Source organism: Luteibacter rhizovicinus DSM 16549, assembly GCF_001887595.1.
GTDB classification, from domain to species: domain Bacteria; phylum Pseudomonadota; class Gammaproteobacteria; order Xanthomonadales; family Rhodanobacteraceae; genus Luteibacter; species Luteibacter rhizovicinus.
In genome coordinates this window covers 734,927-1,196,299 of sequence record NZ_CP017480.1, presented here as the reverse complement: position 1 = coordinate 1,196,299, position 461,373 = coordinate 734,927, and the positions used below count along the sequence as shown (strand labels likewise).

The following is a 461,373-nucleotide window of genomic DNA, read 5'->3' as shown; positions in this document are numbered from 1 at the left end:
CGCCACTAACTGCCGGCGGCAGCCTTTCTCGCTGCCCGCCTGCTCGCATCCTTCGACGAAGGTACCCAGACCAAGGAAGGACTCCTTGCCCGCCACGGGGAAACCCGCCGAGCGGAGGTTGGCCAAGGTGGCCTCGTCCAGATCTTTGGCACGGTTGGAAATGTAGATCACGGCGATGCCGTGATCGGCGGCGAACTTCGTGAAGGCGATTGCCCCAGGCAGCGGACGCGCGATGGCTTCCTTGCACCAGGCGGCCCAGTCGGCCTCGTTGAACTCGCTGCCCGCACGGATCAGGCGAGCCTGGTAAGGCGAGTTGTCGAGCGCCGTTTCGTCGATATCCAGGATGACAGCCGGCTTCAGGCCCTTCAGAGACGGATGGGCGGCGCGGTCGTCTTTTGGCAGGGCATCCCAGGCGGCATCCTGCTTCGCCTTGAGAAGTTTCTCCTGCGCGTCGCGGAAGGTCTGCAGGTAAATGAAGTCGTGCTCGCTGGCGTTCTGCGACCAGGCCACCGCGTTGAGATTGTCATCGGCAGCGGGACCGGCGACCGCCGGAGTTGCGGCCGGCGCGGGCGCGGCGACGGCAGGCGCCGTGGCGGTCTTCGCGTGGGGCGTGGCGGCACAGCCGGCGAGCACCAGGGCCGCGGCGAGCGCAGCCGGAACGAACTTCATCATGGAAACCCCTTATGGCACAGGCAACGTCGCCTGTGGGCCGGCGATTGTCCGGGGAGTTTACGACAGCGTGACGACGGGACGCACGCCTCTGGCGCATAGCCCCCACGTCCTGACAGACTGCGGCCTCATTCACGACGAGGTCTCCATGGACGTCGCCAGCTCGCGCACTCACGTCATCCGCATCGCCAGCTACATCGCGATGGGGGTCGGCCTCTTCCTCGTGCTCTATCTGCGCCTGTTGCCGGCACTCCTCGCCGGCTTGCTGGTCTACGAGGTCGTGGTGTCCGTAGCGCCCCTGATGGGGCGCCGTCTTTCGGGCGACCGTGCGCGGGTCCTCGCCGTGGCCCTGGTCGCCATCGTCGTGGTCGGCTTGCTGACCCTGTTGATCCTCGGCGGCATCAGCTTTTTCCGCAACGAGATCGGCAATCCGGAGGACCTCTGGCAGAACAAGCTGATGCCGTTGGTCGAGCGTGCTCGCGAGCAGATGCCCCAGTCCATCGTCGGACGCCTGCCGGAGAGCGTGGACGCGCTACGCGTCACGGCCCTCGACTGGGCACGCTCCAACGCCGTGACCCTGCAGCTCGCCGGCAAGGAAGCGGCCCGCGTCCTCGTGCACATCCTCATCGGCCTGGTGCTCGGTGCGATCGTGGCACTTGGTCGCACGCGACCGTCGCACCAGGTCGGTCCGTTCGCCGCGGAACTCAGCCTGCGCAGTGCGCGCCTGGCGGATGCGTTTCACAACATCGTGTTCGCCCAGATCAAGATCTCGCTGGTCAACACGGCCCTCACCGCCGTGTACCTCCTCTGCGTCCTGCCGTTGTTCGGCGTGCACCTGCCGCTGACCAAAACGCTGATCGTGATCACCTTCCTGGTCGGCCTCCTGCCCGTGATCGGCAACCTGCTCTCCAACACGGCGATCACCATCGTTGGCCTCTCGGTGTCGCTGTACGTCGGCATCGGCGCCCTGGTCTTCCTCATCGTCATCCACAAGTTCGAATACTTCCTCAACGCGCGCATCGTCGGCAGCCAGATCCGCGCGCGCGCCTGGGAGCTGCTCGTGGCGATGTTGCTGTGCGAGGCGGCGTTCGGCCTGCCGGGCGTGGTAGCGGCCCCGATCTTCTACGCCTACCTGAAGTCTGAACTGGAAGCCGAGCGCTTGATCTAGCGTTCATCGCTGCCCTGCTGGAATCCCCCCACCTCAAGGAGTGCCGGCATGGTCAGTACACCGGGCGATTCGCGCCTCGTCCGCATCGCCACTTACGTCCTCGCGGCCCTCGCGCTGTGGGGCGTGCTCGTGCTTCACCTCGTCTCGGCCCTGTTGGCCGGTTTGCTGGTTTACGAGGTGGTCGAAGCGCTCACACCGCTGATTCGTCGCGTGGTACCTGGCGAGCGCGCACGGCCGATCGCCGTCGCCTGTGTCGCCGTGGTCGTGGTCGGCGCGCTCACCCTTATCGTGGTCGCCGCGCTCGGCTTTTACCGTCGCGACATCGGCGACCCCCAGGAGTTGTGGGACAGCAAGCTGCTGCCGCTCTTCGACAAGGCGCACGAACAACTGCCGCCCTGGCTCACCTCACGGTTGCCGGACAGCTTCGGCGACTTCCGTGAGCGTGGCATGGGCTGGGCCCACGAGCATGCGGGCGACCTCAAACTGATGGGCACGACGGCGGCGCGTGTCTTCGCGCACATCCTGATCGGCCTGGTCCTCGGCGCCATCGTCGCCATTTCCCACGGCTCAGGCGGGCGCCCGGCGCGGCCGTTATCGTTCGAACTGTCGACCCGCGCCATGCGTCTCGCCGATGCCTTTCACAACATCATCTTCGCCCAGCTGAAGATCTCGGCGATCAACACCACGTTGGCCGCCTTGTTCCTTCTGGCGGGCCTGCCGATGTTCGGTATCCACATACCGCTGGCCAAGACCCTGGTCATCCTCACCTTCGTCGTCGGACTCCTTCCCGTCGTCGGCAACCTGGTTTCCAACGTGCTGATCACCATCGCCGGATTGTCGGTGTCGCTCTGGGTCGGGGTCGCGGCGCTCGGCTTCCTGATCGTGGTGCACAAGCTGGAATACTTCCTCAACGCCAAGATCGTCGGCGGGCAGATCCGCGCACGCACCTGGGAGCTGCTGATCGCCATGCTGGTGTTCGAGGCGGCCTTCGGCCTGGCGGGACTCGTCGCCGCGCCGATCTACTACGCCTATCTCAAGAGCGAGCTCGAGGCCGAAGAACTGATCTGACGGCCGGAGACGATCAGGCGCCGCCGGCGAGCATCGCGCGGATACGCGCCATGTGAGTGGCCGCGGTTTCCATCTTCACTTCGGCATCGGCCTCGGGATCCTTGCCGTCCCAGTGGAGATCGTCCTGCGGCAGTTCTTCAAGGAAGCGACTCGGATCGTTGGAGAGCACCTCGCCGTACTTGCGCGAGCGTGCCGAGAACGACAACGTCAGCATCTCCTTGGCGCGCGTGATGCCGACGTACATCAGTCGGCGTTCCTCGTCGAGGCGGCCTTCGTCGATGGCACCTTCGTGCGGCAAGGTGCCATCCTCGCATCCGACGATGAAGACGAAGCGAAACTCCAGACCCTTGGCCGAATGTAGGGTCATCATGCGCAGGGCGTTGCCCGGGTCGTCACGGTCGGCATGACTGAGCAGCGCGAGCTGGGCGGCGATATCGCCGGTACGGCCACCGTCCTTGCTCATGGCTCGGAACCAGTCGGCCAGTTCGCGCAGGTTGCCGAGGCGACGCTCGCGCAGCACGTCATCGGGTGTCGAGGCAGCGATCTGCGCACCGTAGCCCGTCTTTTCGATGATGGTCTGGACCAGATCGGCGGCGCTGAGATGATTGGCATCGCTGCGCAACTCGTCCATCAGGCGCGAGAAGCCGGCGAGGGCGGACGCGGGGCGCGATGAGATCGTCTTCAGCACCGCGTCGCTGCGTGTCGCCTCGAGCAGCGACGCATTGCGCGTCTGTGCCATCTGGCCGAGTTTCTCGAGCGAGGTCGAGCCGATCTCGCGCTTGGGTACGTTGACCACGCGAAGGAAGGCGGCATCGTCCGTCGGGTTGGTGAGCAGGCGCAGGTAGCAGAGGATGTCCTTCACTTCCGCGCGATCGAGGAAGGACAGCGCCCCGCTGAGGTGGTACGGCACCTTGGCCAGGCGCAGCGCCTTCTCCAGCACGCGTGCCTGGAAATTGCCGCGATAAAGGATGCAGAAGTCGTCCCAGCGCGCGCCTTTCTCTTTGTATTTCTCGTGCAGGCTGGATGCGATCGCGGCGATGCGCTCGGCCTCGTGGTCGTTGTCCTTGCACTCGAGAACGCGAATCGGCGGACCTTCGACGTGGTCGCTCCACAGCTTCTTGTCGTGGACGTGCGGGTTGTTCGCGATCAGCTGGTTGGCGGCGCGCAGGATGCGCTTGGCGCAGCGGTAGTTCTGCTCGAGCTTGATCACACGCAGGTTGGTGAAGTCGCGTCCCAGCTGGTCGATGTTTTCGGGATTGGCGCCGCGCCAGGCATAGATGCTCTGGTCGTCGTCGCCGACGCAGGTGAAGCGCGCTTTCGGTCCGGCGATCGCCTTGAGCAGGCGGTACTGCGCGTCGTTGGTGTCCTGGTATTCGTCGACCAGCAGGTAACGCAGGCGCTCCTGCCAGATCGCACGCGCGTCGTCGTCGCTTTCCAGGATGCGCAGGGGCAGGCGGATGAGGTCGTCGAAATCCACCGCGTTGAAGGCGGCCAGGCGTTGTTGGTAGAGGTCGTAGATCGTCGCGGCTTCGATCTCGCGCGGGCTGCGCGCTGCCGCCATCGCTTCTTCGGGCGTGAGGCCGCCGTTCTTCGCCTTGCCGACCAGGTTGCGAATGCCCTGGATCACTTCGGGCTTCACGCCCTTGGGCGAAAGCTCCTTGATCATGTTGGCGCTGTCGTCGGCGTCGAGCACGGAGAAGCCGCGGCGCAACTGCGCGCGATCATGCTCGATCTGGAGAAACTTCAGCCCGAGCGCGTGGAAGGTGCACACCGTGAGCGCCTTCGCCGACTGCTCGGAAATCAGACGGCCGACGCGTTCGCGCATTTCCTTGGCGGCCTTGTTGGTAAAGGTGATCGCCGCGATTTTCTCGGCCGCCAGGTGCCGGTGCGAGATCAGGTGCGAGATCTTCTCCGTGATGACACGGGTCTTGCCGGAGCCGGCGCCGGCCAGCACGAGGAGGGGGCCGTCGCAGTATTCGACAGCCGCGTGTTGTTGCGGATTGAGCATGTGGGATCGGCCGGACAGGGCAGCGGACGAGGTCACGGATGGTAGCAGGTGGGGAGGGGCTGGCGGGCGCCGCCGCAGGCTCACGGACGGCGAGACCGGGCGAAGCGCCGGCGGCCGGGCCCAGGCGGTAACATGTGCGGTCACGCACCGGAACGACCGCATGGCCAAGCTCTACTTCTACTACTCGGCAATGAATGCCGGAAAGACCACGACGCTGCTGCAAAGCGCGCATAACTACCACGAACGCGGCATGCGCACGCTGATCCTCACGCCGGCGCTGGACAACCGTTACGGGGAGGGCATCGTCGCCTCCCGCATCGGCCTGCAGGCCCGGGCCGTGCGTTTCGCCGGCGACGAGAACCTCCTGACCATCGCGGAACGGGATATCGCCCGGCGCGGCCCGCTTCACTGCGTGCTGGTCGATGAAGCGCAGTTCCTCAGCAAGGGGCAGGTCTGGCAGTTGTCCGACGTGGTCGACAAGCTGGGCATCCCGGTGCTCGCCTACGGCCTGCGTACCGACTTCCGGGGCGAATTGTTCGAGGGCAGCAAGTACCTCCTGGCCTGGGCGGATAACCTCGACGAGATCAAGACCATCTGCCACTCCGGCAAGAAGGCGACCATGGTGGTGCGCGTGGATGAACACGGCCGGGCCGTGACCCAGGGCCCGCAGGTTGAGATTGGCGGCAACGACCGCTATGTCTCCGTGAGTCGCGCCGAGTTCAAAAGCATCACCGCCGGCGACGGCCGTATCGAGCTGCAGCAATCCGTGCTGCCGCTGGGCGAAAGCGAACCAGACGAAGGAAAAAGCACGTGACCGAGACGACGAATACCGCCGCCGCATGGCCGCGTCCGCACTGGCAGCCCAGCGACGAGGAAGCCGTGCTGCTTTTCTTCGTGTTCGGCGCGTTTCCCGAAGACCTTGTGATTCCCGCCGCGCGATACGGTAGCCCGGGTCTTCCCGAAGGTGTCGAATTGCAGCGCTTTCAGAACGCCGTCCTGGCGCGCTGGGAGGGCTATCCACTTTCCGGCGCGCTGGGCGAGTTGCTGAAGGAAGACAGCCCCGAGGCGTTCGCCGCCGCCAAGGCCGCGCCGCATGTGATCGCGATCCGCGGCCGTTTCCCGGACCGCGACAACCTCGACTACCTGCGCGACACGCTGGGTGTCGTCGCCGCGTTGACGGACATCGGCGGCAAGGCCGTGATCGACCCGCAGATCCTTTCCCTGTTCGATGCGCAAGGCTGGCGCGACCACTATCTGGTGCAGGGTGGCGCCCCCACGCGTCACCATGTGCTGATCCTGTGCAGTCCGGAGGAAACCAAGGGCCGCTCGTGGATCCGGACCCGGGGCATGCGCAAGTTCGGTCGTCCCGACATCAGCCTGACCAACGTTCCCGATCGCGAGATCGATCGCGCCGGCGCGTTGTCGGAGCGCTTCGTGGACCTCGGCGCGCTCGGTGCGCATTTCGAGCCGGAGCAGACGGTCGAGGTGGACGGCGTGACGGGTGGCCTGACGGTCAAGCTGTCCGGCGACGAGACCGATCCGATGTTCAACAACTCCCACGCCGCGATGCGCTGGCCCGACTGACGGGCCGGTCGGTTCACAGCGCGTCCGGTGCACTCAACGTAAGCCATTCCGCGAATTTTGCGACGTCGCCGATTTCGTGGAAGTCGATCGCGACGAAGTTCGGCTTGCGTCGGGCCGCCGGGCGGCAGTGATCCATATATCGGCTGGACAGGCGTTCAAAGCGGTTGTCGACTCCGGCATGCGGAGAAAAGGGCACGCCGTGGAAGTGATTCATCGTGAATAAGGGGCGCCAGCCGGGCTTCCCTTCGATCGTGGACCGGTCGAGCCTTCGACCTTTCCCGGCCCAGCGGCTATAGCAATCGTAGTCGTGTTGCAGGAAGGTCGTGCCGAGGCTCCAGTAGTTCTCGACGGTGTACTCGATGCTCGGCAGGATGTGCGCCACGCCGGTGCCTGTCCGGAAAGAGCCCGTATTCGTCTCGCTGAGGCTGAAGATCAACAGGCGCTCACCGCTGTCCCGTAGTTGCCGGTACGTGGGCCATGACGGTGTTTCCCATGCCTGCGGATCGAAGGTCCTGCCAGCCAGTCGCGGAACGAGGGCGAGTTCGTCCGACAGCTGTTCGAACGTCGTCGTGTCCTCGAGGTGAAGGCTGACGATGGCCTCGGTGTCCTTGTCCAGGAACGGCAGGATGCTGTCATTGAGCAGGTCGGCCAGGGTGGCCGAATCTTCACCGGTGCAGACCTTGTGGCAAAGCCGCACGCGTCCTTGCGAGAAGTGCAGGTCCAGCATCAGTCCGCGAACTCCTTCGGCAAGCTGGACGTCGATGGTCTGGCTCTGATTGGGAATCAACCCGTTGCTGGTGAACGCGTTGTGCGTCGTCACCCAGCTGTACTGGTCGAATGGGCGCTCCATGTCGTCGGGTGTGCGGGCGGGTGCCGGAGCGGCCACGGCGAGAAGGAGGCAGAGTGCGGCGTAACGGGGCATCGTCATGAGGCGGGCTGTGCGCTATGTGGAAACCACAGACGATAGCCAGCCGCGCACCGGGTCTACTGTCAGCGTATGACCCGGGTAGGGGTAGGTCGATTCAGCGCTGGCATGCCGGGCAGTAGAACGATGCGCGCTGGCCGAGCGTGATCACCTTGATCGGCGTTGCGCACACCTTGCATGGCTCGCCCGCGCGCCCGTAAGCAAACAGTTCCTGGAAGAAATAGCCAGGTGCGCCATCCGGTGCGAGGAAATCGCGCAGCGTGGTGCCGCCACGGGTGATCGCATGCGCGAGGATGCGCTTCACTTCGCCGGCGAGCCTGGCATAGCGCTCCCGCGATACCTTGCCCGCCGCACGGCGCGGATCGATGCCTGCGGCGAACAACGCTTCGCTTGCATAAATGTTGCCTACGCCGACGACGACAGCGTTATCCATGAGGAAGGTTTTCACCGACGCGGTTCGGCCACGGGAGAGCGTCCACATCAGGTCGCCGTGGAAATCGTCGGTAAGCGGTTCTGGCCCGATGCCGTCGAGCAGTTCGTGCGTCTCACCCGGCATCTGCCAGAGCAGGGCACCGAAACGGCGCGGGTCGGTGAAGCGCAGCACGCGACCGGTATCCATGGCGATGTCGACGTGATCGTGCTTGCCGATCGGCGTATCCGCCGGGAGCACGCGCAGCATGCCGGACATGCCCAGATGGAGCAGGGCGGTGCCTGCCTGCGTACGCAGCAGCAGGTACTTCGCGCGGCGATCCACCTCATCGATCACCTGCCCGGGAAGCAGGGTGGAAATTTCCGGTGGAATCGGCCAGCGCAGATCGGGGCGTCGCAGCACGACGCCGGTGACGCGGTGTCCCTCCAGGTAAGGAGCGATGCCGCGACGGGTGGTTTCAACTTCGGGAAGCTCGGGCATGCCTGGAAGATGGGGCGCGTGTGGGCGTCGGGCAAGCGCGGGCTGCGCTTACCGGATCGGCTTCATGGTGGTCGGGAGGGCTTGCGTCCGCGGTGCGCGGGGCAAGGCCTGCGCCGGGACGAAGGCGATGCGCTGGCCGACACGGGCATAGCGTTGCTTGCCCAGGGCAGTCATCTCGCCGAAATCGATGCGAGTCCCATCGACCGTCAGCGTGGCGATCGGCGGTGCGAGTCCGATCTTGGTGGGGTCGAAGTCGCCGGCGGACTTCCACTCGGCCACCGGGGTCGCCACCAGGGAAGCCAGTTCTTCCGCCCGGCCTTCATCCGTCGTGGTGGTATCGAGGTTCACCCAGCGGCCGTCGCGTCGCTCGAACCGTTGGTCGGGCAGGCCCTTCAGCGACACGGCCATATGCGTCGCGGTATCCGGATCGAGGGCGGTGAGCATGTGTTCGCGCGCGTCGGCCTCGTCGGCGTGCCATTGCCAGCCGACGGCGGCAAGCAGCAGCACGACAACGGCGACGATGCCGATCCGCGGCGTCACCACGTCAGCGCTTCCGTCGACGCCATGCGATGCCCGCGCCGAAGCCGATAAGCAGCAAGGGCAAGGCGATCAGGAAGCCGAAGGTGATTGCGTTGAGTTCATCCTGCGAGAGCGAGATGACCCGGTCCGGTGCGCCGCGCGTAGGCAGGTCCACCAGGACGTCGTCACCGAGCAGCCAGTCGACGATGCGTTCACCCAGGGCGCGGTTGCCGCCATTGCCGACATAGGTGTTGGAGATGAAATCGCCGTCGCCGATGACCACCGCGCGCTGCTCGCTCTTGGCCGGGCTTGGCGAGAGTCGGTTGAGTGCGAAGCCGAAATCCAGGGGCCCCTTCAGTTCGCCGGTTTCCGGATGGAAGGCGATCGTCGAGGGCTTGTCGTTATCGATGCCGTCGAAGGCCGTCCAACTGCGCTCGCCCGAGCGCAGGAACGGCACGACCGCCCAGTCGTGATCGCTCACCTGGGCGAGTGCGGCCACTTGCGGGAACAGGCTGGTGTCGCGGAATCCGCGCGTGATGGCATGGAACGGGTAGTCGCCGACCACGACGATGCGAGGATCGTTGACGTTGAGCGTGCTGCCCTGTCCGTCGACCAGTACACCGGGAAGGACGCGCACGCCCAGCACGTCGGCGAGCGTGCCGGTGCCGAGATCCGCATTGCCCGGCTCGGCCAGCCACAGCAGGTTGCCGCCTGAGCGGACATAGTCGACCAGGGCGGCGATGCTGCCCGCCGGCAGCGACGCCGTGGGGCTCGCGAGCACGACCAGGTCGGTGTTCTCGGGTACGCCCCGGGTCTGGCTGAAATTCAGTGGCACGGCGCGTATGCCACGACGTTCGACCTGGCCCATGAAGGTGCCCAGGTCGGCGTTGGCGCGACCGTCGGCCTGGCGCTCGCCGTCACCGGTGACAAAGGCGACGATACGCTCACCGCCACGGGCGAGGCGCTCGAGCGCGTTCGACAGGTTGCGTTCGTTGATCGGGCTTTCGACGCGTTGTTCGCGGCCGGCGTAGCGAACGAGCAGGGCACCGTTACCGGCGATACCGAGCTGGCGCGATGCGGCGGGATCGAGGTCGGGATCGACGAAGGACAGGGTGAGGTCTTTCTTTTCGCGTGTGTATCGCTCCATGACGGCGGCGACTTCTTCGCGCAACGGACCGGTCGGCGAGAGGTAACCGACGACCTCGACCGGTCCCTTCAGTGTCTTGAGGACGGCGACGCTCTCCGGTGCAAGACTCGCTCGCGCGCCGCGTGTCCAGTCGGATGTCCAGACATGGCGGGAGCTGAGGAAGCCGATGCATCCGGTCGCAATGACCAGGGCGAGCAGGATGAGCCAGCGATCGAGGCGGCGCATTACTGACGCTCCCTGTCGCCGCCAAGGCGGCGGGTGGCGAGAATCAGCGACAGCGCGATGGCGAGCGCGAACCAGACCAGGTCGCTGGAGACGACCAGGCCGCGCAGCAGGTTCTGCAGGTGCGTGGCCATGGTCAGCCACTCGAGGAAGCCGCCGCTCACGCCGGCGGCCTGCGCGCCGCGATCGACCGTCCAGAGCACGAGGGTGACGATCAGCGCCATCGCCGCCGAGATCGCCGGGAACGATGTCGCGGCCGAGCAAGCCACGCCAATGGCGGCCAGGGTGGCCAGCAACAGGGCGGTGCCGAGGGTCGCCGCGGCGAGCTTGCCCCAGTCGGCGGTCGACTCGGCGCCGACCAGGAGGGGCATGGCCAGCGTCGCCAGAAGCCACAGACCGAGCCAGAGGAGGACGGCGAGATACTTGCCGACGACGATCCGCCAGGGGGCGAGCCCGGTCGACGCCAGGAGGGCCAGGGTGCCGGTCCGACGTTCGCCGGCGAGCAACGACATGGTCATCAACGGGACGACCAGGAAGGAAAGCTTGGCCAGTTCGGCGAGCAGGGGAATGGCGACGAGGTCGGTGAACCCCGGCGCGTCCGCCATGCCGGCGAGTTTCACCTGGGCACCGAGGAACTGGCCGAGCCCGAGGACGAAGCTCCAGGCCAGCCAGGCGATGGTCAGGGCGGCGATCGCCCAGGCAAGCGGGCGTACCGCGAGCCGGCGCAGTTCGAGTCGGGTCACCGCTCCGAGGCTCATGCGCCTGCTCCCGTCGCGATCCCGAAAAACGTGGATTCCAGCGTCTTGCCGCCAGCGTCGTCCCGGAGCGGCGCGTCGTGGCGAAGGCGGCCCTCGTGCAGGATCGCTACCCGGTCGCATACGGCCACGACTTCGCCGAGGACGTGGGTGGAAAGGATCACCGCGACCCCGGCCGCGGCCCGCTCGCGGATGAGCTTGCGCAATTCGCCGATCTGCACCGGATCCAGCGCATTGGCCGGCTCGTCGAGGATCAGCAAGGCTGGCTCATGGACCAGTGCGCAGGCCACGCCGAGGCGCTGGCGCTGGCCCTGGGACAGCACGCCGGCGAGCCGGCGGCGCAGGTCGCCCAGCTGGAGCCGGGCGATGATCGTATCGGCGGCCTTGCGGGCGGCCGCTCGCGAGGCGCCGCGAAGCCGGCAGAAGGCGAGCAGGTGCTCGTCGACGGACAGTTCCGGCCACAGGGGCGCCGCCTCGGGCAGCCATCCCACCAGGGACTGGGCGATGCCCGGGTCGGCGACGAAGTCGCGGCCATCCAGGGTGATGCCCCCCGATTCCGGGCGCAGGGCGCCGGCCAGCATGGACAGCGTGGTCGACTTCCCGGCGCCATTGACCCCGAGCAGGCCGAGGACTTCACCGCGGTTCAGGGAAAATGAGACGTCGGCGACCGCCGCACGCCCGGCCCGGCGCCGGGAAAGCCCGGTGACGTTCAGGAGCGGGGTATCGGTCATGCGGCTACGTCGCCGAACAACCGGCTATTCGCAGGATCGTGTGGCCAACGTGCGGGCGGTACGAGGCATGTCTGAACGACTGGGAGAAAGCTCATGCGGCGATTGTGCGCAAAGGGCTTCGGTTCCCACAACCTTCGGCTTCACATTTCGGTGAAGAACGTGCTGGTGGGTATGGAAACGGGTGGTTAGACTACCAATATACACTTGTACTTTCCCTTCACTCCCCGCGCGGTACCGACTAAATGTTCGACACCCTGCTCGATTTCCTGGCCAACGGTCTCTCCCGCGCAAGCTGGGGCGAAATGGTGGTCTACATGCTCGTGGTCACGCAGCTCACCATCTTCACGGTGACCCTGTATTACCACCGGAGCGCGACCCATCGTGGCGTGGATTTCCACTGGACCCTCAACGGCTTCTTCCGTTTCTGGGGCTGGCTGACCACGGGCATGGTCGTGCGTGAGTGGGTCGCGATCCACCGCAAGCACCACGCCAAGGTGGAGACCGAGGAAGATCCGCACAGCCCGCAGGTGTTCGGCATCAAAAAGGTCTTCTTCGACGGTGTCGCCCTTTACCGTGAGGCCAGTTACAACAAGGCCGATATGGAAAAGTACGGCCGCGGCACGCCGGACGACTGGTTCGAGCGCACCCTGTTCGGCAAGCACCCGTACTGGGGCCCGACACTGATGGCGATCATCAACGTCTCGCTGTTCGGTGTCGTCGGCATGGCTTTGTGGGCCATCCAGATGGTCTGGATCCCGTTCTGGGCTGCCGGCTTCGTGAACGGTATCGGTCACTGGTGGGGTTACCGCAACTTCGAAAGCTCCGACACCGCGACGAACATCTCGCCGTGGGGCTTCTGGATCGGCGGTGAGGAACTGCACAACAACCACCATGCCTTCCCGAGCTCGGCGAAGTTCGCCCTGCGCAAGTGGGAGTTCGATATCGGCTGGGCGGCTATCTGCACGCTGCGTGCCGTGGGCCTGGCCAAGGTGTTGCGCGTCGCGCCGACCCTGAACATTCGTCCGAACGTCCACCTGCCCGACGCCGAGACGCTCAAGGGCGTGCTGGCGCTGCGTTTCCAGGCCACGACGGACTACTACCGCAACGTCATCCTGCCGACCATGCGCGAAGAGGTCAGCCAGGCCGGTGACAGCGTGAAGTCTGTGCCACGCCGCGTGCGTCGCGCCCTCGCCGATGGCGGTCGCTGGCTCGACAACGATGCCCGGGAGCGCATGCATGCCGCCCTGGCCAACCGCCCGGCGCTGACCACGGTGTGTGAGTTCCGTGCGCGTCTGGTGGCGCTGATGGAAGAGCGGGGCGCCGACAAGGCGCTGAAGTCCCTCCAGCAGTGGATCGTCGAAGCGGAGCAGAGTGGCATTCGCTCGCTGCAGCAGTTCGCTGAGCGGCTGAAGGGGTATTCGGCGGTCGGTGCGTAAACGCATCGCTTCCGGTAAAGGAAAGGCCCGCCAATGGCGGGCCTTTTTGTTGGGCGGTGCTTGTTGCTGGCTCGCCTTCGGCCTCGCGGCGGGGCTCGCCTTCGGCCTCGCGGTGGGGCTCGCCTTCGGCCTCGCACTGACGCGCTTGGTAGGAACCGATTCATCGGCGATGGGTGCTTGCGGTACAGCCGCTTCGTTGCCGTGACAGCCGGCTTGTTGCGGTGCATAGCCTCATTCGCGATAAGAGGCGCTGAGGGTTCGCGGACAAGTCCGCTCCTACGCGCGCGGCGCTGGCGCCGCGCGTGATCAAGCAAAAAAAAGCCGCCTTTCGGCGGCTCTTTTTTACTTGATCTTGCCTTCCTTGTACTCGACGTGCTTCCGGATGACGGGGTCGTACTTCATGAACACCATCTTTTCCGGCGTGTTCTTCTTGTTCTTGTCCGTCGTATAGAAGTGCCCGGTTCCCGCGGTGGAAATCAGGCGATGCTTATCACGCTTACCAGCCATGTTCGATCTCCTTAGATCTTTTCGCCACGGGAACGGAGGTCGGCGAGCACGGCGTCGATGCCGTTCTTGTCGATCGTGCGCAGCGCGTGGTTCGAGATGCGCAACTTGATCCAGCGGTTCTCGCTGGCGACCCAGAAGCGACGCTCGTGCAGGTTCGGCAGCCAGCGGCGACGGGTGCGATTGTTTGCGTGCGAGACGTTGTTACCGGTCTGCACACCCTTATTGGTGACTTGGCATCTACGGGCCATGACGACCTCCTTTAGATAATTTGACCGCCCTTTGGCCAGGACGGCATCGGCCCAGCCGCGACCCATGGATACGGGGCGCCACGCGATGGCTGGAGGGGGTGGCGCATTCCCGCCGCTGAGGCCCGCATCGCGTGACGGACCTGCCCGACGAATCGGGTCGGCATAGGGAAGCCGGGCATTCTCTCAGAATCCCACGTGTTCACGCAAGCCGGACTGTGCGGCGCCCGGGGTTGTGTGAAACAATCCCCGCTTTCGTGCCTCCGCACGAAGCCGCCTACAAGACGCCTTTCCGAGGAACACGCAATGGCAGACATCACCCCCAACGGCCAGGCCGGCCAGCCGCAGCTCGTCCTGCAGAAGATCTACGTCAAGGACGCTTCCTTCGAAGCGCCGAACGCGCCCCAGGTCTTCCAGGAAATGGGCGAAACCGAGGCCCAGCCGCAGGTCCAGCTCAACCTGGGCCACAAGGCCGTCGACCTCGGCAACGAGCAGTTCGAAGTGGTCCTCAGCCTGACCCTGACCTGCAACCTGGGCGAGCGCACGGCGTATCTCGCCGAAGTGCACCAGGCCGGCATCTTCGGCATCGGTGGCTTCACCAGTGAAGATCGTGACGGCATCCTGGGTTCGTACTGCCCGAACCTGCTGTTCCCGTATGCCCGCCAGATGGTCTCCGCGATGATCCAGGAAGGTGGCTTCCCGCCGTTCCTGCTCCAGCCGATCAATTTCGATGCCCTCTACGCCGAACAGCAGCGTCAGCAGGTCGAGGGCGCCGGGGCCCATACGCTCAACAGCTGAGTGATGACCTCCGTCTCCCGACCCACCGTCGCCGTCCTCGGCGCCGGTTCCTGGGGCACCGCGCTGGCTGCGCTGCTGGCGCGCAACGACGTCCCCACGAGGTTGTGGGGGCGCGATGCCGATGCGCTCGCGGCCATGGCCGCGTCGCGTCGTAACCTGCGCTACCTGCCCGACCTGGACCTCCCGACCGAGCTCAGCTACGAGGCCGACCTGGCCACGATCGTGCGCGGGGCGGACATTGTCCTGATCGTCGTGCCGAGTCACGCGTTTGCCTCGATGCTCGACGACATCGTGCCCATGCTCGATCCGGGCACGAAAATCTCGTGGGCCACCAAGGGCTTCGAGACCGGTACCGGTCGGTTCCTGCATGAACTGGTGAATGAAAAGCTGCCCGGGCGACCGGCGGCGGTCATCACCGGGCCATCGTTCGCGCGCGAAGTGGCGGCCGGCCTGCCCAGTGCCGTCACCGTGCATGCCACGGATGACGCCTTCGGCAAGGAATTGGCCGTGTTGCTGCACGCGCCGGATTTCCGCGCCTACACGGGCAACGACATCCTGGGTGCGGAACTCGGCGGCGCGATGAAGAACGTGCTGGCCGTGGCGACCGGCGTGGCCGACGGCATGGAGCTCGGGCTCAACGCCCGTGCCGGCCTGATCACCCGAGGCATGAACGAGATGCTGCGCCTGGGCGTGGCGCTCGGCGCCCGTGCCGAGACCTTGATGGGTCTGGCTGGCCTGGGCGATCTCGTTCTCACGTGCACGGGCGATCTCTCTCGCAACCGCCGCCTGGGTCTCGCCCTGGGTCGCGGTGTGTCGCTCGACGAGGCCATCCGCGAGATTGGCCAGGTCGTCGAGAGCGTGGTCACGGCGGATGAAGTGGCCCGCCTGGCGGGTTTCCACGGGCTCGATCTACCCATCGCGGCGGCGGTACGGTCCGTTCTGCATGGTGAGGTCACCCCCGTCCAGGGCCTGCGCGCCCTGATGGGACGCGAGCAAAAGCCCGAATACCCGGTCGACCTGTTCGGTCATCGCCGCAGCTGACGCCGCGGTGCGCCGGCCGACGTCCCCCGCTTCGCTGAACCGGGGCGGTCCTCAGGAAAAAAGTCTTACGGGCACGTTCTGCTGCCTTTGCTAAGCTTCCTGTTTTGATCGTGCGGGCGGGATCGATACGGATGCATCAACCGGACGACAAGCGCAAACGAAACGACGTGGCAGCACCGCTGCCGCTGGCGTGGCAGCGTGTGCTGGGCCAGGCCGAGCCGGCGGTGGCTGGCGAGCGCAGCGTGCTCGGCTTTTTCCTCGAGGCCATCAACGACGACCACGAGCCGGCGGCTCGTCTGGACGTAGCCCCCGTGCTGCTTACCCTCGGTGCCGATGGCCGCTACTCGCGACCGATCCCACTGGATAGCCGTCATCTGCCCGAGGCGCCGCTCACCGACACCGAGCGCCGTCTCGCGGCGACGCTTCTCGGCCTGCCGCAGACCCTGCGCAAGAGCCGCAGTTACGCGCGCTTCGCCGGCTCGTTGGGCGACCACCTTCTTGCCGACATCCTCGACGCCGCCCCGTGCTTCTTCGGGGGCGTGGCTGGCCTGCACCTCTCGCGCGGCAAGCTGCACCCCCTGACCTGGCGTTGGAATCTCGAAAAGGACGGTGGCCAGAAGCTGGTCCCGGCCGTACCGCCAAGCCAGCGACTGTTCCGCATCGGCTCGCTCTGGTATCTCGATGCCGAGCATGCGGAAGTTGGCGCCCTTGAAGCTGACGCCGCCGAAAGCGCGTGGCTCGACCTGCCGCCCCTGGCGCCGGAAAACACGGCGGTGTTCCGTGCCGAGCTCGCCTCGACGCCCATGGGGCCACGTGTGCCCGCACCTCAGGTGTTCGGCGAAATGCGCCGTGCCGAGGTTTCGCCGCGCCCGGTCCTCGTCCTGCACGCGCTCACCCGTCACGCGCGGCTGGCGGCAGGTACGCCGCCGCTGGCCTACGGCAGGCTTGCCTTCGATTACGCCGGCGAACGCCTGCCGGGTCGTGGCGGCGAGCCCCTCGTACGTCGCGTGCGCAACGGCGTGCTGCTCGAGATCTGCCGTCGTCGCGCCGAAGAACTGTCGACCATGGAGACGCTGGAAGGGGCCGGCCTCAATCCAGCCGTCGACACCGAGGGCCTCCCTTGGGATATGGCCGACACCTTGCCCGATGACGCCTGGCTGTTCCCCGGTAAGGGCTACGCAGGCGCCCTCGAAGTGAATACACCCGCACGCTGGCTGGCGCTGCGACCGAAGCTCGAAGCCGACGGCTTCCTGCTCGAATACGCGCCCAGCTTCCCCTTCGAGGTCCTCGAAGGGCCCGTGCGTTGGTATGGCAAGGCGAACGAAGACGAGGCTGACCGCGCTTTCGATCTGGAAATCGGTATCGATGTCGAAGGCAAGCGGGTCAACCTCTTGCCTGCCGTCGCGCAGGCGCTCGCCGAGCATCAGCTCAGCCTGAGTCCTGCACCGGGCGAAGCCGAAGATTCGGTCTGGTATGCGCCGGTCGATGAGCGCCGCCGTGTACCGGTGCGCCTGAAAGAGTTGCGTGGCCTGCTTGCGCCGTTGGCCGAATACCTCGAAAAGCCTCGCCAACAGCTGCATCTGCCGCGCGTGCAGGCGGGACGTCTCGAAGAGCTCGTCCAGGCCTTGCCCAGCGGAGGTTCGTTCGAGGCGCCGGAGCGTCTGCGTGGTTTCACCAAGCGTCTGCGCGAAGCCGCCGAGCGCGCCAGCGACGCTGTGCCCGCCGGTCTCAACGCGGAGTTGCGCGGCTACCAGCGCGACGGCTTGCGCTGGATGAATGCGCTCGCCGAAGCCGGCACGGGTGGCGTGCTCGCGGACGACATGGGTCTGGGCAAGACGCTGCAGCTGATCACGCATCTGCTCGCGCTGAAGGAAGCGGGGTCGCTCACCGCGCCCGCCCTCGTCGTCGTGCCGACCAGCCTCGTGCCGAACTGGGTGTCCGAAGTCGCGCGGTTTGCACCGAGCCTGCGTCTGCTGGCGTTGCACGGCCCCCAGCGTGCCGAAACCTTTGCCCACATGGGTGAGTACGACGTGATCCTCACCACCTACGCCTTGCTGCCGCGTGACGTGGAGACTCTGAAGAAGCAGCCTTTCTCGCTGGTCGTCCTCGACGAAGCGCAGCAGGTTAAGAATCCCCGTACGCAGGCGCGTCGTGCCTTGCTTGCCATGAAAGTGCCGCGCTGCCTGTGCCTCACCGGTACGCCGCTTGAGAATCATCTGGGCGAACTCTGGTCGCAGGTCGATCTCGCCGTGCCTGGCTTGCTGGGCGACGAGGGCGCGTTCCGTCGCCATTACCGCGGGCCGATCGAAAAGCACCAGGACGTCGAGTGCCAGGAGCGGCTCAATCGTCGCATCGCGCCGTTCATCCTGCGTCGTACGAAGGCGCAGGTCGCCTCGGAGCTGCCGGCGAAGACGGAGATCACGCGTCGCGTCGTCATGGAACCGAAGCAGCGCGATCTGTACGAAAGCCTGCGCCTGTCGCTCGCGGAAGAATTGCGCGAGGTGATTGCCCAACGCGGCATAGCCCACAGCGGCATCATTGTGCTCGACGCGCTTCTGAAGCTGCGCCAGGTCTGTTGCGATCCGCGACTGGTGAAGCTCGAAGCCGCGCGGGGCGTGCGAGAATCGGCCAAGTTCGAACTGTTGATGGACATGCTGCCGGCCTTGCTCGCCGAGGGCCGTCGCGTGCTGTTGTTCAGTCAGTTCACCGAGATGCTGAAGCTCATCGCGGTGGAACTCGATCGTCGTCGCCTCAGCTACGTCACGCTCACCGGCGAGACGCGCGATCGCGCCGAACCCGTGCAGCGATTCCAGGACGGCGAAGTGCCGCTCTTCCTGCTGTCGTTGAAGGCGGGTGGCGTGGGTCTCAACCTGACCAGTGCCGACACCGTGATCCACTACGACCCGTGGTGGAATCCCGCTGCCGAAGCGCAGGCGAGCGATCGTGCGCATCGCATCGGGCAGGACAAGCCAGTGTTCGTCTACCGCCTGATCACGGTCGGCACCGTCGAAGAGCGCATCGAAGAGCTGAAAGCTCGCAAGGCCGAACTCGCCGATGCGGTGCTGGAAGGTGGCGGCAGTCGCGAGCGGCTGAGTTTCGACGAGAGCGACCTGGACGCGTTGCTCGCACCTTCGGTGTGAGCCACCCGGCTTGAGGTAAGGGCGACCTGGAGGCCTCCGGAATGCGTGGGCGTCGCTCGCGCAGCTTGTAATCCATGGGTCACGTATCGTAACGTATGGGTTACGGTCGCTCCATGTACGAGATCATCCATAGTGAAGTGTTTCGCCGCTGGATTAACGGTCTTCGCGACAGGGGCGCACGAGGGCGGATCGACGTCCGTCTTCGTCGCCTCTCCCTGGGGCACCTGGGCGACGTAAAGCATGTTGGAGAGGGTGTTCGCGAGATGCGCGTCGATTACGGGCCCGGATATCGCATTTACTTCATCCATCGAGCCGCGGTACTTATTGTTCTTCTCTGCGGGGGCGACAAGCGGACGCAGCAAAGCGACATTCTGCGGGCAACCACGCTCGCGAAAGCTTGGGAAAAACACGCATGCAAGAGAAGTTCACTCGGTGGGATCCCGTCGAACGGCTTGTCACTGAGGCCGATCAAATGGCTTACCTCAATGCGAGTCTCGAAGAGGATCCAGGCGACGGCAGCCTCATTCGTGCTGCTCTCGGAGATATCGCGCGGGCACGCGGTATGAGCCGCGTTTCGCGCGCGGCAGGCATATCGAGAGAGGGCCTCTACCGTGCGCTATCGGTGGACGGCAATCCTGAATTCGCCACCGTCATGCGCGTCATGCGCGCGCTGGGTTTGCACCTGCGCGCGACATGACGATGCGACTCAGCGTCGAAGCGGCGTACCGCCGGCTTCGACGATCGCCAGTGCCGCACCACCGATCAGGCCCGGCTCCGGGTTCATGATCGCCTGGGTGGGCACCTGTTCCATCGAATCGCGGAAGCGACCCTTGGCTTCGAAGCGCTCGCGGAAATTACCCTTCTGGATCCACGGCAGCAGGATCGGCGTCATGCCGCCCGTGAGGTAGACGCCATCCCACGCACCGAGCGTGAGTACGAGGTCACCAGCGACGCTGCCGAAGATGCCGGCGAAAGTCTCGACGGCGCGGCCACACATCGGGCAGGTTTCGTCGGTCGCGCGCTTGGTGACTTCCTCGGGCGTGATGCCTTCCTGCGGCTTCTGTCCGGAGATCTCACAGATGGCTTCGTAAAGATTCACAAGGCCCTGGCCGCAGATCAGGCGTTCGTTGGAAACACGGCCGTAGCGCAGGTTGAGGACCTTGAGGATCTCGATGTCCTCGGCGCTGTGCGCGGCGAAGCCGGCATGGCCGCCTTCGGTCTGCAGCACGCTGACCTTGTCACCGCGGATGAGCAGGCCGCCGACGCCGAGGCCCGTGCCCGGGCCGACGACGACGAAGGTCTGCTCGTCCTTGGCGCCGATCTTCGGCACACCGAGCTTGCCGACCGGCACGAGGTCCTGATGACCATCGGCGCTCTTCTCGTCGGTCATCAGCATCACCGCCATGGACTGCGCGGCGAAGTCGTTCACCAGATGGACCCACTCGAGGTCGAGTTCCTTGGCGAGGCTCTTGGCCGAGATGGCCCAGGGATTGTTGGTGACCTTGACGGTCTCGCCGTTATCGATGCGGCCGGCGGCGGCGATGATGGCGCGCTGTGCCTCGTGGCCGGCGTCCTTGAAGTACTGCTTGGCCGCATCGCCCAGCGAGGCGTAGTCCTTGACGTGGTACTTGCGCACGCTTTCCTGGATAAGCGGTTGATCTTCATCCGGATGCGCGATGCCGAAGCGCACGTTGGTGCCGCCGAGATCGGCGAGCAGGGTAGGCGCCTTCGCGCTCACGTTGGCCATGTTTGAGAAACCTGTCATGTCACGGAAGCTCGCAAGGGTGCCTCGCGAGGGGGCTGGCGTCTAGTGAGGGATTGCTCTGCATCACGTTCACACGCACAGCGCTTCCTGGATGTGACAGGCTAACCGACACTTTGACGTAAACGATTACGTCGGCAGAATACCGCATTGCCCAGGTCAATGGCAGGCAGTTGCCTGACAGACCGGGACCCAACGGGAGAGTGAGTGATGGCAGCGGTCCGCCTGGACAAGGTGCGCAAGGTTTATCCAAACGGCCACGTGGCACTGAAGGAGGCGAGCTTCGACATCGCTGACGGTGAACTCCTCGTGCTGGTCGGCCCGTCAGGCTGCGGCAAGACGACGCTCCTGCGCATGATCGCCGGCCTCGAATCGATCTCGGGCGGCACGATGATGATCGGCGATCGGGTGATCAACGATGTCCCGCCGAAAGATCGCGACATCGCGATGGTGTTCCAGAACTACGCGCTGTATCCGCACATGACCGTGCGCGAGAACCTCGGATTCGGTTTGCGCCTGCGCGGTGCATCGAAGGAGGAGATCGACCGTCGCGTCGCCACCGCGTCCGACATGCTCGGTCTCGACGAGCGGCTCGATCATCGGCCCGCAGCACTCTCGGGCGGGCAGCGGCAGCGCGTCGCGCTGGGGCGTGCATTGGTCCGCGATCCCTCGGTGTTCCTGCTCGACGAGCCGCTGTCGAACCTCGACGCGAAGCTGCGCCTGTCGACGCGCGTGGAAATCGCGCGCATCCATCGCCGGGTCGGCGCCACCATGGTCTACGTCACGCACGACCAGATCGAAGCGATGACCCTTGGCCAGCGCATCGTGGTGCTCAACGGCGGCGTGATCCAGCAACTCGACACACCGATGAACCTCTACAACAAGCCGGCGAATCTGTTCGTGGCGGGTTTTCTCGGTAGCCCGGCGATGAACCTGTTCCACGGCACGTTGCGCCGTGCAGACGGGCTTCGGCTGGAGATGAAGGAGGGTTCCGTGTTGCTCGGTAGCGATGCGTCCGCGTTGGCGGCGTACGTCGACAAGCCGCTGGTGGTCGGTATCCGTCCGGAAGATCTGCTCACCGTGGCGGATCATGCCGGTGTCGATGAGCGGCTCAGGGCCCATGTGGACGTGGTCGAGCCTGTCGGTAATGAGGTCTTCCTCAACATGCGTCACGCGGGCGACGAGCTCGTATCGCGCGTTCCGCCGTCTTCCTCCGTGCAGCCGGGCAGCGAGATCGCGTTGGGATTCCACACGGAGCGCCTGCATTTCTTCGATCCCGAATCCACGGCGCGGATCGATGCCGCATGATCTTGTTGTGAATAAGAACCATTCTTATTAAGATGCGGCGACATCACCCCTGAGGTGGTGCGAACACTCCCCTAAACCGGCCGCCAGCCGGAGGCACGATGCCTCCTTCGCAAGCTCCCGAACCGTGCTCTCACGGGCACGACCTTGCGAAGGAAGCATCACGTGTTGCCAAAGAATGCCCTCGCTGCGCTCATCGGCGCGGCGCTTGCCTGCCCGCTCGCCGCGCTCGCCGCCGCCGTCGCTCCGACGACCACCGACGATCTGCCGCGTATCACCGTCACCGCCATCGGATCGGCCTTCAAGTTCGACGTGCCGGCCACGGTCTCGGTCATCGACCGGCAGAAGATGGATCGGCACCTGGTTGCCGACATTCGCGATCTGGTGAAGTACGAACCGGGCGTTTCCGCCGTCGGAACAGCCGGACGCTGGGGCCTGGACAGTTTCAATATCCGCGGCCTCGACGGCAATCGCGTCGCCATCCTCACCGACGGCGTCTCGGCTTCGAGCTCGTTCGGTTTCTCGACCACGGGCATGCGAGCCGGTCGCAGCTTCGTCGATCCCGACACCTTGAAGAGCGTCGAAATCGTTCGCGGGCCGGCCTCCGCACTCGATCCGTCCGATGCACTCGGCGGTACCGTCCGTTACGTCACGAAGGATCCGTCGGACTACCTGCGTGACGGCAAGGACGTCTATGTCTCGGTGAAGGAGCGCTACAGCAGTGCGGATCGTTCACTGGGCACGTCGCTCACCCTCGCGGGCGGCACGCCGACGAACGGCATCGTCTTCGTGGCCGACCACCGCGAAGCCAGCGCCCTGAACAACAAGGGCGACATCGACAGCGCGAACTACCTGCGGACGCGTCCCGATCCCCTCTCGCAGAACACCACCAGCGTGCTCGGCAAATATGTGCATGTCGCAGCGTCCGGTCGCGAGGACCGCGTCACGGCCGACTTGTACCGCAACAACGTCAATACTGATGTGCTCAGTGCCCTGGGCCAGGCCGGGACGACACGTCTGCTCAGCGATCAGGCCAACGACCGCGCGACACGCACGCGTTTTTCGGTGGGACAGCGGTACGCGAACATCGACCTGGGCATCGCCGATCGCCTCGAGTGGGACGTGTACTGGCAGAAGTCGGAGACGGAATCGACTACGCGCACGCTGGCGAACGTACCGTCACGCAATGCGACCTACGACCGGCTTTATCTGAGCAACCTCGACGAACGACTCTTTGGCGGCAAGGCCACGCTGTTCAAGTCGATCACCGGCGGTAGCGTGGAACAGCGCATCGCCTACGGCATGGAAGCATCGCGAACCACGCCGACGGGGGATCTCGGTGGTGAAGGGCGCGACGTGCGCACGGGCACCGTGTCGAGCAACACGCCTTACATGCCGGAGAACTATCCGTTGCGCTTCTTCCCGCGCAACGATACCGATCGCTACGCCTTGTTCGCACAGGACGAGATTGCCTTGCTGGAGGGCAAGCTGCGCATTACGCCGGGCGTGCGGTGGGATCACTACGCGTTCAAGCCGGACATGTCCGACCCGTACTACAACAGCTCCTTCGTGCAGGATGGCCTGGGTAGCGTGAGGAAGAGCCGCTTCTCGCCCAAGCTCGGAGTGTCGTATGCGGTGACCGACACCATCGAGATCTACGGCCAATATGCCCAGGGCTTCCGCCCGCCGCTCTACAACGAGTTGGCGGTCGCCTGGGGTACGCCGCGCCTGTACGGCATCGTGCCCAATCCGTCATTGAAGCCTGAGACGAGCAAGGGCGTCGAGATCGGCGTTCGCGGCAACGGTGATCTCGGGTACTTCGCCACGAGTGCGTACTACAACCGTTACCGCAACTTCATCTACGGCGGCTACACGCTCGATCGCAGCCAGTGGCCGCAGTGGGCGCTCACGCAGAACCTGCTGATCGTGATGCAGTCGGTGAACTTCCCCAAGGCGACGATCAAGGGCGTCGAAGCCTCGGGCGGCCTGCGCCTCGGCGCGTTCAGCGACCTGCTGCAAGGCTGGCGTATCGAGGGCAACCTCGCCGCCGCGAAGGGCGACAAGCAGGTCATCGGGCAGTCTGGCTGGTCGCCCTTGAACAGCGTCGATCCCTTGACCGCCGTGCTGGGCATTGCCTACGACGCGAAGACGTGGGGCCTCGAGCTGCTCGGCAAGGGCGTGCGTCGCAAGTCGCGCCTGGATACCTCGACCATCTTCCGGGCGCCGGGTTACGCCACCCTCGATCTCTATGCGCACTGGAAGCCTATCGAATCGCTGGAGCTCATGGGCGGCTTCACCAACCTCGCCGACCGCAAGTACTGGGATTGGGGTTCGTTGCATGGCGGCGTGTTGACCAACGTCGCGACGGGTGGCGGCATCGACGATGCCCAGGTCCGCAATGCCCAGATCGAACGCCTGACCATGCCGGGTCGCGCCGTGACCGTTTCGGCCCGCTACACCTTCTGAGGAGTCGACGCCATGCAAGACATGCCAACCCCATCCGCCCCTCGTATCGATATCCCTGCCTTGATCAGCGACTGGCGTCGCCTGCGCGAAACGGAGCCCGGCCTTCGCGCACGCGATGCGGCGGAACGCCTCGGTGTGAGCGAAGGCGCGCTCGTGGCAAGCCGCGTGGGAGACGGCGTCACCCGACTCGAGGGTGAGCTGCCCGACCTCATCCGCGAGCTACCGTGCCTGGGCCGGGTGATGGCGCTCACGCGCAACGCCTACTGCGTGCACGAGAAGAAGGGCAGCTACGACAACATCGACATCGGTGGCGTCATGGGCATCGTGCTGGACGAGGATATCGACCTGCGGCTGTTCCTGCGGCATTGGCGTTACGGATTCGCGGTGCGCGAGATGTCGCGCGGTCGCGACCTGGAAAGCCTGCAGTTCTTCGACGGCGATGGCCGCGCCGTGCACAAGGTCTACGCTGTCGATACGACAAACCGGCCGGCGTGGCGCGCGCTCGTTCATCGTTACACGGCCGCGGTGCAGTCGCCGCTGATCGACTGCGTTGTCGTCGAGGACCCCTTGCCATCGCGGCTGGAGGACGCCGCAGTGGATGTCGACGCACTGCGCGATCACTGGCGGGCCCTGCGCGATCCACACGACTTCTTCGCCCTACTCAAGAAGCACAAGGTGACGCGCACGCAGGCGCTTCGTCTGGTAGGCGACGAGTTCGCCACGCGCGTCGATGACGGCGCCATGCGTCAGGTACTCGAGCGTGCGGCAAGTGGTGGCGAGCCCTTGATGATCTTCGTCGGCTCGCCGGGTGTCGTGCAGATACACACCGGGCCGGTGCACACGGTGAAAATGGCCGGCTCTTGGCTCAACGTGCTCGACGACGGGTTCAATCTTCATCTGCGCAGCGATGCCATCGCGAGCAGCTGGGTCGTGCGCAAGCCCGTGCCCGAGGGCATGGTGACGTCGCTCGAGCTGTACGCGGAAGATGGCACGCAGATCGTGCAGACGTTCGGCAAGCGGAAGCCGGGCATACCCGAGCGTGACGACTGGCGGGCGCTGCTAGCAACGCTGGAGGTGCGCCCATGAAGCACGTCACTGTGGCCGCCGCTTTGGCAGCGAATGAGAAAATGGGGGAGCCGATTCATCGGCGAAAAGCCAACGGAGCGAAGATGCTGCAACGTCTGTCGCCGCTGAAGCGGCTCCCACACAAAGCCGGCCTGCTTGTTGCATTGCTCGGGTTCGGCATCTCGCTGGGTGCATCCGCCGCTACGCGCATTGTTTCGCTCGGTGGCGACGTCACCGAGACGATCTACGCGATCCATGCCCAGGATGAACTGGCCGCCGTCGATAGCACCAGTACCTGGCCCGAGGCGGCGCGCAAGCTGCCGGATGTCGGCTACGTGCGTCAGCTCAGTGCCGAGGGCGTGCTGGCCTTGCGGCCCGACCTCATCCTCGCCACGCATGATGCCGGTCCTGCCACGGTGATGACGCAGCTACGTGACGCGGGCGTCCGGATCGAGACCTTGCCGGCCTCGCGAAGCGCCGCCGATATCGAAAGCAAGATCCGCACGATCGGTCGACTGACCGGGCACGACAAGGAGGCGGCCGTGCTCGCCACCGAGGTCGCGCGCCAGTTCGCCTCCCTGGCTAGCGCGGTCGCGGCCATGCCGTCCCACCCGCGGACGGTGTTCCTGATGTCGACCGGGCAGGGCAGTCCGATGGCGGCGGGTCGCGAGACGGCCGCGGATCGTGCGATTGCGTTGGCTGGTGGTCTCAATGCGGCGACGGGGATCGACGGCTATAAGGCCGTATCGCCCGAATCGCTGGCGGCGATGAAGCCCGACGTTATCCTGTTGATGAAGGAGCGGGAGGAGGCGGTCGGTGGCATGGCCGGTGTCCTCGTCATGCCTGGCATCGCCGACACACCGGCGGGCAAGGCGAGGCGCGTCTACTTCGTCGAGGGTCAGGCGCTGCTCGGTTTCGGACCGCGCACGGCTGCCGCCGCAAGCGATCTGCAGCAGCGCTGGGCGCACCTGGCGCCATGAATGCGGTGACCGCCGTCTTGCCCAGACCGCACTCGCGTCGTCGCGCCGCGCTGGCCACCTTGTTCGCGATGCTCCTGGCCTCGTCACTGTGGAGCCTGTCGCGCGGGGCGATCGATATTCCCGCGAGCGAGGTGGTCGCTGCGATCGGTCGATGGTTCGGCGGGGCAGCCGCGCACGGCGACGACAACGTCGTGCTCATGTTGCGTGTGCCCCGCCTACTGCTGGCGATGCTGGTGGGTTCGGCGCTGGCAAGCGGAGGCGCGACGATGCAGGGGCTGTTCCGCAATCCGTTGGCGGACCCCGGCCTGATCGGCGTGTCGGCCGGTGCGGCGCTGGGCGCGGTTGCCGCCATCGTGCTTGGTGGTTCATCCGGTTCATGGCTGGTCGCGGCCCTCGCGTTCGTCGGCGGGCTCGCCGCAACCTCGCTGGTGTACGCGCTGGGGCGTCGGCATGCCGGCGTCGCCAACCTGCTGCTCGCTGGCGTCGCCGTCAATGCGATCGCCATGGCTGGCGTGGGCCTGTTGACGTACATGGCCAACGAAAACCAGCTGCGCGACCTGACATTCTGGTCGTTGGGCAGCCTCGGCGGTGCCAGCTGGAAGAGCATCGCGACGATCGCGCCGTGGATCCTCCTGCCTCTGGCCTGCCTGCCGAGGGCGGCGCAGGCCCTCAACGCGCTGTTGCTGGGGGAGGCTGAGGCGACCCTGCTCGGCTTCCGGCCCGAACGCCTCCAGCCGCTGCTGGTCGGGCTGGTCGCGCTTGCCGTGGGTGCGTCGGTGGCCTTCAGCGGTGTGATCGGCTTCGTCGGTCTCGTGGTCCCCCACCTGCTGCGTATGGTCTTCGGTCCCGATCATCGCTTCCTCCTCCCAGGTTCCGCCCTGGGCGGTGCCATCCTGTTGGTGGCCGCCGATGCACTGGCGCGTACGGTCGTCGCGCCCGGCGAGCTGCCGATCGGCGTCCTCACCGCCCTCGTCGGCGGTCCGTTCTTCCTTTGGCAGCTGTTGCGTCGCCGGATCGGCGAGGGCGTGCGATGAACCCTGGGGGCGTTCTCTGTGCGAGGCGCTTGCGTGTATCACGCGGTGGCCGATCGATCCTGCGCGACGTCTCGCTTGCCGCGGTGCCGGGACAGCTGCTCGTACTCGTCGGGCCGAACGGCGCCGGCAAGAGCACCCTGCTCTCGACGATGGCTGGGCTGCTCCAGCCCGATGAGGGTCAGGTGATGCTCGATGGCAGGCCGCTGGCGGCATGGCCGTTACGTGAGCTGGCCCGGCGTCGCGCGATGCTCTCCCAGCGCGTCGACCTGGCGTTCGGCTTCAGCGTCGAAGAAGTCGTCGGGCTCGGACGAAGCCCGCACGTGCCGGACATCGTCCGGGACGATCGCATCGTCGATGCGGCGCTGCGAGCCGCGCACGCATGGGGCTTGCGTGGAAGGCGCTACACGGACTTGTCCGGTGGCGAAAAGCAGCGCGTGCAGCTTGCCCGCGTGCTCGCCCAGATATGGGAGGCGGCGTCCGCAGGTGGCTGGTTGTTGCTCGATGAGCCCGAGGCAGGCCTGGATATCGCCCACCAGCACTTCATCCTGCGTCGGGCCCGCGCCTGCGCGGCGGCGGGCTTCGGCGTCATTGCGGTATTGCATGACCTGAACCTGGCGGCCCGCTACGCCGATCGGGTCGCCGTGCTCGCCGATGGGGCACTGCTGCGTCATGGCGAGCCCGGGGAGGCGCTGGACCCCGGCTTGCTGTCGGCCATCTATGGCATCCCGCTGATGCGCCGCGCGGGAGGCGCCATCGACGTCCTCTAGGAATGCCCGGTAGGGGGCGATCACGGCCTGCGACGCTTTGGCTGCGCGGCAAGCCCGTCGCCGGGAGTAAAATGGGCGGATCGCTACTGAGCAGGCAGCCGTCCCATGACCTTCCCCGCCGTCCGTATGCGCCGCATGCGCCGCGACGCCTTTTCCCGCGCGCTGATGCGCGAGAACGTGCTCACCGTGTCCGACCTGATCATGGTCGCCTTCATCGTCGAAGGAGAGGGCGTGCGCCAGCCGGTGCCCTCGATGCCAGGTGTCGAGCGCCTGTCGATCGACGAACTGGTGAAGCTGGGGGCGGAATGTGTCGCCCTCGGTATCCCGGCACTCGCCCTGTTCCCTTCGGTCGATGGCTCGGCGAAAACCGAGGATGCGCGCGAGGCGTGGAACCCGGAGGGTCTGTTCCAGCGTGCCACGCGCGAACTGAAGCGCCGGTTTCCCGATCTTGGACTGATCGGCGACGTGGCGCTCGATCCATACACCACGCACGGTCAGGACGGCTTGATCGACGACGACGGCTACGTGATGAACGAGCCGACGGTCGAGGCCCTGATCAAGATGTCGTTGGCCCAGGCAGAGGCCGGCATGGACTTCGTGGCGCCGTCGGACATGATGGATGGCCGCATCGGTGCCATCCGCGAAGCGCTCGAGGACGCCGGTTACATCCATACGCGCATCCTGGCTTACTCGGCGAAGTACGCATCGAGCTTCTACGGGCCCTTCCGCGACGCAGTCGGCTCATCGGCGAATCTCGGTAAGGGCAATAAGCACACTTACCAGATGGATGTCGGCAACAGCGACGAGGCCATCCGTGAAGTCGAGCTCGACCTGGCCGAAGGCGCCGATGCCGTGATGGTCAAGCCGGGTCTGCCCTACCTCGACATCGTGCGCCGCGTGAAGGACACCTTCGGCGCGCCGACCTTCGTCTACCAGGTCAGCGGCGAGTACGCGATGATCAAGGCCGCCGCGCAGAACGGCTGGCTCGATGAAAAGGCTGTCGTCATGGAGTCCCTGCTCGCGATGAAGCGCGCCGGCGCAGACGCGATCCTGACCTACTTCGCGCTCGATGTGGCCCGCTGGCTAAAAGCCTAGACGATGTGGGAGCAGCAACCAGCCATCCTCCATAGCCGTTTCATCCAAATCGCCAACCCTTCCCCGTGACATAATCGAAGACGATCTTTCGGGAGTCACGGGATGGATGGACATCATTTCCTCGAGACGGCAGTCGTCTTCCTGCTGGCAACGGTTATCGCCGTTCCGCTGACCAAGCGATTCCGTCTCGGCGCCGTCCTGGGCTATCTGCTGGCGGGCGTGGTGATCGGCCCTTCGGTGCTCGGCCTGGTGAGCGATACCGCCGGCGTCGCCACGATCTCCGACTTCGGCGTGGTCCTGATGCTCTTCGTCATCGGACTCGAGCTTTCACCTTCGCGACTGTGGGTGATGCGCCGCGCCGTGTTCGGCAGCGGCAGCCTGCAGGTCCTCACCTGCGGTCTCGCCCTCGGCGTCATGGGGTACTTCCTGTTCGGCCTGACCTGGAAAGCAGCCGTCATCGTCGGTGGCAGCCTCGCGCTGTCCTCGACCGCCTTCGGTCTGCAGATCCTCGCCGAGCGCAAGGAAGCCGGCACCGTTTATGGTCGACAGGCCTTTGCCATCCTGCTCTTCCAGGATCTGGCCGCGATCCCCCTGATCGCCGCCGTGCCCCTGCTCGGGGGCGCGCTGGCGCGCGATGCGCACGCGCCGGACCTCATGAGCGTCATCCGCGTGGTCGGCACGATCTTCGCCGTGATCGTCGGTGGTCGCCTGTTGTTGCGTCACGTGTTTCGTTTCGTGGCGCGCGCGAAGAGCACCGAGGTCTTCACCGCCACGGCGTTGCTCGTGGTAATGGGTACGGCCTGGCTGATGGAACTCGCCGGTATTTCGACCACCCTCGGCGCCTTCCTCGCCGGCCTGCTACTCGCCGACTCCGAATACCGCCACGAGCTGGAATCCAACATCGAGCCGTTCAAGGGCTTGCTGCTCGGTCTGTTCTTCGTCAGCGTCGGCATGTCGGTCGACCTTGCGTTGCTCGTTGCCCAGCCGCTGGTCGTGCTCGGCATGGTGGCCCTGCTCCTGGTCGTCAAGGCGGGCCTGATCGTGCCTCTTGGCAAGGTGGTCGGTGGGCTCACCTCGGCCGATTCGGTTCGTCTTGCGGCGGTACTGGCCAGCGGCGGCGAGTTCGCCTTCGTTATTCTCAACCTCGCCCAGCAGAAGAGCCTGATCGACGATAGCCAGCGCAACCTGATGGTCATGGCTATTTCGCTTTCGATGGCGCTCACCCCTTTGCTGGTACTGGCGGCGTCCCGGCTGGTGCATGAGCGCGTGCGCAAGCCCGACCGCGCTTTCGATACGATCGAAGCCGATACGCCGCGCGTCATTATTGCGGGTTTCGGACGCATGGGGCAGATCGTCGCCCGCGTGCTGCGCGCGCAGGGCATTCAGTTCGTCGCCCTCGAAAGCTCGGTGGAGCAGGTTGAAACCTCGCGCCGCTTTGGTGGCACGTCGCTGTTCTTCGGTGACCCGGGTCGGCCCGAAATGTTGCGTGCGGCGCAGGCCGACAAGGCCGAAGTCTTCGTCATCGCCACCGACGATCCCGAGGCGAACATCCGCACCGCGCGCCTGGTTCGCCGGCAGTACCCGAACCTGAAGATCGTCGCCCGTGCGCGCAATCGCCAGCACGCCTTCCGGTTGATGGATATCGGCGTGGAAGACCCCGTGCGCGAGACGTTCTACTCCAGCCTCGAGATGACCCGCCACGTGCTCGAATCGCTCGATATGCCGCCGGAGGTCGTCGAGGCGCGCATCGCGCGTTTCCGCAAGCACGACAGCCAGGTGCTGCGTTCGCAGTACCTCGTCTACGACGACGATGCGGCGCTCATACAGAGTTCGAAGGACGCGCTCCACGATCTGCAGCAGTTGTTCGAAGCCGATGCGGTCGAGGAGCGGGTGCGCGAGGAAGACCACTGAGTTTGCGGGCGGAGCCCAGTGGCTCAGCCCCGTCTAGTCCGCCCCGCTCAGACCGGCCGGGTCAGTCCGGCTGGGCAGGCTGGCGAAGCGTCTGCCGGACGCTCGGAATCGCCCCGACCCGCGTGCCGAGTTCATGCGCGATATCCACGAACCCGAGATGGCGCGCGACATCGCCTGCGGTGCGACCAAAGGCATCGGCAGCCTGGCGGCTGGCGCCACGGTGCAGCAGCACGCGTGCCGGCGGAAGCAGGGCATGCATGGCGCTCGCATGTAGTGCGCTCACACCACGGTGATCGGCGTGCTCGAGTTTCGCGCCCGCGTCCAGCAGCACGGGGACAAGCGCACCGAGGTGGGTTGCGTCGGCCGCGCTGCCTGGGCGCATGTGCGCACCGAGCAGAAGCAATAGCGGCGTGGCGCCATCCTTGTCGGCCTTGTTCACATCGGCGCCCTTGCCGATCACGATGTCGAGCAGGCGGCGCGCACGAAGGCTGTCGCTACCGCCGAAGCAGTACTGGGCCGCGGCATGCAGGGCGGTATGGCCGTGCGCATCTTCGGCGTTCGCGTTGGCGCCCCGCGCCAGCAACATGTCAGCGATCTCGGGATAGCCCAGTGTCGCGGCGATCATGAGTGCGGTGGCGTCGCCGGGCAGTCGCTGGTCGACATCCACACCGCGCGCGAGCAGGAGCTCGACGACGCTTTCGCGGCGCGCGTTGACCGCGGCGGCGAGGGGTGTGATGCCAGACGCCGCGGTGACGGTGGGATCGGCCCCTGCGTTGAGCAGATGCTCCGCGACATCGCGCTGGCCGGCGCCGGCGGCGCGCAGCAGGGCGGTGGCGCCTTGCGCATCGCGTGTGTCGATCCCGAAGCCGAGTTCGAGCAGGCGATCCACGGCTTGCGTGTCGCCAGCGGCGGCGGCGGCAGGAAGATCGTCGGCGCGCAGGGCACGACGCGGCAGCGGCCAGGCGGCCCAACTGAGCCAGCGCTCCACATCGCCGTGGCCGATGCCCAGGCCGTACGGCGTCTCACCATTGACGTCGGCCGCCTCGGGATCGGCGCCGTTCGCGACGAGCAGACGGACCAGGGGCAGGCTCTCGCCGCCCTGTTCCAGCGCGGCGTGCAGCGGCGTACGGCCGCCCGCATCGCGCACGTTCGGGTCCATGCCGCGGGCAAGCAGCGCGCCGAGCAAGGCCACGCGGCCCGTGGCGGCAGCCATGTGCATCGGCGTACGACCTCGGCTATCCGCGCCAAACGGATCGGCGCCGGCCTCGAGCATGGCCAGCGTCAGGCGCTCGTCCGCGCCGTCCAGCCGGCAGATGGCCTGGCCGAGCAGGCCTGCGCCCGCTGGCGTGGCTCCGCTACGCATCAGTTGCAGCAGCGCGTCGGCGGCCTGGGGAAGCTGCGGCAGCAAGGCGTCGAAGAGCCGGCGGCCGAGCCCGCTGGTTTCGTCCGCCGGAATGGCAAGACGCGCCTCGGCGCTCAGTCCGTGATCCAGCAGCCACGCACGTGCGGACTCGAAGCCCGCGCCGGCGAGATCGACGTACAGCGCCGCGAGTTCGTCCGTGGGCCATTCGCGCACCTTGGCGGCGAACGTCGAGGCGACGGCCCAGTGGCCGAAGCGCAATGCGTCGTAGAGGTGCATGGGCGAATCGGCACCGGCTTCGGGAACGACGGATTCGCTCAGCGATGTCGGCAGCGGTGTTTCGGGATCGAGCAGGGCGACGAAGTCCCAACGGCCCGCGGCGGCAGCATGGTCCAGCGCGCTGCGACCGTCGGCGCCAGGTTCCTTCGGCTGGGCTCCCAGGGCGAGCAATGCACGTACCGTGGCGGCTTGCGCGCGCGGCGACTGGCTGGCGAGCGTGAGGGCGTCGCGACCGTGACCGTCGCGCGGCGAGGCATCCGCGTTGGCATCGGCCAGCAGCTGGACGATGCCATGCGCACCTGCGCGCGCGGCCTCCATCAGTGCCGTGGTGCCGTGGCGATCGGCGAGGTTGGGATTGGCGTTCGCTTGCAGCAGCGCACGCGCGATCTGCTCGTGTCCTTCGGCAGCCGCAGCGATAAGCGCTGTGCGGCCTTGCGCATTGACGGCGTTCACGGGTCCCTTGTGCCGGAGCAGCACTTTCACGCCCTCGGCGTCGTCGTCCGCGATACCGGCTGCCGCGACGAGGGCCGGTTCGCCACCGACGGGAGCCGGCTTGGCGCCGTGCTCCAGAAGGAAACGAGCGAGCGCCCAGTTGGCACCCCGGCAGGCGATCGCGAGAGGCGTGTCGCCGGCAGCGTTCGCTGCATCGACGGCGGCACCGGCATCGAGGAGCATGGCCGCCACGGTCGGCTCGGCGCCGAGCACGGCGCCATGCAGCGGCGTGTTGCCCTCGGCGTCCGTGCCGGAGGCATCCGCGCCGTTGGTCAGCAAGGTGAGAACGGCCTCGGGCCGGCCATGCCAGCTGTCACGCGTCGCGGCGAGCAGGGCGGTGATACCGTTCTGTGCGCGATTCACCTGCGCGCCGCGGGCGATAAGTGCACGCAACAGGCGCATGTCGGGCGAGAGCGCCGCCAGGGTGAGCACGGGGCGCTGGTCGCGCTCACCCGGTTCGGCACCGGTGTCGGGATCGGCACCGGCTTCCACGAGCGCCACGGCACGGGCGATATCGCCTTCGCGTGCGGCGGCGAGGAGGGCGCGCTCACGCACGCCCGGCTGGCTTTCTTCGCTGGACAGGACGGGGATCGGCGCAGGCGCGGCAGGCGTGTCGACGAGGGGTTCGCGACGGGGCTCCGCACGGGCCGTGCGGATGTGCCCGCGGCGATCGCAGAGCAGGGCGCGCAGCGTGCGGTTGGCGATCACCATCCCGCAGACCGGCAGTAGCACGACGCCGTAGATGGCCAGCGCAGCGATCCGCATCTCCGACGGAAACACCCCGTAGAGGCCCGACAAGGCCACCGCGCAGAAGGCCAGCACCAGCAAGCCCAGGGCGGCCGGCACGAAATGCGAGAAAAAGCGCTCTTCCGCCGACAGGTGACGGCCGAACGAGATGGATCGCGCCACGGCGGTGAAGATCCACGAACCCGTGTTGCTGTCTTCCGGGTAGGCGTCGTCCCAGAGGAAAAGCAGGCCGAAGGCCGGCCACACGCGCCAAAGGGCGGCCAGCGCGACGACGAGCGTCGCGGCCAGCAGAAGTGCGGCCCCGAGGCTGGGTGCCTGGGTGAGCTTCAGGAGCGGCCACGCGACCAGCACGAAGACGACGAAGGTGTAAATCGTGAACATCACCACGTGTGCCGAACCGCGACGCAGCGTCGTGCGCAGGTAGCTCTGCTCCGGGTCGAAGCCGATCGCATGGCACACCGCGCCCATGGCCAGGGCGTTGGCGAGCAGGAGCGGTATCAGCGCGAGCGGTGAAGCGGTCAACCCGGCGCACGCGACAGCGGCGAGGGCAGGGAGGAACCAGGGCAGTGCCTTGATCAGCGGTGGTCGTCGACGTTTGGGATTGGCCATGCGCGGGAGTATACGGACGCCACAGGGGTGGCGCGGTAACGCGGCGTTAACCCGCGCGACACGGCGCGCCCCTGCGCGTATTCGGCGAGGTCAAGCGCGGACGAGCGTCAGGTCGGGATCGATCTGCCGGTTGAAGTTGGGTTGGTTGCAGACGGTGAGCGTCTCGTTGGACGGGGTCTGCAGGTGCCAGCCGCAGCCGGCCAGATTGGTGAGGATACGGTCGGAATCGTCGTGCGGCAGCTTCCGCTGTGGTGTCAGCTCCACTTCGAGGACGAAGCGGAGCTCGCCCAGGAGGAGGACGAGCGGTTCGGGAAGCATCTCGAACCCGTCGCGGCGGGTCATCCAGACGTAGGTGTCGGGTTTGCGCAGGCTGGCGTAGACGTAGCAGTGCATGACGGCAGTCTCGCTTGCGATTCGGCTTACCACCCTACCAAAAGTGGGGCCCCCCAGGCAGTGCTGTAAACCCCCGCCGTTACAGCTTTGTTGCATTAGCACTTGCAAATTTCTCGTCAAGTCGTCCAGAGTTCCACCCCAGATTGTTAAACGCGCGTATGAAAACGGATAAATTTTAGGTTTTCCGCGAACGTGACGTCGACCCAGAGCAGAACAAAAAGCAGGAGCCACCCCGAATGTCGAAGCTGAACCTCAATACCCGTCCGCTGGCCATTGCCGCCCTTTCGCTGGCCATCGCCGGCGCGCTGGTGGCTCCCCAGGCCGCGCACGCCAGTGCTTTCCAGCTCAAGGAAAACAGCGCCGCCGCGCTCGGTCGCGCCTTCGCCGGTTCTGCCGCCGCAGGTGACGATGCCTCGGTCATCGTGAACAACCCGGCCGCCATGTCCCTGCTCAAGGGCAATGTCGTCCAGGCCGATGTCACCGGCATCAATTTCAGCACCAAGTTCCACGGCACCGCGACCGATGCCCAGGGTCGCCCGATCTCCGGTGGCAACGGCGGCGACGCCGGCACGACCATCCCGGTCCCGGCGATGTACTTCGCCACCCAGGTGAACGATCGCCTGCACATCGGCCTTGGCCTGACCGCCCCGTTCGGTTTCAAGACCGACTATGACTCCGACTGGAAGGGCCGTTACAACGGCATCAAGTCCGACTTCAAGTCGTTCGACGCCACGCTTTCGGCTTCGTTCGATGTCACCGATACGTTCGCCATCGGCGCCAGCTTCATCGCGCAGAAGACCAGCGCCGAACTGACCAGCGCGATCAACTACAACACCGTCGGCCTCGGCCTGATCCAGCGCGCCGCCGCTGCCGGTCAGATCTCGCCGCTCGTTGCCCGCGGCCTGGCGCAGCAGTACGCCACCGTTGTCCCGCCGGGCAGCGACGGTATCGCCCGCATCAAGGGTGACGACTGGGGCTACGGCTGGCAGCTCGGTGGCCTGTGGCGCCTGACGGATACCGATCGCCTCGCGCTGAACTACCGCAGCAAGATCAAGCACACGCTCGAAGGCACCGGTAACTTCACCATGCCGTCGAACGTGACCGCCGTCCTGTCGAACCCGACGGTGGGCGCCCTGCTCGGCAGCGGCCAGCCGCCGTTCACCCACACCAACGGCTCGGCAGGCTTCACCACGCCGGCTGTCGCGACCGCCAGCTACTGGCACCAGGCATCGAAGTTCGGTTGGGGTATCGACGCATCGTGGACCAAGTGGGATTCCTTCCAGGACCTCACCGTCAACTTTGAAAACCCGAACCAGCCGCAGAACACCGAGCACTTCGGCTGGCACAACAGCTGGTTCGTGTCCGTGGGTGGCGAGTACTACATGACGGACAAGCTCACGCTGCGTACCGGTGTCGCCGTCGACACGACGCCGACCGAAGACCAGAACCGTGACGTCCGCGTGCCGGACTCCACCCGCAAGTGGGTCGCGTTCGGTCTGGGCTACAAGGCTACCGACCGTCTCGAGATCAACGCCGGTTACGCCCACATCTTCGTCAACAAGGCGCACATCGCCGGTGGCGAGAGCTCGACGCTCGATCGCATCATGGGCGAGAGCGACGACAAGGGTAACCTGCTCAGCGTGTCGGCCAAGTACGCATTTTGATCGTCTGATCAGTAAGGCCTGAAACCAAAAAAACCTCCCCGGCAACGGGGAGGTTTTTTTTGTGGGAGCCGCTTCAGTGGCGAGCTCTTACGCTTCCCCACTCCCGCAACACTTCTTGTATTTCTTCCCACTCCCACACGAACACGGATCGTTCCGCCCGACCTTCGAAGGGTCGCGACGCAACGTCTTTCCATGGTCGGGATGGCGGCGCCGGTACAGCTTCGCCAGCTGGAACGGAATCTCGTTGAGCAAGCCCATCCGCTCCTCGAACGAGGGCAACGGCAGCGCCGGCATATCCGGTGTCGCTTCGGTCTGATCTGCCGACAGCGTCATCAGCATGCCCATGAACGGATAAAGGCTCTCATCCATCCATTCGTCCCAGGCCTCGCCCCACTCGTTGAGAGCAAAGCGAAAGCCGATAGCCCAGTCGCTGGCGATCGGGAAATCACCGGTGTACGTGCTGATGTCATCGATCTCGTCGAATTCCTCCGGCGAGTCGATAAAGGGCAGGGATTCTTCGCCAAGTACCTTCGGATCGGCGGCCACGCGGGCGGCAATGACCTGCCAGAATTCCCGCATCAGGCCGTCGGCTTCGCTCGCTTCGGCTTCCGACGACCATGGCGTCGCCCCGCCGAGTTCCAGCACGGCAACGCAGTCATCGACATCCACATCGATCGGTCCGACCAGAGCCGCCGAGAACAGGCCGTCGAGGGCTTCCAGGGAGTAGCGGTTGGTCGAGGCCAGCAGGTCGTCGAGGCGGCCGAGTTTCGTTTCGCTCATCTGCATGCGTGCGGCCTCAGTACGCGTATTCGCTGAAGATCGGATCCACGCTGCCGTTCCAGCGGCCGTGGAACAGTTCCAGCTTGGTATCGGCCTGGGTCTTGCCCGACAGCGCCATCTCTTCCAGCGGCTCGAGGTAGATCGACTCGTCGGTACCGCGGTGGCCCTGCACGTTACGACGCTTCAAACCATGCGAAGCGATCTTCACCGCCTCGAGCGCGAGTTCGCGCACGGTGTGATCGCGGAAGCGCAGTGCCAGAGCATCCTTGGGCACGCCATCGCGCAGCGCATGGCGCTCGGCCCGGGTGAAGTCCTTCACGAGATCCCACGCGGCATCGAGCGCCACATCGTCATACAGCAGGCCGACCCAGAATGCAGGCAATGCGCACAGCGAGTTCCAGGTGCTGGTGTCGGCCCCACGCATTTCCAGGTATTGCTTCAGGCGAACTTCCGGGAAGGCGGTGGTCAGGTGGTCTGCCCAGTCCTTCATGTTTGCCTGCACGCCCGGCAGCGCGGGGAGTTCGCCACGCATGAACTTCTTGAAATCCTGGCCGGAGAGGTCGACGTACTTGCCGTCGCGATAGCTGAAGTACATCGGCACATCGAGGATGTAGTCGACATAGCGCTCGTAGCCGAAACCGTCTTCGAAGACGAAATCGAGCATGCCGGTGCGGTCGGCGTCGGTGTCGGTCCACACATGCGAGCGGAAGGACTTGTAGCCGTTCGGCTTGCCTTCGGTGAACGGCGAGTTGGCGAACAGTGCCGTCGCGATCGGCTGCAGCGCCAGACCCACGCGGAACTTCTTCACCATGTCCGCTTCCGTGGCGAAATCGAGGTTGACCTGGACGGTGCAGGTGCGGGTCATCATGTCCAGGCCGAGCGAACCGACCTTGGGCATGTACTCGCGCATGATCTTGTAGCGGCCCTTGGGCATCCACGGCATCTGGTCACGACGCCACTTCGGCTGAAAGCCCATGCCGAAGAAGCCGATGCCGAGTTCCTCGGCCACGGAACGGACCTCACGGAGGTGCTCGGTGACCTCGTCGCACGTCTCATGGATCGAATGCAGCGGCGCGCCGGAGAGCTCCAGCTGGCCGGCTGGCTCCAGGGTGATGTTGGCCATGCCCTTGGTCAGCGCGACCGGCGTCTCGCCTTCGCGGGCGACGTCCCAGCCGAAGCGCGTGGCGAGGGTCTCGAGAAGCTGGCGGATGCCCGGCCGATCGCCGTCGAAGGGGGGCGGGGTGAGGTCGTCCGTGTAGAAGCCGAACTTCTCGTGTTCGGTCCCGATGCGCCAGGCCTCACGCGGCTTCTCGCCCGCGGCGAGATAGGCGACCAGATCGTTACGGTCGCCGATGGGCGTGCTCTTGGCGGCGCTGGGTATGGACACGGACTTTCCTTGAACGAGAGCGGCAGGGCCGGATGCGGCACACATGGGGGCGTATGCCTGCCGGGAAAAGGTGTTATGCCCGGCGGCGCAGGGTAGCAAATGCGGCGCGAGGGCGCGAAAAACGAAAAGGCCGCCCGGAGGCGGCCTTTCGCTGGATTCCACGAGGCGCGGTCAGCGCTTCATCGAATTGAAGAACTCGTCGTTGGACTTGGTGTTCTTCATCTTGTCGAGCATGAACTCCATCGCGCTGAGCTCGTCCATCGGGTGGAGCAGCTTGCGCAGGATCCAGATCTTGGCGAGCAGGTCCGGCTCGATGAGCAGGTCTTCGCGACGGGTGCCCGAGCGGTTGATGTCGATGGCCGGGTAGACGCGCTTCTCGGAGATGCGACGGGACAGGTGCACTTCCATGTTGCCGGTGCCCTTGAACTCCTCGTAAATCACTTCGTCCATCTTCGAGCCGGTGTCGGTCAGCGCCGTGGCGATGATCGTCAGGCTGCCGCCTTCCTCGACGTTACGTGCCGCGCCGAAGAAGCGCTTGGGGCGCTGCAGGGCGTTGGCGTCGACACCACCGGTGAGGACCTTGCCGGAGCTCGGTACGACGGTGTTGTAGGCGCGGGCCAGGCGGGTGATCGAGTCGAGCAGGATCACGACGTCCTTCTTGTGCTCGACCAGGCGTTTGGCACGCTCGATCACCATCTCGGCGACCTGCACGTGGCGCACGGCGGGCTCGTCGAAGGTCGAGCTGATGACTTCACCACGAACGGTGCGAGCGATTTCCGTCACTTCCTCGGGGCGCTCATCGATCAACAGCATGATCAGATGGACGTCCGGATGGTTGTACTGGATGGCCTGGGCGATGTTCTGCAGCATCATCGTCTTGCCGGACTTCGGCTGCGACACGATGAGGCCGCGCTGGCCGCGACCGATGGGCGCCACGAGGTCGAGGATGCGACCGGTGATGTCCTCGGTCGAACCATTGCCGCGCTCGAGCTTGAACGACTTGCGCGGGAACAGCGGGGTGAGGTTCTCGAACAGCAGCTTGTTCTTCGACGCCTCCGGCGGATCGCCGTTGATGTCGTCGACCTTGAGCATCGCAAAGTAGCGCTCGCCTTCCTTCGGATGGCGGACGCGACCGGTGATGTAGTCGCCGGTGCGCAGGTTGAACCGACGGATCTGGCTGGGCGAGACGTAGATGTCGTCCGGACCGGCCAGGTAGGACTCATCGGCCGAGCGCAGGAAGCCGAAGCCGTCCTGCAGGATCTCGAGCACGCCTTCAGCCCAGATGCCACCGCCGGAACGGGCGTGGGCCTTGAGGATGTTGAAGACCACGTCCTGTTTGCGCTGGCGGGCCACGCCCTCGCGTACACCGAGCGACTCGGCGAACTCGAGCAGCTGGATGGCGTTCTTGCGCTTGAGCTCGGTCAGGTTGATCAGGCGATCGTTGCTGCCGGCGTCGGCGTTCTCGTCGTCGTCGACCGGATAGCCGTTGTTATTGCGCTGGCTCTGGTAGTTATTACCACCGCCACCGCCACCGCCACCACCGTTGCCCGGATTGCCGCCACCGCCACCCTGGCGCTGCTGGTTGCGCTCGTTGCGCCGGCGCCGGCCGCGACCTTCGCGTTCGGCGTTATTCGGGTTATTCGGGTTGTTCGGGTTGTTGGGGTTGTTCGGATTGGTATGGCGGTTCTGCGGCTGGTTCGGGTTTTCAGCCCGGCCCATCGGCTGGTTCTGGCCGCCCTGCGGCTGGCCGTTACCGTTGCCGTCGCGGGCTTCGGCCGTCGCGGGACGCGCCTCGTTGCCCTGCTGGGCGTTGCCCTGCGGTGCGTTATTGAGCTGAAGCTCCGCCTGTGGCGCGGGCGACGGGCTGGGTACCGGTGCCGGGGTGGGCAGCGGAGGCAGCGGCGGCACGGTAGCCGGCGGACGAGCCGCGGCGGGTGCGGGAGCCGGAGCAGGCGCGCTCGTCGCTACCGCAGGTGCTTCAGCGGCGGGTGCCTTTCGGCGAGTACGGGGACGCGGCTCGGTCGCAGGCGGATCGCCGGCGCCCTTGGCGTCGCTAGGATTTTTGGTTTCGATATCAGACACGGGCAAACCTCACGGGGCGCCGTTGAAGAAAAAATGGGAGAGGGTTCGCAGCATGGGGGACAAGGCATGTCCCGGCGAACTCCTGAAGCCTAGCATCGCGTGAGGCGCGGCGTAAAGCGCCTCACGCGGCGGCTTAAGTGAAACGTACAGCTAGAGCGATCAGATCGAGGCTTCGATGAACTTGGCCAGCTGGCCCTTGCCCACGGCGCCGATCTGCGTGCCGGCGACCTTGCCATCCTTGAAGATCATGAGGGTGGGGATGCCGCGAACGCCGAACTGGCGCGGGGTCTGCTGGTTCTCGTCGATGTTGATCTTGACGATCTTCAGCTTGCCTTCGTACTCGCCAGCGAGCTCATCGAGCACCGGGGCGATGGATTTGCAGGGACCGCACCATTCCGCCCAGAAGTCGAGCAGGACGGGGGTGTCGGAATCGAGAACTTCTGCCTGGAACGCAGAGTCGCTCGTATGGGTGATCTTGTCGCTCACCGTGATCTCCAAATGGGGGTGAAAGGGGGTTGACGACCGTGACGCCAGCATCGGCTACACTAAGGAGCCCCATGTCGCGGGTCCAACCGGAACCGAAGGTCTTGGCCATTGAAGCCGGTGGCCCTCATTCCAACGCAACTAGGGGCGCGATACAAGCGATTCAAGGGCGCCGACGGGATGGCTTCCGTTGACATAGGTGAACAGGCTCGCTGCAGAGCCCTTTCACCTATGCCAGCGGGAGTCGTCGGGTCGCGCGCCGCCGCCTCCGGCCATCGTGCGCCGGGCGCGTCGTACGGCCGCCGGCATGGCACCGGCCGCCCCCGACTCTCCCGTGACGCCGGCCGGATCACCCACCGTCCCGCGGCTCTTCCCTTGCCGCCGGGCCGCTGCCGCGCATTTGCGGCGCGAGACTCCCAGGTCACCCACCCACCATGTCCCAAACTGTTCTCACCGACGTCTTCTACGAAAATCTCGACCTCCATCCGCTGCTCCACCAGGGCCTTGCCGCCGCCGGCATCACCCGCACCACTCCGATTCAGGCGCTGACCCTCCCGGTCGCCCTGCTTGGCCGCGACGTGGCCGGGCAGGCGCAGACGGGTACGGGCAAGACCTTCGCCTTCCTCGTGGCGCTGATGAACCGCCTGCTCAACAACCCGGCGGCCCCGGATCGCAAGGACGCCGATCCGCGCGCGCTGATCATCGCGCCGACGCGAGAGCTGGCGATCCAGATCGAGAAGGACTTCCAGGTCATCGGCAAGGCCACCGGCCTGCGCAGCGCCCTGATCTACGGCGGCGTCGACTACGACAAGCAGCGCCAGCAGCTGCGCGACGGCTGCGACATCATCATCGCCACGCCGGGTCGCCTGCTCGATTACTACAAGCAGGACGTCTTCGGCTTCGGCAGTGTCGAGGTCATGGTCATCGACGAAGCCGACCGCATGTTCGATCTCGGCTTCATCAAGGACGTGCGCTTCATCTTCCGTCGCCTGCCGGCCCGCGAGAAGCGCCAGGTGCTGTTGTTCTCGGCCACCTTGAGCCATCGCGTGCTCGAACTCGCCTACGAGCACATGCACGAGGCCGAGAAGCTGGTCGTCGAGACCGAAAACGTCACCGCCGACCGCGTGCGCCAGGTCGTCTACTTCCCCTCCAAGGAAGAGAAGATGCCGTTGCTGCTCAACCTGCTCGAGGAGAGCAAGACCGAGCGCAGCATCATCTTCGTCAACACGAAGGCCGCCGCCGAGCGCATCACCGATCGCCTCAAGCGTCACAACTTCCGTGTCGGTGCCATCTCGGGCGATGTCCCGCAGGTGAAGCGCCAGAAGCTCCTCCAGCGCTTCCAGGATGGTCAGATCGATCTCCTGGTCGCGACCGACGTCGCCGCCCGCGGCTTGCACATCCCGGCCGTCAGCCACGTCTTCAACTACGACCTGCCGCAGGATGCCGAGGACTATGTCCACCGCATCGGCCGTACCGCGCGCCTGGGCGCCGAAGGCGATGCGATCAGCTTCGCCTGCGATCTCTACGCGATGGGCCTGCCGGACATCGAAACCTACATCAACCAGAAGATCCCGACCGCCTCGATCGAGGCCCGGATGCTGGTGATGCCCGCCCCGCGCCCGCGCGCCGACGGCGTGCAGGACGAGATCGACGACCCGAACGACAACGATGGCCACATCCCGACCCGCGGCGCGCCGCCGGAGAAGGGTGGTCGCAGCGGTAGCCGCGATGGCCGTGGCGGTCCGCGCTCGGGCGAGCGCTCCGGTAGCCGTGAGCGTTCGGGTAGCGGTGAGCGCCGCCCGCGTACGCCCCGTCCCGACGCGCCCGCCGCCGTTGCCTCGCCCGTCGAAGTGCCGATGAAGACCGTCGTCGTCGCCGAAACCGTCGCCGACCTGCCGGCCGCAGCGGAAGCCATGGCTGCCGAGGGCGCGCCGAAGAAGCGTCGCCGTCGTGGTGGCCGCGGTCGCGGCGCCCGCGAGGGTGTCGAGAACGGCAACGGCGCCGCCGTGAAGACCGACGGTCAGGCGGTATCCACGCCGCGCCAGCCGTCCACGACACCGCGCCAGGCCGACGGCCAGGGCAATCCGAACCGTCGTCCGTCGCGCCAGGTGGCTGCCAACCGTCCTTCGGCGAACGTGCCGGCGCCGGCTGCCTCGACGGGGCAGGAAAAGGTGGGTTTCTTCCGTCGGATCGGTCGTCTGTTCGGCGGTCGGTAAGGAATCGCCGATAAATCGGCTCCCACACAAAGCCCGGCACTAGCCGGGCTTTGTGTTCTGCGGGAGGCCCTTCAGCGTTTCTGTGGGAGCCGCTTCAGCGGCGATTCGCTGTAAGCGCGAACCACCCACCGCAAAATCCACACCACTTCCCTTATCCTCTGGGGCTCAACGGGCCAACGGGTAATGCGGTGATCGGTTTCGAGCTGGTGAGTAAACGGTACGAGGGCGATCACCAGGCCCTTACCGATGTGTCGTTCAGCGTCGAAGCCGGCGAGATGGCCTTTGTCACCGGTCACTCCGGTGCCGGAAAGAGCACCCTGCTCAAGCTCCTGGCCATGATCGAGCGCCCAACCAATGGCGTCGTCACCCTCGACGGACAGAAACTCAACACCGTCCGTCCTTCCGATATCCCTCGGATCCGCCGCAAGCTCGGCATGGTCTTCCAGGACCATCGGCTGCTGATGGATCGCACCGTTTTCGCCAATGTGGAGCTGCCGCTGGTGATCGCCGGCGTGGCGCCGGCCGACCGGGGGCGCCGCGTTCGCGCCGCGCTGGAGAAGGTCGGCCTGCTCAGCTACGAAAAGCAGCTTCCCGGTTCCCTCTCCACGGGCGAACAGCAGCGTGTCGGCATCGCCCGCGCCATCGTGGCCAAGCCAGCCGTCCTCATCGCCGACGAACCCACCGGTAACCTCGATCCCCAGCTGGCGATGGAAATCATGGGCCTGTTCGCCGAGTTTCAGCAGGTCGGTACGGCCGTCCTCGTCGCCAGCCACGACCTCATGCTGATCAAGCGAATGAAAAAACGCGTCGTCGTCCTCGATCACGGCAAGCTCGTTGCCGATGTCCCGGCCACGGAGGTCGTATGAACGCCGTCCGCGAACCTCGTCGTCAGCCGGAGCCGGAAAAAACCCGGCGCAGCGGTCCTCGTCACGTAAGCGCCTGGCGCGAGCACCACATGTGGAGCCTGTCGATCAGCCTGCGTCGCCTGGGGGCCCGCCCGCTGGGGACTTTGCTGACCGTGGCCGTCATGGGGGTCGCGCTGGCCTTGCCACTGGCGTTCTATCTGTTGCTCGGCAACGTGCAGCGGATGGGCGACGCCCTCGGCCGCAACCAGTCCATCAGCGTCTTCATGAAGCCCGGACAGACCGGCGCGATGGCCGACATCGCGGCGTCCGCCTTGCGCGGCCGTCCCGAGGTGGCGGAGATCGTCGTGCGTACCCCGAAAGACGGGCTGGACGAACTGGCCGAAGTCCAGGGGTTCTCCGGATCGCTGCAGTCGCTCGATGTGAACCCGCTGCCATACGTGCTGTCGGTACAACCCAAGGCTGGCCTGGCCGTCGACCAGGTCGACCGGCTGGTCGAGGCGATGAAGGCCACCCCCGGCGTGGATCTGGTCCAGGACACCGGCGCCTGGCGGCAGCGCCTCGACGCCCTCCTTGGCGTGGGTACTCGTGCCGTCTCCCTGTTGGCCCTCCTGCTCGGCGTCGCCGCCCTGCTGGTGGTCGGTAACACGATCCGGGTGGATATCCAGAGCCGCAGCGACGAGATCGGCGTCCTCCTGCTGATCGGTGCGAGTCGCCCCTTCGTTCGCCGGCCGTATCTTTATGCGGGTATCTGGCTCGGCTTGCTTGCCGGCATCCTGGCCGTGATCCTCGCTGTCGTCCTGGAACTCGCCATGGCCGGACCGGTGGGGCGCCTCACCGCGGCCTACGATGGCAGCGTCAGTTTTGGCGGACTCCCCGCATGGCTGCTGCTTTCTGTACCCTTCGCTTCGGCGTTGCTCGGGTGGCTGGGTGCTCGGCTGGTCAGCGCGCGACAGATTCGCCGCGCGGCGATGGTCTGAAGGGGAGACAGGGGTGGGATCTCACATCGGTTCGGGTGTCGCCGGCGCTGCGCCGCGAATCCTGTTGGTTGACGGCTCCAAGGTCGTCCGCCAGCTGATTTCGCGCGTGGTCGCGGCCGAAGTGCCGGGCGTCGAGATCGTTGGCGTGGCCACCGGTGCCGAGGCCCAGTCTGAGCTCCAGCGCGGTGTCTTCGATTTCGTCACCGTCGCCTTGCGCCTGCCCGACATGGATGGGCTCGACGTGGCGCGCTTCGTCCGCGAGTCCGCTCCGCAGATCTACATGCCCATCGTCGTCGTCTCGGGTGACGTCGAATCGCGCCTGCATCGGCGCGAACTGGGTGAGTACGTCACCGATTACTTCGACAAGTCGCTGGGCTTCGGTGCCCTGGCGGAATTCATCCGCGGCTATGTGCGACCGGAAGGCGGCGCCGAAGGCGAAGTGCTCTATGTCGAAGACAGTCGCGTGGTCGCGCTCGCCACGCGCCGCATGATGGAAAAGTACGGACTCACCGTCCGCCACGTGATCAGCGCCGAAGATGCCATCGACTACCTGCGTGAAGCGAAGTCGCGCGACGAAGTCGGCGCCGATATCGTGCTGACCGACGTGAGCCTGAAAGGCGAACTCACCGGCGGCGACCTGGTCGAGTGCATTCGCAACGAGTTCGGTTATGGCAAGGGCCTGCTGCCCACGCTGATCATGACCGGCGACGAGAATCCGGCGAACCAGGCTGCGCTGCTGCGCGCTGGTGCCAACGATCTGGTCGAAAAGCCCGTCGAGGAAAAGCTCCTGATCACGAAGCTGCTGTTTCAGCTGCGCGTTGCGCTGCATCTTCGCGAAAGGGCAACGGGTTGAACGAGCGCGTACGACTCGAAGCCTCGTGGAAGCAGCGGATCGGCGACTACCTCGATCGACCGGACATGCTGGCGCTGTCGACCTTCCTGCGTGAGGAGAAGGCCGCCGGCAAGGATATCTACCCGCCGGGCCCGGATATCTTCAACGCCTTCGGCCACACGCCGTTCGACAAGGTGCGCGTGGTCATCCTTGGCCAGGATCCGTATCACGGTCCCGGGCAGGCGCATGGCCTCAGCTTCTCGGTACGCCCAGGCGTGCGAGTGCCGCCTTCGCTGCAGAACATGTTCAAGGAGATCGAGGCCAGCCTCGGTCTTCCACGGCCGGACCACGGTTGCCTGACCCCGTGGGCGGATCGTGGAGTGTTGTTGCTCAATGCGGTGCTCACGGTGGAAGCAGGGCAGGCCGCGTCGCATCAGGGTAAAGGCTGGGAAGGTTTCACCGATGCCGCGATCGACGCCTTGAACCGTGAGCGTGAGGGGCTGGTCTTCCTGCTCTGGGGCAGTCATGCGCAAAAGAAGGGTCAGCTGATCGACGCGTCGCGCCACCTGATCCTGCGCAGCGTGCATCCGTCGCCGCTCTCGGCGCATCGTGGCTTTCTTGGCTGCGGCCATTTCGCCAAGGCGAATGCCTATCTGGCATCGCGGGGCGAGTCGCCGATCGACTGGTCGTTGCCACCGCGCGCCGAACTCTGACGAGTCGCGATCCCCAGAAGTGACAAAGCCCGCGAGCCGAAGCTCGCGGGCCAGTTTAGGATCCGAGGCGCTTGTCATCGCGCATTCGGCCTGCCGCGGCTGCCACCCGAAGGTCTCACCGAGGTCTTGAGATCGGCTAGTGCCGACGGACGAGTGCACGTTAATTGTTGGGCGCCCAACAAGCAACGCTGCAGACCCCTAAATCCGGACTTTTCAGAAAAGTTCGAACATGTAAGCGATGGCGCGACGGATGTCCCTCATCGTCCTTCCATCGACCTGATCCTGGCCGAATCGGCGGTAGCCGCTGCGACGAGCTGAGGCGGTGAGACTCAGGCGTTCCAGGCTTACCACGGTAAGCATGTCGCACTTCGCCCATCGGTCGCCGGGCTTTTCCCGCCAACCGGGAGGCATGGCTGCCACCGATATCGGCACGTGCCAGAGGCGACGTCTGGCCGGAGCGGTCATGCTTATGGGCACGATGTTGACCAGTCCTCGCCGGCCTTCTAGCGTCCGCCCAACCACGATGGCGGGCCGGACCTTGACCATTTCGGCGCCAACAACCGTGCCCTCCGCCGGGAAGTGTCAGATGACAACGGTGCCTGGGTCGGGTGGGAAGGCGAGGGCCATCGGTCAACGGTAGGCCGCGATCGCGCCCTTTAAAGCCAGCCCTCAGCCCCAATAAATGTAGGTACGACGGCCACATAGCCTCGTCGACGACCCTGCTGCCGCGTCCCTCCCGGCGGGGGAACCGTCTGCCTCCTGAATCCCCCAGGGGCCCCTCTGGACATCCCGGGGGTATTTCTGTACCATAGCGTACAGTTAACCGATATGAACTTCGGCGCGACTTAGCACTCTCACATCGGGACTGCTAATCTGCACATCAGTTTTCAGGAGGTTCCACACATGTCTCAGGTCCTCGCCACCCGTAACTACGGGCTCCCGAGCGTCGTTGGCAGTCTGGATTCCTACATCTCGGCGGTCCATCGCATCCCGGTGCTCAGCCTTGACGAGGAGCAGTCGCTGGCGCGCCGCTTCCGTGACGACGCCGATCTCGACGCCGCCAAGCAGCTCGTTATGTCCCACCTTCGTTTCGTGGTCCATGTCGCTCGTGGCTACAACGGCTACGGCCTGCAGCTTTCGGACCTCATCCAGGAAGGCAACATCGGCCTTATGAAGGCGGTGAAGCGCTTCGACCCGGACCAGGGCGTTCGTCTGGTCAGCTTCGCGGTGCACTGGATCCGTGCCGAAATGCACGAGTTCATCCTGCGTAACTGGCGCATCGTGAAGGTCGCCACCACCAAGGCCCAGCGCAAGCTGTTCTTCAACCTGCGCAAGAGCAAGAAGCGCCTGGGTTGGATGAATGCCGAGGAAGTCCGCGTGGTCGCCCAGGATTTGGGTGTGCCCGAGGCGACGGTTCGCGAGATGGAATCGCGTCTGTCCGGTCGTGACGTCGGCTTCGAAGCACCTGCCGACGCCGATGACGACGACAAGCCGGCACCGGCGGCGTTCCTCGTCGACGAAGGCGCCGATCCGTACGACAACCTCGCTGAAGAAGATGCGAGCAAGAACCAGATGGGCGCACTGTCGTCGGCGCTCGGCAACCTGGATGCCCGCTCGCGCGACATCATCCAGCGTCGCTGGCTGGCCGAGGACAACAAGGCCACGCTGCAGGATCTTGCCGATGAATACGGTGTTTCCGCCGAACGCATCCGCCAGATCGAAGCGAACGCCATGAAGAAGATGCGCGTCGCCATCGCCGCCTGAGTGCGTCGTTGGGCGTAAGATCCGGAACGGCCCCCCTGGTGGGGCCGTTTTCCGTTGTCCCCCTACGGAGTGAAGAGGATGCCCAGGGCTCTGGTCATCGAAGATGATGAAGTCACCGCTCGCGACATCGTCGCCGAGCTGGGCGCGCACGGCCTGACCGCCGAGTGGGTGGCTAACGGGCGCGACGGGCTTGCTCGCGCGCTCGAAGACGGCTTCGACATCATCACCCTCGACCGCATGCTCCCAGGCATGGACGGCATCGACGTGGTACTCGCGCTACGCGAGCGTTCCGTGGATACGCCTGTGCTGATGATCAGCGCCCTGTCCGATGTCGACGAGCGCGTGCGTGGCCTGCGGGCCGGCGGCGACGATTACCTGACCAAGCCGTTCTCGCCGGACGAGCTTGCCGCACGCGCGGAAGTGCTCTTGCGCCGGCGGCAACCCAATGCCAACAGCAATCGGTTGCGCGTTTCCGATCTCGAGCTCGACCTCGTGCGTCACAACGCCCTGCGCAACGGGCAGCCGCTGACGCTTTTGCCCACCGAGTTCCGCCTGCTCGAATTCCTGATGCGCAACGCCGGTCAGGTCGTGACACGGCAGATGATCTTCGAGCATGTCTGGGGTTTTCATTTCGATCCGGGTACCAACGTGATCGACGTCCATATCGGCCGCCTCCGTCGAAAGATCGACGGCGCAGGCCAGGTGCCGCTGATCCGGACGGTGCGCGGCTCGGGGTATGTCATTGCGCCCGCTGATTGACGCCTGGCGTTCCGCCACATCGCGCCTGATCCTCATCTATGGCGCGTTGTTCGCCATCTGGTGCGTGGTGCTGCTGGGCGTCGTCCAGTGGGAAGCCTCGCGCTATCTCTCCAATGTCGTCGACGGCATGCTCGCCGCGCGCATTCATTACCTCGAAGGCACCGATCCGCGCCGGCTCCCGGCGACGGTGGAAGCCGCCAGCCAGATCGACGTCCAGGGCTTCATGTGGGTCGGCCTGTTCGACGCGCAGGGCAAGCGTCTGGCGGGCAATATCGAGAGTGTGCCGCAGGACCTGACCGACGAAGGTGTCGTTCACTCGATCCGCGCGAGCCTGGTCGATCCGCGGCGCAACACGCCAACCCGCGCACGCGGCGTCACGCGGGTCCTGTCCGACGGAACCCGCCTGGTTGTCGCGAAGGAAAGCGCGACGATCGACGGCGTCGGCGCGATCATCCGGCGTGGCCTGCTCTGGGGCCTGTCCCTGACCCTCATCCCCGGCGTTCTCGGTGGCATCCTCATCGCGCGGGGGCCGGCACGTCGCATTCGCGCCATCCAGCGGGCGATGGAACCGATTCGTGAGGGCGACCTCAGCGTTCGCCTTCCGGTGAGTCGCGGCGGCGACGAGGTCGACCTTCTCGCGTCCACTGTGAATACGACGCTGGGGGAGATCGAGCGCCTGCTGGGCGAGGTGAAGGGGGTGACCGACAATATCGCCCACGACCTTCGTACGCCGCTCACGCGCATGCGCACGCGCCTTTACAGGCTGCAACAGCAGTTCGACGGCAAGCCCGAGGGCGACCAGCTCGATGCCTGCGTGGCGGAAATCGACACCGTGCTGTCGCGTTTCCGTGCCCTGCTGCGGGTGTCCGAACTGGAGGATCGCCAGCGTAGCGCCTGCTTCGAAACGCTCGACCTTGGCGATGTACTGCGCAATGTGCACGAATTTTACGCACCCCTGGCCGAAGATCGCGGCCAGGTGTTCGAGCTCGACGTGGGCCGGCTTCCGCCGCTGCGCGGCGATCCGCAGCTGATGTTCGAGGCCTTTGCGAACCTGGTCGGCAACGCGATCAAATTCACCCCGGATGGCGGTGCGGTGCGCTTGATCGCGAGTACCGACCCGACCGGCGATGCGCGTATCGACATCGCAGACACCGGGCCGGGCATTCCGCCCAACGAGCGCGAGGCCGTCTTCCGCCGGTTCTATCGCAGTGACGAGACGCGGACGAAGCCGGGCTGCGGCCTGGGCCTGGCGATCGTCAGCGCGATCGTGCGCCTGCACGGCTTCTCGCTTTCGGTCGGCGGTACCGAGAAGGGCGCCGTCTTCTCCGTGGTGTGCCCGGCCACCTAAATAAATCTTAACTACGCCGTATTAAGGTACGGGCGCAAAATCCGCTGCGACGCAACATCGCGCACGGAATCCGTCCCCCATGATTGGCATTGTCCGGATCGCACTTTCGCGACCGTATACCTTCGTCGTCCTCGCTCTGCTGATCCTCATCGTAGGACCGCTGTCCGCGATGCGGACGCCGACGGACATCTTTCCCGACATCAAGATCCCCGTGATCGCGGTGGTGTGGCAGTACACCGGCCTGCCGCCCGACCAGATGGCAGGCCGCGTCGCCTCGCCCTTCGAGCGCGTGCTGACCACCACCGTGAACGATGTCGAGCACATCGAGGCGAACTCGATCCAGGGCTTCGGCATCATCAAGATCTTCTTCCAGCCCACGGTGGACATCCGCACCGCCAACGCGCAGGTCACGGCGGTCGCGCAAACGCTCCTGCGCCAGCTGCCAGCGGGCACGACGCCGCCGCTGATCCTCAACTACAACGCGTCGACGGTGCCGATCATCCAGCTGGCGCTGTCCGGCGATGGGCTGACCGAGCAGAACCTGGGCGATCTGGGTCTCAATATCATCCGTCCGCAGCTGACATCGGTTGCCGGTGCGGCGATCCCGTTCCCCTTCGGCGGCAAGACCCGTCAGGTGCAGATCGACATCGATCCGCCAGCGCTGCAGGCGCGCGGGTTGTCCGCGCAGGACGTGGCCAATGCGCTGGCTGCACAAAACCTGATCACCCCGGTAGGTACGCAGAAAATCGGCCAGTTCGAGTACACGCTGCAACTCAACAACGCACCCTCGGTCGTCGAAGAGCTCGGCAACCTGCCGGTGAAGACGGTCAACGGTGCGACGGTGTACATCCGCGATATCGCCCACGTGCGCGACGGCGCACCGCCGCAGACCAACATCGTGCATGTGGACGGCAATCGTTCGGTGCTCATGACGGTGCTGAAGAACGGTTCGGCCTCGACGCTGGCGATCATCCAGGGCGTCAAGGACCGTGTCGCCGCGATGAAGGGGTCGGTACCGGATTCGCTGCAGATCAAGCCGATCGGCGATCAGTCGCTCTTTGTCAGCGGTGCCATCGCGGGTGTCGCGCGTGAAGGCGTGATCGCGGCGGCACTCACCAGCCTGATGATTCTCCTCTTCCTCGGAAGCTGGCGCTCGACGGTCATCATCGCGACGTCCATCCCGCTGGCGATCCTTGGCTCGATCGCCGCGCTGTCGGCCATCGGCGAAACGCTGAACATCATGACGCTGGGCGGCCTCGCGTTGGCGGTCGGTATCCTGGTGGACGACGCGACGGTCACCATCGAGAACATCAACTGGCATCTGGAGCAAGGCAAGGACGTCGAAACGGCGATCCTCGACGGCGCCGCGCAGATCGTCACACCGGCCTTCGTCTCCCTGCTGTGTATCTGCATCGTGTTCGTGCCGATGTTCTTCCTCGACGGCGTCGCACGCTTCCTCTTCGTGCCGATGGCCGAGGCGGTGATGTTCGCGATGATCGCCTCGTTCATCCTGTCGCGCACCCTGGTGCCGACGATGGCGAAGTATCTGCTGCATCCGCATACCCACGACGATCCGCACGGCGAAGGCAAGAAGCCGTCACGTAACCCGCTGGTGCGTTTCCAGCGTGGCTTCGAAGCGCGCTTCGAGAGTGTTCGCGAGACCTACCACGGACTCCTCGCCATGGCGCTCGGGCATGGACGGGTCTTCGTGATCGGTTTCATGGCCTTCGTGGTGCTGACGTTCGCCCTGGTTCCGATGCTTGGCCGCAACTTCTTCCCGGCGGTCGACTCCGGTCAGATCCTCATGCATGTCCGCGCGCCGGTCGGTACGCGCGTGGAAGAAAGCGCCCGGCTGTTCTCCGAGGTAACGGATGCCGTGCGTCGTGTGATTCCGAAGGAAGAACTCGGTACGGTGGTGGACAACATCGGCCTGTCCAGCTCGGGCATCAACAACGCCTATAACAACACGGGCACGATCGGCAGCCAGGATGGCGATATCCAGATATCGCTCAACGAAGGGCATGCGCCCACGGCGGACTACGTGCGCACGCTGCGTGAGCAGCTTCCGCGCGCCTTCCCCGGCACGACGTTCTCGTTCCCCCCGGCCGACATCATCAGCCAGATCCTGAACTTCGGTGCGCCGGCTCCGATCGATCTGCAGATCCGTGGGCCGAACCTGCCGGCGAATTTCGCCTACGCCGACCGCTTGCTGCGCGAGATCCGCCGCGTGCCCGGTGTGGCCGATGCACGTATCCAGCAGTCGCAGGCGAACCCGACGCTCAACGTCAATGTCGATCGCAGCCAGGCGCAGCAGGTCGGCATCACCGAGCGCGACGTGACCAATAGTCTTGGCGTGAACCTCGCCGGTTCCAGCCAGATCGCGCCGACCTTCTGGCTCAATCCGCAGAACGGTATTTCCTACCCGATCGTGATGCAGACCCCGCAGTACAGCATCGACTCGATGGCCGATCTGCAGAACGTGCCGATCAGCCCGAGCATCGGCGCCGCCGGCTCGCAGATCCTGGGTGGCTTCGCGACCGTGCAGCGCACGGCGACGAATGCCGTGTTCAGTCAGTACAACATCCAGTCCATGGTCGAGATCTACGCGACCACGCAGGATCGTGATCTCGGCGCAGTGGCCGGTGATATCCAGAAGATCATCGAGGCGAACAAGAAGTTCCTTCCGAAGGCGACCACGACCGCGCTTCTCGGCCAGGTGCAGACGATGAACAGCGCCTTCTCGGGCCTCATTCTCGGACTGCTCGGTGCCATCGTTCTCATCTACTTGCTGATCGTCGTCAACTTCCAGTCGTGGAGCGATCCGTTCGTGATCGTGACCGCGTTGCCAGCGGCCATCGCCGGCATCATCTGGATGCTCTTCGGCACGCATACGACCTTGTCGGTGCCCGCGCTCACCGGCGCGATCATGTGCATGGGCGTGGCCACGGCCAACTCCATCCTGGTCGTCAGCTTCTGTCGCGAGCGTCTTGCCGAACTCGGCGACGCGCATGCGGCGGCCCTCGAAGGCGGTTTCGTCCGCTTCCGCCCGGTGCTCATGACCGCGCTCGCGATGATCATCGGTATGGCACCCATGGCGCTCGGCATGGGCGAGGGCGGCGAGCAGAACGCACCGCTCGGCCGTGCCGTGATCGGTGGCCTGATCTTCGCTACCACCGCCACGCTCTTCTTCGTTCCAGTCGTCTTCAGCATGATCCACGCGCGTCGTGGTCACCCGTCACCCACCCCGGTGAACTCCGGAGAGCCCATCCATGTCGCCTGATACCTTGCACACCCCTCCGCCGCGCCGCCTTCGCCTGGCTGGCGTCATCGCCGCGATCGTGGTCCTCGCGATCGTCGTCGCCGGTGTCGCCACGCGTGCGAACGACTCACGCAAGCTGCGCGACTGGACCAACGAACAGTCCCAGCCCACGGTCAACGTGGTTTCTCCGCAGGGTGGCCAGGGTGGTGGCGATCTGAACCTGCCCGGCCGACTCCAGGCGTACTCGCGGGCGCCGATCTTCGCGCGCACGAGCGGTTACCTGAAGTACTGGAAGGCCGACATCGGCCAGAAAGTGAAAGCCGGTGAGGTGCTCGCCGAAATCGAGACGCCCGACCTCGACCAGCAATTGCTGCAGGCGAAAGCGGATCTCGCCAGCGCGCGGGCCAACGAGTCCCTGGCGCAGACCACGGCCAAACGCTGGCAGTCGATGCGCGATTCCGATTCGGTATCCAAGCAGGAAGTCGACGAGAAGGTCGGTGACTACGATGCCAAGCACGCGCTTGCGGCCGCCGCTGCGGCCAACCTCGAGCGCATCCAGGCACTGAAGGGTTACGCCAAGCTGACGGCCCCCTTCGACGGAACGGTCACGGCGCGCGAAACCGACGTCGGTGCGTTGATCAACGCGGGCGGTGGTGGCCAAGAACTGTTCGTCGTGTCCGACGTGCGCAAGCTGCGCATGTACGTGAATGTGCCGCAGAACTATGCGCCGTCCATCAAGCAGGGCGCCACGGTGAAACTCACCGTGCCCGAGTACCCCGGTCAGACCTTCGAAGGCACCGTGGAATCGTCGTCGGCCTCGATCAGCGCTGCGACCGGCACGACGCTCGTCCAGGTGTCCGTCGATAACGAGGCCGGCAAGCTGCTCCCTGGCGCCTACGCCAGCGTCGAGTTCGACGTGGCGGGTAACGCAGGCCTGTTCAGCGTGCCCGCGAGCGCGCTCGTGTACGACGAGAAGGGGCTGCGCGTCGCCGTGGTCGATGCGCAGAACAAGGTCAGCTTCAAGGACGTGACGATCACCCGGGATCTCGGCAAGACGATCCAGCTGGGCTCGGGCATCGCGGCGGGCGACCGCCTGATCGAAAGCCCGCCTGATGGCCTGGCCGATGGCGACACCGTGCGCGTCAATGCACCGAAGAAGAAGGCGGAAGGCGACCATGCTGCGAAGGCCTGATTCGGAGAGCCGGTTCGTTTCCTGGCGCGTCGGTGGGCTTGCGGCCCTGGTATCGCTCGGACTCTCTGCTTGCTCGCTCGCGCCGACCTACAAGGTGCCCGACGTACCGGCGGCCGACCTGTACGCCAATGCGACCTCGCCGTGGACTGAGGCGAAGCCAGCCGATCACCTTGACCGGGATGCCTGGTGGAAGCTCTACGGTGACTCGCGCCTCGACGACCTGCAGACGAAGCTGATCGCGAACAACGCCAGCCTCGCCGCCGCGCTCGCGCATTACGAGCAGTCCGAAGCATTCACGCGGCAGGTTCGTTCCGCGCTGTTTCCGACGCTCGGACTGAACGGCAATGGTCAGCGTGATCGCGAATCGGATACGCGGCCGCTTCGTGGCACCACGTCGCCGGCGGTGTATAGCTCGTACACGATCGGGGTGCAGGCCGACTATGAAGTCGACCTGTGGGGGCGCGTGCGCGATACCGTCGCCGCCGGTACGGCCGAGCAGGCCGCCGCCGCTGGCGATCTCGCCTCGGTGCGCCTGAGCCTGCAGGCCCAGTTGGCCGACAGCTACCTGCAGCTCAATGGCCTGGATCGCCAGGTCAAGGTGCTCAACGACAGCATCGTCGCCTTCAGTCGCGCGCTCGAACTCACGCAGTCGCGCCACGAGGGCGGCATCTCGTCCGGCCTCGATGTAGCTCGCGCGCAGACCCAGCTGTCCAACGCAAAATCGCAGCTCACCCAGACGCAGGCACAACGTGCGCTGATCCAGCATGCGATCGCCGTACTCGTCGGTGATTCCGCGTCCACCTTCAACCTCGCGACCAACGACGCGCAGGTGAAAGTGCCGACCATCCCGCTCGACGTGCCCTCGGTGATCCTCCAGCGTCGACCCGACGTTGCCGCTGCCGAACGCCGCACGGCCGAGGCAAACGCCCGGGTGGGTGTGGCGCGGTCGGCGTACTTCCCGCAGTTGACGCTCGACGCGCAGGGAGGCTGGCAGAGCAGCGCCTGGGGCAGCATTGCCACCGCGCCGAACCGCTTCTGGTCGATCGGTCCGACGCTGTTGTTGAGCGTGTTCGACGGTGGTCGTCGCAAGGCTGTCGTCGATGCCGCCAAGGCTGCGACCGACGAGGCCGGCGCGAAGTACCGCGACGTGGTCCTCAACGCCTTTGCCCAGGTGGAAGACAATCTCGTCCTGCTGCGCGATCTCGGCACGGCGCTCACCGACCAACGTGCCGCCGCCGACGCGGCGCAACGCTCGGTGGACCTGTCCCTTGACCGCTATCGCAACGGTGCCGTCGGCTACCTCGATGTGGTGCAGGCGCAGACGGCCGCGCTCGACGCCCAGCGTAGCGTTATCGACCTCGAAACCCGCCAGCTGCGTGCCAGCGTCCAGCTGATCCGCGCCCTCGGCGGCGGCTGGTCCCAGGCCTGAGCTTGGTGCTCTTGTAGGAGCCGAATGCATCGGCGAAAAGAACCATGTGGGAGCCGCTTCAGCGGCGAAAGGCTAACGGAGCGGTAAAGCCGCAATGCCCATCGCCGATGAAGCGTCTCCCACACAAAGCGGGCCATCCCAGGAAGAAGGCCCCCACAAGGTCACCTCGGCCGCCGTACACTCGGCGCCATGCATGCCATCCTCGAACGCCAGAAGCTCGCCCAGCTGACCGACGGTTCGCCGTCGGCTGCGGTTCGCATCGATCGCCTCGACCGTGCCATCGGACTGCTGGTCGATCATGCGGGTGACATCGCGGATGCCCTGCGCGACGATTTCGGTCACCGCTCGGTCCAGGGCTCGCTGATCACCGACGTCGCGGCTTCGATCGATCCGCTCAAGCACGCGAAGAAGCACGTCAAACGCTGGATGCGCCGCGCTGCACGCAGGGTATCGCCAGCCGCGCTCGCGCTGCTGGGTGCACGCGCCTGGGTCGACTACCAGCCCAAGGGCGTCGTCGGCCTGATCTCGCCGTGGAACTTCCCGTTCAATCTCACCTTCTCGCCCCTGGCTGGCATCCTCGCCGCCGGTAACCGCGCGATGATCAAGCCCTCGGAGTTCACGCCGCGCTCCTCGGCGCTCATGCAGTCGATGATCGCCAAAGCCTTTGGCGAAACCGAGATCGCAGTGATTACCGGCGACAGTCGTGTCGGTGAGCAGTTCTCCGCACTGCCGTTCGACCACCTCATTTTTACCGGGGCGACTTCGGTCGCGCGGCACGTCATGCGAGCGGCGGCCGAGAACCTCGTGCCGGTAACGCTTGAACTGGGTGGCAAGTCGCCGGCCATCGTCGGTCGCGATGCGGATCTCGATCTCGCCGCGAAGCGTCTGATGTTCGGCAAGACGCTCAACGCGGGCCAGGTCTGCGTCTCGCCGGATTACGCGTTGGTTCCTTCCGATCGCGTCGAGGCCTTCGTGGATGCCTTGCAACGGGCGGTGGTCGGCATGTTTCCCACGTTGAGCGGCAACCCCGATTACACGTCGATCGTCAATGTGCGTCATCACGAACGCCTGCTCGGTTATCTCGCGGATGCGACGGCGAAAGGCGCGACGCTACGCCCGCTCGGTGCCGCCGGAGAAACCTTCGACGACCGCCGTCTCGCGCCGACTGTCGTGCTCGGCGTCGACGACGAGATGGACGTCCTGCGCGAAGAGATCTTCGGGCCGATCCTCCCCGTGATTCCCTATGACGGCGTCGACGACGCGATTGCCCATATCAACGCGCATGCGCGACCGCTCAGCCTCTACTACTTCGGTAACGACAGAGACGAACAGGAGCGCGTGCTGGCACGCACGATCGTCGGCGGCGTGACCCTCAACGACACCATTCTGCACCTGACGATGGACGACCTTCCGTTCGGCGGTATCGGTCCGTCAGGCATGGGTGCGTACCACGGCGTCGACGGCTTTCGCACGTTCAGCCATGCGCGTTCCGTGTACCGGCAGGCGCGTTTCGATGTTTCGGCGATGTTGCGCCCGCCGTACGGCAAGACGGTGGACCGCCTGCTCGGTTTCAAGATCCGTCGGTAGCACCTCGTGTGGGAGCCGCTTCAGCGACGAAGAGAACCATGTGGGAGCCGCTTCAGCGGCGAAGAGCCAACGGAGCGGGGAAGCTGTAACGCTCATCGCCGATACATCGGCTCCCACAAAAAAAGGGGCCGTGAGGCCCCTTTTTGCTACACCGTTGAAGCGAAACTTACAGCTTCGCGCCCAGCAGTTCTTCGAGCTTGCGCTGGTCGACCGCGAACTTGCGGATGCCTTCGCCGAGCTTGTCGGTAGCCATCGCGTTCTCGTTGTGGCCCCAGCGGAACTTGGCCTCGTCGAGCTTGGCCGGCTTGGCTTCCTTCGCGCCGGTGTCCTTGAGCGCCACCGGCAGGTCGCTGGTGTTTTCGTCCAGTTCCTTCAGCAGCTCCGGCGCGATCGTCAGGCGGTCGCAGCCGGCGAGGGCCTGGATCTGGCCGATGTTGCGGAAGCTGGCACCCATGACGACGGTTTCATAGCCGTGCAGCTTGTACCAGTCGTAGATGCGGCGAACGGACTGCACGCCCGGATCTTCCGCCGGCGCGTAGGTCTTCTTGTCGGTATTGGCAACGTACCAGTCGAAGATGCGGCCGACGAACGGCGAAATCAGGAACACGCCGGCTTCGGCGCAGGCCACGGCCTGTTCGAAGCTGAAGAGCAGGGTGAGGTTGCAGTTGATGCCGTCCTTCTGCAGTTTCTCCGCAGCGCGGATACCTTCCCACGTCGAGGCGAGCTTGATCAGGATGCGCTCTTTCTTGATGCCGATTTCTTCGTAAAAGCCGATCAGGCGCTTGGCCTTGTCGATCGAAGCATTCGTATCGAACGAGAGGCGCGCGTCCACTTCGGTGGAAACCTTGCCCGGGACGATCTTGAGGATCTCGCGGCCGACCAGCACGGCGAGGCGATCGCCGGCATCGACCAGCTGCTGCTCACGGTTGTTGCTCTGACCCTTGGCCCACTGCACGGCCTCGTCGATGTAGCCCGAATAGGTCGGGATACCGGCCGCCTTCAGCAGCAGCGACGGGTTGGTGGTCGCGTCTTCCGGCTTGTACTTGGCAATGGCCGAGATGTCGCCGGTATCGGCTACGACGGTGGTGATCTTGCGCAGTTGCTCGAGCTGAGTGGTCACGTTGGGGTTTCCGTTACCTGGGAGACCTCTATTGTCGCGCCGATTGCCCCCGCCGTGTAGGCATCCATAGGTTTCGGTTCAGCCATGCGGCGTTCTGTCAGTAAAGATCGATGGGATCGACGTCGAGCGACCAGCGCACTTTACGTGCCTCGGGCAGCCCCAGCAGCGCGTGCTGCCACGGCCGGAGGAACGCGTGCAGGCGGCCGCGCGAGCTGGCCTCGACCAATAACTGGCCCCGATGGCGTCCCGCACGGAGGGGCATGGGGGCGGGCATGGGGCCGGCGATACGCAGATCCTCCGGCGGGCCGATGGCGATATGCGCCTGGCTCAGGAAGGCATCGACTTCGGCGCGTCCGAGAGCGTCGGCACGTAACAGCACCTGATGGGCGAAAGGCGGCAGGTCCAGCAGCCGGCGCTCGTCGAGCAGTTCGGTCGCCACGGCGCCGTAGCCACCACGTAGCAGCGCATGCAGCATCGGGTGATCCGGGTGGTGCGTCTGCAGGAGGACGCTGCCCGGCTTGCTCGCGCGTCCGGCGCGCCCCGCCACCTGGACCACCAGCTGGGCAAGGCGCTCGCCGGCACGGAAATCGACGCTGTGCAGCCCTTCGTCGACGCCGACGATGGCGACCAGGGTGAGATTGGGCAGATCGTGTCCCTTCGCCAGCATCTGCGTACCGACGAGAATGGCCGGTTTGTCTTCGCGCAGGCCGTCGAGGATCTCGCCGAAAGCATCGCGGCGTCGCGTGGTTTCGCGATCGATGCGCACCACGGGCACGTCGGGAAACCGCGCTGTCAGGGCTTCTTCCAGCCGCTCGGTGCCCTGGCCCTGGGGGCTGATGTTGGCCGAGGCGCAGGACGGGCAGGTGAGTGGTACCGCCATCGTATTGTCGCAGTGATGGCAGATGAGCCGGCGGCGACCGGCGTGCAAGGTCATGGGCCGGTCGCAGCGCGGGCAGTCCGCGTGCCAGCCGCAGTCGTAGCAGAGCAGGACCGGGGCGTAACCCCGCCGGTTGCGGAAGACCAGCGCCTGTTCGCCGCGGCCCACGCAGGCGGCCACGGCATTCATCAGCGTGGGCGACATGCCGTGGTCGAGGCGTTGCGCGCGCATGTCGACGATCTGCACGCGGGTCGACTGCGTCGCGCCGGGTCGGCCCCGCAGCACCAGTCGCTGGTAGCGCCCCGCTTCGACGTTGCCCAGTGTCTCCAGCGATGGCGTGGCGGAGCCCAGTACCACGGGCACGCCATGGGCGCGAGCGCGGACGAGCGCGAGATCGCGAGCGTGGTATCGGAAGCCTTCCTGCTGTTTGTAGGACGCGTCGTGTTCCTCGTCGACGATGATCAGGCCGGCGTGTGGCAAGGGCGTGAACACCGCCGAGCGCGTACCGAGGACCACCTTGGCGCTGCCATTGCGCGCCCGCAGCCACGCGCGCGCGCGATCGCCCTCGGCGAGATTGGAATGGAGCACTTCGATCGTCACGCCGAGGCGCTCGCGCAGGCGGCGGACGGTCTGTGGCGCCAGACCGATTTCCGGCACCAGCAGGAGGGTCTGTTTGCCGTCGGCCAGCGCGCGTTCGATCAGGGCCAGGTAGACCTCGGTCTTGCCGCTGCCGGTGACACCATCCAGTACATAAGGTTGGAAGCGACCGAACCCCTCTCCCATCGCAGTGACTGCGGCCGCCTGCTCCTCGCTCAGGGCAGGGCCCGGCGCAGGGCTGGCGGGCAGCGATGATTCCTCGAGCTCCGATTTTTCGACCAGGCCGGCTTCGACCAGGCGGCGGGCCGCCGCGCGCCACTCCGGCAAAGCGAAGGCGAGATCGTCGGCAGCGCGGGGGCCGTCGGCCAGTGCATCGAGCAAGGCGGCCGAGCCACCCTTGCGGCTGCGGGCATCGCGTGCACTGCGGCCCTGGAGGGTCAGCGCCCAGACCTCACGGCCGGTGGCTGGCAGGGGCCGGGGTTCGCGGAGCGCGAGGGGCAGGGCATTGGCGAAGGCCTCGCCTGGCGCGCCGGCCCAGTAGTCCGCCGCCCAGGCGAGGGTGGCCAGCAACTCGGCGTCCAGGAGCGGCGTCTCGTCCAGCACCTCACTCACCCGCTTCAGACGCTTGACCCCGACGACGGCTTCCGCGGCGGGATCGATCACGATCCCGACCATCTCGCCCCGTCCGAAGGGCACGCGCACGCGCGATCCCGCCTGCGCGCTCCCTGCCTCGGGCGGCAGGTAATCGAACAGGGTCAGGAGGGGGACGGGTAAGGCGACACGGAGGACGGCGGTCATGCGACCCCTAGTTTAACGACCTATGCCGATTTCGCTGGTCAATGATTGACCAGCGCGCCATAGGCTTGGGCTGATAAGACATCCCCCAAAAGAGGAATCCGAGGTAAGTGCCCGCCCGCAAGAGGGTTTCCGTGTTATCCACAAGTCCTGTGGATAAGTCTGTGGATGAGCTCCGGATGGGGGGCATCCAAGGCGCATGGTTGGGCCCTTCAGCTTAGCTTGGGTAGATTTTAACCAAGCTGAAATATAGTGTTTAATCAATAACTTAAAAATGCGACGCTGGCGACGTTCATCTGGCGTCTATAAATCCTTGACAAAAGCGAAGGGGTCTTCGTGCCTGTGCACAACCGGCTGGACGGTAGGAAAAAATCCTAGTGGGTCATGCCCACGATGGCAGCGATCACTACGGCAAACAAAAGCAGCCAGAAATAGACGCTGCCTATCAGCCAGTACTTCAGGATAGTCATGGGCCATCCCTGCCGATAGACCCGTTTCTGCATCACCAACAGGTAGATCGGCATCCATACCCACATGGCGAACTGCACGAAGCCGATAGCGGTTCCGGCCAGGGCGAGTCGCGGGGCGATGGCCTCCCGGGCGAAGCTCAGCAGGATCAGGCCCAGCAAGGAAATGAAGAGGAAGGCGTGGCTGTGCAGGCTGACAATGAGGTGTTCCATGTAGAGCCGCCGACGGAACGCATAAAACACCTTCAGGACCAGGGCGAACACCGGGATCATGAAGAACATCGTCTGGGGCAGGACGGAGAAGAAGCCGTCCAGAATGCGACGGACGGCCTCGTCCTTGCCCGGACCCTTGTTCAGGATCGGGATGAGGTTGGCCTTGAAGTGGCCAAAGCCAGCATTGAGCCGCCGGTTCAGGGCGTCCGGGAACCAGCTGACGCTGATCTTCGAATCGCTACCGAACCATTGCTCGACCTTGGCCTCGCCCCGCCCGGGTTGCTCCTCGGTGGGCGCGGTTTCGCCGGCCTCGGTGGGAATCGGGGGTGCCTTGAGTTGGGTCAGGCGCGCATTCGCCGCCTGGTGGATGAGGCCGGCGGCGGCACCCAGGCCCGCCTTGGCGGCGCCGGGCAACGACGGGTCGTTGCGCGCGGTGCGCACCTCATGGATCTGGTCGTCGTAAAGCTCATGGACTTCGTCGGCCGTCTTCGCGCTGGCGAAAGCGTCGATGGAGTCCCGCGCCGCCGTGCCCTCGACGTTACCGACCTTGAAGTCGCCGATGGCCAGGTGCATGAAGAAGAAGGCGAGCAGGCAGAACACGAACATCAGGCGGAAAGGCGCGATATAGCGCACCCGCCGGCCGGAGAAGTATTCCAGGGTGAGAAAACCCGGCTTCGTGTAGAGCGGTGGCAGCGTATGCACGATGCGCTCGTCGAGATGGAAGAACAGGTCTCCCGCGTCCTCGAGCATGTGCGATACCGGCTGGATCACGCTTTTGACGGACTGCCCGCAGTCGTGACAGAAGGCGCCCTGGAGTGCCGCTGTGCAGTTCGCGCACAGCAGGACGGGCGACGGCTTCAGTTCGTTCATCCTTATAACCCCGTGTTTTCCCCCTACGAACTCGGATGATGGCATGGGAGGCGGCTACAATGGGCGGCCCTCCCTGCGTGCTTTTCATCATGTCCTTCGACCGTGCCCGCGCGCGTCGCGAGATCGGCGCCACCGTCCGGCTGGCCCTCCCGATGATTTTCGCGCAGCTCTCCGCCATGGCGCCCAACGTCGTCGACGCCGTACTCGCCGGGCATCAGGGCGCGCATACCCAGGCCTCGGTCGTGACCGGTGTGAACATCTGGGTGCTGGCCCTGGTCTTCGGCCTCGGTACGATGATGTCGGTGCCGCCGACCGTCGCGCAGCTCGACGGTGCGGGCCGGCGCGGCGAAGTGGGGGCGATCTTCCACCAGGCCCTGTATATCGCCTGGTTTCTCGGCGCCATCATGACGTTCGCCGTCTGGCACGCCTCGCCGCTGATGGCGCTGTTCGGTGTCGTCGAGTCCATGCGCGCGGACGTGACGGCCTTCCTGCACGCCATCTGCTTCGCGGCGCCGGCACTGACGACGTATTTTGCCTTGCGCGGCCTCTCCGAGGGCCTGTCCATGCCGCGGCCATCAATGTATTTCAGCTTCGGCGGCCTGCTCATTCTCGCGCCGCTGGGCTATGTCCTCATGTACGGCAAGCTGGGCTTCCCGGTCATGGGCGCGCGCGGCAGCGGCATCGCCACGGCGATCGTGCTCTGGCTGGAGATGATCGGATTCGCCATCTACGTTTTCCGGCACCGCAACTACCGCGACCTCAATCTTCGTCAGCGCATGGCGAAGCCGGATCTGAAGGCGATCGGCCAGCTGCTCAATATCGGTTTGCCCATGGCCGTCACGCTGTTGATGGAAGCGGGCATGTTCGTTGCCGTCGCGCTGATGATCGGTCGCCTCGGTGAAACGGTGACCGCCAGCCATCACGTCGCGCTTAATGTCGCGTCGGTCGCCTTCATGATCCCGCTGGGCCTGTCCATGGCCATCACCGTGCGTGTCGGCAATGCCGCAGGCCGCCGAGACATCAAGGGGGTGCGCTACGCCGGCATGTCGGGCATTGCGCTGGTGCTGGTCACGCAGTTCGTCTCGTCGGGAATCATGCTGCTCTTTCCCGTCCCGATCGCCAGCCTCTACACCAGCGACCCGGCCGTGATCGCCATGGCCTCCCAGCTCTTGATCCTCGCGGGCTTCTTCCAGTTCTCCGATGGCATCCAGGTCGCCTCCAACGGCGCGCTGCGTGGCCTTAAAGACACCCGCGTGCCGATGGGCATCACCATGTTCGCGTACTGGGGCGTGGGCGTTCCGGTGGGCTGGTACCTGGCCTTCGCCCACGACATGGGCGCGCGAGGCATGTGGATGGGCCTGATCGCCGGGCTGAGCATGGCGGCGATTCTTCTTTTCCTGCGATTCTGGCGAAGCAGCGCCACGGGCCGCTGGCCGGAAGACGCCGGATCGACGCCCCTGCCAATCCACACGTGATGCCGTCGCGCCGACGCGCTACGCTCGACACAACCTTCGAGGAACCCGCTTAGATGCCGGACCGTCACGACGCCACGCCGCCACCCCTGCCCGGTCGCCCGCAGCCTGTTCCCCCGCCGCGACGCGGAGGCGGCTTCGGCCGGTTCCTGCGTAGCCTTGGCCGGGGCCTCAACATCACCCGGCTGATCATCATCAATGCGATCTTCTTCGGGATCCTCGCGATCTTCGTGGTCGTGCTCATGGTCAGCGGCCATGCGAACAAGGTCGAAGACAAGACGGTGCTGGTGCTGGCGCCCGAGGGGGCGCTGGTCGAGCAGTACAGTGCCGATGCGCTTTCGCGAACCATCGCCCGCATGTCCGGCGACGGCGTCAAGCAGGTGCAGGTGCGCGATCTCGTGCGCGCGATCGACGCTGCGGCCAAAGACAGCCGGATCAGCCAGATCGTGCTGCGCACCGACAAACTGCAGGCGGGCGGCTTTGCCGCCCTGCGCGAGGTGGGTGCCGCCCTCGATCGCTTCCGCGCCGCCGGCAAGCCGGTGCTCGCCTGGGCCGTGAGCCTTGACCAGGGCCAGTATTATCTCGCGGCCCATGCCGACAAGCTCTACGTCGATCCGCAGGGCGGCGTGATGGCCACCGGTCTGGCCAATTACCGCTTGTTCTACAAGGATCTGCTCGACAAGCTTGGCGTGGAAGTGCACCTGTTCCGCGTCGGCCAGTTCAAGAGCGCCGCCGAGCCGTTCATCCTCGATCACGCGTCGCCGGAATCGAAGGAAGCCGATGCTTATTGGCTAGGCGGTCTATGGACCTCCTGGATCGAAGAAGTGGCCAAGCTGCGCCACATCGCGCCGGCCGTCCTTCGCGCGGACGTGGACAACCTCGCCGAACGCGTGCGCGACGCCAACGGCAGCCTGGCCGATCTGGCCGTGCAGGAGAGGCTGGTCGACGGTATCGCCAACGAGCAGCAGTTCGTCGCCATGCTGCGCGAGCGCGGCGTGCCTGCGGGCAAGAAAGACCAGGGCTTCCGTCAGGTCGAGCTCGACGGCTATCTCGCCGACCGCGGGCTTTCCACCACCGACATGCTGCAGACCGGCCAGGGCGTCACCGTGGTCGTCGCCGAAGGTGAAATCACCTCCGGCAAGCAGGCGCAGGGCAGCATCGGCGGCGAGTCCACGGCCGCCCTGATCCGTTCCGTGCGTTTCGACCGTCGTACCCGCGCGCTCGTCCTGCGCGTGAACTCGCCGGGTGGCGAGGTCTACGCCGCCGAGCAGATCCGTCGCGAGGTGGCGGCGACGCGTGCCGCCGGTATCCCGGTGATCGTCTCGATGGGCGATGTCGCCGCGAGCGGCGGTTACTGGATATCGATGAACGCCAATCGCATCTATGCGGAGCCGAATACCATCACCGGTTCCATCGGCATCTTCGGCATGTTCTACACCGTGCCGGATACCCTGGCGAAGATCGGCGTGAAGAGTGACGGTGTCGCCACGAGCCCGCTCGCCGGTGCGTTCGACATCACGCGCCCGCTCGACCCGAAGGTGAGCATTCTCATCCAGAGCATCATCGACAAGGGTTATCGCGACTTCGTCGGCAATGTCGCCAAGGCGCGTGGCAAGGATTTCGCATCGATCGATGCGATCGCCCAGGGTCGCGTGTGGACCGGCCAGCAGGCGCTCGATCGTGGCCTCGTCGACCGGATCGGCAGCCTCGACGACGCGATCCGCGACGCCGCGGCGGAGGCGAAGCTCGGCAAGGATTTCAACGTGCGTTACGCCGAGAAGCCGATGGGCGCCTTCGAGCGCTTCCTGACCAATGTCGGCGACAGTTCCGAAACGCACGTGGCGCTGTCGTGGGGTCTGCATCTGCCGAGTTGGGTGGCCGAGCTGCCGCGGCTGGCGCCGGAGTTTGCGCTGTTCCGTACGGCGGAAGCAGGAAAGCCGCACGTCTACGCGTATTGCTTCTGCTCGCCGCGGTAAAAGCCTTATCTCACTGCGTCTGCGCGTCCACCGCCTCACGTTGCGCCTTTGCCTGGTCGTCCACGGTCTTCTGCACGTCCTGCGCCTTCTTCTTCTGCGCCTCCATCGAATCCCAGGGCGTTGACACGCGCGCCTGGGGTGTCGGCGGTTGCTGCGGCGTCGGGGGCGCCGGCTTCGAACAGGCGGCACAGGCAAGGACGAGCGCGAACGGAAGAGCGGTGCGGATCATGAGGGTTCCCTCGAAGGTCGCGTCGAGTCTCGCGCGCGCGGCCGGTCAGCGCAATCGTGCGCCGTAGAAACCGTTACCCCGTTCCACTTCCACCGGCCAGCCGAACAGCTCCGAGAGGTGACTGTCGGCGAGCAGGCGTTCCTTGGGTCCCTGATCGAAAAGGCGGCCGTCACGCAGCATCACCACGTGATCGATCTCCGGCACGATTTCCTCCACGTGGTGCGTGACCAGCACGAGGGTGGTTCCTTCGCGGGCCAGCTCGCTGAGCAGGTCGAGGAAGCGTCGCCGCGTGCCGGGGTCGAGCCCGGCGCAGGGTTCGTCCAGGAGCAGCGCGCGTGGACGGTGAACGAGCGCTCTGGCGATCAACACCCGTCGAGCTTCGCCGGTCGACAGTGTCGAAACGTCGCGCTCGGCCAGATGCGCTGCGCCGACACGCACGAGGGCGTCCATCGCCTGACGGCGCATGGCGTCGTCGACGATGTGATCGAGGCCAAGCGTCATCGACGCGAAGAAACCCGAAAGCACGGCGTTCAATGCCTGCTCGTTGCTCGCTTCGAACTCCCGACGCAGATCGGACGACACAACGCCGAGGAGAGAGCGTAGTTCAGTCACGTTCCAGCGGTCACGGCCGAAGATGCGCACGACCGCTGAACCATCGTCGTGGACGAGGGGATAGATGCGCCGCTCGATCAACTTCACCAGGGTGGATTTGCCCGAGCCGTTAGGGCCGAGGATGGCCGTGTGCTGGCCCGGCGCGATCGCCAGGGAGAGGGCATCGAGCAGTCGCCGGTTCTCGCGGAGCACCGTGGCCCGGTCGATGGAAAGCAGGGCATCGTGATCGGTCATCGCTCCATCCTGTCGCAAGCGGCCGATGGGCTCAACCCTTCGTCGAACGGCAGGCACGCTGTACGATTCGTCTATCGAAGGAGACCTCCCATGCATCCACGACTTAGCAGCTGGCGCCTCGACGGACGCACCGCCCTCGTCACCGGAGCCAGCAAAGGTATCGGCTACGCCTGCGCGCGTGAGCTGGCGGTCCTTGGTGCCGATGTCCTCCTGGTGGCCCGCGACGAACTCCAACTGGAGGAAGTGCGCGACGAGCTCGCGGAAGAGTGCCCCGAGGTCGAGATCCTGGCGATGGCCGCCGACCTGTCGGACGAGGAAGATCGTCTGGCCGTGTTCGACTGGGTTGCCGACCTCGAAGTGAACCTGTCGATCCTGGTGAACAACGTGGGCGGCAACACGCCTCGCGCCACCCTCGATTACGAGCCGGACGAATACCGGCAGCTCTTCGAGCTGAATGTCTTCTCTGCCTACGAGATGTGCCGCTCCGCGTATCCGCATCTGGTGCAGCATGCGAATGCTGCGATCGTGAATATCGGCTCCGTTTCCGGCATCACGCATGTGCGCACCGGTTCACCTTATGGCATGACCAAGGCAGCCTTGCATCAGCTCACCCGGAACCTGGCCGTGGAATGGGCGGAAGACGGTATCCGAGTCAATGCCGTCGCGCCCTGGTACATCCGCACGCAACGCAGCGAGCCGGCGCTAGCCAACGCCGAGTACCTGGAAGAGGTCCTTGATCGCACGCCGATGGGACGCATTGGCGAGCCGGAGGAAGTGGCGGGTGCTGTCGCTTTCCTCTGCATGCCGGCCTCGAGCTATGTCACCGGCGAGATCGTCGCGGTAGATGGCGGGTTCCTGCGTTACGGGTTCTGATGTTTCGCCACGGTTCGGCCCGGGCGTTGTCAGATGTCCCGGGTATCGTTTTCGCGTGTCTACGCGAGGCCAAACGGAGCGATGACGTGACGCATTTTCATATACGCCGCGCGGCATCGGGCGATGCCACCCAGATCGCGATCTGTCTGCAGTCGCTCGGCTACGGCGCCGATGCGGACTTGGTCGACGCCAAGCTGGCTGCGTTCAGGGACGATACGGACGCGGTCCTCGTCGCTTGCAAAGGCGCGCTCGTCGTCGGCGTGGTGAGCATCCACGTCACGCCTCTATTCCACGCGCCGGGGCATCTCGCGCGTATCACGGCGCTATCGATACGCGATGGTCATCAGCGGCAAGGCGTCGGTACGGCTCTCATGGCTGCGGCCGAGCAGTGGAGCTGGACGTCCGGTGCCGCTCGCGTCGACCTGACGAGCGGGAATCACCGTCCCGAGGCGCATCGGTTCTATGAGTCGCTGGGTTACGGCACGGATTCGCGCCGGTTCGTGAAGCATCGACCTGCCGAGGGCTGAGGAGCCTGGACTCAGCGGCAGGATTGCAGCTGATCGCGTAACCGGTCGGCTTTCGCGTCCAGCGGCCCGCGGTCGCTCTTGAACGCGTTGCGAATCTGCCGCTGCGTGGCGTCCGCGTCGGCTTGCAGGGCCTGGCAGGTTTCTGCCGGGCTCAGTTCGCGACACTGGTCCTGCACCCAGACGTAGTTGCTCGTCGCGATGGCGCCGACATTGCCTTTGCCCCGATTGAGCTCGGGTGCCGAGGCAACGGCCGCATTGGGGTTGCCGTAGGTGTCCGACAGCGAGCCGCCGGCAACACCGAGCACGCCAAGTGGCGCCAGATAAGGCTGAGGGTTGCCGTCCGCGCTGGTGTAGGACTTGCTATCGGTCGCTCGAACGCAGCCGAACATCTGGGGCATCGGTGGTAGTGGTCGGGTAGGCAGGGGAGTCGCCACCACGGCGTCGTCCCGGCGGGGCGCTTCGGGCATGGGCGCCACCTGGCCGTTGGCCGGTGCCGAGTCCTCCAGCTGGATGGTCTCCTGCCGCTGGCTCTTCGCACACGGTGTCTGCTGGTAGGTCGTCTGCCCACCCGCCACGCATTTGTAGACGGTTTCCGCCCGGGTGCCGCCCGTGGCGACGAGCGCCAGGGCGGCCAGCGCGAACACCGCAAGACGCATGCTCAGAAGTCCGCGACGTGGTCTTCGGACGCGAAGCCCAGGGTCATGGCGCCTTCGCCAACGTTGACCATGCCGGTGATGCTCATCGGGCTTTCCAGGATTTCCACGCCGGCATCGCCACAGACGCGGGTGAGGGCGTGGTACCCGGTCAGGGCACGCATCTCGTCGAGATCACCGCCGTAGCTGAGCGACAGCGAAGGGACGAGCAGGCCGGCCTGGACGCGCTTGGCTGCATAGTCGAACAGCAGCTGGGCGCCATGGTCGAACCCGCGCACCTTGCCTACCGGGCCGGTCTCACCGCGATGAGCGCGCAGGATCGGCTTGATGTCCAGGGCGGTGCCAAGCATCGAACTCATGAAGCTGACACTGCGGTCGCCCTTGCTGCGGGCGCGGGAGCGGAGATAGTTGAGGTCGCGGGGCAGCATGTAGCCATACGAGCAGTCGGCGATATGGGCCACGCGCTCGCGGACTTCGGCCGGCGACTTGCCAGCCTGGATCATGCGCACCGCTTCGGCGACCACCGGCGCGGAGCCGGCGAAGATGTTCCGGGTATCGACCACGCGCATCAGGAAGGGGCCGGTGATCCCTGCCGCCTCGCGGATGGGGCGGTAGTTCTTCAGGATGGCGAAGCTGGCCTTGATGACGTTGTCGTGGATCGGGCTGCGCGTGGCCATGATCGTCAGGCAGATGACGCAGTCGTAGTCCTTGACCAGGCGGTCGAGAAAGAGGTTCTGCACGTCCTCGACCGAACTGGGCTCGGTTTCGCCCGAATGGCTCTTGCTACCGAGCTTCTGGTTGCGGAAACGCTGGATCTCCACCGGGTCGCGGTCGTCCTTGAACTTCTGGCCGTCCACCTTCACGGTGATCGGCATCACGGCGATGCCGTTGCGCTCCAGGAAGTCCTGCGGCACGTCGCAGGCCGCATCAATCGCTACACCGATTCGCATCGGGTATGTCCCCCGTCGAAGGCCCATGGCCCAGCGGCACCCGAAACGCCCGCTGCGTTCCACTTAGCCCCGCTTGGGCCGGATGCTACACTTGCCCGAATGAATTTGGCACTCCGCCGGCGTGGCGTCGCCGGTAACCGCGTCGTCGGATTCCCCATGAAAACCAAGAACGAGATCGTCTCCAACTGGCTGCCCCGCTACACGGGCACCCCCCTGGAGGACTTTGGCCAGCACATCCTGCTGACCAACTTCGGCCATTACGTCGAGCGCTTCGCCCTCGACCACGGTGTCGAAGTGCGCGGCCGCGACCGGCCCATGCCCAACGCCACGGCCGACGGCATCACCCTGATCAATTTCGGCATGGGCAGCCCCAATGCCGCCACGGTCATGGACCTGCTCAGCGTCATCGCGCCCGAGGCGGTCCTTTTCCTCGGCAAGTGCGGTGGCCTCAAGAGAAAGAATGCCATTGGCGATCTGATCCTGCCGATCGCCGCGATTCGTGGTGAAGGCACCTCGAACGATTACCTGCTCCCCGAGGTACCGGCGCTCCCGGCCTTCCAGCTCCAGCGCGCGGTGTCGACGATGATCCGCGACCTCGGCCACGACTACTGGACGGGCACGGTCTACACCACCAATCGCCGGGTCTGGGAGCACGACGAAGCCTTCAAGGATTACCTGCGCCGCACACGCAGCATGGCGATCGACATGGAGACCGCGACGATCTTCGCCGCCGGTTTCGCCAACCACATTCCCTGCGGCGCCCTGCTGCTGGTCTCCGACCAGCCGATGATCCCCGAAGGTGTGAAGACCGAGAGCAGTGATGCGGTCGTCACCGCCAACTTTGTCGAGCGTCACATCAAGGTCGGCATCGAGGCATTGAAGCTGGTGCGTCGCCATGGTCGCAGCGTGAAGCATCTTCGCTTCGAGGACGATTCCCTTCCCGATTGATGCGCCACGCGATCCATTCAAGGACGACCATGAAACCCCGCGATCTCCTGCTCGGCATCCTCGTCACCCTGATCTGGGGCAGTAACTTTTCCGTGATCGAGGTGGGTCTTCGCGACCTCGATCCGTTCCTGCTCACCGGCTTGCGGTTCGCCTTCACGGCATTTCCGCTGATCCTGTTCCTACCCCGACCGCGCGATGTACCACTCGTCTCGCTCGCGGCGTACGGCCTTCTTTTCGGGGTCGGGTTGTGGTGGGTGGTCAACCTGGCGATGTCGAAAGGCATGTCGCCCGGCCTGTCGTCGCTGGTGCTGCAGTTCAGCGCGTTCTTCACGGTGATCCTCAGCGCGGTCGTCCTGCGTGAAAGCGTTCGTGGGCCGCAAGTGGCAGGCATGCTCGTTGCCGCGGCGGGGCTGCTCGTCGTGATCCACGCCACGTCGGGTACATCGACCACGCTGGGCGTGGTGCTCGTCCTGCTCGCGGCGATCAGCTGGAGCGTATGCAACCTGATCGTGAAGCGGCACAAGCCAAAAGACATGATGGCCTTCGTCGCGTGGTCGAGCGTGTTCTCCGCGCCGGCACTGTTCGTGCTGACGTATGTAAACGAGGGCGCGGCACCCTTCGTCGCGCTGTCGCACGGTGTGTCGTGGGCAGCTGTCGGTTCGGTGCTTTTCCAGGCGTATGTCACGACCGTGTTCGGCTACATGGTCTGGAATAACCTGATGAAGAAGTACCCGGCGGCGAGCGTCGCGCCGTTGTCACTGATCGTGCCGGTATCCGGCATCGTCACGTCGTACCTGGCCTTCGACGAACACTTCGCCACTGGCGTGTGGATCGGTGCCGCCGTGATGCTCGCCGGCGTGACGATCTTTGTCTGCGCACCGTACTTCCGGAAGCAACAGCGGACGCCCGCCCCCTTGTAAGAGCCGATTCATCGGCGATGGGTGCCAGCAACCACTCACAAAAAGAGTTATTCGTCGATTCCTGTGGCGTCATTGCGCTGCCGATTGCGTGGAGGAGTGCGGCGCAGAGCCATCGGTGCCTACCCGCGCTGGTGGGCTTGAGGCAGAGAGCCTTCGGTGTCCACCCTCGCTGCTCAGACAGGTCCTCCGCGTTCCGTAAAGGAAAGGCCGCTGCGCGGCCCGTGTACTTATCTGGCCTACGGCCGCTGCACTTGTGCGGAACTCGCCTCGAGGGTGAACACCGAAGACTCTTCCCAACCCTGAGGTTCGTGCGGGTCGAGCCGCCGAAGCAACGCTGCTTCGGCGGCTGGCTCCTCGCCATCGCCAAAAGGTCGCCCCTTGCGCGCCGGTCGCGATCGTTCGCGCAAGCGCAGCGCCGCGGAGAGAAAGGCGCTCACCGAATCGGTCTGATCGCGCCAGCACGACCGCCCTAACGTCCCGCTTCGGCGGCCACACCCACTCCAACGGCTCGCCTTCCAGCTAACCGTATCGTCGTGAGAGACCTTGGCGTCCACCCTCGAGGCGAGTTCCGCACAAGTGGAGCGGCCGTAGGCCAGATAAGTACACGGGCCGCGTCAGCGGCCTTTCCTTTACGGAGCGCGGAGGACCTGTCTGAGCAGCGAGGGTGGGCACCAAGGTCTCCCCGCGAGACGCCCAAGTGTAAAGAGCGACGGCGAGGCCGAGCCGCCAACGTCAGGACGAAGGCGAGCCCGCGAACAAGGCACTGCACACACGCCTTACGGAGTGTGCGAAGAACCAAAAAAAGGCCGCTCCATCTGGAGCGGCCAATATCCGGGGAAATGCTTGCTGTTGTTGTTATGCGATGACGCTAAGCGGTGCGGTTACAGCGTGAAGTCGTAACGGGCTCCCAGGCGGATGGTCCGGGGATCCGAGAACGAGCGGGCACGCTTGTACTGCGGGTCCGGCGTACCGCTGTCGGTTTCGCCGTACTCGTAGTACTGGGTGACACGCTGCTTGCCGAGTGCGTTGAATGCATCGGCCGAGAGCGTCAGCTTGTGATCGGCGAAGGTCGGCTTCCAGGCGACGCTCAGGTCCACGTTGTACGTCCACGGCGTGCGGCCGAAGGTGCCGCGCTTGGCCGGCTCGCCATTGCAGTAGAAGTAGGCGGCGCCGTACTGGTTAGGATCGCCACCGACCGAATCCGGACGCGTGCCGATGCAGCTGACCGGGTAACCGGAAGCGATACGGGTGACCGTCGAGAACGCCCATTCGTCGTTCGGCGCATACGTGCCGTAGATGCGCAGCTGGTGCTTCTGGTCGTTCGGCAGGTCACCGTTGGTGTTTTCCATGATGGCCGGGAAGTCCCAGCTCTCGGTGGTCGACACGTCGGCCTGGACGATATTGGAATCGAGCTGGCCTTCGGAGTTGCCGTAGCTACGCGAATAGGTGTAGTCGATCTTCGCGTACCAGTGGTCGCTGAACTGATGTTCGGCGTACAGGTCGAGCATGTAGTACGCACGCTTGGCCCGCGGTTCGCCGATGTCGGCAGCAGTGAGCGGTACGCTCAGGTACTGACCGGGAGCGGGCGACACGGTGAACGTGTTCGCGCGACCCGGGTTGTACAGCCAGCAACCCGTGCTTCGCGCAATGCCGGCCGCGACCTGATCGCCCAGGCCGTTCTCGTCACCCCAGGTCTGGATCGGCGACGAGTCGCAGGTGTCGTCGATCAGGCTGCGCAGGCGACGGTACATGGCTTTCGCGCCGACCACCCAGTTGTTGTCGAGCTGCTGGTCGGCACCGAAGATGTACTCGTCCTGGTAGTAGGAGTGCAGGCCCTGGGCAGAAACGGTCTTCGCATCCGGTGGTACGCCGTTGGCGCCGTTCTTGTTGAAGTTGCCGGAGTACGGACCCGCAACCAGGCCGGTGGGCTCGCCCGTGGTCGGATCGATGCCCGTGAAGCCGAAGAGCTGCGACGGATAGGTCGACGGACCGGCGCCGCGGATCGCGACCGAGGTCGGCAGGCCGAGATGGTAGCGGCCGGCATTGGCGTAGATCTTCAGCGAGCTGTCGCCGTAGACGTCCCACGACGCACCCAGGCGCGGATCGAGCTGGTGACGCGCGCTCGCATAGGCTTCGCCGGCGCCGTTGTAGTTGGTGAACTGCTCGTTGCGCAGGCCGATGTAGCCGTGCCAGCGATCCGTGATCTGCCAGTTGTCCTCGACGAACTGCGAACGCTGGTTGGTGCGCGCCGAGGTGCCGGTGCTCAACGCCGTCTGTTCGACGTAATAACCATTCGCGAAGTTCGCCGGGTTGTACAGGGCGGGGTCGAGACCCAGCGCCGAGAGGCGGCTCTTGATCGCGGTGCCATCGGCGACATCGTTGTAGATGTAACCCGTGCCGCCTTGCGGAAGGGCGCCCGACGTGGCGCGCAGCACATAATTATCGACACCGCCACGGAGATCGTGATCGCCGATGCGGTACTCGATGTTGGCGCTCCAGCCGTGGCTGCTGTCTTCCGCGCCGGGCAGGAGGAAGGTCGAGCCGCCGACCGTGCAACCGGTCTGCGGGTTGTTCGCGAACCCTGCGCGCTTGTCCGTAATCAGCGGGCAGGCATCGCCGCTGGCCGAGTTGATGTCCTGGCTGTGATCGGAGTGCGACCGGCCGTACATCGCGTTGACCGTCAGGTCGTCGGTGATGTAACCCGTGTAGTGACCGATATACGTATTGCCGCCCGGGGTCGCGTTGGTCTGCGTGCCGTTGTAGTTCTTCGTATAGACGTGGCCCAGATAATCGCCGCGACCGGTCTGATAGCTATAGGCGCTGATGGACTGGTCTTCGGTCTCGGTATCGCCGATGCCGGTGAACTCGAGGATGTTGTTGTCGGTGATGTTCCAGTCGATCTTGGTCAACCAGCGCTTGGTCTTGGAGACGTCGTGCTCGTCGTCGCTGGTCGTGTTCGGGCCGGTGTAGTTGCCGGTGTTCTTGATCCAGTCGGCCGCGGCGAAGAAGAACAACTTGTCCTTGACCAGTGCGCCGCCGATGGAGCCGGAGTACTGCAGATTCTCATTGTCGCGCAGCGCGTACGTGTTGCCCTTCTGGTACTTGGTGCCGTCGCGAAGATCGATGTCGCGGGGCTGCTGATTGAGCCCGCTCGGCGACCAGAACACCTGCACATCGCCCTTCCACTCGTTCGTACCGCGCTTTGAGACGACGTTGATCACGCCACCGGTGGAGCGGCCGTATTCCGCGCCGTAGCCGCCGATCAGTACCTGTTCCTGATCGATCGCGTCGTACGGCAGCTGGCGCGAGCTCACGCCGGTCAGCGGGTTGGTCGCCTGGAAACCGTTGATGTAGTACGCGTTCTCAGAGGCCGACGAGCCACCGAACGACAGTGCGTTGCCGTAGCCACGCACGGCAGGCGTGGTACCCGGGGCGAGCAGGGCGATCGAGCTGATCGAGGTGCGGGCGATCGGCAGCTTGGACAGCTGGTCGGCGGTCAGCACGGTGCGCGAGTCGACCGAGCTGACGTCGATGCTGGGAAGGGTGTTGGCGGTGACCTGGACGCTGCCAAGGTTGGTGGTGTCGGCCGCACCGGCAGCCGCGGCGGTAGCGGCGAAGGAGACGTCGGTACCCTGGCTGATCTGGGTCTGTACGCCTTTGTGCGTGTCGACAACCGTGCCGTTGTGCAACAGCGAGACGGTATAGGTGCCGATCGGCAGCGAGTTGGCGCGATAACGGCCACCGGAGTCGACGGTGATGTCGCGGCGCAGGCCGTTGTCCGTATTTTCGATATGGACAATGTCACCGGGCGTGGCGGAGCCGAAGATGGCGCCGGTGGCGTTGCTCTGCGCCAAGGCCGCGCCGGCACCGCCGATGGATACGGCGAAAGCCACGGCAAGCGCGAGCTTGCGGCGCGGCGGCGCGATTGAACGGTTTGCGTACTGCATGGAACGTCCCTCCTGAAAAAACGCGTGACGAATAAACGGGATGAGTCCGTCCGCATCCGCGCGGCACGCGGACGTTCCGCCGGAAAGGCCGGCGGGCGGAGAACCAAATGGAAGTCGTTCGGCCGAGCGCCTCTTACCGGGCGGACGGCGTCACGTCGTCAATCGAAAGGGGTGCGCGCGATGGCGTGGTGTGGCATGTGCTTTTTGCTCCCCAAAAAGATCGTGCAAGACGTCGTCCCTGGCGAAAGTCGCGCCCGTTCTCATTCCCCTGAGGCGAGCTGACGACAGCGCCGAAGCGGCGCGTGAAAAGAACGTAAAGTACGGGAATGCCTAGGAACAATAGGAAAAAGTCCTAAGCAACTATTTGCGAGGCAAGTACTTGCGGAGCGACCGGATCAGGCTGCCGTATGTCGCAAGAGGGGATCGCTTTTCGCAAGGCTGCTCGCCGATGAAGCCGCTCCTGCATCGAAAGGAAAGGCGAATCGGCTCCCACAGGCAAAAAAAGGCCGCTCCATCTGGAGCGGCCAATATCCGGGGAAATGCTTGCTGTTGTTGTTATGCGATAAAGCTAAGCGGTTCGGTTACAGCGTGAAGTCGTAACGAGCTCCCAGGCGAACAGTGCGCGGGTCCGAGAAGGAACGGGCACGCTTGTAGTTCGGGTTCGGGTCGCCGGCGGCGGTGTCGCCGATCTCGTAGAACTGGGTCACGCGCTGCTTGCCAAGGGCGTTGAATACGTCGGCCGAGAGCGTCAGCTTGTGGTCGGCGAAAGCCGGCTTCCAGGCGGCGCTCAGGTCCACGTTGTACGTCCACGGCGTGCGGCCGAAGGTGCCGCGCTTGGCGGGCTCGCCATTGCAGTAGAAGTAGCTGTTGCCGTATTCGTACGGGTCGCCACCGGCGGAGTCCGGACGGACGCCGATGCAGCTGACCGGGTAGCCCGACGCAATACGGGTGACGGTCGAGAATGCCCACTCATCCGTCGGCGCGTAGGTGCCGTAGATGCGCAGCTGGTGCTTCTGGTCGTTCGGCAGATTGCCGTTGGTGTTTTCCATGATGGCCGGGAAGTCCCAGCTCTCGGTGGTCGACACGTCGGCCTGGACGATATTGGAATCGAGCTGGCCTTCGGAGTTGCCGTAGCTACGCGAGTAGGTGTAGTCGATCTTCGCGTACCAGTGGTCGCTGAACTGGTGTTCGGCGTACAGGTCGAGCATGTAGTACGCGCGCTTGGCCCGCGGCTCACCGATGGCGTCGGCGGTCAGCGGCACGCTCAGGTACTGGCCATCGGCCGGCGATACGGTGAACGTGTTCGCGCGGCCCGGGTTGTACAGCCAGCAACCCGTGCTGCGGCCGATACCCGCCTTCACTTCGTCGTGCAGGCCGTTCTCGTCACCCCATTCCTGGAGCGGTGCCGAGTCGCAGGTATCGTCGATCAGGCTGCGCAGGCGACGGTACATGGCTTTCGCGCCGACCACCCAGTTGTTGTCGAGCTGCTGGTCGACACCGAAGATGTACTCATCCTGGTAATACGAGTGCAGGCCCTGGGCCGATACGGTCTTCGCATCCGGCGGAATGCCGTTGGCGCCGTTCTTGTTGTAGTTGGCGGAATACGGACCCGCGACAAGGCCGGTCGGCACGCCGGTGGTCGGATCGATACCGGTGAAACCGTAGTACGACGACGGGAAGGTCGACGGGCCGGCGCCGCGGATCGCGACCGAGGTCGGCAGGCCGAGATGGTAACGGCCGGCATTGGCGTAGATCTTCAGCGAGCTGTCGCCGTAGACGTCCCATGACGCACCCAGGCGCGGATCGAGCTGGTGACGCGCGCTGGCGTAGGCTTGGCCGCTGCCGTTGTAGTTGGTGAACTGCTCGTTACGCAGGCCGACGTAGCCATGCCAGCGATCCGTGATCTGCCAGTTGTCTTCGATGAACTGCGAACGCTGGTTGGTACGGGCCGAGGTACCCGTGCTGAGTGCCGTGGATTCGGCGTAATAGCCGTTGGCAAAGTTAGCCGGGTTGTACAGGGCGGGATCGAGACCGAGGTTGGTCAGGCGGCTCTTGATGGAGGAGCCGTCGCCGACGTCCGCATAGATCCAGCCGGTACCGCCCGTCGGAAGAGCGCCGGACTCGGCACGCAGCACGTAGTTGTCGACACCGCCACGGAGATCGTGATCGCCGATGCGATATTCGATGTTGGCGCTCCAGCCATGGCTGCTGTCTTCTGCGCCAGGGAGGAGGAAGGTCGAGCCGCCAACGGTGCAACCGGTCTGCGGATTGCTCTTGAACTCGGTACGGTTGTCGGTGATGGTCGGGCAATTCTGGCCTGTCGCCGAGGTGATGTTCTGGCTATGGTCGGAATGCGACCGGCCGTACATCGCGTTGACCGTCAGGTCATCGGTGATATAGCCGGTGTAGTGGCCGATGTACGTATTGCCGCCCGGCGTCGCGTTGGTCTGCGTGCCGTTGTAGTTCTTCGTATAGACGTGGCCCAGATAATCGCCGCGACCGGTCTGATAGCTATAGGCGCTGATGGACTGGTCGTTCGTCTCGGTGTCGCCGATGCCGGTGAACTCGAGGATGTTGTTGTCGGTGATGTTCCAGTCGATCTTGGTCAACCAACGCTTGGTCTTGGCGACATCATGCTCGTCGTCGCTGGTCGTGTTCGGACCGGTGTAGTCGCCGGAGTTCCGAATCCAGTCCGCCGCGGCGAAGATGAACAACTTGTCCTTGATCAGTGCACCGCCGATGGAGCCGGAGTACTGCAGGTTCTCGTTGTTACGCAGGGCGTAGAGGTTGCCCTTCTGGTAAGGGGTGCCGTCGCGCAGATTCACGTTGCGCGGCTGCTGGTTCAGGCTATCCGGCGACCAGAACACCTGGACGTCGCCCTTCCACTCGTTCGTACCGCGCTTGGAGACGACGTTGATCACGCCGCCGGTGGAGCGGCCGTATTCCGCGCCGTAGCCGCCGATCAGTACCTGCTCCTGATCGATCGCGTCGTACGGCAACTGGCGCGAGCTCACGCCGGTCAGCGGGTTGGTCGCCTGGAAACCGTTGATGTAGTAGCCGTTCTCGGAAGCCGACGAGCCACCGAAGGACAGTGCGTTGCCGTAACCGCGTACGGCAGGCGTGGTACCCGGGGCGAGCAGGGCGATCGAGCTGATCGAGGTGCGGGCGATCGGCAGCTTGGACAGCTGGTCGGCGGTCAGCACGGTGCGCGAGTCGACCGAGCTGACGTCGATGCTGGGCAGGGTGTTGGCGGTGACCTGGACGCTGCCGAGGTTGGTGGCATCGCTGGCGCCGGCGGCGGCAGCGGCGAACGAGACGTCCGTACCCTGGCTGATCTGGGTCTGCACGCCCTTGTGCGAATCGACGACCGTGCCGTTGTGCAACAGCGAGACGGTATAGGTGCCGATGGGCAGCGAGTTGGCGCGATAGCGGCCGCCAGCATCGACGGTGATGTCGCGGCGCAGGCCGTTGTCCGTATTCTCGATATGGACAACATCACCAGGCGCGGCGGAGCCGAAGATGGCGCCGGTGGCGTTGCTCTGCGCCAAGGCCGCGCCGGCACCGCCGATGGATACGGCGAAAGCCACGGCAAGCGCGAGCTTGCGACGCGGCGGCGCGAATGAACGGTTTGCGTACTGCATGGAACGTCCCTCCTGAAAAAACGCGTGACGAATAAACGGGTGAGGCTGCCCGCATCCGCGCGGCACGCGGACGTTCCGCCGAAGACCGGCGGGCGGAGAACCAACGGAAAAATTTTTCGTTCGGCCGAACGCCTCTTACCGGGCGGGCGGCGTCACGTCGTCAATCGAAAGGGGTGCGCGCGATGGCGTGGTGTGGCATGTGCTTTTTGCTCCCCAAAAAGATCGTGCAAGACGTCATCCCTGGCGAAAGTCGCACCCGCTCATCATGTCCCCTGAGGCGAGCTGTCGACGGCACCGAAACGGCGCGTGAAAACAACGTAAAGTACTGCTGTACCTCGTAACAATAGGAATAAGTCCTAAGCAAGTAATTGCGGTGTGAATCGCAAAATAGTGCGGCCCGAATTCCGTTCGCCTTGCCTGTTCCGACACGCCCCGTTTAACGTGGACGGATGGCCCTAGTCATCACGATCCTCGTCCTCCTGCTCGTGGTCGCCCTGTCCGGCGCCATCGTCCGCATCCTGCCTGTCCGGCTTCCCCTCCCGATCTTGCAGATCGCGCTGGGCGCCTTGCTCGCCCGCCCGTTCGGCATGGACGTGGAATTCGATCACGAACTGTTCTTCCTGCTGTTCATTCCGCCCCTGCTGTTTGCCGATGGCTGGCGTATCCCCAAGCGCGAATTGTTTCTACTGCGCGGGCCCATCCTGGCGCTCGCCGTGGGGCTGGTCTTCTTCACGATCCTGGGGGTGGGCTACTTCGTCCACTGGATGATTCCGACCGTACCGCTGGCCGTGGCCTTCGCCCTGGCAGCCGTGCTCTCTCCCACCGATGCCGTGGCGGTCACCTCGATCACCGGTGCGACCCCGATTCCCTCGCGGCTGATGCACGTCTTGTCGGGCGAGGCGCTGCTCAACGATGCCTCCGGACTGGTCGCCCTGCAGTTCGCCGTGGCGGCCGAGGTCACGGGCAGGTTCTCCCTGGCCAGGGCATCGACGGACTTCGCGGTGATGGCCCTGGGCGGCATCCTCGCCGGCGTGCTGGTCAGCTACACCTTCGGCATCTTCCGACGGCGGCTGGTTCGCTGGAGCGGCGAGGTGGATCCGGCCAGCCAGGTGGCCTTGCTCCTGCTTCTTCCCTTCGCGGCGTACCTGCTTGCCGAGCACTTCGGTGTCTCCGGCATTCTCGCCGCCGTGGCCGCCGGCATGACGATGAACTACACCGATGTCCTGAAGGGTGGCTACGTCGCCACGCGCATGCAGAACGGTGCGGTGTGGTCGATGGTGGAGTTCACGTTCAACGGCCTGATCTTCCTTCTGCTTGGCCTGCAGCTGCCGGGGATCATCGATGGTGCCAAGGGCGATCTGGCGCAGGCCGGTGGTGGTGAACTCTGGTACCTGCTCGCCTACGTCTTCGCGATCACCCTGGTCCTGGTCATCCTGCGCTTCATCTGGGTCTGGGTGTCGCTGCGCTTTGTCCTGATGCGTGCCCTGCATCGCGGCGAAAAGCGCCCGAAGGTAGGCACGCGCATGGTCTGGACCTCGGCTCTTGCCGGGGTCCGCGGCGCGATAACGATGGCCGGCGTGCTGTCGCTTCCCTTGATGAAGAGTGAGGGCGTTCCGTTTCCCGTGCGGCACCTGATGATCCTGCTGGCGAGCGGCGTGATTCTTTGTACGCTGGTGATCGGCGCGATCGGCTTGCCGCTGGCCGTCAAGGGGCTGAAGATCCCGGGCGAGGATCCGCGCGTGCGTGAAGAACGCAAGGCGCGCGCCCTTTCGGCCGAGGCGGCCTTGCGCGGTATCGCCGATGAGCAGCAACGCGTCGACGAGAGCGGCGACGTCAACGCGATTGCGCTGGCCTCGCGCGTGGCCTCACGCGTCATGGCCGACTACCAGCAGCGTCTCGAAGCGGCCGGCGAAGCGGGGGATGTACCGGAGAAGGCACGCGCGGAAGCAGGCACGGAGCGTGTCATGCGCCTGGCCGCGCTGCGCGCCGAGCGTCGTGAGTTGTACAACCTTCGTCGCAGTCATGAGATCAACGACGATACGTTGCGTACGTTGGTGCACGAGATCGATCTTGCCGAAGCGTCGTTGACGGGTCTGCATTCGGGGTAGGAGCCGATTCATCGGCGAAGGGTGCTCGCCTCAAAGCCCAAAAAATGCCTCGGTCGTCCGTACGCTCGCCTCGGTCAATGCTTCCTTCGATTCTCCCCGATCACGCGCCACCTCATCACGAATGTGCGCGAGATACATCGGCTCGTTACGCCGATCCTTCGGCATGGGGCGTACGGTCCTCGGCAGCAGGTAGGGCGCGTCGGTCTCGAGCATCAGCCGGTTGGCCGGTATCAGCCTGACCAGTTCACGCAGATGCACACCGCGACGCTCGTCGCATATCCATCCGGTGATGCCGATGTGGCAATCCAGGTCGAGATAGTCGCGCAGTGCCTCTTCGGTGTCCGTGAAGCAATGCACGACCACGGCGGGAACGCGGTCGCGATAGCGCTTCAGGATGGCGAGGAAGTCGTGGTGCGCGTCACGCTGGTGCAGGAACAGCGGCTTGCCCACGTCGGCGGCGATCTCCAGCTGCCGTTCGAAAACGACTCTCTGGATATCGCGCGGTGAGTAGTTGCGGTTGTAGTCCAGCCCGGTCTCGCCGACCGCACGGACCTCCGGCTCGCGGGCCAGTTGCCGGATGACGGCATCGGTCGCGTCGTCGTAGTCGACGGCATGGTGCGGATGGACGCCAGCCGTCGCGTAGAGGCGACCCTTGCTCCCCCGGGCCAGTTCGAACGCGTGCTCGCTTCCCTCACGCGAGGCGCCCGTGACGACCATTCTGCCGACGCCATGCGCGGTGGCGCGAGCGAGCACATCGTCAAGATCTTGACGAAAGGATTCGTGGGTCAGGTTGGCGCCGATATCGATCAAGTCCATGATTTCTTTCGCTTTGGGACAGGGGTTTGAACGTGACAGCCAAGCGTTATTGATACGCAAGACCATGAATTAAAACATCAAACGACAGTCTGAACGTGCCAATGCGGGTTTTCCCGCATCGGCCGTTTGGCCATCAAAAAGTTATCGTCAAAATATTGACGTTCGTATTTTCCTACTGCTAGGTTCCAGAGACGGACGTCAAGAAGACGACGCTCAGGGAGCACTCAGATGGATCTCAATGTACGGGCAGGGACGCACGCAAGAGGCGTCAAAGGGAAGGCGGCCGGCAACCGGTCGTCGGCAGGCAGTACCACGGGCAAGGGGACATGCAGATGGTAAACCGCAACGCCGCGAGGGTGCTCGTCGCACCGCCGAACCTGGGCTTCACCGCGCCATAACCGTTTTCGGATTTTGCGTTGAGGGGAACGTCGAATCCTTCAAGTGTTTGCGCCGGCGAGGGGGCCTTCGTCGGCTGGCGTGCAGGGAGGGGTCCCGGCGCCGCACTAGGGAGGTATGCGTAATGACTTCACGAACACTGGCACAGGCCATCGGCCTCGTGCTGACGGGCATGCTTATGGTGGGAGCGGCCCAGGCCGCCGACACACCGCAAAACCAGGCCACGCCGAAAGTCCGCGCGGTTCAGGCAGGGCAGCAGGTCGCCATCGATCCGGTGACCGGAGCGATTCGCGCGCCGACCGATGCGGAGCGGGCCGCCTATTCCAAGGCGTTCCAGGCGCGGCAGAGCCGGGTGTCCTCGCTCTCCACGCAACCGCGCACCAATGCCGACGCGAAACAGACGATCCGCAAGGTCAACCTTTCCAGCGGCGGCAAAGCCACCGGAATGCGCCTGCCCCAGGAGCGGATGAGCAGCGTCGTCGCCACACGTGCGGCGGACGGTTCCATCAGCATCCACCATGACGATCACGGCGCCCAGGTCGCGCCCAAGGCACCGGAGGTGACACGATGATCCGCCGCGGCCTTCTCTATTCAGCCCTTCTCGCAGCCGGTCTGTTTGGCGCCATGAGCGCCAGCGCCGCCGAGATCAAGATCGTCAACCAGGACATCGGCACCGGCCAGGGTCTCGACGACCACACCCCGGCCACACCCGTGGGAGGCAATCCAGGCACGACCTTCGGTCAACAGGCGCTCAACGTCTTCCAGTTCGCGGCGGACATCCACGGCGCGTACCTGAAGAGCAACATCACCATCGTCAACAACGCCACCTTCGAGCCGCTCGAATGCGATGCGACCGGCGGTGTGCTCGGTTCTTCCGGTCCGTTGGAAGTGTTCACTTTCGATCCCACCAGCCTTCCCGCGGGCGCCAAGGCAAACATCTGGTACACCGTGGCAGAGGCCAATTCATTGGCTAACCAGGATCTGAGCCCGGCCGAAGCCGACATCCAGAGCCAGTTCAACGGCGCACTGGGTCAGCCCGGTTGTATCGAAGGTTCGAAGTGGTACATGGGTCTGGATCACCAGGTACCGGCCGGCCAGATCGATTTCCTCAACGTCGTGTTGCACGAGATGTCGCATGGCCTTGGTTTCCTGGACCTCACGGACCTCAGCACTGGCGAGGACTTCCCGGGCGGCCCGGGCTCGTTCCCGAACATCTACGGTTTCTTCGTCAAACATAACGGCACGTTGTGGGACGACCTGACCCCGGCTCAGCGCGTGACGGCCGCCCTCGACGATGGCCATCTTGCGTTCTCCGGTGCGACCGTCATTGCCGAGGCGCCTCTGGCCCTGGGTCAGCCCGACGTGTACCGCGTGACCGCCCCGGCTGCTGCCGCCGGCGATTACCTGTATGCCCAGGCCAGCTTCGGTCCGACGGCCACCGCGGCGAACTTCTCCGGTGCCGTGGTGCAGGCCACGCCGAACGACGGTTGCGCCGCCATCACCAACGCCTCCGCCATTGCCGGCAAGACGGCCCTGATCGATCGCGGTACCTGCGACTTCGCCACCAAGGCGCTCAACGCCCAGGCGGCCGGTGCCAGCGCCGTGTTGCTCGCAAACAACCAGCCTGCCGCAGTGACGCCGGGTGGCACACCCACGTCGCCGGTGAACATCCCAGTGATCCTGGTGAGCCAGACCGACGGCAACACGCTGAAGGCCAACCTCGCCGGTCTCACCGGCACCGTCGGTAAGGGCACCGGTCTGTCCGGAACGAACGCGGACGGTGTGCTCATCTATGCGCCGGCCGTGCTCTCGCCGGGGTCGTCGTTCTCGCACTACGACACACGCCTGACGCCGAACGCGATCATGGAATACGCCATCAGCCAGGATCTGCGAGGGGAAATCGACCTCGACCTGGGGCCGGCGCTGTTCCAGGACATCGGCTGGGGCATCGACCGCAGCAACCAGTTGCTGCTCACCTGCGACACCGGCATTCCGAAGCTCGTGCCGGGCGGCATGATCATCGGTGCCAACGTGATCGCCAACGCGAAGATCCTCGCCGCCAACGCCGCCGACGTCGGCACCTATCGTGCGGGCGTCAGAGCGTACGAGGCGCAGCTTGCCGCCGCCGGCTTGATCACCGCCGGCCAGGCGTCGAGCCTCAACGCGTGCCTGTCCGACGCGGAGACGGCGAAGCAGTACGCCGCATTCGGTCCGCCGCCGGCACCGCCGGCGATCGTGCTCGCCAACAACATCGCGCTGAACAACCAGAAGGGTGCAGCCAGTGCGACGACGGCGTACCAGCTCACGGTACCGGCCAACGCGAAGACGCTGACCCTGCGCACCTACGGTGGCTCGGGTGACGTGTCGATCTCGGTGACCGATCCGAAGGGTGTGGTGAAGGCACAGCCGAATCGTCCGGGTAACAGTGAGCCGTTCACGGCCACCAAACCGGCGGCCGGCGTGTGGACGCTGACCGTGAAGGGTGAGAAGGCGTACTCCGGCGTGAGTGTGCTGGGCGCGTACACGCTCTGACGCATGACCTGGAAGAGGCCCCGGTTCGCCGGGGCCTCGACCTTCGTGGGGGCCCGCGTCGCGGGCAGGGGAACTGACACAACGTTTGGACGGCCGGACGGCGCTTGCCTTCCTGTCTTCGGAATATCTCGTCCGCCGCGGTCGCGACGGACTGGCGATGGGCCGCGCGCCGCGCGCCCGCGCATCGATCGCTAACAAGCGGACATCTGGGAGGAAGGTTCACGTGAATACCATCTACAGCAAGGTCTGGAACAAATCGCTCGGCATCCTGGTCGTGGCGTCGGAGCTGGCACGCGCGAATGGAAAGGGTGGTGCCTCCCGACGCCTGCGCGCCGCGATGGCCGCGCTTCCACTGGCAGCCGGCGTGATGCTGGCGCTGGGTAGCGCGCCCGCTCAGGCAGGCAACGTATGCGGTGGCTATCTGCTCGGTATCCAGGGCAAGGCGCCGGTCGCCAAGGGCGACGATGCCTTTGCCTGCGGTACCTCGAGCAAGGCTGCCGGCAACTACAGCACGGCGGTCGGCACGGCAGCGAACAGCAGCGGCGATTACAGCGTCGCACTCGGACAAAATGCCCAGTCGTCCGGCGCGTGGTCGACGGCGCTGGGCCAGAACGCCCGCGCCACCGGCACGGACAGCGTTGCGATCGGCGAATCCTCATTTGCCAGCGGATCGGCCAGTTCCGCCTTCGGCACGGACGCGAGCGCCACGGCGAAGAACTCCGTCGCCCTCGGCGATGGATCGGTCGCCAATCGCGCCAACACGGTGTCGATCGGCAAGGTCAACGAAGAACGTCAGTTGGTGAACGTCGCCGATGGCACGCAGTCCACCGATGCGGTCAACAAGCGGCAGCTTGATAAGGTCTCGACGTCGGTGAGCGGTGTCTCGACGCGGGTCGATACGCTGTCGACGCGTGTCGATGGTGTATCGACGCGCGTTGACCAGCTCGCCGACGACACCCGTGATGCTGCACATTACTTCAAGGCGAACGGGCTGAAAGACGGTTCCGATGACGCGCAAGCCACGGGTCAGTACGCGACGGCATCCGGCTCCGGTGCTTTTGCCGGCGCCGATGGCGCCACGGCGACCGGTAGTGGATCGGTAGCGACCGGTACGAACGCTACGGCGAATGGCTACGGCAGCGTCGCTTCGGGGCAGAACAGCGCGGCGTACGGTGCGGGTGCGCAGGCGAATGGTCCGGGTAGCGTCGCCGTCGGCGGTGTCGCGGTCGACGCGTCCGGCAATCCCTTGATCACGAATGGCGGGGTGCCCGTGGACACCGGTGCAACCAGCGCGGGAGTTGGCGGAACCGCCGTTGGTGCCAGTGCACAGGCGGGGGGATTCGCAGCATCGTCGTTCGGCGTTGGCGCGTATGCGAGCGGTGCACAATCGACCGCGGTCGGCGCGGTAGCCAACGCGCTCGGTGACTTCTCGACCGCCAGTGGTTCGCAGGCGACGGCGGCGGGTGACCAATCCGTCGCCAACGGGTTTGGCTCGACGGCGTACAGCGCGGGATCGACCGCGATCGGTGCGGGCGCAAGCGCCTCCGGCGAGGGTAGTGTGGCGATCGGCAATTTTGCTGAAACCGGTTTCGGTCTGTTTGGCCTGGAGAGTGCGAACGCCGTCGCCGTCGGCACGAACAGCTGGGCGCTGGGCAATAACGCGACGGCGCTCGGTGCGAACGCCTGGGCGCTGGGTGAGAACTCGATAGCACTGGGCGCCGATTCGACGGCGGACCGAGATAACACTGTTTCGGTGGGTTCGGCGGGTCATAAACGTCAGATCGCGAATGTCGCCGCAGGCACCGAAGCCACCGACGCGGTAAACAAAGGCCAGCTCGATGCCGTAGCCGGCGGGGTCAGCGACGCGAGTCACTACTTCAAGGCGAACGGGCTCAGCGACGGAAGCGACGATGCGCAGGCGATCGGCCAGTACGCGACGGCTTCCGGCTCCGGTGCCTTTGCCGGTGCCGATGGCGCCACGGCAACCGGCAGCGGTGCAGTGGCGACCGCCACGAATGCGACGGCGAATGGCTTCGGTAGCGTCGCCACGGGTCAGAACAGCGCGGCCTATGGTGCGGGTGCGCAGGCCAACGGCCCGGGTAGTGTCGCGGTCGGCGGCGTGGCCGTGGACGAAGACGGCAATCCGTTGATCACGAACGGCGGTGTGCCGGTCGACACCGGCGCGACCAGCGCGGGCGTGGGCGGTACGGCGGTGGGCGCCAGCTCGCAGGCGAGCGGCTTTGCGGCCTCTTCGTTCGGCGTCGGTGCGTATGCGAGTGGCGCGCAGGCGACAGCCGTCGGTGCGGTCGCCAATGCGACCGGTGCGCTGTCGACAGCCGTCGGTACGCAGAGTGCAGCCACCGGCGCAAGCAGCGTCTCGGTCGGTGAAAGCGCACAGGCCACGGGTGATGAAAGTGTCGCGGTCGGTGGAAGCACCTTCTTCGGCTTCATTCCCGCACAAGCGACGGGTACGGGGGCATCCGCCTTCGGCGCAGGCGCATGGGCGACCAACGACTACGCGACGGCGCTCGGTTGGAACAGCTGGGCCGACGGCCTGAGCAGTACGGCCATCGGCGAATCGGCGCTTGCAGGTGCGGCGAATTCCGTCGCGCTCGGTGCAAGCTCGTACACCGATCGTGCAAACACCGTCTCGGTGGGTGATGTCGGTAGTGAGCGGCAGATCACGAATGTCGCGGCGGGCACCGAAGATACCGATGCGGTCAACAAGGGTCAGCTCGATTCGTCGGTGAGTGGCGCGACGCGCTATTTCAAGGCGAACGGTTTGAACGACGGTTCCGATGATGCGCAGGCGACGGGCCAGTTCGCTACCGCGTCGGGTTCGGGTGCTTTCGCTGGCGCCGACGGCGCCACGGCAACCGGCAGCGGTGCAGTGGCGACCGGCACGAATGCGACGGCGAATGGCTACGGTAGCGTCGCGACGGGTCAGAGCAGCGCGGCCTATGGTGCCGGTGCGCAAGCGAACGGACCGGGTAGTGTCGCCGTCGGCGGTGTCGCTGTGGACGAAGACGGCAATCCGCTGATCACCAATGGCGGCGTGCCGGTCGACACCGGCGCGACCAGCGCGGGCGTGGGCGGTACGGCGGTGGGCGCCAGCTCGCAGGCGAGCGGCTTTGCGGCTTCTTCGTTCGGCGTCGGTGCGTATGCGAGTGGTGCGCAGGCCACGGCAGTGGGCGCGGTTGCGAATGCGACCGGTGCGCTGTCGACAGCCGTCGGCACGCAGAGTGCGGCCACCGGCGCAAGCAGCGTCTCGGTCGGTGAAAGCGCACAGGCGACGGGTGATGAAAGTGTTGCCGTGGGTGGCAGCACGTTCTTCGGCTTCATTCCGGCGCAGGCCACCGGTCTCGGAGCGTCGGCTTTTGGTGCCGGCGCCTGGGCAACCAATGATTACGCGACGGCGCTCGGCTGGAACAGCTGGGCCGATGGCGCGAGCAGCACGGCGATCGGTGAGTCGTCTTATGCGTCCGCAGCCAATTCTGTTGCGCTGGGTGCGAGTTCGCTGGCCGATCGGGCGAACACCGTCTCGGTAGGTGCGGCAGGAAGTGAAAGGCAGATCACCAACGTCGCCGCCGGTACGCAGGACACCGATGCGGTGAACAAGGGCCAGCTCGATAGTTCGGTGAGCGGAGCGACACGCTACTTCAAGGCGAATGGACTTAACGACGGTTCCGACGACGCGCAGGCAATCGGTCAATACGCTACGGCTTCGGGTTCCGGTGCTTTCGCTGGTGCTGACGGCGCCACGGCAACCGGAAGCGGTGCGGTGGCGAGCGGCACGAACGCGACGGCGAATGGCTACGGTAGCGTAGCGACGGGCCAGAACAGCGCCGCCTATGGCGCCGGTGCCCAGGCCAACGGCCCGGGTAGTGTCGCGGTCGGCGGTGTCGCTGTGGACGAAGACGGCAATCCGTTGATCACGAACGGCGGTGTGCCGGTCGATACCGGCGCGACCAGCGCGGGTGTGGGCGGAACGGCGGTCGGTGCGAGTGCACAGGCCGGTGGTTTTGCCGCGTCCTCGTTCGGTGTCGGTGCGTATGCGAGTGGTGCGCAGGCGACGGCGGTCGGCGCGGTGGCGAATGCCACTGGCGCTCTCTCGACGGCAGTTGGTACGCAGAGTGCAGCGACCGGTGCGAGCAGCGTGTCGGTCGGTGAAAGCGCGCAGGCTACCGGTGATGAAAGTGTCGCCGTGGGTGGCAGCACGTTCTTCGGTTTCATCCCCGCCCAGGCGACCGGTCTCGGCGCGTCCGCCTTCGGTGCAGGTGCGTGGGCGACCAACGACTACGCCACGGCGCTCGGCTGGAACAGCTGGGCCGATGGCGCGAGCAGCACGGCGATTGGTGAGTCGTCCTATGCGTCCGCAGCCAATTCGGTGGCACTCGGCGCCAGTTCGTTGGCAGATCGGGCGAACAGTGTGTCGGTCGGTTCGGTAGGTAGCGAACGGCAGATCACGAATGTCGCGGCGGGCACGGAAGATACCGATGCAGTGAACAAGGGTCAGCTCGATTCGTCGGTGAGCGGGGCGACGCGCTATTTCAAAGCCAATGGATTGAACGACGGTTCCGATGATGCACAGGCGACGGGCCAGTACGCGACGGCGTCCGGCTCGGGTGCTTTCGCTGGTGCGGATGGCGCCACGGCGACCGGCAGCGGTGCGGTGGCGAGCGGCACGAACGCGACGGCGAATGGCTACGGTAGCGTCGCCACGGGCCAGAACAGCGCCGCCTATGGCGCCGGTGCCCAGGCCAACGGCCCGGGTAGTGTCGCGGTCGGCGGCGTGGCCGTGGACGAAGACGGCAATCCGTTGATCACCAATGGCGGTGTGCCGGTCGACACCGGCGCGACCAGCGCGGGCGTGGGCGGTACGGCGGTGGGCGCGAGTGCACAGGCCGGTGGTTTCGCCGCTTCCTCGTTCGGCGTCGGTGCCTACGCAAGCGGCGCCCAGGCCACCGCGGTTGGTGCCGTCGCCAATGCGACGGGCGCTCTGTCGACCGCGGTCGGTACGCAGAGTGCGGCGACCGGCGCAAGCAGCGTGTCGGTTGGCGAAAGCGCGCAAGCCACGGGCGATGAAAGTGTCGCGGTCGGTGGGAGCACGTTCTTCGGTTTCATCCCCGCCCAGGCGACCGGTCTCGGCGCGTCCGCCTTCGGTGCAGGTGCCTGGGCGACCAGCGACTACGCCACGGCACTCGGCTGGAACAGCTGGGCCGATGGCGCGAGCAGCACGGCGATTGGTGAGTCGTCCTATGCGTCCGCAGCCAATTCGGTGGCACTCGGCGCCAGTTCGTTGGCCGATCGGGCGAACAGTGTGTCGGTCGGTTCGGCAGGTAGCGAGCGGCAGATCACGAATGTCGCCGCTGGCACGGAAGATACCGATGCAGTGAACAAGGGTCAGCTCGATTCGTCGGTGAGCGGGGCAACGCGCTATTTCAAAGCCAATGGATTGAACGACGGTTCCGATGATGCACAGGCGACGGGCCAGTACGCGACGGCGTCCGGCTCGGGTGCTTTCGCTGGTGCCGACGGCGCCACGGCAACCGGCAGCGGTGCGGTCGCGACAGGGACGAATGCGACGGCGAATGGCTTCGGTAGCGTCGCCACAGGCCAGAACAGCGCCGCCTATGGCGCCGGTGCCCAGGCCAACGGCCCGGGTAGTGTCGCGGTCGGCGGCGTGGCCGTGGACGAAGACGGCAATCCTTTGATCTCCGACAATAACGGCAATCCCATCGACACAGGCGCGACCAGTGCAGCTGTCGGCGGCACGGCCGTCGGCGCGAGCGCGCAGGCAGGCGGGTTCGCGGCGACCTCGGTCGGCGTGGGCGCCTATGCCAGCGGCGCGCAGTCGACCGCCCTGGGCGCCGTCGCCAATGCCACCGGCGATTATTCGACCGCCGTGGGTACATCGACGACGGCTTCGGGTGCGGGTTCCGTTGCGGTCGGTGGGCCGAGCAACTTGCCCGGCGTCGGTCTCATCTATACCGGTGCGACGGGCGACAGTGCCGCCGCCTTCGGTGCGGGTGCCCAGGCCACGGCGGACTACGCGACGGCACTCGGTGGCGTGGCTGCTGCCGAGGGTGTTGGCAGTACGGCGCTGGGCTACTTTGCCTATGCGCCGGGTGGAAACGCGACCGCGCTGGGTATCAATAGCTGGGCATCCGGTGCCAGCAGTGTCGCGGTGGGTGACTTCTCGACGGCCTTCGGCGCGAACGGTGTCGCCATCGGCGCCAATAGCACGGTGCAGAGCGCCGCCCCCAACAGCGTCGCCCTGGGCTCGAACTCGCTTGCCACCCGCGCCAATACCGTGTCGGTGGGTGACCGCGGTAGCGAGCGGCAGATCACCAATGTCGCGGCGGGCGTGCAGGGTACGGATGCCGTCAACGTGCAGCAGCTGAATACGCTGTCCGACAGTGTGAGCAGCGCCAGCCACTACGTCTCGGCGACGGGCGCGGCCGACGGCTCGGACGATGCGAGTGCTACGGGCCAACTGGCCATCGCGACGGGCGCAGGAAGCAGCGCGAGCGGCGATCTCTCTACCGCCAACGGTGCCTTCGCCACGGCGAGCAAGGAGTCGTCGACGGCGATCGGTGCCGCGGCCAACGCCGGTGCGGCGGGTGCCACGGCCATCGGCGACAGTGCCAGGGCCCTGGGCGTCAATTCGGTCGCCCTCGGCAATGGATCGCTTGCGACCCGGGCTAACACGGTGTCGGTGGGCAGCGCGGCGAACAACCGCCAGATCACCAACGTGGCCGCTGGTACGCAGACCACGGACGCGGTCAACCTCGGCCAGTTGAATACGGCACTGTCGGGTGCCTTCGCGGGGACCTCGAATGCCGCCGGCAACGCCGTAGCGATGGCCCTCGGTGGTGGCGCGACGATGGGTGCCAATGGCTTCGTCGGTCCGGTCTATCGGGTGCAGGGTGGCTCGTACGGCACGGTCGGCGACGCGGTCGGCGCCCTGGACGGCGCCCTGACCTCGTTGAACAGCCGTGTCGGCAATCTGGAGTCGAAGTCGACGGGTGGGACCGGCACGGGGACGACGCCGATTCGCCGCAACGACGTCGCGGCGACGTCCGCTTCGACGAGTACGCAGGGAGTGATGGCGGCAGCTGTCACACCGGCTGTCACGTCGGCCGCCGTCGCACCTGTCGCCGCTGCGGCGCCGGTGACGGCACAGGCCGTGGTTCCCGGAACGGGCAACGGCATCGCGATCGGCACGGGTAGCTACGCCAAGGACCCGACCGACATTGCCGTGGGTAATAACGCCAGCGTGGGTGCCGACAACGGCACGGCGGTCGGCAACGGTGCGACGGTGACGGCGGCGGCGACCAACAGCGTGGCCCTCGGCGCCGGCTCGGTGGCCGACCAGGCCAATACGGTCTCGGTGGGTGCGGTGGGCGCCGAACGGCGCATCACCAACGTCGCCGCGGGCACGGCGGGCACGGATGCCGCCAACGTCAGCCAGGTGGATCAGGCGGTAGCCACCGCCAAGACCTACGCGGACCAGGGCGACGCGGCCACCCTGAACAGCGCCAAGCAGTACACCGACCAGAAGTTCGGCGATGTCGTGAGTGGCGGTGCCTTCGATGAGTACAAGCGCGAGGTCGATCACCGCTTCAGCAACCTCAACGACCGCCTGAACAAGGTGGGCGCCATGGGCGCGGCGATGTCGCAGATGGCCTTCAGCACGCAGAGCGTCAACGGCGACAACCGGCTCGGCGTGGGCGTCGGCGGCTACAAGGGGCAGGGTGCGATGTCGGTCGGTTTCTCGCGCAGCCTCAGTCCCAAGGCGGCCCTGACCTTCGGTGCCGCGATCAGCGGCGGTGAGACTTCGGGAGGCGTTGGCGTAGGCATCGGCTGGTAATCAGCCCAGCGAAATCCTACGGGTACGCCCGTAGGGCGCGGAAGCCGGCGGCGACGCCGGCTTCCTCTTGTTGCGCCACGTCGCGGAACACGGGATTCACGGTCGCCGTCGACGCACGGTATGTGCTACCAATAGCGGCCCGCGCGGTCAGGAACGATCGCGTGGATCGACCGCTTTAACGGACCGTGAGGAAGGCATGTCTGCGATGACTGAGCATAGGGATATGCTGACCGGTGAACCCGGAGAAGCTCAGGTCTGCGCGCACCTGGTGGCGCACGGCCGCCTTAAGGACACCGACCTCGCGCGGGCCCGGCGCCTGCACGACGAGACGCCGGAGGGCACCCTTACCTCGCTGATGGCCCGTCTGGGCCTGGTATCGGAGCGAGATCTGGCCGACGCCTGGGCCGAACTGCTCGGCCTGACCCTGCTGGCGGCCAAGGATGCCCCGGACCTTCCGCCCGCGGACATCGAACTGTCGGTACGCTTTCTCAAGCAGTACCACGTCACGCCCGTGCGTGAAGGCGAGGACGGCCTGGCCCTGCTGGTTGCCGACCCGGCTGATCCTTACCCGCTGCAGGCGGTGAGGCTGGCCACGGGTCGCGACCTGCCGCTGCGCGTCGGGCTGCGTTCGGAAATCGACGGCCTGATCGAGCGCTACTACGGCCAGGGCCGCTCGGCCATGGGCAGCATCGTCGAAAGCCTCGATGGCAACGCCACCGAGGAGGATGACGTCGAGCACCTGCGCGACCTCGCATCGGAAGCGCCGGTGATCCGCCTGGTCAACCTGATTCTCCAGCGTGCCGTGGAACAACGGGCGTCGGACGTGCATATCGAGCCCTTTGAGAACCGCCTCAAGGTGCGCTATCGCATCGACGGCGTGCTGCATGAAGTCGAAGCGCCGCCGTCGAGTTCCACGGCCGCTGTCATCTCTCGCGTCAAGATCATGGCCCGCCTCAACATCGCCGAGCGGCGGCTGCCCCAGGACGGTCGCATCCAGTTGCGCGTTCAGGGCAAGGAGCTGGACCTGCGCGTGTCCACGGTGCCGACGAGCTTCGGCGAGTCGGTGGTGATGCGTATCCTGGATCGTGAGTCGATCGTTTTCGATTTCGCCTCGCTGGGCTTCACCGACAACTTCCGCGACCGCTTCGTCGAGGTGCTCGACCGCCCGCACGGCATCCTGCTGGTGACCGGGCCGACCGGCTCGGGCAAGACGACCACGCTATATACCGCGCTGTCGCAGATCAACACACCCGACGTGAAGATCATCACGGTCGAAGACCCGGTCGAATACCAGATCGAGGGCATCAACCAGATCCAGGTGAAGCCGCAGATCGGCCTCGATTTCACCGGTGCGCTGCGCTCCATCGTCCGCCAGGATCCGGACGTCATCATGATCGGCGAAATGCGCGATCTGGAAACCTGCCGCATCGCGATCCAGTCCGCCCTGACGGGACATCTGGTGCTGTCCACGCTGCATACCAACAGCGCTTCCGGCGGTATCACGCGCCTGCTCGACATGGGCGTGGAAGATTACCTGCTCGGCTCGACGGTGAACGGCATCCTCGCCCAGCGACTGGTGCGCCGCCTGGATCCGGAAACGGCGATTCCCTACGAGGCGCTGCCCGAGGTCGTCGAGCAGTTCGAACTGCACAAATACACCGACGAGCGGCCGATCCGCCTGTGGAAGCCCGGTACCAGTGCGACCAATCCGACCGGATACCGCGGCCGCCGCGCCATCATGGAATTCCTGGTGATGAGCGATCCGCTCCGTCGCCTGGTGATGCAGCGATCCGACGCCGGCGAAATCGAGCGACTCGCGCGCGCCGAAGGTATGCGCACGATGTACGAAGATGGCCTGGCCAAAGCGGTGGCGGGCGTCACGACGATTGAAGAAGTCCTTCGCGTCACCCAGGAATCCTAGGCCCTGCCATGAGCCAGTTCCGTTATCGAGCTATCAGCGCCGCCGGCGAAGCGCTCACCGGCCGGATGGAAGCCGCGTCGGTGGAAGACGTGGTCGCACGCCTGCAGGACCAGGGCCATACGCCACTGGAAGCAGCGCCCGCCGAGGGCGCCGCGAGCGGCGGCGGCTTCGCGGCGCTGTTCCGCAAAGGCGTTTTCACCGGCGATCAGCTGGCCCAGTTCACGCACCAGCTCGCGACCCTGCTCAGCGCTGGCCAGCCGCTGGATCGCGCGCTGGGCATCCTGCTCGATCTGCCCGAAGGCGAACGGGCGAAAAACCTCGTTGAGCGCGTACGCGATCGGGTCCGTGGTGGCACCACGCTGTCGACGGCGCTGGACGAAGAGAACGGTGTTTTTCCGCGCCTGTACGTCAGCCTCGTCCGAGCCGGTGAAGCGGGTGGTTCGCTCGACGAGACGCTACGCCGACTCGCCGATTACCTGGAGCGGGCGCAAGCCCTGCGCGGCAGCATCATCAATGCGTTGATCTATCCTGCCTTCCTCATGGTCGGCGTGCTCGGCTCGCTGGTGTTGCTGCTCGCTTACGTCGTGCCGCAGTTCGTGCCGATCTTCGCCGACATGCAGGTGCCGATCCCGCTCATTACCAAGGTGGTTCTGGCGCTTGGTACGGTCATCAGCGATTGGTGGTGGGCGGTCGGGATCGCGTTGTTCATCCTGGGTATTTTCATTCGCCTGCGCCTTCGCGATCCCGACGCCAGGTTGGCCTTCCACGCACGCCTGCTGACCATGCGGGTCTCCGGGCCACTGCTGCTCAAGGTGGAAACGGCACGCATCGCGCGCACCCTGGGCACACTACTGAAGAACGGCGTACCCCTGCTTTCGTCGCTGGCCATTGCCCGGCAGGTGACCGGTAACCGGGCGCTCGACCTTGCGCTGGAACAGGCGGCGGAACGCGTCAAGGGGGGCGCCGGCCTCGGCAGCTCGCTCTCACAGACCGAGCGCTTTCCCCGCCTTGCCTTGCAGATGATCCAGGTCGGCGAGGAAGCCGGCGCGCTGGACACCATGCTTCTCAAGGTCGCCGATACGTTCGACATCGAAGCCAAGCGGGCCATCGATCGCCTGCTCGCAGCCCTGGTGCCGGCACTCACCATCGTTATGACCGTCATGGTCGCCTTCATCATGGCGGCGATCCTGCTGCCGCTTCTCAGCCTCACCAGCAATATCAACTGACCGTATTCGTTCCAAGGAGCTCTGCCATGCGCGTGACACGTACGCTTCGACCCCGCCAATCCCGCGGCTTTACGCTGCTCGAAATGCTCGCCGTCATCGTCCTGATCGGCATCATCGGCGCCATCGTCGTGACCCAGGTCGGCAAGAACGTCGACAAGGGCAAGTACGGCGCGGGCAAGGCACAGCTGGTCACTCTCGGCCAGAAGGTCGAAAACTACGCACTCGACAATGGCGCCCCGCCGCACGAGTTGGGCGACCTCGTTGCCAAGCCGGGCGACGCGCAGAACTGGCAGGGCCCGTATGCGAAGGAATCGGACCTGAAGGATCCGTGGGGCCATGCCTTCGGTTATCGCTACCCCGGTGAACACGGCAGCTTCGACCTGGTGTTCTACGGCCAGGACGGCAAGGCCGGCGGCGACGGCTATTCCGCCGACGTCGGCAACTGGCAGTAAGCGACCTGCACGGCCATGCATACGCGCGGATTCACGCTGTTCGAAATGCTGGCCGTGATCCTGCTGATCGCGATCGCGGCGGCGGCGGTCTCGATTCCGATTACCCAGGGTCTCGCCAGCGCGCGCGTCAACGCCGCGAGTGGCGAGCTGGCCGCTGCATTGCGCTGGACGCGCGCGCAGTCGATCGTCAAGGGCGAAAGCCTGGCCCTCGAAGTAGATACCTCGTCCTCGTCCTATAAACCGCCAGGCAAGTCGGTCGTCGCCTTGCCCAAGGACATGCGCGTCGCAATCACCAGTGCACGCGAGGACCAGGCCAACGCGACCACGGGTCGTATTCGCTTCTTTCCCGATGGCAGTTCGACGGGTGGCCGGGTCACGCTGACGCGCGGAACCCGCGAGTGGCACGTCAACGTGGCATGGCTGACCGGCGCGGTCAGTGTGGTGGATTCGAAGTGACGCGCCCCGGTCACCAACGTGGTTTCAGCCTGCTCGAGATCATCGCCGCCATCGCCATCCTCGCCATCGCGTTCGCCGCGCTCATGCAGGTTGCAGGCAGTTCGATGAGCCTCACGGCCCGTGCCAACGAGCGCACCCAGGCGGCGCTGCGTGCACGCACGCTGCTCGATGGCGCTTTCGTCATGGAGCCGTTGCGCGAGGGCGATAGCGACGGGCGCTTCGACGATATTTATCGCTGGCACATGAACGTGACCCGCTATGTCACGCCAGACGCGAAACCCCCGACGGACGGAGTCGTCGCCAGCCGCGTGTATCGACTGGACCTGGACGTCATGTGGGGAGCGGACGACAACTTGCGTCATGCGCGGTTCTCCACGCTGCGCATGGGCGGCGCGAACACGGATGGTTCGCCATGAGGCGCACGAACGGCTTCAGCCTGATGGAAGTACTCGCGGCGCTGGCCTTGCTGTCGCTCGTGCTGCTCGGCGTGTATTCGGGCATCAGCACGGCGTCGCGAATCGTGCGCAGCGGCGACCAGGCGATCGAACGCATGGACGAGATCCGCTCCGCGCAGGGCTTCCTTCGCAGCGAACTGGCTCAGGCGCTCGCCGTGCCCTTCGATGAGACGGACGATGGCGAGCCCATCGTGTTCTCCGGTACGTCGCGTACCCTGCGGTATGTCGCGCCCATGCCGGGCTATCTTTCAAAACTGGGGCCGCAGCTGCAGACGGTCGCCCTGGTCGACGACGGCCGCCAGAGCCTTCGCCTCGAAGTGACGCTGGCGATGCTGCCACCGGACGGCGGCGCGCCGCAGCCGATCGGGGAGCCCCAGGTGCTGCTTCGCGGCATCCGCAAAGGGTCCCTCTCCTATCGCGGCATGGACGACCAGAATCGACCCGGCGACTGGCAGGACAGCTGGGACGATGGCCGGCGAACACCGTCGCTGGTCCGTGTCGAGCTCGAGGTGGGCGGCAACGTGGTGTTCCCCACCCTGGTCGCGCCGATCCGCATCGACGCATCGGCCTCGCGCAATGGTCTTTCCCTGACGCGTGGCACACGCGGGCAGGTGATCCGATGAAGCGTGCACGTACACGCGGCGTCGCTCTGCTCATCGTCCTCTGGGGCTGCACGCTGCTGGCCATCATGTTGGGCGGCTTTGCCGCGCTGGCGCGAACCGAAGGCTTGCAGGCGCGCTACCAGTTCGCGCAGACGCGTGCGCATTACGCCGCGGAGGCGGGTATGGTCCGCGCCATCGAGGGTTTGCAAACGACCGACCCCGACGCACGCTGGATCGCTGACGGGCGACCCTACGTGTTCGTGTTTGACGACGCCACCGTCAACATCACCGTGGTGGACGAAGACGGCAAGGTGGATCTCAATGCCGCCTCCGATCAGGTACTGACCGGTTTGTTCAAGGCCGCCGGTGCCAACGACGATAAGGCGAAAAGCTTGTCCGCGGCCATCCAGGACTGGCGCCGCCCCGGAGACGCCGCTTCGCCCAACGGCGCGAAGAAGCCCCAGTACGACGCTGCGGGCCTCGGTTACGGTCCACGAAACGGCCCGTTTGCCACGGTCGAGGAAGCGCGGATGGTGCTCGGCATGGACCCGGCGATCTGGACCGCTGTCGCACCGGTGCTGACCATCTGGTCGGGCCGCGAGCGACCGAATACGGAACACGCACAGCCACTCGCGCTGGCGTCGATACCCGGCCTGGGCGACGCCGGTGCCGCGGCGATCCTGGCGACCCGCGGCCAGGCCAATGGCGCTTCGGTCGCCGGCGGCAACGGTGTCACGCACACGATACGTGCGGAGGCCATCCTTGACGACGGGACCCGTAGTTTCCTTACATCGACCATCCGACTACGTGGGATAAGATCCGGTAATCAGCCCTACGCGATACTGCGTTGGCGCGAAGGAGATGTTGAATGACCGCTTTGCAGGACGCCTCCCAACTCCAGCTCGACCGCCTGCGCCGTGCCTGGCGTGGCAGCGCGCTGCCGGGCTTTCTGCGCTGGTGGGGTGGCGAGTTGTCGGCGCTGCTGCCCGTCCGCTGGCGACAGGCCTTCGCTGGCGGCGAGCGCTGGTACGTCCTCGAACGCGGCGAAGGTGCGTGGCAACTCCGGCGAGCGGGCGAGAGCCTGTCCATCGCGGATGCCTACGACACCGACACCGTCGACCATCGCGCTGCCCTGCTGGCGCGTGCCCTGGGCGAGTGTGATCCTGCCGATCGCCGTATCGCCCTGCTCATGCCGGCGGCCCAGGTGCTCCGACGTCGTCTGGTACTCCCGGTCGCCGCCCGCGACAACCTGCGCCAGGTCGTCGGCTACGACATCGACCGACAGACGCCCTTCCGCGCCGAAGACATCCACTTCGGCGTACGCGAGTTGGGGGAGGGCGGCCCCGAGGGGCGTTTCGTCGCCGAACTCGCGGCCACACCGCGGGCTTCCCTCGATCCCTTGCTCGACGAACTCACGGCGCTCCGGGTCGCACCGGACCGCGTCGATGTGCCGCTCGGCTACCAGCTGGCCGGCGTGGACCTCTTGCCGCCGACGCGCGCGCCACGACGGGTCGATCGTCGTCGTCGCCTGAATCTCGCGCTCGTCGCCGCCATCGTGCTTCTGCTGCTCGGCGCCATGGCAGCCTGGCTGCACAACCGCCAGGTCGCGCTGGATACCATGCGCGCCGATGTCGAGGCCATGCAGTCCGACGCACAGCGGGTCAAGGCGCTGCGTCAGCGGCTGATGGACAGCGCCGGCGCCTCGGGCTTTCTCGTGCGTCGCAAGAGTGAATCGCCGTCGATTCTGCCCGTCCTCGATGAACTCACTCATCGCCTGCCCGACGACACCTGGCTCGAGCGCTTCACGCTCAATGCCACCGGTCAGATCGGCTTCCAGGGTCAGAGTCCGCAGGCCGCCCGCCTCATCGACGCACTGAAGGGCGCTCGCAGCATCGGCGAGCCGAGCTTCCAGGGCACCATCCAGGCTGATCCCACGTCCGGCAAGGAACGCTTTTATATGCAGGCGAAGGCACTGATGCCGAAGCCCGATGCGGCGGCGCCTGCAAAGGCGACGAGCGCTCCGGCACCCGCGTCCGCATCGACGAAGGCGGCTGCCGTCTCCACCGCGCCGAAGGAGGACGCCCGTGCGCATGAAGCCCGCTGAGTCCCGCGTTGCCGCGATCGTGCTGCTGGTCGTCGCTGTCGCCATCGGCTATGTCGCGCTGGTCCACTGGTGGTTCGTGGCCCCGCAGCTGACGATTGCCGCGGACATGGACGACCTGCGCGATACGCAGCGCCGCTACGCCGCCGCTATCGCGGAGCGCCCCCAACTGGAGAAACGCCTGGCCACGCTGGAGCAGGGCCAGACACGGAGCGATGCCTTCCTCGCCGGTGACGACACGAACGCCGCCGCCGCAGGCCTCATGCAACGCATCGTCGATGTCGCGGCCGCGCACAAGGAAGATGGCGCCTGCGACGTCGTACAGAAGATGCCCGTGCCGAGCCAGGAGAAGGCAGGCGATCCTTACCGGAAGGTCACCGTGAACATCAGCCTGCGGTGCCAGATGCAGCCGATGACAGCCGTCCTCCACGATATCGAGGACGAGACGCCTTACCTCTTCATCGAAGACTTCAGTATCTATCGCAATCCGGTAGCCGCGCGATCCGGTGCCGCCGCACCGATGGAAGTGCAGTTCACCGTGTCCGGATACATTCATGCCGCGCGCGCGGCAAAGGCGGCCACATGAATGCCGCCGGTCAACGTCGACTGACCCCGATCCTGGCCATCGTCGCGCTCGCGCTGGCATGTACCGCGGCCTCGTTCGTCATGGGCATCGGGCAGGGCGTGCGCTGGGACGATCCGGCGGCGCCGGAAGCCTTGCCGCCACTGCGAGCCGCGGTGATGCCACCGACGTCACCGTTGAACCGCTATGCGGAGGTTTGGCAACGGCCTCTCTTCATGGCCGATCGCAAGCCGCCGGCCGTCGCGGACACTGACGACTCGTCGAGCAACATCGGTGATCTCGAACTCACGGGCATCATCATGACCTCGGGCCTGCGCATGGCCTTGCTGCGAGATCGCGGCAAGGACATGACGGTGCGCGTCAAGGAAGGTTCGCCGCTGGCTGATGGACACTGGACGCTGGCCTCGCTCACCCCTCGTAGCGCCATCTTCGACAATGGCGGCGAACGCCGCGAGCTGACGTTGAAGGTCGCGGCGCCCGAAGCCTTGACGAAGGATGCCTCGCGAGGCGGTGCACCGGCGCCGGGACAGCCTTCGCAACCACCGCGCAACGCGCCGGCGCCTTCGGGCGGTGGCGTGCACGTGGAGCAGGTCTCCGGCACCGGCATGACTGGCCCCGCGTTGCCGCGACCTCCCGCCGCGGCGGCGCGCGATACGCCGCCGAGGCAGGACGACAGCGCGCTTCAGCAGGCCAGGATCGAAGCGTTGAAACAAGCAGTACAGAAGCGCCGCATGGAGCAACAACAACAGCGGCAGCAAGCGCAGGACTCGCAGTAGGGCGCACGAAGCGCCCGCCACGGAAGGAAAGACATCATGAAACGACTCAATCTAGGCATCGCCGTCGCGACGGTGTTGCTTGCGACGGCGTGTGTCCCTAAATCGAAACGACCCGCCTACGGCGATATCCAGCGTGAGGCTCTTGCCGGTGTCGATGATCCGGTTCCCGCAACGCTCCCGCTGACGTCTGATTCGCGATCGGCAGCGGAAGTCTCCGTCACGCAGCGCGAAATCAGTCACGGCACCGGGCGTTTCATCCGTCCGCAACCCCTGAAGGAGCCACGCCCGGCGCCGACGGGAAAAGCGGCCGTCACGCTGAATTTTGAAGACCAGCCCGTCGAAGCGGTCGTCAAGGCGATCCTTGGCGATCTTCTCGACGCCAACTACTCGCTGGCGCCAGGTGTCCGCGGCTCGGTGTCTTTCTCGACCTCCAAGCCGGTCAAGCGCGAAGACGCCTTGCCTATCCTGGAGAACCTGCTTTCGTGGACCGGCAACGCGCTTGTCCGTGAGCATGGGCGATACACCGTCGTGCCAACGGAGCAAGCCGTCGCAGGGAGGCTTACCCCCAGCCTCGGCGCGAGCGCTCCACGCGACGGTCTCGGCGCACGTCTGTTCCCGCTGCATTTTGTCGCGGCGCCGGAAATGGTCAAGCTGCTGACGCCGTTCACCACGACGGATTCGATCCTCCTCGCCGATCCCGCGCGCAACGTGCTCGTCGTCGCTGGCACCCGCGACGAACTGGACAACGTCGCGAAGACCATCGACACCTTCGACGTCGACTGGGTAAGTGGCATGTCGGTGGGAGTGTTCGGCTTGAACAACGCCAGCGTCGCAGAGCTGATGCCGGCACTGGACTCGGTCTTCGGCCAGAAGAGCGGTGCACCGGTCGCGGGACTCATCCGGTTCATTCCCATCGAGCGGACCAACGCGATCGTCGTGATTGCGACACAAGCCGGCCATATCGACCAGGTCGGCGAGTGGATCGAGCGCATCGACCGCGGCGGCGGGAACGAACCGCGCCTCTTCGTTTACGATGTCCGCAACCTGCTGGCTTCGGATGTCGCACGCTACGTGGGAAACATCTTCGGCGGCGCCGTCGGAGGCGACTCGTCCCAGGCGCAGGTGTCGCCAGGACTGACCGGCACCACGCTCGGTACCGCCATCGGCGACGGTGAAGCAGGCCTTGGCCTGCCAGACGGCGCAGCCGGTGCGGATGCCGCCGACAGCGATGCCTCGTTCTTCCAGGTGCCGACCGCAACGGCATCCGGTAACGGCAATTCGGGCATCCGCATCACGGCCGTCGACGCGAACAACCAGCTGATGGTCCACGCGCGACCGTCACAGTGGACCGATATCCGTCAGGCCATCGAGCGACTCGATGCAATTCCACTGCAGGTGCAGATCGAAACCCGGATCCTTGAGGTGGTACTCCGCGACAACTTCCGATTCGGCGTGCAGTGGTATCTCGAGGGGCTTGCCGGTGGCAGCGGCGCGGTCAGCCAGCCGGGTAACAAGCAGCAATGGGCTCTCGGCAGTGCAGTGAGCAAACCACACAGCCCCGATACGTTCTTCTATTCATTCGTGAACAAGAACGTGCAGGTCGCCCTGCGTGCGATGGAAGCCAGTGGCAATACGACGACGCTCTCCGCGCCGTCCCTGGTGGTGGTTAACAATCGCAAGGCCCGTATCCAGGTAGGCGACCAGATCCCCGTCACCCAGACATTCGTCAGTCCTTCCGCCGGTGGCAAGGAGGTCGGGCAGGTGACCTACAAGGACACGGGTGTGATCCTCGAGGTGCGCCCGCGGGTCAACCCAGGTGGCATGGTGTACCTCGACGTGGTCCAGGAGGTAAGCCGGGCCGACGACGCCACGCCTGGTCAGAACGCGTCGATCGCGAAGCGGAAACTGGATACGCAGGTGGCTGTGCAGAGCGGACAGACCGTCCTGCTGGGTGGCTTGATCCGGCAACGTGACAGCCGCGGGCATGCGGGTGTCCCCTTCTTGTCGCGGATCCCCTATCTGGGTGCACTGTTCCGCGGTCGCACCGAGGATCTCATGCGGACGGAGCTGATCGTGCTGATCACCCCAAGGGTCATCGCTAATGGCGACGACGCAAAGCGTATCTCCGACGGCTACCGTCAACGCTTCCGTTCGCTGCGGCCCATCGATGCCGCGGCCGGGAAGAAAAGCAAGGCACACGCGTCCGCCGCCAAATCGCCCAGCGCAGGCTAGGAAGGGGGCGATCCTGCGCCGGCTTGCGTAACATAGCCGGCGCATGACTCCCTTTCTCCCGATTACTCCGCTGCTCCCCGACATCCTCGCCTCTCTGGCAGAGCGTCCACGACTCGTGCTGGAGGCGCCTCCGGGCGCGGGCAAGACAACCCAGGTACCGCTGGCCTTGCTCGATGCGACGTGGCTGGCGGGCGGCCGCATCGTGATGCTCGAGCCGCGTCGTATCGCAGCGCGCGCCGCTGCGGCCTACATGGCGGCGCAGCTCGGTGAACAGGTCGGCGAAACCGTGGGTTATCGCATCCGCTTCGAGTCGCGCGTGGGGCCTCGTACGCGCATCGAAGTCGTCACCGAAGGCATTCTCGGGCGCATGATCCAGCAGGATCCGAGCCTGGAGGGTATCGGTGCGATCCTGTTCGACGAGTTCCACGAACGGCATCTGGCCGGTGACCTGGGCGCGGCGCTTGCGCTCGACGTCCAGTCCGGCCTGCGCCCGGATCTGCGCCTCCTGGTCATGTCGGCGACGCTGGACGGCGAGCGCATCGCACGATGGCTCGATGCGCCCCGTCTGAGCAGTCCCGGCCGAAGCTTCCCCGTATCCATCACGCATTCACCCGTGCGGCCGCAGGAGACGATCGAGCAGCATCTTGTGCGTACCGTGCGCCAGGCGCTGCGTGAGCATCCCGGCGATGTGCTTGCCTTTCTTCCCGGCCGGCGCGAGATCGAACGCGCCCGCAGCATGCTGGAAAAACAGGGCGACGATCTCGAGGTCGTCGCCCTGCACGGTGAGCTTTCTCTGGCCGAGCAGCAACTCGCGCTGTCACCGGCGGATGCCGGCGTGCGTCGCGTGGTGCTCGCGACCAACGTTGCCGAATCGAGCGTGACCTTGCCTGGTATCCGTGCCGTGGTCGATGCCGGTCTCGCGCGCGAGCCACGCTTCGATCCGCCGTCCGGCTTTACGCGCTTGGAAACCGTCAACATCTCGCAGGCCTCGGCGGATCAGCGCGCGGGTCGCGCAGGTCGTGTCGCCGAGGGTGCCGCCTATCGACTCTGGCCGCAAAGCCGCCGTCTCGAGCCGTCGCGCACGGCGGAAATCGAGCAGGCCGAACTCTCCGGCCTTGCGCTCGAACTGGCGGGGTGGGGCAGCGACAACCTACCCTGGCTGGATGCGCCGCCGGCCGGTGCCATGGGCCAGGCACGCGATCTGTTACGTCGCCTCGGCGCGCTCGACGAAGCCTCCGCCATCACGCGCCTTGGTCGCGACATGCTGGCGCTTGGCGCAACGCCGCGCCTGGCGGCCGCCGCCTTGCGCGCAGCCCCGGAGCGACGCGCCCTGGTCGCCGACCTGCTCGCGCTGACCGAAGCCCGTTCGCCGCTGCGGGGGGAGCAGGGGCGCACTGATGACTTCCGCCAGCGCGTGGCCGCCTTGCATCTCTGGCGCGATGCCGGCGCGCGTGGCGCGCGCGCGGGGTCGGCGGACATCGGTGCGCTCGCCGCGATCGAGAAGGCATCGGCGGGATGGCGAAGGCGATTGGAGATCCGATCCTCAGCCAGCGGCGTGCCGGATTCACACGCCGTCGGTGATCTCCTCGTGCACGCGTTTCCCGATCGCGTCGCACGTCGCGATGAAGGCCAGCCGATGCGCTATCAACTGGCCAACGGTCGTGGTGCACGCTTGCATGAGGCGAGTGCGTTGCTTGGCGAGCCCTGGCTGGTCATCCTCGACCTGCGCCTCGACGCGCGCGACAGCCTCGTTTTCGCCGCGGCGCCTTTCGACCCGGAGGTACTCGAGCGCGACCACGCGGATCGCTTCGTCACCGAGCGGGTCATGCGATGGGACGACGAACGGCAGATCGCCGAGGCCTTCGAAGAACGACGCTTCGATGCCCTGGTGATGTCGCGTAAAGCCATTCCGCTAAGGGGTGACGATGCCGTGCCCGCACTGCTGGCGGGCATCCGTGCACGGGGCATCGGCAGCCTGCCATGGAGCGACAACGCGCGTCGGCTGCGTGCACGCATCGGCGCATTGCGCGTGTGGCGACCCGAGTTGCACCTGCCCGACGTCGCCGATGCCACGTTGTTGCAATCGCTCGAGTCGTGGCTGTCCTCGTATCTCTCGGGCAAGCGTCGGCTCGAGGCCTTGCAGGCGGCGGAGCTGTCAGAAGCGCTCTCGTCCATGCTCGACTACGAGCAGCGTCGTGCGCTCGACGTGCATGCCCCGGAAGAACTGAAAGTCCCCAGCGGCATGACGCGTCGACTGGAGTACGGAACACGCGACGACGATCCGGGCGCGCCGCCGGTGCTCGCCGTGAAGCTACAGGAGCTGTTCGGCCTTGCCGACACACCGCGCGTCGGCGACGGGCGCATGCCGGTCATGTTGCACCTCTTGTCGCCCGCCGGTCGTCCCATCCAGGTGACACAGGACCTTGCTGGTTTCTGGAACCGGACCTATCCGGAAGTGAAGAAGGAGCTGAAGGGCCGCTATCCGCGACACCCCTGGCCCGACGATCCCTGGACAGCGGCAGCAACACATCGAGCGAAACCGCGCGGGACCTGACACGCGCCTGGGAGGCATCCGTGGCGCGGGATGATCGCCGAACGGATCCCGGCCCGCCGCATCAACCCAGGGGACGCACGCGGAAGTTGCGGCCCTTGATCTTTCCCGCACGCAGCCGCTCCAGCGCCTTGTTGGCAAGGTCCCTGCGAATGGCCACGTAGGCGCGGGTCGCGAACACGTCGATCTTTCCGATGTCCTTGGCTTCGAGGCCGGCATCGCCGGTCAGTGCGCCCAGGATGTCACCGGGGCGCAACTTGTCCTGGCGACCGGCATCGATGACGAGGGTCTTCATCGGCGCCAGGTTGAGTACCTTGCGTCCATCGCCGACCGGCCTGGCGGGATAGCGCAGCATGGGACCGCCAAGGCGTTCCTCGATCGCGCGAAGCTTCGGCTGTTCGCGCGAGCCGACCAGCGTGATGGCCAGGCCCTTTGCGCCGGCACGCCCCGTTCGGCCCACACGATGCGTATGCGTATCGGCATCGTGAGCGACGTCATAGCTCACCACGAGAGGCAGGTCGATGATGTCCAGGCCGCGTGCCGCGACATCGGTGGCGACAAGGATGTTGCAACTACGGTTGGCGAAGCGGACCAGTACTTCGTCACGGTCGCGCTGTTCGAGATCGCCGTGCAGGGCGAGCGGCGAAAAACCACGACGATCGAGCTCCGCCGCGAGCGTTTCGGTGTCCTTGCGCATGTTGCAGAAGACCAGCGTGGCATCTGGTTTCTCGTGGGTGAGGATGCGCGACAGCACATCGGGCTTGCTCGTGGGCTCGACCTCGATCATGCGTTGCTCGATGGTGTTCTCATCGTGCTTTTCCTCCACGGTGACCGTGACAGGATTGCGCTGCACGCGTCCGCTGACGGCGCGGATCGCATCCGGATAGGTCGCGGAGAAAAGCAGGGTCTGGTGATGCTTGGAGATGCGCTTGACGATGTCGTCGATCGCTTCCTCGAAGCCCATGTCGAGCATGCGATCGGCTTCGTCGAGCACCAGTACCTTGATGCCACCGCCGTGCAGGCTCTCGCGCTTGAGGTGTTCCTGCACACGCCCCGGCGTACCGACCACGATGTGCGGGTCGTGCTCCAGCGAGGCGAGCTGCGGTCCCAGCGGCATGCCGCCGCAAAGGGTCAGGAGCTTGACGTTAGGCAGGTTGACGGCAAGGCGACGGATCGCCTTGCTCACCTGGTCGGCGAGCTCACGGGTCGGGCACAGCACGAGGGCTTGCAAGCGGATCTGCGTCAGGTCGAGTTGCTGCAACAGGCCGAGGCCGAAGGCGGCGGTCTTTCCGCTGCCCGTCCGCGCCTGGGCGATCACGTCACGGCCCTCGAGGATCGACGGCAGGCTTTCCCGCTGGATGGGTGTCATCTCCGCGTAGCCGAGGGATTCCACGGCGGCGAGGAGGGCGGGGGAAAGCGTGGTCTGGGCGAAGGCGTTCATGCGCCCATGATCGCACGGCAGGTCGGAGGGCGCCGTTCTGGCCTGTCAGCAGCCGCCTGCGCGCTCCTTGGGAATCCGCGGCCGGGGCGGTGGAGACCCTTCGGACGAGCCTTCCGAGATGCGCGGGAGGCGGACCGGGTTCAGCCGGAACGAGCGTCGTGACCAGGGCATGCGCTTGAAGGAGCGACCCATGGCGCGCGGGCTGAGAGAACGCCTGATCTGGCCTTCGCGCGCGCCATCCAGGAGGTCGGACGCCAGCAGTGGGCGATCGGTGATGGCATCGACCAGCAGGTCCCCTCGCAGGCGGGCCTTCCCCGATGCGACAAGATTGTCCAGACCCGCACCGCGCACGGAGGGGTACAGGTGTGACAAACGTATGTCGACAGCGTAGGTGCCTGAAAAGCGTTTCATGGCAGCTTCGCATGACGTGCAGACCAGCTCACTGACGCTGCCGCGGATACTTCCGCCGCTTGGTATCGCCTGGTCCTGCAGGTCTTTCTCGATGGAACGCAATGCCTTGAACTCCGGATCGAAAAGACGATCCTTGTCGGCGACGACGAAGGCATCGAGGACGGACGCGCCACGAGCCATCACCGGCGCCCTGACGCCGGCCTCGCCGAACCCGGCGTAGAAGCGGCTATCCGCCAGGTCCGCGGCCGCCTCCTCCGCGACAGGCAAGGGGTGGGGTGCGAACTCGGCTTCGGAATCGGAGTCTGTCGGGCTGTTGGTGCGGTCCGGCGTGCTGGGTCGCGTCGGTCCTTCGAAAATCGAACGGGCCACGGAGCTGAGCGAACGCCCTCCCATAGCGTGGTAGACCCGTACGTTCGGGAAGCCGTTCAAGGTGAAGTGGTACTCCAACCGGGCAACCGGCGCGCGGCGCATCGCCTCCTCCAGGGCTTCCCAACGAATGGCACGATATTCATCGCGGTAGCGCTCGTCGATCAGTGCGCGCATCGCATCGACATAGTGTTGGCTCGTGGCCTCGAGGAAGGCGGTGACGTTGCCCTCATCGAGGGTGATCCGTTCCAGTTCGACGGCTTCCGTTGCGCACGCGGGGGAGCCGGCAGCCATGGCGACAGCGGTCGAAAGGATGACATTAAGACTTGGGCGCATGACGCATCACTCGGGGAGCGGACAGAAAAGGCTATCGGCCCGCTCTGCGGCAAGGTCGGCCTCGGCGCGAGTGACCAGCCTTGCCGTGACGAGATCGTCGGCTGCAACGGCTTCGATCATCTCTACGAAGGGGGCGAGATCCAACAGGACAAACACGGCCGCGACAAAACCGGCCAGGCGCTGCACGCCGTCAAGTTCGCGCTCGGGCACCCAGCGCGCCTGTCGATCCGATTCGTCGACGTACCAGCGGTGAATGGCGCGATCGGTCGCCGCGACGAAGCACAGCGGACGCTCATCCCCCTCCACGCCGCTTCCCGCGGTGCCGGCGCGGGGCGTCGCGTCGGAATTGCACGGGTATCCGATGAGATAACCTTGCGCATCGCGATACGCCGCGGCGATGCGGGCGACGCGGAATGCAGCCGGAAGCGCTCGCGAGCCTGTCGTTGCACGGTCCCCGACCTGCCAGTGAATCAGGCGGTGCTGTACGAGCGTGGTGAGGTACTGCATGTCGTAGGTCGGCACCTGGTCGAGATAGGCCGCTCTCATCACGCGAAGAAACACATCCTTGTCGATGCCCAGGGACGCATGGCGGGCGGGATCGGTTTCGAGAATCTGCCGGCGCAGGATCTGCATGGCGACCGCATACGTCGCGGCCTTCGTGAAATGCCTGAAGCCCGTGAGGTCCACCATGTGCCAGAAGATGTCCGCATCGACATCCGCCTTGGTCGCGCTCGCAGCGACAAACGAATCCCGGAATCCCTCACGCGGCACGATGTCTTGCCCCGGCCGGGCGCGAGTCAGGCCGAGGTCCCAGCCGAGCACGGCGACGGCGTTCTCGGTGGAGAGGTTGCCTGGAAGTCGCGCCAACACCTCGGGCCACTCGGCATCGTTGGTGAAGTCGGGGTGCGTCCGGGTCGTCGAATAGGGTGAGCGTGGATCGGCGAGCAACTGGTCGAGAAGCGCTTCCCGTGCTTGCGAGGAACTCTCACCTCCAACGCGAGCGAGACGCTCGCGTTGGAGGTGAGAAAAAACGTCGACACCTACGGTGGTCGTGGCATGCGCGCTCCCGCTTCCCACGGACACAACGGCCGTCCAAAGCATGAACGGCCACCTTATCGACTCAGACACCACACGGTTCCGCGGTTGCCTCACGTGTCTCTTCGGCCTCGATGGGGTCAAGGGGAGGCGGTGCGAATCGTGCGCCCCTGTCGAGAGGGACAAACCGATTCGTGAGATGACTTTTAATGTAGGTCTGTCGCCTGATTTTCAGGGCCGCGGATGCCTTCTGACTTTCTATCGTCACGGCATCGATGGGCTGTTCGCTGCCGGCCTCGAGCAATTGATAGATGTTTCCGTCGATGTCGTACTGATCGGCCAGGAGCTTCGATGCGTTCTCGCATGACGAACACACCGCCTTGCTCACATAACCGACGAGCCTTCCGCCAGGTGTCACGGCGCGTGTCGCGATGTCAGACTCGATCTTCCTGAAAATTTTCAGCTCTGCGTCACCGGCATGCTTGGTGTCGTTGGCCACCACACCCCGCTCCACGTTGGGAAGATTGGGCGCGCGTACCCGGCGCGCGGTGTCCCGCGGGTAGAATTTCTCCTCGGCGATGTCTTTCGCGATGTCGTCTTCGGTGATCTCGTAAGCGGTCGAGCCCGTCGATTCACCGGTACTGGAGCTTCCTCCCGACCCCGACGCCTGGTGCGCGATGCGATCGAAGGTGACGTCCATCGCGGGGCCGCTGCGTGCGTAGTAGAACCTCGAGTACTCACGGCCGTCCCTGGTGTAGATGTATTCCATGCGCGCCACGGTGGTTCCTTGGGTGGCCCGGGTGAGAATGCCTTTCCCGGCCCGGCTGAACGCGAGTCCCTTGTCGGTCATGGCGATACGGTAGGCGTCGGTGAACAGCGTCGATTCGCTGTTGAGCATGGCGACGACGTTGTCACCAAGGCCTGTGCCGATGTCGATCTTCCCGGCATGGGCGACCGAGGCAAGGATGCCGAGTGCAAGGGCGGCAAGCCGGATAGCGTGGAGTGCGCGTCGATTCATCATGGGCGAACCCTGCAGCTCAGTTGGGTGGCGCGTTCTTCGACGACGGCGGCCTCTTCCTCGGCGAGCGCACCTTCGGCGCTCAGCTCGCTGACGAAATCGGCTTCGGCGAATTCGACGAAGGCGGCGATGTCGATCAGTGCGAGTACCGCGGTGAACCAGAAGTGGGTGAGTCGTTCGGATTCGTCCGGGCTGGCGTGCGCACGACGGACGTTGGCTTCTTCCTGGCGCATCTTGTGGCGAAACCACGACTGCACGGCCCTGTCGGTCGCTGCAACAAAGCACAGGGGGGCTTCGAAGGTGATGGCGTCCGATTGCGTAGACAGGCCGGGGCGCGGATCGTTACCCACACAATACCCTTTAGGACTCAAGTAGCTGCCCGCATCGGCGTAAGCCGCTGCCACACGAGCGACACGATACGCCGCGGGCAACTGCCGGCGACCTTTCGAGTCGATCGTGAAACCGTTGTCGGTGAGTGCAAAACTGAGCAAGTCGGCGAGGTACGCCTGATCGCTCTCGGTGAGGTAGCCCGGATTCTCCTCCTTGAGGTAGCGTGCGAGGACATCGGCCTTGATACCGCGCGCTTCATGTGTCTCCGGTGCGTTGCTCCGGACCTGGTCGCGGAGTAGCTGTAGCGCGACGGCGTGTCCGGCGGCGAGAGTGGACAGCGCGCCGTTCAGGTCCCTTGCCTTCCACAAGATGTCCGCATCGACGCCGGCCTTTATCGCATTGGCAGCGGCATAACCGTTGCGGTAAGCGACGACTGATGCACGGTCGACGACGACGTCGACGCCGATCCTCGCCTTCGTGAAGCCACTCTGCCATTGCAGCATCTCGAGGGCTGCAGCACTCTTGTCCGCCGTGTCGATCGGCAGGCTGTCCGCGAAGTCATACCACCATACCTCGTTGGTGATAGGCGGGTCGTTGCGCAATGCGCTATAGGGGGAATCGGGATTTTCCAGGAAGCGGGAAACGTACTTGCGCGTGTTGTGATCGAACGCCTTGTCGACACCCATGGTCGCGGTGCGATGACGTACGAGTTCACGATAGACATTGAATGTCGTTGGATCCGCGGCGAACGCCGGGGCGGGCAGCAGTGCCGTAAGGCACGCCAGCCGGAGGAGGAACTTCATGTCTGGGTAACATCCTTGTGGGATTGCGGAGGCGCCGTCTTCATGTCGGCCCGCTTATTCTCTGGCAAGGCATGGGAACGCACCGTCGGGATACACCCATACGGTCGCAGTCATGCTTCGCGGTGTTATGTCAGCGGATACTGACCGTGGATCGAGGGCGGCTCCTGACCAGCACCGTCCCTACCAGCGAGTACGTTCCGGTAACAGTCCCTTGAGCTCGGCCTCGGTCAGGTTGCGCCACTGACCGGGCTTGAGATGTCCCAGTTTCACGTTGATGATGCGGACGCGCCGGAGCTGGGTCACGCGGTAGCCGAACGCGGCAGCCATCAGGCGGATCTGTCGGTTCAGGCCCTGGGTGAGCACGATGGAGAAGCCGAACTTCGCGATCTTGCGCACGCGGCAGGGGTCGGTCATCTGGTTGTGCACGCGCACGCCCTTGGCCATGCCACGGATGAATTCGTCGGTCACGGCCTTATTCACCGCCACGAGATATTCCTTTTCGTGGCGGTTCTCCGAGCGCAGGATCTCGTTGACGATGTCGCCGTTGCTGGTCAGCAGGATCAGCCCTTCGGAGTCCTTGTCCAGGCGCCCAATGGGAAAGATGCGCTGCGGATGATCGACGAAGTCCACGATGTTGCCGTCGACTGTCTGGTCCGTGGTGCAGGTAACACCGACAGGCTTGTTCAGCGCGATGTAGACGCCGCGGTTCTTCGCCGATTCCGGTGCCAACGTACGCGCGATGACGATCTCGCCGTCCACGCGCACTACGTCGCCGTCGAGCGCCTTGGCGCCCATGGCGACGACTTCCTCATTGATCGTCACGCGGCCAGCGACGAGCAGCTCGTCCGCTTCGCGACGCGAGCACAGGCCGGCCTCGCTGATGTACTTGTTGACCCGCATGGCGTTACGAGCGCAGGCCTACGCCGCGCGACAGCAGGCGCAAGGCGACGGCGCTGAGGCCGACCACGAAGACCAGCATCACGATGAAGGCGGTGACGATGGGTACGTCGCTCACGCCGAGCACGCCGAAGCGGAAGGCGTTGACCATGTAGAGGATCGGATTGGCCAGCGAGATGGTGTGCCACGGCTCGCCGAGCAGGTCCACCGAGTAGAACACGCCGCCGAGGTAGGTGAGCGGCGTCAGCACGAAGGTTGGCACCAGTGCGATGTCGTCGAACTTCTTGGCGAACACGGCGTTGACGAAGCCGGCCAGAGAGAAAACGGTGGCGCCGAGCACGACGGAAACGAAGGTGATGATCGGGTGGGCCACGTGCAGGTCGGTGAAGAACAGGGCGATCACCAGCACCAGGGCGCCGACGATCACGCCGCGGGTGACCGCGCCGGTGACATAGCCCAGCAGGATCACCCAGTTCGACATAGGCGAGACCAGCATTTCCTCGACGAAACGGCCGAACTTCGCGCCGAAGAACGATGAGGAAATGTTGCCGTAGCTGTTCGTGATGATGCTCATCATGACCAGGCCCGGCACGATGTACTGCATGTACGTGAAGCCGTGCATCAGGCCGATGCGGCTGCCGATGAGCTTGCCGAAGATGACGAAGTACAGCGTCATCGTGATCGCCGGCGGGATCAGCGTCTGCGTCCAGATGCGCAGGATGCGCGCGATCTCGCGACGAACGATGGTGTTCAGCGCGACGAGGTTGGTCGCGGCGCTCATGCTGCGTTCTCCCGGCTGTGCTCGACCAGTCGGACGAAGAGCTCTTCGAGGCGATTGGACTTGTTGCGCATCGATGTCACGGTGACACCATGCGAGGAAAGCGCGGCGAACAGGGAATTCAGGTCGTGGGAGCGGGACATCTCGGCTTCGATGGTGTGGTCGTCCAGGGTGCGCAGGACGACGCCCGGCAGGACGGGGAGAACGCCGGGTGCACTGGGAACGTCGAGCACGAAGGTCTCGACGTCGAGCGTGGCGAGCAGGCTCTTCATCGAGGTGTTCTGCACGATGCGGCCCTGGTCGATGATCGCGATGTTCCGGCAGAGCTGCTCGGCTTCCTCCAGGTAATGCGTGGTGAGGATGACCGTGGTGCCGGCGGCGTTGATCCCGCTGACGAACTGCCACATGGAGCGGCGGATCTCGATGTCGACGCCGGCGGTGGGCTCGTCGAGGATCAGCAGCTTCGGCTCGTTCATCATGGCGCGGGCGATCATCAGGCGGCGCTTCATGCCGCCCGACAGGGTGCGTGCCTGCAGGTGCGCCTTGTCCCACAGGCGCAGCTCCTTCAGGTACTTCTCCGCGCGCAGGGAAGCCTCGGCGCGACCGATGCCGTAAAAGCCGGCCTGGTTCACGCAGATATCGAAAGGCTTCTCGAACTGATTGAAGTTGAGTTCCTGCGGCACCAGGCCGATCAGGCGCATCGCCTCGCTGCGGTGCTTGTGGATCGAGACCCCGAAGATTTCCGCGTCGCCCGAGGTCGAGTTGACCAGGGAGGAGAGGATGCCGATGAGGGTCGACTTGCCAGCACCGTTGGGCCCGAGCAGGGCGTAGAAATCGCCCGGCTCGACGGTCAGGGAGATGCCCTTGAGGGCCTCCACGCCGTTGCCGTAGGTCTTGCGTAAGTTCGTGACGTTTAAAGCAGGAGTGGTCATGGGCTGCGCCGGGATGCCAAGCCGCCTATTATACCGGCCTTTGTCTGTCCACCTTGTTCCCGTACGTCAACAGAGACTTTCCATGGCCGAACAATTCCAGCTCCGACTCGCCGACAGCTTCATGCTCGCCCCCGCGGTGCGGCACCTGTCGTTCGAGCGCGCCGACGGCCAGCCGCTGGCCTTCGTGCCCGGGCAGTTCCTCCAGGTCCACTTCGCGTACGACGACGGCAAACCGACCAAGCGCAGCTACTCGGTGGGCACGATCGGCGACGGGACGGGGCCGGTCGAGCGGATCGAGATCGCGGTGAGCTATGTGGACGGCGGGGCGGCGACCAAGCTGTTAAGCGGTCTGAAGGCCGGTGAGACCGTGGACGCCAGCGGCCCGTACGGCCGTTTCTGCCTCATGGACGCCGACCAGAACCAGCGCTACATCCTGATTGCCACCGGTACCGGCGTGACCCCCTACCGGGCCATGTTGCCGCAGATTGCCAGCCTCATCGCCAGCCGCGGATGCCGCTTCGTGCTCCTTTACGGCGCCCGCAACGAGGGTGAACTGCTCTATGGCGAGGAGTTCGAGGCGTTCGCCCGGCAGCACGAAGGCTTCGACTTCCATCCTTGCCTGAGCCGCGGTGCCCGCCCGAATCCGCGGCCGCACGACCGCCTCGGCTATGTCCAGGACATGCTGGCGGAGCTGGAGCCCAACGGAGAGCAGGACATCGCCTACCTCTGTGGCAACCCGAACATGGTCGACGCCGCCTTCGCCGCACTGAAGGAGCAGGGCTTGTCGGTCCAGCACATCCGCCGCGAGAAATACATCTCGTCCCGCTGAAACCGCCCGCCCGGCCTATACTTGCGCCCCATGCACGCCCACGTCCTCCCGCCTCATCTCACCCCGGACATGCGGCGCTACGCGGCGCTGGATCAGCGCCTGCTGGCGGCCGTCAGGGCCATCCGCATTCTGCCGACGGTGTCCTGGCCGGCCTCGGTCGAAGAGCGCCTGATAGCCGAATTCGGCGCCGGGCGGCTTTCCCTGCCGGATATCCGCTATCGGCCACCGGACCTGGGTGGCACCCGCGCCGAGCTGGAAGCGATCGAGCGGGAGGTCTGCGAAGACCATCCGATCGCCGAATACCTGCGCCGAACCGCCGAATCCTGGCGCGTGGCCACGGAAATGCTGGATGCCGCCGGGACTGACGGCGTGACCACCGCGTCGGTGGCGCTCTACGGCAAGCCGGGCGACGCCATTCCGGGCAGCAATCGCAGCAACCTCGACGCGGCTCGATACTTCGTCGACCTCGCGGACGAACTGGGCGCCGACCTGGAAACCGAGGACGCGACGGGGACCATTCCGGCGGAAGAGCTGCGCCGGGACATGACCGAGATGCTCGACGCCTTCTTCTCGCCCGGCATCATTTCGGTGGAAGTGGACCCCGAACTCACCGCCAAGGCGGCGGCAGGTGCGACGCGTATCCGCCTGCGCGGTGGCATCCACTTCACCGAATACGATCGCCACCAGCTGTTGGCGCATGAAGCCTTCGTTCATTCGCTCACGGCGCTCAACGGCCGCGAACAGCCGGTGCTCGCCTCGCTGGCCCGCACCTCGCCGCGGGTCACCGCGACGCAGGAGGGCCTGGCCGTGTTCGCCGAGCTGATGTCGGGGGCGATCGATATTTCCCGACTCAAACGCATCAGTCTGCGCATCCTGGCGATCGACATGGCGCTCAACGGTGCCGACTTCGTCGAGGTGTTCCGCTATTTCCGCGAGTGCGGGCAGAACGTCGCGGACAGCTTTCATTCGGCACAGCGTGTCTTCCGCGGCGTGCCGCTGACCGGCGGTTCGGCCTTCGCCAAGGACAATGTCTACCTCAGTGGCCTGCTGGCAGTGCACACGTTCTTTCGCTGGGCTCTGCGCCAGCGTCGTCTCGATCTGCTGCGCAACCTGTTCGCCGGGAAGCTCGCCCTGCATGACGTGATGAGCCTCGAGGCCCATTTTACCAGCGGCGACATCGTGGCACCGCGATACCTGCCGCCGTGGATGCAGCACGTGCATGGCCTGGCCGGGAAGCTGGCGTTCTCCTTGTTCGTCAACCACATCCACATGGCCGGCGTCGAAGCCGAGGAAATTTCCCTCGGCCTGTAATGTCGTGGGTTATGGGCCTGGCGTGATTGTGAAGTCGCCGGGCGACACGGCGAAGAACGGTCGCCAATCGCAGCGCACGCGAAGTCGCGCATGATCCGTCTTCGTCGCGATGGCCGGAAGCACGATGTCGGCTTCGCCGTCGTTTCGTTCGTCCATCGCCACGGGGTCGGGCAACCACGTGTGACCGCCATCGACGGAAAGGTCGATCTCGAGGAAGTGACAGTCGATCGGCGCCTCCGCGGTGCCGGCGACATCCCATTCCAGACGGAGCGCCTGTCCGCCCACGCTACGTGTCCCTGCCGTGGGCGACAGCACGGCGAAGGGGCGGCCTGTGTCGATGACGCGCACCCGGGTATCGGCACTGGCCACCGTCGCGTCGTCACCCCCGTTGTCCCTGACGGTAAGGCGGAAATCGAGGAGGCGCGAGGTGGTCGGCAGCGTTTCGCCCGGTGCGGCCAAGTCGTGGCCGAGCACGGCGACCATCGCTGGAAAGCTGCGTGTGGCGAAGGGTGTCGGTGCGAACGAGCGGAACAGGGGACCGTTGCCGCGGTCGGCCAGCTCGCCCTTCTGCGCCTCGCCGGCATCCATCTGTTCCCACGCATACGTGAGGTGCGTGCCGTGGGCTCCGGGCTCCACTGATGCGTCGAGCATGAAGGGTGTTCGTGCCGGTATGACTTTCTCGTCGGCAAAGGGTTCGGGGTCGATCCATGGCGCCGCAACGGGATTGATGCGCTTGGCCGCACATCGCCCGCCGCGCGAGCCAAGCCAGGCCTGCATCTGCGCGATGTTGACGGCATGGAAATACAGGTCGGAATGCTCCTGCAACTGCTGCGCGACGCCCCCGCAACCCGAGGGTGCGTAGCCCATCGCCGTACTTCCGCCGCCGGGTTCCACGGCGCGATCCCCGAGTGTCGGGCGACCGCAACCGTTAGCCGTCGGCCACGCGCCAAGTTGTCGCCCGAGCACGTGAATCATGAAGCCGATGGCATAAGGTTCGCTTTCGGGATGGACATGACCGCTCCAGGCAGCCGCCTTGTGCGTGGCGAAGAAGTCGGCACGCCGATCGTCGCTGCATGAGGTTCCGACATGGCTTTCTCCGCCGAACAAGGTCGTCACGGCGTGGCCGATGTCGTAGTTGCCCTTGCCGATCTCGCGGTCGATCAACTGCACGGTGGCCGGACCCGGGTCCATGCGACGGTAAGGGTCGCGTCGCGGGTTGGCGCGGATGATCCTGTCGTTGTCCTCGACGAGGGTGAAGTGCACGCCCACATCCGTTTCGAAGACTTCGTTCACTCGGTTCACCGCATGCACGATCTCGCCGAGGGCGCCTTCGACCGTGCCGCCGAATCGAGCGGCATAGCGGCTGTCCGCGGCGACTGCCAGACGGAAGTCGTAGCGCACGCCGCCGCCGGTACGCGCCCGGGTCATCGTCGCCATGCGCGCGGCATCTTGCGCGGCCATGTCCGGTGCCGTGGTGGTGGCGACCGCTGCGCGGGTCGGCGTGTCGGCCGATGTGGCCGCGGCCGGCACGCCGGGGCGAACCAGCCATTCCGTCGCGCCATGGCGAACACTGGCTCTCACGCCCGCGATCGAGAGGTCCAGTCGCACGGTGCGCCCTTCCGCATCGCTTCCCCGAAAGCTTCGCAGGCCCGGAAACCGGGCGGCCAGGGACGGCGGAAGCGTGCCCGAGTCGCGTACGCGGAAGCGCGATGACGTGGCGATGCCGGTGGGGAGGTCCACCTCGGTGCTGCGGCTGGCGTCCTGGGGTAGGCGGAGCAGGCTGCGGCGCAACGCCGGCTCATCGATAACCTCGATCGCTTGCGATGCCAATGGGAAAAGGCCGCCCACCAGGGCGGTAACGATGACGAAACGTGACATGACGACGCTCGACGACCAGGAAGGACCGTCGACGGTAGGCGCGTCCGCGCGGCACATCTGCCGGGATCCGCATGGCTGATATGTAGCCTTTTCATATCACTGGATGTCGCAATGCAACACACCCCGGGTCGGGCGAATCGCCATGGCGGTGCTAACATCGACGCCTTGTAGCGCGGCTTCGGGCCCGCTCCCTCGTCCCCATTCCATCCAGCTCCCACAGGACCCCATGGCCATCTCCGAGGAACTGCGGCAAGCCGCGCTCGAGTACCACCGCCTTCCCCGTCCGGGCAAGATCAAGGTCACTCCGACGACGTCGCTGCTGACCCAGCGCGATCTTTCCCTGGCCTATTCGCCCGGCGTCGCCGCGGCGTGCGACGCGATCGTCGCCGACCCGAGGCAGGCCGCTGAGTTGACCGCGCGCTCCAACCTGGTCGCAGTGATCACCAACGGTACGGCCGTGCTGGGCCTGGGCAATATCGGCGCCCTGGCAAGCAAGCCGGTGATGGAAGGCAAGGGCGTCCTGTTCCAGAAGTTCGCCGGTATCGATGTGTTCGACATCGAGATCAACGAGAGCGACCCGGACAAGCTGGTCGACATCATCGCCAGCCTCGAGCCGACCTTCGGCGGCATCAACCTCGAAGACATCAAGGCGCCGGAGTGCTTCATCGTCGAGCGCAAACTGCGCGAGCGGATGAAGATCCCCGTTTTCCATGACGACCAGCATGGCACGGCGATCATCGTCGGTGCGGCGGTCATCAACGCGTTGCTGGTCACCGGCAAGAAGATCGAAGACGTCAAGCTCGCCACTACCGGCATGGGCGCCGCAGGCATCTCCTGCGTCGACATGCTGGTAACGCTCGGCCTGAAGCGCGAAAACATCCTCGCCTTCGATCGCGACGGTGTGCTGCACACCGGTCGCACCGACCTGGACCCGGACAAGCAGCGCTACGCACGCGACACCGACAAGCGCACGCTGGCCGAGATCGTCGTCGGCGCGGACATCTTCCTGGGCCTGTCGGCGGGCGGCATCCTCAAGCCGGAAATGGTCGCGACCATGGCCGACCGTCCGATCATCTTCGCGCTGGCCAACCCGAACCCGGAGATCCTGCCCGAAGACGCCAAGGCGGTTCGTCCGGACTGCATCATGGCCACCGGCCGTTCGGATTACCCGAACCAGGTCAACAACGCCCTCTGTTTCCCGTATCTGTTCCGCGGCGCGCTGGACGTGGGCGCCTCGGTCATCAACGAACAGATGAAGGTAGCCTGCGTAAAGGCCATCGCCGAGCTGGCGCGACGCGAAGCGTCCGATGTCAGTGCGCGTGCTTACGGCGGCAAGCCGCCGAGCTTCGGCCCCGAATACCTCATTCCGCAGCCGTTCGATCCGCGCCTGCTGATCCAGTTGCCGCCGGCGATCGCCCAGGCGGCGATGGATTCCGGCGTGGCGGAGCGTCCGATCACGGACTTCCCGGCCTACATCGACCAGCTCACCAGTTTCGTGTTCCGCACGGGCCTGCTGATGAAGCCGGTGTTCGATCGTGCCAAGGCCGATCCGAAGCGCGTGGTCTATGCCGAAGGCGAAGAAGAAACCACGCTGCGCGCCGTGCAGACCGTGGTCGACGAAGGCCTGGCCCGGCCGATCCTGGTCGGCCGTCCCGATGTCATCGAGCGCCGCATCGCGCGCGCCGGTCTGCGGCTGAAGCCGGGCGTGGACTTCGAGATGTGCAACATCCACTCGGATCCGCGCTTCGAGGATTACTGGCGCCTCTATCACTCGATCATGGAGCGCCGTGGCGTTACGCCGGCGTCGGCGAAAGCCGTGGTCCGCTCGCGTCCGACCGTGATCGCCGCGCTGATGGTGGAGCGGGGCGAAGCCGACGCGATGATCTGCGGCCTGGTCGGCACCTATCACAGCAAGCTCGACTACATCACGGACATCATCGGCCTGGATGAAGGCATTGCCGAAGCATCCGCCATGGCCGCGGTCTCGACGGAGAAGGGCACCTTCTTCTTCCTCGATACCTATGTGCAGGACGATCCGACCGCCGAGCAGATCGCCGAGGCGACCCTGCAGGCCTCGCTCCGCCTGAAGCTGTTCGGCATCCAGCCGAAGATCGCCCTGCTGTCGAACTCCAATTTCGGTGGCCGGGAGACGCGCAGCTCGAAGAAGATGCGTGAAGCCCTGCGCCTGATCCGCGAAAAGGCGCCGCGCCTCGAGGTGGAAGGCGAAATGCAGGCCGACGTGGCCCTCACCCCGGAACTGCGCGAGAAGATCTTCCCGAACTCGCGCCTGGAAGGTAAGGCCAATGTCTTCGTCTTCCCCAACCTGGATGCCGCCAACACGGCCTACAACATGATCCGCGTGCTGTGCGACGGCGTGGTCATCGGCCCCATCCTGATGGGCGTGGCCAAGCCGGCCCACATTCTGACGCCGCAGGCGACGGTGCGTCGGGTCGTCAACATGACCGCGGTGGCCTGCGTCGAGGCACAGATCCGGGCAGGTAAGCCCCGTACGGTCGTAAACGATTGATCGGGCGGCGCTTTGCGCCGCTTCGCCGATAAATTGGCTCCCACACAAACGCCATGTGGGAGCCGCTTCAGCGGCGATCCCGGCGTCAGCCGGGCCAGGTACGAAACCCCCGCTACAAAACAATTTAGAACGAGATAAACCCCCATACCGCCGCGTATGTGAAAACTTCGCGGTATCATGGAAAGGTTTTCCCGCCACCCCAGCGGGCTTCCCAGACCTCATGAAGCGCGCGCTAGGCGCGAGCGGAGCATCCATGGACCAGATCGACGATATCCTGAACCAGGACCTCGACCCCACCGAAACCCGTGAATGGGTCGAGTCGCTCAACGCCGTCATCAATCACGATGGCACCGAGCGCGCGCACTTTCTGCTCGAGCGGATGGTCGACTCCACCCGTCGCTCGGGCGGCTACCTGCCGTTCGACCCGACGACCGAGTACGTCAACACCATCCCGCCGCACATGGAAGCGCGCAGCCCGGGTAACGCCGCGATCGAGTGGCGCATCCGCTCGCTGATCCGCTGGAATGCACTGGCCACCGTCGTGCGCGCCAACCGTAAGCCAGGCGACCTCGGCGGCCACATCTCCAGCTTCGCCTCCTCGGCGACGCTGTATGACGTCGGCTTCAACCACTTCTGGCGCGCTCCGAGCGCCGAGCATCCGGGCGACCTGGTGTTCCACCAGGGCCATTCCGCGCCGGGCGTCTACGCGCGTTCGTTCCTCGAAGGCCGCATCACCGAAGAACAGCTCGACCTCTTCCGCATGGAAGTGGAAGGCAAGGGCAAGGGTCTCTCCTCGTACCCGCATCCGTACCTGATGCCGGACTACTGGCAGGTACCGACCGTGTCGATGGGCCTGGGCCCGATCCAGGCGATCTACCAGGCGCAGTTCTGGAAGTACCTCGAGCACCGCGGCCTCATTCCGAAGTCCGATCGCAAGATCTGGTGCTTCATGGGCGACGGCGAGTCGGACGAGCCGGAGTCGCTGGGTGCGATCTCGCTCGCCGGCCGCGAAGGCCTCGACAACCTCATCTTCGTCATCAACTGCAACCTGCAGCGCCTCGACGGCCCGGTCCGCGGCAACGGCAAGATCATCCAGGAACTGGAAGGCGTCTTCCGTGGTGCTGGCTGGAACGCGATCAAGGTCGCCTGGGGCAGCTACTGGGATCCGCTCCTCGCCCGCGACACCACGGGCAAGCTGCGCCAGCTGATGATGGAAACGGTCGACGGCGAGTACCAGGCCTGCAAGGCCTTCGGCGGCGCATACACGCGCGAGAAGTTCTTCGGCAAGTACCCGGAAACCGCAGCGCTGGTCGCCAACATGTCCGACGACGACATCTGGCGCCTCAACCGCGGCGGTCACGATCCGCACAAGGTCTATGCGGCCTACCACGCGGCCGTGAACACCAAGGGCATGCCGACCGTAGTCCTCGCCAAGACGGTGAAGGGCTATGGCATGGGCGCGGCCGGCGAGTCGCAGAACCCGGCGCACAACCAGAAGAAGATGGACACGGACGCGATCCGCGCCTTCCGCGACCGCTTCAACATCCCCATCCCCGACGACAAGCTCGAGGAAGTGCCGTACTACCATCCGGGCAAGGACTCGGAAGAAGTGCAGTACATGCTCGAGCGCCGTCGTGCACTCGGCGGTTCGCTGCCGCAGCGTCGTCGCAAGTCGGATCAGTCGTTCACCGCGCCCACGCTCGAAGCCTTCGAGCAGATCACCAAGGGCACGGGCGAGCGCGAGATCTCGACGACGATGGCCCTCGTCCGCGGCATGAACCTCATGCTGCGTGACAAGGAGCTCGGCCCGCGCGTGGTGCCGATCGTCGCCGACGAAGCCCGCACCTTCGGCATGGAAGGCATGTTCCGCCAGATCGGCATCTATGCGCCGTTCGGTCAGAAGTACCGTCCGCAGGATGCCGACCAGCTGCTGTACTACCGCGAAGACCAGAAGGGCCAGGTCCTCCAGGAAGGTATCAGCGAGGCCGGCGGCATGAGCGCCTGGCTGGCGGCGGCGACGAGCTACAGCATCAGCAATGTCGCGATGCTGCCGTTCTTCATCTACTACTCGATGTTCGGTTTCCAGCGCATCGGCGACCTCTGCTGGGCAGCGGGCGACATGCGCGCGCGCGGCTTCCTCATCGGTGGCACCGCCGGCCGCACCACGCTCAACGGTGAAGGCCTGCAGCACGAAGACGGCCATTCGCACCTGCTCTCCGGCGCGATCCCGAACGTCATCTCCTACGATCCGACCTTCTCGTATGAGCTGGCGGTCATCCTGCAGGACGGCACGCGCCGGATGATGCAGGAGCAGGAGGATGTGTACTACTACATCACCGTGATGAACGAGAACTATGCCCACCCCGACCTGCCGAAGGGCAGCGAGGAAGGCATCGTCAAGGGCATGTACCTGTTCAAGGACGGTGGCAAGGCGAAGAAGAACGAGACGCGCGTGCAGCTGCTTGGTTCGGGCACGATCCTGCGCGAAGTCATCGCCGCGGCCGAGCTGCTGGAGAAGGATTTCGGCGTGTCGTCGGATATCTGGTCGGTGCCGAGCTTCTCGGAAGTCCGCCGCGAAGGCTTCGACGCCGAGCGCTGGAACCGCCTGCACCCGGAAGCCACGCAGCGCGTGCCGTACATCACCGGCCTGCTCGGTGAGCGTCAGGGCCCGGCGATCGCCGCGACCGACTACGTTCGTGAGTTCGCCGACCAGGTCCGTGCGTTCATGCCCGATGGCATGCGCTACACGGTGCTGGGCACGGACGGCTACGGTCGCAGCGACTCGCGTGCGAACCTGCGCAGCCACTTCGAGGTCGATCGCTACTGGATCGCCCACGCCGCCCTGGCCGCCCTCGCGAAGGACGGCAAGGTCAACGCGAAGGACGTGAGCCGCGCCATCAAGGAATACAAGCTGGACGTCGACAAGCCGAACCCGCTGTACGCCTGATAGCGAGCAAACGAAGGGGCCGGAGCAATCCGGCCCCTTTTTTGTTGAGCGGTGCCCTTGTAGGAGCCGATTCATCGGCGAAAAGGGTGCTAGCCAATACCTGCCCCCCCCCAACGTCACATCCCGTCCATGGCATTGCCACCCCGAAGCTGGTATTTCTCCAAGGCATACGACCCGGGATTCCTGCCATGCGCCTCGCTCTTCTCGCTGCCTCCATCCTCTCCCTCGCCGCCTGCGCGACCACGCCTTCCGACCACGGCTCCCGCTCGCGACTGCTGTATATCGCCGGCGCCAAGGTGCCTTGCACGAACGGCGTCATGAAGACCGAGTGCCTGCAGTACCGCGAAACGCCGAAGGATGCCTGGCAGATCAACTACGCGCCGGTCGAAGGTCTGGACTGGAAGGCGGGTAACGAATACCTGGTGAAGATCACCGAGGTGCACGCGAAGAACGTGCCGGCCGATGTGTCGCCGGTGACGTGGCATGTCGACAAGATTGTCGAACAGCATCCGGTGCCGTAAATCGCATCCAGCGGTGTGAGTCGCGCTGCGCGACTACAGACAACTGCAAGTTGATTTGATACGGTCGCTTCGTTGCCTGCGTTGTCGATTCGAAACACGTCGCAGGCAACCATCGCTCGATGCGGTGAGAAGCGCGGCCCGAGAGTGCTAGAACACTCCCGAGCCGCTGATCAAACCAACTTGTACGGAGCTGATTTGACTATGTCACATCATACGGCACCCGCTCGCCCGCCGAATCCCCTCGGCGACACCCCCACCGGTTACCGGGATGTCCGCCGACACGGCAGACACGCCTGACGAACGGCGGCGACAGTCGTTTCCCTGAGGTTTTTCTTGGCCGTCCTACCCGGCGCGTAGCTGCGTGGGTTCGCGACCAGGGCTGACGCCGCTACCTACTTCGTCGAAGCACGCCACCCGGCGCCCGGTCTCGGGCCGCCGATGAACCCGCGAGTCCGTGTTTCACCCGCGGCACGCTGCGCTGTGCGTGGCGTGCCGCACCTTGGACGCGCGCTGCCCTTTCAGTTGCGAGCACACCATGAACTCATCGACTACAACCTGCACGAATTGTCGAGCCGACCCCTACGTCGATTCTCACAATCTGCTGAACGAAGCCACCGAGTGGCTGCAATACGCCCGAGGTCTCACGCAGTTGCTCGCAGAACTCGTCCACGAAGCCGAGGCAGTTGACTGTCAGCGCATGTCGCTCGGGCTCGACGCCATTGCGGCGCTGACGCGTATGGGGCTGCAGTGCACGGCAGATGCGCATGCGCGGATGTCGTGGGAGCGAGCGGCGCGTGAGAGCAGAGGGCGGTGCGAATAGAAGAAATCGGAAAAATGCGCTCAATACGCCAGCGCCGCTCCGCTTTGTTTGTCATCTATTGCATGCTTGTTGTCCAACTTTGGCGTGACGGAACACGAGCGCATGAACGGCAAGATGAAGGCAATCGCTCTGTTGGTCCTCGGCGCGCTCGCGGCATTGGGTGGCGAGTATCTGGCGGGTTATCTGACGCTGTGGGCGCTGAGACTCGACAGTGTTCCATTGGGTATGACGACGTATTGGGAATACTTTCGCGCGCTCGATCTGCCGCAAGTCGCCCCTTACGTGTTGAAAATCAAACTCTGCGGGGCGTTCGGTTTCGGTGTTCCGTTGCTGACGTGGCTATGCCTTCTCGTCCCTGCACTGAGGTCGAAGCCGGAGTCGACACACGGCGACGCGCGCTTCGCGACGATGTCCGACCTGAAGAAGGCCGGGCTGCTCAAGCAGACCTCGCAGAGCATCCTCATGGGCAAGTACAAGGGCCGCTACCTGTGGTTCGGCGGCGCGCAGCACGTCATCACCATCAGTCCGACGCGCTCGGGTAAGACGACGAGCGTCGCCATCCCCGTGTTGTTGTCGTATGAGCAGTCGATGGTGGTGCTCGACCTCAAGGGCGAGCTCCACAAGGCGACCAGCGGCTGGCGCGAGGCCCTGGGTCAGGACATTCGTGTGTGGGCGCCGTACGACGAGAACGGCCACACGCATCGCTTCAATCCAATGACCACCCTCGCGGGCATGAGTCCGGACAAGCGCATCGGCGAGATCCAGACCCTCTCGGCCATTCTTTACCCGGACCAGCCGGGCGGGGACCCGTTCTGGACGTCGCAGAGCCGTGCGGCGTTTACAGCCTTCACGTCATTCCTGTTCGAGCGCTGGGACCAGAAGGTGACGTGCTGTATCGCGGGTGCGCAGGACAAGCCGAACATCAACGCGTCTTCCGATTACCCGAGCTTCGAGCGCGTGCTCCGTTTCTCTAGCGGGGAGGACATGAACGGTACGAAGTCGTTGCTCGACGAACTTCTGAACAGCGCGACGTACGCCTTCATCACACCACAGACCCGGACGGTCTTCGGCAACCTTGCGGGCCTGGCGGAGCAGACATTCTCATCCGTCATCGCCTCCATGCAGGCACCGTTGCAGCAATTCCTCAGCCCGATCCTCGCGGCGGCCACCAACGCGAGCGACATCGATGTCACGAGTTTCCGTAAGAAGCTGACCACGCTGTACGTCATCATCCCGACGAACAAGCTCGACGAGAGTGCAAAGCTGCTGAATATTTTCTTCAGCACCGTGATTGGCAACAACCTCGGCAAGCAGCTCGGCGAGGAGCCCGAACTCAAATACCAGATGCTGATGCTTATGGACGAGTTCACCGCCATGGGTCGGGTCGATGTCTGGGCAAAGCGCATCTCCATCTCCGCCAGCTACGGCGTACGCGACCTCTGCATCGTGCAGAGTCGCGCCCAGCTCCGTGCCGCCTACGGCGATCACGACGCCGAGAACTTCATCACCAACCACGGTGCGCAGATCGTCTTCGCGCCGCGGGAGCAGAGTGACGCCAACCAGTACAGCGAGATGCTTGGCTTCAAAACCGTCCGCAAGGAGCACCGAAATACCAGTCACGGAAACGGTTCGCGCCAGGTATCGACGAGCCACACCGAAGAGCGCCGCGCCTTGCTTCTGCCCCAGGAGATCAAGGAGCTGCCGGGCGACGAAGAGTTGATCTTCTATGAAGGCTGCAAGCCCATCCGCGCAAGGAAAAACTGGTTCTTCAAGGACAGGATGTTCAAGGAGCGTGCGGGCGTCGCGCCTGTGCTTGTTCGGCGCGAGACGACAGTGTCTTCGGATTCGGCGGATAGCACGACGTCCGGAACACCGAAGGGTTCGAATCCGTTCGCTGAAAGGCCTCAACGAGCGTGTGCCGCGTGACTGTGTCGATACGAGGCGCGACCGAGCGTGATGCGTTTGACGAGGACGAAGGCGCGCGCCCGTCGTCGCTAAGGGCTGTGCGTAAGTTAACCACAGCAGATCGCCACTACGACATTCAGTTGTTGCGTGACCTCGAGACCGTCAATACACGGACGTGGCATGCACTCGGTCCGTCGCCGCCCGGTGGCATTCCACGGGAGATCAGGCGGAAGCCAGATCTACCCGTGAGATTTTCGAACGGCGAAACGCTTGTCGGCCAGATAACGGAGAACGAAAAGATGGATATCAAGCGCCTGGCTATGGTAGCGGCCCTGACAGTCACAAGTGGTTGTCATTCGGGAATCAAGTCGTGGCACATGAAGTCGAAAGTCGAAGACGGCGTGCTGAAAATTCCGTTCTACGATCATGGCTTCGATGCCAGGTGCTACGAAACACTTAGGTGTCGTGTTCTCTACGGCAATACTTACATAGTGAACGACGGCGGTCCAAGAGGGCCGTTCACTGAGCGCGACCGCGCCAATCTTGGCAGTCACTGGGCGAGACTCGATCTTCCGTCAGTGGCGAGAGTTATCTGGACATCAAAAGATGGCGATGACCACGACGAAACGATCGATCTCGGCCATATTTTCGAATCACGCCTGATTCTCTACCCAGATGATCTTGACGTCAGAGACGTCGATCTCGTTCCGTACTCCGGCACACCCGACATCATTCTTGTGGTGGAAGATCGGTCTATACACATCTACATGAAGGCATGGATCTCTCTGCTTAAACCGAGATATCCGGGTCGAGAGCACTCAAATTTTCGGCACGATCCTGTCGTCGCTTACTCGAAAAAGTTCTGATTGGAGTACATGGACGTGGTAGAAAAACATAAGCGCGACGGTCAGGGTCGCCTGCAGGATAGTGTTAGAACAGAACCGCTGACCACAGCAGGCAGGAAGGCATATGCGAAAGCTGCGCAGGAGGTTGGCGCCCTTTCGGTACCTCTTATGTTCACTTCGTTGGACCCGCACTCCCGCTTCTTTATCGCAAACTTCGATGGCACTGGAAATGACCTATGGAAAGATCCTGAGCACGCTACGAATATCGGCAATCTACACCTCCAGCTGTCTGAGACGAGTAGACATGAACCTCGAGTCTGGTCCAACTATATCGAGGGTGCTGGTACTCAGGACGGGTTAATTGCCAGGACGATCGACGGCGTGACGGGTGGCTCATACGATGAGCGCATCGAGCGGATGTATTTCGATTTCATTCGCAAGGCGAAAGAGTGGATCGACGCCGATCCAAACGTCGACATTCGGCTATTGGCTACCGGCTTCAGCCGTGGCGCAGAGCAAGCGGCTGGCTTCCTCCGCTTGGTCCACGAACGCGGAATTCAGAATCCCTTGGGACGAGAAGTGATTCACCACACCCTCGGGCCCGATACGTACGAATGGCATCTCCCGCCCCTGCGTGCACCGGGCAAGACGCTCATGACCGAGTTTCTCCTCGATCCTGTCGGAACAGGTGAACCAAACAATCATGACCGACAGCCTACGAGCGCGATGACGTCAGGGGTGCAATTCACCGCTGAAGATGAGCGCCGCAATGCTTTTCCGTCCACCCAGATTATCCCGCCCGGGCGTTCTGCGGACGGCCGGTTCGTTGGCATCACCTTGCCCGGTGCACATTCGGATATCGGCGGAAGTTACCATCAAAACGGCCTTTCGGTGCTTGCCTTCAATATGGTGGCCGATTATGTGAATGCGCTTGGCGGCGGCGAGACGCTGGTTCATCGGATGCTAGTCCCGACTGATCAAGGCATGTTCGTGATCCATCACTCAGAAGATCACTTGCCCATCTACAGCACTTCGGAGTTCAGGCGCGAAGGGCAACGCGACATCATGGGGTCGCAGGCATCGCCGCCGCACTGTGACAAGCGCGAGGTCATTCGTTGCGCACCACCCGATGCATTCGACACTCGTCTCGAGTGGCAGGTGGGTCCTCGTTATCCCGTGGGCGTCCACGGCCCCGATGCCATCCGCGAACTCAGTGACCCGACGCATCCCGATCACGGCATGTACCGCTCGGCAAGCGTGCAGGTCATGGAGTTGCACGCACGTTCCGGTATCGATCTTAATCGTGGTCAGGTCGATCAGCTGACCGCGGTCCTCGTGATCGAGGCCAAGCGGAGTGACATGACGGCTATCGAAGATGTTCAATTCGGGAAGGACTTCAGGCCTGACCGACCGACTCTCCGTGCGTTTGAGGCATTCGGTGACGACATCGATTATCCCAAGTCCAGAACGGCGAGTATCGAGGCGCTGAAAGCGCTCGACGTTCCGCTGGAAGCCTCCCATCAGCAACTGCACATGCTCAACATGGAGAAGGAGGCGATTGTCAGTCGAGATGAGATGGCACCCCTGTCGCCAGTCAAATCTGCCGTGCTCGAATCTTCGACGTCCGTGCCGTTGCGGGAGGATCCTGTCATAGCCCCATCGCGAAGCGATACGTTCGAGAAAACCGATGGCGATACCATCCGAGAACTCCAACGAAACCTCAATACGCTCGGTATCCGTGACATGGCAGGCGAGCCGTTGGCGACGCACGGAGTCTACGATGTGTCGACTCAGACGGCGGTGGCCCGGTTCCAGTCGAGTCATGCGATGCCTGTAACAGGGCAGGTGGACGACGCGACTCGCAACAGGATTCACGGACAGGCCTTCATTGCAGAGTTGCAGCAACCCGTACAGGTCAGGATGTCTACCGAGGTTCCTGCATCTCAGGTGCAGCCTTCGTCGCCGATGGCAGCGTATGAGTCGCCTACGGGTGCGTCCCTTTCGAGGGCCGCCGCGCCTCCGATGCTGGCTCACCAGTCCCGTAGTGACCCTCGTAACCCGAACAGCAAGGATCACTCGCTCTATAACGAATTACAGCGTCGCCTGCCGGATTCATCGGAAGAACGCCTGATGCAGTTCACCGCCTCGTGTCATCGACACCGGATCAACGCCAGCAACCTGGGCGGGGTGCATATGGACTACGACAGCATGAAGTTAACCATCGACACGCACGGCCTGATGGCGACACCTGCTGTCGTCGACATGAGCGGTCCGCCGCCGGAGTCGGAGCAGTCGCTCAGGCAGATTCAACAGTTTGACCAGCAGATGGATCAGGTCGCTCAGCAGAGTCAGGAACGGAACGCGCAGATGGGGCACCAAGGGCCGGTGATGTAATGAAAAGAGTATCGCCGATGATCCGGTTTCTACACTGGACGGAAATGCCAAGGAGCAGAAAGTACATCGTTGCGTTGCTGCTGCATGCCGTACTTGCACTTTCATCCACCGATATCCAGTCTTCTACGGTACAGCCATTCAGGCCCGCGACGCCGGAAGCCAGGGCAGCCTTTGCACAGCATGCAACGAAGGATGGGATCCATGTGTCAAGGCGCGCGCCGGTCGAATTAAGTGCTGAGGTTTCTAGTCAACGTCCTCATGGTGCGTTGAATGACCGTATCGCGCCCGACCTGAAATCTCTTTCCGAGGCCGAGATCCGGTTGCACGTCCCGGTGCATTTCCTGGCTTTCTACACCGTGAAGACTCGCATCCTTCCCAACGTTTGCCGAGAGGAAGGTGTCGACTTGCAAGCATACTCATATGCATTTCAACTCAAGCACGCGGCAATGTTCGATCGTGCGGATGGACTCATGAGAGCTTCCAATCTTTCGGCTACGCAGCTGATCGCGGATGTGTATGAACGTCGAACAGAGAGCGAGGCTAAGGTCCGGCGGCGCTTGCTTGAGCTAGCGTCCTGGCTCCAGAAAACGACTGTTGCCGACGGGTGTGCTTACTTGGCAGCCCACGTGGTCGACGGTGCTTCCATGGCTTCATTCGGAGAGGAATTCCCTGAGGTTGCGGGAGCCCTGATGTCCTTGCCCGTTGTCCCGGAGACCAGGGCTGGTTCAGCGCCGCCTGCGCAACAGGTGACAAACGGCGGCATCCGTAGGGAAGGAAATGCGGTCGTCACGTCAAGCGTTGCGCCCGCCTCCGACGTCCCGGTCGATACGGTGACCGATCGGATCGCAGCTGACTTGAAGTCGCTTTCGAAGGCCGACGCGAAGAGATATGCCGCCTCGCAATTCTTAGCCTTCTACAACATCAGGATTGGTATCGATGCGGATGTCTGCCAAGAGGAGGGAGTCGACCTGGCGGCCTACGTACGCGCGTTTAAGCTGGCTTATGGGGTGGAATTCGCGCGGGCGGATCTTCTCACGACGGGAACGCGCTTCTCGAATGCACAGGTACTTACGGACCTGGACTCTGAACGAGAGCGTGGGGTAGCCGTATCCCGTCGGGTTTTTCTGACTCTCGCGGGCAGGCTTGGTGAGACGACCATCGCTGCCGGGTGTCAGTACCTTGCTGATCATGCGGCCGACGGTCTTGCGATCCAATCGTTCTCGGAGCAGTTCCCAGAGCTCTATGCAATTTTCATGTCCGACGACGGCCCAAACGAAAGGCCGGGATCTCTCCCGGCCTCGAATCCGTACCTAGGTAAGCCGATCAATCGTCGTCGCGAAGCGCATGACGAATCAAAAGGAACGTCCCAATAGCCGCAGCCGCAATACCGATAGTCACGCCCGGATTGCGCCGAACCTGCTTGCGCAGACGGCGGTACTGATACGTCGCCTCATCGGCGAGGTCTTCTGCCAGGTAACGAACCTTCTGGCTGCTGCCGCTGTTGCGCTTGGCGAACTTGTTGGTCACGCGACGGGTGCGCTCGAGCAGGTCGTTGCCTGCGCCGGTCGCCTCGTCTGCATAGTGGCGAACGCGGCCGGATACGCCATTGACGGCGGTCTCGACCTGCTGCGCGAACTCGCGATTTCTGCTCATTGGATGGCTCCCTCTCAAGCGTTGCTGACGGGAATCGACTTTGCGGCCCGAGTCGTGAGGGTCGTGTAAATGGGCAAGTGGCGGATTGAACAGGGATTCAGGCTGGTCAATCTCATGCGAAATCGTACTTGCCGCCCTTGGCGAGCGCCGCCTGGTACGCCGGGCGTGCGTGGATGCGCTCGAGGAAGGCATGCAGCTTCGGCCGGGGGGCGTCGAGGCCGCCTCGACTGGCGGCGGCCTCCAGCGGAAAACTCATCTGGATGTCCGCTGCCGTGAACTCGCTACCCGCGAACCACTCGGACTTGCCGATTTCGCCTTCCATGTAGTCCAGGTGCAGCTTGAGCTGCGGATCGACAAAGGCCTTCTGCGCGCCCTTGGCCAGCATCCGGGCCACCGGCTTGGCGAAGAACGGGACCGGCGCCGTCTCCATGCGGACGAAGACCAGCTTGAGCAGCAGCGGCGGCATGGCTGAGCCTTCGGCGTAGTGCAGGAAATAGACGAAACGCAGCCAATCGGCACTGCCAACGGCGGGTTTCAGGCGCCCCTGGCCGTAACGTTCAAGCAGGTATTCCACGATGGCGCCGGACTCGGCCAGGGTGACATCGCCGTCCTGGAGGATGGGCGACTTACCGAGCGGGTGGATGGCGCGGAGTTCCTTAGGAGCCAACATGGTCTTCGGATCGCGCTGGTAGCGGACGATCTCGTAGGGCAGGCCAAGTTCCTCCAGCAGCCAGAGGACGCGCTGGGAGCGCGAGTTGTTTAGGTGATGGACGATGATCATGGCCGGCCCGGATGTGGAAGAGGGCGCAGCGTAGCAGCGCGCCGCGTGCACATTCCATCGACGGGCGGCGAGTAGCGTCGGCGGTCTGACACCACGAGGACATCGACATGGGCCGCGAAGCCGACACGATTCATACCGACAAGGGCACGATTGGGCGACTGCAGGCGCTGATTCACGAGCTCCGTGACAACGCCAAGGTCATTCTTCATCTGCAGGATGGCTCGACGATGCAAGGCATCGTGGCGGTTGTTCCCACAACGCAAACCTTTGTCGACGGCGATGGAACGGAAGGCATCAACGGCGTGGTCAAGCTGATCGACAATGACCGCCCCGACTGGTCGGCGACAGTGTCGCTGGACACCATCGCGCGGGTCGAGCATCTGGATTCGGTGGGTTATGGCACGTCGCAGACGTGAGCCACCGATGCAGTCGACCTGTGGGAGCCGCTTCAGCGGCGACGAGGCATAGCTGCGAAGCCAGACCGATTCGCCGCTGAAGCGGCTCCCACAATGGCATCACGCTGACGGTAGGGTTTCCTGCAGCTTCTTGGTTTGTTCGGGGAAGGCGGCGCCTTGTGCCGCTACTGTCGTGGCGACGAGTTTGCGCGCCTCGGCATCGCGATTCAGCGCGTGCAATGCCTTCACCCGATACGTTGCCACGCTGATCGTGTTCGCACCGTAGGCCTTCTTCGCCGCGGCTTCGAGGTAGGGCAGACCTTCCGCGAATTTTCCGCTCTCGACGAGACGACGCCCGTAACGATAGTTGTAGACGTAGTCGCTCGGATAAGCGGCGATCAGTTGCTTTTCCAGGGTGTCCAGCTCATCGCCGGCCTTGGCTCGAACCAGGTACACGCGAAGGTTATCCGCGAGATTGCGGTCGCTCTTGAGATCGCCGTGAAGCTTCTCGCGGCTGAGGTCGATCGCCTTGCGCAATACCGCTTGCTCGCCGGCCGTATCGCCGATGGCGGCGTCGAGATCGGCGGCGGTGAGGACGGCACTGCGCTGATCGGCGCAGGTCGGCGAAGCCACGAAGATCTGCGTGGACAAGTACTCGTCGAACGCCGGCTTCTGCGGCGAGAGCGAGGCCTGTCGTGTTGCCGGTGGCTGCGCGGCCGTGGCACCGATCAGGTCATCCAGTACGTACGGTCGGTCGCAGCCGATATTGCCGGCGAGCACCTTGGTCGCTGCCGAGGCGATGGCCGCGTCGTTCTTGTCGGCCTTGCCTTCGAGAAGCAGCAACTTCTGCTTGGCCAGTGCGACGCGCTTGTCCTGGTCGGACACGTTACGAACCATCGATGGGAGGGTATCGAACCAGGCCATGCCTTCCTTGCCCTGGTAACGCTGCTGGTACGTATCGAGCACCTCGGCGACCGAGGCAAGCGATCCTTTCACCGCTTCGTCTTTCTGGTGCGACAGGCGCGCGTCACCGGAGAGCAGCGCGGCGACCTGCGGATAGAACTTCTCGCGCGGTTGCTCGGCGAGGATGCGTCCCAGCTCCTCTCCATCCGGGCCGATGGCGACATAGGTCGGAAGGAAGTGAACGTTGAGCTTGTTCATCCATGCCTTGTCGGCGGGTTTGTCCGCGTCGGCCTCGTAAAAAACGATCTTCTTTTCCAGATCGTTCCACTCCTTGCCGTTAAGGACGTGGCTGGCCATGTAGTAACACGAGTAACACCAGACCGCCTGGAAATCGACCAGCACCGGCTTGTGCTCGCGCTTGCCCTGGGCAAGTGCGGCATCGAGACTGGCGGGACCCTCGTGCGCGGCGTAGGCCGGTGCAATGAGGGTGAGAAGAGCGGCGGCGAGCAGGCGCTTCATCGTGAACGTCCCCTTTGGCGGTATAGACGTCCACTTTATTAGCACGTTTTCGACGAGATGTCAGATCGTGCTGCTGGCGCCTTCGATCGGCTCGGGGTCCGATACCAGGCCCTGGCGACGCCGCAGGGAGGGGAACCACCAGGTCCACAGGCCGACCACGACCAGGGTGCCGATGCCGCCGATAAGCGTGGCATTTACTGCACCGAGGGCGGCGGCGAGTATGCCGGACTCGAACTCCCCGAGCTGGTTGGAGGTATTGATGAAGATGGCATTGACCGCACTGACCCGGCCGCGCATGTCGTCAGGGGTCTCCAGCTGGACCAGTGCGCCGCGAATGACCATGCTGACCATGTCGAAGGCGCCCAGGGCGAACAGGGCGATTAGCGACACCCAGAGCGTCGACGAGAGGGCGAAGGCGATGGTCGCGACACCGAAGCCCGCCACGGAGGCGAACATGATCGGCCCGACCCGCCGGGTCAGGCTGTTGTGAGCGAGCCACACGGACATCAGCAGGGCGCCTACCGCAGGCGCCGCGCGGAGCAGGCCGAGGCCCCAGGGGCCGGTATGCAGGATGTCCCTGGCGAAGATGGGCAGCAGGGCCGTGGCGCCACCCAGCAGCACCGCGAACAGATCCAGGGAGATCACGCCGAAGACGGCGGGCCGATGGCGGATGAAGTGGACCCCGGCGAACAGAGTCTTCAGCGTCGCCGGCTCGCGGCGGGGCGGCTGGTGGTCGTAGGACAGACGCGACATCAGGGTCAGCGCGACGAGGTAGAGCACCGCGGACACCGCATAGACCGTGCCGGGCCCGGCGACATAAAGGAGACCACCCAGGGCAGGGCCGGCGATCATCGCTGCCTGGCCCGCCGAGGCGGTGGAGGCCATCGCCCGGGGCAATACGGCGGGTGGCACGATCGCCGGGAGCATCGATTGCAGGGCCGGAAACTCGAAGGCCTTGCCGACGCCGACCACGAAGACCAGGGCCAGGATACCGACCTCGTTGATGTGCCCGGTGAGGCTGAACACGGCAAGCAGTGCGATGGCCAGCCACTCGATGGACTGGCAGATGGTGACGATGCGGCGACGGTCGAACTGGTCGGCCACGTGGCCGGCGGGCAGGGCGAGCAGCACCGAGGGGACGAACTGGACGAGGCCGATGAGGCCGAGGTCGAGGGCGCGATGGGTGATCTCGTAGATCTGCCAGCCGACCGCGACCGACATCATCTGGAAACCGAAACTGGAGGCGTTCTTGGCGAACCAGAACTGCATGAAGGCGCGATGGCGCAGAAGGGAGACGGCTTCGGGGGACGACGAAGGCATGAGGGATCCTTGGGGAGTCGGGCGATTCTACGCCCGCCTTGCCAGCGGCCGCGCCCAGGGGCGAAGCTAGGGCTTCGTACTTCCGGGATGCTTTCGCCATGCGCCGTTTCGCTCCGCTCGCCGTTCTCCTCGCCACTGCCACCGTGGCCGCCTGCTCGCAGCAGCCCGACGCCCAGACCACGCAGCAGGCGCCCGTGGACAACCGGGCCGACGAAGCGGCGAAGAAGCTGGAGACTTACCAGCAGCTGCTGAAGCTGCACAACGACGGCCCGGCGGTGCAGCTCGGCCACGAAATCGTCGACAAGTACCCCGAAACCCCGGCGGCGGCCGAGGTGAAGAAGACCCTCGACAACCTCGAGACGAACTACAAGGCCACCAGCGAGAAGGCGCGCCTGACCGCCTTGTGGCTCTACCAGACCTCGCCCATGCAGGGCGGTACGCAGAGCACGGCGACCATCCAGTCGACCCTGCCCACCGGCGAGGCGTCAGTTCGGCTGATCCTGCGTCGTCATACTGATTGGGGCCAGACCGTCTTCCTCTACGCGACGACGGGGAAGGGCTTTGTCTGCAAGGGCGACTGCACGCTCAAGGCGACCTTCGACGGCAAGCCGAAGACGCTGAAGGCTTTCCGCCCGCCGACGGGCGAGCCGGCGCTGATCTTCCGCAACGACCCGCAGTTCATCAAGGACATGGCGAAGACCAAGCGGCTGACGATCGATGTGGTGACGGTGAGCCGGGGGGAGACGACGCTGACTTTCGATACGGGTGGTTATGACGGGGAGAAGTGGGCGCCGCTTCCCAAGAAGAAGTGACGCCTGGGCTAGCACCCTATCGCCGATGAATCGGCTCCTACAGCGAGCGGACGATTCATCGGTGGGGCGGGGTGCTTCAGTGCAGAAAGAGCTTCTCGGTGATGCGGGTCAGCGGCCACTCCAGCATGGTGTTGAGCCGGGCGGGAAGATCGAGCGGGCGTAGGAGCATCTTCACCGTCATCTCGGCGGGGAGGTGCTTCTTGAGAAGGCCCTCCGCGCGTCCGGCGATGCGGCGGAACTCCGCGTCGTCGTGCGCCTTGTCCGGATGGCGCACGTTGAAGACGTGACGCAGCGCGATGTCGCTGTCTTCGTTCTTGATCTCGCTGAGCCGCTTGAGCAAGGTGCGCAGCGTGCTGAAGCGGCCGATCTTGTCGCGCTCGCGATAGATGCGGAAGTGCTGGTAGAAGTTCTTGTAATGACGGACTTCATCGCTCTTGATGTAGTTCGTCAGTTCCCGCAGCACCGGCTCATCGGTCACTTCGTTGAGTGCGCGATAGAGGCTCGCGGTACCCGTTTCGACGACGCAGCGCGCGGCGAGCTCCAGGCCCCGGTTGGGTTCGAGCTCATCCGGTGTGCAGACCGAACCGTAGTGTGCGAAGAAGTTGCGGAAACCGGTTTCCCAGTCGAACTCCGGCCAGACGTGGCGTACGTAAGCCGCCAGCGCACGGCCGTGCTGCATTTCCTCGTGTTCCCAGTGATCGCGAAGCCACGCCTGCAGCGTCTCGTCGCCGGCGAAATGGTCGACCAGGAGATGCGTGTACAGGTCCGAGCCGCTCTCGACGAACGACGAGCTGCAAAGCAGGAGGAACAGGTCTTCGTTGTGCCTGACCTTCTCGACGTCGATACGAGAGAGGTCCAGTTTTTCAAGCGTCCATGGCAAGGTGGCGGCGTAGCTCACGCGTTTTCCCCGATCGCTTTGTCTTATCGCCCTGAGGGCATCTGACCGAATTGTGACAAAGCCGGGCAGGCCTGGCTACGCGGCATCCTTGCGGTCAGCGAACCACCGTCACCGGCACGTGGGCCTTGGCCAGCACATCGGTGGAGGTCGAACCCACCAGCCAGCGGGCCAGGGCGCCGCGTTCGGTGTGCCCGATGACGATGTGGTCGACCCCGTGCCGGGGTACGTATGAGAGCAGGGCGTCGCCCGGGCTGCCGTGGATGAGATCGACCGTGACGGGCACCCCTGCTTCCGGCTTCAGGGCCTTCACCTCGGCCTCCAGCGCCTCCTGGCGCCCCCGGCCATTGCTCTCGGTCATCATCAGCGCGGCCGTATCGGCGCCGTTGTCCACCTGCAGGACGGAGACGACATGCACCCGGGCGCCCGCGCAGGCCGCCAGTTCCAGGGCGAAAAGATAGGCGCGGCGGGCGGTTTCGGAGCCGTCGTAGCCGACCAGGATGTGCTTGGGCATGCGTTTCCCCTTCGAATCGCGGCGTTGGAACGATAGTAAGCCGCCGACAGCCGGCCCGGGGAGCCGGTTCACGGGTCTTCCACGAATCCTCGCCTTACCTGAACGGGCGTCGGGGGCGTCCGTGTTTCTTCACATTCGTGAGTACAGAATCCGATCTCGCAGCTTCCTGCCATCTACCCACGGAGAAACGAACATGATCAAGCGCATTACCGGTCTGGCTGTCCTGGCTCTCGCCGCTGCAGGTACCTTCTCCGTCCAGCCCGCCAAGGCGGATAGCAGTGCCGAGGTGAAGTGCCACATGACGTTCAGCACCACGGGTTGGGCTGCGATCTACAAGAAGGCCGATGGCCGGGGCCATGTCCGTTGCGATAACGGCCAGAGCGCCGACGTGAAAATCCACGTCCGCGGTGGTGGCCTGACCGCCGGCAAGTTCAGCATCGAAGGCGGCAAGGGTGAATTCACCCATGTCCACGGCATCAGCGAGATCTACGGCGAATACGCCAGCGGCGGTGCCAATGCCGGTGTCGTGAAGAGCGCCGAGAGCGCCGCGATGACCAAGGGCGAAGTCTCGCTGGCCGTGACGGGTACGGGCCGCGGCTTCAACCTCGGCGTCGACCTGAGCAAGTTCGAGATCGAGAAGATCGGCAAGTAAGCGCCAGCTCGGCGTTACCAAGGGGCGCCCTCGGGGGCGCCCCTTTTTTTTGCGAATCGGTGGCGCGTGACCTTTGGCTCGCAACCGAAGCGAGAGGAACCCGCATTCACGCGGACGAGTACACTTCCCTGATTCCCACCCATCGAGGTTTCCCCATGCGTCGCCTCTCCACGCTTCTCGCGCTTTGCCTGATCACTGTATCCGCCTGGGCTGCCGCCCCGACCGGCCCCGCCGTCGGCGACAAGGCACCCGATTTCAAACTGCAGGACCAGAAGGGCGAGTGGCACACCCTCGACACCGAGAAGGGCAAGTGGCTGGTGGTCTACTTCTATCCGAAGGACTTCACCGGCGGCTGCACGACCGAGGTCTGCACGTTCCGCGACGACATCGTCAAGCTGCATAAGGCTGGCGCCGTGGTGTACGGGGTGAGCCTGGACAACGTGAAGTCGCACGCCGAGTTCGCCGCGAAGTACCACGTGCCGTTCCCGCTCCTTTCCGACGCCGATGGCGCCATGGCGACGAAGTACGACGTGCTCAGCGACGAGAAGGGCAGCAAGTACGCCCGCCGCGAGACCTTCCTGATCGACCCGAACGGCAAGATCGCCAAGGTCTACAAGGACGTGGATCCGGAAAAGAACTCCGGCCAGGTGCTGGCTGACCTCGAGCAGCTGAAGGGTTCGGGCGTCTGAGCATGTTCAAGGCTCTCAAGGGCGCACGCCATGCCCGTCCCTTTGCGCCGTGGCGCATCGTGGTCTGGCTGGTGATGCTGCTGGCGGCGGTCGGCTTCGTGATCAACACCTACGGCGCGGTCATCGCGGCCGGCGCCATCGGCTCGATGAGCCCCGAGGCGCTGGCGGCGGGCGGTCCCGACCCGCGCGTGCTGATGGCCTGGTCGCTGAGCTACTCGCTCGGCGCCTTTGCCGTGATGGCGCTGGCGCTGGGAACCCTGCGCTGGCGCGAATGGGGGCGGCGCGCCATGCGCGTCGTCGCCGGCGTGCTGGCGGTCTGGGCGATCTACACGGCGGTGGTCGCCTTCCATCAGTGGCAGGAGATTGGCGTGGTGCTCGGCCAGGAAGGTCTGCCGCCCGAACTGCTCGTCCGCGGCGTGAAGGCGCGTTCGATCCTCCTCGTGGGGGTCATGCTCAAGGCTGTCTCGGTACCCGTGCTGGCCTGGCTGGCCTGGGCACTCGGTAGCGTGTCGGTCAGGCAGCAGTTCGCCCAACCCGCCCTGTGACCCGGATGACTGCCCGCTGGTGGATTGCCTTCGTCGCCGTCTGCACCGCGGGCGGCGTCGCCGCTCAGGATGTGGGCCAGCTGTCCTGCGGGGTTGCGAGTACTTACGACCTCACGGTCCGTCCCGATGCCCTCCTGTTCGAGCGCCCGGAGGTGGCGCCGCACAGCGTCCGGCTGCACGACGGTAGCCTCGCCACGGACGGTCGTGCCGTGGCGCTGCGTGCGGACGAGCAGGATCGTGTTGCCCTGTTCGAGCGTGACGTCCGGGCCCTGGTGCCCAAGGCCAAGGCGATCGCCAGCGATGGCGTGGACGTTGCCGCGCGCGCTGTGCGGGAGGAGGCCGGCCGGGCATCGCCGGGGTCGCTCAGCAGCGGCGAACTCGACCGGGTGCTCGCCAGTCGTGTCGCCGATATCAAGCGGCGGATCGCTGCCAGCCAGAGCACTCGCGACTGGCAGGCCGATGCGATGCGCGCCTACGCGCAGGAAATCGTTTCCGACATCACGCCCGTGCTCAGCCAGGACGTTGGCAGCGAAGCGATGCAGCTGGCGATGAATGGGGATCTGGACGGTGCCGCTGCGCTGCGCGACCGCGTTGCCGACCTATCCACCGGCGGACAGGCACGCGTGCTTGCCAGGCTGGAGGCTGCGCTCAGGCCGCGGGTGCAGGCGCTCTGTCCGGCCGTGCGTCAATTGCTGGACTTGCAGTCGGGGTGGCGTGACGCGTCCGGTCAGCCTCTCATGCTGATCGAGACAGGCGGATGACCGCCCGCTGACCGGATACGTGGCCGTTTATCACCGGCTAAGTCCGACAGGTCTAACGTTTCGCCCATGGAACGCAACTCGATCCGTGTCGTTAATGGGCTGATTCGCCGAGTCATCGCGGATCGTGATCTCTATGGTCAGGCGGCGCGTGGCGTGCGAGAGCCAGGCCTCAAGGCGATATTGCAGGAATCCGCGGATTCGCTGACGGCGATCGCCGCGGAATTGCAGGGCGAAGTCACCGCAACCGGTGGGCGTGCCGCGACGGCGGGCGGCCCCATGAGCGGCGTCCGCCGCAGCATGATGGAAGCGTCCGCGAAGCTGTCGAGCGATCCGGACGTGACCTATATCCGTACCCTCGAACTGATGGAGCGCCGTCTCCTCGATGCGTTCCTGCGCCTGGAGTCGTCGTCGGGCGATCGCGCCATCGTCGGCCGTCACATCGCGCGACTGCGCCTTCTGCACCTGGACATGATCCACATGGGCGGCGCCACCGGTCGCTGAGCGCCTCGGTGTACCGTCAAATCAGGCGACGCGCCTGAGTTCGATCAGTGTGCGATGCATGTGCCGGTCCGCGGAGACGTGCACGGCGTGCGTGGCGATGCGTGTTTCCCGATCGGCGAAGAAGTTGGCGAAGGCGATGGCGTCGGCCGGGTTCTTGCGCACGGCAATCTGCATCCCCTCACGAAAGATGCCCCACGCATGGCCGATGTCGGCAATGTGGTAATCGATGACGTGCTGCTGCATGAGGTGCCTCTCTGTTTCGACGTGCCTTACGGCATACGTCGGCAAGAGTGGCCGGTCGACATCAGGCAGGGAATCAGACTAATCTGAAAAATCGCGCTTTCTTTTAAGAAAAAACTCAAGCCTGAGGCAGGTCGTTCGCAGCTCGTACCAGCCGGTCGACATGCACACGCAGCGCTGCAACGATGCCCGGCAGTCTTCCTCGTGCTGCGTCTGCGTCGTGGCTGGTAAGCCCCGCTTCGAAATGCTCCAGCATCGTCGCTGCGCCCGAGGGGCCGAAGACACGAAGGCCCCCGTTGATCCGATGGCTCCATGCCGCGATGTCCTCGACGCTGCGCAGCGCCGCGGCGGCAGCGAGATCCTCGCGCATGGTCGCGGCAAAGCGATTCACCATGGCGGGCAAGGTCGCGAGGCTTCCGAAGTCTTCACGCAGTGCGTCGAGATCCCATACGGTAGCGCCGGTCCTGACCGTGCCGAGCACGTCGCGCAGTGCGGCGAGCCTTACGGGCTTCGCCAGGAAGCCGTCCATGCCGCTGGCGAGACATCGTTGCCTGTCCTCGGGCATCGCGTTCGCCGTCATGGCGATGATGTGCATCGTGGCGTGTTTCTCGCGAAGGGCGCGTGCCAGCGCATAGCCGTCGCGCCGCGGCATCTGCAGATCGGTCAGCAGGACGTCGAAAGCCTGGCTTGTCGCCGCTTGCCAGGCCTGTTCGCCGTCATCGACGATGGTGTGCCGGTGCCCGAGCCGCTCCAACTGAGCGGCGACCAGTTCGCGGTTGGTAGCGTGATCCTCGGCCACGAGTACGTTCAGTGGCATCGGGACGCATGATGTTTGCGGTCGTGCCGTTGGCGCGTCCGTGTTGTCACAGGGGACGACGGCCAGGACCAGTTCCACGGTTGCGCGGGTGCCCACGCCGGACTCACTGGCCATGGCAACCTGGCCACCGAGCAGTGCAACCAGCCGGCGACTGATGGCGAGGCCGAGGCCACTGCCGGCAGGACGTCCTGCGGCGGACGATTCGGCCTGGCTGAATGGTGCGAACAGTCGGGCCATCTCGTCGGGCGCGACGCCGATGCCGGTATCGGCCACGATGATGCGTACTTGCTGGTGGCCCGGCGTGTGCCCGGTCGCCTCGACGGTCACGACGATCTTGCCTTGCGTGGTGAACTTGATCGCGTTGCTGACGAGGTTGAGAAGAACCTGGCGCAAACGTGCGCCGTCGGTGACGACGTGCCGGGCGAGATGGCGATCGATGTTGCATTCGATGGAAAGGCCCTTGCTGTCGGCTTGCCAGGTGAACAGGTCGATGACCGCGGCAGTGAGCTCACGTAGATCGACGGGACCAGGAATCACGGTCAGCTGCCCCGCCTCGATCCGCGAGAAATCGAGCACGTCGTCGAGGATCTGCAACAGCGCACCGGCCGAGGACTCCGCCGTGCCGAGCAGGCGTTGCTGCGTGGCGTCGAGCGAGGTCGTGCCGAGCATTTCCAGCATGCCGATGACGCCGTGCATCGGTGTGCGGATCTCGTGGCTCATGGTCGCCAGGAACTGACTCTTCGCGCGCGTGGCCGATTCGGCGGTCTCCTTCGCGGCGGCCAGTTGGCTCGACTGCCGCCGCCGCTCGGACACGTCGATCCAGTAGCCCGTGAACTCCACGGCATCGCCGATGTGCCGCGGCACGGCATGCGACGCCACCCAGCGTTCCGGGACGACGTCATGAATGCGCATTTCCGCGTGGATGGGCGTCAGCGACGTTGCGGCGCGGGTGACCTCGGCCATCAGTCCCGGTTGGTCGCGTGCATCGATCCGTGCGAATGCACGGCGTTCATCGTGAAGAAACGTGTCGGTCGAGACGTCGAAGATAGGCTCTGGATTTCCGCCCACGTAGATAAACACGATCCGCCCGTCCGGGTGATAGAGAAAGCGGTAAACGACGGCCGGCATGTGCCGCGTCACATCCGCGAGCTGGGCTTCTGTTTCCTCGCGACGTCGCGTCTCGCGCCGCAGGCGAAGATAGGCATGGCTGACGAGTAGCAACAAGGCGAGTACCGCGGCTCCTGCCGGCCCGACCTTGCGTGCGACTTCCCGCCACGATCCATCCCAGGTGTAGTCGGAACGAAGCCACGTGTTGCGAATCGTCTGACGGCGTCGTTCGGGGAGTTGGGTGAGCACGCGGTCCAGAAGGGGTAGTAAGGGGGCGAAGCGGCGATCCACAGCCATCGACAGGCTGGCTTGTTCGCCCGTCGGCGCTGCGATCCTGAGGCGTGCTGGATAGTCGCGACGGATGAGGACCTCGGCGGTGGCGATATCGCCGACATAGGCGTCCACTTTGCCGGAGGCCACCGCAGACAATCCCTCGGCCGTGCTGGAAACCGGCATGATGTCGACCGACGACATCGGTGCGACTGCCGCCGCCACGGCGCCCTGGGCGAGGTTGGCGGCGATCCGGCGTCCATCGAGATCGGCGGGGCCTGTCACCAGAAAGCTATGTTCGCGGGTGACGATCACCACCGGCAGGTCGAGGTATGACGCGGTGAAGCCGAAGCGCCGCGCCAGTGTGATGTTGCTGGCCGATGCTGCCGGTAGTAGATCGATCTCGCCCGCGGCAGCGTGTGCAACCGCGTCGTGCCAATCCGAAGTAGTCACCGTCTCGACGCGAAGTCCGAGCACGCGGGTCGCTTCACGCAGATAGTCGATCGCCAGGCCTTCGGCTTCACCGTTCCGACCGACCTGCGACAGAGGTGCTGCGGATGGATCGATCCCGATGCGTAGCACGGGAAGACGCATCAACCACGTTCGTTCGGCCGTGCTGAGTGACACATCGACGGGACGCGTAGCGGGACTTTCGTGGAGCTCGTCGTTCAACGTGGACGTCGTAGCGAGCGAGCCCGCCGTGTCATGAAAGAATGCGAGGTGTTCACGCTGTCCTGTGTCCTCACGCGACGCGTCGGCTTTGCTCGCTTGCGTGTGTTGCGCGAACAAAATGCCGCAAAAAATGGCCAATATTCTCAATAGCTTCATGGTGTTCCTTCAGCCACGAGCGGACGATTACTGTAATCTCCACGCTGGTAAGAATGAGTAGCACATCTCATGGAGAGCGGCGGCGCAAATCCGCTTACGAGGGAATACATGGTTCTGCGAACGATCATTGCCGACGATCACCCGGTGGTCCTGATGGGGGCCCGCGCCGCCCTGGAGGCGGCTGGTGATATCGAGGTGGTCGGTGAAGCGGCCAACGGCGACCGTCTCGTCGAACTGCTGGCGTCGCTTCCCTGCGATGTGGTTGTCACTGATTTCTCCATGCCTGGCGGACGTCACGGTGACGGACTATCGCTGATCGACCTTATTCGCCGTCGCTATCCGCGCCTTCCCGTCGTGGTCTTGACCATGGTCAACAACCCGGCCGTGCTGCAGACCATGCGCAGCCGCGGCGCCCTGGGCCTGTGCGACAAGCGCGCGCCTCTCAGGGAGGTTGCCGTGGCGGTGCGTTATGCCGCGGCCGGTCGTGCCTACATGAGCGATACGATCCGCCGGCAGTTCGACACCGGAGGCCTGCAGACCACGGCCGATAACGTGCGTCTGTCGGCGCGGGAGATCGAGGTGGTCCGCCTGTATGTCGGTGGCATGTCGATCTCGCATATCGCCGAGCAGCTCAGCCGAAGCGTCAAGACGGTCAGCCGGCAGAAGCGAGACGCCATGCGCAAACTCGGCATCGATCACGACAGTCGGCTTTCCGAGTACGCACGCGAGCGCGGCATCGCCTCCTGATGACCCCTGCCGGAAGTCAGGGGTGACCAACCGCCCATGCTTCCTCTCGCCGAACGGACTAAACCATAGATGCGCCGGGCGCATCGTACCCGGTGAACATCCGTTCCCTGGGGAGAAGGGTCATGCGCCATTCGATCATCGCCGGCACCGCCGCCATCGCTTTCGCCCTCACCGCCTCAGCGGCGCAGGCCACGGGGATCAACTTCAGCACGGATACCTGCAAGCACGATTACTCGACGCCGTATGACGTCGACGTCACGCCGGCGGGCCTTTCCTTCCATCGCACCGACGGGACGCCTGCCCAGGTATTCCTTCACGACGGTGCGCTTCGCGTCGATGGCAAGGCCGTCGCCGTGTCAGCGAAGGATGCCGACGCCTTGCGGCGCTATGAGGCGGGCGTTCGTGCACTGATGCCGCAGGTCGCGGCGATCGCACGCGAGGGCGTGGAACTGGGATTCTCGGCGATGACGACGGTCACGCTGTCGTTCGCCGATGGCGACCAACGGGCAAGGATGCTGGAAAAGCTTAAGCGGAAGCAGGTCGACGCCCTACGTGAGATCGACGAGGGCGTGGGCGCCGGTCACTGGTCGGCCGACCGCATGACCGAGACCGTTGCCGGATCGGTCTCCGATTCGGTCGGCGAGCTGGTGGGCTCGGTCACCTCGAGCGCGGTGACTGCCGCTCTCTCGGGCGATGCGAGCAAGGTCGCAGCATTAAAGGCGCGCGCCGATTCGCTGGATAAGTCGATGGATCGCGAAATGAACAAGCGCTCGAAGGCTCTCGAAGCGAAGACCGATGCGATCTGTCCGCAGCTCAACGATCTTGCCGGCCTTCAGCAAGGCTGGAACGTGCGTCTGGGCAACGGCAAGCCACTGGAACTCATGACGATCAAGCCGAAGAGCGAACACCACGATCACGACAGCGATCGTCACGGCGACAGCGACCAGAAGGTGGTCAGCTTCTGACGCGTTGGTCGAGCCAGGCGACGACGTTACTGACGCTGTCGCCGTAGAACGTCCGATACATTTCCTCGGTGACGTAACCGATGTGCGGCGTCGTCAGCACGTTGGTTAGTGTACGGAAGGGATGATCCGCGGCGAGTGGCTCGACCTCGAAGACATCCACGGCCGCGCCTGCCAGCCGGCCGTGCGACAACGCGTCGATCAGTGCCTGCTCATCGACGATGGGCCCGCGCGAACTGTTGATCAGTCGTGCCGTCGGCTTCATCGCGGCCAGCTCCGCCGCACCGATCAGGCCGAGCGTGCGGTCGCTCAGCCGCGTATGGATGCTGAGGAAGTCCGATTGCGCGAGCAGCGCGTCCTTCGACACCCGGCGGACGCCGACAGCACTGGCCGCTTCGTCGGTCAGGTTCTGACTCCAGGCGATCACCTGCATGCCGAACGCCTGCGCGATCCGCGCGACCTCGGCACCGATGCGGCCGAGGCCGAGAATGCCGAGTGTCTTCCCACGCAGCTCGGTACCAAGACCGACCTGCCAGTGACCGGCGCGTACCGATGCCGCTTCGACGGCGATACTCCGTGCCAGGGCGAGGATCGCGGCCCAGGTGAACTCGATCGTTGGCGTTGACGAATAATTCGTGTGCATGACCTCGACACCGTGCTTCGCGGCGGCGTCGAGATCGATCGATGCATTGCCCCGCCCCGTGGAGGCAATCAACTTGAGTCGGGGCAGGGCGGCGATCAGTGCTGCGGTCATCGGGGTGCGTTCGCGCATGATGCAGACGGCGTCGAACGTCGCCAGCCGCTGTACGAGTTCGTCGTGCCCGGCCAGGTGGTCGTGAAAGACGACGATCTCCGCCCGGTCCGCCAGCGGCGACCAGTCCGCACTCTGCATCGCCACGTGCTGGTAATCGTCCAGCACGGCCAGTCGAATCATTTGTTCAGTCATTGCAAGTTCCTGGGTCAGGTGGGCTGGATGAGGTCCCAGCCGTTCCCGTAAAGATCGTCGAAAACGACGACGCTGCCATAGGATTCGTGTCGCGGTTCTTCGCGGAAACGGACACCATGCTCGCGCATCCGCGCGTAGTCGCCGGAAAAATCATCGGTATTCAGAAACAGGAAAACGCGACCGCCGCCCTGGTGGCCGACCTGGGCGCGCTGCTCGTCAGTGACCGCGCGTGCCAGGAGCAGGCGCGTGCCGTCCGAACCGCGAGGCGCGACGGTCACCCAGCGCTTGCCGTCGCCCATGTCGGTGTCTTCGATCAGGTGGAAATCCAGCGCGCGCGTGAAGAAGGCGATGGCCTCGTCATAATCGTGGACGAGGAAGGCGATGGCACCGAGGGAAGGCATGGGAATCTCCGGAGTCGATTCCCAAGCATCCGCGCTCGGCGCCGCGTAGGCAAGGACATCGTGCCGCGTCAGAGCTTCACGACGCCGATCTGCATGAGGAAGGTCAGGTTGTCTTCGAGGTGCCAGTTCTCGGCGATCCTGCCATCGGCGATGCGATAGATGTCGGTGGCGATGAAGTCCACCGTTTGTCCCTTACCTTGGCTGCCCTTGAAGGTCCCGGTGAAGTGGCCGCTGAAATGCAGGTGGACTACGACCCGGTCGCCGGCCACGATCATTTGCGGAATCTCGACCTTGAGGTCGGGCACGGCGCCGAGGAAACCCTTCGAGGCCTGTAACGGTCCCTCGATGCCTTGCGGACGTCCCGGAGGCAAGGCGCGGTCCATGAAGTCCGGCGCTAGCGCAGCGCGGGCCATGGCCGGATCGCCGGTTTGCCAGAACGTGTCGTAGCGGCGGGCGGCGAGAATGCGCGGATCGCTCTGCTTGTCCAGCGACGGCTCGTCACTGCTCACGACCTGCGGTTGTACGAGGGCTTTATCTGCCGCGAAGGCGGGCAGGGCAGCGAGGGCGAGTGCAGCGAAGAGGATCGGGCGGCGCATGGGTTAGCTCCCGTGGGCGTTGTCCGGCAGGGCTGCCGGTGCGCCGCTCATGCTCCGCCTGCGTCGTGGGTTGAGCTAGATGCTTCTTCTCAAGGCATTCTTGCAAGGATCGAAACAATCCTCAGGGTGCGGCGGCGTGCATCCGCCGGATCCGGACCGTGGAGCCGCCGGCGAACGTGATCACGAAGGTCGAGCCCTCGTGCTCCTGCTTCGTGACAGGCAGGGGATCGGCACTGGCGGCCGCCTCCAGTTCACTGCGGTGGTAGCGCACTTCCTCGCCATTGGGTGTGATCGTCATCGGTGGCCCGAGTCGCACGAAGCTGGTGAAGTGGGTAGCGCAGGTGTCGCAGTCGGGGTGGCTGATTTCCGGCAGGCGCTTGGCCCAGATCCAGTACTTGTTCTCGTGCGGAATCAGGATGCGGCGGTCGTTTCTACCGCCGATGGGGTGGCCCTCGACGGACGACCAGACGCGGACGATGCGCGACGTGCTGCAGTCATCCGAGGCGCACTCCTGGAGTACGACGTAATCGTTGCCGTTGAGGTACTGCGGCTCGATGCTGAGCACGTCGCCCTCGACCAGCGCGGTTGCCGGAAAAACCACGCCGGGCATGCGCGGATCGGTCCTGAAGTCGCCCGACACGAGGTAGCCGCCATGGCTCTCGGTGTAGGCATCCGCGGTGACGGTGACTCGCGGCAGTTCGACACCGGAGGGTGGCGTCGCCTGTTGTCCCAAGGAGGGCAGGGTGACGACGCCGAGGATCGACGCGAGGGCGAGCCTTTGAAAAACGGGCATGGACGAATCTCCCTGATGTGCCGTGCGCATCCGTGCATGACACCACCGCCGCCGCGAGCAAACAAGTCCGCAGAAACTTTCGAAGTCAAACTTGCAAGTTTGCCTTGTAAGTTGCGTTTCGCGTCCCTAACGTAGGGACATGGCAAAGCAAGCTTCCGTGTTCCCGGGCGTCGATATCGCCGCCGCCGATCTCCTGACCGCTTGCGGCCAGCTCGTGCGCCGGCTTCGCGCGGAAACCAACAACCAGGAACTCAGCTGGTCGCAGTTGGCCGTGCTTGCGCGTCTCGAGGAGACCGGCCCCACGTCCATTGCCGACATGGCGCGCGCCGAGTCGGTGAAGCCGCAGTCGATGGGGGTGACGCTCTCGGTCATGGAAGACGAAGGTCTCGTCGAGCGGACGCCGCATCCCACGGACGGCCGCCAGTTTCTTTTTGCTTTGACCACCGCCGGCATCGAGGCCCGCCGTCGCGTCCGCGCCGCGAAGCAATCGTGGCTGGCTGGCGCGGTGGCCACCCTGACGGCCGACGAGCAACGCGATCTGCTCATCGCCGCGGCGGTGATCCGTCGCCTTGCCGATTCGAGCACCCGCGATCCTGCGTGACATCCATCGTCTTACCCCCACATCCCCAAGGAACTCACCATGCCGCTCAGCCAACTCGACGCCAATGCCGCGTTGATCGTCGTCGACCTTCAAAAGGGCATCGTCGCGCTTCCCACGGTGCACGACACCGCGGACATCGTCGCGCGCTCTGCTTCGCTCGCCCGTGCCTTTCGCGCGTCGGGTCGTCCGGTCGTGCTCGTGCATGTCACCGGTGGGGCGCCGGGTCGTACCGACGCGGGCGCGCGTCCGTTTCCATCGGATCCGTCGTTCATCGAATTCGTTCCCGAGATCGAGCGTGCACCGTCCGATCACATCGTCGAGAAGAAGCGCTGGGGCGCGTTCCATGGCACCGACCTCGACAGCTGGTTGCTCGGCAAGGGTGTGGAGCAGGTAGTCATCGTCGGTGTGGCCACCAGCATCGGCGTTGAATCCACCGCGCGTTTTGCCAGCGAACACGGCTACAACGTGGTGGTCGTACCCGACGCGATGACCGATCTGGTCGCCAGCGCGCATGAGAACAGCGTCAACACGATCTTCCCGCGGATCGCTGAAACGACGACGACCGCGGAGCTGCTCAAGGCGATCGGCTAAGGATCAGCCTCCCCTCACGCTAAACCTGATGATCGTGCTCGTCGTCGGCCGCAAGGCCGGCGCCCGCACCCGCGGCGGCACCACCGGCCATGCCGGCACCCATGCCGCCGCCCATACCGCCACCGCCCATTCCGCCGCCCATACCGCCACCGCCCATTCCGCCGCCACCGCCCTTCCCTCCGGCACCCTCACGGCCATCGCCTTTGCCGCTTTCGGCCCGCGATTTACCGCCTGAGCCGCTCGACGGACGTGTCGGGCCCTGCTTGGGAATCACCACGCTCGACGGAATGGCATCCAGGTCGAGCACCTTGCGGATGAAGTCGCGCAGCGAGACTACGAGCTCCGCAGTGTGCGTGGGCCTGCCTTCGGCCAGCTCGGTCGCGGCACGCGCCGCCAGTTCCACTTGCTGTTCGGTGCCGAGGAGGATGATGTCCGAGAGAGCGGCTTCCACGGCATCGCGTACGCGGCGTGCTCGCTCGTTGCCCTGCGATGCGGCGGCATCGATGGCAGTCTGCTCGGCATCCAGGCGCTTCAGGTCACGTAGGTGTGTAGGGTCGACGGCGAGATTGCCGGTGAACGAACCGCCGAGCGTTTTGTAAGCCGCGATCAGCGTGCGAAGACGCTCGTTGATCTGCCGATTCTCCCGCTCGCGCCGCTGCTGGATCGTCTGCATGGCGAGCAGCCGGATGCCCACACCGATGAGCGTGATGACCGCCAATCCGAAGAGGGTGGAGAGGAGGCCTTGCCAGGAGCTGAAATCGAGGTTTCGCATGGGGGAATCCTCGGCAAGCGCCAGCGAGCGTGGCGTGAACCTGCGAGCCGACGTGAAGGTACAATGGTCAGCCACGTAGGCTCCTGCCAGGTCCGATTGCAGGACGCTCTGTTTTTCCCCGTACAATCATAATGTTAGGCAGATTATGCTGCTGATGATCGACAACTACGACAGCTTCACCTTCAACCTCGTCCAGTACCTCGGCGAGTTGGGTCAGGAGGTCAAGGTGGTGCGCAACGATGCCCTCACCGTCGCGGACATTCGCGCCATGGCGCCGTCCCGCATCATGATTTCGCCGGGGCCGGGCACGCCGGACGATTCGGGTGTGTCGATCGACATCCTTCGCGAGATGGCCGGCGAGTTGCCCATCTTTGGCGTCTGTCTCGGGCATCAGGCGATTGGCCAGGTGTTTGGCGGCAAGGTGATCCGGGCGCGCGAGATCATGCACGGCAAGACCTCGCCGGTGAAGCATCGCGGCCAGGGCGTCTTTGCCGGCCTGCCGAATCCCTTCGAGGCCACGCGCTACCACTCGCTGGTGGTGGAGAAGGACTCGGTGCCGGATTGCCTGGAAGTCACCGCCTGGACGGAGCGCGAAGACGGTTCGCTCGACGAGATCATGGGCCTGCGTCATCGCACGCTCGATATCGAAGGCGTGCAGTTCCACCCGGAATCGATCCTCACCCAGCATGGTCACGACCTGCTGCGTAACTTCCTCGGCATGCCGTTGCCGCTCGCCGCGTAAGAAAGGATCCCGTTCCATGCCGATGACTCCCTCCGAGGCGCTGCAGCGCACGATCGAGCACCGCGAGATCTTCCACGACGAGATGATCGAGCTGATGCACCAGATCATGCGCGGCGACGTGAGCCCGCTGATGACGGCGGCGATCCTCACCGGCCTGCGGGTGAAGAAGGAAACCGTCGGCGAGATCACCGGCGCGGCGCGGGTCATGCGCGATCTGTCCGCGAAGGTCGACGTCGGCCCACATGCTCATTTCATCGACATCGTCGGCACCGGCGGCGACGGCGCGTCGTCGTTCAATATTTCCACGGCGTCGATGTTCGTCGCCGCGGCGGCAGGCGCGCGCGTCGCCAAGCACGGCGGTCGCAGTGTGTCGTCGAAGTCGGGCAGCGCCGATGTGCTGGAGGCGCTCGGCGCGCGCATCGACCTGCTGCCGGCCCAGGTGGCCGTGTGCATGGACGAAACCGACATCGGCTTCATGTTTGCGCCGAATCATCATCCGGCGATGAAGGTGGTCGCGCCCGTGCGCAAGGAAATGGGCGTACGGACCCTTTTCAACATCCTCGGGCCGCTGACCAATCCGGCGGGCGCACCGAATATTCTCATGGGTGTGTTCCACCCCGATCTCGTCGGCATCCAGGTACGCGCGCTGCAGGCGCTGGGCGCGAAGAACGCCCTGGTGGTCTGGGGCCGTGACGGCATGGATGAAATCTCCCTCGGCGCCGCCACCCTTGTGGGCGAGCTGCGCGACGGTGTGGTGCGCGAGTACGAGGTCGAGCCGGAGGATTTTGGCCTGTCCATGGCCTCCAGCCGCAACCTTCGCGTGGAAGATGCCAGCGAGTCGAAAGCCATGCTGCTGGACGCGATTTCCGGTGTTCAGGGCGTGCCACACGACATCGTCTGCCTGAATGCCGGGGCGGCCCTATACACTGCCGACGTGGCTTCCTCGATCCAGGAAGGCATCGATCTGGCGCGGGCAACCATCGCAAGTGGCGCCGCTCGTGTAAAAATGGAAACGTTCGTAGCCGCGACGCAGCGGCTCGGCGCCTGATATCGTCGGGCCTCCCCAGCCCCGGCCTTACCCAAGGAAGCGCTTCGATGCCCGACATTCTCCATCGCATCCTCCACCGCAAGGCGGAAGAAATCACCGAGCGCAAGCGCAAGCTCTCTCTCGATGACCTTGCCGCTCGCGTGGCGGATCTGGACGTCACGCGGGGTTTCGTCGCCGCGATCGATGCCAAGCTGCATGACGGCCATCCGGCGGTGATCGCCGAGATCAAGAAGGCCAGTCCCAGCAAGGGACTGATCCGTGCCGACTTCAACCCAGGCGAGATCGCTCGCAGTTACGAGCGCGGCGGCGCGGCCTGTCTGTCCGTGCTGACCGACGCCGATTTTTTCCAGGGGCACGAAGACTATCTGCGCGAAGCGCGCGAGGCCTGCTCGCTGCCGATCCTGCGCAAGGACTTCATCGTCGACGAATACCAGGTATACGAGTCCCGCGTCATCGGCGCCGACTGCATCCTGCTGATCGTGGCGGCCTTCGCCAGCAAGGAAGGCGACGACGTCATCTATGACGATGCCGCGCTGCTCGAGCTCTCCATGCTGGCGGCGGAGCTCGATCTCGACGTCCTGGTCGAGGTACACAACGAAGACGAGCTCGAGGTCGCACTGGATCTTCCGGTGCCGTTGATCGGCGTGAACAATCGTAATCTGCGCACGTTCGAGACCTCGCTGGGAACGTCGCTCACGCTGAAAGACCGGGTGGGTGCAGATACCGCCATCGTTGCCGAATCCGGCATCCATACGCTGGAAGACGTACGCAAGTTGCGCAGCGCGGGCATCCACACGTTCCTCGTCGGCGAAGCCTTCATGCGTGCCGCCGATCCCGGTGCCGAACTTCAGAAGCTCTTCGGCACGTCCCCGCACAGCCCTTCGCACAAACACTAGAAGCCGAATGAATCAGGGGATAGACGCGGCGGTCGTCGACGACACCGCCGCAGACGCTCGACGCGTCGTCTTGTTCGACTTCGACGGCGTCATCGTCCGTCACCAGACACTCGAACTGTTCTTCCGCGAGCGCCTTTCCGGCGCCGGTCGCTGGCGCATGCTGCTGGCGCTGCCGTTGTTACCGTTCATTCCGCTGCTTATCGGCACGGTCGCCGGTAATCGTTTGCTCGGCCGCGTTTTTCTCCGCGTGGTGACCTTCGGTCGTCGCGAAGCGACCTATCGCCGCCAGGTGGCGGCCTACGCACGCACGTATGCACGGCGCCCGGGGGTGTTCCTGCGCGACGCTGTCGCCACGCTCCGGCGTCACGTGGACGCCGGTGACCGGGTCATTGTCATCAGCGGCAATGACCTGACCATGGTCGAGGCGATCCTCGACGAGGTGAGCCTCACCGGTTACGAGCTGATCGCCTCGCAGACCCGGGGCGGCCTGTTCGGCGTACATTTCACCCGGCATAACGTCGATGGGGTGAAAGTCACGACGCTCGACCGCGCAGGGGTGTCCCGGCCCTGGGTCATTGCCTATAGCGACTCCCTGTCAGACCTGCCCATGCTGCGGGCGGCCGAAGCGGCGAAGCTGGTCAACCCCAGCCCGAAGGTCGCGAAGAAGGCGGCGCGCGTCCTCGGTGACAAGCTCGAAGTCCTCTACTGGTACTGATCGCGCCTCACCGCTTGCGTGCGCCCGCCCGCCGCCGCTAGCCTCGCTATCCGTCCCCGTCCCCGGATTAGCGATGTACCTGTCTTCCCTGCGTGAGCTTGCTCTCGGCAGTCGCCTCAAGGCGCTGAGCGACCACTTCTACCAGGCCGTCGACGAGGTCTACCGGGCGTGCGGGGCGGACATCGAGTCGCGCTGGTTTCCCGTACTGCGCTTTCTTCGTGACGTCGGCCCGACCACGGTTACCGACATGGCGACCGCCATCGGGCAGACTCACTCCGCCGTGAGCCAGCTTGCCGACCGGCTGGTCGAGGCGGGCATGGTGGTGCGCCAGCGCGACCCGCAGGACGGCCGCCGCAGCGTGCTTGCGCTGACCGATGCGGGCGAGCGTGCGCTGGGAGCGCTCGGACCGGTCTGGCTGGCGATCCGGCGAGGTATGGCGGAGTCGATGGGGCCGCGTGGTCTCGCCCTCCTGGATGCCATCGATGGTTGTGAGCAGGCGCTGGGCGAACGTCCCCTGGTCGACGCCATCCTCGCGCAGCGGTCCGCGCTGTCGCGCGAGCAGGTCGAGGTGGTGCCGTTCGATACGGCGCTTCGCGAGCACTTCCGTCGGCTCAACCAGGCCTGGCTCGAGCGGTATTTCCACGTCGAGGACCTGGATCGGGCGCTGTTCGCCGATCCGGAGGGTCTGATCATTGCCCGCGGCGGCGCGATCTTCTTCGCGCTGTATGCCGGCGAAGTGGTCGGGACCTGTGCCCTGCTCAGTGAGGGGGAGGGCGTCTACGAGTTGTCCAAGATGGGCGTGGACGAGAACTACCGCGGGCTGGGCGCGGGCCGCAAGTTGCTCGACGCAGCGATCGCCGAATTCCGGAATCGCGGCGGCTCTCAGCTGTTCCTCGAGTCGAACAGCAAGCTGGCCCGGGCGATGGGCATGTACGAACGGGCCGGCTTCGTGCGCCAGCCGACCATCCGCCCGGGCTCGCATTACGCGCGGGCGGATGTCTACATGATCTACCAGGGCCCCTGAGGGCTTAGCGGGTACCGCGCACCACGATGGTCTTGCCGGCCACGTCGATCATTCGCTCTTCCTCGAGCTGCTTGAGCACGCGGCCGACCATCTCCCGGGAGCAGCCGACGATCCGGCTGACTTCCTGCCGGGATATACGGATCTGCGTGCCGTCCGGGTGGGTCATCGCGTCCGGCTCCTGGCACAGGTCCAGAAGGGTGCGCGAGACACGGTTGGTCACATCCATGAAGGCCATGCGGCTGACCTGTCGGGAGGTCCGCAGCAGGCGCTGGGTCAGCTGGGAGCCGATCGCAAAGAGCAGCTTGGGGCATTCGGCGGACAGCGGCCCCTCGAGCAACTGGAACAGGCGTTCGTAGCTGATCTCGGCCATTTCGACCGGCGTCCGCGTCCGCACGAGCGATTCGCGTTGCGCCTGCTCGACGAACAGGCCCATCTCGCCGATGAACTGGCCCCGGTTGATGTAGGCCAGGATCAGTTCGCGGCCCTCTTCGTCCTCGGTGCAGACGGCGAGCGAGCCCTCGACCACGTAATAGAGCGTATTGGCTGGATCACCCGGTCGGATGATCGCCGTTTTCCCCGGGTAGCGGCGGCGGTGGCAGGCGTCCAGGAAACGGCCCATCGACGCGGGGTCGGGCGCGAAGCCCAACGGTGCCTGGGAGCGTTCGAATGCCTGTTGCAACAGATATTTAAGTTGAGCCACAGCAGATTCCGTTGAGTCTTACTGGCATAGCGTCCCCTTCAACGACTGGCCGACGGAATTCCGTCAGGTGTCGTTGACTCGCCATGTCTCGGGCGGATTATTGCAGACATCCGGTCGTCAAAATCCACACTTCCACGTGAAAGGTGACCGGTGTGTTCAAATTTTCGCCATCTTGCCTCATAATTTCACCCCCTCGGCGCCAGACCCCCTGTCTTACGCCGTACACAAGGGGAAGGCAGACTCCGGGTTTGCCTGTTCTCCTTATCTCTTTGCGGGGACCCTAGCTGCTAACCCGCGTCTACTGCTGGCCGTTCTTCCCCGGCCTCGGAGAGTCGCTGTGGTCAAACCGCTTCCCCGCCTTCGCCTGCAAGGTTTCAACAACCTCACCAAGGCGCTGAGCTTCAACATCTACGACATCTGCTATGCCGTCTCGGAGCAGCAGCGCCAGAACTACATCGAATACATCGATGAGCAGTACGACGCCGACCGCCTGACCCAGATCCTGACGGACGTGGCCGAGATCATCGGCGCGAACATCCTGAACATCGCGCGCCAGGATTACGATCCGCAGGGCGCCTCCGTCACCATCCTCATTTCCGAGGAGCCGGTGGTCGAGAAGCTGGGCCGTGACACGATTTCGGGCGCCGTCGTGGCGCACATGGACAAGAGCCACATCACCGTCCATACCTACCCGGAAACGCATCCGCATAACGGTATCGCCACCTTCCGTGCCGACATCGACGTGGCCACCTGCGGTGTCATTTCGCCGCTGAAGGCCCTGAACTACCTGATCGACAGCTTCGAGTCGGACATCGTCATCGCCGATTACCGCGTGCGTGGCTTCACGCGCGACGTGAAGGGCAAGAAGCACTTCATCGATCACAAGATCAATTCGGTGCAGGACTACCTCGCCAAGCACATCCGTCAGAAGTACGAGATGTTCGACGTGAACGTCTACCAGGAAAACATCTTCCACACGAAGATGCACATCAAGGACTTCGACCTCGATACGTACCTGTTCGAGGCCCAGGCCGACGATCTCTCGTTCAAGGAGCGCCAGCGCATCGAGTCGCTGCTCCGCCGGGAGATCGAGGAGCTCTTCCACGGTCGCAACCTGATGTGACGAAGAACCCCGCGAAAGCGGGGTTTTTTTATGCCTGCGCGTTCGCCTTGATGAAGTCGATGAAGGCGCGAAGTGGCGCGGGCACGAGTCGGCGACCCGGGTAGTAGAGGAAGGGACCGGGGAAGCTCGGCCACCACGGTTCGAGCACGGGCTCGAGAACACCGCGGTCGAAGTATGGGCGGATCCAGTCCTCGAACAGGTAGACGATGCCCGTGCCGGCCAGGGCGACGTCCATCAGCAGGTCGGTGCCGCCGCCGATGCGTACGATCATCGGGCCGGTTGGGTCGACGACGACTTCCTCGCCCTCCCGCTCGAACTCCCAGGCAGGCATGTTGCCGCTCGGGAAGCGGCCGCGCAGGCAGGCGTGCTCGAGCAGGTCGCGAGGGTGGCCGGGGTGCCCATGACGTGCAAGGTAGGCCGGTGAGGCCGCCGCGGCAAAGCGCTGGACGCGCGGCCCGATCGGCACGGCGATCATGTCCTGTTCCAGTCGTTCGTCGTAGCGGATGCCGGCATCGCATCCGGCGGCCAGGACATCGACGAAGCTCTCTTCCGTGGTGACATCGAGGCGGATGTCCGGGTAGGCAGCCAGGAAGGGCGGGACGATGGCCGGCAGGACGAGCCGGGCGGCACTGACCGGCACGTTGAGGCGCAACGTGCCCGCCGGCCTGTCACGAAACCCGTTGACCACATCGATGGCGGCATCGACCTCGTTCAACGCGGGGCCGAGTCGAAGGAGCAGACCTTCCCCGACCTCGGTCGGCGCGACGCTTCGCGTGGTGCGGTTGAGCAGCCTTACCCCGAGCTGGGTTTCGAGCCGGCGTACCGCTTCGCTCAGCGCCGAGGCGCTGCCGCCGCTGAGGCGTGCGGCCTCGCGGAAGCCACGGGCTCGCGCCACGGCGACGAAGGCGCTCAGGTCTGCAAGGTCGACCATGGGAGTCCTCAAGGGTTAGATTGTGCGGGAAGGCGCACGACTTGTGCCGATTGTGCACGGTTATCGAGCGGACCCCCAGCGCCTAGGATGCAGGTCTACCTACGGAGACCCACCATGTCCCAGATCAACGCAGCCGGCACGTTCACCCTCGGCGATCGCACGGTAAAGCGGCTTGGCTACGGCGCCATGCAGCTCGCCGGCAAAGGTGTCTTCGGCCCGCCCGCCGATCGCGGCGCGGCGCTGGCCGTCCTGCGCGAGGTCGTGGAGAGCGGTGTCGATCACATCGACACCAGCGACTTCTACGGTCCGCACATTACCAACCAACTGATTCGCGAAGCGCTGCATCCTTACCGCGACGACCTCGTCATCGTCACCAAGGTCGGCGCCGTGCGCGGATCGAAGGGCGAATGGCATCCGGCGTTTTCAGCCGACGAGCTCACCCGGGCCGTGCACGACAACCTGCGCAACCTGGGCAAGGACGTGCTGGACGTGGTGAACCTTCGCGCCATGTTCGATGTGCATGGCCCTGCGGAAGGCTCGATCGAAGCGCCGCTGTCGGCCCTGGCCGAGCTGCAACAGAAGGGGTTGATCCGCCACATCGGCTTGAGCAACGTGACGGCGACGCAGATTGCCGAAGGCCGGAAAATCACCGCGATCGTCGGCGTGCAGAATCAGTACAACCTCGCCCATCGCGAGGACGACGCCCTCATCGACGAGCTGGCTCGCGAGGGTACGGCGTACGTGCCGTTCTTCCCCCTGGGTGGTTTCACGCCGCTGCAGTCTTCGACGCTGTCGGAGGTGGCAAAGCGTCTCGAGGCCACGCCGATGCAGGTCGCGCTGGCGTGGCTGCTGCATCGTTCACCGAACATCCTGCTCATTCCGGGCACGTCGTCCGTCGCCCATCTTCGGGAGAATCTGGCAGCGGCCTCGCTGGCGCTGTCCGCCGATGTGATCGCCGAACTGGATGGCATCTGACTAGATGCGGTAAGCCACCGCTTTCATGACGGTCGATGCGGCATGCATGAGGCCGGGCAGGGGCCATGGCAGGTCGATGCCGCCACGTGCCTGTGCCGCATCGGCGTGGCGGATCTCGTCCGCCTGCATCTGGCGGAGGATGGCGCGGCTGCGATCGTCCTGCGCAGGCAGTCGCTCGAGGTGTTCGGCCAGGTGGGCTTCCACCTGGCGTTCGGTCTCGACGACGAATCCCAGGCTGATCGGGTCACCCACGGCTGCCGCTGCGACGCCGATGGCATAGCTGCCGGCGTACCACAGTGGATTGAGCAGGCTGGGGCGGCTGTCGAGCTGCTTGAGGCGTTCGGCGCACCAGGCCAGGTGATCGGTTTCTTCCTGGGCGGCGTGCATCAGGTGTTCCCGGGTTTCCGCGGTACGGGCGAGAGCGGCCTGACCGACGTAAAGGGCCTGCGCGCAGACCTCGCCGACATGGTTGATCCGCATCAATCCCGCCGCGTGACGCCGCTCGGCGTCGTCCAGCGGCGCATCGGGAACGGCGTCGCCGGGTGAACGGCGGGCGGGCTCGGGCGAGCCTGCCACGGCTTCCATGGCGCGCTCCAGGCCGCTCAGGAGGCGGTCGAAGGGGCTCAGGGTGCGAATGGTCACGGAAGACTCCTTACGTACGAATACAGCAGAGGTTATAATGGGCAACTCCCGAATCCAGATGAAGACGCTGCGGCCGCTTGTCGCGGCAGCCGCTCCGGAACCGGGACCGCTTGTGAACGGGCCCCCTGATCCATTATGATTGTCGGCCCGAAGCTCACCTGCACGGTGGGCTTGCGCGATGAGGGAAAAGTCCGCTATTCTCTCGCGCCTTTGCTTTCACCGATTCCGTGTTCCGTCTCAACGGCGGCAAACCAGGTATTTGAAATGAAAACGTTCACCGCCAAGCCGGAAAGCGTCAAGCGCGATTGGTTCGTGGTTGATGCCACGAACAAGACCCTGGGTCGTCTTTCGACCGAGGTCGCGCGTCGCCTCCGCGGCAAGCACAAGCCCGAGTTCACGCCCCACGTCGATACCGGCGACTACATCGTCGTGATCAACGCCGAGAAGGTGGCCGTGACCGGTGCCAAGCTGGACGACAAGATGTACCACCGCTTCACCGGCTACGTCGGCAACCTGAAGACCACGAGTCTCAAGGATCTGCTGGCTACCCACCCGGAGCGCGTGATCGAGATCGCCGTCAAGGGCATGCTGCCGAAGAACCCGCTGGGTCGTGCCATGTACCGCAAGCTCAAGGTGTACGGCGGTGCCGAGCACCCGCACACCGCGCAGATGCCCCAGGCGTTGGAAATCTAAGGAACTTACATGGCTACCCAGCAGAATTACGGTACCGGCCGCCGCAAGACCTCCGCCGCCCGCGTGTTCCTCCGCAAGGGCACCGGTGGCATCGTCGTCAACGGCAAGCCGCTCGACCAGTTCTTCGGTCGCGAGACCTCGCGCATGATCGTGCGCCAGCCGCTCGAACTGACCGAAAACGTCGACAAGTTTGATATCATGGTCACCGTCGCCGGTGGCGGCATCACGGGTCAGGCCGGCGCCATTCGCCTCGGTATCTCCCGCGCCCTCGTCGAATACGACGAAGCGCTGAAGTCGCCGCTGCGTAAGGCAGGTTTCATGACCCGCGACGCTCGCGAAGTCGAGCGTAAGAAGGTTGGTCTGCATAAGGCCCGCCGCGCAACGCAGTTCTCGAAGCGCTAAGCACCAGCGCTTCAAAGTTCGACGCTCCAAGGTCAGAGCGCGTCGAGCCCCGGTTTATTGGGAGATCGTCTAACGGTAGGACAACAGCCTCTGACGCTGTCTATCTAGGTTCGAATCCTAGTCTCCCAGCCAAACGAAACAGGCCCCGCGAAAGCGGGGCTTTTTTCGTTTCAGGGTCATGGTGCTTGGTCAACTTGGTTGGTCAACACATGCGTATGCGACTGGCCCACCATCTGCTACGCCACCCCCAATCGGGGATGTGGCACTTCCGCCTAATCGTGCCGAAGGCCCTTAGGCCGATCCTCGGCCTGGGCGTCGTCAAGCGATCCCTTGGAACGAAAGACCCGGCGCTGGCGAGAATGTGGGCGTATGCCCTGGGCGTCCGCTGTGCTCAAATGCTGGCTACGGCACGGGATGAGCTGGAGGCAGGGATGAGCAAGCAGTGGGACGATGACGCGGTGGCCCGGATGATGGGGCAGATCGAGAAGAACCTCGACGGTGGAACGGTCCGCAAGTGGGAGGTCGAAACGCCCGATGGGCACCGGCTCCGAACCGACGGCTCCGATCGCGATCACCGCCAGGGCATGGAAGCACTCAAGGCGATTCTTGAGGCACAACCTCCCGTCACGATGAGCCCGCGGTATCCCGTGGCCCCGGCCGCTTCTGGGAGCCGGCTGAACCTTGGCGATGCCATCAAAGGTTATTCAGAGGTCGAGGCTCTGGCGATGCGGCCGAACACCTGGTCACAGAGGAAACGTGCCCTCGATGACTTCTGTAAGGCGATCGGACCGTTCGCTTTTGTCGCCCTGATCACCCGACAAAAAGCGAGCACCTGGAGCGACGGCCTCCTTCGTTCGGGCAAGAGCAACGTCTACGTAGCCAACTGCGTCAGCCACGTGGCCCAACTTTTCGAATCGCTTCTCCGCAAAGAGATCGTGACCAGCAACCCCATCAAAGGGCTGGTCGTGGTTAAGAAATCCGAGAAGGCAAAGCGGCGTGCCCAAGGACACGAGTGGGAGCCGTTCGAGGTCGAAACCCTCAAGCGGATCTTTGACCCGGCCAACCTGAAGAAGGTGAAAGAGCACGTCAGTTGGGGCGCATTGTTGGGCCTTTACACGGGCGGCCGCGTCGGCGAGTTGGCGCAGATTTTTCTACGAGATTTCGTTGTCGAAGGTGGTGTCCCGTGCCTGAAGATTTGTGCGGACAGTGACGGCCAGAGCATTAAAACAGGGTTTGGAGGCGAGCGCCTGGTGCCCATCCATCCCGATCTCATCGAACTCGGACTGCTTGATCGTGTGGAGCGTCTGCGAGCCGAAGGCCACGAGCGCCTGTTTCCGAGAATGCGCATCGACAGCGCAGCGGGTAAGGGAAACTCGATCAGCAAGGGTTTCAACTATTACCTCGCCGGCCTTGGTATCAAACCGAGGCGGGCGCACGGGATCATTGGCATCCACAGTCTGAGGAAGACGGTCATTCAAACGCTCCAAGGGTCATCACTGCCGGCAGAACGGCGGCGCGCCCTTGTGGGTCATGAAGCCGGTGATCCCGTCGCCGATACGCATCAGGGCTCCTATATGCGCACGTGGACGCCGGGCGAACTTTCCGCTTTTTTCCCTGGACTTCCATGGGCGTCGTGGCTACGCCTGACGGATCTTGCCCCTATGCTTCGAGGACAAAAACCGCGTGAATTTTAAAGATTTTAGATTGATCGAGATTGGCCTATGGATAGCAGTTGCTCTGGCCGTCTTATTTTTGATTTCCGGTTACGGCCTGAGCCTCTATTTAGAATGGAAGCGAAGCAAAAGCCTAGCGAAGAAAATTCTTCACAACGATTTCGATGAGGCCATCAGTCCGAGATCTGTGGCCTTTACGTCCGGAGCATTGGTGACACTTATTGCGATCGCTGCGGCCGTGAGCATCCCAAGCCTTGATGACGTTAACGAAGGCGCCTTGTTAGGAGCTGTTGTTGGCGCTATCGGGGGTGCTGTTGGTCCCTTCAGCTATGCGTTTGATAGGCCGAAATCAGAGCTCTGGAGGTCACTTACGTTCTGGGTTATCACCTTGGCGAGCGCGGCTATAGCGGCGCTTTCCGTATATGCAGCGAGGAACGCCTTCACGCAAAACTCACTCCGGCTGGCTGGTTCCTGCTTCATTCCGGTCCTATTGTTTTTTCTACTGCGTAGGCAGCCATGGAACGAGCCAACCTGGCAGTGGCCGGGTCGGTTGATATGGTCGGGATTCAGCCTTATGGGCTTAATCGCGCTTGTCGGTATATCGGCTGCATTCGGGGCGTTTTAACGCAGGACGAACCAGATGTGCATACCGCAAACGAGGCAGATGGACGGCGAAACGGCGCCCCAAAAAATGCGTTGCAAAGCTTCCTTTTCGGAGCGAATGGCTTCGGAACTGACCTCGGTGTCAACTTGATGGTTTGATGATGCGACACGCGAGTGGAACGGGGACGATTCAGTGTTCATGGGGTCAAAGTGGCCAGAGGCAGGTGGTAAACCTTAGGACGGCCAAAAAATCCGTCAAGCCGGAAAACACGGGACGGATACTTTGTCTCCATTGAACGCCGGCGCACCGATTTCAGCCTCCGTCGCCAGACGATAACGAGGAATCGCGATGCCAGTTGACTATGTTGGAACCTACTTCACCGACGACGGGTTCGATTTCTCTCGGCTGCTAAACGACGATTTCTTCCAGCCGGTCCGTATCCTTTTTCAGGCCGGATACTTTGTATCCGCTTCGAAGCTGTTGATGGTCGCGATTGACTCCATCGGCTTCGTGGAGTTTGGCGACAAGGACGCGACCTTCATTAAGTGGTTGAAGCGCTACGCGCAGCTCGAACCGATCGGCATCACCGCCGAGGAGTTGTGGGAGCATCGGAACGGTTTGCTCCACATGAGCAACCTTCGCTCGCGGAAAGTTGCGTCAGGGGAGATTCGACCGCTGGTCGCCTACGTTGGGCAGCTGACTGAAGGCGTCAATCTCGATCATGGGAAAACGGGCTACTACGACCTACAGGCGCTGATCATCGAGTTCGGACACGCGTGCGGTCGGTGGCTCGAAACCTACGATGAGGACCGGGCGAAGATTCACGCGTTCGTTGAGCGCTATGACCTCATCGCATCGGATGCGCGAATGCTCCGTATTCCCCTAGGCGGCGCGCCGGCATCAGAGGAGGGTGGTGATGGCAAAGACTAAGTTGATTGCTCCGCAGGTCGCTGATGCGGAAGCTGGAGAGGCGCCGTCTCCGATCGTGTGGTCCGCCTCGATCGCCATGCGCGCCGATGGCACCCTAGAGGTTCATGTCAAAGGAGAGACTGGCCACCAGATGATGAAGGCCGCCATGGACGAACTGCGGGCGATCGAGCGGCTCCGAAAAGAACCCGCTTATACCTTTGGCAGGCTTCTGGGATCGAGCGATTAGACTCGGTCGCGGAGTAACGGGGTGGCGCGATTCAGCGACATCTAGGCATCGTCCAGCAGCTGATCGAGTGCCCGGCTGAGTCGTTCGTAGGACGCCCCGACCCCGATAGCAGGTCGATCCCTCCTCAGGGTTAAACGCCTCTCCAAATCGTCCGCTAGGCTGGCGACGCCCGACAGGTCCCTCGATCGGGCCAGTCCGCCAATGAGCGCCGCCCGGAACCTTGCCTCGTCCGCATCGTGCTCCAGCAGGGCCGCACCGAGCGCCTGGGCCTCCGCGATCAGCTCGCTATACAGGATGATGGCCGATTCTCGGTCGTCTTCACTTTGGGGGTCGTCGTTGATGTTCACGGCAGCCGGCGCAAGGCGACGGGCGAAGAACTCGAGGATCTCGTCGCGGGCCTTGCGCGTCGGTTGACCCTCTTCATCGATGAGGTGGATCGTCACGACATTGTGCGGCGTTTGCACCACCTTCTCGAAGAACTCCGGCATGTCGGGGTTGGCAGCGCTGTCGGGAAGAGCGCGACCGACAAAACGATCGCCGAGCGCTTGCTGATAGGCGGCGAAGCGCTGCGACTTGCAGAAGCGGTCGCCCTCGAACCGATAGGCCATGACCGTAAGGTCCTCCTTGTCCAGGCGCTGCCTGACCATCGTCAATTCCTCCGGCGAGATCTGCAGTCCCGCATCGTCGTCCAGGGGCAGGGCGGGTTGGGCGAGCACGGGCGCGAGCATGGACGGTTCCAGCATCATGCTCAGGGCGAAGTTACCTGAGAAGCACATGCCGATTGCGCCAACGCCGGGGCCGCCGCTTTCCTCATGCGCAAACCGTGCGAGTGCACGGAGCCATTGGGTGACCGGTGCCGATCCGCCAGCGCCAAAGGCGCGGAATTCCGCACTGATGCACACGCGCTTGAAGATGGCCTGTCCGATCTCGAGATCCACCGGCTCACCGTCGCGACCGTAGAGAGAGGGCATGTAGACGGTGAATCCGGCTTCCCGCACCCAGCGGGCGAATCGCGCCACATGGGGACTGATGCCGGGCACCTCGGGAATCACGATCACGGCAGGGCCCTTGCCGGACACGTGGACCATCTTCGTTACGTCGTCGAATGCGAGCTTGCGTGGCTCGAAGTCCTCGAGGGCGTCGTAAATATCGAGCTGTCTCGTGTGCATCGTCTTGCCTCGGTCCGATAGGAGGAGACGCCATTGGATCGAAAGGAGGCGCGCTCGCTCAGTGTCGGATTCGACATGTTTCGTGCGTTATCGGACACGACGCCGTTGCACGTCCGCAGCCACGCGCCCGATACGTGCCACATCGCTTTCCCAAGCTTGCCCTCTCTCACCGCCATGATGCGGGAATGCCCGGGGAGCAACGCGATGAGGATGTCGAAAGCAGCCTGGTTCTGCCTGCTCGCCAATACCGTCGGTCTTGGCTTCTATCTCCACTTCATCTCGAAGCTCTGGGCCGGCATGCCTGGCGATGTGCTGTATGCCAATGACGGGCCGGGCGCCATAAGCTGGGGCCTGACCGCGTTTCCCTTCGAGGCGGCGTGCACGATCATCAACCTGATCCTGCTCGTCGGCGCGGTCCGCAGGGTGATCCTCGACAGGGGGTGGAGCCTGATGGTGACCTGGGCGATTGTTCTTGGCGCCTGGATGGTCATGGACCTCTACTTCGCCAGCCATTTTGTTTGATGCCCCGACATCCGCAGGAATGAGCGGATTCGGCATGGCGGTCGCAGTGCCGCCGCCTATGAGAGAAAGTGGCGTCGGTCCTACGCGATTCCCGCTCGGGCCGTCAACCTCTCATGGGACTTCGATATGCGTACTACGACACGCTTTCTGCTTTCCTCCCTCCTCGTGCTGCCGTTGGGCGTGACCGCCGTCCATGCACAGAGTGCCCTCTCCAGCCTGGGACAACCATCGACCAGCGCCGTCGGTGACGTGAGTTCGAGCGCGAACTATCACGTCTACGTGTTCACCCGCGGCGGCACACGCTACATCCAGGTCAACGACGCCAGCGGCGCCGTGCGTGGTGCATTCGCGGTCACTGCCTACAAGGCGGTGGGCCTACCGATCGGTTCGGATGCGAGCCGGCTTGCGACGCCGGACGAACCCCTTCCGGCACCTGCCGTCACCACCGGCGAGACGGTCTATACCGACAACTCGGTCCAGGTGTTCGTGGCACCGCAGCCCAATGGCACGATGCAGCTCATGCTGGCGCCGGGCGATTGCAAGAACCCGGCGGAATGCAGCTCCCACGGCCCCTGAGCGATAACGGGCGCCGGGCACGGGCCCAGCGCTCTCTACGGCTCAACCGTGATGCTGTGAGCTGGCGTGGACGACCAGCGGGTGGCTCGCCGCGAGGCGGCGGGCGACCCTGACCCCGAATAGCAGGGAGGTCGAGATGACGAAGGCAAGGACGACCTGCGCCTGGATCATGGCCGGATCGCGCAGTTCGAACGAAGTCGACGCCATCGCGATGCTCGCCAGCATGCCGCCGATGGCGGTGCCGTGCCAGCCGTGCCGCAGGGTGAGCAGGACGACGGGAATAGCCATGGCCATCCGCACGCCCTGCAGCGCCATGCCGTCCAGCTGGGAGGCGGCAACCATCAACAGGGCGAGCGAAGGCAGGGCGATGAATAAGGCATCGCGCGTCAGGGTGCTGTGCCATATCGCTTTCGGCGTCACCACGCCGCCCGGCTGCAGGGCAAGCCGCTCACGCAGGGCGAGGATCATCGGGGTGAGCGTCAGCGCACCCAGGTAGGCACCCAGGAACCATGCCAGGAACAGCGGAATCGTGACCCCCGGTGCTTCGGACCCGTCGCCCATGGAGACATTGGCGAGCGCGGCGCTGTTCGCTCCGGCGTTGATCACCGCGCAGACCAGGGTCGCGGCCATGATCAAGCCCATGTGGATCTGGCCATCGTCGCGGAACAGGCTGAAGCGGCGACGCATCCAGCCGACCGCCGGCATCATCAGCGCAATGGGCGGGAACGAGACGATGATCGCCCAGAGCATGCCGAAGGCCGACGCATGGAGGGCGGCCATTTCAGCGATGGGGAGTGTCTCGCCCAGGGCCAGGGCGAGCCAGTAACGTCGCGGCACCAGGAACAGGCAGGCCATGCGCAGGCCGGCGGGGAGCATCCAGTGCGAGAAGGACACATTGCGGGTGAGCTCGTAGCAAGCGGCATAAGCCCCGGCGACGGCGAGATGCCGTCCCCAGACTGCCGGATCCTTGCTGATTGAGCCCATGGTCGCCCCTCTGCGCCGTTGCGCCTAGTTTGAAGGGTTAACGACCACGCCGCCATCGAATACAGGGCCTATGCCGACATTTGCCGATTCCGCACGCGGATAGCAAGACGGCGACGCAAGTTCTTGCGGGAAGGCTTTCAGGGCGCTTTCGGTGCGACCAATTGCGTGCCGAGTTGGGCATCGATCCGGTCGATCCGTCTCACGATGCGCCCCTGTGCATCCGTCACGACGAAGGTGGGTTCATGGACCACGCGGAAGCGACGGAACAGCTCGCCGGTCTCGTCCAGGACGATCGGCATCGCGATGTGTGTCTGCTTGCGATAGTCGACGAGGTCCTGCTGGCTGGTCCACAAGCGTGACGCGACGCCTACCCAATGGATATCCGGGCGGCTCCGCGAAAGCGCGTCGACCTGTTCGCGCGCCGAGCGGCATTGGGCCGCTACTTCAGGGCGGCTGCCGTCGCGTTTCTGGGCGAGGTAGCTTTCGCACCAGGGCGAGAGGAAGAACAGGACCGTCGGCCGCCCGGCGGCATCCGCCTTGCCGGGAAGCTCGCTGGCGAGTGCGGGGCTGGGCAGGGCAGGGATCGCGTCGCCGACCGCGAGGGCCGGCAGGTCGGTGAATGTCGTCATGGCGACGGCACCGGCGGTGGGTGCGCGACGCGCGGCGAGCAAGGCTGCATCCAGTTGGGCGTTCGCGGCATGACCGACGTACTGGATGCGCCCGTCGCGCCCGATGACGATGTGCTGCGGCGTCACCTGCACGTTGAACGCGGTGCCGAGGCTGCCGTCGTCGAACACGATGGGCATGCGCAGGCCGACCTGCTTCTGCAGTTCGCGAACCCGCGCAACGCTGTCGTCATAGCCCACGTCGATCGCAACGACTTCGAGGTCGTCGCCGGCTTGCTCATACACGCGCTCGAGGTGCGGCATCTGTTCGCGGCACGGTACGCACCAGGTGGCCCAGAACTTGAGGTAGATGGCCTTCTTGCCGATGACCTTGGACAGATCGATCGTCTTGCCATCGATCGTGTGCAGGATCACGGCGGGCGCCGGACTGCCGACCAGGGTACGTGCCGCCACCGCTGCCCGCTGCTGGCCATCCTGGGCATGTGCCGCCCAGGCAACGAAGGTGGCGAGGAAGAACATCGCGAACTTGGGCATGAGCGGTCGCCGGGCGGAAAGGTTGGTTCCATTCTCACCCTTGCAGGGCCCCGCGCCAGACTCAAGTTTTGCTCACACGCATGCACCAAGAACCTGGGGCGCCGTTGTCAGTCGGTGTCGCCCGGACCGCCCTTGCCACCGGCGGTCCCGAGATGGAGCTCCTTGTCGAAGGCCTCCTCGACATCGCAATACGATTTCGCGGCCTGGGTGACGCGTGTCTGCCGAAAGGACAGCCAGGGTTCGCCGGGCGCCTCGTCGTCGTTCTTCGCCAGGTCGTACCAGGTGAAATGCACGGCGGCAGGGTCGGCAAAGCTGTCGCCCATGTCGCGCTGGGCCACCACGAGCATCACCCGTTTGTCGTCGTCGGAGCGGAGCAGGCGGAAGTCGTGCAGGACGCAATCGGCGCCGCCGCCGATGGTGATCTCGAGCCGTTCGGACAACTCGCCCTTGCCGACTTGTCCGAACACGGGAACGAGGTTCCAGAACGCCTTCTCGCCCGCGGCCTTGTCGCGGACGTAGAAGCTCACGACATCGAAGCCATGCGCGTTGTAGTTCTCGCGCCAGGCACGCACGGCCATCGCCGGTTCGCCCAGCAACGTGAGCGTGTTGACCCCGTTGTCGACGGGAACCACCTTGAGGCCGGCGCCCTCGGCAGCGACTGCTGAGGTTGTTGCGAGGGCGAGCAGGGCCAGGAAGCGAAGCGGTGTCGAACGAAGCATGCGCGAAGCACCCGTGAGCGAAGCGCGCAGTGTAAAGAATCGGCGTGGCCGGTGGTCTACCAACGGAAAACGCGAGGGCCGATCAAGGCGCCGACGGCGGCGGGGATGGCCATGCCGAGCAGATACCAGGTCGACCAGAAGGCCGGCGACATCTCGGGGCAGTGCAGGCAATAGGCCACGGTGGCTGTCGCGCCAGCGAGCATCCCCACGGCGGCACCGGTAACGCGGGGCCGTACCGGTGCCATGCCGCGCACGGCCCAGAGCATGGCCAGGAAGGTCGGCGTCGAGAGCACGGCGATCAGGATGGCGCAGACGTGCCAGGTATGGCCGAGCAGCAGGGGCAGGCGGGCACCGGCGGGTGCCTGGGCGAGCACGACCGCCATCCCGGCCCAGCCCGCGGCGACGGGTGCCGCCAGCCCCGCCCAGCGTGCGCCGATGCGAACGCCTGGGCGCGACAGTCGCAGCGTGAGCAACAACGCAGCGGCGCCGATGCACGCGGCGAAGCCCAGGCGCATCCAGAACATCGGCAGGTGTATCGCGGTAGCTATATCCGGTCGCAGCCCCAGCCCGGCGGCCATGAGCAGGGTGGCCGCGGCAAAGCCGATCAGCAGGGCCAGTGCGAATCGACGGCCCGGTGCCCGGCGATCCACCGGCGGCGCCTCGTTCGCCAGCATGGCGATGAAATCGTCGGTCTTCATGCGCTGCCTCGGAGTCGGGCCGCGAGGGCCTTCAGGCCGCGATGCACGCCTACCTTCACCGCGGATTCGGAGATGCCGCAACGTTGCGCGGCTTCGGCCACCGACAACCCTTGCAGTTTGACGAAGACGATGGGGAGGCGATGCCGGTCCGGCAGGGCTTCGAGCAAACGACCGACGTCGCGGCGCGCGTCGGCCGGTTCCACATCGGACTGGACGAACAGGCTGCCATCATCCTCGAAGGGTTCGTGAAGCGCCTCGCGTCGCGCGTGGGCACGGAAAAAGTCCATCAACTTGTAGCGCGCGATCGCATGCACCCAGGCGGTGAGTGGCTGGTCGTCCCGGTAGGTGTGGCGCGCGTTGTGCACGGCGAGCAGGGTCTCCTGGAGGATGTCTTCGACGTCTGCCTGCGCGCGCGGCAGACGCCGGCGCAGGTAGGCACGCAAATGAGCGCCGAGACGGTCGAGAAAGTGGCGGTACTGCGTGGCATCGCCCGCCAGTCCGCGGACGAAACGCTCGCGCAGCTCGATCTCGGTGGCCGACAGCCCGTCAGTGGCCCGATCCGTGGGAGATGTCGCCGTGAATGCGGGGCTGCTCATGGACAGCGATATAGCCATGTCGGCCTCACGATCGCAAGAGCGGCGGCCCGAGCCGGGCGATGAGGTCGTGGGGGCCATGTGTCAGTAGTTCGTTCGTGCGAGGCATCCGGTTACACCGTCGCGAAAAAAAAGAAACGGGTGACGTGTAACCGATAGGACCGTGTGCGCGAACTCCTTCGTGAAGCCGGACATCGTGTCCGTCCCTCCCCCGAAAGGAGTTCCCATGAACCATCGTCACGTTGCCTCGCTCGCCTTCAGTCTCGCCACTCTGGTCGCCGGTGTCGCGCATGCCGACGCCCAGAAGGATGCGCCGAAAGCGGCCGTCGAGAAATGCTGGGGCGTCGCCAAGGCCGGCCAGAACGACTGCGCCGCCGGCCCGGGCACCACCTGCGCTGGCACGGCGAAGGCGGATTACCAGAAGAACGCGTGGAAGAACGTACCTGCCGGTACCTGCACCGCGATCCAGACGCCCAAGGGCCATGGTTCGTTGACCAAGGTCGGCTGAGCCGTCTCGTGAGCATGGCGCCCCTCGCCGGCATCGGCTTCAAGCCGCAGCATTTCGACGATGCCGTTCGCTCGGCGCCGACGGATCTGTGGCTTGAGGTCCACCCGGAAAACTACATGGTCGACGGTGGTCCGCGACTGGCGATGCTCGACGCCCTTGCCGATCGCTTTCCGCTTTCCCTGCACGGGGTGTCGCTCTCGCTCGCTGCCGCTGCACTGCCCGACGCCGTGCAGCTGCAGCGCCTGAGGCGCCTCATCGACCGGGTGCAGCCCGGACTCGTGTCCGAGCATCTGGCCTGGTCGACTTGGGCGGGCCGATATGTGCCGGATCTGTTGCCTTTTCCGCGAACCCACGAGGCGCTCGAACATCTCGTCCGCAACGTCATGCATACCCAGGAGCGGCTGGGACGGCAGATCTCGCTGGAGAATCCCTCGCATTACCTGGTCCTGGACGGGCATGACTGGAGCGAGACGGATTTCCTCGCCGAACTGGTTCGGCGCAGTGGCTGCGGCCTGCTGCTCGATATCAACAATGTCTACGTCAGCGCGCACAACCTGCGCAGCGATCCGCTCGACTATCTGGATGCGTTCCCGCTGCACGCCGTGACAGAAATCCATCTCGCCGGCCATGCCGTGGACGAGACCGACACCACGCTTCTCATCGACTCGCACGATGCACCGATCGCCGATCCGGTGTGGTTGCTCTATCGTCACGTGCTGTCGCGTGGCGGTGCGCGGCCGACGCTCATCGAGCGCGACGGCGAGGTGCCCGTATTCCCGGTCCTTCTCGCCGAACGTCAGCGCGCGAATGTCTTGCTGACGAACGAAGCGGTGGCGGCATGACCACGCTTGCGCGCTTTCAGGACGATTTCGCGGAGGCGCTCCACGACGATGCGGGTTCCTTTTCGCTCGCCGGGCAGGCCGCTTTCGCGATCTACCGCAATACGGCGATGCGTGCCTGCCTGGATGCGCTGGAAGCCAATTACCCCGCCGTGGTTTGCCTGGTCGGGCGCGACTGGTTTCGTGCCGCCGCCGCGATCCATGTCGCACAGTCCCCGCCACGGGATGCACGCCTGTTTGTCTACGGCGACGACTTTGCCGAATTCATCGAGGCCTTTCCGCCGGCCGCCGGGCTGCCGTACCTGGCGGACGTCGCGCGTCTTGACCGCCTGGCGCTGGAAAGTCTCGTCGCTGCCGATGTCGGCTTCCTTCGCACGGAAGGCCTCACCGGCCTGGATCCGGATGCCCTCGGTGCACGCCGGCTGCAGTTGCATCCTGCGACGCGCCTGTTTGCCGCCGCCACACCGGCCGTGACGATCTGGCAGGCCAGTCGGGCCGGCGTCGCCGTGAGCGACGACCTCGTGTGGCAAGCCGAGTGCGCTGTCGTCACCCGGGCCGATCTCGAGGTGGTCGTGACGCCGGTGAGCGCGTCGACCTTGCGTCTCCTCGAAGCCATCGGCGCCGGCGCTTCGCTGGCCGACGCGGCGTTGTCGACGCTCACCGTGCATCCCGATGCTCCTATCGATCTCAACCTGGCCAGCCTGTTACAGGTTGGCGCATTCGCACCCTGAAGGATTCACCATGGACTTGCTCACCCAGCCCCTTGCCAGTCGTCCCACGCTCATCTCGCGCTGGAACGCGTTGGCGGATCGCGTCGGCGCACTCGTGGGTCATTCGTTCCTCGCTCTGGTGGCACGACTCTCCATCGCTGCGATCTTCTTTCAGTCGGGCCGGACCAAGGTGGAGGGTTTCCTCACGATCACCGACGGCACGTACGAACTGTTCCGAACCGAGTACAAGCTACCGCTCGTGCCACCGGAGATCGCGGCGCACATGTCCGCCTACCTCGAGACGTTCGTACCGGTGTTGCTCGTGCTCGGTCTCGCAACGCGCTTGTCGGCCTTTGTCCTGCTCGGCATGACGACGATCATCGAGATCTTCGTCTATCCCGATGCGTGGCCGACGCATTTGTCCTGGGCGGCGATCCTGCTGTACCTCATCGCCCGTGGCGGTGGCCGCCTGTCGGTCGATCGTGCCATCGGCCTGCACTGAAAATAAATCGCGCCGTCGTGTAACCCATGGCGTCACTGGCGCGAATCCATTCATGCCACTTCGGCAAACCTCAACCCCCGGAGAACGACCATGCATACCGCCACCCATAGCATCGCCGCTGCCGCTGCCCTCTTTGCCGTCTCCGCCGCGGCGATCTCCGTCCCGGCACAGGCCGCCGACCAGGCTGCCGGCAAGACGGTGCATTGCTACGGCATCAATACCTGTAAAGGCACCTCGGACTGCAAGTCCGGCAACCACGCCTGCAAGGGCCAGAACGACTGCAAGGGCCAGGGCTTCAAGGCGGTTTCGATGAAGGAATGCTCGGCCCAGGGTGGCAGCACCACGCCGCCGGCACAGTAAAGACACCTCGCCCGGTCGCATCGTCGACCGGGCCCTTCCCGGAGTACGCCATGCCTGCTAAATCGCTTCCTGCGCTCCATGGTTTCGGTCTGGGCCTGCGCGTTCCGCACTACGACGAGTTCCTGGCGACACAACAGCCGGTGGACTTCGTCGAAGTGGTGTCGGAGAACTTCATGGTCGACGGCGGTCGTCCGCTCGACATCATCGACCGTGTTCGCGAGCGCTATCCCGTCGCCCTGCACGGCGTGTCGATGAACCTCGGCTCGGTCGACGAGGTCGACGCTGGTTATCTTCGCCGCCTGCGTGCGCTGGCGCGTCGGGTCGATCCGTTATGGATATCCGATCATGTCAGCTGGACAGGCATCGACGGCTTCCAGTCCCATGATCTCCTGCCGCTTCCGTATACGGAAGAAGCCCTCGACGTACTGGCGGCGAACGTGTCGATCGCGCAGGACGTGCTCGGTCGTGCGCTGGTGCTGGAGAATCCCTCGACCTATCTCGCCTTCGCGGATGCGATGATGACCGAGGCGTCGTTCCTTGCGGCGCTGTGCGAACGCACGGGCTGCTATCTGTTGCTCGACGTCAACAACATCTACGTCAGCGCCACGAATCATGGCCTGAACCCCGATGACTGGCTGGAAGGCCTTCCGCTGGATCGCGTTCGCCAGGTGCATCTGGCCGGGCACAGCCAGGGTCGCGACATGTTGATCGACACCCACGATGCACCCGTGCCCGCCCCGGTCTGGAAACTGTACGCGCGATTCGCGTCGCGACTCGGTCCGGTCGCCACCATGATCGAGCGCGACGACCACTTTCCACCGCTCGGCGATCTCCTCGACGAGCTGCAGCAGGCTCGCGACATCGCCACCGCTGTTGCATCCCGCGCCGCATGAACCTCGACGCGTTGCAACGTCGCTTTGCGAGCGCCGTGACCGGCGGCGGTCATCCGGATGACTTCGAGGCGCGGGGCATGCGCGTCTACGCCAACAACTATCGTGGGCAGCTGGTGACGGCGCTGCGCGATACCTATGCGAAAACGCGTCTGTGGCTGGGCGACGACGACTTCGACGCCGCCGCCGGCCGCTACGTCGACAGCCACGCGCCGTCGTCGTGGACACTCGACGCTTACGGTCGGCTCTTCCCCGACATGCTCGAGGCAGACTATCCGGACGATCCCGATGTGAGCGAGCTCGCGTGGCTGGATAGTGCGCTGCGCGACGCGTTCAGTGGCCCCGATGCCGAGGCGATCGATCCCGCCATGCTCACCGCCGACGACTGGGATGCCGTCGAGTTCGTGTTTGTCCCGACCCTGCGGTTTCGTTCGATGCGCAGCCATGCGGTGGCGATCTGGAAAGCGCTGGCCGACGAGACCATGCCACCGGCCCCCATGCGGCCCGACGACCAAGGCGAAAACGGCGTGCGCGTCTGGCGTCGAGGCCTTTCCCCCCAATTCGCCAGCATGGACGCCCATGAATGCGCCTGTCTGGATCTGGCCCTGGCCGGCGCGACGTTCGGCGAGATCTGCGCCTTGCTCGTTCGACGGCACGGACCGACGTCCGTCGCCGCCGAAGCGGGAGCCTTGCTGCGCACCTGGGTGGCGGATGGATTGATCCTGCGCCTGCGCCAGGGATAAGCCGGCCGGGGCGACCAAAAAGGTTGACCCGTCCCGCGGACGCACCGACAATCCGCACACTTCAAGCTCTGCGAGACCACGATGGACGACGACCCCAGGCACCCGTTTCGACGCCGCTAGTGGGCTCTCCGTTCGTGTTTCGCGGCCGGTAGCCAGTCTGGCCACCGGCCGGTCACTCCGTGACCCGCCTCCCTCTACCCTGGCCGCAGCGTTCGGCAGGGAGGTATGCACCATGCGCAACATGCTCCTTTTCCTTGTCGGGACGATCCTCGTCCTGGTCACCTCGCCGTTGCTGGCTTCCGGCGGCAGCTATCTCGTCGATGATGCCTCCACCGCGACACCCGGTCGTTGCCAGCTGGAAAGCTGGCTGCAGGTATTTCGTGGCGGCACGCACACCGCATGGACGGTGCCCGCCTGCGGTGTCGGTCCGGTGGAATTCGGTCTCGGTCTCGGCGGTCAGTCCCATCCGGGATACAACCTGCAGAATCCCTCGATCAAGTGGCAGATCCGCAATGGCGACGACGCCGGCATCGGCCTCGCCGTCGCCACCGACACAACGCTGCAGAATGGCCACCGCATCGGCTCCAACGTATACGCCGCGAGCAATTTCGGTATCGACGACGAGCGCCGCCTGATGGCGAACGTCAATCTCGGCATGACGCGGGCGGAGCAGGGTGCCTGGCATCGCCTGGCAGGTATCGGCTTCGAGTTCGCCGTCACGAAGGAAGTCGCGTTGCTTGCGGAGCGACTGTGGGCGTCACGCCTGTCGCAGACCACGCAGGCTGGCGTGCGTTACTACTTCGGCAAGGATGACGGCAACAGCGTCGACTTCGTCGTCGGGCGTGAGCGTGAACATGCGTTGCCGGTGTCGCATTGGGCCACGCTCGGCCTGAACCTCGCTTTTTAACCGTTCTCCGCGCGTTTTCGGGACGGGGGCGGCTCGGCTTCGCCGTCGCTGTCGCTGCGTACGCTTGGGCGTCTCGCGCAGGAGACCTTGGTGCCCACCCTCGCTGCTCAGACAGGTCCTCCGCGTTCCGTAAAGGAAAGGCCGCTAACGCGGCCCGTGTACTTATCTGGCCTACGGCCGCTCCACTTGTGCGGAACTCGCCTCGAGGGTGGACACCAAGGTCTCTCACGACGATACGGTCAGCTGGACGGCGAGCCGTTGGGGTGAGGGTGGCCGCCAACGCGGGCCGTCACAGCAGTCGTGCTGGTGCGTACATCTCGCTCAGTGAGCGGCTTCGTCGCCGTGGCGCTGTCTCGGGCGGAGGATCGCGACCGGCGCCCGGGTCGACCGTTTGGCGATGGCGATGAGCTCGCAGCCAAAGCGGCGTTGCTTCGTCGGCTCGACCCACACGAACCTCAGCGTTGGGAAGAGTCTTCGGTGTCCACCCTCGAGGCGAGTTCCGCACAAGTGGAGCGGCCGCAGGCCAAATAGAACCATGGGCCGCGTTAGCGGCCTTTCCGATACGGAACGCGGAGGACCTGTCTGAGCAGCGAGGGTGGACACCGAAGGCTCTCTGCCTCAAGCCCACCAGCGAGGGTGGGAACCGTTTCAAAAGGCAGCGGTTAGAATGCGCCGATGAACGACGATGCTCACCTCACCCACGGTCTCGCCGGCGACGAGCTGCCGCCGGACTGGCCGCCGTTGACGCTGACCGAGGTCGAGGGGTTGCTTGCGCGCTTTCCTCGCCTGGGCGGCGTGGTGGCGGTGCGCTGGCGCAGTCCGCGGCCGTTATCGGCGGCGGCTCTCGTGGCGACATCCATCGGCGAGGTCTTCATCAAACGCCACCACCGGAGCGTGCGCTCCGCAGTGATGCTGGCGGAGGAGCATCGGTTTGCCAGCCACCTGCGGGAGCGCGGCATCGCCGTGCCGGAGGTGCTGGACGATGTCGACGGTGAGTCGGCGATCGCGATCGATGCGTGGGTCTACGAAGTGCATCGGCCGGCCGTCGGCACCGATGTCTACCGCAACGCGTTTTCGTGGTCGCCGATCGGTGGCGTCGCCCACGCGCGAGCCGCGGGTGCGATGCTTGCGCGCCTACATCGGGCGGCCCGTGATTACCGCGCACCGCAGCGTTCGACGCATATCCTGGTTGCACGCGCGGAGGTCCTTTCCTCGGCGGATCCGCTCGAGGCCATCGAAGCGTCGTTGCGGTCGCGACCTTCACTGGGCAGCTACCTGCGCGATCGCGACTGGCGCACCGAGATCGGCGAGGCCATGGCGCCGTGGCATGAACGTGCCGTCGGCGGGATCGCGCGGCAGCCGCGGTCCTGGACCCACGGCGATTGGCACGTATCGAACCTGTGCTGGAGCGATGCGGGCGACGAGGCGCGTATCACCGATGTCCTCGACTTTGGCCTGTCGGCCCTGACATTCGGGCTGTTCGATCTGGCCACCGCGATCGAACGCAACGCCATCGCGTGGCTGGATATCGCACAGGGCGATATCGGCCGTACCGACCTGGCCCTCGCGCTGCTCGAGGGCTACCACGAGGTCAGTCCCCTGACGGCCGACGACCTGAGCCTGCTCGCCGACCTCTTGCCGATCGTCCATCTCGACTTCGCCCTGTCGGAGATCGAATACTTCGAGGGCGTGACGCGGCGGCGCGATCACGCCGACGTCGCCTATCAGACCTTCCTGCGCGGGCACGCCGCCTGGTTCGCCGGGCCGCATGGGCAGGCCTTGCTGGACGCCATCCGCGACGCCGGCGCGCCAATCGTGGTTCAATAGCGGTTCTAGAAGCGGGGGTGCCTGGCGTTGCCAGGCTGAGAGAGTCCCTTGGAACCTGACCCGGTTAGTACCGGCGTAGGGAGCTTGCAGAACCACGGACGTCCCCGGACGACGTGGTTCGCCGTCGCTTCGTCCGTGAACCTGAAGACGACGATGACTTTTTCCCGCACTCCGCTTGCCCTGGCCCTGCTTTCGATGCTTGGCGTGGCGCATGCCGCCGACGATACGGCGCCCCAGAAGGCCCGCACCCTGTCGACCGTGGATGTGAACGCCACCACGACCACCGGGTACCAGGCGGCCGATTCCCAGCTCGATACGTTCGGCAGCTTCGGCAACGCGCCGCTGCACGACACGCCGGCGGCGATCACCGTCATTACCCGCGCGCAGATCGACGACCGCCAGCCGCGGACGCTCAGCGAGCTGGTGCGCGGCGATTCGGCGATCAACGACAACTACGCGCCGGCGGGCTACTACCAGGACGTCTCGATACGCGGTTTTCCGCTGGATCTGGCGACGGGCTTCCGTTTCAACGGCATGATCATGTCGGCCGAGCAGCTGCCCGGACTGGAAGGCAAGGAACGCGTCGAGGTGCTCAAGGGCCTCGGCGGCCTGGAAGCCGGCGTCGTCGAGCCCGGCGGCCTGATCAACTACGTAAGCAAGCGCCCGGCCGACGTGCACACGGTGACGATCGGGACGGACTCGCACGGTTCCAACTATGAGGCCGTCGACCTGGGTGCATGGTTTACCCCATCGTTCGGCCTGCGCGTCAATGCGGCGAACGAGAAGACGCACGCGGCGATCGAGCACACCGATGGACGGCGCAGCTTCGTATCGATCGGTGCCGACTGGAAGATCAACGAACAGGCCACCGTGCAGCTGGATACCGACTACCAGACCAGCGGCCAGCGATCGGCGTCGGGCTACCAGTTGCTCGGCGGCACGCAGATTCCCGAGCACCCCAGCCGCACGCGCCTGCTCGGCTACGAGCCCTGGCAGCGCCCGGTAGGCATCCATTCGAGCAACACGACGCTGCGCTTCAACTATCGCTTCAATGACAGCTGGAATGCGCAGGTGTCGGCAGGCCACAGCCATACCGTGATCGACGACAACGTCGCCTTCGCCTACGGTTGTTTCTATGCCGCGTCCTGCGCATCCGGTGCGACGCCGGGCTACTTCTTCGCGCCCAACGGCGACTACGACGTTTACGATTTCCGTAGCCCGGACGACACGCGACAGAACGACGAAGTGCGCGCCGTGCTTACCGGAAGCTTCGCGACGGGTGCGATCGATCACGAGGTGAACGTGGGCGCGAGCGCCTTCCGCCGCACCGTGGACCAGCGCGCCTATGTGTACGACTACGTCGGCACGGCGAACATCGACGATCGGACGCCGCCGTACTTCGACCCCTCGCCAAACGAGCCGGGCCCATCGGAACGACGCCTCACCAGTTGGCAGCGCACGCTGTTCGCGATCGACCGCATCCATCTCGGCGAAACCTGGCAGGTGCTCGCCGGCGCCCGCCTGGTCAAGCTTGACGAGCGTGCTTACGACGACACGGGCGCCCTCGAACGCGATACGCGGATGACGAAAACCCTTCCGCAGGCGGCCGTGCTTTGGCAGCCGACGGTGCCCCTGACCACGTACATCAGTTACGGTGAAGGTCTTTCGCTGGGACGCGAAGCGCCGTACTGGACGTCGAACGGCGGCACGACGCTGGCGCCGTTGCAGTCGCGTCAGGTCGAGGCTGGCGTGAAGTACGCGCTCAGCGACGCGCTGGACCTGCAGGCGGCGGTGTATCGCATTCGCCAGGCGTACCAGTTCGCCCGTCCTGACGATACCGCGGAAGGCTTCACCTTCGTCCAGCAGGGGCAGGAGGTTCACACCGGTATCGAGCTGAACCTCGCCGGGCGGGTGACCGACAACCTTCGCCTCACGGCCAGCGCCAACGTGATCCGCGCCCGCGCCGAGAACACCGGAACGCCTGATTACGAGGACCATCAGGTCGTCAACGTGCCGCGCTGGCGGACGGCGGTGTACGCCGATTACACCTTGCCGTTTGCGCCGAAATGGGCGTTGCTCGGTGGCTGGCGCTATGCCGGCACCAATGTGGCGACGCCGAACGGCGACACGCGCGTCCCGGCGTACCATGTCTTCGATGCCGGACTTCGTTTCATCACGGCGGTCGGCGGCCATGCGATGACATGGCGGCTCAACGTGGACAACGTGTTCAATCATTTCTACTGGCGCGATACCGGCACTTCGGGTGGTGACAGCTACCTGTTCCCCGGCATGCCGCGACTCGCCCGCCTGTCGATGACTTATGACTTTTGAGCTTTCGCTGTTCGAACTGTCCGCCGCGCTGGTCAGCGCGGCCGGCGTGTGGCTGACCGCGCGGCGCAGTCCGTGGTGCTGGCCGGTAGGCCTGGTTTCGGTAATCGCTTACGCGTGGATCTTTGTCGATGCCAAGCTGTATTCGGACACGATGCTGCAGGTGATCTTTGCCTTCCTGATCCTTTATGGCTGGCAGCGCTGGTCGCGCAATCTCGATGGCAGCGGTCATGTCCGCGTCGCCTTGCTGGACACGCGAAGCGCGACGCGGCACCTCGCGATCGGCACGGCTGCGGCGTTGGCCCTGGGCTACGCCATGCACCGTTACACCGACGCCTCGTTGCCGTGGCTCGATGCCGCACTCACGGCATTCAGTCTGGTCGCTCAATGGTGGCAAGCGCGGCGACACGCCGCCGCCTGGTGGCTATGGATCGCCGTCGACGTCATCTATGTGGGCGAGTACGTCTATAAATCGCTGCCGGTCACGGCAGTGTTGTATGCCGGTTTCGTGGTGCTTGCCGCGATCGGCTTGCGCGCCTGGCAACGAGAGCGGGTCGTTATAGCTTCGGAATACGGAGTCGGCTGACCATCAGGGCGCCTGAGGCGGCGAACATCAGCGACAGCGGGTGGAAGCCGAGCGAGGCGATGCGGACGCTGCCGAACCAGAGGTCCTCGTGCAACGCGCCCATCGACGCGGCAGCACAAAGCACGGCGACAAGGACGATCGACGTCGGAATGGGCGTCCCCTCGAAGTAGGTGACCTTGCCCTCGTCGTTGGAGTGGGACTCGGCGGTGACGTTGTAGCGTGCCAGGCGCGACACGCCACAACAGACGAACATGAGCAGGATCGCCCGGTCGAGTCCGCCCTGCATGCCGCAGCCGTAGCCGATGACCGCCGGCGCGACGCCGAAGGAGATCACGTCGGCAAGGGAATCCAGTTCCCGGCCGAGCAGGGACGCGCGCTGGCGCCACCGGGCGATGCGTCCGTCGAGGATGTCGAACACCAGTGCCAGCAGCACCATGCCGGACGCCATGTACAGGTGCCAGACCCCACCCTCCTGGAGGTAGGTCATGGTTGAAAACAGGGCGCCGACGCCGCTGGCTGCATTGCCCAGCGTGAACCAGTCGGCCAGGGCGAAGTCGCGGATCATGGAAAACGGTCGCGGTTTCGTGGTCATGGGCTCGCTCGGGCGGGTGGTCGCGGCAGTTTACAAGGGACGATGGTCGGGAAGACGCGAACGGCGGATCGCGCTAGCCTCGGTGGACCCACCTTGCACGATGGCAGGCCCATGACCTCACGCGCTTCCGAACTCGCCGCGCGGCTGATTCGCAACTTCCATGACGCGCCCACCGAACGCCTCGTCCGCGAACCGTTGTACGACGCGCTCGGTGCTCGCCTCGGTACCGGCACGGCCGCGGAGAAGCTCGGCGCCTCCTTCGATATCGTCGCTCCGGGGAAGATTTCCTGCCCTTACCACTTCCACTATGCGCAGGAAGAAATGTTCGTGGTGCTGGAAGGGGAGGGCACGCTGCGGGTGGCGGGCGAACGACTGCCGGTGCGCGCGGGCGATGTCGTTTTCATTCCACCGGGGCCTGGCTACCCGCACCAGTTCATCAACACCTCGGATGCGCCGCTGAAGTATCTGTCCATCAGTACGAAGGAGTCGCCGGAGTTCGTCGAATACCCGGACTCGGGAAAGCACTCGACCATCGTCAGGAAGGAAGACGGTTCGCGCTTCAGCTTTGTGCAGCGGATGGAGAACGGCCTGGATTATTGGGACGGCGAGCCCTAGAGCGCACCGGCCGGTTGCACGAGGACGTCGAGGAAGGCCTGGGCGAGGCGGCCTGCTGCTTCACCGCTACGGGCACGATGGCCCACGACGATCTCCCAGCAGGGTTCTTCGCTCTCGGCGATATCGGCGAAGGCGATCGGCCGTGCATGACGGTCGTCGCGACGGATCTTCGCGATCGATTCCGGCACCAGGGCAAGGCCGAGACCCTGCGCCGCGAGTTCGAGCAGCATGCCCATGTCGTTGACCTCGAAACGCGTGCGACGATTCAGTCCCGCGTCGGCGAAGGCGCTGTCGATGAGCTGGCGCATGCCCCAGTCGGTGCGCAGATCGACATAGCTCTCCTGCGCAAGGTCGGCCAGCGTCACGTCGTGGGCGCCGGCCAGTCGATGCTTCGGCGGGCACACGGCCACGAGACCTTCGCAGACCAGCAGCTTGGTGACGACGTCGGCCACCGGTGCCGCGGGTGGCTGGGTGAAGGCGATATCCAGATGGCCATCGCGGACCTCTTCCAGCAGATTCGCCGAACCGTCGAAACGAAGCTCGATGTCGATGCCGCCAAAGGCGTCGCGGAACCGTCCCAGCGTGGTCGGCAGGTCGATGAAGGGGGCGAGGCTCTGGATGGCACCGATGCGTAGCCTCCCCCGCGCGAGGCCGTGCACCTGGGTCACCGCCATGCGCGCCGAACGCGCCGCGTCGAGCACCCGGTGGGCTTCCTCGAGCAGGACCGTGCCTGCCGCGGTCAAGGCGACACTGCGCGTCGTGCGGACGAACAACGGGCCACCGAGCTCTTCTTCCAGGCTGCGGATGGTCTGCGAAAGGCCGGACTGGACCACGTTGAGTCGCTGGGCGGCCCGCGTGAAGTGGCGTTCCTCGGCGACGGCGATGAAGTATTCGAGCTGCTTGAGGTCCACGGCGTATTGAGTCCCTTGACTGCTTAATTCGATCAGAATTTTCCATTTTACAGATGAATGGTCGGGAGGCTAACGTGGGTCGGTTCACTCCCCACAAGGAATCCCCATGGAATATCGACTGCTTGGCCGCTCCGGCCTCAAAGTCTCCACCCTCACGATGGGCACGATGACCTTCGGCGGCCAGGGCAAGTTCGCCTCGGTCGGCAACTCCGGCGTCGACGAAGCACGCCGGCTGATCGACATGTGCATCGATGCCGGCGTCAATCTCATCGATACGGCGAACGTCTACTCCGATGGCCGTTCGGAAGAAATCATCGGCGAAGTGCTCGGCGGCAAGCGTCCGAAGGACGTACTGATCGCGACCAAGGCACGCTTTCCGATGGGCGACGGCCCCAACAACGGCGGCCTCTCTCGCTATCACCTGATTCGCGAGTGCGAAGCGAGCCTGAAGCGCCTGCGCACGGACGTGATCGATCTCTACCAGGTTCACCAGTGGGATGGCCTGACCCCGCTGGAAGAAACCCTGGAAGCGCTCGACACCCTGGTTCGCGACGGCAAGGTGCGTTACCTGGGCTGCTCCAACTATTCCGCGTGGCACCTGATGAAGGCGCTCGGCATCAGTGAGCGCGAGCATCGCCAGCGGTTCGTCAGCCAACAGATCCATTACACGCTGGAGGCGCGCGAGGCCGAATACGAGCTGCTGCCGATCTCGATCGACCAGGGCCTCGGCGTCCTCGTCTGGAGTCCGCTTGCCGGTGGCCTGCTTTCGGGCAAGCACCGTCGCGATGGCAAGGCACCGGAGGGCTCACGTCAGCTGGAGGGCTGGACCGAGCCGCCGATCCGCGACGAAGAGCGCCTTTGGCGCATCGTCGACGTGCTGGTGGCCATCGCCGAAGCGCGCGGCGTGTCGGGTGCACAGGTCGCGCTGGCCTGGCTGCTCGAGCGTCCCGCGGTGACCTCCCTGGTCATCGGCGGTCGTACCGAGGCGCAGTTCAAGGACAACCTCGCCGCCGCCGAGCTGAAGCTCACGGCCGAAGAGCGTCAGCGGCTGGACGAGGTCAGTGCGCCGCCGGTGCTCTACCCGTACTGGCACCAGCTGATGACGGCGTCGGACCGCCTGGGTCCGGCGGACATGCCATTGCTGGCGCCGCATCTGAAGTAAGGATTCGCGCGGCTTTTCAGAATCCTTCCATGGGCGGGAGTCGTTGATTCCCGCATCATGCCCCGGTCGATGCAGGTCGGCGGCTTCCCGTAGGCACCTGCGCGGCAACGGCCGGGGCGTGGGACGCGTCCCGGCCGTTCTTCGCTCAGGGCTTGGCCGACGAACCCCAATCGCCCGGCGTGAACGACAGGTGCAGCACGGTGCGGCTGCCATCTTCCAGGGGCGGATGGTAGTCGAGCGTGGTGCAACCACTGGCGATCTGCCGCTTCGATGCCAGGGCCATCGCCTTTGCCATCTGCGCACCGTAAGCCGGTGTCCCCGCTTTCGTGAGCTTCAGCGCCATGCGGTAACCGTCGGCGCTCACGCCGTCGGGAAGATCGCCCGGCAGCGATTCCCCGGGTTGAATCGCCACGATATCCATCTGGCGGCCGCAGCTACCCGCGCTGATCACTTCGACGCCATCCAGCAAGCCGCTGATGAAAGGATCCGCATTTTCCGCGAGCGAATCGACGGCATCGACGGTGGTGGTCAGCCGGATCTTCACGAAGTACAGCTTGCGGTAGAACACATAGGTTCGCGAGGTCAGCATGTCCTGCTGTGCGTCGAACACGATCGGCAGGAAGCGCCCTTCGATCTTCTTTCCGCCACTGAGGGACGCGGTGTATGCCCCTTCGTCCCCCCACCAGACGTTGCGATAGATTTCCTGGCGCTCGGCGTACGCCACCGACTCGCGAAAATCATCGGTCGCCTGGCGCAGCATCTTCGTGTTGTCACCCTGGCCGGCGGGGTAAATGAAGACGTCGGCGATGATCCACTCGGCGTGGTCGATGCGATAACGCAGTGACACGCCAGCGGCGATGTCGCCCTCGTCGGCGTAGTTCTTCACCGCAGAGAGCGTGGCATCGGATAGCCGCTTCGGCGCGATAATCCAGGTGTCGTCCACCACCCCGCGATGGCTTCCGGCGGCCGGAAGAGCGAATGGCGGCGCCGCTGGCGCCTCCTGCGCATACACATCCAGGCCTGCCGTCAGGCCGATCAAGACGGGAATCACCTTCCACCGCAACATCGTCAACACAACCCCTGGAAAATCGAACGCGAACCCCGTATGCGCACTATAGCCACCCGTTCGCCTCAACGGGAGCGTCGGGATACATGGAGCCGGCGACGGAGAAAAGCCAGGGTCGATGTTTCCAATTTTCGGGGGAAGGCGACGCCCGATTCCGGCACGCGACGATGCAATTCGCCGTCGAGCCAGCCGGCGAAGACCTCCGGATGGATGTAGGACGCACGACAGACAGCGGGAGTATTGCCGAGCACGGCGGCCACCTCTTTCACGGCCTCCGCCAGGGTCGCTTTCACAGCGCGTTCGCCACCCTCGTCGGGAACCGTTCGGGCGGCCAGCACGGCAACCGCATTGATCGTGCCGCCCCAGGTCCGGAAGTCCTTCGCGGTGAACTCGCCGCCGGTCACCTCGCGCAGGTAATCGTTCACCATGCCGGAGTCGATAGGCTGGCGTTGCCCGTCGTCGTCCAGGTACTGAAAGAGACGCTGGCCGGGCAGTTCCTGGACCTTGCGTATGGCCTTGACCAGACGGCGGTCGTCGAGCGTCACGTCACGCCACTGACCGCTCTTCCCGCGGAAGTGAAATTCGATGCGGCCCTGGCGCGCCGCGACGTGTCGCGAGCGCAGCGTGGTCAGGCCGAACGAATTGTTCTCCCTGGCGTAGGCATCGTTGCCCACGCGGATCATGGTTTCTTCCAGCAGGCTGACCACCAGCGCCAGCACTTTTTCCCGGGGCAGGCCAGGCAGGGCGAGATCCTTGCGCAGCCGGCGACGCAGCCGGGGCAGCGCCTCGCCGAACTCGAGGATCCGTTCGAACTTGTCGCGGTCGCGCACGCTGCGCCATTTGGCGTGATACCGGTATTGCTTGCGCAGACGGGCATCGCGTCCGGTCGCCTGGAGGTGGCCGCGCTCGTTGGGACAGATCCACACCTTCGTATAGGCCGGCGGGATAGCCAGCGCACGGATGCGCGTGAGCACGTCCTCGTCGGTCACCCGCTTGCCGTCGATGTCGAGGTAGTGAAACCCTCGTCCCCGCTTGCAGCGCGTGATGCCGTTGTCGGTGTCGCAGACGTAGACCAGGCCCGCCGCTTTCGCGTGGGCCCGTTCCACATCGGGCACTTCAAGGGCGGCATCGGGCGGCTTTCTGGACATGGCCGGCAGTGTGTGCCGGCCCGCGATCAAGACATGGTGAACGCGGCGTCAGTCGACGCGACAGTACACGGCCTTGAGGTAACGGTTTTCCGGAACATTGCTCGCTACCGGATGGTCCGCGCCGGCGCCATCGACGTGAAGGACCTGGATGTTGCGACCGGCATTGAGGGCGACCCGGCGGATCATCTCGAGGAAATCGTCTTCGCCGACCAGGCCCGTGCACGAGCAGGTGAGGAGGATGCCGCCGGGAGCGACGACGTCGAGTGCCGTCCGGTTCATGGCGAAGTACTTTTTCAGCGCGTTCACGACCTGGTTGCGGTCACGGGTGAGCTTGGGCGGGTCGAGCACGACGGCGTCCCAGGTCTCCCCGCGTGCGATCGCTGCGCGCAACCATTCGAAGACGTCGCCCTGCTCGAAGGTCGCCTCGACACTGTTCAGGCGAGCGTTCTCGCGGGCGACCTCGAGGATGGCGGCATCGGCGTCGACGCCGGTGGCGTGGCTCGCGCCGGCCTTCATCGCATGCACGGCAAAACCGCCGGCATTGCAGCAGAGATCGAGCACCCGGCGGCCACGCGCCAGCTGGGCGAACCGGCGGCGGTTGTCGCGCTGGTCGGCGAAGAAGCCGGTCTTGTGACCGAGGCCCGGTGCGGCGTGGAACGCCAGGCCGTGCTCATGGACGTCGACCGCGGTGGGCGCCTCGTTGGAGCGCACGTCGAACGATTCCTGCCGCTGCACGTGCTCCTCGGCGAACCAATAGAGGGACGCACCGGGGAAGTGGCGCTGAAGTTCGGCGTGGATCGCTTCGCGGAAGCGCCACATGCCGGCGGCGAAATACTCGACGACGAGATGGTTCGCATAGCGATCGACGACCAGGCCGGAGAGGCCGTCGCCTTCGCTGTGGACCACGCGCCAGGCGTCACTCACCTCGTCCAGGCGAAGCAGTTCGCGACGCAGCTCGACAGCCCGGGCCAGTCGCGAGGCGATCCAGTCGTTGTCGATGGCTTCATCGGCGTCCGTGGTGAGCAGGCGCAGCGCGACGCGCGCGTGACCGTTCCAGAATCCGCGCCCGACAAAGCGGCCCTTGGCATCGAGCACGTCGACGACGCTCCCGGGCGGCAGGCGTTCTTCGGGCTTGACGATCTGGGCCGACCAGACCCACGGGTGGCCGGGGACACGGTCGGTTTTCAGGCGGATGCTGGGCAGGGCAGGGCTATTCATCGGTGAATGATACCGGGGCTCAGCGGCCGAAGCGCAGGATCAGCCAGGAAACCAGGGCCAGCAGGTTGATGCCCAGGTGCGCCGGCGAGGGTCCGCCCAGGGAGAGCAGCCAGCCATGCGTCGCGATGGACCAGTCGAAGCCGAGTCGCGGCGAGTGCTGCAGGGTGATGAACAGATTGACGAACGCGCCGCTCGACAAGGCATAGCTGAAGACCGGCGTCGCGATGAGCGGCGCCTGGAGGAACTGCGCCCAGATCGACATCTGTGCACCGCGACCGTCGTTGCTCGCCAGCAAAATACCGGCGATCAGGATGAAGGCGAAAAGCAGCACGCCGAGCACGGCGACGATGGCGTCGACACCGCTGAACCGGCCGCCGAGGAGTCGATCGAACTGATGGACCAGGCCGAACAGGCCACCGGCGATTTCAAAGACGGCGATGACGCGGGTAAAAAACGAATGCATGGATGCTCCGGGGTCTAAAGGTCGTCGGCGATCTCATGGAGATCGGCGATGTGCTGTTCCCACCAGCGCGCCTCGGCGGCGAAGGGAAACGCGGCGGGGAAAGCGGGATCGTGCCAGCGCTCGGCGATCCATCCGGCGTAGTGGACCTGACGCATCGCACGCAACACCGGAATCAGGGCCAGTTCGGTGGGATCGAAATCGCGGAACTGGCCATAGCCTTCGAGCAGCGCGGTCATCATGGCGTCGTCGCCCGCCAGCATCCACAGGTCCTGGACGGCCGGGCCGGTGCGTGCATCATCCAGGTCGACGAAGTGCGGGCCGGCATCGGTCCACAGCACGTTGCCGGGATGACAGTCGCCGTGCAGCCGGATGCGCTGCACCGGGCCGACCGCTTCGATCCGGTTGGCGACCGCGTCGTCCACGCGGCCGGCCGCATGGCGGTAGGCGTCGAACAGGTGCGCGGGTAGCAAGGCCGAGCCCAGGGTCGCGCGCATCGGCGCGTCGATCATGGTCGGCCGGTCCAGAACCCCGCGGGCCTGGAAACGGCTGCGCGCGCCTACGGCATGCATGCGAGCCAGGAGGCGGCCCAGCCATTCCAGCTCGTCCGCCGATTCCAGCGAGGGCGCGCGCCCGCCGCGTCGCGGATACACCGCATAACGGTAGCCGGCGTGACGCAGCATGGTCTGGCCGTCGAACGCGAGCGGCGCGACCATCGGCAATTCGGCCGCCGCCAGTTCGAGGGCGAAGGCGTGCTCCTCCATGATGGCGGCGTCCGTCCAGCGCCCCGGGCGGTAGAACTTGGCGACGACGAAGCCGCCGTCCTCGAGGCCGACCTGGAAGACGCGGTTCTCGTAGCTGTTGAGCGTCAGCAGGCGGCCGTCGCTCCAGGATCCGGCTTCATCCACCGCGGCAAGGACGACGTCGGGCGACAGCGCCGCATACGGCGCACCTTCCGTCACGAGCGGAGATTTCCCGGCGCGCCGCCCGGCGAGGGGATCACCGCCATGGTCAGGCGCGCGAGGCAGACCAGCTTGCCGGCTTCGTCTTCGATGCGGATTTCCCAAACCTGGGTGGTCCGCCCCAGGTGGATGGCCTTGGCAGTGCCGGTGACCAGGCCACTGCGTGGACCGCGGATGTGGTTCGCATTGATATCCAGGCCGACGGCGACTTCCTTCTCCACATCGAGGGTGAGCAGGGCGGCCGTGCTGCCGAGCGTCTCGGCCAGGACCACGGACGCGCCGCCGTGCAGCAGGCCGAACGGTTGCTGCGTGCGGTGGTCGACGGGCATCGTGCCGCGAAGCCAGTCGTCGCCGGCGTCGAGGATGCGGATGTCGAGCGTCTCCATCATCGTGCCGCGGCTCCAGCCGTTGATCCGCGCGAGATCGATGGGTTGCTTCCAGATGGCCATGGGCAGGCGTCGTCTAATGGATCAGCCGTCATTGTCCTACAATGCGCGGGTGCCCACCGTAACCCTGACATCGTCCGGCAAGCGATTCGACGCCGCTGCCGACGAAACCGTGCTCGAAGCCGCCCAGCGCGCGGGAATCGCCCTCCCGTATTCGTGCCGGGGCGGTGTGTGCGGAAGTTGCAAGGCGACCCTCGTCGAGGGTGAGTGTTCGTACCCGCGCAATCCGCCGACGGCCCTCTCCGGCCCGGCGCGCATGCGTCACGCGATCCTGCTCTGCCAGGCCGTTCCCCGTGGCGATATCGCCATCCAGGCGCGCGAGATCGCCTCCGTGGAAGACATCCCGCACCGCCGTGCCGAGACGGTCGTCATCGAGCGCCGCATGCTGGCGCCCGACGTGGTCGGCATCTGGCTCAAGCCGCTCGGCGACGACCGGCTCAACTGGCTGCCCGGCCAGTACCTCGACGTCATTCTCGAGGACGGCAAGCATCGACCTTTCTCGATCGCCAGCGGCCCACGCGCCGACGGCGCGGTCGAGTTGCACGTGCGGCACGTGCCGGGTGGCGGGTTTACCTCGTGGGTGTATGAATCGCTGAAGGTCGGCGACCGGCTGACCATCGAGGTCCCGCTAGGTACCTTCGTGCCGCGCGAGGATTCCGAGCGACCGATGCTGTTCATGGCCGGCGGTACGGGCTTCGCGCCGGTGAAGGCGATCGTCGAGCACTTCATCGCGCTCGGCACGCGGCGGCCCATGCACATCTACTGGGGTGCGCGGATCGCCGAAGACCTCTATCTGGCCGACCTCGCCCGGGGATGGGCGGCGGATGTGCCGACGATCACCTTCACGCCGGTGCTGTCCGATCCGGAAGCGGCGCGCGCCAGCGGGCTACGCGAAGGCCTGATCCACGAGGCCCTGCTGGAAGACTTCCCGGACCTGGCGGACTTCGATCTCTACATGAGCGGCCCGCCGGCGATGGTCGCCGCCGGACGCCAGCTCTTCATCGATGCGAACCTGCCGGAGGACCGGCTGTACTTCGATTCGTTCGATGTGGCGCCCGACGTGCTGGATGCGATTTTGCGGGGGCGGGCGGGGATTCACGGGCTTTAGGCCCTAGGAAAGGGGCCGGCGTCACCGCTTTGTTGGCTTTTCGCCGATGAATCGGCTCCTACATTTTCTTACTTTTTGCCTTTGGCGACCGGGAGCTGGGCGGTCTGCCAGGCGTAGGTGCCGCCGTCGAGCACGAAGACCTTCTGGAAGCCTGCCTTGATCAGGCGGTTGGCCGCCTTGCCCACGCCGCGGCCGTCCTTGTCGATCAGGACGACCGGGAGGTCCTTGGCCTTGCTCAGGTCCTTCTGCGTTTCCGGGTCGAACTGGCTCATGGCCACGTTCTTGGCACCCGGGACGTGGGCCTTTTCGAAGTCGGCACTGGCCGAGAGGTCGATGATAAGCGGCGTATCGCGGTTGATCAGCTGGGTGAGGCCGGCTGGGGTGAGGGTCTTCCACTTGCGGAAGAGGGTCATCACTTCGCCGCCCAGCAGGGCAAGCAGGATCGCTACGAACAGCGCGACCAGCGCCAGGTGGTTGCTCGCGAATTCGGGCAACTTGTGCAGTACGTCGTTCATCGTGTTCTTGCGCGTCCCAGTGGGGATAAACGGCCGATTATATAGGCTTTACTTCGGCGAGAAGTCGGGCAGGCCGGTCATCAGCCACCACTTCTTCTTTTCCGCGTCGTAGTGCCAGCGCTGGCGGTCCACCACGGTGCGCTCGGACTGGGTGTTGACGTTGACCACGTTGATCTGGACGACCTGGGCCATGTCGTTGTCGCCGTCGGGCCGCGGGCCGCCACCTTCGTCGTAGCCGGTGATACGGAGCTGGCCCAGACGACTGATCTCGATCGAGCTCAGCGGGTGGTCCTTGGCATAGTCCTTGTCGATGAAGCTCTGCGCGCCTTCCCAGTCGCCCCAGCGGACCGCCGATGCATAGGAATTGGTGGCGCGGGTGAGCGCTTCGTTACGTACGTCGGTGGCGCAGCCGGACAGGAGCGATACGGCAAGAGCGAGGACGAGCAGGGCGATACGGCGCATGGCGGGTTCCATCGTGGCGTCGGCCGGCATTATGCCCGGCGTTTGGCGACGAAACGCGCATCCAGGCTGGCCATCGGCTTTCCGTCCGCACCGGGGACCACGCAGGTGAAGTCCCCGCGAGCCCGTCCGCGGGCCTTCAGCATGCCGAAGAAACCCTTCCAGTTGGCGCCTGGCGCCAGTGTGGCCTCGGCGCGCAGGTCGTTCCAGATGGGATCCAGGTAGCGCACCGTGGAGTCGGCGACGAAGACGTCGCAATCCTCTCCACGCTGGCGCAGCACCGCTTCGACCAGGGCCCAGCAGGTCAGGGTCATGAGCGCGACGATGCTTCCGCCGAAGGCGCAGGCCTTGTCGTTGATGTTGGGCAGCAGCGGTGCCGTCATGACCAGACGCATGCCATCGAAGCTGTCGATGCTCACCGCCATGGCCCGCGCGAGGGGAATGCCATCGAGGATGAAGCGCTCGAGATCGGCGAGGGAGATGTCGTTGGGAGTCATAAGCAGCGAAGTCTACGAGGCAAGGCAAACCGTTCGCACCCGTATGGCTGAACCACGACCTTCGGCAGTGGTCCGGGCGGACGTCGCTTCCTATCCTGAGCGCTCAGTAGCAGGATGCTTCCGTGAGCCGTAGCCACCCTCTTCGCAACGTTACCGTCGTCATCACTCGCCCTGCGGGTACCGCGGGGCCGCTTTCCCGGCGGGTTCGCAAGCTGGGCGGCATCCCGGTCAGCGTGCCCGGGCTTTCGCTTCGCGCCATCGAAGACGCCTCGGCGGTCGACGCCGCGCTCCGTAGCGCGCTGGGGGGCGACCTGCTGGTCTTCACCAGCCCGGCCGCCGTGCGCTTCGCGGCCGACGTGCTGCCCCTGGCCACGCGGGCCACGGTGATCGCCGTGGGTCGTGGCACGGCACGGGCCCTGCGAACGGCCAACCTCACCGACGTCCGTTTTCCGGAGACCTCCCAGGACAGCGAGGGGGTGCTTGGCCTCCCTGAGCTGGCCAGGGTAGAGGGAAAGCGTATCGCCCTGATCGGTGCGCCAGGCGGTCGGGGCCTCTTGCGTGAACAGCTGCTCGCCCGCGGCGCCATGCTGGACGAAGTCCATGTCTATCACCGGGTGGCTCCCCGGATCGACCGCCGTCATATCGACCCCCTGCTGAAGTTGAGCCGCCGCTCGGCCGTACTGCTGTCCAGCGCCGAGGCGCTCGACCACCTGCATCGGGCCCTGATCGCGCCCGCCTGGCGCCGGCTGGTTCAGGCTGTCGCCGTGGTCAGCAGCGAGCGGCTTCGCGATATCGCTCTCGAGACCGGTTTCGAGCGGGTCGTCGTGGCGCGCTCGGCCCTTCCGGGCGACCTGCTCGCGGCCGCCGCCGGGGTGTCGTTCACGGGCCGTTGAGCGATCTATTCCATGCGTTCGCGTATGGCCTGCTAGCATGCTGCGCATGACGACCGAGACCCCACCGACCGCACCCATCCCGGCGACGCCGGCCCCGGCCGCCGCGCCCGTCTCCACCAGCCCGCGTCGGCCTGCCGACCCGCTACCGCGTCGCGGAGGTGGTGCGCTTGCCGTGGCCATCCTGATCTCGCTGGCCGCGCTCGGAGCCGCTGGCTACACCGCTTACACCGTCTGGGCCATGCGCCAGGACGTCGGTGCGGCCAACGGCCTTCGTGGCCAGGTCGACACGCTGCAGGGCACGGTCGATGGCCTGCGCGACGACAACGCCAACCTGCGTCGTCGCATCAGCGACGCCGATGGCGTGAACCGCTCGGCGCGCGAAGAGGTGCTTGGCGTGTCGGAACGTACGAAAAATCTTGAAGACGCCGTCGCCAATCTCTCCGAGCGCAGCCTCAGCGGCCACGACGCGATGCTCCTCGACGAAGCCGAGTCCCTGCTGCGCATGGCCAAGGAGCGTTTCGCCCTGTTCGGCGATGCCAGCGGCGCGCTCGCCGCCTATGACCTTGCCGACACGACACTGGCGGCCGTGGGCGATAGTGCCTTCGCCGCCGTTCGCCAGAGCCTGAAGGCAGAGCGCGATGCGCTCGCCTCGGTGGCGCCCACGGCACGTGCGAGCGACCTCGCTACGCTCGCCGACCTGCGTGCGCAGATTCCCGGTTTGCCGCTCAAGGATCTCGATGCGCCGGTGGGCGAGAACGAAGCGCGAGGTTTCTGGCAGCGCGCCGGCGATGCGCTTGGCAGCATCGTCAAGGTGAGCCACGACGACGGTACGCCGTTGGGACTCGCCGACGATCGCATCGCGCGCGAACTCGCCGCGCTGGATGTCGCCCACGCCGAGGCCGCCGTGTTGGCTTACGACGACCTGGGCCGTGCCGCCGCGCTGAAGCGCGTCGACGCCACTCTCACCGCGCGTTTCAATCCGACTTCGCCAAGCGTGCAGTCGGCACACGCTCGCCTTGCCGGGTTGCTCGCCAGCCAGGCCAAGGGGTCCGAGCCGAAACTGGGTGCCGCGCTGGCCGAACTGCATGACCTGCGTTCGGTGCACGCGCTGCGGCCCGGTGCGCCGGCGACACCGGCGCATGCCGGCTCCGTGGCGCACCCGGCATCGGCCGCGTCCGTCGCACCGGCTGCCGCGACCACGCCGGCTCCGTCGTCGACATCCGCCACGAAGGCGACGCCATGAAGCTCTGGCGCTGGATCGTCGGCCTCATTCTCGTCGCGGTGCTCGCGGCGTTTGCCTGGCACTGGGTCGCGGACGATCCGGGCTCGGTGCTTATCCGTCTGCGTGGCACCACCTTGCAGATGACCGTGGTCAGTGCCGTGGTGTTGCTGCTGCTCGCCTGGGCCGTGATCGCCGCGCTGGTCACCCTGATTCGCTGGCCGTTCGGTGCGTTGAACCGTCGTCATCGCCGGCTCAGTCGCCGGCGTCTGGCCGATGGCCTCGTGGCCTTGATCGAAGGTCGTCACGGCGAAGCCGAGCGTGACCTCAACCGTGCTGCGCGCTATCCGTCGGTCCGTGGGCCCGCGTTGCTGGCAGCCGCCGAAGCGGCCGAGCGCCACGGCGAATCCACGCGCGCTTTGGAGACCCTCGACCAGGCCGCCCAGGAAACCCCGCGCGCCGCGCGCGTGCTGCGTGCCCGTCTTCTACGCCGTGCAGGCCGCGCGACCGAAGCGGCCGCGTTGCTGGCGCCGGAAGCCAACAGTGCGTCGCTCACGCCCTCGGGCTGGATCGAATATGCCGAGGCGTCGCTCGAAGCCGGCGATGCCCGTAGCGCCGTGCGTGCGCTGGATCCCCTACAGAAGAGTGGTGAACTGGGCACGCGTGCGTTTTCCGATCTGGAGAGCCGGACGGTCGCGGCGTACATCGCCAGCGCGCCGGACGGCGTTTCGCTCTCGTCACTGTGGTCACAGCTGCCGAAGAGTCAGCGCCGCCTCCCGGCCGCCGTCGATGCGTATGCGCGCCGTGCGTCGCAGTTCGGCCAGAGCATGGCGGCCATGGACGAAATCGAAACGGCCTTGCGTCGCGAATGGTCGCCGTCGCTTGTCGCCACCTACGGTGGCATGGGTGCGGAAGATCTCGAACAGCGCCTGCGTCGTGCGGAAAGCTGGGTCGATACGCATCCGAACGATGCCGCGTTGCTGACGGCGGTCGGTCGCATGTGCGTACGTGCGCGCCTATGGGGCAAGGCGAAGCCCCTGCTCGAGCGCGCACTCGCGATTGCGCCGAATGCCGATGCCTGGGAGGCGCTGGGTGACGTCTTCGTTGGCGAGGCCCATCCCGAACTCGCACAGCGTTGCTATCGCAATGCACTGGCGCTGGCGCGTGGTGAAGCGACCGAGGCTTTGCCCGAGTCGCGTAATCATCGCATCGACACGCGCGTTACCGCGGTGGAAGAGCGCGATCAGCATGGGGTGCCACGGCTCTCACCATGAGTCGGTTGCTGTCCACGTAAACGTCGTCGTCGTGGATCGTCCCGTCCGCATCGACACGGTAGGTCCGCGCGACCGGTTGCCGGTACCCGACCCAATAGTTGAAGCGCGGATCCAGGTCGTAGTCGCTGCCGAGGTCGACGCGGTTCGATATCGACTGGCCGGGCTCAAGCCGACGATAGAAGGTCGCCGCGTCCCGGGCGTCGTCCGGGTCGATGGGTTCGACGCCGCGCGCGAACGCCGCCGGGTGGCCGCGGAAATCGTGAACGGTGAAAAGGGGGCGGGCAAGATGCTCCCCCGGCGTCATCGGCGGGGTAAGCATCTTCCTCAGATAGAGCGTCACGCGACCGCGATTGGTCAGCGTGACGACGATCCATCCCTTGTCCTGTTCCGCTGAACCGGACGGCTCACTGAGGGTGACCTCCAGATCGCTTGTTTCGGCGTTGTGGACTGCCGCCGGGACGGGCGTCGGCGTCGGCGGCGTCGACCGCGGGATCGTGGCCGCCGATTCGAGGAGGTAGATCAAACCGCCAACGAACGCGATGAAGAAAAAACCCCAGGCGCGACGGATCGACTCCCGGGTCGGCCAACGCCATCTCGGCGTTTTCGCCGGAGCTTCGAGGGCCTGTCTTTCCGTCGCGGGTAGCGCGTCATACGAGGTAGCCCATGCATGCTGCTGGGGCATGGTCAGGTAGAGCCCGAGATACGCCGGAAAGCGATGGAAGTCGTCACGGACTTCGAACCAGCGCCTGACGAGCGCTGTCGAGAGGTTTCCCTTCGCTGCGTCGGCGGCCGCGATCAGCGAGAGGCGGTTCGCGCGAAGCAGGGGAGGCAGGCTGTTCCACGCCATGCGCTGCGATTCGACCGCTTCGATCCACATGCCCTTGGGGCCGAGCGCGGCGAGATGACCGATTTCCTGCCAGTGGAAATGCTCCATGGCCAGGGTGAACACGTAAGGCCGTTTGTCGAACAGACCCCTCGCCAGGCGATCGATGAAGACGTCCTCGAAAATCCCTGGCGCATCGATGTATTGCAGCCGAAGCTCGGCCGTGCACGCGTCCAGTTCGTCACGGATATCCGCCGCCTCGCCACTGGCGATGCGTGTGGTCAGGCGGTCGACGAGACGCACGGCCTGTTCCTGGGGATTGATCGCCGCGTAAGGCTGCGCCGTGGAGTCAGCAGAAGGAGTGTCGACAGAAGGAACGGGCTCCGTCAGAACCGGAGGTGGCGCCGCGGCCGCGTCGTGATCCAGACCGTGCTCCTCGTCGGCAGCCCATGCTCGCGCCGCCTCGTAGGCTTCGCGCAAGCGTGCAAAGGCTGCCGGATCGGTTGCCGGATCGATCAGTTTGACGCGTGTGGCGTAGGCACGGCGCACGGCACGCTCATCCGCGTGCGGCGGGAGCGAAAGCAGCTCAAGGAACCATGGCAACGGCATGCGGGCGCCTCAGTCAGCCATGTCGGGCGCGAAATGATCGTTCGCCTCGATGCTTTGCAGCGCTTCGCGGAACAAGCCAGCGTCGCGTGCGACGAGGCGCGCATCCTGGGTCGTCAGCGTTTGCTCGAAGCGCAGGATCATCTGTCCGAGATGGTCGCGGCTCTCACCGAGCAACTGTTCGTAGAGGCGTTCCGCCCTGGCGAGCAGGGTGCGGTTTTCCAGCGTGTCGCGCGGATGGATCTTGAGCGAGGCCAGCGCCTCGAGCCGGCGTGCGATATCCGCGGGGGCCAGGCTTCCTTCGCTCCCGGCGATCACCAGGCGGCGTGTCTCCGAGGTGGCCACGATAGTCACCTCGACTTCCAGCAAGCCGTTGACGTCGTAGGTGAATCGTACGTCCACACCTTCCGCATGCCCCGGGCCGGACGGCAGGGCCACGGTGAGGTCACCAAGGAGGATGTTGTCGCGCACCAGTCGCGACTCGCCCTGGTAGACGTCGATACGAAGGGACGCCTGGCTGGGGTCGATCGGTACACAGCGTTGCACGCGACTGACCGGCACCACGGTATTGCGCTGGATGATCGGCGAATAAAGGCCGTCCGCCCGTGTACCACCTTCCATGCGGCGCGAGACGGCGGTACCGAGCGTGTACGGACAGACGTCCGTCATCACCATCTCGTCGAGTGCCTTGTCCTTCATCTTGAGGCCGGCCTGGACGGCGGCGCCGAGCGCGACGACTTCGTCCGGATTCTGGCCCATGGCGGGGAAGCGGCCGAACATGCGCGTCGCAAGGGAGCGGATCATCGGCATGCGGGTCGCACCACCGGCGAGGACGACGTTGTCGAGGTCCGCGGCGCGGATGCGCGCATCGCGCAGCGCGCGCTCGATCGGGCGCCATAGTCGCGTCAGCAAGGGCTGCGACAACGTCTCGAAGGCGTCGGCCGCCAGGTCGACGCGTACGTCGCTGCCGCGCCAGGACACCTCGAACGCGGTGCTCGACAGGCTTCCGAGCTGGCGCTTGGCGGTCTCCGCACGCGCCAACAGGCGTTGCATGAACACCGCGTCGTCGCGTGCCGCTTCGGGGATGCCTTGTTTGAACGCGAGCTCGGCGATCAGGCTCACGAAGTCTTCGCCGCCGAGCATGTTGTCTCCAGCGCTGGCACGGACTTCCATCACGCCGTCGAACATCTCAAGGATCGAGACATCGAAGGTGCCGCCACCGAGATCGAAGACGAGGAACTGGGTCTCGCCCTGGGCATCGTGCAGACCATAAGCCAGTGCGGCCGCCGTCGGTTCGTTGAGGAGCCGCTCGACCCGGAGGCCGGCCAGTTCGCCGGCGGTGCGCGTCGCTTTACGCTGCGCGTCGGAAAAATAGGCAGGAACCGTGATGATCGCTTCGGTGATCGGGACGCCCAGGGCGGCCTCGGCATCGGCCTTCAGCGAGCGCAGGACCAAGGCGGAAAGCTCTTCCGCCCGATAATCGCGATCGCCCAGGCGGACGGTCCTGGCACTGCCCATGTAGCGCTTGAACAGCGAGGCGGTCTGCGCGGGATGCGTCTGCAGGCGCTCGCGAGCCGCCTCGCCCACCAACACGCTACCGTCCTGATCGATGCCGACACAGGAGGGCGTGAGAACCGAGCCGAGGACATTCGGGATGAGGCGTGGCGCGCCGTCGATCCACGCCGCGACGAGGCTGTTGGTGGTGCCGAGGTCGATCCCCACGATCATGCGTGTCTGTCCCTGGTACGGATGGCGTCGCCGCTCGCAGGGCACGCCATGACGCTCCCCTGGGAGGGAGCGTGGCGCGTTGGAGCCCCTTACAACGCGGTCAGATTCGCGTAAGCGTAAACCAACCACTTGCTCCCGGCATCCTCGAAGTTCACCTGGAGCCGCATGTGGGCGCCGGCGCCCTCGGCACTGACCACCGTGCCTTCGCCGAATTTCGGATGGCTCACGCGCTGACCGAGCGCGATGGGGGATGCTTCCACCAGCGAACTGCTGCCGCCTCCGCCCGCATAGCGGTCGGCGTAGGCCGGTCGCGACACCTGCACGCGGGGGCGCAACTCGTCGATCAGTTCCGGCGGGATCTCGCCAAGGAACCGGGAAGGCCGCGCCAGCATCTCCGTGCCGTGCATGCGGCGCGACTCCGCGTGGGAGACGTACAGGCGCTCGCGAGCCCGTGTGATGCCCACATAGGCCAGACGCCGTTCTTCCTCGAGGCGATTCTCTTCCTCGGTGGAACGCTGGCTGGGGAACAGGCCTTCTTCCATGCCGACGAGGAACACGATGGGAAACTCGAGCCCTTTGGCCGAATGCAGCGTCATGAGCTGGACGCAGTCGTCCCAGGCCTCGCCCTGGCCTTCACCGGCTTCCAGTGAGGCGTGGGAAAGGAAGGCCGAGAGTTCGTTGAGGCCGGCGTCGACATCTTCCGGCGTCATTTCGAAGCGGCTGGCGACGTTGACCAGTTCGTCGAGGTTCTCGACGCGCGCCTCGCCGTTGCCGCGCTTGTCGTTTTCGTAGAAGTCGCGCAAGCCGGTGTGGAGGATGGCGTGCTCGATCTGCTCGGCGAGGCTCAGCGCCGTCGGTGATTCGTCACCGTCGAGTTTGTCGTGACCGCCAAACGTGCGCGCCAGGTTGTCGATCATGCCGATGAACGCCTTGAGCGCGTTCTTCGCGCGTCCGGCGAGACCGCCGATGGAGGCTTCGGTGAGCATGGCCTCCCACATCGAGCTACTGTCGTTCCGCGCGCGGCGACGCAACTCGTCGAGCGTGCGGTCACCGATTCCGCGTGGCGGCGTATTCACGGCGCGCTCGAAGGCGGCGTCGTCATGGCGGTTCGACGCCAGGCGCAGGTAAGCCAGGGCGTCCTTGATTTCGGCGCGCTCGAAGAAGCGCAGGCCGCCATAGACACGGTAGGGCAGGTCGCGCTGGATCAGCTGTTCTTCGAAGTTGCGTGACTGCGCGTTGGAACGGTAGAGGATGGCGCAATCGCGCGCGTTGCCGGTCTCGGCGATGTGTTCGCGAATGCGCTCGATGACGAAGCGAGCTTCGTCCTGTTCGTTGTAGGCGGCGTACAGCGCAATGCGCTCGCCCTCGCCGCCATCTGTCCAGAGCTGCTTGCCGAGGCGGCCGCCGTTGCGCGAGATGACCGCGTTCGCGGCATTGAGGATCGTCGAGGTGGAGCGATAGTTCTGCTCCAGGCGGATCGTCTTCGCACCGGGGAAATCGTTGAGGAACTGCTGCACGTTCTCGACCTTCGCGCCGCGCCAGCCGTAGATGGCCTGATCGTCGTCGCCGACCACGAAGGCCTGGCCGGTGCTGCCGGCGAGCACGCGGATCCACGCGTATTGCAGCGTGTTGGTGTCCTGGAACTCGTCGATCAGCAGGTAGCGCCAGCGATCCTGGTAGTGCTTGAGCACCTGGGGATCCTTCAGCCACAGCTCGTGCGCGCGCAGCAGCAGCTCGGCGAAGTCGACCAGGCCGGCACGCTGGCACTGCTGCTCGTAGGCCTTGTAGATCTCGACGAAGGTACGCGTCACCGGATGGTCGCGATGCTCGATGCCGTCCGGCCGTTTGCCTTCGTCCTTCCAGTTGTTGATCTGCCAGCTGGCCTGGCGCGGCGGGAACCGGGCCTCGTCGAGCCCCAGTCCCGCGATGATGCGTTTGATCAGCCGTTGCTGGTCGTCGGAATCGAGGATCTGGAAGCCTTCGACCAGCCCCGCCTCGCGCCAGTGGCGCCGGAGGAGCCGGTGGGCGATGCCGTGGAAGGTGCCGACCGTGAGGCCCTGCGTGCCGCCGGGGATGATCCCGTCCAGCCGTGTGCGCATCTCGCCGGCGGCCTTGTTGGTAAAGGTCACGGCGAGAATCGCCCACGGCGGCACCCGCTCGACCTGGGTCAGCCAACCGATACGGTTGATCAGGACACGGGTCTTACCGGAGCCGGCGCCAGCGAGGATCAGATAGTGCCCGGGCGGGGCACTGACGGCCTCGCGCTGGGCGTCGTTGAGGGAATCGAGGAGATGGGAAACATCCATCCCCCCATTGTACCGGCTGGGGACTCAGTTCTTCCGGGAGAAGCCAGCCACGGCGACGATGCCGCCGATGACGATCCCGGCGATACCGGCCCACTGCGGGATGGCCTTGTCGTGCGTGGCCTCGAGCTTGGCCGAGCCGATCGAGGCGACCGTATCGGTCTTCTGGTAGCTGCCGTTGCCGAGGGTGACCCAGAGGCCGAGCCCGATAAGGATGACGCCGACGATGATGAGACCTGCACGCATGGTGATTTCCTCCCGTTCCAAGTGGCGCCGAGAATGCGGGGACGAATGTGCAGGTTTTGTGCGCAAAAAAAACCCCGAGAGCCAGGGGAGCTCTCGGGGCGGGGTGGAAGACCGGAACCAGGGGAAGAACCGGTCCACCTTGAGGGGGCCTCAGGGAGGTGAGACCCACCGATGGGACGCCGTTGCGTGCGTCCGAATATATAGACGGACAAAACGGGGCAAAGTTGCATCGCCGACGCAAAAAAAATCAGCCCGTGTTCATGGGCTGATTTTTCAACGACTTGCTGGGCAGGATATGTACGACTAAACGGAAAACTCACGTTTGGACGGCCAAAAGTGGCCAGAAAGTCTTAGCTTTGGCTTAGTGCGCCTCATCCCAGTTCATGCCTACGCCGATATCCACCTGCAGCGGCACGCTCAGTGACGCCGCGCCCGTCATGTGTTTTTCGATCCCCGCGCGAATGTCGTCGACCGCATCGGCGCGCACTTCGAAGACCAGTTCATCGTGCACCTGCATCAGCATGCGCACGTCGTCGCGCGGCTCGATCCATGCCGAGACCGCGATCATCGCGCGCTTGATGATGTCGGCCGCCGTGCCCTGCATGGGGGCGTTGATGGCGGCGCGCTCGGCGCCGGCGCGGAACGCCTGGTTGCGCGAGTTGAGGTTCTCCAGGTACAGGCGGCGGCCGAACAGGGTCTGGACGTAGCCATCGCGGTGCGCCTGCTCGCGCGTGGCATCCATGAAGGCGCGCACGCCTGGGTAACGCGAGAAGTAGCGGCCCATGTAGTCGGAGGCTTCGCCACGGTCCACGCCGAGCTGCTTGGCCAGGCCGAAGGCGCTCATGCCATACATCAGGCCGAAGTTGATCGCCTTCGCCGCGCGGCGCTGATTGGTCGTGACCTCCGCGGCAGGCACGCCGAACACTTCCGCCGCGGTCGCGCGATGCACGTCGCCCCCTTCCTGGAACGCGCGGACGAGGCCTTCGTCGTTGGAAAGGTGGGCCATGATGCGCAGTTCGATCTGCGAGTAGTCGGCCGCGACGATGCGCCAGCCCTCCGGGGCGATGAAGGCCTGGCGAATGCGCCGCCCTTCTTCGGTACGCACCGGGATGTTCTGCAGGTTCGGATCGGACGAGCTGATGCGTCCCGTCGCGACGGCACCCTGGTGATAGCTGGTGTGCACGCGGCCGGTGCGCGGGTTGACGATGCCGGCGAGCTTGTCGGTATACGTCGAACGGAGCTTGGCGAGGCCGCGATACTCGAGGATCAGTCGTGGCAGCTCGTGCGTTTCGGCGATGGCCTCCAGCGCTTCCTCGTTGGTCGAGGGCTGGCCGGTCGGGGTCTTGATCTTCGCGGCGAGGCCGAGCTCGTCGAACAGCACGGCCTGCAACTGCTTGGGTGAGTCGAGGTTGAACTCGTGACCCGCCGAGGCATGGGCGAGCTGCTGCAGTTCGACCATGCGCTTGCCGAGCTGCTGGCTCTGCAGGCGAAGGACGTTGGCGTCGATGAGCACGCCGGTGCGCTCCATCTTCGCCAGCACGGGCACCAGCGGGATTTCGATGTCCGCATACACCGCGCGCAGCGAGGGTTCGGCTTCGAGCTTCGGCCACAGGGCATGGTGCAGGCGTAACGTGACGTCCGCATCTTCCGCGGCATAGCGGCACGCCGTGTCGCAATCCACCTGCGAGAACGAGATCTGCTTCGCTCCCTTGCCGGCGACCTGCTCGTACTTGATGGTCGTGTAGCCGAGGTAACGCGTCGCCAGCGAGTCCATGTCGTGGCGCGTCGCTGTCGCATTGTAGATGTACGACTCGAGCATGGTGTCGTGCAGCAGGCCTTTCACGTCAACGCCGTAGTGCGACAGGATGTTGATGTCGTACTTGCCGTGCTGGCCGACCTTCGGGCGCGAGGCATCCTCGAAGATCGGTTTCAGGGCGCCAAGCACGTGGTCGCGCGGGAGCTGCGCCGGGGCGCCGGGATAGTCATGGCCCAGCGGGATGTAGGCGGCCTTGCCGGGTTCCACGGACAGGGACACACCGACGATATCGGCCAGCATGGCGTCGATGCTGGTGGTCTCGGTATCGAAGGCGATCAGCGGCGCGGTCTCGAGCTTCTCCAACCAGGCAGCAAAGCGATCTTCAGTGACGATGAGCTCGTAGTCGCCTTCGGCGGAGAGCGAGGCATCGGGCGGCGTGTGCGCGGCGACGGGCGTGGCAGCAGCAGGGGCCGGCGCGGCCGGGGTGCCGGCCTGGTCGAGATCCTTCAATGCCGCCTTGAAGTCGTAGCGCGCGTAGAGCTCGCGCAGCGCGTCGGTATCGCGCTCGCGCATGGCCAGTCCGGTGGGCCGGTATTCGAGCGGCACGTCGGTGCGAATGGTCACCAGTTCGCGTGACAGCGGCAGGCGCGGCATGGCCGCACGCAGGTTTTCGCCGATCTTGCCGCCGATGCGGTCGGCGTTGGCGAACAGGTTCTCGAGGTTGTGGTACTCGCCGAGCCACTTCGCGGCGGTCTTGGGGCCGCATTTCTCCACGCCGGGCACGTTGTCGATGCTGTCGCCCATGAGGGTCAGGTAATCGACGATCTGGTCGGGACGTACGCCGAACTTGGCGAACACGCCGTCCACGTCCATCGTGGTGTTGGTCATCGTGTTGACCAGCAAGGTATGCGGGCCAACCATCTGCGCGAAATCCTTGTCGCCCGTCGAGATGGTGGTGTGGATACCTTCTTCCGATGCCTGTCGGGCGAGCGTGCCGATCACGTCATCGGCTTCCACACCGGGAACGCAGAGTATGGGAAAGCCCAGCGCGCCGACGATCTTCATCATCGGCTCGACCTGGGCGCGGAGATCGTCCGGCATCGACGGCCGGTTGGCCTTGTACTCGGGGTACAGATCGTCGCGGAAGGTCCGTCCCGGCGCATCGCAGACGAAAGCTACGTAATCCGAGCCGGCTTTCATGGTCGTGCGCAGCATGTTGACGATACCGAAGAGCGCGCCCGTGGGCTCGCCGAAGGCATTGGTCAGGGGAGGTAGCGCGTGGAACGCGCGATACAGGTACGACGACCCGTCGATGAGCGTGAGCGTAGGCATACCCCCGATTCTCTCATGGCCGAACCGGAGCCGTCCGTTCACGTGGAAAGCGGCATGCGGCTTGCTATCCTCGTCACCCCGCACGGAGATTTCCCATGAACCGCACGCACGCCCTCGTTGCCGCGCTCGCCCTGGCGCTGGCACTCCCCGTGGCCGCCCAGACCGCTACGGACCCGAAGCTGACGCCGCTGCCGCCTCCGCCGGGACTGAACGATCCGGGCGTCAAGGCAGGCGAGCCGGATCGCTCCGGGCAGAAGCCGATTCCCCGCCCGGTGACCTATGACGAGGCCCAGGACGGTCGCACCACGCCCGCCACGTCGGATGCCCAGGGAGCACCGCGCTCACCGGTCGCCTTGCCCTCCATGCAGGACAACGGCAGCAATGCCCCCGCTCAGGAGATCCCCCAGGTGACGATCCGCCAGCAGGGCGACGACCAGGTTCAGGAATTTCGTTCGGGCGGCAAGCTGACGATGATCGTGGTGACGCCGAAGCATGGCGTGCCGCAGACCTATATGGCCGATCCCGAAGGCAAACTGCACGACCCCAAGAACGGCCCCGTCGATCCGGTCTATTACAAGGTTTACGAGTGGGGTGCGGCACCCAAGCCGGTCGACTCGAACTGAGCGGCTCTCAGCCGTCCAGTTCGGGGTAATGGCGGAAGATCCCCGTCGTGTTGAACGGTATCCGCCGCTCCGACGACAGGTAAGCCGAGATATTCGGTCGGTCCGCCACGCGCTTTTGCAGGTCGCGGAGCAGGGGTAGCTTCTGCTTCGCCATCGCCTTGGGAAACGCGTATGCCAGACCGGACATGACCTGGAACAGCGAGAGGTCGACATAGGAGTGCTCGCGTAGCGGGAACCTTCCGCCGCCGCGTTCGATGGTCTTCTCGAAGTAATCCAGGAACTTGGGGATGCGATTTTCCCGGAAGTCCTTCGAGCGTTTTTTCGCTTCGGCCTTCTGGTCTTCGTAGTACAGCTCCGAGGCCACCGGGTGGTGTGTGTCGTGCACCTCGGCCACGAGGTCGCTGATCGTGAGTTCGAGCTGGTGGGCATGCAGGCGCTTTGCCTCGCCCTCGGGGACCAGCCCGTGACGGGGGCCGAGGTACTGCAGGATGTTCGCCACCTGTGCGATGACCAGCCGGCCGGACGTGAGGAAAGGTGGGGCGTAGGGAACGGCGCCCTGGTGTTCGCCGTCGAGGAAGGGCGTCATGACGTCGTCGCCCTCGATGCGTGCGACATCCGTATAGTCGGCGCCCACGTCTTCCAGGCATAGCCGCACGAATTCGCCGCGCCCCTGCAAGCCTGTCCAGTAGTACAGCTTGTAGCTCATCGCATGCCTCCCTCGTCGAAGGCCGCGATCATGCCGGGGTGTCGTTCAAGCCAACGTGAGCGCGACGTCGCGGAACGCATTCCACACGGTCTGCGCGGGGGGTGAAAGCGACCGTGCGCGCCGACGCAGCAGCGTGACCTCGCGGACGACCTCGGGCGACACGTTCACGGCGACGAGGCCGGGGCGCAAGGCATCCAGCGACAGCGCTGGCGTGACCGTGACGCCAAGGCCTGCCTCCACCATCCGGAAAGCGGTGTGCGGATGACCCACCTCGAGTGTCACCTGCATCGGAATGCCCCGCGCGGCGAAGGCGGCGTCGATCAGCCGGCGCGAGCCCGAGGCGTAGTCGAGCAGGATCAGCGGCTCGTGCCCGAGGCGTGTCCAGCTGACGTGGCGTTGGCTCGCGAATGGGTGGTCGGCGCGACAGACCACGCGAAACGGATCGCGCAGGATCGTTTCGGTATCGAACTCTTCGGGCGTAGCCGGCTCGACCGTAAGTCCGAAGTCCACTTCGCCGCCGCGGACCGCATCCAGCACCTGCGCCTGGTTCTGGTCGCGCAGGATGATCTCGATGGCCGGGTGGTCGATCGCGCATCGCGCGATGCACGGGGGCACGAGACCGGCCGATAGCGTCGGGACGGCGGCCAGGCGTACACGGCCGCGCAGGGGGTCGGACTGCGTCCTTACGTGCGTCAGGACGCCGTCCAGCTCGTCTAGCACACGGGCGGCGGCCTGTTCGAGGTAACGGCCGGCCTCGGTCGGCACGACCTCGCGCGTACTGCGGTCGAAAAGACGCACGTCGAGCTCGGCTTCGAGGTCGGCAATCAGGCGGCTGACCGCAGGCTGGGTCAGGTGCAACGCCTCCGCGGCACGGCGGAAGTGCCGGTGATGGGCCACGGCGAGGAAGGCGCGAAGCTGGCGCATCGAGACATTCATGTGATTAATGTATCACCGGATAAGATAAAACGATTTGTCTTATCAGTCGTATCGGCATGAAATAGCGTCATCCCACTCTCCTGCCGGTTACGCCCATGCGCCGCTTCCTTCCCGACGGATTCACTCTTTCGCTGATTGGCACCGTGCTGCTGGCGAGCTTTCTTCCCTGCCGCGGCGCGACGGCCGAGGTCTTCGGTGGGCTGACGGACGTCGCCATCGCCCTGCTGTTCTTCCTGCATGGCGCCAAGCTGTCGCGTGAGGCGGTGGTGGCGGGCATGACCCACTGGCGGCTGCACCTCACCGTGCTCGCCAGCACGTTCCTCCTGTTCCCGTTGCTGGGGCTGCTGCTCAAGCCCGTGCTTTCGCCCCTGGTGTCCCCGGATCTGTACCTTGGCATCCTGTTCCTGTGCACCTTGCCGTCGACCGTGCAGTCGTCGATCGCGTTCACCTCGATGGCGCGGGGCAACGTGCCGGCTGCCATCGTGTCGGCATCCGCGTCGAGCATGCTCGGTATCTTCATCACGCCCCTGCTGGTCGGCGTGATGATCGCGGGCTCGGGGCAGGGTGGGTTGTCATGGCATGCCATCGGCGCGATCGTGCTGCAGCTGTTCGTGCCTTTCGTGGCCGGCCAGATCGCTCAGCGCTGGATCGGCGGTTGGGTGCGCAAGCACGCCGTGCTGCTGACCTTCGTCGATCGCGGATCGATCCTGCTGGTGGTCTATACCGCTTTCAGCGCGGCGGTTTTGCAAGGCCTGTGGAAGCAGTTGCCGCTGCCGGTGCTGGGCGGACTGGTCGTCGTCAACGTGGTGCTGCTGGCCTGCGCCCTGCTGGCGACGCGTTACGGTGCGCGTGCCCTGGGCTTCGCTCGCGAGGATGAAATCACCATCGTGTTCTGCGGCTCGAAGAAGAGCCTGGCCTCAGGCGTGCCGATGGCGAAGGTGCTGTTCGCCGGGCATCCGCTGGGGCTGATCGTGTTGCCGATCATGCTGTTCCATCAGATCCAGCTGATGACGTGCGCGGTGCTGGCGCGCAGGTATGCGCTGCGAGGAATCGCCGCTGAAGCGGCTCCCACAACGGTCGCCTCGTAGGTTGGGGCTGGCTGTTTGTGGGAGCCGATTCAGCGGCGATGCTCTTCGCGAGCACCCATCGCCGCTGAAGCGGCTCCCACAGTCGCGCGCTTAGTGGCGGAAGTGGCGAACGCCGGTAAAGACCATCGCCATATCGTGCTCATCCGCAGCGGCAATCACTTCGCTATCGCGCATCGAACCACCCGGCTGGATCACGGCACGAATGCCGGCCGCCGCAGCGGCATCGATGCCGTCACGGAACGGGAAGAACGCGTCGGACGCCATCGCGCTGCCCGGCACCACGAGGCCGGCTTCCTCGGCCTTGAGGCCGGCGATCTTCGCGCTGACCACGCGGCTCATCTGGCCGGCGCCGATACCCACGGTGCGGTTGTCGCGGGCATAGACGATGGCGTTGGATTTGACCATCTTGGCGACGCGCCAGGCGAACAGGAGGTCATCGAGTTCGGCGGACGTCGGCTGGCGCTTGCTGACGACCTTGAGTTCGTCGCGCTGCACCTGGCGATCGTCCGCGGTCTGCACGAGCAGGCCGGAGCCGACGCGCTTGATATCGTGCGTGTTGCGGCCTTCACCCAGCGGGATCTCGAGCACGCGCACGTTGGCCTTCTTCGTCGCTTCCTCGACGGCGCCGGCATCGACGACCGGCGCAATCAACACTTCGACGAACTGGCGCTTGAGGATCGCCTTCGCCGTTTCCGCATCCAGCGGGCGGTTGAAAGCGATGATGCCGCCGAAGGCCGAGGTGGGGTCGGTGGCGTACGCGAGTTCATAGGCCGCGAGGGGGTCGGCGGCGACGGCGACGCCGCAGGGATTGGCATGCTTGACGATGACGCAGGCTGGCGCGTCGAACTGGCGCACGCATTCCCACGCCGCATCGGCATCGGCGATGTTGTTGAAGGAGAGTTCCTTGCCCTGCAGCTGACGGAAGGTTGCCAGCGTGCCCGGCGCGGGATACAGGTCACGGTAGAACGCGCCGGCCTGGTGCGGGTTTTCGCCGTAGCGCAGATCCATCACCTTCACGAAACGGCCGTTGGACTGCTCCGGGAATTCGGCGTGCGAGGCGACGGCCGTGTGCGTCTGGTCGAGCGTGACGCCCGAGAGATAGTCGCTGATCGCCGCGTCATAGTTGGAGACGCGATTGAACGCGGCGACCGAGAGCTTGAAACGCGTTGCGCGCGAAAGCCCGCCCTTGGTTTCGATCTCGGCCAGCGCGCCTTCGTACTGTGCCGGATCGGTGAGGACGGCGACATCGTTCCAGTTCTTCGCTGCCGCGCGGAGCATCGCAGGACCGCCGATGTCGATGTTCTCGATCGCGTTCTCCAGCGTGCACGTCGGATCGGCCACGGTGCGTTCGAACGGATAGAGGTTCAGCACGAGAAGATCGATCGGGACGATGCCGTGTTCGGCCATGACCGCGTCGTCGGTGCCACGACGGCCGAGCAGGCCACCATGCACGCGCGGATGCAGCGTCTTCACGCGCCCGTCCATGATCTCGGGGAAGCCGGTGAGATCGCCGACATCGCGCACCGGGATGCCGGCATCGCGCAGTGCTTTCGCGGAGCCGCCCGTGGAGAGGATGTCGACGTTGGCCGCGACGAGGCGTCGGGCGAGTTCGGTCAGGCCCTGCTTGTCGGAAACGCTGACGAGCGCGCGGCGGACGGAAACGAGATCGGGCGTGGGCATGGGCACTTCCGGGGAGGAAAGCGCTCCATTATAGCGGCCCTTTAGGAAATGCCGTGGGCGGCCAGCTTCTTGCGCAGGGTGGCACGGTTGATGCCGAGGGCGACGGCGGCGCGGCTCTGGTTGCCTTCGTGGAAAGCGAGCACTTCACGCAACAGGGGGCCTTCGACTTCACGGATCACCAGGGCGTGAAGACCTTCGCCGCCTTCCGTATCGCCGATATCCGCCAGGTAACGACGGACGGTGCGGCTGACGCATTCGCTGAGGGCACTCTGCATGGAGGTCTCGTTGGCGGCCTCACCGGCAGTCAGTCTCACAGCGTTCAAGGCATTCCCCTCTCGCAGGCCGGGACACGAGTTCCCGGTCGGTTCTTTTAATGTGGTCGCTTGGATTGCGACACGGCCACACCATGGAAGGGGGTCGATCGTCGCGAAGGGAATCGAGTGTACTCGTCCCGGAAGGGGATGTGCAGGCTTGTAAAAAGAAATTTTTTCGAACGGTCAATCGAAGCTGAATGCGAAGGCGACGGCCCGCTGGCCCGGGTCTTGCACCTCGAACACCATCGCCGTCGTGGCCCCGCCATCCAGCCCGCGTGCACGCACGCCGGGGTCACCGACATAGTCGGCGGGTTCGAAGCGGCGCATGGCCAGGCGCTGGCCATTGGCATCCGAAAGCACGATGGTGACGACGGGATAAGGCTGCGCGAACGACGCATCGTTTCGTACGCTCGCAGTGATCAGCAGGCCGTCACGCACGGCCGGATGCTGCTCGACGTCACGAGCGAGCAGGCGCAGGCGTGTCGGTTCGGCCACCAGGGGCAGGCGACAGCCGACGACGGAGCAGCCGGCTTGCAGCGCTGGGCCGATGGTCGGGTCGGCGATGAGCGAGTCGCGCTTGGCCCAGGCGAGCTGGGCACCCAGGCCGAGCATCAGCGTGAGGCAGACGGTCACCCAGATGGCGCTCTGCCAGGAGCGTCGACGTGTCTTGGCGAACTTCGGCGTGAAGGTCAGCTGGGAGAAATCCTCAGCGGGCGCCTCGTCGTGAGTCGGCTCGCCGCTGACGTCATCGGGCAGGCGCGGCACCGGGCGTGGCCGGAAGACGGCCACGTCGGCGAGGGGTGGTTCCTGGTCGAGTGCCCGTTCCGGAAGGCGCGTGAAGGGCTCCGGTGGCAGTTGTGCGGCAAGCGTGCCAAGGGCGTTGAAGACGCCCTCGCAGTGGCCGCAGCGCACGCAGCCGCACGCCGGCACCAGAAGCTCGGCTTCCAGTTTGTAGACGGTGAGGCACTCGGGACACTGCGTATACATCGTTCGATCATAACGTGCGTGACCGGTAGAATCGTCTATCCGCTCACCCAATGGCCGTCCCGATGCCCTGGCTCGAACTCTCCCTGACGATCCGCGCCGCCGAGCAGCCGCGAGTCGAAACCGCTCTCGAAGACCTGGGCGCGCTGTCCATCACCCTTCAGGATGCCGACGCTGAAACACCTGACGAAGAGGCCATCTTCGAGCCCGGCGTGGGTGAACTTCCGTTGTGGAACCAGATCGTCCTGAACGCCTTGTTCGACGCCGATGCCGACAAGCGCGGACTCACGGCCGCCATCGCCGACGACCTGCCCTTCATCGAGCCAGCGCAGATCACATGGCGTGTGGTCGACGACCAGGACTGGACGCGCGCCTGGATGGACCAGTTCAAACCGATGCCCTTCGGTCGACGCCTCTGGGTCTATCCCTGGAATATCGAGCCGCCGGTGGAGGGCGACATCGTCGTCGTCCGCCTCGACCCCGGCCTGGCCTTCGGCACGGGCACGCACCCGACCACCGCGATGTGCCTGGAGTGGCTGGATGGCCAGCAGATGGCCGACAAGCTGGTTCTCGACTACGGCTGCGGCTCCGGCATCCTTGCGATCGCGGCACTGAAGTTGGGCGCCGCCCGCGCCGTCGGCATCGACAACGATCCGCAAGCGCTCATTTCCTCGCACGACAACGCCGAGCGTAACGGCGTGCATGCGGATCTGGCCGTCTATCTGCCGGGCGAGGCGCCGACCGAGCTCGCCGATGTGCTTGTCGCGAATATCCTCGCAGGGCCGCTGGGTGAGCTTGCCCCGACCTTTGCCGCCGCCGTGAAGCCGGGTGCACCGTTCGCGCTGTCGGGCATCCTTCATGGGCAGCACGAGGAATTGCTGGTGCGCTATGCGGAATGGTTCGAGGATCTCGAAGTGCGCACGCTGGAAGACTGGGTGCGCATCAGCGGTCGTCGCCGTAGCTGAATCGGACAGCTGTTAAATGTGGAAGCCGCTTCAGCGGTGATCAAACCATGTGGGAGCCGCTTCAGCGGCGAAAAGCCGACAGAGCAAAGAAGCCAGTGCAGTCATCGCTAGCGAAAGCCGCGAGGGGCAAGGCCCTTGGGGCCGCCGGCGCAGCTCTTCGAGGCGGGCGGTAGCTTCTCTCTCGCTCCGTCAGGGAGTCGGGGCCGCCCTCAGCTTATGCGGCCCCAAGGGCCTTGCCCCTCGCGCCACCGCACGCTGCGGTTGCGTGCGGTCGCGCGCACCGCCCACAAGCTCGAGGCGCTGCTGTTGTAGGAGCCGATTCATCGGCGAATCCTCAGCGCTGATATCGCGAACGAGGCCGAACATCGCATCGTGCAGGAGGTTCAACCGCTCACCCGATGCAACACAAGGCCTCACTCGAAGGTCCGATAGCCTGAGGGTTCGCCGCTGAAGCGGCTCCCACAGGGGTCGGGCGGCTCCCACAGGTGCCGCGGATGCCACAGGTGCAACAAAAAAGGCCGAAGTCACGCAGTGAGATCACCGCGTGACTCCGGCCTTCTTATCGAAACCTCACACCGGAGGCGGCGTTTCTTTCTGCTCCGCCATGCGCTTTTCCAGATAGTGGATGTTCTGTCCACCCTGCTGGAAACCGACGTCGGCCATGATGCGCTGCTGCAGCGGGATATTGCACTTCACGCCTTCGATCACGGTCTCGTTCAACGCCATGCGCATGCGCGCGATGGCGGTGGCACGATCCGGGCCGTGCACGATGATCTTGCCGATCATCGAATCGTAGTTCGGCGGGATGCGGTAGCCATCGTAGAGATGGGTGTCGACGCGTACGCCCGGGCCACCCGGCGCCTCGAAACGCTTCACCGTGCCGGGGCTCGGCATGAAGGTGTCGGGATCCTCGGCATTCACGCGGCACTCGATGGCGTGACCGGTGAACACGATGTCTTCCTGGCGGATCGAGAGCTTCTCGCCGCCAGCGATGAGCAACTGCTCGCGAACGAGGTCGATGCCGGTCACCAGCTCGGTCACCGGATGCTCCACCTGGATACGGGTGTTCATCTCGATGAAGTAGAAGCGGCCGCCCTCGAACAGGAATTCGAAGGTGCCTGCGCCGCGATAACCGATGCGCAGGCAGGCGTCGACGCAGACCTTGCCGATCTGGGCGCGCATTTCCGGGGTGATGCCGGGCGCCGGTGCTTCTTCGACAACCTTCTGGTGGCGGCGCTGCATGGAGCAGTCGCGTTCACCGAGGTGGATCGCATTGCCCTGGCCGTCGGCAAGCACCTGGATCTCCACGTGGCGCGGATTCTCCAGGAACTTCTCCATGTAGACCTGATCGTTGCTGAAAGCCGCCTTGGCTTCCTGCTTCGTCATGACGATGGAGTTGGCGAGGTGGGCCTCAGTGCGCACGACGCGCATACCGCGACCACCGCCGCCGCCCGACGCCTTGATGATGACCGGGTAGCCGATCTCACGGGCGATGCGGATGTTCTCGTCGGTGTCGTCGCCCAACGGGCCGCCCGAGCCGGGCACGCACGGCACGCCGGCCGCCTTCATGGCGCGGATGGCTTCGACCTTGTCGCCCATCAGGCGGATCACATCGGCGGTCGGGCCGATGAAGATGAAGCCCGAGGTCTCGACCTGTTCGGCGAAGTTGGCGTTCTCCGAGAGGAAGCCGTAGCCCGGATGGATCGCCTGGGCGTCGGTGATCTCGGCGGCGGCGATGATCCGGGGAATGTTGAGGTAGCTGTCGGCCGAGGGACCCGGGCCGATGCATACCGATTCGTCGGCCAGGCCGACGTGCTTGAGGTTGCGATCCACGGTGGAGTGCACCGCGACCGTCTTGATGCCGAGCGCGTGGCACGCGCGCAGCACCCGCAGCGCGATTTCGCCGCGGTTGGCGATGACTACCTTCTCGAGCATGGTGTCAGGCCTCAGGCGATGACGAACATGGGTTCGTCGAATTCGACCGGCTGGCCGTTCTCGACCAGGACAGCGACGACGGTGCCCGAGACGTCGGCCTCGATCTGGTTGAACATCTTCATCGCTTCGATGATGCCCAGCGTTTCACCTGCCTTGACCTGCTTGCCGACCGTGGCGAACGCCGGGGCGCCCGGCGTCGACGAGGCGTAGAAGGTGCCGACCATCGGCGCCTTGGTCACGTGGCCAGCCGGGAGACCGGTTTCGACCGGTGCAGCGGCGGCGGGCGCGACGGCGACGGGAGCGGCGGCCACCGGAGCGACTTGCTGCATCGGGGCGGCGTACATCTGCGGCGCAGCGGTGCCCTTCGGCACGCGGGACAGGCGTACGACTTCTTCGCCTTCCTTGATTTCCAGCTCGGCGAGGTTCGATTCCTCGAGCAGGTCGATGAGTTTCTTGATCTTGCGCAGGTCCATGGGACAAACCTTCTGGTGGTGGATGCGGTCCGCCGGCTGGGCGAACCGCCAATGGGAGTCAGGCCGCGGGCACCGCCAGGCGGAGCAGGGTGGCTTCTAGCGCCAGGCGGTAGCTGTCACCGCCAAAGCCGCAGATCACGCCGGTGGCCAGGTCGGACAGATACGAGTGATGGCGGAACGCCTCGCGCGCATGCGGATTGGACAGGTGGATCTCGATGAACGGGATCGACACGCCGGCAAGGGCGTCGCGGATGGCAATGGACGTGTGCGTGAACGCAGCCGGGTTGATCAGGATCCAGGCGACGCCTTCGTCGCGTGCCTGATGGATGCGGGCGATCAACTCGTGCTCGGCGTTGGACTGGAACCAGCTCAGTTCGTGGCCGGCCGCCTGGGCGCGGGCCTGCAGCGAGACATTGATGTCGGAGAGGGTCTCATGCCCGTAGACCGACGGTTCGCGCACGCCGAGCAAATTGAGGTTGGGTCCGTGCAGGACGAGGATCCTGGCCACTGTTCACCTGTGCCTTGTATCCGGGGTTCCGGAACGCCGCGCAGTGTGCGCCTGTCCCCCGGACTTGTCCAGTTCGGTGAAGATCGCCGTAGATCGCTGGAGATCGTGACTTTCCACACTGCAGCGTATGGTAGACCCTCAGCGCATTCGCCCCGAACAACGTTACGAGGGCATAGGCGGGGTGGGAGCCGATTCATCGGCGAATGGTGAATACACCCGCGGCGCAGCCGCGACCTTGAGGTGCTTGCCTCGGTTCCCGCCAAAGGAAGAGCATCGCCGCTGAAGCGGCTCCCACAGGGGTTCCCACAGGGGCTCTCACAACCTCACCCCTCCGGGAACAGCTTCTTCCAGCCCTCGATACCCAGCTCATCCAACGTCGCCATGTTCGCTTCGAAAATCGTCGAGGCCTCGGGGAAAGCGGCCACGGCCTTGTCGATGCTGTCCTCGCGGAGGAGGTGCAGGGTCGGGTAGGGCGAACGATTGGTGTAGTTGGTGATGTCGTCGGGACCGGTGCCCTCGAACTGGAAGTCAGGGTGGAAGCTGGCCACCTGGATGTCGCCGTCGAGCCCAAGGTCATCGACGGCCAGGTCGGCTACTTCAAGAAACTCGTTGAAGTCATCGAAGTCGCCCAGCACGCCGGGGTGGATAAGCAGCGTGGTATCGGTCACCTCGGGACTCACGTCGCGCAGGTGTTCGAGTTCCCGCTTGAGATCGTCGAGCAGTTCCAACGGCTGGGTGGCGGCGCTGACCACGTAACGGACCTGGCCTTTCTTGTGCACGGCCTTGGCGAACGGGCACAGGTTGAGGCCGATCACGGCCTTCTCCAGCCATGCCTGGCTGCGTGCGATCGCTTCGTCGGGGGTCGGCAGACCATCCATGGGGGTGTCCTTCATCGTGCGGGGGCGAGCCATTCGTCGAGTTCGGGCCCGGTAAACGTGCCCACTTTGCGGCGCAGGATACGCCCGTCTTCACCGATCAGGACGCTATAGGGCAGGACGCGACGCGTATTGCCGAGCGAGAGGGACCCGCCGGGCGCGTCGGCATCCACGAGCATGATGGGGTAGCTCACCGGCCGCCGGGCGAGATAACCGCGGACGCCGGTTGCCGTGTCTTCGGCCAGCCCGAGCACCACGATGCTGCGGTCCCGGTAGCGCGAATACGCCGCGTCGAGCAGGGGCATCTCCTGCCTGCACGGCCCGCACCAGCTCGCCCAGTAATTGATGAGCACGCGTTTGCCGTGCCAGTCCGACAGCTGACGTGCCTTACCTTCGACGGTCACGAAGCTGGCTTCCGGTGCCGGGTCGCCGATGTCGGCCACCGTCACGCCTGGGGGCGGTGGCGGATGCAGGCGCCGGTGCTCGACCCACAATCCGCCCGTCGCCCCGAGGATCGCCAGTACGACGATCCAGAAGGTCGGGCCGCGTGTCATGGCGACGCGGCGGCCTCGAGTGCCTGCTTGACGGTGTCGTAGGTAAGCACGGTGGAGAGCTTATGGCCGTCGCCACCTCCTTTCGGGTAGACCACGTACAGCGGCACGCCCACCGAGTGGTACTGCTCCAGGAAGGCGGCGATGGTCGCGTTCACGTCGGTCCAGTCGCCGCGCATGTACACGGTGCCGGTGCGCTTGAGCAGCGCCTTGAAGTCGTCCGTGTCGAGCACCGCGTGTTCGTTGGCCTTGCAGGTGATGCACCAGTCCGCGGTCATGTCGACCAGCACGGGTGTGCCGGCGGCACGCAGCTCGGCGAGTTTCTCCGGCGAGTACGGCACGATGCCGTCACTGGCGACCGTGGCCGCGGTCGGCGCCGGCAGGCCGTGCACGGTCCACAGGGCCGCCACGGCGCCCACCGCGAGCACGGCGGTGAAGATCCAGGACAGGCCGCGGTCGCGGTTGGCGTGGCGGCCATACCACCACAGCGCCATGGCCAACAGGACGGCACCGGCCAGCACGAGGGCCGTCGCGTCCGCGCCCCGCTGCTTGGTCAGCACCCACAGCAGCCACACCGCCGTGAGATACATCGGGAAGGCCAACGCCTGCTTCAGCGTCTCCATCCAGCGACCGGGGCGCGGCAACAGCCGGGCGATCGCCGGCACGAAGCCGATCAACAGGAAGGGCAGTGCGAGGCCAAGGCCGAGGGCGAGGAAAATCAGGAAGGCCACGGCGACCGGGGCGGCGAAGGCGAAGGCGATCGCCGAACCCATGAAGGGCGCCGTGCAGGGGCTGGCGACGACGACGGCAAGGACCCCGGTAAAGAAGTCGCCCGACGGACCCGAGCGCGACGCCAGGCCGCTGCCGACGTTACCCAGCGAGCCGCCGATCTCGAACACGCCCGACATCGACAGGCCCACGGCGAGCATCACGTAGACGAGGATGCCGATCGCCAGCGGCTGCTGGAACTGCGCGCCCCACTGGATTCCATGGCCGGCAGCGCGGATGCCGACGATGATCACGCCCAGGGCGGCAAAGGCGACGAGCACGCCGGCGGTGTACCAGAGCGCGTGCCGACGGGCGGCTCCCTGGCTCTCGCCACTCTCCAGCACGGTGATCGCCTTCAGCGACAGCACCGGCAGCACGCAAGGCATCAGGTTCAGCACGAGGCCGCCGAGCAGCGCCAGGCCGATGGCGGCGACGAAGCCGAGCGGCGCCTCGTTCTTCGGCATGAGGCCCGGAGGCGGGGGTGTCGGCGCGACGTCCTTCACGGCGGCGGCCGTCGCGGGCGCGGCGGAGGCCGGGGCGCCGACCGTCGCCGTACCGGCGCCGAAGTCGACGCTGATATGACGCTTCATTACCGGATAGCAGATGCCGTTCTCGAGGCAGCCCTGGTAGGCGACCTCGAGTTCGGTCGTCTTTGCGTCCGCCGCGCCCTTGACCGGCACGGGCAACTCCACCTGATCGAAATAGACGATGGTGTCGCCGAAATGTTCGTCGTGGTGGGCGACGCCGCTCGGCCACTCCGGCTCACCGGTGGTGACACCAGCGGGCGAGGCGACCGTGATCTCGGTCTTGTCGCGGTAGAGGTAGTAGTCCTTCGGCATGGTCCAGCGCAGCAGCAGGGCGTCGCGTGACTTGACCAGGGCTTCGAAGCGGAACGCCTGCTCGGCCGGCAGGGCGGCGGCATCGGTGCCCGGGGTCGCGGCCGGGGCGCCGAGCAGCGAGGCGCCATTGGCGGCGGTCGCGCCAGTGGGTGGCGTGGCGGCAGCGGCCGTCGGAGCGGGTCCCGTCGGAATGGTCGAGGCGCCACCGATGGTGAGCTTCAGGTGCTCGGTGTTCGGCGGGTAGCAGATCTTCGGCTCGACTTCGTGGCAACCCTGGTACTGGACGTCGAGGGCCAGGGTGGTCGTGCCGGCGGCGAGCAGCGTGTACGGCACGCTGGCTTCGATATCGCCGTGGTAGATCTCCACGTCGCCGAGGTATTCGTCGTGCTTCTTCAGGCCATCCGGCAAGGTCGGCTCACCGAGCGAGACCGCGCCGGCATCGGCCGCCTTGATCTTGATCCGGCCCCGATAGAGGTAATAGTCGGGCGCGATGCGCCAATGCAGCTTGACCATGCCGGGCTGGCTGGCGTCCGTGGTGAGGTGAAACGCCTCGGTGACGGGCAGCAGATCGTCGTCGCCCTGGGCGAATGCGGGCAGGGCAACGAGCAACAGGCCGAACGCGGCGACCAGGTTCCGCGCAAGGCGGCGAAGCGACGACATGGTGATCTCCGTGGAGCGATGCGGTGACGAGGCGCGTGGGGCGTCGATCATTATGACCGGGCGAACCCGGGTTAGCTTGCGTCGACACTCGCTTCCAGCCACGCCAGGTAGGGGGCATGGCCGGCAACGACCGGCAGGGCGACGATTTCCGGCACCTCGTAGGGATGGTGTGCCAGGACGAAGCGTTCCAGCGCCGCGAAGGCCTCGCGGGTCGTCTTTGCAACCAGCAGGTCTTCGTCGTCGGTCACGACCTCGCCCTTCCAGCGGTAAGTGGACCGCACGCCGGGCAGTCGGTTCACGCAGGCGGCGAGGCCCGCTTCGACGATGGCGCGGGCGAGGGTGTCGGCGGGTTCGCCCGTCGGGCAGGCGATGAGGACGACGATGGGTTCGGACATGGGTCGATTGTGGCCTCTTGCGCCCTTTTTTGAACCCGGGGCCTTGAACGGTTTCGTGGCGCCGCCATCTGTCGACCATCCGCAGCTCTTCCGAATCAGGAAAGCTTAGGGCTAAAATTCTGGCACTCACCCTGATCAAGTGCTAACAGGGTGGACCTTTTTCCTTATCCGTCAAACACATGTTTGGAGAAGTCATGAGCAAACTGCGCCCGCTGCACGACCGCGTCATCGTCAAGCGTCTCGAAGAAGAGCGCGTTTCCGCCGGTGGCATCGTCATCCCGGACAGCGCCACCGAGAAGCCCACCCGCGGCAAGGTGCTCGCTGCCGGTACCGGCCTCCTCCTGGCCAGTGGCCAGCTCCGTCCGATGGGCGTGAAGGAAGGCGACGTGGTCCTGTTCGGCAAGTATGCCGGCCAGGAAATCAAGGTCGACGGCGAAGATCTGGTCTTCCTGAAGGAAGACGACATCGTGGCGGTCCTGGAAGGCTGAGCTTTCGCTCGCCCCGTTCCCCCCGATCTCACTTACTAATCATTTAAGGATTCAAAGACCATGGCATCGAAAGAAGTCCGCTTCGGCGAAGACGTCCGCGCCCGCATGCTGAAGGGTGTCAACACCCTCGCCAACGCGGTCAAGGTCACCCTGGGCCCGAAGGGCCGCAATGTCGTGCTCGAGAAGAGCTTCGGCGTCCCGACCGTCACCAAGGACGGCGTCTCGGTCGCGAAGGAAATCGAACTCGCCGACAAGTACGAGAACATCGGCGCGCAGATCGTGAAGGAAGCCGCCTCGAAGACCTCCGACGTCGCCGGTGACGGCACCACGACCGCGACCGTCCTCGCCCAGGCATTCATCCAGGAAGGCCTCAAGGCTGTTGCCGCCGGCATCAACCCGATGGACCTCAAGCGCGGTATCGACCAGGCTGTCATCGCCGCCGTTGCCGAACTGAAGAAGCTGTCCAACCCGACCGCCGACGACAAGGCGATCGCCCAGGTCGGCACGATCTCGGCCAACTCCGATTCCAACATCGGTGACATCATCGCCACGGCGATGGGCAAGGTCGGCAAGGAAGGCGTGATCACGGTTGAAGAAGGTTCGGGCCTCGAGAACGAGCTCGACGTCGTCGAAGGCATGCAGTTCGACCGCGGCTACCTGTCGCCGTACTTCATCAACAACCAGCAGTCGCAGCAGGTTGAGCTGGACGACCCGTTCATCCTCATCCACGACAAGAAGATCTCGAACGTGCGTGAGCTGCTGCCGGTGCTCGAGGCTGTCGCCAAGGCTGGCAAGCCGCTGCTGATCGTTGCCGAGGAAGTCGAGGGCGAAGCCCTGGCCACCCTCGTCGTCAACACGATCCGTGGCATCGTCAAGGTCGCCGCCGTCAAGGCGCCGGGCTTCGGCGATCGTCGCAAGGCCATCCTGGAAGACATCGCTGTCCTCACCGGCGGCACGGTCATTTCCGAGGAAGTCGGCCTGGCGCTCGACAAGGCCACGATCACCGATCTTGGCCATGCCAAGCGCGTCGTGATCACCAAGGAAAACACCACGATCATCGACGGTGCCGGCGATGCCGAAGGCATCCAGTCGCGCATCAAGCAGATCAAGGCGCAGATCGAAGAGACCTCTTCGGACTACGACCGCGAGAAGCTGCAGGAGCGTGTTGCCAAGCTTGCCGGCGGCGTTGCCGTCATCAAGGTCGGCGCCGCGACGGAAGTCGAGATGAAGGAAAAGAAGGCCCGCGTCGAAGACGCCCTGCACGCTACGCGCGCAGCCGTCGAAGAGGGCGTGGTCCCGGGCGGCGGCGTCGCCCTGATCCGTGCACTGAAGGCGCTCGAAGGCCTGAAGGGCAAGAACACGGACCAGGACCTCGGCATCGCGATCACCCGTCGCACGCTCGAAGCCCCGCTCCGCGCCATCGTCACCAACGCCGGTGAAGAGGCTTCGGTCATCGTCAACCAGGTCAAGGCTGGCGAAGGTAACTACGGTTACAACGCGGCGACCGGTGAGTTCGGCGACATGATCGCCTTCGGCATCCTGGACCCGACCAAGGTCACCCGCTCGGCACTGCAGTTCGCCGCGTCGGTTGCCGGCTCGATCATCACGACCGAAGCGGCCGTGACGGAAGTGCCGAAGAAGGACGACGGCCACGGCCATGGCGGTGGTGGCGGTGGCATGGGCGGCATGGGCGGTATGGACTTCTAAGTCCAGCCACCTGGCTTGCTACACGAAAGGCCCCGCGCAAGCGGGGTCTTTTTTTTGGCTTCTTCGCGCATGTCCGGGCGTACGTGCCGTGCTTCGTTCGCGGGCTCGCTCGTCGACCTCGTGGGGCGGCTCGGCTTCGCCATCGCTCCGTACACTTGGGCGTCTCGCGGGGAGACCTTGGTGTCCACCCTCGCTGCTCAGACAGGTCCTCCGCGTTCCGTATAGGAAAGGCCGCTGACGCGGCCCGTGTGCCTATCTGGCCTACGGCCGCTCCACTTGTGCGGAACTCGCCTCGAGGGTGGACACCAAGGTCTCTCACGACGATACGGTTAGCGGGACGGCGAGCCGTGGGTGCGGTCGCCGAAGCGGGCCACTACGGCAGTCGTGCGGGTACATCCACTCCGGCTCGGTGAACTCATTCAGCGACGCTGCGCTGTCTCGCGCTGTCTCGCGCGGACGATCGCGACTAGCGCGCCGAGTCACCGTTTGGCGATGCCGATGGCGATGGCGCTAGCGACGAGCCAGCAGCCAAAGCGGCGTTGCTTCGTCGGCTCGACCCGCACGCACCTCAAGGATGAGAAGAGTCTTCGGTGCCCACCCTCGAGGCGAGTTCCGCACAAGTGGAGCGGCCGAAGGCCAAGTAAGAACATGGGCCGCGTTAGCGGCCTTTCCGGTACGAAACGCGGAGGACCTGTCTGAGCAGCGAGGGTGGGCACCGAAGGCTCTTTGCCTCGAGCCCCCAGCGAGGGTGGGCACCGAAGGCTCTGCGCCTCACACCCCAACGCAAGCGCTGAGGAAAGCTATTGGCCCGCGCCCGCCTCGGCGTCATGTTCGGCATCGCCTGGCTGGCGAGCGACATCGATGCCTGCGTCGGGCAGCGCGTAGCGGGCGAGCAGGGGATCGAGTTTGTTCTTCAGGCGAAGCAGGGCGACATTGCCCATCGCTGTATCGGTCAGCTTCGTGTTCGCGTCTTCCGCAGCCGTGTTGGCATCCGGCGAGCGGGTGAGCGCGGCGAGCTGGCCGCCGAGTACCTGGGTGAGGGCGAAATACGCGTCGTCGTGAATGCCGGCGCGCTCCAGCACGAGACCCGGAAGCATCCATGACGCCATGTCGCCGTGGACCGGCGGGGGGCCGTCGTTGTGTGCGTCTACCAGCACCCACGGGACCATCTGCGTATCGAACGGCTGGCCGTCGCGGAAGCCGGCGTGGTTGTACGTGTTGGTCAGTGCCGGAAGGTGGTCGCCGTAGAACAGCAGGATGGTCGGGCGTTCACGCCTGGCCAGCAGATCGGCAAGGCGGCCGAGTTCGGCGTCCGCGTGATGCATGTGATAGACGTAGTTCTGCCACTCGATCTTGTCCTTGCCTTCGACGCCGGCGGGGACGGGAATGGCATCGCGCTCGGCGACATTCGTGTTGTCGGAGCCATCGTAAGGACCATGCGCCTCGATGCTGATCGCGAAGACCAGGCGGGACGGTCCGGCATCCGGCAACTGCGCCATGATCTCGTCGGTCATGGCGCTATCGGCCATGTACGTGCCGTCGTTCTTCGCGTCCGCGGGGAAGCCGTCACGCGAGACGAAGCGGTCGAAGCCGATCGCCTTGAAGGCCGCCGGGCGATTCCAGAAATTCGGGTTGTGCCCGTGCACGGCGACCGTGTCGTAGCCATGCGAACGCAGGGCACGCACCATGCTCGGCACCACCTGGTTGTGCAGGTCCAGGTACGGATAACGCATGTTGCCGAAGTAGCGCAGTGAAAGGCCTGTCAGTACTTCGAACTCGGTGCGGATGGTGCCGCCACCGAAGGTCGGCACGTGCAGGCCGCCACCACTGCCTTGCTGCGTGAGGCGATGCAGGTTGGGCGCGACATCCGCGTCGTAGCCGTTCACCGCGGACGGATCGAAAAACGATTCGCTCTGGATGATGACGATGTCCGGCGGTTGCCGGGTGTGCTGCGCGGCCTGCGCCATGTGCTCACGTAACGCAGCGTCGTTGTCGCCGATGAGTTGGAGGGCGGCCTTGGGGTCGTCCTTGGGTTTGTTGCGCGAGGCCTGCAGATGAAACTGCATGAGGTTGGACATGACGCCGTTGTATCCGGCGTTCTCCGACGGCGACCACGGCATCATGCCGAGGCGCTGGCCGTTGTAGATCTTCGCCCAGCCCGGCGTACCCGCGAAGAGGGTGACGAAAAGCATGCCGAGCGCGAAGGTAGCGACGATCCGGCGGCCGTAGGTGCGTCGTGCGAACACGGGAGGCTCGAAGCGAACCAGGACGACGACCAGGCCGATCAGCGCGGCGATGGCCAGGTAGGGAGCGACCTGCCGCGGTAGGTAGCCGGAAAGCAGCGACAGGCCGCCGTTGCTCAGTTGCCCGACGAGGCCGAAGTCGGCCGGCAGCAACGGCGTGCCCAGGTTTTTCACCTTGATGGCGCTCACCGCGAAGACCGCGCCCTGGGCCAGGAAGGCGATACCAAAGGAGAGCCAGGTGCGACGTGTGAGCGTCAGCAGGAGGGTAGCCAGCATCAGTCCGGGCATGGCGTTGGCGATCAGGTGGCCCGGGCGGGCAAGCCACTGGTCCGTGCCCACGCCCGGGTTGCCGTCGATCAGCCCCGTGAGCAGGACGAACAGGACCGCCGTGATGAGCGGCAGCACAGCGCGTCCCGCGCGGTCACGCCAGGTTTTCGAAGCGCTGGTCATAAGAGCCGACTTCCGCGTCCAGTCCCGAGGGGATAGGGACTGTAACGGAACGGACATGAATCGGTTGTCACCGAAAGCGCCGGTTTTTCATACGATTCTTCGCAAATTGCCGCTTCAGGCACAATGGCCTCCTCATGAATGTCCCTACGCCAGCCCTGCGCGAAAGCCCCGAACTACGGGCACTCATCGATCACCGTTATGCCGATGTGATGGCGGCATGTCGGGCGGCCCGTATTCCCGTTCACGACGATGCGGGCGTGGCCGAACGCATCCGCCGCACGCTGCTGGCTTCGGACTTCGCCTTCGACGTCTTTCGTCGCCAGCCGGAATTGCTCGCTCCTGCCGGCCTCGAGCGCTTCCGCGCCAGCGCGGACGCGGCGACGCGGGGCAGCATGCTGGACCTGCCGGCCGATGAAGACCGCTGCATGTCGATCCTGCGCCGTTTCCGTCATGCCGAGGCGGTTCGCCTGGTGTTTCGCGACGTGAACGGGCTCGACGACATCGACGAGACGCTGGCGTCGACCAGTGCCCTCTACGAAACCCTGCTGAGCGCGGCCTTGCGCTGGTCCGAACATTCCTTGCACGCACGCTTCGGCCGTCCGCGCGACGCCGCCGGCGTCGAGCAGCGCATGGTCGTGGTCGGCTTCGGCAAGCTGGGCGGCAACGAGCTGAATTTCTCATCGGATATCGACCTGATCCTCGCCTATGCCTCGGCTGGCGATACCGATGGCACGCGCTCGCTCGACAACGGGGAGTACTTCATCCGCGAGGCGCGCCAACTCGTGCGACTCCTTGCCGAGCCCACGGTGGACGGGATCTGCGCGCGCGTGGACCTGCGGCTGCGTCCGTTCGGCAACGCCGGCCGTCTTGCGCTGCCGTTCGCGGCGATGGAGCAGTACTACCAGCGCGAAGGTCGCGACTGGGAACGTTATGCATGGATCAAGGCGCGCCCCGTGGCCGGCGATCGCGCCGCCGGGCGCGAACTGCAGGACATGCTGCGGCCCTTCGTGTACCGGCGTTACCTCGATTACACCGCCTTCGCCGGCCTGCGCGAGATGAAGTCGCTGATCGATGCGGAAGTGGCGCGCAAGGACCTTGCCGGTAACCTCAAGCTGGGGCCCGGCGGCATTCGCGAAATCGAATTCGTCGTCCAGCTGACCCAGATGATCCGTGGCGGTCGCGATCCCGCGCTGCGCGTGCGCGGGTTGCTGCCGGCACTGCGCGCGTGCGAGGCGCGCGGGTACATTCCGACGGCACGGGCCAAGCTTCTTCGCGCGGCCTACCTGTTCCTGCGTCGCGTGGAGAATCGCGTGCAGATGCTGCGCGATGCGCAGACGCATGACATTCCCGACGACGAGCTTTCACGCGAGAGGCTGGCGTTGGGCCTGGATTACCCGTCGTGGGATGCGTTGGCGGTGGAGCTGGCGGCGCATCGCGCCGCCGTGTCGGCCGAGTTCGCCGCCGTGCTCGTGCCGGAGGCCGGGCAGACCGCGACGGCGCCGGTCGCCGATGTCGAGCTGTGGGCTGCCGCTCGTGACGGCTCGTTGAGCGCGGCGACGCTGGAGGCCTCGGGCTTTGCCGGCGGTGCCGACGCCGTGGAGCAACTGACCAAGCTTCCGCAGGCGGCGGCCGTACGATCCATGTCCGCCCGCTCCGGGGAACGACTCGAGCGGCTCATGCCGCAACTCATCGGCGCCGCGCGGGCCAGTGCGTCGCCGTCCGCCAGTCTGCTGCGCATGGTGCGCCTGGTCCAGGCCGTCGCTCGGCGATCCTCGTACCTTGCCTTGCTCGACGAGCAGCCGAATGCACGGCGTCGTGTTGCGGGTGTCTTTTCCGACAGCGCGTTCCTGGCGGAGCGGGTGATCGCCCAGCCCTTGCTGCTGGACGACGTTCTCGATCCACGCATCGACCAGCTTCCGCTGAAGCGTGCCGATATTTCCGCGGAGATTGCGCGGACGCTTGGCACGCTGGATGAGCGTGACGCGGAGCGCGAACTCGAGCGACTCAACGAGTTCCGTTCGAGCATCGCGTTTCGTCTCGGCCTGGCCTTCAACGACGGGCGGGCCGACGCGCCGGCCACGGCGCGGCGGCTTGCCGGCCTTGCCGAGGCGATCGTCGCCGCCGTGCTGGCGCTCGCCACGCGCGAGCTGACGGCGCAACACGGGCGCCTGCCGGGCGACGGCGGGGGGTTCGCTGTCCTGGGCTATGGCAGTCTGGGCGGCGAGGAGCTCGGATTCGCTTCGGACCTCGATCTGGTTTTCGTTTACGACGGCAAGCTGGCCAATGCGATGAGCGACGGCGCGCGACCGGTCGACGGGACACGCTGGTACCAGCGCCTCGCCCAGCGCGTCATGCACTGGCTGAGCGCGCAGACCCATGCCGGCAAGCTATACGACGTCGATACGCGCCTGCGGCCCGACGGCTCCAAAGGACTGCTTGTCGCCAGTGCCGATGCCTTCGAGGCCTACCAGCGCGATCGCGCCTGGACCTGGGAGCATCAGGCCTTGCTGCGCGCGCGACCGGTGGCCGGCGATGTCCGGCTGGGCGGTGTGCTGGCCGGCATACGCCGGGACATCCTCTGCACACCGCGCGATGGCGCGCGCGTCATCGCCGAGGTCAGTGCGATGCGGCGGCGCTGGCGGGCCGAGCGCGACCGTTCGGATACCCTGCGTCTCGACCTCAAGCAGGGCGCGGGTGCGCTCATCGATATCGAGTTCCTGCTTCAGGGCATGGTGCTGGCGCACGCGGCGGAGCATCCGACGATCCTCGACACGACGGCGAGCAGCACGCTGATCGATGCGCTGCGTTCGGTCGGTCTGTTCAGTCAATTGCAGGCCGACACCCTCCATGTGGCGCATGCCGATCTGTTGCAGATGGGGTTGGCGTGCACGCTGGATCTTCGGTCGCGAATCGCCCAGCGCACGCCGGCGCTCGACGCTGCGTGCGCTGGCGTGCTCCAAGTGGCGAGTGAGTTGGGCTTCGAGCTGCAGGGCGCCGACGCTCCCGCCTCACAGGCTGTCTGAAGCGCGCGGCCGGCGCTATGCTGTCCGGCCGTTCACGGACCTGACCTGCGATGACCCGACCCTCGTTGTTGATCGACACCGACCCCGGCGTGGACGATGCCCTCGCCATCCTGATGGCGCACGAGCACGCCGACGTGGCCGCGCTCACGGTAGCCGCCGGCAACGTCGGCCTGGGTCATACGGTGCGCAATGCGCGCACGCTGGTCGAGCTGATCGGGGCGGGCACGCCAGTGTTCGGTGGCTGTCCCTCGCCCCTGGTGCGCGCGCCGGACGAGGACGCGGCCTTCGTCCATGGTGCCGACGGCTTTGGCGATGTGGGTTTCGCTGAGCCGAAGCATCCGGTCGAGGCCGAGCACGCGGCCCTCGCCCTGATCCGCCTGACGCGCGAGCGGCCTGGCGAACTGACGCTCGTCGCCCTCGGTCCGCTGACCAATCTCGCCCTCGCTGTCCGGCTCGATCCCGATCTGCCACAGCGCGTGAAGCGCCTCGTTGTCATGGGGGGTGCGGTGACCGGGCATGGAAACACCGGAAAGATCCCGGCCGAGTTCAACATCGGGTTCGATCCGGAGGCGGCGCACGTGGTTTTCGAAGCCTTCCCGATGTTCGATCTGGTCGACTGGGAAGCGACGGTACGCCACGCGTTCCCGGACGAAAGCTACGACGGCTGGGTCGCAGCGGGGGATGCGCGGGCGGCCTTCTTCGAGAAGATATTCGGCACGGCCCGGCGCTTCAACGCCGAGCACGAGCGGACCGGCTTCATCGCCGCCGATGCCCTGGCCATGGCGGTGGCGCTGGATCCTGGCATGGTCACCCGTGCCGAGACCCGTCATGTGGCGATCGAGCTGGATGGCCGGCTCACCCGTGGTGCGACGGTGGTCGACTGGCAAGGCCGCCTCGGCGGCACCCCGAACGCCCGGATCGTCCTTGGGGTCGACCAGGATCGCTTCGGCCAGCTGATCGCTGGAGCCCTGGGGGCTGCATGAGAGGCAATCGCCGCTGAAGCGGCTCCCACAGGAGCCCGGCCGCGCGGTGCTTGCCGAGACTTGCCGTCCTCCGGCTCGCTGGTTACAATGCCGCTCTTTTCACCCCGCTAATTCTTAGAGTCACGCCATGAAAGAGAACATCCACCCGAAGTACCAGTCCGTCGTTTTCCAGGACCTGTCGTCCGATTTCGCGTTCCTGACGCGTTCGACGATGTCCAGCAAGGAGACGGTCAAGTGGGAAGACGGTAACGAATACCCGGTGATCAAGCTCGATATCTCGAGCCATTCGCACCCGTTCTACACCGGCAAGCAGAAGACGCTGGACGTCGGCGGTCGCGTCGACAAGTTCCGTCAGCGCTACGGCCAGAAGTAAGACGGCTCCATCCGCGCGCCGCCTGCGGGGTGGCGTTTCGCGAGGATAGACAGACACGGGGCGAGCCCAAGGCTTGCCCCGTGTCTTTTTGTGCGTGCGATCTGGCGGCCAACGAACGGACGTTTGAATAACCTCTGTGTGATAATGGGGAACTTCGGTCGCACGCGGCGACCGGTACGGCACCTCTCCCCCGGTGTCGTTAATCCCAACATCGCTACGTTTCGCCAGCCCCTGGCGGAACGGGTACAGAAAGACAGAGGAGCTCGCCGTGTCCGACGCCAAAACCGTCAAATTGGTCGATGAATCCAACAAGCCCGTAAGCGAACTGCCGGTCATCGGCGGCACGCTCGGCGCCGAGTGCGTCGACATCGGCACGCTCTACAAGGACACCGGCTACTTCACTTACGATCCGGGTTACGGCAGCACCGCCAGCACCAAGAGTGCCATCACCTATATCGATGGCGACAAGGGCGTCCTGCTGTACCGCGGCTACCCGATCGAGCAGCTCGCCGAGAAGTCCACCTTCCTCGAGACCTCGTACCTGCTGCTCAACGGTGAACTGCCGAACAAGACCGAGTTCGCGAAGTTCGAGCACGACATCACGCATCACTCGATGATGCACGAGAACCTCAAGTTCTTCCTGCGTGGCTTCAACCACGACGCGCATCCGATGGCCATGCTCGCCGGCTCGATCGCCTCGCTGTCGGCGTTCTACCACGACAAGCTCGATGTCGATAACCCGGAAGACCGCAAGCTCGCCGCCATCCGCCTCATCGCGAAGATGCCGACGATCTCCGCTGCCATTTACCGTCATTCGATCGGCTGGCCGACGCGTTATCCGCGCAACAACCTCGAGTACGTCACCCGCTTCCTGCACATGATGTTCGAAGTGCCGAGCGAGCCGCTCGAGTTGAACCCGGTCGTCGCCAAGGCGCTCGACCTGCTGTTCATCCTGCACGCCGACCACGAGCAGAACGCGTCGACCTCGACGGTGCGCCTGGTCGGTTCGACCGGTGCCAACCCGTATGCCTCGATCGCCGCCGGTATTACCGCGCTCTGGGGTCCGGCGCATGGTGGTGCGAACGAAGCCGTGCTCAAGCAGCTCGAAGAGATCGGTACCGCCGACAAGGTCGAGACCGCGGTCAAGCGCGCGAAGGACAAGAACGACTCGTTCCGCCTGATGGGCTTCGGTCATCGCGTGTACAAGAACTTCGACCCGCGCGCGAAGATCATTCGCGAAATGTGCCACAAGGTGCTCGAGGAGCTGGGCGTCAACGACCCGCTGCTCGACGTCGCGATGAAGCTGGAAGAAGCGGCCCTGAAGGACGACTACTTCGTCGAGCGCAAGCTCTACCCGAACGTCGACTTCTACTCCGGCATCATCTACAAGGCGCTGGGTATCCCGACCGAGATGTTCACCGTGATGTTCGCCATCGCGCGCACGTCCGGCTGGATCTCGCACTGGATCGAACAGCACGAAACCCCGGGGGCGCGCATCGGCCGTCCTCGTCAGATCTACACGGGTGCCGACGTTCGCGACTACGCGCCGAGCGATAAGCGCTGAGAAAGAAAAACCCCGCGAAAGCGGGGTTTTTTTTGAATCGGCTCCTACCGGGCAGGTGTTGGCGTCGACGCATCGAACATCTGAATATCTTCCTCGGCCAGCAATGCCTGCACCATCGAGGCGGTGGCCCGGCGCATCGGTCGTTCATCGATGCGATCCAGGGGCGCCTGGCGCAGGGCGTCCAGCGGTAGCACGGTCAGGTCGAACGGGATGCCGTCGGCACCGAACAGCAGGACGGGATATTCGCTTTGCTCGTTGCCCGGCCAGCGCAGGCGTCGTGTCTGCGTCTCCAGCGGAATGCCTTGTTCCTGGAGGAACAGCACCGGGGCTTCCGGGTCGTCACTGAAGACATGCAGGCAGACGGCGGAATGCTCGTCGGCCGTGCCTTCAAGGACGGCACCGACCAGGCGGGCGTCGAATCCGCGCAGGAATCGCATCGCCTCGACGGCGGCCTCGCGCCGTGCACGCAAGGCCAGGGGTTGCGAATCGGCCTTGAAGATGCGTTGGTGTTCGCGCAGCGCGTCTTCGATCTCGTTGTTGCGAGGCAACGCCTGGGCGTCGGCAATGCCGAGTCGCTCCGCGGCCTTCACCTTTGCATGATGGAAGTCGCGAATACCGTGCTCGCTCATCAGGCGGGCCGCTTCCTGGGCGACAAGGGCGCGGTGACGCTGCGTCCGGTCCTGTGCGTGGAGTTTGTGATGCTCGCCTCGTGCCATGACTCACCCCCGTGTGGTGTGTATGTGGTCGTCAGAAGATGTCGTAGGCGTGATCCTGCTGTTCCTCCTGTTGCTTCTGTGTCGCCTGTTCGCGAAGACGGTCGACGTCCTCGACCTTCATGATTTCGCTCATGCCGCCGGACGAAGGCAGGCCCGAGCCCGGATCGATCTGCACATTGGCGATACCGGGCGGCATGGCCAGGGTATGCGATGACTTGTCCTTCAGGACCGCACCCATGTAATCCATCCAGATCGGCAAGGCCGCCTTGGCGCCGAACTCGCCGCGACCGAGCGAACTGAAGTCGTCGAAGCCGACCCAGACGGCCGTCGATACGTCGCCATTGAAGCCGACGAACCAGGCGTCGCGATGGTCGTTGGTCGAACCTGTCTTGCCGGCGAGATCGTCGCGGCCGAGTGCCCGTGCGGCCGAGCCCGTGCCGCGCTTGATCACGTCCTGCATCAGCGAGGTGACGAGGTAGTCGTTGCGGACGTCGATGACATGCGGCGCCAGCTTCGGCAGCTTCGTCTGGTCGGCGTGGGCATCGGCGGGAAGGACGGCGTCGCCGGTTCCGTTGCCACCGGTGCTGCTGGCCACCGCCGGCTTGGCGGGAATCAGCGCCGTGGAGGCCTGCGTCGGCGGCCCGGCAGGCGTCGGGTTGAGCAGGCGTTCCTGACAGTCCGCACAGGCGCGTTCGGGGTTGGCAACGTAGACGGGGTTGCCGTCGCGGTCGTCGATCCGCGCGATGAAATAGGGCGTGACCAGATAGCCGCCGTTGGCGAACACGGCGTAGCCGCGAGCCATGCTCATCGGCGAGACGGACGCCGTCCCCAACGCGAGCGACAGGTTCTGCGGCAGGGCATCCGGTGTGAAGCCGAAGCGGGTGATGTACTCGCGGGCGTAGCGCACGCCGATGGCATCGAGCAGACGGACCGAAACCAGGTTCTTCGACTGCACCAGCGCCTCGCGCAGGCGCATCGGCCCGGCGAACTTGTTGTCGTCGTTCGCCGGCGTCCACATGCCGTCCGGACGTGACGGATCGGGGAAGGCGACCGGTGCATCGTTGACGATCGAGGCAGGCGTGAAGCCTCGTTCGAAGGCAGCCGAATACAGGTAAGGCTTGAAGCTCGAGCCCGGCTGGCGTGCCGCCATCACGGCGCGGTTGAATTTCGAACGAAGGAAGCTGAAACCACCCACAAGCGCACGAACGGCACCATCTTCGGGGTCGACCGAAACCAGGGCGGCCTGTACGGCAGGAATCTGGGTGAGGTGCCAGGCACCCTTGCCCGAATCGGGCTTGGCTTCCGTCGTCGCCTTCGCGGTGTCCGAGGCCTTGGCGTCTTCGTTGATGTCGTCCTTCTCGCTGCGGATGAGGCGAATCACGTCACCGCGCTTGAGGACGGCGTCGACTCGCGTCGGTGCCGCTCCGGCGCGACCTTCGTTGACGTAGGGGCGCGCCCAGGCAATCGACTCCAGGCTCAAGGTCGCCGTCTCCTTTGCGGACAGGTACACCGTCGCTTCCTTCGCCCCGGTCTCGGTGACGATGGCTGGCATCATGCCAGCGACGCTCGTGTAGCCGGCGAGAACGCGATCGTAATCATCGGGGCCGGCCTGCGCCGGGAGTTCCTCGTGACCTTCCGGGCCGCGATAGCCGTGGCGTCGATCGTAGGCGGACAGGCGCCCGCGGAGGGCATCGTTCGCTGCGGCCTGGCTGTCGCTGGGTACCGTGGTGTGGACCACGTAGCCCTCGGTAAGGGCATCGTTACCGAGTTTCTCGAGGACCTGCTGGCGCACCATTTCGGCAAGGTAGGGCGCGTCCACCTCGATCTGCTGTTCGTGCGGGAACGCGTCGTTCGGTTCCTTGATGGCCTCGTCGTACTCGGCCTGCGTGATGAAACGGTTCGAGAGCATCTGACCGAGCACCCAGTCACGGCGGGCGATCATGCGCTTGGGGTTGTTCAGTGGATTGACGACCGAGGGCAGCTGGAAGGTCGAGGCCAGGGTGGCACTCTCGGCGACGGTCAGCTGGTCGAGCGTCTTGCCGTAGTAGTACGACGCGGCGGCGGCGAGGCCGTAGGCGCGATGACCGAGGAACATCTTATTGATGTAGAGCTCGAGGATCTGATCCTTGGTGAGCTCGTTTTCCATGCGCAGAGCGATAAACACTTCCGTCAGTTTGCGCGAATAAAGCTTTTCGGGGCTGAGGAAGAAGTTGCGCGCGACCTGCTGCGTGATCGTCGACCCGCCGGGTCCCTTGTCGCCGCCGGAGACGATGACGTGGATGCCGGCGCGGGCGATACCGTGCCAGTCGATGCCCGGATGGCTGTAGAAATCGGCATCTTCGGCCGATAAGACAGCATTCTTCAAGCGTGCAGGTACGTCGGCGATGTGCACGGGAATGCGTCGGGTCTCGCCGAAGGAAGCGATGAGCCGTCCGTCCGAACTCAGTACCCGGAGCGGAACTTGCATGTGATAGTCGCGCAGGACAGCGACCGACGGCAGGCGCGGGGCCAGCAGCCAGTAGGCGACGCCGATGGCGCCTGCCACGAAGAGGATGCCTGCCAGGGCGAGGTACAGCGCAATGCGCAGCAAACGCTTGAGGATTCGCATGAAGGGGGAGGGGTCGCCGCCGTGTGGGTCGTGGCGGAGTATAGAGCCAAGGCGGGGAGGGGCGCGGCTGGGTGACGCTCGACCCGTCCTGAAGGGTTTTCGCTAACCCAGTGACTGGATTTGTGAATTAGTGCCGGTAAGGGCCCGAAATGGCCCGTTGCCAATCCGTTAAGTTTTAGATCTAATGCCTTCGCGCCGAAGACCAATTCCGACAAAGGCGCGGGGAAGGGGGACAACGTGGGGCTCTTTACACCCAAGGCGGCGCCTTTAATTGGCGTCGACATCAGTTCGACCGCAGTAAAGCTGCTGCAGCTCAGTCAGGCAGGGGGGCGCTATCGCGTCGAACACTATGCCGTCGAGCCGCTGCCGCCCAATGCCGTCGTCGAAAAGAACATCGTTGAAGTCGAAGCGGTGGGCGAGGCTATTCGGCGGGCATTGGCCCGATCCGGATCCAAACTCAAACACGGCGCTGCTGCCGTGGCCGGCTCCGCCGTGATCACCCGCATCATTCCCATGTCGGCCGACCTCTCGGAGGATGACCTCGAGGGTCAGATCCAGGTCGAGGCGAACCAGTACATTCCCTACCCGATCGAGGAAGTTAGCCTCGATTTCGAGGTTGTCGGGCCGGTTCGCGACAATCCCGAGATGAACAACATCCTGCTCGCCGCCTCGCGGACCGAGAACGTGGACATGCGCATCGCCGCCCTCGACCTCGGCGGCTTGACCGCCCGGGTAGTCGACGTCGAGGCGTTCGCCATGGAGAACGCGTTCGCCATGGTGGCCGACCAGTTGGCTGTCTCCCGGGACGCCCTGGTGGCGGTCGTCGATATCGGCGCCACCATGACGACCCTGGCCGTGCTGAAGAACCAGCGGACGATCTACTCTCGCGAGCAGGTCTTCGGCGGCAAGCAGCTCACCGACGAGATCATGCGTCGCTATGGCCTTTCCTACGAGGAAGCCGGTCGGGCCAAGCGCAAGGGCGGCCTGCCCGAATCCTACGAGATGGAGGCGCTGGAGCCGTTCAAGGAGTCGCTGGTCCAGCAGGTGAGTCGTCTGCTCCAGTTCTTCTTTGCAGGCAGCGAGTACAGCCGCGTCGACCAGGTCGTCCTGGCCGGTGGTTGTGCCTCGATCGAAGGCATCACCGAACTGCTAGAACAGCAGCTCGGCGTGCCCTGCGTCGTCGCCAATCCGCTCGCCCGCATGGCGCTTTCCAGTCGTGTCCAGGCCCAGACCCTGGCCCAGGACGCGCCCGCGCTGATGATTGCCGTCGGCCTCGCCATGAGGAGCTTCGACTGATGGCTCATATCAACCTACTGCCCTGGCGCGCCGAGCGCCGCAAGCTGCGAGAACGCGAGTTCTATATCCAGCTCGGCATGGCTTTCGGCGCTGCCCTCGTGGTGCTGATCGCGTGGTCGTTCTGGATGGACGCGCGCATCGACAACCAGGCCGAGCGCAACACCTACCTGCAGGCCGAGATCAAGCAGCTCGACGACCGTATCGCGAAGATCAAGGACCTGGACCGGGTCCGCGCGGGCCTCCTGCAGCGCAAGCAGATCATCGAGCAACTGCAGGCCAATCGATCGCAGATGGTTCATCTGTTCGACGAGCTGGTGAAGACCATTCCGGCGAGCGCGCGCCTGGGCGGCATGAAGCAGTCGGGTGACTCCATGTCCCTCGACGGCGTGTCGCAGTCCAACTCCAGCGTGGCCGAGTACATGCGGAACATCGAAGCCTCGCCCTGGATGGGCCATGCCGACCTGCGCAAGACGGAGAACACGCACGACGCCTCGCGCATGCCTTACTCGTTCGGTCTCGACGTTCGCCTTAACCATCCTGGCGATGGCCCGGATGGCGCGCCGGCAGGTTCGTCGAGCAGTGCCGCTCCGGCATCGGCTTCGAGCGTCGCAGCCGTCCCGGCCGTGCTGGCCAACGGGGCTAATGCGGCGATCGGCAAGCCCGCCGTGGCTCCCGCACCGACGCCCGCCGCCGCTCCTGCCGCCGTTCCGGCCGCTCCGCGACCGGCTTCCGCCACCACGGCAGGAGCCAAGCCATGAAGTTCTTTGACGATCTGCGCAATCTCGATCGCCATAACGTCGGCGGCTGGCCGAAAGCGATCAAGCTGTTCTTCACCGGCCTGCTGTTCGTGGTCGTGGTGCTCGCCGGCTGGTACTTCGAAATCAGCTCGCAACAGGACGACCTGGCTTCCGCGGAGAGTAAGGAAATCGCTCTCAAGAGCGAGTTCTCGACGAAGCAGGCCAAGTCCGCCAACCTCGAAGCCCTCGAGCAGCAGCTGACCGAAATGCAGGACATGCTGCGCACCCTGTTGCGCCAGCTGCCCAGCCGCACGGAAATGCCCGAACTGCTCATCGACATCTCGCAGACCGCGCTGGCCGCGGGCATCGAGACGGAGTTGTTCCAGCCGGGTCCGGAAACGCCGAAGGATTTCTACGCGGAGAAGCCGATCACGCTGCGCATGGTCGGCACTTACCACCAGTTCGGTACGTTTATCAGTGGTGTGGCCTCGTTGCCGCGCGTCGTCATCCTGACCCTGCATGACGTCTCGTTGTCGCCGAAAACCGCCGACAAGAACGGCGTCAGCTCCGGTCAGCTGGTCCTCCAGGGTACGGTGAAAACCTATCGCTATCTGGAAGACGACGAGACCACGACCCCGGCTACTCCGGTCAAGGGGGGCAAGTGATGAACGCTACGCACATCAAGTTGCGGCCCGCCGCTTCCCTGCTCTTCGTCGCTCTGGCCCTGGCTGGCTGCACCAAGGGAACATCCGACCTGCGCGAGTGGGTCGATGCCGAAAAGCACAAGAAGGGAGAGCCGATTCCGGTGCTCCCGGTCATTCGCACGTTCGAGACGTTCGCTTACCAGGACCAGGGCGCCCGTGACCCGTTCAGCCCGAGCACGGCTGAAATGGACACGAACACGTCTTCGGGCCCGCGACCGGATGAAAACCGTCCGAAGGAGCCGCTCGAGATGTTCTCGCTCGACACCCTCAAGATGGTTGGCACGGTGGGTGCTGGTTCCAGTCTCGAGGCACTCGTAAAAGATCCGGGTGGGGTGATCCATCGCATCCACCGCAATGAATACATGGGGCAGGCCTACGGTCGCGTGACGACCGTCGGGGAGGATCGGATCGATCTGGTCGAACTGGTGCCTAACGGCCAGGGCGGGTGGATGGAGCGTCCGGCAAGCATCGCGGTCGGCGAAAAATAAGAACTCGGGGATGACGCACATGACGACCAACTTCCATCATCTGCCGGGTAACGCGCGCCATCGCGCGCGCCGTTGGGTGCTCGGTGCCACGCTCGCTTTCACCGGCGTGTTCGCTGGCACCGCATCGGCGGCGAACGCCCTGCAGAATGTCAGCTACGACGCACAGCCCGGGGGCCGCATCGAACTGACCCTCGCGTTCTCCGACGCCGCGCCGGATCCGAAGGTCTTCACGACCAACAATCCGCCGCGGATCGCCATCGACCTGCCGGACACGACCAACGCGTTCAGCAGCCGTCACATCGACATCGCCAAGGGCTCCACGGCCGGCGTGTCGGTAGTCGCGGCCGGTGGGCGCACCCGCGTCACCATCGAGCTGTTCCGCGAATCGGCCTACCGCACCCGCGCTGAGGGCAAGAACCTCATCGTTACGGTGAACAACGGCCCGACCGGTGCAACGACGACCACGGCCATCGTGTCCGACCCGACCAAGGCACTCCCCTCGAGTGCTGGCACGCCGGTGTCGAACATCGACTTCCGCCGCGGCCCGAACGGCGAAGGCCGTGTGCTGGTCACCCTCGGTAGCTCAGCGACGACGCCGGAAATGCACCGCGAGGGCGATCACGTCATCGTCAGCCTGGCGGGTTCCAGCCTGCCGGCGAAGCTGGCCCAGCGCCTCGACGTGCTCGACTTCGCCACGCCGGTCCAGTCGATCGACTCGAAGGCCTCACCGGGCGGCGCTCGCCTCGACATCCGTACCAAGGGTGAGATCGAGACCTCGGCCTACCAGAGCGGTAGCGAGTACGTGATCGAAGTGGCCGCCAAGAAGGCTGCCGCGCCGACGGGTAAGGCCGCGAAGGGTCAGGAACCGACGTATTCGGGTTCCCGCCTGACCTTCAACTTCCAGGACATCCCGGTCCGTTCGGCACTGCAGCTGATCGCCGACGAAGCCAAGCTGAACCTGGTTGCCTCCGACAGCGTGGGTGGCAGTGTCACCTTGCGCCTGGTCAATACGCCGTGGGATCAGGCGCTCGACGTAATCCTTCGCGCCAAGGGCCTCGACAAGCGTCGCAGCGGCAACGTCATCTGGATCGCACCGCAGGCCGAACTCGCCAACTACGAGCAGAGCCTGGCCGATGCGCGCCAGAAGGCTGAGGAATCGGCTGAGCTGATCTCCGACTACATCCCGATCAGCTATGGCAAGGCCGAGGACATCGCCAAGCTGTTGACCCAGGGCGCGCTGCAGAGCACGGGCGGCGGTACGACGGGTAATGGCCAGAAGGGCTTCCTCTCCGCTCGTGGCAGCGTCTCGTTCGACGACCGCACCAACACCCTGCTCGTCAACGACACGCCGGACAAGATCCGTGACCTGCGTGAACTGATCGGGACGCTCGACCGCCCCGTGCAGCAGGTGTTGATCGAGTCGCGCATTGTCGTCGCCACCGACCAGTTCACCCGTCAGCTCGGTGTTCGCTGGGGTGCGCAGGCGTTCAACACGAACCCGAGCGGCCAGATCATCGGCACGACGCCGGATCTGACCAGCGGTACCGGCACGCAGCTGGGTACCTCGGGCCTGGTGACTAACGTCCACAACATCAACAACGGCTCGCAGACGGACAACACGCTCACCTATCCGGGCGGCTACAACGTCAACCTGCCGGTGGCGAACCCGGCCGGCAGCATTGGCCTGGCGATCCTGGGTGCCAACTACCTGGTTGACCTCGAGCTCTCGGCCGCGCAGACCGAAGGCCGCAGCGAAGTCATCTCCAGCCCCCGCGTGATTACCGCCAACCAGCAGGAAGCGGTGATCAAGCAGGGTACCCAGATCGGCTACGTGACCTACCAGGCCTCGAGCTCGGGCGGTGGTGCGCAGAACGCGACGGTGCAGTTCAAGGACGCCGTGCTCGAACTCCGCGTCACGCCGACGATCACGGCCGACAGCCGCGTGTACCTGAAGATCAACGTCAAGAAGGACGCGCTGGCCAGCCAGACCCCGTCGCCGGGCGGTGGCTTCGTGCCCTCGATCGACACCCGCGAGATCAACACCTCGGTGCTGGTCGACAACGGTCAGACGGTGGTCCTGGGCGGTATCTACGAGATCACCAAGTCCAATACGACGGACAAGGTGCCGGGTCTGGGCGATATCCCGGGTCTGGGCGTGCTCTTCCGCCGCACGAACCGCAGCAACAACAAGGCCGAGCTGCTGATCTTCGTGACGCCACGAATCCTCTCCGATTCCTTGCGTTAAGCGCGATTGCAGTGAGTGAAAAGGGCGGCCTTCGGGCCGCCCTTTTTTTTGGCCCGCCGCCACGGATGACTCATGGACCTAAACTTCTCCGGCCGGCTGTGGTCTCATCGTCCCTCTACCCGTACGAGAACCGCCGATGTCCGAGCTGCCGATTGCCACGACGCCCCTCCAGGAAGCGTTCGTCCGCCTGCGTGGGGAGTTGTCCCGCGGCATCATCGGTCAGCCGCACCTGGTCGAATGCCTGCTGATCGCTCTGCTGGCCGACGGCCACCTCCTCGTCGAGGGCGCGCCTGGCCTGGCCAAGACCACGGCGATCAAGGCCCTGGCGACCCGTGTGGAGGCGGATTTCCACCGGATCCAGTTCACGCCCGACCTGCTCCCGGCCGATCTCACCGGCACCGACATCTTCCGTCCGCAGACCGGCACCTTCGAATTCGAGCGGGGGCCGTTGTTCCACAACATCGTCCTTGCCGATGAGATCAATCGCGCGCCGGCCAAGGTCCAGTCGGCCCTGCTTGAGGCCATGGCCGAGCGGCAGATCACCATTGGCCGCCGCACCTGGCCGCTGCCGGACCTGTTCATGGTGATGGCGACGCAGAATCCCATCGAGCAGGAAGGCACTTTCGCCCTGCCGGAGGCCCAGCTCGATCGCTTTCTGATGCATGTCACGATCGGCTATCCCGATGCCGACGCCGAGCTGGCGATCCTCAGGCTCGCGCGTGAGCAGGCTCGTGAAGCCATGCACCCGGTCGCGCCGCCGGCACACGTGCTGCGTCCGGCTGACGTCTTCGCAGCGAGAGACGCCGTTCTTGCCGTGCATATGGCCGCTCCGCTCGAGCTCTACATCACCCAACTCGTGGTCGCCACGCGCAACGCCGCGAAGTACGGGCCGGAGCTTGCCCGCTGGATTGCCTGGGGTGCCAGCCCGCGCGCGACCATCGCGCTGGATCGCTGCGCCCGTGCGCACGCCTGGCTGGCCGGCCGCGATTACGTGATACCTGAAGACATTCATGTCATCGCGCACGAAGTCCTGCGTCACCGCGTATTGCCCAGCTACGAGGCCGAAGCCGAAGGCGTGCGTATCGACTCGGTGATCGATCGCCTGCTGGATCTCGTGCCGCTGCCGTGAGTGCCGCCGTCCCCATCCCGGATGGGCGCGTCCATGTGTCGCTGCCTGAATTGATCGCGTTGCGCGCACGCGTAGCCCGCGCGCCCGCGCCACCGGTGGTGTCGCGAGTGCAGCGCAGTGGCCAGCGACCCGGCCGCCTGCACGGCCGTGGCATGGACTACGCCGAATCCCGGGTCTACCAGGCTGGCGACGACGTGCGCCGCATGGATTGGCGATTGACCGCGCGCAGTGGCGTCGCACACACCAAACTCTTCCAGGAAGAGCGCGAAGGACGACTCCTGATCCTTCTCGATAGCAACGCCAGCATGCGCTTCGGCACACGCACGCGCTTCAAGTCGGTCCAGGCGGCGCGCGCCGCGGCCATGGCTGCCTGGTATGCCGTGCGTGGCGGCGATCGTGTCGGTGTGCTTGCTTTCGGTGGTCAGCGGCAGCTGCTTCGACCCCTGGGCGGTGCGCGTGGCGCGCTGGCCGTGGCGGGCGCGATCGCTGCGTGGGATGCCTTGCCGCCCGGTGCGGACGAAACCCTGTCGTCGGCCCTGCAGCGCGCCGGGCGCCTGATGCATGGCGCATCGCGCGTACTCATCGTCAGCGATGGCTTCGCGGTCGACGATGCCGCCCGTGGACGCATGCTCGGTCTCGTCGGCAAGGCGGAGGTGTCCGTGCTCACGGTGGCGGATGCACTCGAACTCGCCCAGCCACCGGCCGGACGTTATCCCTTCGCGCACGGCGGCGTGCACTACGACGTCGTGCTCCAGGGCGATCGGCAGCGCGCGGAGTTCGCCCGCGCGCTGGGTGACGGTGTGCGGCGACTGTCCGCCCTGGCGACCGGCCTCAACCTGCGCGAGCGCACCATCGATACCGCGGCCGATCCGCTCGACGCGATCGTCGCCCTGCTCGGGACGGGGAGGGCGCGCTGATGCCGACGGCCGGCCCCGAGTTGCGCGACATCCATGTTCCCCACGTCTCGATGTGGTGGCCCCTGGCCCCCGGCTGGTGGCTGCTCATCGCGCTGCTGTCGGCGGCGGTCGTCGTCGGCGTGATCCTGCTTCGCCGCCGTGCTGCGTGGAAGCGTCGTGTCGACGCCACGTTGGTCGATCTGCACGACGCCACCGCCCGCTACGCACAGGATGGCGACCTCGCGGCGTTCGCCTCCGTCGCCAGTCAGCTGCTGCGCCGGGTTGCACGCACGCGCGATTCACGCAGCGTGGTCCTCAGGGATCTGGCGTGGCGTGACGCCCTTGCGGCCATGGCACCTGCTCAGGACATCGACCGCCTGCTCGCTATCGACGATGCCATCTACCGTCCCGATGCGACACTCGACGTGATACCGACCGCGCGCGATGTCGAAGCGTGGGTGCGTGCGGCGCTACGCAGGAGGCCGGCGCATGTCACTGCCTGAATTCGCGTGGCCCTGGCTTTTCGCTGCCCTGCCATTACCGTGGCTGCTGCGTCATGTATTGCGCCCGCTGAAGCCCGCTCAGGCGATGAACCTTCCCCAGCCGGGCCTGGCGCTGGTGGCCGCATCCGTGACGCGTGCGCCCTTCGCGGCAACCCTGGTTCTGGCGCTGGCATGGCTGTGCCTGGTCACCGCCGCAGCCAGGCCGCAGCGGCTCGGCCCCCCCGAACCGCAACAGCGTAGCGGGCGCGCCACGATGCTCGCGGTCGACCTTTCGGGAAGCATGTCGCTCGACGACATGGAGCTGGCGGGTCGTAACGTGACGCGTTTCGCCGCCGTCGAAGCGATCGCCGGCGACTTCATCGATCGTCGCGCAGGCGACGAACTCGGCCTCATTTTGTTTGGTTCGCAGGCGTACCTCGTCACGCCGCTGACCTACGACCTGGATGCCGTGCGCGCGCAGTTGCATGGCGCCGTCGTCGGCTTGCCCGGACGTGAAACCGCGATCGGCGACGCGCTCGCGGTAGCGGTCAAGCGCCTGGCCGATATGCCCGAGCAGGCGCGTGTCGTCGTCCTGCTTACCGACGGGGTGAACAACGCCGGCTCCATCGCGCCCCGCGAAGCGGCTCGTGCCGCCAAGGCCGCTGGTGTCCGCGTCTATACCATCGGTATCGGTGCGAACGCCATGCGTGTTCCGGATTTCTTCGGAAGTCGCGTGGTCAATCCGTCCGCCGATCTCGATGTCGCGATGCTTACCGATATCGCCAACCAGACCGGTGGTCGGTTCTTCCGCGCGACCGACAGCAATGAGCTCGCGCAGGCCTATCGTGCGATCGATGCGCTCGAGCCTGTGCCCCAGCAGGGTGCCGCGCTCAGGCCGCGCTTCGAACTGTTCCGATGGCCGCTGCTGGCCTCGCTCGCCCTGTTCGCCATCGCCGCACTGCCGCGCTACCTCGGCCAGAGGGCGTTCGCATGATGGCGTGGGCTGGCAACCTCCATTTCATCGAGCCGCGCTGGCTCTGGCTGCTTGCGCTCGTGCCGCTGCTAGCGTGGCTGGTCGGCAGGCGTTCGGCCGAAGTGCGTGTGCTGACCAAGCTAGCGGACCCCTTGCTGCTTCCGCATCTGCTCGACGGCAAGCCCGGGGCGTCGCGCGCACCGGTCGTTGCCTTCGTCATCGCCGCGGCACTCGCCGTGCTGGCCCTTGCCGGTCCTACCTGGGATCGGCAGTCGCAGCAGCTCTTCGCCGAGCGCGCCGCGCAGGTCGTGGTCGTCTCGATGTCGCCGCACATGCTTGCCCACGACGTCGTCCCGGACCGACTCAGTCGTGCACGTTACAAGGTGCGCGAACTCTATGCTGCGAATCGCGATGGCATGAACGCCTTGATCGCGTACACCGGTGAGGCCTTCACCGTGGCACCACTGACGACGGATGCGCATAGCGTCGACGACCTTCTGACCGCGCTCTCCCCCGACACCATGCCGGTGGCCGGCGATGACCCGGGCAAGGCGATCGACATGGCTGCCGACCTGATTCGCCACGCCGACGTACGCGGCGGTTCGATCGTCCTGGTCACCGATCACGCGGATGCCGCAGCGGCCGCTGCGGCGGGACGTGCGCGTGCGGCGGGCGATACCGTGTCGGTGCTCGGCCTGGGCACGACACGAGGGGGCCCGGTCCCCAGCGACGACGGTGGCTTCCTCAAGGACGAGCAAGGCGCGATCGTCATGGCACCGCGCAACGATGCGTCGCTCACGGCAGTGGCATCGGCTGGCGGCGGACGCTACGTCACCACCTCGGACGATCAGTCCGACGTGGCTTCGCTGGCTTCGGCACTGCATGGCGATGGCGAAGGCAAGGCGGTCGCTGGCGCCGCCTCCGGCCAATGGCAGGATCGCGGGCCATGGTTGTTGCTTCCGCTCCTGCCGATCGTGGCGCTGGCCTTCCGGCGTGGGTGGTTGCTCGTGCTTGCCCTGGCCTTCCTGCCGCTGTCACCCGCGCGCGCCGACGGCCTCGCGGACCTCTTTCGCACGCGCGACCAGCAGGCCGCGAAAGCCTTGTCCGAGGGGGATGCGCAGCGCGCGCAGTCGTTGGCGGCGAGCAATACGTTGCGTGGCGCCGCGGCGTATCGCGCAGGCGATTACGCGGCCTCCGCGACCGCACTCGCGCATGACGCGGACACCGATTCCCAATACAACCTCGGTAACGCGCTGGCGAAACAACAACGCTATGACGACGCGATCGCGGCTTACGATCGTGCGCTGAAAGCGAATCCGGCCAACGCGGACGCCGCTGCCAACCGCAAGGCGGTCGCCGATTTCCTGCAGAAGCAGAAGCAGCAGGACCAGGACAAGAAGAACGACAAGAAGGATGGCAAGGGACAGCAGGACAAGAAGCAGGGCCAGTCCGGCGACCAGGGCAAGGATCAGCAGGGCCAGCAAGGGCAGCAGGGCGACGATCAAAAGAAGGGCGACAGTGGCCAGCAACCCGGCGCCGACGGAAAGGATGGACAACAAGGCCAGCAAGGCTCGCAGGACAAGGCAGGCGAAGGCGAGGGTGGCGACAAGGGCAAGGAAGCCGGCAAGTCGCAGGCGCCACAAGGCGACGCCGACGCCAAGTCGGCCGCCGAACGCCAGCAGGCGGCGCAGGCGCAGGCGGCACTGAAACAACAGATGGACGCGGCACTCGCAGGTAAGCAAGCCAGGCCGGCGGACGATAAAGGGCACGATCTCGGTGCCATCTCGGCGGACGATGCATCGTCGAAGTTGCCGCCCGATGTGCGGCGGGCACTGATGCGCGTTCCCGATGATCCGGGTGGCCTGCTACGGAGAAAATTCATGCTCGAATACCAGCGTCGTCACGGCGCCGAGCCGGAGGAGTGAGGATGCGTTACCTGCTGCTGGTCCTCGCGCTGGCGATACCCTCCCTGGCCGTGGCGCAAGCGACGGGACCGGTCGCCTCGCTCGACCGCAGCACGGTCGGCGTGGGCGAAACGGTGACGTTGAACATCGAAGTCGGCGACGAGTCCGCGGACGAGCCCGATCTCTCGCCGCTGCAGAACGACTTCGTCATCCTTGGAACCTCGACCAATCACTCCCTGAGCATCGTCAACGGGCGACGTGAAGCGCACACCATTCTCGGCGTGGCGCTACGACCGCGGCGGGAAGGGCATCTGACCATTCCCGCACTGGCGGTAGGCGCCCAGCGGACACAGCCCGTATCGCTCGAGGTGGCTGCCTCGTCCGACACCAGCGCCACCGCCGGCGACCGGCCCGTGGTGTTGGAAGGCAAGGCTGAGCCGACCCAGGCCTATGTCGGCCAACAGATCGACTACACGCTTCGGCTGTATTTCGCGGTGAATCTTGCCGACGGCCAGTTGGGCGATCCTTCGGCGGAAGGTGCCGAGGTTCGTCGGGTCGGACAGGATGCGAACTACCAGAACGTACGGGGTGGACGTCGCTTCAATGTGATCGAACGCCACTACGCCATTTTTCCCCAACGCGCGGGCAGCCTCGAGATCCAGCCACCGGCCTTCCAGGGTACGGCGGTCGATCCCACCGACGCAGGCTCCTTCTTCGGGGCAGGCGCGCCGGTCAATGCGGTCGCCGAACGCCTTCACGTCACGGTTCGCGAGCGCCCGTCGTCGTCGGCACCCGACGCCGCGTGGATTCCGGCGCGTGAGCTGAAACTCGGCCTCGAGGGACTTCCCCCCGACGGCAAGGGACGCGTTGGCCAGCCGATTACCCTGACCATGCGTCTCGACGCAGTGGGCATGCCGTTCGAAGCGCTGCCCGCCTTGTCACTGCCGAAAATCGACGGGGCGGACGTTTACCCGGACAAGGCGGTTACCGGTGGCGGGACCAGCGGCTCCTGGGTGACCGGTCGTCGCCAGCAGGGCTTCGCCGTGGTGCCGACACGCACCGGCACGCTGCACATTCCCGCGACCACCCTGCACTGGTGGAACGTGGTGACCGACAAGGCGGAAGTCGCCACGGTGCCGGCCCACGACATCGAGATCGCCGCAGGCACCGGGTCGGCGGCGCCCGGCGCGGGTGCCCCCGCTGCCCAGGCATCCCTAACCCCCCCGGCACCCGATGCCGTTGCCGCACCGGCATCCGCGTCGCCGACGACACCCTGGCGCTGGCTGTTCCTGGCCGTACTGGTGCTATGGGCGGCCACCGTCGCGGCATGGCTCCTGTTTGGCCGTCGTCGTCCGAAAAGCGCCGTGGCCCCCATATCGCGTGAGCCTGTCCGCGAACGCCCCGCACGTGAGGCGTTTCTTTCGTCGACCTCCGGCACCGCGGCGACGTCGGATCGTCTGCTTCTCGCCTGGGCGCAAACGATCCGGCCCTCGCTGCGCAGCACGGGTGCCCTGGCGGAGGCGCTTGCCAGCGGCGATCAACGCGATGCGATCGCGATGCTGCAGCGCGCCCGATTCGCGGGTGGGGTTGTGGATGGCGCGGCCCTGAAGGCCGCGTTCGCGCGTGGATTCGACTGGTCGGTCAGGCCGGCGGACGATGGACCTTCGGGGCTGCCGCCGCTTTATCCGCGCTAGTCCCCGAGCAACCGCTCGTAGACCCCGGTCATCGATGGCGCGAAGGTACAGAAGGCCACGCGTCCGGGCCGCCACGGTGCGGATCGCAGGGTTTCTACGGCGATCATCGCCGCGGCATCGGCGGGGTAGCCGAATACGCCGGCGCTTATGGCGGGAAAGGCGATGGATGCGACACCGTGGATTTCGGCAAGTTTGAGAACATTCCTATAGCAGTCGGCCAGCCGTGCCGGCTCGCCACGGCGGCCCCCATGCCAGACCGGGCCGACGGTATGGATGACGAATCGGGCGGGCAGGCCGAAGCCCCCGGTGACGCGCGCCTCCCCGGTCGGGCAGCGTACGCCCGGGCTCGTCTCGGGCAGCGCCCGGCAGGCCGCCAGCAGGGCCGGTCCCGCCGCCCGGTGGATGGCACCGTCTACGCCCCCGCCGCCCAGCAGGGATTCGTTGGCGGCATTGACGATGGCGTCGACGGCCAGCAGCGTGATGTCTGTCTCGATCACTTCGAACCTCATCCCGCATCCTTCTGTGACGGTGGCGCCGCAATTGGCTAGGATGGCTGCACTCCCTACCAGTTTGCTCCTAACGTTATGGCCGACACGCTCAAAGTTGAAGACATCTCGTTTGGTTATCTCCTGAACGATGTGACCTTGCTCTTTCGCAAGCACTTCGACCGGAGGGCCGTGCGCTTTGGCCTGACCCGAGCGCAATGGCGCGCCCTCAAGGCCCTGCACCGGCGCCCGGGGATGCGGCAGAACGAGCTGGCCGAGCAGCTGGACATGGAGCCGATCGCGGTGGGGCGCGTCATCGACCGCCTGCAGGCTGCCGGATTCGTGGAGCGCCGCGCCGACCCGAAGGACCGACGTGCCTGGCGTCTTCACGATACCGAACAGGCGCGAGGTGTCATCGACGGCATGGAAGAGATCGCCCGCGGACTTCGCCGCGATGCCACGGCCGGGATCTCCCCCGATGACCTGACCATGATGCTGACGGTCCTGGACCGTATGAAGGAAAACCTCCAGAGCCTCGATGGCCCGTCCGAAGAAAGCTGATCGACGGGTCAACCGAAGTCATGGACATACGTTAGGGGTAACGATGTCCGAACCAAAAACAGTCCGTGCTCCCCAGCACGGCGACCGGACCCTCAGGATTCGGCCGGAGCCCACATGCAACGTTCCCCAGGGAAGAAATTTCTCCTCTTAGCCGTGCTGGTCGCCGTCGGCGCCATCGCTGCGACCGTCTGGCGCCACGATGCGGGCGGCAAGGACGGTCCTAAGCCTGGCGACAAGGCCGCTGCCGGTGTCCCGGTAAGCACGGCCGTCGCGACTCGCGGTGAGATCGATCTCTCGCTGAAGGTGATCGGTCGGGCCGAAGCCTATTCCACGGTGAACGTTCGTTCCCGGGTCAGCGGCCAGCTCGAGTCCCTTGCCTTTACCCCGGGCACGCATGTGAAGAAAGGCGACCTGCTCGCCCGGGTCGATCCGCGTCCGCTGAAGGCCGCCTACGACCAGGCGCAGGGCAACGTGTCGCGTGACCAGGCGCAGCTGGTGAAAGCCGAGGCCGATCTGGCCCGCTACGAAAACATGCTTGGTAAGGGTTTCGTCAGTCGCGCCGACTACGACTTGTACAAGGCCAACCTCGGCGTTGCCCGGGCCGCCCTCGAAAGCGATCGCGCCGCGGCGCGTGCCGCGCAGACCCAGCTCGACTTCACCACGATCAGTGCGCCGTTCGACGGTGTCACCGGCGCGCCGCTGGCGTATCCGGGTGCCACTTTGACGGCGGACACCACGGACATCGTGGTGCTCAACGAGGTCGATCCCATCCGCGTTGCGTTCTCCATTCCGGAAGATAGCCTCTCCGCCGTACGTACCAGCCTGCGTAACGGCACATTGCCCGTGCAGGCGACGATTCCGGGCGACAAGGGCGTGCCGGTGCAGGGCGAACTCGAGTTCATCGACAACGCGGTGGATGCGACCACGGGAACGATCATCCTCAAGGGGCGCTTCCAGAACGCGAACGGCCGACTCACGCCGGGCCAGTTCGCCGACGTCACCCTGCCCACGACGCGTCTGACCGATGCGGTCAGCGTGCCGGTGATCGCCCTGCAGAGCTCCACGTCCGGCTCGTTTGTCTTCGTCGTCAAACCGGACAAGACCGTGGAGCAGCGTAGCGTGACCACGGGCGCGACGACGGCTGACCGCGCGGTGATCGACAAGGGCTTGCAGGGCGGCGAACGGGTTGTCACCGAAGGACAGATGCTGCTCGTCGACGGCGCACGTGTGCGCTTCGACAAGGGCTGAGGCGGGCGCATGAACCTCCCGGAACTGTGTATCCGTCGCCCGGTGATGACGACGTTGCTGATGGCTGCGCTGGTCATTTTCGGTATCGCCGCATACCCGCGGTTGCCAGTGAACGAATTACCGAACGTCGATTTTCCGACGATCAACATCAGCGCATCGCTGCCGGGTGCGTCGCCTGAGACGATGGCATCGTCGGTGGCGACACCGCTCGAGTCCCAGCTATCGACCGTGGCCGGCATCGACTCGATGACCTCGTCCAGTTCGCTCGGCTCGACCACGATCACCGTCACGTTTTCGCTCGACCGCAGCATCGATGGCGCGGCGCAGGACGTCCAGGCGGCCATTTCCGCGGCGCAGCGCCAGCTGCCGCAGGACATGCCCACGCCGCCGACGTATCGCAAGGTCAATCCGGCCGACGCGCCGATCCTGTTCCTCACCATGCAATCGTCGACGCTGCCGTTGTCCACCGTCGACGATTACGCCGAGACCGAACTCGCCCAGCGGCTGTCGATGGTCGATGGCGTGGCACAGGTTAACGTCTACGGCTCGCAGAAATACGCCGTGCGCATCGCCGTCGATCCGGATCGGCTTGCCGCGACCGGCATCGGCGTGGACAAGATGGTCGATGCGATCGCCGCCGCCAACGTCAACAAGGCCACGGGTTCGCTTAACGGGCGGCGGCAGCTGCTGTCCATTCGTTCGGATGGCCAGTTGATGCGTGCCGCCGACTACGGGCAGATCGTGGTGGCCTATCGCAATGGCGCACCCGTGCGGCTGTCCGACATCGCCGTACCGCGCGACAGCGTGCAGGACGACCAGAAGGCGAGCTGGTACAACGGCACGCGCGCCATCACCCTTGCCATCCAGCGTCAGCCGGGAGCGAATACGGTGGAGACGGTCGACAAGATCCTCGCCCTGTTGCCGAACTTCAGCGTGACCTTGCCGCCGTCGGTGAAGCTGGACGTCATGTACGACCGTTCCGATTCGATTCGCGATTCGGTGCACGACGTACAGTTCACCCTGGTCCTCGCCGGCATCCTCGTCGTCATCGTGATCTACCTGTTCCTCGGTAACGCCTCGGCCACGTTGATTCCCGCCGTGGCCTTGCCGATCTCGGTGCTGGGCACCTTCGGTGCGATGTTCGCGCTGGGCTACAGCCTGGACAACCTGTCCCTGCTCGCGTTGACGCTCGCGGTGGGCTTCGTCGTCGACGATGCCATCGTGATGCTCGAGAACATCATGCGCCACATCGAAATGGGCGAGACGCCGTTCGATGCGGCGGTGAAGGGCGCCAACGAAATCGGCTTCACGATCTTCTCGATGACGCTGTCACTGGTCGCCGTGTTTATCCCGGTGATGTTCATGAGCGGGATCGTCGGACGACTGTTCCACGAGTTTGCCGTGGTCATCAGCGTTTCGATCCTGATCTCGGGCTTCGTCTCGATCACGCTCACGCCGATGTTGTGCAGCCGTTTCGTCAAGGCTCACTCGCATGACAAGCGCAGCTTTATCGTCGTCTGGTTCGATCGTGGCTTTGCCTCGATGACCAACGGTTACACGAGTACGCTGGCCTGGTGCATGCGCCACCCGCGCACGGTGGTCGGTGTCTTTGCGCTGAGCCTCGTGGCGACGGGCGTCCTGTTCGTGATCACCCCGAAGGACTTCATTCCCGCCGGCGATAGCGGTCAGTTGCGTGTCACCACCGAAGGTCCGACCGACATCTCGTTCGCGGCGATGTCCGCGCGGCAGCAGTCGCTGGCCGACATGGCGTTGAAGGATCCAAATATCGAAGGCGTCATGTCGAGCGTGGGTGCCGGCGGTGCCCGTGCCACGATCAACTCGGGCTCACTGCTGCTCCGGTTGAAGGATCCGGCTGAGCGTGGGCATACCACGCCCGACCAGATCATCCAGGAGCTACGGCACAAATTCGCCGAAGTGCCGGGAATTCGCACCTATATCCAGAATCCGCCATCGATCCAGGTCGGTGGGCGGCAGTCGAAAGCGCAGTACCAGTACACGGTGCAGTCGACCGACCTGCATGCGCTGTACGACTGGTCGGGCAAGCTGGTCGCGGCGTTCCAGAAACTGCCCGGTTTCCAGGACGTGACGACCGACCTCGATCTGAACAGTCCCTCCATGGTGGTCACGGTCAATCGCAACAAGCTGGCGCCGCTGGGGCTGACGATGGACCAGGTGCAAACCGCGCTGGGTTCGGCCTTCGGTGAAAACCAGATCTCGACCATCTATGGATCGGCCACGCAGTACTGGGTGATCCTCCAGGTCGAACGACGCATGCAGGACGATCCCGCGGTCCTGTCGAAGCTCTACGTGACGGCGGATAGCGGCAAGCTCGTGCCGTTGAATACGGTGGCCAGCTTCGAGCGTAAACCGCAGGTGCTGACGGTGAATCACCAGGGCCAGCTGCCCGCCGTCACCGTGTCGTTCAATCTCGCACCGGGCGTCTCCCTCAGCGACGCGGTGGCAAGCATCGATCGTGCGACGACCGAACTGAAGTTACCGCCGACGTTGAGCGGCAGCGTGCAGGGCACGGCGCAGGCCTTCCAGGATTCGGTGAAGGGCATGGGCTTGTTGCTCTTGCTCGCGGTGTTCGTCATCTACCTCGTGCTGGGCATTCTCTACGAAAGCTTCATTCACCCGCTGACGATTCTGTCAGGCCTGCCGGCCGCGGCGGTGGGTGCCTTGTTGACGCTGGTGATCTTCAACGCGTCGCTGGATCTGTTCGCCTTCGTCGGCATCATCATGCTGGTCGGCATCGTGAAGAAGAACGCGATCATGATGATCGACTTCGCCCTGGAGCGTCAGCGCGAGGGCGGCGTCACGCCGTATGAGGCGATCGCCGAGGCCTGCCGCGTGCGTTTTCGTCCGATCATGATGACGACGGCCGCCGCGTTCGCCGGCACGCTGCCTATCGCGCTCGGCATCGGCGCCGGCGCATCGACACGGCAGCCGCTGGGCCTGGCCGTGGTGGGCGGCCTAGTGGTCTCGCAGATCCTGACGCTCTACCTCACGCCGGTGATCTACCTGTACATGAATCGCCTGCAGGAACACCTGGCGCCTTCGAAAAAGCTAGAGACGCATCCTGCGCACTGATACCTGGCTTCGTGTGGGAGCCGATTGATCGGCTAGGTAAATGTGGGAGCCGCTTCAGCGGCGAAAAGCCAACGGAGCGGTGAAGCCGAAAAGCATCGCCGATAAATCGGCTCCCACAGGTTTTGCGTCAATCGTGCGCGCCATCCTTCGCGAACGCGCCCGGCTTCGAACCGAAATCGCCGTTGGCCTGGGCGGCCATGTAGGCGAACGCGGCATAGACGGCCACATTCTGCGCCAGCGCTTTCGGGTCGATCTTGTCTAGCGTGTCGTTGGCGTTGTGGTGGTAGTCGAAGTAGTCCGTGCCGTCCTGGGTGAGCGATAGCGCCGCCATGCCCTTGCCATGCATCTGCGACAGGTCGGAGCCGCCACCGCCGGGCTTGCTGGCGTCGTACGCGACGCCGATCGGCTCGACCACCTTGGCGATCTGCTGGATCGCACCGAGGGCCTCGGGCTTCACGCTCGCCGTCATTCGCCAGATACGGCCGGCGCCGAAATCGGACTCGGTGCCGAGCTGGAACTTCGCCACGTCCTTCGCGTGGGCTTCGGCATAGGCGCGACCGCCCCACAGGCCCATTTCCTCATTGGAGAAGGCGATGACACGGATGGTCCGGTCGGGGCGTTGCGGCATGTCCTTGATGAGCTTGGCGGCCGCGGCGGCAATCGCCACGCCGGCGCCATCGTCGATGGCCCCGGTGCCCAGGTCCCACGAATCGAGATGGCCACCGATGGCGACGACTTCGTTCGGGTACTTGCGGCCGGTGACTTCGGCGATAACGTTCGCGCCTTCGTAGGTGCCGGCAAAGCCGACGTCGAGGTCCAACTTCAGCGTGACCGGCTTGCCTTCCTTCAGCACGCGCTCAAGCTGGTCCGCATCCGGCAGGGACAGGGCGGCGGCGGGAATCGCCTGCTTCGGATCGGTAAAGCCGGTGACGCCCGTGTGCGGTGTGCGGCTGTGCGCGTCGGTACCGGCGGAACGCAACAGGTAGGCGGCGGCGCCCATCTGCGCGGCGAGTACCGCACCACGCGTGCGCGTGGCCGAACCCATGCCGTAGTCGTGCCCGTCCTTCTGCTGCTGCATGTGCGTGCTGACGTAGACGATCTTGCCCTTGACGCTCGCCGGGTCCGCGGCCTTGAGTGCATCGAGGTCGTTGAAGGCGACCACGTCGGCCGTGAGGCCGCCAGCGGGGGTGCCCGCCGAATAGCCGAGCGCGGTAAGGGCGAGCGGCTGCGGGAAGGGCGCGACGATCGCCCCATGTTCGCTGTGGCGCTGCCACAGCGGATAGCTCACCTTCTCGGTGTAGACCTTGTCGAAGCCCATGGCCTTGAACTTCGCCACCGTCCAGGCGACGCCACGGGCATCGGCGGCACTGCCGGCGAGTCGCGGGCCGACCTCGGTGGTGAGTGCGGACACGAACTCGTAGCCGGTGTTGTCGTTCATCGCGCGATCGCGCAATTCGGTCGCCGCGGTCACGGCCTTGTCCGGAATCGTCGTGGCCTTGTCGGCGGCGTGGGCGGAAAAGGCGAGCGCAAGACACGCGGCCAGCGCGTGGAGACGAAGCGTATGACGCATGGGGACCCCCGGGGACGGAAAGGTCGATTATGGCCCTACGGAGGGGGCAACCCGCGTAGGTAGGAAGTCATGCATGGACCGGCTCAGCTGCCTGTCGGCGCCGTCGCAGGCAGGCTGACGACAACGCGGAGGCCGCTATCCTTGCGGTTGCGCAGCGTCACGGTGCCGCCGTGGTCGAGCACGATGGCGCGAACGGTGGCCAGCCCCAGGCCGATGCCGCCGGTATCGCGGTTGCGCGAGGCCTCCAGGCGAAAGAACGGTTCGAACACCTGCTGCTGCATGGCGTCGGGAATGCCCGGGCCATCGTCATCCACCTCCAGCACACAGCCGTCGCCGGTGCTGCGCAGACGTAAACGCACGCGCTCGCCGTACTTGAGTCCGTTCTCGACCAGGTTGATCACGGCGCGACGCAGGGCGACCGGGTCGCCTTCAATCGTGATGGCCGTCCCGGCCTGCACCGTCACGTCATGGCCGATGTCGGCGAGATCGTCCACGACGCTTTCCACGAGCAAACGGACGTCCAGTCGGTGGCGATGCACGCCGAGCGACCGATCCCGAATGAAGTCCAGGGCGGCGGAGATCATCGTCTTCATCTCCTGGATGTCCGCATCGACCTTCTCGGCGAGCGGAGAAGGCAGTCCATCCAGGCGAAACGTCAGGCGTGTCAGTGGCGTGCGCAAGTCATGCGCGATGGCAGCGATCATCTGCGTGCGCTCCTGCAGCAGCCGGTTGATGCGTGCCTGCATGGCGTTGAAGGAATCGACCGCCTGGCGCATCTCAGGCGGGCCCTCCCGCACGACGGGCGGTGCACTGGTGTCGCCTCCGAGCCGTTGCGCCGCCTCGGAAAAACGTCGGATCGGCGCGGCAAGCGCCCGGGCGAAGAGAAAGGCCAAAGGCAACAGGACGAGGACACCGAGCGCGAGCAGCAGGACGATCTGTTGCTGAAGCACCGTGGGAAAGGGCTCAACCGGGACGGTAGCGACTCGCCAGCGGCCGTCCGCCTGCCTGAGGGCGACGATCGATCCGCCGCCGAGGCCGAGTCGCATCGGGCCGTGCGCCCCCGGGAGGTCCCGCTCGGTGACGAAGACACGCAGTCGGTCGCCGGATACCTGGAAAATGTCCGCCAGGTGCATGGCGACGATGTCCGAGGCTTTGCTGTCGAACGACGCCGGCGGTGTCGGTGGCCCTGGCATCGTGGCGATATCCAGGTCGGCGTCGCCGCGATGGTCGAATGCCGCGCCCGGGGGCGGTCCGCCTTCACCGGGATGGGAGCGATCGTCGCCAAAAGGCCGGTTGCCGAAAGGCGACGTCTCGGGCTGCAGCACGGCGGCCAGTTCAAAGAGGCTGACCGCCGAAGGTCGCAGTGGCGGCCTGATGACGAGGACGGCAAAGCCGATGGCTGCGGCAACCAGTAGCGCGCCGATCATCATGAGGAACGTACGGGAGAAGATCGACAGTCGGGAAAGGTGCATCACAGGCGCGACACCTTGGGAACCAACATGTAGCCCTCGTTGCGCACGGTCCGGATCATTTCCTCGTGCACACGGTCGTTGAGCTTGCGCCGTAGACGGCTGATCTGGGTATCGATCGCGCGGTCGAATACCTCCGAGCGGCCGCCATGCACCAGGTCGAGCAACTGGTCGCGACTGAGAATGCGCTGCGGATGCTCCACGAAGCTACGCAACAGCGCGAACTCGCCATCGGACAGATTGATGAAGATACCGGTGGGATCGCGGAGGTCGCGCCGGGTCACGTCGAGACGCCAGCCGGCAAAGCCGTAGGGTCGGGCATCCTCGGCGGCGACCGGCTCGCTATTGCCGGTTCTGCGTAATACCGCACGGACGCGCGCGAGCAGCTCGCGCGGATTGCAGGGCTTGGCGAGGTAATCGTCGGCGCCGACTTCCAGACCGATGATGCGGTCCGTGTCACCGCCCAGCGCGCTGAGGATGATGACGGGCGGTCCCTTGTCGGCCGCCAGGCGCCTGGCCGCGCTCAGGCCGTCCTCGCCCGGCATCATCACGTCGAGCACGACGAGGTCCGGGCGTTCGCGCTCGATTGCCACGTTCATCTGCAGGGCGTTCTCGGCCGACTGCACGCGATACCCGTGACCACCGAGAAATTCCGTGATCAGGCTGCGCAGTTCGGGGTCGTCGTCGACGACGAGGATGAGCGACTGAAGATCCATGGCCATGCATAGCTTGATACCAGATCAGTCTACGGCGCGTTTGCCAGCCCGGCAAAGAAGCCGACACAAAGCGGACACATGCGGACAACCGGCGGTGACGCGCGCCCACTAGCTTGGGCTCCACCGTTCGATCCCATGGATGCCCAACGCATGAAGCCCTTCCCCACGCTGCCGTCCCTGTTGTTCGCCTTTGGCGCGCTTCTCGTCGCCGTCGCCTCGGCCCAGGAGCCTGCGCGCGCCCATCCACCGCAGGATCCCCAGCTCGAGGCCGCACTCGACGACTGCTGGATCGACATCGATGGCAAGGCGGACGACCCGGACGACGGCGTCGATGCCGACCTGATGGATCTGTGCATGGCCGACAAGGGCTTCGATGCACCGCCGGAGCCGGCTCCGCGTCCTGATGGCGGCCCGCCGCCTCGTCGTTCCAGCCCCTGATCCGGGAGTTGCACCACGTTGTCTACTTCGTATAACGATTCACGGACGCTCTCCGGGGCACCGGCCCCCAGCCCAGCCGCGTGCCTGTTCTGGCAGGACTTCCAGCGGCGGCAGGGCATCAGCACGATGCTGGATGGCTATGTTGGCGAACGCCTGCGTCTGGCCACCTTCCGTCACAGCCCGCACGTCATGACCGGCGACTCCCTGGCGCGCATCCACCGGGGCGCCGCGCTTCTGTGCCATCACCTGGACGGCGGCGCCAGGGTCGAGCAGCACGGGCGGCGGGGGGATTTAGCCACGGGCGATTTCTGCCTGATCGATCTCTCCCGACCCTTCCGGTTGCAGATCGGTAGCGCCACCGTGCAGACGCTTTACCTACCCCTCGCGGCGCTTCGCGAGACCATGCCGCGGCTCGATCAGTTGTCGGCGGTCGGCCTTCACGGCCACCTGAGTGCCGTAGGCTACCTGCGCGTGCTTTTCCATGAACTCTTTGCGCACGCCTCCGAGCTCACCGAAGCCGTGGCCGACCGCGTGGCCGATGCGATACCGCACATGCTTGCGGCGGCCTTTGAATCCATGGCGGCGGTGGAGACCTCGCCCTCGCAACTTCGCCAACAGTACAAGCAGCAGGTGCGCCGCTTCGTGCGCGACCACCTGGCCGATCCCGCGCTTTGTGTCGAAATGATCGGCGCCGGGGTCGGGCTATCCCCGAGCTACCTCTTCGAGTTGTTCGCCGACGAATCGATGACCCTGATGCGCTGGGTACGCGCCGAGCGGCTCGCGCGCTGCCGTCGTGAACTTGCGGATACCGCCTTGCGTTACCGCAGTATTGCGCAGGTGGCACAGTCATGGGGCTTTGGCGACATGACGCACTTCAGTCGCTGCTTTCGCGACATTTTCGGCATGTCGCCGCGCGAATTTCGCCAGTCCTGCCTTGAAGGAAGGATGCAGGAATAAGTTCCTTCGGACGGCTATACGTCCGATGAATAGTCAAGTTACACGGCACTTTCCGCCGAATGCGAACGTCGACTTAACACTAAATTGAAGTTGTGGTGATCGCCACGACTTACGACGTTTCAAGCGCATCGCCGGGCCACGTGGGGAACAGCGCCTGCCGGGCGCCCGCCCGGCGGCGACGCCAATCCATCTTTCGGGGAGTGCTTCACAGTGCTGATGAATCAATTCAAATGGGCGCGCCTTAGCCGGATCAGCCTCGCGCTGAGCGTGGCCTTGGGTAGCGCGGGGGCCATCGCCCAGTCGACGACGGGCAGTATTTTCGGACAGGCGCCGGTGGCCGAAGGTGAAACCGTGCAGGCCAAGAGCACATCGGGCCTGACACGTGAGGTGGCCGTCGACGCAGACGGGCGCTATAGCATCGGTTCGCTGCCGCTGGGCACGTATACCGTGGCGCTCATGCAAGGCGGTAAGGCGGTCGACTCGCGTGGCGATGTCACGCTCCGCGTTGGCTCGGGAACGGAGGTCTCGTTTGCGTCCGCCGCGGCGGGTGCCACCGCGCTGGGCTCGGTAACGGTTTCCGCGAACGCCTTGCCGGCGATCGACGTGACCAGCGTCGACGCACGCACCGTTATTACGTCCGAGCAGCTGGCCAAGCTGCCTCTGTCGCGCAGCGCCGAAGCGATCGCCTTGCTCGCACCCGGTGTCGTACCCGGCTATAGCGGCTTCAAAAGCGGTACCACCGGTGGATCACTGGTGTCGTTCAGTGGTTCCTCGGTCACCGAGAACGCCTATTATCTCAATGGCTTCAATACGACCGATCCACTGAGTGGGTTTGGCGGTATCAGCCTTCCGTACGGCGCGATCGACCAGCAGGAAATCCTCAGCGGCGGCTACGGCGCCGCGTACGGTCGCTCCGACGGCGGCGTGATCAGCCAGAGCGGCAAGCGTGGCACCAACGAGTGGCATTTCGGTGCGCAGGTGCAATGGACGCCGGGATCGCTCCAGGGCGTGAGTCCCAGCTCCTATTACGTCACCGGTGCTAATGCCGGCGATATCTACCGTCGTTATTCGGACAACAAGTCCTGGACGACCACCGAGAGCGCGTATGTCGGTGGCCCCCTGATCAAGGACAAACTGTTCTTCTTCGCTGCGGTGGAAGAGTCGAAGAACGTCGGCAACAGCGTCGGTTCCGTCACGTCGTCATACAACACGAACTACGAGTATCACGATCCGAAGTGGTATTCGAAGATCGACTGGAACATCACCGACAATAATATTCTCGAGCTGACAGGTGCCTCGCAAAAGGATTCGTACAAGGGCAACCTCTACAATTACGACTATGCGACCAATACGACCGGGTCGTTGAACAGCTACGACACGTCGACCAAGCAAAGTGCCGACGTCTACGTCGCCAAGTTCACCAGCTACATCACGGACGATCTGACGCTTACCGCCCTCTACGGCAAGCAGAAGATGACGTACTACAGCACGACCCCGGGGTACGATCCCTCCCTCACGTACATCAATGGTTCGGAGTTCGAGAATCCCGCCATTACCGGCGGAAACTCCATCGTCAATTCGCAGACGGTGCTGACCGCCAATGATCCGAGTCACCGTGCCACGACGAACAACCTGCGCCTGGACCTGTCGTGGAAGATCGGCGATCACACGATCACCGGTGGTATCGACAACCTCAATTCGCACGATATCGACGACGGCGAAACCGGCAACGCCTGGCTATACGGCTATGGTGACCCGGCCACGGCGATCAGCGACAGTCCTTTCGTCGCCGCTCCGAACACCGGTGCCGGCGGTGAGGATGGCTATTACGTGTCGAAGTATCTTTACAGCACGGCGGCCTCGGTTCGGGTGAAGCAGCGGGCGCAGTACATCGAAGACAGCTGGCAGGTGGACGATCGCTGGCTGGTGAAGATCGGCCTGCGCAATGACCAGTTCACCAACTACAACCCGAACGGCGAAGCCTTCCTCCGCATGACCAAGCCGCAGTGGGCGCCGCGCCTGGGCTTCAGCTGGGATGTGAACGGCGATTCGACGCTCAAGGTCTATGGCAATGCGGGTCGCTACTACCTGGCGATGCCCGCTTCCGTCGCCCTGCGGGCGGCTGCCGGCTCGTTGTACACGAACCAGTACTACACCTATACCGGTATCGACGGAAACGGCAATCCGACCGGTCTGACCCAGCTCGCTTCGGCGACGGGCGGTGCGGTGTCGGCGAACAACGAATACGGCCAGTCGCCGGATGCGAAGACGGTAGCGGCCAGCAATATCCAGTCGGAATACCAGGACGAATACCTGGTCGGCTTCACCCAGCAGATCAACCCGGACTACGTGTGGGGCATGAAGGCGCAGGTCCGCAAGCTGCGCAACATCCTCGACGATATCTGCGATACCGATACGATCACCGCCAAGGCCCAGTCGCTCGGTTACGACGTGGACGCCAGCTCGCTCAATGGTTGCTACCTTTCGAACCCGGGTCGGAGCAACACGTACCGTATTCCGGACGGCGCGGGCGGCTACAACAGCGTCAGCGTGTCAGCCGACGATTTCGGCATGCCGAAGGCCAAGCGCAGCTACTACGGCCTCGAAACGTTCTTCGAGCACCCGTTCGATGGCACGTGGCAGGCCAAGGTGGACTACGTCTTCTCGCGCAGCTACGGCGATACCGAAGGCCAGGTACGTTCCGACATCGGCCAGACCGACGTCTCGGCGACGGTGGACTGGGATTTCGGCAAGCTCATGGAAAATTCCAATGGCCTGCTCTCCAACGATCGCAAGCACCAGCTGAAGATCTACGGGTCCTGGCAGGCGGCGAAGGAGTGGATGCTGTCGGCAAACGTGGCGATCCTCTCGGGCACGCCGAAGACCTGCCTGGGCTATTACGGCGCGGATGAAAGCAATCCGGTCGGTTACGGCAGCTACTACCACTACTGCGGTGGTGAAGCGTCACCGCCGGGGGCGGCCGGTCGCCAGCCCTGGCAGCACATTGTTTCCCTTTCGGCGGAATACCGTCCGATGTGGGCAAACCAGAAACTTGGCTTCAATGTGATGGTCTATAACGCGCTGGGCGAATCCGTGCCGACGGCGACCTACGTGCTTTACGGCAGCTCGGCGGCGCTCAACACCAACTACAACAAGGTCACCTACTTCAGTCAGCCGCGTTATGTGCGTTTTGGCATCAACTACGACTTCTGATAGCGAGCCTGCTTAAACCCGAATACCAATAATAAGTGCCCGAGCCCGTGACGGCTCAACTCCCGGGCACAACGAGTCTCCCCAGATAGGCCGCCGATACCCCATCGGCGGCCTCTTTTTTTGGTTCGTCGCGCATTTCCGCGGGGTGCGTGCGGTGCCTTGTGCGCTGGCTCGGCTTCGCCGTCGCCGTCGCTGCGTACACTTGGGCGTCTCGCGGGGAGACCTTGGTGTCCACCCTCGCTGCTCAGACAGGTCCTCCGCGTTCCGCAAAGGAAAGGCCGCTGACGCGGCCCGTGTGCCTATCTGGCCTACGGCCGCTCCACTTGTGCGGAACTCGCCTCGAGGGTGGACACCAAGATCTCTCACGACGATACGGTTAGCTCGACGGCGAGCCGGCGGTGTGAGTGTGGTCGCCGGAGCGGGCAGTTACGGCGATTCTGCTGACCGACTCTGCCGTCGTGCCAGCAAGTACATTCCGGATCGGTGAGCGGCTTCCTCGCCGCCGCGCTGCCCTCGCGCGAACGAACGCGACCGACGTGCGGGTACTGGCCGTTTGGCGATCGCGATGAGCTCGCAGCCAAAGCGGCGTTGCTTCGTCGGCTCGACCCACACGAACCTCAGCGTTGGGAAGAGTCTTCGGTGTCCACCCTTGAGGCGAGTTCCGCACAAGTGGAGCGGCCGCAGGCCAAATAGGCACATGGGCCGCGTTAGCGGCCTTTCCTTTACGGAACGCGGAGGACCTGTCTGAGCAGCGAGGGTGGACACCGAAGGCTCTTTGCCTCAAGCCCCCCAGCGAGGGTGGGCACCGAAGGCTCTTTGCCTCAAGCGTCCCAGCCTCCCAGCAAGGGTGGGCACCGAAGGCTCTGCGCCTCACCCGTCCACGCAAGCGGCAGGGGCGTTCAGCGACCCTGTTGCGAACGGAGCAGATCGCGGATTTCAGTGAGTAGCACGACATCGGCCGCCGGTGCGGCCGGGGCTTCTTCTTCGCGGCGGGTGAGGCGGTTGATCGCCTTGACCACGATGAAGATCGCGATGGCGACGATGACGAACTGGATCAGCACGTTGATGAAGATGCCGTACTGGATTGCCACTTCGGCCTTCTTCGCCACGGCATCGGCAGGCTTGAGCACCCACTTCCAGTCGGAGAAATCGATGCCGCCAATGAGCCAGCCGATGGGCGGCATGATGATGTTGTCGACCAGGGAGGTCACGATCTTGCCGAAGGCGGCGCCGATCACGACACCGACGGCCAGGTCGACGACGTTACCGCGTAGAGCGAATTTCTTGAATTCCGCGACGAAGCTCATCGGTGTTTTCTCCTTATTGGCTGAACGTGGAACGTTGGAAACTAGCGGGACGGATGTCGGCAGTTCGCGAAGTCAGCTCACGCGCCCCTCGAGCGTGGCCACGCCATCGAGGGTCGCACGGAACGTGTCGCCACGCATCAGGGCGGAAACACCGGCCGGCGTGCCGGTGTAGACGATATCGCCAGCCTTGAGCTCGAACAGTTTCGACAAGGCGCTGAGGATCTCGGGCACGTTCAGGACCATGTCGCCCAGCGTGGCCTGCTGGCGCACCTCACCGTTGATCTCCAGCGCGATGCGCGTGGCGGCCGTCAGGGTGACGTCCGACGCAGGGACCAGGGCCGAGATGGGCGCCGAATGATCGAAGCCCTTGGCGACGTCCCACGGCGCGCCCTTGGCCTTGGCCTGCGCCTGAAGGTCGCGGCGGGTCAGGTCCAGGCCCACGCCGTAGCCCCAGACCAGCTTGGCCGCCTCTTCGACGGAGAGGTCGGAACCACCGGCACCCAGGGCAACCACCATCTCGACCTCGTGGTGAAGATCGCTGGTGGCCGAGGGGTAGGGCACGTCGGCGCCATCGGTGACGATGGCATCGGCGGGCTTGGTGAAGAACATCGGGTTCGCCTTATCCACCGAGGCACCCATTTCGCGGGCGTGGTCGGCGTAGTTGCGGCCAATGCAGAAGATACGGCGGACCGGGAAACGCGCGGTCTGGCCGACGACGGGGATGCTCGGCTGGGCCGGCGCGGGGATGATCGTATTCATCGCATCAGGTTAGCAGGTGACACCTGTCACGGCAGATGACTGATGGGCGGAAGTGGTGCAGCGTCGGCCCGGGTCGCATGATCTTGCCATCCAGTGTGATCGCAGGGGCAGAGGGAAGCATGAATTCGAACGCCGAGCTGCTGCGGCAGCTGAAGATCGATAAATCGCACAAGGAAGCCCATGGGGGTGGGGGCAGTGGCAAGGGGCTCCGGCTGGCACTGATCGTGGCTGGCGTGATCCTGGTCCTGCTTGCCCTCGCTGCCGGCGCCTGGGCCCTGGTCGCGCATCGGCCGGTCGAGGTGAAGACCGCCACGGCGGTATCGCCGTCCGCCAGCGCGGAGGCGGGTGCGGTGCTTCAGGCCACCGGTTATGTGACGGCGCGTCGCCAGGCCACGGTCTCAGCCCAGATCACCGGCACGCTGACCGAGGTGCTGATCGAGGAGGGCGACCGGGTTAAGAAAGGACAGGTGCTCGCCCGCCTCGAGGACAACGCCCTGCGCGCCGGTCTCGACGCTGCCCGTGCAAGCGCCGCGGCGGCTCGCGCCACCGTCGTCCAGACCCAGGCCCAGCTCGATCAGAACCTGCGCGACGCCGATCGTGCCGAGGCGCTGGTCGGACGGGGGCTGGTATCGAAGCAGGTGTCGGAGCAGGCCCGCACCCAGGCCAGTACGTTTCGCGCGCAACTCAACACGGCGCGACGTCAGGCCGATTCCGCCGACGCGCAGGTGCGGGTCGGGCAGGTCAATCTCGACTACACGGTGATTCGTGCGCCCTTCGACGGCGTGATCACGGACAAGGCCGCGCAGGTCGGTGAGATCGTCTCGCCGCTCTCCGCCGGTGGTGGTTTCACACGCACTGGCGTCGGCACCATCGTCGACATGGACTCGCTGGAGATCGACGTCGACGTCAACGAGGCCTATATCGGCCGCGTGCAGCCGGACATGCCTGCCGAGGCAGTGCTCGATGCGTACCCGGACTGGAAGATCCCCGCCCACGTGATCGCCATCGTGCCGGCCGCCGATCGCGGCAAGGCCACGGTCAAGGTCCGCGTCGCGCTGGAGAACAAGGACGCACGCATCGTGCCCGACATGGGTGTGCGGGTGTCCTTCCTCGAACGTCGTGCCGCTGCTTCATCGACGGCTCCCAAGGGCGTGTTCGTTCCCGCCGCCGCCGTCGTCCAGCGCGACGGTCACGACATCGTCTTCGTCATCGCGGACAACACCGCCAGGCGTCGTGTTGTGACGGCTACGACACCAGGCAGCGCGGACACGCGCCTGGTGACCGACGGTGTGACCGCCGGTGACACGGTCGTCGTCGCACCCCCCGCATCCCTCGCCGACGGCACCGCCGTCAGCCTCGCCAAAACCACGCCCTGACGCGTACGGAGACAGAACGATGGCTACCCTGATCGATATCCAGGATCTCTCCAAGGTCTACGAACGCGGCCGGCAGAAGGTGGAAGTGCTGCATGGCGTGAACCTGAAGATCGAGGAAGGCGACTTCCTCGCGCTGATGGGGCCTTCGGGTTCGGGCAAGACCACGCTGCTGAACCTGATCGGCGGACTCGACACACCCACGGGCGGCAGCATTACGGTGGCCGGTGAACGCATCGACCGGCTCGGCTCGGGTGCGCTGGCCAAGTGGCGTGCCGCGCACGTCGGCTTCGTCTTCCAGTTCTACAACCTCATGCCCATGCTTACCGGCCAGCGCAATGTGGAACTGCCGCTGCTGCTGACCAAGCTCTCGGCGGCGCAGCGCAAGCAGAATGCATCGATCGCGTTGCAACTGGTGGGCCTCTCCGATCGCGCCACGCACAAACCGTCGGAACTCTCCGGTGGTCAGCAGCAGCGCGTGGCGATTGCCCGGGCCATCGTGTCCGATCCGACACTGCTCGTCTGCGATGAGCCGACCGGCGATCTCGACCGGCAGTCCGCCGAGGACATCCTTGGTCTCCTGCGCGAACTCAATCGCGAGCACGGCAAGACCATCGTGATGGTCACTCACGATCCCAAGGCCGCCGAGTACGCCAACCACACGCTGCACCTCGACAAGGGCACCCTCGTCGAACAAGCCGTGGCCTGAGTGAGGACCTCCGCATGAAATACATGCATCTGATCTGGGCGGCGCTGTTCCGGCGCAAGTCCCGCACGTTCCTGACCCTGGTGTCGATTCTCGCCGCCTTCCTGCTCTTCGGCATGCTCGACGCCACGCGTGCGGCCTTCGATTCGGGCGACAGCGTGATCGGTGTGGATCGCCTGATCACCACCTCGCGCTACTCGATCATCCAGTCGCTGCCGGCCAGCCTGCAAACGCGCATGGAAGCCATCCCCGGCGTGAAGTCGGTTGGCTATGCGAACTGGTTCGGCGGTATCTACCAGGATCCGAAGAACTTCGTTCTCAGCTTTGCCGTCAGCGACAATTACCTGGACATCTATCACGAGATGGAATTACCCGCGGAGCAGCGGAAAGCGTACGAAACCACGCGCACCGGTGCGATCGTTGGCGACGCGCTTGCCAAGCGCTTCGGCTGGAAGGTGGGCGACAAGATACCCCTGCAATCGACGATCTTTCCGCAGCGTAATGGCGACAAGACCTGGCCCTTCGACATCGTCGGCATCTATACCCCGGCCAAGGGTGCGGCCAACGGCACGGACCAACAGTTCTTCTTCCATCACAAGTATTTCGAGGATGCCAACGCGTTCCACAGCATCGGCACCACCGTGGGCTGGTATGTGGTGAAGCTCACGTCCGCCGACAAGGCCGATAGCGTGGCCAAGGCGATCGACGCGCTGTCCGCCAATTCCGATCACGAGACCAAGACGCAGACCGAACAAGCCTTCAATGCCTCGTTCGCCAAGCAGCTCGGCGATATCGGCCTGATCGTCTCGGCGATCATGGGGGCCGTGTTTTTCACCCTCATCCTGCTGACCGGTAACACCATGGCGCAGGCGGTGCGCGAGCGCACGAACGAACTGGCCGTGCTGAAGACCATCGGGTTTTCCAGCCAGAGCGTGCTGGGCATGGTGCTGGCCGAAGGCGTTCTGTTGCTGGTGCTTGGCGGCGTGCTCGGGCTGGCGCTGGCAGGCGTCGTCGTGCCGATCGTCGCCAAGGGCAGCGGCGGCATGCTCAACCTCCCGCCGATCGGTGCCTCCACCTGGATCCTCGGACTTATGCTGATGGTGGTGATCGGTGCACTCGTCGGCGCACTCCCCGCCATCCGCGCCATGCGTCTCAATATCGTCGACGCGCTCGCCGGGCGCTGAGGAATACCCCATGAATGCCTTGAAGAAATTCGGTTTCGGCCTGCTGATGCTGCTCATCGTCGCGGCCTTTCTCGCCCTGTGGATCGCCTTGCCCTGGCAAGGTGTGGTGGCGCTCGGCGTGGTCCTCGCGCTGTGGATGGCCCTGACCCGCCGCGGGCGACAGACCTGGCAGGTGACCCGCGTGGGACTGGCGACGGTCACCCAGCGGCTGGGCTCGTCCTCGGTCGTCGTGGTCGGCATCGCCGGTGTGGTCGGCGTGCTGGTGGCCATGCTGGCTATGAGCGATGGCTTTGCGGAAACGCTGCGATCCACCGGCAACGACCGCACCGCCATCGTGCTGCGCGGCGGCTCGCAGGCCGAACTCAATTCGATCCTCGATCGCGATAGCGCCAATATCGTGATGCAGGCGCCGGGCGTGAAGAAGGACGCGCAAGGCAAGCCGATCGCGTCCGGTGAACTGGTGGTCGTCGCCAACCTGCCACGCCGGGGCGATCCGAACAGCGACTCCAACGTGCCCATTCGTGGCGTGAGCGACGACGTCTGGAAACTGAGGGATCAGGTGAAGATCGTCGAAGGGCGCACGTTCCGCCCTGGCCTGGGCGAGATCATCGTCGGCAAGGGTGCCAAGGCACAGTTCGAGGGTATCGACGTGGGCAAGACGCTTCGCCTGGCCGGGCAGACCTGGACCGTGGTCGGCGTGTTCGAATCGCACGATGCGCTCGAGTCCGAGCTATGGGCGGATACGCAGAGCGTGGCGTCGGCCTATCGTCGCGGCAGCAGCGTGCAGTCGGTCACCGTGCTGCTGGATTCGCCGAAGGCCTTCGACACGCTCAAGGCCAGCCTCGTCGCTGATCCGCGACTCAAGGTGGATGTCAGCACCACTCAGGACTATTTCAGCAAGCAATCCGAAGGACTCACCAAGGTGCTGCGCGCCGTGGGCATCACGGTTGGCGTGATCATGGCGATCGGCGCGATCTTCGGTGCGCTCAATACGATGTTCGCCGCCATCCAGGCACGTGCCCGCGAAATCGCGACGTTACGTGCCATCGGATTCCGCGGGGTTCCGGTGGTGGTCTCGGTCATGCTCGAAACGATGATGCTGGCCCTGCTTGGGGGACTCATCGGGGCGGGCGTGGTCTGGCTCGTCTTCAACGGTTATTCGACGTCCACACTCGGCGCCAACTTCAGCCAGGTGGTGTTCCGTTTCCACGTCAGTGGCGCGCTGTTGTGGACCGGCATCAAGTGGGCGCTCGCCATCGGGTTCATCGGCGGGTTGTTTCCGGCGCTGCGTGCCGCGCGCGTGCCCGTAACCACGGCGCTGCGGGAGCTCTGAGCCGGATTCCTGCGCGGCGCTCTACAGGGCCTCGCGCGGTTCGCGAACGCCTGCCTCGCCCTGCTCGATGCACGCATGAGCGTGCATCAGCCAGCGACCCCCACGGTCCAGGCAGGCGTCGTACTCCAGGTAATCCGCGACGGGTGAGGCGGCGCCGGTCGTCGGGCCTTCGCGGAAGCTCTGGCAGGAGGCCACGGCGAGGATGGCGATACCGAACAAGGTGCCGCCGCGGGCGCAACAGAGGTAGGCGCGCCGCGAACACCGCGACGATTTCGGGGTAAGGCGAGACATGGGCGCTCCTGCGATTGAGAGCCCGAGCCTAGGTGTCGCTATGAGCGACCAACATCGAATAATTCTGAAAAGTGCCCTGCGAAGGGCATAGATGCGACGTACTTCACAAACTGCGGCCTTCAGGCCTTGCGCGTTCGCATCAGTGTGATAGTTCCGACGCCGACGAGGATGATGGCCATGCCGGCAAGATCGAACGGCCCCACGTGCTCGCCGGCCACAGCCACCCCGAACAGCACGGCGACCGGCGGGTTCACATAGGCATAGCTCGTGGCCAGCGCCGGACGTACGGTCTTGAGCACGTAGAGGTAGGCGCTGAAGGCGACGATGGAGCCGAACACGATGAGGTAGGCCAGTGCGACGGTGGCGCCGACCTGTGGATGCGCGGGGAATCGCTCGCCATGGAGCAGGGCGATGATGGTCAGGGATACGCTCGCGCAAAGCATCTGCGCCGCCGTGTTCATCGGGCCCGACGGCATGTCCTGGCGCTTGGACCAGACCGAGCCGAATGCCCATGCCATCGCAGCGCAGATCAGCGCGATCGCGCCCAGTGGCGACCCGGACAGTCCGGCACCCAGGTTGAGCACGACGACACCGACGAAGCCCAGCAACAGGCCAACGGTTTCGCCACGTGTCGGCCATTCGCGGTAGAGGCCGCCGAACACCGCCGCGAACAGCGGCATGCTCGCCACCGCGACCGCGGCGATACCCGAGCTCACCGATTGTTCGGCGAAGCAGACCAGCCCATTGCCACCCGCGAGGAGCAGGGTGCCGACGATGGCCGCGTTCTTCCACTGGCGGGCGGTCGGCAAGGTGACGCCGCGCAGGCGCAGCACCGCGAACAGCAGCACGCCGGCAATGGCGAAACGGATCGCCGCGAGCATGAAAGGCGGGTAGCTCACCAGGGCATAACGGATGCCGAGGTAGGTCGAGCCCCAGATCAGGTACATCGACAACAGGGACACCGGCACCAGCCATCGGGGACTGGTGGCGAGCGGAGCGTCTTTCACGGTACAGGCGGCGTCGGACATGGGGGATCCAGGCTGAATCCGGAACGATATCGTCGCCGCGCCGGCGGCGGTAGCGAAACGTTCGACGGTCAGCCTTGAGCGCCGCTCATGGCGCGCTCGGTCGCCAGCAACTGCTGCTTGATGTCCATGCCCCATCGCCAGCCGCCCAGGCTGCCATCTTCGCGGATGATGCGATGACAGGGCACCAGCAAGGCGAGCTTGTTGCTGCCACAGGCGCGGCCGATTGCCCGTGCCGCCTTGGGCACGCCGAGCTTCGCGGCCAGCTCGCCATAGCTCAGGGTTTCGCCGCGCGGAATACGCGTCAGCGCATCCCAGACACGCCACTGGAACGCGGTCGCCGCGACATCGATCGGTGGCATCGCCGGCGTGTCGCCATCGTCCCAGCCAAGATCCCGGGTGACACGCGCGATCACCGCATCCAGCCATTCGTCGCGGCCTTCGTCGACACGCTCGCGGCTGGCCAGCGGGAACTCGTCGGCGAGGCGTATTTCCAGGGCCGCGTCGTCGTCGCCGAGCGTCACCGAGCAGATGCCCTTTGCCGTGGTGGCGACCAGCAGGCGCCCGAGGGGTGTCCCGGTGGTGGTATAGCGGATCGAGGCGCCTGCACCGCCGGCGCGGTAGCTGGCCGGTGTCATGCCCAACCGGCGGTCGCTCTCTTCGTAGACACGACTGCCGGAGCCGAAACCCGCTTCGTAGACCGCGTCGGTCACGGGGGCGCCGTCACGCAGGGCCTCACGCAGTTGTCCGAAGCGTCGCGCGCGGGCGTATTCCGCCGGGCTGACGCCATAGCGGCGACGGAAGGCGCGTTGCAGGTGGGTGGGGCTGAGTCCCGCCACGGCGGCAAGGGTGGCGAGATCGCTGGCGCCGTCGTCGCGATCGAGCGCGACGCGGACACGTTCAAGCGCGTCGTCGGTGGCGGAGCGCATGGTCTGGACCTGGGGTTTCATCGTGGCCTCCAATCGTTGGAGACCAGCGTAGGCTGGGGCGCGTCATGTCACCATCCGCTTCTTGCGCGGAGCGTGCCTGCACCAGGACTCAGTGGTGGACGGGGTCGTGCTGGCGAATCACGACGAACTCGCCCTCGAGGACCTTCGGCTCCTGCGCGTGCGCGGTCGGCGCCGCCGATGCCTGAGTCGCGGCAGACGCACCGCCGCGGGCGAGCTTCCACTGGCGTACGGCCAGGAAGACGAGGCCACCGGCCAGCAACACGCCGATGACGACCACACCGAACACCAACAGGACGCCAAGCACGGCCAGACCGGCCACGACGGACAGGGCGCGGGCGAGTGGATTGCGCGAGCGGCGAATGGGCGGGAAGACGAAGCGCATTGGTTAAAAATCCGTATGGCACAATGACATGCGTGGTACCCCTTTACCTTGGGGCAACCCATCCTCATAGACAAGTGCCATGACTCCTAACACCGACACTCCTCCTCTCTGCCTTCTGACCGACATTCCCGACGGCAATGCCATCGAAGTCGAGGCCCTCGTCAACCATGAGGTGGAATCGCTCCTGGTCTACCGGCACGGCGATGAGGCGCACGCTTATTTCAACGTCTGCCCGCATGCCGGACGGCGGCTCGACTACGCGCCAGGCCGTTTCCTGGTCCGCAACGGGACGATTATCTGCGCAGCGCACGGGGCCACCTTCACGGCCGACAGCGGTGACTGCACGGCGGGGCCCTGCCGGGGCGACCGGCTGCGCGCCGTGCCGGTGGCCGTCCACGACGGCGTCGTGCGGCTGGCCTGAGGGGCCTGCTTATCGGTACATGAAGTTGATCGTGACCAGGGTCAGCGTCAGCACGATGATCGTCAGGGGCAGGCCGACACGAAGAAAATCCTTCGCGCGATAGCCGCCAGGACCGGCGACCATCATCAGTGCCGGATGGCCCGAGGGCAGCAGGAACGTGTTCGAGGACGATACGGCCACGATCAGCGCATAGGCCGAGGGGTTGCCGCCCGTGCTCACGGCCACGCTGATCGCGATCGGCACCATCATCACCGTGGCGCCCACGTTCGACATGACCTGCGAGAACATCAGCGTGAGCACGGCGATGGACAGCTGCAGCGTCCACTGCGGCGCGTGGCCGAGCACGGCAAGCACTTCCTGGGCGATCCACGAGGCGGTGCCGGTGGAATCCATCGACCAGCCGAGGGGGATCAGGCACGCGGTGACGAAGATGGTCTTCCAGTTGATCGCCTTATAGGCCTCGTCCATGTTCAGCACGCCGGTCAGCAGCATGCCGACGGCGCCGGTCATCATCGCCACGGACAGGTCGAGATGGGTGAACAGGGCCAGGCACTTCGCCAGCACGAAAAAGCCGACGGCCTGCCAGATCTTGCCGGGGCGCGCTTCTTCCTTGGGAATGTCGGTAACCACGACGAAGTCGCGATCTTCCTCGGCCAGCAGGAGGTCGCGCCATTTGCTGTGCAGGACCAGCGTGTCACCGGCGCGCAGGCTGACCGCGCGCACGTCTTCGCGGAAGACTTCGTCGCCACGGTTCACCGCGAGTACCGAGATACCGAAGCGCTTGCGCAGGCGTAGCTCACCCACGGTCTGCTTGATGAAGCGCGAGCTGGGCGGCACGACCGCCTCGGAAATACCGGCGCGCGTGGTGTTGAACTGCTCGCCTAGCTGGCGCATGCGCATGGACACGCGGCACAACTGGTTGTTGGCGAAGGCATTGATGGCATCGCGCGGAGCCAGCACGCCGAGTACCGTACCCACCCAGATCATCTGGTCGGATGGCGGTGCCACGCGGCTCTCGTTGCCGTTCTTGATCGCCAGGATCAGCGGGGCGCCGTGCAGCTGCTCCACCTCGCCGATGCTCATGCCGACCAGGGGGCTCTCCGCGGTGACCGTCAGCTCCGCGGTTTCACCGGCGATGCCATAGGTATCCGCGAAATAGCTTTCCGTGCGGCCCGGCGTCACCTTGAGTCGATCGTCTTCACGCTCGGGCAGCAGCTTGCGGGTGAACAGGTAGAAGAACAGCACGCCGACGACAGCCAGGACGAGACCCACGGGTGTCACGCTGAACAGGCCGAATTTGGGGATGGTGTGCGCACCCGGCGGCAGGTTGCTGTTCGCACTGGCGATCAGGTCGTTGAGGACGATCAGCGGCGAGTTGGCGATCAGCGTGGTGTTGGTCGCGGTGAGGATGCAGAACGCCATGGGCAGCAGCAGGCGCGACATCGGCACGCCGGTGCGGGCGGACAGGCGGCTGGTCACGGGAATCATCAGTGCCGCCAGTGCCTGGCTGGGGATCACGGCACTGAAGAGGCTGGTCACGCTGTTGACCACCACGCCCAGCCGCGATTCGACGCCGCGTGCCATGCGCATGACGAAAGCAGCGGTGAGGTTGAGCACGCCGGCGCGGTCGAGGCCAGCACCCATGATCATGATGGCGATGATGGCGATGACGGCGTTACCGGCAAAGCCGTTGAACACCTGATCGCCGGGGATCAGGCCGGTGAGGCCGATCACGACTACGACAAGCAGGGCCACCATATCGGCCCGGATCCACTCCAGAACAAGCATGAGCATGGTGAAGCCCACCAGGCCCAGCACGAGCATCATTTCGGGAGTGAGGGTAAGAGCCACTAGCCGGCTATCCGGTTCCGGTCGATTGGGACGTGCGGTGGCATGGTCTTGCCAGGCGGCGATTGATGCCGCAGGAGTATACGCGTTGGGGGTGGCTCCCGGCTGAAGCGGGCCGCATCGCAGCCCACTTCCCTGTGCTCGGCGACGTGCCTCAGCGGCTGAGGTTGCTCAGGGCGAGATCGAGGATCGAGTCGCCACGGCCGCTCATGACCGCTTTCAGCGCGTAGAGGCTGAAGCCCTTCACCTGCTCGGCGCTGATCTTCGGTGGCATGGACAGCTCCAGTCGATTGCTGACCACGTCAAGCAGGGCCGGGCCTTCGTGCGAAAGCACCTCCGCGACTGCCGAGGGCAGGTCGCTGGCGCGGGTGACCCGACGGCCGTGGATGCCCATGGCGTTGGCCATCGCCGCGAAGTCCGGGTTCTTCAGTTCGACGCCCGTTTCGAGCAGACCTGCCGCTTTCATCTCCAGCTCGACGAAGCCCAAAGTGCCGTTATTGAGCACGATCACCTTCACCGGCAACCCTTGCTGGGCGAGCGTGATGAAGTCGCCCATCAGCATGCTGAAGCCACCATCCCCGGAGAGCGAGATCACCTGGCGGCCCGGATGCGAGGCCTGGGCGCCGATCGCCTGGGGCATCGCGTTGGCCATCGATCCGTGCACGAAGGAGCCGAGCAGGCGGCGCTTGCCGTTCATTCGCAGGTAGCGCGCGGCCCACACCGTGGGCGTACCGACGTCGACGGTGAAGATCGCGTCCTCTTCGGCCAGCTCGCTGACCAGCCGGGTGAGTTGCTGCGGATGGATCAGGTCGTGACCCGGCTCGATCGCCGCGAGTTCGTCGAGATCCTCGCGGGCCCGCGTGTAGTGGGCGAGGCAGCGATCCAGGTGGCCGCGCACGCGTTTGGGTTCGATGCGCGGAAGCAGCGCACGAATCGTCTCGCCCACGTCGCCGACCACGCCGAGGTCGACCCGGCAGCGGCGGCCGATATTTCCAGGACGGAGGTCGACCTGGGCAATCTTCGCCTCTTCCGGATAGAACTGCCGGTAGGGGAAATCAGTGCCCAGCATCAGCAGGGTGTCGCAGTCTTCCATGGCGTAATAGCCGGAGCTGAAGCCGATCAGACCGGTCATGCCGACATCGAAGGGATTGTCGTACTCGACGTATTCCTTGCCGCCAAGCGCATGCACGATCGGCGATTTCAGCGCATCGGCCAGGGCGATGAGGTCGGCATGGGCACCGGCCGTACCGCGGCCACAGAGCAGGGTGATGCGCTTGCCCGCATTGAGCAGGGCGGCCAGCGCATCCAGTTCGCGTTCGGCAGGGATGACCTTGGGTTTCGGAGGCAGCAGGCCGGCCGCCGGCGTCGCCGCCTTCACCAGCGCCTTGCGCATCGCCACGTCGCCAGGAATCACCACCACGGCGACACCGCGCTGGCCCACCGCCGCGCGGATAGCGGAATCGAGCACGTGCGGCATCTGCGCCGGATCGGACACCATCTCGCAGTAGACGCTGCACTCGCGGAACAGCTCGGTCGGATGCGTTTCCTGGAAATAGCCGCTACCGATCTCGGCGCTGGGGATGTGTGCGGCGATGGCCAGGACCGGCGTGCGCGAACGATGGCAGTCGAACAGGCCGTTGATCAGGTGCAGGTTGCCGGGACCGCAGCTGCCCGCGCAGACCGCCAGTTCGCCGGTGAGCTGGGACTCGCCACCGGCGGCAAAGGCCGCGGCTTCTTCATTGCGCACGTGCACCCAGTCGATACGCTTGCGCTCGCGCAGGGCGTCGGTGATGGCATTGAGGCTGTCGCCGACCAGGCCGTAGATGCGGCGGACACCGGCTTCTTCGAGGGTTTCAGCGATCAGGTCGGCTACGCTGGCGATGGACATCGGGGGGACTCCGTAAGCACGAAGCCCCCTTTATGCCGACCGGACGGTCAAGGCGCCGTCGTCGTGCCCTGCCATTCGTACAGGTAATCCCAGACGCCGTGGCCCAGTCGGGTGCCGCGGCGCTCGAAATGGGTTTCGATGCGCCATGCCGGACGATCGGCGCTCACGCCGGGCCCGACGCGGTTATGCCAGCCCGGTGCGGCTTCCATGGTCTCGCGCATGTGCTCGGCATACGCCTCCCAGTCCGTGGCCAGGTGAAGCAGGCCGCCCGGCGCCATGCGCGAAGCGAGCCGTTCGATAAATGCGGGCTGGACCAGTCGGCGCTTGTTGTGGCGCTTCTTGTGCCACGGGTCCGGAAACCAAATGCGTACTTCGGACAGGCTGCCGGCGGGGATCTCGTGCTCGAGCACTTCGACGGCATCGTGCTTGTACAGCCGCACGTTGGTGGCCTCGCGTGCCGCCAGCGCGTTCATCAGGCGGCCGACGCCGGGGCTGTGGACTTCCACGCCGATGTAGTCGCGCGCGAGATCGTGCTCGCTGGCCCAGGCCAACGCTTCGCCGTTGCCGAAGCCGATCTCCAGGACGCGTGGCGCCTCGCGCTGGAAAACGGTGCCCAAGTCACGTTCGCTGCCGTGGTAATCCAGGCCGAAGCGGGACCAATGGTCGTCGAAGGCGCGCTGCTGCGCCGAGGTCATCCGGCCTTCGCGCAGCACGAAGCTGCGGATGCGGCGGAGGTAGGGCGCGTCGCCGGTGCTGGTGTCGTCGTTGTTCGTCATCTCAGCCGACCAGTCCGTCGACGGGGCTCGACGCCGAGGCGAAGCGCTTGCGCGGAATGCGGCCCGCGCGGAACGCGGCACGACCGGCTTCCACGGCGAGTTTCATCGCATGCGCCATCAGCACCGGATTCTTCGCTCCGGCGATAGCGGTATTCATCAGTACCCCGTCGCAACCGAGCTCCATCGCGATCGCGGCATCCGAGGCCGTGCCGACGCCGGCATCGACGATCACCGGGACCTTGGCGTTCTCGATGATCTCGAGCAGGTTGTAGCGGTTCTGGATGCCGAGGCCCGAGCCGATCGGCGCGGCCAGCGGCATGATCGCCGCGCAGCCGATCTCTTCCAGGCGACGGGCGAGGATCGGGTCGTCCGAGGTGTAGACCATGACGTCGAAGCCGTCGGCGACAAGCTTCTCGGCGGCGACCAGGGTCTGCACCACGTCGGGATAGAGCGTGCGCTCGTCGCCGAGGACTTCGAGCTTGACCAGGTTATGGCCGTCGAGCAGCTCGCGGGCGAGGCGGCAGGTGCGCACGGCATCGTCGGCGGTGTAGCAGCCGGCCGTGTTCGGCAGCAGGGTGAAACGATCCGGCGGCAGCGCGTCGAGCAGGTTCGGCTGGCTAGCATCCTGGCCGATGTTCACCCGGCGAATGGCCAGGGTGACGATCTGCGCGCCGGCGGCGTCCGTCGCCCGACGGGTCTCGTCGAAATCCTTGTACTTGCCCGTGCCGGTGAGCAGGCGCGAGTGGAACGTGCGTCCGGCGACGGTGAGCAGATCGTCGTCGGCGTGGGAGTAATGATTCATGCGGGGTCTTCCGTCGGTGGGCGCGGCTCAGCCGCCGCCAATAGCATGGACGATCTCGACCCGGTCGCCATCGGCGAGCAGCTGGGTCGCGTGCGCGCTGCGCGGCACGATCTCGAGGTTGATCTCCACCGCCACGCGCTTGCCGGCGTAACCGGCGGCATCGAGCAGGAACGACACGGACGTGCCGGGCGCGCAGTCACGCGCATCGCCATTGAGGGTGATATGCATCCGCCGATTGTAACGGGCGGCCGTGGCCGCCGCGAACTACGTGCCTAAGCGATCTGGCCTCAGCGGCCGCGCCCGTAGCCGTTGCCGTTGCCGCCGCGTAGCGGAACCCCGGTGCCTGGCTGGTTGCCCGTGCCCATGCCGGTACCCGGCTGCGAGCCGCGATTGGCGTTCGCGCCGGTGTTCACCGGAATCGGCTGGGGGTACTGGTTCCAGCCGTTGTTGCCGTTGTGGTACGGGTCGCGATCCTGTCTGGGCGGCGGAGCCGCTACGACGCGGGGTGTGCCGTTGGGTGGATTGGGCTTCTGGCCGACGCTGACCGAGTTGCCGGGCGGCTGGTAGCCGTTGCCGCCGTGGTTGTTGCCGTTGCCGGGGTAACCGCCATTGCCGGGGTAACCCCCGTTTCCCGGATAGCCCCCGTGATCGTGGTCATGACCGCGGCCGTAGCCATTGTTGCCGTTGCCTGGGTAGTTACCGTTGTTGGGGTAGTTGCCGTAGCCGCCCGAGTAGTAGCCGCCACTGTTGTAGTTGGCTGACTGGTCGCCATAGCCGCCGTTGCCATAACTACCGCGCTGGTTCTCGTAGCTGCCGCTCGAGACCTGGCCGTTGACGTAGAGCCGCGCGGGTTGGGGCAGGCTGCCCGTGCTCACGGTTTCCCGCCGCTCCGGCGTGGAGGGGCCCGAGATATAGCTGACGCCCGGCTTGGGCATGTCGGCCGTGGACACGGTACGGGACTGGGCCGAGGCCGCGCCGGCCGCCACAAGCGCGAGCCCGGCGACGACGGAAAGCGAGAGCATTCGATGCATGGCCCGGTCCTCGTAAGAATTCCCTGGCACGATTATGCGCCCGCCGCCGGGGCCGGGCGGTGTGGCTCCCTGGAGCGTTCAGCCGGGCGCTACCTTTCCCCGGATGGCGCCGACGTATTACCATCCCCTGCCGATGCGGGTGTAGCTCAATGGTAGAGCTGTAGCTTCCCAAGCTACTGACGAGGGTTCGATTCCCTTCACCCGCTCCATAACCTGCTGTAGCCCTTGGGGCACAACGGGTTCGGGCAATCAGCGATACCCGGAAACGGCCTTCGAATAGGTATCGTTTTGGGTATCGCCTCATGCCAAAGCCCCTCTTTCTCCATCGCCCCGCCGGACTCTACGTCCGCTTCCGTGTGCCTGCGGACCTCTTGGGCATCGTCGGCTCCCGCTTCCTCGTCCGCCCTCTGAAGATGGTCAAAGGTGACCACGCCCGGCTGGTTGCCGAGACCATGGCTGTGGCACTCTCGCAGGCGTTCGGCAGCCTACGGAAGGGGGAAGGCGTGGACCTCAAGAAAGCACTGGATGCTGCCCGCATCGCGGGTCGCCGGGACCTGACTCTGGGCGAAGTGTCGCTGCCCAATGGCGTGACATTCCGGAACGTGCAAATCGACACTCCCGCAGACCAACGGCAGTTCCGTGAGCTTGTCCGGGAGGCCACGCAGCCGGCCCCGGTTGCAGAAACATCACCCGTTCCGGTCGCTTCCGCGCCGAAGACCATCCCCAAGAAAGAGGGTCTCCTCTCACACCAGATTTCCGTGCATCTCGGAGACCTGGAGCGGGCCAAGCGCGAAAAGAAAACGGTTCTGGACAGCCGGCACACCCTAAGGCTGTTCGTGGGCATCGTCGGGGACAAGCAAGCGTCGGCATTGAATGCCGATGATTGCCGGCTGTTTTTTGATGAAGTGGCGTTTTGGCCGCGCAACGCGTCCAAGCAGGTCGAGAATGCCGGACTGTCGGTGCGGCAAATCATCGCAAAAGCCAAAACAGCGGGCGGCGAACCACCAGCAGCTCACACGTTGAGCAAACATCGCCAGCGCTTGTCGGTCTTCATCAATTTTCTGATGGACAACGACCATTTCCAAAAAAGTCCATTGAAGGGCATCGCCAAGGCATCCAAGTTCGACGCCGAAGACGATACGGGGCGTGCGTTCACCCAGCCCGAGCTCGACGCCATTTTTGAGCCGGTAGCGTTCGCCCAGTGGTCCGCGAAGTACCCGCACCGGTTCTGGGCGCCCTTGATTGGCTTGTTTTCAGGGGCTCGAATCACTGAGGTCTGCCAGCTCTACGTCGATGACATCGCCACTGAGCACGGCGTGCCGGGGTTTCACATCCGAAAAAGCAAGCCCGGCCAAAAGCTCAAGAACAAATCCTCATTGAGGTTCATCCCTATTGCTCAACCGCTTCTCGATGCAGGTTTCATGGCATTTGTTGAAGACATGAAAAGTGCCGAGCAGGAGCGATTGTTTCCGCATTTGCCCAATCACGATGGCAACGGATTCGGCCGGCAAATGAGCCGGCAGTTCTCGACGTACATCAAGGGCCGGGGTGTCAGTGACTCTGGCATGGGTTTTCATGCGTTCCGACACACGATGGCCACGCGGCTTGACCGGGCCGGCGTCGGTCACGGGACGATTGCCCGCATCACTGGGCATGGGCTGTCCGGCGGCGTGTTGCCCAAGTTCTACATTGATGCGCCGAGTCTGCCGGAGCGGGTGGCGGCATTGGCGAAGTTTGAGGCTAAGGTAATTTTGCCGAAATACGGGTCCGAGCAGCGAACCCAGTGGATGAGAATGAAATAGTCGGAAAGAACACTCGGTGTTCCACAGCTTGCGGCCAAAGATAAGAGTCGACGAGGGAATGATTGTCTCGCCCAATCGAAGGAATATTTGATTGCGGCAGGCAGTAAATATTTAACAGGAGGACAAGATGGCGCCGAAAAAGACGAAGAAGACGGAAGACATCCCTGAAGAAGAAAAGGCCATTGCGCCCAGGGCCCGTCTGCACAAGTTGACCATTCGCAACTTTCGCGCGATTGGCAAGAAGGCTGTGGAAATCGAGCTCGACGATATCGTTGTGTTGGTCGGACCAAACAACACAGGCAAAAGCTCCATCCTCCGCGCATATGAAGTAGCCATGGAGCATGGAGACCTAACCTTCGATGATTTCCCGGGTGGAACGCCTCCGGTCAACGGTGATGGGTATCGACCCGAAGCGCCCCACGGATCTAGTCCGTTGTAGCATCCCCCAGAGTTGCCGTCAGGAGGGAGTGAGCTATGCCAGAGACAGACGCCTTTCCGGAACATTGGTCGGAAACGAACGCCGACGAGTTTCTCAAGACGAAATCGCCCATGGAGGCTGCATTTGAAATCTCCATTCACCAGCTGACTACGTCGGCGTCCATCATGGAAAGCGAGCTGATCGCGCTGTGCGACGTGATGAACGCATGAGTCCAGGCCCTTTCGCTCCATTGCCCGGGATCGCAAACTAGTGCGATGGATTCGCATGTTTACGCCGTTCTCCTGAGATATTTCTGCAGCTAGACTTCGCGGAATCACGGAGAGATACAGCGATGTCCACATCACGCCGGAACGCTTTTTCAGGTCGCGCCAATACGGCCCTGCTTTCACTTCTGCTAGGTCTCGGTGCGCCGAATCTAAAGGCGCAAGATGCCCAGGAATCCACGCCGCCACCAAGCAACGATCAACTCGCCAGCGCGAAATGCATCTCCGGCATGGAGAAGTTCCTCCCGGGTGAATACTTCTACTGCCTGGCCACCCAGAGCTACGGCGAGAACAAACACCGCTACGCGGACAAGTTCTTCAAGGAAGCGGCGAGCTGGGCCAGCAAGCCTGCCCAGTACGTCCTCGGCGTCATGGCCTTGAACGGCGATCAGCAACCGGTGAATCGACCGCTCGCGCTGGCGTGGTTCGCGCTGGCATCGGAGCGACACACCGCGCGGTTCCAGGCGCCGTACGATGAGCTGAAGGCTCAGCTCAGTCCGGCGGAGCTGGCCAAGGCAGACGACTACCTCGCCTCCATGAAGAAAACCTACGGCGATGCCGTCGCCGCGCCGCGTGCGGAAGAGCGCTATCGCGACGGGACCCGTCGCCTGATCGGTGCCGCGGCGTCGGGCACGTATTGCATGGAAGGCCTTCGCGATCCGAGCAAGCTCGCCGGTAGCGGGAGCATGGATGCCGACACGGTCAGCGCCATGACCTCGTCCTGCGTACCCTCGCCGGTGGTCGTGAAGTACGTCGACAGCAAGGCGGGCGAGGTGTTCGAGGATTGGAGCGGGCATGTCACCGTGGGCGCCATCGATACGACGCCACCCTCCGCCAACGAGCCCGGTACCGCGGCGTCCGGCAGGCCATAGCGCCTGAGGGGCGCCGACGGCGATCGCAAAAGGTTGGGAAAAGGCTCGCAGGCGATCATTGTGTGTTCAACCGCCCCTCGAGCCCGCACCCCCTCATGCACCTCCTCCTGTTGGAAGACGACGCCGAACTGGGCGAAGCGATCAAGCACGCGCTTGAACAGCAGTCCTACGCGGTGACCTGGCTCTCCGATGGCCGCCATGCGGCAGCGGCACTGGCCGACGGGGCGGTGGACCTGGTGCTGCTCGACCTGGGCCTGCCGGGCAAGGACGGCCTGGAGGTGCTGCTGGAGGCCCGTCGCGCAGGGGTGAAGACGCCCATCCTCGTGATGACCGCTCGCGACGCACCCGAGGCCCGCATCAAGGGACTGGATCTCGGCGCCGACGACTATCTGGTCAAACCCTTCCACCTCGGCGAGTTGGCCGCACGCATCCGTTCCCTGACCCGACGGGCCCAGGGCCTGGTCGACAACCGCGTGGAAGTGGGCGGGCTGGTGCTCGATCTGGCCACGACCGATGTCGTCTTTCGTGGCGAGCGCATTTCCCTCACCCGCCGCGAATTCGCCGTGTTGCGGATCCTGATGGAGCGCGCGGGACGTATCGTCCGGCGGGAATCCCTCGAAGGCTCGGTCTACGGTTTCGACACCGTGGTCGATCGCAACGCCATCGAGGTGCAGGTGCACTGGTTGCGTCGCAAGCTGAGCGCCGAAGTGATCCATACGGTACGTGGCATCGGCTACATGATGCCGAGGGAGCCCCGGTGACATCCGGCAGCCTGCGCACGCGCATCACCTGGCTGATCATCCTTGTCCAGGTGGTCGTGCTCATCCCGCTGGGGACGATCAGCTACCAGCGCGAGCTGAGCGAGATGAATCACCTGCTCGACGGCAGGCTCGCGCAGGCGGGTCGAACCCTGGGTACGCTCATCGCCTACGGTCAGGGCGACTACGCGACGCAGGATCCGACGCGCACGCTGGAGCTGGCCACCGAGGCGCAGCGAGGCACGGTGGTGGTGTCGGTCCATGCCAAGAACTACGAGCCCGAAGTCGGTTTCCAGGCCTATGACCCTCACGGCAAGCTGATTGCGGCTACCGCCAACCTCGCCGATCTTCCGCCGCCCGATCCGAACGAACGTGGCTTCAGCAACAGGGAGCATGACGGCGCGCGCTGGCGCCTGTTCACGCTGACCAATCGCTTCAACCTCACGATTCGTATCGGCGAGCGCGCGGATAACCGCACCGATATCACCAACGGACTCATGCTGGAGCATGGACTGCCCCTGGTGATCGGCTTGCCGCTGCTCGCCTTTCTGGCCGGGCTGGCCGTGAGACGGGGGCTCAAGCCGGTGGACACGCTTACCCGTATTCTGGCGCGACGCGAGCCTGGCAGCCGCAAGCTCATTGCCGTCGACGGATCGCCAGACGAGATCAAGCCACTGATCGTTACCCTGAATCAGCAGCTCGCCCGACTGGAGGACGCCCTCGAGCGCGAGCAACGCTTCGCGGGCGACGTCGCCCATGAACTGCGCACGCCGCTCGCCGCGACCATGATCCACATGGAAAGCGCACTCATCACCGACGATCCGGTGGAGATTCAATACACGGTGCGTAACGCGCGCCGTAGTCTGGCGCGCCTCGCTCGCCGGATCGAACAGATCCTGGCCATCGCGCGCCTGGAAGCGGGTGCGGCCTCGCAGCACCGCGTTCCGCTCGATCTGGTCACCCTCGCTACCGAGGTGGTGGAGGAACTGGCCGCCGGGATCGCCGAGAAGGAGATCGAGCTCAGCCTCAATCACGACGACGCTGAGTTGGTCGTGTCCGGTCACGAGGTAGCCCTGACCGCGATGTTCCGCAACCTGGTCGAGAATGCGCTGCGGCACACGCCCGAACGAAGCCATGTCGACATCACGCTCGGCCGCGATAAGGGTCGGGCCCTGATCACCGTCTCCGACGACGGGCCCGGTATTCCCGCCGAACGCCGCGAGGCGGCTTTTCAGCGTTTTCACCGCGGCTCGGAAGGCGAAGGGACAGGGTTCGGCCTCGGCCTGAGTATCGTCCAGCGTGCCGTCGAGCTGCACGATGGCTGGATCACCTTGCTCGAAGCACCGTCCGGAAAAGGACTGGTCGTCCATATTTCCATCGCCGCCGCACCGGCCGTCGACAGGCCGACGAACCGCTGACAAAAGATTTCCAAAAGCATCGGCAAGGAAACTGACTCGCGGCACTCCTGCCAGGCCGGATTCCATCCATACCGCCGATGATTCGTAACGCATCACGCCACGTGACCGGTGTCAGCCCATGCTGGCGCTAGTCCGCATCGCACTGGCGCGGCCATACACCTTCATCGTGCTGGCCCTGCTGATCCTCATCGCCGGGCCGCTTGCCGCGTTGCGGACACCTACCGACATTTTCCCGAACATCGGCATTCCGGTGATCAGCGTGGTCTGGACGTACAACGGCCTGCCACCCGATCAGATGTCGGGACGAGTGATCTACTACTACGAGCGACAGCTCACTACCTCGGTCAACGATATCGAGCACATCGAGTCGCAGTCGTTGCCCGGCGTCGGCATCGTGAAGATCTTCTTTCAGCCCGGCGTGGATATCCGCACTGCGACGGCCCAGGTCACGTCCATCTCGCAGACCGTGGTCAAGCAGATGCCACCCGGCATCACGCCGCCGCTGATCCTCAACTACAACGCATCCACCGTGCCCGTGCTGCAAATGGCGTTGTCCAGCCCCGTGTTGTCGGAAGCGACCATCCGCGATATCGCGCAGAACTTCATGCGGCCGACGCTGATCTCCGTGCCCGGGGTGGCCATTCCGACGCCGTACGGCGGCAAGCAGAAGCAGGTGACCCTGGACCTCAATCCGCAGGCCTTGGCTGCGAAAGGGCTGTCTGCGCAGGATGTGGGCAACGCACTGGCCGCGCAAAACCAGATCATCCCTGTGGGTACGGCGAAAATCGGCACGTTCGAATACCACGTCCAGCTTAACAACAGTCCCTCGGCCATCGACGAGTTGAACGAGTTGCCGATCAAGACCGTCAACGGGGCAACCATCATCATCGGTGACGTCGCCCACGTTCGTGACGGTGCGCCGCCGCAGAACAATATCGTCCGCGTCGACGGCAAGCGCGCGGTACTCATGCCTGCGTTGAAGAATGGCAATGCATCCACACTCGACGTGGTCGCAGGCATCAAGAAGTTACTTCCCCTCATCGCGGAGACGCAGCCGGCCTCGCTGAAGATGAGTCTGCTCAGCGATCAGTCCATCTTCGTAAAGTCCGCCGTGACCTCGGTGGCGCGGGAGGGTGTGATCGCCGCGGTGCTTACCTCGGTGATGATCCTGCTGTTCCTGGGTAGCTGGCGCTCCACCGTCATCATTGCGGTATCCATTCCGTTATCGATCCTCTCCGCGATCACCCTGCTGTCGTTGTTCGGGCAGACGCTGAACGTCATGACGCTCGGAGGGCTCGCCCTGGCGGTAGGCATCCTCGTGGACGACGCCACGGTGACCATCGAGAACATCAACTGGCATCTGGAGCAAGGTAAAGGGGTGATCGCCGCGATCATGGACGGCGCCAAACAGATCGTGACGCCGGCCTTCGTATCGCTGCTTTGCATCTGCATCGTGTTCATACCGATGTTCATGCTCGACGGCATCGCCGGTTTCCTGTTCCGCCCGATGGCGCTCGCGGTGATCTTCGCCATGGTCTCGTCGTTCATCCTGTCGCGCACGCTGGTCCCCACGCTTGCCATGTTCCTGCTCAAACCACATCGCGTCGAAGCCGGTGCGGGGGCGCATCCGGAGGACAGTTACATCAATCACCACGAGGGCGACCAGCATCGTCCTGTCCCTCGTCACCGGCTCGTCGTCGGCCTGCTGGCGTTTCAGGCGGGCTTCGAGCACCGCTTCACTCTCGTTCGCGATGGCTACTACGGCATGCTCGCCATTGCCATGGATCATCGTCGGCGGTTCGTCGTGGGTTTCATGGGCTTTGTCCTGCTGTCCTTCGTTCTCGTTCCCGCGCTGGGTCGCGACTTCTTTCCGGCCGTCGACTCGGATGCGATATCCCTGCATGTGCGCGCGCCGATGGGTACGCGCGTGGAGGAGACGGCGGCGTCGTTCGATCATATCGAGCAGGCGATTCGCCAGGTCATTCCACCCGACCAACTGGAGACCGTCATCGACAACATCGGCTTGCCGATGAGCGGCGTGAACCTCGTTTACAGCAGCAGCGGCACCATCGGTTCGCAAGATGGCGATATCCAGATCGTGCTGAAGGATGGGCACCGGCCAGCAGCCGGCTTCATCAAGCGACTTCGCGAGACGCTTCCGCGTCAGTTCGCCGGCACGCAATTCGCGTTCCTTCCGGCGGACATGACCAGCCAGATCCTCAACTTCGGCTCGCCCTCGCCGCTGGATGTCTCCATTGCGGGACGGGACAGGGCAGGGAATGAAGCCTACGCCGAGAAGATCATGAAGGAACTGCGCAGGGTGGACGGCATCGTCGATGTACGCCTCCAGCAGAGCTCCAGCTATCCACAGCTCAACGTGAAAGTGGATCGTGTGCGGGCGGATAGCCTGGGCATCACCGAGCGCGACGTCACCAACAGCATGGTGGCCTCGCTGGCGGGCAGCTCACAGGTGTCGCCGGCGTTCTGGCTCAATCCCCGCAACGGCGTGTCATACGCCATTGTCGCCGCGACGCCTCAGTACCTGATGGACTCCATGGCCGATCTCAGGGCGCTTCCGGTCACGGCTTCCGGCAACGGGGCGACACAGATTCTGGGCGGCGTGGCCAGCTTCACGCGTGGCCCGAGCGACGCGGTTGTTTCGCACTACAACATCATGCCGGCCTACGACATCTACGCGTCCATCCAGGGACGTGACCTCGGTGGCGTCGCCAGTGACGTGCAGGCTGTGCTGGCGCGCTTCGCGTCGCAGCGGCCGAAGGGATCCCTGGTGAGCCTGCATGGTCAGGTCGGGACGATGAACCAGGCTTTCAGCGGGCTCTTGCTTGGCCTCATTGGCGCCATCCTGCTGATCTACCTGCTGATCGTGGTGAATTTCCAGTCGTGGGTGGATCCGTTCGTCATCATCACCGCACTGCCTGCCGCACTGGCCGGTATCGTCTGGCTGTTGTTCCTCACGCACACCAGCCTGTCGGTGCCGGCACTTACCGGCGCGATCATGTGCATGGGCGTGGCAACGGCGAATGCGATTCTCGTCGTGAGCTTTTGTCGCGAGCGCCTCGCCGAGCACGGCGACCCGGTCAAGGCGGCGCTCGAGGCGGGCTTTACGCGGTTCCGCCCGGTGTGCATGACGGCGCTGGCGATGATCATCGGCATGTTGCCGATGGCACTCAGCCAGGAACAGAACTCGCCGCTCGGCCGTGCCGTGATCGGTGGCCTGATGTTCGCGACCTTCGCCACCTTGCTCCTCGTGCCGGTCATCTTCGCCATTGTCCATGGTCGGACGGTGGCCGTTCCGTCCAGACAGAACCTCATCGGGGAACAGCCTCATGTCGCATGATCCCACCGTCGCCCTGTCGAGGCGGCCGCCGCGCGTTCGCCTGTGGCTCGCCATCGGCCTGGCGCTTGCCGTGACCGGCGTCGTTGCCGGCCTGTCACTGCGTGCCGTGGAGTCGCATGACCTCAGCACGTGGACGCGGGCCCAGTTGACCCCGAGTGTGCAGGTGATCTCCGCATCGGCCATGGGCGATACGCAGGCACTGACCCTGCCAGGTCACCTTGATGCGTGGATCGCCACGCCCATCCATGCCCGCGTCGCGGGTTACCTGAAGGCGTGGCACGCGGATATCGGCCAGAAGGTGGTCGCGGGCCAGTTGCTGGCCACCATCGAGACGCCGGAACTCGATCAGCAGCTGGAGCAGGCGAAGGCCGAACTCGCACGTGCCCAGGCGGGCGTACGCCTGGCCGAGACCACGGCAAAACGCTGGAAGAACCTGCTCGAGTCCCATTCGGTGTCCCATCAGGAAGCGGACGAAAAGGCCAGCGAGGCGGAGACGGCGGCAGCCAACCAGTTGGCGGCGCGAGCCGACGTGGATCGCCTCGCCGCCCTCGAGTCGTTCAAGCGGATTGTCGCCCCGTTCGACGGCACGGTGACCGCTCGCAACACCGATATCGGCGACCTGATCACCGCGAACACGAGCGGAGGCGAACCTCTTTTCGCCGTTGCCGACACGCACCGGATGCGACTGTATACGCAGGTTCCGCAGGGCTACGCCTCATCGATTCTGCCCGGCATGAAAGTGAAACTGCTGGTGCTGGGCCACGGTGGTGAAACCGTGGAAGGCAGGCTGATAGGCACGTCACAGGCGATCAACCGGACCTCGGGCACGCTGCTGGCCCAGTTCGAGGTGGAGAACCCGAAGCAGGATCTGCTGCCGGGTGATTTCGCCGAAGTGCAGCTGACCACGCATGCCGCCGCCAATACGGTAACGGTGCCGGCGACGACGCTGCTTTTTCGCGCCGCTGGGCCGCAGGTGGCCGTCCTGGGCAAGGACGATAAAGTCATCCTTCGCGATGTGCACATCGCGATGGACCTGGGGGACAAGCTCGAGATCGATCGGGGCCTTCAGCCACGCGACCGGATCATCGATCACCCCACCGATTCGTTGAGCCAGGGTGACGACGTCCGGCTCGCGTTGCCGACGGACGGAGGGCATCGACGTGCCAAGGATGCTTGAGTCGGTGCTGCGTCTGTGCCCTGTGGCCGCGTTGCTGATGGTCGGCGGATGTTCGCTCGCGCCGGCCTACGTGAGGCCGCCGGCCGGCAAGCTTCCCGAGACGTACAAAACCGCGGCGTATCCGCCGGGGTGGACCCAGGCGCAGCCCGACGACGCGAACGCACGGAGGCCTTGGTGGCAGGTCTATGGCGACCCGGTGCTGGACGGACTCGAAGACAGGCTCAACACCGGGAATGCGGACATCGGTGTCGCGCAGGCGCGACGCGACGCGTCGCTGGCCTATCTGCAGGAGCTCGGCTCGCAACAGGCGCCCCAGGCCGGCGTCGACGCGAGCCCCACGAACGATCGTCAGTCGGACAACCGCCCTCTACGCGGATCCGGTCAGCCAGATGAATACGACACGCGCACGATCGGGTTCCGCGCCGGCTACGACCTCGATCTTTGGGGGCGTATTCGCAACGAAGTGGCGCAGGGAAAGGGGCGTAGCGATGCGGCCGAGTCCGACCTCGCGAACGCGCGGCTCAGCCTACAGGCGCAGCTGGCGGATCTCTACATCCGCCTTCGCGGCGAGGATGTCGAGCGAAGGATTCTCGACGATTCCCTGGTCGCCTTCGGCCAGGGCCGGACGATGACGCAGGACCGGATGGACGGCGGCGTCTCCTCGGGACTCGATCTTGCGCGGGCCAATGCGTTGTATGCCGATGCGCAGGCCCAGGCAACCGAACTGGGCGTGCAGCGGGCGCTCACCGAGAACGCCATGGCTGTGCTGATCGGCGAGCCGGCATCGACGTTCTCGCTTCCGGCGAAGGACGTAACGCTCACCGTGCCGGCCATTCCCGTGGGCGTGCCTTCTACCTTGCTGGAACGTCGGCCCGACATCGCGGCCGCCGAGCGCCGCGCGTTTGCAGCCAACGCAGGCATCGGCGTGGCCCGCGCGGCCTTCTATCCGACCGTGAGTCTCGGCGCCGCCTTGGGTTGGCAGGATGTCGGCCATGGGGCTCTGCTCGCCGCTGGGAATCAGTTCTGGAGCCTCGGACCGTCAGTGTCGCTGAATTTCCTCGACGGCGGTCTGCGTCGAGGACGTGAGGCCGAGGCAAAGGCGGAGTTCGCCGCCGCTTCGGCGCATTACCGCGGCGTGGTGCTGAATGCCTTCCGGCAGGTGGAAGACAACCTGTTGCTGTTGCGCGCGCTGGGTCGCGAAGGCGAACAGGAGAACGCGGCCGCGGCTGCGGCAAGACAGTCACAGTCGCTGGCGACCAACCGCTACAACGAAGGGGTTGTCAGCTATCTCGAAGTGGTCACGGCGCAGGCGACCGCCTTGAAGGCGGAACGCACGGCAGAACGCGTCCGCACCCGCCAGCTACAGGCCAGCGTCGACCTGATCCGCGCACTGGGCGGTGGTTGGAACGATCGCTGATCGTCAGGTCCGGATGGGCGAGTCGCCATCCCTTTTCATATCCCTAGGAGAAATCGCAGGATGTCACGCCTCTACCGGAAGCTTGGGTACGCCCTGGCTGCTATCGCCATCACCGGCTTGTCGGTGGGTTGCACCGTCATGACGGAAACCAAAACGGTCGAAACCTCCGATACGTACCAGCTCTGGTCGGCCCGAATGGATCGGATGCCGTTCCTGTTCCACTTGCCCGATGGTCAGCTCGAAGCCTTCGACGATCGCGGTCATGCCTGGAGTGAGGCAGCAAGTCAGGTTGAGGCGAGTGATGCCGATCGTGTGGAGGTCTACGTCGGCAGCTTCTCGGGGTTGCCGACGTCGTTGTGCGAGGGCAAGACGGAGCTGTCGTCGACGTCCGCGACGGCGCCGACGGCCAACGTCGTGTCGGCCCTGTGCGACCGTTCACGAACGGTCGTTTCTTTCAGCGACCAGGCCAGGTCGAGGGTTCTTACGGCGAGAACGACCTACATTGCCCGCACCCGGCATCTGCTCCTGAACGGGATCTGGAAGAGCGTGGCGCAGGAGCCGGACCCGAGGCCGTACTAAACCCGAGGCCGTACTCAATAAACCCGAGGCCGTACTCATGCCCGACATGCCGAGGCAACGATTTGCACGGCGGGCGGCACTACCTGTTTTGGGCTGTGACCACCAAGCGCACCATGGAAACGGCACGAACGAACTACCGCAACATCCAGGGCCTGCGTGCCATCGCGGCCCTGATGGTCCTGACCAGCCACCTGTTCTGGGACATGCCGCCGATGCGCACGCATTGGGCGAAGCCATGGTTCGCGGCGGTCGGACCATCCGGCGTCGATATCTTCTTCGTCATTTCGGGCTTCATCATCTACCACGTGACCCGGCGCTCGGCGGCGCGGGCGGCGGTGGCCGGGCGGGGCAGGGCGCTCTACGAATTCGCGATGAAGCGCGTCATCCGAATCTACCCGCTGTACTGGATCGTGTTCGGCGCGGCGAGCGTGATGATGATCTGGTTGCCGCCGGCCAGCTCCTTCGTGAAGAAGCCGCAGGTCGAGCTGTTCTTCCTGATCAACGGGATTCCGAATTTCCGGGTGCAGGCAGCGTGGACGCTGACGTTCGAGATCTATTTCTACGCGGTCACCGCGCTGAGCCTCGCGGTGTTCCCTTCGCGGGTCCACGTGGGATGGCTGGTCTGGTTTGCCGTGATCGGGATCGTTGCCTTTCTCGCCACTGTGTTCGGTCTGGGCATCCCCCTGGATTACGTCTTCGCACCCCTTGTTCTCGAGTTTCTCCTGGGCATCGGGGTCGGCATGCTGATCGAGCGCGGTGAACACCGTTTCCGCGCCGTCGCGATCGGGATCGGTCTCGTGTGGTTACTTCTCGGGACGCTTCCACTCCAGGCGGACGGTGGACGGGCCGCGCTGTCCTATCTCTTGCGTCTGGGCTGCTGGGGGCTGCCGGCTGCCCTCATCGTCTACGGCACGGCGGCGTTCGAGTCAGGCGGCGAGCGCCGCGTCATGCCCGCCACACTGCAGTACCTGGGTAACGCCTCCTTCTCGATCTATCTCTGGCACGGGGTGATCTTCATCGGGGTTGCCGCGGTGTTCGATCGTCTGGGCTGGGTGGGTCTGGTCAATCGTTCCCTGCTGGCCGTTGCCATGGGTCTGGTCGGTCTCGGTGTGGGGCTGATCAGCTATCACGTGCTCGAGAGGCCCTTGCTGCGAGTACTCGGTCGACGGTTCCTCGATCACGGCGTCGCCTCGCACTCGTTGGATCCCGCCTTGCCCGCTCCAGGCCACTGACGAAACCCTGACATGACACCGGCGACCATGGCGTTTTCACGACAAAGCCGGGAACGCCATGTCCGAGACCATTTTCGAAGCCCTGCGCGAAAGTCACGCCATCCAGCGCTCCCTGATGCGCAAGCTGATGCGCTCGGATCCCGGCGAACACCGCGTGGAGCTGTTCACCGCGCTACGCATCGAGCTGGCCGCGCACGAGGCGGCCGAAGAGCGCTTCCTCTACGTACCCATGCTGATGGACGACCGCGGCCTGCATCCGTCGCGAGATGCCCTGGCCGACCACCACAAGATGGATGACCTGGTGGAGGAGCTGCAGACGGTGAACCATGCCGGGCGCAAGTGGACGGCCAACCTCAGCAAGCTCTCGGAGGAGCTGCACGAGCATCTTCGCGAGGAAGAGCGCAGCTTCTTCCAGCTCGGTGGCAAAATTCTCACCGATCGGCAGAAAACCGGGCTGGCGAAGAAGTACCGGAAGGAGTACATCGCCATGCACAAGAAGCTTGCCAGCGAATAGCTCCGACCAAGCGATCGGCACGGCGGCGCGGTACTCTTGTCCCCAACGTCCCGTTTGTACCGAGGAATTGCCGTGTCCGACCGCAAGAACGTTGCCTGCTGGCTCACCGACATGGATGGCGTGCTCGTCCATGAAAACAAGGCACTCCCGGGTGCGCCCGAGCTGATTCGCCAATGGCGGGACCAGGGGACTCCCTTCCTCGTACTGACCAACAACTCGATCTTTACCCCGCGCGACCTGAGCGCGCGCCTGCGCACCTCGGGGCTGGACGTGCCCGAAGAGCAGCTCTGGACCTCGGCGCTGGCCACGGCCACCTTCCTGAAGGATCAGTCACCCGGCGGCTCGGCGTTCGTCATGGGCGAGGCGGGCCTCACCACGGCAATCCACGAGGCCGGTTTCATCATGACCGACACCGCCCCCGACTATGTCGTGCTGGGCGAAACGCGGACCTATTCGTTCGCCGCGATCACCAAGGCGATCCGGCTCATCGGCAATGGCGCACGTTTCATCTGCACCAATCCGGATGCGACCAGCCCGAGTGCCGAAGGTCCGCTGCCTGCCACCGGTGCCGTGGCGGCACTGATCACCCGCTGCACCGGTCGCGAACCGTACGTGATCGGCAAGCCCAACCCGATGATGTTCCGCTCAGCGATGAACAAGCTCGGTGCGCACTCGCATAACACCGGCATGATCGGCGACCGTATGGACACCGACGTCGTCGCGGGCATCGAGGCGGGCCTGCATACGGTGCTGGTGCTCAGTGGTATCGCTACGCGGGCGGATGTGGAGGCGTATCCCTTCCGTCCCGCCGAAATCCTCGATTCCGTCGCGAACCTGCTCGAGGGCTGATACGACCATGAGTGCGACCCTGGATAGTGCGGACCGCCGCACGCTCGACCGTGGCGATGTGAAAACCCTGCTCCTGTCGGCCCTTGGCGGTGCGCTGGAGTTCTACGATTTCGTGATCTTCGTCTACTTCGCGAAGACGATCGGGCACCTGTTCTTTCCGCCCGGCACGGCAGTCTGGCTGGCGACGCTGCAGACGTTCGGCATCTTCGCGGTGGCTTACCTCGCCCGGCCGCTCGGCGGCATCGTCATGGCGCACTTCGGCGATCGCATCGGCCGCAAACGGATGTTCACCTTCAGCGTGTTCCTGATGGCGGTGCCGACGCTTCTCATCGGCGTCCTGCCGACTTACGCGACGCTGGGTGTTTTCGCCCCCATCCTGCTCACGCTGCTTCGCGTGGTGCAGGGACTGGCCATCGGCGGTGAAGTGCCGGGTGCCTGGGTGTTCGTGGCCGAGCACGTGCCGCAGCGGCGCGTGGGGCTTGCCGTGGCCAGCCTTTCCGCCGGTCTCACCGCAGGCATCCTCATGGGTTCGCTGCTGGCGGCATGGCTCAACGCCAGCCTGTCCGAAGCCGACATGCTCGATCACGGCTGGCGCATTGCCTTCATCCTCGGTGGAGCGTTCGGTTTCATCGCGGTTTACTTGCGTCGCTGGTTGAGCGAGACGCCCGTGTTTGCGCGCATGCGTGAGCGCAAGGAACTCGCCGAGGAGCTGCCCGCGCTGGTCGTCGTTCGCGACCATCTTCCGGGTGTCCTGCTATCGATGGCGGTGACCTGGGTGCTTACCGCCGCGATCGTCGTGGTCATCCTGACGACGCCGACGGTCATGCAGACGAGGTTTCATGTCGAGCCGGCGCGCGCCTTTACCGGTGGGAGCATCGCGGCATTCACCCTGTGCCTGGGCTGCATCGGAGGCGGTCTCCTGGTCGACTGGATGGGTACTGCCCGCGCCATGCTGCTGTCCTCGGTCGGCCTGACGCTCAGCACCTATGCGCTGTACATCGATCTTCAGTCCGGCGGTGTCCACCTGTTTCCGCTCTATGCGCTCGCGGGTGTCTTTGCCGGGGTGGCGGGCATCGTCCCGGCGGTGCTGGTGGCCTCGTTTCCACCGGCGATTCGCTTCTCCGGGATCTCCGTGTCCTATAACGTCGCCTATGCCATCGCGGGCGCAGCCACGCCTGTCCTGGTCGGCTATCTCGCGACGACGGCTGGCGGCCTGGGGCCGGCGCACTACGTCGCCCTGGTGTCGCTGGTTGGCGTTGGGGCGTCGATCTACATGATGGTGAGCGGGCGGGGTTCCCTTCGCCGCTGAGGGAGTCCGGAGGCCCTGGTCTGTTCACGTCGATTTCATGGGCGTGACAGGCCCAGGGACCCCTGCCATCGTGCCGGTTGAAACCCGGCACCAGCTTCGGCATGCTTTTGCATCCGGACCGTTCCCCCGGTCCACAGCCGTCCCCCTACCTTCGCACCAGACCCATGACTGATGTCATCACCCTAGGCTGGCGCGAACGGCTTGCACTTCCGTCGCTCGGCATCCCTGTCCTCAAGGCCAAGCTCGATACGGGCGCGCGCTCGTCGTCGCTGCACGTCGAATGGCTCGAGGCTGACGAGCGCGCGGATGGCACCTGGCTGCGCTTCCAGGTGCGTACGACCCGCCGGGGCGGCATATCGGCGCCATGCGAGGCCAGGGCCATCGGCCAGCGTACCGTGACAGACTCTGGTGGCCACGCGACCACGCGCTGGTTCATCCAGACCGAGATCGAGCTGGCCGGGCAGTCGTTCCTCGCCGAAGTGAACCTGACCGACCGGCGGCACATGCTCTTTCCCCTTTTGCTCGGCCGGACGGCGCTGATCGGGCGCTTCCAGGTCGATCCCTCGCTTTCCTATTCACAGACAGCGCGCCGCGCCGTCCGGGAACCCACATGAAGATCGCCATCCTGTCGCGTAACGCGCGGCTGTATTCCACGCAGCGACTGGTGGAGGCGGCGCGCAAGCGCAAGCACACCGTGCGTGTGATCGATCCGCTGCGCTGCTACATGAGCATCGCGCCGCAAATGTTTGCGATCCACTTCAAGGGCAAGCCGCTCGGGCCCATCGACTGCGTGATTCCGCGCATCGGTGCCTCCAGCACCTTCTACGGCACGGCCGTGCTTCGCCAGCTGGAGTTGATGGGGGTGTTCACGCCCAACCCGTCCGATGCCGTCCTGCGCGCCAGGGACAAGCTGCGCAGCCTGCAGATGCTGGCCGTGAAGGGCGTGGACATGCCACTCACTGCCTTCGGCGACAACCCCGACGACACCTCCGACCTGCTCGCGATGCTGGGCGACCCGCCGCACATCATCAAGTTGAATGAGGGCACCCAGGGTGCCGGCGTGGTACTTGCCGAGAAGCGCTCGGCCTCGCAGAGCGTGATCGAGGCCTTCCGCGGCCTCTACGCCAACTTCCTCGTCCAGGAGTTCATCCGCGAGGCCAACGGCAGCGACCTGCGCTGTTTCGTGGTCGGCGACCAGGTCGTGGCGGCCATGCAGCGCTCCTCGGCGCCGGGCGAGTTCCGCGCCAACCTGCACCGGGGCGGTTCGGCCGCTTCGGTCGAGCTCTCCGACGACGAGCGCCGGGTGGCCATCCAGGCCGCCTCGGCCCTGGGCCTGGAAGTGGCCGGCGTGGACCTCCTGCGGTCGTCCCGAGGCCCCCTGTTACTGGAAGTGAATGCCTCGCCGGGCCTGGAGGGGATCGAAGGCAGCACCGGTGTGGACGTCGCCGACGCCATCATCGCCCACTGCGAAAGCCGGCTTGCCGCGCGACCCGTGCTCGCCAAGGCTCGCCGCCCAAGGGCCCCGAAGGGATTAACAGCGATTTAAACGGGCCTCGCCTATAAAGGTGGCACTGTGATTCCGCGACGCGGGGTGACGGTATCGGGGCAGTAGTTCTTTCGGCCCGGGCGGTTTTCCGTCCGGGCCTCTCTTTTACTGCTGTCCGCTTCACGGATTCGGCGTTAAGCTTCCGGTCGCAATACTGATAAGACTCACCCGCGACCGCACAATGGAGTGCCGAATGCGCGTTCTGGTCATCGAAGACAACACCGACATCGCGACGAACATCGGGGATTACCTCGAGGATCGCGGCCATGTGGTCGATTTCGCCGGCGACGGCGTTACCGGGCTACACCTGGCTGTCGTACACGATTTCGACGTCATCGTGCTCGACCTGACCCTACCGGGTATGGACGGGCTGGATGTCGCGAAGAAACTCCGCCACGAGGCGCACAAGCAGACGCCGGTGCTGATGCTCACGGCGCGCGACTCGCTGGAACACAAGCTCACCGGCTTCGAGTCCGGCGCCGACGACTACATGACCAAACCTTTCGCCTTGCAGGAACTGGCGGCGCGGCTGGAAGTGCTGGCGCGTCGCGGCAAGGGTCCGCAGAGCCGTGTGCTCAAGGTGGGCGGGCTGACCTACAACCTCGATACGCTCACCGTGAGCCGCGAGGGCAAGTCCATCCAGCTCAACCCGATCGGCCTGAAGCTGTTGCAGGCGCTGATGGAGGCCAGCCCGTCCGTGGTGACGCGGCAGGATCTCGAACAGCGCGTGTGGGGCGAGGAGCTGCCGGATTCGGACTCCTTGCGCGTACACATCCACGGGCTGCGTGCGGCCATCGACAAACCTTTCGAGAAGCTGCTGATTCACACGCGTCACGGCATCGGATATCGCATGGTCGATCCGGATGCGGTCCAGACGTAAGCTTCGTTTTCGCCTGATAGTCACCTTTACGCTGTTCGGCTTCAGCCTGAGCGCTCTTTTCGCATACGCGGCGATCAACATCCGTGAACGCGTCGAAGAGCAGCTGATCAATTCGGCCATGCAGGACGAGGTCGATTCGATCAACGAGAAGGTGCTCGCCAATCCCAATCAGGCGCCGCCCATCGAGATTGTGAAGGGCGCGACCTTCAGCGACCGGACGATCTACAAGGCGCCGCTCACGTGGCAGCCGCTCGACACCGGCGTGCACGATATCTACGAGACGGGCAAGGATGGCCGTGCCCACCATTACAAGGTGGCGGTGCGACGGAAGGGCGGCATCATCAACTTCCTCCAGTTCGACGTCTCGCGCGACGAACTGGGCAAACGCCAGCTGATCACCAGCGTCATCGCGGCCGTGTTCCTGTTCGGGCTGTTCTCGCTCGTGCTCGGCGTCTGGCTGTCCTCGCGCGTGCTGCGTCCCGTGACCGACCTCGCACGCCGCCTGCGCGACTTCCGCCGCGTCGGCAAAGCCGAGGCACTCGCTCCCCACTTTGCCGACGATGAAGTCGGCGAACTCGCTGTGGCGCTGGACGAATACGCGATGCGACTGACCTCGGTGGTCGAGCGCGATCGTGAATTCAATTCCGACGTGAGTCACGAACTGCGCACGCCGCTGGCGGTGATCGCCAGCACGACGGAACTGCTGCAGGGTTCGCCCGACCTGACCGACAAGGTGCGCGAGCGACTCAAGCGCATCGAGCGCGCCTCGCGCCAGGCGACCGAGCTGATCGAAGCCCTGCTGTTGTTGTCCCGCGCGGAGCGTCGCGGCCCCACGCGTGGCGAAACCACCGACGTGGCCAAGGTCGCTTCGGACGTGATCGAAAGCCAGCGCCCGCAGATGGGTGGCAAGCCGATCGAGATCGAACTGATCTCCGATGGCACGGTAACGGTCAATGCACCTGCATCGGTGCTTTCGGTTGCCCTTACCAACCTCATCGGCAACGCGATCAAGTACACGATGGAAGGCAAGGTCACCGTGCGCGTGCTCGACGGCCGCGTGGACGTGATCGATACAGGTCCGGGTATCAAGCCGGAGGATGCCGAGAAGCTGTTCCAGCGCGGCATTCGCGGCGAGAGCGCTACCGGCGGTGGTGCCGGACTCGGCCTTGCGATCGTGCGTCGCCTGTGCGAACTCTACGACTGGGATGTCTCCCTGCGGCCGCGTGCCGACATGGCTGGCGCGATTTCCACGATCGACTTCCGTTGATCGAAGGACGGCCATCCAGCCGTCCTGTCACATAAGCTGTCACTAAGCTGCCATTTTCCTGCACGACTATCCGAGGCTTCCACGGCGCGTGATGGACAGCCTCAGGGGAGGTGTGTCGCGACGCGTCCGCGAGTGTAAGGATGCAGCCCCTTGTTCAAGCAGACCGTTCTGGCCATCGCCCTCGGCATGGCCCTTTCTTCCGTCGCCTACGCGAATGACATCGCTACCAGTCCGATCGTCCCGCCCGACCTGTCCTCCGGCACCACCAAGCACGACAAGGTGCAGGATCTCGACGCGGTTTCCGTGATCGGTACCGGTGAAACGCGTCAGGTTCAGCGCCTGCGTCCGTCGGACCAGAAGGCCTTGCCGCCAGGAACGAGTCTTCAGAAGGTTCTCAACACGCTGCCGGGTGTCAACGCGCAGTCGGTCGATGCACTGGGCACCAACGAACAATCGATGACGCTCAGCCTGCGCGGCTTCAGCGGCACGCGTCTGGGCTACACGCTCGACGGCATGCCACTGGGCGACAGCGCATACAACAACTACAACGGTCTTTCGATCAACCGCGCGCTGATCTCCGAAAACTTCGCCGGTGCGGAGCTTTCCGAAGGCATCGGCAACCTGGGTACCCCGTCCACCAGCAACCTCGGTGGCACCATCGCCTACACCTCGAACGACCCGTCGAAGACGATGGGTGGTCGCGTCTCGCAGACGCTCGGTAGCGATGCCAACCGCCGCACGTACGCGCGCTTCGATACGGGCGAGTACAACGGCTTTTCGATGTACCTGTCCGGCGCCAAGACCACGTCCGATCTGTGGAACGATCAGACGGCTTACAACGGCTCGACCACGAAGCAGTTCAACGGCAAGGCCGTGTGGGATCTCGACTGGGCGCGCTTCACCGGTTTTGCGGACACCTCACGCACGTCACAGGCGGACTACTTCTACCTGTCGAAGAGTGAACTGGCGCGCGGCCTCGGATGGGACTGGGGTGGCTCCGCGCCTAACTGGCAGAAAGCGATCGGCAAGGCGTATTGCAACGCCGGCACGCTCAATACGAAGTTGTGCGACAAGAGCGGCGCGGACACCGATGCGGACGGCGCTTTCACCGCCGGCCAGATCCTGCGCAACGACGATCTCTACTATCTCGCCGGCGATTTCTTCCCGAGCGACTCGGTCACGATCCACGCGCAGGTCTATCACCACGAAGACGCGGGCGAAGGCCATAACTGGAACAGTGGCACGTATTCGTACCCGGGTACCCCGCAACAGCTGCCGATCATCTTCCGGAACACGCTGTACACGATCAATCGCTCGGGCGCGATCCTCTCCGCAGGTTGGGATATCGCCAACCAGCACATCGAAGGCGGCGTCTGGTACGAGCACAATGTGTCTACGGCATCGCGGTACAGCAGCTACGTCACCGGCCCGCGCGATCTCAGCGGTCCGATCGACGCGACGCCGGATCTCGGTGTGTTCGACCAGCGCACGGTTTGGAATACGCGCCAAGCCTTCCTTCAGGACACGCTGCGCTTCCTCGACGATACGCTGACGATCGACGTAGGGGTGAAGAGCCCGCACGTCACGTCGCGTGCGCAGGCACTGCCTGGCGACGCGGTGAAGCCGATTCCCGCCAATTCGAACAACCAGTTCGCCACAGGCTCGCTCAGCGCGAGCAAGGCGTTGCTGCCGCAGTTCGGTGCGCGCTACAAGCTCGCCGAAGGTCAGGAAGTTTTCACCAGCTTCTCCAAGAACATCGCCATGTTCCAGGGTGGGTTCAAGCTGGGGCCGCAGGCTGTCGCGCAGTCGATCTGGAACACACAGGGTGACCTCAAGCCCGAGAAATCGCGCAGCCTCGAAGCCGGCTACCGCATCGAGACGGACCAGGTGGCCGCCTCCGTGGCGGCGTACAACGTGCGTTTCGACAATCGTCTGCTGCAGTACAACCCCTGCGACTCGCGCCAGCCGGTCGGTCCCAGCTGCGGTAACCGCTTCTACAACGTCGGTGGCGTCAACAGCCACGGTGTCGAACTGACCTTCGTCTGGCAGCCGACCAGTCACCTGCGCTGGTACAACTCCGCCTCGTTCAATCGCTCGACCTACGCGAGCGATTACGTCCAGGCCGGCGTCGTGCAGCACACCAGCGGCAAGATCCAGACCGATACGCCGACCAAGCTGTTCGCGACGCAGATCGACTGGACGCAGGGTCCGTGGTTCGCCTCGCTGCGCGGCAAGTACACCGGCAAGCGTTATTACACGTACACGAACGACCAGGGCTTCGGTGGATTCACGACGTGGGACGTGTCGGGCGGTTATGACTTCGGCGCACTGTCGATCGCGAAGGATGTGCGTCTTTCGGTGAACGTGACCAACCTCACCGACAAGCGCTACGCCAGCAACTTCGATTCCAGCGCATTCGTTCCGAGCGATCCGGCCGGTACGGCGTACGTCTTTCACGCCTCGGCACCGCTGCAGGTCTTCGGCACGCTGGACGTGCGCTTCTGATGGGCCGCCGCATCGTCGGTCTGGGCTTGACGCTACTCCTTGGCGGCGCTTCGGCGCAGACCGTCGATGTTCGCGTGGCGGATATCGCCACCGCTCCGCTGCCGCGTTCCGTGGATCTCGGCGGCAAGACGTACGTCGATCACGGCTTGGTGGCCGCGGGCTCCTTGCCCGCGGGGACGATCGACTTCCTTGGCGACACCCTGGGGTCGTTTTCGTCGCTGATGATCGAGCCGGGTAGCTGGAAGCGGGAAGGGGATACGTATACGGGTGTCCTGTGGACCTTGCCCGATCGCGGACGCAACGATCCCGAGCACAATGTGTTCTTCGATTACCGGGGGCGGTTGCACCGTTTTCGGTTCAGCATGAACGTGGCCTCGGCGCAATCTTCTTTCGCCGCTGAAGCGGCTCCCACAGGGGGCATGGTGTCGCTTGTGGTGGATGGTGGGCGCGAGCTGCGTGATTTCGACGGGAGGCCGTTTACCGGTGCGGAGCCCGCGCAGGGGGTGCGCAAGGAGCGTGGCATCGTGCTGCCTTCGCCGGCGAGTGGGATCGGTGCGGGCAAGGTGTCGCTGGATGCGGAGTCGTTGCAGTTCACCCGTGACGGTGGCTTCTATGTAGGCGACGAATACGCGGCCAACGTGTATCGCTTCGATGCGAAGGGCAGGCTCACGGGTACCGTCGTACCGCCGAAGGCCGTTCGTCCGCTGGATGCCGCGGGCAAGCCGGACTTCACCTCACTGAGGCCTCCGGCCACCGGTCGGCGCAACAACCAGGGTGTCGAAGGCATGGCGTTGTCGCCGGACGGCACGCGTCTGTTCGTGGCGTTGCAGAGTGCGCTGATCCAGGACACCGCGCCCGGCGATGCATCCGGACGGGTGCTTACCCGTGTGCTGGTGTATGACGTGAGTCGCGACGCCGCGCCGAAACGACCTGTCGGTCACTACGTGGTTCGTCTGCCGGCTTATAACGATCTGGGCAATGGCGTCGCGCCGAACAAGACGGCCGCGCAAAGCGAGATCCGCGTCCTCGATAACCACACCTTCCTGATGCTGGCGCGTGATGGCAATGGCCTTGGCGCGGACGGCGGCAAACCCTTCGTCTACAAAAGCGTGTTGCTGGTCGATATCGACCGAGCAAGCAACCTGGCGGGAACCGTTTACGAAACATCGACCACGTCGGTACTGGGAAGCGATGGACGGCTGCGTAGCGATATCCACGCCGCCGCGTGGAAGCCGCTGGTGAATCTCCTGGACCCGACCGACCTTGCGCGATTCGGTCTTGGTCTCGACGCCGACGGAAAGGGCACGACCCCGTTGTCGGAGAAGTGGGAGGCCATGGATCTCGTTCCCGTGCTCGATCCGGAGCGCCCTGACGACTGGTTCCTCTTGGTCGGCAACGACAACGACTTCATCGCGAAGCACTGCGTCATGGATGGCCAGAACTGCGATTCCACCATCGACAACGATAACCGCATCCTCGTGTACCGGCTGACTTTGCCGGGCATGCGTTCCACCGCCGCCTCCAACCATCGATAAAGGGTTATGCGCATGATGAAACGTACGGTTCTTTCGCTACTATCGGCGACGCTCATGCTGGGTTCGGTCGCCAGTCACGCCAACTCACCGGCCTACGTCGACAGCAAGGAATACAAGGTGCTGGTCGACCCGACGCGCTTTGCCAGCAATCCGTCGAGCGCTGCCGCCACCTTGCTGACGAATCTCTCGGCGCGTCTGTCGACCCTGGGTTTCGATAAGACGATCACCGGCAACTTCGCCGCCGGCGATCGCGACACGCTGGCTTATTACGATACGCCGGGCACCTGTCCGTTGAACAAGCGCGGTTACTCGGTGCGCACGCGTGCGGGCGACGATACGGATATCCAGTTCAAGTTCCGTCACGCCGACGAAGAGCTGTCGTACTGGACGGACGTCTCGGGTGCGGGCAAGAACAAGGAAACCAAGCTCGAGACTGACGTGACGCCGGGTAACCTGGTGCTCGCGCATTCGACCAAGCAGGATGCGACCACCACGCCGACCACGGTCGCGGCACTGATCAAGCTGTTTCCGGGGGCATCCGCGCTGTCCGATGTGTCGACATCGTCGTTGTCGAAGGTCGCGGGTGTGACAGTGACCCAACAGGAGTACGACGGTCCGGTGTCCGACATCGGTGAGTCGGTGGCGGAGTTCACACTGACCCTGTGGTACATCGATGGCGCGGCCACGCCGGCGCTGGCCGAACTGTCGTTCCGCGTCGACGCGGATGCGGATAAGTACTTCACCACGCCCGTGCTCACGCGCTCGCAGACGTTGAATACGGCGATCGGCTCGATCGGCAATGGCTGGAATATCGCCAATGACGGCGGGAAGACGAGCTGGCTTTATGCCTATCGGTCGTCTTCGTATCCGAGTGGGTTTTGTAACTAAGCAGCGTTAAGAGCATCGCCGCTGAAGCGGCTCCCACAGAAGCACGGGTTCTCCCTGTGGGAGCCGCTTCGTGTGGGAGCCGATTCATCGGCGATTGCTTCAAGGACTCAGAGTGCTTCGAGCCAGCCCCAGCGGTCGGCGGTCTTGCCACTGAACAGGCCGAAGTACAGCTCCTGCAGGCGACGGGTGATCGTGCCGCCCTTGCCGTTGCCGATCTGCTTGCCGTCGACCGCACGGATCGGGGTCACTTCCGCCGCGGTGCCGCACATCAGGATCTCGTCGGCGAGGTACAGGTACTCACGCGGCAGGTCACGCTCGACTACCTCGATGCCGTCCTCGCGGGCGAGGGTCATCAGGGTGTGCCGGGTGATGCCGGTGAGGATCGACGCGCTGGCCGGCGGGGTGTGCAGCACGCCGTCGAAGACCAGGAACAGGTTCTCGCCGGCGCCTTCGCTGAGCAGGCCGGTCGAGGCCAGGGCGATGCCTTCGCCGAAGCCGAGGCGACGCGCTTCACGCGCAATCAGCTGACCGGAAAGGTAGTTGCCGCCGGCCTTGGCGCCGGCCGGAATCGTGTTCGGCGCGAAGCGCTGCCAGCTCGACACGCAGGCGTCGATACCGTTTTCCAGTGCCTCGGGACCGAGGTAGGGGCCCATCGGCCACGTGGCGACGGCCACGTCGGTGGGGCATTCCGCGGAGAGGCCGAAGCCACCCAGGCCGCGGAAGGCGACGGGGCGCAGGTAGGCTGCCTTGAGGTCGTTCTTCTTGACCACGTCGCGGCAGGCCGCGGCGAGTTCGTCGATCGAGTACGGGATCTCGATGTCGTAGATCTTGGCCGACATGTACAGGCGCTTGAGGTGGTCGGTGAGGCGGAAGATGGCCGCGCCGTCAGGCGTCTCATAGCTGCGGATACCCTCGAACACCGAGGATCCGTAGTGCAGCGCATGTGCCATCACGTGGACGGTGGCATCGCGCCAGGGCTTGATCTGCCCGTTCTGCCAGATCCAATCGGGGTAGTTCTGCATGGGTACGCTCTCCTGGGGACCGCCCATGATAACGCGCAGTACGGCCCCTGCCATGGCGCAACGCGTCAGGCCGGCGGGCGGAGCCAGAGACAGCCCGAGTCACGCACCACGCTGAAGTGGGCGCGCCGGGTCGCGGCGTCGTTCCCGGGGCGGGCGGTGACGGCGTCGAGCCCCCCGGCTTCGTTGCCCTCCACCGCCAGCAGGGACTGGTGGACCAGCTCGTTCATGTTCCGGATGTTCTCGATCGCGCCGCCGCTGCCGTAGCCGCTCCAGAGGATCAGCCCGCCGATGCGGTTGGCGTCGCGGTTGGCGAAGGCCTGGGCGATGCCCTCGCGAAGCCCGGCCACGTCCTTCGCACACAGGAGCCCGGTGTTAGGACCAGTGGGCGTATCGACGGCCGTGGAGCTCGCGGCGGCCGGCGCGGGCGGCATGATCGACGTGGCGCCAATGCTGGTGCACTGCTGATCGGAGAACACGGGGCGGCCGTCCGTGCCGATGCAACGGTGGATCGTCGTCTGCGCGGCGGCAGGGACGGCGATCAGGAGCAGGAGCAGGAGCAGGGCGAGGGCGCGATACACGGTGGCGGCACGAGTGGGGGCGGTGCGCCATCATCCGCGTACGCGCTTCAGCGGAGAGTGACGGCGCGCACGTTTAGCGCGCCGCGAGACGCTCCAGCACGTTGATCGTGGCCTTGGCCCGATTGATCGTATAGAAGTGCAGGCCGGGCGCGCCGCCGTCGAGCAGGCGCTGGCAGAGTTCGGCCACCACCTCGGCGCCGAGGTCGCGTACGGCGGCCGCATCGTCGCCGTGTGCCTGCATGCGCTTGACGATCCAGCGGGGGATCTCCGCGCCGCACTGCTCCGAGAAGCGGCGCAACTGGCTGAAGTTCGCGATCGGCATGATGCCGGGCACGATCGGGATGTTCACGCCGAGCCGGGTCACGTCGTCGACGAAGCGGAAATACGCATCCGGATTGAAGAAGTACTGGGTGATCGCACCGTCGGCGCCGGCGTCGACCTTGGCCTTGAAGTGGCGCAGGTCGACCAGCGCGTTCTCGGCCTGCGGATGGGTTTCTGGATACGCGGCGACTTCGATATGGAAATGGTTGCCGCTGTGCTCGCGGATGAAGCTGACCAGCTCCGCCGCGTAGCGGAAGTCACCCGGCGAAGCCATGCCCGAGGGCAGGTCGCCGCGCAGGGCGACGATGCGCCGGCACTCGGTGGCCTTGTAGAGGTCGAGCAGGGCGGCGATCTCGGCCCGCGTGCCGCCCATGCAGGAAAGATGCGGCGCGACCGACAGGCCGTGGTCGGCACGCAACCGTTTCACCGTTTCGTCGGTGTAGCTCAGTGTCGAGCCGCCAGCGCCGAAGGTGACCGAGACATAGTCCGGCGCGTGTTTCTTCAACCGGCCGACGGTGGCGTCGAGCTGGGCACGCTGCTCGTCGGTCTTGGGCGGGAAGAACTCGAAACTGATAGCGGGCATGGGCACGGTTCCCGGAGCGATGTCCGGAGTATATATCTTTCCATCGAGATGGAAAGATGGCCAAATCGATAACCCTTGCGACCTGCCCGATGAAGCCCTGAGTATCGGGTCTCCCGACTTGCCGAACGGACTTCACATGCTCATTGTTCTGGCCGCCGTGGCGCTCGCCGAGCGAGGAAAAGGGATCATGGTCGAACGATCCTCCTGGGGAAGGGTGAAGCCCTGGCGCCGCAACCAGCCTCCGGCGTTACTCCCCTCGCCCGCGACTTATCCAGCCAACGACGAGTGACAACGTCGCCGCGACGAATGGCGGCACGGCGTGCGCGTATTCGCCACGAATGACGACGGTCGCGAGTGCGGCACACATGACGGTGCCACCAAGCAACGCACCTGACAGGCGAGTCGGTTTCCAGGAAAGAAGAAGGGCGGTGGTGAGTTCCATCGTTCCGGTGAAGAAATGGAACCAGGGCGGATAACCCCATTTCAGGTATTCCTCGTAGATCGATCCCGGAGCGACGATGTTGCTCAGGGAACCGGCGACGAAGAAAGCCGCAAGCGCGAAGGGCAGGGCGTCGCGCCACGAAATGTTAGGCATGGATCCGGGTGACCCTTTGAGCCGATGCGAAGACGTCGCGAGCGGACGTCGTGGCCGGCACGTGCTCCGTACCCGCGACCCCGAGGTCCATCCCTCCCGCATTGACGGCCCCGTACATGGTTTCCGCAGGGCCAGACTTACCCTTCGGGATGCCGAACTGCTCGAATGTATCCGGCCAGTCGGCGCGCGGGACGGCAACGGCCTTCACGTCGCGCTTCATCACTTCGCTCAGCTGCGCCGCCACATCATCTGCGCTCACCATGGAGCCGAGTTCGATGGTCCTATGGCCCCGCCACGCCGGCCCGCTGAGAAGCGATGCGATCTCGGCGCCGATGTCGTCGGTCGCAACCATGGTCGATTTCCGATGCGTCGGATCGTTGAAGACGGGCAACGCGCCACCTTGGGCGACGTGCAAGCCGTAAAGGAAGTTTTCAAAGAATCCGCCGGCTCGCGCAAAGGCAATCGGCAGGGTCAGCTCGCGAAAAGCCTGTTCCATAAGCGACAAGGCCGTGATCAGGCCCATCCCGCTGGTTCGGTCCGCGCCCATCGACGACAGCGCGACGACCCGCGGCACCGGCGCCTTGCTGAGCGCCTGGACATACGTCGCGATGACACCCTTGGCTTCCCTGAAATCCGGCGAGGGGGCCCAGATGGGAGGCAGCATGACAAACGCCCCGTCGACGCCCCTGAGTGCCCGCTCGATGGAGGCTGCATCGTTCCAGTCCCCGTCCACCAACTCGACGCCCTGGTCGACCCAGCTTGCTGCCTTCGCACGGTCGCGAACCAGCGCGCGCACCTTCCTGCCTTGTGCGAGCAAGTGACTTGCCGCTGCACCGCCCACTTTTCCCGTGATTCCCATGACCAAGAACATGTGTGTTCGCCTCGAGTGGTTTGACGATCCACGGTAGCCCGTGCGCTATTATTCGAATATGGGGCTCATTCGGAACGGGTCGTGTAGATGAACTTAACAATCGCCCGAACCCATCTGGACGGGATGGTCACGTTCCTGACGGTGGCGGAGTACCGAGGCTTTCGGGCCGCAGCGAGGCATCTGGGCATCACACCTTCGGCGGTCAGCCAAGCCATACGTGGTCTGGAAGAAAGGATTGGCGCACCGCTCTTCTCCCGTACGACACGAAGCGTCAGGCTGACCGAAGCGGGCGAACGGCTGCTTGCCCATGCACGTCCGGCAGTCGACATGCTCACCGCAGGATTGGACGCCGCGAGCGGCCTGGGTGGCGAGATTACGGGTCGCCTGCGCATCAATATGCCCAGGCCCATCGTGCCGTTGCTGGTGAATCGCTTGCTGCCGGGCTTTCTCGACGCTCACCCCAATGTTGAACTCGAACTCGTCGGCGACGACCGCCCCATTGATATCGTCGAAGAAGGATTCGACGCGGGAATACGACTGGGAAACTTCATCCAGATCGACATGGTCGCAATGTGGCTAACGCCACCGGAGCGCTTCGTTGTCGTCGGCTCCCCTGCGTTCTTCAGGGAGCACGGCCGGCCGGCATCCCCGTACGATTTGCAGAACTTCCGTTGCATCCTGCTTCGTCAATCCGTGCGAGCTCTCGATCATTGGCAATTTGTCGTCGATGGTAAGCGCATCACAGTGGGTGTAGCCGGGCCTCTCGTGATCAACGATGTCGACGGCTGCGTTCGCTCAGCGCTGAGAGGTGTCGGACTCTTCCAGCTGCCGCACTCGATTGTGATGTCGCATCTTGAACGTGGCGATCTGCAGACCGTGCTCGAGCCTTATTATGAAGAGGTTCCCGGTCTCTCTCTTTACTATCCGAGTCGAAGTCAGTCACTGCCGAAGCTTCGCGCATTTGTCGATTTCGCCACCCGGCAAATGCGACGACCCTTCAGGCCGGACGATTACTTGCCGACGACCGCGCCGTAGGGTGCGGGCCGTACAGACGTGTCCTCGCGAAAGCGGGACAGGCATCGAGAAAAAGCCTCGCCAACGAAAAAGGCGCCCCCGAAGGGGCGCCTTTCCGGTATCACGATGACGCGATCGATCAGTAGCGGTAGTGGTCCGGCTTGTACGGGCCTTCGACCGGCACGCCGATGTAGTCGGCCTGGTCCTTGGTCAGCACGGTCAGCTTCACGCCGATCTGTGCCAGGTGCAGGCGGGCGACTTCTTCGTCGAGCTTCTTCGGCAGGCGGTAGACCGTCTTCTCGTACTTGTCCTTGTTGGCCCACAGGTCGAGCTGCGCAAGAGTCTGGTTGGAGAAGCTGTTCGACATGACGAAGCTCGGGTGGCCATGGGCGCAACCGAGGTTCACCAGGCGGCCTTCGGCCAGCATGTAGATGGCGTTGCCCTTGGCGAAGGTGTAACGGTCGACCTGCGGCTTGATCGTCTCGCGGGTGACGTCCTTGGCGCCGTTGAGGCGATCCATCTGGATCTCGTTGTCGAAGTGGCCGATGTTGCAGACCAGGGCGTTGTTCTTCATCGCCGCCATGTGCTCGAGCGTGATGATGTCCTTGTTGCCCGTGGTGGTGACGTAGATGTCGCCGAGGCCGAGGGTCTCTTCGATCGTGGTGACCTGGAAGCCTTCCATCGCGGCCTGCAGGGCGTTGATCGGATCGATTTCGGTGACGATCACGCGGGCGCCGAAGCCCTTGAGCGAATGCGCGCAACCCTTGCCCACGTCGCCGTAACCGCAGACGACGGCAACCTTGCCGGCGACCATGAGATCGGTCGCGCGCTTGATGCCGTCGGCCAGCGACTCACGGCAACCGTAGAGGTTGTCGAACTTGCTCTTGGTCACCGAGTCGTTGACGTTGATGGCCGGGACCAGCAGCTTGCCGGCTTCGGCGAGCTGGTAAAGGCGATGCACACCGGTGGTGGTCTCTTCGGAGACACCGCGCCATTCGGCGGCGACCTTCTTGAACCAGCCCGGACGGGCGGCGGCGGTGCGCTTGACCAGGTCCTTGATGACCTGCTCTTCGTGGTTGCCGCTGGGCGTGTTGACCCAGTCGCTGCCGTCTTCGAGTTCGACACCCTTGTGGATGAACAGGGTGGCGTCGCCACCGTCGTCGACGATCAGCTGCGGGCCGAGTTCGCCCGGGTGGGTCAGCATGTCGAGCGTGCAGTCCCAATACTCTTCCAGCGACTCGCCCTTCCAGGCGAACACCGGCAGTTCGCCCTCGGCGAGCGCCGCGGCGACGTCGTCCTGGGTCGAGAAGATGTTGCACGACGCCCAGCGGACCGAGGCGCCCAGCTCACGCAGGGTTTCGGCGAGGACGGCGGTTTCCTTGGTCACATGCAGCGAGCCGGAGAGGCGCACGCCCTGGAGCGGCTTCTCTTTGGCGTAGCGGGCGCGGATCTGCATCAGGCCCGGCATTTCTTCTTCGGCCATGCGGATGCGGCGGCGACCGAGGGCGGCCTGCGTGATATCGCGGACCTTGAAGTCCTGGAAAGCGGTGTCTTTGGTGACGGCGTTCATGGGGCGTAGCTCCGATTGGTTACGGGGGCGCCGTTGTACAGGAGGCCGCGCCGAGCCTGGCCTATGGGAGACCCCATGGTCGCAGCGCCCCTCGGCGGGCAAAACGGTCTCCCATTGTATCGCGGAATCCGGATGCAGGGATGAACACATCTTTTTCGGTACTCTCAGGGTTCCGACCACGACCAGAGAGCCTGATGGAAGTCGCACGCGATCCCGAATTCCTGCCCCACGACGGCCCCTTGCGCGAAGACGTGCGCCGTCTTGGCACCCTGGTCGGCCAGATGCTCGCCGAGCAGGGCGGCCAGGCCTTCTACGAGCGCGTCGAGCACGTGCGGACGACCGCGATCCACCGCCGGCGCAGTGGCGCGGCCGTGGACGCCCTGGCCGCGCCGCTCACCGGCCTGGAGGCTGCTGATGCCGAATCCCTGGCGCGCGCCTTCGCCACGTATTTCCAGGCGGTGAATACCGCCGAACGCGTCCACCGCATTCGTCGTCGCCGCGATTACCAGCGGGAAGGCGGGGCAGCCCAGCCCGAATCGCTCGCCGCGGTGCTCGGTCGCCTCAAGAAGGACGGGGTCGGTCGCGACGAACTCACGGCGCTGCTCGGCCGTCTCGATGTCGAGCCCGTGTTCACCGCGCATCCGACCGAGGCCGTGCGTCGTTCGCTGCTGGAGAAAGAGCAGGAGATCGTGCGTGCCCTGGTCGACGAGTTCGACCCGACGCGTACGCCGCAGGAGCTGCGCGACGACGACGCGCGCATCCTCATGGCGCTGTCCGCCGGCTGGCAGACCGCGGAGGCCTCGCCGGTGCGGCCGAGCGTGCAGGACGAGTTCGATCACGTCGGCTTCTACATCGCGCGACCGATCTACCGCGTGCTGCCGGCACTGTACGAGGCCCTCGAGCAGGCGCTTGCTGAAACCTACGGCGAAGGCATCACGATTCCGCGGCTGTTGCGGTTCGCGACCTGGGTCGGCGGTGACATGGACGGCAATCCCAACGTCAACGCGGAGACCATTGCGGCGACGCTGGGCGCGCAACGCTCGCTGGTTCTGGAACGTTATCTCGAGGACGTCGCGGAGCTGGGCCGATTGCTCAGCCAGACCGACGATCGGGTGGCGCTCGATGACCGGCTCGTTCGCCGGCTGGAGCGCTATCGCGAGGAACTTCCCGAAGCCGCGGCGGCCATTCGTCCGCGTCACGCCGATATGCCGTATCGCAGCTTCCTGAAATTCGTCGCCGCGCGGCTGGAGGCGACGTTGCAGGAGAAGCCGGCGGCTTACGCCGCGGCCGACGAATTCATTGACGACATCGCGCTGGTCGATACCAGCCTCGTCACCCATGGCGGCAAGCATGCCGGCGCCTATGCCGTCGGTCGCCTGCTTTGGCGTGCACGCACGTTCGGCTTCCATCTGGCCCGGCTGGACGTTCGCCAGGATGCGCGCGTGCATGACGAGGCCCTGTCCGCCTTGCTCGATGACGCGGAATTCGCGAACCACGACACGGCCGCGCGGGTGAAGGCACTACGCCCTTACGCCGCCGGAGAACGGAGTTTCGTCGCCGGTGACGATCACGAGGCCGCGACGATGCTGCGCGAGGTGTTCGCCACGCTGGCCGATTCGCGCACGCGCTACGGCCAGGAAGCCACGGGCCTCTACATCATCAGCATGGCCGAAAGCGCGGCCGACGTGCTCGCCGTGCTGGCGCTGGCCCGTCGCGGTGGCCTGGTCGAAGACGGCCGCGTGCCACTCGATGTCGCCCCGCTGTTCGAGACGATCGACGATCTCGCCGGCGGCGCCGAGACCTTGCAGGCACTGCTGGACGATCCCGTCTACCGCGAGCATCTGAAGGCCCGGGGCGATCGCCAGTGGGTGATGCTCGGCTATTCCGACAGCGGCAAGGACGGCGGCACGCTGGCGTCGAAGTGGAGCCTGCAGCGTGCCCAGGTCGACCTGCTCGAGGTGGCATCGAAGGCCGGCATCCGCGTCGCCTTTTTCCACGGTCGCGGTGGTTCAGCCAGCCGCGGCGGCTCGCGCATCACCCCGGCCCTCATGGCCTCGCCCCGTGGTTCCGTGGGCGGCGTGCTACGCGTGACCGAGCAGGGTGAAGTGATTCATCGCAAGTACGGCATTCGCGCTCTGGCCGTGCGTAACCTCGAGCAGACGCTTGGTGCGGTGATGCGTGCCTCGCTGCGCCCGCGCGAGGTCGACGTGCGCGAGCCGGCGTGGAAGGACACGATGGCCCGGCTTTCCGCGGAGAGTCGCACGGCGTACCGCGCGTTCGTCGACACCGAAGGCTTCGTCGATTATTTCCGTGGCGCCACGCCCATCGATGTCATCGAGCGCATGACGCTCGGTTCGCGTCCGGCACGTCGCCGCAGCATGAAAGGCGTGGAAGACCTCCGCGCGATTCCCTGGGTTTTTTCCTGGACGCAGTGCCGTGCCGTACTCACCGGCTGGTACGGGCTGGGCAGCGCGCTCGACGTCGTCGCGAAGGATTGCGGCGAGGAGCGCCTCGTGGAGATGGCGCGTGACTGGCCCTTCGTCTCGACCATGCTGGACGATGTGGAAATGGTCCTGGCGAAGGCCGATATCGACATCGCCGAAGCGTTCTCGAAGCTTGCGGGCCCGCTCCACGAGCGCTTCTTCCCGATGATCCGCGCCGAGTTCGAACGGACGGTGGCCTGGGTGCTCAAGCTGAAGGGCGCCGATGAACTGCTGGCCGGCGACCCTCGCCTGGCGACGTCGATCCGTCTGCGCAATCCGTACGTGGATCCGATGAGCCTGCTCCAGGTCGACCTGCTCAAGCGCTGGCGGGCGACGGACGGCAAGGACGACGCCTTGCTCAGCGCCCTGGTGGCCTGCGTCAACGGCGTATCGCAGGGCCTGCAGAACACGGGCTGAGCTATTTGCCATACAAAAGGTGAGGCGGCGCTGCATGCGCCGTCTCATCGGGCAAAGAGAATGCGCGCCAACGCCTAAAGTCTGCCGCCGCTCTGCCGAAAACGCCGGTGTAGGGGCACCCGCAAGCGGTGCCCGATGACCTGGCACAAGGCTCCGTATGAACAGCATTTTCCATCGCGCCGCAACGCGCAGCATGAGCGTGGGCGCGCGGCTTACCCTGCTCGTGGTCGGCATCGTGGCCCTTGGCGTCGCGGTACTGACCATCGTGGTGACCACCATGGTCTCGCGGGAGCTGGAGACGCGAGCCCGTGACGATCTCGAGCGAGGCAACCGGGCCATCATCGCCACGGTGAACACCTTCAGCGGCGCCTTGCTCGCCGAGTCGGATCGCTTCCTCAGCCTGTTCGAGAGCTATTACCCCGGCAGCTTCTCGGTGGACGACAAGCACCGCGTGATGATGGGTGGGCACACCGTTCCCACCCTGTTGCACGACGGCAAGGCGATCAATGGCGATTTCGCCCAGGTCGACGAGTTCTCCGCGCGTGCGCATGTCGTGGCGACCCTGTTCGTCCGCGACGGGCCGGACTTCATTCGGGTCAGCACGTCGCTGAAGAAGGAAGATGGCTCGCGTGCGGTCGGTACCTCCATCGACCATGCCCACCCGGCCTTTCCGCAGCTGTTGTCGAACAAGTCGTATGGCGGCCCCGCCGTCCTGTTCGATCGCCCGTACATCACCCGCTACGAGCCGATCCACGATGCATCCGGCAATGTCGTGGGCGCGTGGTTCGTCGGCGTCGAGATCGCCAGCGAGATGGCCAATCTCTCGCAGGAAATCGCCTCGATCCACATCGGCCAGAGCGGCTACTACTCCGTCGTCGATGCGAGCGCCGGCAAGCGCTACGGCACGTTCATCGTCGACCCGATGACGAAGGATGCCGTGGCCAGGGCCGATGGCGCCGCCCTGAAGGTGATGGACGTCGATGGCCAGCCGGTATTCGGTCGCATGCTGTCGGGCAAGCACGGCGAGTTGCGCTACCGCGCGAGCGTGGACGGCCGCACGGTGGATCGCCTGGCCATGTATGCCACCGATCCGGGCTGGAGCTGGTTGATCGCCGGCACGGTGGACATGGATGAACTCTACGGACCGGTGAGGCATCTGCGCATGGTGGCCATCGGTACGGCCATCGGCATGGTAGGCGTGCTTTGCCTGCTGCTCTTCATCGCGATCCGCGCGCGCATCACGCGGCCTCTGTCACATGCGGTCGAAGCTGCCCGGCGGTTGGCCGAGGGCGACCTCACGGCACGCCTGGAGACTACGCGCGGCGACGAGATCGGCCAGCTGATGCGTTCCATCGATGGCATCGGCGACGGCCTCGGCGACATCGCACGATCCGTGCGCAAGGCGGCGGCGAGCATGGCGGGAAGCACGTCGGAGATCGCCGCGGGCAATGCCGATCTCTCCACGCGCACCGAAACCCAGGCGCACGAATTACAGATGACGGCATCAAGCCTGGACGAGCTGACGCGCACCGTGCGCGACAACGCCGGCAATGCGGCGCGGGCCAGCACCCTGGCCGAGCACGCCAGCATCGCCGTGCAGCAGGAGGCAGGCGCCATGCAGGGCGCGGTCGAGGCAATGAACGGCATCCAGGCTTCGGCCCAGCGCATCGCCGACGTCATCGGCATCATCAACGGCATCGCGTTCCAGACCAATATCCTGGCGCTGAACGCGGCCGTCGAAGCCGCCCGCGCCGGTGAGCAGGGAAGGGGCTTCGCCGTGGTGGCTGAGGAGGTTCGCAACCTCGCCCAGCGCAGTGCGACGGCGGCGAAGGAGATCGAGTCGCTGATCACCGAGTCGGTGGAGCAGGTCGATGCCGGCCACGGCCTGGTGACCGAAGCGGGTCGCAACATGACGACCGTGCTCGGTCGCATTCGCGACGTGGCCGACCTGATGGGCAACATCAGCCGTGCGACAAACGATCAGTCCGAGCAGATCGGTCGGATCAACCACGCCGTGTCGCGCATGGACGATTCGACCCAGCAGAATTCGGCACTGGTCGAAGAGGCGGCTGCGGCGGCGAAGAGCCTGGAGGATCAGGCGGGCGAGCTGGCGCGGGTCGTGGAAGTGTTTCGGTTGTAGGAGCCGATTTATCGGCGATAGGGTGCTAGCGACACCCTGTCAGCCTTCCAGCTCTTCCCACCGCGCAAACGCCGTATCCAGCTCGGCCTGCACCTTGGCCAGCTCCTCGTTGCCACGCGTGATCGTCGCGGCATCCTGCTGGAAATACTTCGGATCGTTCATCGCCGCGGTACGCTTGGCGATCTCCGCCTCGAGCTGTTCCAGCTTCGCCGGCAGCAGATCGAGTTCGCGTTGTTCCTTGAACGACAACTTCTTCTTCGCTGCCGCGACGGGCGTCGACGCTGGCGCGGGCGCGGCAACGGGAGCAGGCGCGCTCTTCGCGTTGGCGGCTCGCGCTTCGGCGATGATCGGCTTCTGGCGCAGCCACTCGCTGTAGCCGCCGATGTATTCGCCGACCTGGCCGTTGCCTTCGAGCACCAGCGTGCTGGTCACGACGTTATCGATGAAGTCGCGGTCATGGGACACCAGCAGCAGCGTCCCGGTGTAGTCGCCGAGCAGCTCTTCGAGCAGCTCCAGCGTTTCCACGTCGAGGTCGTTGGTGGGCTCATCCATCACCAGCAGGTTGGACGGCTGGGCGAACAGCTTGGCCAGCAGCAGGCGGTTACGCTCGCCGCCGGAGAGGCGGGTGATCGGCGCACGCGCGCGCTCCGGCGAGAACAGGAAGTCCTGCAGGTAGCCGATGATGTGTTTGCGCTGGCCGTTGAGTTCGATGTACTCGCGGCCTTCGGCCACGTTGTCCAGTGCGTTCAGGCTGTCGTCCAGGGTGGAGCGGTGCTGGTCGAAGTAAGCGATCTGCAGGCCGGTGCCAAGCGTCACTTCACCCTGCTGCGGCTTGAGTTCGCTGAGCAGGATCTTCAGCAGCGTGGACTTGCCCGCACCGTTGGGACCCATGATGCCGACACGATCGCCGCGCATGATGGTCGTTGAAATGTCGTCGAGCAGCGTGCGGCCGCCATAGGCCTGGGTGACGTGCTTGGCGTCGACGACCTTGCGTCCGCCCGCCTGTGCGACGGCCAGCGTGATCTTGGCCGTGCCCGACTGTTCGCGCCGCTCGGCGCGCTCGTTGCGCAGCGCTTTCAGCGCGCGCACACGACCCTCGTTGCGGGTGCGTCGTGCCTTGATGCCCTGGCGGATCCAGACTTCTTCCTGGGCCAGCTTGCGATCGAAGTGCGCGACGGCCTGGGCTTCCGCGTGCAGGCGCTCTTCGCGACGACGCAGGTAGTTGTCATAGTCGCCCGGCCAGCTGGTCACGTTGCCGCGGTCGATTTCGACGATGCGCGTGGCCAGCGAACGCAGGAAGCTGCGGTCATGGGTGATGAAGACGATGCTGCCGCTGAAGTTCTTCAGGAAGGTTTCGAGCCAGGCGATCGCCTCGATGTCGAGGTGGTTGGTCGGCTCGTCGAGCAGGAGCAGGTTCGGATCCCGCACGAGTGCCTGGCCGAGCAGCACGCGGCGCTTCATGCCGCCGGAGAGGTCGGCGAAGTCGGTGTCCGCAGGCAGTTCGAGCCGCTCGATGACCTGCTCCACGCGGGACTCGAGGTCCCAGGCGTTCAGCGTCTCGATCTTCGTCTGGACTTCGCCCAGCGCATCCATGTCGCCCTCTTCGAGCGCGTGGTGATAGCGGGCGAGCAGGTGTCCCAACTCGCCAAGGCCGTCGGCCACGACATCGAACACGCTGCCGGTGGTGTCCTGAGGCACTTCCTGGGTCAGGCGGGCGATGCGGGTGCCGCCCTGCAGGCGGATCTCACCGTCGTCGGCGTGGATTTCGCCGGCGATCAGCTTGAGCAGGGTGGACTTTCCGGCGCCGTTGCGCCCGACGATGCAGACGCGCTCGCCGGCATCGAGGGAAAGATTGACCTGTTCGAGCAGGAGCGGGCCGCCGACGCTGTAGTCGACGTTGAGCAGTTGGATAAGGGACATCCGCCCATTCTACCTGCCCGGGAGGTCCTTCAGGCTGTATCGACCCGGTACCGCGTGTGCTGGCGCCAGGTCACGCCGGGCCGGAGGATCGCGCCCTCGGACTCGGGACTGTTGATCTGGTCCGGAAAGGCCTGGGTTTCCAGGGCGAAGCCGGCGAACGGTCCATACGGCTCCGCGTCGCGGCTGGGCTGGCCGGTGAGCTTCTGCCCGCTGTAAAACTGCAGGCCTGGACGGTCCGTCTCAATGGTCAGGCGACGGCCGCTGGACGGCTCGGCCACCATCGCCACGGTTCTCAGCGACGAGCCGGTCGGCCCGCGCGCGATGTAGCAGTGGTCGAAACCGCCGACCAGGCGCAGCTGCGGGTCAGGCCAGTGCAGGCGCGAGCCGATCGGTGCGGCGTCGCGGAAGTCGAACGCCGTGCCCGCCACATGTTGTCGGCCGACGGGGATCGCGCCCGCGTCGATGGCGAGGAACTCGTCCGCATCGATCCGGATGACGTGGTCGCGGATATCCGGACGGCGGTCATTGAGATTGAAATAGGGGTGGGCGGTGAGGCTCAGCGGCGTCGGCGCATCCGAGGTCGCCTCGTACTGCAGGTCCAGCGTGCCGTCGTCGTCGAAACGACAGCGGAGCTCCACGTGCACTTCGCCGGGAAAGCCACCGTCGCCTTCGGGCGAGACCAGCCGCATCACCAGCGATTCACCGTCCGCCTCCACGTCCCAGCGCTGCAGGTGAAAGCCGTCCTGGCCGCCATGCAGATGGTTGCCGCCATCGTTGCGGTCCACCTTGTAGTCGATGCCGTCGAGGCGGAAACGGCCCCCACGTATGCGGTTGGCCCAGCGGCCGACGATGGCGCCCATGTACGCATTCGAGTCGAGGTATTGCTGCGCGGTGGCATGGCCGAGCAACACATCGCCCCTGCGGCCCTGGCGATCGGGCGATTGCCAGGAGAGCAGGGTGCTGCCGAGATCGGTGATGTCGATCTGCGCATCGCTCGCGTTGCGCAGGGTCCAGCGGTGGAGCGGTCGGCCGTCGGGAAGCTGTCCCCAGGCGGTGGCATTGGATACGGGCATGGATGAAGCGGTCCCTGCGGGCAACGGTCAGGTTGCCGCCGTCTTGCGATGGAGGTCGAGGTATTGGCGCGGCGTACAGTCGTACTCGCGCCGGAATACCGCATACATGTATTGCAACGAAGTGAAACCACAGCGCAGCGCGATATCGGCCAGTGGTACATCCGAATTCGCGATGAGGTCGCAGGCGGTATCGAGCTTGTGGGTGAGGATCACCTGATGCACGGTTTGCTTGAGCTCACGCTTGAAGTGTTCTTCGAGCACCGTGCGCGATACACCGACGTAGTCGGCGACTTGTTCGGTCTTGATGCCGAGACAACCGTACTGGCGGATGTAATGGCTGGCGCGCATGACGTGCGGGCTGCGTATCGGGTGGAACTTGCTCGACGCTTGCACGTTGATGCCCACCGGCGGGACCAGGACGCGCGTACCGGCGCAGTCCATCCCCCGCAGCATCTGGTGCAGCAGATGGGCGGCCGTGCGACCCATTTCTTCCGCACCCTGAATCACCGAGGTGAGCGGGATGCGCGTGAGCAACTGGGCCATGGGGTCGTTGTCGATGCCGACGATGGCGATCTGCTCCGGCACGGCGATGCCGCCCATCACACACGCCTGCAGCAACTGACGGGCGCGCGCGTCGGTGACGGCGACGATGCCGATCGGCTTGGGTAGCTCGGCCAGCCAGGTGACCAGTTCCTCGACGGCCTGGCCCCAGCCGCCGGCACTGGTCGGTGAGCCCTGGTAAACCAGCCCCTCGACCGATTCTTCCGCCACGATGGCGCGGAAGGCGTGTTCGCGTTCATGCGCCCAGCGGCTGGTCGGGTGCGGCGGCAGGCCGTAGAAGGCGAAGCGGGTGAGGCCCTGTTCGATCAGGTGATCGTAGGCGAGGCGGATCAGCCGGGCGTTGTCGGTGGCGATATACGGCACTTCGTCCGGGTAGTTCGCCGGATCGTGGTAGGACCCGCCGACGGCGACGACCGGGATGTGCAGGTCGACCAGCGTTTCATGGGCTTCCGGGTCGTCGAAGTCGGCGATGACGCCGTCGCCGCGGAACTGGCCGATGTCACGCATGCGGCTGCGGAAATCCTCTTCCATGAAGAGATCCCACTCGACGCGCGTGCTGTTGAGGTAATGCCCAATGCCGGCGATGACCTGGCGGTCATAAACCTTGTTCGCGTTGAACAGAAGGGCGATGCGATGGGGTGCCATGGCCGAAGAAATTACCACGCCATGCGTTAAACCGGCCATGACGCACCGCGGCAAAGAAAACCACGGGAACGGCGCTTGAAATCGCAATTGCGCCGCATGGCCCCTGATCGTCAGCATCGACGGGATTCGTCCCCACGTTTGTCAAGGAATTGTTATGTCGTACTTTTCCAACATCCCCAAGATCGCCTTCGAAGGCGCCGGCTCGGACAACCCGCTGGCGTTCCACCACTACGACGCCAAGAAGCAGGTCCTCGGCAAGAGCATGGCCGAGCACCTCCGTCTGGCGGTGTGCTACTGGCACACCTTCGTCTGGCCGGGCTCGGACGTGTTCGGCGCCGGTACCTTCGACCGCCCCTGGCACACCGCCGGCGACCCGATGGAAAAGGCCCGCGAGAAAGCCGATGCGGCGTTCGATTTCTTCAGCCGCCTGGGTACCCCGTTCTACACCTTCCATGACACCGACGTGGCTCCGGAAGGCGCCAACCTCGCCGAGTACAAGAACAACTTCGCCGCGATGGTCGACGTGCTCGAGAAGAAGCAGGCCGAGACCGGCGTGAAGCTGCTCTGGGGCACGGCCAACGTGTTCAGTAACCCGCGTTATGCCGCCGGTGCCGCGACCAACCCGCAGCCGGAAGTGTTCGCCTACGCGGCGACCCAGGTGCGTCACGCCATGGAAGCCACGCATCGCCTTGGCGGCGCCAACTACGTGCTGTGGGGTGGCCGCGAAGGCTACGAAACCCTGCTCAACACCGACCTCAAGCGTGAGCGCAACCAGCTCGGCCGCTTCTTCCAGATGGTGGTGGAGCACAAGCACAAGCTCGGCTTCAAGGGCACGATCCTGATCGAGCCGAAGCCGCAGGAGCCGACCAAGCACCAGTACGATTACGACAGCGCCACGGTCTACGGCTTCCTGAAGGACTTCGGCCTGGAGAACGAGGTCAAGACCAACCTCGAAGCCAACCACGCCACGCTGGCCGGACATTCGTTCCAGCACGAGGTCGCCACCTCGATCGCCCTGGGCCTGTTCGGCTCGATCGACGCCAACCGCGGCGATCCGCAGAACGGCTGGGATACCGACCAGTTCCCGAACAGCGTCGAAGAGCTGACCCTGGTCACCTACGAGATCCTCAAGGCCGGCGGCTTCACCACGGGCGGCTACAACTTCGACACCAAGGTTCGCCGCCAGAGCAGCGCGCCGGAAGATCTCTTCCACGGTCACATCGGTGCGATCGACGCGCTGGCGCTGAGCCTGGAACGCGCCGCGAAAATGATCGAGCGCGATGCCCTGGCCGACTTCAAGGCCAAGCGTTACGCCGGCTGGGACGCGGAGTTCGGCAGCAAGATTCTGCAGGGCGGCTTCACGCTGGCTTCGCTGGCCGACGAGGCACTCTCCCGTGACATCCATCCGAAGCACGTGTCGGGTGGCCAGGAGTTGCTCGAGAACATCGTCAACCGCTATATCTATGGGTGATATGAGACCCGACATGGAAGCTTCGGAACGCATGTACCTCGGTATCGACCTCGGCACCTCCTCGGTCAAGGCCGTGCTCGTCGACGACGCGGGAGAGGTGCGCGCCAGCGCCGGCAGCCCGCTCGAGGTATCCCATCCCAGGCCGCGTTGGTCCGAGCAGGACCCGGCGACCTGGTGGTCGGCGACCGAGGCCGCCGTTGCGGAAGTTCTCAAAGGGACCGATGCCCGCCGTGTGGCGGCCATCGGCCTTTCAGGGCAGATGCACGGCGCCACCCTGCTCGATGCGTCCGACAGCATCCTGCGGCCGGCCATTCTCTGGAATGACGGTCGCTCGGACGTCGAATGCGCCGAACTGGAAAAGGTCCCCGGTTTTCGCGAGATCACCGGCAACCTGGCCATGCCGGGTTTCACCGCGCCCAAGCTGGCCTGGGTGCGCAAGCACGAGCCCGAGGTATTCAGCCGCATCGCCAAGGTCCTGCTGCCGAAGGATTACCTGCGCCTGCTGCTCACCGGCGAGTACATGACCGATGCGTCCGATGCGGCCGGTACGCTCTGGCTGGACGTCGCGAAACGTCAGTGGAGCGACGCCATGCTGGCCGCCACGGGGCTGGACCGTTCGCACATGCCGCAGGTGTTCGAGGGCAGCCAGCCCGCGGGCCGGCTGCGCAAGGAACTGGCCGATCGCTGGGGCATGGACACGGTGCCGGTGGCGGCCGGGGGCGGTGACAATGCCGCGGGTGCCGTCGGTGTCGGCATCGTCCGTGACGGCCAGGCCATGCTTTCGCTGGGCACCTCGGGCGTGTACTTCGCGGTGTCCGACGGCTTCCGTTCCAGCCCGGAGCAGGCCGTGCACAGTTTCTGCCACGCCTTGCCCGATACCTGGCACCTCATGTCGGTCATGCTCAACGCCGCCAGCTGCCTGGACTTCACGGCACGCCTGACCGGCCAGAAAGACGTACCGGCCCTGCTCGCCGAAGCGGAAGCGCGTGGCCTCAAGCCCGATGGCCCGATGTTCCTGCCTTACCTCACGGGTGAGCGCACGCCGCATAACGACGCCCATGCCCGCGGTTCCTTTACCGGACTGGGCCCCGAGACCGATCGTGCCGATCTGGCCAACGCCACGCTCGAAGGTGTCGGACTGGGTCTGCTGGACGGCCTGCTCGCGGTGGAATCCACCGGCCTGGTCGCCGAGGAGATCACGGTCATCGGCGGCGGCTCACGCAGTGCGTACTGGATTCGCATGCTGGCCGACATCCTGGGCAAGCGACTGGTCCTGCGCAGCGGTGGCGAGGTCGGCCCGGCACTCGGTGCGGCCCGCCTGGCCCATCTCGCGGTGGATCCGCGGGCCACGCTGGAGGAGGTCTGCCCGATGCCTGCGGTGACGGCGACGTACGAGCCCGATGCAGCGCGTCATGCTTATTTTCTGCAAACGCGCCACCCTCTGTTCCGCCGTACCTACGAACAGTTGAAGTCCCTGACTACCGACGCCGTTCGCGGCGACGATTTCCGCCCTTCCTGAAGGGCGATTCCATAAGCACGGAGATAAGCATGAAGCAGAAGGCTCTACACACGGTGCTGGCCGTATCGATGATCGCCGCAGGCGTTTTCGCCGCTCCGCAGGCGCATGCAAGCAAGGAAAAGCCGGTCATCGGTTTCTCCATCGACGATCTTCGCGTCGAGCGCTGGACGAAGGACCGCGACTACTTCAAGGCTGCCGTCGAAGCCAAGGGTGGCACCGTCTCGGTGCAGTCCGCCGACGCCAACGAGCAGAAGCAGATCCAGCAGATTGAGAACCTGATCTCGCGCAAGGTCGACGTCATCGTCATCGTGCCGTTCAATGCCAAGACGCTCACCACCGTGGTCGCCGAAGCGAAGAAGGCCGGTATCAAGGTGATCTCGTATGACCGCCTGATCCTCAACGCCGATGTCGACGCGTACATCTCGTTCGACAACGACAAGGTCGGCCAGATGCAGGCCCAGGGCGTGGTCAATGCCGCACCGAAGGGTAACTACTTCCTGCTCGGCGGCGCGCCGACCGATAACAACGCGAAGATCCTTCGCGAAGGCCAGATGAAGGTTCTCAAGCCGCTGGTCGACAAGGGCGACATCAAGATCGTCGGCCAGCAGTGGACGAACGAGTGGCTTGCCTCGAACGCCCAGTCGATCATCGAGAACGCGCTGACCGCGAACAAGAACAACATCCAGGGCATCGTCGCCTCGAATGACGGCACCGCCGGTGGCGCCATCGCTGCCCTGAACGGCCAGAAGCTGGCCGGCAAGGTCGCCGTGTCGGGCCAGGATGCCGATCTCGCCGCGATCAAGCGCATCAAGGCCGGTACGCAGACCATGACGGTCTACAAGCCGATCAAGACGATCGCCACGGACGCCGCGAACCTGGCCATCGACCTTGCCCAGGGCACCGCGCCGCAGTTCACCTCCAAGATGAACAACGGCAAGGGTGACATCAATACCATCCTGCTCACCCCGACCCTGCTGACCAAGCAGAACGTCGACCTCGTGGTGAAGGACGGTTTCTACACCCAGGCCCAGGTCGGCCCGTAAGCGAAGCGTTAGCGTAAGATCGACGACGCCCCGCCGGATGGTGGGGCGTCGTCCTGCTAAAGGAAATATCGGTGAGCGAATACCTGTTCGAGATGCGGCAGATCGTCAAGGAATTTTCCGGCGTGCGCGCGCTCAATGGCATCGACCTGGCGGTTCGGCCAGGCGAATGCGTCGGCCTGTGCGGCGAAAACGGCGCCGGCAAGTCGACCCTGATGAAAGTCCTGTCCGGTGTGTATCCCTATGGCACCTGGGAAGGCGAGATTCTTTTCGACGGCAAGCCCCTGCGCGCGCATTCGGTGCGCGACAGCGAGGATGCCGGCATCGTCATCATCCATCAGGAGCTGATGCTGGTTCCGCAGCTCTCCGTGGCCGAGAATATTTTCCTCGGCAACGAGATCCGCAAGTTCGGCGGCGTGATGGACTTCGACGCGATGTATGCGAAGGCCGATGCCCTGCTTGCCCGGCTCAAGCTCAAGGACGTCAACGTCGCGGCACCTGTGATGAACTATGGCGGCGGCTATCAGCAGCTGTTCGAGATCGCCAAGGCCCTGGCCAAGAACGCGCGCCTGTTGATCCTCGACGAGCCTTCCTCCTCGCTGACTTCCTCCGAGACCGACACCCTGCTGTCGATCATCGAGGACCTCAAGAAAGAGGGCGTGGCTTGCGTGTACATCTCGCACAAGCTCGAGGAAGTGGCGCGCGTGTGCGACACGGTGACCGTGATCCGCGACGGCAAGCACATCGTCACCAAGCCGATGAGCGAGATGACCACGCATTCGATCATCACCGCGATGGTCGGCCGCGATATCGAGAACCTGTTCCCGAAGGTGGAGCACGACATCGGTGAGGTGATCTTCGAAGCGAAGCACGTCACCTGCTGGGACGTGGCCAATCCGAACCGCAAGCGCGTCGACGACATTTCCTTTAAAGTGCGTCGCGGCGAGATCCTCGGCATCGCAGGGCTCGTGGGTGCGGGACGCACCGAGCTGGTCTCGGCGATCTTCGGTGCCTACCCGGGTCGTTCCGAAGCCGAGCTGGTCCTCGAAGGCAAGCCGATCAAGATCAAGAGCCCCGAGCAGGCGATCAAGGCCGGCCTGTCGCTGGTGCCGGAAGATCGCAAGCGCCAGGGGATCGTTCCCCTCCTGGGCGTGGGCGACAACATCACCCTGGCCACCTTGTCGCATTATGCGCACGCGGGCCAGATCGATCGTCAGGCCGAGCTGCAAGTGGTCGAAGCCGAGATCAAGCGCCTGCGTGTCAAGACGGCCAGCCCGGAGCTGGCCATCATGGGCCTGTCCGGAGGCAACCAGCAGAAGGCCGTGCTGACCAAGATGCTGCTGCCCGGTCCCAAGGTGCTGATCCTCGACGAACCCACCCGTGGCGTCGACGTCGGCTCCAAGTACGACATCTACAAGCTGATGTTCGAGCTGGCCTCCAAGGGCGTCGCGATCATCATGGTCTCTTCGGAAATGCCCGAAGTGCTCGGCGTGAGCGATCGCGTTCTCGTCGTCGGCGAAGGTAAGCTGCGCGGTGACTTCAAGAACGTCGGGCTGACGCAGGAGCAGGTGCTTGCCGCCGCCATCTCGCATGCCGCCGAAGGCCCGGCGCACGCGGCCTGATCCTCCCACCACTTCACGCGATACCAGGAAGCTCCTCCATGCAGTCGCAGCAAATCCAGCAACTGTTCGTCCGTTACAAGATCCTCGCGCTGCTCATCGCGGTCGCGATCATCTGGGTGTTCTTCCACATCAAGACCGATGCGGCCTTCGTCACGCCGGGTAATCTGTCCAATCTGTTCCGGCAGATGGCGATCACCGGCATGCTTGCCTGCGGCATGGTCTTCGTCATCATCGCCGGCGAAATCGATCTGTCGATCGGCTCGCAGCTCGGCCTGCTCGGTGGCGTGGTCGCGATCCTCACGGTCAACCAGGGTTGGGGAACCTGGCCGTCGATCGGTGCCGTGCTGGTCCTCGGCCTGCTGATCGGCGGACTGAACGGTTACATCGTCACCAAGCTGCGCGTGCCCTCGTTCATCGTCGGCCTCGGCGGCATGCTCGCCTTCCGCGGCATCGTGCTCTACATCACGGGCAGCTCCACCATCGCTCCCGCGCCGGACAACCTCATCACGATCGGCCAGGGCTTCGTGCCGCCCGGCGTGTCAGTGTGGATCGGCGGCCTTATCTTCCTGGCCATGGTCGCCTTGACCGCGCGACGTCGCGTGCGCCGCGGGAAGCTCGGTCTGCAGCAGGCCGCGTTGTGGGTCGATATCGCGAAGATGGTGGCGGTCGGTGCCTTCATCTTCGGCTTCGTGCGCATGCTCAACGACGCTAATGGCATCCCCATCCCGGTGATGATCCTGCTCGGTCTGCTCGCCGTATTCACCTACGTGTCCACCCAGACGGTGTTCGGCCGGCACATTTACGCCGTCGGCGGCAACATGGAAGCCACGCGCCTTTCCGGCGTCAACGTGGCACGCGTCAAGCTTGTCGTGTTCGCCATCATGGGTCTCATGTGCGCCTTCGCCGGCATCATCACCGTAGCGCGCACCGGTTCGGGTTCCCCGTCCGCCGGTACGGGCGGCGAGCTGGACGCGATCTCGGCCTGCTTCATCGGTGGCACGTCCATGCGCGGTGGTTCGGGCACGGTCTACGGTGCTCTGATCGGCGCCCTGGTCATGGCCAGCCTCGACAATGGCATGCAGCTGATGGACGTCGACAACTCCTGGCAGATGATCATCAAGGGCGTGATCCTCGTCCTCGCCGTCTGGGTCGACGTGCTCTCCGGCTCCAACCGCAATGGCTGATCCCCCGCCAAGGAGCATCGCCGATGAATCGGCTCCCACACAGGGCATAAGCCTGCACCGTGTGTGGGGGCCGCTTTCTTGTGAGAGCCGGCTCTTTGTGGGAGCCGCTTCAGCGGCGATAAAATGCCAGGGAGCACCTCTCAAGGAAGATCATGAGCGAACTAGAAAACCTCCAGGGCAACTGGATCCAGACCCGCTTCGAAGAAAACGGCGTCATCGATCCACCGGACGCCCACGGCGGCAACGGCGCGATCACGACGATCAAAGACGACACCTTCGCCGTCAACCTGCCAAACGGTGAGCTCCTGCTTGCCGGGCATTTCATCCTCGACCCGAGCACCACGCCGCGTTCGATCACCTGGATCGACAGCATGGGCGACGACGCCGGCAAGTTGCTGCCGGCGAGCTATGTGCTGGAAGGCGATTCGTTCGTCTTCATCGCGGGGGATGAAGGCATGCCGCGGCCGGTCGAATTCGTGACGTCACCCGGGTTGACGTTGCGTGGATTCGTTCGGTGTCACGCGGGTTGATGCATCGCGACTGGCGGGCACGCTCCGGATCAGGGTCTGGCTATCGATACAGGATGCCAAAAACATCTTCGTTGCAATTCTGATCTTTGCACGCTCGAGGCAGTCCTCCGAAGGGCTTCAGGTTGTGTTTCTCATTGTAGTCATCATATTGCGTTTGAAGTCGTTTCTTCTCTTCGCTCGAGATGCCCGCGCCTGTGATACCAAGTTTGTCTAGGGATACAAATGACAAGGCGGTCACATGTACTTGGATGTCGATGATTACAGAAGTCCCGGCCTGTCGAGCAAGCATCTTGCTCGACGTCGCCTTCGCGCTCTGAACACCCATTTCCCATTCGTCGGAGCGGGCCAGTCCTGTCGCGGTGGCGACTGGCGACGCGATCGACGTCGCGTCGAACAAGACGGCGATCAGGCAAGCCATCCAGGCCCGCGCCGGTATGGACAAAGTTCTCATGTATGGTCCTTGGAAACGATGAGATGTTCGTAGCTTCACCATAGGCCGCGCATCGTCAGCCGCCTATAGAACGGACGTTGTAGGGGGTGTCACGCGTTTGCGGCAGTGACGAGCCGGTACGGTTGATCTCTCGCGAAAAGCTCTCGAGCGGCGACACGCCCTCATGATCATTCCGGAAATCAAGCTGCTGACTGTCGTCAGAGCGGTCCAGAGATGGGGCCACATAAAACTCTTATGCAATATCGGAACGGCGCTTTGTAACGCGTCGATTCGAAAGCGATGACGTCTGCGGTCGGTGGCGCCGCCTACAACCAAGGCGATATTCCCCGATAGCCGTGTTCGGTCTAGCGTGAACTCCACTATCGATGGAAACACAGGACTCGCGACATGAACGGATTCGGACGTCTTCTCCCGCACGTTGCGTCAGTGTCACTTGTCGTTGCGTTAGCGTGTCATTCCGCGATGGCTGACGCGTCCTCGCTGACCAGTCTCGGGCACAATGCCGGCGCCCAATGCGTCGCATCGGACGTCAACGACTCCGGCATCAGCGTGGGCACGTGTTCACCACCGAGTTCCGCCGGCCCGGCTGTCGCCTGGCTTGCGCAGGCCGGACAGGAGCTGTCGCTTCCGTCGTTGGCGGCGGGGCGTTCGTGCCACGCGAGCGGAATATCCAACGGTGGGCAGGCCGTCGGTGGCTGTGTCGATGCTTCGGGCATCGGCTTTGCCGTGGTCTGGAATCCGGGTCCCACCGGCAATGGGGTGCTTTCGAAGCTGTTACCTCGTCCGGGCGTCCTGGGATTGCTCGCTGACGTCACCACGCAAGCGACGGCATATAACCAGGCAGGCGACATTGCCGGTGTCAGCGGTTCGGGCAGTGCCGTCGCGACGGCGGTGATCTGGCGGACGGGCTCGACGACGGCCATCGATGTTTCCTCCGCGGGCGATAACTGCGTCCCCGCCGATGTCGGGGAGCCCACCGCGCAGGCTAGCCCGGCGGTGTTGATGAATTGTCCGAGCGGCACCGGCACGGCGAGCCCCGTCATTGCGACGCCGGGCCTTCTGGGCCTGTATCAGAAGACCGTACTGACGAAGGCTTCTGGGGCTTCCTATTGCGTGGTGCAGTCAATGAACGCGTCATCTCGCATCATGGGAACATGCATTTTCCCCACAGCGCCGACATCACGCGTGGCCTACTGGGTATCGCCAGCATCGACGGCGACGGCGCCATCTCTTTCGGTCGCAGGCACCCCTGTGAAGAGTGTTGGCGACTTCATGAACGCGCAGGGCAATATCGTCTTGCATTATCAAACGGCGGATGGCAAGTCGACTGCCGCTTATCTGGTCATCAATGAGGCGGGCGTGGCGACGAGCTTCATTGGAATTCCAGCCTTGCACAGTGGCACCACGGTCGGCGCGACAGGGTTGGGCGATAACGGCTTGGTCACCGTAGGCGGCCAGAACGCAAGCGAAAATGCCCAGGCCGCCGTGTGGAACCCGGCGTCGCCGGGCACGCTCTCACCCATTGCGTTGTTCGGCGGTGGTTCGAGCAACGGCATTTCGGCTGTTTCGAAGAGTGGTGCTTACGCGGTGGGCGTCGCCGACGACAGCGCGCACGTCACCAATGCAGTGGTGACCACGTTGCCGTAAGCACGCGCCGCTATCGATAGCCTTTGGCGATGGGCGCTCGCGCTAACTCCCGCAGCTACTTCCCGGTATTCAACGCCCGAGCCATCTTCAGATGCTCCTTAAGGGTAGGCAGGGTCTTCTTCGCAAACGCCTGAAGATCCTTGTTCGAACCCTTCTCCACTTCGACTTCGAAGATCGCCACGGCCTTCTGGTGATCGGCCACCATCACCTTCGCGAACTCCTTGTCGAACGCCGCACCGTTGAGCATCTTCAGCGCGTCGATGTCCTTCTGGTTCGCCGGCGGCGGCGATTCGGCCGTGGCGTAACCACGGTCGCCTGCGGCAAGCGTCTTCAGTTCCTCGCCCGCCTTGGTGTGATCCGCGATGATCTGGTGGGCGAAGGTCTTCACCTTGTCCGAACCGGCGTTGGTGTCGGCGAGCTTCGCGGCTTCGATCTCGGCGAGACCGGCACCACTGGCGTTGGTGACGAAGCCGGCGTCGGTCGGCGTGCCACCCTTGGAATCGGTGTGCTGGGCCAGGGCAGCCATGGGCAGGGCGGCGGCGAGCAAGGCTGTGGCGAGGATGCGGGGTAAGGTGCGGTGCATGGCGTCATCTCCTGTAGCGACCCTTCAGGTGTCGCATCCAGGCCATGAAGTCGCCGTGACCGTCGCGGCCAGGCGGCTTCGACAGCGCGACGGGCAGCGGTAGGCGCGCGCTTTGCCGCTGGCCGTTAGGTTGTGGGCCTGCTAGCTCAATGCGTCGTCGCGCCGGCGACGGGCTTGCCGTCGGCGAAATTGCGCACCGCAGCGATGGTGGCATCCGTTGCCTCTTCCATCAGCCAGTGTCCGGCGCCTGGGATGACCAGGCCGGTGACGTTGCCCGCGGCATTGCGCATGACGATGGCTTCGTTCGCGCCGAACGATTTTTCGCCACCGATGGCGAGCACGGGCATGGGAAGTTTCGTCGCCAATGACGCCTGGTTGACGTCGGCATCCTGGCGAATGGCGCGGAACTGGGCGAAGGACGAATGCATCGCGCCGGGGCGAGCGTAGATCTGGGCGTAGTGCTGCCGCGTACCCTCGTCGATTTTCGGCGGGTCACCCGCGAACTCGTTCCAGAAACGATCCAGATAGATACGTTCGCGCCCTGCGACCAGGCGCTCCATGTCCGGCCCCCCGAAATCGAAGTGCCACAGCAAGGGATTGCGCACGATCTGGTCCCAGGGTGGGATACCCGGAACAGGCGCATCCATCACGATCAGGCGCACGGTCTTGTCTGGATAGCGTGCGGCATAGGCGTAGGCCACCATGGTGCCGATATCGTGACCGACGACGACGGCGCGGTCGACACCGAGCTGGGTGAGGACGGCGCGTACGTCTCCCGCCTGGGTTCTCTTGTCGTAGCCGCCGTCCGGATGCGACGACATGCCCATGCCTCGCAGGTCGGGCACGATGACGGTATGGTCCCGGGCCAGATTCTCGGCCAGCGGTGCCCACATGTCCCCGGTGTCGCCGAAGCCGTGCAGCAGCACGACGGCGGGGCCCGTGCCGCCGACGCGAACGTGGATGGTGGCGCCGTCGGTGGCGATGTCCTGGATCCGGAAGGTCGTCGGAAAGGGTCGGACATCCGCGAGCGCGGGCAGACTCATGGCAGCGAGCAGGATCGTGGCGCAGAGAAAGCGGACCATGGGCGTGCTCCGATGATATGCCGTGGAACCCTTGCATGCCGGGTTGCCGCACTTTGGCATAGATCGAACCATGCGAACGAAAACGGGCGCCCGAGGGCGCCCGTTTTCTTATGGTTTAAGACGCGCGTTTGCTTACTTGGCGCGAACGGCCTTCACACCAAGCCCAGCGGCATCGCGCAGGATCTCGGCCTTGTCCGTCTTCTCCCACGAGAACGCCGTGAACGTGTTGCCGTTCTTGTCGGTGACCTCGTAGGGCTTGCGGCCGAAGTGACCGTTCGAGGCGGTCTGCTGGTACATCGGGTGGACCAGGTCGAGCATCTTGATGATGCCGAACGGGCGCAGGTCGAAGTGCTTGCGGATCAGCTTCTCGATCTTCTCGTCGGGAATCTTGCCGGTGCCGAAGGTGGTCACCGAGATCGAGGTCGGCTCGGCCACGCCGATGGCGTAGCTGACCTGGATCTCGCAACGGTCGGCGAGGCCGGCCGCGACGATGTTCTTGGCGACGTAACGCGCGGCGTAGGCGGCCGAACGATCGACCTTGGACGGATCCTTACCCGAGAACGCGCCACCACCGTGACGGGCCCAGCCGCCGTAGGTGTCGACGATGATCTTGCGACCGGTCAGGCCGCAATCGCCCACCGGGCCACCGATGACGAACTTGCCGGTCGGGTTGATGTGGAACTTGGTGCCCTTGTGCAGCAGCTTCGCCGGCAGCACGGGCTTGAGGATCAGCTCGCGCACGCCTTCGATGAGGTCCTTCTGCTTCACGTCCGGATCGTGCTGGGTCGAGAGCACGACGGCGTCGATGGCGACGGCTTCGCCGTTCTCGTAGCGCAGGGTGACCTGGCTCTTGGCGTCCGGGCGCAGCCACGGCAGCGGCGAGTTCTTCTTCTTGCGGACCTTGGTCTGCTGCTCGACGAGACGGTGGGCGTAATGGATCGCCGCCGGCATGTACTCGCTGGTCTCGTTGGTGGCGTAGCCGAACATCAGGCCCTGGTCGCCAGCGCCCTGTTCTTCCGGCTTCTTGCGGTCCACGCCCTGGTTGATGTCCGGGGACTGCTTGCCGATGAGGTTCAGCACGCCGCAGGTCTCGCCGTCGAAGCCGACTTCGGAGGAGTCGTAGCCGATGTCGAGGATGACCTTGCGGGTCAGCGCCTCGAGGTCGATCCAGGCGCTGGTGGTGATTTCACCCGCGACGATGGCGACGCCGGTCTTCACCAGCGTCTCACAGGCCACGCGAGCGCGAGGATCCTGGGCCAGGATGGCGTCCAGAACGGCGTCGGAGATCTGGTCGGCGATTTTGTCCGGATGGCCTTCGGAGACCGACTCGGAGGTGAAGAGGAAGTTGCTCATCGTGGGTATATATCCTTCTTTACGGATAAAGAGATAAATGGGGGCGCGCCATGATACACGGCCTTTGCCGGGTTTGCAGGGGGAAGGGTACGCCCCGGGGGTGACGATTGCATGGATGTTCAGGCGGCGGCGGGCCGGGGCCGCGTCTCGGCGGCGACCCGGCGGGCGGCTGGCACCTATCGGGTGGTCGCCGGCACCACGTTCACGCGTGACACCTTGCCGTCGAGGCCGTTCCGGTAACGGGCCTGGACGTCGACGTAGCCGTCCTTGTATGAGGTATGGAACGAGGGAATCGTCACGGTGCGGCTTCCGAGGTCCTTGAGGACGCGAACCGTCGTGTAGTCGTCGGATCGCTTTCCATCCGGGGAATCGAATACGGTGAAGGTCGTGCCGGCACGCAAACCGAACAGACGAGCCGAGCGGGCCTCGTCGTTCTCGCACCCCCGGCGGTTTCCGCTCTTGAAGTTGATGGTGGTCGCCTCGCCGCCGGGGATGCCGCACACGATGTTCTGGGTCGCGTTCCTGCCTTCGTACAGGACGATGCCGCCCTGGTTGAGTACACCGGCAAGCTCAAAGGCATCGCCTTGCTGATAGTGGTCGATGACGATGTAGTTTGGCGGGCGACGAGCGGCGCGTGCACAGGTGCCGTACACACGGTCCATCAGCTTGTCGTAGCGGTTGTCCGTCCTTGAATGCAGCGATTCCCCGGTTTCATGGAAATGGTTCATGACGAACAGGCGGGGCCATGATTTCCCCCGAAACTGTACCTGTCCCGGTTCCAATGTACCGGCCCAGCGGCTCCTGCACGAGGTATCGTGCGTACCGATAGTCTTGCCCAGCACCCAGTAGTTTTCCGACGTACCGCCCCTGGAGGACATGATGGTCGCCACGCCGCTGGGGAGGGCGTAGCGGCCGGCATTTTTTGATTCCAGATCGAAGATCAGCAATCGTTGATTCGCTGCGATCATCTGTCGAAGCGTCGGCCAGCCAGGGGTATTCCAGGTGTCCGGATTGAATGTCAGGCGTGCCAGGTTAGGGACTCTTGCCAATTCGGCGCGTAGCGCGGACGGCGAAACGTAGTCCTCCAGATGGATCGTGACGATGGCTTGGCGATCGGCCAGAAGGAAGGGGACGATCTCATCGTTGAGATGGGTGGCCAGCGGCCGGCCGGCGAGGGCGCATGAGCCGTGGCAGACCCTGACCCTGCCCTGGTACTCGTGCAGATCCAGCGACAAGCCGCGCACGCCGTCGCGAAGCTGCTGGGGGATGCTCCTGCTCTGGCTGGAGGGCAATAAGGTATTGAACGCGTTGTGGGTGGTGACCCACGTGTACTGGTCGAAACGACGATCCAGATCGTGGACATACGGGCGCTCCCCCGCGATAGCCTGCGTGCTTGCCAGGGCAAGCAGCAGGGCGATTCCTTTCTTCCTCATCTCACGCTCCTTCCTGTGGAAGGCCGTAGGTTATGAGGTTGTGCGCTTTCGTTCCGTCAGGGAATGGGGTGGGTGCGCCGCTGGGTTTCCCCTGCGCCCGCGTCAGTGAGAGCTGACGCGGGCGGGGAGGCTCATCGCCGCTGAAGCGGCTCCCACAGAAGAGCCGCCTCGATGTCAGACCGTCACGGCCAGTCTCTCGCGGGCCGCCCTGGCCACTGAGACCATGCCTCTCAGGGCGTCGGAGACCTCCGGCCAGCCGCGGGTCTTCAGGCCGCAGTCGGGGTTCACCCAGAGCTGGTCGGGACGCAGCACCCGGAGGGCCCGGGCCAGGAGGTCGGCCATTTCGGCTTCGGTCGGGACGCGGGGTGAGTGGATGTCGTAGACGCCAGGGCCGATGCCGTTCGGGTACTGGAACCGGGTGAAAGCGTCCAGGAGCTCCATGCGCGAGCGGCTGGTCTCGATCGAGATGACGTCCGCGTCCATCGCGGCGACCGCCTCGATGATGTCGTTGAATTCCGAGTAGCACATGTGGGTGTGCACCTGGGTCGCATCGCTGACGCCCCCGGCTGTGATGCGGAAGGCGTCGACGGCCCAGGCGAGATAGGCATCCCAGTCCGCGCGACGCAGCGGCAGGCCTTCGCGCAGCGCGGGCTCGTCGATCTGGACGATGCCGATGCCAGCCTTCTCCAGATCGTGCACTTCGTCACGCAGGGCCAGGGCGATCTGCCGGCAGACATCGGCGCGGGGCAGGTCATCGCGCACGAAGGACCACTGCAGCATCGTCACCGGTCCGGTGAGCATGCCCTTCATAGGCTTGTCGGTGAGCGACTGCGCGTACGCCGACCAGGCGACGGTCATCGGTGCGGGACGCGCGACATCGCCATAGATGATCGGTGGCTTGACGCAGCGTGAGCCGTAGCTCTGCACCCAGCCGAGCGAGGTGAAGACGTAGCCGTCCAGCTGCTCGCCGAAGTACTCGACCATGTCGTTGCGCTCGGGTTCGCCATGCACCAGCACGTCGATACCGGCTTCTTCCTGGAAACGCACGACGCGACGCACCTCGTCACGAAGGATGGCGGCGTAGGCGTCGTCGTCCAGCTTGCCCGAGCGGTGCGCGGCGCGCGCGATGCGCAGGTCGTTGGTCTGCGGGAACGAGCCGATCGTCGTCGTCGGCAGGTCGGGCAGGCCGAAGCGCTCGCGCTGCACGTCGGCGCGGAACGAGAAGGCCGAACGACGCTGGCCGAACTGCGGCGTCAGCTGACGTACGCGGGCGCGCACGTCGGCACGTACGACGTCGCCGGAGGCCTGGCGGCTGGCGACGATCTCGTGCTGACGGGCGAGGGTTTTCCGCGCGGCGTCGTCGCCGGCGACGGCGTCCGCATAGCGACGCAGTTCGGCGATCTTCTGCCGGGCGAACGACAACCATCCGGCCAGGTGCGCAGGGAGGTGTTTCTCTTCGGAGACATCGATCGGCACGTGCAGCAGGGAGCAGGAGGTCGACAGCCAGAGACGGTCGTTGCCGAGACGCGCGAGCAGGCGGTCCACGCGGGGAAGGATGGTCGACGGGTCGCTCAGCCAGATGTTGCGGCCATCGAGCACGCCGGCGGAAAGCACGCGGTCGGCCGGCAAGGCATCGAGCACGGCATCCAGCTGATCCGGTGCGCGGGCGAGGTCCACATGCAGGCCGGCCAAAGGCAGCGACGTGGCGAGCTCGAGGTTCGCACCGAGCTCACCAAAATAGGTGGCGAGCAGGATGCGAACGCGTCCGTGCGCGGCGACCGCGGCATAGGTCCGCCGGAACGCTTCGCGCCATGCCGCATCGAGGTCGAGCACGAGGGTCGGTTCGTCGACCTGCACCCAGTCGGCGCCCGCGTCGGCGAGGGCGTCGATGGCGCCGAGCCATGCGGGCAGCAAGGTGTCGAGCAAGGCCAGCGGGTCGCTGCCGTCGACGGTCTTGGACAAGCGCAGGAAGCTCACCGGTCCGAGCAGGACAGGGCGCGCCACGTGACCGGCCGCGCGGGCCTCAAGGTATTCCGCGACGACCTTGTCCGGGCGCGCTGCGAAGCGCTGTCCCGCCTCGAGCTCCGGCACGATGTAGTGGTAGTTCGTGTCGAACCACTTGGTCATTTCCAGGGCATGCAGGTCGACATCGCCGTCCTGGTGGCCGCGGGCCATGGCGAAGTAGCCCGCCAGCGGGTCGCGCGCCGCGAGGTCGCGGTAGCGCGGGGGGATGGCGTCGACCAGCACGGCGGCGTCGAGGACATGGTCGTAGAGGGAGAAGTCGTTGACCGGGACGCTGTCGGCGCCGGCGTCGCGGGCAAGCTTCCAATGGCGCTGGCGCAGTTCGCGCGCGACGGCGAGCAGTTCGTCGGCGCCGCTGTCTCCTTTCCAGTGACTCTCGAGGGCGCGCTTGAGTTCGCGGCGTCGGCCGATGCGGGGGAAGCCCGGATACGTTACGTGTGGCATGGATGTTCCTCTTCGTGGCAAAGAGGAGGGAAGGGCGGCTGGGCGCCGACGCACACGCTCCTGCCGCGCGGGGCGCGACAGGCCAGGGGGCGTCATGCGGGCTAGCCGTCGACCTTCGCCCCCGCGGGCGAACCGGATGCCGCCCCTCGCGGGACGACGATCCAGGTCGGACGGAGCGTTCGCGCCCATGACGGCGCGTTCGTTCCGGTCGGCGGCAGGTCTTCGGGCTCGTGGATGTGGCACCGTAACGGTGCCGCCTTGTCCGTCGCTTCCCGGATCGCTACCGATCCAGTGCCTGTGACGGGCTTGTCTCCACATACCGCTGCGGGGCAGCGCCGGATTCACACCGGCTTCCCTCTTAGCTTTATCTTTCTATTCGAATAAAGAGATAAAGACCGCTGACGAGCGGAAAATTAGCCGTATGGACGCCCAAAGTCAATCGGTGGCGATGCATCGCCTCGACATCCCGACGGCGACCATGGGCCGACCTCCCTGGAGCGCTGCATGACCGGAAGACATATCGTGATGGCGACGGTGGGATCGCAGGGCGATCTCTTTCCCTTCCTCGCCGTGGGGCGGGAGCTGCGCCAGCGCGGGTATCGCGTGACGATCGGCGCCCACGGGATCCATCGTGACGCCGTCGCCGAGGCGGGGCTGGATTTCGTCCTCGCCAGCGGGATTGCCGAGCCCGAGGACAAGGCGGCCTTCGCCGCGCGCGCCTTTCATCCCTGGCGCGGTCCCCGCTTCGTCGTGCGCGACCTGGCCGCGGCCGATGTGGCGAGCAGTTACGAGGCTCTCGCACCCGTGTGTGCCGACGCGGATGCGATCGTGACCTCGACGCTGGCCTTCGCCGGGCAGATCCTTGGCGAGACCCGGCGGATCGCCTGGTTATCGGCCGCGCTGTCGCCTGCCGTGTTCCTCTCGGCGTTCGATCCCCCCGCCACGGGGATCGACTGGCTCGACCGCTTCCTGCGTGCGTCACCCCGACGAGGCGCATGGGTGCGGCGCCTTGGCGAGACCGTGACCTCGCCCTGGACGAAGGCGGTACGGCACTTCCGGCAATCGCTCGGGCTGGCCCCGGTGTCGGTCTGGGGCGATCCCTTTCATCGCGGACAGCACGCGCGAGACGGTGTCCTCGCCATGTACTCGCCGCTGTTGGGTCGGCCCCCACCGGATTCGCCGGCTCACACCGTGGTGACCGGCTATTGCCGCTACGCGCCGTTTGCCGACACGCTTCCTGCCGACCTCCGTCGCTTTCTGGATGACGGCGACGCGCCACTGGTGTTTACGCTGGGCTCGGCGGCCGTGCATGCGGGGGAGAGCTTCCTCCGCGAGAGCATGGCGGCCGCCGCGGCCCTGGGTCGACGCGCGGTACTGCTGACGGGATCGCCGGAGATGCGTGCGCGACTGCCTGCGGTCCTGCCGGACGGTGTGGTTGCCGTGGAGTACGCACCCCACGGTGCGCTGTTCGCACGCGCGGCGGCGGTCGTTCATCACGGCGGCATCGGCACGACTCAGGAAGCGTTGCGTGCAGGCTGTCCCGAACTGGTCGTGCCGCATGGCTTCGACCAGCCGGATAACGCGGCGCGCGTCGTTCGTCTGGGCGTGGGGGACGTGCTGGCGGCCTCGCGTTATCGCGCCGATGTCGCGGGAGGGAAGTTGCGTGCGCTGTTGATGGACGAGGGTGTTGCGGCGCGTGCACAGCGTGCGGCGGCGGTGATTCGCGTGGAGGATGGGGCGCGTGTCGCGGCGGATGTTATCGAGCAGGCGATTGCGCGGCGGTTGTATCACTAGGCCTGCTGCCGCGGGATCGCCGCTGAAGCGGCTCCCACATGGCGGTTGGCCTGTGTGGGAGCCGCTTCAGCGGCGACGGGTGCTCGCGATTACGCAGCAACCTGGGCCTTAACCCCGTAGCGCGACGCCGGCACCGACTTCGACAGCTCCGGGAACAGCGCACGTCGCGCCGCTTCGAGCCCATCGACCAGCGCCACGGACTCGACGGCGGGAATCGTCACCAGCTCACCGGCGTCGAAGCCGGCCAGCGAGGCGTCGACCATGTCCTCCGCGCTCATCACCCACTCCTGCGGCAGGTTATCGATGGACGTGCCGGCTACCGGCCAGAAGTCGGTCGCGGTGGCACCCGGCAACACGGCCTGGATCTGGACGCCCTTGTCGGCGAGCTCATGATGCATCGACTGGCTGAGCGCGAGCATGAAGGCCTTGCTCCCGCCATACACGCCGTTGAGCAACTCGGGAGCGACCGCGACGATCGACGAAATGTTTATCACCGCGCCGCCGCCGCGCGCGACGAACCCCGGCACTGCTTTATAGGCAAGACGCGTCGGCGCGGTGACGTTGAGTGCGATGAGGTCGGTCATCTTGCCGATGTCCGCCTGGAGCAGCGGAGCCATCGCGCCGACACCGGCGTTGTTGACCAGCAGGCTCAGGTCCGTGGTCTCGGCGATGACCGTTTCCACGCGGCCCAGATCGTCGTCGCGCGTCAGGTCGGCGCCGACAACACGCACCACGCGGCCGGTCGATGCCGTGATGTGCTTTGCCAGGGCGTCGAGTTTTTCCTTGTTGCGGGCCACGAGGATGAGGTCGAAACCGCGCTTTGCGAGACGGTCCGCATACACGGCGCCGATGCCGCTGGACGCGCCGGTGACGAGGGCCGTGCCGGGATTGCTGCTAGTCATCACGATGATTCCTGCTTGGCGTGCGTATGCACATGTCTAGGTAAAAAAGGGGACGTCAAGGCCTCAGGCCATCTGCCCGATCCGATGCATGGTCTCGCGCGTGGCGGTGGCCGTCGCGCTGCCGAACCTCGCCTCGTACTCGGCCTGGGCTGTCGCCCACAACTCACCGGCCTGCGCGGTCTTGGCATGACCGGCCGGGGTGAGCAGGTAGACGTTCTGACGCGAGTCGTCGACCGACGGTGCGACCGCGACGAGACCGTCCCTTTGCAGGGGCTTCAGGGCGCGAACGAGACTGGTGCGATCCATGACCATGTCCTCCGACAGCTCCCGCATGCCGATGCCGGGACGATCTTCCAGCAGCACCAGAAGGGTGAACTGCGAACTGGTCAGCCCGGAGGGCGCCAGATGCCGCTCGTAGGTCCGCGTGATCGCACGGGCGGCCTGACGGGCGGCGAAGCAGTTGCACAGGTCGATACGGGAGGTCATGGGTCGATCATGATCGTGCATATACACACATGTCAAGGCCGACCCGTGCGTCGGATAGGAGCCGATTCATCGGCGATAGGGTGCTTGCTTCACCCTGGCCCGCTGCCGCGGGATCGCCGATAAATCGGCTCCTACCTCAGCGGGCGGCCGGTATTACTCGAACCCTTCGACGGGGTGAGGCGCGTAGGCCTTCTCGAGGGTCGCTGTTTCTTCCTCGGAGAGGACCAGGTCAATCGCTGCCACGGCGTCGTCCAGATGATGCGGCTTCGACGCACCGACGATAGGGGCGGTGACACCGGAACGATGGGCGACCCAGGACAGGGCGACCTGCGCGCGTGGCACACCGCGTTCGTCAGCGACCTTCTTCACGGCCTCGACGATCGCGCGATCCGAATCCTCGGTGGCGTTGTAGAGGGTCTTTCCGAAGACGTCGTTTTCCTGCCGGTTGCTGCTCTGGTCCCAGTCGCGCGTGAGGCGGCCACGTGCCAGCGGGCTCCACGGCAATACCGCGATACGCTGGTCCTCACAGAACGGAATCATCTCCCGCTCTTCCTCGCGCTGGAGCAGGTTGTAGTGGTCCTGCATGCTGACGAACTCGGTCCAGCCGTGCAGGCGCGAGGTGTAGATCATCTTCGCGAACTGCCAGGCAAACATGGACGAGGCGCCCAGGTAACGCACCTTGCCTGCCTTGACCAGGTCATGCAGCGCTTCGAGGGTTTCCTCGATCGGCGTGGTGTGATCCGCACGATGGATCTGCAGTAAGTCGATGTAATCCGTGCCGAGACGCGCGAGGCTGTCGTCGACGGAATGGAAGATCGCCTTGCGCGACAGGCCGCCGCCGTTCGGTCCCTTGCGCCAGTGGAAGAACGTCTTCGTGGCGATGACGACTTCATCGCGTCGCGCGAAGTCTTTCAGGGCGCGGCCGACAATTTCTTCCGACGTACCGTCCGAATAGGCATTCGCGGTGTCGAAGAAGTTGATGCCGAGATCGAGGGCCTTGCGAATGAACGGGCGGCTCGCTTCTTCGTCCAGCGTCCACGCGTGGTTGCCGCGGTCGGGCACGCCGTAGGTCATGCAGCCCAGGACGAGCGGGGAGATGTCGAGGCCGGTGCGGCCGAGTTTCACATAGCGCATGGGGGACTCCGGGTGGGGGCTGCGGGAAGTGTGATCCCTTCGGGGGATACGGGAAATGAAACTTCTTTAATTTCGACCGGCGCTATCGCCGCTGAAGCGGCTCCCACAGAAAGCGGCTCCCACACAATGCGCCCCCCTTGAAACACGCCAGACCCTCCCTAACTTAGGGTCCAGCGAAGACGCGACGCCCTTGCCGGCCCTCACCGGCCGGGCGTAGCATCTCCCCCTCACCCAGAGAGCCCGGCCATGTTCCGCTGCAAGCATGATTTGATGTTCGTCACACTGATCGCCCCATGGGCGCGTCGCGGGTGCGCGCGTCCCATGCCTGGCGGAGTGTCGTTCCCGTAACGACGCGCCGGCCTCGAGGACTACGAAAAGCACCCGCAAGGGTGCTTTTTTTTGTCCCGATTTTCTCTATTCAATCTTGCAAGCCCTCACCGGAGCAACGTGCCATGAAGAACAGCCGCGACCCTCGATCCTGACCGTCCCGCTCAGCCAGGGGCGGCGGTAACAGGATCGGGGAGTGCCTCGCTCGACGATGTATCGAGCCCCTGGCGACCCCATCAGGAACCGTTAGCCATGAGTACCACCCCGCGCGAAACCCGCATTCCCGTCAGCCGTTGGCGCAACCTCGGCATCATTGCGCACGTCGATGCCGGCAAAACCACGCTCACCGAACGCCTGCTCTACAAGACCGGCACGATCCATCGCACCGGTGAAGTGCACGATGGCGCGACCACTACCGACCACATGGAACTCGAGCGCGAGCGTGGCATCACGATTGGCGCCGCGGCCGTGCGCGCCAACTGGACGCCCGACGGCGGCCAGCCGCATCGCCTGACCCTGATCGACACGCCGGGACACATCGACTTCGCCATCGAGGTGGAGCGTTCCCTGCGCGTGCTCGACGGCGCGGTCACCGTGTTCTCCGGCGTCGCCGGCGTGCAGCCGCAATCGGAAACCGTCTGGCACCAGGCGCGCCGTCATGGCGTGCCGCTGATGGCCTTCGTCAACAAGATGGATCGCCCCGGTGCGGACTTCGATGCCGTCGTCGCGCAGATGCGCGACAAGCTCGGTGCGAATCCGTGGGTGGTCGCGCGCCCGATCGTCGAAGGTGAACACATGACCGGTCTGGTCGACCTCGTTGGCGAGCGCATCTGGCGCTTCGACGATGCCGGGACGCCGAGCATCCACACCTGGGACGCTGCGGAGCGCGCGACCCACGCGGACGCGCGCGCCGAACTCGTGGCCGCCGTGGCAGACCGTGACGAAGCACTCGCTGAACTCTGGCTCGCCGATCAGCCGATCGACGCGGCCACGCTGACGGCTGCGCTGCGTCGCGGCACCCTCGCGCGCGCCGGTTCGCCGGTGTTGCCGGGCTCGGCGTTCCGTAACGTCGGTATCGAGCCCTTGCTCGATGCTTTCGTCGCCTACCTGCCTTCGCCGCTCGATCGTCCCGCTGTCGTCGCGCACACCGACGACGGTGACGTCGCCGTCGCGCCCGATGCCGACGCGCCGCTCGCTGCGCTGGTGTTCAAGGTGGTCAACCAGGCTCACGGTCCGCTGGCTTTCGTCCGCGTGTACTCGGGTCGCCTGCATGTGGGCGACGCGGTTTGGCGTAGCGGTACGGATCGCGTGCAGCGCGTCGGTCGTCTCGCTGTCGTGCGTGCGGAAGATACCGAAGCGGTCGAAGCCGCGGAGGCAGGTGACATCGTCGCGATCGCAGGCTGGAAGGATGTCGCAACGGGCGAAACGCTGGCCGATGCGCAGCATCCGCTGCGTCTGGAAACGATCCAGGCCCAGCCAGCCGTGCTGTCGTGGCGGCTTTCGCCCGAACGTTCGGCCGACCTGCTCAAGCTCGGCAACGGGCTCGCGCGCCTGGCGCAGGAGGATCCGTCCTTCCGCGTGGGCACCGACCCGGACACCGGCGAGACGCTGGTCTGGGGCATGGGCGAACTCCATCTGGAAGTGATGGTGGAACGCCTGCGCCGCGAGTGGGGCGTGCAGGTACGTACTGGATCGCCGCGCGTGGCCTACCAGGAAACCCCGGCATCGCCGTCGGGCTCCGTGGAAGGCAAGGTCGCCAAACAGACCGGCGGCAGTGGCCAGTACGCACGCGTGGTGCTTTCGGTCACGCCGACGGGCGAGGACAGCAATCGCTTCGAGGACAAGACCACCGGCGGCGTGATTCCCAAGTCGTTCCAGCCGGCGGTGGAGAAGGGTGCCTTGTCGGCCCTGCTCGAAGGTCCGCGTGGATACCCGGTAGTCGGTGCGCATGTCGTGGTCACGGATGGCCAGGCCCATGCGGTGGACTCGAACGAGATGGCCTTCCACCGTGCTGCGCAGATCGGTGTGAAGTCGGCGCTGGAAGCGACAGGTACCGTCTTGCTGGAGCCGGTGATGCGCGTTTCGGTGAGTTCGCCGGGATCAGCGGTCGGCGATCTGCTGGGCGACCTGCAGCGTCGTGGTGGCCAGATCGTCAACCTGACCGATACGCAGGAGCGTACGGAGATTGAAGCCGACGTGCCGCTTGCCCAGCTCGAGGGCTACAGCACGGCACTGCGCTCGTTGAGTCAGGGCCGCGCCTCGGCCACGGTGGCGTTCCACGCCTACCGCCCGGCCGCCGTGCAGGAGGCGTCACGCAAGCTGGCATGACACTGGTTTTGTGGGGGCGGTTCATCGGCGATGGGGCGTTACTTCTTCGCCGCTTCGTTGGCTTTTCGCCGATGAATCGGCTCCCACATTCCCTATTCGCCGATGAATCGGCTCCTACATTTCTTTGTTACGCTCCACCCATGATTTCCTACCCCGACGCACTGGCCCTGTTACTGGGCGAAGCCGACGCGCTCGAGAGCGAGCGTGTCGACATCGATGCCGTATCGGGGCGTTTCCTCGCCAGCGACATCGTCAGCCCCCATGCGCTGCCGGGCTTCGACAATGCCGCCATGGATGGCTTCGCCGTGCGGGCGCCCGGCGAGGCGATCGCCGCAGGCTCCACCTATCTCGTCGGCGCCATGCATGCCGCCGGCGACGACACTGACGACTATCCCGACGCAGAGGCCTGCGAGATCGCCACCGGCGCACGCATGCCAGCGAGATTCGATACCGTCGTGCCCGTGGAGCGCGCTGAGCGCCAGGGCGATCGCGTGCGCTTCGTTGCGGATGAACGTCGCGGCCAGAATGTGCGTCGTGCGGGCAGCGACATTGATGCCGGGACGGTCGCCTTGACCGCGATGAGGCGGGTGGATCCCGCGGCGATCATGTTGCTGGCGGCCCTTGGCATCGCGCAGGTCGATGTCGTGCGACGGCCACGCGTGGCGATCATCAACACGGGAAGCGAACTCAATCCGGGCGGACCTCTTCCGTTGGCTGGTATCCACGATTCCAATGGCCCCTTCTTGGCGTCGAGCCTCGCCCGTTGGGGCGTCGAAGCGACAGGGCGCACACGGGTCGCGGATCACGGCGACGCCTTCTATCTCGCGGTTCGCGATGCGCTGGCAGCGCATGCCGACCTGATCGTCACCACCGGGGCGGTGTCCGCGGGGCGCTTCGACTTCGTACCTGCCGCGCTCGCCTCGCTGGGCGCGCGCGAGCTGTTCCACAAGGTCGCCATCCGTCCGGGCAAGCCGTTGCTGGCCGCGTGCTTCGACCGTGGTCCGCTGGTCGTTGCCTTGCCCGGCAACCCGATCGCCGTGGCAGTCGGCTACCGCTTCTTTGTCGCTCCGGTGTTGCGGGCGATGGCAGGGCTGGCGCCGGAGCAGCCACGCCGCGCGCGATTGGACGTCGCTCCCTCGACGCGCGAGGGCCTGCAGTATTTCGGTCTCGGTGAGTTCGCCCATGACGAGGGCGGACATCCGATCGTCAGGATGACGCCCGCGCAGGCGGCCTATCGGATCCTGCCGTATACCCAAGCGAATGTCTGGTGGTCGGCCGTGGAGGGGCGTGTGGACTCGGTCGACACGTGGCCACTTGATCCCACGGACGCCTCATGATCATCGGCCTGATTCTCGCCGGCGGCCTGTCGTCGCGGATGGGCGAAGACAAGGCGCTGATGGAAGTCGATGGCGTGACGATGCTCGACCGTACCGCACGGACGCTGCGCGGCCTGGGTGTCGACCTGGTGGCCGTGAGTGGTTCGCGTCCCGGCGGTATTCCCGACCGCTGGGCGGGCACGGGTCCCGTGGGCGGCATGGCCAGTGCCGCTGCAGTCCTTCCCGACGCCGAGTTGGTTGTCGTGCCTGTCGACATGCCACGGCTGGGAGCGGAGGTACTCATGCCCTTGCTTGCGCAGCGAAGCCTGCCGGCGACGCGTTGGGAGGGTCATCCCCTGCCGATGCGGCTCACGTTGAACGCCGGCACGCGTGACGCGCTGGCTACGCTGATGACACTGACCGGTCGCGAACGCTCGGTGTCCGCCTTGCAGGCGCGCATCGGCACGACCACACTGCCCCTGGACGGGCTGGATCCGCTCTTCCTGGCCAACTGCAACACTCCCGACGAATGGCGCGAGGCGAACGCATGAGGGTACAGCTGGAGAACGATACGGTCCGCGTGAGGATCGACGAAGAAGAACTGGGCGAATTGCTCGGCAATATTGCCTTGCTCGGCTCGACGGCGTTCGGCAAGGCCTTCGTCATGCGCTACTCGGTCGACGCGACCGACGCGGTGACCTGCACGCTCGAGGGTAATGCCCATGAGTGGCGCCTCAAGGTACCCATGAGCGAACTATCGGCGCTGGAGTCACGTCTGCCAAGCAAGGATGGCCTGGTGTTCGACATCCCCGGCCACGACACGGTGGCGACAACCGTGCGCTTCGACGTCGACGTCAAGGACAGCCTGCGCCGTCGCCGAAGCTGAAACCGGTCAGATGATCCGTTGTGGCCGGGTATAGACGTTGAACCGCCCCGGCCGCGCGAACCCGATCAGCGTCAGGCCGCAATCGCTGGCCAGATGCACGGCAAGCGCCGTCGGCGCGGAGATCGCGACGACGATGGCGATCCCGGCGACCGCGGCCTTGGTCACCATTTCGTAGCTTGCCCGGCTCGTGATCACCACGAAACCGTCGTTGGCGTCGATGTGTGCCGTACTCATCGCGCCGATCAATTTGTCCAGCGCATTATGTCGGCCGACATCCTCGCGTACGCAGACGATCGCGCCGTCGGGAAGCGCCCAGGCGGCGGCGTGGACGGAGCCGGTAAAGGCATTGACCGGTTGTAACGCGCGCAGCGACTCGAGCGCCCGCTCGATGGCGTCGACGCCGATGGTCGGGCCGAGGCCCACGGGTTCCGGGCGGCGCACCACGTCTTCGAGTTCCCGGCTTCCACAAATGCCGCAACCGCTACGTCCAGGCAACTGGCGCGGCAAGGCGTGCTCCTTGTAGGAGCCGATTTCATCGGCGATCCCTGCGGAGCGATCGGGTGATTCCCTCGGCAAGCTCCCATCGCCGCTGAAGCGGCTCCCACAGGTTTTTGCCGTACGGATGTTGACGGTGATGCCTTCGAGCACTTCCTGTACGTCGATCCGTTCGATCTCGTCGATGGAACCGACCCGCCCCTCGGTCAGGGCGAAGCCACGCGCGAAGTCTTCCAGATCCATCGGCGTCGCCATCATCACCGCGAATGGCTCGCCGTCGACATGCATGGCGACGGGCACCTCCTCGGCCAGGCGATCGTCGTCCGCGCTCGCGATGCCGCGTTCCACGCGCAGCACCGGCCGCGTGGCCGTGCCGGTGGGCACGTGTCGGTCAGACGGCATGCGCGGCCTGCCGCTTCGGGCGTTTGGCGCCCTGCACGGTGGAGCGCGTGATGCGTACGGGCACCGACTTGTACGCTGGCGTGCCGGATCGACGGTCGTGGCTTTCCAGGGCGATCAGCGCATTGCCTTCCGGGTAGTACATCGCCACCGATCCCTCCGCGATGTCGTATTCCACCGCGACGAAGCCATCCACCGCGCGCCGCTTGCCATCGGCGGCATTGACGCCGGTAGCGACCACGTCGATCCGGTCGCCATGCTTGAGACCGCGCGCGGCGAGATCCTTGGCGTGCATGAAGATCACATCGCGCCTGCCGGTGACGCCGCGGTAGCGATCGTTCAACCCGTAGATCGTGGTGTTGTACTGATCGTGCGAGCGTATCGTCGTCAGCATGAGGTTGTCTTCATCCGGCAGGGGATCCTCGTCGAGGCCACGAGCAAGAAGGAACTGCGCGCGTTTGTCGGGCGTTGCCCAATCGCGTTCGCTTGCGGCCACGCGCAACCGGAAACCGCCCGGCTGGCGTACGCGCTGGTTGAAGTCGAAGAAGATCGGAAAGACCTTCTCGATGTCGTCGCGGATCAGGTCGTAATCGGCGACCAGGCCATCCCAGTCGACCCGCGTTTGCGGCAGGGTCGCCCTGGCGATGCCGCGCACGATCCACGGCTCCGAACGAAGGTGTTCGGACGCCGGCTTCAGGCTTCCGGCAGACGCATGCACCATCGACATCGAATCCTCGACGGTGACCGATTGCGGACCGGTCGCCTGTACGTCCAGCTCGGTGCGGCCCAGGCAAGGGAGGATGAAGGATTGCTTTGCCAGGATGAGGTGCGAACGGTTGAGCTTGGTCGCGATGTGCACGGCCAGATCGAGCCCGCGCATCGCCGCGAAGGTCTCTTCGGTATCGGGCATGGCGACGGCCAGGTTGCCGCCGAGTGCGACGAGCGCCTTCGAGCGGCCTTCGCGGATCGCGATCACCGCGGCGACCGCATCGTGCCCGTGTTCCACCGGCGGCTCGAAGCCGTAGGTGCTGCGAATCCCGTGGTTGAGTTCGTCGTTGGGTTTTTCGGTGATGCCGACGGTGCGGTCGCCCTGCACGTTGCTGTGTCCGCGCAGCGGGCAGATCCCCGCGCCCTGGCGCCCGATATTGCCGCGCAGGAGCAGGAGGTTGGCGATCTGCTGCACGTTCTCGGTGCCGTGAGCGTGCTGGGTGATGCCCATGCCGTAACAGACGATCGTGCGCTCGGCCTTGGCGTAGATGTCGCCGGCGGCTTCGATCTCGGCGCGGCTCAGTCCGGACTTCGCCTCGATGGCGTCCCAGCTCGTGGCCTCGATGTCGTCGACCAGGGCTTCGTAGCCGGTGGTGTTCGCCTCGATGAACGCGCGATCGATCACGCCGGGCTGGCCGGCGCCGGTCGCTGCACGGTCGGCGGCAAGCAGGTATTTCATCATGCCCTTGAGCACGGCCACGTCGCCGCCGATCTTCAGCTTGTAATAGGTGGAAGCGATGCGCACCGAGCTGTTGGTCAGCATTTCCACCGGGTGCTGTGGCGAGGTGAAACGTTCCAGGCCGCGCTCGGGCAGCGGATTGAGCACCACGATCGGCACGCCGCGCAGCGACGCTTCGCGCAAGGTCGACAGCATGCGCGGATGATTGGTGCCGGGGTTGTGGCCGATGCAGAAGATCGCATCGCAATGGTCGAAATCCTCGAGCAGCACGGTGCCCTTGCCGGAACCGATCGACTTCGGCAGGCCGACGCTGGTCGCTTCGTGGCACATGTTCGAGCAGTCGGGGAAATTGTTCGTGCCGTATTCGCGGACGAACAGCTGATAAAGGAACGCGGCTTCGTTCGAGGCACGTCCGGAGGTGTAGAACTCGGCCATGTTCGGGTCGGGCAGGGCGCGCAGCGCTTCGCCGATGCGACGGAACGCCTCGTCCCACTCGATCGCCTGGTAGGTGTCGCTGGCACGGTCGTAGGCCATCGGGTGGGTGATTCGCCCAAAGCCCTCGAGCGTGTAATCGGTCAGGTTCCACAGGTCGGCGACCGTGTTTTTCGCAAAGAACTCCGGCTTCACCCGCTTGGCCGTGGCTTCCCAGGTCACCGCCTTGGCGCCGTTCTCGCAGAACTCGAAGGAGGAGGTTTCCTTGGGGTCCGGCCAGGCGCAGCCGGGGCAGTCGAATCCGGCCGGCTGGTTCATCCGGTGCAGGGCGATGGTCTCGCGACCCAGGGCCAGCTGTCCGCTGACGGCGCGGGCCACGGCGCCGAGGGCGCCCCACCCGCCGGCAGCGCCGTCGTAGTCACTGACGCCGGGTACGTGGGGGAGGTCTTTTTCGCTCATGACTGCCGTCTCGATGTCTGCACCTGGCCTAATCCTAAACGGGAAGGCGTAAGTAAATCGCACAGTACGTCGTCGCTTTGCTCGCGCGGGATTCACACCGCCTTGTCGGCCCGCCCTGCAACCTGCGCGCCGCTCGGCGTTCCTCCCCACGACGCCAGGAAAACACTAGTGTCCCAACAAGAGCTTGCCGCCATTACCCTGGAACGGCAGACCGCCTGCGGCCTGCCCGTCGGCGATCTGCGCGGCTTCGGCCGGGTGCGGGCCGATGCGTCGGTGGTCCAGCTCGCGCTGAACCGGGACGCCGGCCTGCTCCGGCCGGTGGACCCGCAGCAGTCCCTGATGACGCTCGCCGTGGACGGCGATCCCGCCTGGGTGGCCGCCTACGTCCCGGGCACCAATGTCCTGGAGTCCACGGCCCACACGGCCTCGGGGGAGCTCCGCGTGGTCGACTTCATGGCCCTGGCCGAGGGAAGACCGGGGCAGGCCGAGGCGATTTCTTCCGGTCGCTTCGTGCGGATCGTTACGTGCACCGAGGGGGAGGTGGCCTTCGAGCTGTCCTGCGCGCTGTGGACTATCGCCGCTGAAGCGGCTCCCGCACCGGGCTGGCATGTGGCCTGTTCGCGTCTGCTGGCCTTTGACGAGGGGGTGGCGGGGAAGGCGTTTCGACTCACGGCGGGTGAGAGCGTCGCGCTCGTCGTGAGCGAGCGGCCGGTCCAGGGCGGCGCCTCGCTGGTTGCCTCGGCCATGCATGCCTTGGGCGACACCATCCACTACTGGACCTGGTGGAGCGACCGTTGCCGGTATAAGGCGGCGGATTTCGACGCCGTCCTGCGCGAAGCGCTCGCACTGAAGCTGGCCTGCTCGGCCGCTGGTCTACGGGTCGAAGACCCCCGGGCCTCGGGATTCTCGGCTGCTCCCCTGGGTGAGTCGACCCGGGCGGCGGCTCGTTTCCTCTCCCTGGGATACCGCCACGAATGCGTGGAGCTGCTCGCCTACGTTCAGGGCCAGGCGATGTCCGCGACGCACGAGCGCTGGCCATCCGACCCGACCTTCGCCACGACCCTTGGGCATTATCTGGAGGCCTACGGGGAAGTCGGCTTGCCTGAATCCTTGTGCGCCGCGGCTCATGTGCCACCGCCGCAATCGCGCATGGCCTGATTGCGTCAGGGCCTGCCTCGGAGGCCCTGATCGCATGTTGCGATGCACAATATTCATGACGTAATGCAAGCCATGCGTTCTGTGCATACCTGATAGTTCCCCGATCGCATTGTTCTGCGACCTCCCGGCCGACAGCATCGCCCCGCTCCGCCATCATCCGGCGGTTTCTCCAGGGGCTTCCACCGATGATCCATCGCTTCGCCATTGCCGCCTTGTTTGCGGTCGCCGCTTCCGCTGCCGTCGCGCAGACGACTCCCGATGCGCAGGAACCTCGCCAGACGACGCCGGAGAAGCCGAAGGACACGGGTGGCCCGGTAGACCGGCTGCGTGACGACGGGATTTCGCTGCGCTTTGTCTGGGCCAACGATTGGGCCGGCAATGTGCGCGGTGGCGAGCGCCTGGGCGCGACCAACGGCGGTGGCGCGGTCGGCGGCGCGGATCTGGACATGGGCAAGCTCGCCGGCATCGATGGCGGCAAGATGCACATCACCTTCGCCCGCTACTACGGCCACAGCGTCGCGGCCGACGATATCGGCGTGGTGCAGAAAGTGCAGGGCTACTGGTATCCAAAGCGCCAGTGGCAGCTCGCCCAGTTCAGCTGGGAGCAGCAGTTTTCCGATAGTCACATCAACGTGCTCGCCGGTCGCCTCAATGCGACCTGGCAGTTCGCGCGCTCCACGTATGGCTGTCGTTTCGTCAGCGCCCCGGATTGTCCGTACCAGCTGACCAACACCACGGGTGGCTTCAGCGGCTTCCCGTACGTGAACTGGGGCGCGCGTGTGAAGTACCAGCCGGATGCGCGCTACCTGTCGATCGGCGCCTTCGAAATCAATCCCGAGCGACGCAACAACAACGGTCTGGACCTGGGCATCAACAACGCGACCGGCGTGATGATTCCGGTCGAAGCCGGCTATGAAACCAGCTTCGCCAACGACCCCTACCCGAAGCACCTGAAGATCGGCGGCTGGTACAACTCCGCGGATTTCACCGATCCGGAACTGAACACCAAGGGCCTGCATCGCGGCCTCGTCGGCGGCACGGCGCGCAACTACGACGGCGGGCGCTACGGTGTCTACGTACTCGCCGACAAAGTCGTCTGGAAGCCGGATCCCAACAGCAATACACGTAATCTCGCGGTGTTCGGCTCGCTCACAGGCCCGCTGGACAATGCCGAGAACTACACGCTGCAGTCCACGTTCGGCCTGCTGTGGACCGGCCTGTCAGCCGCCCGCCCGAACGACTCGCTCGGTTTCCAGGGCACGCTGTTCCGCTTCAGCCGCAAGGCCGTCGGTTACGAAGACGACCTGATCCACAAGAACAGCGGCACGAACGATCACTTCGCACGCAACGAATGGATGACCGAACTCAACTACAGCTACAAGCTGTTCCCGGTGGTCAGCCTGGTCCCGAATCTGCAGTACATCGTCAGCCCGGACATCCTCGGCAATACGGTAGGCGTGAAGCGCGTGCCGGCCAACGCGATCGTGATCGGCCTGCGCGTCATGGTGAACATGGGCGGCCCGGGCAGTCAGTGACGCCGCCCGCGCGGTATTCGCGCCATAATCGGACCACCCTGGATACCTGGTGCGCGACGCAACCTTGGACCTGAAACATCTGCAGAGCTTCATCCGCATCGTCGAGTTCGGCAGCCTCACCCGTGCCGCCGCGACGCTGGATGTCTCCCAGTCCCTGCTCAGCCGCCAGGTGCGGCAGTTGGAGATGGAGCTGGGCACCCACTTGCTGGAACGCAACGGCCGCGGCGTCGTCGCCACCGAGGCGGGCCGCGAGCTCGTCGAACACGGGCGCGGCATCCTCCGCCAGGTGGAAGTGGCACGCCTGCAACTCGGGCAGGCACGTGGCGTGCAGGCCGGCAAGCTCGCCATCGGCGTGCCGCCGAGCATCGGTTCGCTGTTGACGGTCGAGCTGGTGATGCGCTTCCGCGAGCGCTATCCCGCCGCGCAGATCAGCGTGGTCGAGGCCTTGAGCGCAAGCCTGCTGGAGTGGCTGCAACTGGGCCGGCTGGACTGCGCGCTGCTGTACAACCCGGCCGTGAACGCGAACATGCGCTTCCGCCACGTGCATTCCGAAGAGCTTTACCTGATCGGCAGCACGCACGACGGACGCGCGCTGCCCGACAGCGTCCCGCTGGGAACGCTGGGCCAGTACCCGCTGATCATTCCGTCGCCCCTGCATTCCGTGCGGCAGCTGATCGAGGCGGATGCGGCGCGTTACGGCGTGTCGCTCGACATCCGTCTCGAGATCGACGCCGTGCGCTCCCTGCTCGACCTGGTGGAGCGTGGCGTCGGCTATGGTGTCCTCTCGCGCAATGCACTGCTTGCACGGCGTGGCGAACACCACCTGCGTGCCGTGCCCATCGTGATGCCCAGCATCGTCACGCGTCTGGTCGTGGCCACTCCGACCCAGCGGCCGATGAGCAGCATCACCGAACGTACCCTCACGCTGGTCGACGAGCTGATTGCCGAAGGCCGCCTGGATCCCATGGAATAACGTTCTTCGCGCAATCTCGGGCTGGGGGGGCGGCTCGGCTTCGCCGTCGCTGTCGCTGCGTACACTTGGGCGTCGCGCGCAGGAGACCTTGGTGCCCACCCTCGCTGCTCAGACAGGTCCTCCGCGTTCCGTAAAGGAATGGCCGCTAACGCGGCCCGTGTACTTATCTGGCCTACGGCCGCTCCACTTGTGCGGAACTCGCCTCGAGGGTGGACACCAAGGTCTCTCACGACGATACGGTTAGCGGGAAGGCGAGCCGTTGGCGTGGGTGTAGCCGCCGAAGCGAGCCGTTACGGCAGTCGTGCTGACACGACCATCCCGGCTCGGTGAGCGCCTTCCTCCCGCTGCGCCGTCTCGCGCGCGGACGATCGCGACCGGCGCGCCGGGTCGACCGTTTGGCGATGGCGAAAAGCCAGCAGCCAAAGCGGCGTTGCTTCGTCGGCTCGACCCGCACGAACCTCAAGGATGGGAAGAGCCTTCGGTGTCCACCCTCGAGGCGAGTTCCGCACAAGTGGAGCGGCCGCAGGCCAAATAGGCACGGGCCGCGTTAGCGGCCTTTCCGGTACGGAACGCGGAGGACCTGTCTGAGCAGCGAGGGTGGACACCGAAGGCTCTTTGCCTCAAGCCCACCCCCCCGAAGGCTCTGCGCGACCAATCTCCACGCAATCGCCGACGCTATCGGTGCACCAACTTCTACCGCGGCGCTCTCGCCGTTGTTGCGTTGCAACATATGCAATCCAGAGCGCCAGCCATGAAGATTACGCATAACAGATAAGCGACACATCGCGTTGTTCGTCCCGCCTGCCAGGACGACCATCGTCCCGGTTCTGGACCGTGGCGATAACGATGGCTCATGAAATTCCCTGCTGGTACATGCGTGGCGGTACGTCGAAGGGGCCGTTCTTTCTCGCCACCGACCTCCCCGACGACAAGACGACGCGAGACGCGGTGATCCTTGCGGTCATGGGCTCTCCCGATGAGCGCCAGATCGACGGCCTCGGTGGCGCGCGCACCCTCACCAGCAAGGCCGGCATCCTGTCGATTCCCGACGATGGCGCCGCCGATCTCGATTTCCTGTTCGCCCAGGTCGGCATCGGCGAGGCCAGCGTCGACACCACGCCGAACTGCGGCAACATGCTTGCCGCGGCGCTCCCCGCCGCCATCGAAGCGGGATTGCTCGTCGGCGACCACGGCACGACCACACGCCGCGTTCGCACGATCAACACCGGGGTCATCGCCGAAATCACCATCGAGACGCCGTTCGGTCGGCCGATGTATGACGGCGACGCGCGTATCGACGGTGTGCCGCGGCCGGCGTCGCCGGTGAGCTGCGGCTTCCTCGACACGGAAGGTTCGGTCAGCGGCAGCCTGCTGCCGACAGGTCATCTGCGCGACACCATCGACGGCATCGCCGTGACCCTGATCGACAACGGCATGCCGGTGATGATCATCGCGGCGAGCGAGCTCGCTGTCCGCGGTGACGAACGCCCGGAAACGCTCGATGCCGATACCGGCCTCAAGGCCCGCATCGAAGCGTTGCGCCTGAAAGCCGGTCCCCTGATGAATCTCGGGGACGTGAGCAAGAAGCCGATTCCGAAGATCACCCTGGTCTCCGCACCACGCCACGGCGGGGCCATCGGCACGCGCACCTTCATTCCCCACGATTGCCATAGCTCGATCGGCGTGCTCGGGGCGGTTACGGTTGCCACGGCAGCGGTCTTGCCGGGCACCGTCGCTCACGATCTTGCGGTGGCCGGCGACGGCGACACGCGCATCGTGTCGATCGAACATCCCAGCGGTGAGTTCAGCGTCGAGGTCGGTCTCGAGGGCACGCGCGTGGTCCGCGCCGCGCTGCTCCGGACCGCGCGGCTGCTCATGCGCGGCAGCGTACCCGTCTCCCCCTCGATCTGGCGCGGTCCCGCCGCCTGATTTCTTTCCTGGAGCTGTAACCCATGTCCGATACGAAGACCGCGCTCGTCGTGAGCGCTCATTCCGCCGACTTCGTCTGGCGCGCCGGTGGCGCCATTGCGCTGCACGCCGCGCAGGGCTGGCGCGTGCACATCGTCTGCCTTTCCTATGGAGAGCGTGGCGAGTCCGCGAAGCTGTGGCGCCAGGCCGGCATGACAATGGATCGCGTGAAGACCAATCGTCGCGCCGAAGCCGAAGAGGCGGCGGGCATCCTCGGCGCGAGTGTCGAGTTCCTCGACATCGGTGACTACCCGATGCGCGCCGATCTCGATGTCGTCTTCCATCTGGCCAAGGTCTACCGCGAACTCCGCCCGTCCTTCGTGCTGAGCCACTCGCTGAAGGATCCGTACAACTTCGACCACCCGCTGGCGACCCACATCGCGCAGGAGGCACGCGTCGTCGCACAGGCTCACGGCCACGAGCCCGAGGTGCCGGTGATCGGCGCACCGCCGGTGTTTCTGTTCGAGCCGCACCAGCCCGAGCAGTGCGAGTGGAAGCCGGAACTCTTCCTCGACATCACCTCGGTGTGGGAGAAGAAGCGCGCCGCCTTCGAGACCATGCGCGCGCAGGAGCACCTGTGGGAGTACTACACCCGGGTCGGCCTGCAGCGCGGCGCGCAGGCGGCCCGTAATTCGGACTTCAAGATCACCTACGCAGAAGCCTTCCAGCGCGTGTTCCCGCACGTGACTCAGGGTACCCTCGCATGATCGGCATCGTCGTACGCAACCGACCAGAGATCAGCGAGGACCAGGCCGCGACACTCGCAGCGATGGGTGTCGCCACCGTGCACGAAGCGCAGGGGCGCACGGGTTTGCTGCAGCCGCCGATTCGCGCTATCCAGCAGGACGTCGCCATCGCCGGCAGTGCGGTCACGGTGCTCGCCCAACCCGGTGACAACTGGATGCTGCATGTCGCCGTCGAGCAGTGCCGCCCGGGCGACGTGCTCGTGGTCGCCTGCACCACGGAGAACGACGACGGCATGTTCGGCGACCTGCTCGCCACGTCGCTCATGGCGCGCGGCGTCGCCGGCCTGGTCATCGACGCTGGCGTGCGCGATACCGCCGAACTGCGCCGGATGGGCTTTCCCGTCTGGTCGCGTGCGGTGCACGCGCGCGGCACGGTCAAAGCCACGCTGGGCTCGGTCAACGTGCCTGTCGTCATCGGCGGCCAGTACATCCGGCCCGGCGACGCGATCGTCGCCGACGACGACGGCATCGTCGTGGTTCCCTTCGCCACCGTCGATACGGCCATCGCCGCGTCGCGCAAGCGCGTGCTCAACGAGGAAGCCAAGCGCGCGCGTCTCGCCGACGGCGAACTCGGCCTCGATATCTATGACATGCGTCCGCGTCTGGCCGAGGCCGGGCTGCGCTATGTCGACGACCTGCCGAACGAGTGAACGATGAAATCCTGTCTGCCCCCCGATCCGAATCCCACGAAACCCGAACAGGCCATGCCGCCGTTATCCTGCGACGCGCATTGCCATGTCTTCGGTCCGGCCGATCGCTTCCCCTATGCACCCGACCGTAGCTACACGCCGCCCGATGCGCCCTATGAACATCTCGTGGCGCTGCACGATTTCCTCGGCTTCGATCGTGGCGTGATCGTCCAGGCGAGCTGCCACGGTACCGACAACACCGCCATGCTCGACGCCATCGCCCGTGGCCAGGGGCGTTACCGCGGCGTGGCCATCGTCGACGATGGCATCGACGAAAAAGGCCTGGCGGCGCTGGACGCCGGCGGCGTCCGCGCCGTGCGCTTCAACTTCGTGCAGCATCTGGGCGGCCGCCCCGACATGCGCGTGTTCTGGCGTGTGCTCGATCGTGTGGCCGAGATGGGCTGGCACGTGGTCCTGCACCTGGATGCCAACGATATCGTCGAGCTCCAGGACGTGCTCGGCAAGATCCGCGTGCCCTTCGTCATCGACCACATGGGCCGCGTCCAGGCAGCGCAAGGGGTCGAACAGGAACCATTCCGCCTGCTCGTGGCGCTGATGCGCGACAATCCCCTGGCCTGGGTCAAGGTTTGCGGGGCGGAGCGCGTCTCCGTCGGCAAGCGTCCGTTCGACGACGCGATTCCTTTTGCCCGCACCCTGATCGAAACCGCGCCGGACCGCGTGCTGTGGGGAACGGACTTCCCGCACCCGAACATCTCCAAGGACATGCCCAACGACGGCGGCCTGGTGGACCTGATGTTCCGCTTCTGTCCCGATGAGACGCTGCGCAAGCGCCTCCTTGTCGATAATCCTGCGCGCCTGTACGACTTCAACTGAGCATCCTCATGTCCTTACCCACCGCCGCCAGCACGCTCCCGCCGCCGAAGCCGCGCAAGCCCTTCTACCGGCAGCTCTACATCCAGGTGCTGGTCGCGGTGGTGATCGGCGTGATCCTCGGTTACCTGTCGCCCGCCTACGCGGTGAAGATGAAGCCGTTCGGCGACGCCTTCATCGCCTTGATCAAGATGGTCATCGGCCCGATCATCTTCTGCACCGTGGTGACCGGCATCGCCGGCATGCGCGACATGCGCAAGGTCGGTCGCGTCGGTGGCAAGGCTTTGCTCTACTTCGAGATGATCTCGACGGTGGCGTTGTTCTTCGGCCTGGTCGCCGGGCACATCTTCCATCCTGGCTCCGGCTTCAACGTGGATCCCACCACGCTGAAGTCCGGCGAGATCGGCAACCTGGTAGCCCAGGGTCACAACATCGAGTCGATCGAGTTCCTGCTCGGGATCATCCCGAACACCTTCATCAGTGCGTTCGCCAAGGGCGACGTACTTTCCATCCTGCTCATTTCCGTATTGTTCGGCTGCGCGCTTGCCGCGACGGGCGATCGCGGCAAGCCCGTCTACGACGTGATCGAGGCCGGCGCGCAGGTGTTCTTCAAGATCGTTCACTACATCACCGCGGTGTCGTCCATCGGCGCGTTCGGCGCGATGGCGTTCACCATCGGCAAGTACGGCGTCGTATCGCTCGTGCCGCTGATGGAGTTGATCGGCAGCTTCTACGTGGTCTGCATCATCTTCGTCGTGCTGGTGCTCGGCCTCGTTGCACGCATCGCCGGCTTCAGCATCCTGCGGTTCTGTGCCTACATCCGCGACGAGTTGCTGATCGTGCTCGGCACGAGTTCGTCCGAGGTGGTGCTGGCGCCGCTGATGCGGAAGATGGAAGAGCTCGGCTGCCCGAAGGAAACGGTGGGCCTGGTCGTACCGACCGGCTACTCGTTCAACCTCGACGGCACCAACATCTACCTGACCATGTCGATCCTGTTCATCGCCCAGGCACTGAACATCGATCTCACGCTCGAGCAGCAGATCACCGTAGCCATCGTCGGCATGCTGACGTCGAAGGGCGCGAGCGGTGTGGCCGGCGCGGCCCTGGTGATGCTGGCTTCGACGCTGAGCGTGGTCCCCGTCGTACCCGTGGCCGGCATGGTGCTGATTCTCGGCATCCACCGTTTCCTCGGCACGGGGCTGGCGATGACCAACCTGGTCGGCAACGGCGTCGCCGCGATCGTGGTCTGCGCGTGGGAAAAAGAACTCGATCGCGAGAAGCTCAAGGCCGTCCTCGCCGCCGCCTAGCGCTTTACTGTGGGAGCCGATTCATCGGCGATAGCCAGGTTACGGCGCATCCTCATCGCCGGCGCAGACGGCTCGGCTTCGCCGTCGCTCCTCACACTTGGGCGTCTCGCGGAGGAGACCTTGGTGCCCACCCTCGCTGCTCAGACAGGTCCTCCGCGTTCCGTGAGGGAAAGGCCGCTAGCGCGGCCGTGTACTTATTCGGCCTACGGCCGCTGCACTTGTGCGGAACTCGCCTCGAGGGTGGACACCAAGGTCTCTCACGACGATACGGTCAGCGGGAAGGCGAGCCGTTGGTGTGAATGCGACCGCCAACGCCGGCCGTCACCGCAATCGTGCTGGTGCGTACATCTCGCTCAGTGAGCGGCTTCGTCGCCGTGGCGCTGCCCTCGCGAAGACGATCGCGACCGGCGCGCCGAGGTTGGCCGTTTGACGGTGGCGCCGAGCCAGCAGCCCAAGCGGCGTTGCTTCGTCGGCTCGACCCGCACGAACCTCAGGGATGGGAAGAGCCTTCGGTGTCCACCCTCGAGGCGAGTTCCGCACAAGTGGAGCGGCCGCAGGCCAAATAGATACATGGGCCGCGTTAGCGGCCTTTCCTTTACGGAACGCGGAGGACCTGTCTGAGCAGCGAGGGTGGGCACCGAAGGCTCTTTGCCTCAAGCTCCCCAGCGAGGGTGGGCACCGAAGGCTCTTTGCCTCAAGCTCCCCAGCGAGGGTGGGCACCGAAGGGTATGCGCGACGAACCTCCACGCAAGCGGCGGCGCAAGCTTCAGGCGGCGAGGGTAAGACCCGCTTCCAGCGCGTCGAAATACTCGCGCGTCAGGCGCATCTGCGTGGCGGCGTCTTCGGCGCGGTTGACGACATCACGGAACGCCGCGTTCTCCGGGCGATCCTTGGCATACCAGCCCAGGTGCTTGCGGGCGATGCGCACGCCCATCTTCTCGCCATAGAACGCGTACAGATGCTCGAGGTGGCCGCAAAGGATGTCGCGGACCTCGGTGGGCGTCGGCGCGGCGAGGTGTTCGCCGGTGTCGAGGAAATGCGCGATCTCACGGAAGATCCACGGACGGCCCTGCGCACCGCGGCCGACCATGATGGCATCGGCGCCGGTTGCCGCGAGTACCTCGCGTGCCTTCTCCGGGGTGACGACATCGCCATTGGCCATGACCGGGATGCGCACGCTGGCTTTGACCGCCGCGATGGTCGCGTACTCGGCGTCGCCCTCGTATTTGTCGGCGCGCGTACGCCCGTGCACGGCGAGCGCGGCGATGCCGGCGTCCTCGGCGATGCGGGCGATGGTCAGCGCGTTGCGGTTGTCGCGGTCCCAGCCGGTGCGGATCTTCAAGGTGACGGGGATGTCGACGGCCTTGACCACGGCGGCGAGGATGCGCGCCACCAGCGGTTCGTCCTGCAACAAGGCCGAGCCCGACCAGACATTGCAGACTTTCTTCGCCGGGCAGCCCATGTTGATGTCGACGATCTGCGCGCCGTTGTCCGCATTGTACTTCGCGGCCTCGGCAAGCATGCCAGGATCGTAGCCGGCGATCTGCACGCTGACCGGTTCCGGTTCGCCGTCGTGGTCCATGCGACGCAGCGACTTGGTCGTGTTCCACAAGCGCGGGTCGGCGGTCGTCATTTCGGACACGGCGAGGCCAGCCCCCATGCGCTTGCAAAGGAGGCGGAAGGGCTTGTCGGTGACGCCAGCCATGGGCGCGAGCACCACGCCGGGCGCGATGGAGTAGGGGCCGATGCGCATGGGGCGATTTTACGCGATCCGCGGCGCGGACGCGTTCAGGCCGGTGCGGACCGCTCAGCGGGCGGTTCGGCTGGTCTTTTTCACGGCGGCGACAGCGCCTGCGGCATTGACCTCGAGCATGCCTTTCTTCTGCTCGCTGGTGCGCAGGAGGATCGCGTGGACCGACGCCGGATCGAGCCCGGGAGCCAGCGAGAGCATCAGGGCGACGATGCCACTGACGTGCGCCGTGGCCATGGAGGAGCCCGAGCTGAAGTCGTAGCCGCCGCCGGGCTGGGTCGTCAGGATGTCGTTGCCCGGTGCGCTGACCACGCCGGGGGGTGCGGCATCGGTGGCACTGGTGCGGACCACGATGACGCCGGGGGCGCCGTCGGGAAAGCCACTCAACTTGCGGTCCGGTGGCATCGCCGTGATGACGATGCGGCCCTCACTGAGAATCTTGGCGAGCAGCTTGCTGAGCAGGGGATCGGCGGGGCCGCCCAGGCTGAGATTGACGATGCGCGCGTCCGTATCGTTCACCGCGGCCAGTGCCTTGGCCAGGGTGAACGAGTTACAGCGCGCGCCGCCGCGGGCCTCTGGCGGGTACCAGCAGGCCTTGTAGACACTGAGCCTGGCCTTGGGTGCGATACCGACCATGCCCTGATGGTTGTCGCCGATGGCGGCGATGATGCCGGCGACTTCGGTGCCGTGGCTGTCACGGTCGAACGCCGACGTATCGTTATCGACGACATTCCGCGTATCGCCGATATGTCCGCTCAGGTCCGGGTGGCTCATGTCCACGCCGGTATCGACGATGGCGACGCGGACGCCTTCACCCTGACTCGAGTTGTGGGCCAGCGCGGCGTCGGTTTCCACGAACCCGCGCTGGAGGTCGGCGTAGGGATCGTTGTATTTGTGCGGGTCGTCAGCGGTGTTGGTATCGGTGGAGTACACCGAGTAATCCTGCAGCGGCTGGGCGAGCTGCACGCGCGCGTCTTTTTGCAACGCGGCGATCAGCTCGTCGCGGTCGACCCCCGGTGCCGGGTGGAGCACGACGCAATACAGATCCAGCGCCTTGATCGGCCAGCCACTGACTTCCTGCAGGCCGTAGCGCTGCTTCAGGTCCGTGAGTTGGGCGATCGCCCGCTCGCCGGCGCCGTAGTGCGCGGAAGGCATGTAGCCGAGCAGGCTGGAGCCGGCGTGCGTCGCCGCCGGTGTCAGTGGATTGGCGACGGCGAGCACGATGTCTCGCTGGCTGTCCATGCGCTCGACCGAGTCGCCCGGCGTGGCTTTCGTACTGGCATCCGTCGACGGCAACGGACGCGCCGGGGCGCACGCCGTCAACGTGGCAAGCAGACCGAACAGTGCGATGACGCCGATCTTCATGGATGGGTGTTGACCGGTTCGGCGAGGCGAACGCCGTGGGCCACGCGCAGGCGCTGCACGACGGCGGGGGACGTCGCGGCACCACCCGAAGGCATCACGGTATACGCACCCACATCGTTCGGGCCGCCGATCACCTGCAACTGCATCGAGCGGAGCAGGGCGTTCCAGTCGGCGAGTTTCATCGCCGCGTCGGGAACGACGTGGATCGCGCCCGCCGGTACCGACGGCGCCTGCTGGCTCAGCGTGCGATAGGCCGGTGGCGGTGTGCCTTCGGCCCAGAACCGCGCACCCAACGCACCCAGCCCGATCGCCTGGATGAGCACGGCGGCGACCAGGGCGCGGGTCAGCCAGCTGCCGCCAACGGCCCGCGCCGGTGAGGTTTCCACCTCGGGTGCATCGATGCGGGCGAGCAGGCGGCGCAGGCCGAGTTCGGGGTCGATGGATACGTCGGTCGGCAGCGACATGGCCAGGCGCAGGCGCTTCTGTTGTTCGAATTCAGCGCGGCAGCCATCGCATTCGGCCAGGTGGCTCATCAGCCACTCGGTCTGTTCCTGCGGTGCACTGTCCTGGAGCACCCAGGGCATGGCTTCCCAGGCGCGGGCGCAATCGCGGCCGGTATCCGTCGGCATCCTCATGGCGCATTCTCCTTCGTAACGGACGTAGCGCCGGCGAGACCCGGGAGCACGTTGCGCAGTTTCACCCGAGCGTGGAACAGGCGTGCTTTCACCGTGCCGACCGGGCACTGCATGATGACGGCGACATCGTCCAGGCTGTGGCCGACGCCGTAGACGAGTTCGATCACGACCCGCTGGTCCACCGTGAGGCGGTCCATGCCCTTGCCGAGCCAGTCGCGCAGTTCGCGGTCTTCATCGGGGTCGTGGGAGGGAATGCGATCTTCCGGAACCGAGTCTTCGTCGACCGGTTCGCTGCCGTGCTGGCGCAGGGCTTTCAGCCCGCAACGATAGGCGATGCCCATGATCCAGGTGGATACACGCGAGTCGCCGTGGAAGCTGCCGGCCTTCTGCCAGGTGATCCACAGGCAGTCGTTGATGACTTCCTCGATGATGTCCGCGCGCCGGGTTAGGCGCGACAGGAAGCGGCACAACCGCCCGTGATAGCTACGGTAAAGCACGGTGAGCGCTGTGCGGTCGCCCACCGACATCCGTTGCAACAGGAGGCGATCGGTGGTGTCGGCGTCGGTATCCGCGTCATTCATGGGGATGGTTGGAGCAAGTCGGGAGGCCAGCGTGAGTACCCCTTTGGAGGGGAAAGGTTGCGCCGGCTCAGAACGTCCTCGACACAGTCGCATTCCAGGGTGAGACCGCAGGGGACCCACGGGGCCGTGGCGCGTGCTCGGTGATGAAGTGGTTGAGTTCGACCCGCCAGCCGTCATTCTCCCACACCAGTCCAGCGTGCCCGTATTGGTATCGAGGGTAGTCCCGGTAGTAGGGCGGGATCAGGTACTGGGCCGTGCCGATGCCGGCGGACACCGAAAGATGCAGGGCGATGGGCCAGCGAAAACCGATATCCGCCGCGCCACGTGGGCCGCGGCCGCCCGTGTGGATCAGCCGGGCCTCGGAAATGCCGAGCGTGAGGACATCGCGATAGATCCAGTTGGCTCCCAGCTCCACGCGGTCGTAGTTCCGCCAATGGGAGTCGTTGCCGTAGCGGTAATAGAGCAGGCTGGTCTGCATCTGCCAGTTGGTGGACAGGGACCACGCGTACGCAGCCTGGGCCAGGGCCTCGACCACCCGTCCCGGTGAGCGCGTCTCGGTGCTCGCCGACAGGCCGAGCGACCAGCCCGAAGGGGTCGTCCATGAGAGGGCGCCCTGGAGAACCGGGGTCTTCGGCGTGACCGCCAGGCCGCGATCGACCAGCTGGTTGCTGATGGCCAGGACCCCGCCGACGCTCGACGACTGGGCGTGCGGCGCCCCGCCGGGAAGGCCCAGCAGCAGCGTGACGCCCAGGGCGAAACAGGCACAGCGGCGCGTCGGCAAGGTGGCGAGCCACCGTGCCGACCGAATCCCCCTGCGTATGGACCTGGGGTCGCTTTGCCGCATCACGTCTTCATTCGGATGGAGTCAGTGCACGCTGCTCAGGTAAGACAGGAGATCGTCCAGCTGTTTCGCGTCGGTAAGTCCATCGTATTTCATCTTCGTGCCTGGGTTGGCCTGCTTGGCCGGTTGGGACAGGTACCAATGGAGCTTGTCCGCGGTCCAGACCCAGTTCGCCTGATGCAGGGCATCGGAATAGCTGTAGTCGGCGATGCTTCCCGACTGGCGTCCGACGATACCGAACAGGCTGGGGCCTTTCTTGTTGCGACCTTCCTTCACGGTATGGCACTCGGCGCACTCGGATTTGAAGACATCGGCTCCTGCGGTGGCGTCACCGGCCCGTGCGGCCGGGGACGCCGCGAGCCAGCCGAGCAGGAGTGCGCTGACCGCGGCGCCGACAAGCCACCGGCCGCGATGAACCTCAGAACGCGAGGCTGGCGGAAAGGGAGAAAGCATTCAGATCTCCTGCACGAGTAGGTTGGGCGCCGGGGGGAGCGCCGAAGATGTTGTACTCGCGACCGTTGAACCGCGTGATGCGGTACCAGGTGGCAGCGAGCTTGAGGTTGGCGATGGTGGTGTACGAATCGTCCTTGCCGAACGGCGCCCAGAACAACGTGATCATGTTGCTCGTCGCATCCGGATCGCCAAAAGGTGGATAGCGCACGCTGTCGTGCGTACCCGTGCTCAGCATGTGCGATACCGCGAGGCTGTAGCTTTGGTGGAAGGTGTAGGTCGCGGTCAGCGTCTGGTCGCGGACATCGCCGCGATCCGGTGCGATCACGCCACCGGGACCGAACAGGTCCGCGCCGTAGTGACGCTGTTCGAGGATGTTGACGTAGCTCAGCTGGAGGATGTGCTCGCGATTGCCGAGGTACTGGTAGGTCAGGTCGTAGCCCAGGTCGGTAAGCTTGTCGCTGGGGCCCGAGCGAGGCAGCGAGCGATCCGTCGTGAGGGCCACGACGCCGGCCGAGAAGAACTGCGTCTTCATGTCCTTCATGTACGCGAAGCGGAAGTAGCCGGTGTCGTGCAACTTGCCCGGGTCGCTGGCGATGTTGTAACCGAAGTGGTCCTGCGTCGAGGTGGGCAGCGATCGATACGTACCTACTTCGCTATACCAGTTCTTGTCGTAGAGGGCATACACCGTGGTGCCGATGACGCGGTCGGTCGGCGCATTCGGCGCGGCCAGACTGAGGAACGTGCCAGTGACACCCACCGGCGAGATGAACGATGCGTTGGGCAGGGCGGCGATCGGATCCTGGAAGCCGGGACTGTTGTTCACGCTCACGCCGAGCGTGAGGTCCTTGCCACCGAGCTTCAGTTCCTTGGCGACGAAGCGCAGGTCCACGTTGCTCAGTCGCGTGTTGTACGTGTCGTGTCCGGTGCGATCGGCCTCGATCTTCACGAAGCCACCGACCTGGTCGGTCAGTCGGCCGGCGAGGTAGAGATCGCCCTCGGAAAGGTCGGTCGAGTTCTTGCCCGTGGCCGGGTTCGTATACGTTTCCTTCAACTGCCCCGACACCGGGACCTTGAAGCCCTTGCCATCGGTATCGGTATAGCCATTGAGCTTGAAGCGCATGCCGTACGGCGTGAGTTGCGGCCCGTACGAGCCGGCGTGGCAGTCCGCGCAGGCGGAGCCCGTCTGCCGTGCATAGGCCGGGATCGCCTGTACCGACGTGCTCGCGAGCATCAGCAGCGCAGCGACAGCCCAGCCCAGGTGTGCGGGGCGTGCCCGGCGGATAACGCGTCGAATCAGAGGGGGCAACATGACACTCCTTGTTTTCTCAGGTTGATCGGCGACGACGCTTGGGCCACATCCGGCGGAGCACGCCGTCGCGCATGACGAAGTGGTGCCAGAGCGCGGCGGCGATATGCAGGCACACGAGGCCGAGCAGCACCCAGGCGGCATCCAGGTGCCAGGCCTGCAAGCTGTCGGCGAGGTCTTCGTCGGCGGCCACGAAATTGGGCAACGTGGCGCCGAACAGGTGCACGGGCTTGCCCTCCGCACTGCTCAGTGCCCAGCCGAGCAGGGGCAGGGTGACCAGCAAGGCGTAGAGCGCGATATGGGTGAGGCCGGCGGCGACGCGCATCGGCCAGGGTGCATCGCCCGCCGGCGGCAGCTTGCCGACCCTCATTCGCACGACGACGCGAATGACGAACAGGGCCAGCACGAACAGGCCGAAATGACGATGTCCTTCGAGCAGCCAGAGGCGCACGGCGCGACCGTCGAGCTGGTCACGGGTGAGGATGAACGCCGCAGCCAGGACCACGCAGATCACGGTGAGCCAATGCAGGATGCGCATCCGGCGGGGCAGGGGCGCGGGGGCCTGACTGCCCTCGTCCGCCGACGGGTGACCCCGTAACGGGCTGCCCTTCAATGGAAACACCCTGTTCTGTCCCATGCCCGAGCTGCCCTTCGCATCGCTGCCAATGCGATTGAGTGCCGTCCGGGTGGCGGAAGGTTGCCGCAACCTTTGGCGGCAGGCCCGGCACTCAGTTTTCGTACACCGCCATCAACGCAACAGTGCCTGGCCGACACCCATGGAAATCGAGCGCATCCAGTTACAGAAGCACGGCGACAGCCGGGGCATGCTCGTTTCCCTGGAGCAGAACCGGAACGTGCCCTTCGAAATTCGCCGCGTGTATTACATCTTTGCCAACACGCCCGACGTCCACCGCGGACAGCATGCCCACCGCCACCTCACGCAGCTGGCGGTGCCGGTGCGCGGCTCGGTGACGCTCCTGCTCGACGACGGCACGGGCCCGGCGACCGTCGTGCTCGACGACCCCACGCAGGGCCTCCTGCTTGGCAGTATGGTCTGGCGCGAGCTCTATGACTTCAGCGACGACTGCGTGCTGATGGTGCTTGCGGACCAGTTCTACGACCCGGCCGACTACATCACCGACTACGCGCAGTTCCTGCGCGAAGTGCACGGCGTGCGTTATGTGGAAGGACTGGCCCTGTGATGCCGGCTGCGTAATGGACGTGTCCTTCCTCGATGTGCGTGCCATCAACGCACGCCATGCCGATGAGCTGAAGGCCGCCGCTGCGCGGGTGATCGACTCGGGCTGGTACGTCCTTGGCGAGGAAGTGGCAGCCTTCGAAGCTGAGTTTGCCCAGTGGTGCGGCCTGCCTCATGCGGTCGGTGTGGGCAATGGCCTGGACGCGCTCGTACTGATCCTTCGCGCCTATCGGACGCTGGGCCGCCTTGCGGAAGGCGACGAGGTGATCGTGCCGGCCAATACGTTCATCGCGAGTTTTCTTGCGATTACGCAGAGCGGACTGGTTCCTGTCGCGGTGGAACCTGACACGCAGACTTTCAATCTGGACCCGGCGCGCATCGAGGCGGCCATCGGGCCGCGAACGCGGGCGATCATGCCGGTGCATCTGTACGGCCAACTGGCCGACATGCCGGCGATCACGGCCATCGCGCGTCGGCACGGCCTGTTGGTGATCGAGGACGCCGCGCAGGCACACGGTGCGACCTGGTCCGGCCGACGTGCCGGCGCCTTCGGCGACGCCGCGGCCTTCAGCTTTTTTCCCGCCAAGAACCTGGGCGCGCTCGGCGACGGGGGCGCGATCGTTACCGCCGATCCCGTACTGGCGCAGCGCGTCGCTGCCCTGCGTAACTACGGCTCGCTGGAAAAGTATCGACATCTCTACCAGGGCGTGAACTCGCGACTGGACGAGATGCAGGCGGCGATGCTGCGTGTGAAACTGAAATACGTCGATGCGGATGTCGACCGTCGTCGCGCGATCGCACGACGCTACATCGCCGCCATCGATCATCCCGACATCGCCTTGCCGTCGGTGTCCGCCGAGGAACGCCACGCATGGCATTTGTTCGTCGTGCGCAGCGCGCATCGCGACGCGTTGCAGGCACACCTGCGGGCACAGGGCGTTCACGCCCAGGTCCACTACCCCGTGGCGCCTCATCAGCAACCGGCGTATGCGGGCAGCTTGCGGGACGACCTGCGCTTGACCGAGCGTCTGCACGATGAGGTCCTCAGCCTGCCGATCGGGCCGACCCTGGATGATCACGGTGTCGAGCGCGTCGTCGCCGCGTGCATGAGCTTCAGGTCGCCGACATGAACCTGGCGCGTGCCGGCTTCTATTCGGCCATCGGCACCGCCGCGCGCCTGCTGGCCGGGCTTGTCGTGATCAAACTCGTGGCATGGTTCGCCGGACCGGAAGGTGTCGGCAGGCTGGGGCAGTTCATGAGCCTGATGTCGCTCCTGGCCGTGCTCGCCGGTGGTGGCATCAGCGCGGGCATCGTCAAGTATGTGGCCGAATACCGCGGCGACCCGCAACGTCTTTCGCGGCTGCTTGCGGCTGCGCTCTCCTATGCGCTGTGCGCCTCGTGCCTGATGGGCCTCGCCGCCCTGGTCTTCAGCCGGCAACTCGCTATCTGGATACTCGGAGACGCCAGCTTCGAGAGCCTCATTCGCATACTGGCGCTGGCGCAGTTGGGCATCGCCGCGGTGAACTACGTGCTGGCCGTGATCAATGGCTTCATGGACGTACGGCGGCTGGCCTTCATCCAGGTGATCGGCTCGGTGCTGGGCATCGCCATGGCGGCCTGGCTGGCCAGACGTTTCCAGCTCTACGGCGCCTTGCTTGCCCTCGTTCTCGGCCAACTGGCGTGGCTGGCGGTGGCGTTGCCCTCATGGTGGCGCAGCCCGTACTTCCGGCAGAGCCTGCCGCGACTGCGTTTCGACCGGGAAATGAACGGCCGGCTGGCCGCCTTCTCGCTGATGACGATCAGCTCGGCCGTGCTGCCGCCGCTGGTGAACATCGCCGTGCGCGATCACCTTGCGCTCCGCTTCGGCTGGCAAGAGGTGGGCAACTGGCAGGCGGTGAGCAAGGTATCCGACGCCTACCTGCTCTTCCTCACCGCCGCGATCAATATCTACTACCTGCCCAAACTCGCCTCGATCAGCGAGCGCGGCGCACTGGTCGGTGAGTTGCGTAACGCCTACCGGCACATCCTGCCCGCCGTGATCGTGCTCGCCGCCCTGGTTTACGTCGCGCGAAGCTGGGTCACGCGGATCCTCTTCAGTACGGACTTCACGACGGCCGAAGCGCTCTACGCGCCGCAACTGATCGGCGATGTGGTCAAGATCGCCTCGTTCGTCCTTTCCTACGTGATGCTGGCCAAGGCGATGACCCGGTTGTTCGTGGTCTCTGAGATCGCCTTCGGCCTGAGTTACCTGCTGCTCGTTTACCTGTGCACGGCGCATTTCGGCCTGGTCGGCGCGATGTACGCCTTCGCCATCAACTACGTGGGCTACCTGCTCTTCAACCTGCTGGTGGTCCGTCATTACCTCGGAGGGCTGCGCACATGACCGCCGACCTTGACCAAGGCTCACGTACCCCCCTGGTATCGGTGCTGATCCCCGCCTTCAATCATGAGGGTTTCGTGGAGCGCTGCCTGGACAGCGTGCTGGAGGATCCCTATCCGGCCAAGGAGATCGTCATCATCGATGACGGCTCTACCGACCATACCGCCGAGCGGATCGCGCAGTGGGTGGCCGCACACGGCAGCGAGATTCCCGTGGAGTTCGTCCGCCGGGAGAATCGCGGGATCGCGGCAACGCTCAACGAGCTCGCAGCACGGTCGCACGGCGAGTTCCTGCGTATCGGTGCCAGCGACGACTACCTCCTGCCCGGCGGCCTCCAGGCGCAGGTGGGCTATCTGCTGTCGCACCGGAACAAGGGCGCGGTGATCGGCGATTCGATCGTGATCGACGGCGAGGGAAACCGGCTCCATGACAGCGGCATGTGCGACCTGCATGGCGCGGACAAGCGGCTTTACGATTCCAGCGACGGTATCCGTCGCGCGGTGATCGGCCACTGGGCGATAGGCGGTCCGGTCACCCTGTTGCGCAAGAGCGTGCTCGAGACCGTCGCCCGCTGGACCGAGGGCCTGCGCATCGACGACTGGGACATGTTCCTGCGCCTGGCGGCCCGCGACGCGATCGGCTTCATCGATGTCACCGTCTGCGCGTATCGCCTGCATGGCGCGAATTTCAGCAAGACCCGGCACACGGCCACGCGCATCGTGAACCTCACCGAATCGCGCGAGGTGGCGATGAGCCGTGTCTGCCTGTTCGACGAACCCTACCGCACCTTGCTCCGCGCACAGGCCCAGTTCATCGCCGCGAAGATCGCCTTCCTGCAGAGACGTCACACGCGTGTCGCCCTGCACCTGGCCACCTACGCCTCCCTGTTGTTGCTGTCGAAGCTGCGCTTGCACCGCACTGCCCACGTCCACGCGGAGGGTGCATGAAACGCTTCCTGCGCCTGCCTTCGACGTATATTGCCTGGCCCTTCCTGTTCGCCTGCGCGATCACCTGGTTTGCCTACGATTTCCCGGCGGGCTATCTGCAGGGGATGGTGTTACTGGTGATCGGGGCCGCGGGCATCGTCCTCGTCGACGCCTTCGCGGGTATCCGCCTGCCGTCGGTAGCACGCTTTCGGGCACGGCACTACATCGGCAGTCGCGAGGCCCTGGTCGCGCTCATCTTCGCCGCCGTGGTGGTTGTCTTCTGCGGGCTCGACCTGGCCCTGTTCCCCATACCGTTGATCGACAATCCTGCCTCCTACGCGACGATGGAGCCGGGTCGCGAGCACGTCCGGCACATCTCCTCGCTGTGCTGGACCTTGCCGCCGATCGGCGTGCTCTGTGCACGCCAGCGTGGCCTGCGCAATGCGCTCATTGCGATCGGCCTGGTCTTTCCGGTGCTGGTGATCGACCGCAACCGGATCTTCGCCGCGCTGTTCTCCTTCGCCCTCGTGATCCTGTTCCGGCGCGATCCGCATCGCCCCCTGCCATGGAAATCCGTGAGCGTGATCGGCGTGATCGGCGCCGCCGTGTTCTCCGTGCTCGGTGCGGTGCGCTCCGGTTCGCTGGACAACGTGAAGCTGCCTTTCAGCGCGCTTTACCTCGCTTCGCCCCAGAGCATCAAGTGGCTGGTGCTCTACATGAGCGCAGGGCCGTACAACTTCGCGTCGATGGTGGCCAAGGGCTATGCGGACACGAGCATCCTGATCAGCCAGCTGGTCCCGCTCAGCGGGCCGCCGGCGACGGCCAGCATCCCGTTCGACGCGGCCAACATCAATGTCGGCACCGAGTTCCTGCCGTTCCTTCTCGCCTTCGGGCCAGTGGGCGCTGTCGCCTCGATGCTGCTTCTCTACGCGCTGCTGCTGTGGAGCGTGCGCCGTCTTCGTGCCTCGATGTCGCTGTTCTCGCTGCTGATCTTCCTGCGCGTGGCCTATGTCTGCGTGATGTCGCCCTTCGCGCCACAAGCCTTCATCTGGACCAATGCCGTCTTCATCGTGCTTTGCCTGTTCATGCAGCTCTTCGCGGCCTTGCTGCCAAGCCGGCGTGAGCTGGACCTTCTCCATCCCATCGAGCCCCACGCATGGAACAGAACGAGATCTACCTGATCGACCTGTGGCACATCTTCCGCCGCGAGTGGCGCTGGTTCATCGCCGCACTCGCGGTGGTGCTCGGCCTCACGTTCGCCTGGCTGCACACGACGCGCAGCCAATGGGAGGCGAATGCCTGGATCCAGGTCGGCCAGGTCGCCTCCGCGCCGCCCGGCCAGGATATCAAGACGGAACCGATGCTTCGCGTGACCGCTCGCGTGCAGTCGGCGGAATTCCAGGACGAGGTGATCCGTCGCCTTGGGCTGGCCCCGGAGTCGGCCGAGGCGGCGCTGTATCGGTCGAGCATGAAGACCGATCCCCAGTTCTATGCCAACTTCTTCAAGCTCACTGTCCGCGCCTACTCGGCTGCCCAGGCGAACGACCTGGCCAAGGCGTCGGTCGACACCTTGCAGACGATCCACCGGGGCATCGATGCCTTGCCGCTGAAACTCGCCCATGACCGGCTCGAGGAACTGGAGAGCAACCTGCGCATCGGGCTGGCGGACCGCGATCGCCTCATGACCACGACAGCGTCGGCCGACCGGACGGCGGCCGCGCTCGCGGGCGTCCTGCTGGCCAGCAAGAACGAAGAGATCCGCGCGCTGCAACAGGCGCACAGCGAATTGCTGGTGCGGCTGGCACCCAACTACACCTATGAGACGTCGATGCCCTGGCCGATCGCCGTGTCGGGAGGTCGCGTCTTTCCCAACGGGGTATTGACCCTCGGCATCGGCGTGGTCTTAGGCCTGTTCCTTGGCGGCGTCGCGGCGATCGCGCGCAATGCGCTGCGGCGTCGTTCAACCAAAGTGTCGCCGCTCGGCACTCACTGATCCGAACCCCCCGGAAACGACCGCCATGAGTGCTCAATCGACGCCTGAACCGATCGACGCCGCGCGTCTGCTGGACACGCAGCGGGCGTTCGACAGCGTCGCCGCCGACTACGACGGACCGCGCGGCAACAACGCCCTCATCCAGCGCATGCGCCAGACGCTGTGGGACACCGTGACGGCCGAACTTGGCAACGATGCGCGCCTGCTCGACATCGGTTGCGGCACCGGCATCGACGCGGCCGAATTCGCCCGGCGCGGCCACGAGGTCGTGGCGACGGACTGGTCGCCGTCGATGGTCGCGCGCACGGATTCCCGTGCAGGCGCCCCGGCGTTGGGCGGACGACTGAGCGCACGCCATCTCGGCGTGCAGCAGCTCGATCGGCTCGAGGGCACGTTCGACGGCGTCTATTCGAACTTCGGTCCACTCAATTGCGCACCCGACCTGGAGGACGTGGCCAACCAGTGCGCGCGCCTCGTTCGCCCGGGTGGTGTCATGGTCTTCTCGGTGATGGGCCGGATCTGTCCGTGGGAAGCGGTGCACTACGCCCTGCGCGGACGCTTCCGTCGTGCCGCGGTGCGCGCGGCGCGCGGCGCGACGGCCGTCGGCATGAATCGCCACACCATCTGGACGAAGTACTACCTGCCGCGCGAGTTCTATCGTCCCTTTACCGATCACTTCCAGCTGGCCAGCTACAGTGCGCTGAGCCTGTTCATGCCGCCGCCGTACATGGTCGATCGCTACGAGCGGAACCCGGCGCGCTACGAGCGCCTGGGCAGGCTCGACGATCGGTTCGGCAAGTGGCCCCTGTTGCGCGACATGGGCGACCACTTCCTGATCGTGATGCGTCGGCGCTGACGGCATGTCCGCGTCACTGACGGCAATGCGCTCGGTGCTGGAGGGTGGCCTGACCACGCTGCCGCACGGCGTGTCGCGAGCGCCGTTGCCACTGCGCGAGGGTCGTGTCGCCGCGACATCTGTCGGTGACGCGTTTCGCGTCGACGTTCACGGGCACCGCATTTTCCCCGGCCTGATCAATGCGCACGAACACCTTCAGGTCAATGCGGTGCCCGCCTTGCTCGGTGCGGGACCGTTCCCGAACAGCTACGCATGGATCGCCGCCTTCCAGCAGCATTTCCAGGATGCCGACGTGATCGCCGCGCTACGCGTGCCGAAAGCCGTACGGCTCCGCCATGGCGCCCTGAAGAACCTGCTCGCGGGGACGACCTTCGTCGTCCACCACGATCCGTGGCATCCGGTGCTCGACGCGGAGGACTTCCCCGTGTCGCTGCTGCGCGATCACGGATGGAGCTATGCGCTGGACGGTCCGGACTTCGGGCCGCCCGTACGTGACAGCTACGTCGCCACACCGGCCGACCGACCGTGGATCATTCACCTGGCCGAAGGCACGGACGCCGTCGCGGCGTCCGAGCTTGCGCGCCTGGACGCGCTTGGCTGCCTCGGCGGCAACACGGTGCTGGTCCATGGCGTCGGCCTGGGCGATGACGACATCGAGCGGGTCGTCGCCCGCGATGCAGCCGTGGTCTGGTGTCCAGGCAGCAACAAGGCGCTCCTGGGTCGTACGCTCGATCCCCGTCGCCTGCATGCGGCGGGGCGCCTCGCGCTGGGCAGCGACTCGCGGCTGAGCGGCCGGCGCGACCTCCTGGACGAGCTGAGTGCCGCCGCGACGAGTGGCGAGCTTTCCCACACGGCCCTGCTTGGATTGGTCACGACCGACGCCGCGCGCATCTTCCGTCTTGGCCTGCGGGGGAGTCTTGCCCCGGGTGCGCCGGCGGACCTGGTGATCGTGAGGGATCGCGACGGCCTGGCCGCGGACTCCCTGGTCGGCGTCGCGCGCAGCGATATCCGTGCCGTGGTCCGCGATGGCGTGCCACGTGTCGCCGATCCGGACTTCGCCGGCTGGTTCGCCGCGGCGGGCGTCGATGTCGTGCCCGTGCAGCTCGATGGCCAGCCGAAACTGATCGCCCGGGACCTGGTCGATCCCGCTGTCGTCGCTCTCGAGCCCGGCCTCGACCTGTCCTTTTCCGAAGACGAAGGCGAGTTCGATCTCGCTGTGGAGGCCCGGTGTCACTGACCTCACCCTTGCCCGAGCTGGATCCCCTCGACGCCTATGCCTTGTGGTCGTCGAACTATCCGGCACACGCGCACAACCCGGTCATGATGGCCGAGGAACGCGCGATGCTGGCCCTGATGCCCGAGGTGCTGCGTGGTCGGCAGGTGCTGGATGCGGGCTGCGGCAGCGGACGCTACCTGCTTCACGCGCTTCGCCGCGGTGCCTCGCGGGTCACGGGCGTGGACCTTTCCCCCGCCATGCTCGAACGTGCGCGCGAGGCCCTCGGCGACTATCCTGACACGGCGCACGTCGACCTGCGCCAGGGCGACCTCGCTGCCCTGCCGCTGCCCGGCGCCATGGCCGACCTCACGGTCTGCGGCCTGACCATCGGCCACCTCGAGGCGCTCGCGCCCGCGTTGGGCGAGCTGCGTCGTGCCACGCGCCCCGGCGGGCGCATCCTGTGCAGCGACGTGCATCCGATCGGGCATGCCCTCGGCTGGCAGCGCGATTTCCGCGCCGGCGGCCAGCGTTACGCCGTGCGCCATACACGGCACCTCTACAGTCACTGGCACGCGGCCTGCGCCACGCTCGGTCTGGCGATCGAGCGTGTGGAGGAGCCAATGCTCGATCCCGCCGATATCCCCGTCGGCGCGCATTTCGATCCGATGGCCCTTGAACTCCCGGTGGCCATCGTCTTCCAGCTGAGGCGCATTGCGTGAACCTATTCGATACATCGACGCCCGACATCGGCGGTTCGCCGCGGACCTTGTTGATCAACCCGACGATCACCTCGCGTTCGAGCGCACGATTCCCCCTGGCACTCCTGAACCTGGCAGCCGCGCTCGACCGCAACGGGCACAGTCAGATCATCGACGGCAATGTCGATCGCGACCTCATCGGCGCGACACTGGCGGCGATCGAGAGCGACCGGTTCGACGCGATCGGCGTCAGCGTGATGGGCGGGCCGCAGATCGCGCCGTCGATCGAGGTATCGCGCGTGATCCGCGAGCGGTATCCACAGCTGCCGATCATCTGGGGCGGTTACTTCCCGACGCTCTACACGGACACAGCCCTCTCCGCCCCGTATGTCGACTACGCCATTCGCGGCCAGGCCGAAGAAAGCCTGCCGGAACTCGTGGCAGCGCTGGCGCGTCCGGGCGCCCCGGCCATCGCCAACATCGGCAGCCTGTCGTGGAAACACGATGGCTCGGTGGTGCACAACCCCAACCGACGCTTTTCGCTCGGCGACAGCGGCATCGTGCTGCCTTACGAGAAGCTGGGCGATCCGCGTCGTTACCTGGCACGTACTTTCCTCGGCGAGCGCACCGCCGCGCACCAGGCCGCCATCGGCTGCCGCTTCCGTTGCACCTTCTGTGGCGTGAACGCGATGTTCGGCGGCATGACCGCACTGCCTACGGCGAAACGCCTCGAGCGCGACCTCAGCTATCTCAAGTACGAGCTGGGCGCGGACTCCATCCAGTTCTTCGACCACAACTTCTTCGATCGCGAAGTGGACATGATTCCCTTGCTCGAAGTCATGGCGAAGCTGGAAATGCCGTGGTGGTGTTACGCCCGTTCCGACGCGCTGCTGAACCTTTCCGAGAGCACCTGGGAACTGGTGCGCAAGAGTCGCCTGCGCATGGCATACGTCGGCGCGGAGTCGCCGAGCGGGGCCATGCTCAAGGAGATCCGCAAAGGCACCCGACCCGACCAGACACTGCAGGTGGCCGAACTCTGTCGGAAGAACGGGGTGATCCCCGAGCTGTCCTTCATGGTGGCGCCGCCGCAGAACACGCTGGAGGAAACCGAGCACACGTTCGAGTTCATCCGTGAGCTCAAGCGCATCAATCCGGCCTCCGAGATCATCGTCTACATCTACACGCCGTTGCCGGAGAGCAGCAAGCACGAGAAGGATCGCGGCAAGCACGCCTCCATGCCGTTGCTCGATCTGCACGGCGAGCCGGTGGTCTTTCCCTCGTCGCCGGAAGAGTGGACGGAGCGCCGCTGGGTGGACTATGCCTGCCATGCCGACGCGCCCTGGCTGACCGACGAGCTGCGTCGGCATATCCAGGATTTCGTGACGGTGCTGCGCTGCCGATTCCCCACCGTGCAGGACTTGCGTTCGCCCTCGTGGGCCAAGCGCGGGCTCAGCGCGATGGCCTCGTGGCGCTATCGCCGTCGTCAGTACGACCGGCCGTGGGAGCTGAACCTCGCGAACCGGCTCGTGCGCCTGCGCATGCCCCAGGTCTCCGGTCTCTAGGCGGGATACGTCCGTGCATGTCGCCCAGATCAACTTCCTCCGCGCGCCGGCGGATTGCCCGCCCGACGCCTTGTTCGAGCGTTGGCCCTCGCTGGCCGACATTCCCGAAGCAGCGGCCGCCTCGGGAACCCGTGTCTCGGTGATCCAGGTGGCGACCCACACCTGCGTGCTCACCCGACATGGCATCGACTATCACTTCGTCGACCTGGGAGGCATGCGTTCCCTGGCGGCGCGCGGACGCTTCCTCGCGGACCTGGTCGCCGATATCGGTAGTCAGGTCGTTCACGTGCACAGTCTCGGTTTTGCCGCCGATGCGTTCGCCGTGGCCCAGTGCCTGCCGCGCGTGCCGATCCTCATCCAGGACCACGCGGACCGTCCGCCACGCTGGTGGCGACGGGCGCGCTGGCGCATGTGGTACGCGGCGGCGTCCGGTATCGCCTTCACGTCGTCGGGTCTGGCCGGGCCATTCACGCGTGCGGGTCTGTTCGCCCAGCGCACCCGCCTGTTCGCCATTCCGGAATCGAGCAGTCGCTTCCATCCAGGCGATCGCATGGCGGCGCGCGCTGAAACAGGCATGGGCGGCGATCCGTGCGTGCTCTGGGTGGGACACCTCAGCCATGGCAAGGATCCCTTGACCGTACTGGAGGGTATCGCGCGTGCATCGCAGCGCCTGCCGGGCATCCAGCTTTACTGCGCTTTCGGCAGTGCGCCCTTGCTGGACGAGGTGCGTCACCGGATCGAGAGCGACCCGCGCCTGCATGGCCGTGTTCATCTGCTCGGCAACCAGCCGCACGCGCGTATCGAGATGCTGATGCGCAGCGCCGATCTGTTCGTCTCGGGCAGCCGCGGCGAGAGTTGCGGCTTCGCCTTGCTGGAGGCGCTGGCCTGTGGCGTGACCCCGGTGGTCACGGACATTCCGTCGTTCCGTTCGCTCACGGGTAACGTCGTCGGTGAACTGTGGCCGTGCGGCGATGCCGGGCGACTGGCGGAAGCGCTGGTTCGCGCGGCCGGGATCCGTCCATCGCGTGCGGACGTGCGTGCGTTCTTCGACGCGACGCTGTCCTTCGCCGCCGTGGGTCGCCAATGGGCGGATGCCTATGCACGTCTGCTCGCCGATCGACGGGAGGGCCGGTCGTGAAGATTGCGATCGTCGTCCCCGGCGGCATGGATCGCACGGGCGAATACCGGGTCATTCCCGTCTTTCTCGCGCTCGTCGCACGGCTTGCGCAACGCCATGACGTGCATGTCTTCGTCCTCCACCAGGAGCCGCTGCCGGCGACCTGGCCCTTGCTGGGCGCGACCGTTCACAACATCGGTGACGGCTGGCCGCGTCTTCGCGCGATTGCCGCGATTCGCGCCGAGCACCGGCTGGCGCCGTTCGCCCTGATCCACGCGATCTTTTCCGGCTCGTGCAGTTTTGTCGCCGTCGCGGCGGCCAAGTGGCTGCGCATTGCGAGCCTGGTCCACATCGCCGGTGGCGAACTGGTCGCGCTGCACGGCATCGGCTACGGCGGTCGGCGCCGCTGGAAGGGACGGCTTCGCGAAGCGGTGGTACTGCGTGCGACGGATGCCGTGACAGCGGCCAGTACGCCGATCGTCGACTCGCTTGCCGTGCTCGGCATCGCAGCACGGCGCATCCCGCTCGGTGTCGATACGACGGCATGGCCGCCGCTGGCACCACGTCGCCGTGCCGCGCCGCGCGCGCGGCTCATGCATGTCGCCAGCCTCAACCTGGTGAAGGATCAGACGACCCTGTTGCGCGCCCTGGCGGCGCTACGCGACGCCGGCGTGGACTTCGAGATGGACATCGTCGGCGTCGATACCTTGCAGGGCCGTATGGATGGACTCGCCCGACAGCTGGGACTCGACGCCCATGTGCGCTTTCTCGGGTTCCGCACGCAGCGGGAACTCCGCCCGTTGGTGGAGGCCTCCGACCTGCTGGTGATGTCGTCGATGCACGAGGCGGGCCCCCTGGTGCTTCTCGAGGCCGCCGTCGCCGGCGTGCCCACGGTAGGTACGGCGGTCGGTCATCTTGCCGAGTGGTCTCCGGTGGCGGCACTCGCGGTCGACGTGGGTGACTGGGTTGGCCTGGCCACGGCGATCCAGCGTGTCCTGCTCGACGAGGCGCTACGTTGCCGACTGGCGGCGGCAGCCCAGCATCGGGCGCTCGCCGAAGACGCCGACCACACCGCCCGAACCTTCGAAACCCTGTACCACGAGCTGCTCGCGCGCCGCGGTACGGTCGCCTAGGCGAGCGGTGCCGCGGGTTCGAGCGCCGCACGCACGACGTACAACGTGTCCATGCGCGGCACCGGACGCGTGAGCCAGGTGAGCATGCGTCGACGATGACCCTGGGTGACCCAGCTCTGACCCTGTAGCCACACCTGCGTACGCACCATGTCGGCGCGTTCTTTCACGCTCTCCGCCGAGGGTCGCAGGCGATTGCGCAGGCATCGCGCCACTTCGCCCGGGCTGCGCGACCACTCGACGCCGGGCAAGGCATGCAGCCACAGGTCCGAGCAGGACACGTCGGTCAGCGTCCAGCGCCGTGACAGGGCGCGCAGGAGGGGAGGGCACTCGCTTTCCAGGCGCCCAAGAATCATCGGTGGCACCGCATGCGTGTAGTAGCGTGCGACAAGGCGTAGCGGCGGCAGCGCCCACCACGCCGAGCCGACGCGGCCGTCATCCCACAAGGCCTGCCAGTCGCTCGCCACCATGCGCGTCGCGAGCAGCGAGATATCGTTGAGGTGCATGAGTCGCAGGCTGCGGCCACAGACATTGCCAGCGGCGTGCAGCAGAAGATGGCTCATCAGGGCGCCATGCGAGGGATAGGGATTGAGCCCCGGCCGCGGATGACGAGGGTAGATGCGCGCCGTGATATCGACCGTGGACACCGGCAGGCGCTCCTGGATGCGCGTATGCAGTTCGATGTTGACCGGCGTGTCGCGGTGTTCGCCCAGCCCCTGGAAGGCTTGGCCGTCGGCCGGCTTGAACACGCGATGCTTCCACTGCGCGAACGATTCCTCATAGCCGAGTTCGAGGAGCAGGGCAGTGGTCGGTCCGACGTCGTCCTCGCGCACGAGCAGGTCGATGTCGGCCATGGGGCGGTCGCCCGGGCTATAGATGCCCAACGCGTGCAGCGCCGATCCTTTCAGCGGCACGATGGCCAGACCGACATCGCGCGCGCCCTGGTCGATGCGATCCAGCAGCGCGGCGATACGACGGTGCCGTTGTTCCACGTGCTCGCGTTGGGCAGCGAGGAACAGTCGCCAGGCGGGTTTGTTCCAGGTGGACAGACGACTGAGCAGTGGCGAGACACCGTGCGCCACAGCCACCGCGGAAGCCAGTCGCCATTCGAGATCGGTCCACGCAGGGAGCCGGCTGCCTGGCCTGGCCAGTGCGAGCTCCGCGGCGAGTGCCTCGGTGGTGCGGTGCAGACCGCTACGGACGAGCTTCAGGGAAGGCATCATGACGGCATCTACAGTAGGGGCAGTGCGATGGTCTGCATCGCCATGAATGGCGACGGCGTGGGTTGCTCGGTGCGATGTTCCGCTTCATGGGCGAACAAGGTGTTCCAGCGCGTCTCGAGCTGGGCATGCACGTCGCGGTGCGTCGCCGGCGAGAGCGTCTCGCGCGACTGGCGCAGGTTGACCTGTTGGTGCAGCAGGTCGCGCATATGGCGATAGAAGTCCGAGTCGTAGGCACCGCGAAACATCATGGCGAGGTCGTTGCTGTCGCGCCAATGCGTCTTCCTGCCCAGCTGCGCCTTCACTTCCTCGTAGAACTTCGTGCCCGGCAGCGGGTACGACACGCTGACGCCGATGTCGTCCGGCGCGGCTTCGGCGACGAGGTCGCGGGTCGCGAGCAGGTCGGTGAGTTGCTCGCCGAGGTAACCGAGCTGGATGAAGAAGCCGACACGCACGCCGTGCTCGCCGAAACGACGGCGGGCGGCGATCAGCTCGGCCACCGTCGTGCCTTTGTTCATGCGGTCGAGCACGCGCTGGCTGCCGCTTTCCGCGCCGATCCACGCTTCCGCGCAGCCGGCGTCGGCCAGGGCGGCGACCATGCGCTCGCTGCCGAGATCGGCGCGGGTCTGGATGGTGAAAGGAACCGAGCCGTCGCTGTCACGAAGATGATCGGCGAAGGCGCTCACCCAACCGACGTGAAAACCGAAAATGTCGTCGGCCATCCAGATGTGGTCGGGCCGGAACGTGCGCTTGAGATAGGTCATCTCGGCGGCGACGTCCTCGGCGCTGCGCTGCTTGTAGTGGTTGCCCCAGATGGGTTTCGCACACCAGTTGCAACGGAACGGGCAACCGCGGGAGGCGGCCATGTTCAGGCTGAAGTAGCCGTGGCGCTCCTGCCAGAGAGAGCGATAACGCTCGATGTCGACGAGGTCCCAGGCGGGACGACCGACTACACGCGGATCGGGGGGTACCGCGCCGAGTCGGACCAGTTGCGTCTCGCCATCGACGAGGGTGGCCACACCGGCCAGGCCAGCCGTCCAGCTCGCCGTATCGATATCCGGTGCGCGTTGCAGCCGGTCCACCAGGGCGGCCAGCGCGGCGATGCCTTCGCCGACAAGCACCGCGTCGGCCCCGGCGGCGAGAAACGCCTCGGGTTGGTCCGATGCGTCGGAGCCGGCGACGATCACCCGGGCACCCGACACGCGCGCCTCGGCGATCATCTGGCATGCCGCGTCGCGCATGCGGCTGAGGCACATCTTGGTCAGGTAGTTGAAGTTGTCTTCATAGATCACGACGAGGTCGGGGTCCGCGGCGTGCAGCGCACCGGCGTATTCCTCCACGCCCTCGGCCAGCATGGCGTCGAACAACGACAGGGTGTGGCCCATCTCCCTGAGCAGCGCGGCCACCTGGATGGTGGCAAGCGGGGGATAGGGTTTGCCACGTTCCCACTGCTTCGGGTCGTATCGAAGGAAGTAGGAGTGGCCGACCTGGATCTTGAGCATGTCGGGGAAGCCTCGATCGTCGCGTTGGTCAGTGAGTGCCTGCACGCAACGCGAGGGTTGCCTTCACTTCATGCGCAACCTTTCCGCAGGCGCCCCGCACCCACGGGTTCACTGCCGGGATGCCGCATGGCCCAGATCACCCCTCCGGGCATTGGCGACATTGGCGCCGATCCCTTTTTCGAGCGCTCGCCTTATCCCTTCGCCATGGTCAAGACCATTCTCGGTGCCCGTTTTCGCTTCGACAGCACCCACCCGGCGCTGCTCGAGCCGGTCGAGGCCGCCTACGGTGGCTTGCCGCGCGACGTGCCGGGGTCACCGCTGCCAAGCTTTCATCTCGAGCTTCGCCTCTCGCCACGGCGCCCCGCGCCGGCCTGGGACGAGCCGCCGCCGGTGCTCACGCAATCCGGTGCGGGCCTGCTGTGCGGCATCGTCGATGCCGCCAACTACGTCATCATCGACCACGGGCGCCAGCGCGCCCTGGTGGTCGTGTCCGAAGACATGCTCGACTGGCCCTATCACGTACGCTACGAACTGATCGAGTTCGCGGTCTTCGTGCTGGCCGCGCGCGGCATGGACCTGCTCCCGTTGCACGGCGCCTGCCTCGGTACGGACGGCCGCGGCGTCCTCCTGCTCGGCGCGAGCGGCGCGGGCAAATCCACGCTCGCCCTGCACGGCCTGCTCGAGGGGATGGACTTCGTTGCCGAGGACGCCATCTTCGTCGATCCCCGCAGCATGGAAGCGCGTGGCGTCGGCAACTTCCTGCACGTGCGCGAGGATGCCTTGCGCTTCATCGACGAAGGTCCGATGCGCCGCTGGATCGCGCACTCGCCGACGATCCGCCGCCGCAGCGGCGTGGAGAAGTTCGAGGCCGATCTGCGCCAGGGATACGGTCATGTCGCGACCGCCCCGCTGGCCCTCGTCGGTGCCGTCTTCGTTTCCGCGGAGATCGCTGCCGACGAGGCCGACATGCTCGTCCCGCTCGCGCATGACGACATCGCCACGCGCTTGCTCGCCGACCAACCCTATGCGGCGGGCCAGTCCGGCTGGCACCGGTTCGTCCATCGGCTGTCGGAGATGGACGTCCATGTCCTTCGGCGTGGACGGCACCCGCGGGCTTCGGTGGATGCCTTGCGGTCCTTGCTGACCTCACGCCACGTCGCGAGTGCATGAGGATGAACGTCGCGACGCCGCGCGCCGGTCTGCGTGATCTGCTGAGATCGCTCGCGACGACGCTGCCCACGGCAGACCGCTGGAACGTCGGTATCTACGTCGCGCTTTCCCTGGGCTCGGCCTTCGCCGGTGCCCTCGCTGCCGTGTTGCTGGTGCCGCTGGTGCAGCCGGATGCACGGCTGCCGTTCGACGGTCGCTGGTTTCACGCCTCGCTGAGCGTGGGCTGGCGCATCACCGCGTTTACCGCGGTGACGCTCGCTTTCGCCCTGCTGCGCTGGCAAGCCGCGTGCCTCGGTGCGCGGCTGACGGGTCGCTACGGCATGCGCCTGCGCCGCCAGGTACATGCACGACTGATCGCCGCCGAGATCGGGCCGCTCGCGGCCGTCAGCTCGGCGGAGATCGCCAACGTGTTTACCCACAACGTCGAGATCATCGTGCAGGCGTTCAGCGCATTGCAGCAGTTGCTCGTCGCCGGGATCACCGCGGCGGTCAGCCTTTCCCTTGCGTTCTGGGTATCGCCGCTGCTGCTCCTGGTCGCGCCGCCGCTGGCCGCCCTCGCCATGCTCGCTTCGCGCTTCTACGGCCGTGAACAGGTCGACGTGGCCCGTCGCTACGTCGCGGACATCACGCGCCTCTTCTGGCGCAGCGAAGACTTTCCCCGGCGGCTACGACACGTCCGCTCGTTCGGTCGCGAACCCACGGAACGTGACAGCTTTGGCGAGGTATCCGAAGACCTGTCGCGCGGCTACGCCCGTCAACTGGAGCTGATCGCGTCGGGTCGGTTGATACTCGAATTGCTGGCCGTGGGCGGTATCGCCTTGCTCTTCGTCGTCGCACAGCGCTGGCACGGCATCGATCAGGGCGCCCTGATCGCGGTATGCCTGCTGCTCGGCCGACTCTTGCCCTACCTGGTGTCGACGCGGCAGAGCTTGCAACAGATGCGCTCGGCCGCACCCGCGTTTGCGTTGTGGCGGCGCTACATGAATCTGGCTGCCTCGGACACGCCACCCGCGTCGGCCGCGTTGCCGACGATCCCCGCCAGCGGCGTCCACCTCCGGCACATCCACGTCACGCCGCCGGTTCCCGGCATCGACCTCGTCGACCTGATCGTGCGTCCCGGGGAGCTCGTCCTCATCCAGGGGGATTCCGGCATCGGCAAGAGCAGCCTCGTCGATGTGCTCGCCGGCATGGCGCGACCCACCCTTTTCGACGTATGGGTCGACGGGCATGCCATCGATTACGACACGTACCGTGCTTACGTCCGTCACGGCGCCTACGTCAGCCAGAGTGTGCGGCCATGGCAGGCGACCGTGCGTGACTGCCTGCGATGGGCAGCGGCATCGGCCACCGACGAGCAATTGCACGAGGTCCTGTGCGATGTCGGCCTCGACAAGACGCTGGACGCGGCCTTGCACGATATGTCCAGTCGACTCTCCGGCGGCGAACTCCAGCGCCTTCTGCTTGCCCAGGTCATCCTGCGCGAGCCCGCCGTCGCCGTGCTCGACGAAGCCACGGGTGCGCTGGACGCGGCGTCGGAGCTTGCGGTGTTGTCCGCGCTGAAGCGGCGTCTGCCGCGAAGCCTGCTGATCGTGGTGTCCCATCGGGAAGGCGTCGCCGCGCTGGCCGACCGCTGCGTGACCGTCGGCCCCACCATTCGGTCTATTGTTCCTTCACGCGCCGGGGCCTAACGTCGGGATCGTCAACCGGGGGGAAGGCCATGTGCGTCACCACGAAATCCATCGCGATGCTGGTCGGGCTGGTGCTCGCACTGGCGGGTGGCCGGGCGCAGGGGCCAGGCCAACCGTCATTCGATACCGTTGCGGCCACGCATCGCAACGATGTCGGGAGTACCGACCCCTGCGGACCGCACCGACCGATGGTCGCCATCTGCCGCATGCTGCGTCCGGTTCGCGGCTGAGCCGCCGACTGAGCTAGGCTAGCGTCGGATCACAGGGGAAGCCCATGCGCCGACTGCTCGCCATCGCGACCGTATTCATCCTGGGCGGCACGCCGGCCCATGCCGGGCGAGTCGTCGTCGAGGTTGTGGACACGAGCGGGCATCCGGTCGCGGACGCCGTGGTCAGCCTTGCGCCCAGGCCGGGCACCCCGGCACGAACGATCGCGCCGGCCACGCATTACGTCGACCAGAAGGACGAAACCTTCCTTCCCTTCGTGACGGCGATGCACGTCGGCGACAGCGTGATCTTTCGCAACAGCGATACGACGCGGCATCACGTGTACTCGTTTTCGGACATGGTGAAGTTCGAGACCATGCTTGCCCCCGGCGAGAGCTCGCCGGCGCTGGTGATGAAGGGCCCGGGCAACGCGGCCGTCGGTTGCAACATCCACGACCAGATGCTCACGTACCTCTATGTGACGAAGGATCCCGAGATAGCGACGACCGATGCACAGGGCAGGGCGAGCATCGATGGCGTGGTCGCCGGGGATTACGTCGCACACGCCTGGCATCCCCAGCTCCGCCCCGGCGTGATCCTGCCGATCCAGGGCGTCACCGTGAACGAGTCGATCCCGGCCACGGTCCGTTTCAACCTCGCCCTGCTGCCCGATCCACGTGGCGCGATGGATCGAGAGCACCTCGGCTACTGAGCCGACCATGCCGGTCCTCGGTTTCCGCACCCGGCTGGCACTTTTCTTCGTTGCCACGCTGATCCTCGTCCAGGGCCTTACCGCCGTCCTGGCCTACGACGTGGCGCGCCGCCAGCTGGTCAGGGAAGGCGGCAATCAGCTTGCCGCGAGTGCGGCGGCCTTCGTAACCCAGATGAACGATCTGTCGGCAAGCGTGGCCAACGGCGTGCAGATCATGTCGCTGGACTATGGCCTGCGTTCGGCCATCGGCGCGCGCGACAAGGACACCATCCTTTCCGTCCTGCGCAACCATGGGCGACGTGTCGGCGCATCGCGCATGCAGTTGCTCGACCTCGATGGCAAGGTACAGGCAGATACGGCAAGCGGCGCCGGCGATGGCCAGCCGTTCGCCTTTCCCGATCTGCTGAGCCGGGCCTTCAGTGAGCGGACGGCGGCCGTCGCCGTCGTCGATGGCAAGGCCTTCTGGGTGGTCGTCGTGCCGATCTACGCGCCGCAACCGGTGGGTTTGGTGGCTGCCAGTATTCCCGTCGACAACGCGATGATCGCGCACATGCAGCAGCTTTCCGCCCTGCCTCGCGATATCGAGCTGGCCACGCCGACCGGCGTCGGTCATTACGCCGTGATGGCGCGCGGAAGCAGTCGATCCGAGCTGACGGCGAGCTTTTCCTCCAGCGATCGCTCGCTGCCATCGGAACCGACCGCGGCGACGATCGGTGGCCGCGACTATCTGGTGCTGGCGCAGTTGCTCCGCCAACCGAAGGGAAGCGGTGCGGTCTACGCAGTGCTCGGCTACTCGCTCGATGACGCGTTGCGTCCTTACAAGGCGGTATGGGATGCGTGGCTGGCCCTGTTGGCCGTCGGCCTCGCGGCCGGACTGCTCGTCGCCTGGCTGGTCGCTCGCGGCGTATCGCGCCCGGTGGAAGCACTCGCTGCCGCGGCGCGGCGCATCGCCGGTGGTGATTACCGCGATGCGCCCGAGGTGCGTCGCCGCGACGAGATCGGGGAACTGGCGACGGCGTTCCGCACCATGGGCGACGCGGTCCGCGAGCGCGAACTGCGCATTCGCCACCAGGCCATGCACGATGGCGTGACCGGCCTGCCGAATCGCGCCGCGGCCGAGGAAGCGATCGACCAGGATCTGGCGACCGCACCCGGCCAGCAGGGTGCCCTGTTGATCGTGGGCGTCACGCACCTGCCGGACATCATCAAGACGATCGGCCACGCACTGGCCGACCGCCTGATGCGCGATGCCGGCGTGCGCGTCGGCCAGGTGGCCGGCACGCACTACGTCGCACGCGCCACGGACACCCAGTTCGCGGTGTGGCTTCGCGGCGCCGACCGCACCGAGGCGATCTCGGTCGCGTTCCGCGTGATGGATGCGCTCGGCCAGCCCTATCAGGAAGCCGAAGTGAACATGGACATGGGCCCCGCGGTCGGCATCGCCCTGGCGCCCAGTCACGGCGAACGCGCGGCCGCCTTGCTGCGTCGGGCCGAGGTGGCAGAGTTCGCCGCGGTGGGTTCGGCGCGGGGTGTCGATGTCTACGATCCGCAGGCCGATCCCCATCGGCCCGAGCGCCTTTCTCTCATGAGCGAATTGCGCACGGCCATCGAGACCGATGCGCTGGAGCTCTACTACCAGCCCCAGCGGCGCCTGGCCGACGGTCGCATCGACGGTGTCGAAGCGCTGGTGCGCTGGCCCCGGCCGGGACGCGGCATGGTCTCGCCCGAACAGTTCGTCACCGTGGCCGAGGAGACCGGCAATATCGGTCGCCTGACGCGCTGGGTGCTTGCCCGCGGCATCGCCCAGGCGGCGGAACTGGCCCGTACGGGGCAGCCCCTGCGACTCTCGATCAACCTCTCGGCCCGCGACATCGGCGATACCGAGCTGCCCGACCATGTCGCCCATCTGCTGCGGGTCCACCAGCTGCCAGCCACCGCCCTGATCCTGGAAGTGACCGAGAGCGCCGTCATCGGCGAACCGGAGGCGGCGCTTCAAGTCCTCCGTCGTCTGGCCGATATGGGTATCGACGTGGCGATCGACGATTTCGGGGTCGGCCAGACCTCGTTCGCCTACCTCCGCCGACTGCCCGTCAGGGAACTGAAGATCGACAAGATGTTCGTCCAGCACCTCGCCACCGATGAAACCGACCGCGTGATCGTCCGCTCGCTGGTCGAGCTCGGCCATCGGCTGGGCTATCGGGTGACCGCCGAAGGGGTGGAGGACGAAGACAGCATCGCCTTCCTCGGTGAGGTCGGCTGCGATCGTGCGCAGGGATTCCATGTCGACCGACCGATGCCGTTCGCGGCCCTGGCCGCACGTCGCGCTGCGCCGGACGCGGGATTCGCGTGACTCGTTTCTGTCGCGCGTTCGTCATCACCGTCACCTGCCTCGTTACGCCTTTCGCCCGCGCGCAGGAGGTGAAGGTGCATGCGTATGCGGATGTGCGCGTGGTCGACGCCGCCAACGATCCCAGCTTCGTCAACGGCGGCCCGGGACGCCTGCGCTATGGCGACGGCGACACGCGGGCGCGCTTCGGCGCAGCGGCCGTCGTCGTCACCGCGCAGCTCACGCCGGCCCTGTTCGCCCTGGCCGACGTCCAGCTCCAGCAGACCGACCACGCCAGCCCGCAGCTGACCGAAGCCTTCCTTCGTTACCGCCCACTGTCCCTTTCGGCCTGGCGTACCGCCATCAAGGGCGGCCTGTATTTCCTCCCCGTCTCCCTCGAAAACGACAGCATCGGCTGGACCAGTCCATGGACCATCACGCCGTCTGCGATCAACAGCTGGGTTGGTGAGGAACTCCGCGGCCTGGGTGCCGAGGCGCGAGAGGAGTGGCGTGGCGACAACGGCACCCTCGGTCTGGGCGGTGGTCTTTTCCGGCACAACGACGTCGCGGGAAACATTCTCGCGGTGCGCGGCTGGTCGCTCAGCGACCTGGTCTACGGTGTCGGCGGTCGGTTGCGCGAGCCTTCCGATGAGGGCGGTACACGGGAGCAGTACGCGCCGTTCCAGCGCGTCGGCGGTCGCACCGGTTGGTATGCGGATGCCAGTTGGAAGAGCAGCACGGGCCTCGATCTGCGCCTGCTGCGCTACGACAACCGGGCCGATCCGCAGGCCTGGCGGCTATATGCGAACGGCGACAGGCTCTTCGCCTGGCGCACGCGCTTCTGGTCGGCGGGCGCGATGTTCGCCACCGGGCCGGTAACCTGGATCGCGCAGGGGATGGACGGTGACACCGGCGTCCAGCCGCGGCAGACAATTTTCCTGACTCATGTCCAGTCGGCCTTCCTGCTGGCCGGCTGGAACCGTGGTGCGTGGCGTCCTACCCTCCGTGTGGAGCGTTTCCGCACCTGGCCGTCGGGGGAGCGGGGGCGCGCCATCACCGCTGCGCTGAACTGGCGCCCGAGCGAATGGCTGCGCCTCACGGCCGAATACCTGCATGTGGACGCCACGCGCGACGATCGCCTGGAGGCGGGACTCGCCCCTCGGGAACGCGGCAACCAACTGCAACTGCTCGCACGGGTACTCTACTGACATGAACGAAGGTGGCGGCGTGGCGCAGGACGTCTGGGAGCGCAAATACCATCTCGCCCTCGAGCGGATGGAGCGCGACGAACACGACTTCCGTGTGACGGAGGAGGGCTTGCGACGACTCGTGCTTCGCCTTGCCGCGCTGGCTCGTGGACAGAGCGAGGAGGCCGATCGTCTTCTGGATCATCTGGGCGATGGTTTACGACATGCCTCGACCCCCGACGGCCTCGACCCCTTGCTGGATGCGTTGACCGAGGCGATCACCGCGCTCGAACGGCAGTCGCCTCTGCCCATCGACCCTGCGCACGACGTGCCGCAGGCAGCGGCTATCGTGGATCCCATCCCGGCACAGGAGGTCGATGCCTGTCGCGTGGCGACGGACGCGTTGCGGCAGGTACTCCTCAAGGTCGCGATGATGCCCGCACTCGCCGGGCGCGCCGACGATCTGCATGCGGTGCTGGGTCAAGCCCGCGATCCGGAGGCGATCGCGTCGGCGGCGCAAGATCTCGCCGACCTCGTGAACCAGGAACGCGCGTCGCTGCGTCACGACATGGCGCAGCTACAGGACCTGCTCGCCGAAGTCAGCGGGCGTCTCGGCGACATGACGCGTTACCTGGTGGCCGAAACCGAGCACGTCGCGACCGGTGACGAACAAGGCCGCGACCTCGATGCCACGGTGCGCGAGGAAATGCGGCTTCTCGCCGAACAGACCCTGGGCGCCACGGATCTGGACGCCTTGCAGGCGCAGGTGAATGCGCGCCTCTCCATGATCGACGAGCACTTTCGCGCGTTCCGCGATCGCGAGGACGAACGCCTGGCAACCTACCGCGATCGTGCGGAGCGCATGAAGGATCGCGTCGAAGAACTCGAGACGCAGGCGACATCGCTGCAGGACTCGTTGCGTCGCGAACACGAGCTCGCGCTCACCGATCCCCTGACCGGCCTGCCCAATCGCCTCGCTTACGAACGGCGCATGGCCGAGATCGAACAGGACGTGCGCGACCAGGGTGTCGTCGCCTGCGTGGGTGCGTTCGATATCGATCATTTCAAGGTGATCAACGATAGCTTCGGCCATGCGGCAGGCGACGCCGTCCTGCGCATCGTCGGCCAGACCCTGACGCGCGAACTGCCGGCACCGGCGTTCGTCGCGCGTTATGGCGGCGAGGAGTTCGTCGTGATCTTCGCCGGCATCGCGCCGGACGAGGCCCTCGCCGCAGCCACGGCGCTGTGCGAAACCGTTGCCGCCCTGGCCTTCCACGCCAGCCAGAAACCGGTAACGGTGACGATGTCCGGCGGCATCACCCGCTTCCTCGCCAACGACACCGCGGCCACCGTCTTCGACCGCGCGGACCGCGCGCTTTACGCCGCCAAGCGAGCGGGGCGAAATCGCTGCTTGTTGCTCTGATCTCAGCGACGACAGGACGGTTCTCTACGCATGGTGTTTACGCGACGTCGCCGGGCTGGCTCGGCTTCGCCGCCGCCGTCGCTGCGTACACTTGGGCGTCTCGCGGGGAGACCTTGGTGTCCACCCTCGCTGCTCAGACAGGTCCTCCGCGTTCCGTAAAGGAAAGGCCGCTGACGCGGCCCGTGTACTTATCTGGCCTACGGCCGCTGCACTTGTGCGGAACTCGCCTCGGGGGTGGACACCAAGGTCTCTCACGACGATACGGTTAGCTCGACGGCGAGCCGGCAGGACGGTTGCGGTCGCCGAAGCGGGCCGTTACGGCAGTCGTGCTGGCACGATCAGGCCGACTCGGTGAGGGCCTTCCTCGCCGCGGCGCTGCCCTTGCGCGAATGATCGCGACCGACGCGCCGGGTCGACCGTTTGGCGATGGCGACGAGCCGGCAGTCGAAGCGGCGTTGCTTCGTCCGCTCGACCCGCACGAACCTCAGGGATGGGAAGAGTCTTCGGTGTCCACCCTCGAGGCGAGTTCCGCACAAGTGGAGCGGCCGTAGGCCAAATAGGTGCACGGGCCGCGTTAGCGGCCTTTCCGGTACGGAACGCGGAGGACCTGTCTGAGCAGCGAGGGTGGGCACCGAAGGCTCTGCGCCTCACCCATCCATGCGAGCGGCGGGGCAATGGCTGCACGGTGTGCGACGAAGTATCGGAAAAAAGCCCGGCACGAAGCCGGGCTCTTGCAGCGCATGAACTTCGGAGGGCTCAGTCGCGGCGGGCGAGAAGCATGCCGACCAGGATGCCGACGCCAAAGCCGCTCAGGATCGCGCCGAGGGGGCGGTGGGCGATCACGTCGCGGGCGGTGTCGACCGCTTCACCGGCCTTCGCCTGGACGCGGCCGGCGGTCTCGCGGATGGCACCTTCGGCTTCGAGGCCGTGATCGCCGCCCAGGGCGCCGGCGGCGCGCTGGACACGTCCGCCGATGGTGTTCGCCGCGCCACGGATCTGGTCTTCGTTCATGGTCCCGCTCCTCGTTGATTGAGGTGAAGAAGGTGCCCGGCGGGAAGTGCACGGCGCGGCAAGACGCCGTCAAGCCGATGCTTTCACCGGTTCCATGCGGCGACGCGTCATAATGGTCCACCTCGCGTCGAAGAAGGGGCTCCGAGCCCATGGAAGCCACGACAGACCACCGGCCTGGTGCCGGCGCTGCGGCCCATCCCGAGGCCGTGATCGAGCGCGCCGAGGTGCGCTTCACCGTTCTCACGCCACGGCTCATCCGGCTGGAGTGGAGCGCCTCGACGGTGTTCCGTGACAGCCGCACGCAGATCGTAGTGCACCGGGCGCTGGAGGTGCCGCGATTCCGGATCGTCGAAGACGAGCACGCGCTGGAGATCGACACCGGCGCGTTGCGGCTGCGCTACGAGAAAGGCAGCGGGCGGTTTACCGAGGCCAACCTGGCGATTCGAATTCGTCGCGGCGACGCCGACCTGGCCTGGAAGCCCGGCGATATCCAGAAGGCCAATCTGGGCGGCACCTATCGCACCCTGGACCGCTACGACGGGGACACCTGGCAGGACGGCAGCAAGCTGCCGATCGAGGAGGGGTTGATCGCCCGGGACGGGTGGCATGTCGTCGACGACACCGAGGGCTTTGGCATCGACGACGAAGGCTGGGTGCTCGAGCGACCCGCCGGCGAACGCCAGGACCTGTACTTCTTCGGCTATGGTCACGACTACCGCGGTGCGCTGGCCGATTTCGCGGCGATCGCCGGTCCGCAGCCGATTCCGCCGCGTTTCGTCTTCGGCTATTGGTGGTCGCGTTACTGGAACTACACCGACGAGGAACTGCGCACACTCGGTGCGCGTTTCGAGAAGGAGCGCATCCCGCTCGATGTGCTCGTTCTCGACATGGACTGGCACACCACGCCTGGCCTGTCGCTGCGGCCCGGCCACGAGCACAAGGACGTGTTCGGCGAGCAGTCCGGCTGGACCGGCTACACGTTCAACCGAAGCCTGTTCCCGGATCCTGAGGCCTTCATGCGCTGGGCACATGGACAGCACCTGCGGGTCACGCTCAACCTGCATCCCGCCTCCGGTGTACTGCCGCATGAAGAGCAGTACGACGCCATGGCAAAGGCACTCTCGTGGGACACCTCGACACGGGCGGCGATTCCGTTCGAAGGCACGTCGCAGCCATACATGCGGGCCTTGTTCGATACCGTGCTGCATCCGCTGGAAAAGGTCGGCGTCGATTTCTGGTGGCTCGACTGGCAGCAGTGGCCGGAATCGAAAGCGCATCCCGGCCTGTCGAATACCTGGTGGCTCAACCATGCGTTCTTCACCGAGATGCAGCGTGACGGCGACCGGCGTGGGTTGATCTATCACCGCTGGGGTGGCCTCGGGAATCATCGCTATCCCATCGGCTTTTCCGGCGACAGCGTGATCTCCTGGGACTCCCTGGCCTTCCAGCCCCACTTCACCGCGATGGCGTCCAATGTCCTTTACGGCTACTGGAGCCACGACATCGGCGGGCATACGTTCCACAAGCACATTCCGCGACCGGAGCGGCATCTCGAGCCGGAGCTCTACGCGCGCTGGATGCAGCTCGGTGTCTTCAGCCCGGTGCTGCGCACGCATTCGGCGAAAGAGGCCAGCCTGCATAAGGAACCCTGGCATTTCGGGCCGCCGTATGGCGATGCGATCTTCGCCGCAATCCGCCTGCGCTATCAATTGGCGCCTTATATCTACGGTGCCGCGCGACACGCCTACGACACCGGGCTGTCGATCGTGCGCCCGATGTATTACCACTGGCCCGAGCACGAGGAGGCTTACGAACATCCGGCGCAATACATGTTCGGCAACGACATCCTCGTGGCCCCTGTCACCGCGCCGGTCGGTGAGGACGGTGCGGCGTCGTTCCCCGTGTGGCTGCCGCCGGGTTTGTGGTACAGCCGCGACGGCGCGGAGTCCTTCGAGGGCGGGCAGATGATCGAGCGGCATTACACGCTCGAGGAGATTCCCATCTTCGTGCGCCCGGGCAGTGTGGTCCCGCTGTATCCGGAAGGCTTGCGCAACCTTGCCAGCGTGCCCGACGCCCTGATCCTCCAGGTTTTTCCGGGTGACGAAGGCGCCACCGAACTCTACGACGACGACGGCGAGAGCCAGGGTTACCAGCGCGGCGACTTCGCGCGCACCAGCGTGCGTAGTCGCCGCGGAGACCGTGCGCAGCGTGTGCACATCGACGCCATGCGAGGCCATTACCAGGGGCGCCCCTCGTCGCGTTCGTACATCGTGGAGCTGCTCGATGCCGGCATTCCCGAGAGCGTCGAAGTGAATGGCGTGCCCCTGCCGTACAGCGAGCCGCCCGCGCCGCAGACCTGGCTGTTCGATACGGCCTCGTTGTGTATCCGTGTCGATCTCGGCTCCGTGTCACTGGACGAGCCTCAGGACATCGTCGCGCGCTTCACGCCCGAACATACGATGCCCATCGGGCTGCTGCATCGCATGCGTCGCGCCGGCATCGCCGTGGACTACCTGAAGCAGGTCTGGGGTGATATTTCCGCACTGCCCGACGATGTCGACCTCGCGGGGCAAGCGGCGCGTGTGCTGGCCTATGCCGTAGAAGAGGGCGACGACGAAGGCCGCGCCGAGCGTTTCATGGCGGCGGTCCTCGCCTTCGAAGCGCGCTTCGAAGGCCTGCCAGCGAGCGTCGATGCCACACCGATCGACGAGTCCTTCAAGCGTGCCTTCGCCAACCTGCTCGGACGCTGACCTTGCGCCGGCTGCTTGGCGTCCTGCTCGTCCTGCTGGCCTTCGCGGCACATGCGCAATCGGCGGTGCGGGTAGGTTCGAAGGCGGATAACGAAGGTGCGGTCCTCGGACAAATCGTGTTGCAGGTGCTTCGCCATGCCGGTGTACCGGTGGTCGACCGAACCCAGCTCGGACCCACGTCTATCGTCCGGCGCGCATTGCTCAATGGCGATCTGGATGTCTATCCGGAATACACGGGCAATGCCGCGTTCTTCTTCCATCGCGAGAGCGATCCGGCATTCCGCGATGCACGGAAGGCCTATGCGCTTGCTGCTTCGCTCGACCTGGCGGCGAATCGCCTGGTCTGGCTGGCGCCTGCGCCGGCTGACAATCACTGGGCGATCGGCGTGCGTGGTGACGTGGCGCGCGCGGCGCGGCTGGTCACGCTCGATGACTTTGCCCGCTGGGTGAAGGGCGGCGGTGACGTCTTTCTGGCCGGCTCCGCCGAGTTCGTGGAAAGCGATGCGGCACTGCCCGCCTTCCAGTCCGCGTATGGATTCACGTTGCACGGAGACCAGCTCCTGGTGCTTGCCGGTGGCGATACCTCGGCGACGATCAAGGCGGCCGCCGAAGGCATCTCCGGCGTCAACGCGAGCATGGTCTATTCCACCGATGGCGCGATCGCCGTGACCGGCCTGACCGTGCTTGCCGATCCGCGGCACGTGGAGATGGTGTATCAGCCGGCCCCGGTGGTTCGCGACGAGGTCTTGCGTCGTTATCCGGTCATGCGCGACGCACTGGATGCCGCCTTCCAACCGTTGACGGTCGAGGTGCTGCGCAAACTCAACGCGCGCACGCAGATCGACGGTGAGGATCCGGCCGTGGTGGCGCGGGATTACCTGCACGACGCGGGGCTCGTGCCGTGAACCCTCGCGCCTTGCCCGTGATCGTGCTGGCCTGCATCGGTTTGATCGCCGCGCTCGCTTTTCCGTTTATCTATGTCACGCCCAACCGCCTGTTGAGTGGCGAGCCACACAGCCTGCACGTCGTGCCCCTTGCTCTGGTCTGGCTTCTTATCACGGGGCTGGGAGTCACGTCGGTCCGAGGCAGCCGGGGAGCCGTCGCTGTGCTCGCGTGGGGGCTGATCGCCGGCTTGCCCCTGCTGGCCAGCATGGATGCGCGCAGCCTGTTGCTGGCGGCATCGCCCAGCGCGCGCGCTCCACTGGGTGCCGGCTTCTGGCTGATGTGGCTTTCGGCAAGCCTGCTCCTGCTCGATCGGTTGCGCGAGTGGCGCATGGCCGCGCGAATGATCGGGTGGATAACGCTAGTCGTCGCCCTTGTCGGCATGGGGATAGCTGGTGCTTTTGACGCCCTGGCGCTGGTTCGTGAATTCCATGCGCAACGCGCGCCCTTCATGGATGCGCTGCTGACCCATCTCACGCTCGCCGCAACGACCCTGGTATTGGCGCTGGTCATCGGCGCGCCGCTGGGCTGGTGGGCCTGGCGCGCGCGGCGGGCGGACGGTGCCGTGGTCGGGCTGCTCGCCTTCCTGCAGACCGTGCCGTCGCTCGCCCTGTTCGCCCTGCTGATCGGACCGTTTGCCTGGCTGGCGCATGCATGGCCGGCGCTGGGCGCGCTCGGCTTCGGCGGCACCGGTGCGGCGCCCGCCGTGTTCGCGCTGGTGCTGTACGCCTTGCTGCCGATCGTTCGCTACACCATCGCCGGCCTTGGTGCGGTACCCGCCGATGCGCGCGACGCGGCGCGCGGACTCGGCATGAGCCGGTTGCAGCTGCTGTCACGCGTGCAGCTTCCTCTGGGTTGGCCGGTGCTGCTGGCCGGCCTGCGCATCGTCGCGGTCCAGACGATCGGCCTGGCGGCGGTGGCCACCCTCATCGGTGCAGGTGGCCTCGGGCGTTTCGTTTTCCTCGGCATCGGCCAGGGGGCCAACGACATGGTGATGTTGGGTACGCTGGCGATCATCGCGCTGGCCCTTGCCGTCGATCTTCTCTTCCAGGCCATGCTCGCCCTGACGGAACGCCGCTCATGATCGAATTCGACCACGTCCATAAACGCTTCGGCGACCACGTCGTCATCGACGACCTGTCGTTGCGCGTGGAGGATGGCGAGTTCTTCGTCCTCGTCGGGCCCTCGGGTTCCGGCAAGTCCACGCTGCTGCGCACGGTGAACCGACTGGTCCACATCGACGCGGGGAGTGTGCGCATCGACGGGGTGGATGCCGCGACGCAGGCGGTCGAGACGCTGCGGCGCGGCATCGGCTATGCCATCCAGTCCGTTGGCCTGTTTCCCCATCGTACCGTCGGCGAGAACATCGCCACGGTGCCGCGGTTGCTCGGCTGGCCGGAGCACGAGATCCGTGCGCGGGTCGAGGACTTGCTCGAGCTGCTCAAGCTGGACGAGCCGGGCTTCGCCGACCGCTATCCCGACACGTTATCCGGCGGACAACAGCAACGCGTGGGTGTCGCGCGAGCGCTGGCTGCGCGGCCGCGCATCGTGCTGATGGATGAGCCCTTCGGTGCGCTCGACCCGGTGACACGTGAGTCGCTGCAGACCAGCCTCAAGGCGATCCAGCGCGACACCGCCACGACCATCCTTTTCGTCACTCACGACATGGACGAAGCCTTCGGTCTCGGTCATCGCGTGGCCTTGATGCTCGACGGCAAGGTGGCCCAGGTCGGCACACCACTCGAACTCATCCGCCATCCGGTGAACGAACGCGTGCGCGAGTTCGTCGGCGGTTCGCGTGCGCGGCTGCGTGAACTGGCGGTGCGTTGCGTGCGTGACAGCATGCGCAAGGGCGAGGTCGCGGACGGCGATGCGATCGATGGCGCAGCCTCGTTGCAGGACGCGCTGGGGGCGATGCTGATGCAAGGGCGCGATCGCCTGCCGGTGCTCGACGCCGGGCAGGTCGCCGGTGCGATCCTGCTCACCGATCTCGTGGTGTCGCGCGAGTGAAGGCGATCGTCGCCCCATTACTGCTGGTGATCCTGCTCATCGTGCTGCCACACAGCGCGTCGTGGTTTCACGCGTGGATGCCGACGCTTTCGCATCCGCTCTACACGCGCACGTCTTTCTTCGCGCTGACCCTGTCGCACCTTTGGCTGGTGGCCCTGGCGACCCTCGTCGCCGTGGTGGCGGGCCTCGCGCTGGGTGTGTTGGCGACGCGTCCGGCCGGACGGTCGTTGCTGCCGACGGTGCGCGCGGTGGCCGTGATCGGGCAGACGTTTCCGCCGGTTGCGGTCCTGGCGATCGCCGTGCCTTTGCTGGGCTTCGGTGCGGCGCCGACGTTACTGGCGCTGACGCTCTATGGCGTGCTGCCCGTGCTCGGGCAGACCGTCGCGGGCCTGGATAACGTGTCGCCCGCCGCGTTACATGCCGCCGACGGCATGGGTTACGGGCGCTGGCGACGATTGTGGGAAGTCGAACTGCCACTGGCCGCCGGCCCGATCATGGCCGGCGTGCGGTTGTCGGCCATCGTCGGTGTCGGCACCGCCACCATCGGTTCGGCGGTCGGTGCGACGACACTCGGCTCGCCGATCGTGGAGGGCCTGGTGGGCAACAACACGGCCTACGTGGTGCAGGGCGCGCTGCTGGTCGGGGCATTGGCGCTGTCGATCGACGGGGTATTGGGTGTCGTCGAGCGGCGCGTTCGAAGGAATCGCCGCTGAAGCGGCTCCCACATCGCCGCTGAAAAGCGGCTCCCACATCGCCGCTGAAGCGGCTCCCACACAGAGCCGGGCTGCGCTCTGTGTGGGAGCCGATTCATCGGCGATGCTCTTGTCACCCGATTACCAGATCTTCACCCGCTGCTTCGGATCCAGATAAAGCTTCTGCCCCGCCTTCGGCTGGAACGCGTCATACCAGGGATCAAGGTTGCGCACGGTCTGCGCGCGGAACTCGCCCGGGGCATGACCATCGCCGATCACCTGCGCACGCAAGGCGGCGTCGCGTGTCTTCGTCCGCCATGACTGGGCGAACGCGAGGAAGAAGCGCTGGTCGCCGCTCAAGCCGTCGATCACCGGCGCCGGCTTGCCGTGCAGGCTTTCCTTGTACGCCGCGTAGGCGATCGTCAGGCCGGAAAGGTCGGCGATGTTCTCGCCCAGGGTCTGCTGACCGTTTATGTGCAGGCCCGGCAGCGGCTCGTACTGGTTGAACTGCTCGACGAGGCGCTGGCCGGCTTCCTTGAAGTGCTTCTGGTCGGCGTCGGTCCACCAGTTGGCCAGACGGCCCTGGGCGTCGAACTCGGCACCGGTATTGTCGAAGCTGTGGCTGATCTCATGGCCGATCACCGCGCCGATCGAACCGTAGTTCGACGCCGGGTCCGCCTTCGGGTCGAAGAACGGCGCCTCGAGAATCGCCGCCGGGAAGTTGAGCGCATTCTGCAGCGGCAGGTTCACCGCGTTCACCGTCTGCGGGGTCATCCACCACTCGTCGCGATCCACCGGCTTGCCCAGCTTGGCGATCTGATGGTGATATTCGGCCAGCACCGCGCGTTCGTGGTTGCCGAACGCGTCGTCCGGACGAATCTCGACCTTCGAGTAATCGCGCCAGGTATCCGGGTAGCCGACACCGACCTTGATCGTGGCGATCTTCGCCTTGGCCTTCTGCCGGGTTTCCGGTGACATCCAGTCCAGCGTGTCCACGCGCGCATCGAACGCCTTGAGGATGTTCTTGACCATGTCCTGCACTTCGGCACGGGACGACGCCGGGAAGTACTGCTTGACGTAGATCTGGCCGACGGCATCGCCGAGGTCCGCATTCACCCGGCTCAGGCCGCGCTTCCAGCGATCGCGCTGCTTGGGCGTGCCCGTGAGCGTGGTGCCGTAGAAGCCGAAGGAAAGGGCGTCATAGGCCTTGGGCAGCAGGCCGTTGGTGCCGGCATTGATCGTGTGGAAGCGGAGCCACGCCTTCCAGGTATCCAGCGGCTCGCTGGCGACCAGGGCGGCGAATTTCGTCACGGTGGCGGGCTGCCAGACGATGAAGGTCGGCTGGTCGTCGAGTTGGGCCGCCTTGAAGTAGGCGTTCCAGTCGAGGCCCGGCGCCTTGCTCGCGAACGCGGTCCGCGGCCACGGATTGTTCGCCTTGTGGATGTCTTCGCTGTCGACGATCGAGGCCTGGGCCTGGGCGATCTTCGTTTCGAGGGCGACGATGGCCTTCGCCTTGCCGGCGGCGTCCGGCGTGCCGGCCTGCGTCAGCACCGCCTCGACGAAGCTGGCGTACTTGGCGCGGGTCTCGACCATGTCCTTGTCGGTTTTCAGGTAGTAGTCGCGATTGGGCATGCCCAGGCCGCCCTGCAGCAGATACGGCATGTTCTTCGAGGGGTCTTCGAGGCCCTGGGCGACGAACAGGCCGAGCAGGTGCTCGGTGTCGAGGGTGGTTGCGTTGATCGGGTCGACGTCGGCGCGCAGTTGCGCGCCAAGGGCCGCCGACAGGGCGGTCTTGTCCTTGATCGCATCGATCGCGGCCAGCGCGGGCTCGAGCGGCTTCAGCCCCGCTTTCTCGATGCCGGCTTCGTCCATGTACGCCTTGTAGTAGTCGGCGATGAGGCGCTGCTCGCTGCCGGCGGCCGGATGACCTTCACCCGCTGCCTTGACCAGGGCCGCATTGCGCTTTTCGGCTTTCTGGAACACCTCCAGGAACACCCCCGTGCTGGCGCGATCGGCGGGGATCATGGCGGTCTTTTTCCAGGTGCCGTTGGCGTAGCCGTCGAAGTCGTCGCCGGGCTGCACCGAATGATCGATGCCCTTGAGGTCCACGCCAACGGGCGTTCCCGCGGGGGCATCGGCGGCAAGGGCACCGGTGGAAGCGAGGCCGCAGGCGATGGCGGCTGCGAGGATGCGGTTGATCGTGACCATGGGAGCGATGTCCTTGCCGTTGGGATGTCCACGATAGACCCCGCCGCGCTGCCTGTGGCCCATGACGAATGGGCTACGTGGGCGTAGCTCGTTACGTGCCGAAAAAGCGGCCTGTCGGTTGTGCCCTAATGATCGTCCGGCCCCGCAAGGGGGCCGGCTTGGCGGGCCGCGGGTCGCCCGGGCCTGCCTCGACCTTCAATTGGCAGCAGATCCCTTGGGAGTTCCCTATGAACGCACGTTTCGAACTGACCGGCTCACAGACCGACATCGCCAGCTATCCGCTCTGGGCACAGGACATGGTCTCGTCCTGCGAGGACACGCGGGCAAAGATCGTCGGCCATGAGATGTGGTCGGCGATGATTGCCGCCACCCTCGATCCGGAGACCACCCGCAACTTCATGATCGGCGTGTGGCCGGTCATCGAGCGCTTTCCGGGCTACATGTCGCACAGCCTGCTGAAGACGCGTTACGGTCGCAGCCCGGGCGACGACCTCGCCCGCCGCTGGCTGGTCCGCAATATCCGGGTGGAACAGAACCACGCCGAGTACTGGCTCAACTGGGCGGAAAGCGCGGGGGTGTCCCGCGAGGACGTGCTCCGGGCCGAACCGGCCAAGGGCACGCAGACCCTGGCCCAGTGGTGTGAAGAGGTGAGCCGCGACGATTCGCTGGCCGCAGGCATCGCGGCAACCAACTACGCGGTGGAAGGCGCGACCGGCGATTGGTCGCAAATCGTCTATGAAAGCGCGGCCTACGCGGAAAGCCTGCCGATTACGGGCCGCAAAGCCGGGCTGCGTTGGCTTCAGCTTCACGCCGCTTATGACGATACCCATCCATGGGAAGCGCTGGAAATCGTCTGCACCCTGCTGGGGAGCAATCCGCCGGTGGACCAGATCGAGCACATTAAGGAGTGCGTCCGTCGCAGCTACGTCAGCATGAGCATTACCCTCGATCGCTGCATGGATGCCACGGCGTCGATTCGCACGTGGAACGAGGCAGCTGCGTAACTCGCAAGTTGGGCACCAAGTGGCGCACTATCACGACCGGATGAGGATCTGAGGGACTAATGCAACGCGTTGAGGCCAGCCACCAATTGCCGCTATCGAGACGCCTGAGGCCACTGGCCTATGCGCTCGTCGCGGTCGTTGGCCTCATCCTTGCCCTCACGTGGGTAGCGCTCCAGACGCAGGTGACTCTCGCCGGTTTCCTCAACGGCGAGAGTCTTTGGTCCAAGGCGCAGAAGCAGGCGGTCATCGATCTCGACGAATACGCCACGCACGGACGCCCGGCGGACCTTGCCGGTTTTCGGCGAAATTACGGTGTGCTCATGGCGGACCGCTGGGCGCGCGACGCGATCGCCAGCGGGGACTTCGTCCACGCCGAGGTCTACGACGCGTTCGCCCGCGGTGGCGTGATTCCCGAAGCCATCCCGGGGATGGTCTTCATCTTCCAGTATTTTTCCGGCATGCCCTACGTGCGTGAAGCCGTGACGGAATGGCGTTCGGTGGACGGCAGTCTGGGCGATCTTGCCGATACCGCCGACCGGCTCGACCGCGCGTATGCGGCCGGGGCGCCGCCGGCCTCGATGATCGACGCGGAGCGCGCGCACATCGCCGCGCTCAACACCTATATGGAGCCGCGTGCGAAAGCCTTTTCGCTCGATATCGCCAATGGCGCATCGTGGATCGGCCGCGTCCTCTTCTTTACGGTGTTCGGTGTCGCCGCCCTCGCATCGTTGCTTTGGCTACGCATGGCCGGGCGCATCGTCGCCACCATCCGCGGCACCGAGGAGCGCTACAGCCTGCTGTTCGACAGCGCGGCCGACGCCATCTTCATGGTCGACGAGGAGAGCGGGCGCATCCTCGACGCCAATCGACGGGCGGCGAGCTGGCTTGGCTGCTCGCGCGCCGAACTCACCGGTATCCAGCTGTCCAGCCTGTTCGTCGAAGGCTCCGACCACGCCGGGAACGGCGTGCTGCGCAATGCCGATGGCACTACCCGGCCGGTGGAAACCCAAAGCAGCCTTGTCGCCTGGGGCTCGCGGCAGGTCTGCCAGGCCATCGTCCGCGACATTTCCGATCGCGTGGCGATGGAGCAGGAACGCAAGATCGCCGCCGAAGCCCTGGCCAGCATCGCCGAAGGCGTCATCATCGCCGACGCCGATCGCCGCGTGACCACGGCGAATGCCGCCCACGCCAAGCTCACCGGCATCTCGTTGCAGGCGCTGCGTCGCACGCGTTTCGACGCCACGCGCACCTTGCCCGATGGCCGGCCGCTGCCGGCCTCGCTCTGGGAAGACATCGCCTCGGGCGACAACTGGCTGGGCGAAGTGGAAAGCCAGCGCGCCGACGGCAGCACCTATCCGGAACTGTTGAGCATCAGCACCATCCGCGACGGCGAGGGGCGTCCCCAGCACTATGTCGCCGTGGTCTCCGACATCACCGCGCGCAAGGCCGATCGTCAGCGCCTGCAGCACATGGCCACGCACGATCCGCTCACCGGCCTGGTGACGCGCGCCGAGTTCGAGCGCCGATGCGCCGAAGCGATCACGCGCGCCGCCCATGAGCGCGGGGCCATCGCGGTGCTCTTCGTCGACCTCGACGCGTTCAAGGTGGTCAACGACAGTTACAGCCACGCGACCGGCGATGCGCTCCTGATGCGCGTGGCCGAGCGCATCCGCGCGCAGCTCACGCCCGAGGACATCGCCGGTCGTATCGGTGGCGACGAGTTCACCGTACTGCTGGCCGACCTGCGCTCGCGCGAAGAGGCACTGGTCGTCGCCGAGGCCATGCTCGCCGCACTGGCACGCCCCTTCGACCTGGGTGACTACGAACTCTTCGTCAGCGCGAGCATCGGTATCGCGGGCTACCCGCTCGATGGCAACGACGCCGTCACCCTGATCGCGAACGCGGACGCGGCCATGTACGTGGCCAAGACCGAAGAGCGCAACGCCTTGCGCTTCTATACGCCGAAGATGCATGCCGATGCACGGCGCCGGCTCAAGCTCGCTTCCGAGCTGCGCCAGGCGCTGACACGTCACGAGTTCCACGTGGTTTACCAGCCCAGCGTGGAGATGAAGAGCGGTCGTATCGTCGCGGTAGAGGCCTTGATCCGCTGGCGTCATCCCGAGCGCGGCAACGTGGGCCCGGACGAGTTCATCCCGCTTGCCGAGAGCCTGGGCCTGATCCGCCAGATCGACCAGTGGGTGCTCGAGACTGCGTGCGAGCAACTGCGCCTTTGGGATGCCGCACGGTTGCCGCCGTTGCGTCTCGCCGTGAACGTGTCGGCGGGCTCGTTCGGTCATCCGGATTTTCTTGCGGGGGTGAGCCAGGCCGTGCTCACCAGCGGCATCGCACCCAAGCGCTTGCTGGTGGAACTCACCGAAAGCGCCATCCTGCGTCTTGGCGAGGACACCGAACGCGCCATGCTCGCCCTGCACAAGTTGGGCGTGGGCGTGGCGATCGACGATTTCGGCACCGGCTATTCCTCGCTGGCGTACCTGAAACTTCCCGCTGTCGCGTATCTGAAGATCGATCGCTCGTTCATCACCGGGCTGCCGACCAACAGCAACGACGTCGCGATTACCGAAGCCATGGTGGCCATTGCGCGTAGCCTCGAGCTGCATACGATCGCCGAGGGTATCGAGACCGAAGCCCAGCACGACTTCCTGCTCCGTGCCGGCTGCCAGGAAGGGCAGGGCTTCCTTTACTCGCGCCCGCTGCCGCCGGATGAAATCGAGCGCCTGCTGGCGCCGAACTCGAGAACGGGCGGTGCGACCCGGCTCTCGCTGGTCCCGCCGGGGCGTGCTTGATCGGGTCTGCCGATACAAGACCCCGAGGCCCCTTCGGTCCACGATGAGCATCCCCATATAGGCGGGAAGCTACCCGTGCAAGGATCCATCGTGTCTACCCGCGACCCCATTGTTTTCCTGTTCGACGTCGACAACACCCTGATCGACAACGACCGTTTCAGTGCCGACCTTGCCGCACGCCTGGTGCGTGATTTCGGCGAAGCCGGGCAAGCGCGCTACAAGGCGATCGACAAGGAGATCCGCGACCAGGTCGGTTACGCCGACTATCTGGGCGCGCTCCAGCGACTGCGCGGCCAGGAGAGCAGCCCGGCCTTCATGGAGATGTCGTTCTTCCTGCTCGATTATCCCTTCGACGAACGCCGCTTTCCCGGCGTGATCGAAGCGATCGACCACCTGCGTACGCTGGGTCGGCCGGTGATCATGTCCGACGGCGACACGGTGTTCCAGCCGCGCAAGATCCGTCGCGCCGGACTGTGGGACGCGTTCCGCGAGGACGTGCTGATCTACGTGCACAAGGAAGACATGCTCGACGACATGCAGAAGCGCTACCCCGCCGACCACTACGTGATGGTCGACGATAAGCCGCGCATCCTCGTCGCGCTGAAGAAGCTTCTCGGCGACAAGGTGACGACGGTCTTCGTGAAGCAGGGCCACTACGCCGCCGCGGCTGGCGCCGACCTCCTCGAGACCCCGCCCGACATCACCATCGACTCGGTCGGCGAGCTGGCGACGATGGGCCGCGAAGCCTTCCTGGCCACAGCCTGACGAAGCCCTGGTAGGAGCCGATTCATCGGCGATCCCGCGGCAGCGGGCCAGATTATCGATGGCCTATGCCCTTGTGGGAGCCGATTTATCGGCCCTTGTGGGAGCCGATTTATCGGCGATTGGCGTTGCAGCTTCTCCGCTCCGTTGGCTTTTCGCCGATGAATCGGCTCCCACATGTCTTTGTTCGCCGATGAATCGGCTCCTACCGAGCCCCGTCGGCGTCGAACGCCGCGCGAATCCATTCCACGGTGTCCCCTTCGAAAGCCAGCACATCGAACCGGCAGGGCCGCTGCGCATCGTTCGGATGCCAGCCGAGCCAAAGGTGCGCCGCGCTGATCAGCTTGCGCCGCTTCGCCGCGGTGACCGAACCCAGGGCTCCGCCGAACGCGCTGCTGCGCCGGTAACGCACCTCGACAAAGACGAGGGTCGGGCCATCGCGCATGACCAGGTCGATCTCGCCGTGCCGGCAGAGGAAGTTCGCGCGCACGAGGCGCAAGCCGCGCGATTGCAGAAACGATAACGCCGCGCCCTCGAAGCAGTCTCCGGTGGCGCGGCGCGCGGTGGTCTTTTTCGTTGTCGTGGTCACGCGGCCTCCTGGCCGCGCCGGCGGGAATCAGCCGCCGCCGCTTTCCACGTTCGGGGCCGCTGCCGGCGCTTCGAGTTCGAGGCTACCGGCGACGGGGTGGGCGACGCCGTCAGTGAAGCGCGCCCAGATCAGTACGCGGCGCACGCGGCCGAACTCATCCGCGACCAGCTGGCCGGTCGCACCAGGCAGATAGCTGCCCGGATGCCCGCGCATCCAGTCGATGTAGGGCACGAGGCCCCACGCGTCCATGCCGAAGGCGAACAGGCGCGCCGCCACGCCCCGGGTCGAGGGTAGCGCGGAGGAAAGATCCGCACGGCGGGGCAGGCCCGGCTGCCCGTCGAACAGCCAGGGCGCATCGCAGAACTCCACGCCTTCCAGATCGCGATCGGCCGTAGCGTCGTCGCCACCGCTGTAGACGTGCGAGGTCGCGAACACCGGCAGGGTGATCTTCGCCAGTCGCAGCTGCGGCAGGAGCAGGCGTGCCTGTTGGGGCTTCATGCTGATGAAGACGCCACTGGTGGCGGGATCCTGGTCGGCAGGCGCGGAAAGTTGCGAGGCGAAATCGATGCTCGCCGAATCCAGCGTCGCCTGGCTCGTCACGGTGCCACCGCGGGCCTGCCACTCGGCCTTGAAGGCGTTGCCGGCACGGCGGGCGAAATCGTCGGTGGAGACGATGACCAGGGCCGTGTGCATGCCACGGTCGGCCATGTGATCGGCCACCTGGGCGCCTTCCGTCTCCGGCAGCAACCCGAACTCGTTCGCGCCCGCCGGCGGAAGGTTCTTGTTGTCGTTGGGGTAGTTCAGCGTGAGCATCGGCGCGGGCAGGGCGCCCTTGGCGAAGATGGCGGTCACGCCGTCCCGGTTGAGTGGGCCGACGACGAAACGCGCGCCTTCGGCCACGGCCTTGTCGTATGCGGCGACGGCATGTGCGGCGTCGTTGCCTGCGTCGTAGACGACGACGTCGGGGCGCGGTGCATTGGTGTGCGCCGCCTCGACATAGTTGGTGAAGAAGCCGTCGCGGATCGCCGCGCCGGCACCGGCGAGCGGGCCAGTGAGCGGAAGCAAAAGCGCAACCTTGGTCGGCACCTTATAGCCTTCGCGTACGCCCTTGTCGCCGGTTACCGTGCCGACGGCCTGGTCGAGCACCGCCGGGGTCCGCGTGACATTGCCGAGCTGGCTTTGCGCTTCGATCACCCAGGGCCGCATCGGATCGTTCGGCGGCAGTGCACCGGCACGTTCCGTCAGGGGTTGGCTGCCCATGCCGGTGAGCAGGCTGACGATCTCCCGGCGATTCTGTTCGCGATCGAGGCCGCGTAGCTGGCCATCGAGTTCGACGCGGGTCTGCGCGGCGCTCCAGGGGTCGTTGGATGCTGCCTGCGCGCGGGCGCGCAACTCGGCGAGCCGTTGCTCGACCTGCGGCGACACACGCGACGACGGCTTGCCGGTGTACGAGAGGGCTGCCGCCGGATCGTTGTTCTTCAGGGCGATCTCGGCACGCAGGGCATCGAAGCGCAGCGCGTCTTCACCCTCGAGCCGCGAACGGTGGATATCGGCGACGACCGGGGCGGCCCGATCCAGCGCGCCTTCCTGGCGGTAGGCTTCGGCCGCAAGCAGCTTGTAGTAATCGCGGTGTGCCGAATCCTGGCCGGCGAGCGCGAGATAGGCCTGGGCCGCCTGGTCGAACTGGCCCTTGGTGTAGAGCGCCTGCGCCGCCTGCGTGGCCTCGCCGGAAGGCGCGGCGCCATGTTGGCTCACCCCGCCCTGGGTCACGCAGCCGGCGAGGCCGGTGCAGAGCAGGAGGCCGAGAGTAGTGGCGCGGATCGGTCGCATCGCAAGATTCCTTGGTAGCACGGTGGCACCCACCGGCGCCGAAACGTCCGGATCATAGCCCATCGCTTTGCGAGGCCGATGTGAGGCGAGGACCGCGAGGCCGCCCCGGCTCAACTGCCGTACAGGGCCTTGCGGGGTGCGCCGGTGATCGCGGCGGCCATCTTCGCGGCCTTGGCCGGCGGCAGTTCTTCCTTGAGGATCGCGAACACGCGCAGGCCCTCGGCCAGGCGTTCCTCCTCGCCTTCCTCACGCCCGGCGACCATCACCACGAACTCGCCTTTCTGCTGGTTGGGATCGGCAGTGACCCGTTCGACGAGGCTGGCGAGGCTGCCGTCGAGCACGGTTTCGAACATCTTGGTGAGCTCGCGGGCGACGACGGCTTCGCGGTCGGCGCCGAACGCCGCGGACATGTCTTCCAAGGACTCGACGATGCGATGCGACGACTCGTAGAAGATCAGCGTGCGCGGTTCGCCAGCCAGCTCGTTCAGGCGCGTGCGGCGTGCGCCGGCCTTGGACGAAAGGAAGCCTTCGAAAATGAAGCGGTCGCTAGGCAGGCCAGCCACCGACAAGGCGGCCACGACGGCGCTGGCGCCCGGTATCGGGCTCACCCGCAAGCCCGCCGCGCGGGCAGCACGCACCAGCCGGAAGCCCGGGTCGCTGATCAGTGGCGTACCCGCGTCGGAGACCAGGGCGACATCGTCGCCCCCGCGCATGCGCTCGACGAGCCCGTCTACAGCGGTACGCTCGTTGTGGTCGTGCAGGGCGACCAGTGGCGTGTCGATGCCCAGGTGTTGCAGGAGCGGGCGCGTATGCCGGGTGTCCTCGGCGGCGATCACCTTCACCCGCTTCAGCGTTTCGATGGCGCGGGCGCTGATGTCGTCGCGATGACCGATCGGCGTGGCGACCACGTGGAGGATGCCGGGGCGGGACAAGGACATCGAGGGGGATCCGGTTGGAGGTGACCTGGCATTGTAGGAGCCGATTCATCGGCGATGCTCTTCCTCGGATGGGAGGTGAGGCCAGCAACCCGGCAAGAGCGCTGCTACGCAGCGGGTTTATTCATTATTAGCCGATGAATCGGCTCCTACATGTACTATGGGAGCTGGAGTCGGCCGGACAGTCGCGTCACGCCTTCGGGCGTATCGAGGAAAGTCCGGGCTCCATAGGGCAGGGTGCCAGGTAACGCCTGGGCAGCGTGAGCTGACGGCTAGTGCAACAGAGAGCAGACCGCCGATGGCCCCGCAAGGGGATCAGGTAAGGGTGAAAGGGTGCGGTAAGAGCGCACCGCATGCGGGGCTAACGTCGCATGGCACGGTAAACCCCACCCGGAGCAAGACCAAATAAGGGAACTATGACGCGGCCCGCGTCGTTCCCGGGTAGGTTGCTAGAGCCTGGCGGTGACGCCAGGTCGAGAAGAATGACTGTCACGTCGCAAGACGAACAGAACCCGGCTTACAGGCCGACTCCTTTTCTTCGCGGTATCGCGGCGCCGTCTCAGGACGGCGCCGCTTTGTTTTTGATCCAGGTAGGAGCCGATTCATCGGCGATGGGTGCTTGCAGCTTCCTGTGGGAGCCGATTTATCGGCGATGGACCTCACTGCTTCACCGCTCCGTTGGCTTTTTCACCGCTGAAGCGGCTCCCACATTTTCTTATGAACGTGAGTTCAGTCACACATTGGAAATCCCACAAGCGGGGGCCCTGAAACACCGAGTCCGTTCGTAAAAAACCTCAACGATTCAACCACCTTCCGCCCCTTCCTCAGAAACGGCTGGAATTGGTGATGAACGTGAGCTTTCTCCTTGATTCACAAGAAAAATTTCCTTGACAGTCTCAGGACCCGAGACTATCGTGGGCCCCAGTGTGAAATCGTGGGATTTGGTGGGGCGGCCAACGAAGATGTTTCAAGGCGAGACAGCCATTACGGTCGACGACAAAGGTCGTCTGACGATTCCGACGTCATATCGGGATCTGGTTGCGAACGCCTGCGCGAATCGTCTGGTCATCGCCTACAACCCCTTCGACACCGGTTGCCTCTGGATCTTTCCGTACGCGGAATGGGAACAGGTTCGCGACCAGGTGAACGCGCTGCCCAGCGTCAAGGCCGTACACCGGGCTTTGCAGATGAAGCTGGTGGGTGCTGCGGCCATCGTCGAGCCTGACGGAGCGGCCCGCATCCTCCTCCCATCGAGTCAACGCTCGGCGGCTGGCATAGAAAAAAAGGCCGTCCTCCTCGGCATGGGCAACAAGTTCGAGCTTTGGAGCGAACAGGCCCACCTCGCCAAGATCCGGCAAACGATCGGCGAGGACGAGATCAGCGACGACATGGCGGAACTGCGGTTGTGACGAATTAACTCGAGGTTTTAGTGAAACGGGAGCGGGATGTGGTGATGGCGGGGCGCGATGTTCACATCCCTGTGATGCTCGACGAAGCGGTGGAGGGCCTCGCCTTGCGCGAGAACGGGCGCTATCTCGATGGGACGTTCGGCCGCGGCGGTCATGCCCGGGCGATCCTTTCGCGTCTGTCCACCGATGGCCGCCTGTTCCTGATGGACCGCGATCCCACCGCGATCGCCGTCGCCGAAGCCGACCTCGCCACCGATCCCCGCGTCGCCCTGCGCCACGAGAACTTTGCCACCATGGCTGAGTGGCCGGCGCTCGAGGGCGGCCTCGACGGCATCCTGCTCGACCTCGGCGTGTCCTCCCCCCAGCTCGACGATCGCAGCCGTGGCTTCAGCTTCATGGCCGACGCGCCGCTCGACATGCGCATGGACACCTCGCGTGGCATCAGCGCCGCCGACTTCCTCGCCGAAGCCGACGAGGTCGAGATCGCCGACGTGCTCTGGCGCTTCGGCGAAGAGCGCTTCAGCCGTCGCATCGCCAAGGTGATCGTCGAGCGCCGTGCGACGACGCCAATCACCCGCACCGCTGACCTCGCCGATCTCGTCGCCGGCTGCGTGGGTCGTCGCGAACCGGGCAAGAACCCGGCGACGCGCACCTTCCAGGCCCTGCGCATCCGCGTGAACGCCGAACTCGAATCCGTCGAGCGCGGCCTCGACGCTGCCCTCGACCTGCTCAAGGTCGGCGGCCGCCTGGCCGTGATCAGCTTCCACTCGCTGGAAGACCGCACGGTCAAACAGTTCATCCGCTCCCACGAAGGTCGCGTGCAGGGCAATCGTCGCGGTCCGCCGCCGCCGGATGCGAAGCAGGCCCGCCTCAAGCCGGTCGGCAAGGCGATCTTCCCGTCCGATGCCGAAGTGGCTGCGAACCCGCGTTCGCGCTCCGCCGTGCTACGCATCGCGGAGAAACTCGCATGAAGGTGTTCGGCGCGATCTGCCTCTCGATCCTGCTGCTGGCGGTCCTCGCCAGCGCGATCGGGGTGGTATGGACGCGCCACGAGAGCCGCCAGCTGTTCGTCGAGCTCTCGAAAATGCAGTCGCAAAAAGACGATATCGGCGTCGAATACGGCCGTCTCGAACTCGAGCAGGCAACGTACGCCGAGCCCAGCCGCATCGATGCGGAAGCCCGCGCCAAGCTCGGCATGATCACGCCGAAGCCGCAAGACATCCAGTTGGTGCGGCGATGAAGGCGCGCTACGGCAAGCCGGTCGTACCGAGCCGCCGTCGCGGCCAGGGCCCGAGCCCGCGCAAGCGCATGACCGTCGTCGTCGCGCTGCTCTGCGTCTGTGCGTCCGGCCTGGTCGTGCGCGCGTTCGACCTGCAGGTGGTGCGCAAGCAGTTCTACCAGGATCAGGGCGATGCCCGCTTCCTGCGTGAAATGCCCATCGCCGTCTCGCGTGGCACGATCTTCGATCGCAACGGCGAGCCGCTGGCGGTGTCGACGCCGGTCGCCTCGATCTGGGCCAATCCGCCGGAAGTGCTGGAAAACGAAGACCGCATTCCCGAGCTGGCCAAGGCGCTCCACGTCGACGCGGACGATCTGAAGCAGAAGATCGCCGCGCGTGCCGACAAGGAATTCATGTACATCGCCCGCCAGATGCGTCCCGAAGACGCGCAGGCGATCGTCGATCTGAAGATCCCGGGTATTTCCTCGCAGCGCGAATACCGCCGCTACTACCCGTCGGGCGCCGTCAACAGCCACATCCTCGGTTTCACCAATATCGACGATCACGGCCAGGAAGGCCTGGAACTGGCCTATGACGAGTGGCTCTCCGGCAAGCCCGGTGCGAAGCGCGTCATTCGCGATCGCATGGGACACGTGGTCGAAGACGTCGAGCTGGTCCGTGAGCCGCAGCCTGGCCGCGACCTGACACTGTCGATCGACCGTCGCATCCAGTACCTCGCCTATAGCGCGTTGAAAGACGCCCTGGACAAGAACAAGGCCGACTCCGGCTCGATCGTGGTGATGGACGTGCACACGGGCGAAGTGCTCGGCATGGCCAACCTGCCGACGTTCAACCCGAATGCCGTGCGCGGCAGCACGCCGAACGATCGCCGCAACCGCGCGCTCACCGACGTGGTCGAGCCGGGTTCGACGATGAAGGCCTTCACCATGGCGGCGGCGCTGACCAGCGGCAAGTACACGCCGACCTCGCCGATGATCGAAACCTCGCCGGGTACCTGGATGATGGGTGGCCACCCGGTGCGCGATACGCACAACTGGGGCACGCTCACGCCGACCGGCGTGATCACGAAGTCGTCCAACGTCGGCGCAGCCAAGATCGCGATGACGCTCGATACCGACTTCCTCTACAACATGTGGAAGTCGTTCGGCATCGGCAGCAACACGGGCAGTGGTTTCCCTGGCGAAGCGGCCGGGTACCTGCCGGTGAGCCGCACCTGGAAGCCGATCGAAAAATCGCGCATGGCCTACGGCTACAACCTCAGCGTGACGCCGTTGCAGCTGGCCACGGGCTACGCGGCGATCGCCAACGGCGGCGCCCTGCGTTCGCCGACCTTCATCAAGGGTGCCGACAACCCGGCGAACCAGATCATCACGCCGGACGTGGCGCACGAGCTCGTGCGGATGCTCGAGACCGTGCTCCAGCCCGGTGGTACCGGCTTTGGCTTCGCGTCCGTGGCCAATTACAGCGTGGCCGGCAAGACGGGTACCTCGCACAAGTTCTCGGTCGGCGGTTACTACGCGAAGAACTACATCTCGCTCTTCGTCGGCATGATTCCGGCCAGCGCCCCGCGCCTGGTCACCGTGGTCGTGATCAACGATCCGCAGGGCGGCCACTACTACGGCGGCTCGGTGGCCGGCCCGGCCTTCGCCCAGGTGATGCAAGGCGCCGTGCGCCTGCTCGATATCCCACCCGACAACGTCGGACGCTGGTATGTCGGCGGCCCGAGCGTGGGCGGTCTGATCGGATCGTCGAATGCGCCACCGCCGCCGGCGGACGACAGCGCGGCGGAAGAGGTGGTCCCATGACCATGCCACTCGCCGAACTCCTGAATGGTTTCGCCGACGCCTCGGGTGTCGGCGAAATCGTCGTTTCGGGGCTTTCGCTGGATTCCCGCGAGATTGCCGAAGGAAACGCCTTCGTCGCCCTGCGTGGTGGCAAGGGTCATGGCATCGACTTCGCGGCCAAGGCCGTGGCGCAGGGTGCCAGCGTGATCCTCGCCGAGCCGCCGTTCACCGCGGCCGACGCCGGTGTGCCCGTCGTCAGCGTCGACAGGTTGCGCGAGAAGACCGGCGCCATCGCCGCCCGTTTCTTCGGCGAGCCGTCGCAGTCGCTCGAACTGATCGGCGTCACCGGCACCAACGGCAAGACCTCGACGGTGCAGCTGATCGCACAGGCGCTGGCTTTCCTCGGACGCAAGCCGGCGACGGTCGGCACGCTGGGCGCGGGCATGCACGGCGCGGTCGTCGAAGGCGAGCGCACCACGCCGGACGCGATCAGCATGCAGGCCCTGCTTGCCGGATTCCGCGACGCCGGTGCCTCGCACGTCGCCATGGAAGTGTCCTCGCATGCGCTGGAGCAGGGCCGGGTCAACGCGCTGGCGTTCGACGTCGCCGTGTTCACCAATCTCACCCGTGACCATCTCGACTATCACGGCACGATGGAAGCCTACGGCGCCGCCAAGGCCAAACTGTTCGCCTTCGACGGCCTGCGTGCCGCGGTGATCAATATCGACGATCCGTTCGGCGCGAAGCTGGCCAAGGGTCTGGGCGAGGGCATCGCGAAGCTGCGTACCACCATGGCGGGCGAGAGCACCGACAAGGACGCCGAGGTCCGTGCCGATATCATCGTGACGTCGGCCAAGGGGCTCTCGTTCAACCTCAATACGCCGTGGGGCATGCGCACGGTGCGTAGCGCGCTGCTCGGCCGCTTTAACGTAGCCAACCTGCTTGCCGTCGCCGCCGTGCTCGGTGCGCTGGGCGAGCCGTTCGATCGCATCCACGCCGCCCTGGAATCCCTCGAGCCGGTCAACGGTCGCATGAGCCGGCTGGGTGGCGACGGGCGCAAGCCGCTGGTCGTCGTCGACTACTCACACACGCCGGACGCACTGAAGCAGGCCTTGCTGGCGCTGCGTTCGCACACCAAGGGCAAGCTGATCTGCGTGTTCGGCGCCGGTGGCGACCGTGACCAGGGCAAGCGCCCGATCATGGCTGCCATCGCCGAACGCCTCGCCGACACGGTCATCGTCACCGACGACAACCCGCGCTCGGAAGACGGCGACACGATCGTCGCGCAGATCATGGAAGGCTTTGCCCACCGCGACACGATCCGGGTCGAGCGCGATCGCGCGCAGGCCATCGCCATGGCGCTGGCCGACGCGAAAGCCGACGACGTCGTGCTCATCGCGGGCAAGGGCCATGAAACCTATCAGGAAGGTCCGCAGGGCAAGTTGCCCTTCGACGACCTCGCCGTCGCCCGTGAGGCGATGGCCAAGAGCACAAAAGGAGTTCGCGCATGATGCGCCTGTCCGCCGTCGCCCTCTGGACCCGCGGCCGCCTGCACGGCGCCGATGTCGAGGTGACCGGCTTTTCCATCGATACGCGCACGCTGGTGGCCGGCGACCTGTTCGTCGCGCTGCCGGGCGAGCGCGTGGATGCCCATGATTTCGTGGCTGCTGCCGCCGAGCGTGGTGCCATCGCTGCCCTGGTCACTCGCCCGGTCGACGTGGCGATCCCGCAGGTGATCGTCGACGACACGCAGATCGCCCTGGGCGATCTCGCCAGTGCCGTACGTGCCCAGAGCAACGTCCGCGTGGTCGGCATTACCGGCTCCAACGGCAAGACCACGGTGAAGACGCTGACCGCGTCCATCCTCTCGCGCCACGGCCGCACGCACGTCAACGCCGGCAATTTCAACAACGAGATCGGCATGCCGCTGACCCTGCTGGCGATGCCGCAGGACACCCAGTACCTCGTACTCGAGATGGGTGCCGGCAAGCCGGGCGATATCGATTACCTGGCTGCCATCGCTCGGCCCGATATCGGCCTCGTCAATTCCATCGCGCCTGCGCATCTTGAGCGCATGGGCACGATCGAAGGCGTCGCTGAAACCAAGGGCGCGCTCTACCAGTCGCTGCCTGTCGACGGTGTCGCGGTGATCAACGCCGATGAAACGCGCTTTGCCGGCTTCTTTGCCAACCTCGCCGGCACGCGGACCATCCTCCGTTACGGTCTCGAGCACCGCGCCGATATCGGCGCGGATATCGTCGAGGAGCGCATCGACGGCACGCACTTCGTCCTGTCCACGCCGCATGGCGATGGTGACGTGCACCTGCCGATGGCCGGTCGCCACAATGTCGCCAATGCGTTGGCCGCCGCTGCCATCGCCACCGCGCTCGACGTGCCGGTCGACATCATCGTCGAGGGTCTCGAGCAGGTGCCGCGTGTCGCCGGTCGGCTCAATCTCGAAGCCATGCCGGGCAACTGGACCCTGATCGACGACAGCTACAACGCCAACCCGGGTTCCGCTGCCGCCGCCATCGACACCTTGTCACTGGCTCGCGGCGAGCGCTGGCTGATCCTCGGCGATATGGCCGAACTTGGCGCGGACACGATCAAGCTGCACGCCGGTATCGGCAAGCTGGCCCACGAGCGTGGCATCGAACGCCTGCTCGCCACCGGGAGCAAGTCGGCCGCCGCCGTCGAGGCGTTTGGTCCGGGCGCACAGCATTTCGCCACGCAGGAGGCACTGATCGAGGCCGCCTGCACGCAAATCCACGAGGGCGTGACCTGCCTCGTGAAGGGGTCACGTTCCTCCGGCATGGACCGGGTCGTGGCGGCAATGAAGAAACACGCTGAAGGAGCATCCGATGCTGCTTGAACTGGCGGAATGGATGGCTCGGCACTTCACGTCGCTGCATCTTTTCCAGTACATCACCTTCCGCGCGATCATGGCGGCGCTCACCGCGCTGGCCGTGTCGCTGCTGCTCGGCCCGGCGCTGATCCGCAAGCTGGCTGCCCTGAAAGCGGGGCAGGTGGTGCGCAGCGACGGTCCGCAGACGCATCTTTCCAAGGCCGGCACGCCGACCATGGGCGGCACGCTGATTCTCTTCGCCATCGGTATCGCCACGCTGCTGTGGGCGGACCTCGGCAATCGCTACATCTGGGTGGTCCTGCTGGTCACGCTTGCCTTCGGTGTCATCGGCTTCTACGACGACTATCGCAAGCTGGTGCTCAAGGACAGCCGTGGCCTGGCCAGTCGCTGGAAGTATTTCTGGCAGTCCGTGTTCGGCCTCGCCGCCGCCGTCTTTCTTTACCAGACGCACCAGGCGCCGGCCGAGATCGCACTCTACGTACCGCTGTTCAAACAGGTGGCCGTGCCGCTCGGCCTGTTCTTCGTGGTGATCGGCTATTTCATCATCGTCGGCTTCTCCAACGCGGTGAACCTGACCGACGGGCTCGACGGCCTGGCGATCATGCCGAGCGTGCTGGTCTCCGGTGCCCTGGGCATCTTTGCCTACCTTGCCGGTAACAAGCTGTTCTCCGAGTACCTCGGCATCCCGGCCATTCCCGGTGCCGGCGAGCTGGCGATCTTCTGCAGCGCGCTATCCGGTGCGGGCCTCGGCTTCCTCTGGTTCAACACCTATCCGGCCCAGGTCTTCATGGGCGACGTGGGTGCGTTGGCGATCGGCGCTGCGCTCGGCTGCGTGGCTCTCATCGTCCGTCAGGAAATCGTCTTGCTGGTGATGGGCGGTGTGTTCGTGATGGAAACCGCCTCGGTGATGTTGCAGGTCGCCAGCTTCAAGCTGCGTGGCAAGCGCATCTTCCGCATGGCGCCGATCCACCATCACTTCGAGTTGAAGGGCTGGCCTGAACCTCGCGTCATCGTTCGCTTCTGGATCATCAGCGTCGTGCTGGTGCTTATCGGTCTCGCCACGTTGAAGGTGCGCTAAGAATCATGTTTGGCTTCGGCACAAAACAGGCGCAACGCCGACAGGGCCCGCGGGGGAGTTTCGACCTCCCGTTGCTCCTGGCTGCGCTCGCGCTCGCCGCGCTGGGAGTGGTGATGGTCACCTCCAGTTCGATCGCCGTCGCCGATGGTTCGCACCAGGGCGCCTTCTACTATCTCAAGCGCCACCTGGTGTTCCTGTTCCTCGGTGGCTGCTTCGCCGCCGCGGCGATGCGCACCGAGCTGAAGACGCTTGAGAAGCACAGCTTCCTGCTCCTGCTGCTCGGCATCATCATGTTGCTGATGGTGTTCCTGCCCGTGTTCGGCATGCGCATCAACGGTGCGCGCCGTTGGGTGAACCTGCTGGTGACCAGCTTCCAGCCGGTCGAGGCGGTCAAGCTGATTCTTGTCGCCTATCTGGCAAGCTATCTCGTCCGTCATCGCGAGGGCGTGGAATACGAACTGTTCGGCGTGGTCAAGCCGGTCGGCGTTGCGGGCCTCATCGTGCTCCTGCTGCTGGCCCAGCCCGATTTCGGCTCGGCGGCGCTGGTCGTCGCCACCACGGTCGGCATGGTCTGGCTGGCCGGCGCGCGCATGCGCAACCTGTTGCTGCTGGCGACGCCCCTGGTCCCCGCCTTGATCTATGCGGCGACCGCCGAGGACTACCGCATCAAGCGCCTCACCTCCTTCCTCGATCCGTGGAAGGACCCGTTCAACGACGGTTTCCAGCTCACCCAGGCACTGATCGCCGTGGGCCGTGGTGAATGGACCGGCGTGGGCCTGGGCTCGAGCGTGCAGAAACTGTTCTACCTGCCCGAGGCGCATACCGACTTCATCCTGGCGGTGCTCGCCGAGGAACTCGGTCTGGCTGGCATCGTCCTGGTCATCTTCCTTTATGTCGTCTTGGTGGGACGTGGCCTTTACGTCGGCCTGAAGGGCGTCGAACTCGGTCACCGTTTCTCGGGTTATGTGGCCTACGGCATCTCGCTGATGATGGGCTTCCAGGCCATGGTCTCGATCGGCGTGAACCTCGGCGTGCTGCCGACCAAGGGCCTGACCCTGCCGCTGATCAGCTCGGGCGGTTCGTCCGTGCTGATGACCTGCGCCATGGTCGGCGTCCTCCTGCGCGCGACGTTCGAGATCAATCGCGCCGAAGACGCCCGCCAGACCGCCGTTCGCCTGCCGGCCAATGCGGTGCCGGATGCGTCCGCCCCGCTTGGAGGCATGGCATGAACGCGCCGGTCCTGATCATGGCCGGCGGAACCGGCGGCCATATCTTCCCGGGACTCGCCGTGGCCGACGAGCTGCGCTCGCGTGGCGTGCCGGTGGCGTGGCTCGGTGCCGAGGGCGGCATGGAAACGCGCGTCGTGCCGGCGCACGGCCTCGATCTGCACACGATCGCCGTCGGTGGCTTGCGTGGCAAAGGCCTGACGACGCGCCTGATGGCGCCGTTGATGCTTGCCCGCGCGCTATTCGCGTCGTTGAAGCTGCTGCGCAAGCTGCGCCCGCGTTGCGTGCTGTCAATGGGTGGCTATGTCGCGGGCCCCGCCGGCGTGGCCGCGCGTCTGGCCGGCATCCCGTTGGTCGTGCACGAACAGAACGCCGTCGCTGGTTTCACCAATCGCAAGCTGGCGTCGTTCGCGAAAAAAGTGCTCACGGGCTTTCCCAACGTGTTGCCCAACGGCGAGTGGGTGGGTAATCCGGTGCGCGCGAAAATCGCCGCGCTGCCGACACCCGATCAGCGCCTCGCCAGCCGCGAGGGTCGTCCGCGCCTGCTGGTGCTCGGCGGCAGCCTCGGCGCCCGCACGCTCAACCTCGCCCTGCCCAAGGCGCTTGCCTTCATGCGCAGCTCGGCCGATTTCGCCGGTCTCGAGCCGGAAGTCGTGCACCAGACGGGTGAGCGCGGTCTCGAGGAAGCACGTGCTGCCTACGCCGCAGCGGGTATCACCCATGCCAACGTCGTGCCCTTCATCGAGGACATGGCCGGCGCCTACGAATGGGCCGATCTCGCGGTGTGTCGCGCGGGCGCCCTGACCGTGGCCGAGCTGTGCGCCGCTGGCCTCGAAGCCTTGCTCGTTCCGTTTCCGCACGCCGTCGACGATCACCAGACGGCGAATGCCCGTGCGATGGTCGACGCCGGTGCTGCGCTGCTGCTTCCGGATCCCATCGCTGCCTCGAACGACGGTCCCGAGGCGTTAGCCGTGTTGCTGGGTAGCCTGCTTGGCGACCGACAGCACATCCTTTCCGCGGCCAATGCGTCCCGTACGCTGGCCAAGCCCGACGCCGCATCAACGATTGCACGTCACTGCATGGAGGTTTCCGCATGACGCCCGGTCGTTTGCGTGCCCACGACGATTTCATGACCTCGTTCCGCCGCGTCCACTTCATCGGTGTGGGCGGCGTCGGCATGAGCGGCATCGCCGAAGTGCTGAAAAATCTCGGCTACAGCGTGTCCGGTTCCGACCGTGCGCCGTCGCCGACCACCGAGCGCCTGGCCAAGCTGGGCGTGGAAGTGCACATCGGCCACAACGCCGCGAACATCGACGGCGCCGACGTGATCGTCACCTCGAGCGCGATTCGCCAGGACAACCCCGAGATCGTCGCCGCGCAGGCCGCCCGCGTACCGATGGTGCCGCGCGCGGAAATGCTCGGTGAGCTGATGCGTTTCCGTCGTGGCATCGCCATCGCCGGAACGCACGGCAAGACGACGACCACCAGTCTCGTCGCCAGCGTGCTCGCCGAAGCGGACTACGATCCGACCTTCGTCATCGGTGGCCAGCTCAATGCCGCCGGCGCCAACGCGCGCCTGGGCACCGGTCAGTACCTGGTCGCCGAGGCCGACGAATCGGACGGCTCGTTCCTGATGCTCTCGCCGGTGATGGCGGTCGTCACCAATATCGATGCCGACCACCTCGAGAACTACAACGGCGACTTCGCCCAGGTGAAGAAGGCCTTCCGCGATTTCCTGCATCGCCTGCCGTTCTACGGCATGGCCGTGCTGTGCATCGACGACGACGAAACGGCCCTGCTCGCGCAGGACACGTCGCGTCGGATGCTGACCTATGCGATCGACAAGCCCGGCGCCGACGTGACGGCGACGAACGTGCGCCAGATCGGTTTCGAAATGCATTTCGACCTGCACCTGCCGGGTATGGCTGGGACGCTGCCGGTGACGCTGAACCTGCCGGGTCGGCACAATGTGCAGAATGCGCTCGCCGCCGCGGCCGTGGGCTGGCAGCTCGGCGTCGAAGCCGAGGCGATCGCGCGCGCGCTGGCTCGTTTCGAGGGCGTGGGTCGTCGCTTCCATCGTCGCGGTGAAGTCGCGCTCGACAGCGGCAGTGCACTGCTCGTCGACGACTACGGTCACCACCCGCGCGAACTCGCCGCGGTCTTCGCCGCCGCGCGTGGCGGCTGGCCGGATCGACGCCTGGTCGTCGCCTTCCAGCCGCATCGTTATAGCCGTACCCGCGACCTGCTCGACGACTTCGCCAACGTGCTCGCCGAAGTGGACGTGCTGGTGCTGACCGAGGTCTATCCGGCCGGCGAATCGCCGATCGCCGGTGCCGACGGCAAGGCCCTGGCCCGTGCCATTCGTGCGCGTGGCAAGACCGACCCGGTCCTGGTCGATCACCCGCGCGACCTGCGCGACACGCTGTCCGCGCTGGTGCGCGACAACGACCTGATCATGCTGCTGGGCGCCGGGGACATCGGTGCGGCGGCCGTCGAGCTGGGTAATGCCGGCCACCTTAGGAGCAACAAGTAATGGATGACACCCGTTTCCCCCGCCTGGTCACCGATGCGGCCGATTTCGGCCGCGTCGCCGTGGTGATGGGCGGCAATTCGGCCGAACGCGAGGTCTCGCTCGATTCCGGCCGTGGCGTGCTCGAAGCCCTGCGATCGCGCGGTGTGGATGCCCATGCCATCGACGGCATCCCGGCGCTGCTCGATGCCGTGCGTGCAGGGCACTTCGCCCGCGTCTTCAATATTCTCCACGGCGCCGGTGGCGAGAACGGCGAACTCCAGGGTGCGCTGCAGTCGCTGGGTGTGCCGTACACCGGGTCGGGCGTGCTGGGCTCCGCGTTGTCGCTCGACAAGGTGCGCGCCAAGCAGGTCTGGATTGCGCTCGGCCTGCCGACGCCAAAGTTCAAGGCGCTGCCGCGCGGTGCCGATGTGCACGCCGCCGCGCGCGAGGTGGGTTTCCCGCTGATCGTGAAGCCCGCCTGGGAAGGTTCCAGCGTTGGCGTCACGCGCGTGTTCGACGAAGCCGGCCTCGACGCCGCCGTGGAGCTGGCGCGTAAGTACCCCGGCGACATGCTCATGGAAACGCTGATCGAAGGCGATGGCAACGAGGGTGGCGAATTCACCGTCGGTATCCTCGGCCGCGAGGTATTGCCTACGATCAAGATCGTGCCCAAGGGCGAGTACTACGACTACAACGCCAAGTACGTCGCCGAAGACACCCAGTACATCGTGCCCGGCCTCACCGCCGCCGCCGAAGACGAGATGCGCGCGCTTGCGTTGACCGCGTTCGACGCACTCGACTGCTTCGGCTGGGGTCGCGTCGACGTCATGCGCGACCGTCATGGCAAGAACTGGCTGCTCGAAGTGAATACCGCGCCCGGGATGACGTCGCATTCGCTCGTCCCGAAAGCCGCCGCCGTCGCAGGCCTGGATTACCCGGCCCTTTGCTGGCGCGTCCTCGAAACCTCCATGGAACGGGAGGGCGCGAAGGCATGAAAGGAGCCGCCGCCACGCGGATCGTCGCCTGGGGTATCGCCATTACGTTGGTGGTACTGCCCGTGGTCGGCGTGATGCAGGGCTGGTTCGCCGCCGGTCGCTGGCCGGTGACGAACATCAAGGTCGAGGCGGAGTTCGCGCACGTCAGTGCCGAACAGATCCGCAGCGCCGTGTTGCCGCGGCTGGGCAAGGGCTTTTTCGCCACCGACCTGGAAGACGTACGCCACGCGATCGGCTCGCTGCCGTGGGTCGAGTCGGTCGAAGTGCGCAAGCGCTGGCCCGACACCCTGCTGGTGCGCATCTATGAGCGTCAGCCGTTCGCGCGCTGGAACGAAGACCGGCTGATCAGTCGCCAGGGTCTCGTCTTCGATGCACCGGGTGCCGATCAGATGGGCGACCTCCCGCGCTTGCACGGTCCGGATTCGCGCCTGGCCGAAGTCGTGAGCTTCTATGCGCAGGCACACAAGGCCTTCGAGGGCAGGGCACAGCTCGCCATCGTCGGTGTGAGCCTGAGCGAACGCGGCAGCTGGAGCGTCACGACGGAAAGCGGTGCCGAGATCGTCATCGGCGATCGTGACCAGGCCGACCGTCGCCTCGCCCGGTTCCTCGATGTGTACCCGCAACTTGTCGCCGGTCGGCGTGGCGGTTTCGCCTATGCCGACCTTCGTTACACCAACGGATTCGCCATCCGGTGGCCGGAATCGGAAACCACGGCCACACCCAAGGTCGGAAGCTGAGCTAAACCATGAGAAACAAGAACGACAAACAGCTCGTCGTCGGCCTCGATATCGGAACGTCGAAGGTCGTCGCGATCGTCGGCGAATACGAGCCGGGCGAACCGATCGAGATCATCGGCATCGGCACGCACGTGTCGCGTGGCATGAAGCGCGGCTCGGTGGTCGATATCGAATCGACGGTGCACTCCATCCAGCGCGCGGTCGAAGAAGCAGAGCTGATGGCCGGCTGCGACATCCGCTCGGTCTACGCCTCGATTTCGGGCAGCCACCTGGAAACGCGTAACTCGCACGGCACCGCGGCCATCCGCGACCGCGAGGTGATGGCGGCCGACCTGGAACAGGTGCTGGAAGCCGCGAGTGCGGTGGCGATCCCGGCCGACCGCAAGGTGCTCTATAAGGAATCGCAGGAATACCGCATCGACGGCCAGGACGGCATTCGCCACCCGGTCGGCATGAGCGGCGTGCGCCTGGAAGCCAGCGTGCATCTGGTCACCGGCGCCGCCAGCGCGGTGCAGAACATCTCCAAGTGCATCCAGCGCTGCGGCCTCTCGGTCGACGAGCTGGTGCCGGCGGCCGTGGCCAGCGCGAAGGCCGTGCTCACCGAAGACGAACTCGAGCTGGGCGTCTGCCTCGTCGACATCGGTGCAGGCACGACCGATATCGCCATCTATACGCAGGGCGCGATTCGCCACACCAAGTCGCTGCCTGTCGGCGGCGATCAGGTGACCAACGACATCGCCTACGGCGTGCACACACCGACCGCTCACGCGGAAGAGATCAAGATCAAGTACGCGTGCGCGCTCGCCCAGCTTGCCCACGCGGAAGAAACGATCCAGGTGCCGAGCGTCGGCGATCGTCCGCCGCGCCGTCTCGCGCGGCAGGCGCTCGCGCAGTCGGTGCAGGCCCGCTACGAGGAAATCTTCGAGATGGTGCAGGACGAACTGCGTCGCTCGGGATACGAGAGCCTCGTCGCGGCCGGCATCGTGCTGACCGGCGGCGCCTCGCGCATGGAAGGCGCGCTCGAACTGGCAGAAGAAATCTTCCACAAGATGGTCCGCATCGGCGTGCCCCAGCACGTGTCGGGCCTGGGCGATGTCGTTTCCAGCGAGCTTCATTCGACCGGCGTGGGCCTGCTTCTGCACGGCTCGCGGTCGAGCGGCGCGTCGCGCAACACGAGTTCGGCTGCCGGCAATGTCGGCAGTGTGGTCGAGAAGTTCCGAAGCTGGTTCACCAAGAATTTCTAAGTCAAAACCGGATTGTCGGCGCCCGATGGAAGGGGGGTGCCGGGGCAACAGGATGGCCCGCAACCCACGGTCGACAGGAGTCGGACGTGGGACATAAACCATAAAAACTAAAAGTTCTGCGGAGGACGGGAAATGTTTGAACTCATCGAAAAGCTGGCACCGAACGCTGTCATCAAGGTCATCGGCGTGGGTGGTGGCGGCGGTAACGCCGTGGCCCACATGGTCAACTCCAATATCGAAGGCGTCGAATTCGTCGTCGCCAATACCGACGCGCAGGCCATGAAGAGCTGCAACTCGCGGACGCATCTCCAGCTCGGTGGCAATGTCACCAAGGGCCTGGGTGCGGGCGCCAACCCGGAAGTGGGCCGCCAGGCCGCGCTGGAAGATCGTGAGCGCATCGAGGAAATGCTCGAAGGCGCCGACATGGTCTTCATTACCGCCGGCATGGGCGGTGGCACGGGTACGGGTGCGGCGCCGGTCGTCGCCCAGCTCGCCAAGGAAAAGGGCATCCTGACGGTCGCGGTCGTTACCAAGCCGTTCCCGTTCGAAGGACGTCGCCGCATGCAGGTCGCCCTGAAGGGTATCGAAGACCTCTCCCAGCATGTCGACTCGCTGATCACGGTGCCGAACGAGAAGCTTCTCTCGGTGCTCGGTCGCGAAGTGACCTTGCTCAACGCCTTCAAGGCGGCCAACGACGTGCTCCAGGGTGCCGTCCAGGGCATCGCCGACCTGATCACGGCCCCGGGCCTGATCAACGTCGACTTTGCCGACGTCCGTACCGTCATGAGCGAGATGGGCATGGCGATGATGGGCTCCGGCACCGCTCGCGGCGATGACCGTGCGCAGGCCGCCGCCGAGGCCGCCATCAACAACCCGCTGCTCGAAGACGTGAACCTCGCCGGCGCCTGCGGCATCCTGGTCAACGTCACCGCCGGTCCGAACCTGACCATGCGCGAGTTCGACGAGATCGGCCGCGTGATTCACGATTTCGCCTCGGAAGACGCGACCGTGGTCATCGGCACCTCGCTCGATCCGGACATGCAGGACGATGTCCGCGTGACGGTGGTCGCCACGGGCCTGAACCGTGCCGGCGTAGCGGCGAAGCAGCCGATCCGCCAGCCGGTGCAGCAGCAGGTCGAAATGCGCCAACGTCCGCGTCCGGTCGTGCTGCGCACGGGCACCGGCAACGAAGTGGTCGACTACGCCCAGCCCGACGTCGTTTCGTCGACGCGTTCGGAGCCGGCACCGTCGAAGGGCGCCGAGCCGACGATCGATTACCTGGACATCCCGGCGTTCCTGCGCCGCCAGGCGGATTGACCGTCTTTTGACGTGACAAGAGGCACGTTAAGGAAAACGTGAGGCCCGCCCGGCACGACGCCGGGTAGCCCGACGCTTCGCCGCCGATCCCGTCCGGGCGGCGGAGCGTTGCCGTGTCAACGGGATAAATGCGGGAGCGTTCTCAAGTGCTTGAATGTGCAAGGGATCAGTCGCACAGTCAATGAGAATGGCTCGCGGTTATAGCTGAAGGAAGGGTGAAGCCGTGCAAGACTTCTCCCGTGGGCTCGTCCATCCCCAGGTTAAGACTGTGTTAGCCTACCTGCCACTTATAGGCTGCTGCCGGCTAAGGTTTGACCCACTATGATTAAGCAGCGCACGCTAAAGAACATCATTCGCGCCACAGGCGTCGGTCTTCATACCGGCGACAAGGTGTACATGACGCTTCGTCCCGCGGCGCCGAACACCGGCATCGTGTTCCGTCGCACCGACCTGAATCCGCCCGTCGAACTGCATTCGCGTCCCGAGAACGTCGGCGATACGCGTCTTTCGACCACGCTGATCAACGGCGACGTTCGCGTGTCCACGGTCGAACACCTGCTCTCGGCCATGGCCGGGCTAGGTATCGACAACGCCTATGTCGACCTGTCCGCGCCGGAAGTGCCGATCATGGACGGCAGTGCGGGTCCCTTCGTCTTCCTCATCCAGTCCGCCGGTATCGAGGAACAGGAAGCGGCCAAGCGTTTCATCCGTATCCGTAAGCCCGTCATCGTCCAGGACGGTGACAAATGGGCCAAGCTCGAGCCGTTCGACGGCTTCAAGGTGGGTTTTTCGGTCGAGTTCGACCACCCGCTGTTCAACAAGCGCAATTCGCAGGCCGAGATGGATTTCTCGACGACGTCGTTCGTCAAGGAAGTCAGCCGCGCCCGCACGTTCGGTTTCATGCGTGACATCGAGATGCTCCGTGAGCGCAATCTCACGCTCGGCGGCTCGATGGACAACGCTGTGGTGCTGGACGACTACCGCGTGCTCAATGAAGACGGCCTTCGTTACGACAACGAGTTCGTCAAGCACAAGATCCTCGACGCCATCGGCGACATCTACATGCTGGGCCACAGCCTGATCGGCGCGTATTCCGCGCACAAGTCGGGTCATGAGCTCAACAACAAGCTGCTTCGCAGCCTCATGGCCGACGTCACGGCCTGGGAAGAAGTCAGCTTCAAGGATCCGGCCAAGGCGCCGATTTCCTACGCCCATCCCGCCCAGGCGGTCTGAGGCTCGGCCCTCCGGGGCATACGTCAAATCGAAAGGCCGCGAGCGATCGCGGCCTTTTTTCTTTGGGGTTTTGTGGGCTTTGGGTCGGGGGCGGGCTCGCCTTCTGCCTCGCGTTTTGCTTGCGCTCGCGGGTTGCGGGGCAAGAGCTGGCGGGTATGGCGTCGACGCAGAAGAGCCGGCGGGTGCCACCCTCGGGGCCCCGTCTGCGGCGTCCCGCCAGGGAGGGCGGCTAGCGCCGCCGTATATCTATTGCCCTACGGGCCGGGCCGGGCTTCGGTTGGGGGTTTGCGACTCGACATCCTGTCTCGCGCAAACGGCCGGTGGGGCGCCGACCCGGCCCGTAGGGCAATAAGTAAAGGGCGGCGGTAGCCGCCCTCCCTGAGGGGTCGCCGTAGACGGGGCCCCGAGGGCGATACCCGCCGGCTCTTGCGCCGCAGCGCACAGATTCCAGGCGCGAATACCCCGTGACGGCCGTCACGCCTACGTGAACTTTACGTCCATTTTAGGTGTTCATAGGGAACATGCGTGCTATAAAGTTTGCCGCCCCGGGGGATCCGGTGCTGCTTACGGATCGAGCTTGTCGGTCGTAAGTATCGAATTAATCTGAAATTTCGGCCTCGGAGGCCAGTTTCAGGAACAGATCCCGCAACGTGGGGTCGGAGAGTGACGCCGCGGCAGCTCGCAGATGGCGACCGGCTGAGGCGGAAAGCGGTTTATGTCGGTCGGGAATGACTTCCTCGACCGGTAGGGGGGCCACTTTCACGGCAACCGAACTGGCTTTCGCGCCGATGGCGCGGGCGGCCTCGAGGATCTGCGTCTGGTAAAGGCGCACCCGCGATGCCCAGGCCGAGGAGGGCGCAAGGAAGACGAGCCGGCCGTCGCGCAGGTCCGCAAAGCGGACGTTATCGCGCAACGGCTGCGGCAAGGTCGCGCGCAGCTGGCGGTCCAACGTGTCGAGTTCGCGGGCCCGTTTGGCCAGCGATGCGACAGGCCCGAACTCCGAGATGGACTTCAGTCCATGGGTGGAGCGTCGGTTCGGTTGGTACGGCGGTGGCATGGACCGGCTTCAACTATTCGATGTGGAACGTATGCAGATCATACTCGTGTCTCGTGGCCAGAAAGGGCCGAAAACGCTGGATCTCACCTGCCGGCGCATGCGCTGCAAGGCGACGGCGATGGCCCTGGCCGGTTTCGTCGGGATTGCCGCGGTGGGTGCGGCGGTGGCGCTGGCTGTCGCCAACCCGAAGGACCGCGCGCTGGACCATCTCGGTGGCCTGCAGGCGCAGGTGGGTGGCCAGAGCGCCCAGGTCGCCCAGATCAAGCGCGATGCGCAGCGCGATCTCGATGCCCTGGCGGTCAAGCTCGGTCAGCTCCAGGCCCAGTCCGTTCGCCTGAATGCCCTCGGCGAACGCCTGACCCAGGTCGGCAAGCTGGACGACGGCGAATTCAATTTCGACGAGGAGCCCGGTCAGGGCGGCCTCGAGGTCACCAGCGGCGCGGATGCCGGCGCCTACGCGCTGCCCGAGTCGCTGGGCAAGAGCATCGACCAGCTCTCGGGACAGTTCGATACCCAGCAGGCCCAGCTCGAAGCCTTGCGCGACATGCTGATGGACCGGAGCATCGAGTCCAGCCTCCGGCCGACCGGCATGCCGGTCAATGGCTACATTTCGTCCTATTTCGGCGGCCGCCCCGACCCGTTCAGCGGGCATAGCGCCCGCCATACGGGCATCGACATCGCCACCCCCACAGGTACGCCGGTAACGGCCGTGGCTGAAGGAATGGTCACTTTTGCGGGTCAGCGCAGCGGCTATGGCGATGTCATCGAAATCGACCACGGCAATGGCTACATGACCCGTTACGCCCATAACAGCGCGCTGGTCGCGCAGCCGGGCCAGCGCGTGAAGGTCGGTGATGTCATCGCCAAGGCCGGCTCCACCGGCCGTTCCACCGGGTCCCATGTGCATTTCGAGGTCTGGTACCACGATCGGGTCGTGAATCCGTTGGCCTTTGTGAAGGGCCATCGCTGATCGGCCTTGAATCCGCCCCATCCAGTCGCCACCCCGAGGAAAGCCGGGGACGCCCGTAGTATGATCGTCCCTTCGTGCCGGTCGGCTTTGCGCCTTCCGGCAGCCCTTTTCGTTTCAGATCCGGATGATCGATGTTCAATCGTGCACTGACGAGTATTTTCGGCAGCCGTAACGAGCGGGTGCTGCGTGACCTCTCCAAGACGGTCAAGCGCATCAACGCCCTCGAGCCGGAATTCGAAAAGCTTTCCGACGACGCGCTGCGTGGCAAGACCGATGACTTCCGTCAGCGTCTCGCTGCCGGCGAGACCCTCGACGCCCTGCTGCCCGAAGCCTTCGCGGTCACCCGCGAGGCGGCGAAGCGCGTGCTCGGCATGCGCCACTACGACGTCCAGCTCATCGGCGGCATGGTGCTGCATGGTGGGCGTATCGCCGAGATGCGGACGGGTGAGGGCAAGACCCTCGTCGGTACGTTGCCGGTGTACCTCAACGCCCTCGAAAGCAAGGGCGTGCACGTGGTCACGGTGAACGACTACCTGGCACGACGCGATTCGGCGCAGATGGGCCGCCTGTACAACTTCCTCGGCCTCACGGTCGGCGTCGTGTACCCGGGCATGGATCACGCCGACAAGCGCAGCGCGTACCAGGCCGACATCACCTACGGTACGAATAACGAGTTCGGCTTCGACTACCTGCGCGACAACATGGCGCTCAGCAAGGAGCAGCGCAACCAGCGCGGCCTGCACTACGCCATCGTCGACGAGGTCGACTCGATCCTGATCGACGAAGCCCGCACCCCGCTGATCATCTCCGGCCCCGCCGAGGATTCCCCGCAGCTCTACATCGCGGTGAACAAGATCGTCCCGGGCCTCTCCCGCCAGGAGAAGGAAGACACCGGCGGCGACTATTTCGTCGACGAGAAGGGCAAGCAGGTGCACATGTCCGAAGAGGGCATGGAGCACGCGGAGCAGCTGCTGCGCGAAGCGGGTGTCATCGAGCCGGATAGCGGTCTCTACGATTCGAAGAACCTGGCCGTCGTTCATCACATGAACGCGGCGCTGCGTGCGAACGCGATCTACCAGCGCGACGTGGACTACATCGTCCGCGACGGCGAAGTCATCATCGTCGACGAGTTCACCGGTCGTACGCTGGCCGGTCGTCGCTGGTCCGATGGCCTGCACCAGGCGGTCGAAGCGAAGGAAGGCGTGCCCATCCAGCGCGAGAACCAGACGCTCGCCACGGTCACGTTCCAGAACCTGTTCCGCATGTACAAGAAGCTGGCCGGCATGACCGGTACGGCGGATACGGAAGCCTACGAGTTCCAGACCGTGTATGGCCTGGAAGTGGTGGTGATCCCGACGCACAAGCCGATGGTCCGCGTGGACAATCCGGATTCCGTGTTCCTCGGTCCGGACGCCAAGTACAAGGCCGTCATCGACGACATCAAGGCCTGCTTCGAGCGTGGCCAGCCGGTGCTCGTCGGCACGGCGTCGATCGACGTGTCGGAACTCGTGTCGGGCCTGCTGAAGAAAGAAAAGATCCCGCACGAAGTACTCAACGCCAAGCAGCACGAGCGCGAAGCGCATATCGTCGCCCAGGCTGGTGCGCCGGGTTCGGTCACGATCGCGACCAACATGGCCGGCCGCGGTACCGATATCGTCCTTGGCGGCAGCCTCGAGGCCTTGCTGGCCACGCTGCCGGAGACGGCTACCGACGCCGATCGCCAGAAGACGCGCGAAGAATGGAAGAAGCGCCACGAACAGGTGCTGGCTTCCGGCGGCCTGCATATCGTCGGCACGGAACGTCACGAGTCGCGTCGTATCGACAACCAGCTGCGCGGTCGTTCGGGTCGCCAGGGCGATCCCGGCTCCTCGCGCTTCTACCTGTCGCTGCAGGACAACCTGATGCGCATCTTCGGCGGCGAGCGCATCGGTCGCTGGATGCAGATGTTCGGCATGAAGGAAGACGAGGCCCTCGAGGATCGTCTGATCACGCGCCAGATCGAAAAGGTGCAGCGCAAGGTCGAGCAGCACAACTTCGATATCCGCAAGAACCTCCTCGAGTTCGACGACGTCGCCAACGATCAGCGCAAGGTGATCTACGCGCAGCGTGACGAACTCCTCGAGACCGACGATATCGCCGACATGATCGTCGACATCCGCCAGGACGTCGTGGTCGCGCTCGTGCGCAAGTACGTGCCTGCCGACAGCATCGACGACCAGTGGGATATCGCCGGCCTCGATCGCGAACTCGCCAGCGAGCTCAATCTCCGCATCGACCTGCCACAGTGGGTCGAGGGGCAGAAGGACATCGACTCGGAAGCCATCCTCGAGCATGTGCGTGCCGCGGTGGACGCGTTGTTCGCTGAGAAGGAGCTCCAGGTCGGTGCCGAAACCATGCGTTCGCTCGAGAAGCACGTGATGCTCTCGGTGGTCGATAACGCATGGAAGGAGCACCTCGCCAGCATGGATTACCTGCGCCAGGGCATTTACCTGCGCGGCTATGCCCAGAAGCAGCCGAAGCAGGAGTTCAAGCGCGAGTCGTTCGAACTGTTCGCCGAGATGCTCGACCGCATCAAGAGCGAAGTGGTGCAGATGCTTGCGCGTATCCGCATCCGTAGCGAAGACGAGGTCACCGCGATGGAAGCCGAGCAGCAACGTGCCGCCGAAGCGCAGCGCCTGCAGTTCCAGCATGCCGATGTCCAGCAGCTGGGTGTCGGCGGCGACAACGCAGTCGCCGAGTCGGCGATCGCGCCTGTACTGAACGACGGCCCGAAGGTCGGTCGGAACGATCCTTGCCCTTGTGGATCGGGCAAGAAGTACAAGCACTGTCACGGTCAGCTGAGCTGATAAAAAAACCGCCGAAAGGCGGTTTTTTTTTGGGGGGTCTATCTGCAGGTACCGATTCTTTGTGGGAGCCGATTCATCGGCGATCCCGCGGCAGCGGGCCAGGGTGCCTTGGCGATCGGCTTTACCGCATCACCGCTTCGTTGGCTTTTCGCCGCTGAAGCGGCTCCCACAGGGGCTGCCGATCAGTCGCCGCCGCCCTTGGGCTTCTGGCGGTACGGCTCGGCATCGACGGTGATGTATTCCGGCTCCGGCGTATCCAGGCGCAGCGCCGTCAGCTGGCCGCCCCAGACGCAGCCGGTGTCGATCGCGTAAATGCCCAGGCCAGCGAAACGGCCGAGCGCTGACCAGTGGCCGCAGACGATCTTCGTTTCGCGACGGCGCATGCCCGGCACTTCGAACCACGGATACATGCCCGGCTTTTGCGTGCCCGGCGTGCCCTTTCCTTCGAAGTCGATGCGGCCGCCGACATCGCAATAGCGCATGCGCGTGAGCGTATTGATCGTGGCGCGATGACGCTCGACGCCCTGTAGCCGATTGTTCCAGCCTGGCGGGCGGTTGCCGAAAAGGTTCTTGAGCAGCCGCTGGTGACGCGGGCCACCCAGTTCGCGCTCGACCTCCAGGGCCGCCCGCTGCGCCTGGCGCAGTGTCCAGCTCGGCGCGAGCCCGGCATGGATCATCGTCCAGCCGAGCGTCTCGTCGTGATGCAGCAGCTTCTGCATGCGCATCCACTCCAGGAGGACGGGCGCATCGTCGGCGAAAAGCACCTCGCGCAACTCCGGGTTCACTCGTTGCTGGGCGTCCTCACGGCGCTGGCCGATGGCCAGCAGCGAGAGGTCGTGATTGCCGAGCGTGATGATGCTCTGCTCACGCAACGAATGAATCAGGCGCAGCGTGGCCAGCGACTCGCCGCCACGATTGACCAGGTCGCCGCAGAACCACAGGCGATCGCTCGCCGGGTCGAAGCGAATTTTCTCCAGCAAACGCTGGAGTTCGGGGTAGCAGCCCTGGACGTCGCCGATTGCGTAGACGGCCATCAGTCCTGCTGCTCCCTGGCGCCATTAACGGCGTGCACGCTATCCATGAGTCGATCCTAGTGGAGCGTGCGCGGTATCGAAAGCACGAAAGTCGGAATCGGGGCGTCGAACCGCGTGCCGTCATCGGCCACCATGCTGTAGCTGCCTTCCATGGTGCCCACCGCCGTCTCGAGGACGGCGCCGGAGGTGTACTCGAACGACTCGCCGGGTCGCATCCACGGTTGCTCGCCGACCACGCCGTCGCCGCGCACTTCCTCGACCTTTCCGTTCGCATCCTTGATGACCCAGTGGCGGGTCATCAGTTGCGCGCCAGTCTCGCCGGCATTGCGCAGCGTGATCGTGTAGGCGAAGACGTAGCGGTTGTCGGTAGGCTGCGACTGGTCGGGGACGAAGCGGGATTCGACCTCCACGTCGATCGTGTAGGGTGTTTTGGAATTCATGGACCGATTGTCGGGGACGGGGACAGGGCGGGCAAGTATGCCCGCAGGAACCTTCAGATCGCGTTGGCGAGCTTGACGAAGTCGCCCGGGGGGAGGGTTTCCGCGCGGGCGCGGGGATCGATGCCCAGATCCCGGATCGTCGCTTCGTCCACGAGACCCTTCAGCGTGTTCGACAGGGTCTTGCGGCGCATGGCGAAGGCGGCCTTCACGACCTTGTAGATGTTCGCCGCATCACCCTTGGGCAGCTGCTCTGGTGGCAGCGGTACCAGCCGGACGACGGCGGAGTCCACCTTGGGCGGCGGCCGGAAGGCACCCGGCGGCACCGTGAACAGCGGAGTGACCTTGCAGGCGAGCTGGAGCATCACGCTCAACCGTCCATACACCTTGCTACCGGGCTCGGCGGCCATGCGGTCGACCACCTCCTTCTGCAGCATGAAATGCATGTCCTGGATCGCCGCGGCGTGCTCGACGCAATGGAACAGGATCGGGCTGGAGATGTAGTAGGGCAGGTTGCCGGCGATACGCAGGCGTTCCGCGCCGAGCTCGCGCGCCAATGCCGTGAAATCCACCTTGAGGACATCCGAGTGCACGATACGCAGCTCGCCGACGTCTGCGGCGCGGGCCTGCAGGCCGGGGATCAGGTCGGTATCCAGCTCGATCGCCGTCATCCGGCGGGCTGCGGCCAGCAGCGGAATCGTCATCGCACCTTCGCCGGGGCCGATCTCGACCACGGTATCGCCGTCCTTCGGAGCAATGGAGGCGACGATGCGGTCGAGATAGCGCCTGTCGTGCAGGAAGTGCTGACCGAAGCTTTTCTTGGGGCGTGCGTTCATACGGCGGCCCGATGGTTGGCGAAGACGATGGCGAGTCGCGCCGCGGCAAACAGGCTGGCCGGATTCGCGCGGCCCGTGCCAGCGAGGTCCAGCGCCGTGCCGTGATCGACGGACGTGCGGATGAAAGGAAGGCCGAGGGTCACGTTGACCGTGCTGTCGAAGGCCTCGCTCTTGAGGACCGGTAGCGCCTGGTCGTGGTACATCGCCAGGACGGCGTCGTAGCGAGGGCGCATGGCGGTCACGAAGGCGGTGTCGGCCGGCAGCGGGCCGAGCAGGTCCATGCCCTCGCCACGCAGTCGCTCCAGCAGCGGAATGATCGTGTCGATCTCCTCCCGCCCCATGTGCCCGTCCTCGCCCGCGTGCGGGTTGAGGCCGAGCACGGCGATGCGTGGGTGTGCAAGGCCGTACAGGGAGGTCAGCGACCGTCCCACGATGCGCAGCGTGCGCTCGAGCAGGGTCGGGGTGATGGCGGCGGGCACCGCCGACAACGGCAGGTGGGTGGTCGCCAGGGTGACGCGCAGCTCCGGGCTCGCCAGCATCATCACGACATCGCTGTCGGCGCGCTCGGCAAAGAACTCGGTGTGGCCACTGAAGTGCACGCCGGCATCGTTGATGCTGGACTTCTGCACCGGGCCGGTCACTACCGCGTCGAACTCGCCGCCGAGGCAGCCATCGGCTGCCACAGCCAGCATGTCGAGCACGTGCCCCGCATTGGCGGGGCTCGGCCTGCCGGGGGTTTCACGCTCGCCCAGGGGTACATGCCGCACGCGCACGTGTCCGGCGACGCGTGCCGTGAGGCGGGAGCCGTCGTCGTCGCTGATCGTGAGTTCGATGCCGCAGATCGCGGCAGCCCGGCGAAGCAAGTCGCGATCGGTGATCGCTATGATGTCGGCGGGCAGGTCGCTCGCGGCAAGGCGGGCGACGAGTTCGGGACCTACCCCGGCAGGCTCACCGGCAGTGACGGCGAGCCGTGGCAGGGTGGTCGTGGTCATGACGTCTTACTGGGCGGGCGTGGCCGAAGCCTGCTTGTCGTCCGGATCCTTGAGTTCCGGGACGAGGATATTCACGTAGGCCGAGGAGCGCTGCTCGCGGAGGTAGCTCTCGTAAGCCGCGTCGGCCTTGCGATTGCCGATGGCCTGGCGAGCCTGGTCACGCTGCAACTGATCGGTCAGGTCGCTCTGACGCGTGCCCAGACGCTGGAGGACGATCCAGCCGGCATCGGTCTGAATCGGGTGCGAGACCTCGTTGTCCTTCAGGCTGGCGATCTGGGCGCCGATGGCCTGGCCCCAGGCGTCCTGGGCGAACCAGCCCATGTCACCGCCGTTGTTCGCGGTGGTGTTGTCCTTGGAGTCGTCCTTCGCGATCTTGGCGAAGTCTTCCTTCTTGTCGACCACCCGGGTGTAGATGTCCTGCGCCTTCTTCTCAGCCTGTTCCGGCGTCACGATTTCCGACGGTTTGATCAGGATCTGACGGGCGTGATACTCGGTGACGATCTGTCGGCCCGGCTGGCGGGTCTCGACCAGCTTCAGGATGTGAAAGCCGGTCGGGCCGCGCAGCGCGGCGGTGTTGTCGCCGGGCTTGAGGCCGGTGACCGCGTCGGCGAAGGCCGGCGGCACTTCGTCGAGCCGGCGCCAGCCGAGGTCACCGCCATCGAGGGCGTCGGGCGCGTCGGAGAAGCGAATAGCCGCGGCGTTGAAGTCCATGCCGCCCTTGATCGCCTTGAGCGTCTCGTCGGCCTTGGTCTGGGCGGCGGCGATATCACTCGCGCTGCCGTTGGCCGGGGTGCTGATCTGGATGTGCGCCAGGTGCACTTCGCCGCCCTTGTAGGTCGGGCTGGCGAGCATGTTGTTGACCTCGGTATCGGTCACGTTGACCTGGTCGCGAACCACGCTCTCGTGCAGCTTCTGCGCAGTGATCTGGTCGGACAGCTGCTGGCGGAAGCCCGCATAGCTGTAGCCGTCCTGCTCGACCGCGGCACGCAGCTGCTCCGGTGACATCTTGTTCTGCTGGGCGACGTTGGCAGCGGCCTGGTCGACATCCTGGTCGGAGACCTTGATGTTCTGGTTCGAGGCCTGCTGGACCTGGATCTTCATGAGGATGAGGCGATCGAGCACCTGCCGTGCCAGCACGTCGTGCGGCGGCAACTGAGCGGGATTGGCAGCGTACTGCTTGACGATGGCATTGATCGCCTCGTCCAGTTCGCTCTGCAGGATGATGTCGTCCTCGACGACCGCAACAATGCGGTCCAGCGAACCGTTGCCGGACGCGCTGCCGCCCTGCGCCGGCTGGGCCGATGGCATCAGCTGGGCATGAGCGGTGGGGACGACCGACGCGAGAGCCGCGGCGAGCAGGGAGTACGCAAGAATCTGCTTCATCGAATAGGGAGCCTGGGGCACCTGCCCCTCTTATTGATAGCCAAGGATAGCACGCCGCAGATAGCTGCCTGTCTCCGGGTTGAACGAGCCCAGGCCCTTGAATTCCATCTCGAACATGATCGCGTTGGCCGTCTGCCGGGTGTAGTCGTGCACGTAGTGGCGGCCGAGTACGCGGAAGGCGACGCAGCAGCTGTCGTACTCGACGCCCACGGCCGCATCCAGCGTGCGATGTGAGAACGTGAAGGTATTGAAGGTGCCTGTGCCGGGCACGGTGACGGGGAGCACGTCGCGGCGGGCAAAGACCCATCGCGCCAGTGCGCGCCAGCGCTCGGACACCGGAAAGACCACGGATGTGTCGAATTGTTCCATCACATTGCGGCGATAGCGGTACGAGAAGTTGATGATGCCGTCGCCCTTGATGCGGCGCTGGATCTGTACCGTGGCCAGATCGGTCTCATGGCCCTGCTCGAACGGCTGGCCGTCAGTGCCGAGGTAGGGGCTCGGCTTCCTGTTCGGGTTCCACTGGTAGGAGCTGTTCATCCGCCAGTCGTCGTTGAACTGCATGCTCAGCTGCGCGATGTAGTCCGAGCCGGCGAAGTTGGTCGGCGCCACCAGGGGCGACTGGACCTTCTGGTCGCTGAAGTAGCGAATCTGGCCCAGGCTCGCCGACATGCGTTCCACGCCGTGATCGTCGAGCAGGCGAGTGGTCAGGGCGGCTGTCAGGTTGTTCGCGTCCATCTGGCGGTCGGCGCCGGAGAAGCGGTTGTTGGTGAACAGCTGCCAGAAGTCGAACGACATCTCGCTGGTATCGAACAGCGGCAGGTTGTTCTGGTTGCGGTACGGCACATACAGGTAATACAGGCGCGGCTCGAGCGTCTGGGTGTAGTTGGTGCCGAACAGGCTGGTCTGCTTGTCGAAGATCAGGCCGGCGTCCACGTTGGCGATCGGCAGGGACCGGGACGGATCGCGCTCGGCGTAGTTGTAGTGCTGATAATCGGTGTTGAGGCGGTAGTCCGTATTGCGGAATTCGACGCGCGGACGGACGAACCAGGAGGCGCCCTGGAAATCGGCGGCCACGAACGGTGCGAGGTCGAGTCGCGTGCCATCGACCTGTCCCGGCACGCCGGGAGAGACCGGCGCCGCGTCTTCCTTGCGGAAGTTCACGATTTCGGTGTCGATACCCGCGTCGAGCCAGCTGAGCACCGGCATGTTGAAGTTGAACGTGCCACGCGGCCAGCGGCGATACGGCGCCACGTAGTTCGGCAGGCCAGCATCGACGTTCTGGTAATCGTCCGCGCCCAGCGCCGCGCTCCAGTACTTGCCGCCCTTGGTCACATAGGCGCTGGACGAGAGCAGGCCGACGCCGGAGGAGTAGAGATCGTTGCCGAAGTCACGGAAGTACTGGTTGTCCGAGGCGCGGTTGACGTTCGCGCCGAAGTGATAGCCGTCGCCGAGATTGGTGGAGTTGGCGATCTGCAACAGCCAGCGCTGCTTGGATCCGTCACGGTCGCTCGTTCCGCTGATGTCCTGGTCCGGCCCCTTGTCGTGGGCCATGTAGTGCAGGTCGAAGCTGCCGTTCGATTGCGGCAGCAGGTAACGGAACTCACCGCCGAGCATCAGCCCGCGATCGCTGTAGAAGCCCGGCTCGACCGTCGCGTCGTAGTTCGGCGCGAGATTGAAGTAATACGGCAGCGTGAGGTACGCGCCCGAATAGCTGTTCGATCCGAATGTCGGATAGAGGAAGCCGCTCTTGCGGCGATCGTCCAGCGGGAAGGAGAACACGGGCAGGTACATGAACGGCACGTTCTTGTAGCGGATGGTCGCGCTCCGCGCCACGCCGACGCCGGTATCCTTGTTCAGGTTCAGCGTCTTCGCGCGGAACTCCCACTGGTGGTTGCCGATGTCGCAGGTGGAATACGTGGCCATGGAAAAGCGGCCGTGCTGCGGGTCCATCACCTTGGCGTGGTCGGCGATGCCGTTGCCGCGCGACTGCAGCAGCTGGTAGGCGACGTGGTCGGCGTCGGCCTGATTGGGCGTGGTGGTGCCGGTCATGCGGTCGGCTGACACGAGCATGCCGGCCTCCTGGTAGCGCACGTTGCCCTTCGCGTCGTAAGCCGTCGAGTCCGAGTTGTAGGTCACGTCGTCGGCGCGCATGACCTGGTCGGCGCGCTCGAGGCGGACACCGCCGGTCAGGTGGTAGACGTCCGGCTCCGGGCTCTCCACCTTGACGCCGCCGACATTGCCGTCGTCGATGCCCGAGTGCACGTCCGTGACGGCGGTTTCCCGCAGCGACGTGTCCTTGGTGATTTCCGGCTCGTAGAACCCCAGCATGGCGTTCGGACGGCACAGGTTGAAGTTCAGCGGCCGGGATGGACAGAAGAACGAGCCCAGGGCGCAGGTGACGACAGGCGCCGTCTGGGTGGTCGCGCCCTGCGACGGTGTCGCCGTCGTAGGCGGCGCCTGGGCAGCCTGGGCGGCACTCGAGACGATGAAGGCGACGGCTGTCGCCAGCAGGCGGCGTTTAGGCAGGATGCTGTTGCGTGACGTCACAGGCTCGGTCTTATTCGTTCGAAAGGCGGCCAAGTTAGCAGAATCGTCGGCCGCACCGCACGATGGCAAGTCACCCATAGCTCTGGACCCCTAAAGGGCGCGTCGTCGATCGACGTGCCTGGCAATTGAGCTTACACCGCCGACTCAGCCACGAGGGCGGCGCTCGTGCTGCCAGAGGACCTCGCCGTGACCGCTGCGACGGGCGAGAACGCGTGCGATGACGAAGAGCAGGTCGGACAGTCGGTTCAGGTAACGCTGCGCTTCGGGACGGACATCCTCGACCCGGCCGAGCGCAACGACGTCGCGCTCGGCGCGTCGGCAAATCGTCCGGGCCAGGTGGCAGGACGCCGCCGCCATCCCGCCGCCGGGCAGGATGAAGTCCTTCAGTGCGGGCAGATCCGCATTGAAGGCGTCGAGCACGGTCTCGAGGCGGTCGATGTCGCGGGCCTCGACCATGGCCATGCCGGGAATGCACAACTCGCCGCCGAGGTCGAAGAGCTCGTGCTGGATCTGCACCAGCGCTTCGCGGATGTCCTCGTCCACCCCGTCGGCAGCCATGGTCATGCCAATGGCGCTGTTCAGTTCGTCCACCGTGCCGTAAGCCGTGACGCGCAGGGAGTCCTTGCCGGTGCGGCTGCCATCGCCCAGGCCGGTCGTGCCATCGTCGCCGGTTCGTGTGTAGATCTTCGAAAGTCGATTGCCCATCGGGGCATTCTATCGGTGGAGTTATCATCCGGTCATGACTTCTTCCGAACCCATCCTCATCGTCGGCGGCGGCCTGGTCGGAGCCAGCCTCGCCATCGCCCTGGACAACGCGGGATTGCCGGCCATCCTGGTGGAGGCTGCCGCGCCGCGCGTGGACGACCAGCCCAGCTACGACGAGCGCAACCTGGCGCTGGCCCGCGCGACCGTGAACGGCCTCACGGCGATCGGGGTCTGGGACTTCGCGCAGGACCGGGCCACCCCGATCACGCATATCCATACCAGCCGTGCCGGGGACCTCGGCAGTGTGCGCATGGATGCGGCCGCGGAAGGGGTGGACGCCCTGGGCTGGACCCTGCCGGCGCGGGAGCTCGGTGCCGCGCTGCTGCGCCGGCTCGACCGTTGCCGCCTGTTGACCCGCCTCGCGCCCGCGAGGGTCGAGGGCATCGAGGCTGTCGATGGCGGCTGGTCGGTGGCCGTATCGACGGCCGGGGGGACGCGGCACATCCTCACGCCGCTCCTGGTGGGCGCAGACGGAACCCAGTCGGGCATCCGTGCCCAGCTCGGCATCGGCACCCGCGAGCATGACTATGAACAGGCGCTCTTCGTCAGCACGATGACCCCGGAGCGCGACCCGCGCGGCCGTGCGTTCGAGCGTTTCACCGACGATGGCCCGGTGGCGGTCCTGCCCCTGGCCGATCGCCGGGTTGGCGTGGTCCTGACCGTCGCCGCCGATCATGCCCCCACCGTGGCGGCGATGGACGACGCCGCCTTCGCGGCGTTCGCCCAGGAACGCTTCGGCTGGCGTCTCGGCCGCTTCTCGCGCCCCGGCAAGCGCTCGCCGTATCCCATTCGACGCGTCGCAGCCGATCACCTCGTCGCCGAGCGTGCCGTCCTGGTCGGCAATGCGGCGCAGACCGTGCATCCCATCGGCGCGCAAGGCTTCAACCTGGGCCTGCGCGATGCACTCACCCTGGCCGAACTGGTGTCCGGAGCGACCGATCCGGGTGCTCCGGGCCTGCTGGCGGAGTACGCCGCACGACGCGCGAAAGACCGTGAGGGGACGATGATCATGAGCCACGGCCTGGTCCGTCTGGCCTGCCTGGATCAGCCGTTCCTGGGCCCGCTGCGGTCGCTGGCGATGCTCGCCCTCGATCGGGTCCCGCCCCTGCGCCATGCGCTGAGTCGGCGGGGCATGGGCTTCCGGCCCCATGCGCCGCTGGCCGTGCGGGAGAAAACGCCATGAGCGAGTCCTGGCAGCATGAGCCCACGCGTCGTCGCGGCAGCCTGCTCGATGTCGCGGTCGTCGGCGGCGGCATGGTCGGAGCCGCTGCCGCGCTGGCACTGGCGCGTGCCGGTTTCTCCGTCGCCCTGATCGACGCGCGCGAGCCAGCCGCCTGGGCAGCCGCCGACGAAGTGGACCTGCGCGTGGTCGGGCTGGCACCGTCATCGGTGAGCCTGCTCGACCAGCTCGGTGTCTGGTCGCGTATTCGCGAAGCGCGGGCATCCGGCTATGAACGCATGCACGTGTGGGACGCCGAGAACGGCGCCGCCATCCATTTCGACGCGGCCGACGAGGGCCGCGACGTGCTCGGCTACATCGTCGAAAACAATCTCGTCCAGGCAACGCTATGGCATGCACTGGACGACGCCGGCGTACGCCGTATCGTCCCGGCGGAAGTGATCGCCTACACCATGCGTGAAGATCGGGCGCAGCTCGATCTGGCCGATGGCCAGGTCGTCTCGGCGCGGCTCGTCGTCGCCGCGGATGGCGCCGAATCCCCGTTGCGGGCCATGGTGGGCATCGGTACGCAGGGTCGCGACTATGCGCAACGTGCGGTCGTCGCCCACGTCGAGACAACCGAACCCCACCAGCGGACCGCCTGGCAGCGATTCCTGCCCTCCGGACCGTTGGCCCTCCTGCCCTTGGCCGATGGACGCAGCTCGATCGTCTGGTCGTTGCCCGAGGCCGAAGCCCAGTGCGTGCTGGCGCTGGATGATGACGCCTTCCGCGATGCGCTTGGCATCGCCAGCGACTTCAGGCTAGGTCCCGTGCGTGCCGTCAGCCGACGTGCCGCGTTTCCGCTTCGGCTGAAGCTGGCCGAGCGGTACGAGGTAGGACGACTGGTTCTGCTCGGTGACGCGGCGCACGCCGTCCACCCCCTCGCGGGTCAAGGCGTGAACCTCGGTCTGCGCGATGTCGTCGAACTTCGCGCCACCCTGGTCGACGCGCGCGAAGCGGGCAGGGACTTTGCCGCAACGCATGTGCTGCGCCGTTATGCGCGCCGTCGTCGCAGCGCCGACGGTCTGGACGCCTGGTCGTTCGATGCGCTTGCCCGCATCTACGCCTGGCAGGCATCGCCGCTCGTTACCGCCCGTGGCATCGGCGTCCGCCTGCTCGATCGCATCGGCCCACTCAAGAGTCGACTGGCACGCCACGCCGCCGGACTGTAGCTACCCAGTTCGCGCGGCCGGGCCTATGCTTGCCGCACTAAACCAGGGAGTCACGCCATGCGTCGTTCGTTACTGCTGCTGTCCTTGCTCGCCCTCGGTCACATCGGCGCGGCGTCCGCGGCGATGGTCGCCAAACCGGTCCAATGGACCGATGCGGGCGTGACCTACAAGAGCTTCCTGGTCTACGACGATGCGGTCAACGCGAAGCGTCCGGGCCTGGTGATGGTGCCCAACTGGTACGGCATCAACGACATGGCTCTTGCGAAAGCCAAGGACATCGCCGGCAAGGACTACGTCATCCTGCTGGCCGACATGTATGGCGCTGGCACGCGCCCGACATCGGAAGCCGAAGCCGGCGCTGCGGTGAAGCCTCTCTACGCGGATCGCAAGATCATGCGTGCACGCGTGTCGCGTGCCTATGCCGAGCTGAAGGCCCAGGAAAAGAACGCCCCGATCGACCCCGCGCGCCTTGCCGCCATCGGCTTCTGTTTCGGCGGCTCCGCCGTGCTCGATCTCGCACGCGCCGGTGCCGACGTCGCCGCCGTGGTCAGCTTCCATGGCTTGCTGGCCACCGATGACCCGAAACTCGCCTCGAACATCCACGGCAAGGTATTGGCCCTGAACGGCGCCGATGATGCCAACGTGCCACCCGAACAGCGTGCGGCGTTCGAAGCGGAAATGCGCGATGCGAAGGTCGACTGGGCCTCCACCGACTTCGGCGGGGCCGTCCATTGCTTCACCGAAAAGGAAGCCACGACGACGACGGGCAATTGCCGTTACGACGCCAAGGTGGCGAACCGCGCCTATGCCGCCATGCGCGCATGGCTGACGGAAGCCTTCGCGAAGAAGTGATCCGCGCGGTCGGTCAGAAGCGCCGCTCGACCGAGTAGTCGGCCAGGGCGGCGAGCGCATCGCGGAACGGCGACGCGGCGATCTCGTCCAGCGCCGCTCGCGCGGCGTTGGCATGGGATACCGCACGATCATGCGTGCGCTCGAGCGCGCCCGAATCGCGGATCGCGGCGACGATGCGGTCCAGCGAATCGAGGCCGCCGTGCTCGATGGCGTGACGCAGGGATTTCAGTTGCTCGGCATCGGCCGACTGCATGGCATAGATCAGCGGCAGGGTCGGCTTGCCCTCGGCGAGGTCGTCGCCGATGTTCTTGCCGAGGGTCTCGGCGTCGGATACGTAATCGAGCAGGTCGTCGGCAATCTGGAACGCATAGCCGAGCTCCATGCCGTAGCGGCGCAGGGCCGCGATCTGGTTCTCGGGCAGGCCGCCCAGCACGCCGCCCAGTTCGGTGGCGGCGGCGAACAGCACGGCGGTCTTCCGCTCGATCACGGCCAGGTAGGACGCTTCGTCCACGTCGGCGTTGCCGATATTCAGCAGCTGCAGCACTTCGCCTTCGGCGATCGTGTTGGTGGTGTCGGCGAGGATGCGCATGATCCGCATGTCGTCCAGTTCCACCATCAACTGGAACGAACGCGAGTAGAGGAAATCGCCGACCAGCACGCTGGCCGCATTGCCCCAGAGTGCGTTTGCCGTCTTCCGGCCGCGGCGCATGTCGGATTCGTCGACCACGTCGTCATGGAGGAGGGTCGAGGTATGGATGAACTCGATGATCGCGGCCAGCTTCGCGTGTTCCTGGCCGCCGTAGCCCGCGGCTCGCGCGGCGAGTACATGCAGCATCGGGCGCAGGCGTTTGCCCCCACCGGCGATGATGTGGTCCGCGATGGCATTGATCAGCACGACGTCGGAAGACAGTCGGTGCCGGATCAGTGCGTCGACCTCCTTCATGTCGTCGGCTGCCAGGGCGCGAACGCCGGCAAAGTCGAGGGAGGTGGTGCGATCGGCGATGGAATCCATGGACCAGGTTCGTGTGCGACAAATCGGCCCCCAGTATAGGGTCTGCTCAGGTGGATTGACCGTGCAGGGTGGGGGAATCCGCAAAATGGCCGTGCCCGGCGGGCGTGTCGGGCGGGCTCATCACGTTCTTGTGGCCTGGGTCGGTCCGATCCGGCACGCTTCGGCGACCCCTCACACGGCAGGGGATATCCACTCGCCCGTAAGCGAGTCGAGCGACGGCTCGCGTTTCAGCGAGCGCGTATCGATGGCGCCGGGACATGCGCAGAGACTGACCTTCCCCCACCGAGAAGGCCGCTGCCATGAACGCGTTCATCACCTCGTCACTCGCCGTCGCCCTGGTCGCGATACCTGCTTCGCCCGCCATGGCGGCCAATGACGGGACCATTGAAATCACCGGTCGCATCACGGCCACGACCTGTCTGGTGGAGGGGAAGCCACCTGGTTCGGGAGCCGCCACGAAAGCAGTCGATTTCGGCGACATCAGCGCGGGCAACCTTGCAGCTGCAGGTCAGACCTCCGGCGACCGCGGGTTCCAGATCAAGATCGGCGGCAATGATGAGTGCCTCGATGGCGTGCTGGCGAAGATCCGGTTCGATCCGGCCAGCCCCTCGCTCGACCGGGCGACCGGTCGCCTCAATATCGATGCGGGCGCCGATGCCGCGAAGAACGTGCAGATCCAGATTGCCAATTCGGATGGCACACCGATCAACCTCTACACGGAAGACTCGGAAGGCGCGACGATCGCGTCGAATAGCGCCGTGATACCGCTGATCGCGCGTTACTACAGCACGGGTAAAGCCGAGAAGGGCACCGCGAACTCCCGCGTCGGCTTTCAGGTCGTCTACCAGTGAGGAGCCGCGCCCGGACGATCATGAGCCTTGCCTTGGTCTATGTCGCCATGGCCGGCGAGACGAAGGCGGGCGTCGTCATCGGCGGCACGCGAGTCGTGTTTCCGGGCGCCAGTCGCGACATTGCTGTGCGAATCGAGAACAAGGGCCAGGAGCCTGCACTCGTCCAGGCGTGGATCGACGATGGCGACGCTCGATCCACGCCGGAGAACGCGCATGCACCGTTCGCCATCACGCCGCCGGTATTCCGCATCGACCCGGGGCGCGGACACGCCTTGCGCATCGTCCATGTCGGTGAGCATCCGCCAACGGATCGTGAGGTGTTGTACTGGCTCAACGTGCTCGAAATTCCCCCGAGTCCGGAAGAAGGGGCGGCGGCCAACACGCTGCAGTTCGCCTTCCGGCACCGGCTCAAGCTCTTGCATCGGCCGTCTGGACTTTCCATGGCGCCCGCTGATGCACCGGGTCTGCTGACGTGGTCGGTCGAGCGGGTCGGTGCGCTGTTCCAGCTGCGTGTCGTCAATCCCTCGCCCTATGTCATCTCGTTCAACGAGGTTGCGATCGCCGCCAGCGGTACCTCGAGTAAGACCGTCTCGCTCGGTGGTGGCATGGCCGTAGCGAAGGGCCAGACATCATGGCCGCTGCCAAAGGGCATGTCGCCGACAGCCGCGGTGACGTTTACCACGATCAACGACTACGGCGCGGTCATTCCCTCGGCGGCAAAGGTCACCCCTGCCGCGGTGGTCGATGACTGAAGCAAGCGCGTCCCCCAGGCGTGGCTCGCGCAGCCCGCGCGCCTGTGTATGGCGGGTCGCCGTCACCCTGGCCCTCGGCGTGACGCGCGTCGAAGCCGGGATCGACGCTCCGCCCGCTGGCAAGACAGTCCAGTTCAATCCCGCATTTCTTCCAGGTGGTGACGCGATGAAGATCGACCTTTCCCGTTATACCCGTGGCAATCCGGTCGTGGCCGGCACCTACGACGCGGACGTGTGGTTGAACGGTGAGTGGCAGTGCCGCCGTCGTGTTCGTTTCGCCACCGAGGACACGGCGTCCGACGCCACACCCTGTGTGTCACGCGCGGACCTGGTGTCGTTGGGTGTGACGCTTCCGGCGAGTCTTGCGACGGACGACGAGGGTTGTCGTCCGCTGTCCGATCTCCTTCCCGGCGCAACGACGCGTTTCGACGTGAGCGAGCAACGGCTCGACATCGAAGTGCCGCAGGCGTCACTTGCGCGCCAACGGTCCGGTCTGGTGCCGCCTTCGCAGCGTGATGCTGGTGTGGTGTCCGGGCAGCTCGGGTGGCACGTCAACGTGCATCGCAGCACGACGGGCAAGCGTTCGCGCACGGCGCGATTTCTCGCGATCGAGGCAGGCATCAATGCGGCAGACTGGCGCGTGCGTGGCGCGGGGGCGTGGAGCGCATCGCGCTACCGACGTCGCTACCTGTATGTGGAACGGCAGATCGAGACCTGGCGATCGCAGTGGCGGACGGGCGAACTCCTCGTGTCCGATGGCAGCTTTGCGCCTGTTCGCCTGCGCGGCATGAGTCTGGCGAGCGACGCACGCATGGAGGATGACGCTGGTTCGGGCTACAAGCCGAGGGTGCACGGTGTCGCGCGGACACACGCTGTCGTGCGAGTGAGCCAGGCGGGCGTGCTGCTGCGAGAACTCACGGTCACGCCCGGTCCCTTCGTCATCGACGACCTGCAGGGCATCGGTCGTGGCGGTCACCTCGATGTCACCGTCGACGAGGAAGATGGTCGTCGCACATCGTTTCGCGTGCCTTTTTTCGCGATGCCCGACTTGCTCGGCGAAGGGCGCACGTTCGCCTCGATGAGTATGGGGCGCGCGCTGACAGCGCAAGGTCGTGGCGGCGAGCTGGTCCAGGCGACATGGCGACGAGGCCTGTCGCGGAACACCACCGTATATAGCGGCTGGCGTGGCTGGGCGGGCAGTCATTCGATCCTGCTCGGAGCCGCCGTCGATAGCATGGCTGGCGCTTTCGCCGTCGACTTCACCGGCTCCCGTACCGCGCGTTCGTCGTCATCCTCCCGGTCGAACCGGAGCGGGGCCTGGCGGCTTCGCCACGGTCGACGCTGGCAGGATGGGACCAGCATGTGGGTCAGCCTCGCAGGCGACCGGGGAAGTGCCCTGCCGGGTACCGGCCATCGTCGCTCCTCTGCCCAGGTCGGCGGTACTGGCGAGGTGCGACTGGACGTCGTGCTGCAACGTGAGTTGCCCGCGGGCAACGGCGCGCTCACCGCGAGTGGCGACCTGCGCCGGACGAAACGCCGCTCCGATGCTCACCGAGGTCGATCGGAAACATCCTTTGCTCTCGCCTGGATGCGCGGATGGCGACGGGCCACGCTGGATGTGTCCTTGCGCCATGCGGCCGATGATGTGAGCGCGCGCCTCGGGCTATCGATCCCGTTGGGTTCGGCACCGACCACGCCGACACTCACCCTGACCGGTCATGGCGCACGGCGCGATGCCAGCCGCCTGCAGCTCGGCGTGGTGGGCACGTTGGGCACGGAACGCGACGTGGCCTACGGCGCATTCCTCGGGCAAGGCGCGGGAGGCGATCGCCCCATCGGTCTGTCGGCGTCGCGCCTGTCAGGCAGCGGTCAATCGAGTGTTGCCGTCGACCGGAGTCGTGGTGCGCATGCCGAGTCGTTCGCGACGTCCGGTGGACTCGTCCTGCACCGCGATGGCATCACGCGGACGCAGCGGCTCGGCGAGGCCATGGCTCTCGTGCATGCGCCGGGAGCGGCGGGTGCACGTTTGTCATCCGCGACGGGCGTCCGGCTCGACCGGCGCGGTTACGGTGTGGTGCCGCATCTCGCGCCTTTCCGGTGGAACCCCATCGAGATCGATCCAGCGGGCCTGTCGCTGGATGTGAGCCTGCTCTCGACGCGCCGGAGTGTCGCGCCAACGGCAGGGGCCCTCGTCCTGCTGCCGTTCGACACCGACGTCGGGCGCACCGCGTTGCTGGTGGCACGCCAGGCGGACGGTGCTCCCCCGCCTTTCGGTGCCGATGTTCTTGATAGCGAGGGGCGTTCGGTCGGCGTGGTGGGCCAGGCGGGGAACATCTTCGTCCGCAACGCCGTGCCAGGCGCAGAGCTCACGGTCCGCTGGGGCAGGCGGGCGCAGGACCAATGCATCGTCCGCGTGGAAGCCGACGACGAGGCTGCTCCTGGCCTGACGCGACTCACGGGGGTGTGCCGATGAGCGGGCGAGTTTCCGTCCCGGTCGCCGTGGGCATACTCGGTCTCGTTGTCCTGCTCGCTGCGCCTTCCGGCAGGGCTGGCGAGGTCCGCGACACCCTGCAGTTCGACGTCACCGGGGCGATCACGCCTTCCTGTGCGCTCGTTGCCAACCGGATCGGTATCGATCTGGGCAGCGTAGCCGTCTCCGAGCTACCCGCGATCGGCGAGGGCAGCCGTTGGCAGGCAGCCGCCTTCATCGGCGCGGACTGCGTCGGCGCCACCCATGCCCTGGTCACCGTTCACGCCACGGCGGCGGTGGAGGATCCCCGTTACATGGCCACGACGGGGGACGCCCGCGGTGTGGCTATCGCGTTGCGCACGGGTGCGGGCCAGCCCGTCGTGCCCGATGGGACCACGCCTGTACGCTTCGATCTGGCAGGGGTCTCGCCGGAGCTTCGCTTCGAGGCCCGCTATGTCCGGGTTGGCCGACTCCAGCCCGGGAATGCTCCCGGCGTGGCGCTGGTGCAGATCACGTGGGAATGAGACTGGTGCCCTGGCCCGCGGGGACTTCGGCCCACGCCGAAGGGTTTGCGGTCGGGGCTGCCATCGCCCAAACTACCCGGTCCGCCCCCGTCGGCCCGCGCGTCGCGCAGGCTGGCTGGCTATGATGGGTGGGAGCGCCCGCCCGGTCCGGGCCGGCGTCCGAAGACACGTTTACGAGGGAAATCCATGGCACGCGGTATCAACAAGGTCATTATTGTCGGCAACCTCGGCGCGGATCCCGAGACCCGGTACACCGGTAGCGGCACGGCCATCACCAGCCTGCGCATCGCCACCTCCGAAGCCTGGACCGACAAGTCCTCCGGCGAAAAGCAGGAGCGCACCGAATGGCACCGCGTGAAGCTGTTCGGCAAGCTGGCTGAAATCGCCGGTGAGTACCTGAAGAAGGGTCGTCAGGTTTACATCGAAGGTTCGCTGCGTACCGACAAGTACACCGACAAGGATGGCGTCGAGCGCTACTCCACCGACATCATCGGCAACGAAATGCAGATGCTCGGCGGCAACGCCGGCGGTGAAGGCGGCGGTGGTGGTGGCTTCGGCGGCGGCCAGGGCGGCGGCGCGCGTCCCCAGCAGGCACGTGCAGCCGGCGGTGGCGGTGGCGGTGGCGGCAACTACGGTGGTGGTGGCGCGGGTGGCCAGCAGCGCGGTGGCGGCAACTACGGCGGCGGCGGTGCGCGCGGCGGCGACGACTACGGCCAGCCCCGCGGCGGCAATGCCCCCCGCAGCGCTCGGCTCCGCCGGTCAACGAAGGCTTCGACGACGACGATATTCCGTTCTGATCGACTGGCACGGTTTGTCGAAAAAAGCAGAGCAGTCGCTCTGCTTTTTTTTCGCCTATCCGAAGGTAAAGGCGAACACCTCCGCCCCCGGTTCGAGGAACTCGATCTCGAACGTTCGATCGTCAATGGGAGCCTTCTGTCGGATCAGTTGATACAGACGCTGGCCGTCGATCGTCCCATTGCCCTGCTCGTCGGTATCCGCGCCATGATTGCTGCCGGGCGGCTTGCCGTCGATGAGGACGCGGAAATGCAGCGGTGAGCCGCGTGTCGCGGGGCCTGCCACCAGATGCAGGTCGCGTGCATGGAAGCGGAAAAGAAGCCGCCCGTGGGCCTTGCGTACCGTGGTCGCTTCGGCGCCCATGCTCCAGTCGCCCGCGAGTGCCCAGTCGTTGAGATCGAGAGGCGTCGGAGCCGTGTAGGCGTGCCGAATGTCCGGTACGGGGCCGCCGGGTGACGCAAAGCGTTCCGTCCGTGCGTAGCCCAGGTAGGTCTCAGGCGATTTCACGTTATCCCAGTCGGGGGCTGCCTCGGCGCCTTCACCGCGTACGCTTACGAGGCCATGGTCGACACGGGACGCGCCCGCCTCGGTCAGGAGTGCCTGTATCGCCCGTTCGGTCTGGTCATAATCGCCCTCGCCGAAGTGGTGATAACGGATGCGCCCTTCGGCATCGATGAGATAGATCGCTGGCCAGTACTCGTTCTGAAAAGCATTCCATACCCGGTGTCCGTTATCGACAGCGATGGGGAACGAGATCGCGTGACTCGCCAGGGCGTCGCGTACGTTATCGAGCCGTTGTTCGAACGCGAACTCGGGTGACTGCACGCCGATGACGACGAGCCCCTGCGCCTGGTACTTCGTGGCCCAGGCACGGAGATAGGGGAGCGGTCGCAGCGAGTTGATGCACGAGAACGTCCAGAAGTCGACGAGGACGACTTTTCCGTGCAGACCGGAAGCGGTCAGGGCCGGCCCGTTGAGCCATGACGACGCGCCGCTGAGCGCAGGCATGCGGCCCTCGACGGGAAGCCCTCCGGTGACGGCTGCCGCAGGTGCATCGGTGCCAGGGGCAGCGTGGGCTTGGGTGGCACCCACGGCCAGAGAGCACGCTACCCACAGGGAAAAGAGCTTGACTGCGTTCACAACGACCTCGATGTGCCTGATTCAATCGACGTCGCACTGTGAATCACCGGGGTTCGCATTGGCTTGCACGAACCACTGATCGATCCGTGTATCGGGCTCTACATGGAACCGCCGTCGGCGTCATACCCCTCTAATGACCGATGACGGCTCCTGCGCGGGTCAGTATGGTTGCCCGGTCCCTCTTCCCCTGATGGCTCATTCGATCATGCGTAACACGTTCCTGCTCGGCGTCGGCCTTGCCCTCGGCACCGTCGCTTGCACGCCCTCCGCGCCGCCCGTCCCGCCGGGGCCGCCGCCGCTGACCGACCTCACGGTCAATTCCGGTGCGCCCCGTGCCCCGGAACAACTGGCCGTGACCTTCGAGCACGCCGACCTCAGCTTTCGCGTCGATCCCGCGCGTCATTGGATCGACGGCGATGCGAAGCTGACCTTCGCCGTGACCGCACCGTTGCGCCGCGTGGTCCTCGACCTCGACCGCAACCTGCCCATCGATGCGGTCGACGTGGACGGCAAGCCGTTGCCGTCCACGGCCTACCGCAATCCGCAGGGGCGCCTCGAGATCGATCTCCCGCAACCGCTGGAGAAAGGGGCCCGTACGACGGTGCGGGTCACTTACCACGGCAGCCCCCATGTCGCGGTCCATGCGCCGTGGGACGGCGGATTTGTCTGGGCAAAGACACCGGATGGCCAGCCGTGGGTCGCCACCGCGGTGGAAGGCGAGGGCTGCGATCTGTTCTGGCCGTGCATCGATCATCCCATGGGACGTCCGAAACTCGTCGACGAGCACGTGACGGTGCCGGCGCCATTGGTGGCCGTCGGCAACGGCGTGGCCGTCGGCATGGACGAGGTCAATGGCATGCGTACGTACCACTGGCGCAGTCACGACGTCAGCACGTACGGGGTTGCGTTGAACATCGGGCCTTATCGAGAGCTGTCGGCGTCGTATGCCAGCCGTTTCGGCAACGCTATCCCCCTGCATTATTGGTATGTGGACGACGAAACGAAGGCACGCGCCCTGTTTGCCGAGTTCCCGCCGATGCTAGATTTCCTGGAAAACGCCATCGGTCCGTACCCGTTCGCCGCGGAAAAAATGGGCGTCGTTGAAACGCCCTTCAAGGGCATGGAACATCAGACAGTCAATGCCTACGGCAATGCCTACGCCAAGACCGCCTACGGCTACGACGACCTGTTACAGCACGAGCTTTCGCATGAGTGGTTCGGCAACCAGATGACGAATGCCAACTGGGACGACATGTGGCTGCATGAAGCCTTCGCGACGTACATGCAGCCGCTGTACGCGCAATCCATCGGCGGCGCGCAGGCGTACTTCGCCAGCCTGATGAAGCTTCGCAGCAAGCTGGCCAATCATCATCCGATGGTGTCCGGAAAGCCGCGTCGCGAAGAAGATGTCTATGAGGACGCGCGCGGTGGTCCCGGTCAGGACATCTACAGCAAGGGCGCCCTGGTCCTGCACACCCTGCGCAACCTCATCGGCGATGAGGCGTTCTACCGCTCGGTGCGTTTGCTGGTCTATGGCACCGAGCGTCCCGAGCCCGGCAACTTCTCGCCGCGTTATGCCACCACGAGCGACTTCATCGACATCGTCGACAAGGTGACAGGCCAGGACCTCCACTGGTTCTTCAACGTCTATCTCTATCAGGCAGCGTTGCCCGACTTGCAGCTGAAGCGTGACGGGCAGGTGTTGCATCTGACCTGGTCGGTGCCAGGAAACGGGCCTTTCCCGTTACCCGTGGATGTGCGCGTCGGCGATCACGTGCTGACCGTGCCGATGACCGGAGGCAAGGGCGAGCTGACATTACCCGAGCATGCGACTTACACGATCGATCCTGACTCGAAACTGCTCCGTCGTGATGCCGGTATCGAGGCCTACCGGGAGTACGTGAAAAAACACAAGGCGGAAGATCGCTAAACGTCCGTCCTTGCCCGACCATCGCGATCTACTCGGTCATCAGGCTCTTCAGTCCGCTGTAGACATAGCCTTCCGATTCGAGATCGAGATAGACGATGCTGGCGCGAGGGCCGATTTTTACCCCAGGCCGGATATCCGCGGCACGCACGGCCAGGGACGTGACGTCCCTGGCCGTCACGGTAAACACGACGCCGAGTTGTTCCAGCGCCTGCATATCCTCGATGGCGGGATTTCCCTGGCCATCGTGTAGGCGGCGATAGCTGGCATCGGTCAGGGCCATCTCGGCGTGGCTGCCATTCAAGACGACCACGATCGCACGATGTCCGGCATCGACACCGTACGAGGCGTATTCCGTGATCAGGCTAGCCAGCGCGTGCAAGCCGGGATTGAAGCCGAGGGCGGCATCGTAAGAGGTGTTCATGTCGAAGACGAACTTGTAAGTATGCCCGGGCACCGGCCGACCGGGCGCGCCGGGCGTCTCGCGGATCGCGTCACCTGGACTGCTGGACGCTACCGCCGGCTGGAACACCCCGGCCTGGGCGACGACCAGCGCCAGCAGGATTTGAAACACGGTGTGCTTTCGAAACATGTGCTGTCCTCAGCGTCGCAGGTAGTCGTCGAGAGCGGCCACCGCTTCGGCGCAATCGGCGCGGCCGAAGCCGATACGAAAACGGTCGGTCGGTGTCGGCGCCAGTTCGGATCGATAGTGCTCGGCGGGCAGCAAGAGCACGCCTGCCTGCTCGACGAGGTCGGCTGCGAATGCCTCGACACTGCCAGGGCCGAGATAGCGTGGGTAAGCCACGCAGCCGCCGTCCGGCCGGTACCACGCGAAGTGTTCCGGCCACCTGGCGAAGAAGGCATCGAGCACGGCGAGATTCTCGCCGACGATCCTGCGGTTTCGTTCGAGAATCGTCGCACGTGCCTTGAGGGCGATGAGTGCCAGCTGTTCCGACGGCCCGGCGTTGCAGATCGACAAATAGTGCTTGTACCGCTCCATCTTCTGCAGGAGCGCTCGATCGGCGCAGGCGATCCAGCCGATGCGAAGTCCCGGCAGGCCGTAGGCTTTTGACATGACGCCCAGGGATATACCGCGCTCGTAGAGGTCGGCGGCCTGCGGCAGGTGCTCGGTACCCGGCGGGCCGAGAGGGCGATACACCTCGTCACTGAAGAGCCAGATGCCATGGTGGCGACACAGCGCCACCAGTGCGTCGTAGCGATCGCGCTCGAGGATCTTGCCCGTCGGGTTGTGCGGGAAATTGATCGAGATCACCCGTGTGTTCGGCCGGATGGCGGCGGCTACCCGGTCGATGTCGAGTGACCAGCCGTCGTCGGGATCCAGGGCAACGCCGGTGACCTCACAGATCGACAGCGGCACGGTCTCGGCCGACTGGTAGTTCGGCGTTATCACGATGGCGTGGTTGTCCGCACCCAGCAGGACGCGCATGGCGATATAGATGCCTTCCTCGGCGCCAGCGAAGCAGAGGATGTCATCCGCACCACGCGTGTCGTAAAGACCGGCGATCGCCTCGCGCAAGGCGGGCGCCCCGTAGGTCTGCGTGTAGCCGAGGTGCAGGGACGAAAAGGCATCGCGGTCGGCCGGTTCCGCCAGGGCGAGCAGTTCGTCGATCCGCAGGCTCTCGGCGTCCGACGCCGTCAGGTGGTAGCGCGCCGCGAACTCCCAGCGCGAGAAGTAGGTTTCAAGACGGAAGTCGGGCAGGGCGGTCATGGCAATGGTCGCTCGGGCGGGGTCGATGTGGACTATATGTCTATCATAAACAAAATGTCTAGCATTCGTGTCAGGAGTCGCGATCCGTCCCATGGGCGTGCTTCGCGGCAACGGCTAAAGTGCATGCATGACTTCCCCACGTTCCTCTCTCTGGCTGCCGGCCCTCGCCGTGCTCGGTTCGGTCACCTCGCTGTGCATCGGCACGTCGTTCGCGAAGAAGCTCTTTCCGCTGATCGGTGCCGAAGGTACGTCGGCGTTGCGCGTCGGTTTCTCCGCGCTGGTCCTGCTTCTGTTCTGGCGCCCGTGGCGTTGGCCGTTGAGCCGCCGTGACGCGGGTTTCGTCATTCGTTACGGGCTGACGCTCGGCGTCATGAACCTGCTGTTCTACCTGGCGCTGAGGACGATTCCATTCGGTATCGCCGTGGCCATCGAGTTCAGCGGTCCGCTCGCCGTGGCGATGATCGCGTCACGTCGCGCGGTGGACTTCGTCTGGTTGGCCAGCGCGATCACCGGCCTGGTGATGCTGCTGCCGCTCGGACACAACAGCACGCTGGATCCGACGGGCGTGATGCTCGCGCTCGGCGCGGCCGTCTGCTGGGCACTCTACATCCTGTTCGGCAAACAGGCCGGGCATCTGCATGCGGGACAATCGGTGTCGCTCGGCCTCGTCGCGGCCAGTCTCGTCGTCGTGCCTTATGGTGTGGCGCACGCCGGCGCCAGCCTGCTCGATCCGATGATCCTGCTGGCCGGCCTGGGTGTGGCGATCGTGTCGAGTGCGATTCCCATGTCGCTGGAGATGATGGCGTTGAAGCGGCTGCCCAGTGAAACCTTCGGCATCATGGTCAGTCTGGAGCCGGCCGTCGCGTCGTTGTTGGCGATGCTGCTGCTCGGCGAGCATCTTGCCAGCGGCCAGTGGCTGGCCATCGGTTTCATTGTGCTGGCGTCCGTCGGAAGTACGGTCACGGCGCGCAAGGCGCGTCCCCAGGCGGTCGAGCTCGCTGGTTGAAGCGGGCCCGGGGCGCACACTGACGCCGTACCCCGGGCTCCGTGTCGTCACCAGGCCTTGCGGATACCGATGGATCCGGTCACCCGGCGGTATCGATGGGCACCGAAGCGGGTTTCCACGTCCGTCCAAACGCGCCAGCCGCTGCTGCGCATGAGTGCGACACCCAGCTTCAGGCCGTAGCTGTTTCGCGGCACGCCGGCGTTGAACGCCTCGTTGCCGAGTTGCGTGGCATCGAGATGGCCGAGACGTCGGATCCAGTTCGCCGCGAAGTAGGGCGACGCGACGTGACCGTTCGGTGTGTTCCAGCGTGCGGCCGTGCGCACACCGAGTCGCGCGGTGATCCCGCTGCCATGAAGCGGTGCGACGCGCGTGCCATTGGCTTCGCGGTGGGCGCCACCGCGTAGCCGCGTGCTGAGGATCTGCGCCTGCGGTTCGATGTACGTGTCGGTCTCGCGGGTCACGGCCTGTCGCCAGCGGTGACCCGCCTCGAGGCTCGCCGTGAGCATGCCGCTCCCGTAGCGCTCGGTGGCGAGGGCATCGCCTTCCACACGCTGATTGACGTGGGCGTACTGGGTCCAGCCACGGAGGTAGGTGCCGTCGTCGCCACGAAAACCGCCGTAGATCCCCCCAGCAGCACCACGGACCCGTCCCTTCGCCGCGTAGTGGGTGAGGAGCGACGTGCCGCGCGTGTCGGCCTGGCCGACAGCCGCCATGACGCCGAGGTGCGCCTCGTTGTCCGCGTCGCGGAACAGGTCGGCGCCGAGCGTGAGTTCGTTGGCCGACGAGGTCGTGGTCAGTTGTTTGCCGATATCGAACGACGTGTGGCGACGGTCGAAACGAGCCCACACGGTGTGGTGGGCACCATCGCGCTCGTCGTCTTCGCCGGCGCCCGGACCACCCTGGAACATTTCGAGGGCAACCATCTGGTTGGCCCGGTAGGTACCGACCTCGGGGCGCAGCACGCGCGGGAGTACCCGATCCGGGTCGACCGCCGGCTCGGGAGTCTCCGGTGTGACCGGGGGATCGATCACGGCCGGATCGACGGTCTCGGGTTCCAGCGACGAACGCAGATACCAGTGGCCGTCATTCGCCGCGCTGAGCGCACCTTGGTGCAGGAAGTATTCGTGCGCGCCGGCGACGGCGCGGCCAGCGAGTTCGAAGCGACCGTTCGAGCTACCGTCGACCTGCACCAGGCGAATGCCATCGTTCGTGTAGTCGCCGACACCATCGAGCACATCCACAGCGATGAAGCTGCTTCCGGACGTGCTGCCCATGATGTGCAGCAGGTCGGATGGCGATGTGTCGTCGCCGAGGCGGCTGCGCATACGGAACAGTCCCTGGTTACCCTCGTAGTCACCCGCAACGGTCAGCGTGGCAAAGGTGCCGGGCGCGGAGGCGAACGTCACCACGCCGTGGTCGCTGTCGAGACGGCCGACCCGGCTGTCGCGCCCGACCGCCCAGTGGCCGGCGTCCTCCAGCGTGAGGTCGCGAACGATGTCGGTGCCACCCAGCCACATGGCGCCGCTACGGATCGTCAGCGAGGCCTTCGTGGCATCCGGCGCCGGTGTACCCGTCTCGTCCGCAAGGCGGATGTCGCCGACGGCCTGGCTCTTGCCGTCCAGCATGATAGTGAAGGGCGTCGTGGACGTCGGATACACGTCCACGAAGGCTGCGCCACCCATGACGGCGCCGCCACTGATGCGGACCTTGGCAGGGTTGTGCAGGCGAAGCGCGGCAGCCTGCAGGCTCTCGATCGAGCCACCCTGCACCGTCAGCGACCCGCCTTCGCTCACGTCGGCGCCGTACGCGGCGACGCCGGTGGTCTTGACGTGGGTGCGGTTGGCCACGATCGACGCCTTCCACGCGCTCAGGCCGTTGGCGTACATCCCGGTGGTGAGGATGTCGGTGTCGTTGAGCGTGATGCGGCCACCCGTCCTCGCATCGGCACCGTTCGCGGTCCGGCCTGCGGTCGTGATGTGCGTCCGTGTGGCGTCGACGTAGGGCACGCGCCCCGTGAAGTCCCCGCCCATCGCCACGATGCCGAAGGACTGGTTGCCACGGGTGGTGATCGTTACATCGGTCAGATTGATCGCCCCCGCGCGACTGTCGAGGCCCGCGGCATTGAAGCCAGCCGTTTCGATGTCGGTTCCGTTGACTGTCGCCAGCCCGAGATTCGCTGCTTCGATGCCGGCGGCCTGGCGTCCCGTGGTCTGCCAGCGGCCACCTGTCACGGTAATGAGGCCCGCTCCGTCACCGGCGTGCAGCGCGCTGGCACCTTCGCCAGAGGTCGTCATCGACGTGTCGGTAAGGACGGCCGTCACCGTCCTCGAGACGAGCACGCCGTTGGCGCCGCTGCCCTGGGTTTCGATCGAAGCCTTCTGTGCCCGCAGCGCAGCCGCTTGGCCGTGCGCCGCCAGGCCGTGGGCGCCTGTGTTATGCGTGGAAATCCGGGTGGACCCGACAGAGAACTGAGCGCCGCCCTCGGCGAGAACGCCGATGGCCCCGTAGCCCGTGGTCGTGATGCTGCCCCCGACGAACTCGCCCTGCACGTTGGCGCCGTCGAATCGGACGCCATGAGCGCTGCCACCCTCGGTACCGATGGTCACGTTGGTGAGCTTGCTGGGCGTCGAACCGCCGATCAGCGCGCCGTAGGAGCCATTGCCCGTTGTACGCAGTTCCCCACCAGTCAGGGTCAGCAGGCTTCCAGTGCCTTCGGTTTGAATGGCGTGCGCGTTCGTGCCGGACGTCTTCAGGGTGATATCGGTGCCGGTCGCTGTCCCGCCATTCCTCACCCAGACGGCGGGAATGCTCGGCAAAGCCGTCTCCCAGGATCCTGCGGGGATATCAAAATCCGTCCCATCGACAACCCATGGTGGTCCTTCGGCGCCCACACAGGGCTGCGCAAATGCGGCGATTACTGCAACCAGGTATCGGGTTTTAAACGTTTTTTCCGTGGCCAAGCACCTTCTCCTTGTCAGGCGGTCGGACAGGACGTCCGAATCGCAATTTCTGGCTGACAAGGCTAGGGGCTGGCTTCTGGAGGCGGAAGGCGATTATTCTGAAAAAAGCGTGCGATTACGTCACGCTTGCTTCACCAGACATCTACGCTTCATCATGATCGTTGCAATCTTGTCGTGTCTGTCTTCGCACGGGCACGCCAGGGATGAAACCATTTATCATCTGCACGCGCGGCGAAAGCCGTGGAGGGCCCGCCAACCGGTGGGTATCCGCCGTCGCGCTTGCGCCTATACATAACAACTGAGGAGCCAAACCTATGAAGATTGCTTCGATCACTGCCCTTGCCTTCGTCGCTGCCGCCATGCTCTCCGCTTGCAACAAGAGCGAAGACGCTACCCCGGCCGCTCCGGCTGCCGCCGCTACGGCTCCGGCCGCTGCTGCAACCGCTCCGGCGGCTGCTCCGGCTGACGCTGCTCCGGCTGCTGCCACGACCGCTCCGGCTGCTGCCGGTACGGCCGCTCCGGCTCCGGCTTCGACCGCTGCTGGTCAGTAAGTAGTACGCAACACCGAACCCGCCGCTCCTCCGGGAGCGGCGGGTTTTTTATTGCCCGCGCGGCGGGTAGGGCAGGAGGCCATGCCTTCAGTGACGCGTCTGGCCCGACAGGTAGTCGGACAGAAGGACATGGGGCATGCCCGTTTCGGGCTCGGTCGGCGCCGTCGTCTCCATGCCCAGTTGGCCCAGCAGGCGCTCGACCGAGCATGAAACGGGCTTCGTCCAGGCCCGGAGCCGACACCGTCCCAGGACGGTCCCATCGCCGAGTTGACTCAGACGTTCCATCAGCAGAATTATTCGACGATACACGTCAACGCGGGAAGTGGACTTCCGTCGGGCATCATCGGTCCGCATGCTGGATGTGTCGGGCCGATGCCTTTTTACGGGTGAAGTTTCTCGCACACCTTGGGCGATTTCGAGCCCGTCGACGGGCCGGCGACGTTGGCGGTTGAGTATCAAGTCAAGGATGCGGCAGGCAACGTGGTGAACCGGTTCTCCGGCAAGTTCCTTAACGAGTCGGGCCCAACCTATGTCCGGAGAGCGTGTCAATGAATGAGGAAGCTTCTGCCATCGTCGTGGACCTCGCCAGGGACCTCATCGGAGCGGCCCGATCTCTCGACGCCGATTGGAAAAAAGCCTATTACAGGTTCCAGGCGGAAGAGCTCCATCAGGGAGCAAGTGCTTCCTACGTCAGCAAGACCGGGGTCACGATCATCGGTGCGATAACCAGTGGTTCGTTCTTCGATTCGATGGACGACAGGAGTTCCAGGCTCATGGCCTTGCTGGGTAAGCAGAAAGGTGTCTTCCTTCTTTCCGCCGACGAATCGTTCGACTACAAGATCCAGTTCGAGTGGGACGACCTTCGTCGTTGGGAGATCACCAAGATGGATGGCCGCAGCGGTATCCCAGAAGGCATGTAAGGAGGGGTCTTCCTTCGAAGGATATGGATTCGACACGCGGGACAAGCGGCACGGGTCGTCACGACTTCGTTCATTGGCATTTCCCTGCGCTGACGCTTATCTGCATCCGATCAGTTTCCCGCGACGAGATCGTTCGATAGCGATGATCTGGCGTTGTGGATTGGAGATGCCAGGATCGAGGGGGTTTGATGGCCGTATTTCCGTTCAACGATTTGCATGGCTTCAAGGATTACGTCGGCTTCGTGCGCATTTGCGCACCGGACGACTTCCCTGATCGCGAGTGGCTGCCCGCCGACGAACAGTGGACGCTCGACCTGGCATTCCAGGGACTCAGGGAGGGGCATGCATTGGCCGTCAAGGAGAAAGGTCCGCGTCCCCAATTCGATGAATTTCAGAAACTGGTGGACGAGGCTTATGGGTTCTATCGATCGGGAAATATGAAGGACGGTTTCCGTACGCTGGATAAGGCGCAGAAGATCTTGAAGCGGATACGTACGCAGTAATCGTGTTTCCCAGAACCCGGTTTGGAGCTCGACGTTTCCCATGCGTCTGGAAATCGAACAGAAACCGCCGTTGGATGATGTGGACGAAAAGCAGCTGCGCGCGATCATCGCGTCGCTTCGCAGCTACGGGCCTTCTTCCTATGCATCGCTGACGGACGGACAGGGCAACTACCTTCAGGTGGCCGGAGGTGGTGTCACCTGCATGCTCGAAAAACGAGACGTCGTATCGGGTCGGCACTTCCGTGGTTACAAGTAGCGAGATATGACCCATGTTTTCGCCAACGACGTGACCTGAGTAACGGCAAGGCGCTATTTGTCATAAACATGGTCATCCGCGACCAGGCGCTCCTACAACAGCCAGGACAGCAAGTGGCGCGAGGGCGCCACGCCGACCGTCACCGGACTGGCCGGCGCGCTGAACACCGCGGGTCAGCACGGTGACCCGCACCGACTGGGACGGCTCGACGATCGTCTACGGCTGGGACGCCGCCCGCGGCGCCTACTTCTCGGTGGTGCCCGGGGCGGCCGGGCAGACGATCACCGGCGACTCCGGGAGCGGCGGGTTTTTTATTGCCCGCGCGGCGGGTAGGGCAGGAGGCCATGGCCTCCGGGCGCGCGATACGGCAGGCTAGAAGGGTTTCGTCCCTACGCCACAGGAATGCCCATGTCGCCTCGCTCGTTGCTTCCCATGCTCGCCCTGTCACTGGCCGTCGCCTCCGGACTTGCCGCGGCGCAGACCGCGCCGATGACGCCGGACATTCCGGCCCGGTTCGATGCTCCCACCGCTGCCAACGACTACGTCAAGCGTGTCGTCGAGATTCCGATGCGCGACGGGGTCAAGCTGCACACCGTCATCGTGATTCCGAAGAACGCGAAGCATGCGCCGATCCTGCTGACCCGCACCCCCTACAACGCCGACGGCCGTGCCGAGCGCGCCGGGGCGACGACCATGCGCAACCTGCTTCCCCAGGGCGACGAGGTATTCGTCGATGCCGGCTATATCCGCGTGTTCCAGGACATCCGCGGCAAGTACGGTTCGGAAGGCGACTACGTGATGACCCGCCCGCTGCGCGGACCGCTCAACTCGTCCGAGGTGGACCATTCCACCGACGCCTACGACACGATCGACTGGCTGACCAAGAACCTGCCCGAGTCCAACGGCAAGGTCGGCATGATCGGCTCGTCGTACGAGGGCTTCACCGTGGTCATGGCCCTGATCAACCCGCACCCGGCATTGAAGGTCGCCGCGCCGGAAAGCCCGATGGTCGACGGCTGGATGGGTGACGACTGGTTCCATTACGGCGCGTTCCGCCAGACCAACTTCGACTACATCGCCGGGCAGAACGCAAAGCGTGGCAAGGGTGAAGAAATCACCCGCGCCGGCTACGACGACTACACGAATTTCCTCACCGCTGGCTCCGCAGGCGACTACGCAAAGGCAGCCGGGCTGGACCAGCTCCCCTACTGGCGCAAGCTCAGCGAGCATCCCTCGTATGACGCCTACTGGCAGGGCCAGGCACTCGACAAGGAGATGGCGAAACAGCCCCTCAAGGTGCCCACCATGTGGCTGCAGGGCCTGTGGGACCAGGAAGACATGTGGGGCGCGATCCATAGCTACGAAGCCGTGGAGCCCAAGGACAAGGGCAACGACAAGAACTACCTGGTGATGGGCCCGTGGCGGCACAGCCAGGTCAACTACAGTGCCTCCTCGCTCGGCGCCCTGACCTGGGATGGCGACACCGCCCTGCAGTTCCGCCGCGACGTACTGCTGCCGTTCTTCAACCAGTACCTCGTGGATGGTGCCCCGAAGGCGAAGACCCCGCCGGTCCTCATCTACAACACCGGCGAGAATCACTGGGACCGATTCACCTCCTGGCCACAGGCCAAGGGTACGAAGCCGCTCTACCTCACGGCCAACGGCGGACTGTCGTTCACCGCGCCGGACGCATCCGCGGCGAAGTTCGACGAGTACGTCTCCGATCCCGCGAAGCCGGTGCCCTATGTACCGCGTCCCGTGCGGTTCACCGACCGCACCTCCTGGACCACCTGGCTGGTCCAGGACCAGCGCTTCGTGGACGGCCGTCCGGACGTCCTCACCTACGTGACTCAGCCACTCACCGCCCCGCTGCGCGTGGCTGGCGCGCCGCAGGTGAAGCTCTACGCCTCGACCAGCGGCACGGACAGCGACTGGGTGGTCAAGCTGATCGATGTCGCGCCATCGACGGACACGACCTCGCCGGCCATGGGTGGCTACGAACTCGCCATCTCGATGGACATCTTCCGTGGTCGATACCGCGAAAGCTTCTCGGATCCGAAGGCGATCACACCGAACACTCCGCTGGAGTACACGTTCGGCCTGCCGACCGTGGACCACACCTTCCTGCCGGGTCACCGGGTGATGGTGCAGGTGCAGTCGTCGTGGTTCCCGCTCTACGACCGCAATCCGCAGACCTACGTGCCGAACATCTTCTTTGCCAAGCCGTCCGACTACCAGAAGGCGACGCAGCAGGTATGGCACGCGCCGGGCACGGCCAGTGCGATCGAGCTGCCGGTGGTGGAAGGCGGGAAGTAGGGATCAGAGCGTCTTGGCGTCCCCTGCACGCTGTCCGGGCGATCCTCGACCTCCCCGAGGTTCGAGGATCGCCCCATGGCCCGCCCCATCTGGACCGGTACCCTGTCGTTCGGCCTGCTCAACGTACCGATCCGGCTGATGTCCGGAGAGCGCCGTAGCGACATCCACTTCCGCATGCTCGACCAGCGTAGCAATACGCCCGTGCGCTACGAGCGGGTCAACGCCGATACCGGCGAAGAGGTGCCCTGGAAGGACATCGTCAAGGCCTTCGAGTACCAGAAGGGTAGTTATGTCGTCCTCGAGGAGGAAGACATCAAGAACGCGGCCAGCGAGGCGCATGAAACCGTCGAGATCGACACCTTCGTCGATGCCGGCCAGATAGCCCCCGCCTATTTCGAGAAGCCGTACATCCTGCTGCCGGCCAAGAAGGCCGAGAAGGGCTATGTGCTGCTGCGCGAAACCCTGAAAAAGACCAACAAGATCGGCATCGCGCGGGTGGTCATCCGCACCAAGGAGTATCTCGCCGCCGTGCTTCCGCAAGGTGATGCGCTGGTCCTCAACATCCTGCGGTACGAGTCGGAAATCGTCGACGCTGACGACTTCGAGCTGCCAGGTAAATCCACGGCCGACTACCGCATCTCGCCCCGCGAGATCGACATGGCCAAGGACCTCATCGCCTCGATGTCGAGCGACTGGAAACCCGGCGATTATCGCGACGACTTCCGCGACAAGTTGCGTGCCGTCATCGAGAAGCGGCTCAAGAGTAAGGGCGTCACGGCAACCATCGAAGAGGACGACCGCACGCCCGAAAACGCAACGACCAATGTCGTGGACTTCATGGCCTTGCTGAAGAAGAGCCTGGGCGCGAAGAACCGTACGCCGGCGAAGAAGACGATCGAGGCAACGAAGAAGGCAGCCAAGTCGGGGCCGGCAAAAAAAGCGGCCGGCAGGAAAGCGCCGGCGAAGGCGGCGACTGCCAAGGTCGCGACGGCCAAGAGCGCAACAAAGAAGAAGGGCGCCCCCGCCAAGACAGCCGCGCGGAAAGCGCCCGCCACGCGTCGAAAGGCGGGCTGACGCCATGGAGCCGCTGATCGTCGACGGCGTCGCCATCACCCACCCGGATCGGGAGGTGTTCGGCGATGGCGGCCCGACCAAGGGCGATGTCGCCACCTACTACGAGGCAGTGGCACCGCACATGCTGCCCGAGCTTCGCGGCCGACCGCTATCGGTCGTCCGCTGCCCTCGGGGCACCAGCGGAGCCTGTTTCTTCCAGAAGCACCATGCCAGTGCGCTCGGCAGGCACGTCAAGGCGGTAGCACTGAAAGAGAAGGACGGCGGCGACGCGGAGTACCTGTATGTCGACGACGTCGAAGGCGTGCTTGAGCTCGTCCAGATGAACACGCTCGAGTTCCATCCCTGGGGTGCCCGCGTGGACAAGCCCGATCAACCCGATCGACTCATTTTCGACATCGATCCGTCCGAGGGCGTCGACTGGAAAGCCATCGTGGCCTGCGCACGCGAGATCCGCGAGCGACTCCAGGGCCAGGGCCTGGAAAGCTTCGTCCGCACGTCGGGTGGCAAAGGCCTGCACGTGGTCGTGCCCTTTCGGCGTGGTCCGGCATGGGGCAAAGTCAAAGCCTTCTGCGAAGGCATCGCGGACGCGATGGTCGCCGACAGTCCGCAGGGCTACATCGCCGAAGCGAGCAAGGCCAAGCGCGAGGGACTGATCTTCATCGACTGGCTGCGCAATACGCGCGGCGCCACGAGTGTCACGGGATGGTCGTTGCGTGCGCGTCCGGGGGCCCCGGTGGCGATGCCCTTGCGCTGGGACGAGATCGCCCGGCTGAAGGGCGGGGGTGCCTTCGACATGGCAAAGGCCCTGAAGCGGGCCAGGTCGAGCGAGACGGATCCGTGGGAAGGCATCGCGTCGTTGAAGCAGGCGTTGCCGTGACATCGGTGCGAGGGCAGTAGCCGCTCGCACCGATGCATGGCATCACGATTATTTCGACTGCATGCGGCGGAGCGAGGCCATGATTTCGTAGCACGCGCCCATCGTGTGATAGTCGGTCTTGCCGGCGGGGCTCTTCTCGTCGTCGTACTTCTCGTTCTTGCGATTGAGGATGCGATACCACGCACCGTACGTGTGGTCGACGAAATGCTCCCAACTGTAGGCCCAGATCTTCTCGTAGGCCTGGTCGTATTTCGCTTCGCCCGTCGTCTCGAAAAGCAGCTGGGCCGCACCGAGCGACTCGGCCTGCACCCAGAAATACTTGTCGTCGTCGCAGACGTCGCCTTCGGGCGAGAATCCATAGGCGATGCCGCCGTATTCGGTGTCCCAGGCCTTGTCGAGCGCCTCGTCGAACAGGTGCTTCGCGGTCGGTACCAGCCAGCTCTTATGCTTCGGCGTGCCCTTGGTGTAGCGCTCGAGCATCATCAGCAGCTTCGCCCATTCGGTCTGGTGACCGGGCTGGAAGCCCCACGGGCGGAACAGGTGCTTGGGATTGTCGAGGTTGTATTCCCAGTCGATCGTCCAGTCGCTGTGGTAGTGCTCCCACACCAGCTTCTGCGGCGTCAGGCCGGCCTGGCGCTGGGTCATGTTCTCGGCCAGCAGCAGGGCGCGATCGAGGTAGCGGTCGTCCTTCGTGGCTTCCCACGCGGCGATCATCGCCTCGGTCATGTGCATGTTCGCATTCTGGCCGCGGTAACCGGTGAAGTTCCAGTCCTTGTCGGCCTCGTCGCGGTACAGGCCGTAGTCCGGCTCCCAGTAACGCTTCTCGAGCAGGTCCCAGATCTCGCCCTGCCACGCTTTCGCTTCGTTGAAGCCGACTTTCACGCCGCACGAATAGGCCAGCAGCATGAACGCGAGACCGTAGCAGTGGTTCATCTGGTCGTCGCGCTTGCCGTCGGCGATCGTCCAGGCGTAACCGCCTGTCTCGGGATTCAGGTGCACGTCGCGCAGGTATTTCAGACCATGCATCGCAAGGTCTTTGTCTTCCGGCTTCTTGAATTCAAGGTAAGCCATGGCGTGATTGAAGACGAAGCGCGTGCTCGACACCAGGTGACGGTGGCTGCGGTCGTACACCGTGCCATCGTCCTTGAAGTACTGGAAGAAACCGCCCGCCGTGTCGACTTCGTTCGGCTTGTAGAAAGCCATGGTCTTGGCGACGTGGTCGCGCAGTACATCCACGTTGTGAAAATCGGGGAGGGGGTAGTTCGTCATGCGTGCTTCTCCATGAAGGCCCTGACTTCGGCCTGGTCGGGAATGGCAGTAAACGAGCCCTTGCGGGTGGCGGTGATCGCACCACAGGCTGCGGCGAAGCGGATCAGATCGTCGAGGCGGTCCGTGTCGGCAACCAGCGCGTCGAAGGTCGCGGGCGTGACGTCTTCCGCGGCGAGGCGGGCCAGCAATCCACCGACGAAGGCGTCGCCCGCGGCGGTCGTGTCCACGGCTTCCACGGCATAGCCCTTCACGGTGGCGCGTGCGGAGCGGGAGAACCACTGCATCGGTTCCGCGCCGTCGGTGACCAGCAGCAAGCGGGCCTTGCCGCGCCAGAGGCGTTCGAGCACGGCGTCGTCCGAGCCGGCTCCGGCGTGGATGAAGGCGAACTCTTCGGCACTCAGCTTGATCACGTCCGCTTCGGACAGCGCTTCCCACAACCGGGGCAGCGGTGCCTCGCTGGCCGGCCAAAGGGCAGGGCGCAGGTTCATGTCGAAGCTGACAAGCGCACCGGCGGTACGTGCACGGCGCATGCCCTCGACCGTCGTCGCGGCGATCGCCGCTTCGGTGAGCGAGTTGGAGCAGACGTGGAAGATCGACAGATCCTCGAACGATTCCTTGCGGAAATGCTCGGGACGGAACAGCAGGTCCGCGGCAGGCGGACGATAGAAACTGAAGCTGCGATCGCCCTTTTCGTCATGGGCGACGAAGGCCAGGGCGGTGCGTGCCTCATCGGTACGCGCGATGTCGTCCGTACCGACGCCAAGCTCGGTC

Annotated in this window: 399 protein-coding genes, 2 tRNA genes, 1 other RNA gene, 3 pseudogenes and 3 riboswitches (2 of these 408 only partly in view); of the genes and pseudogenes, 246 read left to right on the top strand and 159 right to left on the bottom strand. The window is 65.3% G+C overall.

Annotation, left to right across the window (positions count from 1 at the left end):
- A protein-coding gene (locus BJI69_RS05505) for a 5'-nucleotidase, lipoprotein e(P4) family (protein ID WP_046966522.1) crosses the window boundary here: on the bottom strand, window positions 1-672 show its 5' portion. Its footprint begins 243 nt before the window's first position; 672 of the gene's 915 nt are visible here — the first part of the coding sequence; its start codon is at window positions 670-672; the stop codon falls past the left edge of the window.
- A 145-nt stretch (window positions 673-817) separates the two neighbouring features.
- Between BJI69_RS05505 and BJI69_RS05500 the strand changes: the two genes are divergently transcribed.
- Both BJI69_RS05500 and BJI69_RS05495 read left to right on the top strand, forming a co-directional pair.
- Window positions 818-1,837: an AI-2E family transporter gene (locus BJI69_RS05500; RefSeq protein ID WP_046966523.1), complete on the top strand. Its 1,020-nt coding sequence runs from the start codon at window positions 818-820 to the stop codon at window positions 1,835-1,837.
- A 48-nt stretch (window positions 1,838-1,885) separates the two neighbouring features.
- Entirely contained in the window at window positions 1,886-2,905 is a 1,020-nt protein-coding gene (locus BJI69_RS05495) for an AI-2E family transporter (RefSeq protein WP_046966524.1), read from the top strand.
- A gap of 13 nt (window positions 2,906-2,918) precedes the next feature.
- On the opposite strand, the gene BJI69_RS05490 is transcribed toward BJI69_RS05495, so the two are convergent.
- Window positions 2,919-4,913 (bottom strand): UvrD-helicase domain-containing protein, encoded by a 1,995-nt coding sequence (locus BJI69_RS05490; protein ID WP_046966525.1) that lies wholly within the window; start codon window positions 4,911-4,913, stop codon window positions 2,919-2,921.
- Window positions 4,914-5,073: 160 nt separating this feature from the next.
- Here BJI69_RS05490 and BJI69_RS05485 point away from each other — a divergent pair, with 160 nt between their 5' ends.
- On the top strand, window positions 5,074-5,727 hold the full coding sequence (locus BJI69_RS05485) for a thymidine kinase (protein WP_046966526.1): 654 nt from the start codon (window positions 5,074-5,076) through the stop codon (window positions 5,725-5,727).
- Window positions 5,724-6,497 carry a hypothetical protein gene (locus BJI69_RS05480; protein WP_046966527.1) on the top strand — a complete coding sequence of 258 codons (774 nt, stop codon included), beginning with the start codon at window positions 5,724-5,726 and terminating at the stop codon, window positions 6,495-6,497. The genes BJI69_RS05485 and BJI69_RS05480 overlap by 4 nt, the downstream gene beginning before the upstream one ends.
- A gap of 13 nt (window positions 6,498-6,510) precedes the next feature.
- On the opposite strand, the gene BJI69_RS05475 is transcribed toward BJI69_RS05480, so the two are convergent.
- The 6 genes from BJI69_RS05475 to BJI69_RS05450 form a co-directional block, all read right to left on the bottom strand.
- Entirely contained in the window at window positions 6,511-7,425 is a 915-nt protein-coding gene (locus tag BJI69_RS05475) for a phosphoinositide-specific phospholipase C-related protein (protein ID WP_052767050.1), read from the bottom strand.
- Window positions 7,426-7,519: 94 nt separating this feature from the next.
- Window positions 7,520-8,332 (bottom strand): bifunctional DNA-formamidopyrimidine glycosylase/DNA-(apurinic or apyrimidinic site) lyase, encoded by an 813-nt coding sequence (gene mutM / locus BJI69_RS05470; protein WP_046966528.1) that lies wholly within the window; start codon window positions 8,330-8,332, stop codon window positions 7,520-7,522.
- A gap of 48 nt (window positions 8,333-8,380) precedes the next feature.
- Window positions 8,381-8,875 carry a hypothetical protein gene (locus tag BJI69_RS05465; RefSeq protein ID WP_046966529.1) on the bottom strand — a complete coding sequence of 165 codons (495 nt, stop codon included), beginning with the start codon at window positions 8,873-8,875 and terminating at the stop codon, window positions 8,381-8,383.
- Between the two features lies 1 nt (window position 8,876).
- Complete coding sequence (locus BJI69_RS05460) at window positions 8,877-10,223, bottom strand: GldG family protein (RefSeq protein WP_046966530.1); 1,347 nt, start codon at window positions 10,221-10,223, stop codon at window positions 8,877-8,879.
- On the bottom strand, window positions 10,223-10,978 hold the full coding sequence (locus BJI69_RS05455) for an ABC transporter permease (RefSeq protein WP_046966531.1): 756 nt from the start codon (window positions 10,976-10,978) through the stop codon (window positions 10,223-10,225). Before BJI69_RS05455 ends, BJI69_RS05460 begins: the two co-directional genes overlap by 1 nt.
- Window positions 10,975-11,706, bottom strand: a complete 732-nt coding sequence (locus BJI69_RS05450) for an ABC transporter ATP-binding protein (protein WP_046966532.1) — start codon at window positions 11,704-11,706, stop codon at window positions 10,975-10,977. The genes BJI69_RS05455 and BJI69_RS05450 overlap by 4 nt, the downstream gene beginning before the upstream one ends.
- Before the next feature lie 242 nt (window positions 11,707-11,948).
- Between BJI69_RS05450 and BJI69_RS05445 the strand changes: the two genes are divergently transcribed.
- Both BJI69_RS05445 and BJI69_RS22220 read left to right on the top strand, forming a co-directional pair.
- On the top strand, window positions 11,949-13,142 hold the full coding sequence (locus tag BJI69_RS05445; protein WP_046966533.1) for a DesA family fatty acid desaturase: 1,194 nt from the start codon (window positions 11,949-11,951) through the stop codon (window positions 13,140-13,142).
- Window positions 13,135-13,347, top strand: coding sequence for a hypothetical protein (locus tag BJI69_RS22220; RefSeq protein WP_125902987.1), 213 nt, complete (start codon window positions 13,135-13,137; stop codon window positions 13,345-13,347). The genes BJI69_RS05445 and BJI69_RS22220 overlap by 8 nt, the downstream gene beginning before the upstream one ends.
- Window positions 13,348-13,484: 137 nt before the next feature.
- On the opposite strand, the gene rpmG is transcribed toward BJI69_RS22220, so the two are convergent.
- Entirely contained in the window at window positions 13,485-13,649 is a 165-nt protein-coding gene (gene rpmG / locus BJI69_RS05440) for a 50S ribosomal protein L33 (protein WP_046966534.1), read from the bottom strand.
- A gap of 11 nt (window positions 13,650-13,660) precedes the next feature.
- Window positions 13,661-13,897 (bottom strand): 50S ribosomal protein L28, encoded by a 237-nt coding sequence (gene rpmB / locus BJI69_RS05435; protein ID WP_046966535.1) that lies wholly within the window; start codon window positions 13,895-13,897, stop codon window positions 13,661-13,663.
- A gap of 303 nt (window positions 13,898-14,200) precedes the next feature.
- Between rpmB and secB the strand changes: the two genes are divergently transcribed.
- The 5 genes from secB (at window position 14,201) to BJI69_RS05410 (ending at window position 19,570) form a co-directional block, all read left to right on the top strand.
- Window positions 14,201-14,692 carry a protein-export chaperone SecB gene (gene secB / locus BJI69_RS05430; protein ID WP_046966536.1) on the top strand — a complete coding sequence of 164 codons (492 nt, stop codon included), beginning with the start codon at window positions 14,201-14,203 and terminating at the stop codon, window positions 14,690-14,692.
- A gap of 3 nt (window positions 14,693-14,695) precedes the next feature.
- Window positions 14,696-15,733 (top strand): NAD(P)H-dependent glycerol-3-phosphate dehydrogenase, encoded by a 1,038-nt coding sequence (locus BJI69_RS05425; protein ID WP_046966537.1) that lies wholly within the window; start codon window positions 14,696-14,698, stop codon window positions 15,731-15,733.
- A 131-nt stretch (window positions 15,734-15,864) separates the two neighbouring features.
- Window positions 15,865-18,873, top strand: a complete 3,009-nt coding sequence (locus BJI69_RS05420; protein ID WP_046966538.1) for a DEAD/DEAH box helicase — start codon at window positions 15,865-15,867, stop codon at window positions 18,871-18,873.
- Between the two features lie 95 nt (window positions 18,874-18,968).
- Complete coding sequence (locus BJI69_RS23000) at window positions 18,969-19,439, top strand: type II toxin-antitoxin system RelE/ParE family toxin (protein WP_071924885.1); 471 nt, start codon at window positions 18,969-18,971, stop codon at window positions 19,437-19,439.
- Window positions 19,346-19,570, top strand: coding sequence for an addiction module antidote protein (locus BJI69_RS05410; protein WP_233260074.1), 225 nt, complete (start codon window positions 19,346-19,348; stop codon window positions 19,568-19,570). Before BJI69_RS23000 ends, BJI69_RS05410 begins: the two co-directional genes overlap by 94 nt.
- Before the next feature lie 9 nt (window positions 19,571-19,579).
- On the opposite strand, the gene glk is transcribed toward BJI69_RS05410, so the two are convergent.
- Window positions 19,580-20,620: a glucokinase gene (gene glk / locus BJI69_RS05405; RefSeq protein ID WP_046966540.1), complete on the bottom strand. Its 1,041-nt coding sequence runs from the start codon at window positions 20,618-20,620 to the stop codon at window positions 19,580-19,582.
- 225 nt (window positions 20,621-20,845) lie between these two features.
- Between glk and BJI69_RS05400 the strand changes: the two genes are divergently transcribed.
- From BJI69_RS05400 to BJI69_RS05365, 8 genes are all read left to right on the top strand, one after another.
- Window positions 20,846-21,943: an ABC transporter ATP-binding protein gene (locus BJI69_RS05400; RefSeq protein WP_046966541.1), complete on the top strand. Its 1,098-nt coding sequence runs from the start codon at window positions 20,846-20,848 to the stop codon at window positions 21,941-21,943.
- 162 nt (window positions 21,944-22,105) lie between these two features.
- Window positions 22,106-24,406: a TonB-dependent hemoglobin/transferrin/lactoferrin family receptor gene (locus tag BJI69_RS05395; protein ID WP_052767051.1), complete on the top strand. Its 2,301-nt coding sequence runs from the start codon at window positions 22,106-22,108 to the stop codon at window positions 24,404-24,406.
- Window positions 24,407-24,418: 12 nt separating this feature from the next.
- Complete coding sequence (locus tag BJI69_RS05390) at window positions 24,419-25,492, top strand: hemin-degrading factor (RefSeq protein ID WP_078023018.1); 1,074 nt, start codon at window positions 24,419-24,421, stop codon at window positions 25,490-25,492.
- A gap of 83 nt (window positions 25,493-25,575) precedes the next feature.
- Window positions 25,576-26,451 (top strand): heme/hemin ABC transporter substrate-binding protein, encoded by an 876-nt coding sequence (locus BJI69_RS05385; RefSeq protein ID WP_046966542.1) that lies wholly within the window; start codon window positions 25,576-25,578, stop codon window positions 26,449-26,451.
- 17 nt (window positions 26,452-26,468) lie between these two features.
- The gene (locus tag BJI69_RS05380; protein ID WP_244890712.1) at window positions 26,469-27,485 is read left to right on the top strand and encodes a FecCD family ABC transporter permease; all 1,017 of its coding nucleotides are present in this window, start codon (window positions 26,469-26,471) and stop codon (window positions 27,483-27,485) included.
- A 29-nt stretch (window positions 27,486-27,514) separates the two neighbouring features.
- Window positions 27,515-28,252, top strand: coding sequence for a heme ABC transporter ATP-binding protein (locus BJI69_RS05375; protein ID WP_211258462.1), 738 nt, complete (start codon window positions 27,515-27,517; stop codon window positions 28,250-28,252).
- A 105-nt stretch (window positions 28,253-28,357) separates the two neighbouring features.
- A complete protein-coding gene (gene hemB, locus BJI69_RS05370) occupies window positions 28,358-29,347 on the top strand; it encodes a porphobilinogen synthase (RefSeq protein ID WP_046966545.1) in 990 nt (329 codons plus the stop codon).
- Window positions 29,348-29,449: 102 nt separating this feature from the next.
- Complete coding sequence (locus tag BJI69_RS05365) at window positions 29,450-31,258, top strand: monovalent cation:proton antiporter-2 (CPA2) family protein (RefSeq protein ID WP_046966546.1); 1,809 nt, start codon at window positions 29,450-29,452, stop codon at window positions 31,256-31,258.
- A gap of 61 nt (window positions 31,259-31,319) precedes the next feature.
- Here BJI69_RS05365 and BJI69_RS05360 read toward each other — a convergent pair whose 3' ends face one another.
- On the bottom strand, window positions 31,320-34,745 hold the full coding sequence (locus tag BJI69_RS05360) for an ankyrin repeat domain-containing protein (RefSeq protein ID WP_046966547.1): 3,426 nt from the start codon (window positions 34,743-34,745) through the stop codon (window positions 31,320-31,322).
- 90 nt (window positions 34,746-34,835) lie between these two features.
- Window positions 34,836-35,138, bottom strand: coding sequence for a YcgL domain-containing protein (locus BJI69_RS05355; protein ID WP_046966548.1), 303 nt, complete (start codon window positions 35,136-35,138; stop codon window positions 34,836-34,838).
- Window positions 35,139-35,374: 236 nt separating this feature from the next.
- Here BJI69_RS05355 and BJI69_RS05350 point away from each other — a divergent pair, with 236 nt between their 5' ends.
- Window positions 35,375-36,802 carry an OmpP1/FadL family transporter gene (locus BJI69_RS05350; RefSeq protein ID WP_046966549.1) on the top strand — a complete coding sequence of 476 codons (1,428 nt, stop codon included), beginning with the start codon at window positions 35,375-35,377 and terminating at the stop codon, window positions 36,800-36,802.
- A gap of 87 nt (window positions 36,803-36,889) precedes the next feature.
- Here the strand turns inward: BJI69_RS05350 and BJI69_RS23120 are convergent.
- The 5 genes and pseudogenes from BJI69_RS23120 to trxA form a co-directional block, all read right to left on the bottom strand.
- Window positions 36,890-36,979 (bottom strand): annotated as a pseudogene (locus tag BJI69_RS23120) (SEC-C metal-binding domain-containing protein); the annotation flags it as partial.
- 93 nt (window positions 36,980-37,072) lie between these two features.
- Window positions 37,073-37,582: pseudogene (locus tag BJI69_RS05345) on the bottom strand (UPF0149 family protein); the annotation flags it as partial.
- 16 nt (window positions 37,583-37,598) lie between these two features.
- Window positions 37,599-38,969, bottom strand: a complete 1,371-nt coding sequence (locus BJI69_RS05340; protein WP_046966551.1) for a glutamate--cysteine ligase — start codon at window positions 38,967-38,969, stop codon at window positions 37,599-37,601.
- Window positions 38,970-39,140: 171 nt separating this feature from the next.
- A complete protein-coding gene (gene rho / locus BJI69_RS05335; RefSeq protein WP_071924884.1) occupies window positions 39,141-41,051 on the bottom strand; it encodes a transcription termination factor Rho in 1,911 nt (636 codons plus the stop codon).
- 159 nt (window positions 41,052-41,210) lie between these two features.
- Window positions 41,211-41,537: a thioredoxin TrxA gene (gene trxA / locus BJI69_RS05330; protein WP_046968933.1), complete on the bottom strand. Its 327-nt coding sequence runs from the start codon at window positions 41,535-41,537 to the stop codon at window positions 41,211-41,213.
- Between the two features lie 431 nt (window positions 41,538-41,968).
- Between trxA and BJI69_RS05325 the strand changes: the two genes are divergently transcribed.
- The 5 genes from BJI69_RS05325 to ung all read left to right on the top strand — a co-directional run bounded on the left by BJI69_RS05325 (window position 41,969) and on the right by ung (window position 47,138).
- On the top strand, window positions 41,969-43,750 hold the full coding sequence (locus BJI69_RS05325) for a DEAD/DEAH box helicase (RefSeq protein ID WP_046968932.1): 1,782 nt from the start codon (window positions 41,969-41,971) through the stop codon (window positions 43,748-43,750).
- 188 nt (window positions 43,751-43,938) lie between these two features.
- Complete coding sequence (gene ftsE / locus BJI69_RS05320) at window positions 43,939-44,616, top strand: cell division ATP-binding protein FtsE (protein WP_046968931.1); 678 nt, start codon at window positions 43,939-43,941, stop codon at window positions 44,614-44,616.
- On the top strand, window positions 44,613-45,593 hold the full coding sequence (ftsX, locus tag BJI69_RS05315) for a permease-like cell division protein FtsX (protein ID WP_046968930.1): 981 nt from the start codon (window positions 44,613-44,615) through the stop codon (window positions 45,591-45,593). The genes ftsE and ftsX overlap by 4 nt, the downstream gene beginning before the upstream one ends.
- 13 nt (window positions 45,594-45,606) lie before the next feature.
- Window positions 45,607-46,446: a response regulator gene (locus tag BJI69_RS05310; protein ID WP_046968929.1), complete on the top strand. Its 840-nt coding sequence runs from the start codon at window positions 45,607-45,609 to the stop codon at window positions 46,444-46,446.
- A complete protein-coding gene (gene ung, locus BJI69_RS05305) occupies window positions 46,443-47,138 on the top strand; it encodes a uracil-DNA glycosylase (protein WP_046968928.1) in 696 nt (231 codons plus the stop codon). The genes BJI69_RS05310 and ung overlap by 4 nt, the downstream gene beginning before the upstream one ends.
- A gap of 213 nt (window positions 47,139-47,351) precedes the next feature.
- On the opposite strand, the gene BJI69_RS05300 is transcribed toward ung, so the two are convergent.
- On the bottom strand, window positions 47,352-47,684 hold the full coding sequence (locus BJI69_RS05300; protein WP_046968927.1) for a type II toxin-antitoxin system PemK/MazF family toxin: 333 nt from the start codon (window positions 47,682-47,684) through the stop codon (window positions 47,352-47,354).
- Between the two features lie 357 nt (window positions 47,685-48,041).
- Between BJI69_RS05300 and rpoH the strand changes: the two genes are divergently transcribed.
- The 7 genes from rpoH (at window position 48,042) to BJI69_RS05265 (ending at window position 58,476) form a co-directional block, all read left to right on the top strand.
- Window positions 48,042-48,902 (top strand): RNA polymerase sigma factor RpoH, encoded by an 861-nt coding sequence (gene rpoH / locus BJI69_RS05295; RefSeq protein ID WP_046968926.1) that lies wholly within the window; start codon window positions 48,042-48,044, stop codon window positions 48,900-48,902.
- A gap of 78 nt (window positions 48,903-48,980) precedes the next feature.
- Window positions 48,981-49,661, top strand: coding sequence for a response regulator transcription factor (locus BJI69_RS05290; protein WP_046968925.1), 681 nt, complete (start codon window positions 48,981-48,983; stop codon window positions 49,659-49,661).
- Window positions 49,639-51,009 (top strand): sensor histidine kinase, encoded by a 1,371-nt coding sequence (locus BJI69_RS05285; protein WP_046968924.1) that lies wholly within the window; start codon window positions 49,639-49,641, stop codon window positions 51,007-51,009. The genes BJI69_RS05290 and BJI69_RS05285 overlap by 23 nt, the downstream gene beginning before the upstream one ends.
- A 79-nt stretch (window positions 51,010-51,088) precedes the next feature.
- Window positions 51,089-54,289 carry an efflux RND transporter permease subunit gene (locus BJI69_RS05280; protein WP_046968923.1) on the top strand — a complete coding sequence of 1,067 codons (3,201 nt, stop codon included), beginning with the start codon at window positions 51,089-51,091 and terminating at the stop codon, window positions 54,287-54,289.
- Window positions 54,279-55,460, top strand: coding sequence for an efflux RND transporter periplasmic adaptor subunit (locus BJI69_RS05275; protein ID WP_046968922.1), 1,182 nt, complete (start codon window positions 54,279-54,281; stop codon window positions 55,458-55,460). Before BJI69_RS05280 ends, BJI69_RS05275 begins: the two co-directional genes overlap by 11 nt.
- Window positions 55,444-56,889 (top strand): efflux transporter outer membrane subunit, encoded by a 1,446-nt coding sequence (locus tag BJI69_RS05270; protein WP_046968921.1) that lies wholly within the window; start codon window positions 55,444-55,446, stop codon window positions 56,887-56,889. The genes BJI69_RS05275 and BJI69_RS05270 overlap by 17 nt, the downstream gene beginning before the upstream one ends.
- Window positions 56,890-57,078: 189 nt before the next feature.
- The gene (locus tag BJI69_RS05265) at window positions 57,079-58,476 is read left to right on the top strand and encodes a coniferyl aldehyde dehydrogenase (RefSeq protein WP_046968920.1); all 1,398 of its coding nucleotides are present in this window, start codon (window positions 57,079-57,081) and stop codon (window positions 58,474-58,476) included.
- A 166-nt stretch (window positions 58,477-58,642) separates the two neighbouring features.
- Here BJI69_RS05265 and tal read toward each other — a convergent pair whose 3' ends face one another.
- From tal to BJI69_RS05250, 3 genes are all read right to left on the bottom strand, one after another.
- A complete protein-coding gene (tal, locus tag BJI69_RS05260) occupies window positions 58,643-59,596 on the bottom strand; it encodes a transaldolase (protein WP_046968919.1) in 954 nt (317 codons plus the stop codon).
- Window positions 59,597-59,693: 97 nt separating this feature from the next.
- Window positions 59,694-61,868: a primosomal protein N' gene (locus BJI69_RS05255; protein WP_071924883.1), complete on the bottom strand. Its 2,175-nt coding sequence runs from the start codon at window positions 61,866-61,868 to the stop codon at window positions 59,694-59,696.
- Between the two features lie 371 nt (window positions 61,869-62,239).
- A complete protein-coding gene (locus BJI69_RS05250) occupies window positions 62,240-63,415 on the bottom strand; it encodes a DUF3667 domain-containing protein (protein WP_046969678.1) in 1,176 nt (391 codons plus the stop codon).
- 89 nt (window positions 63,416-63,504) lie between these two features.
- Here BJI69_RS05250 and BJI69_RS05245 point away from each other — a divergent pair, with 89 nt between their 5' ends.
- Window positions 63,505-64,890 (top strand): MATE family efflux transporter, encoded by a 1,386-nt coding sequence (locus BJI69_RS05245; RefSeq protein WP_046969685.1) that lies wholly within the window; start codon window positions 63,505-63,507, stop codon window positions 64,888-64,890.
- 53 nt (window positions 64,891-64,943) lie between these two features.
- Complete coding sequence (sppA, locus tag BJI69_RS05240; RefSeq protein ID WP_052767397.1) at window positions 64,944-66,863, top strand: signal peptide peptidase SppA; 1,920 nt, start codon at window positions 64,944-64,946, stop codon at window positions 66,861-66,863.
- A 10-nt stretch (window positions 66,864-66,873) separates the two neighbouring features.
- On the opposite strand, the gene BJI69_RS05235 is transcribed toward sppA, so the two are convergent.
- Together BJI69_RS05235 and BJI69_RS05230 are read right to left on the bottom strand one after the other, a co-directional pair.
- On the bottom strand, window positions 66,874-67,092 hold the full coding sequence (locus BJI69_RS05235; protein WP_046969679.1) for a hypothetical protein: 219 nt from the start codon (window positions 67,090-67,092) through the stop codon (window positions 66,874-66,876).
- A gap of 45 nt (window positions 67,093-67,137) precedes the next feature.
- Window positions 67,138-67,938 carry an ABC transporter ATP-binding protein gene (locus tag BJI69_RS05230; protein ID WP_046969680.1) on the bottom strand — a complete coding sequence of 267 codons (801 nt, stop codon included), beginning with the start codon at window positions 67,936-67,938 and terminating at the stop codon, window positions 67,138-67,140.
- Between the two features lie 90 nt (window positions 67,939-68,028).
- Here BJI69_RS05230 and BJI69_RS05225 point away from each other — a divergent pair, with 90 nt between their 5' ends.
- Window positions 68,029-68,811, top strand: a complete 783-nt coding sequence (locus BJI69_RS05225) for an SDR family oxidoreductase (RefSeq protein WP_046969681.1) — start codon at window positions 68,029-68,031, stop codon at window positions 68,809-68,811.
- A gap of 86 nt (window positions 68,812-68,897) precedes the next feature.
- Entirely contained in the window at window positions 68,898-69,338 is a 441-nt protein-coding gene (locus BJI69_RS05220; protein WP_052767398.1) for a GNAT family N-acetyltransferase, read from the top strand.
- Window positions 69,339-69,349: 11 nt separating this feature from the next.
- Here the strand turns inward: BJI69_RS05220 and BJI69_RS05215 are convergent, their stop codons facing one another.
- Together BJI69_RS05215 and BJI69_RS05210 are read right to left on the bottom strand one after the other, a co-directional pair.
- Window positions 69,350-69,994 (bottom strand): DUF4124 domain-containing protein, encoded by a 645-nt coding sequence (locus BJI69_RS05215; RefSeq protein WP_046969682.1) that lies wholly within the window; start codon window positions 69,992-69,994, stop codon window positions 69,350-69,352.
- Between the two features lie 2 nt (window positions 69,995-69,996).
- The gene (locus tag BJI69_RS05210) at window positions 69,997-70,941 is read right to left on the bottom strand and encodes a DegV family protein (RefSeq protein WP_046969683.1); all 945 of its coding nucleotides are present in this window, start codon (window positions 70,939-70,941) and stop codon (window positions 69,997-69,999) included.
- A gap of 156 nt (window positions 70,942-71,097) precedes the next feature.
- Between BJI69_RS05210 and BJI69_RS05205 the strand changes: the two genes are divergently transcribed.
- The gene (locus BJI69_RS05205; protein WP_046969688.1) at window positions 71,098-71,889 is read left to right on the top strand and encodes an AMP nucleosidase; all 792 of its coding nucleotides are present in this window, start codon (window positions 71,098-71,100) and stop codon (window positions 71,887-71,889) included.
- Window positions 71,890-71,918: 29 nt separating this feature from the next.
- Complete coding sequence (locus BJI69_RS05200) at window positions 71,919-72,809, top strand: EamA family transporter (protein ID WP_046969684.1); 891 nt, start codon at window positions 71,919-71,921, stop codon at window positions 72,807-72,809.
- Between the two features lie 881 nt (window positions 72,810-73,690).
- Here the strand turns inward: BJI69_RS05200 and BJI69_RS05195 are convergent.
- Together BJI69_RS05195 and BJI69_RS05190 are read right to left on the bottom strand one after the other, a co-directional pair.
- Window positions 73,691-76,756 (bottom strand): TonB-dependent receptor, encoded by a 3,066-nt coding sequence (locus BJI69_RS05195; protein WP_046966922.1) that lies wholly within the window; start codon window positions 76,754-76,756, stop codon window positions 73,691-73,693.
- Window positions 76,757-77,337: 581 nt separating this feature from the next.
- The gene (locus BJI69_RS05190; protein ID WP_046966921.1) at window positions 77,338-80,397 is read right to left on the bottom strand and encodes a TonB-dependent receptor; all 3,060 of its coding nucleotides are present in this window, start codon (window positions 80,395-80,397) and stop codon (window positions 77,338-77,340) included.
- A gap of 449 nt (window positions 80,398-80,846) precedes the next feature.
- On the opposite strand from BJI69_RS05190, the gene BJI69_RS05185 reads away from it, so the two are divergent.
- Window positions 80,847-82,505: a Na+/H+ antiporter gene (locus BJI69_RS05185; protein WP_046966920.1), complete on the top strand. Its 1,659-nt coding sequence runs from the start codon at window positions 80,847-80,849 to the stop codon at window positions 82,503-82,505.
- Between the two features lie 30 nt (window positions 82,506-82,535).
- Here the strand turns inward: BJI69_RS05185 and BJI69_RS05180 are convergent, their stop codons facing one another.
- Window positions 82,536-83,321, bottom strand: coding sequence for a TatD family hydrolase (locus tag BJI69_RS05180; RefSeq protein ID WP_046966919.1), 786 nt, complete (start codon window positions 83,319-83,321; stop codon window positions 82,536-82,538).
- A 520-nt stretch (window positions 83,322-83,841) separates the two neighbouring features.
- On the opposite strand from BJI69_RS05180, the gene BJI69_RS05175 reads away from it, so the two are divergent.
- From BJI69_RS05175 to hrpB, 15 genes are all read left to right on the top strand, one after another.
- On the top strand, window positions 83,842-84,288 hold the full coding sequence (locus BJI69_RS05175) for a post-PEP-CTERM-1 domain-containing protein (protein ID WP_052767087.1): 447 nt from the start codon (window positions 83,842-83,844) through the stop codon (window positions 84,286-84,288).
- Window positions 84,285-86,249, top strand: coding sequence for a PA domain-containing protein (locus BJI69_RS05170; protein ID WP_052767086.1), 1,965 nt, complete (start codon window positions 84,285-84,287; stop codon window positions 86,247-86,249). Before BJI69_RS05175 ends, BJI69_RS05170 begins: the two co-directional genes overlap by 4 nt.
- Window positions 86,250-86,472: 223 nt before the next feature.
- Window positions 86,473-94,122: an ESPR-type extended signal peptide-containing protein gene (locus BJI69_RS05165; protein ID WP_071924882.1), complete on the top strand. Its 7,650-nt coding sequence runs from the start codon at window positions 86,473-86,475 to the stop codon at window positions 94,120-94,122.
- 205 nt (window positions 94,123-94,327) lie between these two features.
- Window positions 94,328-96,043 carry a type II secretion system ATPase GspE gene (gene gspE / locus BJI69_RS05160; protein WP_244465231.1) on the top strand — a complete coding sequence of 572 codons (1,716 nt, stop codon included), beginning with the start codon at window positions 94,328-94,330 and terminating at the stop codon, window positions 96,041-96,043.
- 8 nt (window positions 96,044-96,051) lie between these two features.
- Complete coding sequence (gene gspF, locus BJI69_RS05155) at window positions 96,052-97,269, top strand: type II secretion system inner membrane protein GspF (RefSeq protein WP_046966916.1); 1,218 nt, start codon at window positions 96,052-96,054, stop codon at window positions 97,267-97,269.
- An 83-nt stretch (window positions 97,270-97,352) separates the two neighbouring features.
- Window positions 97,353-97,721: a type II secretion system protein GspG gene (locus BJI69_RS05150; protein ID WP_046966931.1), complete on the top strand. Its 369-nt coding sequence runs from the start codon at window positions 97,353-97,355 to the stop codon at window positions 97,719-97,721.
- Window positions 97,722-97,736: 15 nt separating this feature from the next.
- Window positions 97,737-98,177, top strand: a complete 441-nt coding sequence (locus tag BJI69_RS05145; RefSeq protein ID WP_046966915.1) for a GspH/FimT family protein — start codon at window positions 97,737-97,739, stop codon at window positions 98,175-98,177.
- Window positions 98,174-98,593: a prepilin-type N-terminal cleavage/methylation domain-containing protein gene (locus BJI69_RS05140; protein ID WP_244465230.1), complete on the top strand. Its 420-nt coding sequence runs from the start codon at window positions 98,174-98,176 to the stop codon at window positions 98,591-98,593. The genes BJI69_RS05145 and BJI69_RS05140 overlap by 4 nt, the downstream gene beginning before the upstream one ends.
- The gene (locus tag BJI69_RS05135; RefSeq protein WP_046966913.1) at window positions 98,590-99,255 is read left to right on the top strand and encodes a prepilin-type N-terminal cleavage/methylation domain-containing protein; all 666 of its coding nucleotides are present in this window, start codon (window positions 98,590-98,592) and stop codon (window positions 99,253-99,255) included. Before BJI69_RS05140 ends, BJI69_RS05135 begins: the two co-directional genes overlap by 4 nt.
- The gene (locus BJI69_RS05130) at window positions 99,252-100,106 is read left to right on the top strand and encodes a type II secretion system minor pseudopilin (RefSeq protein WP_046966912.1); all 855 of its coding nucleotides are present in this window, start codon (window positions 99,252-99,254) and stop codon (window positions 100,104-100,106) included. Before BJI69_RS05135 ends, BJI69_RS05130 begins: the two co-directional genes overlap by 4 nt.
- Complete coding sequence (locus BJI69_RS05125) at window positions 100,103-101,338, top strand: PilN domain-containing protein (RefSeq protein ID WP_071924880.1); 1,236 nt, start codon at window positions 100,103-100,105, stop codon at window positions 101,336-101,338. The genes BJI69_RS05130 and BJI69_RS05125 overlap by 4 nt, the downstream gene beginning before the upstream one ends.
- Window positions 101,325-101,921, top strand: coding sequence for a type II secretion system protein GspM (gene gspM, locus BJI69_RS05120; RefSeq protein WP_046966929.1), 597 nt, complete (start codon window positions 101,325-101,327; stop codon window positions 101,919-101,921). Before BJI69_RS05125 ends, gspM begins: the two co-directional genes overlap by 14 nt.
- Window positions 101,918-102,694: a hypothetical protein gene (locus tag BJI69_RS05115; protein ID WP_046966911.1), complete on the top strand. Its 777-nt coding sequence runs from the start codon at window positions 101,918-101,920 to the stop codon at window positions 102,692-102,694. Before gspM ends, BJI69_RS05115 begins: the two co-directional genes overlap by 4 nt.
- A 36-nt stretch (window positions 102,695-102,730) precedes the next feature.
- Window positions 102,731-104,926: a type II secretion system secretin GspD gene (gene gspD / locus BJI69_RS05110; protein WP_046966910.1), complete on the top strand. Its 2,196-nt coding sequence runs from the start codon at window positions 102,731-102,733 to the stop codon at window positions 104,924-104,926.
- Window positions 104,927-104,969: 43 nt separating this feature from the next.
- A complete protein-coding gene (hrpB, locus tag BJI69_RS05105) occupies window positions 104,970-107,480 on the top strand; it encodes an ATP-dependent helicase HrpB (protein ID WP_046966909.1) in 2,511 nt (836 codons plus the stop codon).
- Window positions 107,481-107,541: 61 nt separating this feature from the next.
- Here the strand turns inward: hrpB and dbpA are convergent, their stop codons facing one another.
- The 8 genes from dbpA to BJI69_RS05065 all read right to left on the bottom strand — a co-directional run bounded on the left by dbpA (window position 107,542) and on the right by BJI69_RS05065 (window position 115,824).
- Window positions 107,542-108,918 (bottom strand): ATP-dependent RNA helicase DbpA, encoded by a 1,377-nt coding sequence (gene dbpA, locus BJI69_RS05100; RefSeq protein ID WP_046966908.1) that lies wholly within the window; start codon window positions 108,916-108,918, stop codon window positions 107,542-107,544.
- A 45-nt stretch (window positions 108,919-108,963) separates the two neighbouring features.
- Entirely contained in the window at window positions 108,964-110,031 is a 1,068-nt protein-coding gene (locus BJI69_RS05095; protein WP_046966907.1) for a hypothetical protein, read from the bottom strand.
- Window positions 110,032-110,037: 6 nt separating this feature from the next.
- Window positions 110,038-111,132 carry a hypothetical protein gene (locus BJI69_RS05090; protein WP_125902985.1) on the bottom strand — a complete coding sequence of 365 codons (1,095 nt, stop codon included), beginning with the start codon at window positions 111,130-111,132 and terminating at the stop codon, window positions 110,038-110,040.
- 19 nt (window positions 111,133-111,151) lie between these two features.
- On the bottom strand, window positions 111,152-111,964 hold the full coding sequence (locus BJI69_RS05085) for a hypothetical protein (RefSeq protein WP_125902984.1): 813 nt from the start codon (window positions 111,962-111,964) through the stop codon (window positions 111,152-111,154).
- A gap of 119 nt (window positions 111,965-112,083) precedes the next feature.
- On the bottom strand, window positions 112,084-113,217 hold the full coding sequence (locus tag BJI69_RS05080) for a hypothetical protein (protein WP_046966904.1): 1,134 nt from the start codon (window positions 113,215-113,217) through the stop codon (window positions 112,084-112,086).
- Between the two features lie 180 nt (window positions 113,218-113,397).
- Complete coding sequence (locus BJI69_RS05075) at window positions 113,398-114,117, bottom strand: pseudouridine synthase (RefSeq protein ID WP_046966903.1); 720 nt, start codon at window positions 114,115-114,117, stop codon at window positions 113,398-113,400.
- A gap of 4 nt (window positions 114,118-114,121) precedes the next feature.
- Window positions 114,122-114,895 carry an ABC transporter permease gene (locus BJI69_RS05070; RefSeq protein ID WP_046966902.1) on the bottom strand — a complete coding sequence of 258 codons (774 nt, stop codon included), beginning with the start codon at window positions 114,893-114,895 and terminating at the stop codon, window positions 114,122-114,124.
- The gene (locus tag BJI69_RS05065; protein WP_046966901.1) at window positions 114,892-115,824 is read right to left on the bottom strand and encodes an ABC transporter ATP-binding protein; all 933 of its coding nucleotides are present in this window, start codon (window positions 115,822-115,824) and stop codon (window positions 114,892-114,894) included. The genes BJI69_RS05070 and BJI69_RS05065 overlap by 4 nt, the downstream gene beginning before the upstream one ends.
- 82 nt (window positions 115,825-115,906) lie before the next feature.
- Between BJI69_RS05065 and BJI69_RS05060 the strand changes: the two genes are divergently transcribed.
- Window positions 115,907-116,653 (top strand): FAD-binding oxidoreductase, encoded by a 747-nt coding sequence (locus BJI69_RS05060; RefSeq protein WP_046966900.1) that lies wholly within the window; start codon window positions 115,907-115,909, stop codon window positions 116,651-116,653.
- Window positions 116,654-116,683: 30 nt separating this feature from the next.
- Window positions 116,684-117,964, top strand: a complete 1,281-nt coding sequence (locus BJI69_RS05055) for a peptidase MATCAP family protein (RefSeq protein ID WP_046966899.1) — start codon at window positions 116,684-116,686, stop codon at window positions 117,962-117,964.
- Between the two features lie 9 nt (window positions 117,965-117,973).
- Here BJI69_RS05055 and BJI69_RS05050 read toward each other — a convergent pair whose 3' ends face one another.
- Window positions 117,974-119,842: a reprolysin-like metallopeptidase gene (locus tag BJI69_RS05050; RefSeq protein WP_162200969.1), complete on the bottom strand. Its 1,869-nt coding sequence runs from the start codon at window positions 119,840-119,842 to the stop codon at window positions 117,974-117,976.
- 226 nt (window positions 119,843-120,068) lie between these two features.
- On the opposite strand from BJI69_RS05050, the gene BJI69_RS05045 reads away from it, so the two are divergent.
- The 3 genes from BJI69_RS05045 (at window position 120,069) to BJI69_RS05035 (ending at window position 125,837) form a co-directional block, all read left to right on the top strand.
- Window positions 120,069-122,369: an NADP-dependent malic enzyme gene (locus BJI69_RS05045; protein WP_046966897.1), complete on the top strand. Its 2,301-nt coding sequence runs from the start codon at window positions 120,069-120,071 to the stop codon at window positions 122,367-122,369.
- A gap of 253 nt (window positions 122,370-122,622) precedes the next feature.
- Entirely contained in the window at window positions 122,623-125,316 is a 2,694-nt protein-coding gene (gene aceE / locus BJI69_RS05040) for a pyruvate dehydrogenase (acetyl-transferring), homodimeric type (RefSeq protein WP_046966896.1), read from the top strand.
- A gap of 188 nt (window positions 125,317-125,504) precedes the next feature.
- Window positions 125,505-125,837, top strand: coding sequence for a DUF4377 domain-containing protein (locus tag BJI69_RS05035; RefSeq protein ID WP_046966895.1), 333 nt, complete (start codon window positions 125,505-125,507; stop codon window positions 125,835-125,837).
- Window positions 125,838-126,378: 541 nt separating this feature from the next.
- Here BJI69_RS05035 and BJI69_RS22215 read toward each other — a convergent pair.
- The gene (locus tag BJI69_RS22215) at window positions 126,379-126,603 is read right to left on the bottom strand and encodes a hypothetical protein (RefSeq protein WP_125902983.1); all 225 of its coding nucleotides are present in this window, start codon (window positions 126,601-126,603) and stop codon (window positions 126,379-126,381) included.
- Between the two features lie 156 nt (window positions 126,604-126,759).
- Between BJI69_RS22215 and BJI69_RS05025 the strand changes: the two genes are divergently transcribed.
- From BJI69_RS05025 to BJI69_RS05010, 4 genes are read left to right on the top strand one after another with little or no spacing between them, the layout of a single operon-like run.
- Window positions 126,760-128,583: a type IV secretory system conjugative DNA transfer family protein gene (locus BJI69_RS05025; protein ID WP_078023014.1), complete on the top strand. Its 1,824-nt coding sequence runs from the start codon at window positions 126,760-126,762 to the stop codon at window positions 128,581-128,583.
- Window positions 128,580-129,428 (top strand): hypothetical protein, encoded by an 849-nt coding sequence (locus BJI69_RS05020; RefSeq protein ID WP_046966893.1) that lies wholly within the window; start codon window positions 128,580-128,582, stop codon window positions 129,426-129,428. Before BJI69_RS05025 ends, BJI69_RS05020 begins: the two co-directional genes overlap by 4 nt.
- 9 nt (window positions 129,429-129,437) lie before the next feature.
- Complete coding sequence (locus tag BJI69_RS05015) at window positions 129,438-131,801, top strand: phospholipase effector Tle1 domain-containing protein (protein WP_125902982.1); 2,364 nt, start codon at window positions 129,438-129,440, stop codon at window positions 131,799-131,801.
- A complete protein-coding gene (locus BJI69_RS05010) occupies window positions 131,801-133,174 on the top strand; it encodes a hypothetical protein (protein WP_046966892.1) in 1,374 nt (457 codons plus the stop codon). Before BJI69_RS05015 ends, BJI69_RS05010 begins: the two co-directional genes overlap by 1 nt.
- Here the strand turns inward: BJI69_RS05010 and BJI69_RS05005 are convergent.
- Together BJI69_RS05005 and BJI69_RS05000 are read right to left on the bottom strand one after the other, a co-directional pair.
- On the bottom strand, window positions 133,125-133,454 hold the full coding sequence (locus BJI69_RS05005) for a hypothetical protein (protein WP_046966891.1): 330 nt from the start codon (window positions 133,452-133,454) through the stop codon (window positions 133,125-133,127). The two genes, BJI69_RS05010 and BJI69_RS05005, sit on opposite strands and share 50 nt — an antisense overlap.
- Before the next feature lie 112 nt (window positions 133,455-133,566).
- Window positions 133,567-134,235 carry a glutathione S-transferase family protein gene (locus BJI69_RS05000; RefSeq protein ID WP_046966890.1) on the bottom strand — a complete coding sequence of 223 codons (669 nt, stop codon included), beginning with the start codon at window positions 134,233-134,235 and terminating at the stop codon, window positions 133,567-133,569.
- A 107-nt stretch (window positions 134,236-134,342) separates the two neighbouring features.
- On the opposite strand from BJI69_RS05000, the gene BJI69_RS04995 reads away from it, so the two are divergent.
- Window positions 134,343-134,651: a DUF3247 family protein gene (locus tag BJI69_RS04995; protein ID WP_046966889.1), complete on the top strand. Its 309-nt coding sequence runs from the start codon at window positions 134,343-134,345 to the stop codon at window positions 134,649-134,651.
- 99 nt (window positions 134,652-134,750) lie between these two features.
- Here the strand turns inward: BJI69_RS04995 and BJI69_RS04990 are convergent, their stop codons facing one another.
- Together BJI69_RS04990 and BJI69_RS04985 are read right to left on the bottom strand one after the other, a co-directional pair.
- Entirely contained in the window at window positions 134,751-136,052 is a 1,302-nt protein-coding gene (locus BJI69_RS04990; RefSeq protein WP_046966888.1) for a thioredoxin family protein, read from the bottom strand.
- Between the two features lie 60 nt (window positions 136,053-136,112).
- Window positions 136,113-137,372 (bottom strand): MFS transporter, encoded by a 1,260-nt coding sequence (locus tag BJI69_RS04985; protein ID WP_046966887.1) that lies wholly within the window; start codon window positions 137,370-137,372, stop codon window positions 136,113-136,115.
- 98 nt (window positions 137,373-137,470) lie between these two features.
- Between BJI69_RS04985 and BJI69_RS04980 the strand changes: the two genes are divergently transcribed.
- On the top strand, window positions 137,471-138,184 hold the full coding sequence (locus BJI69_RS04980) for a hypothetical protein (RefSeq protein WP_046966886.1): 714 nt from the start codon (window positions 137,471-137,473) through the stop codon (window positions 138,182-138,184).
- A 76-nt stretch (window positions 138,185-138,260) separates the two neighbouring features.
- On the opposite strand, the gene BJI69_RS04975 is transcribed toward BJI69_RS04980, so the two are convergent.
- Entirely contained in the window at window positions 138,261-139,082 is an 822-nt protein-coding gene (locus BJI69_RS04975) for a ferritin-like domain-containing protein (protein ID WP_046977772.1), read from the bottom strand.
- A gap of 94 nt (window positions 139,083-139,176) precedes the next feature.
- The gene (locus tag BJI69_RS04970) at window positions 139,177-139,593 is read right to left on the bottom strand and encodes a universal stress protein (RefSeq protein WP_046966884.1); all 417 of its coding nucleotides are present in this window, start codon (window positions 139,591-139,593) and stop codon (window positions 139,177-139,179) included.
- 193 nt (window positions 139,594-139,786) lie between these two features.
- On the opposite strand from BJI69_RS04970, the gene BJI69_RS04965 reads away from it, so the two are divergent.
- The 5 genes from BJI69_RS04965 to BJI69_RS04945 all read left to right on the top strand — a co-directional run bounded on the left by BJI69_RS04965 (window position 139,787) and on the right by BJI69_RS04945 (window position 142,741).
- Window positions 139,787-140,245: a hypothetical protein gene (locus BJI69_RS04965; RefSeq protein ID WP_046966883.1), complete on the top strand. Its 459-nt coding sequence runs from the start codon at window positions 139,787-139,789 to the stop codon at window positions 140,243-140,245.
- A gap of 155 nt (window positions 140,246-140,400) precedes the next feature.
- Complete coding sequence (locus BJI69_RS04960; protein WP_046966882.1) at window positions 140,401-140,934, top strand: peroxiredoxin; 534 nt, start codon at window positions 140,401-140,403, stop codon at window positions 140,932-140,934.
- Between the two features lie 2 nt (window positions 140,935-140,936).
- Window positions 140,937-141,479 carry a hypothetical protein gene (locus BJI69_RS04955; RefSeq protein ID WP_046966881.1) on the top strand — a complete coding sequence of 181 codons (543 nt, stop codon included), beginning with the start codon at window positions 140,937-140,939 and terminating at the stop codon, window positions 141,477-141,479.
- A 5-nt stretch (window positions 141,480-141,484) separates the two neighbouring features.
- Window positions 141,485-142,240: a DUF2884 family protein gene (locus BJI69_RS04950; protein ID WP_046966880.1), complete on the top strand. Its 756-nt coding sequence runs from the start codon at window positions 141,485-141,487 to the stop codon at window positions 142,238-142,240.
- Window positions 142,241-142,306: 66 nt separating this feature from the next.
- Window positions 142,307-142,741, top strand: coding sequence for a PA2169 family four-helix-bundle protein (locus BJI69_RS04945; protein ID WP_046966879.1), 435 nt, complete (start codon window positions 142,307-142,309; stop codon window positions 142,739-142,741).
- A gap of 21 nt (window positions 142,742-142,762) precedes the next feature.
- Here BJI69_RS04945 and BJI69_RS04940 read toward each other — a convergent pair whose 3' ends face one another.
- Window positions 142,763-142,984, bottom strand: a complete 222-nt coding sequence (locus tag BJI69_RS04940; protein ID WP_046966878.1) for a hypothetical protein — start codon at window positions 142,982-142,984, stop codon at window positions 142,763-142,765.
- Window positions 142,985-143,099: 115 nt separating this feature from the next.
- Window positions 143,100-145,769 (bottom strand): ATP-binding protein, encoded by a 2,670-nt coding sequence (locus tag BJI69_RS04935; protein ID WP_053057137.1) that lies wholly within the window; start codon window positions 145,767-145,769, stop codon window positions 143,100-143,102.
- A 342-nt stretch (window positions 145,770-146,111) separates the two neighbouring features.
- Here BJI69_RS04935 and BJI69_RS04930 point away from each other — a divergent pair, with 342 nt between their 5' ends.
- The gene (locus tag BJI69_RS04930; protein ID WP_046966877.1) at window positions 146,112-146,750 is read left to right on the top strand and encodes a response regulator; all 639 of its coding nucleotides are present in this window, start codon (window positions 146,112-146,114) and stop codon (window positions 146,748-146,750) included.
- 122 nt (window positions 146,751-146,872) lie between these two features.
- Window positions 146,873-147,715: a DUF2884 family protein gene (locus tag BJI69_RS04925; RefSeq protein WP_046966876.1), complete on the top strand. Its 843-nt coding sequence runs from the start codon at window positions 146,873-146,875 to the stop codon at window positions 147,713-147,715.
- Here BJI69_RS04925 and BJI69_RS04920 read toward each other — a convergent pair.
- From BJI69_RS04920 to BJI69_RS04905, 4 genes are all read right to left on the bottom strand, one after another.
- Window positions 147,705-148,658 (bottom strand): D-2-hydroxyacid dehydrogenase family protein, encoded by a 954-nt coding sequence (locus tag BJI69_RS04920; RefSeq protein WP_211258469.1) that lies wholly within the window; start codon window positions 148,656-148,658, stop codon window positions 147,705-147,707. The two genes, BJI69_RS04925 and BJI69_RS04920, sit on opposite strands and share 11 nt — an antisense overlap.
- A gap of 14 nt (window positions 148,659-148,672) precedes the next feature.
- Window positions 148,673-149,059 (bottom strand): VOC family protein, encoded by a 387-nt coding sequence (locus BJI69_RS04915; protein ID WP_046966874.1) that lies wholly within the window; start codon window positions 149,057-149,059, stop codon window positions 148,673-148,675.
- A 68-nt stretch (window positions 149,060-149,127) separates the two neighbouring features.
- Window positions 149,128-149,655 (bottom strand): ester cyclase, encoded by a 528-nt coding sequence (locus tag BJI69_RS04910; RefSeq protein ID WP_046966873.1) that lies wholly within the window; start codon window positions 149,653-149,655, stop codon window positions 149,128-149,130.
- Window positions 149,656-149,776: 121 nt separating this feature from the next.
- Window positions 149,777-150,448 (bottom strand): hypothetical protein, encoded by a 672-nt coding sequence (locus BJI69_RS04905; RefSeq protein WP_046966872.1) that lies wholly within the window; start codon window positions 150,446-150,448, stop codon window positions 149,777-149,779.
- Between the two features lie 139 nt (window positions 150,449-150,587).
- On the opposite strand from BJI69_RS04905, the gene BJI69_RS04900 reads away from it, so the two are divergent.
- Window positions 150,588-151,049, top strand: coding sequence for a MarR family winged helix-turn-helix transcriptional regulator (locus tag BJI69_RS04900; protein ID WP_046966871.1), 462 nt, complete (start codon window positions 150,588-150,590; stop codon window positions 151,047-151,049).
- A 39-nt stretch (window positions 151,050-151,088) separates the two neighbouring features.
- Window positions 151,089-151,640, top strand: coding sequence for an isochorismatase family protein (locus BJI69_RS04895; protein WP_046966870.1), 552 nt, complete (start codon window positions 151,089-151,091; stop codon window positions 151,638-151,640).
- A gap of 19 nt (window positions 151,641-151,659) precedes the next feature.
- Here BJI69_RS04895 and BJI69_RS04890 read toward each other — a convergent pair whose 3' ends face one another.
- Window positions 151,660-152,412 carry a hypothetical protein gene (locus tag BJI69_RS04890; RefSeq protein ID WP_071924878.1) on the bottom strand — a complete coding sequence of 251 codons (753 nt, stop codon included), beginning with the start codon at window positions 152,410-152,412 and terminating at the stop codon, window positions 151,660-151,662.
- Window positions 152,413-152,557: 145 nt separating this feature from the next.
- On the opposite strand from BJI69_RS04890, the gene BJI69_RS04885 reads away from it, so the two are divergent.
- The 5 genes from BJI69_RS04885 (at window position 152,558) to BJI69_RS04865 (ending at window position 156,837) form a co-directional block, all read left to right on the top strand.
- Window positions 152,558-153,154, top strand: coding sequence for an anthranilate synthase component II (locus BJI69_RS04885; protein ID WP_046966868.1), 597 nt, complete (start codon window positions 152,558-152,560; stop codon window positions 153,152-153,154).
- A gap of 16 nt (window positions 153,155-153,170) precedes the next feature.
- Window positions 153,171-154,202: an anthranilate phosphoribosyltransferase gene (gene trpD, locus BJI69_RS04880; protein ID WP_046966867.1), complete on the top strand. Its 1,032-nt coding sequence runs from the start codon at window positions 153,171-153,173 to the stop codon at window positions 154,200-154,202.
- A 47-nt stretch (window positions 154,203-154,249) separates the two neighbouring features.
- A complete protein-coding gene (gene trpC / locus BJI69_RS04875) occupies window positions 154,250-155,098 on the top strand; it encodes an indole-3-glycerol phosphate synthase TrpC (protein ID WP_046966866.1) in 849 nt (282 codons plus the stop codon).
- A gap of 7 nt (window positions 155,099-155,105) precedes the next feature.
- A complete protein-coding gene (locus BJI69_RS04870) occupies window positions 155,106-155,813 on the top strand; it encodes a haloacid dehalogenase-like hydrolase (protein ID WP_046966865.1) in 708 nt (235 codons plus the stop codon).
- A 73-nt stretch (window positions 155,814-155,886) separates the two neighbouring features.
- A complete protein-coding gene (locus BJI69_RS04865) occupies window positions 155,887-156,837 on the top strand; it encodes a bifunctional helix-turn-helix transcriptional regulator/GNAT family N-acetyltransferase (protein ID WP_046966864.1) in 951 nt (316 codons plus the stop codon).
- A gap of 4 nt (window positions 156,838-156,841) precedes the next feature.
- Here BJI69_RS04865 and crp read toward each other — a convergent pair whose 3' ends face one another.
- Window positions 156,842-157,537 carry a cAMP-activated global transcriptional regulator CRP gene (gene crp, locus BJI69_RS04860; protein WP_046966863.1) on the bottom strand — a complete coding sequence of 232 codons (696 nt, stop codon included), beginning with the start codon at window positions 157,535-157,537 and terminating at the stop codon, window positions 156,842-156,844.
- A 337-nt stretch (window positions 157,538-157,874) separates the two neighbouring features.
- Between crp and speD the strand changes: the two genes are divergently transcribed.
- Window positions 157,875-158,660: an adenosylmethionine decarboxylase gene (gene speD / locus BJI69_RS04855; protein ID WP_036109987.1), complete on the top strand. Its 786-nt coding sequence runs from the start codon at window positions 157,875-157,877 to the stop codon at window positions 158,658-158,660.
- Between the two features lie 28 nt (window positions 158,661-158,688).
- On the opposite strand, the gene BJI69_RS04850 is transcribed toward speD, so the two are convergent.
- On the bottom strand, window positions 158,689-159,573 hold the full coding sequence (locus tag BJI69_RS04850; protein WP_211258470.1) for a LysR family transcriptional regulator: 885 nt from the start codon (window positions 159,571-159,573) through the stop codon (window positions 158,689-158,691).
- Window positions 159,574-159,705: 132 nt separating this feature from the next.
- Between BJI69_RS04850 and BJI69_RS04845 the strand changes: the two genes are divergently transcribed.
- Window positions 159,706-160,566: an aldo/keto reductase family oxidoreductase gene (locus BJI69_RS04845; protein WP_046966861.1), complete on the top strand. Its 861-nt coding sequence runs from the start codon at window positions 159,706-159,708 to the stop codon at window positions 160,564-160,566.
- Here BJI69_RS04845 and coq7 read toward each other — a convergent pair whose 3' ends face one another.
- Window positions 160,567-161,151: a 2-polyprenyl-3-methyl-6-methoxy-1,4-benzoquinone monooxygenase gene (gene coq7 / locus BJI69_RS04840; protein WP_078023454.1), complete on the bottom strand. Its 585-nt coding sequence runs from the start codon at window positions 161,149-161,151 to the stop codon at window positions 160,567-160,569.
- A gap of 321 nt (window positions 161,152-161,472) precedes the next feature.
- Between coq7 and rplM the strand changes: the two genes are divergently transcribed.
- The 7 genes from rplM (at window position 161,473) to BJI69_RS04805 (ending at window position 165,736) form a co-directional block, all read left to right on the top strand.
- A complete protein-coding gene (gene rplM / locus BJI69_RS04835) occupies window positions 161,473-161,901 on the top strand; it encodes a 50S ribosomal protein L13 (protein WP_046966859.1) in 429 nt (142 codons plus the stop codon).
- A 9-nt stretch (window positions 161,902-161,910) separates the two neighbouring features.
- Window positions 161,911-162,303, top strand: a complete 393-nt coding sequence (gene rpsI / locus BJI69_RS04830) for a 30S ribosomal protein S9 (RefSeq protein WP_036138010.1) — start codon at window positions 161,911-161,913, stop codon at window positions 162,301-162,303.
- 58 nt (window positions 162,304-162,361) lie between these two features.
- Window positions 162,362-162,435, top strand: a tRNA-Gln gene (locus BJI69_RS04825).
- A 77-nt stretch (window positions 162,436-162,512) separates the two neighbouring features.
- Entirely contained in the window at window positions 162,513-163,997 is a 1,485-nt protein-coding gene (locus BJI69_RS04820) for a site-specific integrase (RefSeq protein WP_046966858.1), read from the top strand.
- Entirely contained in the window at window positions 163,987-164,601 is a 615-nt protein-coding gene (locus BJI69_RS04815) for a hypothetical protein (RefSeq protein ID WP_125902981.1), read from the top strand. The genes BJI69_RS04820 and BJI69_RS04815 overlap by 11 nt, the downstream gene beginning before the upstream one ends.
- 327 nt (window positions 164,602-164,928) lie before the next feature.
- Window positions 164,929-165,510 carry a hypothetical protein gene (locus BJI69_RS04810; protein ID WP_046966856.1) on the top strand — a complete coding sequence of 194 codons (582 nt, stop codon included), beginning with the start codon at window positions 164,929-164,931 and terminating at the stop codon, window positions 165,508-165,510.
- On the top strand, window positions 165,497-165,736 hold the full coding sequence (locus tag BJI69_RS04805; RefSeq protein WP_046966855.1) for a hypothetical protein: 240 nt from the start codon (window positions 165,497-165,499) through the stop codon (window positions 165,734-165,736). The genes BJI69_RS04810 and BJI69_RS04805 overlap by 14 nt, the downstream gene beginning before the upstream one ends.
- A 41-nt stretch (window positions 165,737-165,777) precedes the next feature.
- Here BJI69_RS04805 and BJI69_RS04800 read toward each other — a convergent pair whose 3' ends face one another.
- Complete coding sequence (locus BJI69_RS04800) at window positions 165,778-166,815, bottom strand: dienelactone hydrolase family protein (RefSeq protein ID WP_211258468.1); 1,038 nt, start codon at window positions 166,813-166,815, stop codon at window positions 165,778-165,780.
- 123 nt (window positions 166,816-166,938) lie between these two features.
- On the opposite strand from BJI69_RS04800, the gene BJI69_RS04795 reads away from it, so the two are divergent.
- A complete protein-coding gene (locus tag BJI69_RS04795) occupies window positions 166,939-167,427 on the top strand; it encodes a hypothetical protein (RefSeq protein WP_046979695.1) in 489 nt (162 codons plus the stop codon).
- A 126-nt stretch (window positions 167,428-167,553) separates the two neighbouring features.
- Window positions 167,554-168,003 carry a hypothetical protein gene (locus BJI69_RS04790; RefSeq protein ID WP_052767083.1) on the top strand — a complete coding sequence of 150 codons (450 nt, stop codon included), beginning with the start codon at window positions 167,554-167,556 and terminating at the stop codon, window positions 168,001-168,003.
- Window positions 168,004-168,045: 42 nt separating this feature from the next.
- On the opposite strand, the gene BJI69_RS04785 is transcribed toward BJI69_RS04790, so the two are convergent.
- The 5 genes from BJI69_RS04785 to BJI69_RS04765 all read right to left on the bottom strand — a co-directional run bounded on the left by BJI69_RS04785 (window position 168,046) and on the right by BJI69_RS04765 (window position 172,160).
- On the bottom strand, window positions 168,046-168,987 hold the full coding sequence (locus BJI69_RS04785) for an MASE1 domain-containing protein (RefSeq protein WP_046966853.1): 942 nt from the start codon (window positions 168,985-168,987) through the stop codon (window positions 168,046-168,048).
- A 137-nt stretch (window positions 168,988-169,124) separates the two neighbouring features.
- On the bottom strand, window positions 169,125-170,147 hold the full coding sequence (locus BJI69_RS04780; RefSeq protein ID WP_046966852.1) for a TlpA family protein disulfide reductase: 1,023 nt from the start codon (window positions 170,145-170,147) through the stop codon (window positions 169,125-169,127).
- A 107-nt stretch (window positions 170,148-170,254) separates the two neighbouring features.
- A complete protein-coding gene (locus BJI69_RS04775; protein WP_046966851.1) occupies window positions 170,255-170,866 on the bottom strand; it encodes a hypothetical protein in 612 nt (203 codons plus the stop codon).
- A 56-nt stretch (window positions 170,867-170,922) separates the two neighbouring features.
- On the bottom strand, window positions 170,923-171,564 hold the full coding sequence (locus BJI69_RS04770; protein ID WP_046966850.1) for an NrsF family protein: 642 nt from the start codon (window positions 171,562-171,564) through the stop codon (window positions 170,923-170,925).
- Complete coding sequence (locus tag BJI69_RS04765) at window positions 171,561-172,160, bottom strand: sigma-70 family RNA polymerase sigma factor (RefSeq protein WP_078023453.1); 600 nt, start codon at window positions 172,158-172,160, stop codon at window positions 171,561-171,563. The genes BJI69_RS04770 and BJI69_RS04765 overlap by 4 nt, the downstream gene beginning before the upstream one ends.
- Before the next feature lie 223 nt (window positions 172,161-172,383).
- Here BJI69_RS04765 and BJI69_RS04760 point away from each other — a divergent pair, with 223 nt between their 5' ends.
- The 11 genes from BJI69_RS04760 to pnuC all read left to right on the top strand — a co-directional run bounded on the left by BJI69_RS04760 (window position 172,384) and on the right by pnuC (window position 182,357).
- Window positions 172,384-172,665, top strand: a complete 282-nt coding sequence (locus tag BJI69_RS04760) for a BufA1 family periplasmic bufferin-type metallophore (RefSeq protein ID WP_046966849.1) — start codon at window positions 172,384-172,386, stop codon at window positions 172,663-172,665.
- A gap of 14 nt (window positions 172,666-172,679) precedes the next feature.
- Window positions 172,680-173,507, top strand: a complete 828-nt coding sequence (bufB, locus tag BJI69_RS04755) for an MNIO family bufferin maturase (protein WP_046966848.1) — start codon at window positions 172,680-172,682, stop codon at window positions 173,505-173,507.
- A complete protein-coding gene (locus BJI69_RS04750; RefSeq protein WP_046966847.1) occupies window positions 173,504-174,235 on the top strand; it encodes an HvfC/BufC N-terminal domain-containing protein in 732 nt (243 codons plus the stop codon). The genes bufB (BJI69_RS04755) and BJI69_RS04750 overlap by 4 nt, the downstream gene beginning before the upstream one ends.
- A gap of 10 nt (window positions 174,236-174,245) precedes the next feature.
- Complete coding sequence (locus BJI69_RS04745; protein WP_046966846.1) at window positions 174,246-174,716, top strand: DoxX family protein; 471 nt, start codon at window positions 174,246-174,248, stop codon at window positions 174,714-174,716.
- Window positions 174,717-174,806: 90 nt separating this feature from the next.
- A complete protein-coding gene (bufA2, locus tag BJI69_RS04740; protein ID WP_046966845.1) occupies window positions 174,807-175,076 on the top strand; it encodes a BufA2 family periplasmic bufferin-type metallophore in 270 nt (89 codons plus the stop codon).
- A 50-nt stretch (window positions 175,077-175,126) separates the two neighbouring features.
- Window positions 175,127-175,969, top strand: a complete 843-nt coding sequence (gene bufB / locus BJI69_RS04735) for an MNIO family bufferin maturase (protein ID WP_046966844.1) — start codon at window positions 175,127-175,129, stop codon at window positions 175,967-175,969.
- Complete coding sequence (locus BJI69_RS04730) at window positions 175,966-176,709, top strand: HvfC/BufC N-terminal domain-containing protein (RefSeq protein WP_046966843.1); 744 nt, start codon at window positions 175,966-175,968, stop codon at window positions 176,707-176,709. The genes bufB (BJI69_RS04735) and BJI69_RS04730 overlap by 4 nt, the downstream gene beginning before the upstream one ends.
- A 232-nt stretch (window positions 176,710-176,941) precedes the next feature.
- A complete protein-coding gene (locus tag BJI69_RS04725; RefSeq protein ID WP_046966842.1) occupies window positions 176,942-177,616 on the top strand; it encodes a hypothetical protein in 675 nt (224 codons plus the stop codon).
- 675 nt (window positions 177,617-178,291) lie between these two features.
- The gene (locus BJI69_RS04720) at window positions 178,292-179,443 is read left to right on the top strand and encodes a phosphotransferase enzyme family protein (RefSeq protein WP_046966256.1); all 1,152 of its coding nucleotides are present in this window, start codon (window positions 178,292-178,294) and stop codon (window positions 179,441-179,443) included.
- Between the two features lie 3 nt (window positions 179,444-179,446).
- Window positions 179,447-179,542: riboswitch (TPP riboswitch) on the top strand.
- Between the two features lie 54 nt (window positions 179,543-179,596).
- Window positions 179,597-181,774 (top strand): TonB-dependent siderophore receptor, encoded by a 2,178-nt coding sequence (locus BJI69_RS04715; RefSeq protein WP_046966269.1) that lies wholly within the window; start codon window positions 179,597-179,599, stop codon window positions 181,772-181,774.
- On the top strand, window positions 181,764-182,357 hold the full coding sequence (gene pnuC / locus BJI69_RS04710) for a nicotinamide riboside transporter PnuC (protein WP_046966257.1): 594 nt from the start codon (window positions 181,764-181,766) through the stop codon (window positions 182,355-182,357). Before BJI69_RS04715 ends, pnuC begins: the two co-directional genes overlap by 11 nt.
- Here pnuC and BJI69_RS04705 read toward each other — a convergent pair.
- Window positions 182,329-182,949, bottom strand: coding sequence for a CDP-alcohol phosphatidyltransferase family protein (locus BJI69_RS04705; protein WP_046966258.1), 621 nt, complete (start codon window positions 182,947-182,949; stop codon window positions 182,329-182,331). The genes pnuC and BJI69_RS04705 overlap by 29 nt on opposite strands.
- 111 nt (window positions 182,950-183,060) lie before the next feature.
- Here BJI69_RS04705 and BJI69_RS04700 point away from each other — a divergent pair, with 111 nt between their 5' ends.
- Window positions 183,061-183,564, top strand: a complete 504-nt coding sequence (locus tag BJI69_RS04700; RefSeq protein WP_046966259.1) for a cupin domain-containing protein — start codon at window positions 183,061-183,063, stop codon at window positions 183,562-183,564.
- On the opposite strand, the gene BJI69_RS04695 is transcribed toward BJI69_RS04700, so the two are convergent.
- Window positions 183,561-184,475, bottom strand: a complete 915-nt coding sequence (locus BJI69_RS04695) for a LysR family transcriptional regulator (RefSeq protein WP_046966260.1) — start codon at window positions 184,473-184,475, stop codon at window positions 183,561-183,563. The two genes, BJI69_RS04700 and BJI69_RS04695, sit on opposite strands and share 4 nt — an antisense overlap.
- 106 nt (window positions 184,476-184,581) lie before the next feature.
- Here BJI69_RS04695 and BJI69_RS04690 point away from each other — a divergent pair, with 106 nt between their 5' ends.
- On the top strand, window positions 184,582-185,637 hold the full coding sequence (locus BJI69_RS04690; protein WP_046966261.1) for an aldo/keto reductase: 1,056 nt from the start codon (window positions 184,582-184,584) through the stop codon (window positions 185,635-185,637).
- 145 nt (window positions 185,638-185,782) lie between these two features.
- On the opposite strand, the gene BJI69_RS04685 is transcribed toward BJI69_RS04690, so the two are convergent.
- The 6 genes from BJI69_RS04685 to BJI69_RS04660 all read right to left on the bottom strand — a co-directional run bounded on the left by BJI69_RS04685 (window position 185,783) and on the right by BJI69_RS04660 (window position 190,940).
- Complete coding sequence (locus BJI69_RS04685) at window positions 185,783-186,703, bottom strand: hypothetical protein (protein ID WP_046966262.1); 921 nt, start codon at window positions 186,701-186,703, stop codon at window positions 185,783-185,785.
- Between the two features lie 65 nt (window positions 186,704-186,768).
- Entirely contained in the window at window positions 186,769-187,851 is a 1,083-nt protein-coding gene (locus BJI69_RS04680) for a DNA topoisomerase IB (protein ID WP_046966263.1), read from the bottom strand.
- Between the two features lie 48 nt (window positions 187,852-187,899).
- A complete protein-coding gene (locus BJI69_RS04675) occupies window positions 187,900-189,069 on the bottom strand; it encodes a class I SAM-dependent rRNA methyltransferase (RefSeq protein ID WP_046966264.1) in 1,170 nt (389 codons plus the stop codon).
- A gap of 19 nt (window positions 189,070-189,088) precedes the next feature.
- Window positions 189,089-189,532: a hypothetical protein gene (locus tag BJI69_RS04670; RefSeq protein ID WP_046966265.1), complete on the bottom strand. Its 444-nt coding sequence runs from the start codon at window positions 189,530-189,532 to the stop codon at window positions 189,089-189,091.
- A gap of 14 nt (window positions 189,533-189,546) precedes the next feature.
- The gene (locus BJI69_RS04665) at window positions 189,547-190,491 is read right to left on the bottom strand and encodes a serine/threonine protein kinase (protein WP_046966266.1); all 945 of its coding nucleotides are present in this window, start codon (window positions 190,489-190,491) and stop codon (window positions 189,547-189,549) included.
- Window positions 190,488-190,940 (bottom strand): hotdog fold thioesterase, encoded by a 453-nt coding sequence (locus tag BJI69_RS04660; protein WP_046966267.1) that lies wholly within the window; start codon window positions 190,938-190,940, stop codon window positions 190,488-190,490. The genes BJI69_RS04665 and BJI69_RS04660 overlap by 4 nt, the downstream gene beginning before the upstream one ends.
- A 49-nt stretch (window positions 190,941-190,989) precedes the next feature.
- On the opposite strand from BJI69_RS04660, the gene BJI69_RS04655 reads away from it, so the two are divergent.
- Entirely contained in the window at window positions 190,990-192,045 is a 1,056-nt protein-coding gene (locus BJI69_RS04655) for a 2Fe-2S iron-sulfur cluster-binding protein (protein ID WP_244890711.1), read from the top strand.
- A 68-nt stretch (window positions 192,046-192,113) separates the two neighbouring features.
- Here BJI69_RS04655 and BJI69_RS04650 read toward each other — a convergent pair whose 3' ends face one another.
- The 3 genes from BJI69_RS04650 to BJI69_RS04640 are packed head-to-tail and all read right to left on the bottom strand — an operon-like array spanning window position 192,114 to window position 193,516.
- On the bottom strand, window positions 192,114-192,560 hold the full coding sequence (locus tag BJI69_RS04650) for a rhodanese-like domain-containing protein (RefSeq protein WP_046969176.1): 447 nt from the start codon (window positions 192,558-192,560) through the stop codon (window positions 192,114-192,116).
- A gap of 48 nt (window positions 192,561-192,608) precedes the next feature.
- Window positions 192,609-193,022, bottom strand: coding sequence for a hypothetical protein (locus tag BJI69_RS04645; RefSeq protein WP_046969179.1), 414 nt, complete (start codon window positions 193,020-193,022; stop codon window positions 192,609-192,611).
- Window positions 193,023-193,051: 29 nt separating this feature from the next.
- A complete protein-coding gene (locus BJI69_RS04640; RefSeq protein WP_046969175.1) occupies window positions 193,052-193,516 on the bottom strand; it encodes a YiiD C-terminal domain-containing protein in 465 nt (154 codons plus the stop codon).
- Window positions 193,517-193,638: 122 nt separating this feature from the next.
- Here BJI69_RS04640 and BJI69_RS04635 point away from each other — a divergent pair, with 122 nt between their 5' ends.
- The 3 genes from BJI69_RS04635 to BJI69_RS04625 are packed head-to-tail and all read left to right on the top strand — an operon-like array spanning window position 193,639 to window position 196,902.
- Complete coding sequence (locus tag BJI69_RS04635; protein ID WP_046969174.1) at window positions 193,639-194,409, top strand: uroporphyrinogen-III synthase; 771 nt, start codon at window positions 193,639-193,641, stop codon at window positions 194,407-194,409.
- A gap of 46 nt (window positions 194,410-194,455) precedes the next feature.
- Entirely contained in the window at window positions 194,456-195,652 is a 1,197-nt protein-coding gene (locus BJI69_RS04630; RefSeq protein WP_078023452.1) for a uroporphyrinogen-III C-methyltransferase, read from the top strand.
- Window positions 195,649-196,902, top strand: coding sequence for a heme biosynthesis protein HemY (locus BJI69_RS04625; RefSeq protein WP_046969173.1), 1,254 nt, complete (start codon window positions 195,649-195,651; stop codon window positions 196,900-196,902). Before BJI69_RS04630 ends, BJI69_RS04625 begins: the two co-directional genes overlap by 4 nt.
- Here the strand turns inward: BJI69_RS04625 and BJI69_RS04620 are convergent.
- The 5 genes from BJI69_RS04620 to polA all read right to left on the bottom strand — a co-directional run bounded on the left by BJI69_RS04620 (window position 196,850) and on the right by polA (window position 205,696).
- The gene (locus tag BJI69_RS04620) at window positions 196,850-198,334 is read right to left on the bottom strand and encodes a hypothetical protein (protein WP_046969172.1); all 1,485 of its coding nucleotides are present in this window, start codon (window positions 198,332-198,334) and stop codon (window positions 196,850-196,852) included. The genes BJI69_RS04625 and BJI69_RS04620 overlap by 53 nt on opposite strands.
- 9 nt (window positions 198,335-198,343) lie before the next feature.
- Window positions 198,344-200,059, bottom strand: a complete 1,716-nt coding sequence (locus BJI69_RS04615; protein ID WP_046969171.1) for a molecular chaperone HscC — start codon at window positions 200,057-200,059, stop codon at window positions 198,344-198,346.
- An 89-nt stretch (window positions 200,060-200,148) separates the two neighbouring features.
- Complete coding sequence (uvrD, locus tag BJI69_RS04610) at window positions 200,149-202,365, bottom strand: DNA helicase II (RefSeq protein ID WP_046969170.1); 2,217 nt, start codon at window positions 202,363-202,365, stop codon at window positions 200,149-200,151.
- A 24-nt stretch (window positions 202,366-202,389) separates the two neighbouring features.
- The gene (locus tag BJI69_RS04605; protein WP_046969169.1) at window positions 202,390-202,608 is read right to left on the bottom strand and encodes a hypothetical protein; all 219 of its coding nucleotides are present in this window, start codon (window positions 202,606-202,608) and stop codon (window positions 202,390-202,392) included.
- 361 nt (window positions 202,609-202,969) lie between these two features.
- Window positions 202,970-205,696 carry a DNA polymerase I gene (gene polA / locus BJI69_RS04600; protein ID WP_046969168.1) on the bottom strand — a complete coding sequence of 909 codons (2,727 nt, stop codon included), beginning with the start codon at window positions 205,694-205,696 and terminating at the stop codon, window positions 202,970-202,972.
- A gap of 95 nt (window positions 205,697-205,791) precedes the next feature.
- Between polA and BJI69_RS22720 the strand changes: the two genes are divergently transcribed.
- Window positions 205,792-206,319 (top strand): DUF2782 domain-containing protein, encoded by a 528-nt coding sequence (locus BJI69_RS22720; protein WP_046969167.1) that lies wholly within the window; start codon window positions 205,792-205,794, stop codon window positions 206,317-206,319.
- Window positions 206,320-206,326: 7 nt separating this feature from the next.
- Here BJI69_RS22720 and BJI69_RS04590 read toward each other — a convergent pair whose 3' ends face one another.
- Together BJI69_RS04590 and BJI69_RS04585 are read right to left on the bottom strand one after the other, a co-directional pair.
- A complete protein-coding gene (locus tag BJI69_RS04590; RefSeq protein WP_046969166.1) occupies window positions 206,327-207,025 on the bottom strand; it encodes a glutathione S-transferase in 699 nt (232 codons plus the stop codon).
- A 45-nt stretch (window positions 207,026-207,070) separates the two neighbouring features.
- Window positions 207,071-207,949 carry a LysR family transcriptional regulator gene (locus BJI69_RS04585; protein WP_244465334.1) on the bottom strand — a complete coding sequence of 293 codons (879 nt, stop codon included), beginning with the start codon at window positions 207,947-207,949 and terminating at the stop codon, window positions 207,071-207,073.
- Window positions 207,950-208,056: 107 nt separating this feature from the next.
- Here BJI69_RS04585 and BJI69_RS04580 point away from each other — a divergent pair, with 107 nt between their 5' ends.
- A complete protein-coding gene (locus BJI69_RS04580; RefSeq protein WP_046969164.1) occupies window positions 208,057-209,049 on the top strand; it encodes a bile acid:sodium symporter family protein in 993 nt (330 codons plus the stop codon).
- Between the two features lie 90 nt (window positions 209,050-209,139).
- Here the strand turns inward: BJI69_RS04580 and purH are convergent, their stop codons facing one another.
- The 3 genes from purH to BJI69_RS04565 form a co-directional block, all read right to left on the bottom strand.
- Window positions 209,140-210,729 carry a bifunctional phosphoribosylaminoimidazolecarboxamide formyltransferase/IMP cyclohydrolase gene (gene purH / locus BJI69_RS04575; RefSeq protein WP_046969163.1) on the bottom strand — a complete coding sequence of 530 codons (1,590 nt, stop codon included), beginning with the start codon at window positions 210,727-210,729 and terminating at the stop codon, window positions 209,140-209,142.
- 41 nt (window positions 210,730-210,770) lie between these two features.
- Window positions 210,771-211,004, bottom strand: a complete 234-nt coding sequence (locus BJI69_RS04570) for a helix-turn-helix domain-containing protein (protein WP_052767339.1) — start codon at window positions 211,002-211,004, stop codon at window positions 210,771-210,773.
- A gap of 222 nt (window positions 211,005-211,226) precedes the next feature.
- Entirely contained in the window at window positions 211,227-212,030 is an 804-nt protein-coding gene (locus BJI69_RS04565; protein WP_046969161.1) for a zinc-ribbon and DUF3426 domain-containing protein, read from the bottom strand.
- A gap of 62 nt (window positions 212,031-212,092) precedes the next feature.
- On the opposite strand from BJI69_RS04565, the gene prmA reads away from it, so the two are divergent.
- Window positions 212,093-212,992, top strand: a complete 900-nt coding sequence (gene prmA / locus BJI69_RS04560; protein ID WP_046969177.1) for a 50S ribosomal protein L11 methyltransferase — start codon at window positions 212,093-212,095, stop codon at window positions 212,990-212,992.
- A 570-nt stretch (window positions 212,993-213,562) separates the two neighbouring features.
- Here the strand turns inward: prmA and accC are convergent.
- The 7 genes from accC to cutA all read right to left on the bottom strand — a co-directional run bounded on the left by accC (window position 213,563) and on the right by cutA (window position 219,996).
- The gene (gene accC, locus BJI69_RS04555) at window positions 213,563-214,927 is read right to left on the bottom strand and encodes an acetyl-CoA carboxylase biotin carboxylase subunit (protein WP_046968178.1); all 1,365 of its coding nucleotides are present in this window, start codon (window positions 214,925-214,927) and stop codon (window positions 213,563-213,565) included.
- A gap of 11 nt (window positions 214,928-214,938) precedes the next feature.
- Window positions 214,939-215,400 (bottom strand): acetyl-CoA carboxylase biotin carboxyl carrier protein, encoded by a 462-nt coding sequence (gene accB / locus BJI69_RS04550; RefSeq protein ID WP_046968177.1) that lies wholly within the window; start codon window positions 215,398-215,400, stop codon window positions 214,939-214,941.
- A gap of 58 nt (window positions 215,401-215,458) precedes the next feature.
- Entirely contained in the window at window positions 215,459-215,908 is a 450-nt protein-coding gene (gene aroQ, locus BJI69_RS04545; protein ID WP_046968176.1) for a type II 3-dehydroquinate dehydratase, read from the bottom strand.
- Window positions 215,909-216,231: 323 nt separating this feature from the next.
- A complete protein-coding gene (locus BJI69_RS04540; RefSeq protein WP_046968175.1) occupies window positions 216,232-216,786 on the bottom strand; it encodes a DUF1415 domain-containing protein in 555 nt (184 codons plus the stop codon).
- 11 nt (window positions 216,787-216,797) lie between these two features.
- Window positions 216,798-217,337, bottom strand: a complete 540-nt coding sequence (locus BJI69_RS04535) for a TlpA family protein disulfide reductase (RefSeq protein WP_046968174.1) — start codon at window positions 217,335-217,337, stop codon at window positions 216,798-216,800.
- Window positions 217,334-219,601 (bottom strand): protein-disulfide reductase DsbD family protein, encoded by a 2,268-nt coding sequence (locus BJI69_RS04530; RefSeq protein ID WP_046968173.1) that lies wholly within the window; start codon window positions 219,599-219,601, stop codon window positions 217,334-217,336. Before BJI69_RS04530 ends, BJI69_RS04535 begins: the two co-directional genes overlap by 4 nt.
- Window positions 219,602-219,672: 71 nt before the next feature.
- Window positions 219,673-219,996, bottom strand: coding sequence for a divalent-cation tolerance protein CutA (gene cutA, locus BJI69_RS04525; RefSeq protein WP_046968172.1), 324 nt, complete (start codon window positions 219,994-219,996; stop codon window positions 219,673-219,675).
- A gap of 194 nt (window positions 219,997-220,190) precedes the next feature.
- On the opposite strand from cutA, the gene BJI69_RS04520 reads away from it, so the two are divergent.
- A complete protein-coding gene (locus BJI69_RS04520) occupies window positions 220,191-220,484 on the top strand; it encodes a co-chaperone GroES (RefSeq protein ID WP_046968171.1) in 294 nt (97 codons plus the stop codon).
- Window positions 220,485-220,544: 60 nt separating this feature from the next.
- On the top strand, window positions 220,545-222,191 hold the full coding sequence (gene groL / locus BJI69_RS04515) for a chaperonin GroEL (protein ID WP_046968170.1): 1,647 nt from the start codon (window positions 220,545-220,547) through the stop codon (window positions 222,189-222,191).
- 800 nt (window positions 222,192-222,991) lie between these two features.
- Here the strand turns inward: groL and BJI69_RS04510 are convergent.
- The gene (locus BJI69_RS04510; RefSeq protein ID WP_046966221.1) at window positions 222,992-224,884 is read right to left on the bottom strand and encodes an LTA synthase family protein; all 1,893 of its coding nucleotides are present in this window, start codon (window positions 224,882-224,884) and stop codon (window positions 222,992-222,994) included.
- A gap of 134 nt (window positions 224,885-225,018) precedes the next feature.
- Here BJI69_RS04510 and glnE point away from each other — a divergent pair, with 134 nt between their 5' ends.
- The 4 genes from glnE (at window position 225,019) to BJI69_RS04490 (ending at window position 230,827) form a co-directional block, all read left to right on the top strand.
- Window positions 225,019-227,907 (top strand): bifunctional [glutamate--ammonia ligase]-adenylyl-L-tyrosine phosphorylase/[glutamate--ammonia-ligase] adenylyltransferase, encoded by a 2,889-nt coding sequence (gene glnE, locus BJI69_RS04505; protein ID WP_046966220.1) that lies wholly within the window; start codon window positions 225,019-225,021, stop codon window positions 227,905-227,907.
- Window positions 227,908-227,957: 50 nt separating this feature from the next.
- The gene (locus tag BJI69_RS04500) at window positions 227,958-228,890 is read left to right on the top strand and encodes a nucleoside hydrolase (protein WP_046966219.1); all 933 of its coding nucleotides are present in this window, start codon (window positions 227,958-227,960) and stop codon (window positions 228,888-228,890) included.
- A gap of 127 nt (window positions 228,891-229,017) precedes the next feature.
- Complete coding sequence (locus BJI69_RS04495; RefSeq protein WP_046966218.1) at window positions 229,018-229,263, top strand: type B 50S ribosomal protein L31; 246 nt, start codon at window positions 229,018-229,020, stop codon at window positions 229,261-229,263.
- Window positions 229,264-229,531: 268 nt separating this feature from the next.
- The gene (locus BJI69_RS04490) at window positions 229,532-230,827 is read left to right on the top strand and encodes a citrate synthase (RefSeq protein WP_046966217.1); all 1,296 of its coding nucleotides are present in this window, start codon (window positions 229,532-229,534) and stop codon (window positions 230,825-230,827) included.
- Between the two features lie 44 nt (window positions 230,828-230,871).
- Here the strand turns inward: BJI69_RS04490 and BJI69_RS04485 are convergent, their stop codons facing one another.
- A complete protein-coding gene (locus tag BJI69_RS04485) occupies window positions 230,872-231,543 on the bottom strand; it encodes a hypothetical protein (protein WP_046966216.1) in 672 nt (223 codons plus the stop codon).
- Between the two features lie 31 nt (window positions 231,544-231,574).
- Window positions 231,575-234,151, bottom strand: coding sequence for a penicillin-binding protein 1A (locus BJI69_RS04480; RefSeq protein WP_046966215.1), 2,577 nt, complete (start codon window positions 234,149-234,151; stop codon window positions 231,575-231,577).
- A 237-nt stretch (window positions 234,152-234,388) separates the two neighbouring features.
- Between BJI69_RS04480 and BJI69_RS04475 the strand changes: the two genes are divergently transcribed.
- The 11 genes from BJI69_RS04475 (at window position 234,389) to BJI69_RS04425 (ending at window position 246,699) form a co-directional block, all read left to right on the top strand.
- Window positions 234,389-235,447 (top strand): pilus assembly protein PilM, encoded by a 1,059-nt coding sequence (locus BJI69_RS04475; RefSeq protein ID WP_046966214.1) that lies wholly within the window; start codon window positions 234,389-234,391, stop codon window positions 235,445-235,447.
- Window positions 235,447-236,205, top strand: coding sequence for a PilN domain-containing protein (locus BJI69_RS04470; RefSeq protein WP_046966213.1), 759 nt, complete (start codon window positions 235,447-235,449; stop codon window positions 236,203-236,205). Before BJI69_RS04475 ends, BJI69_RS04470 begins: the two co-directional genes overlap by 1 nt.
- Window positions 236,202-236,849, top strand: a complete 648-nt coding sequence (locus BJI69_RS04465; RefSeq protein WP_046966212.1) for a type IV pilus inner membrane component PilO — start codon at window positions 236,202-236,204, stop codon at window positions 236,847-236,849. The genes BJI69_RS04470 and BJI69_RS04465 overlap by 4 nt, the downstream gene beginning before the upstream one ends.
- Window positions 236,849-237,376, top strand: a complete 528-nt coding sequence (locus tag BJI69_RS04460) for a pilus assembly protein PilP (protein ID WP_046966211.1) — start codon at window positions 236,849-236,851, stop codon at window positions 237,374-237,376. Before BJI69_RS04465 ends, BJI69_RS04460 begins: the two co-directional genes overlap by 1 nt.
- A 19-nt stretch (window positions 237,377-237,395) precedes the next feature.
- On the top strand, window positions 237,396-239,621 hold the full coding sequence (locus BJI69_RS04455) for a type IV pilus secretin PilQ (RefSeq protein WP_046966225.1): 2,226 nt from the start codon (window positions 237,396-237,398) through the stop codon (window positions 239,619-239,621).
- A gap of 136 nt (window positions 239,622-239,757) precedes the next feature.
- Window positions 239,758-240,750, top strand: coding sequence for an AAA family ATPase (locus tag BJI69_RS04450; RefSeq protein WP_046966210.1), 993 nt, complete (start codon window positions 239,758-239,760; stop codon window positions 240,748-240,750).
- Window positions 240,747-241,667, top strand: a complete 921-nt coding sequence (locus BJI69_RS04445; protein WP_046966209.1) for a DUF58 domain-containing protein — start codon at window positions 240,747-240,749, stop codon at window positions 241,665-241,667. The genes BJI69_RS04450 and BJI69_RS04445 overlap by 4 nt, the downstream gene beginning before the upstream one ends.
- Window positions 241,667-242,149 carry a DUF4381 domain-containing protein gene (locus tag BJI69_RS04440; RefSeq protein WP_046966208.1) on the top strand — a complete coding sequence of 161 codons (483 nt, stop codon included), beginning with the start codon at window positions 241,667-241,669 and terminating at the stop codon, window positions 242,147-242,149. Before BJI69_RS04445 ends, BJI69_RS04440 begins: the two co-directional genes overlap by 1 nt.
- Window positions 242,142-243,122 (top strand): VWA domain-containing protein, encoded by a 981-nt coding sequence (locus BJI69_RS04435; protein ID WP_046966224.1) that lies wholly within the window; start codon window positions 242,142-242,144, stop codon window positions 243,120-243,122. Before BJI69_RS04440 ends, BJI69_RS04435 begins: the two co-directional genes overlap by 8 nt.
- On the top strand, window positions 243,119-245,026 hold the full coding sequence (locus tag BJI69_RS04430) for a tetratricopeptide repeat protein (RefSeq protein WP_046966207.1): 1,908 nt from the start codon (window positions 243,119-243,121) through the stop codon (window positions 245,024-245,026). Before BJI69_RS04435 ends, BJI69_RS04430 begins: the two co-directional genes overlap by 4 nt.
- Before the next feature lie 2 nt (window positions 245,027-245,028).
- Window positions 245,029-246,699, top strand: coding sequence for a BatD family protein (locus tag BJI69_RS04425; RefSeq protein WP_046966206.1), 1,671 nt, complete (start codon window positions 245,029-245,031; stop codon window positions 246,697-246,699).
- Here BJI69_RS04425 and BJI69_RS04420 read toward each other — a convergent pair.
- Window positions 246,696-247,208 (bottom strand): O-acetyl-ADP-ribose deacetylase, encoded by a 513-nt coding sequence (locus BJI69_RS04420; protein WP_046966205.1) that lies wholly within the window; start codon window positions 247,206-247,208, stop codon window positions 246,696-246,698. The two genes, BJI69_RS04425 and BJI69_RS04420, sit on opposite strands and share 4 nt — an antisense overlap.
- A 75-nt stretch (window positions 247,209-247,283) precedes the next feature.
- On the opposite strand from BJI69_RS04420, the gene BJI69_RS04415 reads away from it, so the two are divergent.
- The 3 genes from BJI69_RS04415 (at window position 247,284) to BJI69_RS04405 (ending at window position 252,104) form a co-directional block, all read left to right on the top strand.
- Entirely contained in the window at window positions 247,284-247,745 is a 462-nt protein-coding gene (locus tag BJI69_RS04415; RefSeq protein ID WP_046966204.1) for a MarR family winged helix-turn-helix transcriptional regulator, read from the top strand.
- 114 nt (window positions 247,746-247,859) lie between these two features.
- Window positions 247,860-248,993: an efflux RND transporter periplasmic adaptor subunit gene (locus tag BJI69_RS04410; protein WP_046966203.1), complete on the top strand. Its 1,134-nt coding sequence runs from the start codon at window positions 247,860-247,862 to the stop codon at window positions 248,991-248,993.
- A gap of 9 nt (window positions 248,994-249,002) precedes the next feature.
- Window positions 249,003-252,104 carry an efflux RND transporter permease subunit gene (locus BJI69_RS04405; RefSeq protein ID WP_046966202.1) on the top strand — a complete coding sequence of 1,034 codons (3,102 nt, stop codon included), beginning with the start codon at window positions 249,003-249,005 and terminating at the stop codon, window positions 252,102-252,104.
- Between the two features lie 127 nt (window positions 252,105-252,231).
- Here BJI69_RS04405 and BJI69_RS04400 read toward each other — a convergent pair whose 3' ends face one another.
- The 3 genes from BJI69_RS04400 to BJI69_RS04390 all read right to left on the bottom strand — a co-directional run bounded on the left by BJI69_RS04400 (window position 252,232) and on the right by BJI69_RS04390 (window position 255,859).
- On the bottom strand, window positions 252,232-253,674 hold the full coding sequence (locus BJI69_RS04400) for a M20/M25/M40 family metallo-hydrolase (RefSeq protein ID WP_046966201.1): 1,443 nt from the start codon (window positions 253,672-253,674) through the stop codon (window positions 252,232-252,234).
- 83 nt (window positions 253,675-253,757) lie between these two features.
- Window positions 253,758-255,146, bottom strand: coding sequence for a sensor histidine kinase (locus BJI69_RS04395; protein ID WP_046966200.1), 1,389 nt, complete (start codon window positions 255,144-255,146; stop codon window positions 253,758-253,760).
- Window positions 255,146-255,859, bottom strand: a complete 714-nt coding sequence (locus BJI69_RS04390) for a response regulator (RefSeq protein ID WP_046966223.1) — start codon at window positions 255,857-255,859, stop codon at window positions 255,146-255,148. The genes BJI69_RS04395 and BJI69_RS04390 overlap by 1 nt, the downstream gene beginning before the upstream one ends.
- 150 nt (window positions 255,860-256,009) lie before the next feature.
- Between BJI69_RS04390 and BJI69_RS04385 the strand changes: the two genes are divergently transcribed.
- From BJI69_RS04385 to BJI69_RS04375, 3 genes are all read left to right on the top strand, one after another.
- Window positions 256,010-256,297 carry a hypothetical protein gene (locus BJI69_RS04385; protein WP_046966199.1) on the top strand — a complete coding sequence of 96 codons (288 nt, stop codon included), beginning with the start codon at window positions 256,010-256,012 and terminating at the stop codon, window positions 256,295-256,297.
- Between the two features lie 18 nt (window positions 256,298-256,315).
- A complete protein-coding gene (locus BJI69_RS04380) occupies window positions 256,316-257,254 on the top strand; it encodes a helix-turn-helix domain-containing protein (protein ID WP_125902978.1) in 939 nt (312 codons plus the stop codon).
- A gap of 216 nt (window positions 257,255-257,470) precedes the next feature.
- Entirely contained in the window at window positions 257,471-260,467 is a 2,997-nt protein-coding gene (locus BJI69_RS04375; RefSeq protein ID WP_046966222.1) for a TonB-dependent receptor, read from the top strand.
- A gap of 899 nt (window positions 260,468-261,366) precedes the next feature.
- On the opposite strand, the gene mscL is transcribed toward BJI69_RS04375, so the two are convergent.
- Window positions 261,367-261,774 (bottom strand): large-conductance mechanosensitive channel protein MscL, encoded by a 408-nt coding sequence (mscL, locus tag BJI69_RS04370; protein ID WP_046967870.1) that lies wholly within the window; start codon window positions 261,772-261,774, stop codon window positions 261,367-261,369.
- Window positions 261,775-261,846: 72 nt separating this feature from the next.
- Window positions 261,847-262,533, bottom strand: coding sequence for a fumarylacetoacetate hydrolase family protein (locus BJI69_RS04365; protein ID WP_046967869.1), 687 nt, complete (start codon window positions 262,531-262,533; stop codon window positions 261,847-261,849).
- A 119-nt stretch (window positions 262,534-262,652) separates the two neighbouring features.
- Between BJI69_RS04365 and BJI69_RS04360 the strand changes: the two genes are divergently transcribed.
- The 4 genes from BJI69_RS04360 to BJI69_RS04345 are packed head-to-tail and all read left to right on the top strand — an operon-like array spanning window position 262,653 to window position 267,129.
- Entirely contained in the window at window positions 262,653-263,909 is a 1,257-nt protein-coding gene (locus BJI69_RS04360) for an efflux RND transporter periplasmic adaptor subunit (protein WP_046967868.1), read from the top strand.
- A 19-nt stretch (window positions 263,910-263,928) separates the two neighbouring features.
- Window positions 263,929-264,615 (top strand): ABC transporter ATP-binding protein, encoded by a 687-nt coding sequence (locus BJI69_RS04355; protein ID WP_046967867.1) that lies wholly within the window; start codon window positions 263,929-263,931, stop codon window positions 264,613-264,615.
- Between the two features lie 14 nt (window positions 264,616-264,629).
- Window positions 264,630-265,796, top strand: a complete 1,167-nt coding sequence (locus BJI69_RS04350) for an ABC transporter permease (protein WP_046967866.1) — start codon at window positions 264,630-264,632, stop codon at window positions 265,794-265,796.
- A 10-nt stretch (window positions 265,797-265,806) separates the two neighbouring features.
- Window positions 265,807-267,129: an ABC transporter permease gene (locus tag BJI69_RS04345; protein ID WP_046967865.1), complete on the top strand. Its 1,323-nt coding sequence runs from the start codon at window positions 265,807-265,809 to the stop codon at window positions 267,127-267,129.
- Window positions 267,130-267,150: 21 nt separating this feature from the next.
- Here the strand turns inward: BJI69_RS04345 and BJI69_RS04340 are convergent, their stop codons facing one another.
- The 4 genes from BJI69_RS04340 to BJI69_RS04325 all read right to left on the bottom strand — a co-directional run bounded on the left by BJI69_RS04340 (window position 267,151) and on the right by BJI69_RS04325 (window position 269,777).
- Complete coding sequence (locus tag BJI69_RS04340; RefSeq protein WP_046967864.1) at window positions 267,151-267,420, bottom strand: hypothetical protein; 270 nt, start codon at window positions 267,418-267,420, stop codon at window positions 267,151-267,153.
- Window positions 267,421-267,539: 119 nt separating this feature from the next.
- Window positions 267,540-268,448: a drug/metabolite exporter YedA gene (gene yedA, locus BJI69_RS04335; protein ID WP_046967863.1), complete on the bottom strand. Its 909-nt coding sequence runs from the start codon at window positions 268,446-268,448 to the stop codon at window positions 267,540-267,542.
- Window positions 268,449-268,516: 68 nt separating this feature from the next.
- Entirely contained in the window at window positions 268,517-269,395 is an 879-nt protein-coding gene (locus BJI69_RS04330) for a methylated-DNA--[protein]-cysteine S-methyltransferase (protein WP_046967862.1), read from the bottom strand.
- 88 nt (window positions 269,396-269,483) lie between these two features.
- A complete protein-coding gene (locus BJI69_RS04325) occupies window positions 269,484-269,777 on the bottom strand; it encodes a hypothetical protein (protein WP_046967861.1) in 294 nt (97 codons plus the stop codon).
- A 79-nt stretch (window positions 269,778-269,856) separates the two neighbouring features.
- Here BJI69_RS04325 and BJI69_RS04320 point away from each other — a divergent pair, with 79 nt between their 5' ends.
- Complete coding sequence (locus tag BJI69_RS04320; RefSeq protein WP_046967860.1) at window positions 269,857-270,198, top strand: Rieske (2Fe-2S) protein; 342 nt, start codon at window positions 269,857-269,859, stop codon at window positions 270,196-270,198.
- A 9-nt stretch (window positions 270,199-270,207) separates the two neighbouring features.
- Here BJI69_RS04320 and BJI69_RS04315 read toward each other — a convergent pair whose 3' ends face one another.
- The 6 genes from BJI69_RS04315 to BJI69_RS04290 form a co-directional block, all read right to left on the bottom strand.
- On the bottom strand, window positions 270,208-272,025 hold the full coding sequence (locus BJI69_RS04315) for an SLC13 family permease (RefSeq protein ID WP_046967859.1): 1,818 nt from the start codon (window positions 272,023-272,025) through the stop codon (window positions 270,208-270,210).
- 175 nt (window positions 272,026-272,200) lie between these two features.
- Window positions 272,201-273,934 carry a ubiquinone-dependent pyruvate dehydrogenase gene (gene poxB, locus BJI69_RS04310; protein WP_046967858.1) on the bottom strand — a complete coding sequence of 578 codons (1,734 nt, stop codon included), beginning with the start codon at window positions 273,932-273,934 and terminating at the stop codon, window positions 272,201-272,203.
- A 47-nt stretch (window positions 273,935-273,981) separates the two neighbouring features.
- Window positions 273,982-274,710, bottom strand: coding sequence for a tRNA (guanosine(46)-N7)-methyltransferase TrmB (gene trmB, locus BJI69_RS04305; RefSeq protein WP_046967857.1), 729 nt, complete (start codon window positions 274,708-274,710; stop codon window positions 273,982-273,984).
- Between the two features lies 1 nt (window position 274,711).
- Window positions 274,712-275,512, bottom strand: a complete 801-nt coding sequence (locus BJI69_RS04300) for a thiazole synthase (RefSeq protein WP_046967856.1) — start codon at window positions 275,510-275,512, stop codon at window positions 274,712-274,714.
- Window positions 275,513-275,539: 27 nt separating this feature from the next.
- Window positions 275,540-275,740, bottom strand: a complete 201-nt coding sequence (thiS, locus tag BJI69_RS04295) for a sulfur carrier protein ThiS (protein ID WP_046967855.1) — start codon at window positions 275,738-275,740, stop codon at window positions 275,540-275,542.
- 59 nt (window positions 275,741-275,799) lie between these two features.
- A complete protein-coding gene (locus tag BJI69_RS04290) occupies window positions 275,800-276,543 on the bottom strand; it encodes a hypothetical protein (RefSeq protein WP_125902977.1) in 744 nt (247 codons plus the stop codon).
- Between the two features lie 135 nt (window positions 276,544-276,678).
- Here BJI69_RS04290 and BJI69_RS04285 point away from each other — a divergent pair.
- The 22 genes from BJI69_RS04285 (at window position 276,679) to BJI69_RS04185 (ending at window position 301,151) form a co-directional block, all read left to right on the top strand.
- Window positions 276,679-276,752 (top strand) — tRNA-Gly (locus BJI69_RS04285).
- Window positions 276,753-276,845: 93 nt separating this feature from the next.
- A complete protein-coding gene (locus BJI69_RS04280) occupies window positions 276,846-278,345 on the top strand; it encodes a site-specific integrase (RefSeq protein ID WP_046967854.1) in 1,500 nt (499 codons plus the stop codon).
- Window positions 278,346-278,472: 127 nt separating this feature from the next.
- Window positions 278,473-278,784, top strand: a complete 312-nt coding sequence (locus BJI69_RS04275; protein ID WP_046967853.1) for an AAA family ATPase — start codon at window positions 278,473-278,475, stop codon at window positions 278,782-278,784.
- A gap of 35 nt (window positions 278,785-278,819) precedes the next feature.
- Entirely contained in the window at window positions 278,820-278,993 is a 174-nt protein-coding gene (locus BJI69_RS22485; protein WP_154670738.1) for a hypothetical protein, read from the top strand.
- A 122-nt stretch (window positions 278,994-279,115) separates the two neighbouring features.
- Window positions 279,116-279,919: an SEL1-like repeat protein gene (locus BJI69_RS04270; protein ID WP_125902976.1), complete on the top strand. Its 804-nt coding sequence runs from the start codon at window positions 279,116-279,118 to the stop codon at window positions 279,917-279,919.
- Window positions 279,920-280,014: 95 nt separating this feature from the next.
- Window positions 280,015-280,680: a response regulator gene (locus BJI69_RS04265; protein WP_046967852.1), complete on the top strand. Its 666-nt coding sequence runs from the start codon at window positions 280,015-280,017 to the stop codon at window positions 280,678-280,680.
- On the top strand, window positions 280,677-282,095 hold the full coding sequence (locus BJI69_RS04260) for a sensor histidine kinase (RefSeq protein ID WP_046967851.1): 1,419 nt from the start codon (window positions 280,677-280,679) through the stop codon (window positions 282,093-282,095). Before BJI69_RS04265 ends, BJI69_RS04260 begins: the two co-directional genes overlap by 4 nt.
- Before the next feature lie 118 nt (window positions 282,096-282,213).
- A complete protein-coding gene (locus BJI69_RS04255; protein ID WP_046967850.1) occupies window positions 282,214-285,453 on the top strand; it encodes an efflux RND transporter permease subunit in 3,240 nt (1,079 codons plus the stop codon).
- A complete protein-coding gene (locus BJI69_RS04250) occupies window positions 285,443-286,630 on the top strand; it encodes an efflux RND transporter periplasmic adaptor subunit (protein WP_046967849.1) in 1,188 nt (395 codons plus the stop codon). Before BJI69_RS04255 ends, BJI69_RS04250 begins: the two co-directional genes overlap by 11 nt.
- The gene (locus BJI69_RS04245) at window positions 286,623-288,047 is read left to right on the top strand and encodes an efflux transporter outer membrane subunit (RefSeq protein ID WP_046967848.1); all 1,425 of its coding nucleotides are present in this window, start codon (window positions 286,623-286,625) and stop codon (window positions 288,045-288,047) included. Before BJI69_RS04250 ends, BJI69_RS04245 begins: the two co-directional genes overlap by 8 nt.
- 60 nt (window positions 288,048-288,107) lie before the next feature.
- Complete coding sequence (locus BJI69_RS04240) at window positions 288,108-288,626, top strand: hypothetical protein (protein ID WP_046967847.1); 519 nt, start codon at window positions 288,108-288,110, stop codon at window positions 288,624-288,626.
- A gap of 113 nt (window positions 288,627-288,739) precedes the next feature.
- A complete protein-coding gene (locus BJI69_RS04235) occupies window positions 288,740-289,858 on the top strand; it encodes an acyltransferase family protein (protein WP_125902975.1) in 1,119 nt (372 codons plus the stop codon).
- Window positions 289,859-289,916: 58 nt separating this feature from the next.
- Window positions 289,917-290,372, top strand: coding sequence for a hemerythrin domain-containing protein (locus BJI69_RS04230; protein ID WP_046967846.1), 456 nt, complete (start codon window positions 289,917-289,919; stop codon window positions 290,370-290,372).
- 72 nt (window positions 290,373-290,444) lie between these two features.
- Window positions 290,445-291,221: an HAD-IIA family hydrolase gene (locus BJI69_RS04225; protein ID WP_046967845.1), complete on the top strand. Its 777-nt coding sequence runs from the start codon at window positions 290,445-290,447 to the stop codon at window positions 291,219-291,221.
- Between the two features lie 7 nt (window positions 291,222-291,228).
- A complete protein-coding gene (locus tag BJI69_RS04220; RefSeq protein ID WP_046967844.1) occupies window positions 291,229-292,530 on the top strand; it encodes an MFS transporter in 1,302 nt (433 codons plus the stop codon).
- Window positions 292,531-292,694: 164 nt separating this feature from the next.
- Window positions 292,695-293,144, top strand: coding sequence for an ATP-dependent zinc protease family protein (locus BJI69_RS04215; protein ID WP_046967843.1), 450 nt, complete (start codon window positions 292,695-292,697; stop codon window positions 293,142-293,144).
- Window positions 293,141-294,076 (top strand): 30S ribosomal protein S6--L-glutamate ligase, encoded by a 936-nt coding sequence (gene rimK, locus BJI69_RS04210; RefSeq protein ID WP_046967842.1) that lies wholly within the window; start codon window positions 293,141-293,143, stop codon window positions 294,074-294,076. The genes BJI69_RS04215 and rimK overlap by 4 nt, the downstream gene beginning before the upstream one ends.
- A gap of 193 nt (window positions 294,077-294,269) precedes the next feature.
- Window positions 294,270-294,956, top strand: a complete 687-nt coding sequence (locus BJI69_RS04205; protein WP_046978015.1) for a response regulator transcription factor — start codon at window positions 294,270-294,272, stop codon at window positions 294,954-294,956.
- Window positions 294,940-296,223: a sensor histidine kinase gene (locus BJI69_RS04200; RefSeq protein ID WP_046967064.1), complete on the top strand. Its 1,284-nt coding sequence runs from the start codon at window positions 294,940-294,942 to the stop codon at window positions 296,221-296,223. The genes BJI69_RS04205 and BJI69_RS04200 overlap by 17 nt, the downstream gene beginning before the upstream one ends.
- A gap of 186 nt (window positions 296,224-296,409) precedes the next feature.
- Window positions 296,410-298,728 (top strand): TonB-dependent receptor, encoded by a 2,319-nt coding sequence (locus tag BJI69_RS04195; protein ID WP_071925073.1) that lies wholly within the window; start codon window positions 296,410-296,412, stop codon window positions 298,726-298,728.
- A complete protein-coding gene (locus BJI69_RS04190) occupies window positions 298,728-300,263 on the top strand; it encodes an esterase-like activity of phytase family protein (protein WP_078023008.1) in 1,536 nt (511 codons plus the stop codon). Before BJI69_RS04195 ends, BJI69_RS04190 begins: the two co-directional genes overlap by 1 nt.
- Before the next feature lie 12 nt (window positions 300,264-300,275).
- Window positions 300,276-301,151, top strand: coding sequence for a hypothetical protein (locus BJI69_RS04185; protein WP_125902974.1), 876 nt, complete (start codon window positions 300,276-300,278; stop codon window positions 301,149-301,151).
- Between the two features lie 107 nt (window positions 301,152-301,258).
- On the opposite strand, the gene BJI69_RS04180 is transcribed toward BJI69_RS04185, so the two are convergent.
- From BJI69_RS04180 to BJI69_RS04160, 5 genes are all read right to left on the bottom strand, one after another.
- Window positions 301,259-302,173, bottom strand: a complete 915-nt coding sequence (locus BJI69_RS04180) for a branched-chain amino acid transaminase (protein ID WP_125902973.1) — start codon at window positions 302,171-302,173, stop codon at window positions 301,259-301,261.
- A gap of 65 nt (window positions 302,174-302,238) precedes the next feature.
- On the bottom strand, window positions 302,239-302,751 hold the full coding sequence (locus tag BJI69_RS04175) for a DUF4124 domain-containing protein (protein WP_046967061.1): 513 nt from the start codon (window positions 302,749-302,751) through the stop codon (window positions 302,239-302,241).
- Between the two features lie 73 nt (window positions 302,752-302,824).
- On the bottom strand, window positions 302,825-303,655 hold the full coding sequence (gene metF, locus BJI69_RS04170; RefSeq protein WP_046967060.1) for a methylenetetrahydrofolate reductase [NAD(P)H]: 831 nt from the start codon (window positions 303,653-303,655) through the stop codon (window positions 302,825-302,827).
- Window positions 303,656-303,902: 247 nt separating this feature from the next.
- Complete coding sequence (locus tag BJI69_RS04165) at window positions 303,903-304,250, bottom strand: DoxX family protein (protein ID WP_046967059.1); 348 nt, start codon at window positions 304,248-304,250, stop codon at window positions 303,903-303,905.
- The gene (locus tag BJI69_RS04160) at window positions 304,243-305,121 is read right to left on the bottom strand and encodes an NmrA family NAD(P)-binding protein (protein ID WP_046967058.1); all 879 of its coding nucleotides are present in this window, start codon (window positions 305,119-305,121) and stop codon (window positions 304,243-304,245) included. The genes BJI69_RS04165 and BJI69_RS04160 overlap by 8 nt, the downstream gene beginning before the upstream one ends.
- An 87-nt stretch (window positions 305,122-305,208) precedes the next feature.
- On the opposite strand from BJI69_RS04160, the gene BJI69_RS04155 reads away from it, so the two are divergent.
- On the top strand, window positions 305,209-306,156 hold the full coding sequence (locus tag BJI69_RS04155) for a LysR family transcriptional regulator (RefSeq protein ID WP_046967057.1): 948 nt from the start codon (window positions 305,209-305,211) through the stop codon (window positions 306,154-306,156).
- Window positions 306,157-306,274: 118 nt separating this feature from the next.
- Here BJI69_RS04155 and ahcY read toward each other — a convergent pair whose 3' ends face one another.
- A complete protein-coding gene (gene ahcY, locus BJI69_RS04150; protein WP_046967056.1) occupies window positions 306,275-307,705 on the bottom strand; it encodes an adenosylhomocysteinase in 1,431 nt (476 codons plus the stop codon).
- 18 nt (window positions 307,706-307,723) lie between these two features.
- Window positions 307,724-307,804: riboswitch (S-adenosyl-L-homocysteine riboswitch) on the bottom strand.
- A gap of 95 nt (window positions 307,805-307,899) precedes the next feature.
- On the opposite strand from ahcY, the gene ppc reads away from it, so the two are divergent.
- Both ppc and BJI69_RS04140 read left to right on the top strand, forming a co-directional pair.
- Window positions 307,900-310,605: a phosphoenolpyruvate carboxylase gene (gene ppc / locus BJI69_RS04145; RefSeq protein ID WP_046967055.1), complete on the top strand. Its 2,706-nt coding sequence runs from the start codon at window positions 307,900-307,902 to the stop codon at window positions 310,603-310,605.
- Window positions 310,606-310,762: 157 nt separating this feature from the next.
- The gene (locus BJI69_RS04140) at window positions 310,763-312,745 is read left to right on the top strand and encodes a methyl-accepting chemotaxis protein (RefSeq protein ID WP_046967054.1); all 1,983 of its coding nucleotides are present in this window, start codon (window positions 310,763-310,765) and stop codon (window positions 312,743-312,745) included.
- 39 nt (window positions 312,746-312,784) lie between these two features.
- On the opposite strand, the gene BJI69_RS04135 is transcribed toward BJI69_RS04140, so the two are convergent.
- From BJI69_RS04135 to BJI69_RS04125, 3 genes are read right to left on the bottom strand one after another with little or no spacing between them, the layout of a single operon-like run.
- Window positions 312,785-314,665, bottom strand: coding sequence for an ATP-binding cassette domain-containing protein (locus BJI69_RS04135; RefSeq protein ID WP_046967053.1), 1,881 nt, complete (start codon window positions 314,663-314,665; stop codon window positions 312,785-312,787).
- Window positions 314,666-314,694: 29 nt separating this feature from the next.
- Window positions 314,695-315,738, bottom strand: coding sequence for an aldose epimerase family protein (locus BJI69_RS04130; RefSeq protein ID WP_046967052.1), 1,044 nt, complete (start codon window positions 315,736-315,738; stop codon window positions 314,695-314,697).
- Between the two features lie 27 nt (window positions 315,739-315,765).
- Complete coding sequence (locus tag BJI69_RS04125) at window positions 315,766-316,944, bottom strand: XylR family transcriptional regulator (protein WP_078023006.1); 1,179 nt, start codon at window positions 316,942-316,944, stop codon at window positions 315,766-315,768.
- Window positions 316,945-317,098: 154 nt separating this feature from the next.
- On the opposite strand from BJI69_RS04125, the gene xylA reads away from it, so the two are divergent.
- From xylA to BJI69_RS04095, 6 genes are all read left to right on the top strand, one after another.
- On the top strand, window positions 317,099-318,415 hold the full coding sequence (gene xylA / locus BJI69_RS04120; RefSeq protein ID WP_046967050.1) for a xylose isomerase: 1,317 nt from the start codon (window positions 317,099-317,101) through the stop codon (window positions 318,413-318,415).
- Window positions 318,416-318,428: 13 nt separating this feature from the next.
- Entirely contained in the window at window positions 318,429-319,934 is a 1,506-nt protein-coding gene (xylB, locus tag BJI69_RS04115; protein ID WP_343123166.1) for a xylulokinase, read from the top strand.
- A 29-nt stretch (window positions 319,935-319,963) separates the two neighbouring features.
- Complete coding sequence (gene xylF / locus BJI69_RS04110) at window positions 319,964-320,977, top strand: D-xylose ABC transporter substrate-binding protein (protein ID WP_046967049.1); 1,014 nt, start codon at window positions 319,964-319,966, stop codon at window positions 320,975-320,977.
- 71 nt (window positions 320,978-321,048) lie between these two features.
- Window positions 321,049-322,596, top strand: coding sequence for a xylose ABC transporter ATP-binding protein (locus tag BJI69_RS04105; RefSeq protein WP_046967048.1), 1,548 nt, complete (start codon window positions 321,049-321,051; stop codon window positions 322,594-322,596).
- Window positions 322,597-322,634: 38 nt separating this feature from the next.
- On the top strand, window positions 322,635-323,780 hold the full coding sequence (locus tag BJI69_RS04100) for a sugar ABC transporter permease (RefSeq protein WP_046967047.1): 1,146 nt from the start codon (window positions 322,635-322,637) through the stop codon (window positions 323,778-323,780).
- 152 nt (window positions 323,781-323,932) lie between these two features.
- Window positions 323,933-324,310, top strand: a complete 378-nt coding sequence (locus BJI69_RS04095; RefSeq protein ID WP_046967046.1) for a TIGR03067 domain-containing protein — start codon at window positions 323,933-323,935, stop codon at window positions 324,308-324,310.
- Window positions 324,311-324,350: 40 nt separating this feature from the next.
- On the opposite strand, the gene BJI69_RS04090 is transcribed toward BJI69_RS04095, so the two are convergent.
- The gene (locus tag BJI69_RS04090; protein ID WP_046967045.1) at window positions 324,351-324,761 is read right to left on the bottom strand and encodes a hypothetical protein; all 411 of its coding nucleotides are present in this window, start codon (window positions 324,759-324,761) and stop codon (window positions 324,351-324,353) included.
- Window positions 324,762-325,223: 462 nt separating this feature from the next.
- On the opposite strand from BJI69_RS04090, the gene BJI69_RS04085 reads away from it, so the two are divergent.
- Window positions 325,224-326,408, top strand: a complete 1,185-nt coding sequence (locus BJI69_RS04085; RefSeq protein WP_046967044.1) for a hypothetical protein — start codon at window positions 325,224-325,226, stop codon at window positions 326,406-326,408.
- Window positions 326,409-326,463: 55 nt separating this feature from the next.
- On the opposite strand, the gene BJI69_RS04080 is transcribed toward BJI69_RS04085, so the two are convergent.
- The 5 genes from BJI69_RS04080 to metE all read right to left on the bottom strand — a co-directional run bounded on the left by BJI69_RS04080 (window position 326,464) and on the right by metE (window position 333,325).
- Window positions 326,464-326,991, bottom strand: coding sequence for a DUF4142 domain-containing protein (locus BJI69_RS04080; RefSeq protein WP_046967043.1), 528 nt, complete (start codon window positions 326,989-326,991; stop codon window positions 326,464-326,466).
- A 146-nt stretch (window positions 326,992-327,137) separates the two neighbouring features.
- Window positions 327,138-328,073 (bottom strand): alpha/beta fold hydrolase, encoded by a 936-nt coding sequence (locus BJI69_RS04075; RefSeq protein WP_046967042.1) that lies wholly within the window; start codon window positions 328,071-328,073, stop codon window positions 327,138-327,140.
- Window positions 328,074-328,205: 132 nt separating this feature from the next.
- A complete protein-coding gene (metK, locus tag BJI69_RS04070; RefSeq protein ID WP_046967041.1) occupies window positions 328,206-329,426 on the bottom strand; it encodes a methionine adenosyltransferase in 1,221 nt (406 codons plus the stop codon).
- Between the two features lie 176 nt (window positions 329,427-329,602).
- Window positions 329,603-330,859, bottom strand: coding sequence for a phosphoinositide-specific phospholipase C-related protein (locus BJI69_RS04065; protein ID WP_052767095.1), 1,257 nt, complete (start codon window positions 330,857-330,859; stop codon window positions 329,603-329,605).
- A 174-nt stretch (window positions 330,860-331,033) separates the two neighbouring features.
- Window positions 331,034-333,325 carry a 5-methyltetrahydropteroyltriglutamate--homocysteine S-methyltransferase gene (metE, locus tag BJI69_RS04060; protein ID WP_046967040.1) on the bottom strand — a complete coding sequence of 764 codons (2,292 nt, stop codon included), beginning with the start codon at window positions 333,323-333,325 and terminating at the stop codon, window positions 331,034-331,036.
- A gap of 196 nt (window positions 333,326-333,521) precedes the next feature.
- Window positions 333,522-333,740, bottom strand: a riboswitch (cobalamin riboswitch).
- An 89-nt stretch (window positions 333,741-333,829) separates the two neighbouring features.
- Between metE and BJI69_RS04055 the strand changes: the two genes are divergently transcribed.
- The gene (locus BJI69_RS04055) at window positions 333,830-335,119 is read left to right on the top strand and encodes a glycosyltransferase (RefSeq protein ID WP_078023005.1); all 1,290 of its coding nucleotides are present in this window, start codon (window positions 333,830-333,832) and stop codon (window positions 335,117-335,119) included.
- 89 nt (window positions 335,120-335,208) lie between these two features.
- Here BJI69_RS04055 and BJI69_RS04050 read toward each other — a convergent pair whose 3' ends face one another.
- The 3 genes from BJI69_RS04050 to BJI69_RS04040 all read right to left on the bottom strand — a co-directional run bounded on the left by BJI69_RS04050 (window position 335,209) and on the right by BJI69_RS04040 (window position 337,641).
- Window positions 335,209-336,021, bottom strand: a complete 813-nt coding sequence (locus BJI69_RS04050; RefSeq protein WP_046967039.1) for an SDR family NAD(P)-dependent oxidoreductase — start codon at window positions 336,019-336,021, stop codon at window positions 335,209-335,211.
- Window positions 336,022-336,084: 63 nt separating this feature from the next.
- Window positions 336,085-336,507: a MarR family winged helix-turn-helix transcriptional regulator gene (locus BJI69_RS04045; protein WP_046967038.1), complete on the bottom strand. Its 423-nt coding sequence runs from the start codon at window positions 336,505-336,507 to the stop codon at window positions 336,085-336,087.
- 153 nt (window positions 336,508-336,660) lie between these two features.
- Window positions 336,661-337,641 carry an aldo/keto reductase gene (locus BJI69_RS04040; protein WP_046967037.1) on the bottom strand — a complete coding sequence of 327 codons (981 nt, stop codon included), beginning with the start codon at window positions 337,639-337,641 and terminating at the stop codon, window positions 336,661-336,663.
- A 579-nt stretch (window positions 337,642-338,220) separates the two neighbouring features.
- Here BJI69_RS04040 and fusA point away from each other — a divergent pair.
- The 4 genes from fusA (at window position 338,221) to BJI69_RS04020 (ending at window position 342,498) form a co-directional block, all read left to right on the top strand.
- Entirely contained in the window at window positions 338,221-340,296 is a 2,076-nt protein-coding gene (gene fusA, locus BJI69_RS04035) for an elongation factor G (RefSeq protein WP_046967036.1), read from the top strand.
- 140 nt (window positions 340,297-340,436) lie between these two features.
- The gene (locus BJI69_RS04030) at window positions 340,437-341,633 is read left to right on the top strand and encodes a molybdopterin molybdotransferase MoeA (RefSeq protein WP_046967035.1); all 1,197 of its coding nucleotides are present in this window, start codon (window positions 340,437-340,439) and stop codon (window positions 341,631-341,633) included.
- A complete protein-coding gene (mobA, locus tag BJI69_RS04025; protein ID WP_046967034.1) occupies window positions 341,630-342,163 on the top strand; it encodes a molybdenum cofactor guanylyltransferase in 534 nt (177 codons plus the stop codon). Before BJI69_RS04030 ends, mobA begins: the two co-directional genes overlap by 4 nt.
- On the top strand, window positions 342,160-342,498 hold the full coding sequence (locus tag BJI69_RS04020; protein ID WP_046967033.1) for a hypothetical protein: 339 nt from the start codon (window positions 342,160-342,162) through the stop codon (window positions 342,496-342,498). The genes mobA and BJI69_RS04020 overlap by 4 nt, the downstream gene beginning before the upstream one ends.
- A 6-nt stretch (window positions 342,499-342,504) precedes the next feature.
- On the opposite strand, the gene fdhD is transcribed toward BJI69_RS04020, so the two are convergent.
- Together fdhD and BJI69_RS04010 are read right to left on the bottom strand one after the other, a co-directional pair.
- Entirely contained in the window at window positions 342,505-343,395 is an 891-nt protein-coding gene (gene fdhD, locus BJI69_RS04015; RefSeq protein WP_046967032.1) for a formate dehydrogenase accessory sulfurtransferase FdhD, read from the bottom strand.
- Complete coding sequence (locus BJI69_RS04010) at window positions 343,385-345,730, bottom strand: FdhF/YdeP family oxidoreductase (protein ID WP_046967031.1); 2,346 nt, start codon at window positions 345,728-345,730, stop codon at window positions 343,385-343,387. The genes fdhD and BJI69_RS04010 overlap by 11 nt, the downstream gene beginning before the upstream one ends.
- A 168-nt stretch (window positions 345,731-345,898) precedes the next feature.
- Here BJI69_RS04010 and BJI69_RS04005 point away from each other — a divergent pair, with 168 nt between their 5' ends.
- From BJI69_RS04005 to BJI69_RS03970, 8 genes are all read left to right on the top strand, one after another.
- Window positions 345,899-346,888 carry a glycoside hydrolase family 15 protein gene (locus BJI69_RS04005; protein WP_046967030.1) on the top strand — a complete coding sequence of 330 codons (990 nt, stop codon included), beginning with the start codon at window positions 345,899-345,901 and terminating at the stop codon, window positions 346,886-346,888.
- Between the two features lie 185 nt (window positions 346,889-347,073).
- A complete protein-coding gene (locus BJI69_RS04000; RefSeq protein ID WP_046967029.1) occupies window positions 347,074-348,423 on the top strand; it encodes a carbohydrate porin in 1,350 nt (449 codons plus the stop codon).
- A 49-nt stretch (window positions 348,424-348,472) separates the two neighbouring features.
- Window positions 348,473-349,396 carry a LysR substrate-binding domain-containing protein gene (locus BJI69_RS03995; RefSeq protein ID WP_211258471.1) on the top strand — a complete coding sequence of 308 codons (924 nt, stop codon included), beginning with the start codon at window positions 348,473-348,475 and terminating at the stop codon, window positions 349,394-349,396.
- A gap of 846 nt (window positions 349,397-350,242) precedes the next feature.
- Window positions 350,243-351,325: a 4-oxalomesaconate tautomerase gene (locus BJI69_RS03990; RefSeq protein WP_046966255.1), complete on the top strand. Its 1,083-nt coding sequence runs from the start codon at window positions 350,243-350,245 to the stop codon at window positions 351,323-351,325.
- Between the two features lie 23 nt (window positions 351,326-351,348).
- Window positions 351,349-352,071 (top strand): PIG-L deacetylase family protein, encoded by a 723-nt coding sequence (locus BJI69_RS03985; protein WP_046966254.1) that lies wholly within the window; start codon window positions 351,349-351,351, stop codon window positions 352,069-352,071.
- Window positions 352,068-352,760, top strand: a complete 693-nt coding sequence (locus BJI69_RS03980) for a 4-carboxy-4-hydroxy-2-oxoadipate aldolase/oxaloacetate decarboxylase (protein ID WP_046966253.1) — start codon at window positions 352,068-352,070, stop codon at window positions 352,758-352,760. The genes BJI69_RS03985 and BJI69_RS03980 overlap by 4 nt, the downstream gene beginning before the upstream one ends.
- Before the next feature lie 3 nt (window positions 352,761-352,763).
- Entirely contained in the window at window positions 352,764-353,633 is an 870-nt protein-coding gene (locus BJI69_RS03975; protein WP_046966252.1) for an amidohydrolase family protein, read from the top strand.
- A gap of 8 nt (window positions 353,634-353,641) precedes the next feature.
- On the top strand, window positions 353,642-354,937 hold the full coding sequence (locus tag BJI69_RS03970) for a dicarboxylate/amino acid:cation symporter (protein ID WP_046966251.1): 1,296 nt from the start codon (window positions 353,642-353,644) through the stop codon (window positions 354,935-354,937).
- Window positions 354,938-355,703: 766 nt separating this feature from the next.
- Here BJI69_RS03970 and dusB read toward each other — a convergent pair.
- The 8 genes from dusB to BJI69_RS03930 all read right to left on the bottom strand — a co-directional run bounded on the left by dusB (window position 355,704) and on the right by BJI69_RS03930 (window position 362,406).
- Window positions 355,704-356,690, bottom strand: a complete 987-nt coding sequence (dusB, locus tag BJI69_RS03965) for a tRNA dihydrouridine synthase DusB (protein WP_046968141.1) — start codon at window positions 356,688-356,690, stop codon at window positions 355,704-355,706.
- 54 nt (window positions 356,691-356,744) lie between these two features.
- Window positions 356,745-358,052 carry a S8 family serine peptidase gene (locus BJI69_RS03960; protein ID WP_046968142.1) on the bottom strand — a complete coding sequence of 436 codons (1,308 nt, stop codon included), beginning with the start codon at window positions 358,050-358,052 and terminating at the stop codon, window positions 356,745-356,747.
- Window positions 358,049-358,687, bottom strand: a complete 639-nt coding sequence (locus BJI69_RS03955; RefSeq protein WP_125902972.1) for an anti-sigma factor — start codon at window positions 358,685-358,687, stop codon at window positions 358,049-358,051. The genes BJI69_RS03960 and BJI69_RS03955 overlap by 4 nt, the downstream gene beginning before the upstream one ends.
- Entirely contained in the window at window positions 358,684-359,268 is a 585-nt protein-coding gene (locus tag BJI69_RS03950; protein WP_046968144.1) for an RNA polymerase sigma factor, read from the bottom strand. The genes BJI69_RS03955 and BJI69_RS03950 overlap by 4 nt, the downstream gene beginning before the upstream one ends.
- A gap of 67 nt (window positions 359,269-359,335) precedes the next feature.
- On the bottom strand, window positions 359,336-360,049 hold the full coding sequence (locus BJI69_RS03945; protein WP_052767235.1) for a TorF family putative porin: 714 nt from the start codon (window positions 360,047-360,049) through the stop codon (window positions 359,336-359,338).
- An 84-nt stretch (window positions 360,050-360,133) separates the two neighbouring features.
- Window positions 360,134-360,562 (bottom strand): c-type cytochrome, encoded by a 429-nt coding sequence (locus tag BJI69_RS03940; RefSeq protein WP_078023003.1) that lies wholly within the window; start codon window positions 360,560-360,562, stop codon window positions 360,134-360,136.
- A complete protein-coding gene (locus BJI69_RS03935) occupies window positions 360,528-361,871 on the bottom strand; it encodes a hypothetical protein (protein ID WP_046968145.1) in 1,344 nt (447 codons plus the stop codon). The genes BJI69_RS03940 and BJI69_RS03935 overlap by 35 nt, the downstream gene beginning before the upstream one ends.
- A 16-nt stretch (window positions 361,872-361,887) precedes the next feature.
- Window positions 361,888-362,406 (bottom strand): cytochrome b, encoded by a 519-nt coding sequence (locus tag BJI69_RS03930; protein WP_046968146.1) that lies wholly within the window; start codon window positions 362,404-362,406, stop codon window positions 361,888-361,890.
- A 238-nt stretch (window positions 362,407-362,644) separates the two neighbouring features.
- Between BJI69_RS03930 and BJI69_RS03925 the strand changes: the two genes are divergently transcribed.
- Genes BJI69_RS03925 through BJI69_RS03870 form a run of 12 tightly spaced genes read left to right on the top strand, consistent with a single transcriptional unit; the run spans window position 362,645 to window position 374,947 of the window.
- Window positions 362,645-363,070: a sugar 3,4-ketoisomerase gene (locus tag BJI69_RS03925; RefSeq protein WP_046968147.1), complete on the top strand. Its 426-nt coding sequence runs from the start codon at window positions 362,645-362,647 to the stop codon at window positions 363,068-363,070.
- A gap of 13 nt (window positions 363,071-363,083) precedes the next feature.
- Window positions 363,084-364,196: a DegT/DnrJ/EryC1/StrS family aminotransferase gene (locus BJI69_RS03920; RefSeq protein ID WP_046968148.1), complete on the top strand. Its 1,113-nt coding sequence runs from the start codon at window positions 363,084-363,086 to the stop codon at window positions 364,194-364,196.
- Window positions 364,193-365,449, top strand: a complete 1,257-nt coding sequence (locus tag BJI69_RS03915) for an O-antigen translocase (RefSeq protein ID WP_046968166.1) — start codon at window positions 364,193-364,195, stop codon at window positions 365,447-365,449. Before BJI69_RS03920 ends, BJI69_RS03915 begins: the two co-directional genes overlap by 4 nt.
- Window positions 365,446-366,393: a glycosyltransferase gene (locus BJI69_RS03910; protein ID WP_046968149.1), complete on the top strand. Its 948-nt coding sequence runs from the start codon at window positions 365,446-365,448 to the stop codon at window positions 366,391-366,393. The genes BJI69_RS03915 and BJI69_RS03910 overlap by 4 nt, the downstream gene beginning before the upstream one ends.
- Window positions 366,390-367,553 (top strand): hypothetical protein, encoded by a 1,164-nt coding sequence (locus BJI69_RS03905; protein WP_046968150.1) that lies wholly within the window; start codon window positions 366,390-366,392, stop codon window positions 367,551-367,553. Before BJI69_RS03910 ends, BJI69_RS03905 begins: the two co-directional genes overlap by 4 nt.
- Window positions 367,529-368,365, top strand: a complete 837-nt coding sequence (locus BJI69_RS03900; protein ID WP_046968151.1) for a Wzz/FepE/Etk N-terminal domain-containing protein — start codon at window positions 367,529-367,531, stop codon at window positions 368,363-368,365. The genes BJI69_RS03905 and BJI69_RS03900 overlap by 25 nt, the downstream gene beginning before the upstream one ends.
- A 25-nt stretch (window positions 368,366-368,390) precedes the next feature.
- Window positions 368,391-369,221 (top strand): class I SAM-dependent methyltransferase, encoded by an 831-nt coding sequence (locus BJI69_RS03895; protein ID WP_046968152.1) that lies wholly within the window; start codon window positions 368,391-368,393, stop codon window positions 369,219-369,221.
- A 4-nt stretch (window positions 369,222-369,225) separates the two neighbouring features.
- Window positions 369,226-370,458: an amidohydrolase family protein gene (locus BJI69_RS03890; protein ID WP_052767236.1), complete on the top strand. Its 1,233-nt coding sequence runs from the start codon at window positions 369,226-369,228 to the stop codon at window positions 370,456-370,458.
- A complete protein-coding gene (locus BJI69_RS03885) occupies window positions 370,455-371,156 on the top strand; it encodes a class I SAM-dependent methyltransferase (protein ID WP_046968167.1) in 702 nt (233 codons plus the stop codon). The genes BJI69_RS03890 and BJI69_RS03885 overlap by 4 nt, the downstream gene beginning before the upstream one ends.
- Window positions 371,153-372,697: a B12-binding domain-containing radical SAM protein gene (locus BJI69_RS03880; RefSeq protein ID WP_425476875.1), complete on the top strand. Its 1,545-nt coding sequence runs from the start codon at window positions 371,153-371,155 to the stop codon at window positions 372,695-372,697. Before BJI69_RS03885 ends, BJI69_RS03880 begins: the two co-directional genes overlap by 4 nt.
- Window positions 372,698-372,710: 13 nt before the next feature.
- Window positions 372,711-373,835 (top strand): glycosyltransferase family 4 protein, encoded by a 1,125-nt coding sequence (locus BJI69_RS03875; RefSeq protein WP_046968154.1) that lies wholly within the window; start codon window positions 372,711-372,713, stop codon window positions 373,833-373,835.
- On the top strand, window positions 373,832-374,947 hold the full coding sequence (locus BJI69_RS03870) for a glycosyltransferase family 4 protein (RefSeq protein WP_046968155.1): 1,116 nt from the start codon (window positions 373,832-373,834) through the stop codon (window positions 374,945-374,947). Before BJI69_RS03875 ends, BJI69_RS03870 begins: the two co-directional genes overlap by 4 nt.
- Here the strand turns inward: BJI69_RS03870 and BJI69_RS03865 are convergent.
- The gene (locus BJI69_RS03865) at window positions 374,944-376,167 is read right to left on the bottom strand and encodes a nucleotidyltransferase family protein (protein ID WP_046968156.1); all 1,224 of its coding nucleotides are present in this window, start codon (window positions 376,165-376,167) and stop codon (window positions 374,944-374,946) included. The genes BJI69_RS03870 and BJI69_RS03865 overlap by 4 nt on opposite strands.
- 8 nt (window positions 376,168-376,175) lie before the next feature.
- Window positions 376,176-377,666, bottom strand: coding sequence for a B12-binding domain-containing radical SAM protein (locus tag BJI69_RS03860; RefSeq protein ID WP_046968157.1), 1,491 nt, complete (start codon window positions 377,664-377,666; stop codon window positions 376,176-376,178).
- A gap of 126 nt (window positions 377,667-377,792) precedes the next feature.
- On the opposite strand from BJI69_RS03860, the gene BJI69_RS03855 reads away from it, so the two are divergent.
- Genes BJI69_RS03855 through BJI69_RS03825 form a run of 7 tightly spaced genes read left to right on the top strand, consistent with a single transcriptional unit; the run spans window position 377,793 to window position 386,379 of the window.
- The gene (locus BJI69_RS03855; RefSeq protein WP_046968158.1) at window positions 377,793-378,836 is read left to right on the top strand and encodes a phosphoenolpyruvate carboxykinase (ATP); all 1,044 of its coding nucleotides are present in this window, start codon (window positions 377,793-377,795) and stop codon (window positions 378,834-378,836) included.
- A 2-nt stretch (window positions 378,837-378,838) separates the two neighbouring features.
- A complete protein-coding gene (locus BJI69_RS03850) occupies window positions 378,839-380,524 on the top strand; it encodes an ATP-binding cassette domain-containing protein (RefSeq protein WP_046968159.1) in 1,686 nt (561 codons plus the stop codon).
- 29 nt (window positions 380,525-380,553) lie between these two features.
- Window positions 380,554-380,754, top strand: coding sequence for a hypothetical protein (locus BJI69_RS03845; RefSeq protein WP_046968160.1), 201 nt, complete (start codon window positions 380,554-380,556; stop codon window positions 380,752-380,754).
- Between the two features lie 44 nt (window positions 380,755-380,798).
- Window positions 380,799-381,443, top strand: coding sequence for a hypothetical protein (locus tag BJI69_RS03840; RefSeq protein WP_052767237.1), 645 nt, complete (start codon window positions 380,799-380,801; stop codon window positions 381,441-381,443).
- Window positions 381,444-381,450: 7 nt separating this feature from the next.
- The gene (locus BJI69_RS03835; protein WP_046968161.1) at window positions 381,451-383,793 is read left to right on the top strand and encodes a putative bifunctional diguanylate cyclase/phosphodiesterase; all 2,343 of its coding nucleotides are present in this window, start codon (window positions 381,451-381,453) and stop codon (window positions 383,791-383,793) included.
- On the top strand, window positions 383,790-384,977 hold the full coding sequence (locus BJI69_RS03830) for a hypothetical protein (RefSeq protein WP_046968162.1): 1,188 nt from the start codon (window positions 383,790-383,792) through the stop codon (window positions 384,975-384,977). Before BJI69_RS03835 ends, BJI69_RS03830 begins: the two co-directional genes overlap by 4 nt.
- A 1-nt stretch (window position 384,978) precedes the next feature.
- Complete coding sequence (locus BJI69_RS03825; protein WP_046968163.1) at window positions 384,979-386,379, top strand: GGDEF domain-containing protein; 1,401 nt, start codon at window positions 384,979-384,981, stop codon at window positions 386,377-386,379.
- A gap of 756 nt (window positions 386,380-387,135) precedes the next feature.
- Here the strand turns inward: BJI69_RS03825 and BJI69_RS03820 are convergent.
- Window positions 387,136-387,390, bottom strand: coding sequence for a CsbD family protein (locus tag BJI69_RS03820; protein WP_046968237.1), 255 nt, complete (start codon window positions 387,388-387,390; stop codon window positions 387,136-387,138).
- 149 nt (window positions 387,391-387,539) lie between these two features.
- Between BJI69_RS03820 and BJI69_RS03815 the strand changes: the two genes are divergently transcribed.
- From BJI69_RS03815 to BJI69_RS03795, 5 genes are read left to right on the top strand one after another with little or no spacing between them, the layout of a single operon-like run.
- Window positions 387,540-390,140 (top strand): glycoside hydrolase family 31 protein, encoded by a 2,601-nt coding sequence (locus BJI69_RS03815; RefSeq protein WP_052767243.1) that lies wholly within the window; start codon window positions 387,540-387,542, stop codon window positions 390,138-390,140.
- Window positions 390,141-390,142: 2 nt separating this feature from the next.
- Complete coding sequence (locus BJI69_RS03810; RefSeq protein WP_244465284.1) at window positions 390,143-391,045, top strand: glycine betaine ABC transporter substrate-binding protein; 903 nt, start codon at window positions 390,143-390,145, stop codon at window positions 391,043-391,045.
- Complete coding sequence (locus BJI69_RS03805) at window positions 391,042-392,166, top strand: ABC transporter permease (protein WP_046968239.1); 1,125 nt, start codon at window positions 391,042-391,044, stop codon at window positions 392,164-392,166. Before BJI69_RS03810 ends, BJI69_RS03805 begins: the two co-directional genes overlap by 4 nt.
- Window positions 392,163-393,092, top strand: a complete 930-nt coding sequence (locus tag BJI69_RS03800; protein WP_046968240.1) for an ABC transporter ATP-binding protein — start codon at window positions 392,163-392,165, stop codon at window positions 393,090-393,092. The genes BJI69_RS03805 and BJI69_RS03800 overlap by 4 nt, the downstream gene beginning before the upstream one ends.
- A complete protein-coding gene (locus BJI69_RS03795) occupies window positions 393,089-393,805 on the top strand; it encodes an ABC transporter permease (protein WP_046968241.1) in 717 nt (238 codons plus the stop codon). Before BJI69_RS03800 ends, BJI69_RS03795 begins: the two co-directional genes overlap by 4 nt.
- 120 nt (window positions 393,806-393,925) lie before the next feature.
- On the opposite strand, the gene BJI69_RS03790 is transcribed toward BJI69_RS03795, so the two are convergent.
- Window positions 393,926-395,992, bottom strand: a complete 2,067-nt coding sequence (locus BJI69_RS03790) for a M13 family metallopeptidase (protein WP_046968262.1) — start codon at window positions 395,990-395,992, stop codon at window positions 393,926-393,928.
- Window positions 395,993-396,219: 227 nt separating this feature from the next.
- Between BJI69_RS03790 and BJI69_RS03785 the strand changes: the two genes are divergently transcribed.
- From BJI69_RS03785 to BJI69_RS03775, 3 genes are all read left to right on the top strand, one after another.
- Window positions 396,220-396,996: an iron-containing redox enzyme family protein gene (locus tag BJI69_RS03785; protein ID WP_046968242.1), complete on the top strand. Its 777-nt coding sequence runs from the start codon at window positions 396,220-396,222 to the stop codon at window positions 396,994-396,996.
- 59 nt (window positions 396,997-397,055) lie between these two features.
- Window positions 397,056-399,800: a putative bifunctional diguanylate cyclase/phosphodiesterase gene (locus BJI69_RS03780; protein ID WP_046968243.1), complete on the top strand. Its 2,745-nt coding sequence runs from the start codon at window positions 397,056-397,058 to the stop codon at window positions 399,798-399,800.
- A gap of 90 nt (window positions 399,801-399,890) precedes the next feature.
- Window positions 399,891-400,565 (top strand): HAD family hydrolase, encoded by a 675-nt coding sequence (locus BJI69_RS03775; protein WP_046968244.1) that lies wholly within the window; start codon window positions 399,891-399,893, stop codon window positions 400,563-400,565.
- A gap of 202 nt (window positions 400,566-400,767) precedes the next feature.
- On the opposite strand, the gene BJI69_RS03770 is transcribed toward BJI69_RS03775, so the two are convergent.
- The 3 genes from BJI69_RS03770 to rsmI form a co-directional block, all read right to left on the bottom strand.
- Window positions 400,768-401,151, bottom strand: coding sequence for a YraN family protein (locus BJI69_RS03770; protein WP_046968245.1), 384 nt, complete (start codon window positions 401,149-401,151; stop codon window positions 400,768-400,770).
- A 27-nt stretch (window positions 401,152-401,178) separates the two neighbouring features.
- Window positions 401,179-402,981, bottom strand: a complete 1,803-nt coding sequence (locus tag BJI69_RS03765; RefSeq protein WP_052767244.1) for a penicillin-binding protein activator — start codon at window positions 402,979-402,981, stop codon at window positions 401,179-401,181.
- A gap of 110 nt (window positions 402,982-403,091) precedes the next feature.
- Window positions 403,092-403,913: a 16S rRNA (cytidine(1402)-2'-O)-methyltransferase gene (gene rsmI, locus BJI69_RS03760; protein WP_046968264.1), complete on the bottom strand. Its 822-nt coding sequence runs from the start codon at window positions 403,911-403,913 to the stop codon at window positions 403,092-403,094.
- A gap of 172 nt (window positions 403,914-404,085) precedes the next feature.
- Here rsmI and rnpB point away from each other — a divergent pair.
- The 16 genes from rnpB (at window position 404,086) to lpxC (ending at window position 421,557) form a co-directional block, all read left to right on the top strand.
- An RNA gene (rnpB, locus tag BJI69_RS03755) (RNase P RNA component class A) lies at window positions 404,086-404,452 on the top strand.
- A 426-nt stretch (window positions 404,453-404,878) separates the two neighbouring features.
- Window positions 404,879-405,325, top strand: a complete 447-nt coding sequence (gene mraZ / locus BJI69_RS03750) for a division/cell wall cluster transcriptional repressor MraZ (RefSeq protein ID WP_046968246.1) — start codon at window positions 404,879-404,881, stop codon at window positions 405,323-405,325.
- Between the two features lie 44 nt (window positions 405,326-405,369).
- Complete coding sequence (gene rsmH, locus BJI69_RS03745) at window positions 405,370-406,296, top strand: 16S rRNA (cytosine(1402)-N(4))-methyltransferase RsmH (RefSeq protein ID WP_046968247.1); 927 nt, start codon at window positions 405,370-405,372, stop codon at window positions 406,294-406,296.
- Entirely contained in the window at window positions 406,293-406,565 is a 273-nt protein-coding gene (ftsL, locus tag BJI69_RS03740) for a cell division protein FtsL (RefSeq protein ID WP_046968248.1), read from the top strand. Before rsmH ends, ftsL begins: the two co-directional genes overlap by 4 nt.
- Window positions 406,562-408,370 (top strand): peptidoglycan D,D-transpeptidase FtsI family protein, encoded by a 1,809-nt coding sequence (locus BJI69_RS03735; RefSeq protein WP_046968249.1) that lies wholly within the window; start codon window positions 406,562-406,564, stop codon window positions 408,368-408,370. Before ftsL ends, BJI69_RS03735 begins: the two co-directional genes overlap by 4 nt.
- The gene (locus BJI69_RS03730; RefSeq protein WP_046968250.1) at window positions 408,367-409,860 is read left to right on the top strand and encodes a UDP-N-acetylmuramoyl-L-alanyl-D-glutamate--2,6-diaminopimelate ligase; all 1,494 of its coding nucleotides are present in this window, start codon (window positions 408,367-408,369) and stop codon (window positions 409,858-409,860) included. The genes BJI69_RS03735 and BJI69_RS03730 overlap by 4 nt, the downstream gene beginning before the upstream one ends.
- The gene (locus tag BJI69_RS03725; protein WP_046968251.1) at window positions 409,857-411,221 is read left to right on the top strand and encodes a UDP-N-acetylmuramoyl-tripeptide--D-alanyl-D-alanine ligase; all 1,365 of its coding nucleotides are present in this window, start codon (window positions 409,857-409,859) and stop codon (window positions 411,219-411,221) included. The genes BJI69_RS03730 and BJI69_RS03725 overlap by 4 nt, the downstream gene beginning before the upstream one ends.
- Complete coding sequence (gene mraY / locus BJI69_RS03720; RefSeq protein ID WP_046968252.1) at window positions 411,211-412,293, top strand: phospho-N-acetylmuramoyl-pentapeptide-transferase; 1,083 nt, start codon at window positions 411,211-411,213, stop codon at window positions 412,291-412,293. Before BJI69_RS03725 ends, mraY begins: the two co-directional genes overlap by 11 nt.
- A gap of 5 nt (window positions 412,294-412,298) precedes the next feature.
- Window positions 412,299-413,522: a putative lipid II flippase FtsW gene (ftsW, locus tag BJI69_RS03715; protein ID WP_046968253.1), complete on the top strand. Its 1,224-nt coding sequence runs from the start codon at window positions 412,299-412,301 to the stop codon at window positions 413,520-413,522.
- Window positions 413,519-414,616, top strand: a complete 1,098-nt coding sequence (gene murG, locus BJI69_RS03710) for an undecaprenyldiphospho-muramoylpentapeptide beta-N-acetylglucosaminyltransferase (protein ID WP_046968254.1) — start codon at window positions 413,519-413,521, stop codon at window positions 414,614-414,616. The genes ftsW and murG overlap by 4 nt, the downstream gene beginning before the upstream one ends.
- Window positions 414,613-416,052 carry a UDP-N-acetylmuramate--L-alanine ligase gene (murC, locus tag BJI69_RS03705; RefSeq protein WP_046968255.1) on the top strand — a complete coding sequence of 480 codons (1,440 nt, stop codon included), beginning with the start codon at window positions 414,613-414,615 and terminating at the stop codon, window positions 416,050-416,052. Before murG ends, murC begins: the two co-directional genes overlap by 4 nt.
- Window positions 416,052-417,026 carry a D-alanine--D-alanine ligase gene (locus tag BJI69_RS03700; RefSeq protein ID WP_046968256.1) on the top strand — a complete coding sequence of 325 codons (975 nt, stop codon included), beginning with the start codon at window positions 416,052-416,054 and terminating at the stop codon, window positions 417,024-417,026. Before murC ends, BJI69_RS03700 begins: the two co-directional genes overlap by 1 nt.
- Window positions 417,023-417,763 (top strand): cell division protein FtsQ/DivIB, encoded by a 741-nt coding sequence (locus BJI69_RS03695; protein ID WP_046968257.1) that lies wholly within the window; start codon window positions 417,023-417,025, stop codon window positions 417,761-417,763. The genes BJI69_RS03700 and BJI69_RS03695 overlap by 4 nt, the downstream gene beginning before the upstream one ends.
- 8 nt (window positions 417,764-417,771) lie before the next feature.
- A complete protein-coding gene (ftsA, locus tag BJI69_RS03690; protein WP_046968258.1) occupies window positions 417,772-419,007 on the top strand; it encodes a cell division protein FtsA in 1,236 nt (411 codons plus the stop codon).
- Window positions 419,008-419,139: 132 nt separating this feature from the next.
- On the top strand, window positions 419,140-420,324 hold the full coding sequence (gene ftsZ, locus BJI69_RS03685; RefSeq protein ID WP_046968259.1) for a cell division protein FtsZ: 1,185 nt from the start codon (window positions 419,140-419,142) through the stop codon (window positions 420,322-420,324).
- A gap of 321 nt (window positions 420,325-420,645) precedes the next feature.
- A complete protein-coding gene (gene lpxC, locus BJI69_RS03680; protein ID WP_046968260.1) occupies window positions 420,646-421,557 on the top strand; it encodes a UDP-3-O-acyl-N-acetylglucosamine deacetylase in 912 nt (303 codons plus the stop codon).
- Window positions 421,558-422,155: 598 nt separating this feature from the next.
- Here the strand turns inward: lpxC and BJI69_RS03675 are convergent.
- Window positions 422,156-422,614 carry a DciA family protein gene (locus BJI69_RS03675; RefSeq protein WP_052767303.1) on the bottom strand — a complete coding sequence of 153 codons (459 nt, stop codon included), beginning with the start codon at window positions 422,612-422,614 and terminating at the stop codon, window positions 422,156-422,158.
- Between the two features lie 31 nt (window positions 422,615-422,645).
- Here BJI69_RS03675 and BJI69_RS03670 point away from each other — a divergent pair, with 31 nt between their 5' ends.
- Together BJI69_RS03670 and secA are read left to right on the top strand one after the other, a co-directional pair.
- Window positions 422,646-423,584, top strand: coding sequence for a M23 family metallopeptidase (locus BJI69_RS03670; protein WP_046968870.1), 939 nt, complete (start codon window positions 422,646-422,648; stop codon window positions 423,582-423,584).
- A 131-nt stretch (window positions 423,585-423,715) separates the two neighbouring features.
- Window positions 423,716-426,430, top strand: a complete 2,715-nt coding sequence (gene secA, locus BJI69_RS03665; protein ID WP_046968858.1) for a preprotein translocase subunit SecA — start codon at window positions 423,716-423,718, stop codon at window positions 426,428-426,430.
- Between the two features lie 182 nt (window positions 426,431-426,612).
- Here secA and BJI69_RS03660 read toward each other — a convergent pair whose 3' ends face one another.
- The 7 genes from BJI69_RS03660 to BJI69_RS03630 form a co-directional block, all read right to left on the bottom strand.
- A complete protein-coding gene (locus BJI69_RS03660) occupies window positions 426,613-427,464 on the bottom strand; it encodes a symmetrical bis(5'-nucleosyl)-tetraphosphatase (protein ID WP_046968857.1) in 852 nt (283 codons plus the stop codon).
- 56 nt (window positions 427,465-427,520) lie between these two features.
- Window positions 427,521-427,904 (bottom strand): Co2+/Mg2+ efflux protein ApaG, encoded by a 384-nt coding sequence (gene apaG / locus BJI69_RS03655; protein WP_046968856.1) that lies wholly within the window; start codon window positions 427,902-427,904, stop codon window positions 427,521-427,523.
- A gap of 53 nt (window positions 427,905-427,957) precedes the next feature.
- Window positions 427,958-428,737: a 16S rRNA (adenine(1518)-N(6)/adenine(1519)-N(6))-dimethyltransferase RsmA gene (gene rsmA, locus BJI69_RS03650; RefSeq protein WP_046968855.1), complete on the bottom strand. Its 780-nt coding sequence runs from the start codon at window positions 428,735-428,737 to the stop codon at window positions 427,958-427,960.
- On the bottom strand, window positions 428,734-429,729 hold the full coding sequence (gene pdxA / locus BJI69_RS03645; protein ID WP_046968854.1) for a 4-hydroxythreonine-4-phosphate dehydrogenase PdxA: 996 nt from the start codon (window positions 429,727-429,729) through the stop codon (window positions 428,734-428,736). Before pdxA ends, rsmA begins: the two co-directional genes overlap by 4 nt.
- 6 nt (window positions 429,730-429,735) lie before the next feature.
- On the bottom strand, window positions 429,736-431,112 hold the full coding sequence (locus BJI69_RS03640; RefSeq protein WP_046968853.1) for a peptidylprolyl isomerase: 1,377 nt from the start codon (window positions 431,110-431,112) through the stop codon (window positions 429,736-429,738).
- A gap of 30 nt (window positions 431,113-431,142) precedes the next feature.
- On the bottom strand, window positions 431,143-433,662 hold the full coding sequence (locus BJI69_RS03635) for an LPS-assembly protein LptD (protein WP_244465319.1): 2,520 nt from the start codon (window positions 433,660-433,662) through the stop codon (window positions 431,143-431,145).
- Between the two features lie 144 nt (window positions 433,663-433,806).
- Window positions 433,807-434,367 (bottom strand): cob(I)yrinic acid a,c-diamide adenosyltransferase, encoded by a 561-nt coding sequence (locus tag BJI69_RS03630; RefSeq protein ID WP_046968852.1) that lies wholly within the window; start codon window positions 434,365-434,367, stop codon window positions 433,807-433,809.
- A 34-nt stretch (window positions 434,368-434,401) separates the two neighbouring features.
- On the opposite strand from BJI69_RS03630, the gene ubiH reads away from it, so the two are divergent.
- Genes ubiH through BJI69_RS03615 form a run of 3 tightly spaced genes read left to right on the top strand, consistent with a single transcriptional unit; the run spans window position 434,402 to window position 437,670 of the window.
- Window positions 434,402-435,610 carry a 2-octaprenyl-6-methoxyphenyl hydroxylase gene (ubiH, locus tag BJI69_RS03625; RefSeq protein ID WP_046968851.1) on the top strand — a complete coding sequence of 403 codons (1,209 nt, stop codon included), beginning with the start codon at window positions 434,402-434,404 and terminating at the stop codon, window positions 435,608-435,610.
- The gene (locus BJI69_RS03620) at window positions 435,607-436,818 is read left to right on the top strand and encodes an FAD-dependent oxidoreductase (RefSeq protein WP_046977956.1); all 1,212 of its coding nucleotides are present in this window, start codon (window positions 435,607-435,609) and stop codon (window positions 436,816-436,818) included. The genes ubiH and BJI69_RS03620 overlap by 4 nt, the downstream gene beginning before the upstream one ends.
- A 57-nt stretch (window positions 436,819-436,875) precedes the next feature.
- The gene (locus BJI69_RS03615) at window positions 436,876-437,670 is read left to right on the top strand and encodes a dienelactone hydrolase family protein (RefSeq protein ID WP_046968849.1); all 795 of its coding nucleotides are present in this window, start codon (window positions 436,876-436,878) and stop codon (window positions 437,668-437,670) included.
- 13 nt (window positions 437,671-437,683) lie between these two features.
- Here BJI69_RS03615 and BJI69_RS03610 read toward each other — a convergent pair whose 3' ends face one another.
- Window positions 437,684-438,682 carry a polyprenyl synthetase family protein gene (locus BJI69_RS03610; RefSeq protein ID WP_046968848.1) on the bottom strand — a complete coding sequence of 333 codons (999 nt, stop codon included), beginning with the start codon at window positions 438,680-438,682 and terminating at the stop codon, window positions 437,684-437,686.
- Window positions 438,683-438,981: 299 nt separating this feature from the next.
- On the opposite strand from BJI69_RS03610, the gene BJI69_RS03605 reads away from it, so the two are divergent.
- From BJI69_RS03605 to ssb, 5 genes and pseudogenes are all read left to right on the top strand, one after another.
- Window positions 438,982-439,533, top strand: a complete 552-nt coding sequence (locus BJI69_RS03605; protein WP_046968847.1) for a fimbrial protein — start codon at window positions 438,982-438,984, stop codon at window positions 439,531-439,533.
- 20 nt (window positions 439,534-439,553) lie between these two features.
- On the top strand, window positions 439,554-440,285 hold the full coding sequence (locus tag BJI69_RS03600; protein ID WP_046968846.1) for a fimbrial biogenesis chaperone: 732 nt from the start codon (window positions 439,554-439,556) through the stop codon (window positions 440,283-440,285).
- Window positions 440,278-442,758, top strand: coding sequence for a fimbria/pilus outer membrane usher protein (locus BJI69_RS03595; protein ID WP_078022999.1), 2,481 nt, complete (start codon window positions 440,278-440,280; stop codon window positions 442,756-442,758). Before BJI69_RS03600 ends, BJI69_RS03595 begins: the two co-directional genes overlap by 8 nt.
- Entirely contained in the window at window positions 442,755-443,279 is a 525-nt protein-coding gene (locus tag BJI69_RS03590; RefSeq protein WP_046968844.1) for a fimbrial protein, read from the top strand. Before BJI69_RS03595 ends, BJI69_RS03590 begins: the two co-directional genes overlap by 4 nt.
- Before the next feature lie 186 nt (window positions 443,280-443,465).
- Window positions 443,466-443,810: pseudogene (gene ssb, locus BJI69_RS23090) on the top strand (single-stranded DNA-binding protein); the annotation flags it as partial.
- 321 nt (window positions 443,811-444,131) lie between these two features.
- On the opposite strand, the gene BJI69_RS03580 reads toward ssb, so the two are convergent.
- Window positions 444,132-445,082 carry a redoxin domain-containing protein gene (locus BJI69_RS03580; RefSeq protein WP_052767302.1) on the bottom strand — a complete coding sequence of 317 codons (951 nt, stop codon included), beginning with the start codon at window positions 445,080-445,082 and terminating at the stop codon, window positions 444,132-444,134.
- 337 nt (window positions 445,083-445,419) lie between these two features.
- Here BJI69_RS03580 and BJI69_RS03575 point away from each other — a divergent pair, with 337 nt between their 5' ends.
- Window positions 445,420-447,144, top strand: coding sequence for a M1 family metallopeptidase (locus BJI69_RS03575; RefSeq protein WP_046968867.1), 1,725 nt, complete (start codon window positions 445,420-445,422; stop codon window positions 447,142-447,144).
- A gap of 28 nt (window positions 447,145-447,172) precedes the next feature.
- On the opposite strand, the gene BJI69_RS03570 is transcribed toward BJI69_RS03575, so the two are convergent.
- The gene (locus BJI69_RS03570) at window positions 447,173-447,733 is read right to left on the bottom strand and encodes a hypothetical protein (RefSeq protein WP_046968842.1); all 561 of its coding nucleotides are present in this window, start codon (window positions 447,731-447,733) and stop codon (window positions 447,173-447,175) included.
- Window positions 447,734-447,742: 9 nt separating this feature from the next.
- Window positions 447,743-448,870, bottom strand: coding sequence for an aminotransferase class I/II-fold pyridoxal phosphate-dependent enzyme (locus BJI69_RS03565; RefSeq protein ID WP_046968841.1), 1,128 nt, complete (start codon window positions 448,868-448,870; stop codon window positions 447,743-447,745).
- A gap of 127 nt (window positions 448,871-448,997) precedes the next feature.
- Between BJI69_RS03565 and BJI69_RS03560 the strand changes: the two genes are divergently transcribed.
- Complete coding sequence (locus BJI69_RS03560; protein ID WP_046968840.1) at window positions 448,998-449,876, top strand: EamA family transporter; 879 nt, start codon at window positions 448,998-449,000, stop codon at window positions 449,874-449,876.
- 47 nt (window positions 449,877-449,923) lie between these two features.
- On the opposite strand, the gene BJI69_RS03555 is transcribed toward BJI69_RS03560, so the two are convergent.
- A complete protein-coding gene (locus tag BJI69_RS03555) occupies window positions 449,924-452,692 on the bottom strand; it encodes an autotransporter family protein (protein ID WP_046968839.1) in 2,769 nt (922 codons plus the stop codon).
- A gap of 458 nt (window positions 452,693-453,150) precedes the next feature.
- Between BJI69_RS03555 and BJI69_RS03550 the strand changes: the two genes are divergently transcribed.
- Complete coding sequence (locus tag BJI69_RS03550; protein ID WP_071924871.1) at window positions 453,151-453,387, top strand: hypothetical protein; 237 nt, start codon at window positions 453,151-453,153, stop codon at window positions 453,385-453,387.
- 87 nt (window positions 453,388-453,474) lie between these two features.
- On the opposite strand, the gene BJI69_RS03545 is transcribed toward BJI69_RS03550, so the two are convergent.
- A complete protein-coding gene (locus BJI69_RS03545; RefSeq protein ID WP_125902970.1) occupies window positions 453,475-453,672 on the bottom strand; it encodes a hypothetical protein in 198 nt (65 codons plus the stop codon).
- A gap of 263 nt (window positions 453,673-453,935) precedes the next feature.
- On the opposite strand from BJI69_RS03545, the gene BJI69_RS22210 reads away from it, so the two are divergent.
- From BJI69_RS22210 to ligD, 7 genes are all read left to right on the top strand, one after another.
- Window positions 453,936-454,307, top strand: a complete 372-nt coding sequence (locus BJI69_RS22210; protein ID WP_053057147.1) for a hypothetical protein — start codon at window positions 453,936-453,938, stop codon at window positions 454,305-454,307.
- A 188-nt stretch (window positions 454,308-454,495) separates the two neighbouring features.
- Window positions 454,496-454,810: a hypothetical protein gene (locus BJI69_RS03535; RefSeq protein ID WP_046968837.1), complete on the top strand. Its 315-nt coding sequence runs from the start codon at window positions 454,496-454,498 to the stop codon at window positions 454,808-454,810.
- A 40-nt stretch (window positions 454,811-454,850) separates the two neighbouring features.
- On the top strand, window positions 454,851-455,066 hold the full coding sequence (locus BJI69_RS03530) for a hypothetical protein (protein WP_052767301.1): 216 nt from the start codon (window positions 454,851-454,853) through the stop codon (window positions 455,064-455,066).
- Between the two features lie 181 nt (window positions 455,067-455,247).
- The gene (locus BJI69_RS03525; protein WP_046968836.1) at window positions 455,248-455,442 is read left to right on the top strand and encodes a hypothetical protein; all 195 of its coding nucleotides are present in this window, start codon (window positions 455,248-455,250) and stop codon (window positions 455,440-455,442) included.
- A 32-nt stretch (window positions 455,443-455,474) separates the two neighbouring features.
- Window positions 455,475-457,382 (top strand): CocE/NonD family hydrolase, encoded by a 1,908-nt coding sequence (locus BJI69_RS03520; protein ID WP_046968835.1) that lies wholly within the window; start codon window positions 455,475-455,477, stop codon window positions 457,380-457,382.
- Between the two features lie 75 nt (window positions 457,383-457,457).
- The gene (gene ku, locus BJI69_RS03515) at window positions 457,458-458,456 is read left to right on the top strand and encodes a non-homologous end joining protein Ku (RefSeq protein ID WP_046968834.1); all 999 of its coding nucleotides are present in this window, start codon (window positions 457,458-457,460) and stop codon (window positions 458,454-458,456) included.
- Window positions 458,457-458,460: 4 nt separating this feature from the next.
- Window positions 458,461-459,333: a non-homologous end-joining DNA ligase gene (gene ligD / locus BJI69_RS03510; RefSeq protein WP_046968833.1), complete on the top strand. Its 873-nt coding sequence runs from the start codon at window positions 458,461-458,463 to the stop codon at window positions 459,331-459,333.
- A gap of 48 nt (window positions 459,334-459,381) precedes the next feature.
- Here the strand turns inward: ligD and BJI69_RS03505 are convergent, their stop codons facing one another.
- Both BJI69_RS03505 and BJI69_RS03500 read right to left on the bottom strand, forming a co-directional pair.
- A complete protein-coding gene (locus tag BJI69_RS03505; protein WP_046968832.1) occupies window positions 459,382-460,602 on the bottom strand; it encodes an AGE family epimerase/isomerase in 1,221 nt (406 codons plus the stop codon).
- Window positions 460,599-461,373, bottom strand: the 3' portion of a protein-coding gene (locus tag BJI69_RS03500; RefSeq protein ID WP_046968831.1) for a carbohydrate kinase family protein. Its footprint extends 206 nt past the window's final position; 775 of the gene's 981 nt are visible here — the last part of the coding sequence; its start codon lies off the right edge, out of view; it ends in the stop codon at window positions 460,599-460,601. Before BJI69_RS03500 ends, BJI69_RS03505 begins: the two co-directional genes overlap by 4 nt.

Excerpts from the sequence above, each read along its gene's own strand:
- BJI69_RS05500 (WP_046966523.1), top strand. The coding sequence starts at position 818 with ATGGACGTCGCCAGCTCGCGCACTCACGTCATCCGCATCGCCAGCTAC.
- BJI69_RS05495 (WP_046966524.1), top strand. The coding sequence starts at position 1,886 with ATGGTCAGTACACCGGGCGATTCGCGCCTCGTCCGCATCGCCACTTAC.
- BJI69_RS05490 (WP_046966525.1), bottom strand. The coding sequence starts at position 4,913 with ATGCTCAATCCGCAACAACACGCGGCTGTCGAATACTGCGACGGCCCC.
- BJI69_RS05485 (WP_046966526.1), top strand. The coding sequence starts at position 5,074 with ATGGCCAAGCTCTACTTCTACTACTCGGCAATGAATGCCGGAAAGACC.
- BJI69_RS05475 (WP_052767050.1), bottom strand. The coding sequence starts at position 7,425 with ATGACGATGCCCCGTTACGCCGCACTCTGCCTCCTTCTCGCCGTGGCC.
- mutM (WP_046966528.1), bottom strand. The coding sequence starts at position 8,332 with ATGCCCGAGCTTCCCGAAGTTGAAACCACCCGTCGCGGCATCGCTCCT.
- BJI69_RS05460 (WP_046966530.1), bottom strand. The coding sequence starts at position 10,223 with ATGCGCCGCCTCGATCGCTGGCTCATCCTGCTCGCCCTGGTCATTGCG.
- BJI69_RS05455 (WP_046966531.1), bottom strand. The coding sequence starts at position 10,978 with ATGAGCCTCGGAGCGGTGACCCGACTCGAACTGCGCCGGCTCGCGGTA.
- BJI69_RS05450 (WP_046966532.1), bottom strand. The coding sequence starts at position 11,706 with ATGACCGATACCCCGCTCCTGAACGTCACCGGGCTTTCCCGGCGCCGG.
- BJI69_RS05445 (WP_046966533.1), top strand. The coding sequence starts at position 11,949 with ATGTTCGACACCCTGCTCGATTTCCTGGCCAACGGTCTCTCCCGCGCA.
- rpmG (WP_046966534.1), bottom strand. The coding sequence starts at position 13,649 with ATGGCTGGTAAGCGTGATAAGCATCGCCTGATTTCCACCGCGGGAACC.
- rpmB (WP_046966535.1), bottom strand. The coding sequence starts at position 13,897 with ATGGCCCGTAGATGCCAAGTCACCAATAAGGGTGTGCAGACCGGTAAC.
- secB (WP_046966536.1), top strand. The coding sequence starts at position 14,201 with ATGGCAGACATCACCCCCAACGGCCAGGCCGGCCAGCCGCAGCTCGTC.
- BJI69_RS05425 (WP_046966537.1), top strand. The coding sequence starts at position 14,696 with ATGACCTCCGTCTCCCGACCCACCGTCGCCGTCCTCGGCGCCGGTTCC.
- BJI69_RS05420 (WP_046966538.1), top strand. The coding sequence starts at position 15,865 with ATGCATCAACCGGACGACAAGCGCAAACGAAACGACGTGGCAGCACCG.
- BJI69_RS23000 (WP_071924885.1), top strand. The coding sequence starts at position 18,969 with ATGGGTTACGGTCGCTCCATGTACGAGATCATCCATAGTGAAGTGTTT.
- BJI69_RS05410 (WP_233260074.1), top strand. The coding sequence starts at position 19,346 with ATGGCTTACCTCAATGCGAGTCTCGAAGAGGATCCAGGCGACGGCAGC.
- glk (WP_046966540.1), bottom strand. The coding sequence starts at position 20,620 with ATGGCCAACGTGAGCGCGAAGGCGCCTACCCTGCTCGCCGATCTCGGC.
- BJI69_RS05400 (WP_046966541.1), top strand. The coding sequence starts at position 20,846 with ATGGCAGCGGTCCGCCTGGACAAGGTGCGCAAGGTTTATCCAAACGGC.
- BJI69_RS05390 (WP_078023018.1), top strand. The coding sequence starts at position 24,419 with ATGCAAGACATGCCAACCCCATCCGCCCCTCGTATCGATATCCCTGCC.
- BJI69_RS05385 (WP_046966542.1), top strand. The coding sequence starts at position 25,576 with ATGCTGCAACGTCTGTCGCCGCTGAAGCGGCTCCCACACAAAGCCGGC.
- hemB (WP_046966545.1), top strand. The coding sequence starts at position 28,358 with ATGACCTTCCCCGCCGTCCGTATGCGCCGCATGCGCCGCGACGCCTTT.
- BJI69_RS05365 (WP_046966546.1), top strand. The coding sequence starts at position 29,450 with ATGGATGGACATCATTTCCTCGAGACGGCAGTCGTCTTCCTGCTGGCA.
- BJI69_RS05360 (WP_046966547.1), bottom strand. The coding sequence starts at position 34,745 with ATGGCCAATCCCAAACGTCGACGACCACCGCTGATCAAGGCACTGCCC.
- BJI69_RS05355 (WP_046966548.1), bottom strand. The coding sequence starts at position 35,138 with ATGCACTGCTACGTCTACGCCAGCCTGCGCAAACCCGACACCTACGTC.
- BJI69_RS05350 (WP_046966549.1), top strand. The coding sequence starts at position 35,375 with ATGTCGAAGCTGAACCTCAATACCCGTCCGCTGGCCATTGCCGCCCTT.
- BJI69_RS05325 (WP_046968932.1), top strand. The coding sequence starts at position 41,969 with ATGTCCCAAACTGTTCTCACCGACGTCTTCTACGAAAATCTCGACCTC.
- ftsX (WP_046968930.1), top strand. The coding sequence starts at position 44,613 with ATGAACGCCGTCCGCGAACCTCGTCGTCAGCCGGAGCCGGAAAAAACC.
- BJI69_RS05300 (WP_046968927.1), bottom strand. The coding sequence starts at position 47,684 with ATGGTCAAGGTCCGGCCCGCCATCGTGGTTGGGCGGACGCTAGAAGGC.
- rpoH (WP_046968926.1), top strand. The coding sequence starts at position 48,042 with ATGTCTCAGGTCCTCGCCACCCGTAACTACGGGCTCCCGAGCGTCGTT.
- BJI69_RS05290 (WP_046968925.1), top strand. The coding sequence starts at position 48,981 with ATGCCCAGGGCTCTGGTCATCGAAGATGATGAAGTCACCGCTCGCGAC.
- BJI69_RS05285 (WP_046968924.1), top strand. The coding sequence starts at position 49,639 with ATGTCATTGCGCCCGCTGATTGACGCCTGGCGTTCCGCCACATCGCGC.
- BJI69_RS05280 (WP_046968923.1), top strand. The coding sequence starts at position 51,089 with ATGATTGGCATTGTCCGGATCGCACTTTCGCGACCGTATACCTTCGTC.
- BJI69_RS05275 (WP_046968922.1), top strand. The coding sequence starts at position 54,279 with ATGTCGCCTGATACCTTGCACACCCCTCCGCCGCGCCGCCTTCGCCTG.
- BJI69_RS05270 (WP_046968921.1), top strand. The coding sequence starts at position 55,444 with ATGCTGCGAAGGCCTGATTCGGAGAGCCGGTTCGTTTCCTGGCGCGTC.
- BJI69_RS05265 (WP_046968920.1), top strand. The coding sequence starts at position 57,079 with ATGCATGCCATCCTCGAACGCCAGAAGCTCGCCCAGCTGACCGACGGT.
- BJI69_RS05255 (WP_071924883.1), bottom strand. The coding sequence starts at position 61,868 with ATGACCGCCGTCCTCCGTGTCGCCTTACCCGTCCCCCTCCTGACCCTG.
- BJI69_RS05250 (WP_046969678.1), bottom strand. The coding sequence starts at position 63,415 with ATGAACGAACTGAAGCCGTCGCCCGTCCTGCTGTGCGCGAACTGCACA.
- BJI69_RS05245 (WP_046969685.1), top strand. The coding sequence starts at position 63,505 with ATGTCCTTCGACCGTGCCCGCGCGCGTCGCGAGATCGGCGCCACCGTC.
- sppA (WP_052767397.1), top strand. The coding sequence starts at position 64,944 with ATGCCGGACCGTCACGACGCCACGCCGCCACCCCTGCCCGGTCGCCCG.
- BJI69_RS05235 (WP_046969679.1), bottom strand. The coding sequence starts at position 67,092 with ATGATCCGCACCGCTCTTCCGTTCGCGCTCGTCCTTGCCTGTGCCGCC.
- BJI69_RS05230 (WP_046969680.1), bottom strand. The coding sequence starts at position 67,938 with ATGACCGATCACGATGCCCTGCTTTCCATCGACCGGGCCACGGTGCTC.
- BJI69_RS05225 (WP_046969681.1), top strand. The coding sequence starts at position 68,029 with ATGCATCCACGACTTAGCAGCTGGCGCCTCGACGGACGCACCGCCCTC.
- BJI69_RS05215 (WP_046969682.1), bottom strand. The coding sequence starts at position 69,994 with ATGCGTCTTGCGGTGTTCGCGCTGGCCGCCCTGGCGCTCGTCGCCACG.
- BJI69_RS05210 (WP_046969683.1), bottom strand. The coding sequence starts at position 70,941 with ATGCGAATCGGTGTAGCGATTGATGCGGCCTGCGACGTGCCGCAGGAC.
- BJI69_RS05205 (WP_046969688.1), top strand. The coding sequence starts at position 71,098 with ATGAAAACCAAGAACGAGATCGTCTCCAACTGGCTGCCCCGCTACACG.
- BJI69_RS05200 (WP_046969684.1), top strand. The coding sequence starts at position 71,919 with ATGAAACCCCGCGATCTCCTGCTCGGCATCCTCGTCACCCTGATCTGG.
- BJI69_RS05195 (WP_046966922.1), bottom strand. The coding sequence starts at position 76,756 with ATGCAGTACGCAAACCGTTCAATCGCGCCGCCGCGCCGCAAGCTCGCG.
- BJI69_RS05190 (WP_046966921.1), bottom strand. The coding sequence starts at position 80,397 with ATGCAGTACGCAAACCGTTCATTCGCGCCGCCGCGTCGCAAGCTCGCG.
- BJI69_RS05185 (WP_046966920.1), top strand. The coding sequence starts at position 80,847 with ATGGCCCTAGTCATCACGATCCTCGTCCTCCTGCTCGTGGTCGCCCTG.
- BJI69_RS05180 (WP_046966919.1), bottom strand. The coding sequence starts at position 83,321 with ATGGACTTGATCGATATCGGCGCCAACCTGACCCACGAATCCTTTCGT.
- BJI69_RS05175 (WP_052767087.1), top strand. The coding sequence starts at position 83,842 with ATGACTTCACGAACACTGGCACAGGCCATCGGCCTCGTGCTGACGGGC.
- BJI69_RS05170 (WP_052767086.1), top strand. The coding sequence starts at position 84,285 with ATGATCCGCCGCGGCCTTCTCTATTCAGCCCTTCTCGCAGCCGGTCTG.
- gspE (WP_244465231.1), top strand. The coding sequence starts at position 94,328 with ATGACTGAGCATAGGGATATGCTGACCGGTGAACCCGGAGAAGCTCAG.
- gspF (WP_046966916.1), top strand. The coding sequence starts at position 96,052 with ATGAGCCAGTTCCGTTATCGAGCTATCAGCGCCGCCGGCGAAGCGCTC.
- BJI69_RS05150 (WP_046966931.1), top strand. The coding sequence starts at position 97,353 with ATGCTCGCCGTCATCGTCCTGATCGGCATCATCGGCGCCATCGTCGTG.
- BJI69_RS05145 (WP_046966915.1), top strand. The coding sequence starts at position 97,737 with ATGCATACGCGCGGATTCACGCTGTTCGAAATGCTGGCCGTGATCCTG.
- BJI69_RS05135 (WP_046966913.1), top strand. The coding sequence starts at position 98,590 with ATGAGGCGCACGAACGGCTTCAGCCTGATGGAAGTACTCGCGGCGCTG.
- BJI69_RS05130 (WP_046966912.1), top strand. The coding sequence starts at position 99,252 with ATGAAGCGTGCACGTACACGCGGCGTCGCTCTGCTCATCGTCCTCTGG.
- BJI69_RS05125 (WP_071924880.1), top strand. The coding sequence starts at position 100,103 with ATGACCGCTTTGCAGGACGCCTCCCAACTCCAGCTCGACCGCCTGCGC.
- gspM (WP_046966929.1), top strand. The coding sequence starts at position 101,325 with ATGAAGCCCGCTGAGTCCCGCGTTGCCGCGATCGTGCTGCTGGTCGTC.
- BJI69_RS05115 (WP_046966911.1), top strand. The coding sequence starts at position 101,918 with ATGAATGCCGCCGGTCAACGTCGACTGACCCCGATCCTGGCCATCGTC.
- gspD (WP_046966910.1), top strand. The coding sequence starts at position 102,731 with ATGAAACGACTCAATCTAGGCATCGCCGTCGCGACGGTGTTGCTTGCG.
- hrpB (WP_046966909.1), top strand. The coding sequence starts at position 104,970 with ATGACTCCCTTTCTCCCGATTACTCCGCTGCTCCCCGACATCCTCGCC.
- dbpA (WP_046966908.1), bottom strand. The coding sequence starts at position 108,918 with ATGAACGCCTTCGCCCAGACCACGCTTTCCCCCGCCCTCCTCGCCGCC.
- BJI69_RS05095 (WP_046966907.1), bottom strand. The coding sequence starts at position 110,031 with ATGCGCCCAAGTCTTAATGTCATCCTTTCGACCGCTGTCGCCATGGCT.
- BJI69_RS05090 (WP_125902985.1), bottom strand. The coding sequence starts at position 111,132 with ATGCTTTGGACGGCCGTTGTGTCCGTGGGAAGCGGGAGCGCGCATGCC.
- BJI69_RS05085 (WP_125902984.1), bottom strand. The coding sequence starts at position 111,964 with ATGCTCAACAGCGAATCGACGCTGTTCACCGACGCCTACCGTATCGCC.
- BJI69_RS05080 (WP_046966904.1), bottom strand. The coding sequence starts at position 113,217 with ATGAAGTTCCTCCTCCGGCTGGCGTGCCTTACGGCACTGCTGCCCGCC.
- BJI69_RS05075 (WP_046966903.1), bottom strand. The coding sequence starts at position 114,117 with ATGCGGGTCAACAAGTACATCAGCGAGGCCGGCCTGTGCTCGCGTCGC.
- BJI69_RS05070 (WP_046966902.1), bottom strand. The coding sequence starts at position 114,895 with ATGAGCGCCGCGACCAACCTCGTCGCGCTGAACACCATCGTTCGTCGC.
- BJI69_RS05065 (WP_046966901.1), bottom strand. The coding sequence starts at position 115,824 with ATGACCACTCCTGCTTTAAACGTCACGAACTTACGCAAGACCTACGGC.
- BJI69_RS05060 (WP_046966900.1), top strand. The coding sequence starts at position 115,907 with ATGGCCGAACAATTCCAGCTCCGACTCGCCGACAGCTTCATGCTCGCC.
- BJI69_RS05055 (WP_046966899.1), top strand. The coding sequence starts at position 116,684 with ATGCACGCCCACGTCCTCCCGCCTCATCTCACCCCGGACATGCGGCGC.
- BJI69_RS05050 (WP_162200969.1), bottom strand. The coding sequence starts at position 119,842 with ATGTCACGTTTCGTCATCGTTACCGCCCTGGTGGGCGGCCTTTTCCCA.
- BJI69_RS05045 (WP_046966897.1), top strand. The coding sequence starts at position 120,069 with ATGGCCATCTCCGAGGAACTGCGGCAAGCCGCGCTCGAGTACCACCGC.
- aceE (WP_046966896.1), top strand. The coding sequence starts at position 122,623 with ATGGACCAGATCGACGATATCCTGAACCAGGACCTCGACCCCACCGAA.
- BJI69_RS05035 (WP_046966895.1), top strand. The coding sequence starts at position 125,505 with ATGCGCCTCGCTCTTCTCGCTGCCTCCATCCTCTCCCTCGCCGCCTGC.
- BJI69_RS22215 (WP_125902983.1), bottom strand. The coding sequence starts at position 126,603 with ATGCGCATCTGCCGTGCACTGCAGCCCCATACGCGTCAGCGCCGCAAT.
- BJI69_RS05025 (WP_078023014.1), top strand. The coding sequence starts at position 126,760 with ATGAACGGCAAGATGAAGGCAATCGCTCTGTTGGTCCTCGGCGCGCTC.
- BJI69_RS05015 (WP_125902982.1), top strand. The coding sequence starts at position 129,438 with ATGGACGTGGTAGAAAAACATAAGCGCGACGGTCAGGGTCGCCTGCAG.
- BJI69_RS05010 (WP_046966892.1), top strand. The coding sequence starts at position 131,801 with ATGAAAAGAGTATCGCCGATGATCCGGTTTCTACACTGGACGGAAATG.
- BJI69_RS05005 (WP_046966891.1), bottom strand. The coding sequence starts at position 133,454 with ATGAGCAGAAATCGCGAGTTCGCGCAGCAGGTCGAGACCGCCGTCAAT.
- BJI69_RS05000 (WP_046966890.1), bottom strand. The coding sequence starts at position 134,235 with ATGATCATCGTCCATCACCTAAACAACTCGCGCTCCCAGCGCGTCCTC.
- BJI69_RS04995 (WP_046966889.1), top strand. The coding sequence starts at position 134,343 with ATGGGCCGCGAAGCCGACACGATTCATACCGACAAGGGCACGATTGGG.
- BJI69_RS04990 (WP_046966888.1), bottom strand. The coding sequence starts at position 136,052 with ATGAAGCGCCTGCTCGCCGCCGCTCTTCTCACCCTCATTGCACCGGCC.
- BJI69_RS04985 (WP_046966887.1), bottom strand. The coding sequence starts at position 137,372 with ATGCCTTCGTCGTCCCCCGAAGCCGTCTCCCTTCTGCGCCATCGCGCC.
- BJI69_RS04980 (WP_046966886.1), top strand. The coding sequence starts at position 137,471 with ATGCGCCGTTTCGCTCCGCTCGCCGTTCTCCTCGCCACTGCCACCGTG.
- BJI69_RS04970 (WP_046966884.1), bottom strand. The coding sequence starts at position 139,593 with ATGCCCAAGCACATCCTGGTCGGCTACGACGGCTCCGAAACCGCCCGC.
- BJI69_RS04965 (WP_046966883.1), top strand. The coding sequence starts at position 139,787 with ATGATCAAGCGCATTACCGGTCTGGCTGTCCTGGCTCTCGCCGCTGCA.
- BJI69_RS04960 (WP_046966882.1), top strand. The coding sequence starts at position 140,401 with ATGCGTCGCCTCTCCACGCTTCTCGCGCTTTGCCTGATCACTGTATCC.
- BJI69_RS04955 (WP_046966881.1), top strand. The coding sequence starts at position 140,937 with ATGTTCAAGGCTCTCAAGGGCGCACGCCATGCCCGTCCCTTTGCGCCG.
- BJI69_RS04950 (WP_046966880.1), top strand. The coding sequence starts at position 141,485 with ATGACTGCCCGCTGGTGGATTGCCTTCGTCGCCGTCTGCACCGCGGGC.
- BJI69_RS04945 (WP_046966879.1), top strand. The coding sequence starts at position 142,307 with ATGGAACGCAACTCGATCCGTGTCGTTAATGGGCTGATTCGCCGAGTC.
- BJI69_RS04940 (WP_046966878.1), bottom strand. The coding sequence starts at position 142,984 with ATGCAGCAGCACGTCATCGATTACCACATTGCCGACATCGGCCATGCG.
- BJI69_RS04935 (WP_053057137.1), bottom strand. The coding sequence starts at position 145,769 with ATGCGTCTTCCCGTGCTACGCATCGGGATCGATCCATCCGCAGCACCT.
- BJI69_RS04930 (WP_046966877.1), top strand. The coding sequence starts at position 146,112 with ATGGTTCTGCGAACGATCATTGCCGACGATCACCCGGTGGTCCTGATG.
- BJI69_RS04925 (WP_046966876.1), top strand. The coding sequence starts at position 146,873 with ATGCGCCATTCGATCATCGCCGGCACCGCCGCCATCGCTTTCGCCCTC.
- BJI69_RS04920 (WP_211258469.1), bottom strand. The coding sequence starts at position 148,658 with ATGACTGAACAAATGATTCGACTGGCCGTGCTGGACGATTACCAGCAC.
- BJI69_RS04915 (WP_046966874.1), bottom strand. The coding sequence starts at position 149,059 with ATGCCTTCCCTCGGTGCCATCGCCTTCCTCGTCCACGATTATGACGAG.
- BJI69_RS04910 (WP_046966873.1), bottom strand. The coding sequence starts at position 149,655 with ATGCGCCGCCCGATCCTCTTCGCTGCACTCGCCCTCGCTGCCCTGCCC.
- BJI69_RS04905 (WP_046966872.1), bottom strand. The coding sequence starts at position 150,448 with ATGCCCGTTTTTCAAAGGCTCGCCCTCGCGTCGATCCTCGGCGTCGTC.
- BJI69_RS04900 (WP_046966871.1), top strand. The coding sequence starts at position 150,588 with ATGGCAAAGCAAGCTTCCGTGTTCCCGGGCGTCGATATCGCCGCCGCC.
- BJI69_RS04895 (WP_046966870.1), top strand. The coding sequence starts at position 151,089 with ATGCCGCTCAGCCAACTCGACGCCAATGCCGCGTTGATCGTCGTCGAC.
- BJI69_RS04890 (WP_071924878.1), bottom strand. The coding sequence starts at position 152,412 with ATGCGAAACCTCGATTTCAGCTCCTGGCAAGGCCTCCTCTCCACCCTC.
- BJI69_RS04885 (WP_046966868.1), top strand. The coding sequence starts at position 152,558 with ATGCTGCTGATGATCGACAACTACGACAGCTTCACCTTCAACCTCGTC.
- trpD (WP_046966867.1), top strand. The coding sequence starts at position 153,171 with ATGCCGATGACTCCCTCCGAGGCGCTGCAGCGCACGATCGAGCACCGC.
- trpC (WP_046966866.1), top strand. The coding sequence starts at position 154,250 with ATGCCCGACATTCTCCATCGCATCCTCCACCGCAAGGCGGAAGAAATC.
- BJI69_RS04870 (WP_046966865.1), top strand. The coding sequence starts at position 155,106 with ATGAATCAGGGGATAGACGCGGCGGTCGTCGACGACACCGCCGCAGAC.
- BJI69_RS04865 (WP_046966864.1), top strand. The coding sequence starts at position 155,887 with ATGTACCTGTCTTCCCTGCGTGAGCTTGCTCTCGGCAGTCGCCTCAAG.
- BJI69_RS04845 (WP_046966861.1), top strand. The coding sequence starts at position 159,706 with ATGTCCCAGATCAACGCAGCCGGCACGTTCACCCTCGGCGATCGCACG.
- coq7 (WP_078023454.1), bottom strand. The coding sequence starts at position 161,151 with ATGGAAGCCGTGGCAGGCTCGCCCGAGCCCGCCCGCCGTTCACCCGGC.
- rplM (WP_046966859.1), top strand. The coding sequence starts at position 161,473 with ATGAAAACGTTCACCGCCAAGCCGGAAAGCGTCAAGCGCGATTGGTTC.
- rpsI (WP_036138010.1), top strand. The coding sequence starts at position 161,911 with ATGGCTACCCAGCAGAATTACGGTACCGGCCGCCGCAAGACCTCCGCC.
- BJI69_RS04820 (WP_046966858.1), top strand. The coding sequence starts at position 162,513 with ATGCGTATGCGACTGGCCCACCATCTGCTACGCCACCCCCAATCGGGG.
- BJI69_RS04810 (WP_046966856.1), top strand. The coding sequence starts at position 164,929 with ATGCCAGTTGACTATGTTGGAACCTACTTCACCGACGACGGGTTCGAT.
- BJI69_RS04805 (WP_046966855.1), top strand. The coding sequence starts at position 165,497 with ATGGCAAAGACTAAGTTGATTGCTCCGCAGGTCGCTGATGCGGAAGCT.
- BJI69_RS04790 (WP_052767083.1), top strand. The coding sequence starts at position 167,554 with ATGCGTACTACGACACGCTTTCTGCTTTCCTCCCTCCTCGTGCTGCCG.
- BJI69_RS04785 (WP_046966853.1), bottom strand. The coding sequence starts at position 168,987 with ATGGGCTCAATCAGCAAGGATCCGGCAGTCTGGGGACGGCATCTCGCC.
- BJI69_RS04780 (WP_046966852.1), bottom strand. The coding sequence starts at position 170,147 with ATGCCCAAGTTCGCGATGTTCTTCCTCGCCACCTTCGTTGCCTGGGCG.
- BJI69_RS04775 (WP_046966851.1), bottom strand. The coding sequence starts at position 170,866 with ATGCTTCGTTCGACACCGCTTCGCTTCCTGGCCCTGCTCGCCCTCGCA.
- BJI69_RS04770 (WP_046966850.1), bottom strand. The coding sequence starts at position 171,564 with ATGAAGACCGACGATTTCATCGCCATGCTGGCGAACGAGGCGCCGCCG.
- BJI69_RS04765 (WP_078023453.1), bottom strand. The coding sequence starts at position 172,160 with ATGAGCAGCCCCGCATTCACGGCGACATCTCCCACGGATCGGGCCACT.
- BJI69_RS04760 (WP_046966849.1), top strand. The coding sequence starts at position 172,384 with ATGAACCATCGTCACGTTGCCTCGCTCGCCTTCAGTCTCGCCACTCTG.
- bufB (WP_046966848.1), top strand. The coding sequence starts at position 172,680 with ATGGCGCCCCTCGCCGGCATCGGCTTCAAGCCGCAGCATTTCGACGAT.
- BJI69_RS04750 (WP_046966847.1), top strand. The coding sequence starts at position 173,504 with ATGACCACGCTTGCGCGCTTTCAGGACGATTTCGCGGAGGCGCTCCAC.
- BJI69_RS04745 (WP_046966846.1), top strand. The coding sequence starts at position 174,246 with ATGGACTTGCTCACCCAGCCCCTTGCCAGTCGTCCCACGCTCATCTCG.
- bufA2 (WP_046966845.1), top strand. The coding sequence starts at position 174,807 with ATGCATACCGCCACCCATAGCATCGCCGCTGCCGCTGCCCTCTTTGCC.
- bufB (WP_046966844.1), top strand. The coding sequence starts at position 175,127 with ATGCCTGCTAAATCGCTTCCTGCGCTCCATGGTTTCGGTCTGGGCCTG.
- BJI69_RS04730 (WP_046966843.1), top strand. The coding sequence starts at position 175,966 with ATGAACCTCGACGCGTTGCAACGTCGCTTTGCGAGCGCCGTGACCGGC.
- BJI69_RS04725 (WP_046966842.1), top strand. The coding sequence starts at position 176,942 with ATGCGCAACATGCTCCTTTTCCTTGTCGGGACGATCCTCGTCCTGGTC.
- BJI69_RS04720 (WP_046966256.1), top strand. The coding sequence starts at position 178,292 with ATGAACGACGATGCTCACCTCACCCACGGTCTCGCCGGCGACGAGCTG.
- BJI69_RS04715 (WP_046966269.1), top strand. The coding sequence starts at position 179,597 with ATGACTTTTTCCCGCACTCCGCTTGCCCTGGCCCTGCTTTCGATGCTT.
- pnuC (WP_046966257.1), top strand. The coding sequence starts at position 181,764 with ATGACTTTTGAGCTTTCGCTGTTCGAACTGTCCGCCGCGCTGGTCAGC.
- BJI69_RS04705 (WP_046966258.1), bottom strand. The coding sequence starts at position 182,949 with ATGACCACGAAACCGCGACCGTTTTCCATGATCCGCGACTTCGCCCTG.
- BJI69_RS04700 (WP_046966259.1), top strand. The coding sequence starts at position 183,061 with ATGACCTCACGCGCTTCCGAACTCGCCGCGCGGCTGATTCGCAACTTC.
- BJI69_RS04690 (WP_046966261.1), top strand. The coding sequence starts at position 184,582 with ATGGAATATCGACTGCTTGGCCGCTCCGGCCTCAAAGTCTCCACCCTC.
- BJI69_RS04685 (WP_046966262.1), bottom strand. The coding sequence starts at position 186,703 with ATGTTGCGGTGGAAGGTGATTCCCGTCTTGATCGGCCTGACGGCAGGC.
- BJI69_RS04680 (WP_046966263.1), bottom strand. The coding sequence starts at position 187,851 with ATGTCCAGAAAGCCGCCCGATGCCGCCCTTGAAGTGCCCGATGTGGAA.
- BJI69_RS04675 (WP_046966264.1), bottom strand. The coding sequence starts at position 189,069 with ATGAATAGCCCTGCCCTGCCCAGCATCCGCCTGAAAACCGACCGTGTC.
- BJI69_RS04670 (WP_046966265.1), bottom strand. The coding sequence starts at position 189,532 with ATGCATTCGTTTTTTACCCGCGTCATCGCCGTCTTTGAAATCGCCGGT.
- BJI69_RS04660 (WP_046966267.1), bottom strand. The coding sequence starts at position 190,940 with ATGGCCATCTGGAAGCAACCCATCGATCTCGCGCGGATCAACGGCTGG.
- BJI69_RS04650 (WP_046969176.1), bottom strand. The coding sequence starts at position 192,560 with ATGAACGACGTACTGCACAAGTTGCCCGAATTCGCGAGCAACCACCTG.
- BJI69_RS04645 (WP_046969179.1), bottom strand. The coding sequence starts at position 193,022 with ATGCGCCGTATCGCCCTGCTCGTCCTCGCTCTTGCCGTATCGCTCCTG.
- BJI69_RS04640 (WP_046969175.1), bottom strand. The coding sequence starts at position 193,516 with ATGACTCCCAACGACATCTCCCTCGCCGATCTCGAGCGCTTCATCCTC.
- BJI69_RS04630 (WP_078023452.1), top strand. The coding sequence starts at position 194,456 with ATGACGACCGAGACCCCACCGACCGCACCCATCCCGGCGACGCCGGCC.
- BJI69_RS04625 (WP_046969173.1), top strand. The coding sequence starts at position 195,649 with ATGAAGCTCTGGCGCTGGATCGTCGGCCTCATTCTCGTCGCGGTGCTC.
- BJI69_RS04620 (WP_046969172.1), bottom strand. The coding sequence starts at position 198,334 with ATGCCGTTGCCATGGTTCCTTGAGCTGCTTTCGCTCCCGCCGCACGCG.
- BJI69_RS04615 (WP_046969171.1), bottom strand. The coding sequence starts at position 200,059 with ATGATCGTGGGGATCGACCTCGGCACCACCAACAGCCTCGTCGCGGCG.
- uvrD (WP_046969170.1), bottom strand. The coding sequence starts at position 202,365 with ATGGATGTTTCCCATCTCCTCGATTCCCTCAACGACGCCCAGCGCGAG.
- BJI69_RS04605 (WP_046969169.1), bottom strand. The coding sequence starts at position 202,608 with ATGCGTGCAGGTCTCATCATCGTCGGCGTCATCCTTATCGGGCTCGGC.
- polA (WP_046969168.1), bottom strand. The coding sequence starts at position 205,696 with ATGCCTACGCTCACGCTCATCGACGGGTCGTCGTACCTGTATCGCGCG.
- BJI69_RS22720 (WP_046969167.1), top strand. The coding sequence starts at position 205,792 with ATGAACCGCACGCACGCCCTCGTTGCCGCGCTCGCCCTGGCGCTGGCA.
- BJI69_RS04590 (WP_046969166.1), bottom strand. The coding sequence starts at position 207,025 with ATGAGCTACAAGCTGTACTACTGGACAGGCTTGCAGGGGCGCGGCGAA.
- BJI69_RS04585 (WP_244465334.1), bottom strand. The coding sequence starts at position 207,949 with ATGCGCCAGCTTCGCGCCTTCCTCGCCGTGGCCCATCACCGGCACTTC.
- BJI69_RS04580 (WP_046969164.1), top strand. The coding sequence starts at position 208,057 with ATGCGCCGCTTCCTTCCCGACGGATTCACTCTTTCGCTGATTGGCACC.
- purH (WP_046969163.1), bottom strand. The coding sequence starts at position 210,729 with ATGCCCACGCCCGATCTCGTTTCCGTCCGCCGCGCGCTCGTCAGCGTT.
- BJI69_RS04570 (WP_052767339.1), bottom strand. The coding sequence starts at position 211,004 with ATGCAGAGTGCCCTCAGCGAATGCGTCAGCCGCACCGTCCGTCGTTAC.
- BJI69_RS04565 (WP_046969161.1), bottom strand. The coding sequence starts at position 212,030 with ATGTATACGCAGTGTCCCGAGTGCCTCACCGTCTACAAACTGGAAGCC.
- prmA (WP_046969177.1), top strand. The coding sequence starts at position 212,093 with ATGCCCTGGCTCGAACTCTCCCTGACGATCCGCGCCGCCGAGCAGCCG.
- accC (WP_046968178.1), bottom strand. The coding sequence starts at position 214,927 with ATGCTCGAGAAGGTAGTCATCGCCAACCGCGGCGAAATCGCGCTGCGG.
- accB (WP_046968177.1), bottom strand. The coding sequence starts at position 215,400 with ATGGACCTGCGCAAGATCAAGAAACTCATCGACCTGCTCGAGGAATCG.
- BJI69_RS04540 (WP_046968175.1), bottom strand. The coding sequence starts at position 216,786 with ATGGATGGTCTGCCGACCCCCGACGAAGCGATCGCACGCAGCCAGGCA.
- BJI69_RS04535 (WP_046968174.1), bottom strand. The coding sequence starts at position 217,337 with ATGACACGCGGCCCGACCTTCTGGATCGTCGTACTGGCGATCCTCGGG.
- BJI69_RS04530 (WP_046968173.1), bottom strand. The coding sequence starts at position 219,601 with ATGTCGTCGCTTCGCCGCCTTGCGCGGAACCTGGTCGCCGCGTTCGGC.
- cutA (WP_046968172.1), bottom strand. The coding sequence starts at position 219,996 with ATGTCCGAACCCATCGTCGTCCTCATCGCCTGCCCGACGGGCGAACCC.
- BJI69_RS04520 (WP_046968171.1), top strand. The coding sequence starts at position 220,191 with ATGAGCAAACTGCGCCCGCTGCACGACCGCGTCATCGTCAAGCGTCTC.
- groL (WP_046968170.1), top strand. The coding sequence starts at position 220,545 with ATGGCATCGAAAGAAGTCCGCTTCGGCGAAGACGTCCGCGCCCGCATG.
- BJI69_RS04510 (WP_046966221.1), bottom strand. The coding sequence starts at position 224,884 with ATGACCAGCGCTTCGAAAACCTGGCGTGACCGCGCGGGACGCGCTGTG.
- glnE (WP_046966220.1), top strand. The coding sequence starts at position 225,019 with ATGAATGTCCCTACGCCAGCCCTGCGCGAAAGCCCCGAACTACGGGCA.
- BJI69_RS04500 (WP_046966219.1), top strand. The coding sequence starts at position 227,958 with ATGACCCGACCCTCGTTGTTGATCGACACCGACCCCGGCGTGGACGAT.
- BJI69_RS04495 (WP_046966218.1), top strand. The coding sequence starts at position 229,018 with ATGAAAGAGAACATCCACCCGAAGTACCAGTCCGTCGTTTTCCAGGAC.
- BJI69_RS04485 (WP_046966216.1), bottom strand. The coding sequence starts at position 231,543 with ATGGCACGAGGCGAGCATCACAAACTCCACGCACAGGACCGGACGCAG.
- BJI69_RS04480 (WP_046966215.1), bottom strand. The coding sequence starts at position 234,151 with ATGCGAATCCTCAAGCGTTTGCTGCGCATTGCGCTGTACCTCGCCCTG.
- BJI69_RS04470 (WP_046966213.1), top strand. The coding sequence starts at position 235,447 with ATGGCTCATATCAACCTACTGCCCTGGCGCGCCGAGCGCCGCAAGCTG.
- BJI69_RS04465 (WP_046966212.1), top strand. The coding sequence starts at position 236,202 with ATGAAGTTCTTTGACGATCTGCGCAATCTCGATCGCCATAACGTCGGC.
- BJI69_RS04460 (WP_046966211.1), top strand. The coding sequence starts at position 236,849 with ATGAACGCTACGCACATCAAGTTGCGGCCCGCCGCTTCCCTGCTCTTC.
- BJI69_RS04455 (WP_046966225.1), top strand. The coding sequence starts at position 237,396 with ATGACGACCAACTTCCATCATCTGCCGGGTAACGCGCGCCATCGCGCG.
- BJI69_RS04450 (WP_046966210.1), top strand. The coding sequence starts at position 239,758 with ATGTCCGAGCTGCCGATTGCCACGACGCCCCTCCAGGAAGCGTTCGTC.
- BJI69_RS04440 (WP_046966208.1), top strand. The coding sequence starts at position 241,667 with ATGCCGACGGCCGGCCCCGAGTTGCGCGACATCCATGTTCCCCACGTC.
- BJI69_RS04430 (WP_046966207.1), top strand. The coding sequence starts at position 243,119 with ATGATGGCGTGGGCTGGCAACCTCCATTTCATCGAGCCGCGCTGGCTC.
- BJI69_RS04425 (WP_046966206.1), top strand. The coding sequence starts at position 245,029 with ATGCGTTACCTGCTGCTGGTCCTCGCGCTGGCGATACCCTCCCTGGCC.
- BJI69_RS04420 (WP_046966205.1), bottom strand. The coding sequence starts at position 247,208 with ATGAGGTTCGAAGTGATCGAGACAGACATCACGCTGCTGGCCGTCGAC.
- BJI69_RS04415 (WP_046966204.1), top strand. The coding sequence starts at position 247,284 with ATGGCCGACACGCTCAAAGTTGAAGACATCTCGTTTGGTTATCTCCTG.
- BJI69_RS04410 (WP_046966203.1), top strand. The coding sequence starts at position 247,860 with ATGCAACGTTCCCCAGGGAAGAAATTTCTCCTCTTAGCCGTGCTGGTC.
- BJI69_RS04405 (WP_046966202.1), top strand. The coding sequence starts at position 249,003 with ATGAACCTCCCGGAACTGTGTATCCGTCGCCCGGTGATGACGACGTTG.
- BJI69_RS04400 (WP_046966201.1), bottom strand. The coding sequence starts at position 253,674 with ATGCGTCATACGCTTCGTCTCCACGCGCTGGCCGCGTGTCTTGCGCTC.
- BJI69_RS04395 (WP_046966200.1), bottom strand. The coding sequence starts at position 255,146 with ATGCACCTTTCCCGACTGTCGATCTTCTCCCGTACGTTCCTCATGATG.
- BJI69_RS04390 (WP_046966223.1), bottom strand. The coding sequence starts at position 255,859 with ATGGATCTTCAGTCGCTCATCCTCGTCGTCGACGACGACCCCGAACTG.
- BJI69_RS04385 (WP_046966199.1), top strand. The coding sequence starts at position 256,010 with ATGAAGCCCTTCCCCACGCTGCCGTCCCTGTTGTTCGCCTTTGGCGCG.
- BJI69_RS04375 (WP_046966222.1), top strand. The coding sequence starts at position 257,471 with ATGAATCAATTCAAATGGGCGCGCCTTAGCCGGATCAGCCTCGCGCTG.
- mscL (WP_046967870.1), bottom strand. The coding sequence starts at position 261,774 with ATGAGCTTCGTCGCGGAATTCAAGAAATTCGCTCTACGCGGTAACGTC.
- BJI69_RS04365 (WP_046967869.1), bottom strand. The coding sequence starts at position 262,533 with ATGAATACGATCATCCCCGCGCCGGCCCAGCCGAGCATCCCCGTCGTC.
- BJI69_RS04360 (WP_046967868.1), top strand. The coding sequence starts at position 262,653 with ATGAATTCGAACGCCGAGCTGCTGCGGCAGCTGAAGATCGATAAATCG.
- BJI69_RS04355 (WP_046967867.1), top strand. The coding sequence starts at position 263,929 with ATGGCTACCCTGATCGATATCCAGGATCTCTCCAAGGTCTACGAACGC.
- BJI69_RS04350 (WP_046967866.1), top strand. The coding sequence starts at position 264,630 with ATGAAATACATGCATCTGATCTGGGCGGCGCTGTTCCGGCGCAAGTCC.
- BJI69_RS04345 (WP_046967865.1), top strand. The coding sequence starts at position 265,807 with ATGAATGCCTTGAAGAAATTCGGTTTCGGCCTGCTGATGCTGCTCATC.
- BJI69_RS04340 (WP_046967864.1), bottom strand. The coding sequence starts at position 267,420 with ATGTCTCGCCTTACCCCGAAATCGTCGCGGTGTTCGCGGCGCGCCTAC.
- yedA (WP_046967863.1), bottom strand. The coding sequence starts at position 268,448 with ATGTCCGACGCCGCCTGTACCGTGAAAGACGCTCCGCTCGCCACCAGT.
- BJI69_RS04330 (WP_046967862.1), bottom strand. The coding sequence starts at position 269,395 with ATGAAACCCCAGGTCCAGACCATGCGCTCCGCCACCGACGACGCGCTT.
- BJI69_RS04325 (WP_046967861.1), bottom strand. The coding sequence starts at position 269,777 with ATGCGCTTCGTCTTCCCGCCCATTCGCCGCTCGCGCAATCCACTCGCC.
- BJI69_RS04320 (WP_046967860.1), top strand. The coding sequence starts at position 269,857 with ATGACTCCTAACACCGACACTCCTCCTCTCTGCCTTCTGACCGACATT.
- BJI69_RS04315 (WP_046967859.1), bottom strand. The coding sequence starts at position 272,025 with ATGATGCTCGTGCTGGGCCTGGTGGGCTTCACCATGCTCATGCTTGTT.
- poxB (WP_046967858.1), bottom strand. The coding sequence starts at position 273,934 with ATGTCCATCGCCAGCGTAGCCGACCTGATCGCTGAAACCCTCGAAGAA.
- trmB (WP_046967857.1), bottom strand. The coding sequence starts at position 274,710 with ATGACGAACAACGACGACACCAGCACCGGCGACGCGCCCTACCTCCGC.
- BJI69_RS04300 (WP_046967856.1), bottom strand. The coding sequence starts at position 275,512 with ATGAATCATTACTCCCACGCCGACGACGATCTGCTCACCGTCGCCGGA.
- thiS (WP_046967855.1), bottom strand. The coding sequence starts at position 275,740 with ATGCATATCACCCTCAATGGCGATGCGCGTGACTGCGCGCCCGGCACG.
- BJI69_RS04290 (WP_125902977.1), bottom strand. The coding sequence starts at position 276,543 with ATGCATCGAATGCTCTCGCTTTCCGTCGTCGCCGGGCTCGCGCTTGTG.
- BJI69_RS04280 (WP_046967854.1), top strand. The coding sequence starts at position 276,846 with ATGCCAAAGCCCCTCTTTCTCCATCGCCCCGCCGGACTCTACGTCCGC.
- BJI69_RS04275 (WP_046967853.1), top strand. The coding sequence starts at position 278,473 with ATGGCGCCGAAAAAGACGAAGAAGACGGAAGACATCCCTGAAGAAGAA.
- BJI69_RS22485 (WP_154670738.1), top strand. The coding sequence starts at position 278,820 with ATGCCAGAGACAGACGCCTTTCCGGAACATTGGTCGGAAACGAACGCC.
- BJI69_RS04270 (WP_125902976.1), top strand. The coding sequence starts at position 279,116 with ATGTCCACATCACGCCGGAACGCTTTTTCAGGTCGCGCCAATACGGCC.
- BJI69_RS04265 (WP_046967852.1), top strand. The coding sequence starts at position 280,015 with ATGCACCTCCTCCTGTTGGAAGACGACGCCGAACTGGGCGAAGCGATC.
- BJI69_RS04255 (WP_046967850.1), top strand. The coding sequence starts at position 282,214 with ATGCTGGCGCTAGTCCGCATCGCACTGGCGCGGCCATACACCTTCATC.
- BJI69_RS04250 (WP_046967849.1), top strand. The coding sequence starts at position 285,443 with ATGTCGCATGATCCCACCGTCGCCCTGTCGAGGCGGCCGCCGCGCGTT.
- BJI69_RS04245 (WP_046967848.1), top strand. The coding sequence starts at position 286,623 with ATGCTTGAGTCGGTGCTGCGTCTGTGCCCTGTGGCCGCGTTGCTGATG.
- BJI69_RS04240 (WP_046967847.1), top strand. The coding sequence starts at position 288,108 with ATGTCACGCCTCTACCGGAAGCTTGGGTACGCCCTGGCTGCTATCGCC.
- BJI69_RS04235 (WP_125902975.1), top strand. The coding sequence starts at position 288,740 with ATGGAAACGGCACGAACGAACTACCGCAACATCCAGGGCCTGCGTGCC.
- BJI69_RS04230 (WP_046967846.1), top strand. The coding sequence starts at position 289,917 with ATGTCCGAGACCATTTTCGAAGCCCTGCGCGAAAGTCACGCCATCCAG.
- BJI69_RS04220 (WP_046967844.1), top strand. The coding sequence starts at position 291,229 with ATGAGTGCGACCCTGGATAGTGCGGACCGCCGCACGCTCGACCGTGGC.
- BJI69_RS04215 (WP_046967843.1), top strand. The coding sequence starts at position 292,695 with ATGACTGATGTCATCACCCTAGGCTGGCGCGAACGGCTTGCACTTCCG.
- rimK (WP_046967842.1), top strand. The coding sequence starts at position 293,141 with ATGAAGATCGCCATCCTGTCGCGTAACGCGCGGCTGTATTCCACGCAG.
- BJI69_RS04205 (WP_046978015.1), top strand. The coding sequence starts at position 294,270 with ATGCGCGTTCTGGTCATCGAAGACAACACCGACATCGCGACGAACATC.
- BJI69_RS04200 (WP_046967064.1), top strand. The coding sequence starts at position 294,940 with ATGCGGTCCAGACGTAAGCTTCGTTTTCGCCTGATAGTCACCTTTACG.
- BJI69_RS04195 (WP_071925073.1), top strand. The coding sequence starts at position 296,410 with ATGGCCCTTTCTTCCGTCGCCTACGCGAATGACATCGCTACCAGTCCG.
- BJI69_RS04190 (WP_078023008.1), top strand. The coding sequence starts at position 298,728 with ATGGGCCGCCGCATCGTCGGTCTGGGCTTGACGCTACTCCTTGGCGGC.
- BJI69_RS04185 (WP_125902974.1), top strand. The coding sequence starts at position 300,276 with ATGATGAAACGTACGGTTCTTTCGCTACTATCGGCGACGCTCATGCTG.
- BJI69_RS04180 (WP_125902973.1), bottom strand. The coding sequence starts at position 302,173 with ATGCAGAACTACCCCGATTGGATCTGGCAGAACGGGCAGATCAAGCCC.
- metF (WP_046967060.1), bottom strand. The coding sequence starts at position 303,655 with ATGCCCGCTATCAGTTTCGAGTTCTTCCCGCCCAAGACCGACGAGCAG.
- BJI69_RS04165 (WP_046967059.1), bottom strand. The coding sequence starts at position 304,250 with ATGCCTAACATTTCGTGGCGCGACGCCCTGCCCTTCGCGCTTGCGGCT.
- BJI69_RS04160 (WP_046967058.1), bottom strand. The coding sequence starts at position 305,121 with ATGTTCTTGGTCATGGGAATCACGGGAAAAGTGGGCGGTGCAGCGGCA.
- BJI69_RS04155 (WP_046967057.1), top strand. The coding sequence starts at position 305,209 with ATGAACTTAACAATCGCCCGAACCCATCTGGACGGGATGGTCACGTTC.
- ahcY (WP_046967056.1), bottom strand. The coding sequence starts at position 307,705 with ATGAACGCCGTCACCAAAGACACCGCTTTCCAGGACTTCAAGGTCCGC.
- ppc (WP_046967055.1), top strand. The coding sequence starts at position 307,900 with ATGGAAGTCGCACGCGATCCCGAATTCCTGCCCCACGACGGCCCCTTG.
- BJI69_RS04140 (WP_046967054.1), top strand. The coding sequence starts at position 310,763 with ATGAACAGCATTTTCCATCGCGCCGCAACGCGCAGCATGAGCGTGGGC.
- BJI69_RS04135 (WP_046967053.1), bottom strand. The coding sequence starts at position 314,665 with ATGTCCCTTATCCAACTGCTCAACGTCGACTACAGCGTCGGCGGCCCG.
- BJI69_RS04130 (WP_046967052.1), bottom strand. The coding sequence starts at position 315,738 with ATGCCCGTATCCAATGCCACCGCCTGGGGACAGCTTCCCGACGGCCGA.
- BJI69_RS04125 (WP_078023006.1), bottom strand. The coding sequence starts at position 316,944 with ATGGCACCCCATCGCATCGCCCTTCTGTTCAACGCGAACAAGGTTTAT.
- xylA (WP_046967050.1), top strand. The coding sequence starts at position 317,099 with ATGTCGTACTTTTCCAACATCCCCAAGATCGCCTTCGAAGGCGCCGGC.
- xylB (WP_343123166.1), top strand. The coding sequence starts at position 318,429 with ATGGAAGCTTCGGAACGCATGTACCTCGGTATCGACCTCGGCACCTCC.
- xylF (WP_046967049.1), top strand. The coding sequence starts at position 319,964 with ATGAAGCAGAAGGCTCTACACACGGTGCTGGCCGTATCGATGATCGCC.
- BJI69_RS04100 (WP_046967047.1), top strand. The coding sequence starts at position 322,635 with ATGCAGTCGCAGCAAATCCAGCAACTGTTCGTCCGTTACAAGATCCTC.
- BJI69_RS04095 (WP_046967046.1), top strand. The coding sequence starts at position 323,933 with ATGAGCGAACTAGAAAACCTCCAGGGCAACTGGATCCAGACCCGCTTC.
- BJI69_RS04090 (WP_046967045.1), bottom strand. The coding sequence starts at position 324,761 with ATGAGAACTTTGTCCATACCGGCGCGGGCCTGGATGGCTTGCCTGATC.
- BJI69_RS04085 (WP_046967044.1), top strand. The coding sequence starts at position 325,224 with ATGGCTGACGCGTCCTCGCTGACCAGTCTCGGGCACAATGCCGGCGCC.
- BJI69_RS04080 (WP_046967043.1), bottom strand. The coding sequence starts at position 326,991 with ATGCACCGCACCTTACCCCGCATCCTCGCCACAGCCTTGCTCGCCGCC.
- BJI69_RS04075 (WP_046967042.1), bottom strand. The coding sequence starts at position 328,073 with ATGGTCCGCTTTCTCTGCGCCACGATCCTGCTCGCTGCCATGAGTCTG.
- metK (WP_046967041.1), bottom strand. The coding sequence starts at position 329,426 with ATGAGCAACTTCCTCTTCACCTCCGAGTCGGTCTCCGAAGGCCATCCG.
- BJI69_RS04065 (WP_052767095.1), bottom strand. The coding sequence starts at position 330,859 with ATGAGGAAGAAAGGAATCGCCCTGCTGCTTGCCCTGGCAAGCACGCAG.
- metE (WP_046967040.1), bottom strand. The coding sequence starts at position 333,325 with ATGCCACACGTAACGTATCCGGGCTTCCCCCGCATCGGCCGACGCCGC.
- BJI69_RS04055 (WP_078023005.1), top strand. The coding sequence starts at position 333,830 with ATGACCGGAAGACATATCGTGATGGCGACGGTGGGATCGCAGGGCGAT.
- BJI69_RS04050 (WP_046967039.1), bottom strand. The coding sequence starts at position 336,021 with ATGACTAGCAGCAATCCCGGCACGGCCCTCGTCACCGGCGCGTCCAGC.
- BJI69_RS04045 (WP_046967038.1), bottom strand. The coding sequence starts at position 336,507 with ATGACCTCCCGTATCGACCTGTGCAACTGCTTCGCCGCCCGTCAGGCC.
- BJI69_RS04040 (WP_046967037.1), bottom strand. The coding sequence starts at position 337,641 with ATGCGCTATGTGAAACTCGGCCGCACCGGCCTCGACATCTCCCCGCTC.
- fusA (WP_046967036.1), top strand. The coding sequence starts at position 338,221 with ATGAGTACCACCCCGCGCGAAACCCGCATTCCCGTCAGCCGTTGGCGC.
- BJI69_RS04030 (WP_046967035.1), top strand. The coding sequence starts at position 340,437 with ATGATTTCCTACCCCGACGCACTGGCCCTGTTACTGGGCGAAGCCGAC.
- mobA (WP_046967034.1), top strand. The coding sequence starts at position 341,630 with ATGATCATCGGCCTGATTCTCGCCGGCGGCCTGTCGTCGCGGATGGGC.
- BJI69_RS04020 (WP_046967033.1), top strand. The coding sequence starts at position 342,160 with ATGAGGGTACAGCTGGAGAACGATACGGTCCGCGTGAGGATCGACGAA.
- fdhD (WP_046967032.1), bottom strand. The coding sequence starts at position 343,395 with ATGCCGTCTGACCGACACGTGCCCACCGGCACGGCCACGCGGCCGGTG.
- BJI69_RS04010 (WP_046967031.1), bottom strand. The coding sequence starts at position 345,730 with ATGAGCGAAAAAGACCTCCCCCACGTACCCGGCGTCAGTGACTACGAC.
- BJI69_RS04000 (WP_046967029.1), top strand. The coding sequence starts at position 347,074 with ATGATCCATCGCTTCGCCATTGCCGCCTTGTTTGCGGTCGCCGCTTCC.
- BJI69_RS03990 (WP_046966255.1), top strand. The coding sequence starts at position 350,243 with ATGGCTCATGAAATTCCCTGCTGGTACATGCGTGGCGGTACGTCGAAG.
- BJI69_RS03985 (WP_046966254.1), top strand. The coding sequence starts at position 351,349 with ATGTCCGATACGAAGACCGCGCTCGTCGTGAGCGCTCATTCCGCCGAC.
- BJI69_RS03980 (WP_046966253.1), top strand. The coding sequence starts at position 352,068 with ATGATCGGCATCGTCGTACGCAACCGACCAGAGATCAGCGAGGACCAG.
- BJI69_RS03975 (WP_046966252.1), top strand. The coding sequence starts at position 352,764 with ATGAAATCCTGTCTGCCCCCCGATCCGAATCCCACGAAACCCGAACAG.
- BJI69_RS03970 (WP_046966251.1), top strand. The coding sequence starts at position 353,642 with ATGTCCTTACCCACCGCCGCCAGCACGCTCCCGCCGCCGAAGCCGCGC.
- dusB (WP_046968141.1), bottom strand. The coding sequence starts at position 356,690 with ATGCGCATCGGCCCCTACTCCATCGCGCCCGGCGTGGTGCTCGCGCCC.
- BJI69_RS03960 (WP_046968142.1), bottom strand. The coding sequence starts at position 358,052 with ATGAAGATCGGCGTCATCGCACTGTTCGGTCTGCTTGCCACGTTGACG.
- BJI69_RS03955 (WP_125902972.1), bottom strand. The coding sequence starts at position 358,687 with ATGAGGATGCCGACGGATACCGGCCGCGATTGCGCCCGCGCCTGGGAA.
- BJI69_RS03950 (WP_046968144.1), bottom strand. The coding sequence starts at position 359,268 with ATGAATGACGCGGATACCGACGCCGACACCACCGATCGCCTCCTGTTG.
- BJI69_RS03940 (WP_078023003.1), bottom strand. The coding sequence starts at position 360,562 with ATGCTTTCTCCCTTTCCGCCAGCCTCGCGTTCTGAGGTTCATCGCGGC.
- BJI69_RS03935 (WP_046968145.1), bottom strand. The coding sequence starts at position 361,871 with ATGTTGCCCCCTCTGATTCGACGCGTTATCCGCCGGGCACGCCCCGCA.
- BJI69_RS03930 (WP_046968146.1), bottom strand. The coding sequence starts at position 362,406 with ATGCGCATCCTGCATTGGCTCACCGTGATCTGCGTGGTCCTGGCTGCG.
- BJI69_RS03925 (WP_046968147.1), top strand. The coding sequence starts at position 362,645 with ATGGAAATCGAGCGCATCCAGTTACAGAAGCACGGCGACAGCCGGGGC.
- BJI69_RS03920 (WP_046968148.1), top strand. The coding sequence starts at position 363,084 with ATGGACGTGTCCTTCCTCGATGTGCGTGCCATCAACGCACGCCATGCC.
- BJI69_RS03915 (WP_046968166.1), top strand. The coding sequence starts at position 364,193 with ATGAACCTGGCGCGTGCCGGCTTCTATTCGGCCATCGGCACCGCCGCG.
- BJI69_RS03910 (WP_046968149.1), top strand. The coding sequence starts at position 365,446 with ATGACCGCCGACCTTGACCAAGGCTCACGTACCCCCCTGGTATCGGTG.
- BJI69_RS03905 (WP_046968150.1), top strand. The coding sequence starts at position 366,390 with ATGAAACGCTTCCTGCGCCTGCCTTCGACGTATATTGCCTGGCCCTTC.
- BJI69_RS03900 (WP_046968151.1), top strand. The coding sequence starts at position 367,529 with ATGGAACAGAACGAGATCTACCTGATCGACCTGTGGCACATCTTCCGC.
- BJI69_RS03895 (WP_046968152.1), top strand. The coding sequence starts at position 368,391 with ATGAGTGCTCAATCGACGCCTGAACCGATCGACGCCGCGCGTCTGCTG.
- BJI69_RS03890 (WP_052767236.1), top strand. The coding sequence starts at position 369,226 with ATGTCCGCGTCACTGACGGCAATGCGCTCGGTGCTGGAGGGTGGCCTG.
- BJI69_RS03865 (WP_046968156.1), bottom strand. The coding sequence starts at position 376,167 with ATGATGCCTTCCCTGAAGCTCGTCCGTAGCGGTCTGCACCGCACCACC.
- BJI69_RS03860 (WP_046968157.1), bottom strand. The coding sequence starts at position 377,666 with ATGCTCAAGATCCAGGTCGGCCACTCCTACTTCCTTCGATACGACCCG.
- BJI69_RS03855 (WP_046968158.1), top strand. The coding sequence starts at position 377,793 with ATGGCCCAGATCACCCCTCCGGGCATTGGCGACATTGGCGCCGATCCC.
- BJI69_RS03850 (WP_046968159.1), top strand. The coding sequence starts at position 378,839 with ATGAACGTCGCGACGCCGCGCGCCGGTCTGCGTGATCTGCTGAGATCG.
- BJI69_RS03845 (WP_046968160.1), top strand. The coding sequence starts at position 380,554 with ATGTGCGTCACCACGAAATCCATCGCGATGCTGGTCGGGCTGGTGCTC.
- BJI69_RS03840 (WP_052767237.1), top strand. The coding sequence starts at position 380,799 with ATGCGCCGACTGCTCGCCATCGCGACCGTATTCATCCTGGGCGGCACG.
- BJI69_RS03835 (WP_046968161.1), top strand. The coding sequence starts at position 381,451 with ATGCCGGTCCTCGGTTTCCGCACCCGGCTGGCACTTTTCTTCGTTGCC.
- BJI69_RS03825 (WP_046968163.1), top strand. The coding sequence starts at position 384,979 with ATGAACGAAGGTGGCGGCGTGGCGCAGGACGTCTGGGAGCGCAAATAC.
- BJI69_RS03820 (WP_046968237.1), bottom strand. The coding sequence starts at position 387,390 with ATGAACGAAGACCAGATCCGTGGCGCGGCGAACACCATCGGCGGACGT.
- BJI69_RS03815 (WP_052767243.1), top strand. The coding sequence starts at position 387,540 with ATGGAAGCCACGACAGACCACCGGCCTGGTGCCGGCGCTGCGGCCCAT.
- BJI69_RS03800 (WP_046968240.1), top strand. The coding sequence starts at position 392,163 with ATGATCGAATTCGACCACGTCCATAAACGCTTCGGCGACCACGTCGTC.
- BJI69_RS03790 (WP_046968262.1), bottom strand. The coding sequence starts at position 395,992 with ATGGTCACGATCAACCGCATCCTCGCAGCCGCCATCGCCTGCGGCCTC.
- BJI69_RS03785 (WP_046968242.1), top strand. The coding sequence starts at position 396,220 with ATGAACGCACGTTTCGAACTGACCGGCTCACAGACCGACATCGCCAGC.
- BJI69_RS03780 (WP_046968243.1), top strand. The coding sequence starts at position 397,056 with ATGCAACGCGTTGAGGCCAGCCACCAATTGCCGCTATCGAGACGCCTG.
- BJI69_RS03765 (WP_052767244.1), bottom strand. The coding sequence starts at position 402,981 with ATGCGACCGATCCGCGCCACTACTCTCGGCCTCCTGCTCTGCACCGGC.
- mraZ (WP_046968246.1), top strand. The coding sequence starts at position 404,879 with ATGTTTCAAGGCGAGACAGCCATTACGGTCGACGACAAAGGTCGTCTG.
- rsmH (WP_046968247.1), top strand. The coding sequence starts at position 405,370 with ATGGCGGGGCGCGATGTTCACATCCCTGTGATGCTCGACGAAGCGGTG.
- ftsL (WP_046968248.1), top strand. The coding sequence starts at position 406,293 with ATGAAGGTGTTCGGCGCGATCTGCCTCTCGATCCTGCTGCTGGCGGTC.
- BJI69_RS03735 (WP_046968249.1), top strand. The coding sequence starts at position 406,562 with ATGAAGGCGCGCTACGGCAAGCCGGTCGTACCGAGCCGCCGTCGCGGC.
- BJI69_RS03730 (WP_046968250.1), top strand. The coding sequence starts at position 408,367 with ATGACCATGCCACTCGCCGAACTCCTGAATGGTTTCGCCGACGCCTCG.
- BJI69_RS03725 (WP_046968251.1), top strand. The coding sequence starts at position 409,857 with ATGATGCGCCTGTCCGCCGTCGCCCTCTGGACCCGCGGCCGCCTGCAC.
- mraY (WP_046968252.1), top strand. The coding sequence starts at position 411,211 with ATGCTGCTTGAACTGGCGGAATGGATGGCTCGGCACTTCACGTCGCTG.
- ftsW (WP_046968253.1), top strand. The coding sequence starts at position 412,299 with ATGTTTGGCTTCGGCACAAAACAGGCGCAACGCCGACAGGGCCCGCGG.
- murG (WP_046968254.1), top strand. The coding sequence starts at position 413,519 with ATGAACGCGCCGGTCCTGATCATGGCCGGCGGAACCGGCGGCCATATC.
- murC (WP_046968255.1), top strand. The coding sequence starts at position 414,613 with ATGACGCCCGGTCGTTTGCGTGCCCACGACGATTTCATGACCTCGTTC.
- BJI69_RS03700 (WP_046968256.1), top strand. The coding sequence starts at position 416,052 with ATGGATGACACCCGTTTCCCCCGCCTGGTCACCGATGCGGCCGATTTC.
- BJI69_RS03695 (WP_046968257.1), top strand. The coding sequence starts at position 417,023 with ATGAAAGGAGCCGCCGCCACGCGGATCGTCGCCTGGGGTATCGCCATT.
- ftsA (WP_046968258.1), top strand. The coding sequence starts at position 417,772 with ATGAGAAACAAGAACGACAAACAGCTCGTCGTCGGCCTCGATATCGGA.
- ftsZ (WP_046968259.1), top strand. The coding sequence starts at position 419,140 with ATGTTTGAACTCATCGAAAAGCTGGCACCGAACGCTGTCATCAAGGTC.
- lpxC (WP_046968260.1), top strand. The coding sequence starts at position 420,646 with ATGATTAAGCAGCGCACGCTAAAGAACATCATTCGCGCCACAGGCGTC.
- BJI69_RS03675 (WP_052767303.1), bottom strand. The coding sequence starts at position 422,614 with ATGCCACCGCCGTACCAACCGAACCGACGCTCCACCCATGGACTGAAG.
- BJI69_RS03670 (WP_046968870.1), top strand. The coding sequence starts at position 422,646 with ATGCAGATCATACTCGTGTCTCGTGGCCAGAAAGGGCCGAAAACGCTG.
- secA (WP_046968858.1), top strand. The coding sequence starts at position 423,716 with ATGTTCAATCGTGCACTGACGAGTATTTTCGGCAGCCGTAACGAGCGG.
- BJI69_RS03660 (WP_046968857.1), bottom strand. The coding sequence starts at position 427,464 with ATGGCCGTCTACGCAATCGGCGACGTCCAGGGCTGCTACCCCGAACTC.
- apaG (WP_046968856.1), bottom strand. The coding sequence starts at position 427,904 with ATGAATTCCAAAACACCCTACACGATCGACGTGGAGGTCGAATCCCGC.
- rsmA (WP_046968855.1), bottom strand. The coding sequence starts at position 428,737 with ATGAACGCACGCCCCAAGAAAAGCTTCGGTCAGCACTTCCTGCACGAC.
- pdxA (WP_046968854.1), bottom strand. The coding sequence starts at position 429,729 with ATGACCACGACCACCCTGCCACGGCTCGCCGTCACTGCCGGTGAGCCT.
- BJI69_RS03640 (WP_046968853.1), bottom strand. The coding sequence starts at position 431,112 with ATGAAGCAGATTCTTGCGTACTCCCTGCTCGCCGCGGCTCTCGCGTCG.
- BJI69_RS03630 (WP_046968852.1), bottom strand. The coding sequence starts at position 434,367 with ATGGGCAATCGACTTTCGAAGATCTACACACGAACCGGCGACGATGGC.
- ubiH (WP_046968851.1), top strand. The coding sequence starts at position 434,402 with ATGACTTCTTCCGAACCCATCCTCATCGTCGGCGGCGGCCTGGTCGGA.
- BJI69_RS03620 (WP_046977956.1), top strand. The coding sequence starts at position 435,607 with ATGAGCGAGTCCTGGCAGCATGAGCCCACGCGTCGTCGCGGCAGCCTG.
- BJI69_RS03615 (WP_046968849.1), top strand. The coding sequence starts at position 436,876 with ATGCGTCGTTCGTTACTGCTGCTGTCCTTGCTCGCCCTCGGTCACATC.
- BJI69_RS03610 (WP_046968848.1), bottom strand. The coding sequence starts at position 438,682 with ATGGATTCCATCGCCGATCGCACCACCTCCCTCGACTTTGCCGGCGTT.
- BJI69_RS03605 (WP_046968847.1), top strand. The coding sequence starts at position 438,982 with ATGAACGCGTTCATCACCTCGTCACTCGCCGTCGCCCTGGTCGCGATA.
- BJI69_RS03600 (WP_046968846.1), top strand. The coding sequence starts at position 439,554 with ATGAGCCTTGCCTTGGTCTATGTCGCCATGGCCGGCGAGACGAAGGCG.
- BJI69_RS03595 (WP_078022999.1), top strand. The coding sequence starts at position 440,278 with ATGACTGAAGCAAGCGCGTCCCCCAGGCGTGGCTCGCGCAGCCCGCGC.
- BJI69_RS03590 (WP_046968844.1), top strand. The coding sequence starts at position 442,755 with ATGAGCGGGCGAGTTTCCGTCCCGGTCGCCGTGGGCATACTCGGTCTC.
- BJI69_RS03580 (WP_052767302.1), bottom strand. The coding sequence starts at position 445,082 with ATGCCTGCGCTCAGCGGCGCGTCGTCATGGCTCAACGGGCCGGCCCTG.
- BJI69_RS03575 (WP_046968867.1), top strand. The coding sequence starts at position 445,420 with ATGCGTAACACGTTCCTGCTCGGCGTCGGCCTTGCCCTCGGCACCGTC.
- BJI69_RS03570 (WP_046968842.1), bottom strand. The coding sequence starts at position 447,733 with ATGTTTCGAAAGCACACCGTGTTTCAAATCCTGCTGGCGCTGGTCGTC.
- BJI69_RS03565 (WP_046968841.1), bottom strand. The coding sequence starts at position 448,870 with ATGACCGCCCTGCCCGACTTCCGTCTTGAAACCTACTTCTCGCGCTGG.
- BJI69_RS03560 (WP_046968840.1), top strand. The coding sequence starts at position 448,998 with ATGACTTCCCCACGTTCCTCTCTCTGGCTGCCGGCCCTCGCCGTGCTC.
- BJI69_RS03550 (WP_071924871.1), top strand. The coding sequence starts at position 453,151 with ATGAAGATTGCTTCGATCACTGCCCTTGCCTTCGTCGCTGCCGCCATG.
- BJI69_RS03545 (WP_125902970.1), bottom strand. The coding sequence starts at position 453,672 with ATGGAACGTCTGAGTCAACTCGGCGATGGGACCGTCCTGGGACGGTGT.
- BJI69_RS22210 (WP_053057147.1), top strand. The coding sequence starts at position 453,936 with ATGAATGAGGAAGCTTCTGCCATCGTCGTGGACCTCGCCAGGGACCTC.
- BJI69_RS03535 (WP_046968837.1), top strand. The coding sequence starts at position 454,496 with ATGGCCGTATTTCCGTTCAACGATTTGCATGGCTTCAAGGATTACGTC.
- BJI69_RS03530 (WP_052767301.1), top strand. The coding sequence starts at position 454,851 with ATGCGTCTGGAAATCGAACAGAAACCGCCGTTGGATGATGTGGACGAA.
- BJI69_RS03520 (WP_046968835.1), top strand. The coding sequence starts at position 455,475 with ATGTCGCCTCGCTCGTTGCTTCCCATGCTCGCCCTGTCACTGGCCGTC.
- ku (WP_046968834.1), top strand. The coding sequence starts at position 457,458 with ATGGCCCGCCCCATCTGGACCGGTACCCTGTCGTTCGGCCTGCTCAAC.
- ligD (WP_046968833.1), top strand. The coding sequence starts at position 458,461 with ATGGAGCCGCTGATCGTCGACGGCGTCGCCATCACCCACCCGGATCGG.
- BJI69_RS03505 (WP_046968832.1), bottom strand. The coding sequence starts at position 460,602 with ATGACGAACTACCCCCTCCCCGATTTTCACAACGTGGATGTACTGCGC.